The sequence below is a fragment of the Pedobacter sp. T50_32 genome, from assembly GCF_057652195.1.
The window spans coordinates 173015-634387 of sequence record NZ_JBYFBY010000002.1 but is presented as its reverse complement, the minus strand read 5'-3'; the positions used below and the strand labels follow the sequence as shown (position 1 = coordinate 634387).

410 protein-coding genes, 5 tRNA genes, 1 other RNA gene and 1 pseudogene (2 of these 417 only partly in view) are annotated in these 461373 nt (G+C 37.3%); 217 read left to right on the top strand and 200 right to left on the bottom strand.

Features of this window, described 5'->3' with window-relative positions:
- From AC23ME_RS08165 to AC23ME_RS08105, 13 genes are all read left to right on the top strand, one after another.
- A protein-coding gene (locus tag AC23ME_RS08165) for a DinB family protein (protein WP_487727262.1) crosses the window boundary here: on the top strand, positions 1–455 show its 3' portion. It extends 43 nt beyond the left edge of the window; 455 of the gene's 498 nt are visible here — the last part of the coding sequence; its start codon lies beyond the left edge, outside the window; the stop codon is at positions 453–455.
- A gap of 3 nt (positions 456–458) precedes the next feature.
- Complete coding sequence (locus tag AC23ME_RS08160) at positions 459–971, top strand: DinB family protein (protein ID WP_487727261.1); 513 nt, start codon at positions 459–461, stop codon at positions 969–971.
- Between the two features lie 6 nt (positions 972–977).
- Entirely contained in the window at positions 978–1427 is a 450-nt protein-coding gene (locus tag AC23ME_RS08155) for an SRPBCC family protein (RefSeq protein ID WP_487727260.1), read from the top strand.
- Positions 1428–1521: 94 nt separating this feature from the next.
- Positions 1522–1980, top strand: coding sequence for a VOC family protein (locus tag AC23ME_RS08150; RefSeq protein ID WP_487727259.1), 459 nt, complete (start codon positions 1522–1524; stop codon positions 1978–1980).
- Positions 1964–2365, top strand: coding sequence for a DoxX family protein (locus AC23ME_RS08145; RefSeq protein WP_487727258.1), 402 nt, complete (start codon positions 1964–1966; stop codon positions 2363–2365). Before AC23ME_RS08150 ends, AC23ME_RS08145 begins: the two co-directional genes overlap by 17 nt.
- A complete protein-coding gene (locus AC23ME_RS08140; RefSeq protein ID WP_487727257.1) occupies positions 2358–2768 on the top strand; it encodes a VOC family protein in 411 nt (136 codons plus the stop codon). Before AC23ME_RS08145 ends, AC23ME_RS08140 begins: the two co-directional genes overlap by 8 nt.
- 54 nt (positions 2769–2822) lie before the next feature.
- Positions 2823–3125 (top strand): hypothetical protein, encoded by a 303-nt coding sequence (locus tag AC23ME_RS08135; protein ID WP_487727256.1) that lies wholly within the window; start codon positions 2823–2825, stop codon positions 3123–3125.
- 71 nt (positions 3126–3196) lie between these two features.
- Positions 3197–3631, top strand: a complete 435-nt coding sequence (locus AC23ME_RS08130) for a DUF2147 domain-containing protein (RefSeq protein ID WP_487727255.1) — start codon at positions 3197–3199, stop codon at positions 3629–3631.
- Positions 3632–3643: 12 nt separating this feature from the next.
- Positions 3644–4663, top strand: coding sequence for a WD40/YVTN/BNR-like repeat-containing protein (locus AC23ME_RS08125; RefSeq protein WP_487727254.1), 1020 nt, complete (start codon positions 3644–3646; stop codon positions 4661–4663).
- 161 nt (positions 4664–4824) lie between these two features.
- Positions 4825–5199: a response regulator transcription factor gene (locus AC23ME_RS08120; protein ID WP_487727253.1), complete on the top strand. Its 375-nt coding sequence runs from the start codon at positions 4825–4827 to the stop codon at positions 5197–5199.
- Between the two features lie 18 nt (positions 5200–5217).
- Positions 5218–6363, top strand: coding sequence for a HEAT repeat domain-containing protein (locus tag AC23ME_RS08115; protein WP_487727252.1), 1146 nt, complete (start codon positions 5218–5220; stop codon positions 6361–6363).
- Positions 6363–7814 carry a glycosyltransferase family 2 protein gene (locus tag AC23ME_RS08110; protein ID WP_487727251.1) on the top strand — a complete coding sequence of 484 codons (1452 nt, stop codon included), beginning with the start codon at positions 6363–6365 and terminating at the stop codon, positions 7812–7814. Before AC23ME_RS08115 ends, AC23ME_RS08110 begins: the two co-directional genes overlap by 1 nt.
- A complete protein-coding gene (locus AC23ME_RS08105) occupies positions 7815–9860 on the top strand; it encodes an LTA synthase family protein (RefSeq protein ID WP_487727250.1) in 2046 nt (681 codons plus the stop codon). It abuts the gene before it with no gap.
- Positions 9861–9979: 119 nt separating this feature from the next.
- Here AC23ME_RS08105 and AC23ME_RS08100 read toward each other — a convergent pair whose 3' ends face one another.
- Together AC23ME_RS08100 and AC23ME_RS08095 are read right to left on the bottom strand one after the other, a co-directional pair.
- Positions 9980–11140, bottom strand: a complete 1161-nt coding sequence (locus tag AC23ME_RS08100; protein WP_487727249.1) for a hypothetical protein — start codon at positions 11138–11140, stop codon at positions 9980–9982.
- 1 nt (position 11141) lies between these two features.
- Positions 11142–12395: a YaiO family outer membrane beta-barrel protein gene (locus AC23ME_RS08095; protein WP_487727248.1), complete on the bottom strand. Its 1254-nt coding sequence runs from the start codon at positions 12393–12395 to the stop codon at positions 11142–11144.
- A gap of 222 nt (positions 12396–12617) precedes the next feature.
- Here AC23ME_RS08095 and AC23ME_RS08090 point away from each other — a divergent pair, with 222 nt between their 5' ends.
- The gene (locus AC23ME_RS08090; protein ID WP_487727247.1) at positions 12618–13271 is read left to right on the top strand and encodes a LuxR C-terminal-related transcriptional regulator; all 654 of its coding nucleotides are present in this window, start codon (positions 12618–12620) and stop codon (positions 13269–13271) included.
- On the opposite strand, the gene AC23ME_RS08085 is transcribed toward AC23ME_RS08090, so the two are convergent.
- Positions 13268–14395 carry a serine hydrolase domain-containing protein gene (locus AC23ME_RS08085; RefSeq protein WP_487727246.1) on the bottom strand — a complete coding sequence of 376 codons (1128 nt, stop codon included), beginning with the start codon at positions 14393–14395 and terminating at the stop codon, positions 13268–13270. The two genes, AC23ME_RS08090 and AC23ME_RS08085, sit on opposite strands and share 4 nt — an antisense overlap.
- A gap of 132 nt (positions 14396–14527) precedes the next feature.
- Positions 14528–15448 carry an NmrA family NAD(P)-binding protein gene (locus AC23ME_RS08080; RefSeq protein WP_487727245.1) on the bottom strand — a complete coding sequence of 307 codons (921 nt, stop codon included), beginning with the start codon at positions 15446–15448 and terminating at the stop codon, positions 14528–14530.
- A gap of 97 nt (positions 15449–15545) precedes the next feature.
- On the opposite strand from AC23ME_RS08080, the gene AC23ME_RS08075 reads away from it, so the two are divergent.
- Complete coding sequence (locus AC23ME_RS08075; RefSeq protein ID WP_487727244.1) at positions 15546–15908, top strand: winged helix-turn-helix transcriptional regulator; 363 nt, start codon at positions 15546–15548, stop codon at positions 15906–15908.
- On the opposite strand, the gene AC23ME_RS08070 is transcribed toward AC23ME_RS08075, so the two are convergent.
- Together AC23ME_RS08070 and AC23ME_RS08065 are read right to left on the bottom strand one after the other, a co-directional pair.
- Positions 15909–16481 carry a Crp/Fnr family transcriptional regulator gene (locus tag AC23ME_RS08070; protein ID WP_487727243.1) on the bottom strand — a complete coding sequence of 191 codons (573 nt, stop codon included), beginning with the start codon at positions 16479–16481 and terminating at the stop codon, positions 15909–15911. It lies immediately after the preceding gene.
- A 144-nt stretch (positions 16482–16625) separates the two neighbouring features.
- Positions 16626–17249 (bottom strand): NAD(P)H-dependent oxidoreductase, encoded by a 624-nt coding sequence (locus AC23ME_RS08065; protein WP_487727242.1) that lies wholly within the window; start codon positions 17247–17249, stop codon positions 16626–16628.
- A 259-nt stretch (positions 17250–17508) separates the two neighbouring features.
- Here AC23ME_RS08065 and AC23ME_RS08060 point away from each other — a divergent pair, with 259 nt between their 5' ends.
- Together AC23ME_RS08060 and AC23ME_RS08055 are read left to right on the top strand one after the other, a co-directional pair.
- Positions 17509–17955 (top strand): ferritin-like domain-containing protein, encoded by a 447-nt coding sequence (locus tag AC23ME_RS08060; RefSeq protein ID WP_487727241.1) that lies wholly within the window; start codon positions 17509–17511, stop codon positions 17953–17955.
- 49 nt (positions 17956–18004) lie between these two features.
- Positions 18005–18316 carry a hypothetical protein gene (locus AC23ME_RS08055; protein ID WP_487727240.1) on the top strand — a complete coding sequence of 104 codons (312 nt, stop codon included), beginning with the start codon at positions 18005–18007 and terminating at the stop codon, positions 18314–18316.
- 123 nt (positions 18317–18439) lie between these two features.
- Here AC23ME_RS08055 and AC23ME_RS08050 read toward each other — a convergent pair whose 3' ends face one another.
- From AC23ME_RS08050 to AC23ME_RS08030, 5 genes are read right to left on the bottom strand one after another with little or no spacing between them, the layout of a single operon-like run.
- On the bottom strand, positions 18440–19828 hold the full coding sequence (locus AC23ME_RS08050; protein WP_487727239.1) for a Gfo/Idh/MocA family protein: 1389 nt from the start codon (positions 19826–19828) through the stop codon (positions 18440–18442).
- Between the two features lie 40 nt (positions 19829–19868).
- Positions 19869–20939: a dihydrodipicolinate synthase family protein gene (locus tag AC23ME_RS08045; protein ID WP_487727238.1), complete on the bottom strand. Its 1071-nt coding sequence runs from the start codon at positions 20937–20939 to the stop codon at positions 19869–19871.
- Positions 20939–21958 (bottom strand): NAD-dependent epimerase/dehydratase family protein, encoded by a 1020-nt coding sequence (locus tag AC23ME_RS08040; RefSeq protein ID WP_487727237.1) that lies wholly within the window; start codon positions 21956–21958, stop codon positions 20939–20941. Before AC23ME_RS08040 ends, AC23ME_RS08045 begins: the two co-directional genes overlap by 1 nt.
- Positions 21959–21965: 7 nt before the next feature.
- Positions 21966–23195 carry an Nramp family divalent metal transporter gene (locus AC23ME_RS08035; RefSeq protein WP_487727236.1) on the bottom strand — a complete coding sequence of 410 codons (1230 nt, stop codon included), beginning with the start codon at positions 23193–23195 and terminating at the stop codon, positions 21966–21968.
- 3 nt (positions 23196–23198) lie between these two features.
- On the bottom strand, positions 23199–24698 hold the full coding sequence (locus AC23ME_RS08030; protein ID WP_487727235.1) for a PQQ-dependent sugar dehydrogenase: 1500 nt from the start codon (positions 24696–24698) through the stop codon (positions 23199–23201).
- Between the two features lie 234 nt (positions 24699–24932).
- On the opposite strand from AC23ME_RS08030, the gene AC23ME_RS08025 reads away from it, so the two are divergent.
- The 6 genes from AC23ME_RS08025 to AC23ME_RS08000 are packed head-to-tail and all read left to right on the top strand — an operon-like array spanning position 24933 to position 34827.
- The gene (locus tag AC23ME_RS08025; protein WP_487727234.1) at positions 24933–28109 is read left to right on the top strand and encodes a SusC/RagA family TonB-linked outer membrane protein; all 3177 of its coding nucleotides are present in this window, start codon (positions 24933–24935) and stop codon (positions 28107–28109) included.
- An 11-nt stretch (positions 28110–28120) separates the two neighbouring features.
- Positions 28121–29959 (top strand): RagB/SusD family nutrient uptake outer membrane protein, encoded by a 1839-nt coding sequence (locus tag AC23ME_RS08020; RefSeq protein ID WP_487727233.1) that lies wholly within the window; start codon positions 28121–28123, stop codon positions 29957–29959.
- 19 nt (positions 29960–29978) lie between these two features.
- Entirely contained in the window at positions 29979–30377 is a 399-nt protein-coding gene (locus tag AC23ME_RS08015) for a hypothetical protein (protein WP_487727232.1), read from the top strand.
- 10 nt (positions 30378–30387) lie between these two features.
- Positions 30388–31377, top strand: coding sequence for a DUF4466 family protein (locus AC23ME_RS08010; RefSeq protein ID WP_487727231.1), 990 nt, complete (start codon positions 30388–30390; stop codon positions 31375–31377).
- A gap of 2 nt (positions 31378–31379) precedes the next feature.
- Complete coding sequence (locus AC23ME_RS08005) at positions 31380–34121, top strand: hypothetical protein (RefSeq protein ID WP_487727230.1); 2742 nt, start codon at positions 31380–31382, stop codon at positions 34119–34121.
- Between the two features lie 58 nt (positions 34122–34179).
- On the top strand, positions 34180–34827 hold the full coding sequence (locus AC23ME_RS08000) for a GntR family transcriptional regulator (RefSeq protein ID WP_487727229.1): 648 nt from the start codon (positions 34180–34182) through the stop codon (positions 34825–34827).
- A 13-nt stretch (positions 34828–34840) separates the two neighbouring features.
- On the opposite strand, the gene AC23ME_RS07995 is transcribed toward AC23ME_RS08000, so the two are convergent.
- Positions 34841–35638 carry an SMP-30/gluconolactonase/LRE family protein gene (locus AC23ME_RS07995; protein WP_487727228.1) on the bottom strand — a complete coding sequence of 266 codons (798 nt, stop codon included), beginning with the start codon at positions 35636–35638 and terminating at the stop codon, positions 34841–34843.
- Between the two features lie 139 nt (positions 35639–35777).
- Here AC23ME_RS07995 and AC23ME_RS07990 point away from each other — a divergent pair, with 139 nt between their 5' ends.
- The 8 genes from AC23ME_RS07990 to AC23ME_RS07955 are packed head-to-tail and all read left to right on the top strand — an operon-like array spanning position 35778 to position 45128.
- Positions 35778–37100, top strand: coding sequence for an aspartate aminotransferase family protein (locus AC23ME_RS07990; protein ID WP_487727227.1), 1323 nt, complete (start codon positions 35778–35780; stop codon positions 37098–37100).
- Between the two features lie 7 nt (positions 37101–37107).
- Positions 37108–38286: a galactonate dehydratase gene (gene dgoD / locus AC23ME_RS07985; RefSeq protein WP_487727226.1), complete on the top strand. Its 1179-nt coding sequence runs from the start codon at positions 37108–37110 to the stop codon at positions 38284–38286.
- 9 nt (positions 38287–38295) lie between these two features.
- A complete protein-coding gene (locus tag AC23ME_RS07980; protein WP_487727225.1) occupies positions 38296–39063 on the top strand; it encodes an SDR family NAD(P)-dependent oxidoreductase in 768 nt (255 codons plus the stop codon).
- Positions 39064–39078: 15 nt separating this feature from the next.
- Positions 39079–40446, top strand: coding sequence for a hypothetical protein (locus AC23ME_RS07975; RefSeq protein WP_487727224.1), 1368 nt, complete (start codon positions 39079–39081; stop codon positions 40444–40446).
- Between the two features lie 32 nt (positions 40447–40478).
- Positions 40479–42047: a sodium:solute symporter family transporter gene (locus tag AC23ME_RS07970; RefSeq protein WP_487727223.1), complete on the top strand. Its 1569-nt coding sequence runs from the start codon at positions 40479–40481 to the stop codon at positions 42045–42047.
- Between the two features lie 5 nt (positions 42048–42052).
- Entirely contained in the window at positions 42053–43261 is a 1209-nt protein-coding gene (locus AC23ME_RS07965) for a M20 metallopeptidase family protein (protein WP_487727222.1), read from the top strand.
- Positions 43254–44222: a Gfo/Idh/MocA family protein gene (locus AC23ME_RS07960; RefSeq protein WP_487727221.1), complete on the top strand. Its 969-nt coding sequence runs from the start codon at positions 43254–43256 to the stop codon at positions 44220–44222. The genes AC23ME_RS07965 and AC23ME_RS07960 overlap by 8 nt, the downstream gene beginning before the upstream one ends.
- A 54-nt stretch (positions 44223–44276) precedes the next feature.
- On the top strand, positions 44277–45128 hold the full coding sequence (locus tag AC23ME_RS07955; protein WP_487727220.1) for a fumarylacetoacetate hydrolase family protein: 852 nt from the start codon (positions 44277–44279) through the stop codon (positions 45126–45128).
- A gap of 323 nt (positions 45129–45451) precedes the next feature.
- Here AC23ME_RS07955 and AC23ME_RS07950 read toward each other — a convergent pair whose 3' ends face one another.
- Both AC23ME_RS07950 and AC23ME_RS07945 read right to left on the bottom strand, forming a co-directional pair.
- Positions 45452–46153, bottom strand: coding sequence for an SDH family Clp fold serine proteinase (locus AC23ME_RS07950; protein WP_487727744.1), 702 nt, complete (start codon positions 46151–46153; stop codon positions 45452–45454).
- 421 nt (positions 46154–46574) lie between these two features.
- Positions 46575–46862: a nucleotidyltransferase domain-containing protein gene (locus AC23ME_RS07945; RefSeq protein WP_487727219.1), complete on the bottom strand. Its 288-nt coding sequence runs from the start codon at positions 46860–46862 to the stop codon at positions 46575–46577.
- A gap of 102 nt (positions 46863–46964) precedes the next feature.
- On the opposite strand from AC23ME_RS07945, the gene AC23ME_RS07940 reads away from it, so the two are divergent.
- The gene (locus AC23ME_RS07940) at positions 46965–47156 is read left to right on the top strand and encodes a hypothetical protein (RefSeq protein ID WP_487727218.1); all 192 of its coding nucleotides are present in this window, start codon (positions 46965–46967) and stop codon (positions 47154–47156) included.
- 283 nt (positions 47157–47439) lie between these two features.
- Here AC23ME_RS07940 and AC23ME_RS07935 read toward each other — a convergent pair.
- The 3 genes from AC23ME_RS07935 to AC23ME_RS07925 all read right to left on the bottom strand — a co-directional run bounded on the left by AC23ME_RS07935 (position 47440) and on the right by AC23ME_RS07925 (position 48262).
- Positions 47440–47524, bottom strand: a tRNA-Leu gene (locus AC23ME_RS07935).
- 51 nt (positions 47525–47575) lie between these two features.
- Positions 47576–47648: transfer RNA gene (locus AC23ME_RS07930), tRNA-Gly, on the bottom strand.
- Between the two features lie 125 nt (positions 47649–47773).
- A complete protein-coding gene (locus AC23ME_RS07925; RefSeq protein ID WP_487727217.1) occupies positions 47774–48262 on the bottom strand; it encodes a regulatory protein RecX in 489 nt (162 codons plus the stop codon).
- Positions 48263–48433: 171 nt separating this feature from the next.
- Here AC23ME_RS07925 and AC23ME_RS07920 point away from each other — a divergent pair, with 171 nt between their 5' ends.
- Together AC23ME_RS07920 and AC23ME_RS07915 are read left to right on the top strand one after the other, a co-directional pair.
- Positions 48434–50890, top strand: a complete 2457-nt coding sequence (locus tag AC23ME_RS07920; RefSeq protein ID WP_487727216.1) for a bifunctional UDP-N-acetylmuramoyl-tripeptide:D-alanyl-D-alanine ligase/alanine racemase — start codon at positions 48434–48436, stop codon at positions 50888–50890.
- Positions 50891–50966: 76 nt separating this feature from the next.
- Positions 50967–51557: a DUF502 domain-containing protein gene (locus AC23ME_RS07915; protein WP_487727215.1), complete on the top strand. Its 591-nt coding sequence runs from the start codon at positions 50967–50969 to the stop codon at positions 51555–51557.
- Here the strand turns inward: AC23ME_RS07915 and AC23ME_RS07910 are convergent.
- The 3 genes from AC23ME_RS07910 to AC23ME_RS07900 form a co-directional block, all read right to left on the bottom strand.
- A complete protein-coding gene (locus AC23ME_RS07910; RefSeq protein WP_487727214.1) occupies positions 51554–52048 on the bottom strand; it encodes a hypothetical protein in 495 nt (164 codons plus the stop codon). The two genes, AC23ME_RS07915 and AC23ME_RS07910, sit on opposite strands and share 4 nt — an antisense overlap.
- A 795-nt stretch (positions 52049–52843) precedes the next feature.
- Positions 52844–53551 carry an LOG family protein gene (locus tag AC23ME_RS07905; protein ID WP_308850619.1) on the bottom strand — a complete coding sequence of 236 codons (708 nt, stop codon included), beginning with the start codon at positions 53549–53551 and terminating at the stop codon, positions 52844–52846.
- Between the two features lie 15 nt (positions 53552–53566).
- Positions 53567–55075, bottom strand: a complete 1509-nt coding sequence (locus AC23ME_RS07900; RefSeq protein ID WP_487727213.1) for a sodium:solute symporter — start codon at positions 55073–55075, stop codon at positions 53567–53569.
- A gap of 208 nt (positions 55076–55283) precedes the next feature.
- Here AC23ME_RS07900 and recR point away from each other — a divergent pair, with 208 nt between their 5' ends.
- From recR to trpA, 7 genes are all read left to right on the top strand, one after another.
- Positions 55284–55901 carry a recombination mediator RecR gene (gene recR, locus AC23ME_RS07895; RefSeq protein WP_487727212.1) on the top strand — a complete coding sequence of 206 codons (618 nt, stop codon included), beginning with the start codon at positions 55284–55286 and terminating at the stop codon, positions 55899–55901.
- Positions 55902–55958: 57 nt separating this feature from the next.
- Entirely contained in the window at positions 55959–56774 is an 816-nt protein-coding gene (locus AC23ME_RS07890) for an SDR family oxidoreductase (RefSeq protein WP_487727211.1), read from the top strand.
- A complete protein-coding gene (locus tag AC23ME_RS07885; protein ID WP_487727210.1) occupies positions 56774–58753 on the top strand; it encodes a sensor histidine kinase in 1980 nt (659 codons plus the stop codon). Before AC23ME_RS07890 ends, AC23ME_RS07885 begins: the two co-directional genes overlap by 1 nt.
- A gap of 189 nt (positions 58754–58942) precedes the next feature.
- Positions 58943–59932 carry an anthranilate phosphoribosyltransferase gene (gene trpD / locus AC23ME_RS07880; RefSeq protein WP_487727743.1) on the top strand — a complete coding sequence of 330 codons (990 nt, stop codon included), beginning with the start codon at positions 58943–58945 and terminating at the stop codon, positions 59930–59932.
- Between the two features lie 86 nt (positions 59933–60018).
- Positions 60019–60636 carry a phosphoribosylanthranilate isomerase gene (locus tag AC23ME_RS07875; protein WP_487727209.1) on the top strand — a complete coding sequence of 206 codons (618 nt, stop codon included), beginning with the start codon at positions 60019–60021 and terminating at the stop codon, positions 60634–60636.
- Positions 60637–60740: 104 nt separating this feature from the next.
- On the top strand, positions 60741–61922 hold the full coding sequence (trpB, locus tag AC23ME_RS07870; RefSeq protein WP_487727208.1) for a tryptophan synthase subunit beta: 1182 nt from the start codon (positions 60741–60743) through the stop codon (positions 61920–61922).
- 76 nt (positions 61923–61998) lie between these two features.
- Positions 61999–62769, top strand: a complete 771-nt coding sequence (gene trpA / locus AC23ME_RS07865) for a tryptophan synthase subunit alpha (RefSeq protein ID WP_487727207.1) — start codon at positions 61999–62001, stop codon at positions 62767–62769.
- Positions 62770–62852: 83 nt separating this feature from the next.
- Here trpA and AC23ME_RS07860 read toward each other — a convergent pair whose 3' ends face one another.
- The 5 genes from AC23ME_RS07860 to AC23ME_RS07840 are packed head-to-tail and all read right to left on the bottom strand — an operon-like array spanning position 62853 to position 66479.
- Positions 62853–63608, bottom strand: a complete 756-nt coding sequence (locus tag AC23ME_RS07860; RefSeq protein WP_487727206.1) for a HEAT repeat domain-containing protein — start codon at positions 63606–63608, stop codon at positions 62853–62855.
- A gap of 39 nt (positions 63609–63647) precedes the next feature.
- Entirely contained in the window at positions 63648–64136 is a 489-nt protein-coding gene (locus AC23ME_RS07855) for a lipocalin family protein (protein ID WP_487727205.1), read from the bottom strand.
- Positions 64137–64145: 9 nt separating this feature from the next.
- On the bottom strand, positions 64146–64661 hold the full coding sequence (locus tag AC23ME_RS07850) for a GNAT family N-acetyltransferase (protein WP_487727204.1): 516 nt from the start codon (positions 64659–64661) through the stop codon (positions 64146–64148).
- Positions 64662–64664: 3 nt separating this feature from the next.
- On the bottom strand, positions 64665–65834 hold the full coding sequence (gene nhaA, locus AC23ME_RS07845; RefSeq protein WP_487727203.1) for a Na+/H+ antiporter NhaA: 1170 nt from the start codon (positions 65832–65834) through the stop codon (positions 64665–64667).
- A gap of 24 nt (positions 65835–65858) precedes the next feature.
- Positions 65859–66479 (bottom strand): L-threonylcarbamoyladenylate synthase, encoded by a 621-nt coding sequence (locus tag AC23ME_RS07840; RefSeq protein ID WP_487727202.1) that lies wholly within the window; start codon positions 66477–66479, stop codon positions 65859–65861.
- Positions 66480–66658: 179 nt separating this feature from the next.
- Here AC23ME_RS07840 and AC23ME_RS07835 point away from each other — a divergent pair, with 179 nt between their 5' ends.
- Positions 66659–68299, top strand: a complete 1641-nt coding sequence (locus AC23ME_RS07835; protein WP_487727201.1) for an FMN-binding glutamate synthase family protein — start codon at positions 66659–66661, stop codon at positions 68297–68299.
- A 214-nt stretch (positions 68300–68513) separates the two neighbouring features.
- Here AC23ME_RS07835 and asnS read toward each other — a convergent pair whose 3' ends face one another.
- A complete protein-coding gene (gene asnS / locus AC23ME_RS07830) occupies positions 68514–69950 on the bottom strand; it encodes an asparagine--tRNA ligase (protein ID WP_487727200.1) in 1437 nt (478 codons plus the stop codon).
- A gap of 140 nt (positions 69951–70090) precedes the next feature.
- On the opposite strand from asnS, the gene AC23ME_RS07825 reads away from it, so the two are divergent.
- Positions 70091–71446 carry an ATP-binding protein gene (locus AC23ME_RS07825; RefSeq protein ID WP_487727199.1) on the top strand — a complete coding sequence of 452 codons (1356 nt, stop codon included), beginning with the start codon at positions 70091–70093 and terminating at the stop codon, positions 71444–71446.
- Here the strand turns inward: AC23ME_RS07825 and AC23ME_RS07820 are convergent.
- From AC23ME_RS07820 to AC23ME_RS07780, 9 genes are all read right to left on the bottom strand, one after another.
- Complete coding sequence (locus tag AC23ME_RS07820; protein WP_487727198.1) at positions 71413–72420, bottom strand: GAF domain-containing sensor histidine kinase; 1008 nt, start codon at positions 72418–72420, stop codon at positions 71413–71415. The two genes, AC23ME_RS07825 and AC23ME_RS07820, sit on opposite strands and share 34 nt — an antisense overlap.
- A gap of 484 nt (positions 72421–72904) precedes the next feature.
- Positions 72905–73519 carry a class I SAM-dependent DNA methyltransferase gene (locus tag AC23ME_RS07815; RefSeq protein WP_487727197.1) on the bottom strand — a complete coding sequence of 205 codons (615 nt, stop codon included), beginning with the start codon at positions 73517–73519 and terminating at the stop codon, positions 72905–72907.
- A gap of 446 nt (positions 73520–73965) precedes the next feature.
- Entirely contained in the window at positions 73966–75159 is a 1194-nt protein-coding gene (sucC, locus tag AC23ME_RS07810; protein WP_487727196.1) for an ADP-forming succinate--CoA ligase subunit beta, read from the bottom strand.
- A gap of 405 nt (positions 75160–75564) precedes the next feature.
- Positions 75565–75858: a hypothetical protein gene (locus AC23ME_RS07805; protein ID WP_487727195.1), complete on the bottom strand. Its 294-nt coding sequence runs from the start codon at positions 75856–75858 to the stop codon at positions 75565–75567.
- Positions 75855–77546, bottom strand: coding sequence for a DUF4153 domain-containing protein (locus AC23ME_RS07800; protein WP_487727194.1), 1692 nt, complete (start codon positions 77544–77546; stop codon positions 75855–75857). The genes AC23ME_RS07805 and AC23ME_RS07800 overlap by 4 nt, the downstream gene beginning before the upstream one ends.
- A gap of 35 nt (positions 77547–77581) precedes the next feature.
- On the bottom strand, positions 77582–77905 hold the full coding sequence (locus tag AC23ME_RS07795) for a hypothetical protein (RefSeq protein ID WP_487727193.1): 324 nt from the start codon (positions 77903–77905) through the stop codon (positions 77582–77584).
- A gap of 52 nt (positions 77906–77957) precedes the next feature.
- Positions 77958–78269, bottom strand: coding sequence for a hypothetical protein (locus AC23ME_RS07790; RefSeq protein ID WP_487727192.1), 312 nt, complete (start codon positions 78267–78269; stop codon positions 77958–77960).
- Positions 78270–78331: 62 nt separating this feature from the next.
- On the bottom strand, positions 78332–78628 hold the full coding sequence (locus tag AC23ME_RS07785) for a winged helix-turn-helix domain-containing protein (RefSeq protein ID WP_487727191.1): 297 nt from the start codon (positions 78626–78628) through the stop codon (positions 78332–78334).
- Positions 78629–78689: 61 nt separating this feature from the next.
- Positions 78690–79331 (bottom strand): hypothetical protein, encoded by a 642-nt coding sequence (locus AC23ME_RS07780; protein ID WP_487727190.1) that lies wholly within the window; start codon positions 79329–79331, stop codon positions 78690–78692.
- A 148-nt stretch (positions 79332–79479) separates the two neighbouring features.
- Between AC23ME_RS07780 and AC23ME_RS07775 the strand changes: the two genes are divergently transcribed.
- The 5 genes from AC23ME_RS07775 (at position 79480) to AC23ME_RS07755 (ending at position 83393) form a co-directional block, all read left to right on the top strand.
- Positions 79480–80142: an ABC transporter ATP-binding protein gene (locus tag AC23ME_RS07775; RefSeq protein ID WP_487727189.1), complete on the top strand. Its 663-nt coding sequence runs from the start codon at positions 79480–79482 to the stop codon at positions 80140–80142.
- Between the two features lie 82 nt (positions 80143–80224).
- A complete protein-coding gene (locus AC23ME_RS07770) occupies positions 80225–80698 on the top strand; it encodes a hypothetical protein (protein WP_487727188.1) in 474 nt (157 codons plus the stop codon).
- A 34-nt stretch (positions 80699–80732) separates the two neighbouring features.
- Positions 80733–81338, top strand: a complete 606-nt coding sequence (locus tag AC23ME_RS07765) for a haloacid dehalogenase (protein ID WP_487727187.1) — start codon at positions 80733–80735, stop codon at positions 81336–81338.
- A gap of 39 nt (positions 81339–81377) precedes the next feature.
- Positions 81378–82979 carry a S41 family peptidase gene (locus AC23ME_RS07760; protein ID WP_487727186.1) on the top strand — a complete coding sequence of 534 codons (1602 nt, stop codon included), beginning with the start codon at positions 81378–81380 and terminating at the stop codon, positions 82977–82979.
- 147 nt (positions 82980–83126) lie between these two features.
- Positions 83127–83393 carry a hypothetical protein gene (locus AC23ME_RS07755; RefSeq protein ID WP_487727185.1) on the top strand — a complete coding sequence of 89 codons (267 nt, stop codon included), beginning with the start codon at positions 83127–83129 and terminating at the stop codon, positions 83391–83393.
- Between the two features lie 40 nt (positions 83394–83433).
- Here the strand turns inward: AC23ME_RS07755 and AC23ME_RS07750 are convergent, their stop codons facing one another.
- Complete coding sequence (locus AC23ME_RS07750; protein ID WP_487727184.1) at positions 83434–84369, bottom strand: M20/M25/M40 family metallo-hydrolase; 936 nt, start codon at positions 84367–84369, stop codon at positions 83434–83436.
- Between the two features lie 123 nt (positions 84370–84492).
- Between AC23ME_RS07750 and AC23ME_RS07745 the strand changes: the two genes are divergently transcribed.
- Positions 84493–85476 carry a potassium channel beta subunit family protein gene (locus AC23ME_RS07745; protein ID WP_487727183.1) on the top strand — a complete coding sequence of 328 codons (984 nt, stop codon included), beginning with the start codon at positions 84493–84495 and terminating at the stop codon, positions 85474–85476.
- Positions 85477–85541: 65 nt separating this feature from the next.
- On the opposite strand, the gene AC23ME_RS07740 is transcribed toward AC23ME_RS07745, so the two are convergent.
- A complete protein-coding gene (locus AC23ME_RS07740; RefSeq protein ID WP_487727182.1) occupies positions 85542–87314 on the bottom strand; it encodes a LamG-like jellyroll fold domain-containing protein in 1773 nt (590 codons plus the stop codon).
- Between the two features lie 226 nt (positions 87315–87540).
- Between AC23ME_RS07740 and AC23ME_RS07735 the strand changes: the two genes are divergently transcribed.
- Together AC23ME_RS07735 and AC23ME_RS07730 are read left to right on the top strand one after the other, a co-directional pair.
- Positions 87541–90405: a sensor histidine kinase gene (locus AC23ME_RS07735; protein WP_487727181.1), complete on the top strand. Its 2865-nt coding sequence runs from the start codon at positions 87541–87543 to the stop codon at positions 90403–90405.
- Between the two features lie 4 nt (positions 90406–90409).
- Positions 90410–91156 (top strand): LytR/AlgR family response regulator transcription factor, encoded by a 747-nt coding sequence (locus tag AC23ME_RS07730; protein WP_487727180.1) that lies wholly within the window; start codon positions 90410–90412, stop codon positions 91154–91156.
- A 114-nt stretch (positions 91157–91270) separates the two neighbouring features.
- On the opposite strand, the gene AC23ME_RS07725 is transcribed toward AC23ME_RS07730, so the two are convergent.
- The 4 genes from AC23ME_RS07725 to lpdA form a co-directional block, all read right to left on the bottom strand.
- Entirely contained in the window at positions 91271–92719 is a 1449-nt protein-coding gene (locus tag AC23ME_RS07725; RefSeq protein WP_487727179.1) for a glyceraldehyde-3-phosphate dehydrogenase, read from the bottom strand.
- Positions 92720–92856: 137 nt separating this feature from the next.
- Complete coding sequence (locus AC23ME_RS07720) at positions 92857–93717, bottom strand: sigma-70 family RNA polymerase sigma factor (RefSeq protein WP_055130013.1); 861 nt, start codon at positions 93715–93717, stop codon at positions 92857–92859.
- A gap of 385 nt (positions 93718–94102) precedes the next feature.
- Positions 94103–94945 (bottom strand): MBL fold metallo-hydrolase, encoded by an 843-nt coding sequence (locus AC23ME_RS07715; RefSeq protein ID WP_487727178.1) that lies wholly within the window; start codon positions 94943–94945, stop codon positions 94103–94105.
- Positions 94946–95095: 150 nt separating this feature from the next.
- Positions 95096–96484 carry a dihydrolipoyl dehydrogenase gene (lpdA, locus tag AC23ME_RS07710; RefSeq protein ID WP_487727177.1) on the bottom strand — a complete coding sequence of 463 codons (1389 nt, stop codon included), beginning with the start codon at positions 96482–96484 and terminating at the stop codon, positions 95096–95098.
- A 338-nt stretch (positions 96485–96822) separates the two neighbouring features.
- Here lpdA and AC23ME_RS07705 point away from each other — a divergent pair, with 338 nt between their 5' ends.
- Together AC23ME_RS07705 and AC23ME_RS07700 are read left to right on the top strand one after the other, a co-directional pair.
- Positions 96823–100089: a TonB-dependent receptor gene (locus tag AC23ME_RS07705; RefSeq protein ID WP_487727176.1), complete on the top strand. Its 3267-nt coding sequence runs from the start codon at positions 96823–96825 to the stop codon at positions 100087–100089.
- Between the two features lie 97 nt (positions 100090–100186).
- Positions 100187–101041 (top strand): dienelactone hydrolase family protein, encoded by an 855-nt coding sequence (locus AC23ME_RS07700; RefSeq protein WP_487727175.1) that lies wholly within the window; start codon positions 100187–100189, stop codon positions 101039–101041.
- Positions 101042–101119: 78 nt separating this feature from the next.
- Here the strand turns inward: AC23ME_RS07700 and AC23ME_RS07695 are convergent, their stop codons facing one another.
- A complete protein-coding gene (locus AC23ME_RS07695) occupies positions 101120–102301 on the bottom strand; it encodes an AIR synthase related protein (RefSeq protein ID WP_487727174.1) in 1182 nt (393 codons plus the stop codon).
- Between the two features lie 643 nt (positions 102302–102944).
- A complete protein-coding gene (locus AC23ME_RS07690; protein ID WP_487727173.1) occupies positions 102945–105128 on the bottom strand; it encodes a glutamine synthetase III family protein in 2184 nt (727 codons plus the stop codon).
- Positions 105129–105355: 227 nt separating this feature from the next.
- On the opposite strand from AC23ME_RS07690, the gene AC23ME_RS07685 reads away from it, so the two are divergent.
- The 3 genes from AC23ME_RS07685 to AC23ME_RS07675 all read left to right on the top strand — a co-directional run bounded on the left by AC23ME_RS07685 (position 105356) and on the right by AC23ME_RS07675 (position 108433).
- Positions 105356–106411 carry an acyltransferase family protein gene (locus AC23ME_RS07685; protein WP_487727172.1) on the top strand — a complete coding sequence of 352 codons (1056 nt, stop codon included), beginning with the start codon at positions 105356–105358 and terminating at the stop codon, positions 106409–106411.
- 78 nt (positions 106412–106489) lie between these two features.
- Positions 106490–107356, top strand: coding sequence for an energy transducer TonB (locus tag AC23ME_RS07680; protein WP_487727171.1), 867 nt, complete (start codon positions 106490–106492; stop codon positions 107354–107356).
- Between the two features lie 114 nt (positions 107357–107470).
- Positions 107471–108433 (top strand): hypothetical protein, encoded by a 963-nt coding sequence (locus AC23ME_RS07675; RefSeq protein ID WP_487727170.1) that lies wholly within the window; start codon positions 107471–107473, stop codon positions 108431–108433.
- Here the strand turns inward: AC23ME_RS07675 and asnB are convergent.
- On the bottom strand, positions 108430–110262 hold the full coding sequence (asnB, locus tag AC23ME_RS07670; RefSeq protein WP_487727169.1) for an asparagine synthase (glutamine-hydrolyzing): 1833 nt from the start codon (positions 110260–110262) through the stop codon (positions 108430–108432). The genes AC23ME_RS07675 and asnB overlap by 4 nt on opposite strands.
- A complete protein-coding gene (gene porU2, locus AC23ME_RS07665) occupies positions 110262–115190 on the bottom strand; it encodes a putative type IX secretion system sortase PorU2 (protein ID WP_487727168.1) in 4929 nt (1642 codons plus the stop codon). The genes asnB and porU2 overlap by 1 nt, the downstream gene beginning before the upstream one ends.
- Positions 115191–115276: 86 nt before the next feature.
- On the opposite strand from porU2, the gene AC23ME_RS07660 reads away from it, so the two are divergent.
- Positions 115277–116446, top strand: a complete 1170-nt coding sequence (locus tag AC23ME_RS07660; RefSeq protein ID WP_487727167.1) for a glycosyltransferase — start codon at positions 115277–115279, stop codon at positions 116444–116446.
- A 38-nt stretch (positions 116447–116484) separates the two neighbouring features.
- On the opposite strand, the gene purL is transcribed toward AC23ME_RS07660, so the two are convergent.
- Positions 116485–120150: a phosphoribosylformylglycinamidine synthase gene (gene purL, locus AC23ME_RS07655; RefSeq protein ID WP_487727166.1), complete on the bottom strand. Its 3666-nt coding sequence runs from the start codon at positions 120148–120150 to the stop codon at positions 116485–116487.
- A gap of 77 nt (positions 120151–120227) precedes the next feature.
- Positions 120228–120860 (bottom strand): tetratricopeptide repeat protein, encoded by a 633-nt coding sequence (locus tag AC23ME_RS07650; protein ID WP_487727165.1) that lies wholly within the window; start codon positions 120858–120860, stop codon positions 120228–120230.
- 234 nt (positions 120861–121094) lie between these two features.
- Between AC23ME_RS07650 and gloA2 the strand changes: the two genes are divergently transcribed.
- From gloA2 to AC23ME_RS07620, 6 genes are all read left to right on the top strand, one after another.
- Entirely contained in the window at positions 121095–121478 is a 384-nt protein-coding gene (gene gloA2, locus AC23ME_RS07645) for an SMU1112c/YaeR family gloxylase I-like metalloprotein (protein WP_487727164.1), read from the top strand.
- A 16-nt stretch (positions 121479–121494) separates the two neighbouring features.
- Positions 121495–122019, top strand: a complete 525-nt coding sequence (locus AC23ME_RS07640; RefSeq protein ID WP_487727163.1) for a hypothetical protein — start codon at positions 121495–121497, stop codon at positions 122017–122019.
- Positions 122020–122021: 2 nt separating this feature from the next.
- Positions 122022–122726: a tRNA1(Val) (adenine(37)-N6)-methyltransferase gene (locus tag AC23ME_RS07635; protein WP_487727162.1), complete on the top strand. Its 705-nt coding sequence runs from the start codon at positions 122022–122024 to the stop codon at positions 122724–122726.
- Between the two features lie 392 nt (positions 122727–123118).
- Positions 123119–123610, top strand: a complete 492-nt coding sequence (locus tag AC23ME_RS07630) for a metallophosphoesterase family protein (RefSeq protein ID WP_487727161.1) — start codon at positions 123119–123121, stop codon at positions 123608–123610.
- 25 nt (positions 123611–123635) lie between these two features.
- Positions 123636–124685, top strand: a complete 1050-nt coding sequence (fbp, locus tag AC23ME_RS07625) for a class 1 fructose-bisphosphatase (RefSeq protein ID WP_308848459.1) — start codon at positions 123636–123638, stop codon at positions 124683–124685.
- 137 nt (positions 124686–124822) lie between these two features.
- Positions 124823–125341 carry a DUF2911 domain-containing protein gene (locus tag AC23ME_RS07620; RefSeq protein WP_487727160.1) on the top strand — a complete coding sequence of 173 codons (519 nt, stop codon included), beginning with the start codon at positions 124823–124825 and terminating at the stop codon, positions 125339–125341.
- A 116-nt stretch (positions 125342–125457) separates the two neighbouring features.
- Here AC23ME_RS07620 and rnhA read toward each other — a convergent pair whose 3' ends face one another.
- On the bottom strand, positions 125458–125937 hold the full coding sequence (gene rnhA / locus AC23ME_RS07615; RefSeq protein ID WP_487727159.1) for a ribonuclease HI: 480 nt from the start codon (positions 125935–125937) through the stop codon (positions 125458–125460).
- A gap of 147 nt (positions 125938–126084) precedes the next feature.
- On the opposite strand from rnhA, the gene AC23ME_RS07610 reads away from it, so the two are divergent.
- The gene (locus AC23ME_RS07610) at positions 126085–126435 is read left to right on the top strand and encodes a hypothetical protein (RefSeq protein WP_487727158.1); all 351 of its coding nucleotides are present in this window, start codon (positions 126085–126087) and stop codon (positions 126433–126435) included.
- A 21-nt stretch (positions 126436–126456) separates the two neighbouring features.
- Here AC23ME_RS07610 and AC23ME_RS07605 read toward each other — a convergent pair whose 3' ends face one another.
- From AC23ME_RS07605 to AC23ME_RS07595, 3 genes are all read right to left on the bottom strand, one after another.
- Positions 126457–127350, bottom strand: a complete 894-nt coding sequence (locus AC23ME_RS07605) for a DMT family transporter (RefSeq protein ID WP_487727157.1) — start codon at positions 127348–127350, stop codon at positions 126457–126459.
- 133 nt (positions 127351–127483) lie between these two features.
- Positions 127484–127858 (bottom strand): hypothetical protein, encoded by a 375-nt coding sequence (locus AC23ME_RS07600; protein ID WP_487727156.1) that lies wholly within the window; start codon positions 127856–127858, stop codon positions 127484–127486.
- A 96-nt stretch (positions 127859–127954) separates the two neighbouring features.
- Complete coding sequence (locus AC23ME_RS07595) at positions 127955–129154, bottom strand: GAF domain-containing sensor histidine kinase (protein WP_487727155.1); 1200 nt, start codon at positions 129152–129154, stop codon at positions 127955–127957.
- A gap of 121 nt (positions 129155–129275) precedes the next feature.
- Here AC23ME_RS07595 and AC23ME_RS07590 point away from each other — a divergent pair, with 121 nt between their 5' ends.
- Together AC23ME_RS07590 and AC23ME_RS07585 are read left to right on the top strand one after the other, a co-directional pair.
- Complete coding sequence (locus AC23ME_RS07590) at positions 129276–129653, top strand: YchJ family protein (RefSeq protein WP_487727154.1); 378 nt, start codon at positions 129276–129278, stop codon at positions 129651–129653.
- 42 nt (positions 129654–129695) lie between these two features.
- Positions 129696–131726 carry a TonB-dependent receptor family protein gene (locus AC23ME_RS07585; protein WP_487727153.1) on the top strand — a complete coding sequence of 677 codons (2031 nt, stop codon included), beginning with the start codon at positions 129696–129698 and terminating at the stop codon, positions 131724–131726.
- A gap of 100 nt (positions 131727–131826) precedes the next feature.
- Here AC23ME_RS07585 and AC23ME_RS07580 read toward each other — a convergent pair whose 3' ends face one another.
- Positions 131827–132699, bottom strand: a complete 873-nt coding sequence (locus AC23ME_RS07580) for a ChaN family lipoprotein (RefSeq protein WP_487727152.1) — start codon at positions 132697–132699, stop codon at positions 131827–131829.
- A 155-nt stretch (positions 132700–132854) separates the two neighbouring features.
- Here AC23ME_RS07580 and AC23ME_RS07575 point away from each other — a divergent pair, with 155 nt between their 5' ends.
- The 8 genes from AC23ME_RS07575 (at position 132855) to tsaB (ending at position 137956) form a co-directional block, all read left to right on the top strand.
- Positions 132855–133649: a LiaF transmembrane domain-containing protein gene (locus AC23ME_RS07575; protein WP_487727151.1), complete on the top strand. Its 795-nt coding sequence runs from the start codon at positions 132855–132857 to the stop codon at positions 133647–133649.
- Between the two features lie 30 nt (positions 133650–133679).
- Positions 133680–134741 (top strand): sensor histidine kinase, encoded by a 1062-nt coding sequence (locus tag AC23ME_RS07570; RefSeq protein ID WP_487727150.1) that lies wholly within the window; start codon positions 133680–133682, stop codon positions 134739–134741.
- Entirely contained in the window at positions 134719–135453 is a 735-nt protein-coding gene (locus AC23ME_RS07565) for a LytR/AlgR family response regulator transcription factor (protein ID WP_487727149.1), read from the top strand. Before AC23ME_RS07570 ends, AC23ME_RS07565 begins: the two co-directional genes overlap by 23 nt.
- Positions 135454–135857: 404 nt before the next feature.
- Complete coding sequence (locus AC23ME_RS07560) at positions 135858–136010, top strand: lmo0937 family membrane protein (RefSeq protein WP_113635858.1); 153 nt, start codon at positions 135858–135860, stop codon at positions 136008–136010.
- A 370-nt stretch (positions 136011–136380) separates the two neighbouring features.
- On the top strand, positions 136381–136539 hold the full coding sequence (rpmH, locus tag AC23ME_RS07555) for a 50S ribosomal protein L34 (RefSeq protein ID WP_055133745.1): 159 nt from the start codon (positions 136381–136383) through the stop codon (positions 136537–136539).
- 64 nt (positions 136540–136603) lie between these two features.
- Positions 136604–136996 (top strand): ribonuclease P protein component, encoded by a 393-nt coding sequence (locus tag AC23ME_RS07550; RefSeq protein WP_487727148.1) that lies wholly within the window; start codon positions 136604–136606, stop codon positions 136994–136996.
- Positions 136983–137213: a membrane protein insertion efficiency factor YidD gene (yidD, locus tag AC23ME_RS07545; protein WP_487727147.1), complete on the top strand. Its 231-nt coding sequence runs from the start codon at positions 136983–136985 to the stop codon at positions 137211–137213. The genes AC23ME_RS07550 and yidD overlap by 14 nt, the downstream gene beginning before the upstream one ends.
- A 56-nt stretch (positions 137214–137269) precedes the next feature.
- On the top strand, positions 137270–137956 hold the full coding sequence (gene tsaB / locus AC23ME_RS07540; RefSeq protein ID WP_487727146.1) for a tRNA (adenosine(37)-N6)-threonylcarbamoyltransferase complex dimerization subunit type 1 TsaB: 687 nt from the start codon (positions 137270–137272) through the stop codon (positions 137954–137956).
- 111 nt (positions 137957–138067) lie between these two features.
- On the opposite strand, the gene AC23ME_RS07535 is transcribed toward tsaB, so the two are convergent.
- Together AC23ME_RS07535 and AC23ME_RS07530 are read right to left on the bottom strand one after the other, a co-directional pair.
- On the bottom strand, positions 138068–139489 hold the full coding sequence (locus tag AC23ME_RS07535; protein ID WP_487727145.1) for a DUF5723 family protein: 1422 nt from the start codon (positions 139487–139489) through the stop codon (positions 138068–138070).
- Between the two features lie 38 nt (positions 139490–139527).
- Positions 139528–141093, bottom strand: coding sequence for a hypothetical protein (locus tag AC23ME_RS07530; protein WP_487727144.1), 1566 nt, complete (start codon positions 141091–141093; stop codon positions 139528–139530).
- 90 nt (positions 141094–141183) lie between these two features.
- Here AC23ME_RS07530 and AC23ME_RS07525 point away from each other — a divergent pair, with 90 nt between their 5' ends.
- Together AC23ME_RS07525 and priA are read left to right on the top strand one after the other, a co-directional pair.
- Positions 141184–141570, top strand: coding sequence for a DUF423 domain-containing protein (locus AC23ME_RS07525; RefSeq protein ID WP_487727143.1), 387 nt, complete (start codon positions 141184–141186; stop codon positions 141568–141570).
- On the top strand, positions 141570–144044 hold the full coding sequence (gene priA, locus AC23ME_RS07520; RefSeq protein WP_487727142.1) for a replication restart helicase PriA: 2475 nt from the start codon (positions 141570–141572) through the stop codon (positions 144042–144044). The genes AC23ME_RS07525 and priA overlap by 1 nt, the downstream gene beginning before the upstream one ends.
- Before the next feature lie 51 nt (positions 144045–144095).
- Here the strand turns inward: priA and AC23ME_RS07515 are convergent, their stop codons facing one another.
- Positions 144096–144779 carry a hypothetical protein gene (locus tag AC23ME_RS07515; protein ID WP_487727141.1) on the bottom strand — a complete coding sequence of 228 codons (684 nt, stop codon included), beginning with the start codon at positions 144777–144779 and terminating at the stop codon, positions 144096–144098.
- 178 nt (positions 144780–144957) lie between these two features.
- Here AC23ME_RS07515 and AC23ME_RS07510 point away from each other — a divergent pair, with 178 nt between their 5' ends.
- The gene (locus AC23ME_RS07510) at positions 144958–145614 is read left to right on the top strand and encodes a protein-L-isoaspartate(D-aspartate) O-methyltransferase (RefSeq protein ID WP_487727140.1); all 657 of its coding nucleotides are present in this window, start codon (positions 144958–144960) and stop codon (positions 145612–145614) included.
- Positions 145615–146049: 435 nt separating this feature from the next.
- Here the strand turns inward: AC23ME_RS07510 and AC23ME_RS07505 are convergent, their stop codons facing one another.
- Entirely contained in the window at positions 146050–147219 is a 1170-nt protein-coding gene (locus tag AC23ME_RS07505) for an exo-beta-N-acetylmuramidase NamZ family protein (protein WP_487727139.1), read from the bottom strand.
- 156 nt (positions 147220–147375) lie between these two features.
- On the opposite strand from AC23ME_RS07505, the gene AC23ME_RS07500 reads away from it, so the two are divergent.
- Both AC23ME_RS07500 and AC23ME_RS07495 read left to right on the top strand, forming a co-directional pair.
- Positions 147376–148596 (top strand): ABC transporter permease, encoded by a 1221-nt coding sequence (locus tag AC23ME_RS07500; RefSeq protein WP_487727138.1) that lies wholly within the window; start codon positions 147376–147378, stop codon positions 148594–148596.
- Positions 148597–148608: 12 nt separating this feature from the next.
- Positions 148609–149073 carry a hypothetical protein gene (locus tag AC23ME_RS07495; RefSeq protein ID WP_487727137.1) on the top strand — a complete coding sequence of 155 codons (465 nt, stop codon included), beginning with the start codon at positions 148609–148611 and terminating at the stop codon, positions 149071–149073.
- Positions 149074–149108: 35 nt separating this feature from the next.
- Here the strand turns inward: AC23ME_RS07495 and AC23ME_RS07490 are convergent, their stop codons facing one another.
- Both AC23ME_RS07490 and AC23ME_RS07485 read right to left on the bottom strand, forming a co-directional pair.
- Positions 149109–150008, bottom strand: a complete 900-nt coding sequence (locus AC23ME_RS07490; RefSeq protein WP_487727136.1) for a Ppx/GppA phosphatase family protein — start codon at positions 150006–150008, stop codon at positions 149109–149111.
- Between the two features lie 18 nt (positions 150009–150026).
- Complete coding sequence (locus tag AC23ME_RS07485) at positions 150027–150779, bottom strand: hypothetical protein (RefSeq protein ID WP_487727135.1); 753 nt, start codon at positions 150777–150779, stop codon at positions 150027–150029.
- 380 nt (positions 150780–151159) lie between these two features.
- On the opposite strand from AC23ME_RS07485, the gene AC23ME_RS07480 reads away from it, so the two are divergent.
- Together AC23ME_RS07480 and AC23ME_RS07475 are read left to right on the top strand one after the other, a co-directional pair.
- The gene (locus tag AC23ME_RS07480; RefSeq protein WP_487727134.1) at positions 151160–153784 is read left to right on the top strand and encodes a valine--tRNA ligase; all 2625 of its coding nucleotides are present in this window, start codon (positions 151160–151162) and stop codon (positions 153782–153784) included.
- A gap of 359 nt (positions 153785–154143) precedes the next feature.
- Entirely contained in the window at positions 154144–154689 is a 546-nt protein-coding gene (locus tag AC23ME_RS07475) for a hypothetical protein (protein ID WP_487727133.1), read from the top strand.
- Here AC23ME_RS07475 and AC23ME_RS07470 read toward each other — a convergent pair whose 3' ends face one another.
- From AC23ME_RS07470 to AC23ME_RS07460, 3 genes are read right to left on the bottom strand one after another with little or no spacing between them, the layout of a single operon-like run.
- The gene (locus AC23ME_RS07470; protein WP_487727132.1) at positions 154690–155235 is read right to left on the bottom strand and encodes a DUF2867 domain-containing protein; all 546 of its coding nucleotides are present in this window, start codon (positions 155233–155235) and stop codon (positions 154690–154692) included.
- 6 nt (positions 155236–155241) lie between these two features.
- On the bottom strand, positions 155242–155631 hold the full coding sequence (locus AC23ME_RS07465; protein WP_487727131.1) for a DUF1801 domain-containing protein: 390 nt from the start codon (positions 155629–155631) through the stop codon (positions 155242–155244).
- A complete protein-coding gene (locus tag AC23ME_RS07460; protein WP_487727130.1) occupies positions 155628–156200 on the bottom strand; it encodes a DUF1572 domain-containing protein in 573 nt (190 codons plus the stop codon). Before AC23ME_RS07460 ends, AC23ME_RS07465 begins: the two co-directional genes overlap by 4 nt.
- Before the next feature lie 684 nt (positions 156201–156884).
- Here AC23ME_RS07460 and AC23ME_RS07455 point away from each other — a divergent pair.
- The gene (locus tag AC23ME_RS07455; RefSeq protein ID WP_487727129.1) at positions 156885–159299 is read left to right on the top strand and encodes a TonB-dependent receptor; all 2415 of its coding nucleotides are present in this window, start codon (positions 156885–156887) and stop codon (positions 159297–159299) included.
- Between the two features lie 76 nt (positions 159300–159375).
- Here the strand turns inward: AC23ME_RS07455 and AC23ME_RS07450 are convergent, their stop codons facing one another.
- Together AC23ME_RS07450 and AC23ME_RS07445 are read right to left on the bottom strand one after the other, a co-directional pair.
- Positions 159376–159588: a DUF3820 family protein gene (locus AC23ME_RS07450; protein ID WP_487727128.1), complete on the bottom strand. Its 213-nt coding sequence runs from the start codon at positions 159586–159588 to the stop codon at positions 159376–159378.
- Between the two features lie 196 nt (positions 159589–159784).
- The gene (locus AC23ME_RS07445) at positions 159785–160690 is read right to left on the bottom strand and encodes a WD40 repeat domain-containing protein (protein WP_487727127.1); all 906 of its coding nucleotides are present in this window, start codon (positions 160688–160690) and stop codon (positions 159785–159787) included.
- 145 nt (positions 160691–160835) lie between these two features.
- On the opposite strand from AC23ME_RS07445, the gene AC23ME_RS07440 reads away from it, so the two are divergent.
- From AC23ME_RS07440 to AC23ME_RS07405, 8 genes are all read left to right on the top strand, one after another.
- A complete protein-coding gene (locus AC23ME_RS07440) occupies positions 160836–161717 on the top strand; it encodes a MerR family transcriptional regulator (protein WP_487727126.1) in 882 nt (293 codons plus the stop codon).
- Positions 161718–161827: 110 nt separating this feature from the next.
- Positions 161828–163333: a phytoene desaturase family protein gene (locus tag AC23ME_RS07435; protein WP_487727125.1), complete on the top strand. Its 1506-nt coding sequence runs from the start codon at positions 161828–161830 to the stop codon at positions 163331–163333.
- A 2-nt stretch (positions 163334–163335) separates the two neighbouring features.
- Entirely contained in the window at positions 163336–164190 is an 855-nt protein-coding gene (locus tag AC23ME_RS07430) for a phytoene/squalene synthase family protein (RefSeq protein ID WP_487727124.1), read from the top strand.
- 70 nt (positions 164191–164260) lie between these two features.
- Complete coding sequence (locus AC23ME_RS07425; protein WP_487727123.1) at positions 164261–164683, top strand: hypothetical protein; 423 nt, start codon at positions 164261–164263, stop codon at positions 164681–164683.
- Complete coding sequence (gene idi, locus AC23ME_RS07420; protein ID WP_487727122.1) at positions 164680–165207, top strand: isopentenyl-diphosphate Delta-isomerase; 528 nt, start codon at positions 164680–164682, stop codon at positions 165205–165207. Before AC23ME_RS07425 ends, idi begins: the two co-directional genes overlap by 4 nt.
- Complete coding sequence (locus AC23ME_RS07415; RefSeq protein ID WP_487727121.1) at positions 165207–165677, top strand: SRPBCC family protein; 471 nt, start codon at positions 165207–165209, stop codon at positions 165675–165677. The genes idi and AC23ME_RS07415 overlap by 1 nt, the downstream gene beginning before the upstream one ends.
- A complete protein-coding gene (locus AC23ME_RS07410) occupies positions 165674–166156 on the top strand; it encodes a sterol desaturase family protein (protein WP_487727120.1) in 483 nt (160 codons plus the stop codon). Before AC23ME_RS07415 ends, AC23ME_RS07410 begins: the two co-directional genes overlap by 4 nt.
- Positions 166153–166857: a lycopene cyclase domain-containing protein gene (locus AC23ME_RS07405; protein WP_487727119.1), complete on the top strand. Its 705-nt coding sequence runs from the start codon at positions 166153–166155 to the stop codon at positions 166855–166857. The genes AC23ME_RS07410 and AC23ME_RS07405 overlap by 4 nt, the downstream gene beginning before the upstream one ends.
- 89 nt (positions 166858–166946) lie before the next feature.
- Here AC23ME_RS07405 and hisIE read toward each other — a convergent pair whose 3' ends face one another.
- The 8 genes from hisIE to hisG form a co-directional block, all read right to left on the bottom strand.
- Positions 166947–167552, bottom strand: a complete 606-nt coding sequence (hisIE, locus tag AC23ME_RS07400) for a bifunctional phosphoribosyl-AMP cyclohydrolase/phosphoribosyl-ATP diphosphatase HisIE (protein WP_487727118.1) — start codon at positions 167550–167552, stop codon at positions 166947–166949.
- A 36-nt stretch (positions 167553–167588) separates the two neighbouring features.
- Positions 167589–168344 carry an imidazole glycerol phosphate synthase subunit HisF gene (gene hisF / locus AC23ME_RS07395; protein ID WP_487727117.1) on the bottom strand — a complete coding sequence of 252 codons (756 nt, stop codon included), beginning with the start codon at positions 168342–168344 and terminating at the stop codon, positions 167589–167591.
- Positions 168345–168427: 83 nt separating this feature from the next.
- A complete protein-coding gene (gene hisA / locus AC23ME_RS07390) occupies positions 168428–169177 on the bottom strand; it encodes a 1-(5-phosphoribosyl)-5-[(5-phosphoribosylamino)methylideneamino]imidazole-4-carboxamide isomerase (protein WP_487727116.1) in 750 nt (249 codons plus the stop codon).
- 71 nt (positions 169178–169248) lie between these two features.
- Positions 169249–169860, bottom strand: coding sequence for an imidazole glycerol phosphate synthase subunit HisH (gene hisH, locus AC23ME_RS07385; RefSeq protein WP_487727115.1), 612 nt, complete (start codon positions 169858–169860; stop codon positions 169249–169251).
- 315 nt (positions 169861–170175) lie between these two features.
- The gene (gene hisB, locus AC23ME_RS07380) at positions 170176–171309 is read right to left on the bottom strand and encodes a bifunctional histidinol-phosphatase/imidazoleglycerol-phosphate dehydratase HisB (RefSeq protein ID WP_487727114.1); all 1134 of its coding nucleotides are present in this window, start codon (positions 171307–171309) and stop codon (positions 170176–170178) included.
- Complete coding sequence (gene hisC, locus AC23ME_RS07375; protein WP_487727113.1) at positions 171309–172349, bottom strand: histidinol-phosphate transaminase; 1041 nt, start codon at positions 172347–172349, stop codon at positions 171309–171311. The genes hisB and hisC overlap by 1 nt, the downstream gene beginning before the upstream one ends.
- A 57-nt stretch (positions 172350–172406) precedes the next feature.
- The gene (hisD, locus tag AC23ME_RS07370; RefSeq protein WP_487727112.1) at positions 172407–173702 is read right to left on the bottom strand and encodes a histidinol dehydrogenase; all 1296 of its coding nucleotides are present in this window, start codon (positions 173700–173702) and stop codon (positions 172407–172409) included.
- Between the two features lie 148 nt (positions 173703–173850).
- Positions 173851–174702 carry an ATP phosphoribosyltransferase gene (hisG, locus tag AC23ME_RS07365; RefSeq protein ID WP_487727111.1) on the bottom strand — a complete coding sequence of 284 codons (852 nt, stop codon included), beginning with the start codon at positions 174700–174702 and terminating at the stop codon, positions 173851–173853.
- A 243-nt stretch (positions 174703–174945) separates the two neighbouring features.
- Between hisG and AC23ME_RS07360 the strand changes: the two genes are divergently transcribed.
- Positions 174946–176544, top strand: a complete 1599-nt coding sequence (locus AC23ME_RS07360; RefSeq protein ID WP_487727110.1) for a L,D-transpeptidase family protein — start codon at positions 174946–174948, stop codon at positions 176542–176544.
- Positions 176545–176595: 51 nt separating this feature from the next.
- On the opposite strand, the gene AC23ME_RS07355 is transcribed toward AC23ME_RS07360, so the two are convergent.
- A complete protein-coding gene (locus AC23ME_RS07355; RefSeq protein WP_487727109.1) occupies positions 176596–177465 on the bottom strand; it encodes a DMT family transporter in 870 nt (289 codons plus the stop codon).
- 272 nt (positions 177466–177737) lie between these two features.
- Between AC23ME_RS07355 and AC23ME_RS07350 the strand changes: the two genes are divergently transcribed.
- The 5 genes from AC23ME_RS07350 to AC23ME_RS07330 all read left to right on the top strand — a co-directional run bounded on the left by AC23ME_RS07350 (position 177738) and on the right by AC23ME_RS07330 (position 184162).
- Positions 177738–179108 carry a glycoside hydrolase family 28 protein gene (locus tag AC23ME_RS07350; RefSeq protein ID WP_487727108.1) on the top strand — a complete coding sequence of 457 codons (1371 nt, stop codon included), beginning with the start codon at positions 177738–177740 and terminating at the stop codon, positions 179106–179108.
- 356 nt (positions 179109–179464) lie between these two features.
- A complete protein-coding gene (locus AC23ME_RS07345) occupies positions 179465–180553 on the top strand; it encodes a hypothetical protein (protein ID WP_487727107.1) in 1089 nt (362 codons plus the stop codon).
- Positions 180554–180964: 411 nt separating this feature from the next.
- Positions 180965–182200, top strand: a complete 1236-nt coding sequence (locus tag AC23ME_RS07340; RefSeq protein WP_487727106.1) for a site-specific integrase — start codon at positions 180965–180967, stop codon at positions 182198–182200.
- Between the two features lie 272 nt (positions 182201–182472).
- Positions 182473–182763 (top strand): helix-turn-helix domain-containing protein, encoded by a 291-nt coding sequence (locus tag AC23ME_RS07335; protein WP_487727105.1) that lies wholly within the window; start codon positions 182473–182475, stop codon positions 182761–182763.
- Positions 182756–184162 carry a DUF3987 domain-containing protein gene (locus tag AC23ME_RS07330; protein WP_487727104.1) on the top strand — a complete coding sequence of 469 codons (1407 nt, stop codon included), beginning with the start codon at positions 182756–182758 and terminating at the stop codon, positions 184160–184162. The genes AC23ME_RS07335 and AC23ME_RS07330 overlap by 8 nt, the downstream gene beginning before the upstream one ends.
- Positions 184163–184208: 46 nt before the next feature.
- Here AC23ME_RS07330 and AC23ME_RS07325 read toward each other — a convergent pair whose 3' ends face one another.
- Genes AC23ME_RS07325 through AC23ME_RS07315 form a run of 3 tightly spaced genes read right to left on the bottom strand, consistent with a single transcriptional unit; the run spans position 184209 to position 185586 of the window.
- Positions 184209–184619, bottom strand: a complete 411-nt coding sequence (locus AC23ME_RS07325; protein WP_487727103.1) for a hypothetical protein — start codon at positions 184617–184619, stop codon at positions 184209–184211.
- Positions 184619–185065, bottom strand: a complete 447-nt coding sequence (locus AC23ME_RS07320; protein ID WP_487727102.1) for a hypothetical protein — start codon at positions 185063–185065, stop codon at positions 184619–184621. Before AC23ME_RS07320 ends, AC23ME_RS07325 begins: the two co-directional genes overlap by 1 nt.
- A complete protein-coding gene (locus tag AC23ME_RS07315; protein ID WP_487727101.1) occupies positions 185050–185586 on the bottom strand; it encodes a hypothetical protein in 537 nt (178 codons plus the stop codon). The genes AC23ME_RS07320 and AC23ME_RS07315 overlap by 16 nt, the downstream gene beginning before the upstream one ends.
- Before the next feature lie 477 nt (positions 185587–186063).
- Here AC23ME_RS07315 and AC23ME_RS07310 point away from each other — a divergent pair, with 477 nt between their 5' ends.
- Complete coding sequence (locus AC23ME_RS07310; RefSeq protein ID WP_487727100.1) at positions 186064–187077, top strand: nucleoid-associated protein; 1014 nt, start codon at positions 186064–186066, stop codon at positions 187075–187077.
- Positions 187067–188308 (top strand): hypothetical protein, encoded by a 1242-nt coding sequence (locus AC23ME_RS07305; protein WP_487727099.1) that lies wholly within the window; start codon positions 187067–187069, stop codon positions 188306–188308. The genes AC23ME_RS07310 and AC23ME_RS07305 overlap by 11 nt, the downstream gene beginning before the upstream one ends.
- Here the strand turns inward: AC23ME_RS07305 and AC23ME_RS07300 are convergent.
- On the bottom strand, positions 188301–188522 hold the full coding sequence (locus tag AC23ME_RS07300; RefSeq protein WP_487727098.1) for a helix-turn-helix domain-containing protein: 222 nt from the start codon (positions 188520–188522) through the stop codon (positions 188301–188303). The genes AC23ME_RS07305 and AC23ME_RS07300 overlap by 8 nt on opposite strands.
- A gap of 79 nt (positions 188523–188601) precedes the next feature.
- Here AC23ME_RS07300 and AC23ME_RS07295 point away from each other — a divergent pair, with 79 nt between their 5' ends.
- Together AC23ME_RS07295 and AC23ME_RS07290 are read left to right on the top strand one after the other, a co-directional pair.
- A complete protein-coding gene (locus AC23ME_RS07295) occupies positions 188602–189333 on the top strand; it encodes an SH3 domain-containing protein (protein WP_487727097.1) in 732 nt (243 codons plus the stop codon).
- On the top strand, positions 189323–189706 hold the full coding sequence (locus AC23ME_RS07290) for a hypothetical protein (protein WP_487727096.1): 384 nt from the start codon (positions 189323–189325) through the stop codon (positions 189704–189706). Before AC23ME_RS07295 ends, AC23ME_RS07290 begins: the two co-directional genes overlap by 11 nt.
- Before the next feature lie 5 nt (positions 189707–189711).
- Here AC23ME_RS07290 and AC23ME_RS07285 read toward each other — a convergent pair whose 3' ends face one another.
- A complete protein-coding gene (locus tag AC23ME_RS07285) occupies positions 189712–190137 on the bottom strand; it encodes a hypothetical protein (protein ID WP_487727095.1) in 426 nt (141 codons plus the stop codon).
- A gap of 97 nt (positions 190138–190234) precedes the next feature.
- Here AC23ME_RS07285 and AC23ME_RS07280 point away from each other — a divergent pair, with 97 nt between their 5' ends.
- The gene (locus AC23ME_RS07280) at positions 190235–191227 is read left to right on the top strand and encodes an agmatine deiminase family protein (protein ID WP_487727094.1); all 993 of its coding nucleotides are present in this window, start codon (positions 190235–190237) and stop codon (positions 191225–191227) included.
- A 162-nt stretch (positions 191228–191389) separates the two neighbouring features.
- Here AC23ME_RS07280 and ssrA read toward each other — a convergent pair.
- The 4 genes from ssrA to AC23ME_RS07260 form a co-directional block, all read right to left on the bottom strand.
- Positions 191390–191759: a transfer-messenger RNA gene (gene ssrA / locus AC23ME_RS07275) on the bottom strand.
- Between the two features lie 122 nt (positions 191760–191881).
- Positions 191882–192598 (bottom strand): hypothetical protein, encoded by a 717-nt coding sequence (locus tag AC23ME_RS07270; RefSeq protein ID WP_487727093.1) that lies wholly within the window; start codon positions 192596–192598, stop codon positions 191882–191884.
- Positions 192599–192681: 83 nt separating this feature from the next.
- Positions 192682–193881 carry a pyridoxal phosphate-dependent aminotransferase gene (locus AC23ME_RS07265; protein ID WP_487727092.1) on the bottom strand — a complete coding sequence of 400 codons (1200 nt, stop codon included), beginning with the start codon at positions 193879–193881 and terminating at the stop codon, positions 192682–192684.
- A 71-nt stretch (positions 193882–193952) separates the two neighbouring features.
- On the bottom strand, positions 193953–194345 hold the full coding sequence (locus tag AC23ME_RS07260) for a DUF1573 domain-containing protein (RefSeq protein ID WP_487727091.1): 393 nt from the start codon (positions 194343–194345) through the stop codon (positions 193953–193955).
- Between the two features lie 129 nt (positions 194346–194474).
- Here AC23ME_RS07260 and AC23ME_RS07255 point away from each other — a divergent pair, with 129 nt between their 5' ends.
- Both AC23ME_RS07255 and AC23ME_RS07250 read left to right on the top strand, forming a co-directional pair.
- On the top strand, positions 194475–196898 hold the full coding sequence (locus tag AC23ME_RS07255; RefSeq protein ID WP_487727090.1) for an alpha-ketoacid dehydrogenase subunit alpha/beta: 2424 nt from the start codon (positions 194475–194477) through the stop codon (positions 196896–196898).
- A gap of 210 nt (positions 196899–197108) precedes the next feature.
- Positions 197109–199304, top strand: coding sequence for a tetratricopeptide repeat protein (locus AC23ME_RS07250; protein WP_487727089.1), 2196 nt, complete (start codon positions 197109–197111; stop codon positions 199302–199304).
- 225 nt (positions 199305–199529) lie between these two features.
- Here AC23ME_RS07250 and AC23ME_RS07245 read toward each other — a convergent pair whose 3' ends face one another.
- From AC23ME_RS07245 to AC23ME_RS07180, 14 genes are all read right to left on the bottom strand, one after another.
- Positions 199530–200279, bottom strand: coding sequence for a LytR/AlgR family response regulator transcription factor (locus tag AC23ME_RS07245; protein WP_487727088.1), 750 nt, complete (start codon positions 200277–200279; stop codon positions 199530–199532).
- Between the two features lie 53 nt (positions 200280–200332).
- The gene (locus AC23ME_RS07240; RefSeq protein ID WP_487727087.1) at positions 200333–201076 is read right to left on the bottom strand and encodes a DUF6498-containing protein; all 744 of its coding nucleotides are present in this window, start codon (positions 201074–201076) and stop codon (positions 200333–200335) included.
- 33 nt (positions 201077–201109) lie between these two features.
- Complete coding sequence (locus tag AC23ME_RS07235) at positions 201110–201574, bottom strand: hypothetical protein (RefSeq protein WP_487727086.1); 465 nt, start codon at positions 201572–201574, stop codon at positions 201110–201112.
- 18 nt (positions 201575–201592) lie between these two features.
- Positions 201593–202384 carry a hypothetical protein gene (locus AC23ME_RS07230; RefSeq protein WP_487727085.1) on the bottom strand — a complete coding sequence of 264 codons (792 nt, stop codon included), beginning with the start codon at positions 202382–202384 and terminating at the stop codon, positions 201593–201595.
- Between the two features lie 5 nt (positions 202385–202389).
- Positions 202390–202953 (bottom strand): hypothetical protein, encoded by a 564-nt coding sequence (locus tag AC23ME_RS07225; protein ID WP_487727084.1) that lies wholly within the window; start codon positions 202951–202953, stop codon positions 202390–202392.
- Positions 202954–202962: 9 nt separating this feature from the next.
- Positions 202963–205005 carry a tetratricopeptide repeat protein gene (locus AC23ME_RS07220; RefSeq protein ID WP_487727083.1) on the bottom strand — a complete coding sequence of 681 codons (2043 nt, stop codon included), beginning with the start codon at positions 205003–205005 and terminating at the stop codon, positions 202963–202965.
- Positions 205002–206045: a hypothetical protein gene (locus AC23ME_RS07215; protein ID WP_487727082.1), complete on the bottom strand. Its 1044-nt coding sequence runs from the start codon at positions 206043–206045 to the stop codon at positions 205002–205004. Before AC23ME_RS07215 ends, AC23ME_RS07220 begins: the two co-directional genes overlap by 4 nt.
- A gap of 97 nt (positions 206046–206142) precedes the next feature.
- On the bottom strand, positions 206143–206754 hold the full coding sequence (locus AC23ME_RS07210; RefSeq protein WP_487727081.1) for a DUF1684 domain-containing protein: 612 nt from the start codon (positions 206752–206754) through the stop codon (positions 206143–206145).
- A gap of 3 nt (positions 206755–206757) precedes the next feature.
- Positions 206758–207855, bottom strand: a complete 1098-nt coding sequence (gene aroC / locus AC23ME_RS07205; protein ID WP_487727080.1) for a chorismate synthase — start codon at positions 207853–207855, stop codon at positions 206758–206760.
- A gap of 58 nt (positions 207856–207913) precedes the next feature.
- Positions 207914–209182, bottom strand: a complete 1269-nt coding sequence (gene aroA, locus AC23ME_RS07200; protein ID WP_487727742.1) for a 3-phosphoshikimate 1-carboxyvinyltransferase — start codon at positions 209180–209182, stop codon at positions 207914–207916.
- A 168-nt stretch (positions 209183–209350) separates the two neighbouring features.
- Entirely contained in the window at positions 209351–210493 is a 1143-nt protein-coding gene (locus AC23ME_RS07195) for a chorismate mutase (protein ID WP_487727079.1), read from the bottom strand.
- Between the two features lie 97 nt (positions 210494–210590).
- Positions 210591–211424, bottom strand: a complete 834-nt coding sequence (locus AC23ME_RS07190) for a prephenate dehydratase (protein WP_487727078.1) — start codon at positions 211422–211424, stop codon at positions 210591–210593.
- 365 nt (positions 211425–211789) lie between these two features.
- Complete coding sequence (gene aroB / locus AC23ME_RS07185; protein WP_487727077.1) at positions 211790–212848, bottom strand: 3-dehydroquinate synthase; 1059 nt, start codon at positions 212846–212848, stop codon at positions 211790–211792.
- Positions 212848–213054: an RNA-binding S4 domain-containing protein gene (locus AC23ME_RS07180; protein WP_487727076.1), complete on the bottom strand. Its 207-nt coding sequence runs from the start codon at positions 213052–213054 to the stop codon at positions 212848–212850. The genes aroB and AC23ME_RS07180 overlap by 1 nt, the downstream gene beginning before the upstream one ends.
- 91 nt (positions 213055–213145) lie before the next feature.
- Here AC23ME_RS07180 and AC23ME_RS07175 point away from each other — a divergent pair, with 91 nt between their 5' ends.
- Complete coding sequence (locus AC23ME_RS07175) at positions 213146–214330, top strand: proline dehydrogenase family protein (RefSeq protein ID WP_487727075.1); 1185 nt, start codon at positions 213146–213148, stop codon at positions 214328–214330.
- Between the two features lie 24 nt (positions 214331–214354).
- Here the strand turns inward: AC23ME_RS07175 and AC23ME_RS07170 are convergent, their stop codons facing one another.
- The 3 genes from AC23ME_RS07170 to AC23ME_RS07160 form a co-directional block, all read right to left on the bottom strand.
- A complete protein-coding gene (locus AC23ME_RS07170; protein WP_487727074.1) occupies positions 214355–214999 on the bottom strand; it encodes a response regulator in 645 nt (214 codons plus the stop codon).
- Positions 215000–216865, bottom strand: a complete 1866-nt coding sequence (locus tag AC23ME_RS07165) for a sensor histidine kinase (protein WP_487727073.1) — start codon at positions 216863–216865, stop codon at positions 215000–215002. It lies immediately after the preceding gene.
- Positions 216866–217041: 176 nt separating this feature from the next.
- Positions 217042–218526 (bottom strand): calcineurin-like phosphoesterase C-terminal domain-containing protein, encoded by a 1485-nt coding sequence (locus AC23ME_RS07160; RefSeq protein WP_487727072.1) that lies wholly within the window; start codon positions 218524–218526, stop codon positions 217042–217044.
- A 199-nt stretch (positions 218527–218725) separates the two neighbouring features.
- Here AC23ME_RS07160 and AC23ME_RS07155 point away from each other — a divergent pair, with 199 nt between their 5' ends.
- From AC23ME_RS07155 to AC23ME_RS07125, 7 genes are read left to right on the top strand one after another with little or no spacing between them, the layout of a single operon-like run.
- The gene (locus AC23ME_RS07155) at positions 218726–219280 is read left to right on the top strand and encodes an RNA polymerase sigma factor (RefSeq protein ID WP_487727071.1); all 555 of its coding nucleotides are present in this window, start codon (positions 218726–218728) and stop codon (positions 219278–219280) included.
- Positions 219281–219337: 57 nt separating this feature from the next.
- Positions 219338–220342: a FecR family protein gene (locus AC23ME_RS07150; RefSeq protein ID WP_487727070.1), complete on the top strand. Its 1005-nt coding sequence runs from the start codon at positions 219338–219340 to the stop codon at positions 220340–220342.
- A gap of 19 nt (positions 220343–220361) precedes the next feature.
- Positions 220362–223634, top strand: a complete 3273-nt coding sequence (locus AC23ME_RS07145; RefSeq protein WP_487727069.1) for a SusC/RagA family TonB-linked outer membrane protein — start codon at positions 220362–220364, stop codon at positions 223632–223634.
- Positions 223635–223645: 11 nt separating this feature from the next.
- Entirely contained in the window at positions 223646–225100 is a 1455-nt protein-coding gene (locus AC23ME_RS07140; protein WP_487727068.1) for a RagB/SusD family nutrient uptake outer membrane protein, read from the top strand.
- Position 225101: 1 nt separating this feature from the next.
- Positions 225102–225560 carry a hypothetical protein gene (locus AC23ME_RS07135; protein ID WP_487727067.1) on the top strand — a complete coding sequence of 153 codons (459 nt, stop codon included), beginning with the start codon at positions 225102–225104 and terminating at the stop codon, positions 225558–225560.
- Between the two features lie 2 nt (positions 225561–225562).
- The gene (locus AC23ME_RS07130; RefSeq protein WP_487727066.1) at positions 225563–228355 is read left to right on the top strand and encodes a M16 family metallopeptidase; all 2793 of its coding nucleotides are present in this window, start codon (positions 225563–225565) and stop codon (positions 228353–228355) included.
- 20 nt (positions 228356–228375) lie between these two features.
- Positions 228376–230136, top strand: a complete 1761-nt coding sequence (locus AC23ME_RS07125) for a hypothetical protein (RefSeq protein ID WP_487727065.1) — start codon at positions 228376–228378, stop codon at positions 230134–230136.
- 128 nt (positions 230137–230264) lie between these two features.
- Here the strand turns inward: AC23ME_RS07125 and AC23ME_RS07120 are convergent, their stop codons facing one another.
- From AC23ME_RS07120 to AC23ME_RS07100, 5 genes are all read right to left on the bottom strand, one after another.
- Entirely contained in the window at positions 230265–230387 is a 123-nt protein-coding gene (locus AC23ME_RS07120) for an alanyl-tRNA synthetase (protein WP_487727064.1), read from the bottom strand.
- 17 nt (positions 230388–230404) lie between these two features.
- Entirely contained in the window at positions 230405–230797 is a 393-nt protein-coding gene (locus AC23ME_RS07115; RefSeq protein ID WP_487727063.1) for a GreA/GreB family elongation factor, read from the bottom strand.
- Positions 230798–231221: 424 nt separating this feature from the next.
- Complete coding sequence (gene katG, locus AC23ME_RS07110; RefSeq protein WP_487727062.1) at positions 231222–233498, bottom strand: catalase/peroxidase HPI; 2277 nt, start codon at positions 233496–233498, stop codon at positions 231222–231224.
- A 173-nt stretch (positions 233499–233671) separates the two neighbouring features.
- Positions 233672–233989, bottom strand: coding sequence for an Mpo1-like protein (locus tag AC23ME_RS07105; protein ID WP_308849041.1), 318 nt, complete (start codon positions 233987–233989; stop codon positions 233672–233674).
- Positions 233990–234016: 27 nt separating this feature from the next.
- Positions 234017–234652, bottom strand: a complete 636-nt coding sequence (locus AC23ME_RS07100; protein WP_487727061.1) for an HAD family hydrolase — start codon at positions 234650–234652, stop codon at positions 234017–234019.
- 67 nt (positions 234653–234719) lie between these two features.
- On the opposite strand from AC23ME_RS07100, the gene AC23ME_RS07095 reads away from it, so the two are divergent.
- A tRNA-Ile gene (locus AC23ME_RS07095) sits at positions 234720–234793 on the top strand.
- Positions 234794–234849: 56 nt separating this feature from the next.
- Here AC23ME_RS07095 and AC23ME_RS07090 read toward each other — a convergent pair.
- Together AC23ME_RS07090 and AC23ME_RS07085 are read right to left on the bottom strand one after the other, a co-directional pair.
- Positions 234850–235347, bottom strand: coding sequence for an SRPBCC family protein (locus AC23ME_RS07090; protein ID WP_487727060.1), 498 nt, complete (start codon positions 235345–235347; stop codon positions 234850–234852).
- Positions 235348–235410: 63 nt separating this feature from the next.
- Positions 235411–235737, bottom strand: a complete 327-nt coding sequence (locus AC23ME_RS07085) for an ArsR/SmtB family transcription factor (protein WP_487727059.1) — start codon at positions 235735–235737, stop codon at positions 235411–235413.
- 199 nt (positions 235738–235936) lie between these two features.
- Between AC23ME_RS07085 and AC23ME_RS07080 the strand changes: the two genes are divergently transcribed.
- From AC23ME_RS07080 to AC23ME_RS07035, 10 genes are all read left to right on the top strand, one after another.
- The gene (locus tag AC23ME_RS07080; RefSeq protein WP_487727058.1) at positions 235937–236374 is read left to right on the top strand and encodes a lactate dehydrogenase; all 438 of its coding nucleotides are present in this window, start codon (positions 235937–235939) and stop codon (positions 236372–236374) included.
- Positions 236374–237720 carry an oxygen-independent coproporphyrinogen III oxidase gene (hemN, locus tag AC23ME_RS07075; protein ID WP_487727057.1) on the top strand — a complete coding sequence of 449 codons (1347 nt, stop codon included), beginning with the start codon at positions 236374–236376 and terminating at the stop codon, positions 237718–237720. The genes AC23ME_RS07080 and hemN overlap by 1 nt, the downstream gene beginning before the upstream one ends.
- Positions 237721–237814: 94 nt before the next feature.
- Positions 237815–240214, top strand: a complete 2400-nt coding sequence (locus tag AC23ME_RS07070; protein WP_487727056.1) for a heavy metal translocating P-type ATPase — start codon at positions 237815–237817, stop codon at positions 240212–240214.
- Between the two features lie 76 nt (positions 240215–240290).
- Complete coding sequence (gene ccoS / locus AC23ME_RS07065) at positions 240291–240479, top strand: cbb3-type cytochrome oxidase assembly protein CcoS (RefSeq protein ID WP_487727055.1); 189 nt, start codon at positions 240291–240293, stop codon at positions 240477–240479.
- A 74-nt stretch (positions 240480–240553) separates the two neighbouring features.
- Positions 240554–242695: a cytochrome-c oxidase, cbb3-type subunit I gene (ccoN, locus tag AC23ME_RS07060; RefSeq protein ID WP_487727054.1), complete on the top strand. Its 2142-nt coding sequence runs from the start codon at positions 240554–240556 to the stop codon at positions 242693–242695.
- Between the two features lie 5 nt (positions 242696–242700).
- On the top strand, positions 242701–242886 hold the full coding sequence (locus AC23ME_RS07055; RefSeq protein WP_487727053.1) for a hypothetical protein: 186 nt from the start codon (positions 242701–242703) through the stop codon (positions 242884–242886).
- Positions 242873–243793, top strand: a complete 921-nt coding sequence (locus AC23ME_RS07050) for a cbb3-type cytochrome c oxidase N-terminal domain-containing protein (protein WP_487727052.1) — start codon at positions 242873–242875, stop codon at positions 243791–243793. The genes AC23ME_RS07055 and AC23ME_RS07050 overlap by 14 nt, the downstream gene beginning before the upstream one ends.
- A gap of 194 nt (positions 243794–243987) precedes the next feature.
- Positions 243988–245367, top strand: a complete 1380-nt coding sequence (gene ccoG / locus AC23ME_RS07045) for a cytochrome c oxidase accessory protein CcoG (protein ID WP_487727051.1) — start codon at positions 243988–243990, stop codon at positions 245365–245367.
- Between the two features lie 73 nt (positions 245368–245440).
- On the top strand, positions 245441–245869 hold the full coding sequence (locus tag AC23ME_RS07040) for a FixH family protein (RefSeq protein WP_487727050.1): 429 nt from the start codon (positions 245441–245443) through the stop codon (positions 245867–245869).
- On the top strand, positions 245866–246564 hold the full coding sequence (locus AC23ME_RS07035) for a sulfite exporter TauE/SafE family protein (protein ID WP_487727049.1): 699 nt from the start codon (positions 245866–245868) through the stop codon (positions 246562–246564). Before AC23ME_RS07040 ends, AC23ME_RS07035 begins: the two co-directional genes overlap by 4 nt.
- Before the next feature lie 85 nt (positions 246565–246649).
- Here the strand turns inward: AC23ME_RS07035 and AC23ME_RS07030 are convergent, their stop codons facing one another.
- Together AC23ME_RS07030 and AC23ME_RS07025 are read right to left on the bottom strand one after the other, a co-directional pair.
- A complete protein-coding gene (locus tag AC23ME_RS07030; protein WP_487727048.1) occupies positions 246650–247882 on the bottom strand; it encodes a DUF3999 family protein in 1233 nt (410 codons plus the stop codon).
- Entirely contained in the window at positions 247860–250214 is a 2355-nt protein-coding gene (locus tag AC23ME_RS07025; RefSeq protein ID WP_487727047.1) for a DUF2339 domain-containing protein, read from the bottom strand. The genes AC23ME_RS07030 and AC23ME_RS07025 overlap by 23 nt, the downstream gene beginning before the upstream one ends.
- A gap of 253 nt (positions 250215–250467) precedes the next feature.
- Here AC23ME_RS07025 and AC23ME_RS07020 point away from each other — a divergent pair, with 253 nt between their 5' ends.
- Positions 250468–250863, top strand: coding sequence for a hypothetical protein (locus AC23ME_RS07020; protein WP_487727046.1), 396 nt, complete (start codon positions 250468–250470; stop codon positions 250861–250863).
- Positions 250864–250886: 23 nt separating this feature from the next.
- On the opposite strand, the gene AC23ME_RS07015 is transcribed toward AC23ME_RS07020, so the two are convergent.
- From AC23ME_RS07015 to AC23ME_RS06995, 5 genes are read right to left on the bottom strand one after another with little or no spacing between them, the layout of a single operon-like run.
- Positions 250887–251306, bottom strand: coding sequence for a response regulator (locus tag AC23ME_RS07015; RefSeq protein ID WP_487727045.1), 420 nt, complete (start codon positions 251304–251306; stop codon positions 250887–250889).
- The gene (locus tag AC23ME_RS07010; protein WP_487727044.1) at positions 251296–252375 is read right to left on the bottom strand and encodes a hybrid sensor histidine kinase/response regulator; all 1080 of its coding nucleotides are present in this window, start codon (positions 252373–252375) and stop codon (positions 251296–251298) included. Before AC23ME_RS07010 ends, AC23ME_RS07015 begins: the two co-directional genes overlap by 11 nt.
- A 6-nt stretch (positions 252376–252381) precedes the next feature.
- A complete protein-coding gene (locus AC23ME_RS07005; RefSeq protein ID WP_487727043.1) occupies positions 252382–254505 on the bottom strand; it encodes a sensor histidine kinase in 2124 nt (707 codons plus the stop codon).
- A complete protein-coding gene (locus tag AC23ME_RS07000; RefSeq protein WP_487727042.1) occupies positions 254502–255218 on the bottom strand; it encodes a hypothetical protein in 717 nt (238 codons plus the stop codon). The genes AC23ME_RS07005 and AC23ME_RS07000 overlap by 4 nt, the downstream gene beginning before the upstream one ends.
- Complete coding sequence (locus AC23ME_RS06995) at positions 255205–257538, bottom strand: Rv1355c family protein (RefSeq protein ID WP_487727041.1); 2334 nt, start codon at positions 257536–257538, stop codon at positions 255205–255207. The genes AC23ME_RS07000 and AC23ME_RS06995 overlap by 14 nt, the downstream gene beginning before the upstream one ends.
- A 118-nt stretch (positions 257539–257656) precedes the next feature.
- Here AC23ME_RS06995 and AC23ME_RS06990 point away from each other — a divergent pair, with 118 nt between their 5' ends.
- From AC23ME_RS06990 to AC23ME_RS06980, 3 genes are all read left to right on the top strand, one after another.
- On the top strand, positions 257657–258112 hold the full coding sequence (locus AC23ME_RS06990; protein ID WP_487727040.1) for a response regulator: 456 nt from the start codon (positions 257657–257659) through the stop codon (positions 258110–258112).
- Positions 258113–258254: 142 nt separating this feature from the next.
- Positions 258255–261779: a PKD domain-containing protein gene (locus tag AC23ME_RS06985; protein WP_487727039.1), complete on the top strand. Its 3525-nt coding sequence runs from the start codon at positions 258255–258257 to the stop codon at positions 261777–261779.
- Entirely contained in the window at positions 261776–262744 is a 969-nt protein-coding gene (locus AC23ME_RS06980) for a PorP/SprF family type IX secretion system membrane protein (protein ID WP_487727038.1), read from the top strand. Before AC23ME_RS06985 ends, AC23ME_RS06980 begins: the two co-directional genes overlap by 4 nt.
- Before the next feature lie 11 nt (positions 262745–262755).
- On the opposite strand, the gene rpoN is transcribed toward AC23ME_RS06980, so the two are convergent.
- On the bottom strand, positions 262756–264231 hold the full coding sequence (rpoN, locus tag AC23ME_RS06975; RefSeq protein ID WP_487727037.1) for an RNA polymerase factor sigma-54: 1476 nt from the start codon (positions 264229–264231) through the stop codon (positions 262756–262758).
- Between the two features lie 129 nt (positions 264232–264360).
- Between rpoN and mscL the strand changes: the two genes are divergently transcribed.
- Both mscL and AC23ME_RS06965 read left to right on the top strand, forming a co-directional pair.
- Positions 264361–264747, top strand: a complete 387-nt coding sequence (mscL, locus tag AC23ME_RS06970; RefSeq protein ID WP_487727036.1) for a large-conductance mechanosensitive channel protein MscL — start codon at positions 264361–264363, stop codon at positions 264745–264747.
- Between the two features lie 62 nt (positions 264748–264809).
- On the top strand, positions 264810–265238 hold the full coding sequence (locus AC23ME_RS06965; RefSeq protein WP_487727035.1) for a nuclear transport factor 2 family protein: 429 nt from the start codon (positions 264810–264812) through the stop codon (positions 265236–265238).
- On the opposite strand, the gene AC23ME_RS06960 is transcribed toward AC23ME_RS06965, so the two are convergent.
- The gene (locus AC23ME_RS06960) at positions 265239–266249 is read right to left on the bottom strand and encodes a LacI family DNA-binding transcriptional regulator (RefSeq protein ID WP_487727034.1); all 1011 of its coding nucleotides are present in this window, start codon (positions 266247–266249) and stop codon (positions 265239–265241) included.
- A 232-nt stretch (positions 266250–266481) separates the two neighbouring features.
- On the opposite strand from AC23ME_RS06960, the gene AC23ME_RS06955 reads away from it, so the two are divergent.
- The 8 genes from AC23ME_RS06955 (at position 266482) to AC23ME_RS06920 (ending at position 278982) form a co-directional block, all read left to right on the top strand.
- On the top strand, positions 266482–269664 hold the full coding sequence (locus AC23ME_RS06955) for a SusC/RagA family TonB-linked outer membrane protein (protein WP_487727033.1): 3183 nt from the start codon (positions 266482–266484) through the stop codon (positions 269662–269664).
- A gap of 13 nt (positions 269665–269677) precedes the next feature.
- On the top strand, positions 269678–271480 hold the full coding sequence (locus tag AC23ME_RS06950; RefSeq protein WP_487727032.1) for a RagB/SusD family nutrient uptake outer membrane protein: 1803 nt from the start codon (positions 269678–269680) through the stop codon (positions 271478–271480).
- A gap of 11 nt (positions 271481–271491) precedes the next feature.
- A complete protein-coding gene (locus AC23ME_RS06945) occupies positions 271492–273063 on the top strand; it encodes a DUF4957 domain-containing protein (RefSeq protein WP_487727031.1) in 1572 nt (523 codons plus the stop codon).
- A gap of 125 nt (positions 273064–273188) precedes the next feature.
- On the top strand, positions 273189–273884 hold the full coding sequence (locus tag AC23ME_RS06940) for a rhamnogalacturonan acetylesterase (protein WP_487727030.1): 696 nt from the start codon (positions 273189–273191) through the stop codon (positions 273882–273884).
- Positions 273885–273888: 4 nt separating this feature from the next.
- Positions 273889–274881: a pectinesterase family protein gene (locus tag AC23ME_RS06935; RefSeq protein WP_487727029.1), complete on the top strand. Its 993-nt coding sequence runs from the start codon at positions 273889–273891 to the stop codon at positions 274879–274881.
- A gap of 50 nt (positions 274882–274931) precedes the next feature.
- Positions 274932–275885: a pectinesterase family protein gene (locus AC23ME_RS06930; RefSeq protein WP_487727028.1), complete on the top strand. Its 954-nt coding sequence runs from the start codon at positions 274932–274934 to the stop codon at positions 275883–275885.
- A gap of 5 nt (positions 275886–275890) precedes the next feature.
- The gene (locus AC23ME_RS06925; protein WP_487727027.1) at positions 275891–277360 is read left to right on the top strand and encodes a pectate lyase; all 1470 of its coding nucleotides are present in this window, start codon (positions 275891–275893) and stop codon (positions 277358–277360) included.
- Complete coding sequence (locus AC23ME_RS06920; RefSeq protein WP_487727026.1) at positions 277360–278982, top strand: glycoside hydrolase family 43 protein; 1623 nt, start codon at positions 277360–277362, stop codon at positions 278980–278982. The genes AC23ME_RS06925 and AC23ME_RS06920 overlap by 1 nt, the downstream gene beginning before the upstream one ends.
- A 75-nt stretch (positions 278983–279057) precedes the next feature.
- On the opposite strand, the gene pbpC is transcribed toward AC23ME_RS06920, so the two are convergent.
- From pbpC to AC23ME_RS06875, 9 genes are all read right to left on the bottom strand, one after another.
- Positions 279058–281427, bottom strand: a complete 2370-nt coding sequence (pbpC, locus tag AC23ME_RS06915; protein WP_487727025.1) for a penicillin-binding protein 1C — start codon at positions 281425–281427, stop codon at positions 279058–279060.
- Between the two features lie 328 nt (positions 281428–281755).
- Positions 281756–287350, bottom strand: a complete 5595-nt coding sequence (locus AC23ME_RS06910; protein ID WP_487727024.1) for an alpha-2-macroglobulin family protein — start codon at positions 287348–287350, stop codon at positions 281756–281758.
- A 176-nt stretch (positions 287351–287526) separates the two neighbouring features.
- The gene (locus tag AC23ME_RS06905; RefSeq protein ID WP_487727023.1) at positions 287527–287931 is read right to left on the bottom strand and encodes a hypothetical protein; all 405 of its coding nucleotides are present in this window, start codon (positions 287929–287931) and stop codon (positions 287527–287529) included.
- 84 nt (positions 287932–288015) lie between these two features.
- The gene (gene topA, locus AC23ME_RS06900; protein ID WP_487727022.1) at positions 288016–290559 is read right to left on the bottom strand and encodes a type I DNA topoisomerase; all 2544 of its coding nucleotides are present in this window, start codon (positions 290557–290559) and stop codon (positions 288016–288018) included.
- A gap of 212 nt (positions 290560–290771) precedes the next feature.
- Positions 290772–291443: a hypothetical protein gene (locus tag AC23ME_RS06895; RefSeq protein WP_487727021.1), complete on the bottom strand. Its 672-nt coding sequence runs from the start codon at positions 291441–291443 to the stop codon at positions 290772–290774.
- Between the two features lie 140 nt (positions 291444–291583).
- Positions 291584–292273, bottom strand: a complete 690-nt coding sequence (locus tag AC23ME_RS06890; protein ID WP_487727020.1) for a cell division ATP-binding protein FtsE — start codon at positions 292271–292273, stop codon at positions 291584–291586.
- A gap of 1 nt (position 292274) precedes the next feature.
- On the bottom strand, positions 292275–292478 hold the full coding sequence (locus tag AC23ME_RS06885) for a fructose-6-phosphate aldolase (protein ID WP_308848936.1): 204 nt from the start codon (positions 292476–292478) through the stop codon (positions 292275–292277).
- Between the two features lie 67 nt (positions 292479–292545).
- Positions 292546–293202, bottom strand: a complete 657-nt coding sequence (locus AC23ME_RS06880; protein ID WP_487727019.1) for a hypothetical protein — start codon at positions 293200–293202, stop codon at positions 292546–292548.
- The gene (locus AC23ME_RS06875) at positions 293199–294221 is read right to left on the bottom strand and encodes an acyl-CoA reductase (protein WP_487727018.1); all 1023 of its coding nucleotides are present in this window, start codon (positions 294219–294221) and stop codon (positions 293199–293201) included. Before AC23ME_RS06875 ends, AC23ME_RS06880 begins: the two co-directional genes overlap by 4 nt.
- Positions 294222–294300: 79 nt before the next feature.
- Here AC23ME_RS06875 and AC23ME_RS06870 point away from each other — a divergent pair, with 79 nt between their 5' ends.
- The gene (locus AC23ME_RS06870) at positions 294301–294651 is read left to right on the top strand and encodes a 4Fe-4S dicluster domain-containing protein (RefSeq protein ID WP_487727017.1); all 351 of its coding nucleotides are present in this window, start codon (positions 294301–294303) and stop codon (positions 294649–294651) included.
- Between the two features lie 265 nt (positions 294652–294916).
- On the opposite strand, the gene AC23ME_RS06865 is transcribed toward AC23ME_RS06870, so the two are convergent.
- The gene (locus AC23ME_RS06865) at positions 294917–295468 is read right to left on the bottom strand and encodes a hypothetical protein (RefSeq protein ID WP_487727016.1); all 552 of its coding nucleotides are present in this window, start codon (positions 295466–295468) and stop codon (positions 294917–294919) included.
- A gap of 102 nt (positions 295469–295570) precedes the next feature.
- Positions 295571–296428 carry an EamA family transporter gene (locus AC23ME_RS06860; protein ID WP_487727015.1) on the bottom strand — a complete coding sequence of 286 codons (858 nt, stop codon included), beginning with the start codon at positions 296426–296428 and terminating at the stop codon, positions 295571–295573.
- A 116-nt stretch (positions 296429–296544) separates the two neighbouring features.
- Between AC23ME_RS06860 and AC23ME_RS06855 the strand changes: the two genes are divergently transcribed.
- The 3 genes from AC23ME_RS06855 (at position 296545) to AC23ME_RS06845 (ending at position 298449) form a co-directional block, all read left to right on the top strand.
- Positions 296545–297351, top strand: a complete 807-nt coding sequence (locus AC23ME_RS06855) for an alpha/beta hydrolase (protein WP_487727014.1) — start codon at positions 296545–296547, stop codon at positions 297349–297351.
- Positions 297352–297409: 58 nt separating this feature from the next.
- Positions 297410–297823: an EVE domain-containing protein gene (locus tag AC23ME_RS06850; protein WP_487727013.1), complete on the top strand. Its 414-nt coding sequence runs from the start codon at positions 297410–297412 to the stop codon at positions 297821–297823.
- Between the two features lie 104 nt (positions 297824–297927).
- Complete coding sequence (locus AC23ME_RS06845; protein WP_487727012.1) at positions 297928–298449, top strand: hypothetical protein; 522 nt, start codon at positions 297928–297930, stop codon at positions 298447–298449.
- Here the strand turns inward: AC23ME_RS06845 and AC23ME_RS06840 are convergent.
- The 6 genes from AC23ME_RS06840 to AC23ME_RS06815 all read right to left on the bottom strand — a co-directional run bounded on the left by AC23ME_RS06840 (position 298446) and on the right by AC23ME_RS06815 (position 306426).
- Positions 298446–299645 (bottom strand): cation:proton antiporter, encoded by a 1200-nt coding sequence (locus tag AC23ME_RS06840; RefSeq protein ID WP_487727011.1) that lies wholly within the window; start codon positions 299643–299645, stop codon positions 298446–298448. The genes AC23ME_RS06845 and AC23ME_RS06840 overlap by 4 nt on opposite strands.
- A 15-nt stretch (positions 299646–299660) precedes the next feature.
- Positions 299661–300176 carry an acyl-CoA thioesterase gene (locus AC23ME_RS06835; protein WP_487727010.1) on the bottom strand — a complete coding sequence of 172 codons (516 nt, stop codon included), beginning with the start codon at positions 300174–300176 and terminating at the stop codon, positions 299661–299663.
- 467 nt (positions 300177–300643) lie between these two features.
- Positions 300644–303601 (bottom strand): protein translocase subunit SecDF, encoded by a 2958-nt coding sequence (gene secDF / locus AC23ME_RS06830; protein ID WP_487727009.1) that lies wholly within the window; start codon positions 303599–303601, stop codon positions 300644–300646.
- Between the two features lie 127 nt (positions 303602–303728).
- Complete coding sequence (locus AC23ME_RS06825; protein WP_487727008.1) at positions 303729–304217, bottom strand: dihydrofolate reductase; 489 nt, start codon at positions 304215–304217, stop codon at positions 303729–303731.
- A gap of 96 nt (positions 304218–304313) precedes the next feature.
- Positions 304314–305108: a thymidylate synthase gene (locus AC23ME_RS06820; RefSeq protein WP_487727007.1), complete on the bottom strand. Its 795-nt coding sequence runs from the start codon at positions 305106–305108 to the stop codon at positions 304314–304316.
- Positions 305109–305334: 226 nt separating this feature from the next.
- Entirely contained in the window at positions 305335–306426 is a 1092-nt protein-coding gene (locus AC23ME_RS06815) for a DUF695 domain-containing protein (protein WP_487727006.1), read from the bottom strand.
- A gap of 127 nt (positions 306427–306553) precedes the next feature.
- On the opposite strand from AC23ME_RS06815, the gene AC23ME_RS06810 reads away from it, so the two are divergent.
- The 4 genes from AC23ME_RS06810 to AC23ME_RS06795 all read left to right on the top strand — a co-directional run bounded on the left by AC23ME_RS06810 (position 306554) and on the right by AC23ME_RS06795 (position 309847).
- A complete protein-coding gene (locus AC23ME_RS06810) occupies positions 306554–307138 on the top strand; it encodes a DUF1287 domain-containing protein (RefSeq protein ID WP_487727005.1) in 585 nt (194 codons plus the stop codon).
- Between the two features lie 163 nt (positions 307139–307301).
- Positions 307302–308105: a 4-(cytidine 5'-diphospho)-2-C-methyl-D-erythritol kinase gene (gene ispE / locus AC23ME_RS06805; protein WP_487727004.1), complete on the top strand. Its 804-nt coding sequence runs from the start codon at positions 307302–307304 to the stop codon at positions 308103–308105.
- A gap of 77 nt (positions 308106–308182) precedes the next feature.
- The gene (locus tag AC23ME_RS06800; RefSeq protein ID WP_487727003.1) at positions 308183–308602 is read left to right on the top strand and encodes an OsmC family protein; all 420 of its coding nucleotides are present in this window, start codon (positions 308183–308185) and stop codon (positions 308600–308602) included.
- Between the two features lie 78 nt (positions 308603–308680).
- Complete coding sequence (locus tag AC23ME_RS06795; protein ID WP_487727002.1) at positions 308681–309847, top strand: trans-sulfuration enzyme family protein; 1167 nt, start codon at positions 308681–308683, stop codon at positions 309845–309847.
- A gap of 328 nt (positions 309848–310175) precedes the next feature.
- On the opposite strand, the gene AC23ME_RS06790 is transcribed toward AC23ME_RS06795, so the two are convergent.
- The 3 genes from AC23ME_RS06790 to AC23ME_RS06780 all read right to left on the bottom strand — a co-directional run bounded on the left by AC23ME_RS06790 (position 310176) and on the right by AC23ME_RS06780 (position 313768).
- Entirely contained in the window at positions 310176–311756 is a 1581-nt protein-coding gene (locus AC23ME_RS06790; protein WP_487727001.1) for a Na+/H+ antiporter, read from the bottom strand.
- Positions 311757–311871: 115 nt separating this feature from the next.
- On the bottom strand, positions 311872–312891 hold the full coding sequence (locus AC23ME_RS06785; protein ID WP_487727000.1) for a bestrophin family protein: 1020 nt from the start codon (positions 312889–312891) through the stop codon (positions 311872–311874).
- A 52-nt stretch (positions 312892–312943) separates the two neighbouring features.
- Positions 312944–313768, bottom strand: a complete 825-nt coding sequence (locus AC23ME_RS06780) for a CvfB family protein (protein WP_487726999.1) — start codon at positions 313766–313768, stop codon at positions 312944–312946.
- A gap of 141 nt (positions 313769–313909) precedes the next feature.
- On the opposite strand from AC23ME_RS06780, the gene AC23ME_RS06775 reads away from it, so the two are divergent.
- The 3 genes from AC23ME_RS06775 (at position 313910) to AC23ME_RS06765 (ending at position 320165) form a co-directional block, all read left to right on the top strand.
- Positions 313910–315628 carry a hypothetical protein gene (locus AC23ME_RS06775; RefSeq protein ID WP_487726998.1) on the top strand — a complete coding sequence of 573 codons (1719 nt, stop codon included), beginning with the start codon at positions 313910–313912 and terminating at the stop codon, positions 315626–315628.
- Positions 315629–315741: 113 nt separating this feature from the next.
- The gene (locus AC23ME_RS06770) at positions 315742–319110 is read left to right on the top strand and encodes a choice-of-anchor Q domain-containing protein (RefSeq protein WP_487726997.1); all 3369 of its coding nucleotides are present in this window, start codon (positions 315742–315744) and stop codon (positions 319108–319110) included.
- Between the two features lie 209 nt (positions 319111–319319).
- On the top strand, positions 319320–320165 hold the full coding sequence (locus AC23ME_RS06765; protein WP_487726996.1) for a ubiquitin-like protein: 846 nt from the start codon (positions 319320–319322) through the stop codon (positions 320163–320165).
- 170 nt (positions 320166–320335) lie between these two features.
- Here AC23ME_RS06765 and mgtE (AC23ME_RS06760) read toward each other — a convergent pair whose 3' ends face one another.
- Positions 320336–321709: a magnesium transporter gene (gene mgtE / locus AC23ME_RS06760; protein ID WP_487726995.1), complete on the bottom strand. Its 1374-nt coding sequence runs from the start codon at positions 321707–321709 to the stop codon at positions 320336–320338.
- A gap of 296 nt (positions 321710–322005) precedes the next feature.
- Between mgtE (AC23ME_RS06760) and AC23ME_RS06755 the strand changes: the two genes are divergently transcribed.
- Positions 322006–322077, top strand: a tRNA-Arg gene (locus tag AC23ME_RS06755).
- Between the two features lie 44 nt (positions 322078–322121).
- Here AC23ME_RS06755 and AC23ME_RS06750 read toward each other — a convergent pair.
- The 8 genes from AC23ME_RS06750 to AC23ME_RS06715 form a co-directional block, all read right to left on the bottom strand.
- Positions 322122–322316, bottom strand: a complete 195-nt coding sequence (locus AC23ME_RS06750) for a hypothetical protein (protein WP_487726994.1) — start codon at positions 322314–322316, stop codon at positions 322122–322124.
- A gap of 52 nt (positions 322317–322368) precedes the next feature.
- Entirely contained in the window at positions 322369–323166 is a 798-nt protein-coding gene (locus AC23ME_RS06745; protein ID WP_487726993.1) for a tRNA pseudouridine synthase A, read from the bottom strand.
- Between the two features lie 5 nt (positions 323167–323171).
- Positions 323172–323633: a DinB family protein gene (locus AC23ME_RS06740; RefSeq protein ID WP_487726992.1), complete on the bottom strand. Its 462-nt coding sequence runs from the start codon at positions 323631–323633 to the stop codon at positions 323172–323174.
- Positions 323634–323932: 299 nt separating this feature from the next.
- Positions 323933–326356: an alpha/beta hydrolase family protein gene (locus AC23ME_RS06735; protein ID WP_487726991.1), complete on the bottom strand. Its 2424-nt coding sequence runs from the start codon at positions 326354–326356 to the stop codon at positions 323933–323935.
- A gap of 90 nt (positions 326357–326446) precedes the next feature.
- Complete coding sequence (locus tag AC23ME_RS06730; protein WP_487726990.1) at positions 326447–326740, bottom strand: hypothetical protein; 294 nt, start codon at positions 326738–326740, stop codon at positions 326447–326449.
- 125 nt (positions 326741–326865) lie between these two features.
- Positions 326866–327171, bottom strand: a complete 306-nt coding sequence (locus AC23ME_RS06725; RefSeq protein ID WP_487726989.1) for a hypothetical protein — start codon at positions 327169–327171, stop codon at positions 326866–326868.
- 4 nt (positions 327172–327175) lie between these two features.
- Positions 327176–328576, bottom strand: a complete 1401-nt coding sequence (locus AC23ME_RS06720; RefSeq protein WP_487726988.1) for a hypothetical protein — start codon at positions 328574–328576, stop codon at positions 327176–327178.
- A 2-nt stretch (positions 328577–328578) separates the two neighbouring features.
- The gene (locus AC23ME_RS06715; RefSeq protein WP_487726987.1) at positions 328579–329127 is read right to left on the bottom strand and encodes an RNA polymerase sigma factor; all 549 of its coding nucleotides are present in this window, start codon (positions 329125–329127) and stop codon (positions 328579–328581) included.
- Positions 329128–329288: 161 nt separating this feature from the next.
- Between AC23ME_RS06715 and AC23ME_RS06710 the strand changes: the two genes are divergently transcribed.
- The gene (locus AC23ME_RS06710) at positions 329289–330599 is read left to right on the top strand and encodes a DEAD/DEAH box helicase (protein WP_487726986.1); all 1311 of its coding nucleotides are present in this window, start codon (positions 329289–329291) and stop codon (positions 330597–330599) included.
- 33 nt (positions 330600–330632) lie between these two features.
- On the opposite strand, the gene AC23ME_RS06705 is transcribed toward AC23ME_RS06710, so the two are convergent.
- Both AC23ME_RS06705 and AC23ME_RS06700 read right to left on the bottom strand, forming a co-directional pair.
- Entirely contained in the window at positions 330633–331241 is a 609-nt protein-coding gene (locus tag AC23ME_RS06705; protein ID WP_487726985.1) for an alpha-ketoglutarate-dependent dioxygenase AlkB family protein, read from the bottom strand.
- Positions 331242–331250: 9 nt separating this feature from the next.
- Entirely contained in the window at positions 331251–332099 is an 849-nt protein-coding gene (locus AC23ME_RS06700; RefSeq protein WP_487726984.1) for a bifunctional helix-turn-helix domain-containing protein/methylated-DNA--[protein]-cysteine S-methyltransferase, read from the bottom strand.
- Between the two features lie 158 nt (positions 332100–332257).
- On the opposite strand from AC23ME_RS06700, the gene AC23ME_RS06695 reads away from it, so the two are divergent.
- On the top strand, positions 332258–332818 hold the full coding sequence (locus tag AC23ME_RS06695; protein ID WP_487726983.1) for a hypothetical protein: 561 nt from the start codon (positions 332258–332260) through the stop codon (positions 332816–332818).
- Positions 332819–332902: 84 nt separating this feature from the next.
- Here the strand turns inward: AC23ME_RS06695 and AC23ME_RS06690 are convergent, their stop codons facing one another.
- Positions 332903–333109 carry a helix-turn-helix domain-containing protein gene (locus AC23ME_RS06690; RefSeq protein ID WP_487726982.1) on the bottom strand — a complete coding sequence of 69 codons (207 nt, stop codon included), beginning with the start codon at positions 333107–333109 and terminating at the stop codon, positions 332903–332905.
- 2 nt (positions 333110–333111) lie between these two features.
- Entirely contained in the window at positions 333112–333654 is a 543-nt protein-coding gene (locus tag AC23ME_RS06685) for a DUF2975 domain-containing protein (protein ID WP_487726981.1), read from the bottom strand.
- Between the two features lie 155 nt (positions 333655–333809).
- On the opposite strand from AC23ME_RS06685, the gene AC23ME_RS06680 reads away from it, so the two are divergent.
- A complete protein-coding gene (locus AC23ME_RS06680) occupies positions 333810–334388 on the top strand; it encodes a nitroreductase family protein (protein WP_487726980.1) in 579 nt (192 codons plus the stop codon).
- Positions 334389–334510: 122 nt separating this feature from the next.
- Positions 334511–334954 (top strand): 3-oxoacyl-ACP synthase, encoded by a 444-nt coding sequence (locus AC23ME_RS06675; RefSeq protein ID WP_487726979.1) that lies wholly within the window; start codon positions 334511–334513, stop codon positions 334952–334954.
- On the opposite strand, the gene AC23ME_RS06670 is transcribed toward AC23ME_RS06675, so the two are convergent.
- Complete coding sequence (locus tag AC23ME_RS06670) at positions 334947–335801, bottom strand: polysaccharide deacetylase family protein (RefSeq protein WP_487726978.1); 855 nt, start codon at positions 335799–335801, stop codon at positions 334947–334949. The genes AC23ME_RS06675 and AC23ME_RS06670 overlap by 8 nt on opposite strands.
- 13 nt (positions 335802–335814) lie before the next feature.
- Positions 335815–336702 (bottom strand): polysaccharide deacetylase family protein, encoded by an 888-nt coding sequence (locus AC23ME_RS06665; RefSeq protein ID WP_487726977.1) that lies wholly within the window; start codon positions 336700–336702, stop codon positions 335815–335817.
- 544 nt (positions 336703–337246) lie between these two features.
- Here AC23ME_RS06665 and AC23ME_RS06660 point away from each other — a divergent pair.
- Positions 337247–339751: a S9 family peptidase gene (locus tag AC23ME_RS06660; protein ID WP_487726976.1), complete on the top strand. Its 2505-nt coding sequence runs from the start codon at positions 337247–337249 to the stop codon at positions 339749–339751.
- Positions 339752–340080: 329 nt separating this feature from the next.
- On the opposite strand, the gene AC23ME_RS06655 is transcribed toward AC23ME_RS06660, so the two are convergent.
- The 5 genes from AC23ME_RS06655 to AC23ME_RS06635 form a co-directional block, all read right to left on the bottom strand.
- Positions 340081–340452 carry a hypothetical protein gene (locus tag AC23ME_RS06655; RefSeq protein WP_487726975.1) on the bottom strand — a complete coding sequence of 124 codons (372 nt, stop codon included), beginning with the start codon at positions 340450–340452 and terminating at the stop codon, positions 340081–340083.
- A 127-nt stretch (positions 340453–340579) separates the two neighbouring features.
- Entirely contained in the window at positions 340580–341074 is a 495-nt protein-coding gene (locus AC23ME_RS06650) for a hypothetical protein (protein ID WP_487726974.1), read from the bottom strand.
- Between the two features lie 398 nt (positions 341075–341472).
- Complete coding sequence (arr, locus tag AC23ME_RS06645; RefSeq protein WP_487726973.1) at positions 341473–341922, bottom strand: NAD(+)--rifampin ADP-ribosyltransferase; 450 nt, start codon at positions 341920–341922, stop codon at positions 341473–341475.
- A gap of 308 nt (positions 341923–342230) precedes the next feature.
- Positions 342231–343658 carry an amino acid permease gene (locus AC23ME_RS06640; RefSeq protein WP_487726972.1) on the bottom strand — a complete coding sequence of 476 codons (1428 nt, stop codon included), beginning with the start codon at positions 343656–343658 and terminating at the stop codon, positions 342231–342233.
- Between the two features lie 118 nt (positions 343659–343776).
- Positions 343777–346032, bottom strand: a complete 2256-nt coding sequence (locus AC23ME_RS06635; protein ID WP_487726971.1) for a sodium-translocating pyrophosphatase — start codon at positions 346030–346032, stop codon at positions 343777–343779.
- A gap of 491 nt (positions 346033–346523) precedes the next feature.
- On the opposite strand from AC23ME_RS06635, the gene AC23ME_RS06630 reads away from it, so the two are divergent.
- The 4 genes from AC23ME_RS06630 (at position 346524) to AC23ME_RS06615 (ending at position 351958) form a co-directional block, all read left to right on the top strand.
- The gene (locus AC23ME_RS06630) at positions 346524–347963 is read left to right on the top strand and encodes an APC family permease (protein WP_487726970.1); all 1440 of its coding nucleotides are present in this window, start codon (positions 346524–346526) and stop codon (positions 347961–347963) included.
- Between the two features lie 467 nt (positions 347964–348430).
- The gene (gene mnmL / locus AC23ME_RS06625; RefSeq protein WP_487726969.1) at positions 348431–349381 is read left to right on the top strand and encodes a tRNA modification radical SAM protein MnmL/YtqA; all 951 of its coding nucleotides are present in this window, start codon (positions 348431–348433) and stop codon (positions 349379–349381) included.
- A 305-nt stretch (positions 349382–349686) separates the two neighbouring features.
- A complete protein-coding gene (locus tag AC23ME_RS06620) occupies positions 349687–351069 on the top strand; it encodes an ammonium transporter (RefSeq protein ID WP_487726968.1) in 1383 nt (460 codons plus the stop codon).
- A 157-nt stretch (positions 351070–351226) separates the two neighbouring features.
- Positions 351227–351958 carry a DUF6733 family protein gene (locus AC23ME_RS06615; protein WP_487726967.1) on the top strand — a complete coding sequence of 244 codons (732 nt, stop codon included), beginning with the start codon at positions 351227–351229 and terminating at the stop codon, positions 351956–351958.
- A gap of 58 nt (positions 351959–352016) precedes the next feature.
- Here the strand turns inward: AC23ME_RS06615 and AC23ME_RS06610 are convergent, their stop codons facing one another.
- Positions 352017–352490, bottom strand: a complete 474-nt coding sequence (locus AC23ME_RS06610) for a ribonuclease H-like YkuK family protein (RefSeq protein WP_487726966.1) — start codon at positions 352488–352490, stop codon at positions 352017–352019.
- 245 nt (positions 352491–352735) lie between these two features.
- On the opposite strand from AC23ME_RS06610, the gene AC23ME_RS06605 reads away from it, so the two are divergent.
- Both AC23ME_RS06605 and AC23ME_RS06600 read left to right on the top strand, forming a co-directional pair.
- On the top strand, positions 352736–354043 hold the full coding sequence (locus AC23ME_RS06605; RefSeq protein ID WP_487726965.1) for a DEAD/DEAH box helicase: 1308 nt from the start codon (positions 352736–352738) through the stop codon (positions 354041–354043).
- Between the two features lie 101 nt (positions 354044–354144).
- On the top strand, positions 354145–354372 hold the full coding sequence (locus AC23ME_RS06600) for a DUF1456 family protein (RefSeq protein ID WP_487726964.1): 228 nt from the start codon (positions 354145–354147) through the stop codon (positions 354370–354372).
- A gap of 87 nt (positions 354373–354459) precedes the next feature.
- On the opposite strand, the gene AC23ME_RS06595 is transcribed toward AC23ME_RS06600, so the two are convergent.
- Positions 354460–354846 (bottom strand): response regulator transcription factor, encoded by a 387-nt coding sequence (locus AC23ME_RS06595; RefSeq protein ID WP_487726963.1) that lies wholly within the window; start codon positions 354844–354846, stop codon positions 354460–354462.
- Between the two features lie 235 nt (positions 354847–355081).
- Between AC23ME_RS06595 and AC23ME_RS06590 the strand changes: the two genes are divergently transcribed.
- The 4 genes from AC23ME_RS06590 (at position 355082) to AC23ME_RS06575 (ending at position 357317) form a co-directional block, all read left to right on the top strand.
- Positions 355082–355585: a GbsR/MarR family transcriptional regulator gene (locus AC23ME_RS06590; RefSeq protein WP_487727741.1), complete on the top strand. Its 504-nt coding sequence runs from the start codon at positions 355082–355084 to the stop codon at positions 355583–355585.
- Between the two features lie 101 nt (positions 355586–355686).
- Positions 355687–355998, top strand: coding sequence for a hypothetical protein (locus tag AC23ME_RS06585; RefSeq protein WP_487726962.1), 312 nt, complete (start codon positions 355687–355689; stop codon positions 355996–355998).
- 10 nt (positions 355999–356008) lie between these two features.
- Positions 356009–356407 carry a hypothetical protein gene (locus tag AC23ME_RS06580; RefSeq protein WP_487726961.1) on the top strand — a complete coding sequence of 133 codons (399 nt, stop codon included), beginning with the start codon at positions 356009–356011 and terminating at the stop codon, positions 356405–356407.
- A 10-nt stretch (positions 356408–356417) separates the two neighbouring features.
- A complete protein-coding gene (locus AC23ME_RS06575; protein WP_487726960.1) occupies positions 356418–357317 on the top strand; it encodes a TIGR01777 family oxidoreductase in 900 nt (299 codons plus the stop codon).
- Positions 357318–357353: 36 nt separating this feature from the next.
- Here AC23ME_RS06575 and AC23ME_RS06570 read toward each other — a convergent pair whose 3' ends face one another.
- The 4 genes from AC23ME_RS06570 to AC23ME_RS06555 form a co-directional block, all read right to left on the bottom strand.
- Positions 357354–357764, bottom strand: a complete 411-nt coding sequence (locus AC23ME_RS06570; protein ID WP_487726959.1) for a Dabb family protein — start codon at positions 357762–357764, stop codon at positions 357354–357356.
- A gap of 91 nt (positions 357765–357855) precedes the next feature.
- A complete protein-coding gene (locus AC23ME_RS06565; protein ID WP_487726958.1) occupies positions 357856–358458 on the bottom strand; it encodes an outer membrane beta-barrel protein in 603 nt (200 codons plus the stop codon).
- Between the two features lie 328 nt (positions 358459–358786).
- Entirely contained in the window at positions 358787–361384 is a 2598-nt protein-coding gene (clpB, locus tag AC23ME_RS06560) for an ATP-dependent chaperone ClpB (RefSeq protein ID WP_487726957.1), read from the bottom strand.
- A gap of 179 nt (positions 361385–361563) precedes the next feature.
- Complete coding sequence (locus tag AC23ME_RS06555; RefSeq protein ID WP_487726956.1) at positions 361564–362178, bottom strand: hypothetical protein; 615 nt, start codon at positions 362176–362178, stop codon at positions 361564–361566.
- Positions 362179–362409: 231 nt separating this feature from the next.
- Between AC23ME_RS06555 and AC23ME_RS06550 the strand changes: the two genes are divergently transcribed.
- Positions 362410–363630 carry an MFS transporter gene (locus AC23ME_RS06550; RefSeq protein ID WP_487726955.1) on the top strand — a complete coding sequence of 407 codons (1221 nt, stop codon included), beginning with the start codon at positions 362410–362412 and terminating at the stop codon, positions 363628–363630.
- A 369-nt stretch (positions 363631–363999) separates the two neighbouring features.
- On the opposite strand, the gene AC23ME_RS06545 is transcribed toward AC23ME_RS06550, so the two are convergent.
- Together AC23ME_RS06545 and pyrE are read right to left on the bottom strand one after the other, a co-directional pair.
- A complete protein-coding gene (locus AC23ME_RS06545) occupies positions 364000–364398 on the bottom strand; it encodes an SRPBCC family protein (RefSeq protein ID WP_487726954.1) in 399 nt (132 codons plus the stop codon).
- Positions 364399–364425: 27 nt separating this feature from the next.
- On the bottom strand, positions 364426–365079 hold the full coding sequence (gene pyrE, locus AC23ME_RS06540) for an orotate phosphoribosyltransferase (RefSeq protein WP_487726953.1): 654 nt from the start codon (positions 365077–365079) through the stop codon (positions 364426–364428).
- Between pyrE and AC23ME_RS06535 the strand changes: the two genes are divergently transcribed.
- A complete protein-coding gene (locus AC23ME_RS06535; protein WP_487726952.1) occupies positions 365078–365689 on the top strand; it encodes an NUDIX hydrolase in 612 nt (203 codons plus the stop codon). The genes pyrE and AC23ME_RS06535 overlap by 2 nt on opposite strands.
- Before the next feature lie 78 nt (positions 365690–365767).
- On the opposite strand, the gene AC23ME_RS06530 is transcribed toward AC23ME_RS06535, so the two are convergent.
- Both AC23ME_RS06530 and AC23ME_RS06525 read right to left on the bottom strand, forming a co-directional pair.
- Complete coding sequence (locus AC23ME_RS06530) at positions 365768–366373, bottom strand: hypothetical protein (RefSeq protein ID WP_487726951.1); 606 nt, start codon at positions 366371–366373, stop codon at positions 365768–365770.
- Complete coding sequence (locus AC23ME_RS06525) at positions 366363–366866, bottom strand: RNA polymerase sigma factor (RefSeq protein ID WP_487726950.1); 504 nt, start codon at positions 366864–366866, stop codon at positions 366363–366365. Before AC23ME_RS06525 ends, AC23ME_RS06530 begins: the two co-directional genes overlap by 11 nt.
- Before the next feature lie 175 nt (positions 366867–367041).
- Here AC23ME_RS06525 and AC23ME_RS06520 point away from each other — a divergent pair, with 175 nt between their 5' ends.
- Positions 367042–367479 carry a hypothetical protein gene (locus tag AC23ME_RS06520; RefSeq protein ID WP_487726949.1) on the top strand — a complete coding sequence of 146 codons (438 nt, stop codon included), beginning with the start codon at positions 367042–367044 and terminating at the stop codon, positions 367477–367479.
- Here AC23ME_RS06520 and coaD read toward each other — a convergent pair whose 3' ends face one another.
- The 3 genes from coaD to AC23ME_RS06505 all read right to left on the bottom strand — a co-directional run bounded on the left by coaD (position 367480) and on the right by AC23ME_RS06505 (position 369387).
- A complete protein-coding gene (gene coaD, locus AC23ME_RS06515) occupies positions 367480–367941 on the bottom strand; it encodes a pantetheine-phosphate adenylyltransferase (RefSeq protein WP_487726948.1) in 462 nt (153 codons plus the stop codon). It abuts the gene before it with no gap.
- A gap of 70 nt (positions 367942–368011) precedes the next feature.
- Positions 368012–368572, bottom strand: a complete 561-nt coding sequence (locus AC23ME_RS06510) for an RsmD family RNA methyltransferase (protein ID WP_487726947.1) — start codon at positions 368570–368572, stop codon at positions 368012–368014.
- A complete protein-coding gene (locus AC23ME_RS06505) occupies positions 368563–369387 on the bottom strand; it encodes a DUF3822 family protein (protein ID WP_487726946.1) in 825 nt (274 codons plus the stop codon). Before AC23ME_RS06505 ends, AC23ME_RS06510 begins: the two co-directional genes overlap by 10 nt.
- A 162-nt stretch (positions 369388–369549) precedes the next feature.
- On the opposite strand from AC23ME_RS06505, the gene AC23ME_RS06500 reads away from it, so the two are divergent.
- Positions 369550–370998, top strand: coding sequence for an ATP-dependent DNA helicase (locus AC23ME_RS06500; RefSeq protein WP_487726945.1), 1449 nt, complete (start codon positions 369550–369552; stop codon positions 370996–370998).
- On the opposite strand, the gene AC23ME_RS06495 is transcribed toward AC23ME_RS06500, so the two are convergent.
- The 3 genes from AC23ME_RS06495 to AC23ME_RS06485 form a co-directional block, all read right to left on the bottom strand.
- Positions 370995–372302 carry a sensor histidine kinase gene (locus tag AC23ME_RS06495; RefSeq protein WP_487726944.1) on the bottom strand — a complete coding sequence of 436 codons (1308 nt, stop codon included), beginning with the start codon at positions 372300–372302 and terminating at the stop codon, positions 370995–370997. The two genes, AC23ME_RS06500 and AC23ME_RS06495, sit on opposite strands and share 4 nt — an antisense overlap.
- Positions 372303–372400: 98 nt before the next feature.
- Positions 372401–373144, bottom strand: a complete 744-nt coding sequence (locus AC23ME_RS06490) for a LytR/AlgR family response regulator transcription factor (RefSeq protein WP_487726943.1) — start codon at positions 373142–373144, stop codon at positions 372401–372403.
- On the bottom strand, positions 373141–374208 hold the full coding sequence (locus AC23ME_RS06485) for a sensor histidine kinase (RefSeq protein ID WP_487726942.1): 1068 nt from the start codon (positions 374206–374208) through the stop codon (positions 373141–373143). The genes AC23ME_RS06490 and AC23ME_RS06485 overlap by 4 nt, the downstream gene beginning before the upstream one ends.
- Before the next feature lie 188 nt (positions 374209–374396).
- Here AC23ME_RS06485 and AC23ME_RS06480 point away from each other — a divergent pair, with 188 nt between their 5' ends.
- The 9 genes from AC23ME_RS06480 to AC23ME_RS06440 all read left to right on the top strand — a co-directional run bounded on the left by AC23ME_RS06480 (position 374397) and on the right by AC23ME_RS06440 (position 384278).
- Positions 374397–374903 carry a very short patch repair endonuclease gene (locus AC23ME_RS06480; protein WP_487726941.1) on the top strand — a complete coding sequence of 169 codons (507 nt, stop codon included), beginning with the start codon at positions 374397–374399 and terminating at the stop codon, positions 374901–374903.
- Positions 374904–375206: 303 nt separating this feature from the next.
- The gene (locus AC23ME_RS06475) at positions 375207–375644 is read left to right on the top strand and encodes an RrF2 family transcriptional regulator (RefSeq protein ID WP_487726940.1); all 438 of its coding nucleotides are present in this window, start codon (positions 375207–375209) and stop codon (positions 375642–375644) included.
- Between the two features lie 332 nt (positions 375645–375976).
- Entirely contained in the window at positions 375977–378070 is a 2094-nt protein-coding gene (locus AC23ME_RS06470) for a HEPN domain-containing protein (RefSeq protein ID WP_487726939.1), read from the top strand.
- A gap of 95 nt (positions 378071–378165) precedes the next feature.
- Complete coding sequence (gene cobA / locus AC23ME_RS06465; protein ID WP_487726938.1) at positions 378166–378933, top strand: uroporphyrinogen-III C-methyltransferase; 768 nt, start codon at positions 378166–378168, stop codon at positions 378931–378933.
- On the top strand, positions 378917–380461 hold the full coding sequence (locus AC23ME_RS06460; RefSeq protein WP_487726937.1) for a TSUP family transporter: 1545 nt from the start codon (positions 378917–378919) through the stop codon (positions 380459–380461). Before cobA ends, AC23ME_RS06460 begins: the two co-directional genes overlap by 17 nt.
- Positions 380446–381141 carry a phosphoadenylyl-sulfate reductase gene (locus AC23ME_RS06455; protein WP_487726936.1) on the top strand — a complete coding sequence of 232 codons (696 nt, stop codon included), beginning with the start codon at positions 380446–380448 and terminating at the stop codon, positions 381139–381141. The genes AC23ME_RS06460 and AC23ME_RS06455 overlap by 16 nt, the downstream gene beginning before the upstream one ends.
- A gap of 392 nt (positions 381142–381533) precedes the next feature.
- Positions 381534–382439 carry a sulfate adenylyltransferase subunit CysD gene (gene cysD, locus AC23ME_RS06450; protein WP_487726935.1) on the top strand — a complete coding sequence of 302 codons (906 nt, stop codon included), beginning with the start codon at positions 381534–381536 and terminating at the stop codon, positions 382437–382439.
- Between the two features lie 78 nt (positions 382440–382517).
- Positions 382518–383768 carry a sulfate adenylyltransferase subunit 1 gene (locus AC23ME_RS06445; protein WP_487726934.1) on the top strand — a complete coding sequence of 417 codons (1251 nt, stop codon included), beginning with the start codon at positions 382518–382520 and terminating at the stop codon, positions 383766–383768.
- 294 nt (positions 383769–384062) lie between these two features.
- Complete coding sequence (locus AC23ME_RS06440) at positions 384063–384278, top strand: hypothetical protein (RefSeq protein WP_487726933.1); 216 nt, start codon at positions 384063–384065, stop codon at positions 384276–384278.
- Positions 384279–384331: 53 nt separating this feature from the next.
- Here AC23ME_RS06440 and AC23ME_RS06435 read toward each other — a convergent pair whose 3' ends face one another.
- The 3 genes from AC23ME_RS06435 to AC23ME_RS06425 form a co-directional block, all read right to left on the bottom strand.
- Positions 384332–384754 carry a DUF983 domain-containing protein gene (locus tag AC23ME_RS06435; protein WP_487726932.1) on the bottom strand — a complete coding sequence of 141 codons (423 nt, stop codon included), beginning with the start codon at positions 384752–384754 and terminating at the stop codon, positions 384332–384334.
- A complete protein-coding gene (locus AC23ME_RS06430) occupies positions 384741–385631 on the bottom strand; it encodes a helix-turn-helix domain-containing protein (protein ID WP_487726931.1) in 891 nt (296 codons plus the stop codon). Before AC23ME_RS06430 ends, AC23ME_RS06435 begins: the two co-directional genes overlap by 14 nt.
- Positions 385632–385917: 286 nt before the next feature.
- Positions 385918–386535, bottom strand: a complete 618-nt coding sequence (locus tag AC23ME_RS06425; protein WP_487726930.1) for a phosphatase PAP2 family protein — start codon at positions 386533–386535, stop codon at positions 385918–385920.
- Positions 386536–386656: 121 nt separating this feature from the next.
- Here AC23ME_RS06425 and AC23ME_RS06420 point away from each other — a divergent pair, with 121 nt between their 5' ends.
- From AC23ME_RS06420 to AC23ME_RS06410, 3 genes are all read left to right on the top strand, one after another.
- Positions 386657–387460 (top strand): HipA family kinase, encoded by an 804-nt coding sequence (locus AC23ME_RS06420; RefSeq protein WP_487726929.1) that lies wholly within the window; start codon positions 386657–386659, stop codon positions 387458–387460.
- Positions 387438–387821 carry a DUF3037 domain-containing protein gene (locus AC23ME_RS06415; RefSeq protein WP_487726928.1) on the top strand — a complete coding sequence of 128 codons (384 nt, stop codon included), beginning with the start codon at positions 387438–387440 and terminating at the stop codon, positions 387819–387821. The genes AC23ME_RS06420 and AC23ME_RS06415 overlap by 23 nt, the downstream gene beginning before the upstream one ends.
- A 234-nt stretch (positions 387822–388055) precedes the next feature.
- Positions 388056–388409 (top strand): hypothetical protein, encoded by a 354-nt coding sequence (locus AC23ME_RS06410; protein WP_487726927.1) that lies wholly within the window; start codon positions 388056–388058, stop codon positions 388407–388409.
- Positions 388410–388499: 90 nt separating this feature from the next.
- Here the strand turns inward: AC23ME_RS06410 and AC23ME_RS06405 are convergent, their stop codons facing one another.
- The 5 genes from AC23ME_RS06405 to AC23ME_RS06385 all read right to left on the bottom strand — a co-directional run bounded on the left by AC23ME_RS06405 (position 388500) and on the right by AC23ME_RS06385 (position 391667).
- A complete protein-coding gene (locus AC23ME_RS06405) occupies positions 388500–389048 on the bottom strand; it encodes a NifU family protein (protein WP_487726926.1) in 549 nt (182 codons plus the stop codon).
- Positions 389049–389203: 155 nt separating this feature from the next.
- Positions 389204–390550, bottom strand: coding sequence for an adenylosuccinate lyase (gene purB / locus AC23ME_RS06400; RefSeq protein ID WP_487726925.1), 1347 nt, complete (start codon positions 390548–390550; stop codon positions 389204–389206).
- 129 nt (positions 390551–390679) lie between these two features.
- Entirely contained in the window at positions 390680–390874 is a 195-nt protein-coding gene (locus AC23ME_RS06395; RefSeq protein WP_487726924.1) for a hypothetical protein, read from the bottom strand.
- Between the two features lie 219 nt (positions 390875–391093).
- Complete coding sequence (locus AC23ME_RS06390; protein WP_487726923.1) at positions 391094–391273, bottom strand: hypothetical protein; 180 nt, start codon at positions 391271–391273, stop codon at positions 391094–391096.
- A 190-nt stretch (positions 391274–391463) separates the two neighbouring features.
- Positions 391464–391667 (bottom strand): hypothetical protein, encoded by a 204-nt coding sequence (locus AC23ME_RS06385; RefSeq protein WP_487726922.1) that lies wholly within the window; start codon positions 391665–391667, stop codon positions 391464–391466.
- Between the two features lie 362 nt (positions 391668–392029).
- Between AC23ME_RS06385 and AC23ME_RS06380 the strand changes: the two genes are divergently transcribed.
- From AC23ME_RS06380 to AC23ME_RS06360, 5 genes are all read left to right on the top strand, one after another.
- The gene (locus tag AC23ME_RS06380; protein ID WP_308848829.1) at positions 392030–392596 is read left to right on the top strand and encodes an RNA polymerase sigma factor; all 567 of its coding nucleotides are present in this window, start codon (positions 392030–392032) and stop codon (positions 392594–392596) included.
- A 2-nt stretch (positions 392597–392598) separates the two neighbouring features.
- A complete protein-coding gene (locus AC23ME_RS06375) occupies positions 392599–393702 on the top strand; it encodes a trypsin-like peptidase domain-containing protein (protein ID WP_487726921.1) in 1104 nt (367 codons plus the stop codon).
- 144 nt (positions 393703–393846) lie between these two features.
- The gene (locus tag AC23ME_RS06370) at positions 393847–394770 is read left to right on the top strand and encodes a DUF72 domain-containing protein (RefSeq protein WP_487726920.1); all 924 of its coding nucleotides are present in this window, start codon (positions 393847–393849) and stop codon (positions 394768–394770) included.
- Positions 394771–394856: 86 nt separating this feature from the next.
- A complete protein-coding gene (locus AC23ME_RS06365) occupies positions 394857–395492 on the top strand; it encodes a peroxiredoxin (RefSeq protein ID WP_308848826.1) in 636 nt (211 codons plus the stop codon).
- Positions 395493–395570: 78 nt separating this feature from the next.
- Positions 395571–395768 (top strand): cold-shock protein, encoded by a 198-nt coding sequence (locus AC23ME_RS06360; RefSeq protein WP_308848825.1) that lies wholly within the window; start codon positions 395571–395573, stop codon positions 395766–395768.
- A gap of 75 nt (positions 395769–395843) precedes the next feature.
- On the opposite strand, the gene AC23ME_RS06355 is transcribed toward AC23ME_RS06360, so the two are convergent.
- From AC23ME_RS06355 to AC23ME_RS06330, 6 genes are all read right to left on the bottom strand, one after another.
- Positions 395844–397598 (bottom strand): OmpA family protein, encoded by a 1755-nt coding sequence (locus AC23ME_RS06355; protein ID WP_487726919.1) that lies wholly within the window; start codon positions 397596–397598, stop codon positions 395844–395846.
- 831 nt (positions 397599–398429) lie between these two features.
- Positions 398430–399263, bottom strand: a complete 834-nt coding sequence (locus tag AC23ME_RS06350; protein WP_487726918.1) for an HAD-IIA family hydrolase — start codon at positions 399261–399263, stop codon at positions 398430–398432.
- Positions 399264–399271: 8 nt separating this feature from the next.
- Positions 399272–400765 carry an MFS transporter gene (locus tag AC23ME_RS06345; protein ID WP_487726917.1) on the bottom strand — a complete coding sequence of 498 codons (1494 nt, stop codon included), beginning with the start codon at positions 400763–400765 and terminating at the stop codon, positions 399272–399274.
- 44 nt (positions 400766–400809) lie between these two features.
- On the bottom strand, positions 400810–402153 hold the full coding sequence (locus tag AC23ME_RS06340) for a sn-glycerol-1-phosphate dehydrogenase (RefSeq protein WP_487726916.1): 1344 nt from the start codon (positions 402151–402153) through the stop codon (positions 400810–400812).
- A 192-nt stretch (positions 402154–402345) separates the two neighbouring features.
- Complete coding sequence (locus AC23ME_RS06335; protein WP_487726915.1) at positions 402346–402984, bottom strand: uridine kinase family protein; 639 nt, start codon at positions 402982–402984, stop codon at positions 402346–402348.
- Entirely contained in the window at positions 402974–404305 is a 1332-nt protein-coding gene (locus AC23ME_RS06330; RefSeq protein WP_487726914.1) for a LysM peptidoglycan-binding domain-containing protein, read from the bottom strand. The genes AC23ME_RS06335 and AC23ME_RS06330 overlap by 11 nt, the downstream gene beginning before the upstream one ends.
- Positions 404306–404470: 165 nt before the next feature.
- Here AC23ME_RS06330 and AC23ME_RS06325 point away from each other — a divergent pair, with 165 nt between their 5' ends.
- Together AC23ME_RS06325 and AC23ME_RS06320 are read left to right on the top strand one after the other, a co-directional pair.
- Positions 404471–404950: a Dps family protein gene (locus AC23ME_RS06325; RefSeq protein WP_487726913.1), complete on the top strand. Its 480-nt coding sequence runs from the start codon at positions 404471–404473 to the stop codon at positions 404948–404950.
- A gap of 130 nt (positions 404951–405080) precedes the next feature.
- Positions 405081–406907: a UbiD family decarboxylase gene (locus AC23ME_RS06320; RefSeq protein ID WP_487726912.1), complete on the top strand. Its 1827-nt coding sequence runs from the start codon at positions 405081–405083 to the stop codon at positions 406905–406907.
- 62 nt (positions 406908–406969) lie between these two features.
- Here the strand turns inward: AC23ME_RS06320 and AC23ME_RS06315 are convergent, their stop codons facing one another.
- Both AC23ME_RS06315 and AC23ME_RS06310 read right to left on the bottom strand, forming a co-directional pair.
- Positions 406970–408517 (bottom strand): OmpP1/FadL family transporter, encoded by a 1548-nt coding sequence (locus tag AC23ME_RS06315; protein ID WP_487726911.1) that lies wholly within the window; start codon positions 408515–408517, stop codon positions 406970–406972.
- A gap of 25 nt (positions 408518–408542) precedes the next feature.
- A complete protein-coding gene (locus AC23ME_RS06310) occupies positions 408543–409481 on the bottom strand; it encodes a hypothetical protein (protein WP_487726910.1) in 939 nt (312 codons plus the stop codon).
- Positions 409482–409587: 106 nt separating this feature from the next.
- On the opposite strand from AC23ME_RS06310, the gene proS reads away from it, so the two are divergent.
- From proS to AC23ME_RS06275, 7 genes are all read left to right on the top strand, one after another.
- Positions 409588–411060, top strand: coding sequence for a proline--tRNA ligase (gene proS / locus AC23ME_RS06305; RefSeq protein ID WP_487726909.1), 1473 nt, complete (start codon positions 409588–409590; stop codon positions 411058–411060).
- A 119-nt stretch (positions 411061–411179) separates the two neighbouring features.
- Positions 411180–411884, top strand: coding sequence for a hypothetical protein (locus tag AC23ME_RS06300; RefSeq protein ID WP_487726908.1), 705 nt, complete (start codon positions 411180–411182; stop codon positions 411882–411884).
- A gap of 90 nt (positions 411885–411974) precedes the next feature.
- A complete protein-coding gene (locus AC23ME_RS06295) occupies positions 411975–413114 on the top strand; it encodes a cystathionine gamma-synthase (protein WP_487726907.1) in 1140 nt (379 codons plus the stop codon).
- Between the two features lie 81 nt (positions 413115–413195).
- Entirely contained in the window at positions 413196–413489 is a 294-nt protein-coding gene (locus tag AC23ME_RS06290) for a type II toxin-antitoxin system HigB family toxin (RefSeq protein WP_487726906.1), read from the top strand.
- 4 nt (positions 413490–413493) lie between these two features.
- Positions 413494–413850 carry a helix-turn-helix domain-containing protein gene (locus tag AC23ME_RS06285; protein WP_487726905.1) on the top strand — a complete coding sequence of 119 codons (357 nt, stop codon included), beginning with the start codon at positions 413494–413496 and terminating at the stop codon, positions 413848–413850.
- A gap of 23 nt (positions 413851–413873) precedes the next feature.
- A complete protein-coding gene (locus tag AC23ME_RS06280; RefSeq protein ID WP_487726904.1) occupies positions 413874–414734 on the top strand; it encodes a TIGR02757 family protein in 861 nt (286 codons plus the stop codon).
- Between the two features lie 85 nt (positions 414735–414819).
- Positions 414820–415329, top strand: coding sequence for a YdeI/OmpD-associated family protein (locus AC23ME_RS06275; protein ID WP_487726903.1), 510 nt, complete (start codon positions 414820–414822; stop codon positions 415327–415329).
- Between the two features lie 90 nt (positions 415330–415419).
- Here the strand turns inward: AC23ME_RS06275 and AC23ME_RS06270 are convergent, their stop codons facing one another.
- The gene (locus tag AC23ME_RS06270; protein ID WP_487726902.1) at positions 415420–416145 is read right to left on the bottom strand and encodes a polyprenol monophosphomannose synthase; all 726 of its coding nucleotides are present in this window, start codon (positions 416143–416145) and stop codon (positions 415420–415422) included.
- 173 nt (positions 416146–416318) lie between these two features.
- On the bottom strand, positions 416319–416969 hold the full coding sequence (gene pdxH, locus AC23ME_RS06265) for a pyridoxamine 5'-phosphate oxidase (RefSeq protein WP_487726901.1): 651 nt from the start codon (positions 416967–416969) through the stop codon (positions 416319–416321).
- 113 nt (positions 416970–417082) lie between these two features.
- Between pdxH and AC23ME_RS06260 the strand changes: the two genes are divergently transcribed.
- A complete protein-coding gene (locus AC23ME_RS06260; protein WP_487726900.1) occupies positions 417083–417646 on the top strand; it encodes a YqgE/AlgH family protein in 564 nt (187 codons plus the stop codon).
- A gap of 126 nt (positions 417647–417772) precedes the next feature.
- Here AC23ME_RS06260 and purE read toward each other — a convergent pair whose 3' ends face one another.
- Positions 417773–418255, bottom strand: a complete 483-nt coding sequence (gene purE, locus AC23ME_RS06255) for a 5-(carboxyamino)imidazole ribonucleotide mutase (RefSeq protein WP_487726899.1) — start codon at positions 418253–418255, stop codon at positions 417773–417775.
- 83 nt (positions 418256–418338) lie between these two features.
- Positions 418339–419478 carry a 5-(carboxyamino)imidazole ribonucleotide synthase gene (locus AC23ME_RS06250; protein ID WP_487726898.1) on the bottom strand — a complete coding sequence of 380 codons (1140 nt, stop codon included), beginning with the start codon at positions 419476–419478 and terminating at the stop codon, positions 418339–418341.
- 350 nt (positions 419479–419828) lie between these two features.
- Here AC23ME_RS06250 and AC23ME_RS06245 point away from each other — a divergent pair, with 350 nt between their 5' ends.
- Positions 419829–421019, top strand: a complete 1191-nt coding sequence (locus AC23ME_RS06245) for a BaiN/RdsA family NAD(P)/FAD-dependent oxidoreductase (RefSeq protein WP_487726897.1) — start codon at positions 419829–419831, stop codon at positions 421017–421019.
- Between the two features lie 152 nt (positions 421020–421171).
- Here the strand turns inward: AC23ME_RS06245 and AC23ME_RS06240 are convergent, their stop codons facing one another.
- Positions 421172–421873 carry a BT1926 family outer membrane beta-barrel protein gene (locus AC23ME_RS06240; RefSeq protein ID WP_487726896.1) on the bottom strand — a complete coding sequence of 234 codons (702 nt, stop codon included), beginning with the start codon at positions 421871–421873 and terminating at the stop codon, positions 421172–421174.
- 266 nt (positions 421874–422139) lie between these two features.
- Here AC23ME_RS06240 and AC23ME_RS06235 point away from each other — a divergent pair, with 266 nt between their 5' ends.
- Positions 422140–424338: a B12-binding domain-containing radical SAM protein gene (locus AC23ME_RS06235; protein ID WP_487726895.1), complete on the top strand. Its 2199-nt coding sequence runs from the start codon at positions 422140–422142 to the stop codon at positions 424336–424338.
- A gap of 144 nt (positions 424339–424482) precedes the next feature.
- Here the strand turns inward: AC23ME_RS06235 and AC23ME_RS06230 are convergent, their stop codons facing one another.
- Positions 424483–425169, bottom strand: a complete 687-nt coding sequence (locus tag AC23ME_RS06230; RefSeq protein ID WP_487726894.1) for a hypothetical protein — start codon at positions 425167–425169, stop codon at positions 424483–424485.
- A 91-nt stretch (positions 425170–425260) separates the two neighbouring features.
- A complete protein-coding gene (locus AC23ME_RS06225) occupies positions 425261–428512 on the bottom strand; it encodes an amidohydrolase family protein (protein ID WP_487726893.1) in 3252 nt (1083 codons plus the stop codon).
- 214 nt (positions 428513–428726) lie between these two features.
- On the opposite strand from AC23ME_RS06225, the gene AC23ME_RS06220 reads away from it, so the two are divergent.
- The 12 genes from AC23ME_RS06220 (at position 428727) to mgtE (AC23ME_RS06165) (ending at position 440755) form a co-directional block, all read left to right on the top strand.
- Positions 428727–430619, top strand: a complete 1893-nt coding sequence (locus AC23ME_RS06220) for a RecQ family ATP-dependent DNA helicase (RefSeq protein WP_487726892.1) — start codon at positions 428727–428729, stop codon at positions 430617–430619.
- Between the two features lie 114 nt (positions 430620–430733).
- Complete coding sequence (locus tag AC23ME_RS06215; RefSeq protein ID WP_487726891.1) at positions 430734–432092, top strand: MFS transporter; 1359 nt, start codon at positions 430734–430736, stop codon at positions 432090–432092.
- A gap of 33 nt (positions 432093–432125) precedes the next feature.
- On the top strand, positions 432126–432863 hold the full coding sequence (locus tag AC23ME_RS06210; protein ID WP_487726890.1) for a (Fe-S)-binding protein: 738 nt from the start codon (positions 432126–432128) through the stop codon (positions 432861–432863).
- Between the two features lie 175 nt (positions 432864–433038).
- Complete coding sequence (locus AC23ME_RS06205) at positions 433039–433917, top strand: hypothetical protein (protein WP_487726889.1); 879 nt, start codon at positions 433039–433041, stop codon at positions 433915–433917.
- 332 nt (positions 433918–434249) lie between these two features.
- Entirely contained in the window at positions 434250–436175 is a 1926-nt protein-coding gene (gene thrS / locus AC23ME_RS06200) for a threonine--tRNA ligase (protein ID WP_487726888.1), read from the top strand.
- A 13-nt stretch (positions 436176–436188) separates the two neighbouring features.
- Positions 436189–436758: a translation initiation factor IF-3 gene (gene infC, locus AC23ME_RS06195; protein WP_308848789.1), complete on the top strand. Its 570-nt coding sequence runs from the start codon at positions 436189–436191 to the stop codon at positions 436756–436758.
- A 23-nt stretch (positions 436759–436781) separates the two neighbouring features.
- Positions 436782–436982, top strand: a complete 201-nt coding sequence (gene rpmI, locus AC23ME_RS06190) for a 50S ribosomal protein L35 (RefSeq protein WP_097129443.1) — start codon at positions 436782–436784, stop codon at positions 436980–436982.
- Between the two features lie 74 nt (positions 436983–437056).
- The gene (gene rplT, locus AC23ME_RS06185) at positions 437057–437401 is read left to right on the top strand and encodes a 50S ribosomal protein L20 (protein WP_138727511.1); all 345 of its coding nucleotides are present in this window, start codon (positions 437057–437059) and stop codon (positions 437399–437401) included.
- Between the two features lie 234 nt (positions 437402–437635).
- A complete protein-coding gene (gene trxA / locus AC23ME_RS06180) occupies positions 437636–437935 on the top strand; it encodes a thioredoxin (protein ID WP_487726887.1) in 300 nt (99 codons plus the stop codon).
- 132 nt (positions 437936–438067) lie between these two features.
- On the top strand, positions 438068–438673 hold the full coding sequence (locus tag AC23ME_RS06175) for a hypothetical protein (RefSeq protein ID WP_487726886.1): 606 nt from the start codon (positions 438068–438070) through the stop codon (positions 438671–438673).
- 1 nt (position 438674) lies between these two features.
- Positions 438675–439379 carry a DUF3307 domain-containing protein gene (locus AC23ME_RS06170; protein WP_487726885.1) on the top strand — a complete coding sequence of 235 codons (705 nt, stop codon included), beginning with the start codon at positions 438675–438677 and terminating at the stop codon, positions 439377–439379.
- Between the two features lie 26 nt (positions 439380–439405).
- Positions 439406–440755 carry a magnesium transporter gene (gene mgtE / locus AC23ME_RS06165; RefSeq protein ID WP_487726884.1) on the top strand — a complete coding sequence of 450 codons (1350 nt, stop codon included), beginning with the start codon at positions 439406–439408 and terminating at the stop codon, positions 440753–440755.
- A 97-nt stretch (positions 440756–440852) separates the two neighbouring features.
- Here mgtE (AC23ME_RS06165) and AC23ME_RS06160 read toward each other — a convergent pair whose 3' ends face one another.
- Both AC23ME_RS06160 and AC23ME_RS06155 read right to left on the bottom strand, forming a co-directional pair.
- On the bottom strand, positions 440853–441263 hold the full coding sequence (locus AC23ME_RS06160; protein WP_487726883.1) for an organic hydroperoxide resistance protein: 411 nt from the start codon (positions 441261–441263) through the stop codon (positions 440853–440855).
- Between the two features lie 80 nt (positions 441264–441343).
- A complete protein-coding gene (locus tag AC23ME_RS06155) occupies positions 441344–443515 on the bottom strand; it encodes an FUSC family protein (RefSeq protein WP_487726882.1) in 2172 nt (723 codons plus the stop codon).
- A 72-nt stretch (positions 443516–443587) separates the two neighbouring features.
- On the opposite strand from AC23ME_RS06155, the gene AC23ME_RS06150 reads away from it, so the two are divergent.
- The 4 genes from AC23ME_RS06150 to AC23ME_RS06135 all read left to right on the top strand — a co-directional run bounded on the left by AC23ME_RS06150 (position 443588) and on the right by AC23ME_RS06135 (position 448521).
- Complete coding sequence (locus tag AC23ME_RS06150; RefSeq protein WP_487726881.1) at positions 443588–444766, top strand: DmpA family aminopeptidase; 1179 nt, start codon at positions 443588–443590, stop codon at positions 444764–444766.
- 950 nt (positions 444767–445716) lie between these two features.
- Positions 445717–447063: a PhoH family protein gene (locus tag AC23ME_RS06145; RefSeq protein ID WP_487726880.1), complete on the top strand. Its 1347-nt coding sequence runs from the start codon at positions 445717–445719 to the stop codon at positions 447061–447063.
- A gap of 115 nt (positions 447064–447178) precedes the next feature.
- The gene (uxuA, locus tag AC23ME_RS06140; protein ID WP_487726879.1) at positions 447179–448348 is read left to right on the top strand and encodes a mannonate dehydratase; all 1170 of its coding nucleotides are present in this window, start codon (positions 447179–447181) and stop codon (positions 448346–448348) included.
- Between the two features lie 99 nt (positions 448349–448447).
- A tRNA-Arg gene (locus AC23ME_RS06135) sits at positions 448448–448521 on the top strand.
- Positions 448522–449138: 617 nt separating this feature from the next.
- On the opposite strand, the pseudogene AC23ME_RS06130 reads toward AC23ME_RS06135, so the two are convergent.
- From AC23ME_RS06130 to AC23ME_RS06110, 5 genes and pseudogenes are all read right to left on the bottom strand, one after another.
- Positions 449139–450011 (bottom strand): annotated as a pseudogene (locus tag AC23ME_RS06130) (recombinase family protein); the annotation flags it as partial.
- Positions 450012–450025: 14 nt separating this feature from the next.
- Positions 450026–450214, bottom strand: a complete 189-nt coding sequence (locus tag AC23ME_RS06125; protein ID WP_487726878.1) for a hypothetical protein — start codon at positions 450212–450214, stop codon at positions 450026–450028.
- A gap of 99 nt (positions 450215–450313) precedes the next feature.
- Positions 450314–451066, bottom strand: coding sequence for a phosphatase PAP2 family protein (locus tag AC23ME_RS06120; RefSeq protein WP_487726877.1), 753 nt, complete (start codon positions 451064–451066; stop codon positions 450314–450316).
- Between the two features lie 7 nt (positions 451067–451073).
- Complete coding sequence (locus tag AC23ME_RS06115; RefSeq protein WP_487726876.1) at positions 451074–453035, bottom strand: LTA synthase family protein; 1962 nt, start codon at positions 453033–453035, stop codon at positions 451074–451076.
- Between the two features lie 27 nt (positions 453036–453062).
- Positions 453063–453227 carry a DUF2188 domain-containing protein gene (locus AC23ME_RS06110; RefSeq protein ID WP_487726875.1) on the bottom strand — a complete coding sequence of 55 codons (165 nt, stop codon included), beginning with the start codon at positions 453225–453227 and terminating at the stop codon, positions 453063–453065.
- A gap of 656 nt (positions 453228–453883) precedes the next feature.
- Here AC23ME_RS06110 and AC23ME_RS06105 point away from each other — a divergent pair.
- The 5 genes from AC23ME_RS06105 to AC23ME_RS06085 form a co-directional block, all read left to right on the top strand.
- Positions 453884–454219, top strand: coding sequence for a DUF6660 family protein (locus AC23ME_RS06105; RefSeq protein ID WP_487726874.1), 336 nt, complete (start codon positions 453884–453886; stop codon positions 454217–454219).
- Positions 454220–454355: 136 nt separating this feature from the next.
- Positions 454356–458672: a CusA/CzcA family heavy metal efflux RND transporter gene (locus AC23ME_RS06100; protein WP_487726873.1), complete on the top strand. Its 4317-nt coding sequence runs from the start codon at positions 454356–454358 to the stop codon at positions 458670–458672.
- A 1-nt stretch (position 458673) separates the two neighbouring features.
- Complete coding sequence (locus tag AC23ME_RS06095) at positions 458674–459978, top strand: efflux RND transporter periplasmic adaptor subunit (RefSeq protein ID WP_487726872.1); 1305 nt, start codon at positions 458674–458676, stop codon at positions 459976–459978.
- A 159-nt stretch (positions 459979–460137) separates the two neighbouring features.
- The gene (locus AC23ME_RS06090; RefSeq protein ID WP_487726871.1) at positions 460138–461019 is read left to right on the top strand and encodes a bestrophin family protein; all 882 of its coding nucleotides are present in this window, start codon (positions 460138–460140) and stop codon (positions 461017–461019) included.
- 13 nt (positions 461020–461032) lie between these two features.
- Positions 461033–461373 carry the 5' portion of an MgtC/SapB family protein gene (locus AC23ME_RS06085; protein WP_487726870.1) on the top strand. Its footprint extends 121 nt past the window's final position, so 341 of the gene's 462 nt are visible here — the first part of the coding sequence; the start codon lies at positions 461033–461035; its stop codon lies off the right edge, out of view.

Sequence of the window (461373 nt, the reverse complement as noted above, 5' to 3'; positions counted from 1 at the left end):
TGCTATACGATATACAAACCACCTTTTATCACAGTGTATTAGATGGTATCAATGATGAAGATGCCCTGAAACGTTTAGATACGAAAGCAAATCACATCAATTGGTTGGCCGGAAGTTTATTGCAAGAACGTTTTGAGTTGGCTAATTTGATGGGTGTCGATTTAAAATCTAGCTCCGATGAATTATTTAAACACCATCAAGGGATTAAGGATGTAGCCTATCCATCCTTAAAAAATTACGAAGAAGAATGGGATAAAATATCGCCTATTTTAAGAGAAAAATTCTTGAACGTTACTGATGAAGAATTGGATAAAGTAATTGATTTTCCTGTAGAACAGATGAGTTTTCCTTTGTTCGAAATGGTGAGTTTTAACAGCTATCGCGAAGCAAATTGCATTGGGCAAATTGCACTTTGGCGCAGGTTGTTAGGTTATGAAGCAATGAAATATATGTAAACTATGGAAAATAATACAACATTATTAGAAACTTGGAAAAGTACTTTTTCCGAATTGGATAAAGCAGTTCAGCGTTTTAGCGAAAGCTCATTCAATCAAAAACCAGCAGGAAGTAATTGGTCGCCTGCTATGGTTGCACAACATATAATTTTGGCGGCTACGGATATTGATAAAGTGCTTTTGGGAAATACCAAACCTGCCGAAGGCGAAGATGATGGAAAGGTAGCGCAGATTAAAGGCATTTTTCTAGATTTTGGGTCTAAATATACTTCGCCACCATTTATTGAGCCAGTTGACCAAAATTATTCACTTACAGTACAGCGAGAAAAGTTGGGTGAAATAGAAAAATCCATCATCAACATTGTTCCCAGTTTAGATTTGACTTTAACCTGCTTAGACTTTGAGTTTCCAGGAATGGGACATTTGACACGCTTTGAACTTGTAAGCTTTGTAATTTTTCATACACAAAGGCATACGCATCAGCTAAATAATATGGCTAGCGAAAGTACTAACTAATAAATAATGGAAAATTATAAATCGACAATAATACTTAAAGCAAACTCAGCTAAAGTTTTCACTGCCTTAACTCAAGAAATCCCATTTTGGTGGACGGAAATGTTTGAAGGTACCGCAAATAAAGAAGGTGAAGAATTTACAGTTCGCTTTGGCGATAGCGTCTACAAAACCATGCAAGTGGCGGAATTAGTGCCAAATGCAAAAGTAGTTTGGTACGTCAAAGCATCCTTAATTGATATCCCTGAGCTGGAAAATAAAACGGAATGGGTGGGTACAACAATAGTTTGGGAGCTCAAAGCTGAAGGCGAAAAAACTTTATTGCATTTAGAACATGAAGGCTTAAACGAAACTATAGAGTGCTACGAAATTTGTGCTAACGGTTGGCAACAATTTACCAATAGCTTGAAACTTTATGTAGAAACAGGAACTGGAAATCCTTTTAAAAAGATGTCTTAAAACACCCTCAAAATTGACTTGTTCGGCTATACTAAAAATTAAAAGCAACAGCTAAATTTGTCTTAATCATTTATCAAATCAAAACAATATAACTATGGTAATTAATCCTTATTTAAACTTTAACGGTAATACCGAAGAGGTTTTTAATTTTTACAAATCTATTTTTGGTGGCGATTTTCCTTTCGTGATGCGCTTTAACGAAATGCCACAAGACTCTGCCGACGGCGAAGGTTGTGTAGGCGAAGGCATTCCAGAAAATGATGCGAACGGACTTGCTCACATTTCACTTCCTGTTGGACAAACTATGTTAATGGCGAGTGACGTGCCTTCTAACATGCCTCCTGTAACTTCGGGAACTAACGTTTCACTGTGTATCAGTGTTGATAGCCGTGGAGATGCAGATAGAATTTTCGGAGCGTTAAGCGAAGGCGGAACCGTACAAATGCCTATGCAAGACCAGTTTTGGGGCGATTACTACGGAATGCTGGAAGATAAATTCAAAATTCAATGGATGGTAAGTTTTAACGAAGCACAAGATGGAAAAAACACTTAATAATCAACCGAAAAAATCTATCAAAGTAGCTTACTGGGTTTCTACAGGTTTATTGGCGCTTTTTATATTGCCAGGGGTTTTCTTTATGGATAGCCCCGAAGCTAAACAAGGTACAGAGCATCTAGGCATTCCAACGTGGTTGGCCATGGAAATTGGTATCGGTCACTTTATTGGTGGTTTAATTTTGATACTGCCTTTCATTGGTAAACGCATTAAAGAATGGGCTTATGTAGGCTGCGGTATCAAGTACATTTCAGCAATGATTGGGCATTTGGCGGTAGATGGCGTAGTTGCCATGTCGTTTGCTCCGCTTGTAACTTTTAGCTTATTGCTCATTTCTTACCTTACTTATCATCACCTTTTAAAATATAAAACTAATGGCTAAGCAAATATTTGTAAATATCCCTGTTAAGGATTTAAGCGTTGCGATAAAATTTTATACGCACCTAGGCTTCACTTTTAACCAGCAGTTTACAGACGAAAATGCAACTTGTATGATTGTTTCTAAAAACATCATGATAATGTTGTTAAGAGAGGAATTTTTTAAGACTTTCACTCCAAAACCTATTTCAAACGCAAAAGAAAGTACAGAAGTTTTAATCTGCATTTCTGCCGAAAGTAGGGAAGAAGTAGACCAATACGTTCGTTTGGCGATAGAAGCAGGAGGTAAAGCATTAGTGCCTAAACAAGACCACGGTTGGATGTACGGTCACGGTTTCGAAGACCTTGATGGCCACATGTGGGAAATTGGATTTATGGACATGAGTGCTGTTCCTCAAAATCCTTAAAATAATAACTAAGCATCCGAGTTAATTGCTCGGATGTTTTCTTTAATTTAGATAATGGTCGAAGTATTTAAAACCAATGTAAAATGCCCAATAATTGCGCAGCAAATTATAGCTGATGTACTTGCTGCATTTATATTGGTAGAAGTTAGCTTCGATTTGGAAGATGAAGATTGTATTCTTCGTTTAGTACTCGAAAAGACTTTTGATAATCTAGAAGCAAAGGTTTATGAAATTGTTAAGCATAACGGATGTATGGCAGAAGTTTTAACCCATGATTTTCTTTATACTCCCATCGACTATTTCCCAAACACTATGGATAGTAACAAAAGCATAAATGCCCTTTTGAGCATTTTTTAGCACTATAATTTTATTTTCCTAAAACTTTTCTCTCTTAAATTCCTTAACTTTAAAAGACTAAAACTTGAATTATGTTAAGGAAATCATCATTATTTATATTGCTAGTTGCATTTTCTTTATCGGCTTTTGCCCAAAAGAAAGACGATATTGTAGGTAAATGGTTAAATCCATCTGGCGAAGGCCAAATAGAAATTTATAAACGCGGCGATAAGTTTTTCGGTAAACTAGCGTGGATAAAAGAACCTAACGACGAAAAGGGTAAACCTAAAACCGACGAGAAAAATCCAACAGAAAGTCTGCGTAATAAACCACTTCTTAATCTAGAAATCCTTAAAAATTTCATTTTCGATGACGGTAAATGGATTGACGGAACTATTTACGACCCAAAATCTGGCAAAACTTATAGCTGTAAATTGACTTTGAAAGATGCCAATCAATTAAGCGTTCGCGGATTTATAGGCGTTTCGCTAATTGGTAGAACTGAGGTTTTCAAACGAGTTAAGTAGTTAATCATTTCTATGTCTCGATTATTCACTTGGCTATTGTTACTTTGCGGAATAACGACCGTATCAGCTCAAAATTATGAGTTAATTCCTTTAGTTGCCGACGCAAAAACAAGCATGCGTGGCCTGTCGGTGGTAAACAAGGACGTGATTTGGGTGAGCGGAAGTAAGGGGCAAGTAGGGAAATCTTTAGATGGAGGTAAAACTTGGCAATGGACACAACCCAAAGGTTACGAAACTCTAGATTTTAGAGATATTCAAGCTTTTGATAATAAGAAGGCTATTGTTGTTAATGCAGGTTCTCCGGCGTATATCTTGTCTACCGTAGACGGTGGTAAAACTTGGCGAGAAAACTACAAAAATACAGATACTGCTATCTTTTTAGATGGTATGGATTTTTGGGATGCCGAGAACGGAATGGTGTTTGGCGACCCTATCAATCATAAAATGCAATTGCTACGTACAAATGATGGCGGTTTAACTTGGAAAAACATTTCCGATTTACTGAAAGTACCAATGCAAGTTGGCGAGGCGGGCTTTGCAGCTAGTGGTACAACCATTAAAACGGCTGGCAACGGACAAGTCTGGGTGGCAACGGGCGGAAAAGTATCCAATATTTATTATTCTGCCAATTATGGCAACACTTGGAAAGTTTTTAAATGTCCAATTATACAAGGCGAAAGCAGTACAGGCGCCTTTTCTTTAGATTTTTTTGATGAGAAAAACGGTGTTGTAGTGGGTGGTAATTACCTCAAAGATAAAGACAATAGCAATAACGTACTTTACACCAAAAACGGTGGCAAAACCTGGAAGAAATCTGAGCAACCCGTAGATGGCTATCGTTCTGGCGTAATCTACGTCACTAAAGATTTTTGCGTGGCTACCGGCACTTCTGGTACCGACGTTTCTACCGATGGTGGCAAAACTTGGCAAAATATCTCCCTACTAAGCTTTAATGCTGTTAAGGCAGCCGATCAAACTATAATTTTAGCGGGAGGTAAAGGTCAGGTCTATCAACTCAAATTAATGCCCTGAAAAATATTTCTACACTGTGGGGAAATAAATACTCTGAATAGGAGTGAATGCTGTTATATTTGTATGAATACGATGTTGTTTTAATGTTAAATGACGCCAATTAGTTGTATTCTTGTAAGTGGTAGGAAAATTGCGGTGATTAACATTCAAGGAGGATAAAAATGTCTAAAATACTAATAGCCGAAGATGAAGTATTGATGCTTAAAGCCCTAGAGTTTAAGCTCAAAAAAGATGGATATCAAGTGGATGTGGCTTCTGATGGAAGACAGGCCATGGAAAAGGTAAAAAGTAATACTTACGATTTGATCCTTACAGATATCATGATGCCATTTATTGGTGGAATGGAAATTCTGAGTTACATCAAAAATGATCCTATTAAGAAAAGTACACCTGTGCTATTAATATCTGCAGTTGGGTTAGAGAACATAGTTTTGGAAGGTTTTCATTTAGGTGCCGACGACTTTATCTACAAGCCCTTCAATTTAAATGAACTTTCCGTAAGAATAAAAAGATACATTAAACAGAACGTTTTTTAGTAAGCGCTTATCTGGCAAATGAATTTTTTCGAAACCATTATAAACTATATCAAAGAAACTTACACCGATCGCTTGGTGTATTTTCCGTCCAACATACGGATTTCATTACTCATTGTGCTGTTTTGTGCCATCGCAGTGTTAGAGCTTTATATTTATATTGCATTTCGCCGCTTACATCAAGCTAACCAAAATCGAGAATTAAAAAATTGGAAGGAACATATTGATAATATGCTCGCTAACCTTATTATTTTTGATGAAAGCGAAGAAACTGATGATATTGTAGCACATTTTTATCCAAAAATGAAAAAGTTGCCACTGCGAAAAACGGTGGTGAATAAAGTGCTTATCAGCGAAATACTTACCTATCATAGGAACTTTACCGGTCAAATACAAGATGTATTATCTATTCTGTATCGAAAATTAGGCTTGGATAAAAAGTCGAAAAAGAAAATCAACAATAAGAATTGGGAGGTTAAGATAGAGGGAATTAGGGAGGCTAACGAAATGAGAATTACGGAAATGGCTGATGAAATTATCAAATATACTGATGATGAGAATGCGTTGCTGCGTATGGAAGCTCAGGCAGCCTACATCAAACTATCCCAAAAAGATCCTTTCCATTTTTTAGATAGGGCACAAGAACGGATTTTAGACTGGCATCAGGTGGTTTTGTTCGAGATCATTACTAAAAACAAGCAATTAACTATACCTTCTTTCGCAAAATGGTTGAGGTCGCCAAATGATACCGTAGTGATGCTCTGTTTGAAATTGATTGACCATTTCATGCAGTTTGACGCCGCAGATGAAGTTGAACGGTTGTTGAAGCATCACAATCCACGAGTTGTTAAAAAATCAGTAGAAATTATTGGCAAATTGGAGCTGTCTGATGCTGAGAAGAATATGTTCGAAGTTTATTTTGATCAGCCAGAGGATATTAAGCTAGAGATATTAACTTCAATCGGTAAAATCTCATCAGGAAATTATAACGATTTTTTGGCTTCCAGAATTTATTCTCCAGATATTAAAGTTAAGCGTGAGGCTTTTTATGCCATTAAGCGAGATCCAAACGATGGCGAAGGAAAATTGAGAGAAATTTACAAACAGACTACCCTAGAAAATCAGGCAATTATTAAACACGTACTTGATAACCGCATCAAATCATAATGAGAGAGTTTGTAAGCACATTTGAAACCATTTTTAACAATGCCATATTTTATTATGCGTTGTTTGTGATGGGCTCTTATGTGGTGCTAACACTGCTTTCTGCCATTGAGATGAATGGCTATATGAAGAAGAACAGTTACGTGAACTATCGTGAAATATTGATATCACCCTTGGCGCCTTCGGTTTCCATTTTAGCCCCGGCTTATAACGAAGAAGCGACCATTATTGAAAATATTAGATCACTACTTTCGCTGCATTACGGCAATTACGAGGTAATTATTATTAACGATGGGAGTAAGGACAATACTTTTCAACGTATGTTCGATTATTACCAGCTAGAGAAAGTTGATTTTGCCGTAGACTATCAAATTAAGTGCAACGAAATACGAGGGGTTTATAAGTCTAAGTTGCCATCTTTCTCTAAACTAAGTGTAGTAGATAAGGTAAACGGTGGTAAATCTGATGCTTTAAATGCTGGGATAAATGTATCTGCAAAAGATCTCATCTTATGTATCGATGTAGATTGTATTGTGCAAGAAGATGCTATTTTGAAATTGGCGAAACCGTACTTGGAAGAAAAATATCAAGTAATTGCAACTGGTGGTGTGGTGCGTATAGCCAACTCTTGTGTGGTAGAAGATGGTAAGTTGGTTGAGGTGAATATGCCGAAAAATTTGTGGCCACGTTTTCAGGTATTAGAGTACATCAGGGCGTTTTTAATGGGACGTATGGCATGGAGCAGGCTGAATGGGCTGTTGATCATTTCTGGTGCCATGGGCTTGTTCGATAAAAATACCGTGATTAAAGTTGGAGGCTACGATCATACCACGGTAGGGGAAGATATGGAGTTGGTGGTGCGCATGCGTAGATATATGTACGAACAAGATCGACGTTTTAAGGTAGTTTACATTCCGGATCCGTTATGCTGGACCGAAGCACCTACCGATTTGCAAATTTTGGGCAGACAGCGCAACCGCTGGACCCGTGGAACGATAGAAACACTGTGGATGCACAAAGATTTGTTCTTTAACCCGCGTTATGGTGTCTTGGGAATGCTAAGCTATCCTTACTGGTTCTTTTTTGAATGGTTAGCGCCAATTATAGAATTTTTAGGTATCAGTGTTTTTATTATGCTGGCAATAATGGGCAATATCAATTGGGAGTTTTCGGCTATCCTCATTGCTATGGTATACTTCTTTTCTATTGCTTTGTCTACCGTTGCCATTCTTTTTGAAGAAATGTCTTACCAACAATATACCAAGGGTGGAGATTTGGTGAAGTTGCTTTTGGCAGCATTTTTAGAGCCATTTTTTTATCATCCGCTAACAGTTTATTGGGCAATTAGGGGCAACATAGATAAGTTTACTGGTAAAAATAATTGGGGAGCAATGACACGTACAGGTTTTAAAGGAAATAATGCTTCGGCCAACGCCGAAAAAACTACAGTGTAAATGGAGAATACTTTTTTTGAGGCACCAGAATATCCGGTATTAGATAGATTTAAGAATAGTGTAGTGCTATTTTTAAAATATGCCGTTGCATTGTTTGCAACAGTGTTTTTTATTAAAATATTAGAATATACCTACGTAGCTATAAAGGGACAAATGCCAAGCGGTTTTTTCTCACTTGTATTGAAAGCATTTATTTTCGATGTGATTTTTTTGCTCAAGTCATTGCCTGTATTGTACTTGCCTTTTCTGTTGTTTTTCTTCTCTATTAAGGTTAAAAAATACATTTACGTTGCTGCAGGCGTTATTTTTAGCATCTATATCTTAATTTATTTATTGCTGTTGAAATATTTTTTCACGGCATTGGTGCCTCTTGGTTCCGATTTTTACGGTTATTCGTACGCCGATATCAAACAGACAGTTTCTGCGGGTTTAAGTATTGATGTTTTTACGATCCTTATTTTTATACTTCCATTTGTTTTTTTGTGGTTTGCGTTAAAGTTAGCTGGGAAAATTAAGACGGTTGATTACAGATTGCCAGTTGGGATATTTGTAGTGTCTTTAGGCTTGCTATATTTCAATGTGTCTGCATTACCTCCTCAATCGGGCTTTAAAAGAGATTACGATTATAACGTGGCGGTAAATAAGGAAGCTTTTTTCTTTGAAAGTAGTTACGCTTATTTTTTCGATAATGAGCCGGATGTGGATATTTACGCTGCAAATTACTTTGAAGATGGAATGGATGGTGACAATGCCGTCCGTCCGCAAATGAAGTATGTAAACACCAATTATCCTTTTTTGCGTGAAGAGAACACAGTTGATGTTTTGGGTAATTTCTTCAATATAGATACTTTAACTCGACCGAATATTGTTTTTATACAGGTAGAGGGTTTAGGAAGAGCATTTAGTGGACCAAATTCTTATTTAGGAAGTTTTACGCCGTTTTTGGATCAACTGCGAACAAGAAGTTTATATTTTGAGAATTTTTTGGCGGCACAAGGTAGAACTTTTGCTTCTTTGCCTTCTATTTTGGGATCGCTTCCATTTTTTGCCAAAGGTTACAACGATCTTGGCTCGCAAATGCCGCCAGCTTTTACCACCTTAAGTTTGCTAAAACATAATGGATATCGTTCTTCATTTTTAATGAGTACCGATGTAGCATTTGATAATGAAGGCTTATTCATCAAAGCCCAAAATGTTGATCAGTTAATTTCAAAAGCCAATTTTAACGATTTCCCCGCTTCACATAATTCTTATTGGGGTTATCCAGATTTAGATTTGATGAAAAAGGCAGTAGGTTTTTATGCTAAGCTACCAACCGATAGGCCTTTCGTGAGTTACATTCAGACTATATCAATGCATACGCCTTACAAGGTGCCAGAGATGGATAAATACTATGCTTTGATGGAAAATCAAATGAACAAACTTGGTTTTGATAACGAGCAAAAGGAAGAACATAGAAATTACAAAGACCAATACGCAACAATTCTCTACACTGACGAGGCTATCAAATATCTGTTGCAAGAATTTGCTAAGTTGCCTTCTTATCGTAATACCATTTTTATCATTACTGGCGATCACAGACTTCCGGAAATTCCAATGTCAACAAAAATAGATCGATACCATGTGCCTTTACTTATTTATTCGCCAATGTTGAAACGCAGTGCAAATATTCGCTCGGTTTCAAGTCACCTAGATATTGCACCATCAGTGGTTAAATTTTTACAAGCAAACTACCAGTTGAAAGCACCGGAGTTGGTTACTTGGGTGGGAACTGGTTTAGATACCGTTAGACAGTACAGAAACATTCATCGTTATCCTTTAAAACAAACTGTAAGTGATTTAACAGATTATGTTTCTGGTGAATATTTCTTAAACGGACAAACATTATTTAGTATGGGCGATAATTTTACACTTCAAGCTATTCAAGACGATGCCAGACAAAGTCAGTTGGTAGGAGAGTTTAACCAATATAAATCGCAAAATAGCCAGGTGATACAAACGCGGAAATTGTTGCCAGATACGCTTTACAGAAAGTTTAAACCGTAAATTTCGCTTTGGATGATGTCTTTTTGAAATGAACTTCGGGTATTGTTATCAAATGGATGAATTTGATCAGCTAAAATGAAAAATAAACAGCTTAGTGTTCTTTGTGGTTGAACACCTAATTAATCCTGCAGTTCTTCGTTGTAATCAGCTAAGATTTTATTGATCATTGGTCTGTAGAACTCCCAAAAGAAACTTACACGTTCTGCCGCAATATCGTCGTTATAAAAAAGACTCCTAAATAAACCAATCCCTTTAAAGTAAGATCCACCTTGTGAAATGGGATTGTCGGCAAAATCGCCACAAAAATAATAGAACTTGTAATCGTCTCTATAGTGCTCTATAATTGCTGGAAATTGTGCAGGTATTCCATTGTCAGCTAATATTTTTGAGCCGGCATCATTTACTTTTAAATCGTAAAACGAAACGATTTTGTTAGATCTAGATGTCTGTAAAATATCGAACCAAAACGGATATTTAATGCTTTTCGGGATATTGTATCTCTCTCGCTCTTCTTTTCGTGTTAAAATGTAAGGCACCTCGCCGTTCAAATGGTTTACATATTCTAGCACTACAATTTTATCACTTTTATTTACAAAAGCAATTCCTGCACGTTTAAATGGCCATTTATTATTGTTTTGAGCTTTGTAGTTTTCTACTAGCCAACGTGGTAGTTCCTTATTTCTCAAGGTATCAAACGAATCGAAATATTTACCTACCCAACCAGTCCATTTCACTTTAAAAGTTTGCTCAAAATCTCTTGCAACCACATCAGAAGTAGGTGTGGCGAAGGTGTTAAACTCTGTAATGATGAGTTTTTTCTTTTGCTTCATCTTTTTAAGGAAAGTCATGTCTTGAGGAGACAGACCTCCGTACAAAAGCCGTTGCCGCTCGGTTATGTTTTTCGCCAAATACCATTCTTTCGAATAAATACCGTAAGTATCGGTAATGTAGGCCATATCCACATTTCTGCTTAGTTTTTCAAGATCTTCATCAGAAACTCTTTCTAAACCTTTAAGGTCGTATTTTTTATTTTTATTAGGGAAAAAACCGAAATAATCCTTTCCAACCGTGTATAAATCTTTTGAGGTTTTGGAGTATTTGTTGTTGCGTAAAACCCAAGTAAGCGAAGCATGTTCCTGACCGGTTTTAAATAGTACGGTTTTATCTACAATGGCAATTACCAATTTGGTTTTTGGCCAAAAAAACCAAGCCAAGAACATCCAAAGGGGAAGCCCGATGACCAGATAAAATAATATGGAGCTAATGAGGCCGCGTTTCATTTTAAAAACGTTTTATTAAAGAAACGCCTACACCAATTTGGTTGCCCCATAAGCCGGTTCTGTACTCCTCATAAAACCACAATCCACTGGTAGCAATGGTGAAGTTTTTAACGAGGTCTCTAGAATAGTTTACGCCGAATTTGTAGGTGCTCAAGTTACCTTCGCCCATGATATTTCTTGCTCTGTCATCTGGCGAAATACCCGCTCCAATTTGAGCGCCGATAAAGTTATATCTGTCCGAGAAATAGTATCTGGCACTAAAAGTATACGAATGCGAGAAAATATCTACATCTGGTGATAGGTACGATTTAAGGTTGAAGTAAAAGTTACCAGTATACTTGCCGAGCGCAAGTACATAAATGTAGGTTTTGCTAGGGTTGAAATCTAGATATCGAAAACCTGTTTCGGCATCAAAACTTTTAGGTAAAGTGTAGTATAAGGATACGCCAGCTCTAAACCGAGGGAAAATATCCGACTGGGAATAGCCAGCCCCTACATACGCATAAATACCTTTAGAAATTGAGGGGTAAGCTTCTATTTCGCCTTGTAAACCATCTTCCCTAAAACGGTTGCTATACATTAAACGTCCGGTAATAGAACCCAAGCTGGTATTTCTGGTATAATCTAATGAGGTGTAGTGCCACGGATCATCAAAGCGCTTGTCGAAATAAACGTACTCGTAACTTAGGTCTATTAAGTTTTTGGCGTTTTCACTCCTCAGCATTTGGTAATAGGTCTTAACGGTATCTTGCCCTGGGTTTTGCTTGTTGTAACTCCGTAAAACTGCCAATGCCTGTCTGCTATCTTTCAGGGCATTTAGTGCTTTCGCCTTTTTAATCAATAATTCCGAAGAATTGGGATCGTACAGCAAGCCCTGATTGGCGTGGTCTAATGCTCTTCTATAATTTTCGTTCCAGTATTCTACATCAAAAATGGCAGAGTAGGCTTCCAAATTTGTAGGTTCTTTAGATAAAACCTGATTAAATTGATACCTAGCACTATCTAAGTTGTCATTCCAGGTATAAACCCTACCAAGAAATAAACGGATGTCGGCATAATCTGGACTTTTCTCTAGCGCCAGTTTTAAGGTGCTGATAATTTTTGGGTAGTTAGCTTTCTCTTTTGGGATGTTTCTAGCCTGCGTAAAAAGCTCGTCGGATGTAAGATTTGTAGTGTCTTGGGCAAATAAATTGCCAACAACAAAAAGTTGTAATATAAAAGCGATTGATAAAAACCTAATCAGTTTTTTTTTCATCCGTATAATTTTATTTATTAAGTATATTCAATTAACATACCAATAGTTAGCTAAGCTGTTAAGTCTGTGAAAATAGCTCTTTATATTCTGTAAATCTCTAAAACTAAAAAGTGTATTAATTTTATACAAAGGTGCTTAATTAACTTTAGGAAAAAAAATCTACAATTTGTAGGAATATATCCTTTGTTTTATTTTAGTGCAGATTATAAAGATACCTTTGATATGAACCTATCTGAAAAATTGGAAGCATTAAAGCTTGTTGCTGATGATTTACCTGTGCCTATAATAGTACAATCTGTGCTAGATCATAGTGTAGTTTACATGAATAAAGTTGGTTTGGATATACTGGGTGTAGATTTGAAGGAAATGCAGGCCATTAATCCTAGAGAATACGTTACTAGATATTTTAATATAGATGACGATAAAGACTACGCCGCAAAAATTAACAAACGCTTACAAGAAGTTTCAGAAAACACAACTTCGTACTTTCAGCAGGTAAAATCTAAAGACGGAACTTGGCAACTTTACGCTAGTAATACCAAGGTTTTTGTAAAAAATAACGAAGACGTTGTCACTCATTTGATTACCACTGCAAGCCCTTTAGATCCAGAGCACCATATCACCATAAAAATTAATAGGTTGATGGACGATGTGAGGTTTTTACGTAATAACGCATTGGTGTTTGGTAAAATGTCGGTAAGAGAGATAGAGGTGCTCAAACTTATGGCTTTAGGATTAAGTTCTCCCGAAATTGCAGAACAGCTTTTTATTGCATTAGCAACGGTAGAAACCCACCGCAGAAATATCCGCAAGAAACTATCGCTTAAAAATAATTACGATGCGGTAAAGTTTGCCCACGCCTTTAACTTGCTTTAATTAGCTATTAGGTTTTGGTATAGGATATTGAAACTTTCTTTAATTACAGCCCTGTAGCCATCTTTTCCTTTGGGACTGGTACCATTGGTGATAACCACAATACCAAATTTCTCTTTTGGATCGAAAAACATAGCGCTATATAAACCGTAGGCAGACCCAGTGTGGCCAGTTAATTTTTTGCCATCAATCAATTTTTCGGTTACACGCAATGCCAAACCGTAACCTTCTTCTCCGCTTAATGGTGTTTGCATTTGTTTCGAACTCTTTTTAGAGATGATTTTTACTTTTCCAACCTTGCCATAGTTCATGTGCATTAGCATGTATTTTGCTAAATCTGCGGCCGAGATTTTCATTCCACCAGTTGGAGATAAAATAGGAGTGCTATAACCCAACTGGTATTTGCTCAGTTCTTCTCTGCGTGGCGCATAGGCCGCTGGAGCAAGTTTAAAAGCTTTATTTTCGTATTCGTACAAAGGCACAAAACGTTGGCTATCTAGAGAGTCGATACAATAGCCGCCGTACAAATTTAATGGAGTAAGAATATGTTGCTTAACGTAACTATCATAACGCTGCCCAGTAATTCGTTCTATCACTGCACCAACCATATTGAAATTTAAATTACAATACAAGTAGCCAACACCGGGTTGTTTATCGGTGTAGCATTTTGCCCAGTTTTCATTTTTTGCCGGATTAATTACATCCAAATTGAAATAACCTTGGCTGTCGTTGATGCTTGAAGTATGTGAAAGCACCATTCTTAACGTAATTTTCGTGTCCGGATACTTCGGATTTCTAATTTTAAAACCTACTAAATCACCAAAATCATCATCTAAAGAGAGTTTTTTTGCTTCGGCCAACTGCATGATAGAAGTAGATGCAAACGACTTTGAAATAGAAGCAATCCTAAAAATATCGGTGTTGCTTAACGAGGTGTTGTTCTCGATGCTCTTTTTTCCAAAAGAATGGTTGTAAATGATTTGATTATCCTTAACTACAGCAACTGCTAATCCGGCTACATCAATTCTTTTCATCATTTCTGTAATTTCTGCTTCAGTTTTTTCGTGCTGAGCGAAACCAGTTAATACAATAAGGAGACAGATGATAGTAGAGATTAGCTTTTTCATTAAAATAATTCTTTTGGTTAAGGGTGATTTATGGTTATTCTAAGATAGAACTATTTGATTTAAAATTTGCTTATTTATTTATGGGCTGATAAAAGAAAAAGGCCAGATTTAACGTCTGGCCTTTGTATCTAACTAAAGCTTTGATTTGAATTCCTGAGCGAAGTCTTCCAGTTTGGTATTGCCTTCTGTCTGATGATTATTATTCACAAAATCGGCTTGTATTTTGCCTTCGCGAAGCCCTTGTCCCATTTCGGTATAAAGATGAGCCATTTCTTCTGGTAAACCTGCGCCAATCATACCCTGTAAAGATTGCTCGTCGGTAAATTCTACCCAAGGCAATGCTGGGTTTCCAGTTGCATTACCTAATAAATTAGCAGTATCAGCAGCACTGCGGAAATCACTTACGATATAACGTACGTTTTTACCTGTAGTTTGTTTTTGCAATTCTTCGGCAGCTGCTATCGCGATATCTTGTGGGTGTACATAAGGAATTTTAGTTTCTGCTGGAAAATTAGCGCCAATAATTCCTGCATTTTTAATTAAAGGAACATCGTTGTAGTGATTAGTGTAGAAATAACCAGCTCTTAAAAAAGTAACTGAAGTATTTAACTCATTATAAATTTTCTCGATTTGGTGTAAGCCAGCGATAGGACCTGTTCCTTTTTCTACATCTGCACCGATGCTGCTTAACATTACTACACGAGGTACATTTGCATGTTCAATAGCTTGTGCGAAAGCTTTTCCGGCCTTTACCGTGTTTTCAATGATGTTTTGTCCGCCCATGTTTGGTGGTGTCATTGGAAATAATGCATCAGCACCTGCAAAAGTTTGATACAGGAAATCTACATCGTTAATACTTCCAATTGCTGCAGTTGCACCTAAAGCTTCAATGGCTTCTTTTCTATCAGCATTGCTGCTAATTACAACTAATTCGTGATTTTCTTTTGCCAATAACTTAGTTAAGTGCTGACCGATATTTCCTAGGGAACCTGAAATGATAATTTTCATCTGTTTATTATTTAATGATTGATGAAGCTGTTCTTTTGAAATCATAACAACTTCGTTTGAGTTATTTAATTTTTTTATTTGTGTCAACAAAGGTATATTTGTACTTACTTTTTTACAAGTACTTACCCTAAAGTATGTATAAATGACAGCGATTAAAGAAACATCTACCATCCAAGAAAATAAGCGTTATGCGGTGTCGCAATGCCCCGTAAGTTATGTGATGGGAAAGATTGGTGGTTATTGGAAACCCATTATTTTATATCATTTAAATAAAGGCGACCAGCGATATAGTGAGTTAAAAAGGGCAATTCCTGCTATCACTGAAAAGATGCTTATTCAGCATTTGAAACAGTTGGAAGCTGATAATTTGGTTATTAGAGAAGCGAAGCCTGTGGTGCCGCCTTACGTTTCTTACCGTTTAACCGAAGCAGGGAGGGAGTTGTTTCCGGTAATTGATGCTATGGCAATTTGGGGACTTAAGGACATGGAGCGCACTTCGGTGTAATTACTTTTTATGCAACCTGCTTAGTGTTTCTCTGGAGACACCTAAAAAATGTGCAATCATTGTCTTAGAAACTCTTTGGAATAATTGAGGATATTGATCTAACAATAATTCGTACTTTTCGATAGGTGAGTTTTTCATCATAGAAAGCACTCTTTTTTGTTGCGCAACAAAGCCACCAAAAGCTTTTTGTCCGTGAAAGCGGTACATTTTAGGTAGTTTTTCACAGAGTTGATTTTTGTTTTCTAAACTAAGTTCTAAAACGATGCAGTTCTCTAATGCTTTAACACACATTTCGCCAGTATCCTGTTTAGCATAGGCTGGATAATCGGAAATCCACCAATTCTCCATTGCAAATTGAATGATGTGTTCTTTTGCTTTTTCATCAAACAGAAATGCTTTTAACAAGCCATTTACAACCAGAAATTCAGCGGTAACTTTTTCTCCAGCTTTAATTAGATATTCTTTTTTTGCTACCTCTTTTGGCTTGAAATAGCTGATGACTAATTCAAATTCTTCATCGCTAAGCGTAACAATCTGTTCAATATGTTGGCGTAAAAAAGAAGCATATTCCATTTGGTAAAAGTACGAAATGAAATATGCTTTTTAATCTTTCTTGTTTTCGTCATTGCCAGCTCGACTGGCAATCGTGATGCGATAGAAGTTACATAAAGCTTTGTGATTTCAGTTTACTGCCTACGCCGATAAGTAGGCGTATTTTTATGCTTCTATTATCGCTAATGCTTCGCTAAAGACTTGCTCTAAATGTGCTTTGTAGGTGTTCTCATAGTTTTCGATGCGCTCAGGTGTCGCATTTTTTTCTAAATCGTGGAAGTGAAAACCATCTAGTTTTTTCATTCCTGTAAATGCATTCATTCTATGGAAACCGAACATTACACCATTATCTACGCTAGTTTCGTTGAAAAACTCGCCAGGTAAAGTAAAGGCAGTTTCGGGAGCATTCCAAGTGGTGGTTAGCATATATTGGCGACCATGCAAGGAGCCACCAGTGCCATAATTAATTTCAGGATTTTCAAGTTTACGCCCATCGCTGTAATAAATTCCTTTTCTGTGACCAGCGGTGAAAACCGTATCTAAATACTGTTTAAACTTGTAAGGCAAGCCGAACCACCAAACAGGTGTGTGATAAACTACTACATCGGCCCATACGAATTTCTCTACTTCCTCGATAAGGTTATAGTCTTCATTAATATCCGTATATTTTAATTCAAATCCATTTTCGATGGTGAAAAAATCTTTATCCCAGTCGCTAATCGTTTTATTAAACTTTCCGCCCGAGTGAGCAAAGTGTTGTCCGCCATTAATTACAAATATCTTTTTCATTGTTGTTGTCAAAATCTTTATGCAAAATTCCGAAACAATGAGAGGTTATACCTGTGACCTTAATCACAAAATTTAACAACTTAATTTTCTACTCTATTGAAAGTAATTACTTGCGTATTTTTCTTGCAAAATACCTGATTTGATAATGTTTTAAACAGCCGAAGCACTTTGCTGTTGTGGTTGTGGGAGAAGGGCGAAACCAAGGAAGATGGGAACCGAACGTTTTGCCTTTCTCCCATTTTTATAAATCGAAAATAACATGACAGCGAATAATTTATTGAACGAGCTAATAGAGCTTAATAATGATAGAATAGCAGGTTTTGAAAAAGTGCTTGCAGATATTGATGATGAAAACATTGATTTGAAGGAAATCTTTCAGGAATTTGCTACACAAAGTAGAAGGTTCAGTCAGGAGTTAACGGCGGTTGTAGCATCAAGAGCTGGTGAACCTGAAACAGGAAATAGTGCGGCTGGAAGTTTGCACCGTGCTTGGATTGATGTGAAGTCGTTATTTGGTGGTTCGGATAGAACCAGTATTTTATCAGAAGCTGAACGAGGAGAGGATACCATTAAAAAGGCTTATAGCAGTGTGTTAGAACAAGGTAGATTGGAGGGCGAAGCGTTACAGGTTGTATCTGCGCAGTCTACGGCTATTAACCGGGCGCACGACACGATCAAAGCATTGCGAGATATGGCGAAACAATAAGATTGCATTTGGGGTTATTTAATTGATAATTAAACTAAAATTAAAGATGATGATGACGAATTTTTTAATGCCAAATAGAAATACAAATAAAGTTGCAATCGCAACTGGAATTGCTGCCTTAGCAGGGGTAGCTATCATTTGTGCGATCCCAAAAACTAGAAAAGCTTGTGGCGAGTGGATTTCTAATACCTTCGACAATCTTAAAAACATGACTGCTAAGAAAAATGGTGGTAGTTGGCAAGAAGATTTAGAAAAATCTGAAAAATTGAAGGGCCCTGTTGGACGTCGTAAGAATACGGCTAAAATTCAAGTGCCTTCTGCCGGAACAAATGCTTGGAAAGACGAATGGACCAGCGAATAGTGTGTTTAAAATATAAATGTGTTTAGTGTGAGCCACTTCTGTAATAGGGAGTGGTTTTTTGTTGATTATAGGCCGATAAAATAAAACCCCTTAACGTCTTAGCTAAGGGGTTTTTATCAAAAGTTAAACCTTAATATCCATAATTTTACCTTTCTTTCGGCTCTCCTCTGCCATAAAGCCCATTAAATGACTTTCAATAGAATCTTCGATGGTTGAGGTTAAAAGTTTTGGGTTCTGTTGACTAACCGCATTCACAAAGTCTCTGGTCAATAGCCAATCGCCACCACCATGACCATGGTCTTCGTAACCTTTCACATCTTGTGCCTCTGGTATAAACTTAGTTTCTTTTCTTGTTCTGAAATCGTTGTGAACCAATTCTTTCATGTCACCCACTAAATCTCCCATAGATCCCATTATTCTGGTACGTCTGCCATGGTAAGAAGTAAAGGCCTCCATAGAAAAACTTGCCGTTACACTATCTGCAAACTGTATGCTGGTTACGTAGTGGTCTGGTTGGTCGTTATCCATTCGGTAAACGCAACGGCCGTAGTTGCTGGTTTTAAGTTTCTCCAAAATGTGTTCTCTTTTATTCGGGATATTATCAGGTACATCTAAAACAGATAGAAAGTGAGTTTGTCTATCAGCATATTCTCTAACTGCAGAATAGGCGCATTCTCTCTCTACGCTACAGGTAACACATCTATCGCTACTATTGGCAGGAGCATTTTCTTTACGGAACCATTTTAAATCGCCCATGGCAACTATTTTTTTACTAGGCTTATTAATTACCCATTTAATGATATCTAAATCGTGACAAGATTTTGCTAAAATGATAGGGGTGGTTTCCTTTGAATTGTGCCAGTTTCCACGAACGTAAGAGTGCGACATGTGGATGTGCTCAATAGGTTCGAAATGTTGCACACTTACCACTTCCCCAATAGCACCTTGTTCTATCAATTCCTTCATCTTGATAAAGTATGGTGCATATCTCAACACGTGACAAACCGCTACAATTCGATTTTTCTTTTTAGCCAAAGCCAAAATATCTCTACATTCTTTTTCAGTTGGCGCAATAGGCTTCTCTAAAAGGATGTCGTAACCTAATTCCAAAGCTTTCATGCAAGGTTCGTAGTGCATGTTATCTGGCGTAGAAATTACAATAGCGTCAGCAAATTTTGGGCGTTTAAATACATCTTCCCAAGTATTAAATCTGTTTTCCTGAGGGATAGAATGGATGGTTGCATATCTCTCGTTTCTAAAAGCGATAGGCTCAGCAACACCCACTATTTTCATGTCGTTAGGGAAGTTTTCGGCATAGGTGCCATATACCATTCCTCTATTTCCTGCACCCAAAGTAATGGCTGTAACTGCCTTTTTAATAGGCTTATGAAGCGGGTTTTCTTTGATTTTATAGCGATAAGTATTCTTGTCAACCTTAGCTAAAAGGTCGGAAGTTATCACAGTTGCTCCTAGGCTTAGCGTTAAAGTTTTTAAAAGATTTCTTCTGTTCATTTTGTTAGTGTTTAGGTTGTGTTTGCTAGCAAACTAGGTTTTAACTTGGGTTAGATTTTTCCTTTAAGAACGCTTTTACAAATTCATCATCATGTAGTTGTGGGTAGTCTCGGTAGATGCGGTCAATCTCTTCACTTTGCCCGGGAGAAAGTGTTTCCTTTGGACTGATACACCAAATTCCTTTTAGTAAACCTTGCCTGCGCAACACTTCGTGGATACCAGAAATGCAGCCATGGAAATCATGCGAAGGGTCGAATAAGGCGGCATTGCTATCTGTTACCGCAACATTGTGGCTCAATAATTCATCAGCAACTGCTGCATTAGGTTTAAGCTTATGCTGTTTAATTTTCTCTAGCAATTCTACTGCTTTCTTTGTCCAAACTGCCCAATGTCCTAAAAGCCCACCTCTAAAGATTATTTCGGTTTGTCCTTCTGTGGTAGGGAAGCGGTAAGTAGTTAGCAAGTCGTTCACAATATTATCGTCATTGCCTGTATACATGGCTACTTCGTTTCTTCTGTTCGAGTTTGCTAAAGCTCGCATCACATCTAAAGTTTGGTATCTGTTGAAAGAAGCACATTTGATAGCTTCTACATTTTCAATCTCTACAAATTTCGACCAAAAATCGTAAGAGAAAATTCTGCCACCAACAGATGGTTGTAAGTAAAAACCAAAAACTGGAATTACCTGCGCCACCTGACGAACCCGCTCAAGAATATCCTCTTCGGTCCAACCTTGTAAGCCGCCCATACTTAATAAGCCCATATGATAACCATGTTTTACGGCCAATTTAGCTTCGTTAACCGCTTGTTCTGTTGGGCCGCAAATGCCGCAAACTTTAAGGAAAGGTCTGTTTAGGTTTGCTTTTGTGATTTCTTCGCTAGCTAATTCAATTACTTTTTCAAATAGATTTACTTCTGGGTCTCTAATTTCAAACTGTGTAGAGTGTACAGCAATAGCGATACCTCCAGCTCCCGAACTCATGTAATATTGGGTCAGTAAGCGCTGGTGTTGTTCGTCTAAGGTTCGGTCTTCGTTTAATGCTAATGGATGCGCTGGTATTACCGTTCCCTGCATTAAATGTGCTTTCAGCTGTTGTGATAATTTGTTCATTAAAATTTTCCTCCTCTCTCTTGAAAGTGCGTGTCTTTATTCCAAAGTTCTCCGCCATTTAAAATCCAGTTAGCGGTATGTTCAATGGCTTCTCTGATGGTTGTTCTTGGGTAGCCAAAAAGTCTATGACATTCTGAAGCGTTATTTAACAATGCTGTATCAGCCCCTGAGCCAGTAAATTGAGGTGTTTTGTTCAGCAGCAAACCGAACTGTTCTGCTATCCATTTGGTAGATAAAATTTCTGGGCCAGTAACGTTTAGCATCTTAGCTGGCGAGCTACAGTGTAGCAACGACCTAATGGCAATTTCGTTAGCATCGCCTTGCCAAATTACGTTTACGTTCTGTGTGGTTAAATCTACTGGTCTTTCTGCGTTAACTGCTTTGGCAATTTCTATCAATACGCCATATCTAAAATCAACAGCGTAGTTAAGTCTATAAATCAACATTGGGGTGTTGTTCTTCTTAGAAAAATACTCGAAAATTCTTTCTCTGCCTAAGCAAGACTGTGCGTATTCGCCAATTGGTTCTGGAGATTGCTCTTCGGATACACCGCCTTCTTTTAGGTTCACAAAAGGCAATACATTTCCAGATGAAAAAGCAACAATTTTAGAGTTTTTGAAGTGCGATGAAACTAGTCCTGGCAGATAAGCATTCATTGCCCAAGTGAAATCTTCATTGCCTGTGGTTCCAAATTTATGTCCCGCTAGGTAAATAATGTTGGGTACTTGCGGAAGTTTTTTCAAATCTTCTTCGTTCAGTAAATCGCAGGCAATGGTTTGGATGCCTTCGTTTTCCAGTTCCTCTCTTAATCCGCCAGAAGAAAACCTAGATACGCCAATAACATTTTTCTCAATTCCAGCAGCTTTTAATGCTCTCATTGTGAGTACGGCCATGCTAGGTCCCATCTTTCCACCAATTCCCAAAAACATGATGTCGCCATCTATCTTTTTGATATCGTCAATTAAGGCTTGTGATGGCGCTAAAAGTTGTGTTTCAAATTCTTTTAAATTCAGGTTCATGTGTTGTTTATTTTAGTAAGGTAATGAGGTTGCTGATGGCTAAGCCTACCAGTAGGAGTAGACCTAGTGCACCCCAAACTTTGGTAATAGGTTTGTTAACGTGTTCTTTCATGATTTCCTTGTCATTAGCAATTGAAAACATGACTACAGCTATAAATGGGACAAGGAAAATGGTAATGCTTTGCGCTAATACAATCAATTCTAGCGGTGCTTTTCCGTAGCATAGGGCGATGATAGCTCCGAAAATCATCACTAAAGAAATAAAGATTTTCACCATGTAATGATTTAGGTCATTGCCGTATTTAAAGGTGTCTCCTAATAATGAGCCGCCTAGAACCGCATTTCCAATTAGTGAAGAAAAAGATGCGCCAAATAACCCGATGAAGAAGATTGCTTTAGCACTTGGGCCAAGTAATGGTTCTAAAGCTTTGCCCATTTCGGCAGCAGAGCTGACTTGGATATGTTGCGGATATAAGGTGTTGGCTGCACAAACTAATACCGCCATACTCATTACGCCTAAAAGTAAAGTTCCGGTTTGGCTACCTCTTAAAGTGTCTTTTGCGCTGTGTCCGCCAGATAATTTTTTGCTGTTCTGTACCAAATAAGCTTGGTAAAGTGCGCCTACAATAGAAAAGCAAGACGCGGTAAATGCTATTACTAAACCAATGGAACCGTCTGGAATGGTTGGAATAAAACCTTTTGCAAATGCTTCCAACGGTGGCGGAACCATGATTGCCGTAGTTAGGAACGAAAATAATTTTAGGATAATCAGGGCAATCATCAGTTTTTCGAAAATTTTATAGAATGACCTGAAAAATAAAAGTGAGATGCCTATCAAGTTGAACACTACAATCCAGATTTTTGGGTTGGTGCCAGTTGCTTCCGAAGCTGATAAAGATACGCCTGTAGAGTTTCCAGATTGAAAGGAAACGGCAACCAGAAAAATGCCCAATCCAATAATTACGGAAGTAATTTTGCCATATTTCTTTCTAATTAAGGTAAGGATGGTATCATCAGAAGCCAAGCCAATTCTAGCCGACATCTTCGAATAAATCATCATAAAGAAAATGGCTACAACAATTACCCAGAGTAAGCTAAAACCATAATCGGCTCCCATTTTGGAAGTTATGGTCATTTTGCTTGGTCCAAAAATTAGCGAAGCGGTGATGATGCCTGGCCCAAGAACGGAAAGGGTTTTTCTTAAAAAGCTGTTACTGCTTTTGGCTGTGGTTTCCATGGTTTATTTAGTTTGTTTGAATTGGTCTATGGCTATGGTAGAAGCTTGGTTCTTAAAATTAGTTCTGACGTAATTGATAATAGCTGTAGCTTCTTCGTCTTTCAAAAAGTTAAATGCTGGCATTGGAGCCTCATATTTCACACCGTTTATGGCTTTGTCTTTTAGGCCATTTAAAATAATTTGGGACAAGGTTTTGAAATCGCCGTTTACGGTAGCCGATTTTTCAAGAGAAGGGAAAGTTCCAGCTATCCCTTTTCCATCAGCTTTATGACATGAAGCGCAATAAGCTTCGTAAAGGTTCTTTCCAGATACTTCAGTAACAGGGGCAGCGGTTGTTTTGAGGGGGCGTATGATTTCGCCAACCTCTTTTTCGGTACGGCTAAGTTTATAAATTCTGTCGTCTTCAGCCTTTGGAAAGCCTTTTTGTGGGTTCCAGTCTCTATTGCTAGAGCAGAAATAAACATCCCCATTGGGTAAAACCAATACAGAACGCAGACGGCCTAGATAATCTTTAAACAGTGTATGTTCGCCAATAATAGTTTTGCCGTCTTCCGAAAGTTTTAAAATACGAAGCGATTGACTTTTTAACGTAGTTAGGATAAGGCTTTTATTCCACTCAGGTATTTTGGTATTTCCATAATAGGCCAAACCCGCTGGTGCAATTACTGGTGTCCATGAATGAAGGGGAGTGGTAAATGAAACTGCCTTCATACTGTCCGTCTCTTTTTTTGGAGGATTTTTCCCTTCTATTAAAGGCCAACCGTAATTGTGTAATGGTTGTACAAGATTTACTTCATCTTCTACAGCATCACCGTGCTCAGAAGTGTAAATCAAACTATTTTCGCCTTGCGTAAGCCCTTGCATGTTACGGAACCCCCAAGCATATACATAACTTTCAGGTATCGGGTTATCGTTAGGGATGCTTCCATCTAAATTAATCCTTAGAATTTTTCCGTTTAATTTTGTGATATCCTGAGCATTTGCATCTATCGCAGCATCGCCAGTAGCCCAGTAGATCTTCTTATCGTTACCAATAATTATCCTCGAGCCATTGTGTCCAGTGTTGCCTGGTATCTGCAAAAGTAGTTTTGGGTTTTCTATCGAGCCATCCTTATATATATAGCTATATAAATTAGAATAGATTTTATCGTTAGTTTTGGAAGTATATGATAAAAATAAATACTGTTCACCTTTTTGTGGCTGATATAAGGCCATGCCTAGTAGGCCAGTAGTTCTTTGTTGAAAAACGTTGGGGATGGTTTTTATTAATTGAACACTACCATTGTTTAAATCGAGTTTTTTGATGCTCCCTTTTATTTCTGAAAAAATAATCCAATTGTTGGTTTTGTCGTACTGAAGATCCCAAGGTACATCTAGGCTGTCTGCTGCTGATGAAAGCGCAAGCTTAGAGTTTTCAAGCACTACTGTACTTAAAATATGCTCTTCTTTTCGCTTACAAGAGAAGATAATAAGTATAATATATATAATAAGGAGTTGCCTCATTGGTTTATAGCTTGGTGGTTCAGTGGATTAAAGTTAATCACAAATAATAATATATACAAAAAAAGATTAAAATTGTATACATTTTTTAATGCATTTGGATTATTTTTTTGTTATAAAATTTTGTTTTATCAAAAATCATTTCTACTTTCATGTAAAAGTATTCAATTAGTGTATTATAATGTATACAATTTAGTGCTTTGATAACAACCTAACGAACTATAAACCTTAAGTGCTATGAAGTGTAAATTTCTGAAAGCGAAAGGAGTACTGAGATCTCGGTATCTTTTATTGCTTTGCGCTATCTATCCGGGTATAAGCCAGGCCGGAAATAATGATAGTGCCAATTCTTATGAAGTTGACAATCTCGCCTCTCTTGATGCGAATTTTGCTACTACAAACGTCTTGTTTCAAAGAACTGTCGTCGGATTTGTTAAAGATGAAGAAGGAATGCCTTTGCCAGGAGTAGAGGTGCGTAATCTTAAAACGTCGGCTGTTGCAGTAACCGATGGTGATGGTAAGTTTCAAATTACTGCATCCGAAACGGATAGGATACAATTTAGGCTAATCGGTTTTGCACCGGTGGAACTGGCTCCTAAAGACGCAGCATCTGTTGTAATGAAAGCCGAAACTAGTAAGTTGAATGAGGTAGTGGTAGTAGGATATGGTGAGCAGAAAAAGGCAAATATCGTAGGGGCGGTTGCTTCGGCCAAATTTGACGAAACCGTAAGCAGTAGAGGTCTCTCGAATGCTTCTTCGGCATTACAGGGCTTATTACCTGGTCTAGCGGTTACGCAAAGTTCGGGTATGGCTGGTAACAATGCAGCAGAACTTTTAATTAGAGGTTTGGGAACGGTAAACAATGCTGGGCCACTGGTAATTGTAGATGGTATGCCCGATGTAAATATGAATAGGGTAAACGTAAATGATATTGAAAGTGTTTCTGTGCTAAAAGATGCTTCAGCGGCTGCGGTTTATGGGTCTAGAGCAGCAAACGGAGTAATATTGATTACCACCAAATCTGGTAAACGTAATACTAAACCAAGTATTAGCTTCAATAATAGCTTGTCATTGGTTAGTCCAACAGCAAACGTAGATTTTGTAAATAATTACGCAAAAGCACTAACTGCTACACAGGTTGCGCAATCAGCTACCACTTTGCCTAACGCGTTTAACTTTAAAAACGGCACAATTGATCAATGGTTAGCTTTGAGCATGATCGATCCAAAAAGATATCCAAGTACCAACTGGTGGGATGTGGTTTTGAGAGATGGTTTAGCGCAGAATTATAATGTTTCTATTAATGGAGGTAGCGATAATAGCAATTACTATTTGTCTCTAGGCGCTTTAGATGAGCGTGGAATACAGATCGAAAATAACTTTAAGCGTTACAACTTGGCATTTAATATGGATACCAAGATTGCTGAAAAACTGACTTCGGGTATTAGGTTTGCTGGCAACTGGTCGCAATTTAAGTACAACTACACCGAGGGTATGACGGCAAACGGTGCTAGTGGTCTAGATTTATTCTCGGCGCCAGCAGGTATTTTGCCTTTTGATCCAGTTACTGGGTATTATGGCGGGGCGATGGCCTACAACGAAAGTTCTCAGGCTTCTAATATGTATGCAGATTACATGGTTAGAAACAGAAACAACATGGACCAAAAGCAGGCAAATTTAAATGGATATTTAGAGTGGAAACCAATTTCAGGGCTTACTGCAAACGTGAACTACTCACTTAGCTATAACGACAGGTTCGATTGGAGGGCTGATATGCCTACACAGGCGTATAATTTTCAAACAGATGCTTGGGGGCCTAGAATTTATGTAGGTAATAATGAGCCTATCTACAACACAGATCGTGAGAATTTTAAAACGCAGTTAAATGCTAGTTTAGGTTACGATAAAACCTTTGGTAAATCACATGTATTTTCGGCAAAAGCAATTTACAGTGAAGAGTTCTGGAAAGACAGATACCTTGCTGCTAGTAGAGGTACGCGTTTAAACCCAAATATTTTTGAGATAGATGGAGCGTTAAATGATGTTCAAACCACTGGGGGTAGTTCAGAGATGGAGGGATTAAGATCGTATATCGGACGTTTGGGCTATACTTTTAAAGATAGATATATCTTAGAAGGTACTTTCAGGGCAGACGGTTCTTCTAAATTTTTACCAGGCGATAGGTATGGTTATTTTCCAGCTGGAGCGTTTGGATGGCGTTTATCAGAAGAGGAGTTTATTAAACCATTTTTACAGAAGATCAAAATTAACTCTGCAAAATTTAGGGTTTCTTATGGTAGTTTGGGTAACAACGTTGGTGTTGGAAGATATGAACAACAAGAATTACTTACAGCCGGTCATTACTTTATAGATGGTGCTGCCGTGGTTGGTTTAACCAATAAAAAATTCATCAATTACGCCCTTACTTGGGAAAAAACGAATATTCTTAACGTAGGTTTCGATGTGTCTATGCTAAATAATAAGCTCTTAGTAGAGTTAGATTATTATGATAGAAAAACTATAGGTATGAACAGATCATCCGATTTATCAACCCATTTATTAGGTGTTTTCATTGCTCCGAGAAGAAATATTGGTGATATGCTAAACCAAGGTTTCGAAGCCAACTTAACTTGGAATGATAAAAAGGGCGATTTCAGGTACATGGTTAACTTAAACTATTCTACAAACAGAAATACTTTATTGTCATGGAGTGAGACTTTACAAAGAGGCTCATTGTTTGTAAACATGCCTTACAATTTCGTTTATGCCTTCGAATCGATTGGTATAGCACAAACTTGGGAAGATGTTTATAAAGCAACACCGCAGGGTGCGGCACCTGGAGATATCCTGATTAAAGATTTAAACGGCGATGGTAGAATTGACGCTAATGATAGAAAAGCTTATCCTAACCAACAGTTGGGGCGTCCAACATCTAATTACGCTTTAAGGGGTTCGGCATCATGGAAAGGCTTTGATATGGCTATTTTATTACAAGGGTCTTATGGCAGAAAAGAGTTTTGGATGAACAGGGTAAACAGTTCTTTCTTGGGTACATCTGCACAAGCAGTTACCAACGAACAGTTAAATCAAACTTGGAACTTAGACAACAGAGGAGCGGAATATCCTAGATTACTTCCTAGTGCATTAGGTTCAACAAGTACCAATAATTATGTAAGTACTTTTTGGTTACAAGATTTATCGTACCTAAGGTTGAAAAACATACAGTTGGGCTATACCTTTAAAAACAGCGTTATTCAAAAAATTGGCGTAAAGAAAATAAGAGGTTTTGTTTCGGCTGATAACTTGTTAACGTTTACAGGCTTCAAGGGTTTAGATCCAGAGAAGAGCACTTATGCTAACGATTCGTACCCGATTACAAAAACGTTTGTGTTTGGTTTAAACTTTGACTTTTAATGAATAATCGCATGAATAAGAAATTTACATATATAGTTCTTTCCATTTTATCGGTTGCTTTTATGAGCAGCTGTCGGAAAGATTTATTAAATCAGAATGCTACGGTTTCTCCCAATAGTAATACTTTTTGGCTTACTGAGGCTGATGCCGTAACTGGCTTAATGGGTAACTACAACGAATTTAGACCATGTTTTGATAGGGATTACCATTTCGATGGACATGGAGATTTCCTCAAAATGTACAATACTGGAGTGGCTCCAATTAGTATGACGGTAAACAATCCGAGTTCTTATGGTAATGGCGCCGCCACACTTTACAGAGAATTGTATGGTTCTATCAATACATCCAATTATGTAATTGATAATGTAAGAGCAAAATTGTTGCCTAATGCAAAAACAGCAGCATCAAAGCAAAATTTAGAGGCAATTATTGGCGAAGCTCGTTTACTGAGAGGTATAGCTTATTTCCGCTTAATTTCTTTGTGGGGCGATGTACCGTATATCTACAAGATCGTTAATGCACCAATAGAGGTGGATACTATTTCAAGGTCGTCAATTACGAAAGTGAAAGATTCTATCTACGCAGATTTTACTTATGCGGCAGAGAAGTTGCCAAACAGGGGATCTGCTATTGGAAGAGCTGGTAAACCTGCTGCTTTAGCTTTCAGAGGTAAGTTGCAACTGTTTTGGGGTTCTTGGAAAAAGAATGGCTGGCCAGAATTGGAAGGCTTTCAGCAATCTGCTACCGAAGCTAGAACTGCGTTTGAAGGTGCAGCAGCAGATTTTAACCGCGTAATTACCGAGTTTGGTTTAAACTTATTTAGAGGTGGTGCACCAGGCGAATGGGGCGAAATGGGCAAGGCCGATGTATTGCCAAATTATTACTACATGTTTATCCCTTCTACGGGTAATCCAAATGCCGATGGCGAGATGATCATGACCCTTACTCACGGTGGTAACGCAACTGGCCAAAGTGAAGAATACATGAGGGTTTGGACCGGCGTATCTGTAGGTCTGTCACAAAATCAGGCTATCCCTAGATATGAATTGGCAGATAGGTATCAATCTACCATTACTGGTGATTTTTTACCTAAAATGACACAAATGAACCCAACCGTTCCTGCAGTAGGAAATGTGGCTCGTACAACTCCAAACTCTTCAGTTAATCCTGATTCTTATAAAGACAGAGATTATAGAATGAAAGCTACTTTGTTGTGGGATAATGAAAAGATCATGGGTATTGGTACTACAGAAACTACCGGTTTCGTGGCATTTCGCTATAAAACTTGGAGTGGCAACATCACTATCGATGGGGTAAGTTATCCTGCGTTTAATGATAACACAACCAATCTTTCAGGTTTGCAATCTAGAAAGTTTGTACGTAACTATGGTGGTCAAAACAGAAGTTCTGGCGATTACAATTGGCCTTTAATGCGTTTGGCAGATGTTTTCTTGATGTATGCAGAAGCTACCAACGAGGTAAATGGACCTCAGCCAGCAGCTATCGCTCTGGTAAATAGGGTTAGGGCTAGAGGTAAGTTGCCTGCATTGGCGGCGTCAAAAACTTCTTCTCCTGCAGCTTTCTTCGATGCGATAGAACAAGAGAGAATAGTAGAATTGTTTGGCGAGGGTCAAAGAGCCTTTGATTTAAGAAGATGGAGAAAGATTGAAACGGTTTTTGGTGCTCCTTATGGTGCTGGAAAATGGTTTCAAGATAGCTGGGGAGCTAACTGGGAACGTTTCTTCTTCAATGCTGATGAGCTAGTTTATCAACGTTGCTACATTTATCAAATTCCAGAAGCAGAAAGAGTAAGAAACAATAATCTTACGCAAAACAAACCTTGGAGATAATCTTTAAATCATAAAAAACATGAAAAAAATATTCATATTTCAATTAATACTGGTGCTGTTTGTAATAGCTGCTTGTAAAAAAGATTATCCAATGGATGATGACGGGCTATTGATCACAAATAGATCAGATTGTTATGTAAGTGCCTTTGAAATCTTGGGTGCTGACTTCCAGACTGTAAGAACAAAAGCGGCAACTATCGACACCACAGCGCAAACCATCAATGTGGAGGTGTTTTACGGTACAGATTTGAAAAACCTGTATCCTCAGTTCAGTTTGGTGATTGATGCAGTGCTAGATCCAAAAATTGTTGGGAAGGTAGACTTCTCTGATCTATCTAAACCTAAAGAGTGGACGGTAGTTTCTGGTAACCGCAAAGTGAGAAAAACTTATAAAGTTTATTTAACTGTAAAACAATAAGCTAAGCAAAATGAAAAAGATAAATTTTAAAATATTGATGTCTTTAGTGCTGCTTGCTTTGTGCTTGGGCGCATGTAAAGACAAGGAATACGCTATTCCAACTGCATCAGATAAGTTGCAGAACGATTTAATCAAGAGGTCTTTGGGCCCAAATATTGTAGGTGGAACTATCGAATTTGCCTATGCAGCGGCTATCTTGCCAGAAAAAGGTAAGTTGACATCTATGACGGTTGAGGCTAGCATAGCAGGAGCTACAGGAACATATTTAGATCATCGGTTTTATAATACGAACAACTCAGGAACCGACGTAGGTGCCGCTGTTGGTGATCCATCTGTAACTACAGGGAAAACTACACAGGTAACTTACACTGCCGATTTTTCTGCAGCAACACTACGTTATTTCTATAAAATTCCAGAAGAAGCTCGTGGAAAAAACATCAGCTTTACATTCACTGCAAAATCTAGTAATGGCGAAACAATCACTTATCAGTCTGGGCCGCATGAAATAAGGAACATGGATATGGCTTTAGATTTAGTAGCTAAAGATGGTACAGATTTTTATCTGTCTATTGCAGATATGAAGATGTACAATGCAACTTTTGCAACTGCAAATCCAGATAAGATTGATTTGGTTTACCTGTATAGAGCGCCAACAAATGTGACTTATTTACATTCCTTAGTGGCGCCAACAGCAGATCCAATTTACTTGCCAACATTTACTATGCCTACGGCTTTAAAAAACAAAACAAAAATTGTAAAAGCTTTCACCGTACGTGATCAGCAATTAGCCAGATTACAATTTGGGGTTTTTGTGGATGATGTGGATTTAAGATCTAAAGATTTTACCGATGCTCCAGATTTTGCAATTAACATGAGAGCAGAAGGTGGTGTTTGGGTACAAACCGCAGATGGAAAGTACAATGCTTATATTTATGTAAATAGTGTAAACAATACCACCAAGGAAATGAGGTTGAGTATTAAAAGGTTGACAGTTAGATAACTATGTTCAAATTATATTTGGTTAGAACTGCAAATAAAGGAAAGCTTGTAATGGCTTTCCTTTGCAGTTTATTTGCGTTTCAGGTTGTTTCTGCCCAGCAGCATGGTGAAGTAAAAAGCCAATTGCTCGAAAATAAAAAGGCTAAGGTGAATAGTCAGATTGTTAAAACATCATTTAACGGGCAAAGCGCTTTTTATGTTGATGGAATTAATAGAGACTTGGAAACAGTTGCTACTCCAGATTTGGAGTGGACGGTTCAAGTTCCTAAATCTGGTTTATACATTTTAGAAGCCGAAACAGTGCCGGTTGATCTGGATAAACTTAAAAAAGAGGATCAAACTGGGAAATTAACGTTGAAAGCAAAGTTTAAAAATGGAGACGATAGGCCAACTTTTCGCATCGTTTACGATGTATACAAAGGTGGTTTGCAAGAGTTGGGCAAGTTCGATTTTAAATCTAAAAACCAAAAATTAAAAGTTTGGCTGCCAGCTAATTTGGTGCTTAAAAGATTGTCTATAAAACCTTTTGTGGCTCCGGGACCTCCTGCAGATGCAGAAAATTATGTGCCAAAAATTGTTCCGCCGAGCGGTCGACCAAGATTGTGGGTGAACCAAGAAACATTACCTATAGTTAGAAAAAGGCTTCAGGATACAGCTCATGCAGCGGCTTGGAATGCGGTAACGGCTACAGCAAAAGCACCATATCAATTTGCTTTTAATAAGGATAAAGAGATTTTTCACAATGAGGAGCTAGAAAAGATAATAGAAACAAAGGCATTCTATTATTTGATGACAGAAGATAAAAAAGTAGGACAGGAAGCTGTACAATTGGCGTTAAACTATCTTTCAGTATTAGAATTTGGTAATGTTTCTTATGGTGATATTACAAGGGAAGTAGGACGAGCAATGTACGCGGCGTCTCTGGTTTACGATTGGTGTTATCCACTCATGAATACCGAGAGTAGAACGCAATTGCGAAAAGATTTAATGCGATTAGCTACCGATATGGAAATGGGCTGGCCGCCTTTTCACGGTATCGAAAGTGTGGTTAACGGTCATGGAAATGAAGCGCAAATTTGTCGTGATTACCTGTCAATGAGTATTGCCATTTACGACGAAGATCCGCTTCCGTACAAATTTACTTCTTATTGGATATTGGATCAGTTGGTGCCTTTACGCAAATTCGAATATCAATCGCCGAGACACAACCAAGGTATCGATTATGGAGGTTACAGGTTTGGTTGGGAAATGCATGCGGCTTGGTTATACTACAGAATGTTAGGCTATCCAGTATTTGATGATAATATTAAAAACCTGCCCGAATATTGGGTTTACATGCGTACGCCAGATGGCAAAATGCTTCGTGATGGAGATATGTTTAACGTAAAATATGGCAAAAGCGAAAATTTCTATTGGAAAAATCCGCAAACCATGTTGCTTTGCTACGCTTATTCTAGTAATGCGATCATAAAGGGCGAGTTTGTAAAACAGGGAGGTTTGAAAGATAATCCTGTCTTGTTTTTACTGTTAGATGATCCAGCGCTTAAACCAGATTTTGATTTAAAACAACTGCCTTTAACCAAAGATTTTGGACCAGTGCTCAATAGCATGGTAGCAAGAACTGGCTGGGACGAAAAGAGGAGTAGTGGCGATGTAGTAGTGGAGTTAAAAGGTGGTGGTTTTCATTTCGGTAACCATCAACATGCAGATGCTGGTGCTTTGCAGATTTACCACCGAGGTATACAGGTTGGCGATTTAGGATTGTACCTTTCTTACGGTTCTCCTTACGATTTCAACTATAATAAAAGATCAGTTTCTCACAGTATGATGCTGGTTAGAGATCCAAAAGAACCGTTGCTGTTCAGAACCAAAACTAACGATGGCGGTACAAGATTTAGCCAGCGTTTTCCAAGAAATGTAAATGAAGTCCTTAATGATCCATGGTTTCAGACTGGTTTTGTGCGTTCTTCGGCTGTAGGTTCAGATCGTTTAAAGCCTTCATTTAGTTATTTTAATGTTGATATAACGAATGCTTACTCAGAAAAGGTAGAATCTTACACTAAAAGCATGTTATTTCTCAATTTGAAAAGAGATGATGTGCCAGCGGTGATGATACTTTTAGATCATGTGGTTTCTAAAGAAGCTGGAATGAAAAAATATTGGCAGATCAATTCATTAGAGACGCCTGCCTTAGCTGATGGTAAATTTGCACTAACAAATGAATTGGAAGGAAAAGAGGCGGTGACTTATGTAAATATGTTTAAACCAACGTTGGCCGAGCGTGTAGTAAACATATTGTCTGGCGATTCTAGTACAAAAGTATTTGAAGATATGTACACTGTTAAATCTGTTTGGCCAGAAGCTAAAGGCACCAGAATTATGGTAAGCCCTAAAAAGGAAGAAAAACTATCGGAGTTTGCTACTATATTTCAGATGACAGAAAAGGGAGCAAAGGAACTTCCAGTTGAAATTGCAGAGAAAGATCACTATTTTACATTTAAACTGGCGGATAAAATAATCGTTTTAGCAAAACCGAATGTTTATCTAAAAGAGGAAATTAAAATAGATGTACCTAAAGATCAATCTTATGAGTTGATTTGTGTAGGATTGAAAGCGGGTTTTTGGAGTGTTGAAAGCTTAACTAATAAAAAAACAGTTGATAAGAATGTATTAAAAGATCAAAATTCAATTTCTTGGAATGCTGAAGCTGGATCTTATGTTTTACTTCCTAAAAGAGTGAATTAACTACTAAGATTGTAGATATTGAATTGTATTCTTATTTTTGGTTATAAATGTATGCAGAATGAAGGAAGATTCGTTAGCCTATAAGGTATATTTGGAGGTGAGAAAGAAAATTCTTTCGAGCCAATTGGCTGGAGGATCTCGTTTAGTAGAGAATTTTTGGGCCGAAAAAATGTCGGTAAGCAGGGTTGCTGTAAGAGAGGCTTTTATGCGATTGGCGGGAGAGAGTTTGGTGGAGTTTGGAGGTAAGGGCGGTTGCTTCGTCAAAAGTATGACCATCGCTGATGTTAAAGAGATACGTGAGATCAGGGAAATACTAGAAGTTGGTGCATTAAAAATCCTTTTCGCTAAAAAAGATAAGGAAGTGGTAAGTGAGTTGGAGCTAATTTGCAACGACTTTTCGGAAATGGTGGAAAAGGGTTATTACGGTGGCGCTTGCGAAGCTGATGTGAAATTTCATGAAAAAATGATCGAAAGTTCTGGCAATGATCGATTGATTTCAATGTATAAAAACAGCAATATCCCTTTGTTTCACATGAGATTAGGTGCTGTGATGGATCAAATGGAAGACTATCAAGATACAGATAGAGAACACAGAGAAATAGTGAAAGGTTTAGCTACAGATAATTGGGAATTATCTCATTCTTCGTTGGTTAGACATCTTTACAGGGGAGAGCAAGAGGCGTTGGAACTTGTTGAACTTGTATAAAAAAGAGGGGTCTTTAAATGATCCCTCTTTTTTTTGTCTGATACTGAACTAATAATCCTTTTTCAGCTTCCGTAATAATTAGTCCTTTGTTTCCAGAAGGATCTAAAGCGCAATTGGTTGGATTGTTGCCTAACGAGCTAATTTCTTCCTTCAATACACCGTTTTTGTCCCAAACTTTCACTTTCCCAGATCCGTAAACCGCTACATATAAATTGCCATCTTCATCAAAAGCAATTCCATCGGGCCCAATTGAACCTCCAGTTTCTGCAAATAAGCTCTTGTTGCGAAGTTGCTTGTAGTTAGCATTCCATTCAAAACTCCATATTTTCTGTGTCCCAGTTTCGGCAACAAATAATTGAGTTTGTTCTTGGTTTAATGCCAATCCGTTAGGATAGTACATTCCTTCAAAAATCTTTGATAGTTTTTTATCAGTGCCTAAGCAGCAGATGTATCCGGTGTTGTCTTCTAAAGTATCGCCAGGACAAGTAAATAATAAATTCCCGCTTCGATCAAAAGCTAAATCATTCGGCATTTTAAGTGCTTGATTTCCAAAGTGGCTAACTATGGTTTCTGTAGTCCTCAAAATCGGGTCAAAAGTCCTAATGCTGTTCTGTTTCGAATCGCAAAACCAAACCAAATCATTCTCGTCAATAGCAATGCCGTTGGGTGCGCCATCTACAAAATGTCTTTGGGTTGTATTCTCGCTTATAAATACCAGATTTCCAGCATCTTTTTCAACCAACCAAATGTCGCCTTTACTGTCAAAACAAGGCCCTTCGGGAAAATTTAAATCGTTCAAAATTATTGACATAGAAAAAAATTATCTTTTTATTTAAATGTATACATAAAAATTGTAATTTAGTATACAATAATAATCATTTATGGGATACATGTTTTTAATTGTGTTCTTTTAAAAGTAGTCAAATATTAATAATAACGAATAGCGTTTTATGCAAGAGAATTTAAAATCTGCAGCCATTTTGCAGAACAATGAACAGTGGATACCTGGAGGGGTTGTTTCTTTAAATAGAAAAACGGAACCTAATATTTGTTTTGTAAAAGGGCAGGGTAGTCGGGTGGTGGATGCTGATGGGAAAGAATATATCGATTATCAAGCTGGCTTTGCAGCTTCTTTCTTCGGGCATAACGATCAAGATATTAACGACGCGGTAAAGCGTACACTTTCAGAAAGCCAAGTGTTAATGGGCGCTGGCCCAACATTGCTAGAAGGTGCTTTCGCAAAAATGTTTTGTGAAAGTGTACCAAGTGCAGAAAGTATACAAATTACTACTACTGGATCTGAGGCTACTTATCACGCCATTAGAATAGCAAGAGCGGTAACTAAACGTGATCATATTATTGTAATGCAGGGTGGTTATAACGGCTGGCATAATGATGTAGCTTGTAACGTAATCAGCAAGTTAGAAGATGTGGGTGCTTATGTAAGTCCGGGCGAATATCCTTTCGATTCGTTAAGTGCCGGGGTGCCAAAATCGCATAGCGACTTAGTGCATGTGGTAAACTACAACGATTTGGACAGCATCAACTATGTTTTAGAAAAATATGATGTAGCGTGTATTTTATTAGAACCGCTTTTGCAAAATATTGGTATCGTTAAGCCGCAAGCTGGTTATTTAGAAGGTTTACGAGAATTATCTGATAAAAACGGTTGCTTGCTAATATTTGACGAAGTAAAAACTGGCTTCAGGCATGCGCTAGGGGGTTATCAATCTATCTGTGGTGTAACGCCAGACTTGTCTACATTTGGTAAGGCGGTAGCAAATGGTTATCCGTTGGGCGTAATTGCTGGCAAGAAAAAATACATGGACTATTTCGTTCATCCTGATAAGGAAAACAGAGTTTTAATTGCCGGAACTTATAATGCTTTTCCTTTGACAACGGCTGCGGCTATTGCCACTTTAGAGAAATTAAAATCGCCTGTGCATAAGGTATATGAGCACGTAGAGGAATTAGGGGCTGCTTTAGAGAAAGGTTATCAGGAAATATTTTCTAAATTAGACAGACCAGTGTATGTTGCCAGACAGGGGTCAGCTTTTTGCGTGTATTTTATGGACCACGAGCCAGTAAATTTTCATGATGTTTTATTAAATCATGATTTTGATTTCGATGGTCGCTATCGCAAAGAATTGATAAAAGGTGGTGTATACAATTTTCCTGCGCCTATTAAGCAAGGAAGTATTTCTTTTGCGCATACCATGGAAGATATTGAGCAAACTTTAGAAGTAACAGCACAGGTTTTAAAACAAATATAATTGAGAAATGAAGATTACTGCAATTGAAACTTACGTGTGCAATGCACGTATGAGGAATTGGATTTTTGTTAAAGTAGTGACCGACCAACCGGGTTTATGGGGTTGGGGAGAAGCTACCTTAGAGTGGCATACCAAAAGTGTTGTTGGTGCTATCGAAGACATTTCTCAATTATTGATAGGCGAAGACCCTAGAAGAGTAGAATACTTGTGGCAAATGATGTACCGCCAGCATTTTTGGCACGGCAACGGCATTGTTCGTGGTACGGCTATCAGCGGTATCGATATCGCCCTTTGGGATATTGTAGGTAAAATACACAATGTGCCTTGTCACGAACTTTGGGGTGGTAGAGTAAGAGACCATATTCGCTTGTACTGTCATTTAGGTGGTGGTAAAATGGAAGATTTTTACGAAACTGCTCCTGGCGATGCAAAGCGTTTCGGCGAATTGGCTCAAGCTGCAGTAGAAGAGGGTTTTACTGCCTTCAAATCTATGGCGGTTCCAGAAACAATGCCTTTAGAAGGTTTGCGCCCGGTTAAATATGCAGAAGCTTGTGTGGCGGCAATGAGAGATGCAGTTGGGGATGATATCGATATTATGGTAGATTGCCACGCTCGTCCTAGCCCTAGAATGGGGATGTTGTTTGCGAAAGCTTTGGAACCTTATGGCTTGTACTTTTTCGAAGAGCCTTGTTGGCCAGAAACCATGGAAGATATTGCTTTAATTCAGAGAGCTGTACAAACACCAATTGCTTCTGGTGAACGTTTGGTAGGTGTGCATGCGTTTAGACAATTGTTAGAAAAACGTGCTGTAAGTGTAATTCAGCCAGATATTACCCACTGCGGAGGTTTAAGTGAAGCTCGTAAAATTGGCGCATTGGCCGAAGCTTACCGAGTTTCTATGGCACCACATAATCCACAAGGGCCAGTAAGTACAGCTGCTTCTATCGAGTTAGGTTTTGCTACGCCTTCGTATATCATTTGCGAAAGCGTACATAAAGATGTAGAGTGGCGAGAAGATGTCGTTTCTGAAGGATTTACGGTTCAGAAAGAAGGCAGACTTGTATTGCCTAATGGCCGACCAGGTTTAGGTATCGAGATTAACGAAGAAGAAGTTAAAAAGCATCCCTTTCAGCAAGAAGTTTTGCAAAGAACATTTTATAAAGATGGTAGCGTAGGCGACTGGTAATCACAAAATATGCAGGAATTGAAAGATAAGGTAGTTATTATTAGTGGCGGATTGGGCGATATTGGTTTGGCCATTGCCACCGCTTATTTAAAAGCACAGGCTATTGTGGTGTTAAGCGATATTGTGCCTTTGGATAAAGCGAAAGATAAACTGCTTTTGTTTAAAGACTACAAGGGTAATTTTGAGTACAAATGTCTAAACGTTTCTGATTATAAAGAGGTTGAAGTTTTTATCAACGAAGTTGAAACCAAGTATGGCCAAATAGACCATTGTATTTCTAACGCTGCTCGAGTAACCATCAAAGATTTTAAGACTTTAAGTCCCGAAGAATGGTCAACGGAAATGCGTGTAAACGTAGACGGGGCTTTCTATTTTGCCAATTTTGCTGCCAAAAGCATGGTGCAAAAGCAAGTTAAAGGCAGTATCTTATTCTTAGGAAGTTGGGCTGCACATGCGGTTCATCAAAATTTACCAGCTTACAGCGTTTCCAAATCCGCTGTGCGTATGATTAACCAAACCATGGCGCTAGAATATGCTGCAAATGGTATCAGAGTTAACGAAATAGCACCTGGTTATGTAAATGCAGGCTTAAGTAAAACCGTTTGGAGCGAATTGCCAGAGCAAAAATCTATTTCGCAAACTAAAGTCCCGTTAGGTAAAATTATGGAAGCCGATGAAGTTGCTGCGCAAGTATTGTGGCTAAATTCTAGTCAATGCCAACACGTAACGGGTTCTACTTTTTTAATGGATGGCGGACTGTCGCTGCTTAGACCTTAATCTATCGAATTTAATATGGCTACTGTATCTCCAAGCTCGGTTACTTCGTTAAAATTTCAAATTATTGAGGCAGATATTACATCTCCGAAAGGAATTTATTCGAGAAATTGGGGGGCGGCTAAGTTTGATGTGGCTTCGGGTGTACATAAGCCGTTATTCTTATCCTGTTTAGTTACACAAAGTGATGACGGGACTTTAGGTGCAATTATAGCTGCAGATTTAGGTTGGTGGAAAAACAACGATGATGAACGCAATTTAAGAACTGCCATTATTGAAGCCTGTGGTTTGAAGGAAGAGCAGTTGTTGTTTTGTCTGTCGCATACACATGCTGGACCAAGCATTTGTACTAACGATAAAGACCAAAATGGTGGCGAACATATCATTCCCTATTTGGAGTTTTTGAAGAAAACAGCCATCGAGAGCATCAACAATGCAATAGAAAGTCTAATGGATGGCTTTTTATCTTGGGAGTACGGCTGTTGCGATTTGGCAACCAAAAGAGATTTAAATCTCAATGGAGAATATCTGATAGGCTACGACCCATCTGCAAAACCTGACCAGACACTTTTGGTTGGAAAATTAAGCAATGCTGATGGAGAACTGAAAGCGATAATTTGTAACTACGCTTGTCATCCAACTACGTTTGCTCACGAAAATACGCTCATTTCTCCAGACTATGTGGGAGCAATGCGTGAACTGATTGCTGAGAAATTAAACATTCCGACTTTGTTTTTGCAAGGCGCATCCGGAGATTTGGCACCTAAAAAACAATACGTTAAAGACCCAGAAATAGTAGATGCCAATGGTAGAAAATTAGGCTTTGCTATTTTATCGACTTTAGAAAATACATCGCCAGTTGGCAAAAAATGGACTTTTGACCACGCTTTACAATCGGGTGCGCCTTTGGCTATTTATGCTGAAAAGGAAGTTGTTCCGAGCCAAGTTTTTAGGCAGATAAAATTTGAAGTAAACATTCCTTACAAACAGTTAGACAGCATAGAAAAAATTGAGCAAGAGTTTAATGTTTGCGAAGATAGGGTGATGAAAGACCGTTTGTGGCGAAAATTAAATACCCGTAAATCAATTGGAGACCAAACTCATGCCGTACTGCCAGTATGGATTTGGCAATTTGGTGATGCTTTTATAGTTGCACAAGCCAACGAAGTTTACGCTATAGGACAGGAGCTGATTAGAGCGCATTTTAAAGATAGGGCTATCACTTTTATTAATATCGCCAATGGCTATTTAGGCTACTTACCGCCGCAAGATTTGTACGGAAAAGACATTTACGCAGTATGGCAAACGCCTTTCGAAAAAGGTGGATTAGAGCTGTTAATTGCTGAAGTAATTGAGAAAATAGAGCAGCTAACAACAACCTCATAAAACAACCAAACGGACTAACCAAACAACCTGAAATGAAACTTGAAATAATTGATATCGCAATTTTTACCATTTATATTATCGGTATTGTTGCGCTGGGATTGTATGCTTCGAAGCAGAGTTCCAAATCGAAAAGAGATTATTTCCTAGCGGGAGATAAATTACCATGGTGGATGATTGGAGGCAGTATTATCGCTGCAAATATCAGTAGCCATCACTTAGTAGGCGCAATGGGTGCGGCTTACGATAGAGGCTTCGTAGCTATCACTTTAGAATGGGGCGCAATATTAATTGGCTTCAATGCACTGTTGTGGATTTTCCTCCCTTTTTATATCAGAAATGGATTTTACACCGTTCCCGAATATTTAGAAAAGCGTTTCGGAACTTCAACCCGTGTATTGTATGCTGTCTTAATTTTGTTCACGTATATCTTCGTGGAGATAGGGGCGGTACTTTATTTAGGTGGTTTAACACTTCATGCGCTATTCGATATTCCAATTTTCTATAGTATTATCGGTATGGCGCTGTTAACAGGTTTATACACCGTTTTAGGTGGTTTAAAAGCTGTTATATGGACAGAAATGGTACAATTGGTGATATTGGTGTTGGGAGGTTTGGTACTTACTTTCGCTACTATTGATAAAGCTGGTGGTTTTGGGGCTATTGTAGAATCTTCGAAAGATTGGAAGATGTTCTATCCAGCTAATGACCCAGATTTTCCTTGGACGATGTATTTAGGTGGTTTGTTGTGTATCAGTGTGTTCTACTGCGCCACAAATCAGTTTATTGTACAACGTGTGTTGGCTGCAAAAAATGAGTGGCACGGACGCATGGGAGTTATTTTCGGCGATTATCTGAAATTTTTTGTGCCGCTAATTATTACCATTCCTGCTTTAGTAGCACCGGCATTTTTGCCAGCTTTAGAACAACCAGATTTACTTTTCTCGACCTTGGTTAAAACCTTATTACCTAGCGGATTGATAGGTTTGGTAATGGCTGGATTGATTTCGGCAATTATGTCGCATATTTCTGGAGCGATTAACTCTTGCACTACAATTTTGACGGTAGATGTTTACAGCGAATATATCAATAAGAATGCTACAGATGACCAAGCCATTCGTTTCGGCAAAAGGTCTGGCGTAGCAATTATCTTTTTTGGAATTTGTAGTGCTGTGTTGCTATTAAGCTATTCAGAAAAGCCAATATTTCTTTATTTGATGAACTTATACGGTTTGTTTACGCCGGGTATTGCTACCATGTTTTTGATGGGGGTTTTCTGGAAAAAGACAAAATCTCAAGGTGCTTTGGCGGCTGGACTTTTAACCATTCCATTATCTTTAATTATGGAGTTTTCTTTCCCAGATATGCCATTCTTTAACCGTACTGGAATTGTATTTTGGACTTGTATGATAGTTTGTGGCGTAGTAAGTCTATTATTTAAACCAAAAGAAGGACAAGAATTAGATAATTTGGTTATCAATTACGGAAAAGGCGGTGGTGCCTTAGCTAATCAATCTCCATCTTATAAAGGATTAAAAAATCCAACCTTATGGTGGGCAATTATTACGGCTGCAGTATTGTATTTTTACGTTAGATATTTTTAGCAATTATGGTCGAGGTTTCTCAAGAAATTATTCAATTATCAAAAGCTGTACATGAGGATGTTATAGCTTATAGAAGGCATTTGCATCAAAATCCTGAATTGTCTTTTCAAGAATATGAGACCTCAAAATTCATTAAATCCCAACTTGAAAAATTGGCAATTCCATACGAGGAGGTTGCAAATACTGGAGTGGTTGGCGTAATTGAAGGAACAAAACAAGCTACAGGAAAAACCATCGTTTTAAGAGCAGATATTGATGCATTACCCATCTGGGAAGAGAACGAAACTGAATTCGTTTCTCAAAAAGAAGGTTTAATGCATGCTTGTGGTCACGATTTTCATACCGCAAATTTGTTGGGTGTAGCAAGAATACTTCAGCAGTTAACACATACATTTTCGGGAAAGGTATTGCTTTTGTTTCAACCTGCGGAAGAAAGAGTTCCTGGTGGTGCAAAGGCGGTAATTGCATCTGGAATTTTAGAAAAATTAGGAGGAACCATTGCTGCAGTATTCGGTATTCACGTTAGTCCGCGGTTAGATACTGGACAGATTGGACTTTGTGCTGGTCGTTTTATGGCTTCTGCGGATGAGTTCTATTTAAAAATAAACGGAAGTGGCGGGCACGCTGCCGAACCAAATAGAGCAGTTGATACCATCATGGTTGCTGCACAATTGTTGACTAGCTTACAGCAAGTGGTAAGTAGAAAAGCAAATCCGCTAATGCCTAGCGTACTCACTTTCGGAAAGATTATTGGAAATGGCGCTGCAAATGTAATTCCAGACCATGTTTGGCTAGAAGGTACTTTTAGAACCATGGATGAAGAATGGCGTAAACAGGCTTTGCAGCATTTTGAAGAAATTGTTTATGGTACTGTAAAAATGTTAGGCGCAACAGCAGAGCTGGAAATTAAACACGGTTATCCGATGCTAATCAATGATGACGCTTTAAGTCAACATTTCAAATCTTCTGTAATTAATCACTTCGGCGCTGCACATTTGGAAGACGTACCGCAATGGATGGCGGCTGAAGATTTTGCCTATTATTCGCATAAATATCCTTCCGTTTTCTTTTTGGTAGGGATAAAAAATGAGCAACAAAGGGTTCAATATGGACTTCATAATGCCAAATTCGATTTAGATGAACAAGCTTTTTTAACTGCTATGCAGGCAATGACAACTAGTTGCCTTGATTTTTTGGAGGAAGCGAATGGATAGAAGAAAGTTTGTAGCTGCGGCTGGTACTTTAAGTTTAGCCTCTATGGTTTACGGTTCAGAGAGTTTAGCGCAATCAAACTCAAAAAAACGTATTGGAATAGTTGGATTGGACTCTTCCCATGCCATTGCCTTTACTAGAGAACTGAATGCAAATGCAGCAAATGATAATTATAAAGGTTATCAAGTAGTTGCAGCTTATCCAATGGGAAGTCCGAGTATTCCCTTAAATGCACAACGTATTCCAAAGTTTACTGAAGATATTAAGAAGCTTGGTGTAGAAGTGGTATCGAGTATTGAAAAACTATTAAAAAAGGTAGATTTTGTACTGCTCGAAACCAATGACGGTAATAAGCATCTGGAACAGGCAGAAATCATACTTAAAGCCAAAAAGCCTTTATTTATCGATAAACCTATTGCTAATAGCTACCAGGCTGCTTTGAAGATATTTGAACTATCTGAAAAGTATAAAACTCCAGTATTTTCGACCAGTTCGCTGAGATACATTTCAGGTATTGGAGAAATAGATAAGAAAACAGTTTTAGGTGCTGATGTCTATTCGCCTGCCTATACCGAGCCGTCGCACAAAGATTTGTATTGGTATGGTATCCACGGTGTGGAAATGTTATTTACACTACTTGGCCCGAATTGCAAAAGCGTTCAAACTCAGCACACAGCTGATGCAGATATTTACACTGGCGAATGGGAAGATGGTAAAATAGGGACTTTGAGAGGAATTAGAAAAGGCGCCGACGGCTTTGGTGGTACAGTTTTCATACAAGATAAAATTGTACAGTTAGGGACCTTCCAAGGTTACAATCCACTCCTTAAGCAGATTGTTTCCTTTTTTGAAACAGGCGTAGTGCCAGTTAAACGAGAGGAAACTTTAGCAATCTGCAAATTTATAGACGCTGCTCATCAAAGTAGAGTAAATGGAGGCATCAGAGTACTTTTAAACAATTAGAGATATTTATCAATCAGCTAGTCGAAAAACTAGCTTTTAATAGAAACATAACACATGAAATTAATTCGTCACGGAAATTTAGGACAAGAGAAAATAGGTGTCCAAATTGATGCTAAACATTACGACCTTTCTGCTTTTGGAGAAGATTACAATGAGCAGTTTTTTGAAAGCAACGGAATTGAGCGTTTAAAAAGCTACATCAATGATAATAAAAATCAGTTAAAAGAAATATCTGCAGATAGTAGGATAGGTGCTCCAATTGACCGTCCATCTAAAATTGTGTGCATTGGCTTAAACTACTTGGATCATGCTAATGAAACAGGAGCTGCCATCCCGAAAGAACCTATCATTTTCTTTAAATCAACTACTTCTGTTGTTGGTCCGTTTGACAATATCATGCTGCCAAAAGATTCTGAGAAAACCGATTGGGAAGTGGAATTTGGTGTTGTCATTGGAAAAACAGCTAGATATGTTGAGGAGACTTCGGCTTTAGAATACGTAGCTGGTTATGTGCTCATCAACGATGTTTCTGAACGTGAATTCCAACTGGAAAGAGGAGGTACTTGGGATAAAGGGAAAGGGTGTGATACGTTTGCGCCAATGGGACCATACTTAGTTACCAGAGATGAAATGCCAGATATTTCGAACGTGGGTTTATGGCTGTCGGTAAATGGAGAGAAGCATCAGAATGGCACTACCAAAAACTTGATTTTTTCTGTGCCTGAGCTCATTGCTTATGTATCTAAATTCATGACTTTGTTGCCTGGAGATGTAATTTCTACCGGAACTCCAGCTGGTGTTGGTTTAGGCTACAAACCGCCAGTTTATTTAAAAGCTGGTGATGTAGTAGAGTTGGGTGCTGATGGTTTAGGTGTTTCTAGACAAACAGTAGTGCCGTTCAGCTAATTGGATAAAATTCAGTGATTCAAAATATCAATTCTTGTTGTTTTGAATCACTGAAAGTTCTTAGATTTTATAGCAAAAAAAATCCCTCAGTTTTGCAACTAAGGGATTTTAATTTTTGTACAGAAACGGGTTCTGTATTAGAACATTTATCGGGCTTTCTGACGATGGTTGAGAGCATTATCGAGAAAAATGAACTCAAAAAAAGTGGAAAAAATAAATAATAAGTTTTTTAGAATAGTGTTCGAAAGATTCAACAAAGAGAATTTTTCGAACACTTACAATCACGCATCTAGCTAATTAGATTATTAAATTTTAAACTTCCTCTACCGCATATCAGTGACACTCGGTTCATTGTCGAGTGAGCCAATTAAATAAAAGTTCTTTTTTAAATATCCAAACCAAGTTCTTATAGTATCTAAAGCCCTATATAAATCATTGCCAAGTTCATATTCTGCGGTATTAGTTTTTATTACATTAGTCCCAAAAATTTGTTCTGCTTCTGATTTGTCAATTACAAAACCATGATCTTTATATTTATAAACTAATTCTTCTGCAATAATTTTCGGGGTACGGGGCAACCCATCTGCATGAGTTTCAAGTAATTTTTCCGCATATTGCATCGCTGATTCAGCTACGCGTTCATAATATCCAAGATTTATAAGTGTTAAAGATGAGTTTAAATACTTTGCGAACATATCTGTTGACTCTGGATTAGTTTTTACAAGTTCCGCAATATGTTCAATTGAGTTTTTTAATCCTAAGGCAGGAAGGCCGTCTATTTGAGGGTCAATCGGTCCAAGTTCACTTAAGCTACCCATATGAATTTCGTTTGCTGCACAGCATATTAAAGTAGCTGCTGATTTGGCATGTCGAGGCACTGTAATTATTAAACTACCGTTAGAATATTCTCGACAAAGTTTTCCAATTAAATACGCAGATCCCGCAGAACCACCAGAAGAATATAAAACCAATAATAAAGGTTTTGAAGTGTCAAAATTTGTTACTGTGTATTTCGGAGATACTATCCATTCCTGTACGTTCCAAACTGTTCAGTAGGCACTATGGATTTATAGTTTGATGCTTACCGCACAGATCCTCTAAGAGAACACGAGATTCTTGTTGCCCTTCTGTTACCCCTTCATCTGTAATCCTGAAGGAAGCCTTCTTTTGCTTTGCAAAAGCCCTTACGAGCTACCAAAAGTACCCAATTGATAGCGGTCTTCAAATGGATGAGCTATCCAAGTTTGATTTCCTTTTAAAGTGGTATTTACTCAACCAAGAATCGATTTCGCTCATCAAACAACACCTTGTTCCAGAACACATCTGGATAGTCTTAAATCCTCTTAAAATCAGCCGATTGAACACTTTTCAGCGGAAATCAGTGCCACTTTGCGACGTTAGATGTGGCCAGTTTGCAAAAAAAGCAGTGGCCAGTTTTGGAATAATCTACAGATAGCCGCCATCCTTACTAAATTCAGGTAATTTCATGGCTCTACATGTTTTAATTACTTGGGCATTAATTAAGGTTTTATCAATGTTACTGGTTGGAGATTCCTCTTTAGCATCTAAGAAAAATAAATCTATGTCAGAATTCTCGGAAGCTTCATGTCTTCCGTAACTTCCGGTTGTATAAATACAAAGACTGTTTTTTGAAAGTTCATCAATATTCGCTATTTCTTTTCTAAATACATTTAAACGAACTTTACTAAATTCAATATGTTGTTTTATTTCCATTATTTTAAGAGCTAATTAATTTGCTGGTAGACAAATAGATGCAATATTTTCTATACAATCAAATTAATCCCGAAATAATTATAATGTTACTCTATTCTTATTATGAAAATATTAAAAAGAAAAGCTAAAAGGATATCAGATCGTGCAGTTAAAAAAGCAATCGTAAAAAGAGATAATTCAGAAATACATATAGTAAACAGTTATCCGAAGATTTATGCTGGAACTGAAAAAGAATTGTTAAGAAAGTTTGTGCAAGTTATTGTGAAGATAATCGAGAAAGAGGTTGATTTATAGGTTGTTATATAATTTTTAACATTTGTATGGTATTTTACAGCTATAGAAATAACTTGAAAGTTCAAGTTGCTGATAAATAGCATTTTAGGTGTTCAATCAACAAAAAACTAAACAGACTGGAAATGATTTTGAAACTAAATGATTATAATTATCTGATTACTAATGTATTAACTGCTTATTAAGTCTAATTCTTGCTAGAAAACCCAACAGATTTAGATGTAAAACAAAAAAACACAAACGCTTAACTAATTGATTGTTAAATGTTTGTGTTTTATTTCATTTGTACTGAAGGCGGGAATCGAACCCGCACGCCTGTTGAGGGCACAGGATTTTAAGTCCTGCGTGTCTACCAGTTCCACCACTTCAGCAAGCATAAAATGCTTTTAAAATTAAATGCCTCCTGGTAGGAAGGCATTTAGAGCGAAAGACGAGATTCGAACTCGCGACCCCGACCTTGGCAAGGTCGTGCTCTACCAACTGAGCTACTTTCGCATTGTTGATATCATCCGATATCTTTAAAACTGTTGGGCTTTTAAATAATTCCCTTTCGTTTTGGTGATGCAAATATACGCACATTTATATTTCTGTCAAGAAATATTTAATAAAAATTTAACATCTTAATCTAAGTCGATGTTTTTCAGTAAAATAAAAATTAAATCTTTTTCGAAGCCTTTGCTATGAAGATAATTTACAAGCTTAAATTGACGCTTAACAGCATTCTTTTCCTTTTCTACTCGCTGTTTTTTTTCCATTAAAATTTTCAATGTCTCAAAATACTCATCGCCATCAATGCTATTTAACGCTTTTTTAATGATTGGTTCAGGAACCCTTTTTAATTTCAAGCCCTGCTTTATTTTAATTTTGCCCCACTTCTTAATTTTAAACTTCCCAGAAACGTAAGCTAGTGCAAACCTTTCTTCATTGAGGAAATTTTCGGAAATAAGGGTAGAAATAATTTCTTCAACCTCTGTAGGCTTCATTTGCCATTCGTATAGCTTATCTCTAACTTCCTGCTGCGATCTTTCCTGATAAGCGCACCAATTCGCTGCTTTTTGTAAAGCCGTCTTTATATCATAGTTGTATTTCTTTTCTTTCTCGTTAGTCATCTGTTCCTTATACTATTTCATTGTGCTGTTGTCAATAATCTCGGCGCTTGCTCAGTTTATTGTGTTTATATTTGCCAGATGTTACCCGCACGATTAAATGATGAGTAATCATGTAGAGTTCATAAATATTTGCTGAAATTCGTAAAAAAATATCATTAAGTTATCATTGTAATGTCGAAGGCCACTATATATACTGTTGAACAAATTGCTGAAATTATTGACGGGAACGGCTTTTTTCATGATAAAACTTCGGTGGTAAAAAGTCTGGTCACTGATAGCCGTACCTTAAGCGATACGCTTCATGCCTTGTTTTTCGCAATTTCGGCACAACGAGATGGACATCAATTTATCGGTAGCGCTTACCAAAATGGGATTAGGAACTTTGTAGTTTCTCAAGAAATTCAGATCGAAAATTATCCTGAAGCAAATTGGATTAAAGTGGATGATGTGCTTTTGGCGCTACAGCAACTAACTTCTTATCATAGAAGAATACACCATTTGGATGTAATTGGCATTACCGGTAGTAACGGTAAAACTATTGTTAAGGAATGGCTTTATCAGTTGCTTTCTACAGATTACCATGTGGTGCGCAGCCCTAAAAGTTACAATTCTCAAATAGGTGTTCCTCTTTCTGTTTGGCAAATAAATGAACATCATAATTTGGGCATTTTCGAAGCTGGAATTTCTGCGCCGAATGAGATGGAGAAATTGGCGAAAATTATTCAACCTACTATTGGCGTGTTAACCAATATAAGAGAGGCGCACGACGAAGGTTTCGAAAGCAAACTAGAAAAGCTGACGGAAAAGCTTAAGCTATTTAACGATGTCGATACTTTTATTTACGCTCCCGAACACATCATTGCAGGGCTGCCTTTGCCCGACAAAAGGCATTTTACATGGAGTTTTATTGGCAAAGCCGATCTACAAATCGTTAACGTACAATTTAAAGATACTACTGCCGAAATCAAAGCAATATATAAACAGCAAGACATCAGTGTTATCGTACCTTTCAGCGATGCAGCTGCGGTTGAAAACGTAGTAATTTGTTGGGCAACTTTATTGTCGATGGGTTACAAGGTAGATGAAGTTGCTTTCCGACTGTCTCGCTTGATTAGGGTAGGGATGCGTTTGCAGTTGTTAAATGCCATTGACCATTGCTCGTTGATAGATGACAGCTATAGTGCTGATATCTCGTCTCTAGGTATTGCTTTAGATTTTCTTAATCAGCAAAACCAACATCCCAAAAGAACTTTAGTGTTGTCTGATTTGCATGAAACTGGAAAGTCTGCCGAAGAATTATATAAAGAGATTTCACTTTTACTGAAACAGAAGAAAATAGATCGATTAATTGGCGTTGGAGAGAACATTTCAGCTCATGTCCATCTTTTTAATTTAGAAAAAGCTTTCTTTCCAGATACGGAGACGTTTTTGTCTCAGATAGCTCAACTCAACTTTAATAATGAAACAATTTTAGTTAAAGGGGCACGTAGATTTGGCTTTGAACGAATTATCAAGCGTTTAGAGCAGAAAGTACACGATACCGTTTTAGAGATTAACCTCAATGCTTTGCTGTCTAACCTTCAATTCTACAAATCGAAATTGGCTTCTGGGGTGAAAACAATGGCGATGGTAAAGGCTTTTTCTTATGGTAGTGGGAGTTTCGAGATTGCCAATCTATTGCAATACCACAAAGTGGATTATCTGGCAGTAGCTTACGCCGATGAAGGTATCGCCCTGCGCAAAGCAGGTATTACATTGCCTATTATGGTTATGAGCCCCGAACCTTCAGCCTTTGATGCCATGTTGAGATACAAATTGGAACCAGAGATTTACAGCCTCGAGGTTTTGCAGAATTTGCTACATTTTCTTCCTGCTGATGTTTCTGACTTTTCCGTGCATTTGAAGTTTGATACTGGAATGCATCGATTAGGATTTGAAGTTGAGCAAATTAGTGAGCTAAAGGCCGTACTTTCAGCTCATCAGCAGTTAAAGGTAGTCTCTGTTTTTACACATCTTGTGGCTACAGATGATACACAGCATGATGATTTTACAGAAATGCAAGTAGCTATCTTTTCAGAAATGTATAGGAAGCTAACGGACGTATTGGGTTATGAGCCGTTAAAGCATGTTTTAAATACATCGGGCATCACACGTTGGCAAAAATACCATTTCGATATGGTTCGTATCGGCATAGGTCTATATGGTTTCGATGGTGCGCTACCTAACAGCGAAGGATTACAGACCGTAGCTGCTTTAAAAACTACAGTATCGCAAATCAAAACATTAGCTCCAAAAGAGACAGTGGGGTATGGGCGTAAGGGTAGCTTGCCGAATGGCGGTAAAATAGCTACCGTAAAAATTGGATATGCCGATGGCTACAGCCGTGCTTTTGGTAATGGCACGGGGAAAATGTTGGTAGATGGAAAATTAGCACCAACCGTAGGTTCAATCTGCATGGATATGTGCATGTTAGATGTAACTGATATAGAAGTTGAAGTAGGCGATGAGGTTGTCGTTTTCGGTCACCACCCTAGTATTGTTGATTTAGCACAAGAAATTAATACCATTCCTTACGAGATTTTAACCAACGTTTCACAACGTGTAAAGCGGGTTTATTATTACGAATAGAGGGAATTGCATGGCTTTCCAATAAACTAATGACCAATGAACTATTGAACCAACTAAAAAAGGTTAATTTTGCGGTATGAATAAGATTGGAAGAGCGCTGTTAAATTATCTCATCAAAGGGTTGTTAATTGTAATGCCGATTGCCCTGAGCATTTTCATCGTAGTTTGGGCGGTAAGTACGGTAGATAGTTGGCTAAACATCAATAATATCTTAGGAGTAGATCCAAATACAGGTGCTAGTCGTAACATTCCGGGTTTGGGTTTGGTGTTGGTATTGGCTATTATCTTGTTGGCGGGTATTTTTGTAACTTATTTCGTAACCGAGCCAATGTACAATTGGTTTAGGCGCTGGCTCAACAAATTGCCGCTTTTTAATTTTATTTATACTTCAATTAAAGATTTAACCGAGGCTTTCGTAGGTGACGAGAAAAAGTTTAACCACCCAGTGCTCGTAGAAACCGAGGGAGATATGAAACGCATAGGTTTTCTTACGCAAAATGATTTAAGCAAACTAGATTTGCCAGGCGAAGCGATCGTTTATTTTCCGTTCTCTTACTCGTTTGCAGGCCAAATCTATGTGGTAAAAAAAGAAAAGATAAAGCCTTTAAACATGAGCGCTGCCGATGCTATGAAATTGGTAGTAAGTGGTGGTGTAACGCAAATTTAAATACCTCTTGTTGCAACCATTACCGCCACAAATGCAATTAATAGTACTAATATACGTGAAAAGAATTCTTTAACGTAAAGACCTGTTATCAGCGCTAGTTCATTATCTAAATTTTGCCCTGTAACCGTACCCGAGCCAGAAGATGCTCTAAAGTGCATGTTGGTGTCTTGATGGTTACTCACATTCCAGCTACTTAACCAACTATTGCTGTAATTCCAAGTGAAGGGAACTTGGTTTTTTAAGGCAATAACTGCCCTAAATTGCCACATGTGAAAGGTAATAATTCCTAGTTCTTCGTTGTTATCGCCATAAATAGTGGTGGTAATATTAGAAAAACCTTTGCATCTAAAATGGTAGTTCTTTTGCGACATAATTCCGAGAGCATGGTTGTTCCATGTCTCAAAAATGAGATTACCACAAATTTGGCCATCACAAAAAATCTGATAAGAACTATCAAATACGCCTTTTGTCCATGTAACTGCCTTTTCCATGATAGGTTTTTCTTTTTAGATGTAGTTGGTAACGCTTAGTTACATTTTCTTTCTACCTGCAAGCTCAATTTACTTTGATATTACAGAACGTAGCAAAATGATGCTTGTTTGATTTGTAATTGAATTTTTAGAAAAGCATAGCCATTACTACTATGGATTGATAGTCCCGCTTTACGTTAAAATCTTTTTTGACATTGTCATCGTGAGTTTATCGAAGGATCTGTTTCATATTTTGCACATGCTTCGACTACTTGTCCCGACCATTCGGGAAGCTCAGCATGACATCCAGGGGGTAAAGACAGTAACAAAAAAAAGTATTTCCACTTCAATCGGGTTTAGGTGGCACTTGCTATGCAACAAACTTTGTCAATCTTCTTTGCAAGTGCACATTAAGATTGACAAAGTTAAATAGGTTAAACTCCCTGTCATCCCTAGTTTCGAGGAATAATCTATTAATCATAATGTTATTAAGTCTATCTATTAGACCTTTCGCTGCGCTCTTGGCGCTAAACTATATGTGTTATGCTGTTTGCGTATTGAGGGGAAAGAAATGAAGTGTTTAGTACCGAATTATGTTAAATAGCCCGGATTGAAACGGAAATACTTTTTGTTGAGATATGGAAAATAGTAGCGCTTCTTTTATTTAACCACATACATTAGAATGAAGGAAAAGCTGACAAAAAGATTATAGTGTAAAGCCGGACGACCGAAAATAGCTACACTAAACCAGCGCTTCTAAAAACAAAAAAGGAGCGTAAGAATTAACTTACACTCCACGTTAATTGAGTTGGGATATTAGAAGTTTGGTTTCAATACATACTTGTCATAGAACCTGAAGATATGCTCTGCAGCTTCTTCGGCGGTGTCTACCAACCTAAATAAGTTTAGATCTTCTGCATGAATGTTGTGTTCCTTTTCTAGCATGGTGTTTTTGATCCAATCTACCAAGCCGCCCCAATAATCGGTACCTACCAATACGATTGGGAAACGGGCAATTTTACCAGTTTGGATTAAAGTTAATGCTTCGAAAAGCTCGTCCATAGTACCCATACCGCCAGGCAATACGATAAAACCTTGCGAGTATTTCATGAACATTACTTTGCGTACAAAGAAATAATCGAAGGTTAACAAACGACTAGGTTCTATGTACTTATTGTGGAACTGCTCAAACGGTAAATCGATATTTAAACCTACAGATTTACCACCGTTTAAGTGCGCTCCTTTATTTCCCGCCTCCATAATACCGGGGCCACCGCCTGTAATTACACCGTAACCACGTTCGGTTAACAACTGGCCGCATTGTACAGCCAGTTGGTAATATGGGTTGGTTTCTGCCGTTCTGGCCGAACCGAAAATACTTACACAAGGACCAATTTTCGAAAGTTTCTCAAATCCATCCACAAACTCGGCCATGATTTTAAAAATCTGCCAGCTATCTGTTACTTTAATTTCTTGCCAATCTTTGTTGGCAAATGCACTTCTTATCTTCTCTTCACTGTTCATAGACTAATATTATGGTTAAAATCTAGTTTGCTGATCTGTTTTTTTGCTGATCAGCATTAAGCCCATAAAAGTAATGAATCCATTTATTAAAATTAGCTCTACGCTAAAAACATATCCGCCAAGCAATTTTTGCGCATTGGTAGCGAATAGGTAGCATAGAAATGGAGAAACGATACAAACAATTGGCACTAATTTGTCGTGCAAACCACGAGATTTTACAAATAAACCGAACGAGTAAAGCCCTAACAATGGTCCGTAAGTGTATGATGCAATTAAGAAAATTAAACTTACTACAGATGAGCTGTTTAGTGCATTAATAACTAATATTACTACAAAAAGTAACAGTGAAAAACCGATGTGCACCATGTGTCTTTTTCTAACGGCACCAGGTTTTTCGGCATTTTCTTTTTTGCTCATACCTAAGAAATCTACACAAAATGAGGTTGTTAACGCTGTTAAAGCGCTATCTGTGGTAGCAAAGGTAGCTGCAGTTAAACCTAACATAAACACAGCAGCAGGTATTGTTGCCAAGTGGTTTAGTGCAATGGTAGGGAATAATAAATCGGTTCTTGGCTTGCCTGTAATGTGGTCTAACGGAACCTCAATGCCATTTTTTGCTGCGAAAATATAAAGTAAAGCACCTACACTTAAAAAGAAGATGTTAAGTACAACGAAGATACCAGTGAAGGTAAACATGTTTTTTTGCGCCTCTCCAATGGTTTTCATACTCAAGTTCTTCTGCATCAAATCTTGGTCTAAACCTGTCATGGCAATGGTTACGAAAATACCACCAATGAATTGTTTAGAGAAGTGAAATTTGCTTGATATAAAATCTTCGTAGAAGAATACTTTTGAATAGCTGCTGCTTTTAATAGTTTCAAATGCTTGTCCGATAGTTAAGTTTAAGCTGTCGGTAACGAAATAAATCGTTAAGAAAACAGACAATACCAAGAAGAACGTTTGTAAGGTATCGGTAATGATGATGGTTTTTAACCCTCCTTTAAAAGTGTAAGACCAAATTAGACCTAATGAAATTAACACGGTTGCCCAAAAAGGAACGCCATAAGAATCGAATATAAATCTTTGTAGTACCAACACTACCAAGTACAATCTTGCCGCAGAACCCAATGTACGGCTAAGCAAAAAGATTGTAGCCGCCGTTTTATAGCTGTAATGGCCTAAACGTTGCTCTATATAACTGTAAATAGAGGTTAAATTCATTCTGTAATACAAAGGCAATAGTACCGTTGCAATAATGATAAAGCCTACTGCATTTCCTAAAACGAATTGGAAATACTGGAATTGGTTACCTCCAGGTGCACCAACTTCGCCAGGAACAGAGATGAAAGTTACGCCAGATAAGGCAGTACCTATCATACCAAAGGCTACCAAATACCACTTAGAATTCTTATTTGCTAAGAAAAATGTAGAATTATCTGATGAATTTTTTGATGTCGCAAAAGCGATTGTAATTAAGAGGCCGAAATAGCCTATTAAAAAACATAACAATAGTGTAGAACTCATATATAATTTGATTAGTTGCTAAAAGTAGCAAAAACTTGCTAAAACTTGCAACTTGGTTTTCTAAAAACAGCAAAAGTTAGTAAAAATAAATGAGTTGGATACCTACTTTTGGCAAAGCAGGCGTTTAAGCGAAAATTAATTTGTAAAATATATCTATCAGCGATAAATAATCTGTGCATCTGTGGTAAATAACTAATAAATTTGCATTATGAATTTTTCTTCAAAGTTGCTCGAAGATGCAGTAAGTGAGTTTGGTAAATTGCCGGGTATTGGACAAAAAACCGCTCTACGTTTAGTTTTACATCTTTTAAATAAAGAGCAGGCTGAAGTAACCAACTTTGGAAATACTTTAATCAAATTAAAGAATGAAATAAAAAACTGTAAGGTTTGCCATAATATTTCTGATTTTGAAACTTGCGGTATTTGTGCAGCTATTAAAAGAGAAAAGGATGTAATTTGTGTGGTAGAGGATACAAGAGATGTGATGGCGATAGAAAACACCAATCAATATTTTGGTGTTTATCATGTATTGGGCGGCTTAATATCTCCTATGGATGGCGTTGGTCCATCAGATTTGAATATCGAAACTTTGGTAGAACGGGTAAGAACTGCCGAAGTGCGTGAAGTTATTTTAGCTTTAAGTGCCAATATGGAAGGTGATACCACTTTGTTCTATTTACATAAAAAATTGAAGGAATTTAATATCCCAATTACTACTATTGCGAGAGGTATTGCCTTTGGAGGGGAGTTAGAATATGCTGACGAAATTACTTTGGGACGGTCTATCGTAACCAGAGTGCCTTACGAACCATCTATGTTGAAATAGCTGCCTTCATCTACCGAAGAAGCATCTGAATTGAAAAACAAAAAGGAAACGGAAATTATGAGTTTGAAGAATAAAATTGTTGTAATTACAGGAGCATCGTCTGGAATTGGTAGAGCTTTAGCAGAAGAAATGGCTAAAAGGGGAGCTAATTTGGTGTTAGGTGCCCGTCAGTATGTTACACTGTGTGAAATTACCGCAGAACTACAGCAGAAATATAATGTTAAAGCATTGGCTATCCAGGCTGATGTGACAAAGGAAGAAGACTGTAAATCATTGATTGATCAAGCTACTCTTACCTTCGGGAAAATAGATGTGCTAATTAACAATGCCGGTTTATCGATGCGGGCTTTGTTTAAAGATGTAGATCTTGCGGTGCTTAAAAACTTGATGGATGTTAATTTTTGGGGTACAGTGTACTGCACCAAGTATGCTTTGCCAGAAATTCTGAAAACCGAGGGGAGTGTAGTCGCAGTTTCGTCTATTGCAGGTTACAGAGGCTTGCCGGGAAGAACCGGCTATTCTTCGTCTAAATTTGCTATGAATGGTTTTATGGAGTGTTTGCGTACCGAAATGCTAAAAACTGGCGTTCATGTGATGGTGGCTTGCCCCGGTTTTACCACTTCAAATATCCGCGTTGCGGCGTTAGCTCAAGATGGGCAAGCGCATGGCGAAACCAGCATGGAAGAAGGAAAGATGATGAGCGCCGAGGAGGTTGCGGCAAGAATTTGCGATGGCATTGAGCAGCGCAAGCGAACCCTGATCATGACACGCCAGGGCAAGCTGGCTGTTTGGGTGAATAAACTATTTCCAAAATTTGCAGACAAAAAGGTTTTCGAACTCTTCACGAAGGAGAAAAACCCACTCATTAAGTAATGAAGCAAAATTTATACAAAACGCTCGCTTTTGTATTGCTTGGGGTAATCCTAAATCTTTTTTTGTGTGCGCCTGTTTTTGCTCAGCAATTACCTAAAACACCAAAAAATACCGACGATTATATCCGTATTATAAAGTATTATCGTTATCTCAATCCTGATTCTGCCTTGATTTACGTAAAGGAAGGTCTCAAATTAGCAGAACAACAAAGAGATGATCTGGGAAGAGCCGCATTGCTTAACCAACATGGAATGATTGACGATAATGCTACGAGATACCGAGATTCGCGGGAAAAATACTTAGAAGCGGAAGCTATTTATCGTGAAAAGGGAGATGATATAGGCTTAGCTGCAACCATCGTTAGACTAGGTGTTGTAGAAAAACGTAAGGGTAATTATGATAAAGCGCTAGCTTATTTTATGGAAGCGTTAAATATAAGCGAGAAAAATAATCATAAACTAGGGATGTTGGAAGGCAGGGTTGTATTTGCTGAGGCATATTACAGTTTAGGAGAATATCAAAATGCCTTGAGCAATCTCCGAATTGCTGAAGAAATTGATAAACAAATTCCGCTGTCCAATCTTTCGTTGAACATGTATATCAATTTTGGTTACGTGTATACGAAGTTGGGTGAGTATGAAAAGGCAATTTCTTACGTAAATACGGGACTTTCAAAAAGTAATAAGATAGAGTTTAATGGTCTTAAAATTAGTTTGCTTAGACAATTAGCTACAGCTTATTTTAAGCAGGGGAAAAGTAAAGAAGCCGTAAAAGTTTATAAAGAAGCACTAAGTTTCACTAGAGAAATAAAAAACGTGCTGCGAGAACAAACTACCTTGGTAGAACTTTCTGATGTGTACGCAATAAAGCAACCTGACAGTGCTTTGTTCTTCCTTTTGCAATCTTTAGAAATTGCAGAAAAGCATAAAATGTACCGCCAACAGATTACTGCGCTAGATAAAATTGGTGATTTGTACAAAGCCAAGGGGAATTTAGCGAAAGCACTTTTGTATTTGGAGAAGCGCAGCGAGCTTGCCGAAAAAGTATTCTACACCGATATGATGAAACAGGTATCGAGTTTGGAAAGTGCTTATGAGCTAGAAAAATCAAAAGCACAGCTTAACGAGCTAACGCTAAAAAATAGAGATCAGCAGATTTTTTACAACATTATTCTTTCTATTGCAGTAGCAATTTTTGTAGTGTTGGTAATAACCTTGGTGTACTATTTCAGATCGAAACATCTAAATAAGTTGCTTAAAAAAGCTAATCTAGAGCTCGAAGAGAGTAATGAAATTAAGGATAAATTCTTTTCTATTATTGCCCATGACATACGCTCGCCTTTGGTATCTACCATTAGTATCTTAAGGCTGATTAACGACAAAGAACTTGATGAGGAAATACAACATCGAATGGTGAATAAGCTTATGCTGCATTGTGATAGTAGCTTGGAAATACTGGATAAGTTGTTAAAGTGGGGACAAATGCAGATTAAAGGAGTGCGGTTAAATACTTCAGAATTTGATCCATTGCCTAATATTTTAAGGAATTTAGGTTTGCTTCAGGAAGCTGCTGCACAGAAAAATATTGCAATTAATGTAGATATTCCAGCTGATATTATGTTGGAGGCAGATGCTGATCACTTTGATTTTGTGATTAGAAATTTAACAGCAAATGCAATCAAATTCACTAATAATAATGGCGAGGTAAGTTTAAAAGCAGAAGCCGTAAGTAAAAGCAAGATCAAATTTGAAGTAAGAGATAATGGTGTAGGTATTAACCAAGCTAGAATTAAGAAGCTTTTTGAATTGTCAGCAACAGGAACCAGGGGTACTAAATCTGAAGAAGGGACTAGCCTTGGTCTAATTATCTGTAGAGAATTTGTAGTGGCAAACGAAGGGGAACTCGAAGTAAGTAGTGAAGTTGGCAAAGGCACTACGTTTTCGTTCACCATGAAAGGTTTTTTAAAAAAGATTGCATAAAACATAGATTGGTGTTGCATTTATAGAAAAACAATTACATATTTGCTTACAGAATGAGAACATTAAACGTAAATACAATTTGGTGGTGGCATAACGCAATAGCGTGATGTAACCTTTTGTACGTTTATTTTTTAATAAGAATATTTTAAAAGGTTGCTGATGAGGCAACCTTTTTTTGTTTATACAACCATGAAGCAGATACTTAACCATTTATTTGAAAATAAAACTTTTAGCAGAGCTGAAGCACAAAAAATATTGACTTCTATTGCTTTGGGAGAATTTAACCATTCGCAAATTGCAGCCTTTATTACGGCTTACGGTATGAGAAATATTACTGTAGAAGAGTTGCAGGGTTTCCGCGATGCGATGTTAGAATTAGCGCTAAAAGTAGATTTCTCTGATTTTGAACTAATAGATCTTTGTGGCACTGGCGGCGATGGAAAGGATACCTTCAACATTTCTACTTTGGCTTCATTTGTTGTAGCTGGAGCAGGATATCAGGTGGCAAAGCACGGTAATTATGGAGTTTCTTCGGGCTGTGGCTCTAGTAACGTAATGGAATACTTGGGCTATTCGTTTACCAACGATGAAGGTGAATTAAAACGCAGCTTAGATAAAGCTGGAATTTGTTTCATCCACGCACCGCTGTTTAATCCAGCGATGAAAACCGTAGCACCGATACGTAGGGAATTGGGAGTGAAAACCTTCTTCAATATGCTTGGACCAATGTGTAATCCGGCAAAGCCGAAAAACCAAATGGTAGGTGTGTTTAGCTTAGAATTGGCTCGTATTTACGCATATTTATACCAGCAAACAGATAAAAATTACAGTATTGTTCACGCAGTAGATGGTTTTGATGAAGTTTCCTTAACCTGTGATTTTAAAACTTTCACCAAAAAAGGAGAAGCTTTATTAAAGGTAGCTGATTTGGGTTTTGAAAAACTAGAGGAGAGTGCAATTCAAGGTGGAGATACGATTGAATCATCTGCTAAAATATTTACTGATGTTTTAAATGGAAATGCAACGGATGCTCAGAATAATGTTGTACTGTGCAATGCCGCTTTAGCAATACAGACGATTAATCAAGATAAAACTTTTGCAGATTGTTATTACGAAGCGGAAGAATCGTTGTTAAATAAAAAAGCGTTAGGAAGTTTTAAGAGTTTGGTTAACGCCTAAATTAATTACCACCTAAGGAACCTAAGCGCATTTTAGCCTTAAGAAACTGATGTGAACTAAGGTGTCTAAGGTGGTTCAAATTTGATATGAAATTAAAAATCAAAGTTTGCGGAATGAAACATGCAGCCAACATTGTCGCCGTAGCAGATTTGCATCCAAATTATTTGGGTTTCATCTTCTATGAAAAATCGCCGAGATACATTAGCGAAGTTTCTGCGGAGTTGATTAAATACGTGCCACAAGAAATTAAAACCGTAGGTGTTTTTGTAGATGAGGATCTAGAAAGTGTAAAAGCTTTAGTGCAAAAGCATTATTTAAAAGCAGTGCAGTTACACGGTAAGGAAGATGTAGCATACTGCACAGCGATAAAGCAAACAGGAGTTGAAGTAATCAAAGCTTTTGGCGTTCATCCAAATTTTGATTTTAGTGTTTTAGAAGCTTATGAAGCTGTGGTAGACTATTTCTTATTTGATACGCAAACCTCGGCGCATGGCGGTTCGGGTAAAGTTTTTGATTGGACTTTGCTCAATAACTATCAGTTAGATAAACCCTATTTTTTAAGTGGCGGAATAGATTTGAACCACGCTGAACACATAGAAGCGATTAAGGATGAACGATTATATGCAGTCGATATCAATAGTAAATTTGAGATAGAGCCTGGTTTGAAGAATGTAGATAAATTGAAAGAGTTTTTTAAAAAATAGAATTAAACAATTCGTCATATCGACGAGGAACGAGGAGATATCTGACAAGTAGCTAGATTTCTCGTCGCTACGCTCACTCGAAATGACGATAAGGACAACATAACATGAATTATTTTGTAGACGAAAGAGGTTATTATGGTGATTTCGGAGGTGCTTACATCCCCGAAATGCTGTATCCAAATGTAGAAGAATTACGCCAAAAATATCAATCGGTAATTGACGATGAACAATTTCAACAAGAGTTCAAAGCGTTGCTGAAAGATTATGTAGGAAGACCTTCGCCATTGTACCTAGCGAAAAGATTGTCGGAAAAGTATGGAGCAAACATCTTCCTTAAACGAGAAGATTTGAACCATACTGGAGCACACAAAATCAATAATACGATTGGTCAAATTTTATTAGCAGAGAAACTCGGTAAAAAGCGTATCATCGCCGAAACAGGTGCTGGTCAACATGGCGTGGCTACAGCTACAGTTTGTGCTTTGCGTGGCTTAGAATGTGTAGTTTACATGGGCGAAGTGGATATTAAACGTCAGGCACCAAACGTGGCTAGAATGAAAATGTTGGGAGCAAAGGTTGTTCCAGCAACTTCCGGAAGTAAAACCTTAAAAGATGCCACTAACGAAGCCATGAGAGATTGGATTGCTAATCCCGTAGATACGCATTATATCATTGGCTCGGTGGTTGGCCCGCATCCTTATCCAGATATGGTGGCGCAATTTCAGTCTATCATTTCCTTCGAAACTAAAAAACAACTGAAAGAACAAACCGGTAGCGAACTGGCAGATTATGTTTTAGCTTGTGTAGGTGGAGGTAGCAATGCGATGGGCATGTTCTATCATTTTATTGATGATGAAAGTGTGAAATTAGTTGCAATTGAAGCTGCAGGTAAAGGGGTGAACAGCGGGTTTTCTGCGGCAACAACCACCTTAGGTAAAGAAGGTGTGTTGCACGGCAGTAGAAGTATCTTAATGCAAACCGAAGATGGTCAGGTGGTAGAACCTCATTCGGTTTCGGCAGGTTTAGATTACCCAGGAATTGGCCCACAACATGCGCATTTGTTTAAAACTGGCAGAGGTTTATATGCTTCTATCACAGATGACGAAGCTTTGCAAGCAGGCTTACTTTTAACTCAATACGAGGGGATTATTCCAGCAATTGAAAGTGCTCACGCTTTGGCGTACCTAGAGAAAATGGAATTTAAAGGTGGCGAAAATGTGGTGGTTTGCCTTTCAGGTAGAGGCGATAAAGACATGGAAACGTATATGAAATATTTTAATTTATAGTGAAGAGATAAGCGTTGAGGGTTTGGCGATTTGAACAGTACGCCTAACGCAAGACGCCTAACGCAAGACGCATAAAATGAACAGACTTCAACAATTATTTGAAAAACAACAGAAAGGCTTACTTTCTATTTATTATACAGCGGGTTATCCTAGTTTAAATGAAACTTTAAAAATTGCAGAAACTTTAGAGCAATCTGGAGCTGATTTCTTGGAAATAGGTTTTCCTTATTCGGACCCTGTAGCTGATGGACCGGTAATTCAAGCAAGTAGCAAGCAATCTTTAGATAGTGGAATGACTTTGCCTGTTTTGTTTGAACAGCTAAAAGATTTACGCCAAAAAGTAACTATTCCCATTTTATTGATGGGTTATGTAAATGTGGTACTTCAATATGGTGTAGAAGCTTTCTGTCAGAAATGCAAAGAAGTAGGAGTGGATGGTTGCATTATTCCAGATTTACCAATGTACGAATATGAAGAGATGTACCAAACTACTTTTGAAAAGTACGGTCTAAGCAATATATTTTTGGTAACGCCACAAACATCTGAAGAACGTATCCGTAAAATTGATGGATTGAGCAACGCTTTTATTTATCTAGTTTCTTCTGCTGCAACAACTGGCGGTAATTTATCAGTTTCTGAAAATTCAACAACTGCCTATTTTAAACGCATTGCCAATATGCAATTGAAAAATCCATTTGTGATAGGTTTTGGTATTTCTAACAAAGAAACTTTTGATGCTGCGAATGAATACGCTAGTGGTGCAATTATTGGCAGTGCTTTTGTGAAAAATCTAGATGCAAATAATCTAGAAGGAAGCATTAAGACTTTTATGAAGCAGTTTAGATAGTTCTTTATCTATGTGCTCCCTGTCATTCTGAGCGTAGCGAAGAATCTAGTTAATAGATTACTAGTACCTCGGAATGACAAGGTTTAATAATTCTCCGCTATATAAGCAATTGCTTCCTCCTGACTTAGTGCCGAGAAATCCTTGTAACGGTCATGCAAATCAATAATTTCTGCAAGTGCTTTCTCTACTAAATCTTTGTTGTTCCAGTTCTTAAGATGGGCAATTACCGTGGCTAAGCAACCTTTCTTGTAAGCAATTTGTCCAATTACATGAACTAAAGTGCTACTCACTCGCTTAGTCGGGTCGTTTTCTAATCGTTGTAAAAGTGGTAAAATGTCTTGAGGATATTTCCGTCCACGAAGTTCAATGCCGTGACAAATTTCTCTTCTAATTTCTTTATCTGGATGTGTTAAATAAGTTTCTGCCCAAGCAAGTACGGGTTTCGGATTTACTTCGCCCATCTTTTTAACCGAACCAATTACTGCATTTCGCACAGAATGGTGTTCGTCAAATAATCCTTTATCGAAGAAATGCTGTACAGCTTCAAAGTTTTTTTTGCCTATTTCTCCTGCGGCATTAATTACTGTTTGTCGTACTTTAAAATCATCGTTGAGCAACAAATCTTCTAGTAATTTAGTGATAGCAGTTAAGTAGTTGTTGTCAGATTGGTACATTTTTCCAATAGCCAGATAAGCCGTTTTTCTGATATAAGTATCTTCATCAGCAAAATACAAAGCAGATTTTGCCAACTTACCTTCAGCTATTTCCTTTAAAATAACTTCATTAATTTGTTGTACAAGCTGGTCGCGTTCTTCTTTTGGTAGGTCGTAGAAAGCCATTTAAAAAATTGTTTAAAATATCTTTTGCAAGGATTTGCATTACTCCTGACATTCAGCGTCTCCGTTGCAAGGTTGTTTTGTTGCATGTAGTTCTAAATCGTCAAGCTTTCCGTCTTTGTCGTAGTCTATTTTTATGGAAACCTCAAAATTAGAAGCATCTAGCTTGATGATATTATAGCTGAAAACTTGTTGGCCAAAACTTAATAAAAGATTTTTACCTTTAATTTTCCAGATCATTCCGGTAGACGAGATCGCACAGTTACCAGTAGGAGTAATGTAGACAACCTCAACGTAATGATGGTCTTGTCCGGGTCTGTTCTGGAAATAAAATCTATCTTTTCCACATCTTTCTGTGTGCTGATAATCGTATAGCACACCATTAAGTTTTATTTTACTATAAACCCATTTACCAATAACCAAGCTTTCAGGATAAATTTCAGGTTCTTCTACAGGTTGGCTATCTTTTTTCTTGCAACAAAGTTGAATTGATACAAATAACAGAGTGAAGTAAAGGAAAATTCTTGTCATTTTAATTGGTTATATTGTGTTTTTTATTTCAAACCAATAATGTGGTGCGCCATCGTATATGAAGCTTTCTTTTAGTTCAAAACCACATTTTAGTAGTACATTTTTTGAGCCAGCATTTTCTACATCACAGATACCGTAAATTTCTTTCAAATTCATTTCTTCAAAACCATATTTCAAACAAGCTATTGCAGTTTCGCTAGCAATACCTTTGCCCCAAAAGCTTTCGATTAATCGATAACCTAAATCATAATAATTAACTTTCCCATTGATAGGTTCTACGATGTATTTGAAACCCGTCCAACCCACAAAATCTCCACTGCTTTTTTCAATAATTGCCCATCGGCCAATGCCTAAATCTTCGTATTGCTTTTGGATTAATCGAATTACATTTTCGGCTTCTGCCAAGGTTTTGATAGGATTGTTGCCAAGGTAGGTATGTACTTTCGGATTGCTATCCAATTCAAATATTCCTGCGGCATCTTTATCCACTAAAGGTCTAATGTAAAAGCGTTCGGTTTCTATCATAGGTTAGATATTTTTCGTTTTTAAGGATTTCAAGAAAACAAAACCTACTGCGCCAGAAAATATTGACGTACAAAGGATGGCGAATTTTGCAGTAATAATATGTTCAGGATTTGAAAATGATAACATCGAAATGAAAATTGACATGGTAAAACCGATACCTGCTAACATCCCGACACCAATTACATGTTTCCAATTGGCTGCGGTTGGTAATTTTGCCAATTTCAGTTTTACTGCAATGAAAGAAAATAAACTTACACCTATTGTTTTTCCGACAAAAAGACCAAGGATAATGCCTAAACCTAAGGGCGAAGTTAGGCCTTTAATCATGCCGCTTTCAAATGTGATATTGGTATTGGCCAAAGCGAAAATAGGCATAATCAAAAAGTTAACTGGCTTAGTTAACCAATGCTCTAGTTTTTCTAAGGGAGATGTACTTGAGTTTTCTTCAATAGGAATGGTAAAAGCCAATAGTACGCCAGCAATGGTTGCGTGTATGCCTGAATGGTGCATGAAATACCAAAGAAAAATTCCGGGTATTAAATAAAACCAAAGCGATTTAATTTTGAAATAATTGAATGCAAAAAGTGTAGCTATAATGGCTGCAGCGATAGAAAGTTCTAGCCAATGGATTTGTTCTGTATAAAAAATGGCAATAACTAAAATAGCCCCTAAATCATCAGCGATAGCTAAAGCAGCCAGAAATATTTTTAAGGATGATGGCACACTTTTACCCAGCATAGCGATAATTGCCAATGCAAAGGCAATATCTGTTGCCATTGGAATTCCCCATCCGCCTGCTGTTTCGGTACCGCTATTAATGGCGAAATAAATTCCAGCTGGAACCAACATTCCTCCAACCGCTGCTAACACAGGTAAACTTGCTTTTTGTACGCTAGAAAGTTCTCCTCCAATTAATTCCCTTTTAATTTCTAAGCCAACTAGAAGGAAGAAAATTGCCATTAAACCATCATTAACCCAAGCTGAAACTGTGTAGTTAATATGAGTACTGCCAATATCGAAACCTAATTTTGTGTTTAATAGGTTTTCAAATCCTTTTGCTGCGCCAGAATTAGCAATTATTAAAGAAATAGCAACGCAAAATAGCAGTAAAACACCACCAATTTTTTCAGAATTAAAGAAATTTTTAAAAGCAGAAGTATTGCCGTTATTCATCCAGCTAATTTACGGAATTAGCTCCTATAAATATTCTTCAATATCGCCTTTTCCTTCACGAATAACCTCGAAATCTCCACCCGTACAATCAATCACCGTAGAAGCCTCGTTATCACCATAACCTCCATCAATCACCAAATCAACCAAGTCTTCGTATTTTTCGTGGATTAATTCTGGGTCTGTAGAATATTCAATTACCTCATCATCGTCTTTTATCGATGTAGAAATAATCGGGTTGCCCAAAGCTTCTACAATTTGACGGGCTACGTTGTTATCAGGTACACGAATACCTACCGTTTTTTTATTAGAACTTAACAGCTTAGGCACGTTGTTGTTCGCGTTAAAAATAAAAGTAAACGGACCTGGCAAAGCCTTTTTCAATACTCTGAAAACAGTGGTGTCTATAGGTTTGATATAATCAGAAATATGCCTTAAATCAGCACAAATGAATGAAAAGTTAGCTTTTTCAGGCTTGATGCCTCTAATTTTGCAAATCCTTTCAATGGCTCTGTGGTTGGTGATATCGCAGCCCAAACCATATATCGTATCAGTGGGGTAAATGATAATTCCACCTTTTTTTAGTACTTCAACGGCTTGTTCAATAGCCTTCGGGTTGGGGTTTTCTGGATAAATTCTGATAAGCATATGTAAAAATAACAAAATGATGTGGTACTTGTTTCGGTATCGGGGTTTATATTGCTACTTTAGCAGCAAACGAACATAAAATTAACCATCTAAGATATCTAAGATCATTTTAGCCTTATTCAAAACAAAAGCTTAAATGTACTAAAATGTCTAAGGTGAAAAAACATTAATTAACTGAGATGAGAAAAGCATTTGTGGCATTTGCAGCTTTTTTGGTTGCATTTACGGTAATGTTAGGACTTTACCATCCATTCTTATGGTGGACATTTTTATTTACTGGCCCAGTAGTATTGTTAGGGATTTACGACATGGTTCAGCCTAAGCGAAGCATTGTACGTAACTATCCGGTGGTTGGTCGTTTGCGCTACTTTATGGAGCACATGAGACCAAAAGTTTATCAGTATTTCGTAGAAAGTGATACTAACGGAACTCCCTACAATAGGTTAAATCGTTCTTTAATCTATCAACGTGCTAAAAAAGAATTAGATACTATTCCATTTGGTACGCAATTAAATGTGTATGAAAATGGTTACGAGTGGTTAAGTCATAGTATTATGGCTATCAGTCACCACGATTTAAATTTGAAACCTAGAATTTTAGTGGGTGGACCGGATTGTAAGCAGCCTTACTCTTCAAGTGTGTACAATATTTCTGCAATGAGTTTTGGTTCTTTAAGTCAAAATGCGGTGTTGGCACTAAATGGTGGTGCAAAGTTGGGCGATTTTGCTCATAATACTGGCGAAGGCGGGATTAGCGATTATCACCGTCAACTTGGCGGCGATTTGATTTGGCAAATTGGTACAGGCTATTTCGGCTGTAGAAATATGGACGGAACTTTCAATGGCGAAGCTTTTGGTGAACGTGCCCAAACCGAGCAAGTGAAAATGATTGAGATAAAACTTTCGCAAGGAGCAAAGCCAGGGCATGGTGGTATGTTACCAGGAAAAAAAGTTACCCCAGAAGTGGCTCGTATTCGTTTGGTACCAGAAGGTAAAGATGTTCTATCGCCTCCAGGACACTCCGCTTTTTCTACGCCAATAGAATTGATGAACTTCGTAAAGCAATTAAGAGATTTATCTGGCGGAAAACCAGTTGGATTTAAATTGTGTATCGGTCGTAAAAGTGAGTTTTTTGCCATTTGCAAAGCGATGATAGAGACTAAAATTTATCCCGATTTTATTACCGTAGATGGAGGAGAAGGTGGTACAGGTGCTGCACCACAAGAGTTTTCTAATTCGGTGGGTATGCCGTTAAGAGATGGCGTGGCATTTGTTCACGATGTTTTAGTGGGCTTCGATTTGAAAAAGCACATCAAAATTATTGCTTCGGGTAAAGTATCTACAGGTTTCGACATTGTTAAAAATATAGCTTTGGGAGCAGATATGTGCAGTGCCGCAAGAGGTATGATGTTCGCTTTGGGCTGTATCCAAGCTTTGGAGTGCAACAGCAATACTTGCCCTACTGGTGTGGCTACGCAAGACCAAAGTTTAATGAAGGGTTTGGTGGTTGAGGATAAGAAAGTAAGGGTGAAAAACTTCCATAACCAAACTGTAGCTAGTGCGGTAGAGCTATTAGGCGCTGCCGGATTGAAAGAATTTAGCCAGTTAACCAGAGCTTATATTAATAGAAGGGTTAGTCCTAATGTGATACAGAATTACAGAGAAACTTATCCTTACCTGCCGGAAGGTTCGTTGTTGCAAACGCCATATCCTTCTCGATTTGAGTTAGGGATGGCCTTAAGTACCTCTGCAAGTTTCTTGCCTACTGATTATAAAGTTACTGAGGTGGATTACCAAACTGCTAATCCTTATCATGAGTAAAAGCCCCTCACTGCCTTTCAGGCATCTCTCCCCAAAGGGGATAGAGTAGCGCAGGTAGCTTAATGGTAATGGATAAATAATAAAGCATTAAACCGTCATGCTGAATTTATTTCAGCATCAGCTAAATGTTATCAAACAACAAAGCCATTTAAATCTTAAGTGGCTTTGTTATGCAAAAAGTTTTTTATTCCTTTTTCTTTAATCCTTGCTTCAATTAAAATTCAGCGCTCTTAGGGAAACGAGGAAAAGCAATTACATCGCGAATGTTGGTCATGCCAGTAACGAAAAGTACTAAACGCTCGAAACCTAGGCCAAAACCAGCATGTGGAGCAGAACCAAAACGACGGGTATCTAAATACCACCATAGTTCTTCTTGAGGCACGCCCATTTCATCCATACGTTGTTTTAAAACATCCATACGTTCTTCACGTTGCGAACCACCAATCATTTCTCCAATGCCTGGGAACAAAATATCCATTGCAGCAACGGTTTTGTTATCATCATTTAAACGCATGTAGAAAGATTTGATATCTTTCGGGTAATCCGTTAGAATTACCGGACGTTTAAAGTGTTTTTCTACCAAATAACGCTCATGTTCACTTTGTAAATCAGCTCCCCAGCTATCAATCAGGTATTTAAACTGTTTTTTCTGGTTTGGTTTTGATGATTTTAAAATATCAATTGCTTCTGTATAAGTTAAACGTTGGAAATCGTTTGCTAAACAGAAATCTAATTTCTCTAACAATGTAAACTCGCTGCGTTCGTTTTGCGGTTTTTGCTTTTCTTCTTCCGCTAAACGGTTGTTTAAAAACTCTAATTCCTCTTTACAGTTTTCTTTAGCATAGCTGATGACATATTTCATCATGTCCTCTGCCAATTCCATGTTGTTTTCCAAATCTGCAAAAGCAACTTCTGGTTCAATCATCCAAAACTCAGCCAAGTGACGAGTAGTGTTTGAATTTTCAGCTCTGAAAGTTGGTCCGAACGTGTAAATCTGTCCAAAAGCCATTGCTGCTAATTCACCTTCTAGTTGTCCAGAAACGGTTAAGTTCGTAGCACGACCGAAGAAATCTTCTGAAAAATCTACTTTTCCATCGTCGGTACGAGGCACGTTATCGAAATCTAAAGTAGTTACTTTAAACATTTCACCAGCGCCTTCTGCATCACTTGCGGTAACCACTGGAGTATGCATGTAAACAAAACCTCTTTCGTTATAAAACTGATGAATAGCAAAAGCTAATGCGTGGCGAACTTTAAAAACAGCATTAAAAGTATTAGTTCTGAAACGCAGATGCGCAATTTCTCTTAAAAACTCTAAACTGTGCTTTTTTGGTTGTAGAGGGAATTTTTCAGGGTCACTATCGCCTAAAATCTCAATAGCCGTAGCTTTAATTTCTACAGTTTGCCCTTTTCCTAACGATTCGATTAAAGCACCAGTAGCTTTAATTGCAGCGCCAGTAGTAATTCGTTTCAACAAATTCTCATCGGTATTATTAAAATCAACCACAACTTGGATATTGCCCATGCAAGACCCATCGTTTAACGCAATAAACTGATTATTACGGAAGGTTCTAACCCATCCCATAACCGTTACCTCAGTGTTAAAATCTGTAGATTTTAATAAATCCTTAATTTGTTGTCTCTTAATCATATTGTTTTATTGTAAAAGTCGCAAAAATAACGATTTACAGTTTAATTTTAGGTATTTAGCTTGGGTTAATTTTAAACTTAGTTTGCGTATCTTTCCTGTAATATGGTTATGTTTGTGTTTAAAATTATTCTAAATTAACTGTGGCAAAATTTCGCTCGTGGCTCAGTGCTAACCATATTATTGGTGATCCTAGAAAATTTTCTCTCGAAGAGCGGATATTTAATACGTTTTGTGTAATCGCTGTTGTAGCACTTTTTCTCGAAATTTTCTTTAATTACTATATCGGTTTAGAAGTAGTAGCGGTTATTTGTTTGTTCGGGAGTTTGTTCTCAGCTGTACTTTATTATTTGTCGCGGATTAGGCGAAGTACGAAGATTGCGATACGTAGCCTAGGTATTGTTGCCAATTTTACCTTTCTACTCAATTACTTTTTTAATTCGGGCATTTATGGGCCAAATATGGTGTTGTTTTGCCTTATTCTGCTGATTACCATTGTGGTGGTGCCTAAAAGAGAGTTGTTGATCTGGATTTCTCTAAATCTGGTAACTGTTTTTGGTGTTTTAACCTACGAATATTTAAATCCAGAAGCGATACCTAATGTTTATACTGATGATTTAGCTAAAACTGTAGATTTTGCTGTAACTTATGTTGTAGCAGCGCTATTGATTTGTTTAAGTATCTATTTCATCAGGAATAGTTACGACAAGGAACGTGATGTTGTTTATCAAAAGACAGAAGAGATAGAGGCGCAGAGCGATCAAATTATGTTGCAGAATAAAGAGTTGGAGAAACTCAATTCTGAAAAAGCAAAACTATTCTCTATCGTAGCGCATGATATTCGCTCGCCGCTGAGTTCGATTTTGGGTTATTTAGAGATCTTGGCCGTAATGGATATCACGCCAGAAGAAAACGATACCATTAAACGACGTTTGCTTCATGTTACCAGGGATACCGCAGAGATGTTAGCTAATGTGTTGGCTTGGTCTAAATCGCAGTTAGATGGGGCAAGGGTTGATATTGTTGCGGTAGATGTGGCTCATGAGTTGCGAAAGGGGCTGAGCTTGGAGGCTAATATTGCTGAGAAGAAGAACATCGAACTTGAGCTTGATTTGGAAGATGGGGTTTTGATTGCTGCGGATCTAAATATGTTTTTGATTGTAGTTCGCAATTTGGTGAATAATGCAATTAAATTTACACCAGAAGGTGGCAGGGTGCATGTTTCTTTCAGTTATGATGACGAACGTTGTTTTGTGAAAATAAAAGATAATGGTTTAGGGATAAGCGAAGAAGAGCAAGAGAATCTATTCAAGCTGAAAGCGCTTTCAACTTTTGGTACTAATAACGAAAAAGGGGTAGGATTAGGCTTGCTGCTTTGCAAGGAATTTACAGAGTTGCAAGATGGAGAGATTTGGTACGAGCCTGATAATGATAAGGGAAGTATTTTTGTAATTGCTTTTAAACTTTATAATACTGTTAAAGATAGTGATACCAAGTAGTTATCTGGCGTAATAGCCAATTTTCCTTTGTGCATTCCTATTAATGTTTTAGCAATTGTTATTGCTGTACTATTAAAGTTCGCAGTTTGTCCAGAGGTGATTTCAATAACTGCTTCATCATCTTTTTGGTAAGATTTTATGGTGATGTTATTGATTGGCCCGTTTTTGAGGATGTGGGTCACCAACTGCGTAATTGCTTCCTTTAGTCTATCGTATTCAGCGTGAATGGCTGTTGTAATTGTGTTTTCGATTTTAATATCTGCAGTGCTGATGCTTTTTTGAATGTCTGCTAAAAAATCGCCCAGATTAATCTCTGTTACATTGAGTTTAAAGCCGCTATTTTCTACTGGGTAAGCAGACTTTAAGTTTTCTAAACTGGCAAATAATTTCTGGCTAGCTTTTTCTAGGCGTTCTGAAAAGCTGATCACAGTTTTTGGATCCTCTGCTTTACGCTTTAATAATTCGGAAGTTAGAGAGATGGATGTTAAAGGATTTTTTAGATCGTGGACGGTTTTGTGTAAGAAATCGACGAAAACTCGCTGTGTTTTTTCGTTTTCGATATGTTTTTCGATGATATCGGATGTTAGTTGAGCAAAATCTTTTAGTAAAACGATATCTTGATCTGTGAAGCTGTACGGTTTGATGTCGAAAACAATGAGTGAGCCGATGTTACTGCCGTTAGTAGACATCAATGGGATAGTTGCGTAACAGTTAATTTCCTCTTCGGTATTGTTAGAAGGGAATTTTTCGGATATGAAAACTTCTTTTTTATTTAGGTTGCCTCTGACAATTTCTTCTTCTATATCAAAATGATATAGTGCAGCCTGCTCGTTGTCGACAAAAGTTAGTTCTGCATTATGGAAAAATGCAATTTTAACCATTGCTATATCAACGCCCTTAGTAACTAGATTGCTTATAGTGATTAACGATTTAATAAGCGATTTTCTGTTCATGTTATTTTCAGGATTTTCCATTTGAGTTTATAAATAATCATTCATATACAAATATACATTTTTGTTTATTTGTATATATTTTGTGTATTTTTTATGTTTTTGCATATTTTAAAGTTGAATTTTGTGTTTTTTTGGTATATTTTTCTATTTATTGATGATTTAATGTGTTTTGTGATTGAAAATTTTATGATATTTTATATTTAATTAGTTTTTTAACTATTTTATTGTTGTTTATTTTGTATTTTTTATTTGTTTTTTAATTTTTACAGGAAAAAATGATTTATTTTCTTATAAAATATTTTTAATTTCAAAAAATAGCTATATATTTGTTGTGTTCATACAAAAAAGTACATTTATATTTGGTTTGATTAAAGCTCTGGTTGGATGGCCAGAGCTTTTTCATAAAACAAATGAAATGACAAAGAGATTTTAAACTAAACCTAAACAACCTATAGAAAGCCAGTCAGTTTTGATTGGCTTTTGTTTTATCTACTAGTTTTAGCTATTAAAACTGTATGAATTTCGCTTTCACTCGCTGATCTTTGAAATCTACTTTAAAAACATTCGTATCAATAGACCCGATTTCTTTTAAAAAGCCTTTTAGAGTTTCCAATTCGTGGTAATTAAAATAAACGCTATCGCCATTTTTATTGGTCATTAGCTTAGATTGTGATGGAGCGCCTTCTACAAAGCTGATGTAGATTAATCCTTCTTTATTTAACAGATGTTTGGCGTCAACAATGAATTGCTCACATTCGGTAGGAGAGAAGTAAGGAATGCAGAAGCCTGCAATAATTGCATCGAATTTCGTGTCTAGTTCGCTAATTTTTCTGGCATCCATTACGGTGAAGCTAGCTGTTGGATTGTTCTTTTCTGCTAGCTCAATCATGTTCGGGGCAAGATCTATACCGTGGATATGTAAATCAGGTCTTTTGTTGAGCAGATATTTTGTGATATTTCCAGGACCGCAACCTATCTCTAATACTTTGGCATTTTCTTTATCAATGGCATTACAAACGAAATCATAAGTTTCATTGTACAAATCCATATACATGAACTTGTCTTCGTAAATTTTGGCAACTTTATTCCAAGTGTTTAAGTTTTGTTGGTCGTGGTTCATAATGTTAAATCTACAGAAAACCTAATGACTTTTGTGGCGAAGAATTTTCTGTCGGCAACTTTGCCAATTTTAGTTGATCGATTGACATATAAGATCGACAATTTTGTGCAGGATTTTTTGTTCTCTAAACCCGATTGAAGCGAAAATACTTTTTGTTGCGTCATTTCGACGAGGAACGAGGAGAAATCTGTAAGATAGCAGCATTATACTTGTAGATTTCTCTCTGCGTTCGAAATGACGGCGGAGGGAAAACAAAAAGATTGCAGCGGAAAGCGGGACTGACGTAGACGAAGAACTACTGAAACTGCTTTTCAAAAAAAAAGAAACGCTCAAAGATCTCTCCGCTACGGTCGAGATGACGGCACAAAACAAAAAAAAACCAGCTGATTGCTCAACTGGCCTTTTTATAAGATATATCTTTCCGGCTTGCGGAAAAAACTTTCTGACTATTTAGCTAAAACTTCTTCAACTAAATCTGCAGCTTCTTTCAACAAAATTGCTGAGTAAACTTTCAATCCAGACTCGTCGATTAATTTTTTAGCTTCTTCAGCGTTAGTTCCTTGCAAACGAACAATGATAGGCACTCTAATGTCGCCAATTTCTTGATAAGCATCAATTACACCTTGCGCAACTCTGTCGCAACGTACAATACCACCAAAAATGTTGATTAAGATTGCTTTTACGTTAGGGTCTTTCAAGATAATGTTGAAACCAGCTTTAACTGTAGTAGCGTTAGCGGTTCCGCCTACGTCTAAGAAGTTAGCAGGCTCGCCACCAGCAAGTTTAATAATGTCCATTGTAGCCATCGCTAAACCAGCGCCATTTACCATACAACCTACGTTACCATCTAATTTAACGTAGTTAAGGTTACTTTCGCTAGCTTCAACGTCTGTTGGATCTTCTTCTAATTTATCACGCATTGCTGCATAATCTGGATGACGGTATAATGCATTTTCGTCTAAATCAACTTTAGCATCAACAGCAATAATTTTGTCATCGCTAGTTTTTAATACTGGGTTAATTTCGAACATAGATGAATCTGTTTGATCGTAAGCTTTGTACAAAGCGGCAACAAATTTTACCATTTCTTTGTGTGCAGCACCGCTTAAACCTAAGTTGAAAGCAATTTTACGAGCTTGGAAACCTTGTAAACCTACTTTAGGATCAATAGTTTCTTTGAAAATCAAGTGAGGTGTGTGTTCAGCAACTTCCTCAATGTCCATACCACCTTCGGTACTATACATAATAATGTTTTTGCCAGCAGCACGGTCTAAAAGTACACTCATGTAGAACTCTTTAGTTTCCGTTGGACCTGGATAGTAAACATCTTGAGCAACCAAAATTTTGTTTACTTTCTTGCCTTCTGCACCAGTTTGAGGCGTAACCAACTGCATTCCCAAAATATCGGTAGCTCTTTGCTTCACCTCATCTAAGTTTTTGGCCAATTTAACGCCGCCGCCTTTACCTCTACCTCCAGCGTGGATTTGCGCTTTAATCACAACCCAGTCAGAGTTAAAGTCAGTTTTCATTTGTTTAGCGGCCTCAACAGCTTGGTCAACTGTGTCAGCAACAATGCCTTCTTGGATAGCAACGCCAAAACTCTTTAGAATTTGTTTACCTTGATATTCGTGGATGTTCATTTCTTTAAAATTTGCCCAAATCTACAATTTCAAATCCTTTATGCCAATAGTAAAATTGATTTAAATGTAAAGAAATAGCAACGTTACTACGATGTTATTGTTAAATTGTTGGATTGTTAAATTGTAGGCTTAAATATTTGTCTATTTTTTGAAAATGTAGGGGCGGTGTTTCTTGGCTAATGTAGCCCCGCTTTTGCTCATAGTCCTCGCTTCGCATCGCTAACGCTCTCGCTCGCTGCGGGCTAATCCGCTCAATCGGGTTTAATTAACAATGGAATGTTGCACAAACTTTGTCAATCTTAATATGCTGATGGAAAGTAAGATTGACAAAGTTCATGAAATGGGGTTTTTTTGGTTCTTCGAGAAGTACTGAACCCATTTTTCAGATTTTTTCATTTTATCTCCTTAGACGTAAAAATTTAATAAGATGAGGTAAAGCCAAGCTATTGGAATATTTAATAGCATCAGCCCCATAGTTTTAAGATGTTCAATCCATCTTTCCTTGTTGAGAAAAGCACTTAAGGTAATTATTAACAATACAAGCATGTTTACAGGTATGATAACAAGCAGGTAATAAAAGCCCAGATATGCAAGAGCGATATGATTTGTAATGATTAAGGTTAGAAAAAGTAATGTTCCGATTACAAAAGAACAAATGGCTGTCCAAGTACCAATCCTGATTTCTATGATAGTTTTCATTTGCTTAATGTTGCTTTTAGACTTTTTACCGCTTCCCAATTCCAATAACTAAACGATAACCAAGATCCAGTTTTCTGTCTTTCTAAAAACCACTCAATTTTATTATCTAGTCTTTGGTTAAAACTGTCTTTAGCATTTTTAATGGTTAACGCTTTTCGCTCTGCTTTACTTAACGGAGGCGCTGCATTTGTGTCTTCTACTGTAACTACAGCAACTCTGGTAGCTGTAGAATCTACTGCCGCCGTTATTTCATCGTGACTTGCTTGTTCGCTCTCAGCCTGTATGATAGCATGTTTTAAGAGCAACTCTCGGTTTTTCTGTAATAGGGGTAGGGTTTTGTCAGAAAAGCTCATCAAATGATCAACATCAACACCTATCTTGTGAGCCTTTTCAAAGTTGTAACTCACAATTAAAACATCCCAGTTTACGAAACTTAATAGTACCAAAAGCACGTACCAAACTTTCGAATTGATGCGGTACAAAAAGAAAATTGTTCGCTGCTTTGCAATTTTGAGATAAACTGTAAGCAAACCTATGAGACTAAGTGTAGCGAAAACAGCTACGCCAATTCGTTTGTGGGTCAATCCGTGGTAAAAAATATAATCGTAATCTCGGTGAAAAACAGAAAGTACCAAAAAAGCATTTTGTGCAATCCAAAAGTAGGCGAGTGCTTTGATAAACTTGTTTTTACGGTAAAAATTAAGGGTTCCGCTAAAGAAGTATACCACAATTAACATGGCAATTACAATGCTGAAAATTAAGGTGTTGGTTCCATCGTGCAATTCTGCCGAAAAATCTTTGCCAACATCAACTTTGTTGTTTAACCACAAGGTAGAAATATCGATAGCATTTAAAAATAATAGTAAAATGTTAAGTGCTACGAAAGATATGATACCGATAATATTTTCGGTCTTAAGCCCTAGTAGCTTCTTAGTCTGATTGCCAGAAAACAGGGTTTTGAAATCCTCAAAAAGCAGATTTCCATTGTTTTTTCTACGTTTTCTCGTAAGTTCATCAGTTTCCCTAATTTCTATATCTTCTAACAGATTACTCTTAACAGTAACAATTATTCCAGCGGTGATACAGCTACCCAGCGCAATAAAAATGCACTTAAAAAAGCTGATATCAATAAATAAAAACCTGAAAATACTGCTGAAAAACTGGCTAATATGAGCATTTAAGGTGTTTACATATTTCGCAAAAATGGGATTAGCTAAACTGTAGAGCGAACAAAAGATGACCACCATTAACAGAGGTAAAACAATGTATTTTACCGGTTTCAGTATTGGTTTCAGATTGATTTTACCAACCTTCGTCGCTCTCAATTTGCTAATTACGCCAGACGGACCACTAATGACCTGTAAAACTCCCCAAACCAAAGCCGTGGTTGCCGATTTTAGCATTACAAAATGAGCTGTTCCCAGAAATATAAGCAAGGTGATAAACCAAGTAATAATAGCGAGTAGAGAATTGTTGTAAGCAATATAAATAGCTACTGCTAAATGTGGTAGTGCGGTGTATAACTTCGTTTTGTGAAAAGGAATTTGCTTATCTGTAAAAGTAATGGCAAGGATAAATAGCGAGTACAGTAGTAAATTCAATCCTAAAAATTCATCCCAAAATAGGAACTGAAATAGAAAGCCGCCGATTAAAATGAGCGGAAGACGGTAATCAATTTTTTGTATCATTTGTTTTGATGGTTTGGATTTAGAGTGTGGTTGCATTATATATTGATGTGATGCAAGTCGGCAATTTGGATAGAGAGCCAAGCGAAAAAAATAGCGATGGGGATATTGACAAGCATGATTACAATAGCACGAAATATCTGCGGATGGTTAGTCCTGGGGCCTAACAAATGCAGCATCAGGATAAATAGGATTAACCCGTTAACCATAAAAGCTACCAATAGAAATATGCCCCCAACCACCATAATCTGATCTATTTTACTGATTGCAAATGCTAGAAAAATGCAAATACCCGTTAACAATGATATTCTTGCACATTTTTTAGCGATAGCTACTACAGACAATTCGTGTTGATTTTGCATTTGTTAAAGTGCTTTGTGTTTCAAAGTAATTATTCAAAAAAATATCGCCAGCTTAACTACCAGCGAAAGGGGTTCCAAATACACCTACAGCTAATTCAGCCCAGATCAAGAACAGAACGATCAAAATAGCTATGGTAAGTAAAATTCTTCCATTGGCTGTTTTAACTTTTCTAGTCACTAATTCAATAGCTAGTCCGGTGATGGTTAAGAGCGTACCCATAATGATAAAATCGAATAGTTTCCAGTCTACCTCGTTTGTAAACTGCATTGCCACAGCTGGAATTGCTAAAATAAAAGCAATAATGGCGAAAGTGGTAATTAATCTTTGTTTCGATGTTGTTTTAAGTGTTGTCATTGTTTCCATGATTTGATTATTTAAAGTTAGTATAAAGTACTTTGTTTTTCAAAGTTAAAGTTTAAAAAAAATTAAATTCCTTTGATCATCTTTTCTAAAGCATCTAAGTGCGACTGAAAAGATTGCTTACCCAAAGGGGTGATGGTATAGGTGGTATTTGTTTTTCTTCCAATAAAAGCTTTGTGCATTTTAATATATTCTGCCTGCTCCAAAGTGTTTAAGTGGGAGGCAAGGTTACCATCAGTTAATTCTAGCAGCTGTTTCAGGTCGTTAAAGCTCACACTATCGTTCACAATAAGCACCGACATCACACCTAGCCTTATCCTGCTATCAAAAATCTTATTTAGTGAGCCTATTGGGTTTTTCATTTGTATGCTACGATTTTAAAATTTACGATTTACGATTTTGGAAATTCCTAAACCTTAAACCTTATGCCTCTCGCCCTGTTCCTTTCTCATATTTAAAATACATGATGCTGCCGTATAAAATATGCAGTACGCCAAAACCAGCGGCCCAAAAATACAAACCATATCCAATATTAAACATGGCGATAATACCTAAAATAATTTCGCAAACACCTAAAAACTTGATATCCGAATGAGTAAACTTGCTAGCGTTAATTAGCGCCAATCCGTAAAAAATTAATGTACTTGGCGCAACTAAACCTACTGCATTACTATGGTTTAACAATAATGCAATTACAAAAAGCCCACCCGTAACTAAGGGAATTGCCAGGTTTACAATCAAATTTCTACTTGTACTGTCCCAAAGTGGAAGGTTTTTCTTTCTGCTTTGTCTATAAGTAAAGAATATGCCTCCTAACAATGCAAAAACTAGCACCAATATTCCAATTTTCAATAGCTCAATTTCGATATCAGACTGGGCATCATAACCAAATCCAATATTGCCCGCTAGATAATCTTTTAAAGCTTGGTGTGCAAAATAAGCGCCCACTAAAGCAGTAACTCCAGCGAAAATACCCGATAATCCACTTAATGAAATAAATTTCGACGAGCGGTTCATGATATTCCTGATATCATTAAGCGTATCTAATTGCTCTTGTTGGTTCATTTTTAAAGTGCTTTGTGTTTCAAAGTTAAGAATGGATTTTTGATTTCCAAATTAATTTTTAGAAAATATCGATTTCTTTCCTGCCGCTCAATTAACATTTCAACTTTGTAACCTTCCAATCTTTCAACAATTAATCTACATTTGCATTATGTTACAAGCCAAGGGGATAAAAAAAGCGTACGGTAGCCTAGAGATATTGAAGGGTGTAGATTTTGAGGTAAATGAAGGCGAAATTGTAAGTATAATTGGTGCATCTGGTGCCGGCAAAAGTACGTTGTTACATATTTTGGGAACATTAGATCAGCCTGATGCTGGTATAGTAACTTTAAAAGGCACGGAAGTTAGCAAGCTTTCTGGTGAGCGTTTAAGTGTTTTCAGAAATCAGAATATTGGCTTTGTATTTCAGTTTCACCATTTGTTGCCAGAGTTTAATGCTTTGGAAAATATCTGTATTCCGGCGTTTATTGCAAAAAGAAGCAAGAAGGAAGCAGAGAAAAGAGCTGCAGAGCTATTAGATCTGTTTGGCTTGAAAGATCGTGCTCATCATAAACCAAATGAATTATCAGGTGGCGAGCAACAACGAGTTTCGGTAGCAAGGGCTTTAGTAAATCATCCATCAATTGTATTGGCTGATGAACCTTCTGGAAATTTAGATTCAGCAAATGCAGATGCACTACATCAGTTATTCATCAGTTTAAGAGATAACTTTAAGCAAACTTTTGTTATCGTAACCCATAACAATGAGTTGGCTAAAATAAGCGATAGGGTAGTCACCATGAAAGACGGGTTAATAGTTGGCAGTTCTCAGTAAGCAGTTTACAGTAGGCAGTTTGTTAGCCTAAGCGTGTCGAAACCCAAACAATAAAGCAATATAACATAAAGCAATACAACAATTGAAAATTTTAATTACCGGAGGCAAAACAGCGACAGCTTTAAAATTGGTAAAAGCGTTCGAAGGTTGGGAAGTAGTTTTAGGCGATTATGGAGATATGCCTACTATCGCTACTAACACTTACAGCTTTGTAGAATTAGGCGGATGGAATGCCGACGTACTAGCCCACAATCTGCTCACTAAGTGTTTAGATTATGGAGTAGATGTACTAGTTCCACTTTACGAAGCTGAAATTGCTGCGCTGACAAAGTCGCTAGTATTGTTTGAGGAGTTTGGATTGAGTGTATTGTTGCCTGCAAATCCAAAGTATAAATCTTCAAAAATTACGGATTGGCTTGTTTTCGATAACGGAAAGTTGCTTTATAGCACTTCAGAAAATAATCTCGATCTAGCTCAGCAAGCAACATTAAATGGTGTATATGCAATTGAGGCCGAAACCGAAGAGCTAAGCTTAGTTTCCATTACAAATCCTTAATGAAGGATGATTTCTTAAAATTTAACAACCTTTTATGGCATTTGAAAAATTCTTAACCGATAAAAAGGCGGTTGCCATTGTACTTGATAATGCTTTATATCCTCAAAAAGATTATTTGTTGCAAGTTTATTATTTGTTCTCTGAGTTTATGGCATATTCTGAGCAGATTGATGCAAAGGCGATCATCGATTTTATGAGTAGTGAATATGAAAAGGAGGGCAGTAGTGATGTTTTTGCAAAGACAGCGGCCAAATTTTCAATTCAAGAAAAGTATCAGCACAATTTCGATTTGCTTCATGAAACTGCTCGTCTCCCGCTAAAGCTGTTGTTATTTCAGGGAGTGCTAAATTTGTTGCAGGAGGCAGTTGTAGATAGAAAACAGATTTTTATTCTGGCGGATGGAAGTCCTGCTGTAGCCATTAATAAAATAAAGCAACTAGAATGGAATGGTTTAGAGCAATACTTAAAATTGTACTTCACAAAAGAGTATGAAAACTCACTTCATTCAACCATTGATCAGTTATTGAAAGAACAAGATCTTGAAAAAGATGACGTTGTACTGATTGTGCCGGAAAACCAAAGCGAATTTGAAATCGTAAATTCGGATATAAAATGTTTTTCTGTAACAGAAATATTGTAAATAATATTTCGTTAATTAGTGGTGCTTATTAATTATAAAATGAATAGAAGATTCTTAGTGGTACTGTTCGCGGTATCTGCTCTTGCCTTTGGAGCTTGTAAAAAAAATAAGGTAGAACCTAACCCTACACCAGATCCTCCGGTAACTCCGCCTACAACTACTGCAACAAGGCAACAGTTAAGTCTAGATTCTATTTTTCTGTATGCGAAAGAAATTTATTATTGGAATGACAAACTTCCTACATACGCAGCTTTTAATCCAAGACAATACAGTTCTTTAAGTACAGACTTGCTGAATTACGAAAAAGAGCTGTTTGAAATATCGAAATATTCTAATCCAGGAGAATACAAAACCAATTATACAGCGCCTAAATTTTCGTATATTTTCGATAAATCAAATAAAAACCCAACCGCAAATATCAATCAAACAGCATCTGTAGATTTGGAAGGAAACGGTAACGATGTAGGAATTAGGTTTAATATTTTTACATATTCTAACGATCCAGGCTTCTTGTTCTTTGTGGGTGGTGTATATCCAGGTTCTCCTGCTGAGACTGCTGGAGTTACGAGGGGAGATTTAATCACGAAAATTAACGGTAAAAGTTTTGGAGCTAATTATAACGGGGAGTACAATGATTTGGATGCAGCTTTAAATGCTACAACAATGGCAATTGAAGTGAAAAAAGCAAATGGAACTACGGCAACATATAATTTAACTAAATCTGTTTTCAAAAGTAGCCCTATCTACAAGTCTAGAATAATCACAGCAGATTCTAAAAAGATTGGTTATTTGGCATATGCGAGATTTTCTAATGCTGAGAATTCTGAAACCGCGTTGACAAATGCAATTAATGGTTTTGCAAGTAGCGGTGTGAGAGATATCATTATAGATTTTAGATACAACGGCGGCGGCTACGTAAGTACTGCCGAGCATTTAATCAATTTGCTAGCGCCATCAACTGTATCCGGTGTAATGTTTACCGAATATTTTAATGCGACTATGCAGGCTGGAAACGCAAAAATATTAGTTAATCAACCACTGTTAGATGGAGCTGGAAAAATAAGGTATAACTCTAGTGGGAAAATGCTTACCTACGCGGATGTAAACTATGCACCTTCAGCGAATATAACTAACTTCTCAAAGAAAGGTAATTTAACTAATGTTGATAAAATCGTATTTTTGGTTAGTCGCAATACTGCATCTGCAAGTGAGTTAGTAATTAATAGTTTGAAACCTTTTGTAAATGTGAGTTTAGTTGGATCTACAACTTACGGAAAGCCTATAGGTTTCTTTCCGGTTACAATCCAAAATAAATACGACGTTTATTTTTCTTTATTTGAAACAAAGAACTCTGCTGGCCAAGGTGGCTACTATGACGGAATGACACCAACAGTAAATGCTTCTGAACTTGTAGCTGGAACCAGTAATTATATTATGTACGAATTTGGCGACGTTAGAGATGGATTAATTAAACAAGCTTTAACAATTATTGCTCCTAACGCAACGACTGTAAATAGCACTTTTACTAAATCTACATTAAGTAAATCTATACAGACTTCTAGCGTAAACTCTTCTAGCTTAGAGCTAGTAGATCGAGAATTTAAAGGGATGGTAGAAAATAGATTTAAAATTAAAAACTAATTAGAATAGCATTGGAAATGAATTAAGGTCGCTATTGCGACCTTTTTTTTATTAAAATTTTTACAAATTGCTGTCTAAAAATTAAGATACATTATTGTTATTCTTTTAAAAAATTGTTAAGCTTGTTTAAACAAAAATATAATACTTATGATTGGTGAATTAATTGAAAAAGAAGAAATAAATACTTACGATTTTTTGCCCGCAGATATACAATTATCTGAGGAGAAGTTAGCTAAACTTTCTCATGCGCAAAGATTGGGGAACGAGTTTAAATCAAAGGCCTATATTGCGTTTAATACCAAACATGGAATTAAAAAAGTAAGTACAACCGTTTGGTCGGTTACGGAGAAATATCTTCAATTAAAAAATAATGTACACGTCCCTATCAAGTCAGTAGTTGATATTGATTTCTAATAAAAAATCCCAACCTTTTCAGTTGGGATTTTTTATTATGCTATTGCTTATTCATTTTAAGGTTTTCCCTAAAAATTGATTGTATATCTCTTTTCTGATCTATGTTTTTAATTACTTCCAATATCACACTTACTGCATTAGTGTAAAACTCTTGATTAATGTTCTTAAACTCGTCAGTAGCTTTGTGATAGTCTTTGTGATCTTCCACACCAAAATATAAAAACGGAATATTCTTTGCATTAAAGGCGCCTTGGTCACTTTGGTTGGTCCAATCATCATGTCCTAGTTTAGGGTCATCGTGGCCAGCAAGTAGTTTTATATTGGGATTAGTTGTAATCAAATACTTCTTCAATTCTGGATATTTAAATGTTCCAGCCACATAAAGTTCGCCTTTGTCATTATGGCTAATCATATCCATATTAACGTTTAACTTAATTTTTTCTAAGCCAACTGGCGGATTAGCTACAAATGCTTTTGCACCTTGTAAACCCATTTCCTCTGCATCAAATAAGGCAAATACTAAAGTGTAATTTGGTTGGTTGGCTTTAAAGTATTTTGCAAAGCTCAGTAAGGCAGCCACGCCAGAAGCATTATCATCAGCACCATTGTAAATCTCATCTTTAATGATGCCGATATGGTCATAGTGTGCTGAAATGACAATCACATCATCAGATTTACCTTTGATGTAAGAAATAAGATTGATACCCTTAGTTACACTGTTTCTAGTTTTAATCTCGAAATTTTGCTCGTACTTGCCAAAATTAGGATGAGCTTCTACACCAATATCTTTTAACCGCTTTACCAAATAAGCTCTTGATAGTTCGCTGCCTTTGGTTCCAGATTTGCGACCTTCATATTCATCTGATGATAAAATCTCTACGTCTTTTAGCAACTGACTGTTGACTGTTTTCGCTTCCTTAACCGAACCACAACCCAGCTGCAACGCCAAAGGTATAATCAATAATAATCTTTTCATGCTTTTCAATTGAGTTTTAAAGTTATGAATATCCGTTAAAAAAGTTTTGTTTTTGTAAAAACTTGTTAGTTGATTTTTCGTTTGCTGGTAAGTAAGTAAATTGCTGCATAAAATTTTCATAAAATGGAATATAGAAGATTAGGAAAATCTGGTTTACAAGTGAGTGCGCTATCTTTTGGTAGCTGGTTAACTTTTGGTAATCAAATAAGTGATAAAACAGCCGACGAGCTAATGGGTGTAGCCTACGATGCAGGTGTTAATTTTTTTGACAATGCTGAAGGTTATGCAGAAGGTAAATCGGAAATTGTAATGGGGAACATCCTTAAAGCAAAGAAATGGGAACGAGACACATTCGTGGTTTCTAGCAAGGTGTTTTTCGGTGCCGAAAGAAAAGGTCCCAATCAAATGGGTTTATCTCGGAAGCATATTATTGAAGCTTGCAACGCTGCATTGAAGCGTTTACAGGTAGATTATTTGGATTTGTACTTCTGTCATCGCCCTGATAAAAATACACCAATTGAAGAGACCGTGTGGGCAATGAATACACTGTTGCAACAAGGTAAGATTTTATATTGGGGAACATCAGAATGGAGTGCTGCCGAAATTATGGAAGCCATTGCTGTAGCAAAGCAATACAATTTGATTGGCCCTACAATGGAGCAACCGCAGTACAATTTATTTGAGCGTGAGAAATTGGAGAATGAATTTTTGCACTTGTTCAATAACCACGGCTTAGGAACTACAATTTGGTCGCCTTTGGCATCTGGAATTTTATCAGGTAAATACACCAACAGTGGGGTAGAAGGAACTCGTTTGGCGATGCAAGGCTTAGAGTGGCTTAAAGATAGAACATTGGCTGCCGATAGAATGGAGAAAGCTAATGCCCTACAACAATTAGCTAATAGTTTGGATGTTTCTTTAGCAAAGCTATCTATTGCTTGGTGCTTGAAAAATCCGAATGTAAGTACCGTAATTTTAGGTGCTTCGAAAGTGCCTCAATTACTAGAAAACTTACAAGTGTTAGAGGTTTTACCTTTGTTAACTGATGACATTGTAGCTAAAATTGAAGCTATTGTGAAAACGAAACCTGTAGCCCCGCAGTTTTAGTTTTAATGCTATAAAACAGAAAATCCCCAGTAATTACTGGGGATTTTCGCATTTAAAAAGATTACTTATTGCTTTATGATTTTTTGGGTTAATAGCTCTTTATCTCCTTGCAATTGTAGTAAGTATAAACCTTTAGGATAGTTTGCCAGACTTAAACTAATGCTGTATTGCAATTTGCTAATATTAATTTTTTGTAAGATTTTGCCGTTAACATCGGTTAATTTCGCATTTGTAAAGTTCCCTGCATTAAACGTTACTTCAGCTTTGTCTACTGTTGGATTTGGAAATGCTTTTACTGTATTTTGCAATGCAAAACTTACCGTTTTAATACCCAAGTCTTTCGTCGTTCCATTTAAGTCAACTTGTAGTAACTGATAGTAATTAATTCCAGCTGCTGGGTTGTTATCTGTAAATTGATAGTTAGCTCCGTTTGTAGATTTTGCAGATACAGTATTTAACTCGCCAAAGTTTACTCCGTCTAAGCTTCTTTTGATTACGAAGTGGCTATTGTCAGCTTCGTTCGCAGTTTCCCAATGCAATACCGCTGAGTTATTTTGAGCTTTTGCAGTAAAGGAGATTAAGTTAACAGGTAATGTATTAAGATTGTAAAGGTTGTTAATCAGCTCATTATTTAAAGCGTAGTTATATATTTTCAAATCATCAATAGCGCCATTAAACCAGTATTCGTTACCAACACCAACACCCAACCTAAAGATGTCGTTATTATTGAAGGTAGTCCATACTTTAGTTTCCGAGCCAATTAAAGTTCCATTTCTATAAATTTTGGCAGTAGTACCATCATAGGTGTAAGTGAAAAAGTACCAAGTTGCCAATAAATTTGCCGCAGAGCTACTGTGTAGGTTATTATTGTAAGCTAGGTAGGTAACCGCACTGGCCACAAAGGAACCCCCATTAGCTCTATTTAGCACGCCTTGACCATACGAAAAAGTCATGTTGTAGTCTGTTCTCATTGTATTTACTTTTGCCCAAAATGTGATAGTACGAGCAGCGTTTCCGTAAGGCAGCTCAGTAATGGTAGCTTGCGATCCAGTGTTATTAATGTTTAGAGCGCTGTTTGCGTTTCCATGCCTGTCTGCTGTAAAGGATGTTCCGCTATTACTCGAAAAAGGATTAGTACCTAAGGTATTGTTATAAGTATTATTGAAATTGTATTCTGCAATTAATTTTGGTGCCATGCTAGTTGTAAAAGTACCTGTGCTGTTGTTTGTTCCTTTTACATTTGTAGCCTCAATTTCATAATGATAAGTTGTATTCTCTGCTAAGCCGGCAATTGCGGCACTACCTGTAGTTGCAGTACTGCCCGTGGCAGAAAAGCCACTAACTTGGTTATTTAGTGCATTTGCAGCTAAACCATATTTAACTATTGATGTTGAAGCATCATTATTTGCATTTAGCGTATAGTTAATGGTGGCAGCGCTAGATGTTACAGCCGCTGAAACATTAGAAATTGTCGGCCCTTCTTTTAATGTCGTGAAACTTATAATAGGAGAAAAAGATGTTCCAGAGGTATTTTGGCTTCTAAACCTAAAATAGTAAGTAGTGTTCGGTAATAAATTATTTAAGTTCGTGACCATAACCCAAGTACCTGTAGATTGGGTCTGCGATCCTAAATTTGGTGATAAATTAATATTGCTAGGACTTTCCGTAGCTAAATTGTAAGTTACAGTGGCATTGCTAGTTGTAGTAATGTTTCCAACTATCGTAGCTGTTGTGGTGGTAATACTACCTGACGAAGGAGTTGATAGTGTAGCTACCTGCGCTTTGGCAAAAGCAAATGGCATGATGTATAATAATAAAAAGCGTAATTGTTTTTTCATATTTCTGTGATTTAATTTTTATTCGATTTGTCAAAACTAAAGCAACACTTTCCTTTAAAAAATGAATGTTTATGAAAGGTTATTTTGAGTTAACGAAACTTAGAAATCTGAATTTTAAACATTAGCGATGCGTTTTATAGGCCTTTGGTTAATGCAATTAATTGTTTCGTTAACTGAGTAGTTAGATACTACTATCTATTTTATATTTTTGATAAAACGATTTTTATTGAAACAACTCTTCACTGTATTATTTTTCTTTATTACGCAATTAGCTGTCGGTCAAGATCCTTACTATTTTATTGTAGATAAAACAAAAGGCCTACCTTCTAATAGTGTTTATGATATCTACCAAGATAAAAATGGCTTTATGTGGTTTGCTACCGACGATGGCCTGTGTCGTTACGATGGTGCTAAGTTTGATGTCTTTTATTCCGATAAACAAACTTCTAGGGCTGGTTCTAAGATAGCGCAAGACAAATTCGGAAGGATATGGTATAGTAATTTTGATGGTTACCTATATTTTGTAGAAAATGGCAAGTTGTATAGGTTAGATCAAGAAAAACCAATTGGTTTTCACGGATATGCGATCATAGGTGATTTTCTTTTTGTGCTTAAAAAGGGAGGAGTTTGCAAATACAATTTAAAGACGTTAAATGTTGTTGCAGATATTTCAGTAACAGATAAACACGTTATTGCTGCTGCTCAAATGGATAATTCGTTTTATGTATTGGCAGAAGATCTTTTCATCATTAACGTAGATGGTGCGGTTAAAAGAATAAAACTGCCAAATGATTTCTATGCATCGCTTAAGCATGCCATAATGCTTAAAGCTACGCCACAGGGTTTGCTCATGGTTTCTAAAATTACAAATCAGTATTACATATATAGAAATGGCAACTTCTTAAAGAAACAAAAAATAGATCAACCAGATTATGTACATAATTTAACATTTGTAGATCATCGAATTTGGCTTTTTAGTCCTAAGGGAGCCCATATGTTTTCTGCCGACCATAAGCAATCTTCAAACTATTTTAAACAGTTTAATGTTTCTTCTGCCTATAAAGACGACAGAAACAATTATTGGTTTTCTACACTAAATCGTGGCGTCATTTTAGTTCCAAATTTTGATAATTCACTAATCGAGATGGGTTCTCGTCCAATTAGGTTAGCGCTAGATCACAATAAGCTTATAGTTTCTACAGAGAACGAATCGCTTTACGAAATGGATACTAAAAAATATGAAAAACGTATCGTTTACAAAGGAAACAGTAACCATTCCATCAATCACCTATTTGTAGATACAGCCAGCGGAAATTTAATGTTCTCGTCCAATACCTTTAATATTTTATCAAAACCTAAAGCGGTATTGGCAAAGGCACACGTGGCAGTTAAAGAAATTGAAAAAATTGATGATAAGTATTACAGTTTTGCGGCAAGCGGTTTCTTAGGATTGTTTAAAAATTCGTCTTCACGAAAAAGCGAATGGGATAGTTTGTACAATAGCTACAAAGTCAATAAATATAATTTCGAAGAAATAACTTTAAAAAGCGATGTTAACGGAAAATCTACCGCCTACAACCCAAAGAATAAAACCATTTATTATGCAGCCAATATAGGCTTGTTTTTTCTTAATAAACATGGATATGCAGAGTTGAAATCCGCAAACGAAACTCTATTTATCAAGAATTTGGTCGCATTTTATGATAAAGTTTATGCGCTTTCTACCAATGGCAAGCTTTATGAAATTGATTCAAGTAATACAATTTCAGTTTCAAACTTTAGTAAACAACATCCAGCGAAAGATTTATATAGAATTAGCAAATCTAATACACTTTTATTCATCTACACTGCTACTGGTATTTATAGTTACGATATTTCAACTGGAAAGTTCACACAATTGCCAAATTCTTACAAAGACTTCGAAGTTACCGACATTGTCGATTGTGGTGATAAATTTATTTTGGCTACATCAAAAGGTATATTGATAGAGCCCAAAAAGACAATAGAGAAAGTAATTACTCCCGTCTTCAGGATCACTAATTTAACAGTTAATGATGTGGCCGTAGCTCAGGAACAACTGCCCAACTTAGCCTACTATGAAAATAACATTGCAATTAATTATGCTTTGTTAGCGTATACCTTTAGGGAACGATTTCCAATTTATTATAAACTAAATGACGATAAGTGGCAGCTTTTACAAGAGCAAAGTGGTAGTTTAAAGTTAAGCTCTTTGTCTTCTGGGCATTATCTGATCGTGTTTAGAGTAGGTTCAACCGAGCACTACACCAAGCTGTCTTTCGAAATTAAAAAACCATTTTGGTTAACTTTCTGGTTCTTATCCTTTGTTTTTTTAATAGCAGTAATAATCATCTATCTATTTTATCGCTATAAGATTAAACAGCACCAAAAACAAAGTCAGCAGAAATTAGATCGAATAAGTATAGAGAATAATCTAAACCAATCTAAGCTAAAAGCAATTAAGTCGCAGATGAACCCGCATTTTTTCTATAATGCATTGAATACGATCCAATCGTACATTCTTTCTAATGAGAAAAAGCAAGCAGTGAACTACTTGTCTAAATTTGCCAATTTAACGCGTACAATTCTAGAAATGTCTGAAAAGGATGAGGTTTCTTTAACAGAGGAAACCAAGACAATTGGTTTTTATTTAGATATAGAAAAGGCAAGGTTTAATGGCGATTTTGAATACACCATAACAGAATTAGGTATAAATGCAGGCGATGATATCAGGATACCTTCATTATTATTGCAACCTTACCTAGAAAATGCCATTAAGCACGGGCTTTTACATAAAGAAGGAAATAAAATGCTAAAGGTGATTTTTAAAAAAGAGCCTGATAAATTGACAATAACTATAGATGACAACGGTATTGGCCGAAAGAAAAGTATGGCACTTAATGAGATTAAGCAACTTAAACATAAATCGTTCGCTACAGCTGCCATGCAAAGTAGAATTGATTTGTTAAATAAAAATAAGCATCGTAAGATATCAGTTAATTACGTAGATAGAATAGGGCTTAACCAACAGGGAGCTGGAACCGTGGTGATTATTGAGTTACCTTTAACATAGTTGTATGGATGCGATAATAATAGATGATGAAAACAGAGCAAGGATTAACCTTTCGCTGATATTAAGGGAGTATTCCCCGGAGGTGAATGTTGTTGCAGAATGCGAAAATTTATCGCAAGGAGTAAAGGCAATACGTAAATTAAAGCCTGCTATTGTTTTGCTGGACATAGAAATGCCTGGGCATAGCGGCTTAGAATTACTTGATTTTTTTGATGAAAGTGAAATTAACTTCAGCATTATTTTTACTACGGCGTACAACGAATATGCCATCAAAGCTTTCAAATTTTCTGCGGTAGATTATCTCTTGAAGCCCATTGTACCAGAGGAATTGGTAAATGCGATTGGGAGGGTAAGGAAGCTGCAAGATAAGATCCAGGATTATGGCATTTTAAAGGAAAATATCAATAATGTACATTTAGGAAAGATAGCAGTTCCTTCGGGAAGCTCTTTGATATTTTTAGATGTGGATAAAATCTTATTTATTAAGGGCGAAGGAGCATACTCGGAAATAAATATGCAGGATGAAACTAAATACCTGATTAGCCGTAACCTGAAGAACTTCGAAGATGTATTTCAAGATAATCCTGTGTTTTTTAGACCTCATAAATCTTACATCGTGAATTTAAGCCACGTTGTATCTTACAATAAGAGCGATGGAGGAAGTCTTCTTTTTAGGAACAATCAATCAGTGCCTATATCGCCTGACAAATCTCAGATTATTCTAGAGAAGATTCGGTTAGTTAAGAGATAGGTAGTAAAAACGTCATTGCGAGGCACGAAGCAATCTTACAACTAAAGCTAGGCTAAAACTATTGCTTTAAGATTGCTTCGTGCCTCGCAATGACGATTCTGTTGTTGGGGAGACCTAATAATAGGTTAGCCTTACCACACCAGCAATTTTCTTAGCTAAACGAATAACTTGACGGGTATAGCCATATTCGTTATCGTACCATGCATAAAGTACTACAGACTTTCCATCTCTCGAAAGAATGGTTGCAGGTCCATCTACAATTGACGCATGACTGTTGCCAATTAAATCGGTGCTTACCAGTTCATTAGATACAGAATATTCTAACTGTTCTGAAAGGTCGCCAAATAGAGAAGCTTGTTTTAAAACATCTTCTATAACTTCCTTACTAGTTTCCTGATTTAATGAAAGGTTCAATATCGCTAACGAAACATTTGGCGTTGGTACACGAACAGCATTTCCTGTCAGTTTTCCAGCTAATTGGGGCAATACTTTTGCAACGGCCTTATCCGCACCTGTTTCGGTAATTACTAAGTTTAAAGCTGCCGAACGACCTCTGCGGTATTTTTTATGGTAGTTATCTAATAAATTTTGATCATTAGTATACGAATGTACTGTTTCGATGTGCCCTTTCTCGATACCAAAATTATCTTCAATTACTTTCAACACAGGAATGATTGCATTGGTAGTACAAGAAGCATTTGAAAATATAGTTTCTTCCTTGAAATCGAAATCGCCATCATTAATGCCGGTAACAATATTTGGAATATCGCCTTTGGCTGGAGCGGTTAACAAAACCTTGCTTACGCCCTTAGCGCTTAGGTGACGGCTCAATCCCTCACGATCACGATAAACTCCAGTGTTGTCGATCACTAAAGCGTCATTAATGCCATATTCAGTGTAATCCGCATCTTCAGGGTTTTTAACAACAATTAGATAAACCGTCTGACCGTTAATGATCAACGCTTTATTCTCGCGATCTTCAACAATAGTACCATTAAACGGACCGTGGATAGAATCTGTGCGTAACAGCTCTGCACGTTTGGTTAATTCTTCATCGCTGTAGCTGCGGGTTACAATGGCACGCAGACGTAACTGTTCGCCTTTTCCGGCCTGTACAATTAATTCTCTTGCTGCAATACGACCAATACGTCCAAATCCGTACAAAATTACGTCTTTAGGTTTTAGAGTGATTTTATCCTTGCCGATGTGCTTTCCTAGTTTATTGATTACGAAATCGTGCATAGAAGATTGCGTATTACTGTCATCGAGCCACTCAGAAGCTAGTCTGCCAATATCAATACGGGATGGAGCCAAGCTCGATTTTGCAATAGTGTTGGCGAGCTCTAATGTTTCGTAGATAGAAATGTCTTTGCCGCTAATCTCTTTGGCATATTGGTGATAGGCCAGAATTTCACTGCTGCCAACGTCAAACAAAGGTTTACGGAATAGTACTAATTCGATAGATCTATCGTACCATAAATGGCCAACGCATTTAATAAGCTCTAGTGCTTTTTTTTCTTTTTCAATCCAGTTTTGAAACTCCGACTGATATTTATTAGACATACAAGAAAATTATTTTGGTTAGAAATGCTGCAAAAGTAAAAAAGATTGAGCGAGTGCCCAATCTTTTTCAATTTATTTTTCTTGTAAAATATTGTTTTTCAGTGTGTTGAAATTACACTAAGTTGTGTGTAAAGTGCTTAACCTAAGTACGATTTCAAGATTTTACTTCTAGAAGTATGACGTAAACGTTGTAGCGCTTTATCTTTAATTTGACGTACACGTTCACGAGTTAAATTGAATTTTTCACCAATTTCTTCTAATGAAAGCGGATGGTTAGTGCTTAAGCCAAAGAACAATACGATGATTTCTCTTTCTCTTTCGGTTAAAGTAGATAAAGAACGTTTGATCTCTTCAGAAAGCGACTCGTTAATTAAGTTGCTATCAGTATTAGGTTCGTGGTTTTCTAATACATCTAATAACGTGTTTTCCTCTCCTTGAACAAATGGCGCATCCATAGAAACGTGACGACCAGAGTTGCTCAAAGTATCAGAAATTTTGTCTACAGTCGTTTCTAAGATATCAGCTAATTCTTCTGGAGAAGGCTCACGCTCATATTCTTGCTCTAATTTAGAGAAAGCTTTACTGATTTTACTTAACGAACCTACTTGGTTTAACGGCAAACGTACAATACGGCTTTGTTCAGCAATAGCTTGTAAAATCGATTGACGGATCCACCATACCGCATAAGAAATGAATTTAAAACCTTTAGTTTCATCAAAACGTTTTGCTGCTTTAATTAAACCTAAGTTACCTTCATTAATTAAATCTCCTAAGGTTAAACCTTGATTTTGGTATTGCTTGGCAACAGAAACCACGAAACGTAAATTGGTTTTTGTTAACCTTTCAAGAGCGGCTTGATCTCCCTCACGAATCTTACGAGCTAAAATTACTTCTTCTTCGGCTGTAATTAAATCCACCTTTCCAATCTCGTGTAAGTACTTATCTAAAGATTGACTTTCGCGGTTGGTAATGGATTGGGTTATTTTGAGTTGTCTCATTTATATGTATTGGTCCTCGTTTTGTTTTTTCAGAACTGCAAAAATATGATTTTTTTGTGCATTACTGAAAGTTAAATTACTGAAAATGTTGTGTTTTGTCACCTTTTTTTGAACGATTTGTTTATAGCAAAAATCATTCCAAGTTATTAACATGTCAGCTTGAAAATAGTTTGTTGTTGGTGTTTTAACTTTTTGATTTTCAATTATTTATTTAACTTTTTGCTAGCGTTTGTATCAACGAAATTTAATTTGTTTTGCTGTAATTTAAGCTAACCTTGATGTTATACTGACACAACTGCCAGTTAGCGTAGCATAAACTGATATTAAATTAGGACAGCTATCTCCACAAGTTGTGAATTATATTGCCAATTATATGTAAAACAATTTATATGATATCGCTAAGCGAGAAAGTATTTTTTAATCGTACGCCTTTTTCCGTATGCTGTAGTGTGCAACACTCGTTAATAGGATCATGTTCTAAATATAAGATGTAGTCGTTAGTCGCTGCTTCTTCCAGGAAATCTTTCTTTTCCTTTAACGTTTGTAATGGAAACATATCGTACGACATTACGTAGGGTAGTGGGATGTGACCAGTAGAAGGCAGCAAATCTGCCATGTAGACAATGGTTTTGTCTTTGTATTGTAGCTGTGGCAACATCATAGCATCGGTGTGTCCATACGCAAAGCGGATATTAATTCCATCATGAAAATGAACGTTTTGTTGCGTAGGTATAAATTTAAGCTGTCTACTTTCTTGTATAGGAAGAATGTTCTCTTTCAGAAATGATGCTTTTTCTCTTGCATTTGGCGTTACTGCCCAATCCCAGTGCTGTTGGTTGCTCCAATAAATTGCATTTTTAAACGCAGGGCGAAGTTGATCGCCATATCTTTCAATAGAGCCACCGCAATGATCGAAATGCAGGTGAGTTAGGAAAACATCAGTAATGTCATCTCTGTGAAAACCATGGGCAGCAAGTGATTTGTCTAAGGTATCATCGCCATGCAAGTAATAGTGACCAAAGAATTTGTCGTCTTGTTTGTTGCCTAATCCGTTATCAACCAAAATCAGTCTACCGCCATCTTCAATCAAAAGACATCGCATTGCCCAAGAACATAAGTTGTTCTCATCTGCTGGATTAGTTTTCTGCCAAATAGATTTAGGTACAACGCCAAACATTGCGCCGCCGTCTAGCTTGAAATTTCCGGTATTAATGGTGTAAAGTTTCATTTGGTTTACGATTTTAGATTTACGAATTACGATTTTGCATTATATGTCGAAATGTCAATCTTGGTTAATTGTAGCGAAAGTGGCTTAAAACAAAAATTGGTTAATTGCAATATAACAATTAACCAATTCGAACAGTTTAAACAATTAAACTTATAAATGGATTACTTCTCCGTATGCATCAGCGGCAGCTTCCATAATGGCCTCGCTCATCGTAGGGTGAGGGTGAACTGCTTTAATCATTTCGTGACCTGTAGTTTCTAATTTACGAGCTACTACGATTTCAGCAATCATTTCGGTTACGTTAGCACCAATCATGTGTGCGCCTAATAATTCTCCGTATTTAGCATCAAAAATTAATTTCACAAAACCATCTTTTGCACCAGCGGCACTTGCTTTACCTGAGGCCGAGAATGGGAATTTTCCAATTTTCAACTCGTAACCGGCAGCTTTAGCAGCTTTTTCAGTATAACCTACAGAAGCAATCTCTGGTGAACAATAAGTGCAGCCTGGGATATTGTTGTAATCTAAAGGCTCAACATGTTGACCAGCAATTTTCTCAACGCAAATGATACCTTCCGCAGAAGCTACGTGTGCCAACGCTTGACCCGGAACCACATCGCCAATAGCGTAATATCCTTTTACTGAAGTATTATAATATTCGTCAACAACGATTTTGCCTTTATCAGTTTTGATGCCCACTTCTTCTAAACCAATGTTTTCAATGTTAGCAACAACACCAGCGGCAGAAAGTACAATATCGCACTCGATAGTTTGCATACCACTAGCAGTTTTTACTTGAACTTTGCAGCCAGCACCACTAGTATCTACCGACTCTACAGATGAAGAAGTCATAATCTCGATACCAGTTTTCTTTAAGCTACGTAGCAGTTGTTTTGAAACGTCTTCATCTTCTACAGGTACAACATGCTCCATAAACTCTACGATGGTAACTTTTGTACCCATTGTAGCGTAGAAGTAAGCAAACTCAACACCGATAGCGCCAGAACCCACAACTACCATTGATTTTGGTTGTTGAGGTAGTACCATCGCTTGGCGGTAACCTATTACTTTTTTGCCATCTTGCTTTAAGTTAGGCAACTCTCTAGAACGAGCACCTGTAGCAATGACGATATTTTTAGCAGAAAGTTCTTTTTGAGAACCGTCAGTGCCTTTAACTTCAACTTTGTTGCCGGCTTTAACTTTGCCGGTACCCATTACTACTTCAATTTTGTTCTTCTTCATTAAGAATTGAACACCTTTGCTCATGCCGTCTGCCACGCCACGACTACGTTTCACCACAGCATCGAAATCAGCCTTAGCCTCAGAAGTAGTGATACCATAATCTGCAGCATGATTGATATATTCGAAAACCTGTGCACTTTTTAATAAAGCTTTAGTAGGGATACAGCCCCAGTTTAGGCAAATTCCACCTAATGATTCGCGTTCTACAATAGCAACTTTCATTCCTAACTGAGACGCTCTAATGGCAGTAACATATCCGCCCGGACCGCTACCCAACACAATTAAATCGTAGTTCATATTATTTTATAAAGGGAAATTAACGTGATAATTTGTTGCCAAAATTAAAAAAAATGTTGATTAAACCATAGGGTGTGAAATAACGTAATTGCAATAAAATAGCTGAAGCACTGAAATTTTGGTAAAACTTTTTATTGGCAGTTGATAATTTGGTATGTAGTTGCAAGTTCAACAATATTATTCGCTTATTTTAAGTATGTTAAGTGTTGGTAAGTTTTGAAATAGTTAATAATAATTTAACATTGGGATAGAAGCTGTAATGAAATTAATACCTAGATTTGCAGCGGTATTTTTTAACATATCTTAACAAAACACAATTAAATTCATTTACAAAGAGCATGAAAAAATCTTTACTATTAAAAATTGTATCGGTTATTCTTGTGGTAGTTGGCTTTGTGGGTTCGGTGAACGCACAGGTAACTTCTTCATCAATAACAGGTTCGATTAAAGACTCAAAAGAATCTTTACCAGGTGCGGGCATCAAGGCTACACATACACCAACTGGTACTGTCTACACTACTACTACTAATAATGATGGTAGATACAACATTCCTAATGCTAGAGTTGGTGGTCCTTACAAACTAGAATTTAGCTTTGTTGGTTATCAAACAAAAGTCGTTGAAGATATTTATCTTAAATTAGGTGATGCTACAGTCTTAAACGTTCAATTAGATGATAATGTGAACACGTTGAAAGACGTTGTAATCACAGGCTCGGCGTCAGGTAGTAAATCTAAAATAGGAGCTGCCACCTCAATTTCTAGACAACAAATTGCAGAATTGCCAGCAATCTCTAGGAGTATAACAGATTTGACTAAGTTAACACCTCAATCTAGCTCTGCGGGTAATGGTTTTTCATTTGCAGGAAGAAATGCGTTGTTTAACTCTTTAACGTTAGACGGTGCTCAAATGAATAACGTATTCGGTTTATCTGCTCTTCCAGGTGGACAAACTGGTGCTCAGCCTTTTACCTTAGAAGCTTTAGATGAGCTTCAAATTAACCTAGCTCCGTATGACGTGAAGCAAAGTGGTTTCACAGGTGCAGGTGTTAACGCAGTAACTAAATCTGGAACCAACAAGTTTTCAGGTGCCATATATACTTATTACAAGAATCAAAATTTACAAGGTTATGAAGTAGGTGACTTTACTGTTCCAAGAAATGCTGGTTCAGCTTTTGCTAACAAGCAAGTTGGTTTCACTTTAGGTGGTCCTATTTTAAAAGACAAATTGTTCTTCTTCGTAAATGGAGAGGTTAGTCGTAGATCTGCACCATTTTCAACAATACAGGTTAATAGAGGCACTACCGGATCAGGTATCTCTAGAGTTACTTTGAGTGATATGTTGACTGTGAAAAATCTTGTTGCATCAAGATTTGGTTATGATGCTGGAGAGATTGATGGATATAGCAACCTTACTGAAGCAGATAATATTACAGCGAGATTAGATTGGAACATCAGTAATTCTCAGAAATTAACAATCAGATACAACTATCTTAATTCTTTCGAGGATAAAGCTCCAAGTGGTTCTGGCTCTAGAAATGGTAGAGGTCCTAGTGTGAACTCAATGATTTTTTCAAATCTTCGTTACAAGCAATTCAATAATATGAATTCGATAACTGCAGAGTTGAATTCTAGATTTGGAAACAAGTTTGCTAATAACCTTCAATTGATTTATACTGGTTTTAGAGATTATAGAGAGCAAAATGGTGGTGCTTTCCCTCTAGTTGATATTGAGGATGGTGCTAATAACAATTATATTTCGTTAGGTTCGGAACCATTTAGTGGTTTAAATAGATTAAATCAAGATATCTATACTTTAAACAATAACTTTAATATTTTTGCAGGTAACCATACAATTACTTTAGGTGGTACAGTAGGTTTCCAGAAATTTGCGAATGCGTTTGGTCAGTTTTTCAGTGGACAATTTAGATACAGAAGTCTTTCTGATTTTGTAGCTGCTGCAAATGGAAACACTTCAATTGTGCCTCTTCAATACCAATTAACATATTCTGCTGATCCTAATAATCCTACTCCATACGCTACTTTTAGCCAAATGCCAGTAGCTTTTTATGCGCAAGATGAATGGTATGTAAAGCCAAACTTCAAATTATCTTACGGTGTAAGAATGGATTTACCTATTTACACTGCTGATATTCCTTCTAACCCATTAGTAACTGCTATGAGTTTTAGAGATGGAGAGAAGTTAGACGTAGGACAGCTTCCTAAAACACAAATGCTTTTTTCTCCTAGATTAGGTTTCAACTGGGATGTGTTTAAAAATTCAAATTTAATTGTTCGTGGTGGTTCTGGTATCTTCACGGGTGCTTCTACAGGAGTTTGGTTAACTAACCAAGCTGGTAACACTGGATTAATGTTTGGTCAAGATTTTTTAACAAATCCTACAAATCGTCCATTTAACCCTAATCCTTCAGCGTATATCCCGGCAAACGTGAATATTCCATCTACATTTGCGATAAACCTTACAGCACCCAATTTCAAATTGCCTCAAATTTGGAGATCAAGTTTAGCAATTGATTATAAATTGCCAGGAGGTATATTAGCTACTTTAGAAGGTATGTACACTAACTCTATTAATGAGATTTATCACAGAAACGCAAACTTAGTTAATCCAGCAGGTAATTACACTGCTACAGGTGATACTAGACCTTACTTTCCTGGAGTTTCAGCTACTTCAGGTAATGCGAGTGCGGCTCCAAATAGAGTTAACTCAAACATCACTAATGCTATCGTGTTAGACAATACGTCATTAGGTTATGCTTACAATGTAACTGCGCAACTTCAAAAGAGATTTGGTGAGATAGCTAACGTTATGGTAGCATATACAAGAAGCGATGCAAGAGATATTACTTCGAACCCTGGTTCACAAGCTAACTCGGCATTCTCAGGAAACCCTGTTGTTGGAGATCCTAACAAACCTGTTTTAGCATATAGCAGTTTTGTTGTTAGAAACAGAATAATTGCTTCGGTTAACTTTAACGTTAAATTAATCCCTAATTCTCCAACTTCTATTGGATTAATCTACGAAGGTTCTCCTTACGGTGATGGTTTTGGAAATACTCGTTTCTCTTATCAAGTAGCCGGTGACGTAAACGCTGATGGAAATAGTAATGATTTGATGTATGTTCCTAGAGATATCAATGATATCATGATTGTTCCTACTACTGGAGCGAACGGAGAAACTGCGCAAGCTCAATGGAACAGATTAGATAGTTATATCAATCAAGACAAATATTTAAGCACTAGAAGAGGACAATACGCTGAAAGAAATGGCGCTGAATATCCTTGGGCGAATCGTGTTGATGTAAGAGTTATGCAGGAGATCAGAACTATGTTTGGTAAAGAATTTGGTAACAGATTCCAATTAAGCATGGATATTGTGAACTTTGGTAACTTGTTAAACAAAAACTGGGGTATTACTAAAATACCTTCATTGGCTACTCCTGTATCATATATTGGTAGAGATGCTGCGACAGGTAGACCGAGATATAATGTAAGAACTGATTTAGGTACTACTACTTTTAGAGATAATACAGGTATGGGTTCTAGATATCAAATCCAAATTGGAGCAAGATACGCTTTTAACTAAGTTGTAAAATACACAATACAATATCTAAATCCCCAAGCATTTGCTTGGGGATTTTTTTGTTTATAGCTACCTTAGATTAAACCCTAACTCAAAAATTATGGATCAAAAAATCATTAACCTTTATGACTCTTATACGCACAGCCAAATTAGTCGTAAAGACTTTATGAAGAAGTTGGCTATTTTAACTGGTAGTACTGCGTTAGCTTTGACTATTCTGCCAAGTTTAGAAAGCAACTATGCAGCCGCTGCAACAGTTAAAGATGATGAGGTACATAGTGAGGAGATCACTTTTCCAGGAGCCGAAGGACAGATGCAAGGTTTGTTTGCCATGCCGAAGGGAAATAAAAAGAAGTTAGGTACGGTGGTGGTAATTCACGAAAATAGAGGCCTAACCCCGCATATTAAAGATGTAACCAAACGAGTAGCTTTGGCCGGTTTTGTAGCGCTAGGCGTAGATGCTTTATCTCCAATAGGCGGAACGCCTGCGGATGAAAATAAAGGCAGGGAAATGATAGGTAAGCTAGATGCCGAGAAGAACTTGCAAAACTATTTGAAAGCATTGGACTTTTTGAGGGCACATCCAACAGGGAATGGTAAAACTGGTGTTGTCGGTTTTTGTTGGGGTGGCGCAATGGCAAATAAACTAGCCGTTGCAGATCCGTTATTAAATGCTGCGGTAGCTTATTATGGCTCGCAAGCTAAGGCAGAGGATGTGCCTAAAATTAAAGCGAGTTTATTATTGCAATATGGCGGTTTAGACGAACGTATCAATGCAGGTATCCCGGCCTACGAAGAAGCCTTAAAAGCAAATAAAACTGACTACAAATTATATGTATACGAAGGAGTGAACCATGCTTTTAATAACGATACAGCGCCTACAAGATACAATGAAGCCGCTGCTAAATTAGCTTGGCAACGCACTATAGATTTATTTAAGAAGAAGTTGGGATAAACTATTTGTCATTCCGAAGAACGAGAAAATTAAGTTAATAAATAGATTCCTCGTGCCTCGGAATGACAGTTTTAAAGGTTAGTTATAAACAAACTCTCCAAACTCACTCTTTATAGTGACTTGTTTTTGCTCGCTTTTTTCTACGCTACCAATAATTTGCGCATCAATGTTGAAGCTTTTTGAAATAGCAATAATATCTTCTGCAATTTCTGCAGGAACATAAAGCTCCATACGGTGCCCCATGTTAAAGACTTTGTACATTTCTTTCCAGTCAGTACCAGATTGTTCTTGTATCAGTTTAAATAGGGGAGGAATTGGGAATAAATTATCTTTAATTACGTGTACGTCTTCATTAACGAAATGCAAAACTTTAGTTTGTGCACCACCGCTGCAATGTACAATACCATCAATTTGGCTGCGGTATTTGTCTAAAACCTGTTTAATTACCGGCGCATAAGTACGCGTTGGCGATAATACCAATTTCCCTGCAGTTACGCTTTCATTATCACTAATCTGAACCAAATCAGTTAATTGTTTGCCGCCAGAAAATACCAAATCAAAAGGTACACCTGGATCAAAACTTTCAGGATATTTATTCGCAACAGTTTTCTCAAAAACATCGTGACGGGCAGAAGTTAAGCCGTTAGAGCCCATACCACCGTTATATTCAGTTTCGTAAGTAGCTTTTCCGTAAGACGCTAAACCAACTACTACGTTACCAGCTTTAATGTTATCGTTGCTGATTACTTCATCGCGTTTCATACGGCAAGTAACAGTAGAATCTACAATAATGGTACGCACTAAATCGCCAACATCAGCAGTTTCGCCACCAGTAGAGTAGATAGAAATGCCTAACTCTCTTAGTTCTGCTAAAATTTCTTCTGTTCCGTTAATAATAGCTGCGATTACTTCGCCAGGAATTAGGTTTTTATTACGGCCAATAGTAGAAGACAACAAGATTTGATCTGTAGCACCCACGCAAATTAAATCGTCGATGTTCATGATGATGGCGTCTTGCGCAATACCTTTCCAAACAGAAAGATCACCAGTTTCTTTCCAGTAAGTGTAAGCTAAAGACGATTTGGTACCAGCGCCATCGGCATGCATAATGTTGCAGAAATCAGGATCGTTGCCCAGAATATCCGGAATGATTTTGCAGAATGCTTTCGGGAAAATTCCTTTGTCGATGTTTTTGATGGCTGCATGTACATCTTCTTTAGATGCAGAAACGCCACGTTGGTTGTACCTATTGTCGCTCATAATTGCTGCAAAGATAGCTTTTTAAGCCGAAAGCATAAAGCTGAAAGCACAAAGAAATAGTAGTGTAATTTTAATTTGAAAAGCAGTTTTGATGGTGTTTTTTATCGGTCGTCGGGCTTTCCGTTTTAATCTTTTTGTTTGGGCTACTCTGTCATTCCGAAGAACGAGGAATCTACAAATGAAGTGCTTTAAGTTACAGATCCTTCACTAGCGTTCAGGATGACAGGTAAAACAAAAAGGATTACCACTTCAATCCTGTTTAGTTAACTAGGGCTTTTGCAGGTTAATTTAAAATAGTAGTATGAACGGTTGTGCAATAAACCCGATTGAAGCGAAAATACTTTTTTTGTTACTGTCGTTGCCCCCCCCCCCAGATGTCATGCTGAGCTTGTCGAAGCATGTGCAAACTATGAAACAGATCCTTCGATAAACTCAGGATGACAATGTCAAAAAAAGATTTTAGCGGAAAGCGGGGGCTGACTTTGATTGAAAGTAGAAAGTAGCTTTTCTAATTAACCTAAATTATTAATAATAGCTTTAAGATTGCTTCGTGCCTCGCAATGACGGAATAGGATAGACTTTCGCCTAAACAAAAAAGGTGCAACATAAATGCTGCACCTTATATTGAATGAAAATTTGCTTCTTATTTTAAGAATAACAACTCTCTGAATTTAGGCAATGGCCATACGCTATCGTCAACAATTTGCTCTAATTTGTCAACATGGTAACGGATAGTATCGAAGTGAGACTTCACTTTCTCATCGTAACCGATTGCTTTTTCACGAGAATCTTCTAATTTGTTTACTTGTTTACGTTCTTCTAACATCGTGTCGATACTGTTTTTAACGATAGACAAGTGGTTAGAAATTTTATCGATGATTGCCAATGGCGTAGCGATAGCTTCTTTGCTTAAACCTAGCTCTTTTAAACCTTTAGCATTCTCGATTAATGTATTTTGGTAAGCAATAACCGCAGGAATGATTTGGCTGTTAGTTACATCGCCAAATACACGAGCCTCGATTTGAAGTTTTTTGTAGAAGTTTTCTAGCAAAATTTCGTGACGAGCATGTAATTCGCGTTTACTGAATACGTTTGTTTTAGCGAACAACTCTTCGGTTTTCTCGCTAACGTAAGCATCAAGTGCCTTAGGCGTAGTTTTGATGTTTGATAAACCACGTTTTTCTGCTTCTTCTGCCCACTCATCGCTATAACCATTACCTTCAAAACGAATAGCTTTAGATTCTTTAATGTAACGTTTAATCACTGTCATTAAAGCAACGTCTTTTTTGTCGCCTTTTTTGATCAATTTATCTACATCTATTTTAAATTTAGTTAACTGATCTGCAACGATAGCATTTAAAACTGTCATTGGAGCAGAAGAGTTAGCTGTAGAACCTACTGCTCTTAACTCGAATTTATTACCAGTGAAAGCAAATGGAGAAGTACGGTTACGATCTGTATTATCCAACAAAATTTGAGGAATTTTAGGAATACCTAACCATAATGAGTTATCTTCTTTTAATTTTTTGCTTAAACGAGAGTGTTCGATTTCATCCAAAATCTCATCTAATTGTTGACCTAAGAAGATTGAAATGATTGCTGGTGGAGCTTCGTTAGCACCTAAACGGTGATCGTTACTTACCGAAGCAATACTTGCTCTTAATAAATCTGCATGTTCGTGTACCGCTTTAATCGTGTTAACGAAGAAAGTTAAGAACATTAAGTTGTTTTTAGGCGTTTTACCTGGCGCTAATAAGTTCTTACCAGTATCAGTAATTAACGACCAGTTGTTGTGTTTACCAGAACCGTTAATGCCTGCGTATGGTTTTTCGTGCAATAATACTTTAAAGTTGTGACGACGAGCAACTTTCTCCATTACGTCCATCAACAATTGATTGTGGTCAATAGCTAAGTTGATTTCTTCGTAAATAGGCGCACACTCGAATTGAGAAGGAGCTACCTCGTTGTGGCGAGTTTTCAAAGGAATACCTAATTTCAAGGCTTCGTTTTCGAAATCTACCATATAAGCAAATACACGCTCTGGAATAGAGCCAAAGTAGTGATCTTCTAATTGTTGTCCTTTTGCAGACATGTGGCCAAATAAAGCACGACCAGTTAATACTAAATCTGGACGAGCGTTAAATAAAGCTAAGTCTACTAAGAAATATTCTTGTTCGATACCTAAAGATGCATTTACTTTAGATACGCTTTTGTCGAAAAATTGGCAAACTTCAACAGCTGCTTTATCGATAGCAGAAAGTGCTTTTAATAAAGGTGCTTTATAATCTAAAGCCTCGCCAGTGTAAGCAACAAATACAGTTGGAATACAAAGTGTTTTACCAGCAGAGTTTTCCATAATGAAAGCTGGAGAAGACGGATCCCAAGCGGTATAGCCACGAGCTTCAAAAGTATTACGTATACCACCGTTAGGGAAACTTGAAGCATCTGGCTCTTGTTGTACGAGCGCACTACCTGCAAAACGCTCGATAGCACCATCGCCACTTGGCTCAAAGAAGGCATCGTGTTTTTCTGCTGTAGAACCAGTTAAAGGTTGGAACCAGTGTGTATAGTGAGTAACACCTTTTTCCATAGCCCAAGCTTTCATGGCTGCTGCAATTTGATTTGCATCATCATGATTGATTAATTCGCCTTGGTTAATCGAAGAAATTAGTTTTTCAAAAACATCTTTAGAAAGATATTCTTTCATCTTCTTTTTGTCGAAAACATTCTGGCCGTAGAATTCTGAAATTTTAGTAGATGACACTGTTATTTCAGGGATTTCTCTGTTTTGTGCTTCCTTTAGCGCTATGGTTCTTAAGCTTTTCATTTATTTGATTTAAATTTTATCCAAAAATATGATTTTCTGTTATTTTTTTTGAAAATTTTATTAAAAAAGTGATAAAAAATATTTTTTAACTATATATTTTTAGAATTTCATATTGTTTTTGGTGTTTTTGCTTGATTTGTATGCCGAAAAATAATTTTATAGATTTTTTGATGATATGGGTGAAATGATGATTTTCATAATATGTCTTGGATGATTATCTTCATCCCGTGAAAGATATAAGAGATCATAGAAATAACTTTGACTTAATAAGGTTAATTGCTGCATTACAAGTCCTTTTACTTCATCATTTAGCTTTTTTTCAATTTTTGGACAATGATAGTGGTAAGCTCTTAGAGCGTTTTATTTGGAATTTTCCAGGTGTAAATGTGTTTTTTATAATTTCTGGGTATTTGATTTTTCAATCCTTAGAAAGAAATTCTCTTAAGTTATTTATTGAAAAGAGATTTAAAAGGATATATCCAGCATTAATTATTTGTTTTTTTCTTACAATATTGTTACTGCTATACTTTAATAGTTTAAGTTTTAAGGAAGTTTTAAGTTTAGATTTTGGAAAATGGATTGCAGCACAACTTACCATCTTTCAGTTTTATAATCCTGAGATTGTAAGGGATTTTGGTTTTTCACCACCTAATGGTGCTTTATGGACCATATCTGTAGAACTTCAATTTTATTTATTTGTAGCTATTTTATGGTATTTCTTATTAAAAAAGAGAGATAAGTGGAAGCAAAATACAATTCTTATAATCTGTTTCATTATATCTGCATTATACAATTATCTTTTTAACAAATATTTACATCCTGATAGCTTAGCACATAAATTGTCTTTCGTGTTTGTGCTATCTTATTTATATTTTTTTATAGCGGGAGCTTTGGTCTATTTAAATAGAACTTTTTTTATAAAAATATTTAAAGGAAAAGCACTACCCTGGATACTAATTTTTATAAGCTTTGGATTTGTTTTAGACCACTTTCAAATAATATATTATCGATATGTATTTAATAGTTTGAGTTTTATAATGTTGGTTTTACTTGTTGGGGTGGTTTTTTCTATAGCAAACACTAGACCTAGCTTATCTGGCAAAATATTGAAAGGTAATGATATCTCCTATGGAATTTATATCTATCAGATGCCCATTATTAATTTATTTTTTCACTTACATTTAAATACAAAACCCTATCAATTTGCATTATCATTAGGCTTATGTGTAATTTTTGGTTTTTTTTCGTGGTTTGTGATTGAAAAAAAGGTTTTGAAGCGGTAGGCAATAACATTAAAATTTCTTGTTTATTATTTATGGATTCTTAAATAGTTTGCCATCATAGCTAAAAACCTTATAGCTATGTTTAATAATTCATCAAATTTATACGATCGCGAGTGGCTCGCTCTCGTATTTGCCAACAGAAACCAAAACTACGGTGCGTACCAGCTTAGAAGAAAATCGGCTGATACTTTATTAAAGGCTTTGTTTATCACTGCACCTTTATTTATAGGTGTGTTTGTTGGTCCGTCTGTTGTTGCTGCTTTAAAAGGCGATGAAGTTGTTGTGGAGCAGCCTGTAGAACGAATAGTGACCATTGATAATACGATCTACCAACTTAAACCAAAGGTAGAGGAACCTAAGCCAGCAGAAGCTAAACCACAAGAGCAGGTTGCGCCGAAAACCGTTGCTCCAAAGGTAAAGACCGTGGGGATGACGGATAATATTAAAGTGGTTAGCGATGATTTGGTGAAGACTCAACCGCCAACATCTGATGAATTGAAAGATGCAGTTATTGCAAGTACCACTGAAGCTGGTGTTTTAAGTAAAGGGGGGAATGCAGATTTAGGTTCTGAAACTGGCGGTGAATCTGGATTAGGTACTGGAACTGGAACAAGAGGCAATGGCGAGGAAATACTTAGCATTGCTGAACATAGCCCAGAGTTTCCGGGAGGAATGGACGCTTGGGCAAAGTACATTCAGAGAAATTTGAGATATCCAGCTATGGCACAAGATGCTGCTATACAAGGTAAGGTATTCTTAAGTTTTGTCGTAGAAAAAGATGGTATGATTACCGACGTAAAAGTGACCAGAGGCATTGGTTACGGTTGTGACGAGGAAGCGATGCGCGTAATTAAAAAATCGCCACGCTGGAAAGCTGGAATGCAAAATAATTTACCTGTGAGGGTAAGATATAATATGCCTATTAGTTATGTAATGCAGAATTAGTTTGTAAAGTAATATTGATTTGTAAGTTTATGATGAAAGCGGTAGAAGAAATTTTATCGCTTTTTTTATTCTTTACATTTTTAATAACGTAGTTTTATCGCAAAATGAATATCAATGCTAAAGTTACTTAGCCAACACGAATGGACTGATAGAATTAAGCAGCAAAGAAAACTTTTTTTCGATGAACGATTTGAAGTCGTTGAGGCATTGAAACGCAAGCATAATTGTGATGCAAAATATTTTGTATTCGAAAAGAAAGGTAAAATCGTAATTAGTCTTGTAGCATTAGCTAAGAATGCGATGATCTTAAGCCCAATACACTTTTTTTATTCAGCTTTTTGGGTAGAGCCGAACTTGGGAGATACTAAATATTGTGAATATGTGGCTGATTTTTTGAGGAAGCTACAATTGGAATTCAAAAAAATTAGTATCAGAATTCCACCATCAATAACAGATGTTAGACCATTTTTATGGGCAGGTTTTTCAATAAATAATAGGTTTACCTATATTAAGAACCTTGAACAGCTTGAGTATGCTAAAGATGTACATAAAAATTTAGAAAAGGCTAGTCGTTTGTCTTATGTGTACAAAGAAGAAAGTATTTCAACTTATATTTTAGATATAAATCTTCAAATATTCTCTGATTTAAAATGTTACACGAAGACATCTATTAACGAGATAAGAACCCTTTTGATGAATTTAGCTGAAACAGGGTGTTTAACTTGTTTTAGCTGTTATTTGGAAGGCAAGCTCCTCGTTTCACACATTTTATTTGTTGATGAAGAGAATAAGAGAGCTTTTACTGTGCTCAAAAATAAGTTGTATGATAAACAGCCAGGCTCTTTACATTCGGCGCTTTATCACCAAATGTTTATTCACTTAAAGTCTAAGGGGTTTGATTATGTTGATCTGTTGGGAGCTGACATGGAGTATATATCAGCGTTTAAATCAAGGTTTAAGGCCGATCTCCGAATGGCTAATGTAGCTACTTACAGTAATATTAATTCACGTATTTACGCATTAAAAAGAAAAGCAGTATTTTTCGTTAAAAGAATTATCACTATAATTCGTAGCTAATCGAAGTGTTCGTTGTACCACATTTGAAATTGAAGTAAAAGCCATAGTTTTCTGGCGTCATTGCCATTCGGATGTAGATAAAATCTGTTCTTAGTTTTAAAAACTTCGACGATATTGAAAAAACGATGCTTATCCAACTGATTTGGCGATAAATATTCTTCTAAAAAGGGTTTGTAAATTGTATTCATCCATTGCGTAATTGGAATGCTAAAACCCTTTTTTGGTCTGTCCATCAATTTTTCAGGAATATACTGATGTGTAATTTTTTTCAGTAAGAATTTCAATTCTCCATTTTTTATAAAGCGCTTTTCATCTACCTGTTTTAAGAAATCTACAAGGTCGGTTTTCAACAACGCATCTCTATTGTCTATTCCATAGTGCATTGTTATTCTATCTGATTTCAGGAGTAGATCGTTGGGTAAATAATTATTCAAGTCAAATTCTAACAAGCATTTAATTCCATTTCCCGTGCCACGGTGTGTAAACGTTTCAACTTCTTTGTTTAAAAGTAGACTGATTTCGCTAAAAGAATAGAATGATGTTAACGATTCGTAAACTTCAATGAGGTTACTAGCATCGAAGATTTCTTTTAGCTTTTTTTTTCTGCTTTTAGAAAAATTAATAGTTATTTTTTTTAGAAAATTAGGAATTATCGCAGATTTTTGATGTAACCATAATGCCTTTGCATAATTATTGTACCCCGCAAACAGTTCGTCGCCCCCTTCAGCTCCGAGTAGAACTTTTACATCTTCTTCGGCAATTTTTTTAACTAGAAAAGCCAATGGAATAGCGCCACTATCGCCCATGGGTTCGTCAAAGATTTTAGGTATATTTTCTAAAGCATCTAAAGCTCCAGTATTGTCAATATAGTATTCGCTATGATTAGTATTGAGGTATTTTGCTATTGCCCTTGCTTCTGGTGCCTCATCAATTTTTTTGTCGTTAAATCCGAGGGTAAATGTTCTAAGTTTTTTTGCTTGATTTTTTTGTAGCACAGCGGCAACAGTAGCACTATCGTACCCACCGCTCAGCATTACTCCAACATTAACATCAGCTACGTTTCTTCTCAAAATAGATTCGGTAAGCAATTCATGCATTCTTAATGTTATTTCTTCTTCATTATTTGGTATTTCTATTAATGAAGATGACGAATTATCAAATTTTCGTTCTAAAAAATTTCCGCTGTTTAAATCGATTACGGAATAATGCTGCTTCTTAAAGTTCCATATATTTTCGAAGATGGTTTCATCTCCAAAGAAATAACCATACCTAAAATATTTCTCTAACGCAGTAGTATTGGTTTTTTTCTGTATTGGAAATTGAAGCACTCCTTTTAGCTCTGACGAAAAAGCAAAAAAGTTTTTGTCTCTATAGAAGTATAGAGGCTTTACCCCCATAGTATCTCTAGCTAAAAAGAGCTGTCGTTGCTTTTTATCCAAAATTGCAAATGCAAAAGCGCCATCTATTTTTTCAAAAAGCTGGTGTCCCCATTTTTTATAAGATTCAATTAGTACTTCGGTATCAGAAAGCGTGTTGAATGTAATGCCATATTTGATCAGTGTAGCTCTTAATTCGAGATAATTATATATGGTGCCATTAAATGTGATGGTGTAGTTGCCACAAGAAGAGGTAAATGGCTGTAGGCCATTGTTTGAAAGGTCTATAGTTGCTAAACGCTCGTTGGCTAACCCGAGGTTGAATTTTTCATGCGTTTCGTAAATATGCCCAAACCCGTCACCCCCACGGTGGCGAATTGCCGCTGATGCACTTATTAGATCATCCTCACTAATTGACTTTCGATAATCAATAAACCCCGTAATTCCGCACATTATTTCATCAAGTAAATTTTCCCGGTATTTTGTTTGAAGTAGCTATCGGTAGTGGTTCGTCTATGTTTAATTTCCGATTTGTCATTATTTTCAACAATCACCCTGTAAAAGTAAACCCCATTTGCTAATCTGTCTCCATACATATCTGTTCCGTCCCAAGTAAAATCAGAAATGTTATTTCCTATTCGAATATTTCCCAGTTCTTCCTTAAATACTTCTCTCACTATTTTACCTGTAACTGTCATGATTTGTACTTTAATTTTATCAGGTATTTTATCACCTGTTAAGGTAAACACAAACTTCATTGCTGTTGTGAAAGGATTAGGGTAGGGGTAAAAATGAGTAATGGCGGATTCATTAATCACTTCGAAGTCTACAGTATAGTTGTTTGCACTATTAACGTTTCCGCTGGCATCTTTAGCTTCTACCATTAACGTGTAAATGCCGTCTGCTAATTTAGATGGTTTGTATACTACCGAAGCTTTATTGTTATTCGTAGAATTTGCCGGCGTAAATTCTAGCATTCCAGACGTGTAAGCAATCCTCTTATAACTACCAGTTTCCGATTTTAATAAAATATTCATCACGGTAGTATCTTTAAGTAGGATGAATGAGTTTTCATCACTCAGATTTACCATAATGTTGGGTTGTGGAGAGACTATTTCGCCATTCATAATGTGTTTGCCATCAAAAGCCACATCTACAATAGGCTCTTTATTATCTCTAATAACGTTAAAGCTCTGTTGAATAAAATTATTAAAAGCGTAACTATCATTGCCATTAATAGGTGCGAAATCTAATTTCAGTAGATTGTTTCCTGCTAAACCTAAAGTTGGGATTTTTAATTTGTATATCGTATTTGCCCCCGCAGCCATCTCTTCAATTTTTCCAGCTTTGGTTGTAACTGTACTTCTGTCTGGCTTAGTTAATGTGTAATAAACATTTACAGAATCTGACTTGGATTTAGACAGGTTTTGATAACTCACGTCCCATTTAACACTATCACCTTCTTGAATAGTACCTTTATAGAAATTGTAACCTATTTCTGGATTGATAGTAGCTTCCGGAATTTCGTCATAAATAAACCTCCATTTTAAAATCTGTGCAGGAGTTCTATTTGTGTTGTCGGTAAAGTTAGCTCTAAGTGCCATTTTTGGGTATGTTTTTGCGTCGTAACTACTTAAATCTACCATGCTTGAAGGTAAATTTGTACGTAAAACTTGCATAGTGCCAGAGGTATTGTAGCCTAACAGGTCGAACGATACCACATCCGTGCTCTCTACAGCTACGTCGTAATGTGCGCTCTTCCATTTTGTTGCCGGACCGGATTGCTCAGTGACATAATTGCCTTGTGCCAAAGGATAAGGATAGGTTTTGTCAAACCTAATCACTTGCTGTCTTGGAGCAAGATTGTTGCCTAAATCTGCAAACCTTTCTATCGCTTGCCCTGCTGGCATACCTTTTTCACCAAAAAACATATATGGCTCTCCAGGGCCAGTACTGCTTATATTTACAACACCCACTTTCAGAAATGCTTCTTTGGCTCTTTGAGGTAAGCTAGACAAATCTATGCCATACCCATTATATCCAAATACATGATATCCGGTAGGGATTTTGTCAATGTAATCAATTAAGCTGTCAATTTCAACGGTATTGTTAATATCGAAGTAGAACTGTCCAGAGTAATAAAAAGGCAAGTTTGCACCATCTTGATTCTGAAAATTGAATTGGGATGGATAGCTAAAAGCCCGTCTCACTTTATAATCAAAAGCCATGATGGTAAATCCTGTGAAGTCATCTGGTCTAAATCCCAGTGCTCCGCCTGGGTTAGATCTAAACCTGCGTTCTTCAGTTGTTGGAGCGTCATCTCCTCTGGTTTGTATTACTCTGTAAATGCCAGTCTTTGCGAACTCCAGTAATCTAGAATTTGTATTGAACTCCAAAGCGGTTAATATGCCGTTTTGATATTGTTGAAAGTGTGATTGGCTCCAGCCCTCAGGACTATCTTGTATGTAGGTAAAAGAACTTTCTTGCCAGCCACCACCTTTATCAAAATCTACATTTAAGCGTGCTCGCCAATAATACACCTGATTATTGTTGTTTAGTAACGTTGGTCGCCATTTAGGTAAATGTCCTGCGGTTAAATTTGTTGTTTTGTGCCAAGGGCTATTAAAAGTTTTTACGGTATCTATTTCAAAAATGTAGTTTGCATCTTTAATTAAGAGATCATTTGATTGCGCAATCAATTCAGTATCCAAATTTGGAACGATAGCATATTTTTTAGGAGAGATGATATTCATTCCATTAGAAGCGAAAAAGAAATCAAAGCTCGCCGTGTTATTAGTTTTGCTTAATTCGTCAAATTCGTTGTCAGGATCTAAGGTTACTGTAAATTTATTCATTCCAGCAGAGCTGATATCATTATTTTCGATTTTAAAATAAAGGGTGTCAGCATTAAAAACTGGCTTAGTAAAGATTTGAGTAGGATAGGTTAAAATTGTATTGTTAGCCAATGTTCTTGTCAGAGCTACTTTTATAGGCTGATTTACCGCTTTAGCAATATTTTTAGCAACTATTGCTACTGAGAAAGATGTGGTTAGAGAAGTTACATTTGATGGAGATATAAAAAGATCGTTATTTCCTATCGCAAAATCTGATTTAGCAGGCGTATAAAACTTTAGAGCTGGATCTCCTTGGAATGTATACTGCGTAGTATGCATTACATTTATGACATCATTTGGATTTTGATACTGATTCTTAGCTAATTTCAAGGCTTCGGCAATTGAAACACCATAGTTGGTAGCGAATGCCTTTTGATAGAAAATAGAGCTAAAGTTAGATAGGTAACTTGCTACGCCTTGACTTGATGTTCCAATCCAGCTTATAGCACCTCTTTCTGGATAAAAAATATGTTTTTCTCCTAAAGAAGGCGCAATAACATAGGTGTTTCCTGTGGTACAACCGTTAACTAAAAAAGTAAGAAGGCGGTCACTATTGTTTAGCTCTTGGGGAAGTCCAAAATCAACCTCTGTAGTTTGATGGGCCCCATGACCTAAAAAGGAAAGTAATGCAGCCCCCTTATTAATTTCCCCAATAATTTGTTGCTTTTGAGTAAGACTAACTGGTACAGTCACATTTTTATTGAAATTTACGGTATCAGCACCAAATGGTTCTGCTTTCGCCATGTTAAACATATTCGCTTGGTAGGCAGCCCACGACAAATTTTCGGTAAGATTACTACCCCCACTGATATGTATAAACTTCTTACGCCAAATTGCGTTATCGTATGATTCATATCGCTTCAATTTCTCTAGATAAATTTCTACTTCTTCGTTCGTTTTTGCTCCTATTCTACCTGTAGCGATAGCTGGGGCTAAACTCGTATTGTTTATTCTGGCTGTCAGTAAATCATCTGATGGGGGTGAGCCATAAGTAGGAACTAAATCTTCATTTATTCCGCCGGCATCTCTAATTAAATTATTTTCCATGCCCTTGCCCAACAATAGGAGATATTCAGGCTTGGTAGCGGCAAACTGTAATAAGTATTTTGCAAAATTTCTGATGGCAAGCGGATGATGGATACCATAATAAAATTGATCGTACAGCTGTTCTGTAGTAATCAAGAAAGATTTGTAATTGCCTTGATTTCTGTATGCAGCATAGTTTTGAGCACTAGCTAAAAGTTTTTTATTGGTAATGATAATGAAGTTTTTATCGAATGTGGTAGGCGAAAAGTTAAGCATCTCTACCTTTGTTATGGTGGGAGAAATGAACGAGGTACCATCATGAAGAAAGAAATTTCGACTGTTACTATTTGCTGATAACACAAATTCTGCATTGCTACCACTTACTTCACCTAGAACCCTCTGTTCAGATGTAACGTCCCATATTATAGGTTGGGTTTTGTTATTGTTGGCAAAGCTTAGCAATCTATTTTGAGTGCCACCATTTAATGAAAAGCTGAGATTTCCTGCTCCTTGTAGATCTAAGGTGCGAGGGTACGTGATTTTTGCATAGGCAACCGCCTGAAAGTCTGTACTGGCACCTAGATCATTAACAGCTTCGTAGATGATTTGTGTATTTTGCCCTAACTCATTTGGCGCAATTGAAAAAGTGGTTTTTGCTACAGCATATGCTCTGAATAATGTATCTTTTTTAATGAAAGTACTAATACCATTACCTATACTTATACGTAAATGATGGTTGTTTCCCTGTGGATTTGTAGATTGCGCATCAGACCTGCCGGCAACATAAGTTTCAAACTTAATGACAGGTGAGCCGCTACCACTGTACAAATTTGGTGTAGATAATGTTCTTATCTGTTGTCCCCCTAAAGCATACGTAGCACCCATAAATCCTTCTCCTTCCTGATAATCGGATAAGCTCATGTGGGCAATAATATATCTGCCTTGATAAAAAGCCTCAGGGTATACGCCTAAACTTTCTTGGATGACATAGTTCTCTGAGGTTAAACCCGCTTTTGATGCTTGGAAATTTTGTATACGTCTACCAGGTGTAGTACTACTGAAGGTTAGAAAATAAGCCGCGGTGTCGGTAAAAAGACTGTAATTATTATGTGGTTGCGTATTGGCTACAGGGTATAGCTCCTTGTCCAACGTTCCATCATTAGGTTCACCGTAAAATTCTATATAGTCTGTATTGTCAAATGAGTTGTCGTTTTCTCCCTGTACGTATACAGCTATTTCTTTTCCATTTTTAAAAAGTTGGAAGTTTTTAGGGTTTATTGTGCCTAAATTTGGTATTTGCTGATTTAGCGTAGCATGATTTAATCTATAAATACCCTTTTGGCTTACTTTAATTTTGTAGTAAGATTGGTTTGTTCTAATCCAGTCATTGCCATAAGGAGTTTGGGCAAAAACACCTAGGCTACAAAGAGTTATAAGTACAGAAAAATAAATGCGCAACATAGATCAAACATACAAATAATTCCTTTTAAATTGTTAGTTTAGCTAGATATCATGATACAGATTTTTTGTAGTTTTACCCTTGTCTTATGAGTAACGCGAGTAAAGTTCTGTTTCTACCGGAGTGGTATCCAAATAAAACCCATTTGTCAGTAGGTTCATTCATTAGGGTTCACGCCGAAGCAATTAATGCCAAAATACCTGTTGATGTTCTGCATGTTTGCGGTGATGAGAACGCTAAGGGGATATATAGCTTTGAAAAATCTGTAGTTAACGGGGTTGATACTTACATTTTATATTACAAAAAATCTAAATCAAAGGCACCCGTATCACAATTGATAAAGGCAATATTATATGTCTTTGGACAATTTTATGGTTATTATCGATATCGAAAACTAAACCCCAGGCCGTTACTACTGCATGTGCATGTTTTAACAAGGGCCGCTATTTTACCTTTTGTATTAAGTTTCTTTAGAAAACAGGATTATTTTATTTCTGAACAGTGGACAAGGTATCTTCCCCAAGATGGGAGCTATAGTGGTAAGGTTAGAAAGTTTTTTGCAAATTGGGTGGCTAAACGTTCAAAAGGCATAAGTGCCATATCTCAAGATTTGAAATTTCACATGAACAGACATGGAATTACGAATAGCAATTTCAGGGTGATTTCAAACGTTGTGAAGCCTATTTTTTTTGAAAGCAATAATGATGCAAAATCGATAGAAAATCATTTTTGTCATGTTTCTAACTTTAAAAAAGTACATAAAAATATACCGGGAACTCTGGAAGCATTTAAGAAGGTACAAAACTACGGTCTTCCTTTTTCTTTAACAATGGTGGGTAACGGCGATGATTTTGATAAAGCTGGCCAAATGGTTAAAGAGTTTGGATTGGATACTGTAAATTTTACTGGATTCTTGTATGGAAATGATGTTGTTGAAGAGATAGCCAAATCATCGGCACTGATTCTATTTAGTAATTACGAAACTCAAGGCGTTGTGATCATAGAAAGTCTGAGTTTGGGAGTCCCCGTTATTGTATCTGCTGCTGGCGGTATTCCAGAAATGATTGATGAAACAAATGGTATTTTGGTTGAACCTAATGATGTAGAAGCTCTATCTAAAGCTATAGCTAAATTTATTAATAAAGAAGTAAAATTTGATAGAAATAAAATAAAAGAAGACGCTGCTAAAAAATATAAAGGCGATGTGATAGCGCAACAATTTATTGAGCTTTACCGAGCTGGAGGAGTTGATATCTAAAAGAAAAAGCCTCGAATTAATTCGAGGCTTTTTCTTTATTATTTCTGGTGTTTCTCCACCCATTCTCTAGCATTTACAAAAGCTTCCATCCAAGGAGAAACCTCGTCTTTTCTACCTGCTGGATAGTTCGCCCAATGCCATTGGAATAACGAACGCTCAATGTGAGGCATCATTACCAAGTGTCTACCAGTTTCATCGCAAAGCATTGCCGTATTAAAACCAGAACCGTTCGGATTGGCAGGATACTGTTCGTAACCATATTTGGCAACCACATCGTAGCTCGTTTCTTCGTAAGGGAATTGAAATTTACCTTCACCGTGTGAAACCCAAACACCTAAAGTGCTACCAGCTAAAGTAGATAACATCACTGATTTATTCTCTTGGATAGTTAATGATGTGAATATACTTTCGTGCTTATGGCTATCGTTATGCAGCATTTTAGGTTTTGCTTCGTGGTTTTTGTTAATTAAACCAAGCTCAACAAATAACTGACAACCATTACAAATACCTACTGATAAAGTATCTTCTCTGTTAAAAAAGTTTTCTAGCGCTAAACGAGCTTTCTCGTTATACAAGAATGCTCCAGCCCAGCCTTTTGCCGAACCTAAAACATCAGAGTTAGAGAAACCACCAACAGCACCAATAAACTGAATATCTTCCAAAGTTTCTCTGCCCGAAATCAAATCTGTCATGTGAACATCTTTCACATCAAAACCTGCCAAATACATCGCATTAGCTACTTCACGCTCAGAGTTACTTCCTTTTTCACGTAAAATCGCTGCTTTTGGACGAGGTTTGCTTGCATCAATTACTGGTTTTTTACCATCAAATTGTGCAGGGAAATTGAATTTTAACGGTTGGTTTTTATAGTTGTCGAAACGTTCTTTCGCTTTTACTTCACCACTTTGTTTGCGGTCTAATAAGTAAGAAGTTTTGTACCAAACATCACGTAGGTGGTTAATATCGAAAGAGTAGTCAGTGCCGTTGTTAGCTACATTTAAAGTAGCTGTATTGCTTACCGAACCAATTTTGTGGAAAGTAACAGCTTTATCAGTCAAAATAGCTTCTACACTTTCGTCAGCTTGGAAAACCAAAGCGATGTTTTCGGCAAATAAAACTTTTAAAGCATCAGCTTCGCCTAAACCAGATAAATCGATATTTGCACCCAAGTTCTGATCTGCAAAACACAATTCTAAAAGCGTAGTAATTAAACCACCACTGCCAATATCATGTCCAGCTTTTATTTTACCAGCTTTAATTAATTCCTGTACAGTATTAAAAGCAGTGCTGAATTTTGCTGCATCTTTTACATCAGGAGTTTCGTTACCAATTTTATTTAAAACTTGAGCGAAAGAAGAACCACCTAATTTATAAGTATCATTACTTAAATTGATATAGTAAATGTTACCGCCATCTTTTTGTAAAACTGGCTCAATAACCTGAGTAATATCGTTACAATTACCAGCAGCAGAAATAATTACAGTTCCTGGCGCAATTACATCGCCATTTTTGTATTTCTGTTTCATCGAAAGCGAATCTTTACCCGTTGGGATATTGATGCCTAATTCGATAGCAAACTCGGAACAAGCTTTAACTGCTTCATATAAACGAGCATCTTCACCTTCGTTTTTACAAGCCCACATCCAGTTGGCAGAAAGTGAAACGCTTTTTAAATTATCTTTTAACGGAGCCCAAACTAAATTTGATAACGACTCTGCAATGGCAACTCTACTTCCAGCACCAGCATCAATCAGAGCAGAAAGAGGAGCGTGGCCAACCGAAGTTGCAATACCTTCTTTACCTTGAAAATCTAAGGCCATTACGCCAACGTTGTTCAATGGTAATTGTAACGGACCAGCACATTGTTGTTTCGCTACTCTACCACCAACACATCTATCAACTTTGTTTGTTAACCAATCTTTACAAGCTACCGCCTCTAATTGCAATACTTGCTCTAAATATTCGTTGATTTTACCTTGGTCATAAGTAACAGCTTCGTAATTACGGTCAACAGTTTTGTCGTCCATAATCATTTTTGGCGAGCTGCCGAACATATCACTCAATGCCAAATCCATTGGTTTTTCGCCAGTGGTTGCAGATTCAAAAGTAAAACGATGATCGCCAGTTACTTTACCAACTGTGTACATTGGCGAACGCTCACGATCAGCAATTTTTTGCAAGGTCTCTAAATGTTCATCGCCAATTACCAAGCCCATACGCTCTTGAGATTCGTTACCGATAATCTCTTTTGCAGAAAGGGTAGGATCACCAACTGGTAATTTATCTAAATCAATTTTACCACCAGTGGCTTCAACTAACTCCGAAAGACAGTTTAAGTGGCCACCAGCGCCGTGATCGTGGATTGAAACAATGGTATTGTTATCGCTCTCTACCATTGCACGAACCGCATTAGCAGCACGTTTTTGCATTTCTGGGTTCGAACGTTGGATTGCGTTTAACTCAATTCCCGAACCATGTTGACCAGTATCAGCCGAAGAAACAGCAGCACCACCCATACCAATACGGTAGTTTTCACCACCTAAAACCACGATGTTATCGCCAGTTTTTGGCTCTTGTTTTTTAGCTTGTTCTAATTTACCGTAACCGATACCACCAGCAAGCATAATCACTTTGTCGAAACCTAATTTACGGTCGTGTTCTTCGTGTTCGAAAGTTAACACAGAACCAGTAATTAGCGGCTGACCAAATTTATTTCCAAAATCAGAAGCTCCGTTAGAAGCTTTGATTAAAATATCCATTGGTGTTTGGTACAACCATTCACGTTCGTTCATGCCTTTTTCCCAAGCACGGTTTTCTTCTAAACGAGAAAGGGCAGTCATGTAAACTGCTGTTCCAGCCAATGGCAAAGAACCTTGTCCGCCAGCTAAACGGTCTCTAATTTCACCACCCGAACCTGTTGCAGCACCGTTAAAAGGCTCTACCGTAGTTGGGAAGTTATGTGTTTCGGCTTTAATAGAAATTACCGAGTCAAAATCTTTTGTTTCGTAAAACGATGGCACATCTGGTTTCGAAGGTGCAAATTGTTGCACTCTCGGCCCTTTAACAAAAGCCACGTTATCTTTATAAGCAGAAACGATATCGTTTGGATGTGTTGATGAAGTTTCCTTAATCAGTTTGAAAAGAGAAGTAGGTTTTTCTACACCATCAATCACAAAGGTGCCATTGAATATTTTATGACGGCAGTGTTCAGAATTCACTTGTGAGAAACCAAAAACTTCCGAATCTGTCAATGATCTTCCTAATTTATCAGCCAATCCTTTTAAGTAATCAACTTCCTCATCACTTAAAGATAAACCTTCTTGCTTGTTATAAGCGGCAATATCTTCTACTTCTAAAATCGCCTCTGGCTCAATATTGATGGTAAAAATATCTTGGTTAAGTGCGGTATATTTTTGAGAAAGCATCGGGTCAAAAGACGTAAAACCTTCCTCCACTTTTTTAAATTCCTCAATTCTAATGATGCCATCAAGCGTCATATTCTGAGTAATTTCTACAGCATTGGTACTCCAAGGAGTAATCATAGCTGCACGTGGACCAACAAAAAAACCTGTTAAAGAACTTTCGGTGCTCAATTTAGCTCCGCCGAAAAGCCATTCTAATTTTTCTGTATCAGTTGGGGATAAAGTTTTGCTTGTTTGTAAAACAAAAACCTCGTCAGATTGACCTAAAAAGAAATGAATCATGCTTATTTTTTGAAGACGCAAATTTAGGTTTTTTTAGCCGAAAAATGTAGAGCTTTTTGGTTTATTTCAGCCTTAAATCAATACCTGCCATTATAAGCATCGTAATCTTTTTGTCTGCCTTGTTCTTTGTACAAATTCAATAGTTTGTTGTACGAATTTATAGCGCCAGATTTATGGTCGTCTATTGCCGACTTCCAATATTTTTCCGCATTTGCATAATCTTTTTTACCGTAGTAAGCTTGACCAAGCGGGTCTTTAATGTACACATTTTCAGCATCCATGCTTAAATATTTAATGGCATCGTCATATTGCTTTAATTTTAGATAAGCCGAACCCAAAGCATAAGCCATTTCTTTGTTTCCCTTGTCTGCCAGTGGTTTAGTATACTTAATTACATCTTCATAATTATTGTCTTTCAGGCTCATGTTTGCCAAATATTGCGCTGCAGATGCATCTCCCTTTTCAAAAGATTTTATGTAAATGGCTTTTGCCTTATCTGGCTGATGTTCATTAGCATAAAGTAGTGCCAATTTGTTTGTTGCCGTTGTATCGCCTTCTGCAATAGCAAGTTCGTAATGTTTAATGGCTTCGGCAACGTTATCTTCTTTGTAAAATTTGTCTGCCTTATCAATATTGCTGGTATTGCAACTTTGCATTGAGAAAGTTAAAGCGGCGATGGCTAAAAATGTGGTTTGTTTTAAGTTTTTCATGGTGTTTTTTCAGATTTTAACATTGAAGTTAAGGTTTTGTTTAATTTGAAGCGCAATTTAGCTGCAGTTTTTAATGTCAGTCCCGCTGCAAAGCGGGGCTACAATTGCCGATTTGTACTAACATTGTTTTTCAAAATTTTTATTTTAATGTTGAAAATTGAAATATTAAAAAGTTGGTCGATATTTGAACAGCATTCGTTCCCTTACGTACGAGATAAAATCGTAAATTCATAGATGTTCAACCGCATTCATCATATCGCTATTATTTGTTCCAATTACGAACGCTCCAAAGATTTTTATGTCAATAAACTGGGTTTAACAATTATTGCTGAAGTTTATAGGGTAGAGCGAAAATCTTGGAAGTTAGACTTGGCAGTGAACGGAATTTATCAAATTGAGTTGTTTTCGTTTGAAAATCCGCCAGAAAGAGCATCTAGACCAGAAGCACTAGGTTTGCGTCATTTGGCTTTTGAAGTTGATGATGTTGAAAATGTATCTAAGGTTTTAAATGAAAGAGGAATTGTAACCGAACCTGTAAGAATTGATGAGTTTACTGGTAGGCAACTCACGTTTTTTACGGATCCAGATGGTTTGCCATTGGAAATATACAGTAAATAGATTGACCTTTAATATAATGAAAAAAACACTTCTAGTTATTTTATTGCTTTTTACAATTTCTTTTGCAGCAAAATCACAGATTAAGTATACTATAAAGTTTGAGGGAGGTTACCAAAACTTTCTAAGTAGGAATTTTGAGGTTGATGCTGGACCAGATTGGAAAGGTTACGACCTTGGTGAAAATTTAGGAGCGCTTGATTTAAGCTTGGTGAATGGTATAAGTTATCGAGAAAATTTGAGATTAGGGTTTGGCGTTGGCTATTTAAGTTATAATAAAAATATCAATGGATATACGTTTTTTGGAGATTTGGAATATATGTTCGGTCATAAGCAAATTAGGCCGTTGTTAAATCTTAAAATTGGTCGGAATTACATAACAAATGATTTTCAAAAGGAAAAAACTCCATTTGATATTGTGGAAGTAGCTGTAGGAGTAGAAACGAAATTGTCGCAAAAGCTATCGGGTCAATTAAAAGTAGGTTTAAGGTTTGTAGGTGCGTCATACCAGTTTTTGCCTATTCGCTTAGGTCTAAGGATTTAATAATGAAAAACATCTTCCGTTTTAAACAATTTGAGATAGACCAAAGCAATTGCGCCATGAAAATTAATACCGATGGTGTGTTGCTGGGAGCAATGGCTGAACATAAAAATCCTAAACGAGTATTGGATATTGGCACGGGGACGGGAGTAATAGCCTTAATGTTGGCGCAACGCTTTCCAGAAGCGCAGGTTTATGCAGTAGAAATTGATGAGCAGGCGTCAGCAACTGCTGCTAGGAATTTTGAGGCTTCAGTTTTCAGTAAGCAGTTGTCGGTTCACAATCAAGCAATAGAACAGTATAGCAATCTAGAAAAATTCGATTTGATCGTAACTAATCCGCCGTTTTTTGTGAACGATTATAAAAATGCAGAACCAAAAAAGGAAATAGCGAGGCATGCTAGTCATACTTTTTTTGCCGAGTTGATTAAGAAAGTAAATGAATTGCTAAGTGATGATGGTTGTTTTTGGTTTGTCTTGCCAATTAAGCAAGCTGAAGAAGTAGTAGATAGAGGTGAAACATTGGGCTTGTTTGTGCAAAAAATAATCAAGTTGCATTCTGACGTTTCAAAGCCTGAATTTAGACGGATTGTTTGTTTAGGTAGAGAAAAGTTTGATCCGATAGAAGAAAATTTTATGATTTACGAAAGCGAGAAAAAATATACCAAAGCTTACGAGTTGTTGTTGAAGGATTTCTTTTTGGCGTATTAGGAAGCCTGGTCGTCATTGCGAGAAGGAACGACGAAGCAATCTTACAACTTTAGCGGGTTGTTTAATAGTTCGAGATTGCTTTCCCGAACGGTCGGGATAAACTGTGCCTCGCAATGACGATGTATTATTGGTAGTGTTTGAAACGGTCCTTTGTTAAATAAACGGGATTGGAGCGGCATACTTTTCACTTAATTGCTGTTCAGATCGCTTTAGTACCAAAGAAATAGATCCCTCGAAACTCGGGATGACAGGATGGCTAGCGAAAAGATATAGCGAAAAGCCCGACGGAATTAAAATAGTAGCAGTTAGCTGCTTTTCTAAAAAGAAGAATTGATAGTTTTGAGTGATTAAAGTCTCCAATCTCACATCTCAATACCCATATCTAAAAAAGAATGAAAAAAATAGGTTTAATATCTGATACGCATGGCTATTTGGACGATGCGGTTTTTAAATATTTTGATGATAGGGATGAGATTTGGCATGCTGGAGATTTTGGGCCAGGTGTAATTGAGCCTTTGGCTGCCTTTAAACCACTAGTTGGTGTGTACGGAAACATTGATGGTGCAGATATTAGAGCTCAATTTCCGGAGCATAATCGATTTAGTTGTGAAGGAGTGGATGTTTGGATGACTCATATAGGCGGTTATCCGGATAGATATGCTCCTCAAGTTAAGAAAGAAATTTACACTAAGCCTCCGCAACTTTTTATTTCTGGACATTCGCATATTTTGAAAGTTGTTTTCGATAAAAAAATACAATGTTTGCATATTAATCCCGGTGCGGCTGGAAAACACGGTTGGCACAAGAAAAGAACTTTGATTCGCTTTTGTATTTCCGAAGAAAAAATACATACCTTAGAGGCCATAGAATTAGGAGATAGATAACGTAAAAAGTACACTAAGTAAAATCATGTCGGGTATAAAAACATTAGGCCAATTTATTATTGAAAAGCAAGCGGATTTCCCGTATGCTAAAGGAGAGCTTTCTCGCTTGTTGAGAGATATTGGTATTGCCGCAAAAATTGTAAACCGCGAAGTAAACAAAGCAGGTTTGGTAGATATTTTAGGTGATGCAGATACGATCAATATTCAAGGTGAGGGGCAAAAGAAGCTTGATGTGTATGCCAACGATCAATTTATTTCGGCGCTGACGAGTGGTGGCGAGTGCTGTATTGTAGCTTCGGAAGAAGAAGATGATTTTGTACGTATCGATTCGCCTGTATCTAAAAATGCCCGTTATATTGTTTGTATCGATCCTTTAGATGGGTCGTCGAATATTGATATTAACGTGACTGTGGGCACCATTTTTTCTATTTATAGAAGAAAATCTACAGAAGGACCAGCGACTTTGGATGATGTTTTACAGAAAGGAACAGAGCAAGTGGCTGCAGGATACGTAATTTACGGTTCATCTACCATGATGGTTTATACTACTGGAAAAGGCGTAAACGGCTTTACTTTGGATCCTTCGATAGGGGAGTTCTGCTTGTCGCACCCGAATATGAAAATACCTGAAGATGGAGTAATCTACTCTATTAACGAAGGTAACTATGTTCATTTTCCAGAGGGAGTGAAGAAATACATTAAATATGCACAGGTGGAAGATGCGGCGACCAACCGACCTTATACATCTAGGTACATTGGTGCTATGGCTGCGGATATCCATAGAAGCTTGATTAAAGGTGGTATTTATATTTACCCAACAACATCGGCCTCGCCAAAAGGAAAATTACGTTTGTTGTACGAGTGCAACCCAATGGCTTTGATTATTGAGCAAGCTGGTGGTATTGCCACTGATGGTTTGAATAGGATTTTAGATATAGAACCAACTGAATTACACCAACGTGTGGCTATTTTTGTGGGCTCGCCTAAAATGGTGAGAAAGGCAGAAGAGTTTATGGCAGAATTTTCTCCAGTGGAAAAACTGAAAGAGAAAGCGATTGAAATAAAATCAGCGTAAAAATTTCCGGTTAATTTAATTTTGAGAAGCGAGTGGAAACATTCGCTTTTTTGCTGTCCGTAATTTTATTGTTGATGTAGACTTTTTAATGTTTTAAACGGTAACTTAGTAAAAACTGATTATTAAAAATGAAAATTATGAAATCAAGATTTAAAGTGATGGCAGCTACAGTGCTTGCCCTTTTCGTTTCGGTAGGTGCAATGGCTCAAGATGCAAAACCTAAGGCTAGTCCTGCGGCAACAGCCACAGGAAAGATTGGTGCAGCAAATATTACCATTAATTATAGCAGTCCGGCGGTAAAAGGTCGTAAAATTTGGGGTGGCTTAGAGGCTTACGACAAAGTTTGGCGTGCAGGTGCTAATGAGGCAACCACTTTTGAAACCGACAAAGACATTAAAGTAGAAGGTAAAAACTTACCTGCCGGAAAATACAGTTTCTTTTTAATACCAAGAGAAAGCGGTACATGGACGGCTATTTTTAACAAAGAGCCTAAACAATGGGGTGCTGGTAAATATGATGAGACTAAGGATGCCTTACGTGTTGATGTTAAATCAAAAGCTTTGGCAGAAACACAAGAGAGATTAGTTTACAATGTTACTGGTAAAGGTTTTTCTCTGAACTGGGATAAGGTTTCTGTGCCGGTTAGCGTTAAATAATTATTAATCACGTCATTTCGACGAGAAACGAGGAGAAATCTGTTAAATAGGAGTACTTAGCTAACAGATTTCTCTCTGCGTTCGAAATGACGATAGGAGTGTTATAGAACCCTATGTTACAATAGCTTACTAGAACTCGAATTTCTTTCAGCTTCAAAAGGAGCATCAATTACCCAATTTGCTTTATCTTGTGATGCAGCTACAGCTAACCTATCGCAGCGCTCATTTTCGGGATGTTCATTGTGGCCTTTAATCCATTTGAATTTAACGTTGTGTAACTTGTGCTGTTGTAGGTATTGCAACCACAAATCTTTGTTTTTCTTATCTTTAAAGCCTTTTTGTACCCAACCGAATACCCATCCTTTTTCTACAGAATCTACTACATATTTGCTGTCTGAAAAAACAACTACATCTTGACCAGGTGTTTTTAAAGCTTTTAGTGCAACAATAACAGCTAGAAGCTCCATTCGGTTATTGGTAGTCATCCTAAAACCACCGCTTAATTCTTTATAGTGTTTGCCTGAACGTAAAATTACGCCATAACCTCCAGGTCCTGGGTTTCCGCTTGCTGCTCCGTCTGTGTAAATTTCTATCATAAACACTGTAAAACTATGCTTTATTAACGGAAATCAAACTTGATGTTGAAATTTTCTATTTAGAAGCGGCTTTCTAGGATGATCATAATTAGAAGTGTTAAACAAAATCTGTTTAACACTTCAGGTTGTAATCTGTATCTTCGTACCATGAAAAAAATCTTATTAATATTTGCATTTGCTGCTTTTTGTTCTGTTGCTAGAAGCCAAAACAATGTTTCTATAAAAGAGGTAGTTAATCACGTTGGTAAAGAAGTTACTTTATGTGATTCTGTTCATAGTGCTAGATCTATGGAAAGCCTTAGTTTACTAAACTTAGGTGGTAAATTTCCTAAAGAAGTGATTACAGTTGTGGTATTTAAATCTGATAGGGATAAATTTGAAAAAGAACCTGTAACGCTCTTCGAAAACAAACGAATTTGTGTAACTGGCAAAGTAACTTTGTACAAGGAAAAGCTACAAATTGTAGTGAACGACCCAAAGCAGATCAAGCTGAACTAAAAACTGATATTCACGTTTTCTTTATCTGGTTTTTGCTCTCTGAACGGCATATAGGCCAATGATTACCAAAATTACCCCTGTAAGTGTATATAGGGTTAATGGTTCTTTCATTAATACAGAGGCAATAGCAAATCCGGTAACTGGGCATAAAAATAGCCAGGCAGATGCTTTGGTGGGATTGTCTTTTAGTAGCGACATCCAAAGTAAAGAAGCGACGATGGAGGCTGGAATGGCCAACCAAATTACCGATCCAAAGAATGAAAAGTTGAATACATTTGCTTGGGGTTGGTAAAGATAGAACGCAAAGGGGAGCAGCAGAAGGCAGCCGAACATGGTTTGCCAGCCATTAATGGTTAAAATATGCAAGCCTTCCCAGTTTTGTCGAGAAAAATAGATGGCACCGGCAGAATACGAAATGTTACAGAACAATAATAAAAGCAATCCTGTTGGGCTAGCGTAACTGCCGCCAAGTAATGGATAAGCAGCAATTAACATTCCGCTCATGCACAGCACAAAACTTAAAACAGTAACAAGTCTTAAGGGTTGTCTAAAGTATAATGTACTAATGAGCATAATCAGAACGGGATTAATAGCAATAAACAATGAACCCAATCCGGCTGAAACATGTTGCATTGCCCATACATAAAGCCCCAAATATAGTCCTACATTTAGAAAGCCGTAAGTAGCAATTTTTATCCAAACTGCTTTTCCCTTAGGTAATGCTTGTTTCATGAATACATGCGATATACCTAACATGATAGCGGTAGCTAATATAAACCGCGGTATAGAAAGCACTAAAGGTTGAACTACCTTAAGCCCAATTTTGGTTGCCGATGAGGCTGATGACCAAAAAATCACGAAAATAATGCCGTAAATAAAGTTGAGCAGATTTTTAGGTATACTACTCATTTTCATGATATGCTTCCATTTTATTGCAAAGTTAAGGATATTAGAAATGAGTTAGGCTCAAAGATTTTTAAGAAAATGTTTTGCACAAAAAAAGTGCAGCTTGTTCACTGCACTTTCAATTGTTTATTCTTTGTGTTTCTTATCGGTCGCAATCGGCTGTCCAAACAGCATCACCGTTAGTAAAGGCGATATTTAAGGTGCCAGCGGTAATTCTTATATACTTAGCTTCATCATTACCTATAGAAACTGCCTCATTTTCATCTCTCTTAAATTCAACTCCATTCAAATCAGGAATTCCATCAGAGAACTTAAAATCGTAGTTGTTTCCAGTTTTTATCACGGTTACTTTTCCAGTCTCGGTACTTATAGATGTTGAGCCGCTTCTGTAGCTAATGGTACCGTTATAGGTTCCTACAAATAGATCATTATCTGCTGGATCATCATCTTTACTGCAAGCTAAGAAAAGGAGAGGCATCATTAATAAGACGGCTAAAAATTTAATTTGAATTTTCATAATGTTCTATTCTAAAATTGTTAGCTAGTAACATTTATGCAACAAATATGGTTTTTGAGCTTTTAAAAACAAGTATTTGCCATGCGTAAAATACGCTTAAACATTCGGCACCTTAACTTTAAAAATACTACCTTGACCTATAACAGAATCTATAGACATTTCTCCGCCTAATTCTTGTAATAGCTTTTTAACACTAGGCAAACCGAAACCATAACCTTTTTCGCCAATAGTGCCATCGCTACTTGCGGCAGAACCTTCTAATATTTCTTTGATCGCATTGTCACTTATGCCAGTGCCAGTATCTTGAACATCAAGCACCAGTGTCTTCTTATCGGTATCAAGTATTAGGTCTAATATAACGGTAATTCTCCCTTCATTAGGAGTGAACTTGATAGCATTAGAAATAATGTTTCCAGTGATTTGCAGTAACTTATCTTTTTTGATTTGAATGGTGTCAAATGCGATATTCGCCTGGACATCTAACTTTATTTGTTTGTTAAAAGCCTGCGGCTGATACAGTTTCTCTAGCTTTTCCTTGAAAATTAGCAAGGTAAATACTTCTGGCGCATAAACCGTGTCTTTTAGCGAGTTCTTTAAAATCTCATCAGCCAAATCTAGTACCGACTGACCGCTTTTGCCCATCATACCAACAATATTGTGCAGCTCCTCATTCGGGTACTCATCTTTATCGTTATTGATCATATCTGCTAAACCTATAATGCCAGCAATAGGGCCCCGAATATCGTGTGCAACTTTTTTATAGGTTTCATTTTGGTTTGCTAATTTTTTCTCAAGCGATTTAATCGCTTGCGTATCATTAATCCTAGTGATGACTTGCTTCGCTATAATTTTAAGCTGGTCAATTTTATCCTTCGAAAGCTTATGGTAATTAGTATCTAAAACGCAAAGCGAACCAATATTATAGCCACTACTGGTTTTTAGTGGGATACCCAAATAATACCGCAAGTTCATAGGTTCATCGGCAATTCCTTTGCCATCAAACCTTCTATCTTTCGAAAGGTCTTCAATTTCTAGATGATCCTCTTCCATTATCGTATACTGACAAACAGTGTCGTCGATTGGCGTTTGGTAAATTTCTAAGCCAAATCTCGAAACAATCCACTGTGTGTAGGAATCAATAAAAGAAATTAAGGACATTTCTGTTCCCGTAACTTTTGCGGCTAAATAGCTTAGATCTTCGAAGCTGTTGTTTAGGTTTACATAATCTAAATCGAGTTCAAAAAGAGTTGCTAATCTTTCTGTTTCATTTGCTGGGATGGGACGAGTACTTTGCACAGGCTTGATATTTAGTTTCTGCAATGATATCTACACAAAAATAAAGGTAGTAGACCCAAACTACAACTTTTAGGAGAGCTATTTTCTTTTTTTGACGTATTTTTAAAGCTTTATTTACATTATGGAAGTTATTACATGCGCTTGTTGCTCTGGTAAATCTTATATCGAATGTTGCCAACCTTTTCACTTAAAATCTACTGTGGCGCCAAGTCCCGAGCATTTAATGCGTTCTAGGTACGCTGCTTATGCGCTTCACCTTACCGATTATCTTTGGGAAACTACGCATCCTGCCAAAAGACATTTATACATCAAGGCTGATATTGAACAGTGGGCAAAAGCTAACCATTGGCTTAAATTGGAAATTATCTTGGCAAAAGGCGATATTGTAGAATTTAAAGCTTTTTATCAAAACAAATTAAAGGAGTATGTTCATCATGAGAAATCAATCTTTAAAAAAGATGGAGGCAAATGGTTCTATTTTTCCGGGGAACATTTTTAAAAATTTATATCACAATTACAGTTCTTTCTTGTTTAACCCGTAATGAAAAACTTCATCTTTTTATTTAGCGTATTACTCCTAATTTCTGCTCAAAATATAAATGCCCAAACGAAGGATAGTCTTTCCAAAGTTGCCTTAGATAGTGTGGTGATTAATGCTTACGGCGGTAAAAATTTACTTTCTACTCCAGCGGCAATCAATAAAATTGGTCAAAATGAGTTGATGCGATATGCTGATATCAATATTTTACAGGCCGTAAATGCTACACCTGGAGTGAGAATGGAAGAACGCTCGCCTGGTAGTTATCGCTTAAATATTAGAGGTAGTTCGGTCCGTAGTCCTTACGGTGTGCGCAACGTTAAAATTTACTACGATAACATACCTTTCACTGCGCCTGGAGGCAATAGTATGCTGAATATGCTTGGTTTTTTTAACGTGGGAGGGATGGAAATCATCAAAGGTCCGGGCAGTAGTTTGTATGGCGCAGGAACGGGAGGGGTGGTCCTTTTCGAAGCACCAACGGTTGCAGATGCTACTAGGATTGATGGACAGTTTAGCGTCGGCGGTTTTGGTGCATTAAACTACCATCTTAAGTTGCAGTTACCTAAACATACTCTCGGTTATGAAGAGACAAGTGCCGATGGTTATCGTGAGCATACAGCCATGAAACGTAGGTTGGCCAGTTATCAAACGCAGTTGAAAACCTTTGCTACTGGGCAGTTAAATGTGTATTTTATTTATAGCGATTTAAATTATCAAACCCCAGGAGCATTAACTTTGACTGAGTTTCAAGCAAATCCACGACAGGCACGACCAAGTGTAGGTGCTAACCAAGGGGCAGTTTTAGCAAATGCAAGCATTCATCAGCAAGCTGCCTTACTAGGTTTAACCCATCGTTATTCATTCTCTCCGAAATTAAATAATACTACAAGTTTATACGGTTTTTACAACGAAACGGAAAATCCTGCTATACAAAATTACGAGCTGAGAAAAGAACCTCACTGGGGCGGAAGAACAACCTTTGCCTATGGAATTAAAGATTTTACCTTGAATTTTGGTGGTGAGTTCCAATCTGGTGATTTTGCTTCTAGAACCTACAGGAATTTACAAGGTACGAGGGGGAGTCAAGTTACAGACGATGAGCAAAATTTGTGGCAATTAATGGGTTTTGTGCAGTTGAATTGGCAGTTGAAGAATTGGCTATTTACTGCGGGAGCTAGCATTAATCATTTCTCAATAGATTTTTTGAGAGCAAGCGAAACACCAAATATCAACGCCAGCAAATCTTTTTCTGGACAGATACAGCCTCGTTTTGCGGCTTTGTATAGACTTAGTGAAACTTTTTCTGCTTACGTTAATGCCGCTAGAGGTTTTTCACCACCTGCAAGTAGTGAAATTTTCGCCGATAACAATACTTATAACTTAGCATTGGAGGCCGAAAATGGATGGAATATAGAACTTGGATTTCGAGGTGGTTTTTTTAATGAAAGACTTTTTGTTGATGCAAGCTATTTTCACACCTTGCTAAGCAATAGCATAGTAACAAGGAGGGATGCTGCGGGTGCAAATTATTTCCTTAATGCAGGAAAATCAAAACAACAAGGTGTAGAAGCTAACTTATCGTACCAGCTCATTCCAAAAGGAAAGCTATTGTCGGTTCTGGTTCAGGGAGTGTATGCTTACCACAATTTTAAATATGATGATTTTGTCCAGTTAGATCAAGACTTTTCTGGTAACCAATTGCCAGGGGTTGCGCCACATAATTATACCTTAATGGCTGATGTTGCGGCTCGTAGTGGATTATTTGCATTTCTAAGTTACAACCACAGCTCAAAAATTGCACTAAATGATGCTAACACGCAATATGCAGATGGTTTTCAACTGGTTTCTTTAAAGTTGGGTTATCAAAAGCAAATAAAAAATATTCCGTTTCAAGTTTTCGCAGGGGCGGATAACCTACTTGATCAAACATACAGCTTAGGTAACGATATCAATGGATTTGGTGGAAGGTATTACAACTTGGCTCCAAGGCGCAGTTTTTACTTGGGGTTAAAGTTGCGGTGGATGAAATAGGAGCTCACACAAATTGCAATCCAGCTGACAACGCTAACATTACGCAGATTTGTCCAACTTCTGTGATCATCTTAAATCTGCGGGAAGCTTGCACGCCCTACTAAAAACTCTTCTTCACCTTCGGATCAGTCAAAATCACATAATCACCCAAGTTTTTGTGTTTCTCCCAATCAGGGTTAACGAAATCCTCAGCAGCGAAAGCGGCAATATTTAATGTCTTCAACTTTGGGGCAATTTTTTTTAGCTGTGCGTAGGTTCCCAGCTTTTCATCGCTATGGAAACGCCCATTTACCTGAAAAATCTTTTTGCCTTTGTTATCCTTCGCAAATTTGGCAATAGACCAAGCCATTGTAGCATCCCAGAAATTTTGGGTTTGATAAACTTTCATTCCTCCCATACCGTGTCCGCCTAACAAACCGATAAACTTATCATAATATCTGCCTGTTAAGGTATCAATGGTGCTTGGTGGCAAAAACTGCTTAGAGGTTTCAGGTAATTTTGCTAATACTTCCAGCCCGTTTTTAGTGACAGAGTTGCTGTATCTAGCGGCTGCATTTCCACCAACAACGGCAATGCCTTCTGTTTTCGCAAATTCAATCATTGGCTTATAATCCTTGTAGTTGTTCCAAGCTCTAGCTTCCTTTATGAAGTTTTTTTCAGTGATAATCCCTGCTAAATATTCATTAATCACAGGTTGTACATCCGTATGGAACATCTCTAAAGTTAAGCCAACTTTGTTATTATAGGCAGCGGCTAATTTTTTAAATAAACTCACCTCAAGGTAATGTCCAATCGAATCATTATGTTCTTCACCAAAGAAAAGTACATCAACATTTGCCATATCAGCAACAATATCATCTAAGCTAATTGTCTTTTGTTTCTTTACATCGTAAACTTTAAAATGCTGGCTAACATCTTGTGATTTGACAAGAAATGGTAGTAAGATAAAAGCTAGTAAGGTTAATATTTTCATAATTGGTTAAGGTTTTACCGATCGAATTCAAATTAACGAAAATTTTTACCGATAAATTAATGCATTTTACCGATAATTGGATAGCAAATAGCGGTCTTATGTTGTACCGCCTTAATAGTAGAGATACTTTTGGGCATATCAAAAAACATAAGACAATGGAAAATATAAATAATAAAGAAATGGTTAATCGCTCGGGAAAAGTTTGGGCCGGTCTAATTATAGTTGGTATTGGAGCTCTTTTATTACTTAGAAACTTTGGTTTGGGTTTACCTTACTGGGTTTTCAATTGGAGTAATTGGCTAATCGTAATTGGTCTTTTTGTAGGTGCCCGTAACAATTTTAGAAATAGTGGCTGGTTTGTATTGGTATTAATAGGTTCCTATTTCACTTTGGAGGATATTTTTAGAGGATATGATATGTCGAATGTCGTTTTCCCAATAATGTTGTTGGCACTAGGTCTGTTTCTTATCTTAAAACCTAAAAATACCAGCGGTTATAAAAAGAACAAGCATAAGTTTAAGGATGGTCGCTACAACAAATTTGAGGATGTAAATACTTTAGGTCAAGATCCTAATGCAGCAACAGCTGATGCAAATGCAAATTTTAACGCCAACGACTATGTTGATTCCGTAAACGTGTTTGGAGGTAGCAATCAGGTAATCTACTCGAAAAATCTTAAAGGAGGTGAAATAACCGCTGTTTTTGGAGGTGGAGATATCAATTTAACTCAAGCAGATTTCGATGGTCAAGTGATATTAGATGTTACTGCGATATTTGGTGGTGTAAAAATTGTAGTGCCAGCAACTTGGCAAATTAAATCGGAAGTTACTGCCATATTTGGCGGTGTAGACGATAAACGACCTATTTATCCGGCAGGTGAGCAGGCAAGCAAATTGGTAATTATAAGAGGTACGGTGCTGTTTGGAGGCGTAGAGTTTAAGAGTTATTAATCTTTTTTTCTAACCTTAAAACTAGACGCTTTGACAACCACACCACTTTCAAAACCGCAGATCAGGAATATAGCAAGCATTATTTTAATATGCTGGCAAATAGCTTGTGCTGCGGTTTTATATTTCTTCTTCAATTTTTCGTGGCAAATTGCCATTACAGACAGTATCATCAGTAATTCGTTTCTCGCCATAGGATGTATTATCGTCAGCAATATGTTGGGCTTTTATCAGCCTAAAAACGAAAAACTGCTCTACGTTTTGCTCGTAACTTTGGTAGTTTCGGCAGCTGTTGTAATAGCTGCTAAATACTGCTTAAGCTTCCTTTTTACCAATCAAACTAGTTATATCGCTTTTTTAGATTTATCAGATATTTTTAAAGCTGCAGTATCATTTATATGCTTAGGCTGGTGCGCTTTGGCAAACATTCTTTGGTATCGATTGGAAGAACAGTCAGAAATGCAGGCAAGGATGTTGGCTACCCAAAATTTGGCCAAAGAGGCCGAACTGAATAAGCTTCGCCACCAACTACAGCCACACTTTCTGTTCAACAGCTTAAATTCTGTTTACGCACTAACTATCGTAAATCCAACAGAAGCTGGAACCATGATTACTAAGCTAGCAGCCTTTTTACGCGGTACGCTCAAACGCGACGATGAAGTTTGGGTAAGCGTAGCTGATGAAATGGAGTACATTCAACTTTATTTAGATATCGAAAAAGTACGATTTAGCCACAGGTTAAGTGTAGCTGTAAACATTGCCGAAGAAACCATGAAGCTACATTTGCCTGGAACCTTATTACAGCCAATCGTCGAAAATGCGATCAAATTCGGTTTGTACAATACCTCAACTGCTATCACGATAACCCTCGATGTAAAGCTGGAAAACAACATTTTGGTGATTTGTGTAACCAATCCTTACGATCCTGAAATGAAAGCGTCCAAAGGTACTGGATTTGGGCTCTCGGCTATTAGACGAAGATTATATCTGCTTTTTGCTGATACCAGTTTACTACAAGCCGAGTCGCAAAATAACAATTTGTATATTACTACTCTTAAAATACCTCAAAAAGATGATCAAAACCATACTAATTGATGATGAAGCCCTAGCAAGAGATATCGTGAAGCATTATCTGAAGGCTTTTCCAAACATTCAAATAGTAGCAGAATGTAGCGATGGTTTTGAGGGGTTAAAGGCGATAGCCCAGCATCAGCCTGATTTAATTTTTTTGGATATACAAATGCCTAAAATCAGCGGATTTGAAATGTTGGAGTTGGTAGAGAAACGTCCGGCAGTGATATTTACTACCGCTTTTGATGAGTATGCGATTAAAGCCTTTGAGGTAAACGCAGTAGATTATCTGCTTAAACCCATAGAACAAACCCGTTTTGAGCAGGCTATGCAAAAAATGCCATCAAAATTGGCAAAAGGCGATGACAGTCAGGAGTTATTAGAAACAGCCTCTTTATCGCCAGCACAAAATAATAGGGTAGTGGTTAAAAATGCAGGTGTAATTAAGATTATTCCAGTAGATGCTATTCACTACCTCGAAGCAGATGATGATTACGTGAAACTGAGCACCACCGAAGGTAATTTCCAGAAAAACAAGACCATGAGTTTCTTTGAGCAAACGCTCGATAGCTCGCAGTTTATTCGTATCCATCGTTCTTATATCATCAATTTGGCGCAGGTAACCAAAATTGAGTTGAAAGAAAAAGAAAGTTATGTAGTCTTGCTGAAATCGGGGATTTGGTTGCCAGTAAGTAAAACAGGTTACGTTAAACTGAAAGCTGCTTTAGGGATTTAGAAAAGCAAATTTCTACCACTATTTTCGTTATTCCCGTTTTACGCTGCTATCGAGAAAATCGGTATACGCTGCAACCGGGTTTAGCTTACTCCTGTTTGTGCTGCGTATTAATGTTTTTGCCCCTCAATTAGCTTATTGCCGGTGTCAAACATGTGGCTAAAGCCTTAACTTGTTATTATACAAATCCGTCGGTTAAAACCGACGGCAATAAAGCTGAGGAACTCAGCGGATATATAAATTCAATAAGGATATTTTTATTGCCTTTGGCTTCAGCCAACGGAGCTTAAATAATTGATTATTTAATAATTTTTTTCAATCCCTAAAAAATTTCAGAACAATTTTAAACATGTCTTGTTAATGTAATAAATCAACTGAAAAATTAACAATTATTAAACATCAAAATCATGGGAAATCTATTATACGTAATTGCCGTAATCTTAGTAATTATTTGGGCAATTAGCTTTCTAGGAGGTTATTACACAGGCGGCATTATTCATGCGTTATTGGTAATAGCTATTGTTGCGATCTTATTGAGAGTAATAAGGGGAGCTGCATAAAACAGAAAAATTTGTAGTTAGTTAATAAATGGAGCTCGATAGGTTTAGGTCACCTATCGGGCTTTTTTGTGCAGAGGCTTTTGTGTGCTAAACCCGGTAGCAGCGGAAATATTTTTTGGTGCGTCATTTCGACGAAGAATGAGGAGAAATCTGTAGGTAAGTAGCACCTAAGTTACGGATTTCTCACATGCGTTCGAAATGACGGCGAAGTTGGTCAAAAAAGATTGTAGCGTATAACGGGACTGAATGAACCCAAGAATTATTATCTTTGCTTTTCTGAAAATAAAAACAATTAGCTGTTGCATTTTTGGAATAATCATTTTATATTTGCACCTCTATTTAAAAAATCTAGTTAAGATATTATATTGTTATGAAAAGAACTTTCCAACCTTCGCAAAGAAAGAGAAGAAACAAACATGGCTTCCGCGAAAGAATGGCTACAGCTAACGGTAGAAGAGTATTAGCTTCTCGCCGTGCAAAAGGAAGAAAAAGATTGTCAGTTTCTGACGAACGTCGTCACAAAGCATAATTTTTGATTGCCACCTGTTAAGGTGAGGGCAGCAATTAAATTCCTGCAATTAGCAATCAAAAAGATGAATAAATTTTTTAAAGAAGAGCGTTTATGTAGCAAAAAGTCATTAGACTTGCTATTTAAAAAAGGCTCTTCTTTTTTATTATATCCGTACCGGGCAACTTTTCTTTTCGATGCCCAAGCTCATAAATTTCCGGCTCAGGTAGTGATTAACGTAGCTAAAAAGCGCTACAAGCATGCCAACGACAGAAATTTAATTAAACGTCGCACTCGTGAAGCTTACCGCTTACAAAAGCAATCTGCTTTATACGATGCTTTAGCCAATAAAGAAGAGCTTTTACTTTTAGGTTTGCAATACGTGGGCAAAGAGATTTATCCTTATCCCTTTCTAGAAAAGCGCTTGGCTCAATTATTTAAAAAGCTATTAGCCCAAATTGGTAATGAAAGTAATTAAGGCTGTTCTTTCTTGGTTGTTTTTGGCTATCATTAAATTGTACCAATGGTTGTTATCTCCTCTGTTGGGTGCTAGTTGCAGGTATACACCAACTTGTTCGCAGTATGGGGTAGAGGCCATTAAAAAACATGGTCCTTTTAAAGGCGGCTGGTTAACCGTTAAGCGTATCGGTCGCTGTCATCCATGGGGTGGCCATGGGCATGATCCTGTTCCTTAGCTGGTTCGCAGAAATCAGTTGTCAGTTAACCAATATTCAACGTATATTTGCTACTCATGACAACAATACTTCAAATAGAAACAGCTACTCCAGTTTGTTCTGTAGCGATATCGGTAAACGGCGAAACTATAGCTTTAAAGGAAGAAAAAGCTCCAAATATTCACGCAGCTAGTTTAACGCTGTTTATAGATGAAGCGATGAAGATGGCCAATTTAACCTATGCTGATTTAGATGCAATTGCAGTAAGTAAAGGTCCAGGTTCTTACACAGGTTTACGTATTGGTGTTTCTACGGCTAAAGGTTTGTGTTTTGCATTGGATAAACCCTTAATTGCTATCAATACTTTGAAAATGATGGCTAATGGTTATTTGTTGCATCATCCTAATTTTGGTGGTTTGGTTTGTCCAATGATTGATGCCAGAAGGATGGAAGTGTTTACCGCGATTTTTGATCATCATTTGGCTGAAGTGGAAAATACCCACGCCAAAATTGTTGACGAAAAGAGTTTCTCGATAGAGTTGCAAAACCATTACGTGGCTTTTGTAGGTGATGGTGCTGAAAAATGTGCTGCTGTTATTGATGATCCTAATGCACACTTTAACTCGGAGAATTTCAATAGTGCAGGTAATATGAGCAATTTGGCTTTTGCGGCCTATCAAACACAGTCATTTGAAGATGTAGCTTATTTCGAGCCTTTTTATTTGAAAGATTTCGTTTTTACGATGCCTAAGAAAAAAGTCTAATCGAATTACATTTTTAGATTACGATTGTATAGGTTTGATTTTGAGTGAGATAATCTCTCCATTTGTAGGCTGCTAATTGCCGACTGTTAACTAAAAACTGCCAACTGAAACCTAAGTCTTTTTCTTTTTAAATATTCCAAAAATACGTCCGAAAAAACTCTGTCGATCTTTGCCGTCGCCTACGCCTGGCATCCAGCTCATATTCATTGGGTGCTCTACAATATAACCAATTTTGAAAGCCATTCCTAGGTAAACAGAGCCACGGTGATAGCCAGTTTCGCTAGCTTCACTACCACCAACAATATCTTTACCTGCATAATAGCTCTGTAGGATGTCATTTGTGCCCAAAAACATCTCAAAATTTGGTGTTTGGATCATGCCTTGCACACCAAGTCTAAAGTTTTTATCAGTATTATAGCTAGGTATGGCACTAAATGAAAATGTGCCAGATTTAACGGTATTCACAAAAGCGGCTTCTCCGTATTTATTGAATATGTTTTTAGTGATGACCAAGTTTGGTGTGTAAGGACCAAAAGTTTTGGAGATGAGAAAATCAGCTCTGCTGTTAATTGGAGTGATGAAGCGCTTTTGTTCTGTATTTCCTTTGGCAGCATCATCAAGTGCACGTTGCAGTTTGGTGTCTTCTTCTTCTCCAGGGTTTCCTACAAGCGGAACATTGGTTGCTGTGATGTCAAAAGAACCTGCATAGGAGTTTTTACCCCATCTAATGAAGCCCAGATCTTTTACATTAGCCATCATAAAAATCCCCGATTTGGTGGTGTAAGTAGTTCCCAAGGTTATTGATGCCCCTAAGTTCTTAAATGGAAGAGCACTCTTAAAATTAAACTCTCCGCCTTCTGGGTAATTTAACCTAAATTTTGCTGCCATATCAACGTCTATTGCAGCAGCCGTTACAGTTGCCGAAGATTTACTGGCGTTAAATTCCGCATAGCCAATACCACTTAGTAAACTAACTTTTGCTCCCAATGCCCATCTTTTGGTATAGTTTTCACGATAGGTGAAACTAAGTTGATGATAGGTTTGCAGCTTGCCGTTATTGTTGAATATGTTAGCTCTTGGAATGGTTGTGAATTGCTGAAAAGTGTCGTAAAATAAACCCCGACTAAGTTTTTCATCGTAGTCTATCTGGGTTTGAGATCTTATTTGCCAAGAAAAACCCATTTCGCTGTGATATTTATGATATTTGAATAGCCTGATTGCAAGTAGGTAAACGTTGATATCTTCACGCATAGTTTTAGGATCCGTAAATTCACCTAATCTTGTTTGGCTGTAACCACGTCTCACTAAGTTTTTGATCGCTTCGTTAGAATTCCCCTTGCTTAAACTGCTCAAATCCATGTAAGGAATAAGAAAGTTAGAAGCGAACTGCCTCGACGAATCTAAAACAAACGATTTTTGTGCAGGATTTTCGAAGGAGTCGAATAATGTTTTAGTGTTGAAAAGCGCATACTGCTGCGATTTGGCACTAAATGAAAATACAACAATAAGGAATACAAAGAGCAGCGTTCTCATGAAATTCTGTTGTTTAGCATACGGCCACTATAAAGAAACTAAGGTTTGTTTGTTAAGCTATCTATGTTAACTTTTGCCTGCTTTTTGAGCAGAAGTATGTTGCTCATAAACTTGCCATTATCTGCAGATAGCTGATAGCCAAATGCATTGTAGTCCTTAACGCCCTTTTCCGATTTATATTGTTTGTAGTAAGGTGCTTTCAAATTCCTGCCAAAAATATCATTGCTATTTTGGTGGTTGATATAAAAAGCTATAGTTGCCGAACTGCTTGTTTGATCTTTAAAACGAATGTAATTGTCGGTAGAAATTAATAAATGATCGTTTTTATAACTGTTCAGAAACACTTGGATGGTGCTAGCATAACTTGCAAAAACGAAATGGTTATCTATTACTGTATAAAAAGGACGTTCGAACTTTTTAAAAGGTTCTCCAAAGAAATTACCCATCAAATTAGGTTCCTTAAAAATGCGGATATCCGGTGCGTATTCACTGCTCAAATCCAAGAGTAGTTGGCTCAGTTTATCTCCGTTTTTCGTCGCTATGATACCTAATTTTTCGCCACTTTTAAGTTGCAACACGGCAAACTGTTTGTTAAAGTAGGCTGGGAATGTCTGATCAATATTAATACGATATTTATCGTTAATGGTTTTGTGCTGTTGCTCAATCTTTACGTCTTCCTTACGTTCTTTTTGCCAATTTTTAAGTGCTTTACTCCATTTCTGATAATCATCAATATTAAACAACGTATAATTGGCGGTTTGGTCTGGGAAAAGCTGATCTATTTCTATTTTCTGTTCCTTTTGATCTAGGAATAGGTTGAAGTAATTTTGGTCATCTTCAATTGCTGTATAACCATTTAGCAAAAACTTATCGCTACCAAAGTTATAGCTCAAAGATGCGTATGCATTTTGTTTATTGAATACGTTTAGCTCTCCAGTTAAATTGCTGTTTAATATGTTTTTTAATAAACTTGGAAGTTGATTGTAATTGATGAAAACGCTGGCTAATGTATTTTTGTTAAACCTATTATTCTGTTGAATGTATTCTTTGAAATCGTTTTTAAGTGTCTTTGTCTCCCCAATTTTTAGTAATGCTTCCTTACTGTTGGAAAGAAAGAAAGCTTGCTTAATAATGGTTAAGTAACATTGTGCACTGTCGCCAAAATTAATATGATAGAGATTGCCCTCTGGCTTTACAGTCGCATTAACTTGGTTAAGTATTTTGGCATCGAAATCTTTAGCCTTGGTTTGGGTAGCCAGAACAAAATCAACTTTGTTCGCATTTCCTGGTAAAAAGCCGATAATTACTCTTTCTTTTTCTATCAGTTGGTTTAAATTGGTATTACCCGCTAATGTTTCTTGTAGAATGCTTAACAAATTGCTTTTTTCCGAACCTAAAAGGTCTTTGGTTACTTCTTGTTTGCTGAGAATATCGTAAAAGCCTTTCTCATTATCGAAAGTAAATATGATTGGGGCATTGGCAGTTACCATATTAAGTGCACTATCTGAAGCACTACTTTCTTTATTTAGATTGGAAAAATAAAGATAGGCCATGCCAGTTACACCCAGCACCAATATGATTAATATGAAATAGATTTTTCTCATAACTTGATACAGCAAATTTAATTTAATTTTGCGATTAGTGAGATTATAGCGGCATTTTGTTAATTTAGCGTTATTTAATGCCGTTGCTAAATGAATAAAAGAATAATATTAACTGCTGCGTTTTTCGGAGCCCTAGCTGTGGTGCTTGGAGCATTCGGAGCACATGGTTTAAAAAGTATAGTTACCCCAAATCAATTGGAAATTTGGCAAAAAGGGGTAGAGTATCAGTTTTATCATACTTTTGCCATCCTCTATTTATCCACATTTGCTCGATATAAAAATAAGCTTATCGCTTTATCATTTTTGTTTTTCAGTTTAGGGATTGTTTTGTTTTCCGGGTCATTGTATTTATTAGCTATTAAAGATGCTTTTGAGCTTTCTTTTGCTCAATATTTAGGGCCAGTTACTCCAATTGGTGGCCTAGCTTTCATTTTAGGTTGGATTTGTTTGTTTTTGGCAGCATTTAGAGACAAGTAATGCATTTTGCGGAGTCGGATTTTCTGGAGCGGGAAACGCTATTTGTAGAGGTAATTTTACCGCTATCTCTTGCTATAAATTACACTTATCGAGTTCCTTTCGAACTTAGTAGTGCGGTTGCCGTAGGTAAAAGGGTGGTGGTGCAATTTGGCAAGCACAAAATTTACACGGCTTTGGTAAAAAGCATTGGTAAGACTCCGCCAGAGCATTACCAAGCAAAGTATATTATTGATGTCGTAGACGAACATCAGGTAGTTACAGAGAAGCAGTTTGAATTTTGGGATTGGATTACTTCTTACTACCTCTGCAATGAAGGCGATGTAATGTCGGCAGCGTTGCCAACTGGACTTAAATTAGCCAGCGAAACAGTACTATTGCTTAAAGATGAATTGCCAGATGATTTAAATTTAACAGAAAAAGAGCAGCTCATTTTTGAAGTTCTTCAAAAGCAGCACAGAATTAGTATTGATGAGGTAGCTAGTTTATTGGGACAGAAAACGGTTTATCCGTTGGTAAATTCACTTATTGCTAAAGAAATTATTGTAGCTGCCGAAGAAGTGGTAGACAAATATAAACCGCTGCTCAAATCTTTTGTAAAGCTCAATGTTTTTTACCACGAAGAGGAAAATTTAAGGCAGCTTTTTGGTCAATTAGAAAAAGCACCGAAGCAATTAGATGCTCTGCTCACTTATCTTAAATTAAGTAGGGACAAAGGTTTTGTTGCTAAAAATCAGATTTTAGAAGAAAGTGCAAGTGGACAAGCAGCTTTAAAGGCACTAACCGATAAAGATATTTTCCATATCGAAAAACGAGTTGTGAGTAGGTTAAGTAGCGATGGTGAGGTGTTCGATATCAACTTTGAACTTAGTGAACATCAAAAAGCTGCGTTTACTCAAGTTAAGCAACAGTTCGAAACTAAGGATGTAGTATTGTTACATGGTGTTACTGCAGCAGGCAAAACGCAGCTCTACATTAAGCTAATAGAAGAAGCTATTGCAGATGGTGGTCAAGTTTTGTTCTTACTGCCTGAAATTGCGCTGACAACGCAAATTGTAGAACGCATTAAACTCTACTTTGGTCATAAAATTGGTGTTTACCATTCAAAGTTTAACGACAATGAACGCGTAGAGATATGGAATAAAGTACTCAATGGTGCTTACCAGGTGGTTTTGGGAGCCAGATCTGCTGTGTTATTGCCATTCTCGGATCTAAAGTTAATTGTGGTGGATGAAGAGCATGAAAATTCTTACAAGCAATACGATCCAGCACCGCGTTATCAAGCTAGGGATGCAGCAATTTATTTAGCACATTTACACAAAGCGAAGGTAGTTTTAGGTTCGGCTACACCATCTCTAGAAAGTTATTATAATGCTAAAACCGATAAGTATGGTTTAGTAGAACTTAAAGAACGTTTTGGCGGTGTGCAATTGCCGTTACAAGAAGTGGTAAGCATTGCGGAAGAAACCAAACGCAAGAAAATGACTTCGTATTTTACTAGCGTGCTTGTAGACGATATTGCTGATGCTTTAGAGAAAAAGGAGCAGGTGATTCTGTTCCAAAACAGACGAGGTTACGCTACCATTTTAATTTGCGCAACTTGCGGATATGCGCCCAAGTGTGTTAACTGCGATGTAAGTTTAACTTTTCATAAATCTAGCGGCAAGTTGCATTGTCATTATTGTGGTTACCACCAAAGCAGTATCAATGTTTGTCCGGCTTGTGGCTCGGTGCATGTAGAGCAGAAAGGTTTTGGTACCGAACGTATTGAAGAAGAACTCAGTTTAATTTTTCCAGATGCTAAAATCGCCAGATTAGATTTAGATAGTACACGCACTAAAAACGGAATGCAGCAGATCATCAGCGATTTTCAAGAGAAGAAGAATGATATCTTGATAGGTACGCAAATGGTGGCCAAGGGCTTAGATTTTGAAAATGTGAGCTTGATAGGTGTAATCAACGCAGATACCCTACTTAATTTTCCAGATTTTAGAGCGTTTGAACGCAGCTATCAGTTGCTAGCTCAGGTTGCCGGTAGGGCCGGTAGACGAGATAAACAAGGCAAGGTTTGTATACAAGCTTATGCAGACGATCATCGTATCATTAAACAGGTTATAAATAATGATTACGAGCAAATGTACGCCGATGAGTTGGAAGAACGTAAACAATTCAATTATCCACCTTTTTCGCGTTTAATTTTCATCAATGTAAAACATAAGGATGCCAACGTGTTGAATGTAGCGGCACAAACTTTGGCTGCTAATTTAAAAGGACAGCTTGGTAAACGAGTTTTAGGTCCAGAACAACCGTTGGTAGCAAGGGTAAGGAACTACTACATCAAGCAAATCATTCTTAAAATAGAAAGAACGGCTGCTATGCAAAAGGTGAAGACAGTGCTGTTAGCTACCATTAGAGACTTTAATGCGCAAAAAGAATTTAGAAGCGTAATTACGCAGATTGATGTAGATCCGTATTAATTGGTTTACTTTTTGAATCGGTTAACTGTTTACTGAAAACTGCCAACCGAATTAGTTTTTACCCACTAAATGTATTTGAAGTCCAACCGAAACAGGATTTAATAAAGATTCGAACTTAGAATATTTAGCAAAAGTCCTGGTGCTATTCGCATCATTTTGAACTGTTTCCTGACGCTCGTAAGAATAATAAAAATCGATACTAGACTCTGCAAAGATACTCACTTGCCTAGCTACGTTTATTTTTAGTCCCAATATTGGAGATAAAGTACCACCGTTTTTACTTGCAACCGTAGTGTAAGGTGAGTTTAAGCTCGCTGCGTTAAGACGGGTAATATTTCCTCTAAAATTGTTAGATCTAAACCCAAAATCTGCTCCGAAATACGGTTGTACTATAGAATAATTAAAGTTTTTTTCAAAACCCAACTTGATGCTATAGTCATTTAAGTTACCTTTTGCACTTTCACAATTATCACATTGATTGTTAAAAGTGAAATCTTTTTTGCTGAAATAATGGCCACTAATTCTAAAAGCCATTTGGTTATCGTTGATCTTTATAATACCGCCATTTAACCACATCGTTGTATAGTCGTCGGTATTGGTTTGCTGCAAGATTTTCGGTAACTGCATCATGCTGTAACCTTTTACACCAAGGCTGTAATTATAGTTCCCGTCTACTTGTGCAAAAGCAGAGATGCTAATTAATAGAAAGGTAAAAACAAGTATGATCCTATTCATGTAAATGATTATTTGTTGGCAAAAATATAAAATATTTGCGATTACACGGCTTTTTACTGCTATATAGTCTTAATAGTTTTAGGAATGTGTTTGAGTGTTAGTTTGATAAGTAGACTGTTGACAAAAAAACGAAATCTTATTTGGTTAAATGTAGATTTAAAGCCTATTTTTGACGCAAATGGCGTACAAGTTCGTAGATAATTACAGGGAAAAAGGAGCGAGAAAAAAACTGGTAGAAATCTTAAAGGAAAGAGGTATATCAGATGCAAAAGTGCTGAGAGCAATTGGAAAAGTGCCTCGTCATTTCTTTTTTGATGAAACTTTCTGGAATCAAGCCTACAGAGATATCGCTTTCCCAATAGGTGATGGGCAAACTATTTCGCAGCCTTATACTGTAGCTTACCAAACGGAGTTGTTGCATATCCAAAAAGGAAATAAGGTGTTAGAAATTGGTACTGGATCGGGTTACCAAACTTGTATATTGATGGAGCTAGGTGCTGATGTTTATACCATTGAGCGACAAGAAAATTTGTACGCTAGAACCATTAAGGTTTTGCCTGGGATGGGCTATAATGCTAATTTCTTTTTAGGAGATGGTTCTAAAGGTATCGAAGAACGCGCTCCCTACGACAAGATAATTGTAACTGCTGGTGCTCCATTCGTTCCCGAAATTTTGCTTAAACAATTGAAAATTGGTGGTATTTTAGTGATACCGGTAGGCGATGAAAAGTCTCAAAAGATGATTACTGTTATTCGTGTGAGTGAGAATGAATACGATAGGATAGAGCTTGATACATTTAGGTTTGTGCCTTTGGTAGGCGATCAAGCTTGGTAAAGATCATTGCTGGATTGTTGTATTGTAGCTGTGTTTAAATATACGATAGCGAAAATTTTGCTTGTCAGTCTGAGCTTGTCGAAGACTATTGTTGATGTTTCGACGACTTGTTCCGATACTTCGGAAAGCTCAACATGACACGAGCGCTCGACCTTTTCGCTTGCTTTTTTTGTTTATTAAGATTGACAAAGTTTGTAGAGCCGTCATTATTACCGTAGTTTGTTGGCAACAATAAGTTATGCAGTCACTTGCATTTTAAACCCAATTGAGCGGATTAGCCCACAGCGAAGTGAAGCGTTAGCGAAACGTAGCGAGGACTATGAGCGAAAGTGGGACTAACATAAATAGTACCACTTCATAAGCTTTTCTATAAATCAACTGAAGGATCTAAAGGCATCGTTAAACAATGGAACAATACAACAAGCCAACAATATATTAAGGATACAACAAGTACTTTTTCCTCATTTCTTTGTACTTGCTTAAGCCTGGTTCCCAGCTTGCTCTAATTTCGGCTTCGCTTTTTCCGTCAATAATCTGCTGCCTAAAATCGGCCACGCCAATTAACCTTTCGATAGGTAAGAGTTGGTTGCTTAGTTTCGAATCGAAGAAACTCTCTTTTTTAGGAGATGCTTTGTAAAGCTCCATTACCCATTGGATATTGATTTGTCGCGTTTTTCTGAAAATTGAAGTATCGTAATTCCTTAAATCAATTCCGTAGCAAACCTGATCTTTAAACAAAGGCGTTTCTGCCATGCCTTTTATTCCGATAGGTTTGAAAGAAAACTCGTAAATGCCTTTAAAGTATGGCGCTCCCAGTACCGTAAACGGAAATTTGGTGCCTCGGCCTAAGTTCATGTAAATGCCTTCAAATAAACAGGTGCTTGGATACAGCAAAATAGATTGCGCTGTATTTAAGTTTGGAGAAGGGGCAATTGGGAGTTCATAAGGCATATCATGGTTGTACTTTGCATTTTTGATGACCGTGATTTTGCATTTTAGCTTGTCTTTTAACCAACCTTCGCCATTTAACATTTGTGCGTATTCGCCAACTGTTAAGCCATGTGATACTGGAATTGGCTGTATTCCGATACCCGATTTAAACTTAGGGTCTAAAATTGGCCCGTCGATTACGAAACCGTTTGGATTTGGTCGGTCGAATATCATTACCTCTTTGCCGTTGGCAGCACAAGCTTCCATTACACGTTGCAAGGTATTGATGTAGGTGTAAAAACGAACACCAACATCCTGAATGTCAAAAATCATCACATCAATATCGGCAAGGTTTTCTTTGCTTGGCGTGCTTTGCTTTCCGTACAGAGAAACCACTTTTATGCCTGTTTTTTTGTCGATATCGTCGTTCACATGAATACCTGCACTCGCATCTCCTCTAAAACCATGCTCAGGACCAAAAATCTTTACTATTTTTACACCACGTTTAAGCAAACTATCTACAGTAGTTGTTTTACCGATGATGGAGGTAGGGTTAACTACCATGCCCACACGCTTTCCTTTAAGTAATGGAAGGTAAATTTCGGTTTGTTCTGCACCGGTTTTAAACTGCTTGGTGGTTTGGTTTTGCTTAACGGTAGGTTGTGTTTTTTGCATTTTTTTGCTGTTTTGCCCACAAGCGGTGAATGCAAAAGCAACTAAAAAAAAATTCAAGAATAGGATTGATTTGTTCATATTCGGGTTTAGAGTGTTTTTGAGCTAAAAATTAACAATTGATTAGCTATTTGCTAAGGTACAATTTATTGCAAAAAATTGAATATAGAATATTTCATATCGAGTAGGATTTCGTTGAAAGCGGAAAGAACATTTTCTAAGCTAATTGTGCGTATTGCCATTATTGGGGTGATGCTCAGTTTAGCAGTAATGATCCTTTCTGTGGCTATCATCAAGGGATTTAAAACAGAAGTTCAAGATAAGGTTCGTGGTTTTATTGGCGATATCCAGATTTATAGGTATGATTTGAACGGTTCGTTTGAAAAATCACCGTTTATACCTAACGATACCACAATCAACAACCTTAGAAATAACAAAAATATAGCATCCTTTTATCCATTTGCAGCCAAGCCAGCTATTATTGTTGCCAATAGTGAGGTAGAAGGTGTGAATTACAAAGGTATCGACAAGAGTTACGACTGGAGTTATATTAGAAAGCACCTGATTAGTGGAACGGTCATCGATTTTTCTGATAGTACTAAAGCATCACAACAAATACTGATATCGAATTATACCGCTAAACGTTTAATGCTGAAAACTGGTGATAGCTTTGTGATGCATTTCGTACAAAATCCGCCGAGAAAAAGAAAGCTGACTATTGTAGGTATTTATGATATTGGTATTGAAAGTTTAGACAAAGGCTTTGTAATTGGTGACATCGGACTAATTAGACGTTTAAATAACTGGCTACCCCAACAAACTGGCGGGATAGAAGTGCGTATTAAAGATTTTTCGAAGTTAAAACCTGTGTCTGATGATGTTTATTCGAATTTAGAATTGAAACTGCGCTCTAGATCGGTAGAAGAAAGTACACCCGAAATTTTCACTTGGCTATCATTGTTAGATGTAAATACTCAGGTGCTTTTAATACTAATGCTCATTGTGGGTGTAATTAACATGATTACCGCCCTGCTGATTATGATTTTGGAAAGAACTAATATGATTGGAATGCTAAAAGCGATGGGTATGCGCAACAGCAGCATGATGAAGATTTTTCTTTACAATGCGGTGTATTTGGTTGGTATTGGGTTGTTTTTAGGAAATGTTTTAGGGTTGGGATTGTGTTTTCTTCAGCAATACACGCACCTATTTAAATTAGACCAAACAAATTATTATTTAGATTACGTACCTATCGAGGTGCATTTTATTGATGTTTTGTTGCTCAATTTATTAACTATTGTCATTTGTACCTTGGTATTGATTATTCCTTCTATGTTGGTGAGTAGGATCAGTCCGCTAAAGGCGATTAGGTTTAAGTAGTTTAATTACTGTATGACCATATCGTTCGACCTTGATGACTTAATAATACCTGGTGTTAAAACTTTTGACACGGAGAAAATGAACTTTTTTCAAAGAGTTTTTGCTGTTGAAGCGATACGATGTGGAACTCGAGAACTTTTTAAGGAACTGAAAAATAACGGTCACGGTGTTTACATTTATACTACGTCTTTTCGTTCTATAATTAGAATAAAATTGATGTTTTTATCTTATGGGATTTCGGTCGGTAAAGTAATAAATCAGCATATACATAATCAAGTTTTAAGAGAACAAAAGAATAGAACTTCAAAGTATCCTCCTGCTTTTGGTATTGATATTCATGTTGATGATTCGCCTGGGGTTGGGATTGAAGGAGATAGGTATAACTTTACGACCATCATTATTAATGAAAAAGATATTGATTGGCATCGAACAGTTGTTGAAGGTGTAAAAAATAATGCACGTAGCTGTGCGGTATGATTCAAAAGATCCTTCGCTGCGCTCTGGATGACAGGCTATAATACCTTCAAAACTCCCATCTTCAAATCATAAGTAGATAAGGTGATTTTTTTAAGATGAAGTGCTGCTAGAACGTAATCGGTAATTATTGATGCCATAACAATCATATCTACACGCAATGGAATAAGGTTTGGCATAGTTACCCTTTCTTTATGTGTAGCACTAATCAATCTTTTACTTAGCTCATGGTAGGAGCCAGTATCAACAGGCAAATTGGCAACATTGTTAAGATCTATAGATGGATTGATCATAGCACTATAAGTTTCAAACGCACCGGCGGAACCAATAAGCGTTTCTGCCTTGAAATTACTCCCGAAATCGATCAGTTCGGTTAAAGTTTCTTGTAAATGGATATTGATTTGCTGCTGGTCTATTGCGTTAATAGGATCAGATTTGAAGAATTTTTGCATCAGCCTTGCTGCACCAATGTCGAAGCTTTTTTTCCAGTAGAAACCTTCTTCGTCGCAAAATATGAACTCGGTACTACCACCGCCAATATCCATAATTAAAGATCTACCTTTTACGGCGCCACTGTACTTTACGCCTTCGTAGATTAAGTTCGCTTCTTCGTCGCCGTTAATTACCTCAATTGTAATTCCGGTTTCTTGTTTTGCGTTGTCTATAAACTCTTGCCCATTGCTGGCACTGCGTACGCCCGATGTTGCTACAGCTCTAATTTTTGCTACATCGTACTTGTCGAGCGTAGCTCTAAATTCCTTCAAACAGTTAATGCCCCGCTCAAATGCAGCTGGAATAATTCGATTTTCCAACGTGATATCCTCACCTAATTTAACAGGCTTATTGGTTTTATAAATGATATTCATCTCATTACCCACCGTTTCGGCAATAATGAGATGAAAGGTATTGGTGCCTAAATCTATCGCTGCAATTTTCATGTTGACCGCTTTGAGCGGTTAATCTACGAAATCATCTCGCAGCAGCAAAACTAAAGCCGCGCTACTCATTAGCAGCTTTTCCTTCTCGTTGCTCTTTTTCAAGAATATGGTGCCGTTATCAATTAAAGATACCGCACCTACAACCTCACCCTGTTTGTTTTCGAACTGAAAACCAACTGGAATTTTGCTGATAGATTTTGGTTTGGTTTTGATGACAGTTTTAACCGTATAATAATTGTCTTTATCTAACATGATTTTACCAACAATGCCATCTTTGAACATTTCTACTTCGGCGTTGTTTACCTGTAGTTGCCAAGGTTTTTCAGCATCATCTAAATAGATTTGGGCGTAGCAGTTGTTCAATAGGGAGTCTTTTTTTCTGTATCTTTCTGCATCCATTTGCACTTTATCGCTACTGTTAAAGAAAAGGTTGCGGCTTCTCAAGGCATTGGTCATAAAAACTTCGGATGTGCCTGCACTGGCAGAAGCTAAGGCAAAAGTCATTTCGTTCTTTTTCTTATTGCCGCCAACCATTACGGTTTCTTCTCCATTACTGAAACCAAAAGCCCGCTTGTGACTTTTATTCCAAGAACGTTTAATGTACTGGGTTTGGTAATCGGCAAAGCTAACGGTTTGGTTAATGCGCATGCCTTGTGAGCCCTTTACTTTATGTTGTACCAATTCGTTGTTTGGTACATCAATTTGCATTGTGCTGCAAGAGCTTAAAAATAATACGATAAGCCCTAAAAGATGGTAAATTCTAGATTTCATTTTGTGTGTGTTTAATGAACCAAAACTATCTAAAATCATACTACGACGAACGGCGTTTGTCGCTTTTTACATTTTTTAACACATGGTATATACTAAACTCCAAAATTTTCCAGATGATCTTTATGGGAGGTTTTTATGAAACTTGCTAATGATACCAATCCCAATTTAGGAAGATTTTTGTAAAATAAACCCGATAGGAGTGGACACGTAGTGGCAAACCTATGTGTTTGCCAACGAAGTAAAACGGATAGCGGGACTAACATGAATAGGGGTGATTGATTTGATTTTCACCTTTATAAAATACACTAGCTACGTGTGATTATCTGCTTTAGAATGTGCCTCTAAATCTGTATTTTTGCAGAAATATTGACCATATATTAATGAGCACAGCTACTAAATACAATCCGCAAGAAACAGAAAACAAATGGTACAGCTATTGGTTGGAGAAGCGTTTTTTCCATTCAGAGCCAGATGAGCGTGAACCTTATACAATTGTAATTCCTCCACCAAACGTTACGGGGGTGCTGCACATGGGGCACATGCTTAACAACACCATTCAGGATGTATTGATCCGCAAAGCTCGTATGCAGGGTAAAAATGCTTGTTGGGTACCTGGTACCGACCACGCTTCTATTGCTACGGAAGCAAAGGTTGTAGCTATGTTAAAAGAGCAGGGAATTAATAAGGCTGATTTAACACGCGAAGAATTTTTAAAATATGCTTGGGAATGGAAAGAGAAATACGGCGGCATTATTTTAGAGCAATTAAAGAAATTGGGCGCAAGCTGCGATTGGGACAGGACCCGTTTTACGATGGAGGAAGACCTTTCTGATGCTGTAATTGATAGTTTCATTCACCTGTATAAAAAGGGCTTGATTTACCGCGGTTACCGTATGGTTAACTGGGACCCACAGAGTAAAACCTCAATTTCTGATGAAGAGGTAATTCGTAAGGAAGTAAACTCTAAGCTGTACTACATCAAGTATTTTGTTGCTACGGATGTTAGTCAGTATGTAACGATAGCAACTACTCGTCCAGAGACGATCATGGCCGATGCGGCGATCTTCGTAAATCCTAACGATGAGCGTTTCAAACAGTTGGTAGGCCAAAAGGTGCTTATTCCGTTAATTAACCGCGAAATTGAGGTAATGACGGATGAGTATGTAGATATGGAATTTGGAACAGGCTGTTTAAAGGTAACGCCAGCACATGATACCAACGATTACGAACTTGGCTTGAAGTATAACCTAACGCCTTTCTTAGATATTTTAGATGACGATGCCAAACTGAATGAAAAAGCCGAAATTTTAATTGGCGAAGATCGTTTTGTGGCTCGTAAGAAAATTGCCAAGATGTTGGAAGAAGCAGGTAATTTAGAGAAAGTGGAGGATTATAAGTCGCAGGTTGGTTTCTCTGAACGTACTGATGCGGTAATTGAGCCTAAGGTATCGTTACAATGGTTTGTGAAAATGAAAGAGTTTGCACAGCCAGCTTTAGATGCAGTTTTGGATGGTGAAGTAAACCTAATTCCTAACAAATTCGAAAATATTTACCGCCACTGGATGGAGAATGTTCATGATTGGAATATCTCTCGTCAGTTATGGTGGGGACAACGTATTCCAGCTTGGTATTTACCTGATGGAACCTTTGTGATTGCTAAAACGCAAGAAGAAGCTTTCGAGGAAGCGAAATTGAAAGATCCAACTTTACAGGTTTCAGATTTAAAACAAGATGAGGATGTAATGGATACTTGGTTCTCATCTTGGTTATGGCCAATCTCGGTTTTCGACGGTTTTAAAGACCCAGAGAATAAAGATTTTAACTACTATTACCCAACCAATGATTTGGTAACTGGACCAGATATTTTATTCTTCTGGATTGCCCGTATGATCATGGCAGGTAAAGAATTTACAGGCAAAAAGCCTTTCTCTAACGTGTACTTGACAGGTATTGTTCGCGATAAGCTAGGACGTAAAATGTCAAAACAGTTGGGTAACTCTCCAGATCCTGTGGGTTTAATTGACCAATACGGTGCAGACGGTGTTAGGGTAGGGATGTTGATGTCATCGCAGGCGGGTAATGATTTAATGTTCGATGTAGCTTACTGTGAGCAAGGAAGAAACTTCGCTTCGAAGATTTGGAATGCTTTCCGTTTGGTAAAAGGATGGGAGACCGATGCAAGTTTGGCTAATCCTAATGAGCAGGCTATTGCTTGGTTCGAAAGCCGCTTTAGCGAGGCATTGGTAGAAATTGAGCATAATTTTAAACAGTACCGCTTATCGGAGGCTTTAATGGCTACTTATAAATTGGTTTGGGACGATTTCTGTGCTTGGTACCTAGAAATGGTGAAGCCTGCTTATCAGCAACCTGTTGATGCAGCTACCAAAGCAGCTACGGTTAAGTTTTTTGACCAGATATTAAGGTTGTTGCATCCGTTTATGCCTTTCATTACCGAAGAGCTTTATCACGATGAACTGTTTGGCGAGCGCAGCGAAATGGATTGCTGTATTGTAGCAGATTATCCTGTAGTTGGTGCCGTAAACGAGAGTTTGTTAAAAGAAGCTGAGTTGTTAAAAGGTTTAGTGTCGGAAATTAGAAATGTAAGAAACACCCGTCAAATTTCTCCAAAAGAAGCTTTAGAACTGAGCATCAAAGCAAATTCTGAGGTTAATTATAACAATTGGTTAAACATTGTTTATAAACTAGCTAACGTTAGCAAGGCTGATTTTGTAAGCGATAAAGTTGCCGGTGCAGCTAGTTTTATGGTAGGTAAGGATGAGTTCTTTATTCCTTTAAGTCAGAATGTAGACGCTGATGCAGAGAAAGAGCGTTTAACCAAGGAATTGGCTTACTTACAAGGTTTCTTAAAATCGGTAGATGCTAAGTTGAGCAACGAACGTTTTGTACAGAATGCAAAACCAGAAATCATAGAAAACGAGCGTAACAAAAAAGCCGATGCAGAATCGAAAATCGAAATTATCAAAGAGAGTTTAGCAGCGTTATAGGATTTGTTTTTCCTGTATTTGTAATCGGTATTATAAATTTTTAAAGCCTTTCAGTTAAACTGGAAGGCTTTTTTTCTTGCCCTCCCCTCATTTCCTTCTGCAATTTTCTGTGCTCCACGTCCTTCCTGCGTATACGGGAATCGTAAAGTGTTATAAAGTAATTTGAAAGCTTAACAATTGCGGATAAACTTAGCCACAGCATTACGGTCACAGACTAATCCGATAGCTATCGGATCTAGGATGACGGTATAACGAATGGAAGTGCTATAACAAAATCCCTGTATCAACCCTTTTACAAGTAAACCATACTTTTTAAAACAAAACTTAGTTTCTTTATAAATCATTTAAAATTATCAAGTATGAAGAGATTTTTCCTGTTTTTCGTAGCTGCGGCGGCAGTATCGTGTACTAGTAACCAAACCAAAGAAGGATCGGCGGTAACCTCTAATGTTTTCATAGAACAGAAGGTTTCTGAGTTTGTAAAGCAACATCCAGAGTGGACCAGCGGAGATAATACTAATGATGAAATTACTGACAAGTTTCAGCATGAAGTTAAACGTTGGAGTAATGAAGAAGGCTTTTTGAAAGATATGCCTTTGCAATTGAAAGAGTTTAGAGATACTACGCTGAGTGGCCAGAACTTTAAAGTTGGTACTTTTATTGGATATAACGATAACACCAGGCCTCAAGGTTCTTTGTTAAACTATATCCAAATTAAGGTTGATGGCATATTGCCTCCAGATATAGCACAACAGGTTAAAATTGATAGCAAATATACTTTAGATGCAATGTTGTACAGACAAGGTAGTCGTAAAGATGTAAAAATAATTAATGTAGCCGATTTTAAAGGTTACGATTTAGGTGCTTATGTGTTTTCTATAGTGAAAGCAAACCCAATTAAATAACTAATCTTTAGCTTGTTGTTCATCTAAGTGACCAATTATTCCTTTTAGCATAGTTGGTACAATTAGTTTGTGAAGAGGCTTAACGGGTAGAAAATACAATTGCCCTAACCAACTGTGAAACTTAACTACAGTGCTAATGGTTAGGGTTTTTTCGTGCGCATTGGTTTCTGTTGGCTGTAAATAAAGAGATACCCTGAAATCTAAATGTTTATCATTTTCTCCAATAATTACCTCATTTTCATTGCGATGATAAACTTGGAACAAACCTAATCTTTCGCCAACTTCACATTTGAAATTATCTAATTGCTTTTGTCTGTTAACAAAGTTTTCGGGAGTTTTTAATCCCAAACGTTTTACAACAATGTTTCTAACTGTAAATAGTTTATCTATCCATTTTGGGCCGCTACAAAAAAAAGCTTTGCCTACTTTAGTCGAATCAATGTTTGAATGTTGATCCATTAAATTTTCTGCAAAACTGTCGACGTAATCATATTGATGATCAGTTAGTATAGAATTAGGAGGTAAGCTAGCTTTTGTGTTTGCCATCTAATTTTATTTAAGTCTTTCTAGTGTTCCTTTGCGTTTTACAATGTTTTTGTAATCCCATTGAATATCTCTAGCCTTTGTTAACCAACGTTTTAAATCTTCAACGTTGACCTGTTCTACTGATGTGTAACGAGCTTCGGCAGCTTTAAACTTGCCTTCGTTTGTTAAACCTGCTTCATCAAAAGATTGCCCGCTCCAAAAAAGTAAACGAACATTACCTTTTAACTTACTGTAGCCTGCAACAGGATTGCCATCTAAAAACCAAACCGGATGAGCATGCCATATCTTATTTTCTGCTTCAGGCAAACTTTCGTCAATAGTTTTGGCGAGTAAGTCGCAAATGGCTTTGTCTTCAGTAGTTTGTTTGTCGTTATAAGCTTGTACCTCTACGTTCATCGTTTTTGGTTGTTTAAGTATTCATCGGTAAAATGGGTTTTCTGCTGCGGTTTCGCAAACTTATCATTATTATAAGCTTGTGATTTCCCTTTTGGGATAGACAACGATTGCCAACCTTGGCTAGCCAACATTTTACCTAACATTACAATTTGCCCGATATGATAGGGGTAGTGCGCCAATTGTCTGTTAATGGCTTCGGTAACGCTATGCCCTTGGTTGCGAATGTAGATGATCTTCTCTAAATCAGCATCACTCAAAGGATCGATGGCGTTGAACAGACATGCCCAACCCTGTTCCCATTTTTCAATTACTGCTGCTTTTGTACCGGTTTGTGGCTCAAACTCTGCATCTCTGTTTCGCCATTCTTTCTCGCCGTCTGTAGTAAGGAAATCGGTAAAGCGAGAAAGCATATTGCCTGAAAGGTGATTTACAATCATGGCAATACTGTTGCTGTCTTCATTGTATTGCCAAAACAAAGCTTCTTCGGTTAGTTGGTCGAAGGTTTTATCGCCTAGCATTTTGTAGTATTGGAATTGCTTTTTAACGCTATCGAGGTAATTGTTGTTCATTACTGGTGGTTTGTTCTTTTAAAGATAGAGATTATTTACAATTCTCTCTTTGCGTTACTTTGCGAAAACTTCAAAAACCTTTGCGTTTAATTTGTACCGCAAAGAAAAGAGAAGTAACGCTAAGATCGCGAAGTTTTAAGAGGTATCTTTTGTTTCCTAAACCTGATAGTAGCGGATCCCGATTTAAGCATCTGTTTTTATTGCGTTGTAGTACGCTTGCTTGTTGCACTGGTTTCATCGGGAAGAGCGAATTGCAGGGCTTTCGGTTAAAAAGAAAACAGGTTTTGCTTTTCAAATAGAATTAAACATTAATAAGTTAAGATAAATTAAGATAAATTAAGATAAATTAAGTTGTTGCCTTAATGTACCTTCATTTCTTAATGGTTTAAACCTTTTTACTAGATAAACTTTGCTTTTCGAAAAAGAATAATACCTTTGCAGCATCAATAAGGGGTGCCTTGTTTTGTAAGAAACACAAATAAAGGCTGAGATCATACCCATTTTGAGGTGGAAGGTAAAAGGTAAAAGGTGAAAGGTTTAAAACCCTAAGCCCTATGCCCTAAGCCCTTAAACCTTAAATGCACCTGATCCAGGTAATGCTGGCGTAGGGATGGTTTATGAAGTTTAACTAATGTCGGGCGTAACCCCTACAACCGATGGGTTTAACTAAAAAACAACAACAAGTTGAAAAAATTAAGATTTGCAGTTCTAGCTGCATTGCTGTGTCCTTTCGTGGCATTGGCACAGTTCAAAATTTCGGGAAAAGTCTCCGAAGTTAACGGAAAAGCACTTTCTGGTGCGAGTGTAAAGTTAAAATCTCAAGGATTTACCGCTGGAAGTAATTTAAACGGTGTTTACGAATTTACCAATTTACCCGCAGGTAATTACACTGTAGTGGTAAGTTATGTAGGTTTTGCTACCCAAGAAAAGCAAGTAACATTAAACGCTAATGCCGTAGCCGATTTCACTTTACAACAGCTTTCTTTCGTTGCCGATGAAGTGGTAGTAAGTGCCACAAGGGTAGCTAAAAACGCCGCTTTTACTTACAAAAACTTAAGCAAAGCCGATTTAGAAAAAACCAATCAAGGGCAAGATTTACCTTACTTGTTGAACCAAACACCATCTGTGGTTGTCACTTCTGATGCTGGCGCAGGTGTAGGTTACACTGGTATCCGTATTAGGGGTAGCGATGCAACTCGTATCAACGTTACCTTGAACGGTATTCCGCTGAACGATGCGGAAAGTCAAGGTAGCTTTTTTATTAATTTGCCAGATCTTGCATCTTCTGTAGACAACATTCAAATTCAGCGTGGTGTGGGTACATCAACTAATGGCGCAGGTGCTTTCGGTGCAAGTTTAAATATCCAAACTACTACTAGAAGAGACTCTGCCTATGCCGAACTGAACAATACCTATGGCTCATTTGAAACGTGGAGGAACACGGTAAGTGCAGGAACAGGTTTAATCAACAATAAGTTTAGTTTCGATGCCCGTTTGTCGCGTATCAAATCTGATGGTTATGTAGAAAGAGCATCTTCAGATTTGAAATCGTTTTTCGTAACCGGAGCTTACTACGGTAAGAATGATATTTTCCGTGTTAATGTATTTAGTGGCAATGAAAAAACCTACCAAGCTTGGAATGGTATAGACAGAGAAATGCTAAAAACCAATCGTAGGCACAACGATTTTACTTACGATAACCAAACAGATAACTATCAGCAAGACCATTATCAGGCATTTTATACCCGTACTATTACCAAAGATTTGGTAGCCAATGCTGCTTTGCATTATACTTATGGCAGAGGCTATTACGAAGAGTTTAGAAATAAGCAAGCTATGAGGAATTATGCGATAAATCCTATAGAGATATTAGATCCGCTGGGTACAACGGTTGTAAAGACTATAGATAGTACCGATTTGGTTCGTCGTTTATGGCTAGATAATCATTTTTACGGTACAACTTATTCTTTAGCTTACACGCCTGCAAGTAATTTAAACTTCACGTTGGGTGGTGCTTACAATCGTTACGATGGTAAACACTTTGATGAGGTGGTTTGGGCGCAATTTGCTAACTACAACGGTGCAGCGTCAATGCGCCACCGTTATAACGATAACGATGCTTTTAAAAGCGATTTCAATATTTTTGGAAGGATGAATTACCAATTAGATAAATTAAACATCTTTGCTGATCTACAGTACCGCAACATTTTTTATTCTTTTTTCGGAAGGTTAGATGCTAATACCTTTGCACAACAAAATGCTCGTTTAGAGTTTTTTAACCCGAAATTTGGTTTAACCTATAACCTCACAAACAGAAGCAATGTTTACGCCTCTGTTGCCGTGGGTAACAAAGAACCTAATCGTAGAGATTTTGTTGATTCGAACACAGGAACGCGTCCACAGCACGAGAGTTTAACAAACTTCGAGTTTGGTTACAGAAGCGAGCAATCTAATTTTAACGTTGGTGCCAATGGTTTTGCCATGTTGTACAAAAATCAGCTCATCAATACTGGTAAACTAAATGAAGTAGGCGGACAAACACGTCAGAATGTGCCAGATAGTTACCGCATTGGTTTAGAGTTAGACGCTCGCTGGCAAGTTGCAAAAAATTTCTCGTGGACAGCAACAGCAACCCTAAGTCAGAGCAAGATTAAAAACTTTACCGAGTACGTTTACGATGATACCAGAGTTGGCGAACTGCTAACTTTCGATTATCAAAATACCAACATTGCATATTCACCACGTTTTGTAGGGTCTAACGAGTTTGCTTACACCTATAAAAATGCTGGAATAGCGTTGGTAAGCAAGTACGTGGGCGAGCAGAATTTAGATAACACCGGAGGTAAAGATGAAAATGGTAAGGTTGTTCGCGTGTTAGACGCTTTCTTTATCAACGATATCCGCTTAACTTATAACGTAAAAGCCTTCGGTATCAAAAACATTGGCCTAAACTTCTTGGTGAACAATATTTTTAATGTAAAGTATGAAGCTAACGGTGGTGCTGGTGCTTACCTGTCAGATGGTTACTTCGGTCGCTACGAGTATTTTTATCCTCAAGCAACACGTAACTTCTTAGCGAGTTTAAACTTTAAGTTTTAAATTACCCTTGTCAAATTGAGCTTGTCGAAATGTCTAATAGGCTTCGACAAGCTCAGCCTGACAAGTAGATCCGATACTATCGCTGCTTCAATGGCTGTAACAAGTACTCCAAGCCATTCAGCTTAATTTCATAAAGCGTAGCCAGCAGCATTCCCAATTTTCCGGCAGGGAAACCCTTACTCTGGTACCAAACCAAGTAATGCTCTGGTATATCGCACAAAACCCAACCTTTATATTTGCCATAAGGCATTCTCATCACAACAAGCTCTTTCAGTAATTCTGGGTTCATGCGCTAAAGGTATATATTTTTCGAAAAGCAATAACAGTATTTCAGTTAAAGTCATTCCTGTTTTACGTTTCTCCCGATTTAACATCGGGATCCACTTCAACCGGGTTTAAAATGCAACTTTGTTCAACTATTTAAGTTTCTCAGCAATGCGCCAAGTAGAACTATGAACTGAAAACTGCCAACTGATACCTAAATCCTAATCCCTAACCACTAATTCCCAAACCATCACTTTCTTGTCATCGCCAGTAGAAATCAGTTTACTACCATCATGGCTCCAAGCTAATTTATTTACAGAGTGGCTGTGGCCAATATCCATTTTTTCGATACTGAGTATTTTGTAGAGCTTAAAGTTCTCGGCATCCCAAATTTTGATGCTTTTATCTTGGCTTGCAGTAGCAAAATAGGGAAGTGTCGGATGAAAAACGATATCATAAATACCAAACATATGCGCAGCTATGTTTTCTTGCAGTTCGTAGTTGGGCAAACTCCAAACTTTTAGTTGTGCATCTCTACTGCCAGAAATTAGATACTTTCCGTTAGGTTGATAAGCTAAAGAGGTTACAGCTAGCTTGTGTTCGTTAAGTGTTTGTTTCAAAGTGTAATCTTCCGAATTGTAGATGTATATGGAGCTATCCTTGCAGCCAAAAGCTATTTCCTTTTCATCAGGAGAAATTGCAATACACCTCACGGTGTCATGAGAAATTGGCAAACGGTAAATTTCCTTAAAATCGTTTAACGACCAAATGGCAACCGTGCCATCTTCGCTGCTCGTCAGTAATTCGTTCTTATACTTAATAGTTGCCATCCCAAAAATAGGTTTCGGATGTGCATTTACCCTAGCTACAACCTCTTGTTTAATGAAATCAAACACAGAGAATGCACCACTTCGCTCTGCAATAAATAATTGGTTGTTGTAATTGTGTAAATAATAAACAGAACTTTGTACAGGTAGTTTTACCATCACAAAAGCCATCTTCTTCAACGACCATTCTACCACACCTTTATCGTTTCCAGCAGTAAAGAAAATACCTTCTTTATCAGATTTTACTAAAGCATAAACTGGGTTTTGATGTCCGTTAAAAGTGTGTAGGTGTTGTAGCATAGCACAAAAATAATCTTCTAAAATTAATTGATGCAAACAGTTATTGTTTTTTACAAGCCTTTGTCATTCCTAATAAATTTCAATCCTAAAAACAATTTTTGTTTAAATTTGTATTCTAATAACTTAAACAAAATGTGGTGCATTCATGGGTGTCGTCGCTAAATATTCCATTAAAGAACTTGAAGTCTTAACTGGCATTCGGGCAGCAACGCTACGGATGTGGGAAAAACGATACCAAATTATCACGCCATTACGCACCGTAACAAATATCCGTTTTTACGGAAATTCACACCTAAAATTACTACTGAATGTAAATATTCTTAACCGAAACGGCATCAAAATATCACATATTGCCAAAATGAACTCGGCTGAAATTGCCGAAAAGGTGAAGGATTTGAGTTTCGTAAAAACCGGTGATGATGATCTTTTCGATGGCTTAATGCTCAGCATGATCGATCTAGATGAGACCTTATTTCATCAGGCATTTTATAAAGCAGTAGCCCGGTTAGGTTTCGAAGACACCATCAATCGCATCATTTTTCCGTTCTTCAGCAGAATTGGAATTATGTGGCAGGTAGATTCGATTAATCCAGCGCAAGAACATTTCATCAGTAATATGGTGCGCCAAAAGTTAATTGCTGCTATAGATAACGCCACTACAAAGCTCGGTGTTTCTGCTAAAAAGGTGCTCATGTTTTTGCCCGAAAGTGAGCTTCATGAGCTTGGTATGCTGTTCCTAAATTATTTGCTCAAGAACAAAGGTTATCGAACCATTTATTTAGGACAGGCAGTTCCGTTAACAGACTTGCCTAAAATTCTGGAGATTAGCGATCCGGATATTTTGGTAACAAATGTTTCAAATTCAATGTCGATAGGAGATATTACAACCTTTGTAAATAAATTCAAGCTCGTTCCCAGCACTAAAAAGGTCTTTATAGCCAGTGCGGGTATTTATGAGGAACGGCCAGAATTACCATCTAATTTCAAAATATTCGAAAGTCTAAAGGATTTAGCTGCTGAGTTATAAAACTATTCCCGTATCTTAATGTTGCCTAATTATCCCATCATCTGTGAAACTGAATTGTAACATTTTGTTTTGTTTAATTTTTTAATAGAAAACTTAAACAAAATAGATGTATGTTTGTTGTACACCCAAAGATGATGCGTAAAACTTCCACCCACACTGTAATTATTGGAGCAGGCTTTGCAGGTTTAAGTGCGGCTATCACTTTGGCAGATAAAGGTCATGGGGTAACCGTTGTAGAAAAAAACAACGAAGTTGGAGGTAGAGCCAGAGTTTTTAAGAAAGACGGTTTTACCTTCGACATGGGGCCTAGTTGGTATTGGATGCCAGAAGTGATGGAGAAGTTCTTTAATCAGTTCGGTAAATCGACATTAGATTATTTTGAGCTCAAACGTCTCGATCCATCTTATCAAGTCATTTATGGTAAAGACGATATACTTTCTGTACCTGCCGATTATCAGTCATTAAAAGCCGCTTTTGAAGAAATTGAAGAGGGAAGTTCTGTTCAATTAGATAAATTTCTAGCAGAGGCGGAATATAAATATGAAGTAGGTATTAACGAGTTTGTGCACAAGCCAGGCTTAAGCATCCTGGAATTTATGGATTTGAAAGTGATGAAAGCAGCTTCTAAATTAGATTTGTTGCAGTCATTTGCTAAACACGTCCGTCGTTATTTCAAATCACCCAAGTTATTGCAGTTGTTAGAGTTTCCGGTATTATTTCTTGGAGCTGTTCCCAAAAATATCCCTGCTTTGTACAGCATGATGAACTATGCCGATATCAAACTAGGAACATGGTATCCGATGGGAGGTTTTGGTAAGTTGGCAGAAGCTATGCACCTATTAGCGCTAGAGAAAGGCGTGGAATTTAAAACTGGCACTGCTGTCAATTCGATTGAAGTGTTGGGAAGCAAAGCCAAAAAAGTAATTACAAGCGAAGGAGAAATAGAAGCGGATTTTGTAATTGGTGCAGGAGATTATCATCACATCGACCAACATTTATTGCCAAAATCATTAAGAAACTACTCTGAAAATTATTGGGATAAACGCGTAATGGCACCTTCATGCCTATTATATTATATAGGTGTAAATAAGAAACTACCTCAACTGCAGCATCACAATCTGTTTTTCGAAACTGATTTTGATACACATGCAAAAGCCATCTACGAGACGCAAGAATGGCCAGAAAATCCGCTGTATTATGTGTGCTGCCCATCTAAAACAGATGCCTCTGTTGCTCCAGAAGGAATGGAAAACTTGTTTATGCTTATTCCTGTAGCACCAGGTTTGCAAGATACGGAAGAAATACGGGCCAAGTATTTCGATGAATTGGTAGAAAGGTTAGAGGGTTTCTGTGGAGAAAAGTTCAAGGATAACATCGTTAGCAAAACCACTTACGCCTATACCGATTTTGTGAAAGATTACAACGCTTTCAAAGGCAATGCCTACGGATTAGCAAATACCTTAGGGCAAACTGCGGTTTTAAAACCGTCTATCAAAAATAAGAAAGTAGAGAATTTGTACTATACCGGTCAACTCACTGTTCCAGGTCCAGGTGTGCCCCCAGCCATCATTTCCGGACAAGTGGTAGCCAATTATATCGTTAAGCACCAAAAATAATTATGAAGGCACTGTTCGACCAGGTTTCTGCTAAATGCAGCCAAATTACCACCCAAAAATATAGTACTTCCTTTTCGTTGGGGATTAAGTTCCTGTCACCAACTATTCGTCCAGCTATTTTTGCGATTTATGGCTTCGTAAGGTTGGCAGATGAAGTAGTAGACTCTTTTCATGATTATGACAGAAAAGGTTTGTTGGTTCAACTAAAAGCAGAAACTTATGCTGCATTGGAGAGTAAAATAAGCCTAAACCCAATTATCAATAGCTTTCAGCAGGCAGTTCATCAATACAAAATAGATGTAGAGCTAATTGAGGCTTTTTTAGATAGTATGGAGATGGATTTGGATAAGCAAGTTTATACAAAGCAATTGTACGACAAGTACATTTTTGGCTCGGCGGAAGTGGTTGGTTTAATGTGCTTAAAAGTGTTTTGCAATGGCGATGCCGATGAATATAATCACTTGCGTCACTCAGCAATGAAGTTAGGTTCTGCTTTCCAAAAAGTGAATTTCTTGAGAGATGTTAAAGCAGACCATTTTGAATTAGGTAGGATGTACTTCCCTAATATGGATTTCAATTGCTTTACTGAAGAAGACAAAGCGCTGATTGAAGAAGAGATAAAAACCGAGTTCGACGAAGCTTTGAAGGGGATTGTAAAATTGCCGCGATGCGCTAAAAAGGGCGTATATTTGGCCTATATTTATTACAAATCACTATTTAGAAAAATACAGGAAATACCTGCTAAGCACATCATGGAAAAAAGGGTGCGAGTACCCGATTTTCAAAAGGCGTTGCTCATGTTAAACACCTTTTTTGTGCCGCAGGCTCCAGAAAGATTATCAGCAAATGTGGGCTAAACCAGTTTTATTATTTATTTCAACGCTTTTTTTTCTCTCCGCCGACCATTCTAAGCAAAACATTAGAACAATGTATGCCAAATCGGTAGAAAGTAAACAAACTGCAATAAATCTACTTGCCGTATTGGAAAAACAGGAACAAAGTGCTTTTGTAATTGGTTATGCTGGGGCTACTAAAATGATTATGGCAAAACATGTTTTCAATCCAATCACAAAGCTAAATTACTTTAACGCTGGCAAAAAGATGTTGAACAAAGCCATCGCAAAGGATAACAATAATGTAGAATTGGTGTTCTTAAGATATGCAACGCAGGTTTCTGCTCCTTCGATATTGGGATATAACGGTCACATCGACACAGATAAAAAGCAAATCCTTAAAGGATTGAACAATGATAAAATAGACGAACAATTGGCGAAAACCATTATATCGTTTATGAAAAAACAAGAATTAACACCTGAGGAAAAACAACAATTAACTGGCGTTGCCAAATGATAGAAGAAGTAATTTTAGTAGATAGAGAAGATAGGGAGATTGGTTTGATGGAGAAGATGCAGGCACATCGCGAAGTAAAACTTCATCGTGCTTTTTCTGTTTTTTTATTGAATGATAAAGGCGAAGTGCTGTTGCAGCAGCGAGCTTTAGATAAATACCACTGTGGTGGCATGTGGACGAATGCTTGTTGCAGTCACCCGAGAGTGGGAGAGACCTTACAAGCTGCGGTTGATAGACGTTTGCAAGAAGAAATGGGCATTACTTGCGAAACCAATTGGGTGTACAGCTTCATTTATAAAGCCGATGTTGGCGAAGGTTTGTTTGAGCATGAGTTTGACCACGTGTTTTTCGGGAGATTTTCTGATGAACCAAAGCCAGATGCAAATGAAGTGTCTGACTGGGCGTATGTTAGCTTGGAAGAGTTGAAATCAGACGTAGAAGCTAATCCAACAAAATACACACCCTGGTTTAAAATCATTTTGGCAGAGGTGTTGGATAAAGACATTTTGAATAAAGTTGCTTAATGAAGAAATACCAGTTATATCGCGAAACTATATTGCCAATCACCATGTTAGCAGCTTGGGATTTCTTCAGCAATCCGGCAAATCTTTCTGAAATTACACCTGCAGAAATGGATTTTAAGGTGGTTACCAAAAATCTGCCTCAGCATATCCATAATGGTTTGATTATCGATTATGTAGTTAGGCCTTTAGCTGGTGTACCTTTAAAATGGAAGAGCCAAATTAGTTCGGTAAATGCGCCATATTCATTTGTAGATGAACAATTGAAGGGACCTTATGCTTATTGGCACCACGAGCATACCTTTGAAGAAAAAGATGGAAAGGTGTTGATGAAGGATAAAGTGACTTATGGAGTGCCTTTTGGTGTTTTAGGTAGGTTAGCGAATACGTTGATTGTACGCAAGAAGTTAGAACAGATTTTCGATTTTAGAACGAAGATAATACTGGATGTCTTTAAAAAGGATGAACAATGATTTGGATAATTATAGCTTGTGTTATAGGTACTTTCATTGTGATGGAATCGGTGGCTTGGCTAGCACATAAGTACTTGATGCACGGTTTTTTATGGTATTTGCATAAAGACCACCACAAGAAAGATGATGGACAAGTTTTGGAGAAGAATGATTTCTTTTTTGTGCTTTTCGCTACGCCGGCTATCATTTTGTTTCTTGTTGGTTCTATATACGGCAATGTAATTATGATGTCTGTAGCTGGCGGAATTACGTTGTATGGCTTTTGCTATTTTATGGTACATGATATTTTCATCCACCAAAGGTTTAAATGGTTCAGAAACACCAATAACATCTACTTAAAAGCTATTAGAAGAGCTCATAAAATGCATCATAAACATTTGGGTAAACACGATGGCGAATGCTTTGGTATGCTTTGGGTGCCTTTTAAATACTTTCGCGAAGCTTACCGTCAACAAAAAATGCAGCAACAAAAATCATGAAACAGTACACCTATCTACTCGTTAACTTTTTCTCGGTAATTGTTCCTTTTATTGCTTCTTTTCATCCCAAGTTGATGTTTTGGAAGAATGTTAAAGCCTTTTTGCCTGCAAATATCATTACCACAGTTTTGTTTTTAATATGGGATGTTTGGTTTACCGATAAAGGCGTGTGGGGCTTCAATCCTGATTATGTAGTCGGTGTTTTTATTTGGGGCTTGCCAATTGAGGAAATCCTGTTTTTCCTTTGTATTCCCTACGCTTGCTTATTCTCTTATCACTGTTTTGGTGTTTGGAAGGAATTGGGTTTACGAACTTATTCCACTAAAGCAATTTCGATAGTTTTAGTCCTTTTTGGGATAGTAATGCTGTCGCTGTTTTACAATAAGATGTATCCGATGATGAATTTCATTGTGTTTATTCTGTTAATTGCTTATTTGGCGTTCATCAAAAAGCCTAGTTGGTTAGGTCAGTTCTATTTCACGTACCTCATCATGATAATCCCTTTCTTGATTGTAAACGGTGTTTTAACGGGAACAGGCTTAGATGCACCAATTGTTTGGTATAACCCAGACGAAATTATCGGTATCCGTATTAGAACTATTCCTTTTGAAGATGTTTTTTACGGAATGAGCTTGATTGGACTGAATATTTTGCTGTATGAAGGTTTCTTGCTTAGGCTGAAATACAGTAGGGGAGTTTAGTTTTAGTGTTAGAAACCATATAAGAAATGTAAGTTCATCTAAGCTTATGTTTCTTAAATTTCTTATATGGTTAATTGGTTTTCGTTGATTTACTTATGCCTCTTCTCTAAGTTCTCTGCAATATCCTTCAAACTCAATCCTTTTTCCTTCAATAAAAATGTCAAGTGAAACAATAAGTCAGAAGCTTCGCCAATTAAATTCTCTCTAGTTTCTGCTAAAGCAGCAATTACTGTTTCAACACCTTCTTCACCAACTTTTTGCGCAATCTTGTTTAAACCCTTTTTACGCATCTTGTTAATATAAGAACCCTCTACAGGGTTTTCGTATCTATCGTTGATGATGTTCTCCAACTCGAAGATGAAGTTCTGGTTGTATTCAGTTTTAAAGCAGCTACGAGAACCTGTATGGCACGTTGGTCCTACTGGGTTAGCTTTTATCAAGATGGTGTCGTTGTCGCAATCAATAGCGATAGACTGCACAAATAAGAAGTTGCCACTTTCTTCGCCTTTGGTCCACAAACGGTTTTTAGAGCGAGAAAAGAAAGTGACTTTGCCTTCTTGTTGCGTTTTATCGAAAGCTTCAGCGTTCATGTAGCCCAACATCAAAACTTCTAAAGTTTGGTTGTCTTGAACTACCGCAGGTACTAAGCCATCGGTTTTGGTAAAATCTATTTGGGTAGTGTTTATATTGCTCATTTGTTTGTTTAATATATTGTCGCCATTGCGAAGTGATTATATCCTCACCGGAATATTATTCCTGCTCAATTCCTGTTTTAAATCTGGTATTAAAATCTCACCATAGTGAAATACAGAAGCCGCCAAAGCCGCATCCACATTCGCTTTTTGGAAAACTTCCGTAAAATGTTCCATGCTGCCAGCTCCACCAGAAGCAATAATTGGAATGTTGATGCTGTCGTTTATTTTCTTCAACAAACCGCAATCGAAACCAGCTTTTGTACCGTCGTGGTCCATCGAAGTCAGTAAGATTTCTCCTGCACCTAGTTCTTCCGCTTGTTTAATCCAGCTTTCGGTCTCCAATTCCGTAATTAACCGACCGCCATTTAAGTGAACCATATTTCTGCCATCCACATGTTTGGTATCTACAGCAACCACTACAAACTGCACCCCAAAGTTTTTTGCTAATTCTTCAATCAGTTTTGGGTTACGCACTGCAGCAGAGTTGATACTGATTTTATCAGCGCCAGCGTTTAACAAAGCCTCAGCATCTGCAATTTCAGTAATGCCACCACCAATGGTAAACGGAATGTTTAGCTGTCTCGCTACAGATTTTACCATCTCAATCATCGTTTTACGACGTTCGTGTGTAGCGGTAATATCTAAGAAAACCAGCTCGTCAGCACCTTGTTGTGCGTATTGAGCCGCTAGTTCTACAGGATCGCCTGCATCACGTAAATCAACGAAGTTTACACCTTTAACCGTGCGACCGTCTTTTACATCAAGGCAGGGAATAATTCTTTTAGAAAGCATAGGGAGTATTTAGTATTTAGATGTTAGTATTTAGACTTCGTATAAAGCTGTCTAAATAATAACTACTAATATCTTATCATCTATTAAATCGAACTCAACTGCTGTAAATTCCAATTTTTAACCTCTTCAATCGAGATACGGTTTTCGTAAATTGCTTTACCAACCACCACACTTCTAATTGGCAAAGTCGCTAACTCTTCAATGTCAGCCATAGAACTCACACCGCCCGATGCAATTAGTTTAATCATAGGAGAGTGGTCTAGCAGTTTTTTGTATAAGTCTACAGCAGCACCGCCAAGTTTACCGTCTTTATTAATATCTGTACATAAAAAGCGGAAGAAGCCCAAAGCCAAGCACTTATCAACGTAATCCATCAATTTAATTGGAGAGCTTTCCATCCAACCAGAGTATTTAATCACCTCGTCTAACACATCAATTGCGATAACGATACGGTTAGCGTAATCATCTTTTTTAGCAAAAGCTTCGCTCAGTTGAGGTAAGAAATCAGGGTTGCTGATAGCTTGAGTACCCACAATTACACGGTGGATGCCTGCATCCAATAGGTTAGTTACTTGCTCAATGGTACGGATGCCACCACCATATTGCACCTTCATTTCTGTTTTTTTGATGATGTCAAAAAGTGCTTTTTGGTTACTGAAATCGCCTTTGGCACCATTTAAATCTATGATATGGATAAAGTCTGTGCCGTTAGAACGATATTGCTCAATCATGTCTTCAATAGACACATTGTATTCGGTTTTTTGGTTGTAATCGCCTTCACGTAAACGAACTACTTTGCCGTCTAAAATATCTATTGCAGGGATAATGTACATCTTATATAAGTTTAAAAGGTTTTAAGTGTTAGGTTAAAAGTTATAGGTGTTTGTAGCTAATTTGCTGATTATTATATTGTTGAAAAGTTTTTTAGCAACTGCTCTCCGGCTTCTCCAGATTTCTCTGGGTGAAACTGCACACCGTAGAAATTATCTTTCTGTATAGCTGCTGAGAACTTGTTGCCATAATTTACCGAGGCGATGTCAAAAATAGGGTTATATTCAATAAAATAAGAATGCACAAAATAAAATTGTGCGTTATCTTTAACATTGATAAACAGCGGATTGTTTGCGAAATTTACGTTATTCCATCCCATGTGCGGAATTTTAATGCCCAGCTCTTTATCAAATAACTTGGTTTGCAAAGGTGCAATGTCCAGTAAATTTGCATCGCCTTCTTCGGAGTGAGCAGTTAACAGCTGCATACCCACGCAAATGCCCAAAACAGGTTTTTTCAGTGCTTTAATAGCTGCTACCAAACCCGTTTGCTGTAGTTTTTGCATAGCTGCACCTGCGTGTCCAACCCCAGGAATAATGATGTGGCTATACTTTTCCAAATCAGCTTCAGTGTTTACCATACCGTAGGTAATGCCCTGTCTATCCAACGCTGCCGTAAGCGAAAAGATGTTGCCCGCACCGTAGTTTACTATGCCAATGGTGTTATTTGTTGTGTTTTCGTTCATTTCTATTTAATAATTTGAAAACGAATGTTAGTGTTTTATAGGTGCTGCAGTCCCGCTATTCGCTTTACTTCGGGTAAACACATAGGTTTACCCCTACGTATCGCTGCTATCGGGTTTAATTAACTTCTGTCTGTTCGTATTGCCCCTCATAGTCCTTCATTTCCTAGCGTAATGCATTGGCTTAATTTCCGTCATTGCGAGGAACGAAGCAATCTTAAAGCGTTTAATAGCCATTGTTTTAAGATTGCTTCGTCGTTCCTCCTCGCAATGACGATGAGGTTAATCAATCGTAACTCTAAAATCGTAATTCGTAAATTACAAAACTCCCTTTGTGCTCGGCAAAACCATCTTCTCCGCATCACGCTTAACCGCCATTTTAATCGCTTTTGCAAAAGCTTTAAATATCGCTTCAATTTTATGATGCTCATTTTCGCCTTCTGCTTTGATGTTCAAATTGCACTTCGCTGCATCGCTAAACGACTTAAAGAAGTGAAAAAACATTTCCGTAGGTACATCGCCAACACGTTCGCGTTTAAACTCCGCTTCCCAAACAATCCAGTTTCTGCCACCAAAATCAATAGCTACTTGTGCTAAACAATCATCCATAGGTAAGCAAAAACCATAACGTTCAATACCTAACTTATTACCAATTGCCTTTGCAAAAGCTTCGCCTAAAGCTAAACCAGTATCTTCAACGGTATGGTGTTCATCAATATGCAAATCACCTTTGGTAACCACATCTAAATCCATACCACCGTGACGAGCAATTTGGTCTAGCATATGGTCGAAAAAGTTTAAGCCAGTTTCGATATGTGCTTTTCCTGTACCATCCAAATCCAGCTTGATGCTGATATCTGTTTCGTTCGTTTTACGGATGTGCTTTACCGTTCTAGCGCCACCACGTAAGAAAGTGTAAATGTCTTCCCAGTTTTTAGTCTCTAGGACAATGATGTCACTTAGAGTTTCGTATTTGTCTAAATTTTCTAATGAACCTAATCCGTCATTATTGCGGATGTAAATTCCCTTAGCACCTAAATTTTTAGCTAGAACAATGTCATTTAATCTGTCGCCAATCACGAAAGAGTTCTTCAAATCGTATTCTTCCCCGAAATATTTGGTGAGTAGGGCAGTGCCAGGCTTACGGGTTGGTGCATTGTCTTTAGCAAAGGTTTTGTCAATAATTATCTCATCAAATACTACACCTTCGCTAGCATAAGTATCTACAATAAAGTTTTGTATAGGCCAAAAATTTTCTTCAGGGTGCGAACTTGTTCCTAAACCATCCTGATTGGTAACCATAACCAATTTATAGTCTAGCTCCTTTGCAATCTTCGAAAGATAATACAAAGCACGAGGGTAAAATTTCAGTTTTGCGAAACTGTCTACCTGTTCGTCATCTGGTTCAATGTTTAACGTCCCGTCTCTATCGATGAATAAAATCTTGGTCATTATAGTTGTTCTAGTGCGGTTAAAAGTTGATTGTTTTCTTCTACGGTTCCAACGGTAATTCTCAGGCAATCGTCGCAAAGCACCACTTTAGAGCGGTCTCTCACAATAATTCCTTGGTCTACTAGTTGGTGGTAAATATCATGTGCTCCCTCAATTTTTACTAAGATAAAGTTGGCATCAGAAGGGTAAACCTTTTCAACTTTTGCCAATCTTGCTAAAGCATTACCTAATCTGTCCCTTTCGCTAACGGTCAATTTAATCCATTCGTTTACCTGTTGGATATTTTCTAAAGCCACTAAAGCCAAATCTTGTGTCGCTTGGTTTATGTTGTAGGGCGGCTTTACCTTGTTCAGAATATCAATCACGTGAGTTGATGAAAATGCCATACCCAAACGTAAAGCAGCCAATCCCCAAGCTTTAGAGAAAGTTTGTAGGATTACTAGATTTGCATATTCCGTTAATTCTTGAATAAAGGTCTTCTGCTTTGCGAAATTGATGTAAGCCTCATCAATCACCACCAAGCCTTTGAAATTCGCTAAAATCGTCTCTATGTCCGTTCTATTTAAAGAATTTCCTGTAGGGTTGTTTGGCGAGCAAATGAAAATCATTTTGGTGTTCGCATCAATCTTCTCTGCAATCTTCTCCAAATCCAATTGAAAATCTGGTGTTAAGTTTACTTTGCGTACTTCAACATCGTTGATATTTGCAGATACCTCGTACATGCCATACGTAGGCGGAAGGATAATTACGTTATCCTTGCCGGGATTACAGAAAGCACGGAAAAGTAAGTCAATTGCTTCATCGCTGCCATTGCCTAAAAAGGTGTTTTCGATAGGTACACCTTTGATTTTGCTAATTGCATCTTTAACATCCAGTTGCAAAGGGTCTGGATAACGGTTGTAATCTGCTGGGAGCGGAGAGCCGAAACTGTTCTCGTTGGCATCTAAATAAACACTCGCTTGTCCCTTAAATTCGTCCCTAGCAGTAGAGTAGGGGCTCAGGTTTTTTATATTTTCTCGTTGTAAGTCTCTTACGTCCATTTTTGGTTGTTTTGTTTTTTGGGTATTAGTTGTTTGGTTTTCGTTTTCGGCTATTACCTAGTCCCTAACTCCTAATCCCTGTAATCTAATACTCACTGCGTTCTTGTGCGCTTGCAAACCTTCGGCTTCCGCAAGTACTTCTACAGTTTTTCCGATGTTTTTTAAACCGTTGCTATCCAGGTGTTGGAACGTGATTTTCTTGATGAAAGTATCAACTGAAACCCCTGAATAAGCTTTTGCAAAGGCGCTTGTAGGCAAAGTGTGGTTAGTTCCAGAAGCATAATCGCCTGCGCTTTCTGGAGTTAAATTGCCTAAAAACACAGAGCCTGCATTGGTGATCAGCGGGATAAGCGGTTGGTAGTTTTCGGTAGCTAAAATCAAATGTTCTGGAGCATATAGATTGCTGAACTCCATACCTTCAGTTAAGTCATCCACTACCATTACATACGAATTCGCTATAGCTGCTGCCGCAACATCCTTTCTAGGTAGCTCGGCCAATTGCTTTTCAACTTCCTCAATTACTTTTGTTGCAGTTTTATTTGAGGTAACCGTTAAAATCGACTGACTATCAGTTCCATGTTCTGCTTGTGCAAGTAGGTCTGCGGCTACGTATGACGGAATGACAGTCTCATCTGCGAGTACTAAAACCTCCGATGGACCTGCAGGCATGTCAATCGCAACGCTATTTTGGACTTGTTTTTTGGCTTCGGTAACATACCGGTTTCCTGGGCCAAAAATCTTGTATACTTGCGGAACGGTTTCAGTACCGTAAGCCATTGCTGCTACAGCTTGTGCGCCGCCAACCAAGTACACCTTTTCAATATTCAGTAAAGTAGCAACGTAAGCGATATAACAATTCACTTTGCCATCACTTTGTGGAGGCGAGCAAACTACGATTTCCTTACAGCCTGCAATCTTAGCTGGAATGCCTAACATCAAAAAGGTGCTAGGTAGTACAGCGGTACCTCCAGGAATGTATAAGCCCACTCTTTCGATAGGTCTAGCCTCACGCCAGCAAGTAACACCGGGCATCGTCTCTACTTTGTCTTCCGCTTTCAATTGAGAAGCATGGAAAGTGTAGATGTTTTGGTAGGCTGTATCGATAGCAGTTTTTACTTTCGCAGGAATTTGTATGGCTAGTTCGGCCAGTTCTTCCTTGCCAATAAAAAGCGAAGAAAGTTCAATGTTGTCGAACTGTTGTGCGTAACTAAGTAGGGCATTGTCGCCATTGCTTTTTACATTGTTGATGATTTCTTCTGTTCTAGATTTAACTAAATTATCGTCAGAAATGCTGCGTGAACACAGTTCTTTCAGTTTTTCTTTACTTAAATCTTTAAAGTTATAGATTTTCAATGTTTTAAAATCTTAAATTAACTAATAGTTAATAGTAAAAATTAAAGTTTTTGATGTATTTCGTATAATTTAAACACAATAGTAATATAGATTTTTTAAAAAATAATCGATTAATTTCTATGTGTCTATGTGGTTCCAAACTATCCGTCTAAGTAATGATTTTTTCAATTGGCATTACCACAATTCCTTGTGCACCTGCCGCTTTTAGGCTATTGATTTTTACCCAAAAATCTTGCTCTTCAATTACCGAATGTACCGCAACCCAATCCTCCTCGAACAATGGAACTACCGTTGGACTTTTTACTCCAGGTAATAAATCTACTACGGCTTTCAGGTTTTCTTTTGCTACGTTAAGCACTACATATTTTGTGGTTCTAGCTCTTAGTACCGATTGAATTCTTTGAACAATTTCTACCACCTCATTATTGAATTCCAAACCTGGAGTAGAAACCAAAACAGCTTCCGAATTCATTACGCTAGTGAAAGGTTTTAGACCGTTGTTTTTTAAAGTTCCGCCAGTAGATACAATATCGAAAATGGCATCGCTCAATCCTAAGCCTGGACCAATTTCTACCGAACCAGAAATATTTCTGATTTGCGCATTCACTTGGTTTGCTTTTAGGTATTTTTCAAGAATAACAGGGTAGGAAGTGGCAATTACTTTCCCGTCTAGTTTTGCGACTGTGTCGATATCGCTATCATTCTTTACAGCAATCTTCAACGAGCATTTACCAAATCCCAATTTTTGCAGGTAAGATACATTTGCTCCAGTTTCTACAATCACATTTTCGCCAACAATACCTAAATCGGCGATGCCGTCTTGTACGTATTCAGGGATATCATCATCTCTAAGGAAAAGAATTTCTAAAGGGAAGTTGGTAACGGTAGAGATAAGGGAACTTTTGTAGTTTTCGAAAGAAAGACCACAATTTTTAAGAATTTCTACTGATTTTTCGTTTAATCTACCCGATTTCTGGATAGCTATTTTAAGTGTTTTCACTTTATTAAATTATAGGATAAGAAAAATAAATCTATTTAAAAACCGTTCTGAAGTACAGAACATCACATTACATATCGCCACAATGGCGATGGTGTAGATGAAGATGATGGTTTAAAAATAGGTTCATTATAAATTTCTTTTCCTTAATTTTGTCGGAAGGTATAGCAAATATATACTAGTTTAGTATACAATCCAAAAATTAATGGCATTTAATTTGATAATAGGTGTTTTTCCCTATGAATAATGATAAATTTTACCATCTTAAATTTGAGAAGACCGCTACTTTTCCTTTCTTTATGTTGTCTGTTTAGTGCGTGTAATTGGTTTAAAGAGAAGCCAGAGATTGCTGTAGTACTATCAGAGCACTTCAATAATAAGTTGTACGATAAATTCGACACTGCCGCTTATTTGCCCATTTTTAAAGCTAAGTTAGAAGAACAACGTAAAGATTTCCTTAATCCTAAACTAATTACGGCTTATTACGAGAAGAATGAGTACTTGCCTAAACTAGTTACCAAGTTTTACACGAAAGGGCAGTTAGATACGCTTAAAAGTTTCATCGCACAAAGCAAAGCTGATGGTTTCAATCCAGAGATTTTCAACTTTTCTGCTTACGAAAAGCAGTTGCAAACCTTAAATAGAAATCAGTTTAAATCTATTGATGAAGTTTACGAACTAATTGCTGACTTAGAATTAAATACAGCCCATATCCTTAATAAGTACACCAATTTTATGGCTTATGGAAGTATCAATCCTCGTAACTTCTTTAACCGTTTTTACATCCCAGTAAAACGTCCAGATAGTTTAACCATGGATTCTGTGCTACGTACGGACAATATGGTGGCGACTTTAAAGAGTGTTCAGCCAACTACCAAATCTTATCTACAACTGAAACAAGCACTAGCAAATTTCAGTGTGAGTAGAGGCGATGGTGCTGCAATTAATATCGTTAAAATGAACTTGGAGCGCATGCGTTGGCGTTTGCCTAAAGAAACCGAAGAGTTGGTGGTGGTAAACATTCCCGATTTTACGTTAACTTGGTTTAAACAGAACGATACTTTGGCGCACATGAACGTCTGTGTAGGAGGAAAGCGTGAAGCTACTTACGCCGAGAAAATGAAAGTTTTCCTTAAATCGGGTAGGTTAGATGATAAACCTAAAAACCACGAAACGCCACAGTTATTCAGCATTTTTAATGCGATACAGGTTAACCCTATTTGGAACATTCCGGTAAGTATTGCTAAAAGCGAAATTTATTGGATGGCTAGAAAAGACCCCTATTATCTTTCTAACAATAACATCAAAGTTTATTATAAAGGCAAAGTAGTAAATGACCCTGATACGATTGATTGGAATAAATATCCTAGAGAAAAACTGCCTTTTAGCTTTAAACAAGGTTCTGGAGAAGGAAATGCGTTAGGTAAATTTAAGTTCGTGTTCGATAACAGTTCGAGCATTTACTTACACGATACCAACAATAAATATGGTTTTAAATTAGCTAACAGAGCAATTAGCCATGGTTGTGTACGTATTGAACAGCCTTTAAAATTTGCAGAGCTGATGGTAAAAGACAAATATCAATACGATAATTTACGTATGGATGTAGATTTGCCACCAATTGATACCACCAAAAATGCAATCTTTCAAAAGAAATTAGCTAAAAAGTCTGATACATTAAATTTATTCAAGCTAAAGCCTACTTGGTATTCGCCACGCAAGAGCATTGGCGTGTTCTTAGCTTATTATACCGCATGGGCGGATGATAAGGGCGGTGTACAATTCAGACCAGATGTTTACAGTTACGACCCAATTTTGTGGGAAGCCATTAAGCGATATATGTAATTGAATTTATAAAGTTAAACGGCACCTCCCTTCACAGAGGTGCCGTTTGCATTATGAGGCTTTTCTAATAGAAATAACCGATTGTAAAATAACAGATAACATTACCAGACTTAGGCCTAAGTAGAATGAACTATTTACTTCTTTACCTTCATTAAAGAATAAAAAGGCAAGAACAATTGCGTAAATAGGTTCCAAATTGAAAGTAAGGTTTAGGGTAAACGCTGGTATCTTTTTCAAGATTTCGGCTACCATCACATATAGCCCAACTGTACAGAACAAAGCCAGTATAACCAAATAGCCTGTGTCGGTCAAATTAGGTAGCAACCTATCAACAGGAAAATAATAGAGGTAAAGCGGTAGGAGCAGGCCTAATCCTATGGTGCCGCCTAGCATCTGGTAATAATTAATTTGGATACTATTGTAGGTTTGCACTAATCGCTCGTTGTAAATAGTGTACAATGCAGCAAAGGCCGATGAAATTACTCCTAAGCCAATACCTAATTGATAAGAAGCATCAAAATGGAAAATTAAGCTGATGCCCGTTAATGTGAGTAAGCTTAATAATAGCTGAGATGGATTGAAGCGCTTTTTATTGATAATTGGCTCAAATATGGCAGTGAAAAAACTGGTAAGGCAATAACAAACTACTCCAATTGAAATATTTGCGTATTTGATGCTGCCATAAAAGAAAACCCAGTGAATGGTAATCAGCATTCCAATTTTAGCAATGTCGAATTTCGGTTTAAAGCTGTTAAGTGGTTTGATTTTAAAGAGTTTTAGCGCAAATAACAAAATGATTGCCGAGAACAATACACGGTACCAAGTTAAAAGTCCTTCGTTTAAGGAGATAAGTTTTCCAAAAACACCTGTAAAGCCAGCTAGTATTACTGCGATATGCAGCATGATATATGATTTTTTCATAAAAATTGTCGTTCCCTGAATAGGATTGTTAGATATTTAATAATTCTTAGATATGGGCATAGCTTGAAATGAGAATGTCTCAAATCAGTAAAACTAACCCGTCATTTTTGAGGATTATTAATGTGCTGGAGGAGGAAGACAACTTTTTCTATTCATGCTGTTTTTTGTATACAAGCAAATATAGTATAAAAGCTATCATCTACTACTAAAATGGTAGATAATTTAATAATTAACATGAATAAGCTATCTTTAAAGCCGTCCTTTAAAGAAATATGAAACGTAATAGCCCAAAATTATTAGCCCTCTTGTTTATCGCTACTGTCTTGATTGCTTGCCAATCTAAAAAAGCACAAGAACTATCAAGAGAAGAAAAACGTGATGCTATTTTAGAAAATATCAAGGCGCCTGCAATATCTACCACCGTTTTACAGCTTACAGATTTTGGTGCCAAGGGCGATTCTGCCGCTAACAACAAACCTGCTTTTGATAAAGCGATGCAAGCCAGTAAGGCTAAAGGCGGAGCGAAAATTGTGGTTACACCAGGTATTTATTTGGTTAACGGTCCCATCCACTTTGTGAGTAATACCACACTTGAGCTACAAAAAGGAGCAAAGCTGATATTTGGAACCAACGCAAAAGACTATTTGCCTGTAGTGCCAACAAGCTGGGAAGGTACTTTTATTCATAACTACAGTCCACTGATTTATGCTTACCAAGTGAAGAACGTGGCTATTATTGGCGAAGGAACTATTGATGGTAACGGTAAAGACGGTTTCAGTAAGTGGTACGATTTGCAAAAGCCCAGTCAGCAATTGAGTAGAAAGATGAACCACGAAGGTACGCCTATTGAAAAACGCATTTTCGGAGAAGGTCATTATTTACGTCCGCATTTAATTCAGTTTTACGATTGCAAAAATATCTTAATAGAAGGTGTTATTATTGAAAACTCGCCATTTTGGACAGTACATTTCTTAAAATCAGAAAATATCACCGCTAGGAAAGTAAAATTCAACGCTTTTAACAAAAACAATGATGGCTTTGACCCAGAGTACTCTAAAAACATTTTAATTGAGGACATCGATTTTAACAATGCAGATGATAACGTAGCCATTAAAGCTGGACGTGACCACGAAGGTAGAAAAACAGCTATTTCTTCGGAGAATATCATTATTCGCAACTGCCGTTTTAAAGGTCTGCATGGAGTAGTTATTGGTAGCGAAATGTCGGCGGGTGTACAGAATGTATTTGTCGAGAACTGTACCTATGCTGGCTACTGCAAAAGAGGTATTTATCTTAAATCAAATCCTGATAGAGGGGGTTTCATCAAAGATATTTATGTGAACAATGTTGAATTTGGCGCAGTAGAAGATGGTGTTTTCATCACCTCCTACTATCATGGCGAAGGCAAAGGCTTTGCAACCGATATACAAAACATCTTTATCGAAAACCTAAAATTTAAAAGCGCCAGTCATGCTGGTTTGGTTATTCAAGGCTATCCTGATAAGAAAGTGAAAAACGTATACCTTAAAAATATGCGTATTGACTCTTGTGCTACTGCTGTAAGTTTAACCAATACCGAAAATATTGTTTTCAACGATGTGGTGATAGGACAGGAAGTTAAAATACCGTCGGCGGTTAAGTAAATTCCATTTACGTTAGAGCCTTTACTTTTTTTAAAAAGACAGTATTTATACTGTCTTTTTTGGGTTTTGTTACCACGTAGAAGTTACAACTTACAGGAATAACTACCAGATTTTCTGTGTTTTATACTCGATTTTGACGTTTGTCATCACCAATTTGCATTAATGATTTGTTATCAGTTCAACCAAGAATTTAATAATAAGTCACTATGAACAAATTAAATCTTCTCACGAGCATCCAGCCCTTAGCACCTTAAGCTAGCTATCAGTTTTTACAGAAGTAAAAGCTTGATAGCAATAACCTCCATCATCTTCCTGTGAGATCAATTAATAAATTATCAACTTAAATTTGATCTCTTATGCAAACTCTTATTTTTAAAACCGAAAAAAAATCGTCAACGTACATTAACAGCGTTAAAATAGTGATGTTGGCGTTAACATTATTAGTGTCTTTTTCAATTGCGCAGGCGCAAACCTATTATTCGAATTTTGCGACGCCTGCAGGTAATATAGTTACAACAGCGCCTGGCGGAGCAACTTGTGTGGCCCCGACAATTAACGATGCTCAAAATATCGTTGATGCAAGTCTTACTAATTATGCGCAAATTTCGGGCTTGATAAATGTGCCTGCACTTTGTTCCCCAACTAGTTATTCCATCCGTGCTAAGCTAAATACAGGTGGAGGAACAGCTCCTGCTACGTATCAGGCTGGTTTTTTGATGTCGACAAGCCAGATACTTAGTGCTACTGTATTAGGTAACGCCTTAACAATTAGAACCTATGCTGGCGGCAATTTAGTACAATCTGCATCTGCATCGAGCTTACTAGGACTTTCGCTTTTGACTACTCCTAATGTTCCAGCAAATGTGTACTTCACTACTTCTCAACCTTTTGATGAAATAGAACTTATATTGAATCCATCTGGAATTAATGTAGCAGTTGGTATAAATTACCGTATCTACTATGCAGTTGCAGGTCCAACAGGAACTCTTCCTGTAACTTTTAACGGTTTGTCTGCCAAAATTCAAAGCGGGAATTTAATGGTAGATTGGAATACTGAAAGCGAAAAAGATAATGATAAGTTCGTTGTGCAAGGTTCTAGTGATGGTAAGTCGTGGACAGACCTAGGTACAGTAGCTACCAAAGCACCAAACGGCAACTCTTCCGTAAAAATTTCTTACAGTTTCTCAAGACAATGGGGAGATACGGTATTGGCAGGTTTCGGTTTGCTAGGCTTATTATTGTTGCCTGCTGTTCGCAACAGGTTAATGAGATTAGTAATGCTGATCGTAGTGATATCAATGGTTGTAGCTTGCGCCAAAGATAACGATGGCATGCAAAATTTGGAAGACGGTAATAGGGCGGGTAAGGCAACCTATATTAGAGTAGCCCAAATAGATAAAGATGGTACAACGACACATACCCAACCGGTTGTAGCTAAAAGATAATTGGAATTAATGATTATCAAAAGGCTCGTGGCATTTCGCTACGGGCCTTTTTGATATAATGTGGGGCGTAAATAAAAAAGTCCATCACTTTATGCGATGGACTTTTCTTAGTGGAGCTGAAGGTTCCTCTTCGCTTTGTAAAGTTAGAACAAGTATAGCAAAATGGCTATATGTCTTATCGGTAGTCTCTATACCGCCATAAATCAATTTGTAAAGTTTAGTAAAGTATGATGAAAATGAGAAAAGAACTTCTTGTATGTGATTTTGTATGCGAAAAATTCTAGTCAAACACATAATGTTAAAAACTTCTCTACTTATTTGTGTTAAAATATTTACTTTTGTAAGTAATTGATAGTTAATTATTTAATATAAAAATATAGTAAATTTTTAATAAAATATAATAAATATAATATGGCAAAAGCAACCCCAAAATTAGAGCAACGAAAAGAAACGAAAACAGGTGTTTTAAAGCAATCTAATGTCCCAATATTAATAGATTTTTCATTCGACGGAAATAGAATTTGGCTACAAAGTGGCGAGAACATTGACCGAAATAAATGGGACGAAAAAAATCATAGAGTTAAACCCAATGTAATAGGTAGCGTGGAGATAAATGCTATTATAGCTTCTAAATGCGAGCAGATAAATAAAATTTATCGTGATATGGTCTTAGCAAATAAAACACCTACAACAGCAGCATTGAGAAATGCGCTAAATTCAGATAGTCCTAAAGATAAAAAGAGTTTGTTCCAGCATTTTGATGATTTTATTGATAGTCATAAGGTTAAATCTACTTTGAGCACTGTTAAGAAATTACAAACCAATAAAAAGCACTTAGTTGAATTTAGTAAGATTTATTCCTTCCATCCAGACTTTGAACAAATCGACTCTGTCTTTTTTAATAAATACACAGAGTTTTTTCTAAAACATAAGAAACATACCAATTCTACTATCAATAAGAATATAAAAATATTCAAGTGGTTTATGAACTATTGTACCAACATGGGCTACAATAAAAACTATACTTATAAGGCGTTTAATTTTAAAGCTATTGAAAATGAAATAATTGCATTGACGGGAGAAGAGTTAATGTCAATTTTTAACTTGCAAACAGACAATTTATGTCTTGCTCAAGTTCGAGATTGCTTTTGCTTCATGTGCTTTACAGCACTTCGTTATTCAGATGCCAAAGAAGTAAGAAAATCTGATGTGTCTAACGGCTTTATTAATATTACATCATTGAAGACTAAATCACAGGTTATTATACCTTTAATTGATGAAACCAAAGCGTTACTTGATAGGTACAAAAATAATTTTGGAACTAAAGCAATGCCTTTTATTAGTAACCAAAAAATGAATGAGTACTTAAAGCAAGTTGGAAAGTTGGCGGGATTAAATAGGGTTATTAATAAAGTTAGGTTTAGGGGTAGTCAAAGAATAGAGAAGTCGTTTAAGCTTTATGAAGTATTGACCTGTCACGTAGGAAGAAAAACGTTTGTTAGTTACATGTTTAGTAGAAATGTAGATAGCGAATTAATACGCTCAATAAGTAATCATAAAAGTATTTCAAGCTTTGCTAGGTACAATAGTATAAGTGACGAGCATAAAGCTAGAGAAATGAAATTAGCCTTCAAAGAAGTAGGTTAGAAAAAAAATGAAATAAAACTTGTAAAATTTTTACATTCCATATTTCTTTGTCCGAATGGAAGTCCAGGTCCTCTGGATTTCTTTATCTCAAGTTTGTTTTAAATCCCAATTAAACAATAGAGATTGTCGCCAAGTTACCTTCATCCCAAGCTGGTAATTATTGAGCAAATTGTAAACTCAACATTGTAACTCTTAGCAAAGCGCTAAGTTTTAATTTTTAAAAAAGCTAATCCAAATTTGATAATGGAAAGGCTGAGTTATAATTTAATAAAATGCTCAATATTAATATACCTCTTGACGAGGTTATCGAGATTTTTAAAGTCGAAATTAAGAGTGCAATAGCCGAGGCTATTAATCAAGTTCATTCAGTTGAAGATGCTAATGTTTCAGAACAACTATTAACGAGAAAGGAAGCATGTGATTTGCTTGGTATTAGTTTACCAACTTTAGCTAAGCATATCGCATCTGGTAAGTTACCGTATTCAAGAATAGGTAAAAAGGTGTTGTTTGATAAATCAACGCTGCTAAGTAGCTTATCTAAAAAGGGAGGTAAAAATGGATGAGCAAATTTTTGATTACGGGAGCGATCCAATAGGTCTTTTGTGGGCTTCGCAAGCTAGAGAAAGATACAAGGAAGAACAAAAAAAGATAATTGAAGAACGGCTCAATGAGGGGCTGCCTAAAATTAACCAAAGTTTGCTTAAAGAGACTTTTCCACCATTGATAATAGATTATCTTAACAGATACGAAGACCACACGCAAAAAGATGTGTTTATTTTAAGTTTTATTACACTGATGAGTGGAGTTTTGCCAAATTACTATGTATCTCATGATGGAGATGAGTTTACAGCTAATTTGAATATTTTCATTACTGCACCGGCTGGTTCTGGAAAATCTGCAATGTCTCATGCTGCTAGATTTTTTAATCAAATAGATAATGAACTTAGTAGCCAGTTCGAAGACGGAGTGCCTGAAGATGAAAAGGAAAGTAAAAATGTAATGCAGAAAACGTTGTTCATACCAGGTAATACTAGTTCGGCAGCGATAACTAAATGTTTAAACAGTAATGGTGGACGAGGTATTATCTGCGAAACGGAAGCAGATACGTTAGGAAATATTTTAACAAAAGATTGGGCTAACTTTGATGATATTCTTAGGAAGTCTTTTCATAACGAGCCAATTACTATGTCAAGAGCTGGATTAACAAATATTGTAAAAATACAAAACCCAGCATTGTCTGTCGTTCTTACTGGAACTCCAAAACAAGTCGTTAAATTAATACCATCAACTGAAAATGGTCTATTTAGTAGGTTTTTATATTATTATTTTAAATCAGAAGACCATTGGCGTAATGTATTTAGCGTAAGTAATAAAGACAATAATATTAGCGCCCTCTCTGAAGATATATCTGACGTTATGAGCGCTATATATTTTGACAGGTTAGAAGGTACAAGGAAGGTTTTTAAATGGACCGATGAACAAGCAAAAGAACTCGATAGTTTTTTTGCTAAACTTTTAGATGTCTCTACGAATTGTTATGGTTCTGGAATAAATAGTGTTGTCTACCGTTTAGGGCTTATGGCATCAAGGCTAGGTGCTATAATTATGTATTTGAGGTTATTTTGGAATGAAATTATTAATTCCGTTGAAATAGGCAAGGTAATAACTGCTGACGATGAAACTTTTAGGTTGGTAAAACACATAATACAAGTTCAATTGGAACATAGTAAATATGTATTTACTCAATTGCCTAAAAGTATGGATAAAACCTTTTCTGAAAACGGTAATAGAGAGACGTTTTTCAACTTATTACCAAATAAATTTTCAAGGAAGCAAGCTGTAGAGGTTTTTGCACCTAAGGTGTTTGTTAAAACAAGAACTGCGGATGGTTATTTACAAGAATTTTTGAAGTCTGGTAAGTTGAAAAAAGACGTTGAAGGTAATTATGCTAAGCCTGATTAGTTTTGTTTTGCAACCTTGCAATTTTGCAGGGTTGCAAAATAATCTTTTATTTATTCTTGATCAATTTCTGATTTTTTTCTTCAAGAGCTTTAATAAGATTATGTAGAGGATATTTTATTTGGGCGAAGCAAAAGAGATTAAATGTGACATCAGAGCCCTTGTGAGTATGCGAATGCTTAGCTAAATTCCATTCAAGTCTTTTTATCCCAACTACGAAAGCAGATATGCTTTCAGCACGGATAATATCATTTAAATTCAATCTTGAAGTAGCATTTTTCTTGTGTTTTTTCGGATTTAATTCACCAAGGATTTGAGCTGATGCATTTCTACTTAAATTATATTTTATCCCCATTCCAAGATCTGGGTCCTTAATAGGAATGCTCGGTACATATTTTCTAGTAATTATTTCACACTTATCACATTCAATGCTTTCATGCGCGGCATAATACTCTGCCATTATTTTATAGCTTTACAAATTTCACCTTGAGTAATCCCAAATATATCGCTAAAGTCATCAACTGAAAGATTTTTCCTTGGAAATTTTCTGATTATATCTATTAAGGAAAAATATTCAAAAGAACTATCTATGGGACAAATCTCCACAAAATAATTTTCCGAATTATTCATTAATTCGCTTTCATATTCTTCATCAGAAATTTGTCCAGAGAGTACCTCTATATACAGCTTTAGGAACTCTGTCTTCTTGATTAGATTTCCTATTGCTCTTATATATAGCTCTTCTTTTTTTGAATAAAAGCTTAAACTAGGTTCATCAGAAATTTCTACTTTAAAAGTAAAAGTAGATTGATGTTCTAACTTATGATAAACAAAATTGTTTTTTTCTTTAGCTGCGAAGTCTGATGATTCTGACAGCCAAGGATGTGTGATTATAGTGCTTTCCATAAATTCTCTGAGTCTTTGAAATATTGTAAAATATATTCAGATTTAAATAGCTCTGGCTTCAGATGATGATAATTAAAGAGCGTATAATTATTATCTAATATTAAATTAAGTTCACACGCTTCATGTTTCTTTTTAAAAGTTATTTGACTTGTTTCAAAATCTTCTATATCTTTTTCCTTTGTAAATAAGTCAAACTTTTTAGCTTTTTCATATTTGAAGTTGACGCCTACAGCTATCCTGTTCGTATGTGGAAGTAGTTGTATTAATTGTATACAACTATTTGCAGCAAGTAACAAAGTCTCCTCTGAATAATCAGTTAACTTAAACTCTACAAAATTTGAACTAGGAACAAAAGAAATATTATTCCATTTAAATACTAGCTTGAACTCATTTGAATCAATTCCTACTTCTGGTATGTCAGATTCTTTGATTTTAAATACATTTTTGAATACCCAATTTGGAGTAAATATATTAGTGTTCCACTGACCGGAGGCAATAACGTTTACATCTTTTAATTCCATTCTGATAATAGAAATGTCCTTATTTTAAGTAATATTAATTAAAATAAATATAATGGCCACAAACATAATGTTTTTTTTGTTTCCATACGGACACTATATGCCATTTAATAGTTAAGTTTTGTTAGTAACATATATTTTAACCAAATTGTGTTTATATATGTTTTTATAAAATATATATATAAAATAATAATAATGTACGAATCATAATTATTAATTATAAGGTTTACCCTGAGAGTTTCGTTTATGCAAAATTGCAGCATTGCAAAATTGCAATCTTCTTTTGATTTAGGATGAATTAATATCTGTTGTATAACTCTTATTTTACAATAAGAATTTTTGTGTGCTGCGTACGGCAGAATTTTAAGAAAGTCGAAACTTATATCGAATATCTCATATAGTTGCTATAAAATTTATATTGAAATAATTAATAAAAAATCATTTACTTTAAAGAAAATAATTACCAAATAATAACCTCTCATGGAAGTAAAAAGACTAATAATACATGAACTAATAAAAGAAGCTCAATCAAGTGATATTGAATATAAGTCTTCTTCAAATCTAGTCAATATAAATACTGGAATAAGTAAGTTAATTGACCATGTTCATAAAGCATTTGACCAATCAATAACTAAGTACTCAAAGTTTGATGAAACAAATACGACAAACTCTGTTTATAGAAACATAGATAAGTATTTAAAAGAGAAAAGTGATGATGAACAATTTATATCATTTAGTAAGACGAGTCTTAGTGATTTAGCTATTTTAATAAGAAGAGAACCATTTGCTACTGGTGGTTTTTATCTTTTTGTTGATTATATTGAAAGTGGCTTCAATTTTATTTCAATTATAATTGTAAGAAATAAAGACGCTTTTAACATAAATTGGACTGGAGATAATTTCAATGTAGGGGAGACCGAAAATGTTAATATCGAAAAGCTTGCAATGGGTTTTAGAATCAATTGTGGTCTTTACCTAGACGATGATGATAAAAGAAATTATATTGCTCTCATTAGTAATCAAGGAGATGAGCTGTCAAAATATTTTACAACGTGGGTAAATGCGGGATACGTAATTAATAATAGTATCAACACCCGTCAACTAATAGAAGTTATTAAAGAAATAGGTGCTCCAGAAGGATTTGATAATCCAGATGAATTTGAACGAAGTATATATGACTGGATAACTGCATATAAACGTATTAACGAGAATACAATTAATGTTGATGCGTTAAGTGACGCTTTCTATGGTAGTAGAATGTACATTAGAGATTATGCACAGGAGACACTAAAGAAAGAAATTGACCCGATTTTTAAAGTAAGTGCAACTGAATTAAGAAAACTAATAAGATATAAGGCAACAGCGAAAGGTATTTCCGTGAGTATTGATATAGAAAGATTTGTTAATGAAGAGGTAGTCCTATCGGAGGGAATGCTAATAATTAAAGACCCTAAAATTTATAATGAATTAGTAAGGCAAAGAAATGAGCAGTGAAAGCCAATTATCTTATGAACAGCTTTTTAAATTGTACCAAAGTGTTAAATCATTAGAGACAAACGTTAAACTGGACTCAAATGAACTTCAATTTAACTTTTCTAAAGAGGTTGACAAAAGTACTATAGAAAAAGAATTTAAGGATGCTGGATTAACGACTTCTTCATTTTCTCAAAAGTCTTTTTCAGTTAATAGTGTATTTAGCTGTTTTTTATTATTTGATAATTTAAAGTCGCTATTTGATAAACTAAAGTTGAATCAATCAATTTTGGACACATCAGATATTTTTGTATTTGACGAAAATGGGAGTTATTTTTTCTATGGTTATTTAACTAAGGAAATAAAAAGTAATTTATCGATACCATATCCTAAGTCCCTATTGGATACTTTTGTTCAGTATAGAAAGCTTCTATCTTTATTTTTGAAAGAAAAAGGAAGACTAGTTGAAATTGAAAAAAATACTGCAAAAGGTAAAGAGCTAATTATTTTATCCAAAGGTGAAGATAAACTAATCACTTCAATAAGTTTTTTAGATATTGATAGAGAGGTCTTTAATTATAGTTTCTCTGATTTTCAACTCGATAAATTCGAAAGTAAATTATTAATAGATGAATGGTTAGCGTGTTTTAAAAACACACTTTGTCAATTCATGGAGTTGCAGTTAGATGTAAAAAGAACTTTTGGTAACCTTTACAGTAATTTCATCTATGTTTTTAATCAAACTGAAAAAAATTATCAACTTTATGTTTCTAAGTTTTCTTTCGATAAAATAAGGAAACAATTTAGAGTTGAAAAAAACAGTTATTTTGAAGGGCTAAGCGCAGCACAAGATAAGATTTCAAGCCAAATTATTTCAATACCGTTATCATTAGGAGCATCTATATATTCATTTTTTCAGCTTGAAGCTAGCCGCCAAACTTTAATATTCATTTTCATTGCTGTCTGTTTATATAGTCTTTTTATCATCTATGTTTTAATAATGAGCATATATGATGTTAAGAAAATTGGTAAAGATGCTGACGAAGAAAAAGAGAATCTAAAAAAGTACTATCCAGACTTACTTATCGATTATGAATCTGATTTCAAGTTTATGAAAAATAAGCGAATGAGAGTGTTAAGTTTAGCTTGGGCAATTATTGGGGCTTTGGTTCTTACGTTAATCTTAATATCTATATTTATATTTAATTTTGATTATACCGAAGAAAGTATATTTCACTTTGCTTCTAACTAAAAAAATTATCAATATTAATTTTTAAAGCAGTCGCTAGAGCAGAAATAGAACTAAGAGTTACATTAACTTCTCCTCGCTCAATTCTACCAATCTGAGACAATGGAACATCTGCTAAGTTGGCAAGTTCTTCCTGCGATAGTTTTTGAGAAGTTCTTAATTCTCTAACTCTTTGGCCGAAAGCCTTTATAACTTCGATATTTTTAATTTTTATCACATATCCAAATTGCAGGATACATTTATTTTGAATAGACGCATATATGCGTTATTTTTGATTAGGTCTAAATTAGTTATATATGAAAAAAGTAATTACCCTTATCTTCTTTACGTGTTTTTTTTTATCTATAAATGCAGAGAGCCTTTATAAGGTAAACACAGAGCGATTAAATGTAAGAGTAAAGCCAAATAGTAAAAGTCCAGTGATAGGATATATTCCTTATGGCGAAAATGTGTTAGTATTAGATAGCATTAACTATGGGTGGTATAAAATAGAAGTCAAGAATGCAATTGGATATGTAAAAAGTTCATTTTTAACAAGAAATTTTGAAAAGGAAAACATTCAAGAAAATACTACTTCTTATACTTTAAAAGTATTTATAATTGCAATTTTGTTCATTATTCTGATAACAATATTATATTATTTATTTAGGCCAAGTAGAAATGTAATTTTTAAGCAGTCATCAGATTTTCAAACTATTACTCCTGTACGCCAAATCTTTATTAGGCAGAAAAGTGTTGGTTTAGCAATCTTTCTTGGGTTATTTTTTGGTCCTTTCGGTATGTTGTATTCAACCAAAAAAGGGGGGCTTATTATGTTGTTGCTTCCGTTAATACTTATAGCCTTTATGATTTTCTCAGTAGGGATTGATAATCGGACCTCTTTTTTTACAGGATTTGGGACATTTTTACTTCTTCTTTGTTTTTATTTTCCAATATGTAGTATATGGGCGGCAATTTCAGCAGCTAATAAAAATAGAATAATTATTAACTCATTTAACTATGTCGAGAAGAATGCAAATGAATACTAGGAAGATTAGATTTGCCTATTTATTCATAGTGTTATTTATTTTCTCTTGTAAAGAGATAAATAGGGAAACAGACGCAATTAAGCTAGTTCAAGAAACAAAATTTGGTATAGATAATGTTTTAAAGATAAATCCTTTACTACTATTAGCAAATCCAAATCCTACTAATTTGGAGATAGCTAATTTGATGGCGAATGCAAGGGAAAAAGAAAAATTTACTTGGAAAGCAAAAAAAATAGAAGGAGATATATATTTGGTTGTCTTCTATGCTGATTTGAATGAAAGGGCTCTTGTTTGGGAATCTAATTTAGATAGCAAAATTGTCCGGAGTGTAACCTACAATCCTATATTGGCGAAAAAATATGAACTTGAATAAATTGTCTATAAATTTTTTATGTCGAGCGATATGTATATATCTTTTATTGAGTTTGATATGAAATAACCCGAATTTGACTTTTTATAAATAATGATATTTTGTTGTTTGGAGAAGTCGTTAAATATATTCGATAGCTTATCATAACCAATAAAGCATAAATCTTCATTAGGCAATACCAATACTAAGTACACTTTATGACCACAAATTTTATTTAGTTCTGATAGATTATTGAATTCATTGCTGGTAATATTATAGCTGTATTTTTCGTTATCTAATTGAGTATTGATGTACTTAATTACTAAGCCTATATTATCATTTATGATATAAGGGGGTTCGCTTGCATTTATATTATAGGCTAGACTTGTATTAATTTGTCCTTTGGAAGTTAAAATTTCAAACAGTACCTTGCCATGTGCGATAGCTTTATTCATTATTGCTAAATAATAGAAAAAGAAAAGAAAAAAAGAATTTTTTCTTCGAAAATTCCCTTTTTACGTTTGCAGGTTATTAAAAAACTGTAAATTAGATATGAATTGTGATTTTTCAGAAGTTAAAAATATCATTTTAGCTTATCCTCTAAACTTCAAAAATGAGTTTAACAAGTGCGCTTTTATTGTTGATGAATTAATCAATAATTTACCTGTTGATATTAATATCCAAATTGTAACAAGAAATGAAGCTTCCTTAAATCAGCTTTATTATTTGCATCCAGACAAAACATTTGAAACATTATTGTTGGAAAAGTGGGATGATATATGGATGCGAGATTGCTTAGGCTTTATAAACGGTAACAAGTTTGTAAAGCCTATTTATTTTCCAAAATACTGTGATTACAAAAACAGATGGAACTATTTTAGGAGAATAAATAAGCTGTCGAGAAAAATAATCAAGCATTTTATTGATAAGCCAATAAACGATTTACCACTAATCTGGGATGGAGGCAATCTAACAAATAATAGTAAAATAGGGTTTCTTACAAGCAAGATAGTTGAAGATAACCCATCATTTAGTAAAGACTATATTGAAAAAATAATTGAAGACAAGCTATCTATAAGGCCAGTAATATTAGATAAACAGCAAAATGATGTGATAGGTCATATTGACGGTTATATGGCGTTCATAAATGAAAACAACATCGCAATTAGTAGTTATCCAAATATGACATTCCTAAAAAAGGATAATGAATATTTAGAGTATTTAAGCAATTGCGCAATAGGCAATGGTTTAAATGTTGGTAGGATAAATGACAGGCCGGTAGATGAAGCGATTGCCTGTAATTGCAATAGCTTTAGGAGAAAAGGATGTTACTATACAGCAAAAGGTAATTATATCAATAATCTTCGTATCAATAATACTGTTATACTGCCAGAATACACCCTCTCTACCAAAAGAGAAACAGACTATTATAACAAATCTAATAAAGAAATATACCAGAGTATGGGCTTTGATGTTAAGGGCATTAATTGTGATGCCTTAGCCCAATTTGGCGGTTCTTTACATTGCCTTAGTTTCACTCACTAGTCTTTCGATCGAGAAGAGATTTCGAAAATTCTTAAAAAAATTAATTAAATAATAATCTATGATAATTCTAATTGCACCTATAGTTAAAGATTGTATGGGATCTTGTATGGGGGAAAAAGAAATCCGCGAGATTTTTAAAAATTCGCGGATTTTAAATGGATTTTGTGGAGCTGAAGGGAGTCGAACCCTTGTCCAGTTGTGTGATAAATTATGCTTTCTACGTGCTTATTTTCCAATTAGTTTTCGAGATGCGTCGGGCTGGAAACCGACCTTGACAACATCCTTATGTACTTTGTTTCGCAATTGCATCATACCTCTACAAAAGCTAGCACGGTTATTTCGATGCCTCTGATGCTAACCTAACTATGCGGCAGTTAGCGAGACAAAAGCTTTCTTAATTCTAAATTAAGCAGCTAAGGCGTAGTTATTTTCGCCAATTATTGTTTTGAACGTTCTCTTTAAAGTGCTCTCCGTACAACGCACTGCATGCTTACATACTTAGCGCCACCCTGTCAAATCCAGGAACAGCCCCATTTTACACTTTGGCAGTTAACAATTAACCAGTTTAAACAATTAAGCGGTTAACAAAAAACCAAAGCAATTACAAAAGTACAAATAAAATGCCAATAAGCTACATAAGTGCTATTTTTAGCATTATATCATGTTAAAAATATTTACGGAAATTTCTGCATCAGTTAAGCTTACTGCGCTGCCAGTTCCGTTAGATGGATATAATTTGCAAGAGAGGAATACTTTGACATCTAAAGAAACTGGTACTCCAAGTTGCGCTGGAACTTCCTTTACATAAGTTACAGCTGCGGTACTTCCGGTTTGCGTTCCTATAGCAGATAAATATACCTTGCCATTTTTGTCAGTGTATCTGATCCATAGCTTTTTACTGTCCACAACATAGGTGTTCGTTTGGTCAAATTCCCAATTAGAAACTTTTATAAACGATTTGAGATAGGTAAACTTGTCGTCCAAATAGCTAACCTTCATTGTTCTGAATTCTACCTCTATTGCAGGTTGTATAACTTGAGGAGTAACAATTTTTGAGATGGTGCCGCTAACACCACCAATTGCGATACCGTTTCCAAGAGAACTGCTGGCATTGGAACCGAATGAAAAAGAGCCGTCGCTTTCGGTAGCCTCCCAAAGAAAACTTACGCCATCTAATTTTCCTTTGGCATAATAAGTTGCGGTAGTTTGTTGCGATCCTCCACTATTGCCACCGCTACCACCTCCATTATTTCCACCACTTCCATTATTTGTAGTATCAGTTCCTCCAATATCTATATAAACGGTATTTTTTTTACAACAGGTAAATAAGGCTACAAAGAGCACTGAGAGCAGTAATTTAAAATTTCCCATGATTGGTTAAATATACTAAATCGGATAATACATTAAAATAAAAAATGGGCTCTTAGTAGCAGCCCATTTTTATTCGTTTTTTATCAGTCTTTTCTTCCCGGATATTGTTGTAATGCCAGCTCTAAACAATCCATAGCAGCATTTAAATCATCAACGTTAAGTACATAAGCCATACGCACTTCGTTTTTACCAGAACCAGCCGAAGAATAGAAACCTGTTGCAGGAGCCATCATCACAGTAGCGTTGTTGTGTTCGAAGCTTTCCAAAATCCACTGACAGAATTTATCTGCATCGTCAATTGGGAATTTAGCTACCACGTAAAACGCACCACCTGGATTAGGGCAGAAAACACCGTCGATGTTGTTTAATCTAGCTACTAAAGTATCTCGACGCAAGGTATATTCTTTATTTACAGCTTCAAAATAGCTATCTGGCGTATCCACAGCAGCGGCACCAGCAATTTGCTCTACCATACCCGGACTTAAACGAGCTTGTGCAAACTTCAATCCCGATGCGATTACTTCCTTGTTTTTAGTAATTAAACAACCTAAACGAGCACCGCAAGCACTGTAACGTTTAGAAACCGTATCCATAATTACTACGTTTTCATCTAAACCATCTAAGTGCATTGGCGAGATAAATTCACGGCCATCATAGCAGAATTCGCGATAAGCTTCGTCAGAGAATAAGAATAAATCGTATTTCACACAAAGTGCTTTTAACGCTTCTAGTTCTTCTCTAGAATATAAATAACCTGTTGGGTTGTTAGGATTACAGATGATAATTGCCTTGGTTTTATCCGTAATTAATTTCTCGAACTCGGCAATAGGAGGTAGTGCAAAACCATTTTCGATATATGATAGAATTGGTTTAACTACCACATTGCTCATGCAAGCAAAACCATTGTAGTTAGCATAAAAAGGTTCGGGAATAATGATTTCATCGCCTTCGTTTACGCAAGTTTGCATTGCAATGGTAATAGCTTCAGAACCTCCAACAGTTACCAAAATGTTTTCTGGTGTAATGTTGTAGCCTAATTTATTATAGTATTCGGTTAACTTCTTTCTATAAGCCAAAGTGCCTTCAGATGGTGTATAGGCCCAAACATCAAAATCAATGTTTTTAACAGCGTTTAACATTCCTTCTGGAGTTTCAATATCTGGCTGACCGATATTTAAGTGATATACTTTTTTTCCGTCGTTTTTAGCTTTATCTGCAAACGGAGTAAGTTTTCTAATTGGTGAGGCGGGCATTTGAAGCCCTTTTTCTGATATTTTTGGCATGGCACAAAAATAAGAAAACCCCGTTGTAATAACGAGGTTCTCAAAAAAATATTTAATAAGATAGGAGTTACCTATTTTGTTGCATTTGCTACGGTTTCTCCTTTTAAATAAAGCACTTTAGTAGTAGTTCTTGCGTTAGAAGTAACTGTTACTGCCATATTAAAAGGTAGTGGCGATCCAGATTTCTTTACTGTAACTTTTATGAAACCTTTCTCTCCTTTTTTAACGGGCGTTTGTGTGTATTCGCCTACAGTACAACCGCAAGTTGGCTCTACTTTAGATATGATTAATGGTGCTTCACCTTCGTTGGTAAAATTGAAAGTATAGCTAACCGCTTGGTCTAATTTTATTTTACCAAAGTCGTGAGTCTCAGTCTCAAACTTAAACTCGGCTGGCTTAGCCTGAGCGTTTGCGGTTAGGCCTAATCCAACAACTGCAACCAACATTAAAAGTAACTTTTTCATAATTTTTGTGTTTGAACAAATTTAGTGTTTATAGTTTAAAACAAAAAGTATTCCAAATATTATTTGCCGCTATACTGAAGTCAAAGTAAGAAAGAATTGTATCTTTGCGCCTTAACCAACTTGTAGCTTATGAGGTCAGCCGGGAAAGTTATTACCAATGAGATAGACGCTTCAGAACTAAGTTTTGATGCTTTCAAAGACATCGTAATAAACGATTACAGAATTGCTGTAGAAAGCCGTCAGGCGAGTTTGTTAGGACGAAAAGAAGTGCTTACGGGCAAAGCTAAGTTTGGCATTTTTGGCGATGGGAAAGAGGTTCCTCAGTTAGCCATGGCCAAGATGTTTAGAAAAGGCGATTGGCGTGCTGGATACTACAGAGACCAAACTTTTGCTTTCGCTACTGGTATTTCTACCATCAAAGAATTTTTCGCACAATTATATGCTAATCCAGATGTTAATGCAGATCCTGCATCGGCTGGGCGACAAATGAATGGGCACTTTGCTACACGATCTTTAAATGACGATGGTAGCTGGAAAAATTTAACAGAAGTAAAAAATAGCTCTGCAGATATTTCTACCACAGGCGGTCAAATGGCTCGTTTGTTGGGTTTGGCTTATGCATCGAAACTTTACAAGCAAAATAAAGAACTCGATTATTTAAAGAACTTTTCCATTAATGGAAATGAAGTTGCTTTTGGTACGATAGGTAATGCATCTACTTCTGAAGGTGTGTTTTTCGAGGCTTTTAACGCGGCAGGTGTACTGCAAGTTCCAATGGCAATTTCCGTTTGGGATGATGGCTATGGGATCTCCGTTCCTGCTAAATATCAAACTACTAAAGAAGATATTTCTGAAGTACTGAAAGGATTTCAGCGTGAAGAAGGTACCAATGGCTATGAGATTTTTAAGGTTAGAGGGTGGGATTATCCCGCTTTATGCGAAACTTATTTAAAAGCTATTGAAGTTTGTAGAAACGAGCACGTACCTGTTTTAATACACGTAACCGAAGTAACGCAGCCGCAAGGACATTCTACATCAGGTTCTCACGAACGCTACAAGAGCAAAGAACGTTTGGATTGGGAAAAAGAGCACGATTGTATTGTGAAGATGCGTGAGTGGATGATTGAATCTGCTATCGCTACCAAAGAAGAGCTCGACGAGTTAGAGGAAACTGCCAAAAAGCACGTTAAAGAAATACAGAAAGAAGCTTGGAACGAGTTTCTAGATTCGATTAAGCAAGAGCAGGCAGATGTGGTGCGAATGATCAACAATTTAGCGAATGGAAATCCTTCGTTGACTAAAATTGCTGCTCAGTTAGCCTCTACACATGATGCCTTGCGTAAAGAAGTGGTTTCTGCTGCTAGAAAAGCTATACGTTTAAGTGTGAATTTGCCATCGGCAGATAGAACTGCTTTGATAAAATGGTACGAAGATAAAACGTCCGTGTTCACTGAATTATATAATTCTAAACTTCATACCGAAGGGACAGAAAGTCCTTTCAACGTTAACCATATTGCTGCTCAATATAATGAAGCCAGCAAAATGTTGGATGGTAGAGAGATATTAAATGCTTGTTTTGATGCCAACTTTGCCAGAGACTCTAGATTGCTTGCTTTTGGAGAAGATTTAGGTGCTATAGGCGATGTAAACCAAGGTTTTGCTGGCCTACAGGCTAAATATGGTGACTTAAGGGTTACAGATGCGGGTATTAGAGAAGCGACTATCGTAGGTCAAGGCATTGGGTTAGCGATGAGAGGTTTACGTCCAATTGCCGAAATCCAGTACTTAGATTATTTGTTGTACGCTATTACCGTTTTAAGTGACGATTTAGCAACATTATCATACAGAACTAAAGCGGGACAAAAAGCACCATTAATTATTAGAAGTAGAGGTCACAGACTGGAAGGTATTTGGCACTCTGGCTCTCCAATGGGCATGATTTTAGGTTCATTAAGAGGAATGCACATTTGTGTGCCACGTAACATGACCCAAGCTGCGGGTATGTACAATACGTTGTTTAGGTCTGATGAGCCTGCTTTGGTGATTGAATGCTTGAACGGTTATCGTTTGAAAGAAAAATTGCCTGATAACGTAGGTGAATTTACTGTTCCGTTGGGCAAAGCCGAAATTATTAAAGCAGGAACGGATATCACGGTAGTGAGTTATGGTTCTACTTTAAGATTGGTGGAAGAGGCGGCAGAAGAACTGGAAAGCTTTGGGGTATCTGTTGAAGTGATTGATGTGCAAACGCTTTTACCTTTTGATATGGAACAGCTTTGTGCTAAATCGTTAGAGAAAACCAATAAATTGTTGGTGGTAGATGAGGATGTGCCTGGAGGGGCTAGTGCATTTATATTACAACAGATTTTAGAAGTTCAGAAAGGTTATTATCTGTTAGATAGCAAACCACAAACCTTGGCAGCAAAGGCACACCGTCCACCGTATGGTTCTGATGGTGATTATTTTGCTAAGCCTTCGGTAGATGATATTATTGAAGTGGCTTATGCAATGATGAATGAGACTAATCCAGAAAAATATCCTAAGTTGTATTAATTTATAATTTTGAAATTGATTTTACAGAAAAGGCGATAAATATCGCCTTTTCTGTTTTCTAAAGGCTATCTTTCTGTATATTAGAGGCTAAATCGAACTAGTCTTTTCCTTTTCTGAATGAAGTCTCTCTTTTCGCTCGCTTTCTTGCTATGTGTTTACTCTAATTTTGTTTGGTCTCAAGTCAATTATCAAAAAAAGCTTGATAGTTTGTTGATAACAAACAAATCAAACTATGCGGTAGATTCGGCGAAAGTGGTACTATTAAAAGACATTGGTTGGCATTACATGAGAGTAGGTAACGATGCAAAGTCCTTAGAATATATGGATTTAGCAGCTACAATGGCTACAAAAGTAAATGCAAAAGATATCTTGGCTTATATCTATTTTTTTAAGGCGAGGACATACCATGGAAAATCCAATTATCAAAAAGCCGAAGAGTACTATTTAAAATCGCTAGATATAAGGATTGCCCAAAATAACGTAGAAAAAATAGGGTTTCTGTATGGAGATTTAGGAGCATTGTATACTTCCATTCCAGATTATGCCAAAGCACTTGAAGTAATTCTAGAAGCCATTAAAATCTATCAAGTAAATAAGAATGAAGAAAGTTTAGGTAACTGTTTTGCTAATCTTGGTAATCTTTATCAAAAAATGAACCTTCATAGCCAAGCTATAATTTACTTAGATAAAGCATTAAAAATTTTCGTAAAAGAAGGTGAGGAAACCAGAGGTGTAGCATTTGTTTGCCACAGTATGGGCACGGCTTATTTGAATGCCCCCGCTGCCGAACTGAAATTGTTAAAACTTACCGTCATTCAAAAAAATGAATTGGCATCAAAATACCTTAATAGGGCTTTAAATGCATCTATAGCAATAAAAGATGATAATCTCTCTGGTGTGATTTACAAAGACTTAGGTAATATATATGAAAGTGAGGGAGATCGTGAAAAAGCCTTAGAAGCTTATCAGAAAGCAATGAAACTAAATGATAACGATTACGGAAGAAAGGACTATGTAGGCAGTTTATTAGCTATTGTGAAACTTAACGCAGCTGCTAACAATGATGAAGAAGCTATGAAATTAGCTAAGCAAGCGCTTGATATTAGTAAGAAGTACAAGTTTACAGATGTAATGCGTGATGTTCATTTGTTATTGAGTGATTTTTATGAAAAAGTTGGAGATTATACCTCCTCACTTTACCATTACAAAGAATATATTCTAGCTAGAGATGTTATTTTTAATGAAGAAAAAGAAAAGGAAATTACTCGTAAGCAGCTACAATTAGATTTTTCGATTAAGGAGAAAGACTATCAGACAAAGCAGCAGCTTACCAACCTAGAATTAGATAAGCAGTTATTACTGGTTAAACGACGTCAGCAGGAGCTACTTTTAAACCAGCAAAAGTTAGCACTTAGCGATCAAGAGAAGAATATACAGCGGTTAAATTTCTTGCAACAGCAGGCAAATTTAGAAAATGAGAAACTTCAAAAAGAGAGCCAGTTAGAGCAGCAGACATTGCTGGGTAATTTAGAAAGGGAACGATCTGGTAAACAATTGCTAAAGCAGCAAAATGAAATTAAACTCAATCGCAATTTCTCAGTATTTTTCGGAGTTTTGGCGATAATTTTATTGGCTGCCGCCATTTTCGTTTATCAAGCGCAGCGTAAAACAGCAAAGTTAAATAAGCTCGTTCTGTTACAAAAGGAAGAACTGGAGAATTTGGGTAAGGTAAAAGATAGGATTTTCAGCGTAGTAAGTCATGATATGCGCACACCAGTAAATTCGCTTATTTCATTTATTGCTCTGCTCGAAAATGGTGGCGTAACTGAAGAGAAGCTGAAAAGGTATGCTGCAAATCTTAAAAATTCGTTGGGTTATACGTCTGCGATGATGGAAAATTTACTGAACTGGGCCTATACACAGATGCAGGGCTTCAAGCCAAATCCAGTAGTTACGGACGTTACGAATGTGGTACAATTAGCAATAGATACGGCGCAAGCAGAGGCACAGCAGAAGGGAATTATCATCAGCTACCAACCAACAGCTAACTATAGTGTTATTGCAGATGAAAACATGGCTTCGCTTGTAGTAAGAAATATCCTTAACAACGCCATCAAGTTTACAGACAAAGGAGGACTTATAACGATTGATTTAGCAGAAAAGATCGATAAAGTTTATATAACTATCAGTGATACGGGAATAGGAATGAATGCTACACAAATTCATGCTTTTAATACTGATGAGAATCAATTAGGTCAAACTACATTAGGAACCAACAAAGAAAAAGGGACAGGTTTAGGATTAACTTTGTGTAAATCGTTTGCTAATTTGATGAATGCAAAATTGACGGTGCTGAACAACCAACCAAAAGGTGCCATCTTTACATTTTGCCTTCCCTCGGCGTAACACAATTAATTCTTCATATACTCATTTTGCACTTTCATATATTAAAACGACATGTTCATAGACTAGCTAAAAATGGTTAAGGTTTTTCAATTAACTTAGGTGCTAATTAAGTAACGCGACCTTCATGAAACATCTGAAAAGTAAAAGTTTTTGGAAATTCTTAATGAATTTTGGCATATATGTTTATCAAGATGTGATCAAGCTACGTCGCCTTTAAATGCGAAATTAGATAAGATCTTTCCTTTTGGATCTAATTAAAGTTCTTTCATTAATTACAGATAGAATTTGATCCCGATAGGAAAGGCTTAAAGGGGCTTTATAATCGTTTTCTAGTATAATTTCGTGAGTGTTTACGCTTACGATTTTATTAAAATTGACAATATATTGTTTGTGGATCCTAAAATAATAATTAGGGAGTTGGTGCTCCAGATTTTTTAGGTTTATTAAAGTGATATGCACGCCATGAGGGGTAAAGAGTTTGGAAAAATCTCCCAAACTTTCAATGTAAACTATTTCATCGTAGTTTAGGCGTGTGTATCCTTTAGTTTCTTTGATAAAAAAAATACCGTCTTTATCTACTGTTTTTTCAACAGGTTCTTCTTTTACCTTGTTTTTTAGCTCTAAGTAATTTACTGCCTTACCCACTGATTTTACCAACCTATCTAAACTTATTGGCTTGGCAATAAAATCCAACGCATCAAGTTCGAAACTCTCTACAGCATGTTCTAGATGTGAGGTTACGAAGATAAAGGCAGGTGCATTTTTGATGTTTTTCAGTAAATCAATACCAGAGAGATCTGGCATATCTATATCAGAAAAAACAAGATCTATCTTCTGGTCTCTTAAAACTTCAAGTGCTTGTATTCCATCTTCGCAAACGGCAGTAATTTCAAGTTCGCTAAATTTACGTAAGTAACTTTCTAATAAATCTCTTTCGATTTCGTTATCGTCTATGAGCAAGCATTTAATCTTCATATCTGCTAAATATAACGCATTCGCCTGTATTTTAGAAGGATGTTTTATCCAGACTATTCATTCAAAAAAGTTTCAACTTGCTTTTCTACTTCTTTTAGGTCTTTTTCGTTTTGCGATTGGGCTAGATATTTGATGAAAGCCTTTTTAAATTTTTCATTTTTTGCAGCTTCTTGTAACGCTAAATCTACAACCAATCGTGTTACAATAAGTAATACTGCCAATGCTATAGGCATATTGAAAATCAAAATGCCAAAGCCTGCAATTATGGTTACAAACTGTTGTATAAATATGCGTAGATAGGGCTGCATGAACAGTTTTTTAACGTTTGTATGTAAGTAACGTTTAGGCAAAAAGAAGTTTTTAAGTGCCATAGCAGTGCTAAATAACGACAGAATTAAAAAAGCCATTTGCATATCGTGCTGTTGAAGCAAAAAGTGGTAGTTTTTGAGCACATTAAAATCATCTTTGATACCTTTTATGAAAAAACTGAGGTACATAAAAACAACGGTAGATTGAATGAATACAAAGAAGAAATAGTGAAATATAAAGAATGGAATTTGAAAAATATCTGATGTGTTATGCTTGCCAGTTTCAGTTGGAGCTGCTTTACTGAATAGAAAAGTAGCTAGTAATTTAAAAATGTGAATGAAACCAATAATGATAGTTTCAAAAAAATAAGTGATAAGTATAGTTTCGGCCTGCCAATTAAAAATAAGTATACCTAACAGCATGATGATAGACATCATCCATATCAAAATGTTGTTTGGATTTGGGATAAGCCATTGGTATTTATTCATAAGCAAAGTTTCTGAAAAGGGTGGATGTTGTGGTTATTTTTTGCTCAACTCCATTCTAAGCTTGTAAACCAGTTGGTCCGTATTAGTTTGTGGTGAGTATTGTTCTATTACCATTTTTTTACTAGAAAACTCTTGAATGGTGTAAGCTTCATCACAATTAATGCCTTTACATTTAAAATTTGGTAAAATCATGCGCTTTCCTTCTTCAGAAATAAAGATAACACCACCAGTTATATTAGCCGCTGGAGAACCTGTGTAAGAGAAGTCGTAATCTACAATGCTTTTGGTACTAGAGTTACTATAAAAGCGCCAGTGACCAACATTCTTTTCGTCTTTGGTAATCTTTTCTGAACCATCAGACCTAATTTCAGAACGACGATAAACATCGATGTTCCATTCGCCAAGCATTTTATCGCCAATGCGATAGCTTTCTTTTTTACAGCCGTAGTTGCTTATAGTAAAGCTGATTATGAAAAGGTATAAGTATATTTTTTTCATCTCGTTAATTTTTAATCATTATTTCCCTAGCGGTATCATAAACTCCAAGCCAACACTTATTTTCATGCCAACAAACTCATTTTGACCAATGCTATTTGTTTCGTCGTAAGTGGTATTTGAATTTATCCATTGCTTAAAATCATGCGGAAATTCGTTGCTGCGGTAACGATTGGTGCTGTAATCCATCAGTACACTTTCGCCTTTGTTAAATAGGGCAGAGCCGTAGGTTACACGAATGGGTACGTAGAATTTCCAAAGCTTTAATCCTACAGAACCACCATAATCCATCGTGAAAGAATTGGTTTTGTAATGACCTGTAATATCGTTTTCGTAACCAAAACTTCTATCGCCATTTGCGTAAACTTTCCAAACTTCCATAGCGTTGCCACGTATGCCCATGCCAAAAACACCGTTGATGGTAAAAAGACCACCGATATTATAACCTAACTCGAAAATAAAATCGTGGTTTTTTGCCCTGTAATTGAAATCGTAGCCCGATTTTGTAGCTAGTGTGGTGCTATTGTCCTGTCCATTTTTACTGAACATGTAAATCATCCCTAAATTAAAACCTTCTTTTCCCATTAAGCGGTAACCGCCACTAAAACCTAAGCCACGCATTTTCGACGAAAAATCTGTGAGTGGTACAAATCCATTGGTTTGGTAATAGCTGTTAAAGGTGCTCACAAAGTTATTCAGCTTTACTGTTTTGATATCGTGTTGCGTGCCATTAACTCCTACAATAAGATGATGCTGGGCAAAAGTACTAATGCACAGTAGTTGTAAAATTGAAAGATAGTATAGTGTCTTCATCCGTATTAAAATGAGGGTAAAACATCGGTTGGAATTTCGTTACCAGTAAACTGTTTAGGCTTATTCTTTTTGAAAGATTTCATTACGTAATAAAAGTAGGAAGCAATTATTGCGAGCTTAATAAGGAGAGACATACTTCCTTCGACAGGAATAAAATAAAAGAGCCTCAACAGCACAAGTAAAATAAAAACGTAGAGCGCTAAATTGGCTAAAAATGCACTAGAAGTTTGCCCAAGTTGAATATGAGCGTTTGGATTATTTTCTCGTACCATTCTTATTAATTCTTTCACGAAGGATGTATATGTGTTTGCATGGTCGTTGAAACTGGCGAAGCTTTCGTAACTGGTAGAGTGAATTATAAAAACGGCAGTGCCACATTTGATGCGGCAATTGTAATTGTTGTTCCTATATCTGTAAGGGGCATAACAAAGCTGTACGCTAGTGATATCGCTATATCGGATATAAACATTAGCACGATTTTCCTGCTTTATAGTTAGCCCTTGTTCGGTAAGTTCCAAATGTTGTATCTTCTCAAAAGCAGATTTTTTGAAGGTGTAGCTGGTGTTCATTTCCTGATATTATTTTGAGAAGAGAAGTCCATTTCCATTGCAAACCAAACACTTCTCGTCAACAGATTTATAGGTGTTGTGAGTTGTAGTAGTGGTAATTTTCTTATCGCCGCTAATAGTGCTGCCTGTTTTATAGGTTACGTCTTTTGTGGTGTAAGAACCAGAAACTACTTGTTTTTGCTGTTTTCCTGTACCATTGCAACTCGTGCATTTTTTCGTTCCGATAGCACCTTTTACGATATTATATTTTTTATAGTCGGTATAATTAGATTGTGCCGAAGTGTAATATTTATTATCGTTCGTTCTAAAGCCGTAAGCGTCTCTAAACACGATGGCTTTTTTTTGGTTGTCGATATTTAAAACAGTACCTACATCCAAGGGCTCTTTTTTCGTGTTTTCCGATATTCCGAGCTTGGCATCGTTTTTTTCGTAAATGCTAGCTATAGAACTATTAAGAACCATGTTATAATATGTATTGGAGCTTGTTCTGTTTACTTTTGAAGGTTCATTGGTATAAATACTGTAATAGTTTGCCAAATGAAGCATACTTTTTACATCGCCTTTGGCTACGTTTGCATTTAGTAGTTTTAATCCTTGTGCCTCGTACTCTGGGTTTTTACTGCTTAAAAGCCTGTAACCATATTCGTAGCCCGCACTTAAATTTCCGGCATTAATTGCCTTTTTAAAATAACCGTCTGCTTTCTCCTTGCTGCTATTTTTACTATTGTAATGTTGTATGGCCAGTATTTTATCCAGTTCTCCGGGTAAATAGAGTTCTTTAAAACTCCAATCTTTTTCTCCTTTGTAGTTGTTTAATAATTTCTTCGCATTCTCTTCATCAAAAGCTCTTATGTAATAATAAACCAGTTCGTAAGCTGCCTTTTGGTAATTTTTTTCTGCTGCGGTATGCATCCATTTTAAACCCTTTTCTATGTTAACAGGAAATGGATTGATGCCGTATAGATGGGCTTTTCCGAGTTCGTACATACTATTTGTATTTCCAGCAAGCGCATTTTTTTCCAAGTTGGCATCAAATATCTCTTTTGCTTTCGGATTTAGTTTTACATAATTGGCATTGCTGTATAGGCTGTCTAATGTTTTTTGTGCTGGTGCATATTTTTTTTCTGTCGATATTTTTAGCAAATAGTTAGGGATGTTCCACTCGTATGTATTTTGAATTTTATCTTGCTTAGGCATAAATGCTAATGCGGTTTCGTATTCTAAAGAACCATTTCCAGGGTTGATTTTTCCATTTTCGTCTATTACATAAGCTTTATTGTTAATGGTATAACTAAATTGCTTACTGTCTAAAACTTTTAATAACGACGTAGAAAATATGGGCGGAGTTAAAGCTTTAAAATTGTGGTCTAAAATTCCAAATAACGCTGCATAAGTAGAATATAGATATTGAGTAGAGTTTTTGCGATTAAAATAGGTGGTATCTTTTTCCGCTTTCTTTACAATTTCATTGTTTCTGTTAATTAAATTTCCATTTGCATGGGTAATTCCATTTTTGTTGAAAAAGCCTAAACTTTTGTAGTTTGCGGGTATAATTTCTTTACCATCAGCATCTAAATAGCCAAAGGTTACTGCTGCATTGAAACCTTTATCGACGAAAAAATAATTATTCTCATCTGGCGCCCCTATCGCAGCATATAAGGTTTGAGATTTTTTATTTCCTTTGATATCATAAAGGGCATATTTTAAACTGGTGTCATCGCCTCTAACGGCTAAGTGGCTGTTAGAAAGTATGTACAAGTCATAGATATACTTCAATTTAAATGAATTTAGGATGGCTTTACTGTCAAGAATATCTACCGTGCCGCCACTTCGGTATGGATAGACTGCAACCAGCCCATTTTTAACAGGACTAATACGACGGTTTTTTACTTTTATTTCTACAAAACCTATCTGATTTCCTTTCTCATCGAAGAAAGTTATTCCTTTACTGTCTGCCGTAGTTTCAACGGAGTTAAGCTCGCTTTTCGATGTTTGTGAGTACGCAACTATGGATAAGAGAAAGAAGTGGAAGATGCTTACTATCTTTTTCATTTTTCGAATACTGTTTTAGGTAAGTCGGCCATTTTTTTAGTTGCTTTATATAGGCCATTGCTAGTGCCGACCCATAAATAGCCGTTATTGTCTATAGATGCGCATTGCAGCTCACCTTGTATGTTTTTGTAATTGATGAGATGCTTGCCATCGTAAAATAACCTGTTGGCTTGAGCTACGTAAACAGAATGTTTGCCAGGAAGGTCTTGCCCAATGTGGTAAACTAAATCTGCTTTCCAATAGTTAGCTAAAGGCAGCCAGCTGTTTCCAGAACCTTTAGTTTCTGATTGATAGGGTGCTAAGAAATTCATTAATGCGGTTACACTATATTCTGAAGCACATAAAATAGTTGTTTCACTATTGTTTTTGATGTAAAACCCTGCACAATGACTAGGCTGACGTTTGGGTTCTCTATCGTCAATACGTGAAAATGAAGGAGTGCGGCGAGTGAAAATCTTGCGGCCATCGGGAGTGATGTTTCCGAAAAAACCATCCATTTTATTACTGCGGCCAAAGCTGGCGTAAACTGAACCATCGCCGTTCCATTGTGTACGCTGGAAATCGTGGTTAATAGGTTCGTTTAGTTGCGCTGTAATGGCTTCTCCGTTGTAATCTAAACTTACAGTGCCGCTTTTAGGTGTATTGTACACCCAAAATTTTGCACCGAAAATATAAGGGCCTAAACTGATGCCGCCAATAAACAGCTTTTCTCCATCGGGTTTTAAAGCAATAGATTGTAAAGTATTGCCAGTAATTTTAATGCGTTCGGTCCAAGTTAGCCCGTTGTCGTAAGAAATGAAGATACGGTTATCATTATCTAGCAAGGCTGCATTACCATTGTTAAAGATAAGGTCTTTATAACTCCAAGTTCCAGGCGAAACAGTAATTTTATTGAAATTTACCTCTTTTGCCCAATCGGTCATTACTTCCTCAGCAGTAGGTTGCTTTTCCGGCTCAGGGTCTGTTTTTTTGCTTGGATAGCCCAATAGCAGTGGGTAAAGGAGAAATAAGCACTGCCAATATCTTAACAGATTTTTCATGTCGCTTTTCTTTTGTAGTTGACGGATTAAAAATCGACAACTTTAAAAAGAAAAGAATACCAATAATTACGGATTTTGGCGAAAGTGGTAATATGTATTAAGGTCGCTTCTTTTTCTCGCCTGTATATTTCTTCTCGCCAGCTTTAATTTCTAATTGTAAATCATTTTCTTCTGGCGGAATAGGGCAGCGGTAACCATCGCTGTAGGCACAATATGGATTGTAAGCTTTATTGAAATCGAGTTCTAACTTGCCATCTACAATAGCAGTAGTTTTTAAATCGATGTAACGACCACCTCCGTAAGTTTCTTTGTTGTTGGTTTGGTCTGTAAAGGGTAAGAAAAGGTAGTCTTTGTAGGCGGTATTCGCTGCTAAAGCAATGTTTCTGTATAAGGTTAATTGTATAGGTTTTCCGTTTAGCTCAAAATTTAACTTCGCATAGCGGATATAGTCTGCAGTTGTACCTGCGTAAGTTGGCATTTTAAAAGCTTTTTCGCCTTCTAACAAGACTACTTTTGCATGTACTTTGTAAGTACTATCGGCATCGTAAAACTGAAGGTATTTTAAATCTGGTTCTTTTAATGGTGCACGTTCACTGCTCACAAAATCTGCTTTGTATTTTTCACGGTGGGTGGCAATCTGTTCCTTAAAAGACTGTGCGAAGCAAGTGCTGCTTACCAAAAACATCAACAACGTTAAATACCGATACATTTTTTACAATTTAGAAGATTTATTCCTTAACAGATGATCTGCCAAAACCAAAGCAGCCATTGCTTCTACAATTACTACCGCTCTTGGTACCACACAAGGATCATGACGACCTTTGCCTTTAATCTCCGAAGCTTCGCCAGCAGCATTAATAGTTTGTTGATTGTGCATAATGGTAGCTACAGGCTTAAAACCAACTTTAAACGTAATATCCATTCCATTAGAAATGCCGCCCAAAATACCACCAGCGTGGTTGGTAATGGTTTTAAAATGATTTTCTTCCTGAGATTTTGGTAAAGGAACATCGTTGTGTTCAGAACCTCTCAATTCTGTTCCATCAAAGCCAGAACCATATTCGAAACCGTGTACAGCGTTGATACTTAACATCGCTTTACCTAAGTCTGCATGGAGTTTATCAAATACAGGTTCTCCCAAACCCGCCGGACAGCCTTTAATTACGCAAGAAACTTTTCCGCCAATCGTATCGCCATCTTTACGAATGCCATCGATAAATTCAATCATTTCGTTTGCCGTAGCAGGATCTGCGCAACGAACAATGTTTGCTTCTCTTATTTCTAGTAATTCAGCGATGTTATCGCTAGCTAAAATAGGTGCATTAATTTTACCCACAGCAGTAACATGTGCAAAAATATCAATGCCATGATGTTTTAACAACAATTTGGCAACTGCACCAGCGGCAACTCTAGCTGCGGTTTCTCTCGCCGAAGAACGACCTCCACCACGATGGTCGCGTATGCCATATTTAGCATCGTAAACATAATCTGCATGACTCGGACGGTAAACATTTACATTATGCCCGTAATCTTTACTGCGCTGATCTTCGTTAGGAATTAACATTGCAATTGGCGTTCCTGTGCTTTTTCCTTCAAAAGTTCCTGAAAGAATTTGTACGGTATCGCTTTCCTTACGTTGCGTGGTAATTTTAGATTGACCAGGTTTTCTTTTGTCTAGTTCCGACTGGATGAAATCTAAATCTATCGTTAAACCTGCCGGACATCCGTCAATAATTACACCGATGGCTACGCCATGAGATTCACCAAAAGTAGTGATGCGAAAGATTTGTCCGAATGAGTTGCCTGCCATTTTAAGTTCTAAGTTGTAGGTTTTAAGTTATATGTTTGGGTCTTTGCTCTTTGTTCTTTTATCCTTGCTCCACTACTTCAAACCCCACTTTCTTTAAGTCTTCCCAAAAATAAGGATAAGATTTTTCAACTACGTTATAGTCTTCAATTTCTAGTTCCTCAATTAATAATGCTAAAGGAGCGAAGGCCATTGCCATGCGATGGTCTTCGTAAGTAGCAATACTCACTTTTTTAGGAAAATGTAGTCCAGCGCAATCTAGAGTATAGATTAAGTTATCTTCATTTAGCTTTACGCCAATTTTTGCCAACTCGTTTTGCAACGCTGCAACACGGTCGGTTTCTTTTATTTTTAAGGTCTCTAAACCTGTAAAAGCCATATTTAATCCCAAAGCGGCAGCAACCACCACAATGGTTTGTGCCAAATCTGGGCAAGTTTTTAAGTCTAAAACTTTATCAGTGTCTTTAATAGCTTGGTCTTTCGTAAAAGCTATTCCGTTATCAGTTTTAGTAGTGCTCAAACCAAAAATCTCCATAATGGTCTTGATTTGGCTATCGCCCTGCAAGCTTTTATCCCTCAGGTGCGGAAGACTAATTTGTGCCTCGTTTGCCAGCGCAACAATGCTGTACCAATAAGAAGCAGCGCTCCAATCTGGTTCTACAATTAAGGTAGACGGTTTAAATTCTTGATGTTGGATTTTGATTAAATTTCCATCCCATTCGTGAGCAATGCCACATTCGGCCAACATTGCCAAAGTCATTTCTACGTACGGTTTAGAGGTTAACTCGCCAACAATTTCTAAGGTTAAACCTTGCGGTAGGGTTGGAGCTAACATCAGCAAAGCCGAAATATATTGGCTACTGATATCTCCTTTTATTTTAATGTGCGAACTCACTTGAGCTAAAGGTCCGTTAATAGCCAAAGGAGGGAAGCCTTCTTTTTCAGCATAGCTGATATCGGCACCAATTTCTTTTAACGCATCAGCTAAAATCCCGATAGGACGTTGCTTCATGCGTTCGGTTCCAGTTAGTAAGAAATTTCCGTTCTTAGCAGAAAGATAAGCAGATAGAAACCGCATTGCGGTACCAGCTGGACCAACATCTACAGTTTTTTCAGTATTGCTATCGTTTTCGTAAGTATCTAAATCAGATAGAATAGCATTTAATGTAACGGTGTCGGCAGCGTTTGATAAGTTTTCTACTTTTACCAAATTCTTGCTCAACGATTTAATAATCAGTGCTCTATTGCATTCGCTTTTTGAGCCTGTTAATTGTATTTCCGCTTGTATATTTTGTGTTCCTTTGAAAGAAACAATAGCATTTTTATGCATGGTTTGGTTGGTATTAGGTCGATATAGGTTTAAAGCTGTCATTCACTCTCCTGTCATTCCGAACATCGTGAAGAATCTATTAGATCCTTCGCTTTGCTCTGGATGACAGGAGGAAAGTAGAATGACAAAATATCCTAAAAAATAAGTAATGCTTAAAAATTAATGCTTTTAAGCTTTTACTTCTGTGTGTTGCTCAGCTGCAATTCCTGCTTGCGTAGCTTGGCCTGCATTTAAAATCTCAGTTTGTTTACGGATAGACTCACCGTGTACCAATTCTAAGAATTTCTCAGTAAAGTGTACATCTAATTTCAAAGCTTTAGCAAATGAAGTTCCTTTTTTAAGGATTTCATCCCAACGGTTAACTTGTAATACCGTTACTTGGTTATCACGTTTGTATTCGCCAATTTTCTCAACGATAGCCATACGTTCACCTAATTTTTGCAATAACAAATCATCAATTTTATCAATTGATTTACGTAAATCAGCTAATTTATCTACAAAGGCTTCGTTTGCCGACTCTGGTTCACGTACAGTTAGACGGTCCATTAATTCGCTTACTGCAGCTGGAGTTAATTGTTGTTTAGCATCTGTCCAAGCTACTGATGGGTCTAAGTGCGACTCAATCATTAAACCTTGCATGTCTAAGTCTAATGCTTTTTGAGAAATGTAAGGGATTAACTCACGGTTACCGCAAATGTGACTTGGATCGTTAATGATTGGCAACTCCGGGCAAAGTGTTTTCAATTGGATAGCAAGTTCCCACATTGGTTCGTTACGGAAAGATGATTTTTCGAACGATGAGAAACCACGGTGAATAGCACCAATTTTAGTGATACCAGCTTTGTTGATACGCTCGATAGCACCAATCCACAATTGTAGATCTGGGTTTACTGGATTTTTAATCAACACAGGGATGTCGTGTCCTTGTAAAGCATCAGCAATTTCTTGAACTGTGAAAGGATTTACCGTAGAACGGGCACCAATCCAAAGGATATCTACGCCAGCAGCCAAAGCTTCCTCAACGTGTTTTGCGTTAGCAACCTCAACAGCTGTAGGTAAACCAGTTTCTGCTTTAGCACGTTTTAACCACTCTAAGCCAATGCTTCCAATACCTTCAAATTCTCCCGGACGAGTACGTGGTTTCCAGATACCAGCTCTTAAAACACTTACTTTGCCAGTTGCAGCTAATAAATGTGCTGTAGTTAATAGTTGGTCTTCAGTTTCTGCACTACAAGGTCCAGAGATTAATAAAGGTTGGTTGTTTGCCGTTAGCCAGTTTTCTAAAGGCTCGATGTTTAAATTAAGTTTCATTTTTTAGGATATTATTTTATTTACGATTTCGATTGATTAATTGTTGTATTGTTTGATTGTTGAATTTTTGGACTGTTAACTGAAAACTGCCAACTATTTAAACCTTATCATTCTTTTGATATTCGCCAAGCATATTGAAATTAGTAGTGTATTTTAATGCTTGTCTAATAGCTTGGTCGTACTTTTCTGTTTCCGACCATTCTAAGTCTACATAGAAATAATATTGGTCTCTTTTGCCTAATACAGGCATAGATTGTATTTTGGTTAAAACAACCTCTTGTTCTGCAAATATGTTAAGCACTTTAGCTAAAGAACCTGCTTTGTGCCCAACTTGGAAGCAGATAGAAGCTTTGTTTATTTGTTTTTCTTCGTCTGTTCTGTCTTTTTTCAATATCAAGAAACGGGTGAAATTCTTTTTGTTAGACTCAACGCTACGTTCTAAAATGTTTAATCCGTACAATTCTGCAGCTAAGGTATTTGCTACTGCAGCGGTATCTTTCAACTGGCTTTCTTGTATTTTTTTAGCACAAGCGGCGGTATCGTTTCCTTCAACAATGTTGATGTTTGGGAAGTCGTAAAAGAAATCCACACACTGGCGAATAGCGATAGGGTGGGAAGTTACCGTCTTTAAATCTTCGAATTTAACTCCTGGCAATGCCATTAAGTGTAAACGGATAGCAATGTAAACCTCGCCAACAACAGAAAAGCCATAATCGCGAATTAAGGTGTAGTTAGGTAGCAAACTGCCAGCAATAGAATTCTCTATAGCCATTACTACAAAGTCAGCTTCATCAGTTTCAAGCCTGTCGCAAGTTTCTTTAAACGAGTTACATTCAATCGTTTCTATCTCTTTGCCAAAGTATTTAAAAGCAGCTTCTTCGTGAAACGATGCCTTTATACCTTGTATAGCTACCCTTGGTTTTGTCTTCATAATTTGTTAAACAAAAAAAGGTCCTGACTTTTTAGCCAGGACCTTTTTACACATTTTAATATTTTTATATATTTTTCTGCATACTAGCCCTGGCTCTCACTGTAGTAGTAAAAGTAACCAAACCAATATGTAGTGTTAAAATTCATTTTTTGTCTTCTGGTGTCAAATGTACATTAACAAATTTAATTTGTCAATAGTTAAGTGGAAATAATTTTCACAGAATTTAATTTTGATGTTTTTGAACCGAATAACGAAACGGTATTTGTTGCTTTGTTTCTATCCCATAGATGCACAGATAATATTCTATCAATAATAAGACTTAAGATTTAACTTTCTTAAAATCTGTGTATCTGTGGCTTTCTTTTCTACAAATTGTTATAATACGTCAAACTATCAAAAATATCCTCTTCAGTTACTTTACAGTTGAAAGTACATTTGCCAATTCTTTCTAGCAATGAGAACATGATAAAACCGTCTTCATTTTTCTTATCGCTCTGCATCAATACCATCAAATCTTTAAAACTCTTAGGTTTAATGTCGTATTTTGGATACAATGAAAGAATATAGCTGGCAATTTCAGTTAATTCATCTTGAGACAAGTTGCAATATTTCGCTGATAAATAAGCTTCACAAATCATTCCAATGGCAATTGCCTGACCATGTGTTAAAGGTTTTTTATCATTTACCAAGGCATAACCTTCTACGGCATGGCCGATGGTATGACCGTAGTTTAATATCTTGCGCAAGCCTTTTTCAAAAGGGTCTGTTAATACTACTTCATTTTTAATCTTTACAGAGTGATAAATAGCGGCTGCGCTGATATTGTTATAATCGCTATCTTTTAGTTCTTGATAATAGGTTGCATCAGCAATTAAGCCGTGTTTAATCATCTCGGCAAAGCCCGATAATAATTCTCGTTGTGGCAAAGTTTGCAAAAAGGCAGTTTCTATAAATACCGCTTGTGGTAAGCTAAAAGTACCCACCATATTCTTCACATTATCAATGTCGATACCCGTTTTTCCGCCCACAGAAGCATCAACTTGAGAAAGTAACGTAGTAGGAATATTGATAAAATCGATGCCGCGTTTGTACGTAGACGCAACAAAACCACCCATATCAGTAATTACGCCGCCACCAAGATTTATCATCAAACATTTACGGTCTGCTTCAAAATCCAACAAGGTTTTCCAAATGCCAATACAAAAATCGATGTTCTTATTTTCTTCCCCGGGGTCAGTTTCAATAATATCGAAATCTTCTAGCTCCGGCAAGAAATCCCTGAAAACAGGTAAGCAAATTTCTGCCGTTGTAGAGTCTGCAAATACAAACACTTTACTGTATTTCTTCGCCGCTAAAATATCGTTTAATGGTGCTAATCCACTTTCAAAATGGATGAAATGGTCATTGTTTTTTAAAGCTTCCATTAAATTACTTCTATGGTTTGGCTTAAAAATTCAACTTTGTCGCCCACACGTACTTTTAAGCGTTTCCGTTCTTCGATTACTCCGTTTACTTTCACAAGTCCTTCTTCAACAATAGATTGTGCTTCGCCGCCACTTTGAACAAGTGCAGTAGCTTTTAACAATGCAATTAATGGGATAAATTCCCCTTCTAGTTTAAATTGTATCATGACGGTGCAATTTACAATTATTTGAAAGTCTTTCGTGCTTGGTAGCCTAGTTATTTATATTTTTGCAGCGTTCTGACTAACTTATATAAAAATGGATGCTTTTCCCAAGCAAAAAATAGACTTCAATAATACTGAGGTAGCTTTTAGACATAAATCTAACGGCGAATTAAAACAGGCATATTGGCTTTTTAAAATGATTGGCAGTAATTTTCTGACCAAGGTTGGGCCGCCAGTCGCCAATTTCATGCTAAATATTGGTTTACCGATACAAGGAGCCATTAAAGCAACGATCTTTAAACAGTTTTGTGGTGGCGAAACCATTGTAGAATGTGAGCACACTATTGAGCAGTTACATCAAGGAAAAGTTGGAACTATCTTAGATTATTCGGTAGAAGGCGAGGATGAGGAACACATTTTTGATTTTACTTGCGAAGAAATTATCAGAACAATTGAGCGTGCAGATGGTGATGTTAGAATTCCGATTACGGTTTTTAAGGTAACAGGCATAGGCCGATTTGCATTGCTAGAGAAATTAGATGCTAGGCAAGAATTGACCGATACTGAGGCCGCAGAATTTGAAAGAGTAAAGCAACGCTGCGAGAAAATCTGTCGTACTGCATTTGATAGAAAAGTGCCTGTGATGATAGATGCCGAAGAAACTTGGATACAAGACACGATTGACTTGCTGGCTATAGAAATGATGATGAAGTTCAATAAGGAGCAACTTATTGTATTTAATACTTACCAAATCTACCGCCATGATAAGTTGGCAGGTTTAGAAGCTGACTACCTAATTGCAAAAGAAGCTGGTTTCATTCTTGGAGCGAAATTGGTTCGTGGTGCGTATATGGAAAAGGAGCGTAAACGTGCCGAAGAAAAAGGATATCCATCGCCAATACAGCCAGATAAAGCCGCTACTGATAGAGATTACAACCTTTCTCTACGTTTCTGCGTAGAAAATATTGATAGAATTGGATTTGTTTGCGGTACGCACAATGAAGAAAGCAGTCGCTTGTTAACAGAGTTGATTGACGAAAAAGCAATTGCACACAACCATCCTCATGTTTACTTTGCACAATTGTTAGGAATGAGCGATAATTTGAGTTTTAATCTTTCAAACTCAGGTTATAATGTTGCTAAATATGTTCCTTATGGGCCAATTAAAGCTGTAATGCCTTACTTATTTAGAAGAGCACAAGAAAACACTTCTGTAGCTGGTCAAACTGGTAGAGAGCTTTCTTTGATTAGCAGAGAAAAGGCTAGGAGGGGGATATAATTAACGGAGGGCGTGGTTACTAAGCTACTCCTTTAACCAGCCCTTAGCAAGTGCTAAGCTCATAATTTCCGAAGTTCTTTTTAATCCTAATTTTTTCAGGATGTTTCTTCTATGTGTGCTTACAGTGGCAGCGCTAATGAATAAATTTTCCCCAATTTCTATACTCGATTGACCTTTTGCCATTAAAAGCAAGATGTCATATTCACGTTTGGTAAGCAGATATTCTTTCATAAAATCATCCATAAAATAACCGCCTTCCTTAGGAGAATTAAGTTGATGATCAGCTTCAAAAAATTGTAGACCGTTATAAACTGCATTTATGCCCGTTACAAGTTCAGAAATAGAACCGTTTTTCAAGATATAACCATCTGCGCCTTTTTGCTGCACTTCTTTAATGATATGAGCTGCATTATAATTAGATAACACTAAAATTTTGATGTTTCTGTATTGTTGTTTCACATGCTCTATTACTTGAAGTCCGTCTATTTGTGGCATATTCAAGTCCAATATTAGCACATCAGGTTTATTTAAAAAGATATCATTAAGTACTTTTTTGCCATCATTGGCCGAACCAATAATGTTGATATAAGGATATTCGCTTAAAGCGGATATTAAACCGTCTATTAGCAATTGGTGGTCGTCTGCAATATAGATATTAATGCTGTTCATTTACGTTGTCATGTTTTGGTTTGGCAGTTCAATGCTAATCAAAGTGCCGTTGCCAGGTGTCTCAATTTCAATTTTGCCTTGTAGATAGTCGACTTTAGAAAAAATACTGCTCATTCCCGAGCCTACGGGGTTTTCCATTCTTTCTTTTGTTAGCCCCAATCCATTATCTTCTGCCATAATTACAATGATATCCTCATGCGCAATCAACTGGATAATGCCATTTGTAGCTTCCGAATGTTTAATCATATTCTGCAAAAGTTCCTGCACAATGCGATAAATGCTGTTCAGAAAGTTCGGATTGTACTGATTAGCTTGTTCAAAACCAATACATACGAACTCAATATACAGTTTTTCCGTTTTATTTATATTCTGAATTAAACTTTCTAAAGCATTAACGAAACCCAATTTTTCTATCGTTACGGGACTAATCTGATGACTCATGGTTCGTACTGTATCAGCTACTTGTGAGAGCATTTCATCTGCTTTTCCTAGCTTATCATCTTCGCCTTCAATTAAATGTTGTCTGGTTTTCTTAAGTGAATTTAAATGTAAACCAACTACAGAAAGCATAGCGCCAATTTCATCATGTAATCTATCTGCAAATATCCTGCGCTCTTTTTCTTGAACTTTTACAATCGTATCAGTTAATATCTTCTGTTGCTGATTTTTTTCAAATAGGAGTGTCAACCTCTCTTTGCGGTATCGATTAAATTTTTGTGCCAAGCCGTACAGAAGTATAGCAGCTTCTACTACCAAACCTCCCAAAAGCGCAAACTGTGCCACGTAATAGTCAAGCATTACAGTTCCATACATATACAACTGTTCAGCTAAACCAGATATATATAGTACCAATGTTGCGGCTAGGTGAAATTTGGCTTCGTTAACACCTTTTAATATTTTTTCGATGGCACTAACTAATATGAGTAGATGTTGTATGCTTGCAATGATAATTAGTAGGGTTTGCGTATGCTTAAAAGTAATTAGAGATGTTTGGTAATTGGTTGGAGCTAAAATCAATACTAAGAAAATGATACTGAGAACCTGTAGAACTTTGTTTGGATAAAAGAAGTAGCTGCTCTTTGTTTGCCCGATAAAAAGCTGCATGAATTGGATATTGAAAATAATGGTAAGCAGCAAACTAACAGGTCGTGCTCTACTTGGGAAAAAGCTACTGTTTGACCATAAATATTCGAAGCCTAAACCTTTATTACTCCAGATCCACAATAATAATGCGCCAATATATAGACCGTAAAACAGATATAACTTTTTATGCGTACTTGCCCATAACACAAGACTGAAAAAAATCATCAAGATAATGGTTCCAGATAACAAACCGTTGATGAGGTTACCTTTGATATAAATGCCAGAAAGTTCTTTGTAGCTCAATACTCGCATTGGTGCTTGTAAACTTTCTTTGCGTTTGTCTACTTTTAGCAGGAAATAGCCATCGCTTTTGAGTAATGGTATAGCGAAATTGGTAAATTCTGGAAAGGGACGTTGCTTAAATGGAAAAAAATCTCCAGTCTGGTAAAGCAGTCTTGCGTTGTTATCACTTATCTCATACCACTCTAAAATATTGATATGTGGATTATCTATAGCCAATAACCATTCGGTAGTGGCATTTAAATCTTTTGTTTCTACAGCGAGCCAGAAGATCGATTCTGTATAACCTGGGTTAAAACTTGGCCGACTAACCGATTTAAATTGTTGCCGTAGGTATAATTCTTGAACTTTTGCGATGCTTAAGTTAGCGGTGGCATCTTCAAATAAGCCAAACTTCACATTAGGTTGCACGTCCATTTTTCCGAATAGAAAAATTGGATGCACTAATAAAATCAGAAGTAGAAATTTAAAATGCGAAACCATGCAAATAGCTATAAATGTTTAAATATAGCCATTTATAGCTATTCTGATAAGTTACAAGAAACTGAATTGGCGTGTAAAGAGATTAAGTAGTAAGAGTGTTTTTTTTAAAGTGTGTTGATAGTCAGTTTGTTGAAGGGGAACTTGGTTTAAAAATATGGGGTTTCGTTAAATTAGGATTATTGGTACAATAAGAATTTTTCTTCAACATTTAAACCAAATCGATCTTGTGCTTTAATTAATACTACTGATGTTTTTGGCGATGAGGTTTTTTGCCTCGCAACCTCCCATAAATGCGAAGAATTTCGTTTACGCAGCGGGTTAAGTGTGTTCCCTTTGGTAGGATATACTTTTGCGTGATTAAGTTCTATAATGTTTAAAACCGTTGGATCAACGTCTTTTTTACGGTTCATTTTCACCCATTCCGCATCATCAATTTTAATAGAAACATCAGTGCTATCTCCTGCACCAAATACATTTACTATTATTCGATTGCTATCCGTGGTAAGAGCCATTTGTTTGTTGTCGTCTAAACCAACTCCTTTGAAACGAAAGCTGTATTTGTCGTCCTCAAAATTTACAACAAAATAACCTCTTGGAGTACCACATTGCATTAAAGCGCTGGGTATTCCGTCTGTATCTTTCTCTCCCCGCCACCAATTTCCACAAGTTGCACCAGCCCCCAGTTCTTGAATATTTGGATGTTTAAAAAAATGCCTACTAACGGTATGGGTATGTCCAGAGAGTATCAAAACGTTTGCATAATCTTTAACCAAGTCTAACACTTCTTTGTTGTTTTTAGTAGCAACCATAGGGATATGTTGACTAATAACAATTGTTTTTTCTTTTGAAACGTACGACAAATCATTTCGCAAAAACTGTAATTGTTTATCGTTAATTCTTCCTTCGTAACTCTTTTTATCTGTGGCAAAAACGTTATTTAAAACGATGAAATGTGTTTTTCCGTAATTAAAAGAATAATTATCAGCTCCGTTTACCCTATTGAAAGCATCATTCATAAACATTGGATGATCAACGTTTCTATCGTGATTGCCGACTAACGTCCAAGATGATGAAGGTAACTGATCCATCATTTCACGCATAACTGGCAGTAGGCTAACTTTATCGTTAACCAAATCGCCAAGCATCAAGTTAAAATGAATATCGTTCCTATTGTTTAATTCGGAAAAAATGCTTTTTGCGGCATAGCTTAGCTCTTCAGCATTATCTACTTGAATGTCTCCAATAGCGCCAACGTTAAATGATTTAGGTACTTCACTTTTAAGGATTGGTATTTGCCATGAAATCGTATCCTTTACATCTTTACGGTTTGGATCTAGATAAAGGAAGTTTGCATTTACAACCTTTGTTGTCGACTTACTCCATGTATACTCTGATGGTAAGATTGGAAAAATTGATTCGCCAATATTTGCTTTGATATAGTACAAGCCATTTTTATCTGTTTTAACGATATCTGTTCCGTTCGAAATTAAAATATCTTTAAGCCCTTTTTCTTTACGATCGCAAATGCCGTTACTGTTGGCATCATTAAAAACTTGACCTTTAACGATGATAACTTTATCAAACGCATACCCGCTCTGAGGTAATTGAATAAGTGTAAATAAAGAAATGATCAGGGAAATTATTACTATTCTATTTTTCATAAAATATACTGAGAATGGAGGCGAAGATAATAGTTTGGCTTTCTACTCAATAATAGTTTTTAGAAATAAATTTTTAATTGTGGTTATCAAAAGGTGTAATTGTCAAATAAAAGGGTGGGTATATTTATAATTAATTTAACAAATTAGTGGATTTTTTATGATTTGAAAAATAGGTATATTTGTTTAAAATGAAAAGCACTTGAACTTAAATGATTCAAATGACGATAAGAACTTCTTATCTGACCTAAGAAATGACAAAAATAAATTCTCCAAATTGTACGACAAGTATTGGAAGATTTTATTTGCCATAGCTTTTCATAAATGTCGAGATCAGGCTATGGCCGAAGATTGCGTTCAAGACGTATTTTTAAGTCTTTTAAACCATAAAAATCCGAGATCTATCGAAAATTTGGAGGCATATTTAGCTAAAGCCACCAAGTATGCAATTTTACGTGCCATCTATAAGCACAACCGTACGCAGTACCTAGAAGAATATCCTGATGATATTAAACTAATGGAGCGATCTATTGAAGATGCCATTGAAGAAAAAATGCTGAAACAACATCTTTTTGATAAAGTAGAAGAGTTGCCAAAACAATGTCGGTTGATATTCAAGTCTTCTCGTCAGGATCATTTATCAAATGATGAAATTGCAGAGCTGATGAATATTTCTAAAAGAACGGTTGAAAACCAACTTTCGAAGGCTTTAAAAGTGTTGCGAAGCTACCTTTCCAGTTTTTTTTATTTTTTTTAGTCTTCAAGCGTGCGTATTTCTCTAATTGCTGTACTGTAAGTAAGCAAGACTAGAAATATGAAGTTAACAGATCCAATCAAACAAGCTATCAGTAGAGTTTTTACTAATCAGTCGAAGCCAGATGATTTTGAAATAATTAACAAATGGTACGATTCAGACGAAGACGAAACGATCTTCGCTGGTAACTCAATGGAAGCTGTTAAAAACAACATCAGTAAAAAAATAGACAGCAAACTGAAAAGAAACAATCTGCGGTTGTATTCGAAACGTATTGTTTCTGCTGCTGCAGCGCTCGTTGTCATCACAGTTGGTGTTTATTATTTCAGTACAAAAAAGGATAATAATGTCATCTATAGTGGTCCTAAATTAAGTGTGCTTACATCAAGTGATCAAAGTATGCGTTCATCTTTAGAAAGTGAAGGAAAGATAAATTACGCTGACAACAAAATCACTGCTGTTCGTTCTGCAAACGCAGAAATACTGAACATCACGCTAGAAGATGGGAGTAAGGTTTGGGTAAATGCTGCTTCGTCTCTTGAGAAATTAAATTTCAGCGAAAGTGAAAGAAGGGTGAAACTTGTTGGCGAAGCATTTTTCGAGGTTGCCAAAGATAGCACCCGACCTTTTATCGTTGAAACAGCGCAGCAGACAGTGAGAGTGCTGGGTACAAAATTCAATTTAAAATCTTACCCTAACCAAAAGGAAACTTTGACATTGGTGGAGGGAAAAGTTTCGACCATAAGTCAAAAAGAAAATAAGGCCATACTTACTGCCGGTGAGGTGATTACCCTTAATGATGGTGAAATTCTGCCAGAAACTTTTAAGGAAAATAACCTCTTGTGGAGAGCACAAGTTTTTGCATTTGAAGATGAGACACTCGCTGAAATACTAGATAAAATATCAAAATGGTATAATGTAAAAACTTCAAATGTTCCTGCTTCGGATAAGCATATTTCTGGAAAAATAGGGGCTAATGCAAGCATTTACGAGGTGTTGAGTATGCTTAGCCTAGTGTCTAACCAACAAATCGTTTTAGAGAATAATGTAGTAGTAGTAAAATAATTATAATAATAAATAAACCATGAACAAACTATTAACCAGACTGTTAATGTCATTCCTAGTGTTGGTGTGCTTTTGTTTCCCTAGTTGGGCAAGTGCACATAACCTGCAACGGATAGACCTAAATGCTCAAAACAAATCGCTGAAGACGATTATAGAATCGTTGGAAAAACAATCTAACTATTATTTTATCTATGACAACGAGCTACTTAATAGTAACAAAAATTTAAGTGTCAATTTTGATAATTTAAGTTTTGAAGAAACAGTTAAGCTTTTAGCATCTAAAATCAACGTAAATTATAAGTTAGTTGATAAAACGGTAACGCTATACGCAAAAGGTAATAACACTGCACAGCAAGAAGTAACCATTAGTGGTATAGTGAAGCTAAAGAGCCCTGATAACGATGTTCCTTTCACTCTTAATGGTGTCTCGGTACAGATTAAAGGAACCAACAAGGGGACTACTACAGATTTTAAAGGACAATTTTCTCTGAAAATTAGTGGGACTGTTACGTTAGTGATGTCATATCTCGGCTACGAGAAAAAGGAAATGACTGTAAACGCGGCTACCAGAATAGATGTTGTATTACAGGAGCTACCAGGAACTTTGGGCGAAGTGGTGATATCAGCCTACGGGATTAAAGAGACCAAAGAGAACCAGATTGGAAGTGCCTACACAGTTACAGCGAAAGATCTTGAAAAACGCCCAGCGTTGCGTATAGATGCTTTGTTGGAAGGTTTGGTGCCGGGACTCGAGTTCAATACGCAAGATCAGAATAATGGTTCTCCTAGACCAAGATTTAGTACGCGTATACGTGGCGAGTCGTCTGCTCCTTATGGCGTAATGTCTAACGAACCGCTGTGGGTGTTGGATGGTATACCAGTAAACACTGGTGGAACTACAAATTCTATCGCAGGTCCAGAAACAAGTATCAGTCCGTTAACTTATATCAATCCAGAAGACATCGAGTCGATTACGGTTTTAAAAGACGCTAGTGCCACTGCAATTTATGGTGCAAGTGGTTCTGGTGGTGTAATTCTAGTCCGCACAAAAAAAGGAAATGGAACACCAATTGTAAAATACACATATCGTACCACTATTGATAAGATCGCCCCGCATAATACCTTCAATGTACTTAATGGAGATCAATACAGAAGGGTTGTAAATGAAATGGGACTGGATAATAGAATTGCAGATTATGGTAACGTATCTACAAATTGGCTAGATACTTATTACACAGAAGGCCGAATTAACACACATAACTTATCGCTATCTGGTTCTAACCAAAGCACAAATTATTATATCTCGGGAGGTTTTTATGATCAAAAATTAACAAGTATCACTAACAAAACCCAACGTTATAGCTTGCGTTCTCAAATCAATACAGACGTAAGTAAAAGATTATCTTTCAATTTTGTTTTTGGTGGATCTTACAACAGTAACAATATGTGGGGTGTTGGAAGTAATTATTACTCGGAGTTACCGATAAGATCACCTTATAACGCTGATGGTAGTTATGCCTTATATGATAATTTGGGTGTTCGTTTATTCCCTTCTTTGGCAGAGGCTTATCAAAACGACAATGACCAGTCTGCTTTGCAGGCATTTTCGCAGATACAAGCTACTTTTCGAATTATGCCTGGGTTAGATTTTACTACTCGTTCGGGGGTTGATTTTTCTTCCATTAACGAATTAAGATACTCGTCGATGCAAAATTTAACAGGAAAAGACGGTAATGGTTATTTGTACAAAAATCAAGCTAGGATGTATAATTGGACTTCAAATGGTACCTTAAATTATACCAAAAAATTGTTTGATGGCGAGCTAAGCACCTTATTGGGTTTTGAAGCAAATAAAAGTAATAGTTCTTTTATTCGTGCTAGCGCATTCAATTTTCCTAATGACTATGTTAGAGAATTATCAATGGCTATATCAGCTAATACCAGAAGTTCAGGAAATACCAATGAGAATGGCACCCTGTCTAGTTTTGGACGACTGTCTTACCTTTGGAAAGATAAATACAACGTAAGTTTTAGCTTTAGACGAGATGGTGACTCTGACTTTGGACAAGACGTAAAATGGGCGAATTTTTATGCTGTGGGCGGTGCTTGGACAGTTTCTAATGAAGAGTTTTGGAAGAACAATGTTCCGGAAGACATTAACTTTTTAAAATTTAAAGTGTCTTACGGTACCACAGGAAATGGAAGATTTAATGGCAATTACGCCAAAGGCATATATACTTTTAATGAAACAGATGCATATGGTAACGTTGTAGGTGCTACCATGTCTAGAGGTAGGAATAATGCTTTAAAATGGGAAACAACCTATAAATTCAATACAGGTTTAGATCTAACCTTATTTAATCGCATTAATGTAGGTTTAGAGTATTACAGAGATGTTACGAACGATTTGATTAGCGACGCAACTGTTTCGCTAACTACGGGGCAGCGCTCTGTATATCGAAACAATGGAAGATTAAGAAATACTGGTTTCGAGGCTATAGTAAGAACTACAAATATTGAAAATGGAAGTTTCAGTTGGACAACAAATTTCAACCTTTCTTTCAATAGAAATAAAGTATTGTCACTAGCAACAGATGTAGGTCAATCAAATCTAACGTCAATTATGCAAGTTGGTGGCGATACAAGAGCTATTTATTTGGTGCGTTGGGCAGGTGTTGATCCAAGTACTGGTGATCCAATGTGGTACGACGCTAATAACAATATTACCAAGCTGTTTGACCTTAATAATAGAGTTGTGATTGGTCGTCCAAATCCGGATTTTTTTGGAGGTGTTACAAACTTGGTTTCTTATAAAGGCTTTAATTTATCCTTCTTATTACTTTATACGCAAGGTGGATTAGCATTGTCGTCATTATTAAATGAGGCTGGTCATGATGGCTTAAATATCCTAAGTACTAATATGTCATCCGATTTATTAGACCATTGGAGATATGCTGGGGACTTATCTGTGAATCCAAGATTATCTGCAGTTTCAACAAGTTCTAACAGAACTTCAACAAGGTACTTATTAGATCGATCTAATATTCAGTTAAAAAACATCAGTTTAGAATATAAGTTGCCCGATAACTTTGTGAAGAAAGGCTTTTTAAAACGAGCAGTAGTTTATGTAATGGCTGATAATGTTGCTATGTGGACACCATATAGAACAAGTAAAAGAAATAATTTAGGTAACGGCGAGTACGAAACAATTAAATTAAATACCTACGCCAATTCATTCGGAGGAGTACCAGCGCAGGCATCATATTCTGCTGGAGTAAACCTTACATTTTAATACATATTACAATGAACAAAATATTACATAAATTGATACGTACGGTACTTGTTTGTGCTTTACTAATCATCAGTAGCTGTAAATCTTTTTTAGATATAGAGCCTGTTGGCTCACTTACTGGGGAAAAGCTGTTTACAAATGTAGAAGGCTACACTTCTGCTATGGTGGGAAGTTATAGCCTATTCGCTAAATACCATCTTTCTCAATATGGTTTGTATGGAGATTTGCGTGCAGACAACGTTTTGCTTAATCAAACTTTAGGTGGAGGCGTTTTAGCTGAATACAATTATGAAAGCGACCCGACTGCCGACCTCAGTGCGGTAAGGATAATTTGGGGGAATATTTATGAAACCTTAAACAACGTTAATAATGTAATCGAGTCTAGGGCTGGTCTCTTGGAGAGCTTTCCAGGTTCCAAAGTAGATATTGATCGTATTTATGGTGAGGCATTGGTTCTTAGAGCCATGTGTTTTTTTGATTTAGCTAATGTATATAGCCAAACCTATGCATATACGCCCGATGCGAGCCACCTTGGTGTGCCAATTTTCACAAAAACACCACTACCTGGAGTTACAACGGCTAGGTCTACTTTAAAGGAAACTTATGCAAGAATAATAGCTGATCTTAAAGAAGCACAAACTATACTTTCAGGAAGGACTTCGAAGAGTAAAATCTATGCTTCTGCAGATGCCGCTACAGCACTTTTATCTAGAGTTTACCTGTATATGCAAGATTGGGATGCTGTAATTGGCTTGTTAGAAAAGCCAGAGCTTAAAAATAGATATCCATTAACTTCTGCTTCAAACTACATGAATATGTTTATAGCTGAACAGCAAAGGGTTAATCCTGAGCTTATTAGTCCTGAGGTAGTATGGCAGCTTAATTTAAATTTAACTGCAACAACGTATTTAACAGATATCTTTTCAAACCCTGAGAGTTTTTATGTTTATCCGCATGCTAGTTACAGAGCTTTGTTTGAGGCTAGTGATATCAGATCTCAACAGTTTAAGGTAAATCCACGTAACGCAAATATGTTTTATACGTTAAAGTATGGAAAAGCAGATGAAGTGGCACGTGTAAATTGGCCTGTAAACTTTAAAATGTTCAGATCGGCAGAGATTTACCTTAACCTTGCTGAAGCTTATTACCATAAGCAACAATACGAATCTGCTGCCAACAATATCAAGTCGGTACGTGCGAGGGCTTACGATGTAGCTGCATCAATCATTAACTTGCCAACTAATGACCCAGCTGCGCTATTGCAACAAATTAAGTTGGAAAGACGTAAGGAGTTAGGTTTCGAGAACCAACGTATTTTCGATATTATGCGTTATAAAGATAACCTAACTAGGACAGAGTGTAATTCAACTACATGTACTTTGACCTATCCTAATAATAAGTTTGTGCTTCCAATCCCAGAGATGGAAATTCTAGCTAATCCTTTAATCAAACAAAATCCTCTATAGTATGAAATTTATTAAATTATATTGTTTGCTGTTGGCCGTATTTGCATTTTCAGCATGTAATAAAGATACCACTACTCCTTACGATAATCCATTCTTTTATATTAACGTAAATAATAATAGTACGGTTAGGGTGGCCAGCGATAGAAGTGAGGTAGTAGAATATAAAGTATATTTTAGCGGAAAACGTCAATTTGAAACAATGGCACTCGACTATGACTTTGTAGTTGGAACGGGTTTAAAGGAAGGCGTGGATTTCCAAATCGTTAGCAGCAAGCGTCAGTTAGAGTTTTTACCAGGAATTGTAGAGGCGCCTATTGCTATTCGTTGGTTGTCTAATCCTGTGGATGCTGCAAAAGACAATTCTTTGGTGATTAAACTCGTAAAAAATAACAAGAACTATACGATAGGTATGCCGGGCCCAGATGGTTTACAATCTAAACTTACGATTGTTAAATTTTAGTAATGAAGCAACTACAAACATATCTGTTTAGTATCCTACTCGTTATCCTGAGCATTCCTGTTGCGGGGCAACATCTTGTACAAGATGAAAAACTGATTAAGGGAGTGCTTAAAAATGGTTTGACCTATTACATCTATCCTGGTGGTTCTAATGACAATCAAAGTTCTATTCAACTTTTTGTAAAAGCTGGCGCACTGCAAGAAAAAGATTCGCAACGCGGATTGGCCCATTTTGTAGAACACATGGCGTTTAACGGCAGTAAGAATTATCCTAAAAATGAGGTCATTACTTACCTTGAATCTTTAGGTGTAAAATTCGGTGCAGACCTTAACGCCTATACCAGCTATGATCAGACAGCTTATAAAATCGCGGTTAATACCTCTAATTTGAAACAATTAGAAACCAGTATTGACATCATTGCAGATTGGGCATTTGAGCTTTCTTTCGATAGCCTTGAGATAGAAAAGGAGCGGGGAGTGGTAATAGAAGAGTGGAGGACAAAACAAGGGGCTTCGGCGAGACTCTCAGAACAGTATTTACCGTTGATTTTCCATCAGTCAAGATATGCCGAGCGTAAACCAATTGGAACTTTAGAGATACTTAGAAATTTCAAGCATGCTGAGTTAAAAGACTTTTATCATCAATGGTATCGACCAAATTTATTGGCAATTGCAATTGTATCTAATCAAAATGCAAAGGATATTGAAAAGTATATCAAAGCTCAGTTTGGTACAGCTAAAAATCCAAAAAAAGCAGAAGAGCGAATAGTTTATAATTTACCTAAGCACAAAGATACATTGTACAGTATTGCAACCGATAAGGAGGAAAATGATATTGACTATTCGTACATCACCAAGTTGCCTGCACTCTCTCAAATTAATTCGGTAGAGAAGTTTAAGGCACAACTTGTACGTAGCTTTTTCAACGGTTTGTCTAAAAAAAGATTTGAAAGGTTGTCTCAGCGCAATAGTGTTTTTAAATCAGGATCAATGTCTTGTATCGATTTAATGCCAAATATCGACGTCTCGCTAGGAGGTGCCTCTTTATTTGAAAATGATATCGAAGCTGGAATTAAAAATTACATCGCCGAGCAGCAAAGAATTTTGAAGTATGGTTTCACATCAGAAGAGATTTCGGATTACCGTAAAGACTATTTGGCGCAGTTAAATAGAGTTGCGCAAAACAGTAAGATTAATGCTTTAACAGTTATTGATGCACTAAAGGATGATTTTTTTAACGGGAATACAGTTGTAAACGCTGAACAAAGAAATGCTTTACGCAAGCAGTTACAAAGCAGCATCGATTCGCTTACAATCATGTCGTTTATTGGAGGGATAAATAAGCCAGGAAATACAGTGGTGATGTTAACGGGTCCAGAGCGCTTGAAAAACTCTCTTCCTGGTCAAAATCAGCTACAGTTATGGCAAGACAGTATTTCAAAGCTTAATCTAGAGCGTTGGTCTGACAATGAAATAGTACCTGATAAGCTATTAACTTCTGCCCCTATACCTTCCAAAGTAGTAAAGAAGGAGTACATTGCCGAAATTGATTTACATAAATGGGAGTTATCGAACCAAACAACTGTGTACTTGAAACAAAGTAAGGGACGTAAAGATCATATCCAGCTTACGGGATTTAGACAAGGAGGATACAGTGTTTTAGATTCTAGTGATTTTGTTAACGCTTCTTTTGCCCAAAGTATCATAGCGGCAAGCGGCGCAGGTAAGTTTTCACGAAGAGCATTGTCGAAATATTTGATAGGCAATAGTGCAACGGCAATGATGGTATTATCCAAATACAGAGAAGGTTTAGCTGCAAGTTCTAGTGTGAAAGACATGAAAACAATGTTTGAATTGCTATATCTAAAGTGGACGGAACCTCGTGTAGATAATGATGTTTTCGAGTTGCAGAAAAGAAAGGCACTGGAGAGCATTAAAAACAAGGAAAATTCAATTACTAGTCAGTATAATAGGTTAATAAGTCAAAAATTATCTGGCGAAGAAAACGAGGAGATTGATGAAAGTAAAATTTCTAACAATCTTGTTTTAAGTAAGATTTTACCGACCTACAATAAGCGGTTTAGTTCGGCTAAGGGTTTCGAGTTTGTAATTATTGGAGATGTTGAGCTGGATGCGGTTGAAAAATATATCACGACTTATTTAGGCGGTTTACCCTCAAATCAGCTCTTAGAAAGTAATAAGGCTAAGCCTTTACCTATTGGAGAGAATGCAGACATCATTATGAAAGCGGGCGAAACAGATAGGGCTACGGTAAATATCATCTTTCAGAATAATAATGTTGTTAACGATTATCCTGAAATAATAAAGTATGAAATTATTCAGGAAATCCTTAAAGTAAAGCTTAGGGAAAATCTTAGAGAAAAAAACTCTGGAGTTTATGGTGTGTCTGTTAATGTAAGTGCAACCTCAATTCCGTCTACACTATTACGTGCTCGTATTGGTTTTACTTGCGCACCAGAAAAAAGAGAATTTCTTGTTAAACAGGCAAACAGCGAAATAGATTTAGTAGCTAAAAATCCTGCTTACATAGAGAAAGAGCTCGAAAATATTAAGAAGCAATTGATTGTTACTTACGAAAAGCAGAAGGACAAAGAGACTTTTTGGAGTGCAGAACTTAGAAACCATATTTATTATCGTTTCAAAGATTGGTCGCTTTTTACCAATTATCCAGAAATGGTAAACAAAATTCAAAGTAAAGATATCAGCCAAGCAATTAAAAAATTACTTCTTCAGGGAACAAAGGTTACTGCGGTACTTGCTCCTGAGGATAAATAAAAATCAAAAAAACAGAAATTATGAAGCAAGCAATTTATTTATTTTTTCTTTCTACAATCTGCCTTAGTTTCTCAGCTTGTAAGAAGTATGAAATAGGCTATCAGGGAAAGGCTGTATTTAGCAGCTATACATTAGAGCCTTCATCAAATCCTGGTTTAGCGAAACAGGTTAAAGGCGTTGTAGATGGCTCTAATGTTTATATCCGTATTCCAAATTCGGTAAATATTAACAGCGCTATCGCATCGTTCACTGTAGATGATCAGGCTATTGTGTACATCGGGAAAAATGTACAGCAGAGTGGTGTTACGCCTGTTGATTTAATCGATACGGTTCAATATCGAATTGCAACTCCAAATGATATGGGGATGGTCAACGTTCATGCATTGCGTAACGCAGCTATTGTTAAATTTGGGTTTTATGCAGAAGATAATGATGGGTTGTTATTCAAGAACTATGAAGGTGAACTTAACGGTCTTAAAATTCAGGTTAATGTACCTGCCGACGCAGATGTATCTAAACTTGTAGCACGTTTTGTGACCACCACAGGTGCGGTAGTTAAGGTAGGGGCGCAAACCCAAACCAGCGGTCAAACTGTAAACAATTTTACTACAGACGTTACCTATCAAGTTACTGATACAGAAACAACTGTGCCAGAAGAATTTGTGGTTTCTGTTGGACGCTTAACGGCTCCAGAATGGAATGACATTGTTTCAGCAAATATCTCTGGATATGCGGTGTCAGAAGTTAACTTGACAATTAATCCTATAACAAACAATCCAGTAATTATATTTAGCAGAGGCTCTTCTGATGGCGATGGTACAAGAAAAGCAGTGGTTTCGTCTTATAATGGTACAACATGGAGTTTTGTAGGTGATCCTCAGGGTGTTTCTTTGGGAAGAGTTGAGACAGTTGGTATTGCAGCAGACGATAATGGTACTTTGTATGCTGCCTACAAAGATTACACAACATTAGGCGATTCGGTACAATACGCTTCAGTACAAAAGTATAGCGATGGAAAATGGTCGTTTGTAACAAGACCTCAGGCAACCGCACAGCGCACAAATTACCTGCATATCGCAACTACTCGAAATGGTATACCGGTACTTGGCTATGCAGCTGCAAGGGCCGAAGGAGGCGTAGCCAATAGGTCTACACAATCAGCATTGTTTACTAATAATAGTTGGTTGTTAAGACCTCTCGATGCTTCTCCGGCTACATTGTATACTAGAATTAGAAAGGGAAGAGACAACAGGGTTTACTATGCCGTAATGGACGGAATTTCTACGACTAGAAAGCCGACCATCTATAGGTTAAACGAAACATCATTAGGTTGGGAAGTAGTTGGAACTGCAATGGTATCTCCTGACGCATCGGTTGTGGGTGCTGCTGTGATGGATGTTGATGCTTCTGAAAATGGCGAAGTGTATATGGTATTTCAATCGCAAGCTACTACGAACAAAATGTCTTATGTGATGAGGTACAATGGTACTTCTTGGCGACAAATTGGTGATGCGATTAGCCATACCGCAACTTCGAACGCACAAAGAGATAACATTGCTTTAGCTATACATCCAAACGGCACGCTTTATTTTGCGCACGGCGATGCCAATGGTTTAAAGGTACAGACGTTTAATAGCAATACGCAAAACTGGAATGCAGCAAAAGTGCTACAGCCAGGAGTTCCGGATAAAATTACAATGCGTATATCTGAAGAGGGTATTCCGTACATCGCTACAGTAACCGATGGGAAACTAAAGCTTTATAAATATGATATTCCTTGATAAACTTCTGTTTTGAAGGAAATTAATGGAGTTTCTAGATTATACTTTTAAATAAAGATTTGGAGTGTGATTTGCTGAAGAGCGAGGAAAACAGATACATAATTGATCTTTTTCCTTGCTCTTTTTTATTACTTTACAATAAAATATCCTACAGCCAACCAAACCAAGCCTTTCACCAAGAAAAACATAAAACCCCAAAAGCCAAGCTTTTTAATCCATTTTTTTAGCTTTTCTGCTCGTTCTGCCTTCATAACTTAGTTTCTAGATCTCAATGCTCATCTTCAGTAAGTTTTCTTACAGAGATGATTTTAAACTCTTTAATTCCATCGGGCATTTCCCAATTAATTAAATCACCAGTTTGGTAACCCCACAATGCAATGCTGATAGGCGCAAAGATAGATACTTTTTGCTGTTTTATATTAGCGTCTTTAGGTAAAACCAGTTTAAATACAAAAGTCTGACGGTTATCAGTACTCTCTATTTTGGCTTCCGTATAAAGAGAAACCACATCCTCTGGTAGGGCATCATCGTCAAAGATTTTTGCATTTTTTACTTCTTCTCTCAATCGAGATTTGTTGTAGTCGCTCATCACAGCTTTTTCAAGATGTTCATTTAAAAATTTGTAGTCGCTTTTAGATAATAAGATTGATTTCGTTTCCATTTGAATGAAAATTAAATAAATAAAAAGCCTATACGTTTTCACGTGAAGGCATAGAATTAAAAATCGTAGGTGGTTATTCCCCGAGATCTTAAAAAGAAAAGTGCTGAAATCGGGGTTTAGTTAATAAAATCCTTGCTTTGATTTAAAGCAATTGGATTTATAGAGGTGCTAATGAATAGCGTTGAATTAAGAACACAAGGCAATACAATCTCCTTCTCCTTTTTTAAGAAGATAGGATTTTTTACTGATGTTGTGCATTTGTTCATTCTAACAAAGATGACTTTGTTATTCGAGAAAAGCAAATTTAAAAGGGATTGTTACAATTGCGGGACTAAAAAATGTCATTCCGAGGAGCGAGGATTCTATCGAGTAATTAGATTCTTCGTTGCGCTCAGAATGACATGTAGTATTGTTAAAAAGCTAATTAAACCAAATCAAATCGGTCTAAATTCATCACTTTGTTCCAAGCTGCCACAAAATCATTTGCAAATTTTTCTTTTGCATCTGCGCCGGCATAAACTTCAGCGATAGCTCTTAGCTCCGCATTAGATCCAAAAACCAAATCGGCACGGGTAGCTGTCCATTTGGCAACTCCAGTTTGACGATCTTGCCCTTCGTACAGCTCTTTATCCTGCCCAGTAGCTTTCCAAGCAGTGCGCATATCCAACAAATTAACAAAGAAATCGTTAGTTAGCTGCCCAGGAGTTTGCGTTAACACACCATGATTTGAACCGTCATAATTTGCATTTAGAGCTCGCAATCCACCAACCAGAACAGTTAATTCTGGTGCTGTCAATGTTAGTAATTGAGCTTTATCTACTAATAATTCTTCTGTAGAAGCTACGCTGCGCCCTTTTTTATAATTACGGAAACCATCAGCAACTGGTTCCATAAAAGCAAAAGATGCCACCTCTGTTTGGTCTTGAGAAGCATCTGTACGCCCTGGAGCGAAAGGAACTTCAATGTTATTCAGTCCCGCATCTTTAGCTGCTTTTTCAATGGCCGCTACACCCGCTAATACAATTAAATCAGCGATGGAAACTTTTTTGCCATTGCTTTGACTATCATTAAATTGTTTTTGCACTCTTTCTAAAGCACTTAAAACTTTATCTAGCTGCGCTGGATTATTAGCTTGCCAATATCTTTGAGGAGTTAAACGAATGCGGGCACCATTTGCGCCACCACGTTTATCGCCACCACGAAAAGTAGAAGCTGAAGCCCAAGCGGTTGAAACTAATTGCCCAACAGTCAATCCAGCGGCAAGTATATTCGACTTTAAGGTTTCAATATCATTTTTATCAACCAAAGGGTGATCTACCGCAGGAACAGGGTCTTGCCAAATTAGTTCTTCTTTCGGTACTTCTGGACCAAGATAGCGAGCTTTTGGTCCCATATCACGATGTGTTAATTTGAACCACGCACGAGCAAAAGCATCTGCAAAAGCATCAGGGTTTTCTAAAAAGCGTCTCGAAATCTTTTCATAAGCAGGGTCAAACCTTAAAGAAAGGTCGGTGGTAAGCATGGTTGGTTTGTGCTTTTTAGTAGGATCAAAAGCATCTGGAATAATTTCCTGATCTGTTTTAGCTACCCATTGGTGCGCACCACCTGGACTTTTGGTCAGTTCCCATTCAAAAGCGAACAAATTTTCAAAAAAATTGTTGCTCCATTTCGTTGGTGTTGTTGTCCAGGTAACCTCTAAACCGCTGGTGATGGTGTCAGATCCTTTTCCGCTACCAAAGTTATTGTTCCAACCAAAACCTTGGGCCTCTAAACCTTCAGCTTCCGGTTCTTTGCCTACATGGTCTGAAGAAGCTGCACCGTGAGTTTTACCAAAAGTATGCCCTCCAGCAATCAAAGCAACAGTTTCTTCATCATCCATAGCCATACGGGCAAAAGTTTCCCTTATATCTTTAGCTGCTGCGATAGGGTCTGGGTTTCCGTTAGGTCCTTCTGGATTTACGTAAATTAAACCCATGTGCGCTGCCGCAAGTGGCTTTTCCAAATCGTGTGAATGCTTTTGACCATCAGCATCGTCGTCAGAAACGAGTACGCCACGACCGCCAACCCCCTCAGCTCCGCTAGAATAGCGTTCTTCGTTACCGAGCCACGTAGTTTCCGAACCCCAATAAACATCCTCGCTTGCTTCCCATACATCTTCACGACCACCGGCAAAACCAAAAGTTTCAAATCCCATCGACTCTAAAGCTACGTTTCCTGTTAAGATCATTAAATCTGCCCAAGATATTTTGTTGCCGTATTTTTGTTTGATAGGCCAAAGCAACCTGCGAGCTTTATCTAAACTTACGTTATCTGGCCAGCTATTTAGCGGCGCAAAACGTTGTTGCCCTTGTCCGGCGCCACCGCGACCATCGCCTACACGATAAGTGCCTGCACTGTGCCACGCCATACGAATGAATAAACCACCATAGTGACCAAAATCTGCTGGCCACCAATCTTGCGAATCAGTCATCAAAGCATGTAAATCTTTCTTTAAACCTTCGTAATCTAAACTTTTGAAAGCCTCCGCATAGTCGAAATTATCTCCCATTGGGTTAGATAAAGAAGAGTGCTGACGCAAGATATTTAACTTAAGTTGTTTTGGCCACCAGTCGCGATTTCTAGTGCCGCTTCCACCAACGTTGCTTTTCATACTGCCATTGTGAAATGGGCACTTGCTGATGTCTTGAGAGTTGTTTTCCATGCTTTATTAATTTTTTAGTTAACGATGTATGGTATTTTCCAATCGCATATTGCTATTGAAAAGACATTTTTATGTTGGTTTTGTTTGTCATGCCCATACCATTTGACGATTAAAGGTACGAGAGATCAAGGAGGATGTCAAAGTGCTTTTATCTATAGGTAGATAGGTAGAAGCTATTTTACCTTAAAAGATTGTTTACCGTTAAGTAAATCCCAAAACAGCATAAAATCGCTAGCTAAGCTGTACGCAGGATATTGAAAAGTTGCAGGTTTATTTTTTTCAAAGAAGAAATGACCAACCCAAGCAAAACCGTAGCCTAAAAAGGGAATAGCAATAAGGAAACGCAGATCGTGAAATAAAATTCCACCAATTAAGGAGATCACAACCAAAGCTGTTCCAATAAAATGAAGCACTCTACTTGTTGTATTTTGGTGTTCGCTAAGATAAAAGGGGTAAAACTCTTGTAGAGATTTGTATTTTTTAGTGCTCATACGCTTCTGAATTACCCTTAAAATTAGTTATAATAATCGGTGATGTGTTAAAAAATCACGCAGTTTTTCTGGATGAACGTCCATAAGTAAAGTATTTAAACCGGCTTTTTTAGCACCTTCAATATGCTGTGGACTGTCATCAATAAATACTGTTTCTTCAGGATTTAGATTGTTTTCGTTCAATACCATCTCAAAGATCTCAACATTAGGTTTGCGCATCGTAGTATCTTGTGAGAAGTAGGCTCGTTCGAAAAAATCGTCGTAGTTATTAAAACCGAAATCTTTTTGCAAATAAGCAATAATCCAATCATAGTGGATTTTGTTGTTGTTGCTTAATAGAAAGGTGCGATATTTCTGTTTTACTTCCAATAATACATCGTGGTTATTACCAGAAACACCTAATAGCAGGCTATTCCAAGCATCGTCTATTTGTTGATCGGTAAGGTCTAATTTATCGGCAACCTTTCTAATGCCATCTCTAAACTGGGCAGGGGAGATGCTGCCAGTTTCAAAATCATCAAATAATTGATTGTGACCTTTATGTGCAAAGAATTCGTTTACATTAGGAATACCTAATTGTGAAAGAGCATTTTGCGTTCGTAAAAAGTCTATAGCGAAGATTACGTTACCATAATCGAAAATAATATTTTTAATTTTTTCCATTGAGTGTTTCCAAAATTCGTTGCAAATATGTAACATTGCACTCGCAAAAACAACATACGTTTTAGCAGGGCCTATAGCTCAGTTGGTTAGAGTAGAAGACTCATAATCTTTTGGTCGCTGGTTCGAGCCCAGCTGGGCCCACAAAAAAAAGCCATTTCAACTAGTTTGAAGTGGCTTTTTTTTTGTTGAAGAGCTATTTATTGTGCAGCTAATACTTCGTCTAAGTTGTTTAACCCGGCGGTAAATCCTTCCTTAAAGCCCATTTCTATAATCTTTTCTAAGTCCGCTAAAGTGTCGTGTTTAATTACAATGTCTACCAAAGTTTTGTCGCCTGTTTCACTAAAGGTATTTGTCCAATGTGAACCAGGGAACTCGGCAGTTAGGTTACCATTTTCATCAGTGAACGCATCTGTGTAAGAAAAATGTTGTTCTTCCGCAATAGTTTTGTAATCGGCTTTACACCAATGCTTCTCGTTTTCTGGACTAACCATCGCATAAAGCCAAAAGCCGCCTACCTTAAAATCTAAGGATTTCGTTTCTGCTCTGTACGGTTTTGGCGCCCACCATTGATCTAATATCTCGGCGGTAGTCCAAGCTTTCCAAATGGTAGCCAAATCTGCAGCAAATTCTCTTTGCACGTGCACGGTCTTGGTTTCCTTGTTTACGGAAAATTCAAATTTTAAGTTCGTGTTCATATTTGTGGTTTTAGGTTATGATAATTTGATTATTGATTATTATTTCATTCGTTATTTCTAAGATTAACCATTTTTGCTTTCGTTTTGAACTTTCGCTAGATATTGATCCAAGTTATCGAAACGATCTTCCCATAGTTTTCTAAACTGAATTAACCATTTGTCTACTTCCTTCATCTTATCGATATTAAGTTGATAATAGATTTCTCTACCATTTTGTTTGGCACTAATTAACTCACATTCCGTTAAAATTCTCAAATGCTTAGAAACGGCCTGTCGCGTGGTATCAAAATGAGTAGCCAACGCATTGGGTGTCATACTTTGTGCCATAATTAAAGCAATAATAGCTCTACGTGTTGGATCGGCAATGCCTTGAAATACATCTCTTCTCATAATAAAAGCAACTAATTGGTTGCAAATATAAATGAAACCATTTGGTTTCGCAATAAAAATTTTGAAATAGATTAATTATTAGTGTGCCATCTAGGAAATGAAAGATCTAAAAATGTGACGAATATCACTTTTTTGGATAACTACGCTCAACTCTGAGGGATAGCTAGCTAGCTAGTTTTGTGAAACATAAAAAGATTTCATGAAGGCTATTGCTTATAATATTAAACCTGAAGAAAAAGAATGCTTGGTGTTGGCTAATCATAAGAAACATGATATCACTATTATAGCCAATAGTTTAAGTATGGAAACCATGCCATTTGCGCAGGGTAAAGAGGCGTTAATTGTGTTTAATGAAGATCCTTTAAATGAGGAACTTATTATGGGTTTAAGGGCTTTGGGCATCAAATATATTGCTACCTCATCTTTCGAAACCGAACATATTAATTTAAATGCAGCTGGAGTTGCCGGTTTTAAAATTGCGAATGTGCCTTTTAAACAAGGTGAAGAAGGGGTAATGCCGCGGATGCAGCAGGTGGTTAAAAATCTTGATAACTGGGCTGCAGGAAAATGTGTAGGCAAAGCTTGTTGTTGCCCCAACGATTGCGCAAAGACCACTAAAGAAGAGGAGAAACACTAATGGAAGCCGCCGAACTGTTACGTAAATATAACATTGCAGCACCTAGATATACCAGTTATCCAACAGTGCCATATTGGGATAATGAAAATTTTAGTGCGACACAATGGAAAAATAAATTAGTCGCAGCCTATAACGAACATAAGGATGAGGGAATTAGCCTTTACATCCATTTGCCGTTTTGCGAAAGTTTGTGTACTTATTGCGGTTGTAATACTCGTATTACGAAAAACCACGGCGTAGAACTACCTTATATTGATGCGCTGTTAAAAGAATGGGAAATGTATTGCAAGTTATTGGGCGAAAGACCTAAAATTAAAGAGATACATTTAGGTGGAGGTACACCAACTTTCTTTAGTTCGGATAACCTGAAAACTTTATTAGAGACAATAGCCGGTGGTGAAACTTTTGATAAAGAGGCAGCTTGTTCTTTCGAAGGACATCCAGATAATACTACCCTAGATCATTTGCAGGTGCTGTACAACTTAGGTTTTATACGCGTGAGCTTCGGTATTCAAGATTTCGATCCGAAGGTGCAGTTTATGATTAACCGTTACCAAACACCTGCACAGGTTTTAACAATTACTGAACTTGCCAGAAGCTTAGGTTATCAATCTATTAACTACGATCTAATTTATGGTTTGCCTGGACAAAACATGGTTGGCCTAACTGAAACAATTAATGAGGTAATTAGGCTTAGACCAGATCGTATTGCCTTTTATAGTTATGCACATGTGCCTTGGATTAAAGCTGGTCAACGCCATTTTACCGAGAGTGATATACCGCAGGGTGATGAAAAATTTGCTTTATACCAAAGGGGGAGGGAAATGTTGGTGGCGGCTGGTTATGAAGAAATAGGCATGGATCATTTTGCTTTAAAGACTGATAGTTTGTATATTGCTAGCAACGCGAACAAATTACATAGAAACTTTATGGGGTATACCGATCAGCATACTCACATCTTGTTAGGCCTTGGAGTATCTTCCATTAGCGACTGTGGCACAGCCTTTGCCCAGAACGCAAAGACCGTAGAAGAATATAAAAAACTTATCCTGTCGGACGAATTGTCCGTGCAAAAAGGTCATTTATTAAGCAATGACGATTTACGCATTAGAAGACAAATTCTCGATTTAATGTGCCAGAACGAAACTTGCTTTATGGATGATATCCCAGCAACAGTAATTGAGCGTTTGCAACCTATGATTGAGGATAGGTTGGTTGCGATTAGAAATAAAGAAGTAAAAATACTGCCCTTAGGTAAATCTTTCTTACGCAATGTTTGCATGGCTTTAGACGAGAGATTATGGCAGCAGCAACCACAAACCCAATTATTTAGTGCAGCAATTTAGATAGTATAAATTAACCACATAGACACATAGGATGTATTTGGTTATAGATTCATACTAAAATCTATGTGCCTATGTGGTTGTATAAACTCAGAATATGAGCAGTTCAACCGTTACCCATCAAAGTTCAGTATGTTACCACTGTGGTGATAAATTGCCAGCTGTAAAACTAAGCTACGACGAGAAAGATTTTTGCTGCGTAGGATGCCAAAGTGTATATCAGATTTTATCTGAAAACAACATGTGTAACTATTACGCATATAACGATACACCAGGGCAAAGAATAAAAGACGATGGACATTTTGAATATTTAGATGAGCCAACCATTATTGCTCAATTAATAAATTATAAAGACAAAGAAAATTCAATAGTCACATTTTATATTCCTGCAATTCATTGTAGCTCTTGTATCTGGTTGTTAGAGCATCTTTATAAAATTAATCCAGCCATTTTTAGTTCTCGCATAGATTTCCTAAAAAGAGAAGTAACTATAAGCTATAAGCACGATAAAGTATCCTTAAGGCAAGTAGTAGAAGTACTTAACCAAATTGGTTACGAGCCATTAATTAGCCTACAAGATGTAGTGAAGGAGAAAGGCAATTCGGTCAACAAACAGCTGATTTGGAAAATTGCTATCGCTGGTTTCTGTATGGGCAACGTAATGTTGTTCAGTTTTCCTGAATATTTCGGATTATCAGCATTTGAGAAAGAATTTCAGTACTTGTTTGCATGGCTAAACCTGGCATTTTGTATTCCAGTTACATTTTATTGTGGTCGAGAATATTTTACATCGGCCATTGCCAGTTTAAAACAAAAGCATATAAATCTAGATACACCGCTCGCACTCATTATAGCAGTACTATTTGTACGTACTGCTATTTCAACCATATTTAATACAGGGCCAGGTTTTGGAGATACCCTAACGGGATTGGTTTTCCTGTTGCTGATGGGCAAATGGGTAAAACAACGTACCTATCATCACATTTCTTTTGATAGGGATTACCGTTCTTATTTTCCAATTGCCATAACTATCCTTAAAGATAACCGTGAAAAACCGGTAGCCATTAGCGAAATAGTCGTTGGGGATCGACTATTGATACGCAATGGCGAATTAGTGCCAGCCGATGCTATCTTAATGAAGGGAGATGCTTGGTTGGACATGAGTTTTGTAACTGGCGAAGCCGAGCCACAGCAAAAGGTTTTGGGTGAGATCGTATATGCTGGCGGAAGGCAAATGGGTGAAGCTATTGAGCTGGAAGTTGTAAAGCAGGCTTCGCAAAGTTACTTAACAGGTTTGTGGAATAAAGAATTCTACAAAACCGATTTCAAGAAGAGAAATTTTAATGATAGCATAGCCAAATACTTCAGTATCGGCGTGTTTGTAGTTGCGTTTGCTTCTACAGGTTATTGGTTGTGGATGGGTGATCATGCAAAAGCTTGGTCGGCATTTACCGCAGTAGTGATTGTGGCTTGCCCTTGCGTATTGGCTTTAAGTACGCCATTTACGTTGTCCGCTATTCTTTCGGTATTCGATAAAAAAGGTTTCTACGTAAAAAACACAGATGCTGTTGAGCAATTGGCAGATTTAGACACGGTGGTTTTCGATAAAACCGGAACACTGACCAGTACACATCATTCAGAAATTAGCTTTGAGGGAAATTTAACGCCTGGAGAGAAGTTATTGGTAGCCTCATTGCTTTACAATTCATCACATCCGCTGAGCAGACAAGTGCTAAAAGCGCTAAATCCGAGTAAGATTTACAGTATAGCCAAATACAACGAAGTGGTGGGCAAAGGTATTATGGGTGTGGTAAATGGAAGGATGATTTACGCTGGAAGTAAACGTGGTCTACCATTCGAAATCGCGGCAGCAAAGGACAAAGAAAATGGTGGCGTACACATTATGATAGACGAAGCTTACAAGGGCTGCTTTTCTGTAGATCAACAGTGGAGAGAAGGTATTGAGCCCTTAATTAATCATTTAAATGAAGATTATGACCTAAAAGTACTTTCTGGAGATACCAATAAAGACGAGCAGATGTTGAAGTCGGTATTTAAGCCTTCAACGTCAATTTTGTTTAACCAAAGTCCCGTTCAAAAGTTGGAGGCCATAAAAGCCTTACAAGCTAGGGACAAAAAGGTAATGATGTTGGGCGATGGTTTAAATGATGCTGGAGCTTTAAAGCAGGCTAATTTCGGTGTGGCTATTACAGATAACATCAACAATTTTACACCGGGCTGCGATGCCATTATGAGCGGTAGTTCTTTAGGATTGTTGCCAAATTTCATCCAATTAAGTAAGGATGGATTAACCACGATAAAAATCAGCTTTGCTATAGCTACTTCTTATAATTTGATAGGAGTGTATTACGCAGTGCAAGGAACTTTATATCCCTTAGTTGCCGCTATTTTAATGCCGATAAGCACCATTACCATCATCAGTTTTACGAGTTTGGCGACAAGGTATTTTGCAAGGAGGAACGGATTGCGCAGTTAACAGTTTTCAGTTAACCGATTAAGCAATTTAAACAGTTAACCAACAATAAAACAATTTAACAATCGGCCAATAAATCATGAACATACTCTATTTCTTAATCGGTTGCAGCGTGCTCGTAGCACTGGTTTTTTTGGGAGCCTTCTTTTGGGCACTCAAAAGCGGTCAGCACGATGATGTGTACACGCCAAGTGTTAGAATTCTCTTCGACGATGAGGTGAAAAATGACCCTAATGAAAAAAGTGATAAAGATCACATTTCCGACTAATGCTAATCATCAGCAGTGCTAGCGTACTGTAATAACTTTGTCATAAACATTACAAATTCTATTTCTATTCAATTATGCAGCTAGAAAAATTTACCTACGACAACAAGATTGTACGAGATTTCGGTATTGCAACCATCGTTTGGGGCATCATCGGAATGTTAGTCGGACTACTTGTCGCCACGCAACTGTTTTCGCCAAGCATGAACTTGGGCAACCAGTACACAACTTTTGGTCGTATTAGACCATTACACACCAATGCAGTAATTTTTGCCTTTGTGGGTAACGCCATTTTTATGGGTGTTTATTACTCGTTACAACGCTTGCTAAAGGCAAGAATGTTTAGTACGGCATTAAGTAAAATTCACTTTTGGGGTTGGCAATTAATTATCGTTTCGGCGGTTATAACTTTGCCTTTAGGTTTTACCTCATCACACGAATATGCGGAGTTAGAGTGGCCAATTGATATTGCAATTACCTTAATCTGGGTAGTTTTCGGTATCAATATGTTCGGTACCATTATCAAACGTAGAGAAAGACACCTTTACGTAGCCATTTGGTTCTATATTGCTACGTTTGTAACTATTGCTGTGTTGCACATCGTAAATTCATTTCAGCTGCCAATATCTTTCTTAAAAAGTTACTATGTTTTTGCCGGTGTGCAAGATGCCTTGGTACAATGGTGGTACGGACACAATGCGGTTGCGTTTTTCTTAACTACGCCGTATTTGGGTATGATGTACTATTTCTTGCCTAAAATGGCTAATCGTCCGGTATATTCTTATAAATTAAGTATTCTTCACTTCTGGTCGTTAATTTTCATTTATATCTGGGCTGGTCCTCACCACTTATTGTATACTTCCTTGCCGGGATGGGCGCAATCTTTAGGCGTAGCTTTCTCAATTATGCTAATTGCACCAAGTTGGGGCGGTATGATTAACGGTTTGTTAACCTTACGTGGCGCTTGGGACAAAGTTCGTGAAGATGTAACGCTAAAATTCATGGTGGTAGCACTTACTTCTTACGGTATGGCTACTTTCGAAGGACCGATGTTATCATTAAAGCAAATTAACGCCGTAGCTCACTTTACCGATTGGATTGTAGCTCACGTACACGTAGGTGCTTTAGGTTGGAATGGTTTCTTAACTTTCGGCGTACTGTACTGGTTAATCCCACGTATCTATAAAACAGAATTATTCTCTAAAAAATTAGCTTCTTTCCACTTCTGGATTGGCACATTGGGTATCTTATTTTACGCTATCCCAATGTACTGGGCTGGTTTTACGCAAGGTTTAATGTGGAAAGAGTTTACAGATGAAGGTTTGTTAAAATACGCCAACTTCTTAACCACTACGCTACAAATTATACCAATGCACGTTCTGCGTTCTATTGGTGGTGCATTGTACCTAATTGGCGCTATCGCGATGACTTACAACTTGGCTAAAACCATGTTGAAAGGCAAATTGGTTGCAGAAGAGGAAGCAGAAGCAATGCCATTAGAAAAGGAAATTACTCACGAAGATCCAGCCGATAAAAAATGGCACCGTGTGTTGGAACGTAAACCAATGAAATTCATGGTACTTTCTATGATTGTGATCTTAATTGGCGGTATGGTAGAAATGATGCCAACCTTTACTATCGAAAGTAACGTACCAACTATTGCTAGTGTTAAACCTTATTCTCCACTCGAGTTAGAAGGTAGAGATTTGTATATCAAAGAAGGTTGTGTAAACTGTCACTCTCAAACTATCCGTCCGTTTAGGTCAGAAACTGAGCGTTATGGTGAGTACAGTAAAGCAGGTGAGTTTGTTTACGACCATCCGTTTTTATGGGGAAGTAAGCGTACCGGACCAGATTTGCACCGTATTGGCGGTAAATATTCTAACGCTTGGCACTACAACCACATGTTAGACCCAACGTCAATGTCGCCAGGAAGTATCATGCCAGCTTATCCTTGGTTAATTACCCAAAAATTAGATATCAGCATGACTGAGGCTAAAATTAGGGCTATGCAAACATTGGGCGTACCATACAGAGAAAATTTCGACAAAGTGGCACAAGCTAAATTGAAAGAACAGGCTGAGGGTATTGCGAAAGACTTGAAGCAGAACAACATCGACGTGAAAAGTGACAGAGAGATTATTGCTTTAATTGCTTACCTACAACGTATGGGTACCGATATCAAAGCGAACAAAACTACTATTCCATCTAACCAGTAAAAATTATGTTTAAGCAAATAAAAGACCTAGCAGGCGGTGAGTTTTATCTCATCGCATCACTGCTCATATTTATGATTTTCTTCATTATGGTAGGCATTTACCTTATCAAAATGAGTAAAGCACAAGTTGCAGAAATGAGTAACCTACCTTTTAACGAACCTCAAACAACAGACGGATATGAAGAAGTTTAGTTTATTGATGATGTTATTGGCTACAACCTTCGGCTCGTTTGCGCAAGAAGCTGCAGCCGCCGAAGAAGAAGCTAAGGTAGTTATTCCAGAACCATCTTTGGGTATCAGCACTACAGAACTGCTAATTGTTACTTTGTTGGTATTTTCTATTATCCTGTTGTTTGTTGCCATCACTTTGTATAAAAGTTTTAAGGTGATATACCAAGAAAGCAAAAATCCAACGCCTTATAAAACAAAAGTGGAAAGGGCTTTAGAATATGAAGAGTGGATAAAACAAAATGGTGAGAAACCTAGTATTTGGAATAAGTTATTGAGTTTAAAACCACTTTCGGCAGAGAAGGATTTAGAAATCCCACATTCTTACGATGGTATCAAAGAGCTAAATAATCCTATCCCAGCTTGGTTTAACGTATTGTTTTACGGCACATTGGTTTTTGCTGCGGGTTACATGTATTATTACCACATTGGTAACCACGGCGAAAGACAGGACGACGAGTACAAAACAGAAATGGCGAAGGCCGATATCGCAAAGCAGAAATTTTTAGCAAAATCTACTTCGTCTGTTGATGAAAATTCCGTGAAAATAGATCCATCGCAAATTGCAGTAGGAAAGGGTGTTTTTGATGCTAATTGTGTTGCTTGTCACGGAGCTGCTGGCGAAGGCTTGGTAGGACCAAACTTAACCGACGAATTCTGGATACACGGTGGTAGCGTGAAGGATATCTTTAAATTGGTAAAATACGGTGCGCCAGAAAAAGGTATGGTAGCTTGGGAGAAAAATATGAGCTCGGCTAATATTAGTGCCGTTACTAATTACATTATCTCGTTACAAGGTACTAAACCTGCAAATGCAAAAGCACCACAAGGCGAAAAATATGACCCAGCTGCGGAAGTTGTAGCGAATTAACATAGTAGCACGTCATTTCGACTGGAGTGCAACGAAATGGAGAATTGAAAATCAACGGAGTTAAATCTTTGAATATGCTCATTTGGATAGTCCAAAGATTTCTCCGCTACGGTCGAAATGACGTAACCTTTGTTGTCATTGCTAGAAGAGATGACAGAGCAAGCTTTTAAGAATAAGTGCAGAAAGATATAGAGATGGCAAAATCCCAAAACAATAACAAAAAAGAAAGCGCTAAGAGCGGGGGCAGAGCGTTCCTTTATCCTAAAAAACCTTCTGGTAAATTATACAACCAAAGGAAATGGGTGAGCTACGTACTGCTTTTGCTTTTGTTTGCTTGTCCATTTGTTAAGCTTAATGGCGAACAACTGGTGTTGTTCAACTTTCTAGAACGCAAATTTGTATTTATTGGGCTCATTTTTACCCCACAAGATTTCTATCTTTTTGCTTTAGCAATGCTGATTTTGGTGTTGTTCATCGTTTGCTTTACTGTAGTTTTAGGTAGGTTATGGTGTGGTTGGGTCTGTCCGCAAACTATTTTTATGGAGATGGTTTTCCGTAGAATTGAGTATTGGATAGAAGGCGATGCCAACCAACAAAAGAAACTAGATGCACAGGAATGGAATGCAGAGAAGGTTTTCAAAAAAGGATTTAAGCATTTTCTATTTTTGACGATATCCTTCCTTATTTCTAATGTCTTTTTAGCTTACATCATTAGTGCCGATAAATTATACCAAATCATTACCGAACCTATTAGCGAACATACTGTAGGTTTTATTTCGATCTGTATTTTCACCTTCATATTCTACGGTGTTTTTTCTTATGTGAGGGAAGTGGTTTGTACGGTTATTTGCCCTTATGGTAGATTGCAGGGCGTTTTGTTAGATAACAAGAGTTTAATTGTAGCTTACGATGAAACCAGGGGCGAACCTCGTGGTCGTATTCAAAAAAGCTTAGACCAAAGTTTAAAAGGTGATTGTATTGATTGCAGTTTGTGTGTGCAGGTTTGTCCAACAGGAATTGATATTAGACAGGGAACACAGCTAGAGTGTGTGAACTGTACGGCTTGTATAGATGCTTGCGATGAAGTGATGATCAAAATAGGTAAACCCGAAAAGCTAATCGGTTTTTATACCCATGATTTTATACAGAACAGAAATAAGTTTAAATTAGGCGTAAGGGCTTGGGGATATGCTGCTGTTTTGGCGGTAGTAATGATCATCTTTTCTTCCTTGATTTATAAAAGAGAAGATGTGCAAACCACAGTTTTAAGAGCTAGCGGTACCTTATATCAAAAAAGACCAGATGGCAGTATTGCTAACTTGTACAATGCCGAGCTAATTAATAAAACCAACAAAGACATCAAATTTATATTTAGATCTACGGATGTAAATGACAAGATTGAGTTGATACAAACAGACACAATTTTACCTAGGGAAGGTTCGGCACATTTAACTTTCTTCTTAATCAAACAGCCAAAAAATATTAAAGAGTTTAAAAGTAAAGTTAAATTTGAACTGGAGGTTGAAGGAAAGGTGATTAGTGAAACTAGTACAACGTTCTTTTCACAACCATAGTCAGTTGCAGTTAACAGTCGGCAATAGGCAGTTTTCAGTTAACCAACAATTAAACAATTAAAGATTTCCATATATGAATTGGGGTGCGAAATTAATTTTAGGAATGGCATTGTTCATGTCGTTCATTATTGGAATGGTGGTTTACATGTTTAAAAACCACGATAAAGATGCCTTGGTGGAAGAAGATTACTACGAAAAAGGCATTAATTACGATAAAGAATATACTGCCAAGAGCAATGTTTTAAACGATGATGCAAGTCCCGAGATTACAATTGGACAAAACCAAATCACTTTAAAGCTGAAAGATGCAGCAGCTTATCAGCTTACATTGATGCGTCCATCAGCCAAAAAGAAAGACGTAAATAGTAGCGGTAAAACTGTGGGAAACGAAAATTTAATTGTTATCGAAACAGCTAACTTAGATAAAGGACTTTGGTCTTTGAAATTAGAATGGCACTCTAACGGTAAGGAATACCTATTTACCAAAGATATCACGATATGAGTTTGATGCCTCTTGCTTTTTTAATGGGTTTTTTGGGAAGTGTACATTGTGCCGTTATGTGCGGACCAATTGTACTTGGCTTGCCATTGGACAGAAAAAGCAGCTGGCAAAATGTATTGCAAGTAACATTATATCAGTTAGGAAGAATATCAATTTATGCTTTGCTAGGTTTGCTGGTTGGCTTGGTAGGCAATACTTTCGCTGTTTTTGCTAAACAAGAAACGCTGAGTTTAACCATTGGGATTGTATTGATACTTTTTACAATAGCGCAGTTGAGCGGTAAATATGTAAGCTCTTTTCAAAAGCTACAAAACAAAATGGTACTGCCCATTAGCAAGCTAATGGGTAAAGTGTTTAAACTTCCTTTCTGGGGCTTTTTTGCAGGCATGCTCAATGGGCTAATTCCCTGCGGAATGGTCTATTTAGCACTAGCAACAGCACTTAATTCGGGTACATCACAATCTGGTGCAAGTTTTATGCTGCTTTTCGGTTTAGGCACCACACCATTAATGCTTGTCATTTCGTTAGGTGGCGTTTACCTTAAAAAGTACTTCAGGTTTAATAGTCAAAAACTGATACCTTGGTTTGCACTATTCATTGGTGCGTTGTTTATTCTGCGCTCTGCACACTTGGATATTCCTTTTCTTTCACCGCATACACATTCTACCTACGGTGATGTAGAGAGGTGTGATTAGTCTTTTGCCACAGATGCACAGATAAGAAATAATATATATCAATTAATTTAATTTTATAGATTAAATCTGTGCATCTGTGGCTAACTTAATTCTTCAACATTTTAAAAGAGAAGAAACCCAGCAACGCAATAATCACTGCCATCAAACTCCAAAGCCAAAGTTTATTTTCAAATAAAGGTTTTTCGGTTTTAACTGCATAAGATGGGTTTTTCTGCTCTTCGCCAACATCAACGTTAGTTAAATTTAACGGGATTTTATTTTCAAATTTTTCGATTTCGTAATTAGGCGATACTGCATCTGTTTTTCCGTAAAACACCACATAATTTGCATTTAGGTCATCAAAACGGGCAATCAACTCATATATGTTGCCTTTCAGTTGCAGGCCGCTTAATTGCAAAGGCTTATTGTCATTATTGGATATCGTAATTTTAAGTCTATTGGTAACAACATTAGAAAAATTGAATTCTGGTTTTTCCAAAGAGCTAATGGTGCCATCATAAATGGTAGCAAAATTGTATTGAATGCCTTTTTCAGTCTTGAAACTATCTGTCGCATATTCAATTCTGATAGGGCGATAGAAATCAAAATCACTTTGTGCATTTAACTTTAGGAAGGCAATTGGAACAGCATTTTTTATCCCAACCTCAATAATGGTTTCCTTATTCTTCGCATCGTTTTTAAGTTCATAAGATTGATACCTTACATCAGTGTAAACACCCTTTACCGTATCCGTTTTGTTAATCAGCGCTTCTGACAAACTGGGTTTTTTGGGACTTTTAATCAATAACCTGTAGTATTGATATTTCGAATCGGGAAAACTGAGTTTGGTAAATTGATAATCTGTTTGGCTGTTTTTGATGGATAAAATGCGATAATCTTTCAAAACTGTAAACCATTCTCTATTATCGTTGCTGCCTTCCAGCTTCACTAACCAATTGAAATTCGTTTCTTTAAAAGACAGCGCAATTTGATTAATAACAGCAGAACTGTTTAACTGAAATGTATAGAAATACCCTTCAGCAGTTTCACTCTCATTAACAGGTTTAAAATCAACCTTCTTCGAAATTACCTGTTCGGCTCGCTGTTTCAAAATGTAGGGCACTTCTGTGGTGTCTTTTCCATTTGTGCCAAAAATCCGCAGGTCTTCAAAATCGGCATTCACCTTTTGATATAAATCATCAGGTATTGTGAGTTTATGCCAATTCGCATTTACACCCGTAATTTGCCTCTTCAATTGATAAGTATTGGTTTGCGCTTGTGTAGAAGTAAAGCAAACCAATAGTGCTAGCAATAACTTAATTTTTAACTTCAGCTTCATCAATAATTAAATGTTTGTATTTATTATAAAGGAATGAAATGATCAATAGCAATACGCCTAATGATACAAATACGATGGTTTTAGATATGGTGCTCAGATAAGCAATATCGTAAAAGAAAAGTTTAATAAGTGTGATGCCGAATAAAACCATAGCACCTATACGTAGGTGTTTTTTGTTCTTTGCTAATCCAACACCAATTAAAAACAGCGAATAAACACCCCATAAAATGCTTAGACCTAGTTTATAACTTCCATCTGCTCTCATCAATTCTATAATATTAATTAGTTCACTACTGATGATCCACAGCGTAGAAATATATACAACGTAATCCAATAACAATTTGATGTCTTTTTTTAGCAAACCAGAGCTTCTCAATTGATAAAGTTGTACGATTAGCAGTGCAAAAAATGCAATGGCTAAATATCTAATGCCAACATTAAATGAACCGATCACAAAGTACTGTTGTGGCGTTAAATAAGACTCTCTCAGCTCACTTAAAATATATAATCCACTTACTAAAAACGAAAAGATTACCAAAAGGTTGATAATCAAATTAGCTATTGCCAATTGGTTATTTTTAAGTTTTTTAATGTTGATGATGGTAAGCGCAGCTGCAAAAACCAAAGTATAGATATAAATCCAAGCGTTCTTAATATCAAGGTAATTGTAGTTAAAACGGTATTGGTCATCTAGATTACTTTTGTTAGCGTTTAGATTGATCTTAGTTGTTTGGTATAGGTTGTTAAAATATCTCGAAATTTCTATCTCGAAAGAAAAATACGTAACAACGAGCAGCATTCCAGGGATAGCATAGGTTAAAATATCTCTCATCCATGTCCATTCTACTGCCTTTTCTGTATTCTTCCGGTGCACGCTTAATATCCAAATGAAACTGGCTATAAAAATAGCAGCGGTTAAAAAGATGACATTAAAAAATGGTGTAATAATGATGTCGTTATACCAATTTCCAGTAGCCGACCAATCTTCCAATAGACTTGTAAACGCCAAGAATATTAGTGGAAATGATAATTTCTCGTAGATCATTATCTTTTTCACTCTGCCAAGGTAAAACAGTATTGCAGCTTCTACGGTCCAGAAAATAGTAACCCATCCACCGTTTAGCTGCACCGGAACAGCCAAGGTAATGAAAGTAATTACCATTGCTAAAATAAGGTAGAATAGGTTTTTATCCGCCAGTTGCTTTTTGTAAATAATTACACCTACCACAAAGTGGATGATTGCGTTGGCTAATGTAAACAAGCCCAATAACTCTACGCCAATTTTGTTTCCAGATAAAAGAAAGTAGCCAATTCCGTAATAAATAAAGCTATTTAAAAGCAGTAGGATAACATCGGTAACTCCAAATATCTCCTTTTTACTCACCTTGTAGGCGAGGTTAGTGATATAAAAAATAAGGAAAAATACTGCTGAGAAAACTAGGGCAAGTTGGAAATGGTCTCTCGCCACGTAAGAGCCAATCATCCAGCTTAAGAATATGAGCCAACTTAGTGCAAATGAAGCGTAAAGTAAAGATTTCCAATATTTTTTAAAGCTTATAATTAGAATGCCTACATTAATAATAGCCATGTATGTAAACAGCACAGCTACCTTGCCAGAACCATCGCTCAGTAAAAACGGAACCGCATAAGCGCCTACCAAACCAAAATGAGCAATAATTTGTCGGTTGTATTTGATAGCAGCAACTACTGTAAACGAAGTGAAAACTACCATCAGAGCAAATGCCATTGCTTGCGGTATGAGTGTATAAAAATCGTAAGCGGTATAGGTGATGAAATACAGAATAGCTACAGCACCACTTACCAAAACTGCAGAAAATTTCTCGTATTTAGTTTTAAGTTTAATAGCAAATGCCAACAAACCTGCGCCAACTAGGTAACCTAGCACAATACGTGTTAGTGGACTAATTAACTGATTATCGATAGCGTATTTTGCACCAATACCAACACCGATAATTAAAATAAGTATGCCTATTTTGCTGATTAGATTTTCGCCAATAAACTTCTCAAAATCAGATTTAACCATGTTTTGTCTGCTTAACCTATCAGCAAAACTTGATTGTTGAAATTTGGGTGGGGTAATTGGTCGGGGTGTTGCATTCTCAACAATAGGAGTGGGAGTAGAAGATGCGCTAACTTTTACAGGTGGAAATGGTGGTTTATTAATTCCTTCCTCTAATTCTGGTTTCTGAGGAAATTGTAAGGCATTTACTTCTTTTCTTAATGCTGCTATTTCAGCCTCGAAGCTTTGCTGTCTGATAGACAGATTTTCAATTCTTGCAAGCAACAGATTTATTTTTTCAGAATTATTCATTAGTTTTTCTATTCAATAAAATAGCACTCAATAATGCAAGGTTAGCGAATTTATTTCAAAATTTATTTTAGTTCTTATTCGTTAAAGATGTGGTATAGCTTAAAGTTGTGTTATCACTTTTTTGTTTGATCTATTTTGTCTGATAATTTTCTTGTAATATGTATTAATACCTAAAAAAGAGGTATTTTTCTTTTAAATATACTAAGATGTGAGTATTAATTTTATGTTAATTATTCCGCATATTTGTAGGTATATGAAGGAAAAAACCAACGCCTCTCTATTTTTAAGTTTGTTTTCTATTTTGCTTTTTGGTGGGTGTGATAAGGATAACATTAACAAGGAGTTTGGTCAGTATGCGGTAGCTATAAGCTACGTAGGCGACGACTTTTTGCAACTGCGTTTTGTTATTGATGGCAAAGAATGTGGCCAGTTTGTTCCTGTGCCAAATATAAATCCAAGCTATATCGAAGATTGTAGTGTTTTAAGCCAGCCTAACAATTTAGCTAATGTTTTTGTGCTTAAAAAAATACCTGTAGGTAAACATGAAATTGAAGTAAAAACGGAAAGTGGAGTGCTTGTTAAAAAATTAGAGTTTGAAATGATAAATAAGGAGTGTATTTTCCAGAATTTGGAAATTGAACTAGATTAAAAAAGTCCCGATTGGGACTTTTTTTATATACCTAATAATGTAGAATGTTTATTGAGCAATTCTTGAAGCTCGTGAGGATAAAGCGGCTTCTTTAGTAATTTAATCACCAAGGGATTTGCTTCGGCCTTCTTGATATCGCCAAAGTCTAAAGTAGATGATAAAATTGCCAATTTGCAATGATCTAAAAATGGACGTGGAAAGTTTTTGTAAATCTCTAGGAACTCGAAACCATCCATCTCTGGCATCTGAATATCGAGCAAAATGAAATCTGGCCACAATTCTGGGGTATCTAAGTTCTTGTTAATATATTCAAGCCCCTCTTCTCCCGATTGAACAGAAACAATTTCTTCAAAGAAACCCGATAACCTAATTATTTTATAATTGATTTTTAAATCGATATCATTGTCGTCAATCAATAACACTTTTCCTGTCTTATTTGGCATTTGGTATCGTTATTTTAAAAGTTGTACCATCTTCTATATTTGAATTAACGTTAATAGTACCGTTAATCTTATTCAAAGCTTCTTTAACTATAAATAAACCTAAGCCGCTGCCGTGGTGCATCTTGCTTTTAAAGAACTGTGTAAATATTTTTTCTAGATGCTCTTTCAAAATGCCCATACCATTGTCATTAATGTCAATATGTGCGTTGTGCGCATCAACGTCTATTTCTATATTTACTGTTTTATTTACTTCGCCAGCTTTTTGATACTTGATAGCATTTGATATGAGATTGCTCATGATCACTTCAATACGATACGCATCGCCAATAAATTTTTCGTTTTGATTAATTTTTACGTTAAACGAAGTGTCTTTATCAGAATAACTGTGTAATTCAACTAGTTCGGATACTAATGTATTAAAGTTTATTTCGGTTTGGTCAGTAACGTCTTTTGCGTTTTTGTAGTATTGAAGTGTTTTTTGGATGTAGTAATCTAGTTTATTTGAGCAGGTTTCGATCAACCCCCAATATTCGCCGCTAGAATCATACAAACCTTCCATTTTAACAAGGTTGATGATGCCAATTACCGAAACTAAAGGCGCTCTAAGTTCGTGAGAAATGCTGTAAATAAAGCGATTAAGCTCATCATTTGTCTTTTCAAGCTCCGAAATTTTATTGCGTAAATCTATTTTCGCTTTGTAAGCATCGTAAGCATTTTTGATAGAATTATGCAGTTCAAGATCGTTCCAAGGTTTAGTAATGTATCGATAAATATCGCCATGGTTTATGGCATCTGCCAAGGCCTCTATATCCGTATATCCAGTCAATAGAATTCGGATAGGATCGGGGTGAGTTTCTACAATGCTTTTGAAAAACTCTACACCAGTAGTGTTAGGCATTTTCTGATCGGCAAGCACAACATGAATATCTATACTCTGCAAGATCAGTAGACCTTCCGCTGCAGAAATAGCTGTGTAGATTTCATACTGCCGCCTAAAGCTCGCTTTAAAAGCTTGAAGATTATTTTCTTCGTCATCTATGTATAAAACGCGTACAGTAGGATTGCTCATTTGCCGTTACAGTATATTTACTTGCAATATAATAATAAATTCAGTTCCTTTTCCAACTTCAGAAATAACTTCAATATGTCCTTTATGTTTTTCGATAATACTAAAAACAATAGATAAACCTAGACCCGTGCCTTCACCAATGTCTTTCGTGGTAAAGAAAGGTTCGAAAATACGATGCTTCACTTCATCGCTCATCCCTGTTCCACTATCTTTAATACTGATGAATACTTGCTGGTTGCTGTACCAACTGCGGATGGTTAAAAACTCTTCTTCTTCCTGTACCTCTTTACTCTTAATTGCCTGTACCGCATTAGAAACCAAATTCATAAATACCTGATTGATTTTTCCTGGCATACATTCAACCTTTGGAAGATTACCAAGGTCTTTCACCACGGTAAGGTTATCTGGTAGGGTGTTTCTAATTAAAACCAACGTGGATAAAAGTCCTTCGTTAAGGTCAATTGCCTTCATGTCAGTTTCGTCAACCCTACTAAAGTTCCGTAAACTTCTTATGATTTCGGCTGTACGTTTAGCGCCTTCGCTAATGCCCGACAACAAAGAAGTGATTTCGTTATTGATGAAGCCTAAATCGATCTGTTTTTTATATGCTTCTATCGCTTCAATTTGAGGCTTCACATCTTTTTCTAGATCAATCTTCTCATATTTGTTAATGATCTCTTTCAGATCGTCGATATCTAGCTGTAAAGGTTTTACATTAGAAGTTACAAAGTTAATGGGATTGTTGATCTCATGTGCAATACCTGCGGTAAGCTGACCTAAGGCCGCCATTTTTTCGGCATCTACCAATTGAGATTGCGTAGATTTTAAATTGTGAAGCGTTTCGTTAAGCGTTCCGTTAGCACTTTCAAGTTCCTCGGTGCGTTCTTTAACTTTTCGCTCTAATACTACGTTTTGTTCTTTAATTAGTCTTTGGTTTTCTAGCGATGCATTTAGGGCTTGCGCTTGTGCGGTTTCGTTTTCCTTTTTAAAGTAGTTTATTTTATCAGCAAGTGCAAAAGAAAGTAACATTACCTCTATGGCCGAGCTTATTTGTAGCAAATAGGTTGTAAAGGTATTGTAAGGAATAACTCCGTAATCTTTTAAAACAAAAAACACTGCGCCAACCAATAAAATTGACCATGCAATTAAATAAAAACCAGCGGGTTTAAAATGTTTTTTGAAGTAAACGTGGTATGAAGCATACATTGCAATAGCAGCACCTGATAAGGTTAGCACCTGCATTACTACAAATGCAATATTGCCTCCTAATGTGAATAGTACCCCGAAGTTTATCAAAACCAATATCAAATAAATATTGAAAAGCTTATGTGATAAAGGCGAAAATAATTTCGTGTTAAGGAATGATATTGTAAACAAACAGGCAAAAATCAAACCTAAAAGGGAATAAAGTATGACGGAGTTTTGGTCAATAAACGAATTGAGCTCCCAGATATAGCGCAAGCCATAGCCCTGTATTGAAATCTGCGCTAGCCAAGTAAATAAAATGTAGAATACATAAAATATGTAACTTCTATCTCTAACTACAACAAACAGAAACAAGTTGTACACAAACATAATAAGCATTACCCCTGTGTAAATACCAAAGATGATATCTCTAGTGGCATGTTTTTCTAATAGTTGGTTTTCGGTAACTATAGAGATTTTTGTAATGAACACTTCATGTGGTTTTAATTTCAGGTAAATGGTATCATTAACGCTGAATTTATTTGGAAGTGTAAATGCATAACCTTGATTGTTTTTCTTGTCGCCATCTTTAAAAACACTGTAAATTGGCTTAGAAATGAGCTTTTGATCTTGTAATTTATAATACGAAGTAACAGATGAGAAACGAGATTGCTCTACAAAAATTAAATTGTTGTTAAATATTAGGTTATGGTCTGTTGTTAATCTGATCCAAAATGTGGCACTACTTGCTCCGAAATTTAAAATATCGGTTTCTACCTCATCAAAGCTCATTTTCGGTAGCTGGTTAAGCCCCAATTTGCCACTTTCGTCTTTTAAGTATTGAATTTTAAAAGGAAATTGGTTTTGGGTCGCTCCAAAGCAACATATACTCCAAACAAGGAGTACCGAAAGGGTGAGAGTTTTTCGGATGGATTTGTTGATCATGTTTTTGATAAATCGAATAGAAGAGTTATTTCTTCATTTTGTTTTGAAATGATGTTTTTCGTAGAGATAACATCACGTCGCATATCTAATATGTTTGTTTTTTCAGGTTCGGTTGTAAGGGGTAAATTTACGATATCGTGGTTAAACATTACTGTTGCAGTCATATCGTCTTTAGGATAGTAGAATTTTCCGTCGTTTCCTAGTTCTTTAACTACTTGAAAACCACCTCTAATTACATTTCTATAAGTTGCAGGTGCGGCAAGACCAAATAGGGTAGTAAGGTTAATGAATTTTGCATAGGCAACACAGGCAGTGCTTAAATGGTTGCTACCTATTCCTAATCCTGCAATTTCGAACGAATTCCAAACGCCAGCAACTTCTCCAGTTCCCGCATCTGTATGGTCATCAACCATTTTATATATTTTTTCGTCCATGTAGCCTACAGCTTCTTCAATAGGAAGTGCATTTATTCTGTTTGCTCTGTGTACACGACCACCACCAAGTGCTTTTCCTGTTTCTGCATCGGTTACTAACATAACATACACATCTGGATTTAGGATCCAATCTGCTCGAGCCGAAGTGATTTGAGTAATCCCGAAAATTTCCAAAACACGCCTGTGACCGTCAACAAACTGCATGCAGGCGTCTCTATCTTCTACCGCTCTAAATGCGGTAAACTTAATATGTTTGATATTTGAATTATGCTCTTCCAATGGAGAAAATTTTATTGTTCGACTTTCTGATAGTTCTTTCTGGAGATGGGCTTGCCTCGAAAATTCTAAACATAAAGATTGATGTTTGATTTTCTGGTTTGTCAAAAATAAGATTTAGCTCTTGCTCTGCGTTGGTTAAGTATTGTCTCCTTTCATCTGATATGGTATTGTCTTTTTCTATTGAGTTTTTGTAGAAAAATAATAGAGGTACATTTACTGGGTGTATCTGTAAGCCTTTTGAAGTAGCACCCAGCCATAGTTTTTCTGCTGCAATACCACCGTTTATCCAAGAATTTACTTCGTTGTTTGGCATGGTAATTAAACCAATTGCGGATGAGCTCATGAATTGTTGGGATAGCAATCTATTGAAAGCACCGCCGCCTTTAATCTCTTCAAGAAAATCAATCATTTTCCTGTTCTGTAGTAAGCGAATTCCGAGTAGATCATTGTTGGTTAGATCTAGTGTGTGTATGCCAATACCATCCTGAGTTTCATTTGTTTGCTCAACAGTCCAGCGCATTTCTCTTGTAATGAAATCCTCATGAGCTTCAGGAATAAATATCCTAAACAGATCTGTCGCGGTTGCAATTTCCGACAGCTTTCTGATTTTTGGTAAATCCTTGACGAATGTAAGTTTCGCTCCCTCAGTATCGCTTACCAAATCAGTGAAATAACTGATGTGCTCATCACTTAGTTCGTCTTTTTGTGCAGGGCTTTTTCGGTTGGTGTGTCTAAGTGGTATCTGTTTTTCTAGTAGAATTTCTTCTTCTGTAGCTTTAGTGGTACTATTGGTAAAAGCAAATACTGCCAAATGCTTAGGCGCAAATTCTGGAGTAAGTTTCCATGCTGCTTTTAGGTTAAGCGTTGCTGCCTTTAGCAACAAGTTTTCTATGGCAGCGCCGATAGAAGTGTAGGATGAAACAAATTGTGGATCTAGGTAGGCTAGGGCAGTACTTTCATCTAAAAACAAATGAAGTTGTTTGTTTTGGTAGTGCAGTCGCCAAGGTTGATTATTACCTCCAGACGGAGCTAGCTTTACTGCCTCTACTAATAGATCCAATTCAACTTCAGAAAGATCTTTGCTGTTTTCAGTAAATATGCCCAGATTGTTTTCTTTAATAAAAGTGCTGAGTTGTTCTGTACTTAGTGGAGCTGCTGTATTTTCTTCTTCAGTAGATATAGTCTCCGGAATTGGATCGCTAATCAACTCGTCGAGGTCTAGAAAAAATCTGCCCGAAACTTTTAGGTTATTAAGCAATATTTTGCGTGAAAGATCTGCGCTAACACCTCCGCCAAAAGTTACTGCACTGGCTAATTGGGGCCAGGTAGAGATTGAACTCATCAATTCCACAGCTGAGGCCTTCATTCTCGTAGAAAGTGTTTCGAAGCCTGTTACTGCGGTGATATAAGGTATTTTTTCATCGAATGACTTCAGATCCTTGAACTTCTTCATATCGAGATGGGCCACCATACCATGAAGAATTGGCCGTTCGGGCTCTAAATCGAACCTTTCTATGTCTATAGTGCCGCGGTCACTTCCTTCCATCAATACCGGAATTTGAAGCTGCTTTGCTATTTTTCTAGCATTTATTTTAATATCGAAGCTGTCACATTCGTCTATAAGTAAATCTAATTTTCCATTGCCAGTTAAAAAATCTTCAATGTTTTCGTCTGTAACCCCCTTGTCATAGCATACTACCGATAAAAATGGGTCTATTTCTGCTATTTCTCTAGCAACAATTACTGTTTTTTTATGGGCGATGTTTTGAACTCCAGTTCTAATCCGATTGATGTTACTTAGATCTAGTTCGTCGAAATCTGCAATTCGTAATTCGCCAAAGCCACGTTCCATTGCTAATGTTAAAGACACAGACTGTCCAACGGACAAACCAACTACGCCAATTTTTTTTGTGCTAAGTATTTGCTGCTCTTTTTCTGTGATTTTATGTTTATTTCGGTTCGTTCTAACCACTACAAATTCTGCTTCATCTAGCAGGTGTACTAATTTGTTAGACCAAGGATAATATACCCAAACACCATAGGCTTCGCTATTGCCTAATTTCTCGCTTACCGCATTTTGGAATTCATCTTTTGATAGGAAAGCTGCCGTTGGCTTAATACACTTTAGGAGTTCTGCAACTTGTTCCCTAATAGTGTCAAAAACCTGCAGCCCGTTCGCTTGAGCTATGATTTGTTCAAATTGTGATCTATCTTCTTGTTCGGAAAGCCTTAGGATTAGGGGCTTATATAAATCTTTACTTTTTTGTGTCTGCGCTATAAGTGCGTGCAACGGAGGGGATAAAGCTTCTGTATTATACATTATTGTATTCTAAAAATGAATTTCCGACATAAAAATGAGGTTTTTCGTAGCTAAAAGACTAAATTAGTTTTTTAGAATTACAATAAAAAAGTATTTTTAACTTTTTATTAGCAGAAAAATGACAGCGAATATCCTTTACGTTGATGATGAACCACATAATTTAAGTGCCTTTGCGGCAACTTTCCGTAGATTGTATAAAGTTTTTACGGCGGAGTCTGCAGAAGAGGGTAGGAAGATCTTAGATGCCGAAGATATACAGGTAATCATTACCGACCAGCGTATGCCTAAAACTACAGGGGTTGAGTTTTTGGCTTCTATATTAGAAAAGCATCCAGATCCTATTAGAATGATCTTAACCGGCTACACGGATATAGATGCTGTAATTGATGCCATTAACAAGGGGCAAGTATATAGGTATATACAAAAGCCTTGGATGGAAGAAGATTTAAGGATCAATATAGATAAGGCTATCGAAATTTATACACTTCGAAAAGAAAATAGAGAATTAACCGAAAAGCTTTTAGTTGCTAACCAGCAATTAGAGTTCATCGCTCGTCAAAATTTATTGTCTTAAACTTTTTTTGTAGTAAAGGTTTTTATCGATACATTTAGATGTTTTACCGATATAAAATCTTAGATTGAGCACAATATCCAATACTTTAAGTAGATAATGGGTAGAATACATCGCCTAAGTATTATTTTCTACTTTTAATGAAATGAAAAACAGATTATTGCTCCTTGTACTTGGATTGCTTTTGTTAAGCAGTGCAGGTGTATTTGCTCAATCTACTTCGAATAAAGGCACTGATTTTTGGGTGCCCTATGCAGGACATATTGATGGCTTGGGATCTAGAATGACACTGTTTTTGTCTTCTGATATCAACACTACTTATCAAGTTAAATCTGGTGGAACTACCATTGCAAGCGGCAACATCACCGCAAATGTGGTAACACCGGTTTTTATCGATCCAAACCGGTACCAAGTATATATTGGTTCTTCTGATGTTAGGGAAGTAAACAAGGGTATTAATGTAACTGCTGGAGAACCCATATCAGTATACTGTGTGATTTCTAATAATGCCAGAACTGGTTCTACATTAGTACTGCCAACTTCTGCTTTAGAACAGGAGTATTATGTGTTCTCACAACAGAACGCAGGAAACTCTAATCTTCCAGCATATTCAGAATTCACTATTGTTGGCGTAAAAGACGGTACCAACATAGAAATTACGCCTACTCAAACCAACAGCAACGGAACGAAATTAGCTAACAACAAATTTCAAATTACCTTAAATAAGGGCGATGTTTATCAGTATCAATCATTAAATGATTTAACCGGTACGGTTGTTAAAGCTATTACTGGATGTACACCAATTGCTGTTTTTTCAGGTAGTACTTGGTCGGCTTATTGTGAAGCGGGTAGTACAAGAACGCCAAATGGTGGCGATAATCTTTTTCAACAGCTATTTCCTGTAACTGCTTGGGGCAAAAACTTTGTTTCTGCACCTTTTTACAATACACTGAACGGCAATACAGATATCATTAAAATTATTGTTGCTGAAGATAATACCACTGTCACAGTAAATGGTAGTACAACATTAGCAGGTAGTATGCCCTTGGCAAATCCTTACCGAAAAGGAAGTGTGATCACATTTTACACTACGTCACCGAATGTAATTAAGGCAACTTCTCCCATTGCTGTAGCGCAATACCAAACTTCTCAAACATGTAATTTAGCAAACAGTCAACAAACAGCTCAAGGCGGTCCATATCAAGGAGATCCCGAGATGACTATCTTAAATCCAATAGAGCAAACGTTAAAAGATATTACTGTTTATTCTAGGTTAAATAGTGTTTCTGGCGTGAATACCTATATAGCGAAGTATTTTTTAAATATTATTATCAAGACAGCTGATATTGCTGGTTTTACATTAGATGGGGCTAGTATTGCAAGCCAATTTAAGCCTATTGCCGATGGCGAATATAGCTATGCCGTGGTTGATGTAACCAACTCGTCAGATCAGCATAGGTTAATGGCAAGTGGTGGTTTTGTTGCTATTGCTTATGGCTATGGTCAGGTAGAGTCTTACGCTTATTTAGCTGGTACCGATTTAAAAAACCTGAAAAGTAATATCCAAGTTTTTTCTGCTGGTGGAAGCATTGCGTCTACCAATTTTTGTATGGGTACAAATTTTGATTTTGTGCTGAAATTGCCCTACACAACAGATAAAATTACTTGGAACTTTAACAATGGCGTCAAAATAGATGTGGCGAATAGTCCTAGTTTTACAACAATGGTAGAAGATGGCAACACCTACTATTTATACCGTTATTCATTAGCATCTTCAAATTTTTCTAAATCTGGAAGCTACCAATTGAGGGCAATCATTCAAAAACCTGCGGCAGCAATTTGCGCTGCCGACGAAGAGATCTTTACAAATTTTGACGTGTTTTCTCCTGATTTTTCAATTCCAAATGAAGTTTGTGTGAATACAGAATTCCAGTTTACAGATTCTTCTCCCAAAAACGGTGGAAATATAAAATCTTGGAGTTGGAACTTTGGAGATGGGAACAGCTCAACGTTGCAAAATCCGAAGCATAGTTACACCACGCCTGGCGTTAAAACAATTGTATTGAACGTAGTTACAGATATTGGTTGTAATCTTTCCACGACTAAAACTATTAAGATATTAGCGCCACCAAAGTCGGCATTTACTGCTGTTGGCCCATTTTGTATCAATAGTAACATTCAATTTAATAACGAAAGTACTTTTGTTAATTCAAATATTGTTAGCCAAACTTGGGATTTCGGAAATGGAAAACCTGTTTCAACGGCTAAGTCTCCAACAACAACCTATGGTGCTGCAGGAACTTATAATGTTAAATTAACTTCTGTTTCATCTAGTGGATGTGAAGACATTATTACTAAAACAGTTACCATTTACGAAACGCCAGAGGTAAGCTTTAACGATCCCGCATCTTGCGTAAGCGATTTGGTGCAGTATGAGGCTACGGCGGTAAAAGGGAATATTGTTTCTTGGCTTTGGGATTTTGGTGATGGTACTAACGACTTGGTGCAAAAATCGAGACAAAAGCCTACACATAAATATACTGCTCCAGGTAATTATACCGTGAAATTAGTTGCTACATCAGAACAAGGTTGCAGTGTAACTTTCACCAAACAGGTCGTAATTAGTGGCAGTAATCCGAATAGTTTGTTCGAAGTTAAAAATCCAACTAAGCTCTGTGCAAATGTTGAAGTTTCTTTCGAAAACAAAAGTGCCGTTGCATTTGGAGCCATCACTAAAATAGAATGGATATTTGATTATAAAGTTGGAGGTACGAATACAGTGGTAACGGATAATGCGCCAACACCTGGTAAAATTTATACCTATAAATATCCAAATAGTAAAAATAAAGTAGATTATAAAGTGGTAATGCGTGCTTATTCTGGTCAAGTATGTTTTACTGAAACTGCGCCGGTAACAGTAAGTGTTTATCCAGCGCCAATTGTGAAATTTGATGCTATTGAACCTGTTTGCGAAAATGATAACCCTTTTCAGTTGCAAGCCAAAGAAGAAAATGCGGTACCAGGCACTTTCCTTTACTCCGGAACAGGGATTTCTGCAACTGGTCTTTTTAGGCCTAGTGTGAGCGGTCCGGGTAATTTCAATATTAAATATACTTACAACACCGCTAACGGTTGTACAGAAGAAAAAAATATCAATATAACCGTAAATAAACTTCCTTTGGTAACCATGCCTGCAGATATAGATATTTTGCAAGGTGGGCAAAAAGTAATAGACGCAGTAGCTACAGGGGAAGATATGAAGTTTAAATGGTTTCCAGCAGAGGGCTTAAGTGCCGATGATGTAATTAATCCAATAGCAAAGCCTAACAAAACTACCCGCTATACGCTAACAGTAACTTCTAATAGCTGCGAATTGGTTTACGAATTTAATGTCACGGTGCATGAACACCCGGTTATTCCAAATGTGTTTAGCCCTAACGGTGATGGTAAAAATGATACTTGGAATATCAAATATTTGGAGACGCTAACAGAAGGAAATATTGTTATATTTAACCGTTACGGGCAAAAAGTATTTAATGCAACGCCGTATAATACGCCATGGGATGGAAGATTGAATGGAACAGATTTACCTATTGGTGTTTACTATTACATCATTGAACCAAACAATGGCAAAAAGAAATACACAGGATCAGTTACGATATTAAGATGAAGAAGATATTTGTAGCGATAGGATTATTACTGATGTGTTGTGAGGTTTTTTCACAACAACGCCCTCATTATTCACAGTACTTGCAAAATATGTCTGTTTTAAACCCTGCTGTAACAGGGCTTAGTAACGGTATGGATTTACGAATGGGAATGCGTACCCAATGGCAAGGTTTTACCGATGCTCCAAAAACAGGTTACGTAACCTTTAGTTTGCCTGTTTCCTTTGGCGGCGATATGGCAAACTACAGGTCAAGTGATTTAGGAGTTACTGAACCAGAAACGAAGGATGATATGTTCGATTATACAGCAACGATGTCGCACCATAGTTTCGGTTTGCTTTTTTTGAACGATAAAACTGGTCCATTGAACAGGGTTACGGGAAATTTGACTTACGCCTACCATTTACCAATAGGGGATCGGGCAAATGTATCGGTAGGAGTAGGAATGGGGGTAAATAGAATGGGGATTAATGCACAGGCATTAGTTTTTGATGAAACTGATGATCCTGTATTGGGTACATCTAGCGAAATTAATAAATACACACCCGATTTAAATGCTGGTGTTTACTTATACACTTCAACACTTTATGTGGGGGTATCAATGCAGCAAATCATCAAAAATAAAATAGCTTTTGATGGTGATTTTAACATAGGTAAGGAAGTGGCACACTATTTCGCAACCGCTGGCTATAAATTTTGGATCAACAACGATTTTTCGGTTACACCATCTATAATGTTAAAAATGGTCGATCCTTTGCCGAAAGCCTTCGATCTTAACCTAAAATTTGCCTATCGTAACACTTTTTGGATTGGCGGTGGTTACAGAAAAAATGATGCTTTTTTTGGGAATATAGGCTTTAATGTGGCAAATATGGTAGGAATTGGTTATGCTTATGATTACACCACATCAGAACTTAAAGCTGTATCTTCTGGTTCCCATGAATTGAGCTTGAGAGTATTGTTTTAAACTAATAAGATTTAAAGCTCTTTTCTTAACCTAGCAACAGGAATATTCATTTGCTCACGATATTTAGCAACTGTTCTTCTGGCAATATTGTAACCGTGTTCTTTCAATATTTCGGTTAAACGCTCATCTGCTAAAGGTTTGCGCTTATCTTCTTTGCCAATGCAGTCTTCCAGAATTTTCTTTACCTCTTTGTTAGATACTTCCTCACCACTTTCAGTTTGGATCGCCTCAGAGAAGAAAGATTTTAACAAGAAAGTTCCAAATTCTGTTTGCACATACTTAGAATTTGCTACCCTTGAAACGGTCGAAATATCCATTCCAATTTTATCAGCAATGTCTTTCAAAATCATTGGACGTAACTTGCGTTCGTCTCCCGTTAAAAAATAATCGTACTGATAGTGCATAATGGCATTCATGGTTTTAAGCAAGGTTTGCTGTCTTTGCTTAATGGCATCAATAAACCATTTGGCCGAATCTAGTTTTTGTTTCACAAATTGAACCGCTTCCTTCATTTTCTTATCTTTTTGGGAAGCCTTATCGTAGTGATCAAACATATCCATGTAAGAGCGACTTACACGTAATTCAGGAGCATTTCTAGCATTTAAAGTTAATACCAGGGTGCCATCGTTATTGCTGATATGAAAATCAGGAATAATTTGCATTTGTTTGGTAGTTACTTGGTTAGAATCACCAGGTTTTGGATTAAGACGCAAAATTTCGGTAACAACTTCTTTTAATTGTTCGCTGTTAAGCCCAACTGCTCTCTCTAATTTATCGTAATGTTTGCGGGTAAATTCGTCTAAGTGAAATTCAACAATTTCTATCGCTTTTTTGATGATTGGATTAGAACTATCCTTTCTCCTTAATTGCAATGCTAAACACTCTTGCAGATCCCTAGCTGCGATACCTGGAGGATCAAAACTTTGAATGAGTTTAAGCATCTCAATCACATCTTCTTCCTCTACCATCACATTTTGTGAGAAAGCTAAATCATCAATCATCGATGTGATTGGTCTACGTAAATAGCCATCATCATCTAAACTGCCAATAATTTGTTTGCCCACCACAAAATCTTGGTCTGATAAGGGCAACAAATCCAACTGTTGTTGTAAACTCTCAAAAAAAGTGGTTTCTATGGCAATTGGTGTTTCTTTTTTCTCGTCATCATCATCACCATTGCTGTAAGAGGTACTGTAATCGTTAGAAGAATCATCTTGTAAATAATCATCTACATTAAATTCATCTAAACTATTTTCCTCGCCACCTTCATTGCTAAAATCATCTCGGTCATCTTGTAAATCGTCGTATTCGCCTTTTGGTTCATCCAATGTCATTAAACTAGAATCTTCTAGTGCCGGATTTTCTTCTAATTCCTCTTTAATACGCGTATCTAAAGCAACGGTAGGCACTTGCAACAATTTGATAAATTGAATTTGTTGAGGCGATAATTTTTGTAATAATTTTTGCTGTAGATTTTGTTTTAGCATATGTGGGAATAACGAGTTGTCAAAAATAAACAAATGCTTTAGATTTTTGTTGGTTAATTTGATTAATTAATGTTCTTTTCCTTAAGTTTACACAACTAAAAATATTTATCTAACTAAAAACGTATTAAAATGGGATTTGTAAAAGAATTCAAAGACTTTGCTGTAAAAGGTAATGTGATAGATTTGGCTGTCGGTGTAATTATTGGAGCAGCATTTGGTAAAATTGTATCTTCATTAGTTGAGGATGTGATAACGCCAGCAGTATTGGCACCAGCGCTAAAAGCAGCCAATTTAGACAACCTAAGCGCACTTACAATTCCCGGTACAGCGATTAAGTACGGTAATTTCCTATCGCAAGTTATTTCATTCGTAATTGTTGCGTTAGTGCTTTTCGTCATTATCAGAGTGGTAAACAGAATGAAGAAAAAGGAAGAAGCGGCACCTTCTGCTCCGCCAGCACCTACCAAAGAGGAAATCTTACTTACAGAAATCAGAGATTTACTTAAAAACAAATAATATTCGAATATTGAGATGATCAGCTAAATAGTTGATCATCTTTTTAATATATGCCCATTAATATGAGAAAGCTACTATTAATTCTATTGCTAATGTCGTCATCTTACTTATATGCCCAAGATAAACAGGAACTGAGTTTGCTGGCTGCCGTAGATAAATTGAAAAATGCTATGGTTAGCGGAGATAGGCAAGCTTTGGAAGAAATAGCAGCAAGCGATTTAAGCTACGGTCATTCTAGCGGAAAATTGGAAGATAAAGCCACTTTTGTGGAAACCATCGCTAGTGGGAAATCAGATTTTGTGAGTATCGATCTTAAAAATCAAACCGTTAAAATTACTGGGAAAACGGCTATTGTACGCCACGAACTTCATGCTAAAACCAACGATGGTGGCAAACCAGGGGAGGTACATATTGGTATTATGCTAGTTTGGCAAAAGCAAGGCAAAGACTGGAAAATGTTGGCAAGGCAAGCCTATAAATTACCGCAGTAATTATCTTATTGATAAACTGGTATCAAGCACTTTTTTCTCGAAATCTTCTACCGGATATTTTGCCTCGATTAACTGTAAAAGCATTTCTGTAGCCAATCTGCCTATTTCATAGGCGGGCTGTCTTACTGAAGTTAATGATGGATTGAAAAGATCAAGCACATCAGAATTACTGAAACCAGCAATGGCCATATCTGTTGGAACAGACACCTTCAAGTTTTTAAAAACACTCAAACATCCGGTACTTAATCTGTCGCCGGCCACGAAAATAGCATCTGGCTTCTCTTTTAAAGCCAACAGTTCTTTAATCGCGGTTTCGGTTTCTTCATAAAGCATTCCACCATGTGGACAATATTTAATGTAACTTTCGTTGAAAGCAATTCCGTTATCTGCCAAAGCTTTCTTGTAGCCAGATAAGCGTTCGATGCTAATAGACAGGTAGCTAGAACTGGTAAGATGTGCGATCTTCTTGTAGCCTTGTTTAATTAGATAAGTTGTAGCATCGTAGGCACCTTTTTCATTGTCGGCAATCACCTTGTGCGTAATTATTTCATCCGCAACGCGATCAAAAAAAACAATGGGTAAACCTTTGTCGTGTAGGGATTTTAAATGTGATATATCTTCCGTTTTAGATGACAAGGAGATAAGTAGTCCATCAACAGATCTGGATGCCAGGTGGTTAACGTTGATTACCTCGCGTTCGTAAGATTCGTGCGTTTGGGAAATGATAACGTGATAGCCTTTATCGTATGCAATGGATTCTATGCCATCAACAGCTTGAGAGAAATAGCTATTAGCTACTTCACTAACCACAACACCAATAGATTTACTCCTTCTTTCTTTTAAGCTTAATGCAATAGGGTTGGGTTTGTAACCTATTTCTTTAGCATAATCAGTTACCAATTTCTTTGTTGCAGGACTAATTTCGTAAGTATCTCTTAAGGCCCTGGAAACGGTAGAAGTAGAGAGGCCAAGTGCTTTGGCAATATCTTTTATGGTAACTGGCTCAAACATGTGTTATTATGTAAAATTACGTGGTTTACGGTAGCATCTAAATCTTCCAAAAATACTACAATTTCTCCATTGTCTTAAAGATATAATTTTAGATTGAAATTGGCAACGTTGTCGGGAACGATTGCATAAATTTATACCTATCCAACAACGCCATATCTTAAAAAAACATTGTAGAATTGTTAATGGATGGTTCCAAGACCATCTGCATATAACCAAATTTTAACCGTATTGTATGAAAAAAATCTTGCTGTTTTTTTGTGTATTGGCTATTGGTATCCAATTGGTGCAAGCACAAACTAGGTCAGTAACAGGAAAGGTAACCGAAAAGGCTACTTCATCTCCAATTCCTGGTGTTGCCGTAACAATCAAAGGAACAAAAAACGCAGTGTCAACTGATGCTAATGGTATTTACAAAATTTCTGTTCCTTCTACTGGAACCGTTGTTTTAGTTTTTAATTCTATTGGCTTCAACAACGTTGAGGAAACTGTTGGTTCTAAAAGTCAAATTAATGTGGCTTTAGAAGAAAGCTCAACCACTCTTAACGAAGTTAAAATTGTTAATATCGGTTACGGAACTGTAAAACGTGAGGCTATTACAGGTGCTGTTTCTTCTGTTGGTGCTGCCACTATTGCTGCTGCACCAGTATCCTCTGCTTTAGAAGCTATCCAAGGTAGGGTTGCAGGTGTTAACATAACTTCAACTGAAGGTTCACCGGATGCAACCATGAACGTTAGAGTTAGGGGTGGGGGATCAATCACCCAAAGTAATGAACCTTTATATATTGTAGATGGTTTTCCTGTAACTACCATTGCAGATATTGCACCGCAGGATATTGAAAGTATAGACATCTTGAAGGATGCATCTTCTGCTGCCATTTATGGTTCTAGAGGTGCTAATGGTGTTGTTTTGGTGACTACTAAAAGTGGGAAAGATGGTAAAACCAGTATTTCTTATAACCTTTTTGGTGGATATAGAGAGATAGCTAAAACTCTTGATGTTTTAACACCATATGATTATGTGACTTGGCAATATGAAAGAGCTTTGTTAGATAACCAATTAAACGATTACACCAAGTATTTCGGTAACTATCAGGACATCGATTTGTATCAAAATTTACCTGCGAACGATTGGCAAAATTTGGTTTTCGGACGTACTGGTAACACTATTAACCATAATTTAAGTATTATGGGGGGTAGCGATAAAACCAAATATAGTTTAAGCCATAACTTTGTAAAAGACAAGGCAATTATGCAGCTTTCTGGTTTCGAAAGACAAAACATCAACTTTAAATTGAACCATAAGCTCTATAATAAATTAACTTTAGATTTTGGTTTGAGGTATGCCGATACTAAAACTAAAGGCGGAGGAACTAATGAGGTTAGAGAAATTTCATCAGCAGATTCCCGTCTAAAATTTGCAATGTTGTACCCACCTTTTGCTGTACCTGGTTTAACTACTAGTGATACAGACCCAGATTTTGGATTGTACGATCCATTGTTAGCCGTTGCGGATAATGACCAGTACATTCACCGCAAGCAATATAATATCAATGCATCATTAACTTGGGATATCCTTTCTGATCTGAAATTTAGAACTGACGTAGGTTACGATGGTGTTAGAAATGACCAAGATCGTTTTTATGGAAGTACAACCTATTATTCAAGAGAAAGAAGTGCTGGTTTACCTGCATTACATTTAACTAATGATAATAGAGTATCTTTTAGAAATACGAATACATTAAATTATAATTTTAAGAAATTACTGGGTTCTAACCATAATTTAACATTATTGCTGGGACAAGAATTCTTGAAAAATGAACAGTCTACTTTAGCAAACGTAGTACACAATTTTCCTAGAACTTTTTCATTCCAAGATGCTAGGTACTTAATGTCGCAAGGTATTGCAAACTCCTTAGACAATAAGTTTTCTAACGATTACAAAATGCTGTCTTTCTTTGGTCGTGCTAACTATGACTACAAAGGAAAGTATTTGTTAAGCGTTGCTGCTAGGGGTGACGGTTCATCTAAGTTTGCGCCAGGCAACCAATGGGGATTTTTTCCTTCAGTTTCTGGAGCATGGAGAATTATACAAGAGGATTTCATGAATGGCACTAGGTCTTGGCTTTCTGATTTGAAAATTAGAGCAAGTTATGGTGAGGCAGGGAGCGATGGTATTCCAGTAGGACAAATCTATCAAACTTTTGCGAGTACAAGTACCAACGTATGGATAAATGGTGCTACTAATTATTGGGCAGCATCAACCTACATGGCTAATCCAGATTTGAAATGGGAAACTACTGTTTCACAGAACGTTGGTTTAGATTTTGCGTTGTTAAATTCTAAATTAACAGGTACTGTAGATGCTTATCTTAATAGGACTAAAGATTTATTAATAGAATTTGATGTTCAAGGTTCGGGATATGCCAAACAGTTTAGGAACATTGGTGAAACGAAAAATAAAGGTTTAGAGTTTGGGTTAAATTACAGAGCAATCCAAAAGAAAAACTTTGATCTTTCATTTAATGCAAATATCTCATTTAACAGAAATGAGGTGGTATCACTTGGTGGTCTTATAGGTATCAACCAATCAACAGAATGGGCTTCTACAGAAATTCCAGCAGATTATTTAGTAAGAGAAGGATATGCTGTTGGTCGTATTTTCGGATATAGAAGTGCAGGCCGCTATGAAGTTTCTGACTTTTCAGGATTTAACGCATCAACCAACACATGGACACTGAAGCCTGGTGTTGTTAGACCTAATTCTAGTATAATCACGAATGTTAGACCAGGTTCTATGAAATTGCAAGATCTTAATGGCGATGGTATTGTATCGTTAGACGATAGAACATACATTGGAAATACCAATCCGAAACACACGGGAGGTTTTGCAATTAGCAGTAGAGTGTTTGATTTCGATTTTGCTGCATACTTTAACTGGAGCGTAGGTAACGACGTGTATAACGCTAATAAAATTGAGTACACTTCAACAAGTAAGTACGATTCGAGAAATATGATCGATATCATGGCCACAGGAAATAGATGGACTAACTTGCGTGCAGATGGTACAATAAGTAATGATCCTGCAGAACTAACTGCAATGAACGCTAATACTACGATGTGGTCGCCATTTACGAGAGCTTATGCTTTGTCAGATTGGGCAATAGAAGACGGTTCATTCCTTAGACTATCTACCATTACATTAGGTTATACGTTACCTGCTAATATCTCAAGTAAATTGAAAATGAAAAAATTGAGAGTTTATGCTTCAGGTAATAATGTATTCTTGTTAACAAACTACAGCGGTTTTGATCCAGAAGTTTCCACTAGAAGAAAAACAGGTTTAACACCTGGCGTAGATTACTCTGCGTATCCACGTAGTAGATCAATCATTTTTGGTTTAAATGTTAACTTTTAATTGAGCACACGTTATGAAAAAAATAAACTATATACTATTATTTATTGGTGCTGCGACAATAGTAAGTGGCTGTAAGAAAGTATTAGACGCTCCTGCAAAGTCTGCGTTAGAAGAATCGGTAATTTACTCTACGCAAAATTTAACAGAGGGAGCGATTACGGGTATTCTTCAAACTTTTGGAGAACAAAACTCGCACAGAGGTAGATATTTGGTTTACTATGGTACCAATACAGATGCAGAGGTAATGAGCAGTCTAAAAAACCCTGCTGATGACAAATCTCGCTTGGCCAATTATAACACCAACGTTATTAATGGACAAATGAACACAACGAACAATGTTTGGGCAATGTTATACCAAGGTGTTGAGCGTGCTAACATTGCTATAAGAGGCTTAAAAACTTACGGTAACATTGGTTCAAATCCACAAATGGCGCAACTTTTAGGCGAAGCACTAACGCTTAGAGCAGTATTTTACTGTGACTTGATTAAAGGATGGGGCGATGTGCCAGCTAGATTCGAGCCGATTAATTCTGAAACTCTGTACATGCCTAGAACTGATAGGGATGTGATTTATAAACAACTTTTGGCAGATTTGGCAGAAGCTTCTAATTATTTGGCATGGCCTAATGGCTCTGCTAGAACTAATTCCGTAGAACGTGTTAACAAAGCCTTTGCTAAAGGGTTAAGAGCTCGTATTGCATTAATGGCGGGTGGTTATGCTTTGCGTCAAGATAAAATGGTTCGCTTAAGCAATGATCCAGATTTGACACCAGCAAAAATGTATGAAATAGCAAAAAAAGAATGTTTAGACGTTATTGCAAGTAATTCAGTAAGGCTACTACCAAGTTTCGAGCAAGTTTTCAGAAATTTAAATCAAGAGCTTACAGCGCCTAACCAAGAATCTATGTGGGAGGTTCCATTTAATGAAACCAGAGGTCGCGTACTTTTTGATTTAGGTGTAAACCATGCAAAAGCTGATAAATATACAGGTCAAAATAAAGGCGGAACTGTAATTGCAAACCCAACGATGTGGTATGAGTATGAGAAAGAAGATACAAGACGTGCGGTAAGTATTACACCTTACGGATGGGATAGTGATGGTACAGCAAATACTGCTTTTCAAGTTGCGTCTACATTAGGAAGGATGTATTTGGGTAAATATCGTTATGAGTGGATGACTCGTCGCGTAACTTCAGCTAATGATGATGGTGTTAACTGGATTTATATGCGTTATTCTGACGTAATTTTAATGGCGGCAGAAGCGATTAATGAGTTAGATGGACCAGCTGCTGCAGCTCCCTACTTAAAACAAATCAGAGATAGGGCATATCCTAATAATTCTGCGTTGGTTACTGCTTATATGGCTACAGCCACTGCATCTAAAACTGCTTTTTTTAACGCAATTGTTAAAGAGCGTAATTTAGAGTTTGTAGGGGAGATGCTAAGAAAGAATGACTTAATTCGTTGGAATTTATTGGATTCAAAATTAGCTGAAAACAAAACCAAGCTAGAACAATTGGAAAAAAGACAAGGTGTTTATGCTAATTTGCCTACTAGAATTTACTTTACATTAAATGGAGAGAACTTAAATATTTACGGTTTAAATTTTGGTGATACCGATGCTGCAGGCGCTGCAGGTGGTTATGCTTCGAACAAAACTTGGACCATGATTGGAAGTTCGGATGTAGCAACCTTTTGGGATGCAATAAGTCAAAACCCACAAAATAGCCCAAGCAAACAACCATATTGGCCTATTTGGCAAACGTTCTTAGATTCTTCTAATGGAACACTAAACAACAGTTTCTTAGGTTTATAATCCTTTAAGTCATGAAAAAGAATTTTAAAAATATAATCGCTTATTCCTTGATCTCTTTAGCATTTCTCAATGGATGTAAAGAAGACAACTTAGTACCAAATACTCATTTGGAAACTGATAGGGCATTTTCAGCGACAGATTTGCAGGCTACAGTACTCAATAAAGTAAATGTGAGGCTAAATTGGAAAAAGGTTTCAAATGCATCATCGTACGTAATCGAAGTTTTCGATAACACAGCATTTACAGGAACTCCAGTAAAGACAGTTAATGATGTTAAGTTTGATCAACTACCTTACACAGTGACTGGTTTAGCTGGTAATGTACAACATGCAGTCAGGGTAAAGTCAATTAGTTCGGAAGGTGCTGCGGATTCTAAATGGATTAGCGCAACATTTAAAACAGATCCTGAACAAATTTTGAACGCAGTTAATGCCGGCGACGTTACTGCAAACTCTGTTAAAGTTACGTGGCCAGCGGGAGAAATCGTAACCAGATTGGTTTTTACACCAGGTACGGTTTCACACACTTTAACGCCAGCTGAAATTGCAGCGGGTAGTGCTACTGTGGCTGGGTTAACTGCAGAGACGTTATATACAGTTGCAATTTTAAACAATACAATACAAAGAGGTTCAGCTAATTTCACGACATCTGTAGATGTAAGCGCTTTTACACAGGTTCATAATGATGCCGAATTTATAACTGCGTTAACAGCATCGGGAGCTGTGAGAATTGCTTTACATCCAGGTGCTTATACTTTAACTAGCGATATTACTGCCGATAGAAATATCACTATCGTAGGTACAAATGCAGGTAATAAACCAGTTATAAATAGGGCTGTATTTAAAATGGCTGCAAATGCAGGTCTAACATTAAACAACGTAAAACTGGATGGTAACCAAGCTGGCGGCAACACTAACCAATTAATTGTTTACAACGAAGCTTTGGCTACTACTTATGGAGCTGTATCTATTTTAAATAGTGAAATATACAACTACCAAAAAGGATTGGTATATATAAACGTTAAAGCCTTAGTAGAGTCAATAACTGTTGAAAATAACATAATAAGAGATTTTAATGTTACGGGTGCAGCTTTTGTTGATATGAGGACTGGTTTTGCTAAAACCTTCACAATGAAAAACAATACTCTTTATAATTTTACTACAGCCGATGGTCAGAGAGATCTTTTCCGTATCGATAATTATACGGCAGATTTTACAAGCCAAACAAACAACAAGCTTATTATTCAGAATAATACGTTTTACAATGTGATGAATTATACAGGAACAAGATACTTGTACAATAGATTGTCGACTTTGTCAAACACCTTCAATAAAAATATTATAGTTGGTAGTGTGGCTTACTATTCTAACCAAAGCTCAACAAATATTGGCGAAATGTTAAACAATAATTATTTCAATGCAGCTAATTTCTATGAGAGCACCACTACTTCTGCAAGAAATGACGCAGCAGCAAATGGCTATACTAGATTAGATCCTGGTTTTGCAAATGTAGCAGCAGGTAACTTTACTATTTCTAACGTAGATTTAAAAGCGAACGCAGTAGGTGATGCTAGGTGGAGATAAATAAAATTTAAATTACAAACATAGGTGGGGCTAATAGCCCCATCTTTTTTTAACCCTTTTTTAGCTATATGTTTCGTTCGTTAATTCTAACATCTTTCTTTTTAATAACGCTTTTTATGCCGCTAATGGAAGATAAAACCACGGTGTTCATTATTGGAGACTCTACTGCTGCTAACAAGCTAACTACAGCTTACCCAGAAACCGGTTGGGGAATGCCATTTACTTACTTTTTTGATAAAACAGTAGAAGTTAATAATCTGGCAAAAAACGGTCGTAGTACACGTACTTTTTTAAGTGAGGGATTGTGGGATACTGCTTTATCAACCATGAAAAAGGGCGATTATGTATTCATCCAGTTTGGACATAACGACGAAAGCAAAGAGAAAGTAGATCGGTATACATCGCCAGAGCAATACAAAGAAAATCTCGTGAAGTTTGTAAGCGAAGCTAGAGCAAAGCAAGCAACGCCAATCTTAATCACGCCAGTTTCTAGAAGAAAATTTAAAGATGGCAATGCACTTGAAACACATAAAGAATACACGCCATTGGTTAAAGAATTGGCAGCAAAGTTAAATGTTCCGTTGATAGATTTAGATGAAAAAAGCCGTCAATTGTATCAGCAGTTTGGAGAAGAAAACTCAAAGCTACTTTTTCTGCAATTGCAAGCTAATGAGCATCCAAATTATCCTGACGGGAAAGTAGATAACACTCATTTTAGCGAATTAGGTGCTAGAAAGATTGCTCAGATTGTGCTGCAAGAAATCAAAGACTTGAAATTGCCTTTGGCAGATAAAATTGTAAAACCCGTAGTTAAAAAATAGTAGGATGAGATTGTTGTATTGTTTGATTGCTTTATTGTTAAATTGTTCACTGACCCAAGTATTTGGAAGTAATAAACATTACGCCACACGCCATACACCAAACTCTCAATACGATTTCGTTGTAGCACAAGATGGTTCGGGGAATTTCAAAACAGTACAAGAAGCACTTAATGCAGTACCCGATTTCAGAAAAGTAACTACTACCATCTTCATTAAAAACGGAACTTACAAAGAGAAACTTAACCTTTCTGCATCAAAGCAAATGGTTACTTTGATAGGAGAAAGCGTAGAGAAAACCATCCTTACTTACGATGATTATTCGAAGAAGAAAAACATTTTTGGAGAAGAGAAAGGAACATCAGGCTCTTCTAGTTTCTATGTGTACGGTCCACAATTTACTGCAGAAAATATCACTTTTCAAAACACTTCTGGACCAGTTGGTCAAGCCGTAGCACTGTTTGTAGCGGGAGATAAAGCTCATTTCATCAACTGCAAGATGCTTGGTTTTCAGGATACGCTTTATACCTATGGCTATGGCAGCTGTCAGTATTACTATAAATGCTACATAGAAGGTACAGTAGATTTTATTTTTGGTTCGTCTACTGCGGTATTCGATCAATGTGAAATTTTCGGTAAAACTGCGGGTTATTATACTGCAGCATCAACTCCAGATAGCACCAAATATGGCTATGTGTTTATCGAGAGTAAAATTCATGGCAATGCGCCCGAGGCTTCTTTTTACTTAGGCAGACCATGGCGCCCATTTTCCAAAACCGTTTTTATCAATTGTGATTTAGGCAAACAAGTTAAGCCAGAGGGATGGCACAACTGGAATAAACCAGACGCAGAAAAAACATCGTTTTACGCCGAGTATAAAAGTAAAGGAGTTGGTGCAAATGATAAAAACAGGGTGAAATGGGCCCATCAACTTACAGAAAAAGAAGTAAAAGAAAACTTCACATTAGAGAAAATTTTTAACGGTTGGAAACCTAACTAGGTTAATCTATAAACCGACCTGTCATTCCGAGGAACGAGGAATCTATTAAAATGAAAAAGCTAATCTTATTTATATACTTCGTATCAATTGTGGGATTGTCTTACGCACAAGATTATCCCAAAGAACTTACCGTAGCACAAGATGGAAGTGGTCAGTATAAAACCATCCAAGAAGCGGTAATGGCCGTTCGCGATTATAGCGATGTACAGGTAAATATCTATATTAAAAAAGGTATTTATAAAGAAAAGTTGGTTATTCCAGCCCAAAAAATAAGAATTAGATTGGTAGGCGAAGACAAGCAAAGTACCATTATTACTTATGATGATTACTCGGGGAAAGGAAAAATCAACACCTACACTTCTTATTCGGTTTTAGTACAGGGGAATGATTTTGTAGCGGAAAACTTAACTTTCGAGAACAACGCTGGACCAGTAGGGCAGGCAGTGGCCTTACATGTAGAAGCTGATCGAGTTGTGATCAGAAACTGCCGTATCATTAGTAATCAAGACACACTATTTACATCTGCAGACACGAGTAGGCAGTATTATGTAAACTGCTACATCGAAGGAACTACTGACTTTATTTTTGGTGCGGCTACTGTGGTTTTCGAAGGTTGCCACATCCACAGCAAAAAAAACTCTTACATTACTGCGGCATCAACAACCCAAAATCAAAAATTTGGCTTTGTGTTTTTTAATTGCAAGTTAACGGTAGACCCAGCATTTAAAAAGGTTTACCTAGGCCGGCCGTGGAGACCCTTCGCAAAAACCGTATTCATCAATACTGAGATGGGCGATCATATTTTGCCCCAAGGGTGGAGTGTTTGGAACAAAAATGATAATCACAAGCAAACTTATTATGCAGAATACGGCTCTTTTGGCCCCGGTTTCGTAAAGGATCAGCGAATAGAATGGTCTCATCAACTCACCAAAAAAGAATTGAAGAAATATACCTTGAAGAATATTTTTTCGGGTGGAAGTAAATGGTTACCTCAAATTAATTAATTAAGATGAACAGAAAAACTTTATATTTTTTAGCAACAGCTTTTGCTTTGTTAAGCTGCTCAAAAAAATCAGAAGCACCTATAGATAACGGTGGAGATACCAATCCTGGAACAGATAAACCTACACAAGTTCAAGAAACAGCACAAGCATTTCCTGGCGTAGAAGGTTATGGAAGAAACGCAACTGGTGGCAGAGGCGGTCGGGTAATTAAAGTAACCAACTTGAACGATGCCGGTGCAGGTAGTTTACGTGAGGCAGTTGCTGCAAGTGGCGCTCGTATCATCGTTTTTGAAGTTTCTGGAAATATCGAACTAAAAAGTAGATTACAAATTAGCAATGGCGATGTAACTATTGCCGGGCAAACTGCGCCAGGCGATGGCATTTGCTTGCAGAATTACGAAATGAACGTAAATGCGAACAATGTCATCATTAGGTATATGCGTTTCCGTATGGGCGATTTAACGCAGAATGAACAAGATGCATTATGGGGAAGGAATAGGGAGAATATCGTAATCGATCACTGTTCTATGAGCTGGTCTATCGACGAATGTTCATCATTTTATGCCAATAAAAATTTCACGATGCAGTGGTGTATTTTGTCAGAAAGCTTGAATAAATCTTTCCACGGTAAGGACGATCACGGCTATGGTGCTATTTGGGGAGGTTCAAGCGCTACTTTTCATCATAATCTACTATCACATCATAACAGCCGTAATCCTAGGTTTGATGGTGGTAGCCGTGCAGGTACGGGTAAAAGCCCATTTGGAATAGATAAGGTCGATTTTCGTAACAACGTAATTTATAACTGGGGCTCGAACAGCAGCTACGGTGGCGAAAATGGTGAATACAACATCGTTAATAACTATTACAAAGCTGGTCCGGCTTCATCTAACAGAAATCGCATTATGCAAGTTTATATGGAAACTGATATAACCACTTATGCGCCGGGTTATGGTAAATTCTATGTAGCTGGTAATGTAGTGACGAATAGTACAACAGTTACTGCAGATAATTGGAATGGAGGAGTTGATAGACATTCGAGCATAAGCGTTGCAAATTTCAATACAGTAAAGCAAAATAATCCTTTAGCATTTGAAATTGTTACCCAACATACTGCAGAGCAAGCTTATAACATGGTATTGCTGTATGGGGGCGCTAGTTATAAACGAGATGCCATTGATATAAGAATAGCAAAGGAGGTTAAGGATGGAACAGCGACTTACAATGGTTCTAAAACTGGCTTCAAAGGCATTATTGATTCGCAAACTGATGTGGGCGGTTGGCCAAAGTTAAACCAAACTGCAGTACTAAAAGATACCGATGGCGATGGAATGCCAGATGAATGGGAAGTGGCAAACAAATTAGATCCGAATAAGTCAAATGCTAATGGAAAGGATTTGAGTTCTGCGTATGATAACATTGAAGTTTACATTAACAGCTTGGTGAAAACCATTACCGAGGCACAATATAAATAATGAAGAAAACGCTTGTTAGCTTAGTAATTGCCCTTTTATTAAATGCCGCATTTGCCCAAAAGGAATATGTCTCTAAAGTTTGGGTTTCCGATTTAGGTAACGGAACCTATAAAAATCCAGTTTTAGATGCAGATTATTCAGATCCTGATGCGATTAGAGTAGGCGATAAGTTTTATATGATTGCCTCTAGTTTTGACGCCATTCCAGGACTTCCAATATTAGAATCTACTGATTTAGTGAACTGGAAATTGATTGGTCACGCACTAAAAAGGCAACCTCCGTTTGAACATTTCTCTAGAACTCAGCACGGAAATGGAGTTTGGGCGCCTGCTATCCGTTATCATAACAACGAGTTTTATATTTACTATCCAGATCCAGATTTTGGGATATACTTAACTAAAGCGAAAAATATTTTAGGACCTTGGACTGATCCAGTTTTGGTAGAAGCTGGTAAAGGTTTGATAGATCCTTGTCCGCTTTGGGATGAAAATGGCAAAGTTTACTTAGCACATGCTTATGCTGGTAGCAGAGCGGGTATCAAAAGCATTATTGTAATTAAAGAAATGAATGCTAAAGGCGATAAGGTGATAAGTGAAGGTAAATTGGTTTATGATGGGCATGAACTCGATCCAACAATTGAGGGGCCAAAGCTTTACAAACGCAACGGCTACTATTATATTTTTGCACCCGGCGGTGGAGTTTCTACAGGATGGCAAACTATCTTGCGCTCAAAAAATATTTATGGTCCTTACGAGCGCAAGGTTGCTCTGGAGCAAGGCAAAACGCCAATTAATGGGCCACATCAAGGCGCTTGGGTAAATACACCAAATGGCGAAGACTGGTTTCTGCATTTTCAGGATAAAGATGCTTATGGAAGGGTAGTGCACCTACAACCTATGAAATGGGTAAACAACTGGCCTGTAATTGGTATAGATAAAGATGGCGATGGAACCGGTGAGCCTGTATTAGTACACAAGAAACCAAACGTGGCTAAACCTAGTGCAATTTTCACTCCAACAGAATCGGACGAATTTAATAGTACATCGTTAGGTTTGCAGTGGCAATGGCAGGCTAATCCCTTAGCTACGTGGTCATTTTTGAACCCAAGTAAAGGAAGTTTGAGGTTATATACTTCCAAAATTCCTGATAGTGCCAAAAACCTTTGGGATGTGCCAAATATCTTGATGCAGAAATTTCCAACAGAAGAATTTACGGCTACTACAAAATTAAGCTTCACTGCTAACCAAAAGTTGGAAGATGAAAAGGCTGGTCTAACAATCTACGGATTAAGCTATGCATATCTGGCAGTAAAATCTAAAAAAGATGGATTGTATTTAGTTTATTCAGTTTGCAAAAATGCGGACAAAGGCAAAGCCGAAAATGAAAAACAGCTTTTGAAATTAGATGGAAACGATGTTTTTCTTAGGGTTAAGGTTAGCAAAGGTGCAAAATGCCAGTTTAGCTATAGCAAAGATGGAAACACTTTTACACCAGTAGAAGATACGTTTGAGGCTACTCCAGGTAAATGGATTGGTGCTAAAGTTGGTCTATTTGCTATCCGCGAACAACAGACAAACGATAGCGGCTACGCAGATTTAGATTGGTTTAGGGTGGAGAAGTAACAAACTTCAAGAGTAGCTACCTCTATTGTATACTCAACGACTAATAATCACTGCTCTTGAATGACTATATAAAAACTACTTTTCCTCCTTATCCAACACGGTAAAAATCTGTACCAATCGTTCTCCATTTTGGTCTGTCAAGGTTAGTACGTGTTTGCCTGGTTTCGGACTTAAAGCGATTTGATGGAAGTTTTTGGTTGTTCCTACGTATTCTTCATCAATGTGCCAATGAATAGTAGCGTTGTTATTTCGATGTGCAACGTTAAAAACCGCTTTTCCACGGTTGCCATCAATTTCTAAGGGGATATAAATAGAAGCGTTTGCTTTTGGATAAATCATCTCCATTACAGCGGCACTTTCGTTCTCGCAACCATCTAAAAATGGCGGTAATACGCGATAATCCGCATTTTTTGTCTTGTAATAGTATTCCATAGTTGGAGGCAGCACAAACCAACTTTTATGTTTCATTTGGTTTACGCTGTAACATTGGTTGGTAACTTGGTAAGTGGCACTTGCATCTAAATGTATCAATTTATGATATGGGCATAAGGCTGTTTTTTCGCCAACTGGCGGAACCCATTGTACCAACTTAGTTTCGCAAATAGACGATGCTTTGTATCCGCTCTGTTTACAAACTGTAATGCGTTTAAGCTTTGTTTTAGGCATTTCGAACCATTTTGAGCTGGGTAGTAGCCTAAAAATATCAAACATCAAAGGCGCTGCGGCTTCGATACCAGTTAAACCAGGCCTTCCTTCGCCATCGGCATTGCCAACCCAAACGCAAACCACATAGTTAGGTGTTAAGCCTACCGACCAAGCATCTCTAAAACCAAAGCTGGTGCCTGTTTTCCATGCAATACGTTGCGACGAAGAGAATTGTTGCCACAAGCCTTCATCTCCGGGGCGCATTACCTCTTCCATGGCATTAAAGGTAGACCAAATGGTACCATGATCTAAAAGTGAAGTAGCTTCTATTTCGTCCTCGGGTTTCTCTTGATCTTTGACGTAGTAAGTGCTACTGTAATCTGCATTGTTGTACTTACCTTGATAATCATTGTAGTGGTTTAGGGTTCTAGCCATCCCCAAGTAAGCATTGCTCAAATCCCACATGGTTACCTCGCTGCCACCCAAAATTAATGATAGCCCATAATGATCTGCGGGTCTATTAAGGGTACTGAAATTGAATTTCTTCAGCTTATCGTAAAAACGCTCATATTTATATTGCTGTAGCATTTTAACAGCAGGAATGTTCAACGAGCGACTTAAAGCTCTGTCAGCTGGAATGGCACCATCGTAACCTAAATCGAAATTCTGTGGGGAGTAACCGCCAATTTGTGTAGGAACATCAGAAATTAATGTTTGAGGTAAAATGAAACCATCATTTAGCATACTTGCGTACAATAGTGGTTTCAATGTACTTCCCGGACTTCGCCTAGCGCTAATCATATCCACATGGCTTTCCATTTCTTTTTGTTGGGGAAGATAACAGTTGCCAACGTAAGCAATCACGCTGCCATTTTTAACGTTGATGACCAAAGCCGCTAAATTATTGATGCCGTTAGCAGCAAATTTTTGATGGTATTGTGCCGTTAAACGATTGAGCTCCTTTTGCAGATGCTCATCAATAGTAGAAGTAATTCGGGTTGTATTCACCTTCAAGGTTTTCATTTCATCCTTAAACCTGTTGAGTAAGTGTGGTGCATTTTGTGGCAGCGGGAGTGGAGCGCTAGGAATGGGTTCCGCTTTTGAAAGTTGTGCAGTCGCTCTATCTATAATTTTTTCCTCAACTAACTTATCGAGCAGGTTATTTCTCTTGATGATTAACCTTGTAGCATTTTTGCCAGGGCGAACAAGGGAAGGACTGTTTGGTAACACGGCAAGCGTCGCCATTTCGCCCCAAGATAGGTTTTCTGCAGGTCTACCATAATATCGCCAGCTGGCAGCTTCCAAACCAACTACGTTACTGCCAAAAGGCGCATTTGCTGCATACAAAGCTAAAATTTCCTCTTTAGAATAGCTTACTTCAAGCCTTACAGCCATCCACATTTCTGCGAGTTTCTGGAAGATAGTTCGCTCTTTTTTTCTCGATAACCTAATCACCTGCATGCTCAATGTACTTGCACCACTGGCTACAGATTTAGCCTGCATATTTTGACGAATAGCTCTGCCAACAGCAATGAAATCAACTCCTAAATGATTGTAGAAGCGCTTGTCCTCAAAAGTAATGATACATTTTGAAAACTTCTCAGGAATACTATCGGCAACTGGAAAACGCCACTGACCGTCTTTTGCAATAGATGCACTCAATAATTCGCCGTTGCTAGCTTCTATCACGTAGGAAGTTGGAGTGATAAACAGTGGCTTAGGTAACGAAAACCAGAAAAACAAAAGCAATACTGCAAATAGAATATCTACGTAAATAATTGCTTTGAGTTGTTTTTTCATTTTTAGTTAAGCTCTTTCTCGTCATTCCCGCGTAGGCGGGAATCTTAAAGCGATGATAGGTTTATTGCATTACGATCCCGAAATAAATTCGGGATGACGGTTTGGGAACGACAGTGCTGAAAAATAATAGGTAACAATTTCCCCCATTAATTGATATACTCCAAAGGAGATACGAACATGGAAAAAATAATTACTTTAATCAAATTTTCTGCAGGTTTTGTAAGGTTTATAATGACTAATGTTTGGCCAAGGATTTAATTCACCACATTTGGCGTAAAGCGATAAGCGTTTGGTTTTTATAACGCCAAACGCCTATCGCTAAACAAAATTACTTCACCACCTCAACCCAAAATCCAGCTTTTGCTGTCGCAATTTTATTGTCGTACATCGCTTCGCATTGCACATTAGACAAGTAAAACCTACCCAAATAAGAGGCGTTAAGCAAAACCCTGAACGTTTTGGTTTCGTTCTCTCTTAGATTGAAATAAGTCAATACCCTGTCATCTCTGATATCTTGGTAATCGTAAGCGGATGCCGCAAATGCACCTTCGTTATCATGTAATCTTGTATTGATGATTTCCCAGCCAGAAGGGAAGATTTGCGTTAAAGCCATCTGTTCGTACAGACCTTGTCTGCCTGTATTTTTAACAGTTACTTCCGCATAAAAATCTTGTCCTTGTTTCAGCTGCGCTGGATTTAATACCAGACCTTTCATGTTTTTGTAACTCACGTCCATCACCAATAAGTCTGGATTGTTTGGTAAGAAATCATTCTGTCCCGTTGCAGGGCGACCTTGAACAATGAGCCTTGCGAAGAGTACACCGTTACTTCTGTTGGTAATAGTAGCTTTATTTCCTTTAAAGTTAATTGGTGTAGAACTGTAATATTGATTGTTGTTTACCGAACCTTTAGCACCATCTAATACGTATTGGAAGTTCAATTTGCGACCTGATTTTTGTTCGCCGCAGAACTTCGCAATTGCCAGCAAACTATAAGCTGTGGTTTGTGTACTATACCATTGATCCTCACCCAATCTGGCTGCAACTTTGGTCATCACCTGTTGTGCTCGGTTTTTCTGTCCCATCAGGGTCAGTGTTTCCATAATCATTGCCTGGTCTCTTAAATCTGAGCCGTAAGTACCGCCTAATTGTTGGTAAGCTTCTACCTGTGTAGCCAAACCTTTAATTAAACTGCTGGCAGCGCCAGTTTGACCAGCTAGTTGATAAGCGGCTGCCAATCTCCATTTCGCAGCATCAGTTAAATATTCGAAAGCTCTTAGCCTGTTCATTGCAGCCATTTCTGGTTTTTTCGCCAGTGCTAAAACATACAAGCGGTAAGCCTGATTTAAATCGCCACCATAGAAATTATTGGCGTTAGGTGTCCAATTGTTGGCTTTGTTTTTCAAGAAACGAATTAGCCCATCAAATAAGCCAACAGGTAAAGTATAACCACTTTCTTGCGCTTCAATTAAGAAATGGGCCGCATAATTGGTTCCCCATTCATCGGCAGTTGGATTGCCTGGCCAGTAAGCTAATCCGCCATCCGTAGTTTGGAAGCCTTTCAGTTTGTTAATTCCGGCTTTAATGTTACGTTCTATTTGCGCTTTTTTCTGTTCGCTCAGCGCCGAAAGTCTATCTAAATACAACTGTGGGAAAATACCAGAGGTAGTTTGTTCTACGCAACCATGCGGATATTGGATTAAATAGCCCAGCCTTTTCTCTAAATTGATAGGAGGGATAGACGAAACTTCCAAACTACCGCTGTTTGTTCCGGCGGTGCCGATAGCTGCATAATCACTACTCCAAGATTGGTTAGGTTGTATTACCGCAGAAATCACGTTCGTAACCATCGGATTTGGATTTCTGATATCCAATTCTACATCGGTAATCGTTTTTTCAGCTCCGCTTTGTGCAATAATTTTGATTTTGGCAATGCCTGTGTTATTTGGCGCAGTCACATTAAAATAAGTCAATTGATCACCAGCTTTAGCAAAGTTTAAATTTTGCCTATTTGTTTGGTTGATACGCAAATTGCTAGTTTGCAAGCTTACTGAAACGTTTCTGATGTTATTATTAGTAGCAAAAACGTTTACTGGCAAGGTGAATGTTTCGCCCGGACCAATTACCCTCGGTACAGAGGCCAAAAGCATGATTGGTTTTTTTACTTCCACTGCTTTTTCGGCATTTCCGTAAGCACCATCATTAGCGGCAACTACCATTACCTTAACCGAACCAATGTACTGTGGAAGCTTAAATTTGTGGGTTTTCTTTTCGCCTTTGCCCAATTGGAAAGGTCCCATAAATTTCACTACCGGTTTAAATCGGTTCGCTTTAGCAGGGTTGATGTTTTTATTGAGCGCACCATCACCACCAATGCTTAAAATCCTTTCCAAATTGCCACCCCAAGCACCTAATACCTGATCAAACAAATCCCAAGTTTTAACGCCTAAGCCCTCTCTGGCATAAAATGATGCATGAGGATCAGGAGTTTTGAAACGGGTAAGATCTAACAAACCTTCGTCAACAATGGCGATGGTATAAGTCATTGCCTTACCATTGGCCTCACTAACCGCCAAACTACTTTCTGTTTCTGGTCGTAGTTCTTTAGCTATCGCGATTTGAGGTTTCAAGATAGTCTCAGGATTTTCGATACTTAATGGAATAGCACCATACATCCTAATTGGCATATCATTAACCGTTTGGCTATGCGGTTGCAACAGAGTCACATTGGCAAAAACATTAGGTGTCATGTTCTTCTCTGCCTTAAAGCTAATCTGCGTTTGACCTTTCTTCGTATCTGTCCAGAAAGTTTTAACTACTCTACTGCCGTTTTCAATAGAAACCAAAGCCCTTCCATTTTCTGGCGAAGGAACCGTTAAGGTAATTTCATCCCCAACGTTGTATTTTGCTTTGTTAGCTGTGAATGATAACATGGCGGCTTCGGTTGGGTTACTGCCTTGTTCGCGTTGTGCCCATCCTGGCCAATCAATATAAACTTCTCTCGCCGCAAAATGACCACCGCCATAAGCGTTACCTACTACAATTAAATAGCGGCCCCACTCGGGTTCATCAATTCGTAAATCCCATTTGGCTTTACCGTTACGCATCTCTACTTGTTCAGATCTGATGAGCTTATTATACTCATTTTGCGTAAAATTGGCATAATTCTCTTGGTTGTTTTGTTCCCACCACCAACGCCATTGCACTTTGTACAGGGCCACAGTAACGGTTTTATTGGCATTCAGTAAGGCTCCATCTCTATTTACATTTACAATATCTACTTGATGGTCTTTTCCAGTCACCAACATTCCAGTCATTTTATCACCTTGTGGCGATTTAATTCCAAAGTAATTATCATAAACATGGTAAGGAATGCTGAAGTTATCGATACTGAAATTACCTCCCGGTTCAAAAACTTTGGTAGTGATGTTTGCCCTTAAAATGCCAGGAGCAGCCATTTGATCGTTCAGGTTAGTGTTGACGGTAGCAACGCCAGCTTCATTCAAAGTGCCTTCAAATACTGTTTTTAACTGGTTATCAAATTGAACAATTGGATTATCGAAGGAATAGTCTTTAAAGTTAGAGAAGGAGGTTTCGCCTTTACTCAAATTGATATCAACTTTAGCTTTCAAGTTTTGTGCAGGTGTACCGAACAACCATTTTGCCGATAGCGTAGCCGCAGAAGCTCGTCCATTGCCCAAGTATTTTTTACCACCCAAATCGAAATTAATTTTGATACGATTAGGCGTAACGGTTTCAATTTTTAGGTTTTTGGTGAAAGTTGCGCCACCAGCTTTGAATTTCGCTTGCCATCCGCCAGTTGGCGAAGTATTTTCTGTTGCCGTTTTAAAGCTGTAAAAACCATTTAGAGGTTTGGTGTTGCTTTGCTTCTTAACCAATTGCCCTTTTGGATTGTAAAGCTCGAAAACAACAGGATAGTTTGCTGGCAGTTTTTTCAGTTTATCTTCTAAAATGAATGATAAATAGATGCTATCACCTGGTCGCCAAACGCCACGTTCACCATAAATAAAACCTTTAATTCCGTTCTGAACTACTTCTCCACCCACATCAAATCTCGATAGAGGGAGAGAGTTACCATCATCCAGTTTTAAATAACCGCGTTCATTTCCATTTTTAGCAACCAACAGAAAAGGTTTTCTTTTTAGGGCAAAGCTGGCCATACCATCACCATCAGTTTTTACTGAGGTAAGTACTTGTTTTTGGTAATCCAACAAATCGATACTTACACCACTTAAAGGTTTGGCGGTTAACAAATCTGTAGCAACCACGAGCATACTTTCATCGTTTCCACGCTTCGCAATTAAGCCGATGTTAGAGGACAGCAAGTTTCGGTGTGCCCATCTTTCGCTAGTATAATAGGATGGCGTACAAGGGTCTTCTCTATCATTCCAACGGTAACCGCGAGGGTAGTAATTTTGGTAATTGTTCCAGAAATCATCGTCCTCATCTATTTTTTCGCCATACTCATAACCGTCGTAACCATCATAGTCACCTTCTTCGGCGCTTGCCCTATCGCTAGATTGTGCACAGTTGTATAATGCATAAGAATGTTTAAACATGATACTCACACGATACATTGCTCCGGGTTCGGTCTTAATCAGTTTATCTAAGTCTAGCGTAAATCGGTTCTTTTTACGAAGATCTAAAGATTTATCCTCACTTAAATGAATGGTTTTTTGCAGAATAGGCTTAGCGACACGACGCAACTCATTTCCTTCTTTATAATTGTTTACCTGAAAGAATTGAGGAATATTATCTTGGAAAATTTTGATGATGGTGACATCTACCGCTTTTAGGTTTACAGCCTCAAAAGGCAATACCAATTTGCCAGAATTAGGTAAGATGGTACCTGCACCAGCGATGGTTACTGCTGGTTTTTTGTTTTCGAAGATGAGATTGGCACTTTTAGCAGCCTCTAGGTTTTTTCCGTTAATATTAGTGACAGCGTTGCTGATAACGACATTGTAATTTCCTTCTAAAGCATCTGGTGCATATACTTTAATCTGACTGCCGTCGATGGTAAATCTTAGATCGCTTAAGCTGCCCAGATTGATTAATCCGGCTAAATCTTGAGTAACGCTTACGGGCTCAGAGCATTGGATGAGTACATAATCTTCTTGTTGCTGTACCGCTTTTACTGCTAAAACTTTAAATACGTTTTTAGCAGGGATCTCTAATGTAGTTTCGCCCTTGTCATCATCAGCACCGATGGCATCACCATCCCAATTTAGTGATAAACTGGCATCCGTTTTTTGAATGCTATCTATCGTAAACGTAGAGGTTTGCTTTTGCGGATTGTGGCTCCATTTGATCTTTAATTTCTGTGGAGAGTTGAGAGAAAGTGTTTTTTCGACTTTCTCCGTGTCTTCTGCATCTGCGGTGCTTACTTCTCCCGTTAACTTCATTAAGTTTAACGAAGTATTGTTTTGTGAAACTAAACCGTTTTCCGTGAACGCAAGTCCTGGTTTGATGACTTTAAAATCGAACTCAAATTCTTCCAGATTTTCTTCCACTGGTAAGATCTTGGCCAAATTTAAGCTGGCTTCATACTTTTGGTTGGGTTTTAAGTTCTCTTCAGGACGGAACTCTATAGTTTGTGCATCTATCCAATAGGTTTTTCCCTTGATGCTAGGAGAGAAGTCGAACAATTTTTGATCGGTTTCGCCAAGATCTGTAGTGTTAGTTACAGAATTTGCTAGATGAACCCGGATATTGCTTTTTTTTGAAATGATACCCGAAGTATAAGCATCAATATATTTTGCAAATTGAGTGTGATCTTGTTTTTTATCCTTTTTGAGAAGAAAATAGCCTGCAATAATTGCAACTAAAACAAGAGCGCCGATAACGATTACCTTAATAGCTGGTCGTTTAGGAGCGTTATTAGTAGAAATTTGTTGGTTCATACGCTAAATAGACTTTAGATATGAAGATAACGAAAAAACTAGTGAATTGTTGGCAGTAGAGCAATATTGTTTAACGATAGAAACATCGAGTTTGGAATAGTTTTGCCAGTGCGGGTTATAGGTTTATAAATAATCATTTACACGGAAATAAACTAATGAACCAGTGAACCAATGAATTATTTTATCATCACCCCTGGTTTATTTAACACAGGAATTCTAATCAAATTGGTATCTATAATGCTTTCTGGTAGGAAAATGAATTTCTTATCGTAAATGGTACTGCCGATGTAATAACTCAACCAATATTCATTCGTTAATCCGAAAACAGCAGGATCAATAGCTTCTACGCCTGCAGAACCTTGTGAAGGAACATCGCCTATAAAATGCCTTAACAACGATGTTTTAACCTGTTTGCCGTCTTTTTCTCCGTAACCTTTAGAAGTGATTAAAACGTTCGTAATAGGTTGGTCTTTAAAGTTAACGAGATAAACCGTCCAATTTTTTACTTCTGGAGTTTCGCTCATTAATACCACGGCAATGGCAACATCTTCTACAATATTTTCAGGTAAGTCTTTTTTCAAAGTTGTTTAACTGTTTAAATTGGTTAATTGGTTAACTGTTTGTAGTTATGAATCCAAAACTAAGAATTCAAAACTGTAAACTGTCTACTTCTTCTTAGCTACAGCTTTTTTCTTCGCAGGTGCTTTCTTTTTAGCTTCAAAAGCATCAGGTTTTTGAGCTACAATTAAAGCTTTTACCTCATCTAAAGAAATGCCAGCAAGCTCTTCTGCAGTATATTTCTGTTTAGTAGCAGGGTTATTTCCAAGTTTCAGCATGTCTTTACCGAAACGAATAAACGGTCCCCATCTTCCATTTTCGATAGCAATTTTATGTTCAGTCCATTGTTGGATAAAACGATTGTTCTCTTTCTCTATTTTCTTGCTGATAAGCTCGTTAATATCGTTCTGCGAAAGGTTATCAAAATTATAAGCTTTTGGTACATTGATGAACAAATTGTTCCATTTAATAAACGGACCAAAACGGCCAGTACCTTTAGTCACAGGTAGGTTTTGATAGTGCGCCACAGGAGCATCTGCATCAATTTTCTCACCGATAATGGCTACAGCTTTGTCATTATCAATAGTTAGCGGATCTACATTTTTAGGGATCGAAATGAAAGTGTCGCCCCATTTAACATAAGGTCCAAAACGACCCAATCCTACGGAAACTTCTTTGCCCTGGTAATCTTCCAGTTGAAAAGGAAGTTTAAATAAATCTAAAGCTTCTTCTAAAGTTATTGTACCAACAGACTGCGTTTTGGTTAAGCTTGCGTAACGAGGTTTTTCTTCCTCGTTGTCACTCATTTCACCAATTTGAACTAGCGGACCGAAACGACCAACTTTGGTGTAAACATTTTTGCCGGTTGTAGGATCAGTGCCTAACAAACGTTCGCCAGTTGCTCTTTCTGCATTTTCTATCGTATTTTCAACTTCAGTATGGAAAGGTTTATAGAATGAGTGTAGCATGGCTGTCCATTCTTGCAAACCTTGTGCAATTTCATCAAATTGTTTTTCAACTTTTGCAGTAAAATTGAAATCGACTATTCCTTTGAAATGCTCTACCAAGAAATCGTTAACCACTTCACCAATATCAGTAGGGAATAACTTTGATTTTTCTGCACCAGTAATTTCAGATTTTTTTTGTTTAGTGATACTGCCATTCGACAATGAAAAAGCTAAGAAATCTCTCTTTTTACCGTCTCTATCTTCTTTAACAACGTAACCTCTGTTTTGTATGGTAGAAATGGTTGGCGCATAAGTAGAAGGTCGGCCAATGCCTAATTCCTCTAATTTTTTAACTAAACTAGCTTCTGTATAACGTGCCGGCGGACGAGAGAAGCGCTCTGTTGCCAACATCTCTTTTAATTCTAACGATTGGCCAATGGCTAAAGGAGGCAGTAAATTGCTCTCATTTTCATCATCCTCGTCATCGGTAGATTCTAAATATACCTTTAAAAAACCATCAAATTTCAATACTTCACCTTCTGCACCTAAGGTTTCTTTTCTTGTGCTTACACCGATATCAACCGTAGTTTTCTCGAAAACAGCTTCGCTCATTTGAGAGGCAATAGCACGTTTCCAAATTAGCTCATATAAACGTTTTTCGGCAGCATCGCCATTTGTTGTATGTTGGTCGAAATAAGTAGGGCGGATAGCCTCGTGAGCTTCTTGAGCACCTGCAGATTTCGTTTTGTAAACTCTTGGTTGATGGTATTGATTACCGTAAGCCGATTTAATTTCAGCAGCGGCAGCAGCAACAGCAGTTTCCGATAAGTTTACCGAATCGGTTCGCATATAGGTGATTTTACCGTTTTCGTACAACCTCTGTGCAATTTGCATGGTTCTAGCTACCGAATATCCCAGTTTTCTGGAAGCTTCTTGCTGTAGGGTAGAAGTAGTGAAAGGTGCGGCCGGGTTTCTTTTTGCTGGTTTAACCTCTAAGTTATTCACTTTAAAGTTGGCTCCAACGCAATCTTGAAGAAATTTCTCTGCTTCTTCTGCTTTTTCGAAACGTTGTGGTAATTCTGCTTTTACAATCTCTCTACCGTTTCCAGTAGTAAATTGTGCTGTAATTTTAAATGCTGCAGTAGCATTAAATTTATTTACTTCTCTTTCTCTATCTACAATTAAGCGTACGGCAACTGATTGTACACGACCTGCAGATAAAGAAGGTTTTACTTTTTTCCAAAGTACAGGAGAAAGCTCGAAACCTACCAAGCGATCTAAAACCCTACGAGCTTGTTGTGCGTAAACTAAATTGTAATCAATTCCTCTTGGTTTCTCTATAGCCTTTAATATAGCAGGCTTAGTAATCTCGTGGAATACAATACGTTTAGTGTTTTCCTTTTTAAGGCCTAAAGTCTCAAATAAGTGCCAAGAAATGGCTTCTCCCTCACGGTCCTCATCGGATGCTAGCCATACCGTTTCGGCTCCCTTCGCTAACTTTTTTAATTCAGATACTACCTGTTTTTTGTCGGCGGGCACCTCATAAGTCTGCAAAAAATCCTTCTCTACATCAATTCCCATATCGCCCTTAACCAAATCGCGAATGTGTCCATAGCTAGATTTTACTAAAAAATCCTTTCCTAAATATCCTTCTATGGTTTTCGCTTTTGCGGGAGACTCAACTATCAATAAATTTTTTGCCATTAACTACAGGTTTTTGTGCAAATAAAACTATAATATACTCTAATATCAAAAATGGGAGTATTTTTTTTGCAGAAAAGTAATTGTAGCGCTGGTTGGCTACTATTGTTCGATTGATAAATTGTTGTATTGTTGGCTTAGGGTAACTGTATAATTGTTACTGGTTAAAGTTTTATTGACTGGTAACTGCGATTTGAGAACTACCGACTGAAAACTTACTTCCAGCTATCCAATTGCATTTTGTACTTAAATCCTCTGGTGATTACGCCAGTACTGATATTTTTGTCTACTGCTTTGACTTCCTTAACTACCAATCCAATGTTTTTGGCATAAGTTTCATCGTAAATATCTTCTCTAATTAGATTTACTTCGTTGTATTGGTGGATAGAGATTGTAGAATCAAGTTGATGAGTTCCTATCGTTAATGGTACATCAAGTTCCTTCACTTCGTGGCGCCATTCGCCTAAATCATTGTAAACATTACCGTTCCAAGTAGATTGTAAGCTAGGAGGGAATACTAATCTCACATATCTTTTGTTATCAATAAACTCTTCTGCTCTATTGTTAACGATTTTTCTAGTAATCACTTTTTGGAAAAACCAATCTTGGGTAGCTGTTTTTTTATAACGTTCAAGTCTGTAAGTTTCATTTCCTTGAGCATCTGTAAACTTGTTGGTAACCGTATCCTTTAACTGGAAAAGATAATTTGTAATGGTATTATTGAAGTTGTTGTAAACCGTAGAATCTACGTTATATATCACTACATGATTTTCTTTTAGCGGGAAATAATTCAGCGCCATATCTGGTTTGGGTGCATTTTCCGACTTATTACATCCCAATACGCCTAGACAGCCTAGCAAAAGAAGCAGATAGAAACGAGATTTCATAGTCTCAAATATAGGAAAATGATCGATATGCCAAACCATCTGCTAATAGTAAGCGGTACTTAGCTTAATAATAATTTATACCAATTGAGGAAATATCGCTCCTTTGTTAAAGAAGAATTTTGCAACCCTCGATATATGTTCTATGCTATTTTAACATCCTCATGTATCAAACCGTTTTCGCATTTAATAATACGAGAAGGAAAAGTACGGATGATGTGGTAATCGTGGGTAGCCATTAAAACCGCAGTTCCATTTTGGCTAATCTGTTTCAATAAAAGTACAATTTCTTCAGAAGTTTCTGGGTCTAAGTTACCTGTAGGCTCATCGGCTAAAATAATTTCCGGATTGTTCAATAAAGCTCTAGCAATTACAATACGTTGTTGCTCACCACCAGACATTTCATGAGGCATTTTCTTGATTTTAGAACGTAAGCCAACTTTTTCCAATACATCTTTGATACGTTCGGTAATTAGGTTTTTGTCTTTCCAGCCAGTTGCCTTTAAAACAAATTCTAGATTTTGCTCTATAGTTCTATCACTCAACAACTGGAAATCTTGAAAAACAATTCCTAATTTTCTTCTCAAATAAGGAACTTCTTTCTCTTTAAGGTTTTTAAGGTCGAAATTAGCTACACTTCCTTCACCATTTCCGATGTGTAAATCGCCGTAAATAATTTTTAACAAACTACTTTTTCCAGAACCGGTAGCACCAATTAAAAATACAAATTCACCTTTAGCTATATCAAGTTTTACATTAGATAGCACTAAGTGTTTCTGCTGAAAAACATCAACATTATTTAAGGTAATTACATTTTCTTTGTACTCTGCCATGTTAAATATCTAGTTTAGTTACCTGTCCAAACGGCAACTCGTTAATAAAATTCATAATTTTTTCCTGCTTATCCCCAAAACCCAATTTTTCTAGAGATTTATCAGGTCTGTCTACCCTAAAGTAAGCTAGCAAGGTAAACTTTTCGTCTCTTAATTGTACGTAATCCGGTATTTTGGCTATGCCTTTAACTTTGATGATATACATTCCTTCAAAAGTAAGAAGTTAAAAGTTAAATCAGTTAATTATCCCTAATTAAATAAACAGCGTTAAATTATAAGATGTTCGTGATATCCTTTCTAACCTGCAATGCATTTGGCTGGTTATCTTTGCAGTCTTGTGTGCCAGAGGGATACTTATCTCTAATAAATTCATTGTAGTCTTTACAATTTTTGAAGATGTTGAACTCTTTGTTTTTTACATCCCAAACAATACCTTTTCCATAAACCATACCTTGGGCAGCCATACCCCCAATTGCTCCGCCCATTCCGTAGGCAAAGCCCTGTGCCCAAGCATTTGCCAAATTAGCTTCCGTATACATATAATTATTTCCTGCAAGCAATACGCCTACAAACGAGTTAGGATTATTGTGGCTTTGCGAACGATCTGTTTTATTTCTGTTTGATAAAATTGAGGCGATGTTAAAAAAAATGTGACCGTTATAAACTATCGCAAATACATTTTTTATTTTTTTATCATTAGAGGCAGTATGAAAGAACGTATTTTGATTTATTGTTAAACTATCCTTTTGCTTGCCTGGTAAATTTTTAGGTATTACAGCAACGGTATCACTAGGTTTTCTATTGATAAAATCTTCTTTTGTGGCATAGACTCCATTGGGATAGTTTGAAATAAATAAATCTTTATTTGTTTGGGCAAGTGCCACATGGGTTAACGTGATAGTTAACATTACTAAAAGCAATCTTCTCATTTATTTAAATTAATTAAAAAAATTATAGTATCTACATTGTCCGCATAATTCCAAAGCTTTGGGTGCTGACTTTGACCAAATTTAAGCGTTTGCAGATCTTTGTGAGATATTTTACTCACTACACATTGGATTTGTTCTTGCTGCTGTTTCAATTTTTCAATTACGTGGTCTATGTTTTCGTAGGTTTCGTAATAGAGCACAGCCAAAGGCGATGACAATCCCTCATCTTCCTTCAGCAATAAAAAACCGTTATCGTAGTGGTTTTGCTGGTTTACGAGATAAATAGACTTGTTGTAATCGTAGTTGTTATTGTATTTAAAGTGGTTGATGATGTCTTTAAATTGCTCCAAAGGCTCAAAAAAGTTTTTGATTTCGTAATTTTTAGGGATGAAGATTTTGGAAATGCTACGACAACCCATCCCGAAATAATCTAAAATATCGTGACCAAGTGCTGCAATTTCAGCTTCGCTTTCTTCGCCCGTTAAAATGGCTACGCTGTTTCTATTTTTTCTAATGATATTAGGTACTTTACCAAAGTAATATTCGAAATACCTGGAAGTATTGTTGCTGCCGGTGGCAATCACAGCATCAAAATCTTTCAATTGTTCTGCGTAAATAATATGATTTGCGAGTTCTGGTAAAAATTCAATCAATTTGTTAAGTAAAAAGGGCAGGAGTTTTTTATCTGATGAAGATAATTTGATCAAGGCAATATTTCCTGTCGCTAACACACACATTACATCGTGAAAACCAACCATAGGGATGTTTCCAGCTAAGATTAATCCAACTTTTTTAGGTGCTGTGGCAACACTAATATTTGCAAACCAATGCTCTAAATCCACTTCATTTAGCATTTCGGCCAATGCTTTAACAGATTTATTTACTTCTTCTTCTGTAAACCAAGCGTTTTCATTTCTTGCCGAATAAACAACCGATTGAAAAGTTTCATCGGGTTGCTGTAGGTATTTGCCTAACTGTTTAAAAGCGGAAATTAGCTGTTCTTTACGAAGTGAAGACATATTTAGAACTATTATAAATGGATTATGTTATATATTTGCGTTGCAAAGTTAAACTTAGCATTTAGAATTAGACGAAAACATGGCAATTAAAATAACAGACGAATGTATAAACTGTGGGGCATGTGAGCCAGAATGCCCTAATAATGCAATTTACGATGCAGGTACAGCTTGGAGATTTTCTGACGGTACCAGCTTAGATGGTATTATTGATTTTGGAGGTAAAGAAGTAGACGCAACGGTTGCTCAAGATGCAGTTTCTGATGAAGTGTATTATATCGTTTCAGATAAGTGTACAGAATGTAAAGGTTTCCACGATGAGCCTCAATGTGCCGCTGTTTGCCCAGTAGATTGCTGTGTAGACGACGAAGATATCCGTGAAACAGAAGACGAATTATTAGCTAAAAAAGCTTGGTTGCACCAAGAAGGTTAAGTCAATTTGATTTCATCTGTAGCTGAGGTTCTGACTTATTACTAGAAATTCAGTTGGAAAAAATATAAAAAAGGAGATGCATTATTGTATCTCCTTTTTTTGTTAGGCTTTTGATTTGTTTTGTAAAGAAAATCTTTGCTGCTATTTGACGGTGATGCTTTCACGTTGCACAATCTAAAAATGACAATATGTATTTTGCAATTACTGCTTAAAAAAATAGGCCAACCTTTTGAGTTAGCCTATTTAAATAGTACGGTTTAGTTTATTAAAGACCTACAACAGCGTCATAAGTTGTCTTAACTTTAATCGTTAAATTGTTTGTATTTTTCTTAAGTACGGTTGCTTTTAACGTGTATTTTAATGTTCCTGCCGAAACTAAATCTTTTAAATCTACAGCGTTATTAACTGCGAAACTAATACTAGTGCTACCTGCTTGTGGCGTACCAGCGAAACTTGCCGTAAAAGGTGTTTTACCAGTAGCTTCAAGTGTAGCAGATAAGTCTTTAAAGTTTGAGAAGTTGTTATTGGCGTCAGATCCAGTAGTAATTTCTGCAGTTAAAGTTTTTACTTTTAACGATTTTACGTTTTTCAAACCAAAACCAGATGCTTTTGCCTTAATCAATGCATCTAGATCTGTAGTTGCAGTTTCAGACTTTAATTCAACCGAACCAGTTGAAACATCTTTGGAAGATACAACTAACGTAACTTCCGCTCCAGTTATAGTAATGTCTTGATTAGTTGCTTCTTTAATCTTACTGCAAGAAGATCCTACAACTGCAGAGCCTATTACTAATAGAGCTAATAATTTCTTTTTCATTTTAATAGTATTATTGGTTTAATTTTTTTGCCAAAGGTAAAAAACTTGTTGCAATTACTTGTAATTTATTTTAACATATTTCATTGATAATTTTATAGTTAACTAGTTTTTGCTGCTCTTCTTAGAGCTTGTGAGTGTAGATCCTGCACTAGCGGCAACAACTAAGACGATTGCAGCCCATTCGTTAAAAGATAGTTGTTCGCTTAGAAATAATAAGCCACAGAAAGCAGCGACGGCAGGCTCTAAGCTCATTAAGATGCTAAAGGTTTTTGCAGGGATGTGTTTCAGCGCATTCATCTCTAAAGTGTAAGGAATGGCGCTAGAAAGTAAGGCAATTCCTAAGCCCCAAAATAATATCATAGGATTGATTTGATGGAGGTTACCTTCAATTATCCCTGCTGGTACGGCTACAAAACTAGCAACTACTAAACCAATACTCACCGCAATTCCTCCATCCATGGTTTTTGATAGTTTGCCGCCAAGCACAATGTATGCTGCCCAAAATGCGCCTGCTAATAAGGCTAGTGCCGCTCCAATTAAATCAATGTTGTTATTTGATGACCATGGCGCAATTAACGCAATGCCAATAGCTGCTAATAATACCCAGAAGAAATCTAAACCTTTTTTTGAGGTAGATACAGCCAACAGTAATGGTCCTATAAATTCGAGTGTTACAGCTAAGCCCAAAGGAATTCTAGCCAACGAAAGGTAAAAGCTTGTGTTCATTGCTCCGAGTACTAAACCGTACCAAACAATCAACTTCCATTGGCTGCCTGTGATTTTTTTGAAGTTTCGCCGATGGATTGCCAAGAGAATAATTGCAGAAATTGCAATGCGAAGTGTAACCGTGCCGGCTGCACCCATTACCGGAAATATACCTTTAGCAATTGCTGCCCCGCCTTGCACACTAATTATTGCCATTAAAACTGCGGGAATAGGGGGGATACTTTTCAGCTTCATCAAAAGAATTTTTGCAAAGCTATGCTTTTGCTGATATATAGCTCTAATTTCTTAATTATTTCAAAATAATCTCTATATTCAACAGCCTTCTCAGGTAATTAAATAATAAGATACACATGAATAAAATCTTCTTTTTGCTACTGATGTTTTTTGGCTTAAATTCTTTTGCCGCCAATGTAGATACTGTAAAAACCTACAGCCCATCGATGAAAAAGGAAATTAAGGCTGTAGTAATTACGCCGGCCAATTATAGCGATAAAAAGGAGTTTCCAGTGGTTTACTTATTGCATGGTTATTCTGGTAACTACGCTAATTGGATTACAAAAGTGCCAACCTTAAAGAATTTGGTAGATCAGCATCAATTAATAGTCGTTTGTCCAGACGGGAATTTCAATAGTTGGTATTTAGATAGCCCAGAGGAACCTAGTTCTAGATACGAAACCTACGTAGCCAAAGAACTGGTGAATTGGATTGACGGAAAGTATAAAACAATTGCAAATAAGAAGGGAAGAGCAATAACAGGTTTAAGTATGGGCGGACACGGTGCATTGTATTTGGCATTTAAGCATCAGGATGTATTTAGCATTGCCGGGAGTATGAGTGGTGGGGTTGATATTAGGCCTTTCCCAAATAATTGGGATATGGTGAAACTGTTAGGAACTTATGCTGCTAAGCCTTCGCAATGGGACAATGCCTCCGTGATTAATCTCACCAATTTAGTAGCGCCTAATTCATTAGCATTAATTATTCAATGTGGTACTGAAGATTTCTTTTATAAAGTTAACGTAGCCTTGCACGAGAAACTTGCCTACAATAACATACCACATACATTTATGACCAACCCTGGCGGACATACTTGGCAATATTGGGCAGATGCAATTCATTATCAACTGTTGTTTATTAAGGCAAATTTTAAAGAGTAGTAGATAAATGAAGACAAAGTTTTAAGTTTGTCGGTGAATTCAAAACATTCGTTTTAACATGAAAAAAACACAATATTGGCTGGTAAAGTCGGAGCCGTTTAAATACAGTTGGGATAAATTTAATGAAGATGGCCGTACCTTTTGGGATGGCGTACGTAACTACCAAGCTCGCAATAACCTGAAAGAGATGAAAGAAGGTGATTTAGTATTGTTTTATCATAGTAACGAAGGCAAGCACGTAGTGGGAGTGGCCAAGGTAGTTAAAGAATTTTATCAGGATCCAACTACACCAGATCCTAATTGGGTAGTGGTAGATTTGGCGCCTGTAGAAGCATTGAAAAATCCAGTAACCCTTGAACAGATCAAAGCGGAAGAAAGCTTAAAAGATATTTCTTTAGTGCGCCAAGGTCGTTTATCTGTAATGCCTTTAAAAGCTACCGAGTTTGATAAGATCTTAGAAATGGGAAGTTGATCTCCCTCTGAAACGTTAAATTTTTGTTAAATGCCGACCTTAAAACAATATGTTGTAATGTTGGCATTGGTATTGTATCTAACAGATACACCAAACAACATCAAATGAAAATTGTTTTAACGTTTTTCTGCGCTCTCTTACTTCACCTCACTTGTGGCGCACAAATAGAGAATATTGGCGATTACGAAGTAAAAGTATACTCTTATAAATTTAAAACCACTAAAGGCTTTTTAAAGAAAATTAATGCCGAAGGCATTGGGATTGAAGATAAAAAGGGTGACTATATCATTTTTAGGACAGCCGATATTAAAAAGATAAAAGTAAAAAAACGCGGACTTACACTGCTCAATGGTTTAACTGGCGGCACATTAATTGGTGCAGGACTCGGCGGTGCTATCTGGTCTTTAGATGAAAGCGGCGAAAACACAGCCGATATGGCCAAGCTTACGGCTCTTTTAGCGGCCAGCGGTGCAGTAATTGGCACTGCAGCTGGTGGTTTTTCAGAACTGGCTAATAAGAAACTTACCTTACGAGTTAAAGGAAACCAGCAATATTTTAAGGATAATTTTTATCGTTTAGAGAAGTACCTTAATCACTCAGAACCTATACAGCACGTGAACAACTAATGGCTCTGTTCTAATTCCGAAATTTGTTCTTTACGTTTTGTAGCCATTAATCCGATACTCATAACTAAACTAGAACCCAACACTACCATAAATAAAAATGGTGTGCCTATTTCCATTAATTTCATGTGTTGTGGTAAATTGTAATAGAGTAAAATACTAATTAAACCTCTAGGGGTAACAAAACCTTCTGGTAGTACGTGTTCTCTTTTAAAGAAGTACAGATAGGCAAATCTAATGACATAAATACTTCCTAAAATGATTAATCCATTGGCAATGATTACAAAATCGTTAAGCTGCTGAATATTCATCGTAAAGCCGAAAATTACGAAAAAGAAAGTTCTAATGATAAAAGCAGTTTCTGCAGATAATTGATGCAGTTGTGTAAGATCGTTGGCTAGGTTTTTATAGATAAAAACAGATCTGAACCAGGCATGTTTAATTGTATCTGCGTTGTTTAGGAATAAACCAAATGATAAGATCAGCACCAATGCTGATAAATGAAACGATTGCCCAATGGCGTAAACCAAAATTAAGATTGATATAATCAAAAAGAACTTGATATGATGCCTTAATCTGCCCATTAGATAGAGAAGGGTAACACAGGCCACTACAGATAGCAATAAAATTAAGATGGTATTAACTGCCAACTCTCCAAATGAGCCTACTGTTATATGTTGGTTTGATACTGCGAAATTAAACAGGATGATACCGAGAATGTCTGAAAACGAACTCTCGTAAATCACAAATTCCTTACTTTTTTTGTTAATGGTAGCCACCGATGGAATGGCAATAGCAGAGCTAATTACACTGAATGGAATGGCGTTGACAAAGCATAGGTAAAGCTCCTTTCCGGTAATTTGGTAAATGATAAAAGTGATGGCAGCTACCGTAGCCACCAGTATGAGTAAGGCAGCTAAAAATGCACTTTTGATGACACTGTTTTTGTCTTTCGCATACTTTAACTCGAGAGAGCCTTCAAATACAATCAGAATTAAACCCACCGTACCCAAGGTTGGTAGTATTTGGAGGAAATTATACGTGTGTATTTGTAGTTTATCTACCAATAATCTTAAACCTATACCCAGCACCAGTAGTAATAAAACAGAAGGTAGTTTGGTTTTGCTCGCCACCAAATCGAAAAGGTAAGAGAAAATAACCAGCGCACTTAAAATAATTAATACGGTATAGGTGGTCATATCACATTACCTATTTTATTTAGAAAACAATGCTTTTAGCTCAATAGCTTCCTCTGGTTGCATTTTGCCAGCCAAAACCAAACGTAATTGCCTACGGCGCAACGCTCCTTCAAAAAGTTCTATTTCTTCTGGGGTTTCTGGTTGTAGCTCTGGTACTGGTTTTGTACCCGTTTGGTCTACCGCTACAAAAGTATAGTAAGCTTCATTAGATTTTGTCCTCGTTCCCGATGGAATGTTTTCAGCCCAAATGTCTAAACGTACCTCTACTGAAGTGTTAAAAGACCTTGTCACCTTGGCTTCAATCGTTACTACATCGCCAAGCTTAATAGGTTGCTTAAAAGATACATTGTCTACCGATGCAGTAACCACAATGCTATTACAATGTTTTTGCGCCGAAATTGCAGCAGCAATGTCCATCCAATGCAATAACCTGCCACCCATTAAATTATTTAGGGTATTGGTGTCGTTGGGTAGCACCAATTCATTCATTATGGTAAACGAGTGGCTAGGGTTTTTAACAGTTGAACTCATGCTGGCTAAATTACTGAAATTAGCTCGTTGTTGCGAGATAAATTTTTGATGCACTTTTGTTATTTATATCTTGAAAATGTTCTGCTGTGCCTTGCTAGGTAGGAATGTCCCGTTTTTCGCTGCAATCTTTTTGCGAATGTTACTGCGTTGAAAGGATTAGCTGCTACAAAAAGTATTTCCGCTTCAACCGGGTTTAATTAACGTAAACCTCTGCACATCACTTGCATTTTAAACCCGATAGGAGCGAACACGTTTGGCAAACCTGTGTGTTTGCCAATAAGTAAAGCGGATAGCGGGAGTGACTTTGTTTGTTGCAGTATTTCGCTTTTCAAATAAAGTTCTCAAGCTTCTAAACATTAAGAAATGAAGATAATTAAGTCTTACTTGTACTTAACTTCTTAGTGTTTTATATGCAAAAAAAAGTCCCGATTTGCATCGGGACCTAAGATTTATGATTTGGTTTTCAATTACTTTTTAGCCTTATCGTCGTTAGATAAGTCGATTACAATTGGGGTAGAGATACATAGTGATGAATATGTACCGATGACACGACCAATTAATAAAGCGAAGATAAACCCACGGATGCTATCGCCACCGAAAATGAAGATTACGATTAACACGAAGAATACAGACAACGATGTTAAAATAGTACGACTTAAAGTACTGTTTAATGCAAAGTTGATTAGTTTGTTACGTTCTTCACCGTACATATCTTCTTTACCCGCTTCTGCTAAACGCTCACGGATACGGTCGAATACGATTACAGTTTCTGTCATGGTATAACCCATTACCGTTAGAATTGCCGCAATAAAATCTTGACCAATTTCTAGTGGGAAAGGCAATACACCGTCTAAAATAGTGTAGAACGAAAGTACCAATAACACGTCGTGGAATAATGCGATTACAGCACCTAAACCATATTGCCATTTCTTGAAACGTACCAAGATGTAGATAAACATCACGATACATGAGAACAATACGGCACCATAAGCACTGTAAATGATATCACTAGCAATGGTTGGTGTTACTTTTTGTGAACTTTCGATTGTATATTTTGCACCTAGGCCGTCTAAACCTTTACGTAAAGCATTTTCAACAACTTTATCTGCGTCTGGCGCTTGGTCTGTGATGTGGTAAGGTGTAGTAATTTTTAATGAATTGTCTGTTCCGATAGTTTTAACCAAAGCTTCTTCACCTTCGAAGTTAGCTGATAATGCTTTAGATACATCTTCGGTGTTCAGTTGCTTGTCGAACTTCACCATGTAAGTTCTACCACCTTTAAAGTCTACACCTAAGTGTAAGCCATCGTTTTTAACATAGAAAACAACACCTAAAGCAATAATTACTGCAGAAATGATGTAGTACCATTTTCTACGTCCAACGAAGTTGAATGCTAAGTTTTTAAATGCGTTGCGGGTAATGCTGTTATCGAAAGTGATGTTCGCTTTTTTGTCCATCATTGATTCGAAAATCAAACGAGAGATCAATACCGCTGCAAATAGTGAAGTGATGATACCCACACATAATGTAGTTGCAAAACCTTGTACCGGACCAGAACCGAAAACAAATAGGATAACACCTAAGATGAATACAGTAATGTTTGCATCTAAGATAGAAGACATTGCATGTTTGAAACCTTCTCTAATAGCTACGTTGGTTGATTTGCCTAAGGCTAATTCTTCACGAACACGCTCGAAGATAAGGATGTTGGCATCTACCGATAAACCGATGGTTAAAACGATACCCGCGATACCAGGGAGTGTTAATACTGCACCAAATGCAGCTAAAATACCCATAATAAAGAATACGTTGATCAGCAATGCGATGTTAGCTACCCAACCTGCTTTGTTGTAGTAAAATGCCATGAAAGCAAGAATTACCACGAAAGCCAGTACGAATGAGATTAAACCGCTATCAATAGCTTGTTGACCTAATGAAGGACCAACTACGAAATCTGAAACAATTTTAGCTGGAGCAGGTAACTTACCAGCTTTTAATACGTTAGCTAAATCTTTAGTATCTTCTTTAGTGAAACTTCCAGTGATTGAAGAAACGCCGTTAGGAATTTCGTTTTGTACAGTAGGAGCAGAGTAAACTGTGTTGTCTAATACAATAGCAATTGCTTTTTTGTTTTGAGGATCAGCAGCTGCTTCTGCAGTCATTTTTTTCCATTTCGCAGCACCTTCGCTGGTCATGAACATAGTTACATCAGGGTTGTTGTTTTGATCGAAACCATCACGAGCGTTAGCGACAGCATCACCACTTAAATCTGGGCGGCCATCTAACGAAGCAACTTTGATTGCGTAAAGTTCGAAAACTTTAGTGCCAGTTCTAGGTTTTAATCCCCACATGAATTTCATGGTAGTTGGGATCAAAGATTTGATTTCTGGTTTGCTTAAGTAGTTATTTACCTTTGCAGTATCTTTTTGTAATGCGTTACCTACTACCGGACCAGGGATAAATTGTTGTTGTCCGTTAGCATCTAAACCTACAGGAAGTTGTAACACTGCAAATAATGGGTTAGCTTTTTGCGCTTCTGCAGTTTTAGCTTCTGCCGATGTATCTGCAGGTTTGGTAGTAGCACCTTTTGTTAAGCCAGCTAATTTACCACCTTTTGCAGTAGTGTCTGCAGCAGCTGTTTTAGTTACTGTATCTTTTAAAGTTGTAGCAAGTGTTTTGTTGATGTTATCTAAAACAGGATAAACTTCTTGCGACTGATATACTTGCCAGAATTGTAATTCTGCAGAACCTTGTAATAATTTACGAACACGCTCTTTATCTTGGATACCTGGCATCTCAATGAAGATCCTGTTAGAACCTTCTTGTTTCTGCATGTTAGGACTAACTACACCGAAGCCATCGATACGGCTACGTAAGATAATAAATGAACGATCTATCGCACTGTTAGCTTCTTTACTTAAATAAGATTTTACTTCGTTGTTGCTAGCGTTAGCTTTTAACTGTGCCGTATTATCTTGGTTAGCGAAGAAATCTACCAATTTACCATTTGGAACTAGTTTCTCGTATTCGCTTACAAATAATGCAATGAAATCTTTACCACCAGCATTCATTTGTGTTTGCGCATTGGCTAATGCTTTGTTGAAATTATCATCAGAAGTGTTACCCGCTAATGATTTTGTCAACTCAGCTAAAGAAATTTCCATGGTAACGTTCATACCACCTTTTAGATCTAGACCTAAGTTAATTTCTTTGCCTTTTACTTGTTGGTAGGTAAGGCCCAATACTGGATATACCTTTTCGGTAGCCATTGAGTCTAAGTACGCTTTCTCTTTTGCTTCATCACCTTTTGCAAATTCCTTAGCCTTTTTCTCTACGTTGTAAGTAATGATGTTGAAAGAAAGTGAATACAGACAGACGATACCCAGAAGGATCGCCATAAATTTTATAAAACCTTTACCTTGCATTGTTTGTTTAATCTATTTTATAATAAGCTGTTTTTTAACAAGTCGGCAAATCTAATTATTTTTTTAAATAATAGAACCTCTAATTGTAATTTTGTTGGGACAAGTGGCTAAAAGACTTGATTTTGTATCAACGTCGCTCTAAAGTTGAAAAAGTGTAAGCAAATTTGTTCTTTTCGTCGGGCAAATGATCTTCCTTCCAAACTTCTATCCAAGTTTCGTTATCTAATTCAGGGAAAAAAGCATCAGCATCAAATTCTTGGTGTACACGGGTCAATTCAATTTTATCGCAAAGCGAGATGGCTTGTCTGTAAATCTCAGCCCCGCCAATGATAAAAATTTGTTTTTCTTCTTCGCAAAGCGATAAAGCTTCTTCTAGAGAATTTACTACTTCTACACCATCTAACTGTAAACCTTCTTTACGGGTAATTACAATATTTCTTCTGTTGGGAAGTGGCTTACCAATAGAGTCGTAAGTTTTGCGACCCATTATTATAGTATGCCCAGAGGTGATGTTCTTAAAGTGTTTTAAATCGGCAGGTAAATGCCAAAGTAATTGGTTGTCTTTGCCTATAGCGTTGTTTGATGATATGGCGACAACGATGGTTGTTTGGTTCATTCTTTCAAAACAGTTTAGCCGCCTTGTCATTCTGAACGTAGTGAAGAATCCAATTAGATTCCTCGTGCCTCGGAATGACAGGGAGGGCGAGAAAATTTACACAGCTACTGCTCCCTTAATATGCGGATGCGCTTCGTAGTTTACTAATTCAAAATCCTCAAATTTAAAATCGAAGATATCTTTAACCTCAGGGTTGATTTTCATAGTTGGCAAAGGTTTGGGATCTCTGCTCAATTGTAAGTTTACCTGCTCTAAGTGGTTGTTATAAATATGTGCATCGCCAAAAGTGTGAACAAAATCTCCAGCTTCTAAGCCGCAAACCTGTGCAACCATCATCGTTAACAAAGCGTACGATGCAATATTAAAAGGTACGCCTAAAAAGATATCCGCACTGCGTTGGTATAACTGACAGCTCAACTTTCCATCTGCTACGTAAAACTGGAAGAAAGCGTGACACGGAGGCAAAGCCATGTTCTCAATTTCGGCAACATTCCAAGCAGAAACAATGATACGTCTGCTGTCTGGATTGTTTTTAATGGTATTGATGATTTGGTTAATCTGGTCGATTTGACCGCCGTTTGGTGTTGGCCAGCTTCTCCACTGTGAACCATAAACAGGACCTAAATTTCCATCTTCATCTGCCCATTCATCCCAAATACGTACGCCGTTATCTTTTAGGTATTTGATATTGGTATCCCCTTGCAAAAACCAAATCAACTCGTGGATGATAGATTTTAAATGCAGTTTTTTGGTGGTTACCATTGGGAAACCTTCTTGTAAGTTGAAACGCATTTGGTAACCAAATACGCTAATGGTGCCTGTTCCCGTTCTATCGTGTTTTTGTGTGCCAGTATCTAGCACATGCTGCATCAAATCTAAATATTGTTTCATGTTTTAATCTTAACAGTTTTACGGTCGTCATTTCGACTGAAGCTCAGCGTAATGGAGAAATCTTTGGATATACTTAAAGATTTCTCGACTACACGATGTTTCGCTCGAAGGACGCGTCGATTAAAGTCCGTAACTATGAACACAAAACTAACGAAAATAAAGCGGGCACTTAATTACAGTTTTCCACATCAAACTTTTAGGCCACAATTTAGCTCGTTACAGTGTTTTAATGTTTGTAAAATCTTTTGAAAGATTTCCAATATTTATCTTTGTAAACATCATACTCAATTTCAAAATGGCCAGCGTATTCTTGTTGAGTTTTGAAGAACACCTTTGATAGTTTTCTGAAATCTTTTCCAGCGAAGAAAATATCTTTTTCATTTGCACCGGTTTGTCTGCCAATGTTAAGATAACCTTCTTTGTCCTTCAGTTCTTCCATCAATTCGTCTTCTATCGAATTTAGGAGTTCGTAATCTTTATCATTTGGAAGACCATTTCTATCGTTTTTGTACTTAAATGTTAAAATTCCCACCCATGGATGCGAAGCTTTTCTGTCCCATTTAAGTAAATCTGTGTTAATTGCAGCTAAAAGTTTATTGTCGTTTTCTAAACTTGCCTCAAACATAGCATAGTTGTCTTGTTCGGTATTGTATCTAATGCCTTCGTATTTTTCGATGAATTCTTTCTCTCGCCAAATTAAAAAATCTTTCAGTTTAGTTATCGGAACAAGTTCCTCTGTAGCTTCATGCTTTGCAATGAGTTTGTAATTGTCTATTTGGTTAACAAAATTAAGTTCGCCCAAAAAGTTGTCTAAAAAAATGCCAACACCAACATCTATTTGGTCAATGTTTTCTTTGCTTAGATCATTATGTATAACAGATATGTTTATCTCATCTGGATGGTTGCCATCATTATTGGCATAAAAGAATATGTTGTCTGCCGTAAATTCATAGCTGCCCATTCTGATGTTTACATTTTCTATGCTTAAGGCAGGTTTAAGTGCTGTAAATTTCCATCCATCCATTTGTGGTGCTGCATTTACAAGTTCTTCTATAAAAACGATGTTCTTTAAGTCGCCATCAGCTGTTAGCACTAGTTCCACAATATGGTCATCCAGCATTCCAGTTAAATAATAATAGCCGTCTTTTAATTCCCTCAACTTAGGCGAGAGCTTGTTAAAAAAGTTTTTTTCAATATCATTTCCTCGTTTAACTGTATCAAAGAAAGATTTCTGTTGAGTTTGAAACCAAGTCCAGAAATCTTCGTAATTATTAATCTTCTGTTCTTTTTTGTTGAAAATGTTTTTTAAAAAATTCATAGCGATAATGTCTAAATGCTTTACCAATATATGTTAAAGTTTTTGAATGAATAAAATAATTAAAGCATAGCTTAAAACATTAACATACTAGTTATATTAGCCTAATAATTAAAATCTATCTATTACAATGTTTAGGAAGCTAGTCTTATTAATAATATTTGGGCTGAATGCTCATTTGCTATTCGCTCAAAGTCCCCAAGCCTTAAAACTTTCTGATGCCGGAATTTCAATTATCAATAGCAGAATAGTTTACGACCCTGCTTATGTTAAAATTCCCTATCCCAATGGTGATGTGCCAGCGGGTACAGGAGTTTGTACCGACGTAGTGATTAGGGCTTACCGCAAGTTAGGTACAGATTTACAAAAGGAAGTACATGAAGATATGAAAGCTAATTTCAAATTGTATCCTAAAAACTGGGGGCGTAAATCTACCGACAGGAATATTGACCATAGACGTGTACCTAATTTGATGGTTTTCTTCGGTAGAAAAGGAACTAAAAAACCGATGACTAAAAATGCTGCAGATTATTTGCCAGGAGATATTGTGTGCTGGGATTTGAACGGACGACAGTTGCACATCGGATTGGTTATCAATAAAAAATCAGCAGATGGAAAACGCTATCTTCTGGTGCATAATATTGGAGGTGGGCAAGTGGCAGAAGATATCTTATTTGCTTGGAAAATTATTGGACATTATACTTACAAGTTATAGTGATTACGAATTACGATTTTAGATTTACGATTTGCAAGTCTTAAAGTTTAGCGCTCTTCGTATCTTTGTTGCTATGGGCATAAAAAATAAAAACTTAGTGTTCTTCGTGCCTTTGTGTTTAATTAATTCTAAAATCGTACTTCGTCAATCGTAAATCAAAAAGATGTTAACATTTGCCAACGCAAAAATAAATTTAGGCTTGTTTCTTACCGAAAAACGCACTGATGGTTACCACAACCTACAGACCGTTTTTTATCCCATTAAAATCAACGATGTAGTAGAATTGGTAGATGCGGAAGAAACATCGATGCTGATTAAAGGCATTGATATTCCTGGCGATACTACTGATAACATTTGCTTTAAGGCATTTCAAACACTGCAAAAGGATTTCAACCTGCCCAACCAACAAATTGTGTTGCTAAAGAATATCCCAGTCGGAGCAGGCTTGGGTGGCGGAAGTTCGGATGCTGCATTTTTAATCAAATTGGTTAATCAGAAGTTTGAGCTAGGCTTAACAGATGAGCAAATGGAGGCTTATGCGAGGCTACTAGGGGCAGACTGTGCATTCTTCATCAAAAATAAACCCACTTATGCTTTTGCCAAAGGCGATGAATTTGAGGAGCTCTCGGTAGACCTTTCTGCTTATTACTTGGTATTGGTTAAACCTCCGATACACGTTTCAACAGTAGAGGCTTACAGTAAAGTAAACGTAAAACAGCCTTCCAGTTCTTTAAAAGATTTGATACATTTGCCATTACAAGATTGGCAAGCTCACATTTTCAACGATTTTGAGCCTTCTGTTTTTGAAAAATATCCACAAATTGACGGAATAAAAACAAAGCTTTACCAAGCAGGGGCTAAATTTGCGCTCATGAGCGGTAGCGGTTCTTCTGTATTCGCGATATTCGAAAAAGAAGTAAAACTACCAGAATTGGAGAAAGAAAATTTAGTTTTTTACGATTTATAAGCTGAAAGCCTAAAGCAGAAAGCATGTAACAGGAAAGCTTTAAGCCCTGAGCTTTTAGCTTTAAGCCTTTTAAAAAGATGGAAATCAACCTAATCCGCAAAAGCGGGAAATTTAATTTTGAAGCAGAAAATGAAAGTGGTTTTACCGTTGAGTTGGATGCAAAACCGGCCATAGGAGGAGAAGGGAAAGGCTTTCGTCCGATGGAAATGTTGTTGATTGGCTTAGGCGGATGCAGTGGGATTGATATGGTGAATATCCTTAACAAACAAAAGGAAGAATTGAACGATATAAAAATCAATATCAAGGCTACTAGAAAAGAAGAAGAAGTTCCTGCAATTTTCGACGTAATTGATATTCAATTTAACCTGTTCGGAGATGTAAGTGTTCAAAAAGTAGAACGTGCGCTCCAAATGACTTTTGATAAATATTGCTCTGTTTCAAACATCTTGGGCAGGTCGGCAATTATAAATTTTACATATACTATTAATAAGGTTTGAGGTTGAAGGCATAGGGTGTAAGGCTGGACGTTTTGCAACTTATCTCATATCTCAATACTCATATCTCAATACTAAAAAATGTCTGATAATTTCGAAACCATCGCTATACGCACTCAAACTGAAAGAAGTTCGCACAAAGAACATTCTGCACCTATTTACTTAACATCGAGCTACAAGTTTGACGATGCAGAGGAAATGCGTGCTTTGTTCGCTAATGAAAAGGAAGGAAACGTTTACAGTCGTTATTCTAACCCAAATACTTCTGAGTTTATTCAAAAGATGGCTTTGTTGGAAGGTGCGGAAGATGGTTTTGCCACGGCTACAGGCATGGCGGCAATTTTTACCACCTTTGCTGCATTCTTAAAAAGCGGCGACCATATCGTTTCTAGTCGTTCGGTTTTTGGTTCTACACATCAATTGTTAACCAACGTTTTTGCTAAATGGGGTGTAACTTTTGATTATGCTGATTTAGATAAACCACAAGATTGGGAAGCTTTGATTAAGCCGAATACCAAAATCATTTTCGTAGAAACGCCATCTAATCCGGGAATTGATATTATTGATTTGGAGTTTTTAGCTGGTTTAGCGAAGAAATACAACACTTTATTAGTGGTTGATAACTGTTTTGCTACACCTTATTTACAGCAACCTATCAAATTAGGTGCACACATTTCAATCCATTCGGCAACTAAATATATTGATGGCCAAGGACGTGCTTTAGGTGGAATTATTTTAGGAACCAAAGCTTTAATTGCTGATGTGGTAGCATTTGCTCGTCACAGTGGTCCATCTCTTTCTCCGTTTAACGCATGGATTTTATCGAAAAGCTTGGAAACTTTAGCTGTTCGTATGGATAGACACTGCGAAAATGCTTTGAAAGTAGCCGAGTACTTAGAGAAACATCCGAAAATTAAGTTGGTAAAATATCCATTTTTGCCATCGCACCCGCAGTATGCAATTGCTAAAAAGCAGATGAAACAGGGTGGAGGAATTGTGACTATCGTAGTTGATGGAGGTGTAGAAGGTGCCCGTAATTTTATGGATGGCTTAAAGATGTTCTCGATTTCTGCAAATTTAGCGGATACAAGGTCTATCGCTACGCATCCAGCGACAAGTACACATAGCAAATTAAGCGAAGAAGAACGTAATATTGTTGGCATTGAGCAAGGTTCTATCCGTTTGTCTATCGGTTTAGAACATATTGACGATATTTTGAAAGATATAGAGCAAGCGCTTGGCAGTTAACAGTTAGCAATTTTCAGTTGGCAGTTTTCAGTTAGTATTAAGTAAAAAGGAGCAAAATAATTTGCTCCTTTTTTATGCGCTCCGTCATTGCGAGGTACGAAGCAATCTTAAAGCTATGTGATTAGAGGATATAAAGCGCTTTTTTAGCTCGCCGCCGCTGGGCTCTTACTTTTTGACCGCAAAAAGTAACAAAAACTCTCGGTTGCTTATTTTTCTTTCGAAGTAAGTGCTTTGGCTTATTGGTATAAACCGAAAAATAAGAGACCGAAAAATAGCGGAACGAAGGGAAGAAGCGCTATCGCTAGCGAAAGTAAACTAAGTATTTCCCTTAAATAATCTTCAATCTCTCTTCCTCCAAATCAATCTGATAAAGCTGCTGACGAATAATTTCTTCATCTATTTTTGGGTCTTTATTTAGCTCAGACAAATACTCCCGCTGACTTTCCAACAACTCAACAAAAATGGCTTTATTCGCTGCACTCATTGCACTGTAGTCGGTTGCTTTCGCTCTTTCTTCCCATTGCTTCAGAACTTTTTCTATCTCAACATTCCCCAAATGCTCATTTTCGTATTTTTCTTTTAAAGTGATATAAACGTGTTGCATCAACCCCTGCTTCATTTTTTGTCTAGCAGTGTGCTCATGTTCGGTGTTAGATGCTTCCTTAAAAAAGCTATTGCGTTGAATGATGTAAGGCAACGTAAGACCTTGAATTACCAAAGTAAGTAAGATAACCACAAATGTGATGAACAAGATGAGGTTTCGATGAGGAATGGGCACACCATCGTAAGTTACTGGAATTGCCAAAGCTGCAGCCAGCGAAACTACGCCACGCATTCCCGTCCAGCCCAAAATTAATGGCATAAGCCAGCGTCTTCGGTTCGATGAAGCCTGTGGCATCACGCTTCGTCTAAAAAGAAAAGTAGCCACCAATGCAGCGTAAGAACTAATCATTCGAGCACCAATCAATACAGCTGTTACCAATATTCCATAGCCAATTGCCGTGCTTAATGGTATGCCTTGTGCCCTAATTCCTTCTACAATTTCGGGTAGTTCTAAGCCGATAATCATAAAGACAATGCCATTTAAAATGAATACAAAACTTTCCCAAACGCTGTAGCCCTTAATTCTGCTGGCACTATTTAAATAGGTCAATCGCCTCATAGACATAAATAAACCGCCACTAACCACTGCCATTACCCCAGAGCTGTGTAACTGTTCAGCAATCCAATACATTAAATAAGGTTCTATCAATAACAATGCGATATCCGAAGGTGCATCTGTAGGCAAACGTTTATGTGCCTGTACAAATAGCCAAGCCAATACCAAGCCTATTGCGGCACCGCCAATTACCATCCATAAAAAACTAAGTGCGGCACTTTGCCAAATAAATTGGCCTGTACCTACGGCTACTAACGCAAAGCGAAAAATAATTAATGATGAGGCATCGTTTAACAAACTTTCTCCCTCTAAAATGGCGGATGTTGATTTAGGAATTTTAACAAATTTCATAATAGCACCAGTACTTACCGCATCTGGCGGAGAGACAATTCCGCCTAGTAAAAAGCCCAGAGCGATAGTAAAACCTGGGATGAAATGATTGGTGACCAAAGCCACAGATAAAGCTGTGAAAAACACGACTAAAAATGCAAAACTGCCAATAATTCGCCACCATTTTTTCATCTCTTTAAACGATACCGCCCAAGAAGCCTCAAACAAAAGCGGTGGAAGGAATATGAAAAATATCAAATCTGGATTAACTCGTATAACAGGTAAGCCAGGTATAAAGCTGACTAATAAACCAGCAATTACCAACAAAATAGGATAGGCAATTCTAAGTTTTGTAGCCCACATATTAAGCAGCACAATAGCGGCTATCATGGCTAAAAAAAGCGGTAAATAGGTATGCATTAGGAAAGGATGTTTTTAATAAATCGTTGTTTGGTTTTTGAGGCTAATATAAATTTAGCAAAAATATTTACACGTTGGCATGGTGAATACCAACGCAATAAACAAGATGTTTCGCTTACATCAAAATATCGTTGACAGGTTGTATTGGTTTTGGAATATCCGTTTCTTCCAACATTTGTAACAAGTCAATTTCAATGGTTCTGCAAATAGAAAGCATTGGGATATCAGTGCCTAAGCCTTCAAAAGGGTTTTCAGAATAATCGCCAATTAGTTCCATTACTACGTAAATCCACCCTACAATTGTGCCAAAAGGTATCATTAACCACACACCAGCTTCGCCAAGTTTTGCGAATTCTGCTACAATACCTAGCGGTAATAAGCCAATAAATATGCAGTTAAAAATGAAACTCATATTGGCATATTGTCTCGGTATTGGGAATTTTTTAATCCGTTCTGCTCTTCCTTGATGGTCGTAAAAATCATTAAGCACGTTTTGCATATCCAATTGTTTACGCATGTGCATTATCTCTTTTTCTTCTAAAATAGCTAGTTCTTTCCCCTGTTGATGAATGATTTGAGTAGCCGGATTGGCTGTATTTTCCCAAAGTGCTCCATCAGCAAAATAATTTTGAGTTTGACGTTCATTTAAGAAATCCTTAAACTGACCAATTCCAATTTGCTCTCTGCGTTTTGCAGCAATTTTTCCAAATAGGTGCTTTAAACTTACATGCTCCCATTGCGTTGGTACCAATAGTTGCTCCCTTAAAATGTACAACCACGCAATGTGGCGGTAAATCAATCTTTTTTTGATGGCATTAATTTCTTCCTCTGGATGTTGGCTGTTGCGAGTATAGTTGTTTACCATGGTGCCCCAACTTCGGCTACTGTTTACAATTGCGCCCCAAATTTTACGAGCTTCCCAAACTCTGTCGTAAGATTGGTTATTTTTGAAGCCAACATAAAATGCTACCGCCGTACCTACAAGAGATACCGGTAACCATGGGATAGAAATCCAGTGCCAACCTACAATTTTATACAAAACTGCGATGATGAGCATATAACAACTGAGCCAATAAAAATGATGGCCAGCAAATTCGAAGATGCCTTTTAGGGAAATAGTCTTTTTAACAATCATTGGTAGATGAAAATTTTGAGGCTATAAAAGTAATGAATTAGAAGTAACTGTTCTAGTTCAACTTAATGTGATGGTCGGAAAGTGTAATTAAACGCTCTTTGTACAAACCGCCAATTGCTTTTTTAAATGCACTTTTACTTACCTGAAATCTGTTGTAAATCTCCTCTGGCGTACTTTTATCGCCTAAATTAATTTCGCCAACAACTTTCAGTTCCTCTAAAATATAATCTTTGGTTTCCAGTACGTGTCCAAAACCCGATGGCTGTAAAGTTAAATCTATTTTGCCGTCTACTCTTATGGTTTTGATCCAGCCGGTAGTTCTTTGCCCGGGTTCTACGTTAGAAAATACCTCATTATGATATAGCAATCCGATATATTCATCGTTGATGATAGCGTTGTAACCTAAGTCTGATTTATCTACAATTAACAAATCAACACTGTCGCCCTCCTCAAAATCAAAACCATCGTGAGCAACAAATTCGTCTATTTTAGAAGAAGCTAATAATCGGTTAGACTGGTCATCTAGGAAAACAAAAACCACATAACTTTCGCCAAGTTCCATAGGTTTTTTCTGTTCTCTTCGAGGGATAAAAACATCCTTATCTACACCTATATCTACAAAAGCACCATCGTCATTTACACTAACAACGGTTAAAAGGGCAAATTCATCGGCTGTTGCCAAAACTTCTTTTAAGGTGGCAACGGTGCTACCATCTTTATTGAGGTAAACAAAAGCATCTACATCGTCGCCAAGCTCAACACCTTTCGGAACTTCCAAAAATGGTAAAAGCACTTCGTTTTCACCATCTGTTAAACTTAACCCCTGACTGTTTTTTGCCGCTACTCGCAGTTTATTGTATTTACCTATTGCTATCATCTATATATAAAACTAATGTGGCAAAGATAGTAACATTAAAGCGATTAGCTCAGAGTTAGTATTTAAAACACTTACGATTATTATCTTTGGTTAAGATATCCTTCAATTATGCTCCGATCACTAGTTTTTTTTCTCTGCCTATTGTTACTGAGTTTATCATGTGTTGCACAAGAAGAAGATGTCAAGGCTTTTTTAAAAGCTTGGTCTGTAAGTGATAGAACACAGACCCAGAGGGCAGAGGAAACATATCTCAGCTTAAAAACGCAATACAATCGAGAAAAGTTTATTGACATTTCGCAGCGACTGGATAAATATATAGCTAGCAGTAAAGATGATCGCCTGCAATCTCGTATCTACATGTTTAAGGTGTTAGGTAAAAGAGAATTTCACTATGTTTTAACTAAGCAAGATACGCTAATGGTGGCTAAGTCAATAAAGTTAGCCCGTAATTTGGCTGATGAACAATTGCTAGCTGAAATTTATGCTTTGGCGGCTGATTTAGATTATGAAGGCGGATATCTGCTCTATAATTTAAAGGCGTTAGAACTACAGAAAAAGATTGGCTTTGAATATTTTTCTTTTGTGCAGAACCGATTTTTTGGCGCAAGTATAGCGCTGTATAAAACCCAAGATTTTGAGGAAAGTATATTGCATGGGAAAAAATGTTTAGCGTTTAGAAATATGAAGTCGCAGCATTGGGATCCTATGGTTTACATCTTCCAGCTAGATGTAATTGGCGCTTCTTACATTGCGTTACATAAATACGATAAGGCTATAAATTACTACGAGCAAATTATAGATACACTTAAATCTTCTGTTTACGGATCTGGAGCTAGTGAGCTTTGGACCGCAATAGCCAACGGAAATATTGGTAGATGTATGTTTTATAAAGGAAACCTAGCTGAAGCTTGGCCTTTGATCAATGAACATTTAGCCGTGGCTTTGAAGCACGAACAATGGAATAACGTAGCACTGGCAGAAAATATGCGTGGCGAGTATTTCTTTCAGCAAAAATTGTTTTCTGCTGCTTGCCTTTCATTTAAAAAGGCGTTATCTGCTGCTGTAAAAAGTAGTCAATTGGAAGAGAAAATTAAGGCTGTAAACGGACTTGTTTCTGGCTATGCTAAATTGGGTGAAGCCGATAGCGTATTAAGTTATCAGGATAAATATGGCCGATATCTACTAGAACAGGCAGCAATGGTAAACGAAGGAAAGCTTACCGCCATGAACTCTAGGATGTTGTTTGATAAAGGACAACGGAGCTTAGAAATCGCTAACGAAAATATCACCAACCTAAAACAGACCAGAAATATCATCATCATTTGCATATTGGTGTTTATTGTTTTTGCGTGGCTATTGTACAATAGGCAAATGCTTAAAAGCAAGTTAGATAGGCAACGTATTATTTTCGAAAATTCGAAGGCAAAAGCCGAAGTAGATAAGGCAAAAAATAGCCTACAACAGTTTCGCACGCAAATGATAGAAAAAGATCAGTTGATAGTGAACTTAAGACAATCGTTGCAAAAAATCGCTCTAGAAAATGATTTAGACGATAAGCAACTTGGGAAAAAACTGCTGACCTATATATTGGTGACCGATGACGAGTGGATAAAATTTAGGGAAGATTTTAATAAAGTTTATCCGATGTTTTATCCTCGACTTAAAACCGTTTTGGCTAATTTGTCTTCGGCCGAAGAACGTTTGGCTAGTTTGATATTTCTACAATTAGACAATAAGGAAATTGCAGGTACCTTAGGGATTAGTACAGAAAGCGTAGGCAGAAGCAAACGACGGTTAAAGCAAAAGCTTCCGGTTTTACACGATCAAACCCTAGAAACTTATATCCTGTCGCTGGTTTAGCCAATTATTTTTACTTGTCCGCTTTTTGTCCGCCCCAAAACCTTGTTTAGGTTGTCAATTGTGCTCAGTTTTGTGTTTATCAATACAAAATTGAATTTCTATTTAGCGCAATTATGATACATAAAAAATTATTGATGGCAATGTTAGTGTTAGTGCTAATTGTTGCAAGTTCCTTTGCCAAAGTTAAAATCGATGCTTCTCTATTTTCTGATAATGTGGAAGTTAATTTAAGCGTAACAGTTAACGAATGTACGCTGAAAAGTATTTCGAATGTTGCGGCTCCAGATGCTGATGGTATTATTTATGTGAAGCAAAGTGCAACGGGCAATGGCAGTAGTTGGGCTAACGCTACTGGCAATTTGCAAGCCGCTATCAACCAAGCTGGTGTAAAGGAGGTTTGGGTAGCCAAGGGCGAATATCAACCAGCATTAAATGCTAGCTTTTCTATGAAGCAAGGCGTGAAAATATATGGTGGTTTTCCAAATACAGGCACGCCAAATATGAGCAATAGGAATTGGAATGCCCAAGAAACCATTTTAAAAGGGAATGGAAATAGGGTAATTCATAATAGAAATATGATATTGAATACCGCTTCGGTTTTAGACGGGTTCACCATCACTCAAGGCATACTAAGCCCAAATAATGCCAATATCTATGGCGCTGGGATGTTAAACGAAACTTCGGCTTCTCCATTAATTACTAATTGTACTTTTAAAGCAAATACAATTTTAATGGGCGTAGGAAATGCCAATAATATTTATGGGAAAGGCGGTGGTATGGCAAATTTGTCGAGCAGCCCTACTATAACTAATTGTGTGTTCTTAAATAATGTAGGTTTTGCTTCGGGCGGTGGTATTTACAATGAAAATGCCATGCCGGTAATAAAAGCATGTATTTTTTCTGGTAATACGGTTACTGCTACTGCAGGGCAAAATGGCGGTGGTGGCATTTTCAATACAGGCACTAATAGTTTACCTAGTATTTCAGATTGTCTCTTTATTTCAAATCAGGCCGAGTATGGTGCTGCTATCCGTAATAGCTTTAGCGGAAACACTAAATACCAAGATATTATCAATTGCACATTTTACAATAATCAATCTAGCGGCGGTTCAATTTATAACTCTGCCACGGTTACTACGTTTATTAACTCTATTTTATGGGGCAGCGGTCAAGCAGACGATGTTCAATTGTTAAATGCCGGCGCTCCAGTTTATAAGTATAGCTTACAAAAGGGTGTAAACCGAAATACAGATGGCAATATAGATGGCACAGCGGCAAATAACGACCCTCAGTTTGTAAATGCAGCTAACCCTGAGGGTGCAGACGGTTTTTTTGGCACAGCCGATGATGGTTTAGCGTTGAAAAAGACGAGTTTGCTCATAAGCAGGGGCAGCAATGCACTTTATGGCGTAAATTTAGCTACTAATAAAGATGCAGCAGGTAATTCACGCTTACAAAAAGGCGGCGTAGACTTAGGTGCTTACGAAAGTGCTTATGCACCTATTCCCGTACCTGATGCTAATGGTATAGTCTATGTAAGAGAAAACGGTAATGGCAATTTCTTAGCTAATGATTGGGATAATGCTGCTCCAGAACTGGCCGATGCGCTAGTGGCCGCAAAAAACAGTACTGCAATTAAAGAAATTTGGGTTGCAGGTGGTACTTATAAACCTTTATACAGTCCTGCTAACGCTAATTTTGGCGAAGCTGCAGGAAGAAATAGCGCATTTTTGCTAGTAAATAATGTAAAGCTTTTAGGCGGTTTTCCAACAATTGGAAGTCCATTGGTGGCAGAGCGAAATCCATCATTAAATCAGACTATTTTAACTGGCGATTTTAACAACAATGATGTGGTAACGGGTAGCGGTGCAACACTTGAAATTGTCGGTAATTCTGAAAATGCTTATAACGTAGTTATTGCTGCCGGGCAAATGGGCAGCGCCGAGTTGGACGGCTTTTATGTAAGAGGTGGCAATGCCAACAGTAATAATAATGTAGCTGTAAACGGACTGCAAGTTCATCAACGTAATGGTGCTGGTCTAAGCAATGTTGGTGCAAGCTACAGCATTAAAAACTGTAGCTTCGAACGTAATTATGTTAATTATGGTTTTGGAGCGGGTATGCTCAATACTGGTGGCGCTAATCCAACCATTAGCGATTGTAGGTTTGCGAGTAACTTGGCGTTTTATATTCATGGAAGCGGCTGGGGCGACGAAGGTGGTGGCGCTGGCATGATGAACAGTAATTCAAGTCCAACCGTTTATGGTAGTGAGTTTGTAGGTAATTTTACTAACGGGGGAAGATTGGGAGGTGCTGTGTGCAATTTTTCTTCTGCTGCCATATTTTATAACTGTATGTTTAATGGTAACGTAGCTGGGGCTGGTGGTGCTTTTTTCAATCTTTCGTCTAATGTAGTACTTACCAACTCGGTTTTTTACCATAATGTAGCCGAAAGAGATGGCGGTGCAATGTTTAATGCTTCATCATTTCCTACGTTAACTAATGTAACCGTTACTGGCAATCAAGCGCAAAATATTAATTCAGGCAAAGGTGGTGGTTTAATGTTTGATATCGGCTCTGGAGGAAGCATAAGAAACAGCATTATTTGGGATAATTCGACAGTGTCTGCTAACGGAATAGATGAAATAGCAAGTTTTAACACCGGACAGGATAAACTAAAGGTATCAAAATCAATAGTGAAAGATTATTCACCAGGTGCAAGCGGACTTAACTACGATGCTGAGAATGTCATCACCCAAGGTCCTAAATTTATGAGCGCCACAGATTTTCGATTACAGACTGGCAGTCCGGCAATAAATGCTGGAGATAAGACAGTCTTCGATAATGGTAAAACGCCAGATTTATCGTCAATTACTACAGATTTGGCAGGCAGTTCTCGTGTAGAAGGAACCAACATAGATTTAGGTGCCTACGAAATGCCAGCAGTATTGCCAGTAAATTTCGGTGAGTTTAATGCCAACAAACATCTCTCGGGTGTGTTGCTAAAGTGGAATACATTTGCCGAAATAAACAATGCAGCATTTATTGTAAGCCGAAGTGCAGATGGAAAAACTTTTACAACCTTAGCACGTGTTGCTTCAAAAGGCAACTCGAGTAGTTTAACAGACTATTCGTATGAAGATAGCTCACCGTTACCTGGACTAAATTATTACCAATTACAACAGGTTGATATAGATGGTGCCGATAGGGTATTAGGCCATAAGGTAATCAATTTTAACTTGTCGGCAATAGAAGTAAAAGTTTATCCAAACCCAACAACTGATCTGGTAAATGTAGATTTTGGGAATGCTACATACAGAGAAGTAAAATTAATGAATGTTTATGGGCAAAAATTAATCAGTAAGCGCATTTTAAACCAACAAGAGCTTATTACGTTTAACCTCTCTCATTTACCAAAAGGCATTTACTTTATAGAACTTTTGGGCGAGAGCAAAAAGAGTTTAAAACTGATAAGGAACTAGGTTGATTACACGATAAATGAAAGCTAAAAGGTTACTAGTGTTACTGATTATTTTGGCATTGCTGGCTATGATTTTGGTTTGGTTTTATTTTGAAACTAAGATATTCGAGATCAAATAGTTTTTCAAACAATTGTAACGATACTGTAACGCCAATAATTGTTTTTAATTGAATTATTTTTAGAATTTTGATGATATAAAATCCTTACCAAATGCTAAATTTTCCAAAACTCTCGCTAAAATACGCTCTTTTTGCAATCACCATGCTTATAGCGCTTGATATTCAGGCCATGCAGATTTTTATAAAAACGCTTACAGGCAAAACGATAACATTAGAAGTTGAAGCAGGTGATACTATAGAGCAAGTTAAACAGAAGATACAAGATAAAGAGGGCATACCTGTAAATCAGCAACGATTAATTTATGCAGGCAAGCAGCTTGAAGACGGGAGGACACTGTCTGATTACAATATTCAGAAGGAAAGTACTTTACATTTAGTGCTAAGACTTAGAGGTGATGATCCCTTGCCAGTGAGTTTTGGAGAGCTTGCAATAAAGGTGCATAATAATGGTGTTCAGCTTAATTGGTACACTATATCTGAAACAAACAATAAAGAATTTATAATTAGTCGTAGTGTAGACGGTAAAAGCTTTGAAGAGCTGAAGAGAATTAATGGTGCAGGTACTACTTTACAAGAAAATAGATATGTATACGAAGATCAAAAACCATTTAAGGGTATTAACTACTATCGTTTACAGCAACTTGACTACAATGGTACGCAGAGCCACTTAGCGGAGAAAGCAATTAGGTTTAGCGTAGCTGATGCTGGGTTAGTTGCTTATCCAAACCCTGCAAAGACTGAGGTAAGTATAGATTTGGCTGCCCACAACTTTACCGAAGCTAGACTAATAGATATGGTGGGAAGGGAATTGCTAGTGAAAAAGCTATCCAATAGCGACCATAAGGTTTCTTTTGATTTAAGTAGGCAATCGTCGGGGTTTTATGTGATAAAGTTAATTGGTAGTAAAATAGAAACGGTTAGAATAATGAAGAGATAGGGCAGTACTAATGGCGTTTTGCAGGCGTTACTTTGATAGTAAGGTAAAAGAAGTTTTATAAACCTGATTGAACGGCTTAGCCCGCATCCCGAGCTTGCCTCGGGAGAGGACTAAAAGTGAAAGCAGGAATTAGTACCCGAAGTGCTCCTCAAATTGCTTTTCTAAATCTTCTACAGCAACACTCCACCTAAAAACAGGAGGGCAAAAGAGAAGTAAATGATCAGCCCGGTTACGTCTACCAATGTAGCGACGAACGGGGTAGAAGAAGCGGCCGGATCGGCACCTAGTCTTTTAAGCAGTAAAGGTAGCATAGAGCCCATTAACGTGCCCCAAAGCACAACGCCAACTAAAGAACAGCCTACTACCAAGCCAATGAGCACGTAATGTTCGCTAAAGCCGGGCATTAAAATGTGCCAAGCGCCAATAACGCAAAAGCTTAATAAGCAAAGTGTTGTACCAAGGAAAATGCCTGAAAATATTTCACGACGCATCACATTCCACCAATCTCTAATGGTGACTTCGCCCAGCGCCATGGCTTGGATAATTAAAGTTGCCGCTTGCGAACCGCTGTTACCACCGCTAGATATAATTAGTGGGATGAAGGTGGCAAGTATAACAACTTTGGCAATTTGATCTTCGAAACCAGACATGGCGGCGATGGTGAGCAACTCTCCGAAAAAGAGCACGATTAACCAAACTACACGCTTTTTATAGAGTTGGAAAACTGGAACGTCTAAATAAGGCTCATCTAATGCCTGCGTACCACCCATTTTGTGCATGTCTTCGGTGTACTCTTCGTGGGCAATCCACAAAATATCATCTACGGTTACAATGCCCAGGAGCACATTTTGATCGTCTACAACAGGTAATGCCACACGGTTGTTCATTTTGAAAACGTTAATAGCTTCCTCTTGTGGATCGTTTACATTTAAGGAAATCAGTCGGTTGTCTGTCAGGTCGCCAATTTTTGCTTCAGGATCTGAAAGGAGTATTTCTCGGATACGAATATCGTCTAATAACACACCATCTTTGTCGATCACATACACTACATCAATGGTTTCGGAGTTTTTGCCGTAACGACGGATGTGCGAAAGTACACGTTGTACCGTCCAATCTGTTTTCACGGCGATAAAATCTGGCGTCATCATACGGCCCACACTGTCTTCCTCGTAACCGAGAAGGTTTAAAGCTTCTTTGCGGTCGTTATCTGGAAGTAGTACAAGCAGTTTTTTTACCGCCTCACCCTGTAGTTCGCCAAAAAGCGCCGTTCTATCATCTGGCGGCAACTGCCTGATGATTTCGGTAAGTTTATTGGCCTGTAGTTTTTTGATGATACGTTCTTGCGTAGGGAAATCGAGAATACGGAACACGTTTACTGCCCGTTTAATGGAAAGTGTCTCGATAAATTTAACTGCATGTTGAGGAAGTTCATCTATCAGCTCTTCTACATCTGATATGTTGAGTTCGTTGAGATAAACTTTTAACTGTCTATCGTTCTCGTTTTCCAACAAATTTAATACTTCATCTACTTGCAGTTCTTCCATACGCGTTGGATTTTGGTGGTGTAAATTTTATAAGGGCGTGTAAAGTTGCGTTTTTATTTGTGAAAAATGAGATTATTGCACAAATAAATGCGTATTAATTACATCGAACGCTCAATATTTTTTTGCTACGTTCTGCGCAGATTTATTTCGAGATAAAATTGCTGTCGAACAGTTTATTTTAAACACTGTATTTCTGTTACCATATTTTGTATGCTTCGATACATACCGATAAATTCTTAGCGTAACGTTCATTTGTATTGCTTATAAAGAGGAATTTATCTAAGTTTGCACACTTTGCTCCCGTAGTTCAATGGATAGAATTATGGTTTCCGGTACCATCGATATGAGTTCGAATCTCGTCGGGAGCACGAAAAATAAAGCCTCAGTAGTATTTGCTAGTGAGGCTTATTTTTTATTTCTCTTTCGGTTCTTTTTTTACCGGATGAACCGGTTGCTCGCTTTGTTCTCTTTGCTTTGCCGGCTCAGGATTTTTAACAGGCTTTATATTGCCTTCTTCAATATCTTCTTTAACCGAATTTACTGGTTTAGTTACATCGGGTTGATTTTTCTCTGGCTTGCCACCTTTTGTGTTTCCTGTAATGTTCATCTTTATTAGGTTTATTGTTTGATGAATAACAAACGGGAAATGGATAATGTTCTTAGATTTCTATCCAATCGCTTTTTGAGAAGTTGTTGAACTCTGTTCGTGGCTCGAGGTTGAGATACGGATAGGTCACCTTTGATAGATACAGCCCAGTTGGTTTTGCAATATCGAATTGTTTTGGAATTTCTAACGAAGCTAAGTGATGCTCAAATTGAGCTACACTGAGTTCGTTTTTGCCAATTTTCAGCAAATTACCAGTCAATATTCTAATCATTTTACTTAAAAAACGATTTGAGGCAATATGGAAACGGAAATGTTGCTCATCTGCAGAACAATACAACTTGGCTTCCATTACGTTGCAAATAGTATGCTCGTTCTTGTCTGGTGCAGTACAAAAAGCTCTGTAGTCTTTATATTTTGGCAGTAGCGCTACTGCTTTCTTCATCTCTTGCGTATTAAGATTTGTTACGTTGTAATAAGAGCTAAGCTGACCTAGAAACGGATTTTTATAAGTATGAAGGTAATAATCGTATTTGCGTTGTACGGCATCAAAGCGGGCATGTTGTTTTCCATCCATAGGGATGATATCGAAAACTGCAATATTGTGTGGCAAAATTCTGTTGATGATGAAGAATAGATCAAAATCAATTTCCTGCTCAATATCTACATGGAAAAAATACTGACTGGCGTGTACACTTGTATCTGTACGCCCACAACCGTTTATGGCAATGGGCATTTTGAAAATAGAACTGAGTTTGCTTTCAATTGCTTCTTGAACGCTGTGTGCTTTAGGATGTCGTTGCCAACCATTATAGGTGTGCCCATTGTACCCAATATGAAAAAAATAACGCATATAGATTAAACGAATTTCTTCATCATTAAGCTGCAACCGTAATGCAAACCATCGTGAGATACGATGAATTTAATGGCATCTTCAATTTTTTCAAGTGATAAACCTTTATAGGTGCTGATGGTATAAGGCGTATAGTTTTGAAACTTATCTGTCGCTAAATCCTTTTCCAATTGGTCTATGGTATCTAGTAAGTAGGCTTTGATTTGCGTAATTTCTTCTGTCGAAATAAATGCTTCGGGTTTGGATCCGTTTCTGTATTTGTCTACCAAGGTAGGATCTATTACCAATTCGTTGTTGGATAATTTATAACATAATACTTGTTGGCTAACCACTAAATGTCCCATTTGCCAAGCTAAATTATTGCTAAAACCAGTCGGGATTTTGTTAAGTTGTTCGGTGGTTAAACCCTCAACCAAACTTAACAATGCGTTGCGACTTGCTCTAATTACTTCGAATACTTTATCCATAGCACAAAGATAGTTTTCTTTAGTGAGTATGATGAACAAACTAGTTTTATTAATGTATGCTTAGCACTGTAGGGAAATTGCAACTCGGATAGGCGATTTGCAACCTAACAAAAGGATTACTGGAATTGCTTTCTAAACTTGATTGACAGCGATAGCTCCCGATTTCATCGGGACTAAAGCAGAAAGCAAGACTGGTATAGCCGATGAAGAAGTGTAGGTGATTTTCAAAAAAAAACATCCGTTGAATATGAGATCCAACGGATGTTATAATCGATATACTTAAAGCTCAGCGCTGCGTATTATTTAGCTGCTGTTGGCTTTGCATTTTTAACATAAGTATCTAACCACGTATTGGTTTCCCAAAGCATGTGCAAGATGTTCTCTTTTGCTCTATAGCCATGCGCTTCGTAAGGCAAGTAAACAAAACGAGTTGTACCACCGTGACCTTTAATGGCGTTGAACAAACGCTCACTATTAATTGGGAATGTACCTTGGTTATCGTCCATTTCTCCGTGAATTAATAGGATAGGGGTTTTGATTTTGTTTGCATAGCTGAACGGACTCATGTCATAATACAATTGAGGTGCTTGCCAATAAGTACGGTCTTCGTTTTGGAAACCGAACGGTGTTAAGGTTCTGTTGTAAGCACCACTACGAGCAATACCAGCTTTAAATAAATTGGTATGAGCCAGTAAATTGGCAGTCATGAAAGCCCCATAACTGTGACCACCAACTGCCATACGATTTCTGTCGCCAACACCCATTTCGCTTAATTTTCCAATTGCTGCTTCTGCGTTTAATTTCAATTGCTCTACAAAAGAATCGTTAGGACGTTTGCCTTCTTTAGCAACGATTGGCATTTCTGCATTATCTAAAACTGCATAACCTTGGGTTACGTAGAAGATTGGTCCGCCAGAACTGATGGTGATAAATTTATTCTCCGAACCTCTAATTTGTGCAGCATCACTTGCTGAGTTAAACTCACGAGGGTAAGCCCAAATCAATGTTGGAAGTGGTCCGTCTTTTTCTTTGTTGTAACCTTTTGGAAGATAAAGATCGCCTGTTAAATCAACGCCATCGGCACGTTTGTAAGTGATTTTTTGTTTAGTTACACCATCCATTCCTGTGTAAGGATTGGTAAAATTGGTGATTTGTTTATCAGCAACGCGAAGCACTAAATTCTTTACAAAGTAGTTAGGAACATCGGTTTTGCTTTCTCTACGCGTTAACAAAACCAACTTTTGAGGGTCTAAAACATCAGTAACTACTTCGAAAGTACCTTCTTGACAACGCCAGATGATTTCGTTCTTTTTAGTATTTAAGTCAAACTTAGCAATGAAAGGTAAATCGCCTTTTGGAGAAGCACCTGTAGTGTTGTTTAACAATAGTTTGGTACCATTATCGGTAGTTAAAACTACTTGGCGGCCAAATTTGTTCTTTTCTGTAACGGGCTGACCAGGATTGTTATAAGCATCGGTAGTGTTTAGCTCGTAAAGCGTTTCTAATGCACCAGTAGATGGATTAAATCTGCTTACTTTTGCACTCTGTTTAGCTCTAGACATTTCTCTAACCAAGGCTAAATTTGCATTACCCCAGCTAACGCCTGCATAACGAGTTTTAGTTTTGAATAGCTCTTTGCTCGCTCCCGTAAATGGTGCTTTTAATTCGTAAACACCATCGTGAAACTCTACGTTTTTCTTGATTAAACCGCTGTCTAATGGCTGAGCCCAAACCACGCTAGCTGCTTCATCGTCTCTCCAGTCGAAACCACGAGGAACGTTTTGTACGTTGTCGTAACCAGACGGACGAACTTCTGAAGAAGGTAGTTCTGCTAATACTTTCACGGTTTTACCAGTTCTGTCGATAATTTTTACCGTAGATGGGAAGCCATAAGCAGATACCAAATAAGAGAAAGGTTTTTTAATGGTACGTACCATCAAATAGTTTTTATCTGGAGATAAACTGATCGTGCTGTAAATAGCTGGTGCGCCAATTGGCGTTTCTACACCACCTTTGTTTTGTACCAATTGTGAGGTAGCAAAGAATTCAAATAATTGCTCATCGTATGGAGATTTGATTAAATCTTGGATGGTAGCACTTGGAGCAACTTTACCTAAATTTTCCTGAATAGTTGGACCTTTTGGAGCTAATGGACGTTTAGGTGCTGCTGTAGCTGGTTTTGTAGCTACTTGGTAGATTAAAGTATTGTCATCAACCCACATTAAACCTGCACCTAAAATGGCATTTAATGGCTGTTTGTTAATTTTTGTAGCTTTTGCAGTAGCCACATCAATTACGTATAAGTCAATTCTATCTTGAGCTGTTTGCGTAAAAGCAATTTTGGTTTCGCTAGGGTTCCAACGAACATTGCCAGCAAATAATGTAGCGGGCAAACCTGTAACTGTACTCGTTTTACCCGTCTTGATATTCTTTAGGCTAAAACTGTTTACATAAGTTTGTCTACTTGGGGAGTAATTGTTAGGGTTGATACGCATGCCTGCCAGTTTGTATTCTGGCATTGCTAATTCTTCGATTGAAGGATAAGGATTGCGGTCGCTGAACAAAATCCATTCGGCTTTGCCATCTATGCTAATACCTGGGGTAGGTTTAGCCAGTAGCAAATCTGCCATTACTTTTGGAGGAGTTTGGTAGGTAACAGCATCTTGTGCCAGAACGCTTCCACCTAAACCAACCAATAATAGGTTAAGTATAACTTTTTTCATTTTCAATATGTAAGTTTAATTGATGATATAAACTTACATATTGAAATTGACTTTAGCTTTTTGTATCAAAAATTTTGGAGAAGCTTAATACTAAAGGATCTCTTTGATTTCGATAATTCCTTCGTAATTGAAGTTAAGATCGCAGTTTGGCGTGCCCTTAGATTTGCATCCTTCTAAAGCTTCATAAGAAACACTGATGGTTTGTCCATTAGTGTACGATGCCACTTTATCTTGGTTACAAACGTAAAAGAAGTTATCGTTGATTTTTAGATAGGAGCCAGTGCAATTTTTCTCTACTATAGCATCAACTTGAAGAAAATCTTTAGAACATGAAGCAAATACGAAAAGCGAAGTAGACAGGAATAGGATAAAAAGTTTTTTCATCTGTTATTTATTGGTTAAAAAAAATGACTTACGCTATAGTAACAAGCAGCCAACAATTTAGTTTAAGAACGCCGACAGATTGTAATGTTAACGTTACTAACAGATGAAATAGTATTATAGAACGATTATAGTTTTTTAATATCAATAATGTTTATCCAGCTATCAGGAAGGCTGGTATTAGGGCAGGGGATATAAAAACTTGGTGTAAATCCACAATTTTCCTTAGCTAAATGAAAGTTTACTAGTACTTTATCATTTTGTATCAAATTAGCAGTTTTCTCGGAGTTACATACGGCGTAGTTCTTATCTAGAACACTTAAATAAGTGCCGTTGCAAACTTTAATTACAGTAGCGTTGGTATAGCTATCCTTTTTGCAGGAAAAAGAAACTATTAAGCATAATAAAAGTATCAGTAATGATAAGTTTTTCATCAAACTACTTTCTGGAGTTACCGTTAAAATTAAACTTCAAATTTAATCCTGCCGAACTGATCCTTAGGTTTTTATCACCCATGGTGCTTAGGGAAGGTCTATAGTAAGGTTCGAAAATCAATACGTTTTTTCCTAAGTTTTGATTAATCCCAATAGCGATGATCGCACTATTAGCAAAGTCGAAACCCGACAAGCTGCTTTGTTCAGTTTGTTGCTGAGTTTGAGCCTCACCATTCCTATAGCCAAAATTACTTAAGCTGTAGTTGTAGGTGTATTTTTGGGAAAGATAAGTGCTAGAATTAATACCAGTAGAGATATAAAAGTCCTGTTTCTTAGAAGGGAAGAACTTCACTACCATTGGTAAATCTATACTTAACAACCTACCATTAAAACTTACGTCGTTGGTAGCCGTAGCAGAATAAGCCATGCCAGTAATTGGTGCTGCATTTAAAGCATTGTCTTTAGATGCAAACATTGCTTGCGAAATTTCAGTTGGTACGCTGTTTTCGTAACTGATCTTATTTTGGCTAATTCCTGCCCCAAAGCTTAGTACCACATTTTTTGCAACTTTCACGTTGGCATTTAATCCTAAACCGGCACTTAACTTTGCTTCATTATCGTTATGGTAGTTGAAAAAAGTTCCCGTAAATACATCGAAAGTAGTTTTAGAAACGCTGTTTTTCTTAACGTCCTTCGTATGATCGTTAGCGGCTAAAATTTTGCTTTGTTCAGTCAAAAACTCTTCTGTTGTCAATTTGGTAGCTTTGTTTTCTGTGCTAGGTTTGGTATCCTTTTCTAGCGCTATAACATTATTTTCAATCGGTTTTCTTACACCTTGGTCAGCGTTTGTTTGTGCAGAAGCAATTATAGTGTTGTTATCAATTACGGTATTAGTGTTTAACTGACCTTGCATCACACCATTACCTAGGTTTTCAACTTTGTCTTTAACCCCAGTAACTGGCTTTTGCTGACCTGCATTTAATTGTTCTGTTGGTATTATTCCCCGGCTATTCTTAACATCCTGAAGGCTTTTTCTTAAATCCTTACTTTCAGTAGGAGAAATCTTCTCTGTGTTTTCTGTAGTTGTGGTTGGATTTATTGTATTGGCAATATTAGTTTCCACTTTAAAATCATCGGCTTTGCCATTATTAAAAGAAGTATCTTTCTGAGAAGTATTTGCTCTTAAAATCACTTTATCTCGATCAAATCCTTTATTGAAATACAAGCCTACTACCACCAATAAAGTTGCAGCAATACCTGTTAACCACCAAATTGGTATTTTTCTAGTTTCCTTTTCAGGGAATTTTTTGCGTAGCTCGTTCCAGCCCTGCTCGCTCAAACCATCATTATAGTCGTCGAAAACAGTATTTATTCGCTGTACTAGTTCTTCTTCACTCTGTTTCATATCTACTTTGTGTATATGGAGTGGGTGGTTAATAATTGTTGTAAAGCCTGTTTTGCCCTAGTTAAGTAAGTTCTAGATGAACTTTCTGGGATGTTTAACATACTTCCTATCTCTTTGTGCGAGTAGCCGTCAATTTCGTATAAGTTGAAAACCGTTCGCTGCATTTCATTTAACTGTTTCATTAATGATAAAATATCTTGAGCGTTAAGTTTATCTATAGCAGAAGTGTGCGTAGTTTGAGGAACTGTATCCGTTAGTTCAATAGCTTCGCTAAATCGCATCGATTTCCGTTTATAATCTAGCGAAGTGTTTACCAGTATCTTTCTGAACCAAGGTTTAAAGTCGTTATTTTCATTAAAGCTGTTAATTGATTTAAATACCTTTATGAAACTATCGTTGGCTGCTTCCAAAGCATCATCTCTGTTGCCCAAATAACGAATGCAAATACCCAAAGCGTAGCCATAGAACTGCTTGTAGAGCAATTCCTGTTGGCGTAAATCGCCTTTTTTACAAGAAGCAATGAGCTCAATAAGGCTCTGGTTGTCTGGCATTCGTTATCTTCTTAAATCAATAACGTTATAAAATATTGGTTTCAGTCGCTCTCTGCATATATGTCTATACGCTTATCATGTATCAAACGCTACAAAGATTTTAAAATTAACCTATTCTTTTTTATTTACTTAAATTTGCGCTTTCAATAAAAAATCAAAGCGTGTCGTTAGAGCAGTTAAAATTAAGTAAGCCATTGGTTTCGGCCATGAGTGCATTGGGATGTTTATCACCAAAAGAAGTACAGTTAAGAACCATGTCTAGAATTTTGGGTGGGCAAGATGTAATTGCCATTGGCCCAGAGGGATGTGGTAAAACGACGACTTATGTGGTAGCTACATTAATGCGCTTAAAAACTGGCGGTGGTGATGCGCCAAGAGCTTTGATTTTAGTACCAACCAAAGAGAAAGTATTAGAAGTTTTAGAGAGTTTTAGACTGCTAAACAGAAATGATACTTTTAGAATTGTAGGCATTCATGCCGATGATCCAATTGATACACAAGTTGAAGATTTAACTGATGGGGTAGATATTGTGGTTGCAATTCCATCGAGGGCAAGAGCTATTTATTTGAAATTGGGTTTAAACACCAATAAAATCCAAATGATGGTGGTTGACGATGCTGCCGATATGGTGAAGCAAGGCTTACAGCTACCTATTAATGAGTTAGCTCGAAGTATTCAAAAGTGTCAGCATTTGGTGTTTACAGAAGTGATGCATGATAAGCTGAACCACATGATTGAAGGTTTTATGTTTATGCCGGCTACAATTGAAGTAGATGAGCTGTCTGAAACTATTGTAGAAACGCAACATCAACTTAATTATCATCTACCTAATTTTCGTACAAAACTAAACTTACTAAACTTGCTTTTAAGTGATGTTGAAGTTTTTGACAAGGTTGTAGTTTTTGTAAATACCCGTTTAACAGCACAAACACTTTCTAGAGATTTATTTGATGGCAAAGCCGATGATATTTTTGTATATAAGCCTTTGTTTTTTGATGAAGCAGGTTTCGAAAGTCTAGAAGCTTTCAAAATTAATGATAAAGCTAGGGTATTGATTGTTGCCAATGAGAATTTTGAGGAAGAACATTTAAGTAATGTTCCATTTGTATTCCATTTTGAATTGCCAGAAGATAAAATGCTTTACATCAACCGGGTTATTAAAACGGAGGAGGTAGATTTTGTTGCGTTAAACTTTATCACAGATTTGGAACTTCCGCAACTAAAGAAAATTGAACAAGCTATTGGACAAAAAATTGAAGAAGCTGAGTTACCTGAAGATTTGTTAATTGAGGATTTAAACAAGGCCACCAAACAAAAAAACAAACGAGCAAAAGAGTTAGAGCGTGAGCAGGCCGAAGAGGAAGCGTTTAGAAATGCAGCTTTTCAGCCAAAAAAAGATAGCAATGCTAAAACTACTAATTATAGAAGCGGCGAAAAAGCAAAAATGAACAAGCAGAAGAAACACGGGTAGATATAGCTCGCAGCGACGTAGGTTCTTAATTACCTATCCAACAATTGTTCTAAAAGTTAGGTTTATTCTAGGCTTAGCAACCAGTTTAGTAGGAGGTAGACGATGCAGCCAATGCGTTTGCGTTTCGTCTTTCATAATGAGTAAACTGCCATGAGCTAATTGTAGTGAAATAGTAGTTTTATCCACTTTGTGTTTGAAGGCAAATTTCCGCTCTGCGCCAAAACTTAAGGAAGCGATTGCGCCATTTTTCTTCAAATCTTTTTCTCCATCACTGTGCCAAGCCATACCTTCATCGCCGTTATGGTACAAATTCAGCAAACAAGAGTTAAAAGTTTCTCCAGAAAGCTCTTCAACTTTTTGTTTAAGGGCTAGAAGTTCGACAGTCCAAGGCAGCGCAGTTTTAGTGATGTTAGAGTAAGTATATTGAAACTGCTTTTCTCCATACCAGGCGACTTTTCGTTTGGTAATAATCAGCTTTCCGAATATTACAGCTTGATCGTTTTCCCAAGCAATATCTCTTAACAGGTTTTCGTAGTAAAAATCTGCATCAGCTTTGCTGAAAACCTTGCCGTAGTAATTTACAGTTCCATCTTTTGGAAGTAAGTTCGTAGAAGCATTACACATATTCTCAAACAGATCCATCTTTATGTGCTATATATTTTCGTTGACAAAAGCCTGTTCCCAGCCAATAATTGCAGTTTTACGAGTGTTGCCCCACATGTAACCACCAAATGTTCCACTGCTTTGTATCACCCTGTGACAAGGAATTAGAAAAGCAATTGGGTTGCTGCCAATGGCCGTTCCTACAGCTCTAGATGCACTCGGATTGCCTATCTCATTCGCTAATTTTCCGTAGGTAGAAAGTTTTCCCATTGGGATTTTTAACAGCGCCTCCCAAACCTTCAATTGAAAATCTGTTCCTTTTAGATGCAGTTTAACATCTTTTAATTTCGACCAATCACTTTGAAAAATTGATACTGCATTCTGTTGTAAATCATCCGATTTTTCTAAATATTTTGCGCTAGGAAATTTTGCTTTTAATAGTTGCAAGGCAATTGTTTCATCCTCATAAAATGCCATGTAACAAACTCCTTTTTCTGTAGAGGCTGTTAATAAAGAGCCAAATTGATTGTCAGAAAATCGATAATTGATTGTTAATTCACTGCCGCCATTTTTGTATTCTGCAGGTGTCATCCCCTCAATATTGACAAACAAATCATGCAATCTGCTAGTGCCCGAAAGCCCGGTTTCAAAAGCAACATCAAACAGATTAGCTTGCTCGGCTTGCAGTAATTTTTTGGCATAATTTACACTCACATACTGCAAAAACTTCTTAGGACTTGTGCCTGCCCATTCAGTAAATAAGCGCTGGAAATGAAACGGACTTAAGTTTACCTTTTCTGCCACCTCATCTAAATTAGGTTGGTTTTTAAAGTTAGTTTTAATATAATCTATCGCCTTGGCAATTCTATCGTAATTCAACTCCTCTTGCGTGTTCATAAGCTTTTAAAATTAAACAAATATCCGTTAAGCCTAGCGATTAAAAAATCCGAAACTTGCTTTTATTTATAACCACATAGACATATAGTTATTTCTATATGTCTATGTGGTTTCATTTTAAAATTTTAGTTGAAATAAATCATTAATTTCGATGAAATATGAAAGAACAGCTTGTAGAAGACATCAAAACCACTTTATCTAAAAGCAAAGTAGAACTATTGGCTCAAATTGCGGCTAAACAAACCAATGCGGTAAAAGATATTATAGATTTAACTTTTCATACAGAGGAGAAGATTGCCTTTAGAGCAGCGTGGATTTTGGAGAATATGTATGTGAATAATCCTGCTGGTTTTGTGCCATTTACAACTTATTTCCTCGAAAGGTTTTCTGTACAGGATAATCTATCTGCTCGCAGGCACTATGGAAAAATTCTTGCACTCATCACTAAAAAGACGGCACCATCGGAAATTAAAACGATTTTAGAAACTTACGATACAGATCCACTGGTTGAAACTACTTTTGCTTGGCTAATTGACGATAAAGTACCAGTTGCAATCAAATCACATTGTTTAAATATTCTTGCTAACTTTTGCCAAAAACATCCTTGGATTAAGGACGAACTAACACAAACCATGGATTACTTGGTAGATAAGGAAAGTGTGGCATTCTTTGGCAAGGTAAAACAGATTAGGAAACAGTTAAAAAAGGTTAATTGTTGAAATTGTTTAACTGATGAACTGGCAGAAACCAATAGCGTATAACTTGGATTTACAGTTAATCGTTTATGTACGCTGTATCATCTACTAATCTTCCACGTACTCCAAAATATCGCCAGGTTGGCAATCTAAAGCTTTGCAAATAGCCTCTAACGTGCAAAAACGGATAGCTTTTGCCTTTCCTGTTTTCAAAATGGAGAGGTTAGATAGGGTTAAATCTACCCTCTGTGAAAGTTCATTTAACGACATCTTGCGCTTGGCCATCATCACATCTAAATTTACTACTATCGGCATAATTATATCGTTAACTCGTTCTCTGACTGAAGTTCCAATCCTCGCTTAAAAATCTGTGCAATAATAAAGATTATTCCAGCTAAAAACAGAAACTGGTCACCATCGCTAAAATATCCTGATAATTTGGTTAGTTTAAATCCTTCCTCAATTAAATGTTCGTAATACGATTTTGCACAAACTTGGAGTATGCCTATAACCAATGCAAGGTGACTAATTCTCTCAATCCATTTACAAATTTGCACATTAAACGGCTGTTTTAGGTTAATTGACATTGAAATGAGGACAGTTAAATAAGCAATGTATGCTTTCAATCCAGAACTTATCACTAATACCAAACCAATATTTAAATAGGTAAACAAACCCAAATCAGTTAGTTCACTTAAATTGAGCTGTTGTGGCATTTTCTGTGCCACAACCGTGCTTACAAATAATGACATTAGAAACGAAATCAAGATAATTCCTGTTTTGATGCAAAGGCCAATAAATACAATCCAAAACAAAACATTCATAATTGATAGGATTGGAGCTGATATTCTATTTTCCATAATTTAAATTCATTTATCAATATTAATAAATATTTATTGATAAACAATAAATTTATTTTGTTTTAAATTAAATATTTGTGATGCATCAATTAAATTAAGTTCCAATTTTACAAGTACACAACATTAAAACAATACTTAAAGCTTACATTTGGGGTATGAGTACGAAAGCAGAAATCCTATCAGAAATTATTAGAAGCAGAAGAAGTATTTTCCCTGAAAGTTATACGCAAGAAGAAATTCCGACGACTATTATTGAAGAAATTTTAGAAAGTGCAAACTATGCACCTACGCACAAACTCACACAGCCTTGGCGTTTTACAGTCATCAGAAAGGAAGCAAAAGCAAAGTTAGGTGCTGAATTAGGTGATATTTACAAAAGGGTTATTTCTGCGGAGAAGTTTTTGCAGAAAAAGTACGATAGTTTTGCTCAGAAAACCTCACAAGCTGATGTGATTATTGCAATCTGTATCCAGTTCCACGAAGATAAAGTGCCAAATTGGGAAGAGATTGCTGCGGTTGGATGTGCGGTACAAAATATGGCTTTAACTGCTGAGGTCTTAAACATTGGTGCTTATTGGAGCTCACCTCCTTTGATTGATCATTTGGGAGATTTCTTAGGTTTGACCGAAAACGAGAAATGCTATGGTTTGTTCTACATGGGCTACCATAATGCGGAACCAAGAGAGGCTAAACGTACGCCGATGAGTGAGAAGGTAAAGTGGATGGACAGTTAACAGTTGGCAGTTTGCAGTTAACTTTCGAACTTCTGCTCAAATCAAAAAACATTGCAACCTTCCAACATTACAACCTTCCAACATTACAACTTTCCAACAACAATTAACCAATCAACCAAAATTTGAAAGATCAACTATATCAGCTTTGCTTAGATTTTATCGAAAAGCGAATTGCTACAGCTACAGAAGCGTTGCTACAAGCGCAAGAAGCTAGTAATGACGATACCAAAAGTAGTGCTGGCGATAAGTTTGAAACTGGCCGCGAAATGGCTCAGCAAGATATTAACCGAAACAAACAATTACTGGCCGATGCGCAGCAGCAAAAGGCAGTGCTGTTATCACTTGCCCATGTAAACGAAACTACAAAAGTGCGCAGTGGCAGCTTGGTGAGTACCAACAATGGCAGTTTCTACATTAGTATCAGTGCTGGTCAATTGCAATTAGAAGGAAAGACTTACTTTGCTATTTCTGCGGCTTCTCCAATTGGTAAATTACTAATAGGAAAAGAAGCAGGCGAAAAATTCGATTTTAATGGTAAGAATTATCAAATAGAAAACATTACTTAAAACTCTTTTTTATACTGTGCAGTAAATTTCTAGCGGTATAATTTCCTGGGTCGATAATTCTTCTGATCGTATAAAGCGGATAGTTTTTGTCTCTTTTAGTAGATAAAATAAATGCTGCTTTAAAACCATGTTCTTTCAGTTTGGGTAGTAAACTTGCTTTGTAAATACCGTATGGGTAAGTGAAATACGCTACCTTTTTTCCTGTAATTCTTTCTAGTTTTTCGGTAGGTTCGTCAATCTGAGTTTTCCAATCTTCCTCAGTAAATTTTGCGAAGTTTTTATGGTCGTAAGTATGGCTTGCAATCACATTTCCCTCATCGGCTAGCTCTTTAATTTGCGCAGCATTCATGTAGTGAATTCTACCTTTTTTGCCAATAGCAACCGTCATAATAAAATAAACACCTTTGAAACCATATTGCTTTAAAGTTGGATAGGCAACTGTAAATTGGTCTAAGTCGGTATCATCAAAGGTGAACATAATTGGTTTTTCTGGTAGTGCTTTGCCGTAAACTAAATAATCGTACAACTGATCTGGCAGGATAGAGTTGTAACCACTATCTGCCAACATTTTCACATGTTCCTTAAATTTTGAAGGAGAAATAATATCGTCTTTTGCTCTTTTTCCATCATTAGCCGTCCATTCTCTAATTTGATGGTAACACAAAACAGGTACTTCTTTTCTAGCAAGAATTGTTGCTGCATCAGCAGGCTTTATTTCATCGCTAGTGTTAGCTTGTACTTTTGAAGTTGTATCTGCGATAGAGGTATGCTTATTATCTCCAGAGGTAGACTGGCAAGCAAAAAATAAAAAGGGGCATAAAAATGCCCCAATTAAAAATCTTTTCATGTGTTAGAGCGCTTTAGAAGCTTTTTACAATATTGTTGTGCAATGTTTTTGGGCTCCAAAATCCACTAGCAATAATTCTTCTTACACACATTAATGGATCGTTTTCGTCACGTTTATCTGCTAAAGCAAAAGCCATTTTAAAGCCTCTTTTTTTCAATTCAGGAAAACCTTCTTTGTTCCACAAACCGAACGGGTAAGCAAAGTATTCCATTTTTTTGCCAGTAATTTCTTCTAATTTCTTAGTTGGCTTATCTAACTGCTCTTCCCAATCTTTTCCTGTGTATTTTTTAAAATTTTTGTGATCATAAGTGTGGCTGCCAATCGTATTGCCTTCGTCAGAAAGTTGCTTAATTTGATCTGCGCTCATATAGTTTACAAACTTGCCTTGCTTACCAATAGAAACCGTCATGATAAAATAAGCAGCTTTATAGCCATATTTCTTTAAGGTTGGATTTACCACCGTAAACTGATCTAAAACCGTATCATCAAAAGTTAACATGATCGGTTTTTTAGGCAGTGGTTTGCCCTCGTTTAAGTAAGCATAAAGCTGATCTGGTAAAATGGTATTGTAACCACTATCAGATAGCATCTTTATTTGGTCTTTAAAGTTCTGGATTTCTACAGTGTAATCTTTACCCATCTGTCCGTCGGTTGATCTCCAATTACGTACCTGATGGTAACATAAGATAGGAACCTGCGGCCTTGCTAAAATGGTTTTGGCATCAGCTACCTTAATATTTTTGGTATCAATTGGCGCAGCCTGATTTTCAGCTTGCTCAGTATTAACAGCTGCGGTTGTGCTATCTGCAGCATCAGCAGTTTGACTAGTTTGCGATTTGGATTGGCAACCAGCAGTAAAAATAACTGCAGAAGCGATAATAGGTAAGAAAAATTTCTTCATAATTACTTTATAGAAAAGCAAAACTAAGCAATAAGATGATATGTGATACGGGTGTTGAAAATTAATTGCTACATACACATTTATCCTGTAAATATTATGCTTAGAACTAGTAGAGCAATTTAATGCTAATCACTTCCGATAGTCCCGCTTTCTCTGCAGCCAATTAAAAATTGGCTTCCTTTCAATCGGGTCTATTTAACAAAAAACATTGCTGTACATTATCTCACACGTTACAAAAAGGTGCCTGTTTGCTATTTTTTGGCGGATGCTTTTAGAAGGCGCAATATTGCAAAACAGTTTGTATTTTAAACCCGACATACGTGAATGCCCAATTTTACAATCGTAAAATTGGCAGCAACATTGGCGGGACTAGCCCAGTATAGTAGTACCGAGTTGCTTTTCTAAAAAATAAATATCAGAACTAAATAATTTAAAAAAGGATAATCAAACTCACTTAATTATTACATATAAAACGTTAAGCCTAATCCTTTTTTCATTTAAATTAGCTCATTCAAAAATCAACTAACTGTTTTATATAATTTAAATGAAAAAACTTTACTTTTTTTCGCTGTTAGGCTTGTTTTCGGCTTTGCTTGCAAATGCACAAACTAAAACAATTACCACTACAGAAACGGTTCAATTGCCGCAAAAAGCCAATTACCAACAAGCTGCAAGGTTTTCGCCAAGTAAACTGCGTAAAATGATTTACTCAACTTCGGTAGATCCGCATTGGTTAAAACAAAGCAACCGTTTTTGGTACGAATATGAAACACCTAACGGAAAGAACTGGTATATTGTAGATCCGTCTGCAAGAAGTAAGAAAGTAATCTTTGATCCGGCGAAGTTAGCTGCCGAGATTACCCTGATTATTCGTGATCCTTTTGATGGACAGCATTTGCCCATCGAAAACCTAAAGTTTAGCGAAGACGAAAAAAACATCACCTTCGAAATTAAAAGTACCATTGAAGAGGTAAAACCTGATAGAAAAGACAAAAAAGCTGCAGATTCGATGCAGAAGAAAATCTTTAAATTTCAGTATGAGCTAGCTGGCGGAAAGCTAACGGAAATGAAGGACTTCAAAAGAGCAAAACCAAAACCAAACTGGGGAGCTGTAGCGCCAGATTCATCTGCCATTATCTTTACCCGTAATTACAATTTGTTTTGGATGGACAAAGCTAATTACCAAAAGGCTTTAAAAAACGAAGAAGATAGCACTATTGTAGAGCATCAGTTAACAAAAGAAGGTGTAAAATACTACTCTTTCGGTAGCGATGGTGATAGAGAAAACAACGAAGAAGTAATCAAAAACGACAAAAAGCGTAGAAGAGCTTTTGTGCTATGGTCGCCAGACTCTAAACATTTTACCATTCAACGTTCTGATAGCAGAAAGGTGAAAGATCTTTGGGTAATTAACAGTGTTGCGCAAGGCAGACCAACTTTAGAAACCTATAAATATCAAATGCCAGGCGAAACAGAAGCCCCAAAAGATGAAATTTGGTTGTTCAATTTTGCTGCTAAAACTAGCAAGAAGCTAAACACGGCTGCATTTAAAGATCAAAGCTTAAATGTATACAGTAAACCTGCACTTGCTGCCGATAGAGATAACGAGTTTCGCCCTGCGGTTTGGTTAGGCGATAATGGCAAATTCTATATGGGCCGCACCAGCCGCGATTTAAAACGTATTGATGTTTGCGTAGTTGATGTAGCTAACGGCACCATCAAACCTGTAGTTGAAGAACGTTTCAATACTTATGTTGAAGTACAGCGCCCAGGCTTGGTAAACGGAGGTAAAGAATTAATTCACTGGAGCGAACGCGATGGTTGGGGACATTTCTACTTATTTGACGAAAACGGAAAGTTGAAAAACCAGATTACTAAAGGTTCTTTCCACTGCGAAGACATCGTAAATATCGATGAAAAAGCAAGGGTACTTTACTTCACCGCCAACGGTAGAGAAGCTAAAGAAGATCCATATTATTATCACTTATACCGTGTAAACTTCGATGGTTCTGGCTTGAAATTGTTAAACGCAGGTGATTTTGATCACTCGGCAAGCATGAACGACGCTGGTCGTTTCTTCGTAAACAACTACTCTAGGGTAAATACGGTGCCAAAATCTACACTTTACGATAACAATGGTAACAAAGTGATGGAGCTAGAAACTGCAGATTTATCATTGCTAATGGCTTCGGGCTATAAATTCCCAGAACCTTTCAAAGTTAAGGCCGATGATGGTGTAACCGATTTGTATGGCGTAATGTACAAGCCATTCAATTTTGATGCAACCAAAAAATATCCAGTAATCGAGTATGTATATCCAGGGCCGCAAACAGAAGCTGTAAATAAATCTTTTGGCCGCAGTATGGATAGAACAGATCGTTTGGCGCAATTGGGCTATGTGGTAGTAACTGTTGGAAACAGAGGTGGTCACCCAGCTCGTTCTAAATGGTACCACACTTATGGTTATGGTAACTTACGTGATTACGGTTTGGCCGATAAAAAAGCGACGATCGAGCAATTGGCAGACAAATACAGCTACATCGATATCGACAAAGTGGGTATCACCGGCCACTCTGGTGGTGGTTTCATGTCAACGGCGGCAATGTTGGTGTATCCAGATTTCTTCAAAGTTGCCGTTTCTAATGCTGGTAACCACGATAACGCCATTTATAACCGTTGGTGGAGCGAAAAACACCACGGCGTAAAAGAAACCGTTTCGTTAAAAGGCGATACTTCTTTCAAATACTCGATTGACAAAAACCCTGATTTGGCGAAAAACCTAAAAGGTCATTTGTTGTTGATGCATGGCGATATCGATAACAACGTACACCCTGCGGGAAGTATTCGCGTAGCAAACGCTTTAATCAAAGCTGGTAAACGTTTCGATTTTATTCTGGTTCCTGGGCAGCGCCACGGTTTTGGCGACATGACCGAGTATATGTTCTGGCGTTTAGCCGACTATTTCAACAATCATTTACTGGGAGATTTTTCACAATCAACCAATGTGAATATGACCGAAATGGATAGGGAAGTAGAGCGAAAGAATTAACGATAAATAAATAATTACAAATCCCCAATGGTGTAAAACTGTTGGGGATTTTTGTTTTAAAGGTTTTAGAAGCACAAAGCTTCTACTACTATTTTCCGAAAGTCCCGCTTTGCGCTTCAATCTTTTTGTGCTCTATTGCCGTCATTTCGAACGTAGAGAGAAATCTCAAAGTTAAATGCGTAGTAACAATAAGTAATAACAAAAAGTATTTACGCTGTAATCGGGGCTATTTAACAAAAGCCTTTGCTGGGCACTAAACTTTTCCTTCCTAAGTTGTTCTTCTGAATTACTTCGTGAGCTCGCAAAACTCGGTTTGTAATTCCGAAGCTTTATCTACGGATTTGTAATACACCTTGTTGCTCTAAATACTCATCTAGAAACCCAAAAGGCAGATACTTTTCAAGTGTTGCACCAAATTCTTTTTTTGCCATCTCGAGAGCGTCATTCAAATCTTCGAATTCTGCAATTCTTTTTCCATACATGTCATCAGGCTCAAAATAAGAACATTCATAAATCGACTGCACCTCATTGCGCTCATCAAAAACTTCATGAATAACTAATACATAAATATCTTTTGTCCGTTCGATTGCAACCCACTTTAATGTAGAATAGTCTGTCTGCTCAGTTCTGCCAATATATTGTTCAATCGATTTTTCAGGTCTAAGGTATGAACTAATTTGACTCTCCAATAAATATTTCATAGCATGTTTGTTTTATTATGTTGCGCCTAACGGTTTGCAGCTGCCCAAAGGACGGTTTATTAGCACAAATGTTTATGCGGAGCACGAAACCCCGCCTATTGCAAATGTGCTGTTAGCAGCTGAGCATCTATACGCCATCATTTATTTCCTGTTGAATTTTTCTATGTCTTTCTTTTTCTTCTTCAAGTTCTTTTTGTTCTCCTTCTGTCAGAAGATAGTGAGGATTACCAATTATTTCAGCAATGATTTTTGTTGTAACATGATTTATTTGTTCCTCTGTCACATTCCATTTCTTGAAAATTAATGGAATAGATTTTATGTAATTTTGAACGTATTCGTCTAAGGGATTCTGCGATGACATTATTGATTGGTATGGAAACCAGAGTCCACAGTTTACAGAAGTCGCCTTTGTTTTAAAAGGTCCCATTTTAACTTCCAATTTGTCTTGAATTGATGTTGTCGTTACCGTTAAATGCAAAAACTTTTCAGGATAAGCGTCAATCAGTCCAAGTGGTGTCATAACGCATTCTTTGACTGCAAGTCGTATGAATTTTGAAATTCTGAATGAAAATTCAAAATTTATTCCTGGTTCGTTATACCATGCTCCAATTGTTAGTTCCATTCGTCTAATGTATGTTGTTGCTGTGTTGTGTTTTGCTGCTAACTTATTTATGTACGCCACTTAGCGCAAATACATCCAAAAACGGAAGGCTTTGCGCCATAACATAGCCTTATTGTTCTAATCGAATTTTCGGAATTCTTTAAGGAGACCGAACGTTAATTTATTCTAAGCTAATGTTTTAGTCTAAAGTTTGCAAAACAAATTTTCAACATGTTCATTTCCTTTTTTGAAGTGGAAATTGCTAGTCAGACAAGCATTATTGCTTCTCCAACTAACATTAGTGTTTGTTAGAGTATCGACCGAGCATCTTGGAGAAGTATCGTTGCTTCTCGGAGGTACAAACTTTGCTTGTCGGAAGACAAATTGCTACTCTAAGCTTGACGAGAGGTAAATGGAAATCAATCATTCAACGAATTGATCCCTTGCTCTTTGAGTTTGGCTAAATTTTCTTTCATCACCTTAACTTGTTCTGCTGGGTGACTTTGCCAATGACTTACTTCCCCAACTACCCTAAATGGTGCTGTAGATCGGTAAGATTTAGTAGGGTTGCCAGGAAATTTTTTATCGGTCAAGTCAGGGTCGTCTTCAATTTCACCCATTGGTTCTACGAGGTAAATTCTTTCTTTTCCTTCGCCGAAAGCAAGTTCTGCACCCCAAATAGCAGCGTCTAGAGTTGCCGATAAGAAAATGTATTTGGCATTATTTCTTTGCCCAAAATTAGAATTGAAACCAACTGTGATTAGATCGCCTACTTTTAAATCTGCCTTTGTGCCGTGAAAATAAGTTTGTGCAAATGGAGTTGCGTTTAGTTTGGGTGTTTTATCTCTTTCGCTTATTTCAATTGCCATCTGTTGCCGTTTTAAGATTTGATGAAGCCTATCCAAATATAAGTTTTAATGGTTGTAATCTGATAGCTCAGCATTGGTTAGGTTTAACTTGCAGGTAGAAAAGTGCCTAAGAACCACTGCCTTTGTAAAATAAACCTGATTGAGCTAAATAGCCCACAGTCCCGATTTATCGGGGCGAGGACTATAAGCGAAAAGCAGGGCTGAAATTCCCGAAGTGTGATGATGTACCTTTTCTAGATTAAAAATTGATCACAAAAAAATCCCCGAGGTTTGAAGTCGGGGATTGGTGTTTCTATAATTTTAAACGCTTATTCTTGATTATGTTTCTTACCAAGAACTGAGTTTTTCTTTCCATACAAGAAGTATATCGCTACACCTAAGCCCATCCATAGTGCTAACCTGATCCAAGCTTCGTAAGGTAGAGAATACATTAAGTAAGAACAAACTACGATGCCTAAAATAGGTACTAAAGGTACCAAAGGAGTTCTGAACGGACGCTCTCTGTTTGGATCTGTTTTACGCAAGATCATTACGCCGATACAAACTAATGAGAAGGCTAATAAAGTACCGATTGATACCATGTGGCCTAAATCTGTAACAGGTACGAAACCTGCAAATAAACTTACAAATACCATGAAAAATAAGTTTGTTTTCCAAGGTGTTCTGTATTTAGAGTGGATACTGCCAAAGAATTTAGGTAATAAACCATCTTTAGACATGGTATAAAATACTCTTGATTGTCCCATCAACATTACTAAAATTACAGAGGTGTAACCTGCTAAAATAGCGATGATTAAACCCATTTGTAACCAACTGTATCCAGTTACCTTAAATGCTGTTGCAGCAGGAGAAGCATCACCTTTGAAAATTTCGAAAGGTACTAAACCTGTCATAACGTGAGAAAATAATACGTATAATATGGTACATACAACTAACGAACCTAGAATACCGATTGGCATGCCTTTTTGTGGGTTTTTAGCTTCCTGAGCTGCAGTAGACACTGCATCGAAACCGATAAAGGCAAAGAATACTAAGGCTGCACCAGATGCAATACCTGAAATACCGAACTCACCATAAACGCCAGTGTTTTCTGGGATATAAGGCGTGTGGTTTGCAGGGTTGATGAATTTCCATCCTAAGCCAATGAACAATAGAACTACAGCTACCTTTACAACTACTAAGAAGTTATTTAAGTTTGCAGATTCTTTGGTTCCACGCATTAATAAAAGCGAAAGTAAAGATACAATGATGATTGCAGGTAAGTTAATACCACCACCATCTACTTCTGCGAAAGATCTACTTAAGTAAAGCGGCATTTCGAGCCCAAACTCGTGCAAAAGCTTATTGAAATAGCCCGACCAGGATACACCTACAGTGGCTGCACCAAGTGCATATTCTAGTACTAAATCCCAACCAATAATCCATGCCATAAACTCGCCCATAGTAGCATAAGAGTAAGTATACGCACTACCAGCAACAGGGATCATAGAGGCAAACTCTGCATAACATAATCCAGCAAATGCACAACCTATAGCGGCTAATACAAAAGATAAAGTTACTGCGGGTCCGGCGTGATCGGCAGCTGCGATACCAGTTAAAGAGAATAAACCAGCGCCGATAATTGCTCCAATACCTAATGCAACTAAACTGGTGCTGCTAAGGGTACGTTTGAGAGTGCCTTCGCCACTTTCTGCCGCCTCGGCAACAAGTGTATCAATAGGCTTTTTAAAATTCATAAATTAATAATTAGTTGATTTTAGTTTGTCGATTTTTATTAACGCACCAAACCTAAAAAAAAATATCTGTAAATGAAAAAGGGAATTTTTGCAAAATCCCTTTTCTCTAGTAACATTTTTATTGGTTAGTGATGGTATCTTTTTCGTTTATAAGGGTGTCTACAACCTCATTTCCTTGTGCATCAACACTTTTTTGAATGCTGATTTCTTTTTTAACCTCTATGCCGCCAGCAGTATTTACGTCGCTTGCACTTATTGCAATATAAGGGGCAATTACCAGCGAAACTATAGACATCAATTTAATAAGGATGTTCATTGATGGTCCAGAGGTATCTTTAAACGGATCTCCAACGGTATCTCCAGTTACAGAAGATTTGTGTGGTTCCGATTTTTTGTAGTACATCTCACCGTTAATTTCTACACCTTTTTCGAATGACTTCTTAGCATTATCCCAAGCACCACCAGCGTTAGATTGGAAAATTCCCATCAATACACCTGATACAGTAACACCAGCTAACAAACCTCCCAAAACTTCAGGGCCGAACATGAAACCTACAATTACTGGTGTAATTAAGGCAATAGCACCTGGCATCAACATCTCTCTGATAGAAGCTTGTGTAGAGATAGCCACGCATTTTTCGTACTCAGGCTTTGCTTTGTACTCCATAATTCCTGGAATTTCACGGAACTGTCTACGAACTTCCTGCACCATATCCATTGCTGCTTTACCCACTGCTTGGATACATAACGCTGAGAATACAAATGGGATCATTCCGCCCACAAACAAACCTGCTAAAACTGGTGCTTTGTAAATATCGATAGCAGAAATGCCTGCAATACCTACAAAGGCTGCAAATAAAGCTAAAGATGTTAATGCTGCCGAAGCAATGGCGAAACCTTTACCAGTTGCTGCAGTGGTGTTACCTACGGCATCTAAGTTGTCGGTACGTTCACGAACTTCTGGAGGTAATTGGCTCATTTCAGCAATACCGCCTGCGTTATCGGCAATTGGTCCGAAAGCATCAATCGCTAATTGCATGGCTGTAGTTGCCATCATACCCGCTGCGGCAATTGCTACGCCATATAATCCTGCAAAGTAATAAGAAGCCATAATACCGCCAGCTAACACTAAGATTGGAATTACCGTAGATTTCATGCCTACAGAAAGACCTGCGATAATATTGGTAGCGTGACCAGTTGAAGATTGCTGAATGATTGAATTAACCGGACCTTTGCCCATTGCAGTGTAGTATTCGGTTACGATACTCATAATGGTACCTACCACTAAACCAACTACAATTGCATAAAACACATTGATGCTCGAAAATTCGTAACCACGTAAGCTCAAGGTTTCTGGCAACATCCACTTCACTAAGAAGAAGGAAGCAACACCTGTAATTACAATTGAAGACCAGTTACCTAAGTTTAGCGCATTTTGTACGTTAGATTTTTCATCTTTAATGGTTACAAACCAAGTTCCAATAATAGAGAAAATGATACCCAGACCGCAAATTACCATTGGCAATAGAATAGGAGACATGCCTCCGAAATTATCAGCAACTGAAATTTCTTGCCCTAAAACCATGGTTGCTAAAATGGTAGCTACATAAGAACCGAATAAATCGGCACCCATCCCAGCTACGTCACCCACATTGTCACCTACGTTATCGGCAATAGTTGCAGGGTTACGTACATCATCCTCAGGGATACCTGCTTCCACTTTGCCAACTAAATCTGCACCTACATCGGCTGCTTTGGTGTAAATACCACCACCAACACGAGCAAATAAAGCAATTGATTCAGCACCTAAAGAAAAACCTGTTAAAACCTCAATGGCGGTTTTCATTTCGGCACTATTGGCACCAATTACGTTGAAATACTTTAAGAAGATAATGAATAAACCTCCTAAGCCTAATACTGCTAAACCTGCAACGCCAAGTCCCATTACGGTGCCGCCAGTGAAACTAACTTTAAGCGCTTGTTTTAAACTTGTTCTGGCCGCCTGTGTGGTTCTTACGTTGGCCTTAGTTGCCGATTTCATGCCGATATATCCAGCTAATGCCGAAAATACAGCGCCAATAATGAAGGCAATAGAGATGATCCAGCTAGAGTGAATGGCTTTTCCGTTTACTTCTGTTACTGTGCCTGAGTAAGCTAATAAAGCACCAGCTAATACCGCGAAAATGCTTAGAATTTTCCATTCAGCTTTCAAGAAGGCCATAGCGCCATCTGCAATGTAACCGGCTAGTTCTTGCATGTTTGCATCTCCAGCATCTTGTTTGTTAACCCAGGCGCTCTTTACCGCCATCACCAAAATGCCTACCAAGCCAAGTAGGGGAATAGCATAAATAAGATTGTTTTGTAAAAAATCCATAGTTTAAATTTATATTTAGTTGTTTAGTTGATAATCAAAATACAAGGTAGTAAAAAAGATATTTGATTGTCAAGATATTTTTACAGCTGTTGAAAAGTTTGCCACAGCTGCGCAGATAGTAATATGAATTGAAACCTGCTCAAGCTGATAAATTAAAATGTCACGTTGGCGGGGACGCCAACATATGCGTCTGGCAGGTACACCAACGTATGCGATGCTCTTGTTGGCGTCCCCGCCAACAATTTCAAAATATTAGCTAATCTAGCCCATAGACAAAAATATAAAGACATCCTTTCAAATTTTTAGATAAAGCTATGTGCCTATGTGTTTTTTATATCTATCATTGAAAACAAAAATCTGTATCTGTGGCGGTATTTAACAGAGTTAAAATCTTTGCCTCCGAAATTGGGACAAGTCTGCGGCAACAAAGTCAAATTATTAATCTCTTTTTCTATCTTAGCTCTTACAACCAAAAAGACTAAACTAAATAAATGAAAGATCAACAAGAAGAAGTTTCTCCTAAAAGGAAGCTAGGCCTATTCGATGGCGTAATGCTAGTAATGGGTTCAATGATTGGCAGCGGTATTTTTATTGTAAGTGCCGATATCATGCGAAATCTCGGTTCTGGCTACTGGCTAATCGTAGTTTGGGTAATTACAGGAGTAATGACTGTAGCCGCTGCAATTTCTTATGGCGAGCTTTCTTCCATGTTTCCTAAAGCAGGCGGACAGTACACCTATTTGAAAGAAACCTTCGGTAAAATGATGGGTTTTTTATACGGATGGGGATTGTTTACCGTAATACAAACAGGTACAATTGCCGCCGTAGCTGTAGCTTTTGGTAAATTTACGGCTTACTTAATACCAGCTTTAAACGATGCTGCGCCAATTTTTCAGAGCGGAGAGTATAAAATTACCTGGATCCAGATTTTAGCGATTTTTGTCATTCTGTTACTTACCTATATTAATACTAAAGGTGTAGAAGGCGGTAAGATTTTACAGAATATTTTTACAGGATCTAAAATTGTGGCTTTAATAGCTTTAATTATTTTAGGTTTTCTACTGATCAAAAGTAGTTTCTGGTCAGATAATATGAGTTTTGGTTGGAGCGCTTTTAACAATCTAAAAACAGATGGTGGCGGTAACTTCCTGCAATCTGGTTGGGAATCTATCTCGGGAATGGCCATTATGGGCGGAATTGCCGCTGCAATGGTAGGCTCTGTGTTTTCTAGTGTAGCTTGGGAAAATGTAACTTTTGTTTCTGGCGAAATAGAAAATCCGAAGAAAAACGTGGTGCGTTCTATGGTGTTGGGCACCACTGCCGTGATGATCCTTTATCTATTGGTAAATTTCGTCTACCTAAATGCACTTAATAGAGATGGAATTGCATTTGCACCGAATGATAGGGTAGCTGTGGTGGTTTCCGAGCAAATTTTCGGAAGCGGTGTTGGTACCTATGTCATCGCTATTTTGGTAATGATTTCTACGTTTGGCTGCGTAAACGGGATTGTGTTGGCAGGAGCAAGGGTTTTTCAAACTATGGCTAAAGATGGTATGTTCTTTAAAGCAGCAATTGAAAATAACAAAAATGGAGTTCCAGAAAAGTCACTTTGGATGCAAGGACTTTGGGCTGCTGCCTTATGTTTAAGCGGTCAGTATGGTAACTTGCTAGATATGATTTCTTTCGTGATTGTGTTGTTTTACATGATCACCGTTTTCGGTGTGATTTATTTAAGGTTTAAACGACCAGATTTAGAAAGACCTTATAAAACTTGGTTGTATCCGGTTACGCCAATTGTTTATTTGCTAATCGGTGCCGCATTTTGTAGCCTTTTATTAATGTATAAGCAGCAATATACTTGGCCTGGCTTAATTATCGTGTTAATTGGTTTGCCTATTTACCTCTTAATTAATAGAAAAAAGCCTGCGTAAGTAAATGCATGCGAAAAAGATTTAAAGACGATTGGGTTAGCCTGCTCGTCTTTTTTTGTGAAAAGCAGTTTCGGTGCTTATCGTTTACGAAAGCCCCGCCTTCGCTACAATCTTTTTGTTTTTTAAACCCGTCATTTCGAACGTAGTGAGAAATCTGTGGGATGGCTGCTCTATACAAACAGATACCTCAATCGTTCCTCATTTCGGTATGACGGCACGGGGCAAAACAAAAAGTATTTTCGCACAGTCGGGTTTAATTAACTTGAACCTGTGCACAGCACTTGCATTTTAAACCCGATAGGAGCGAGCACGTAGCGGCAAACCTGTGTGTTTGCCCGAAGTAAAGCGAATAGCGGGACTGACGTTGAAAAGCGCTTCTTTATTGCTTTTCAAATCATTTTGGCTGTTTTAAGTTTTACAATTTGACGAAACTAAGTACTGCAAATTTTTTTCTATTTTTGCAGCCAATGGGAACAGCGTTAGATTGGGGCATAAAGGGCTATAATAATTACGGAACTTACTTGAAAGATCATTACAATGGTCAGCGGGTATTTAAGGTAATTGTTGATGGCGGTTTTACTTGCCCTAACCGCGATGGTAGCAAAGGCTACGGCGGCTGTACCTATTGCAACGTAGATTCGTTTACGCCCGAGCTTTCTAGGAAATTGCCTACTATTAAAGAGCAATTGGTAGAAGGCATGGCGAGAGCTCGAAATTCGTATCGGGCCGAAAAGTTTATCGTTTATTTTCAGCCAAATACCAACACCTATGCGCCAACACATTATTTAAAAATGATGTACGATGACGCATTGTCTGTAAATAATGAAGATGTAGTTGGTTTTGCGGTGGGTACTCGCCCAGATTGTATTGATGCCGAAAAGGTAGCTTTGTTAGAAAGTTATACGGACAGGTATGATGTAGATTTGGAAATGGGCATGGAATCTATCTACGATGAAACGCTTGAGCAGATTAACCGCGGTTGTAGCCATGGAGAATTTGTGGAGGCGGTGAAATTGCTAGAAAATACCAAGCTTAATCTTTGTGTGCATACCATTTTTGGCTTTCCGTGGGAAACTAGAGAAATGATGCACGGTTATATCCATGAAATTAATCGCTTTTCGCAGATTAAATTTGTGAAATTTCATCATTTACATATTGTAGAAGGCTCTATTATGGGTGTAAAATATAAGAGGGAGCCTTTTAAGCTTTTCAGTTTGGAAGAATATACCGATTTGCTTTGCGAATTGATCCCTTTGTTGCGACCCGACATCGTTATTCAACGCCTTTTTGGAATTTCAGATTGGGATTTGCTAATTGCACCCAATTGGGGAATGAAAAAATCTGCTATCCAAAGCTATATTGATAAGGAAATTGAACGCCGCGGGGTGGTTCAAGGTTCTGCTTATCAAAAATTGTAAATTTATTTATAGGGTTGCTTTGTTTTTGAGTTAATCCTGTTGTTTTTCTCTTGTTTTTCTTGCTGTTTTCTTGATTTTTGAAAAATTTTTATTTGTTTTTTATAGTTTTTGATTTAAATTTTTAATTATAAGTCATTTTATGTGTTGTTTTTTGTTGTTATTTTAAGTTTTAAAAGTTTTTTATTTCTTTTTTGTTATTATTTTTGGTGAATTTTGAAAAATAATCAATAAATTATTAAAAGATTGATTAAAATTTGAATGTTATTCTTATTTTAGTATTAAAATCAAACATTAAAACATAAATTATGAGTAAAATTCTATTTAAGCAGTGGGCTCCGTTCGCAATTTTGATAGTTGTTGCAGTTGCCGCATTATTTATTACGCCGTTAGCTAATTTTGATGAAGGAAAATACAGTGCGCCTGATGTAGCTTTCGTTATGGTAGCAGCTGCTTTAGTATTTTTAATGACCCCGGGTTTGGCATTTTTCTACGGAGGTATGGTTCATCGTAAAAATGTATTGTCTACTATGATTAAGAGTGTAGTTGCCGCAGGAGTGGTTTCGGTACTTTGGGTAGTAGTAACATTTAGTTTGGCGTTCGGCGATAGTATTGGTGGCTTTATCGGTAATCCAACGACCTATTTCTTTTTCCAAGGTGTAAATTCTGGACCAGCTTGGGGAACTATCCCATTGTCGTTATTTGCTATTTTCCAATGTATGTTCGCTATTATAACCCCAGGTTTGGTGGTAGGAGCGGTAGCAGAACGTATTCGCTTTACTTCGTACATCTTATTTATAGTATTGTTCGCAGTTTTTGTTTATTCGCCTTTGGCACATTGGACATGGCACCCAGAGGGTATCTTGTTTAATATGGGCGTTCTAGATTTTGCTGGTGGCACTGTAGTGCACATTTCTGCTGGTATGGCTGCTTTAGCGGGTGCTTTAGTACTGAAACGCAGAAGATCGCACTTAGAGCATAAAGAAGTTCCGCCAGCTAATATACCTTATGTGTTAATTGGTACTGGCTTACTTTGGTTCGGCTGGTTTGGATTTAATGCTGGATCTGCATTAGGAGCTAATGCTTTAGCAGTTTCGGCTTTTGTAACTACCAATGTTGCTGCTGGTTCTGCCGGTTTGTCTTGGATGTTCTTTGATGCTGCTAGAGGTAAAAAACCATCGGTTTTAGGTTTCTGTATTGGAGCTGTAGTAGGTTTGGTAGCTATTACCCCGGGAGCCGGATTTGTGAGCATTCCTTCAAGTATCTTCATCGGTGTGTTTTCTGCCATTGTTTCTAATTTGGTAGTGGCTTGGAAACACAAAACTAACTTAGACGATACTTTGGATGTTTTTCCTTGCCACGGTGTTGGTGGTATAGTTGGTATGCTTTTAACAGGTGTATTCGCTACAAAAACTGTAAATCCCGGTGGTGTTGATGGTCTGCTTTACGGAAATCCGGAGTTCTTTCTAATCCAGTTAAAAGGAATGGTATTGTCCGCTGGTTTCAGTTTCATTGTTTCTTTCTTCATTTTTAAACTAATCAACTTGGTTTTACCTATCAGAGTTTCTGCCGATGAGGAAGAAGAAGGTTTAGATAGTACACAACATAACGAGAAATATTTTCAAGGTCACTTAATTGTTGAAGCTACGCGTGAAGAGCGTAAAGAAGAGAAGGTTAAAGTGATCCTATAAAACCCCAAGTATAGTATGTAGCTACAATAGCTTTTCGGATTTTAAGAAAGCTATTGTAGTTGAAATTTGATGACATATCGGCACCATTATTTTGCCGATGGGCTATGCTTTTGACTTAAAAATCAACTAAAAACTATAACCTAAAAACCTAAAAATTATGAGAAAACAATTACGACTTGTATTATTGGCTATTGCTGTGGCTAGTTTAACGTTAACAACAGTTAAGGCTCAAGAAAAAAAGGAAGAAGAAAAATTATCATTTACATTATCGCTTAATCACGATGTCTTTTTTGGTTTCAACCCAATGTTGAGCGGATCTTATAAACTTAGTGACAAAGCAGCTTTAACTTTCTACGGTATACAATGGGGCGCTGGTACAGGTGCCGCTTGGGGAAATTGGACCGAGTTTGGTTTGGGCGCAAGTTTTAACGCAGGCGAAAGCATTACCATCAACCCGCAACTAGGCTTTACGATGGGTAATTTGTTGTCTAGCTTTACCAGCGGACCTAGCGTTGTTGGCGACGGTATTGTGCCAAACGTAACTGTGAACTTAAACTCTAGTAAAATGGAAGGCCAGTTATATGCCGGTTACTATGCCCAATTAAGAAACGAAGGTGCTTTAGGTGCAAATTATGTTCACTATTGGACAAATTTAGGTTATAAGGTTTCACCGATGTTCTCTCTAGGAGGTCATTTCGAGCACTTATTTAGAGATGGTGGTAGTAATAACACCAAGTTTGACCAATATTATACTTGGCTTGGCCCTTACGTACAATTCTCAAAAGGAATTGCTGGCTTAAGACTTTCGGCAGGCGCAAACCTTAGAGACAATGCAGCAAATACTGGCGGTATTGATTTCTACAAATTAGCGTTCTTTGTTAATTTGTAATAGCTGATATCTAAATTAAAGAGCCTGTTATTCTTTATGGATAACAGGCTTTTTTTATTTAATGTACCATTTTATCTGCACAAGTTGAGCTGGCAAAAGCTTCAGGCTTTGCTTTAAAAATAAAACCCATACTTAAAATGTATCCCATTGCTTCGTTCAAAGCTTTGTTCGATTTAAAGGATGGATTGGTATTGATATCCGCATGAACTTCCAGATCTACATCATAAATATCCAATAAATCGCAAATGGAGTAGGCTGTTTCGATAGATTTTTGTACTTCTAGCAGCATTCTTTCCTTAATTCCCATTTGCTGGGTAGATTTTTCCTGCGCAATGTACATGAAACCACCATGATGCTCTCTAAGCAGCACAATTACGGTTGCAAAATCAGTATGACTGCTTTTAACTTGCGAATCGGTACCGATGCAGACCTTTAGCTTGTATCCGTTTTCGGTTTCGCGGAGAATTGCTTTTTCTACTTCTTCTAAAATTGACGAATGAATAACTTCGCCACTAAATTTCTTCCAGGTCATAAGTTATTGGTGTGTAAAGCAAACCCTAAATCAGGTTTCCTAAAATTAATGGCTTTATGTTAAAGTTTCTTTAAGTCAATATTGTTTATTTGCTAACATTTTGCTGTTTATCAACAGGTTATGTTGGTTTGTTGGTCCACTGGTTCATTTGTTAACTGGTTAATCGTTTAAATCGGCTAACTGAAAACTGCCAACTGTAAACTGAATGCTATCAACTGCCAACTGAAAACTATTAACTTTGTAGCATGGAACTGCAAAAACTGCTTTCAAATTTAAATATCAAACAGCTTAATCCTTTGCAAGAGGAGGTAAGTGTAAAGGCTAAAACTGGTGCTGATTTAGTGGTGCTGGCGCCAACTGGCTCTGGTAAAACTCTAGCATTTCTTCTTCCTGTGCTTCGCAACTTAAATAAACAAAGCAAGGGTGTGCAATGTTTAGTTCTGGTTCCATCAAGAGAATTGGGATTGCAGATTGAGCAGGTTTTTAAACAAATGTCTACTGGCTTTAAAGTTACTTGCTGTTATGGAGGTCACTCTGTAAGGGCTGAGCGTAACACTTTAATCGAAGCTCCAGCGGTTTTAATTGGCACACCTGGTCGTATTGCATTTCACCTGCGTGAGCAAAATTTTGACGAAAGTACCATTACCACTTTAGTACTAGATGAATTTGATAAATCTTTAGAGTTTGGTTTTACGGAAGATATGTCTTTCATTATTGGGAGCTTATATTCATTAAAACAACGTATTTTAACCTCGGCTACTGCCATGCAGGACATTCCAGATTTTACAGGAATTAAAAACCACATGGAAATTAATTTTCTAGGTCAGCAGGAGGTTGTGCCAGACTTGAAACTAAAAAGGATAAATACATTAGCCGAAGAAAAACTAGAAACACTTTTTAAGTTAATCTGTAAAATTGGTAATCACTCTATGCTGATTTTCTGCAACCATCGAGAAACGGTAGATAGAATTAGTGATTTGTTGATAGATCAGGATTTAGTGCATGATATTTTTCACGGCGGAATGGAACAGGACGATAGAGAGCGAGCGCTGTTGAAATTTAGGAATGGCAGCGTAAAGATTTTAATTACCACGGATCTAGCTGCAAGAGGTTTGGATATCCCTGAGGTGGAGTATATCATCCATTATCAATTGCCTTACACTAAAGACGCTTTTGTACATCGCAACGGGCGTACCGCAAGAATGAATGCGAAAGGAACTGCTTATTTGATTTTTGCCGAGGATGAAAAATTTCCATATCTAGATGATGATATTGAAGTAGAACATTTGGATGGCGATTATCAAATACCACCAGATAGTGAGTGGCAAACCATTTATTTAGCCGCGGGTAAAAAAGATAAAATCAATAAAATAGACATTGTAGGCTTTCTTTTAAAAGTAGGAGGTCTAGTAAAGGAAGATTTGGGGCTGATAGAAGTAAAAGATTTGAGCGCTTATGCCGCTGTAAAACGTAAATTAGCGCCACAATTAATTAACAAACTGTCTGGACAGAAAATAAAAGGCAGGAAAATAAAGGTAGAAATAGCAAATTAGTTTTCAGTTGGCAGTTTTCAGTTCTGTTAACCAATAAACTGCTGTTAAGTCAAAGCGAAATCCCGATATTTCGGGAAACTATTTAACGAATAAACTAAAATATGAGCAATAACGATATCATTAAAAAGCTGAGAGTAGCTTTATCTCTAAATACAGATCAAATAATAGAAATTTGCAAATTGGTGAATTTTACAGTCACAAGAAGCGAATTAGGAGATATTTTTAGGAAAGACGATCACCCAAACTTTAAAAAATGTGGCGACCAAATTTTAAGAAACTTTCTTAACGGATTGGTGATCTATAAACGTGGCCCTAGAGAAGAAAAGTAATTAGAATGGTACGCTTCTTTCGAAGTCTACGATAGTATTGTAATTGTTGGCGTTTACCGCCAACAATATTGTATTTCTAAATAGTTTTTAATTGATGTTATGTCTTGCGACTTTAACATTAATTAATTTTTCTATTTTCTCTAAAAGCACATCCATCTTAAACGGCTTAGGCATAAAGTCGTCTGGAGGTGTTTCCAAAGAACTAATTTCATCTGCTTTATACAAACCAGACATCATTAAAATTGGAATATGCTTGGTTTTAGGATTGTTTTTAATTTCAGCACAAATTGTGCGACCATCAATTTTACCTAATACAATATCTAAAATGATAAGGTCTGGGTTAAAACTACTCACGGTTTCGTGTATTCCTTCTGCATCACTAAGAGGTTCTACTTCGTAGCCTCCAATCTCTAAAACCAATTCAATAGTATCTAATACCTCTTCATCATCATCTACTACTATAATTCTTTTCATAACCGCAAATATAACATTGTTGAACTATTTACATAACAACGATTTAACAATTGGGTTTACATAAAATGAAGATTTAACTAAAAAAGAAGTTGATGAACTGTGCAGCAAATTAGCGTAGCGTGTTGACACCCATCTACATGGATCGATTCTCATACTTTAGATTTCATTAAAATAAAATTAGAAAAAAAACTTTCAATTATTTTTGAAAGTTTAAAAACTATTTGTAGGTTTGACTATGCAATTCGACGAAGCGAAAAATAAATTTGTACAAACATGGGGAGCTTTAGGTTCTCAATGGGGTATCAATAAGACGATGGCACAGATACATGCTTTGTTAATGGTATCCAAAGAACCGGTCTCTATGGAAGATATTATGCAAGAGCTTCAAATATCTAGAGGCAATGCTAGTATGAACTTACGTGGTTTAATGGATTGGGGCATAATTTACAAAGCGAATAAGCCTGGAGAACGTAGAGAGTTTTTTATTGCTGAAAAGGATTTGGATGAATTGGCTACTAAAATTGCGAAGGAGAGGAGCAAGCGGGAGATTAAACCAGCGCTTAAGGTTTTGAAGGAAGTGAGCGCAATAACAGACGATAAATCTGAAGAAGCGAAACATTTTGTGGAGCAAACTAAAAAACTACACGAGTTTGTGGCAAGTGCTGATGAAATGATTGATAAAGTGACAGAATATAAAGACAATTGGTTGGGTAAATTAATGATGAAGATTTTTAGATAACTTTTTTTATAAAATAAAGTTTCAATATTTTCTGAAATTTTAAAATAAATAAAATTATGATGAGCTTAAATTTGATAGGTTACAGCATATTTATCGTCCTAATGGTTTTCATAATCGTAGTTGTAGGCAAAATTTGCTACAGAAATGGAAACGTATTTGTGGCAGAACTTATTCCTGGGCATTTAGAGCTCTGCCAACAAATCAATAAGGTGTTACTCATTGGTTATTATTTAGTCAATATTGGCTATTGCGCTGTTAATCTATCCTTTTGGCAAGTCATCAGTTCTACGCCTATGCTGGTAGAAGTAATATCCTTAAAAATGGCTGGAATAATTATCATCCTTTCAGGTTTACACTACCTCAATATCTTTTTATTAACTACTCAAGTGCAGAAATTAATTAAACAACAATAAATTAAATATCATGGAAACTACAAAAATTCTAATCGGTTATGCAGTTTATTTGCCAATAGCGCTTTTGCTTACCCTTTACGTTTCTAGAACGCTTTTTAGAAACAGCAAGATTTACATGTTGGATATTTTTAAAGGAAGGGAAGAAATTGCATTTGCGACCAATAAACTATTCGAAACAGGTTTTTATTTGTTGAATATCGGATTTGCCTTAATGATTTTGAAAATAAGGCTTTATGGCAACAATTATCAAGAATTAGTAGAAGCGCTGAGTTACAAAGTGGGCAGCTTTTCTATTTATTTAGGTTTGATGTTGTTCATTAATCTCTACTTCTTTTTTAGAGGGAAAAGAAAAGCGAAAGAAGGTTTGAATGTAGTAGCTCCTCAGCCCCCTAGAATCACAGGACAATAAGTTTACGGATATGAAAAATTATCGAAGCAAAATAGTATTGGCAGGCGGAACTGGTTTTATCGGAAAGTATTTTACCGAAAAGTTTAAGGCTATGGGTTATGAAGTCATCATCATCTCTCGGAATAATGCGCACATCCAATGGGATAATCAAAAAGAGATTGAAAATGCACTAAATGGTGCAGAGATGGTAATTAATTTGGCAGGAAAATCGGTTAATTGTAGATATCATCAAAAGAATAAAGACGAGATTTTAAGATCTAGAACGGAAACTACAAAAATTTTGGGTGATGCTATTTTAAATTGTGAAAATCCGCCACAAATTTGGATAAACTCTAGCACTGCCACAATTTACAGACATGCAATAGATAGATCAATGACGGAAGATGAGGGAGATATTGGAAGTGGATTTTCTGTAGATGTGGCTACTGCATGGGAAAAGACTTTCTTCGATTTTAATTTGCCACAAACCAGACAAATTGCATTAAGAATGGCCATTGTTTTAGGCGTCGGTGGCGGTGTAATGGGGCCGTTTGTAAATTTGGTTCGGTTTGGTCTTGGTGGCAAGCAAGGGGATGGAACGCAAATGTTTAGTTGGATACATTTAGAGGATCTGTTTAATATTATTTTGTTTCTGCGAGACAATGAAAATTTAAAGGGCGTGTACAACTGTTCTTCTCCAAACCCAGTTGATAATGCAACTTTGATGAAATCATTAAGGGAAAAAATGAATGTAGGTATTGGTTTGCCGTCTCCAGCGTGGATGTTAAAAATGGGAGCTTTGTTAATAGGAACAGAAACCGAATTGATATTAAAGAGTAGATGGGTTGTTCCGGATAAGTTGTTAAAAGCAGGATATCAATTCAAATTTCCTATAATTGGTAGTGCTTTGCAGAATATTTTGAATGATTAATTTTTAGTCGATAACGTTTATGATGCTGTTTCAATTTTAAACCGAAACAGCATCGTAAACCAAAACTTTCTCCCAAAGATGGCTGCAGTTTTTAATAAATTCTTGATGTATAGGGTGGTCTTGATAAATTTTTTGCCCTGCTAAATCATCAAAAAACATCAATTCAGAAACCGACCAGCTGTTATCAATAACTTCTCTTTTTTCGGTACTTGCAACCACACCAATATGGATGGCTTTAATACTTTCAATTTTTTTAAGTGTTTTCAATCCTGCTACTAATTTATCTCGGTCTGCTTTTGAAGAAGGATTTTTAAGCCAGAAAAATACATGATGTACAATCGGATGTTTGATGTCTTCTTTCGCTTGAGGAACTGCGTTTGCAACTAAAGTAGCTACCGATAAACTTGCTGTAGCAGCTATAAATTTTCTACGGTTTGTTTTATTCATGTTATTGGTGTTATCTTTCAAATTTAGCGATTATCAAAATAAAAAAAGGCTTCCCAATTTTAGGAAGCCTTTTTACTAGTTAATTTCTTTGTTAAAAGTGGAATTGTACACCTAATTTAGGAGCAAAAGTATTAGCTTCTAGACCAAAGCTGTTTGCTTTAACTTTTGCGCCAGATCCTTCAGCTTTTAATGTTGCATTTTCGTAACCTAAACCATTAACCGAGAATTCGATACCGATTTTTTTGTTAGGGAAGAATGCAAAACCTGGAGCAACGTTTACACCAATTGTAGTAGCTGTACCTAATTTTGCACCTGTATCACCATTTGCTTCTACATCTTTAACACTGCCAAAAGCCATAGGTACTGATAGTTGACCAAAGAATTTGAATTGATCTGTTAAATTCACGTAGTAACGACCAAAAGGAGCTACTCTGAAAGCTTCAGTTTGTGCACCATCGCTAACAGATTTGTCATAAGTATATCCTACACCAGTACCTATTGCAAAATTGTTTCCTACAAAATATCCAACGCTTGGTACTACGCTAAAGTTAACATCTGCTTTTGCAGCTCCGTCTACCTTAGTAGTGTTGAAACCAACGTTACCACCTAAAATAATTTTTCCTTTTTCTGTTTGTGCATTTGCACCAAATGTAATAGCTGCTACAGCTACTAGCGATAATAAAAGTTTTTTCATTTTTTAAAATATTTATGTGTTACAATAATGATCTTCTGACCATTTGACTAGTCTATTTTCAACTACTGTGCCTCGATGAAAGTTTGTCATGCGTGCCAAAATCCACGATTTTTGGATAATCAATTGATTAATAAATCGTTAATTTCAGGTTAATAAAATCGAAATTATACTGTCTTGACAAAACTAGTTTTTGGTGACAATAAGGTGATTTTTGGCCTTGCTTTGCTATTGCCGATTTGGCATTTCTTGGCAGTTATTGACATAAAAAAAGAGGCAGATTTTTGGTCTGCCTCTTTTGATATATGATAGAGTTGTGAATAGTCAACGCTTATTTGTCTTCATTCAAAAACACAAATTGATGGTCGAACATATCAAGTTTGATTTTACTGTCTTTATCCACTTTACCAGCTAGTATTTCCTTTGATAGTTCATTCAAAATACGTTTCTGAATTACTCTTTTTAATGGTCTTGCACCAAACTGAGGGTCGTAACCTAGTTCTGCTAACCAATCTAAAGCTTCAGTACTTGCCTTCATGGTAACTCCCATTTCTGCTAAAGTATCTTGAACATGTTTGAACTGCAAATCAACTATGTTTCTAATTTCGCTTCTTTGTAACGGCGTGAACATAATCAGCTCATCAATTCTGTTTAAAAACTCTGGACGAATGGTTTGTTTCAATAACTCGAATAACTCGTTTTTAGTTTTTGCTACAATGCTGTCTCTTTTATCTTCATCAAAATCTTTGAAGTTATCTTGAATTAAGTGCGAACCGATGTTCGAAGTCATAATGATGATGGTGTTCTTGAAATTTACCACACGACCTTTGTTATCAGTTAACCTTCCATCATCTAACACTTGCAATAAGATATTAAACACATCTGGATGTGCTTTTTCAATCTCATCTAGCAACACCACCGAATATGGTTTTCTACGCACTGCTTCAGTCAATTGCCCACCTTCATCGTAACCTACATATCCCGGAGGCGCTCCAATTAATCTAGAAACCGCATGACGTTCTTGATACTCGCTCATGTCAATTCTGGTCATGGCATTTTCATCGTTGAACAAAAACTCGGCTAAAGCTTTTGCCAATTCGGTTTTACCTACGCCAGTTGTACCTAAAAAAATGAAAGAACCGATGGGTTTACGTTTATCCTGCAAACCTGCACGAGAACGACGGATAGCATCTGAAATTGCTTCAATCGCTTCATCTTGACCTGCAACACGTTTGTGTAACTCTTGCTCTAGATTTAGCAGTTTTTCACGTTCGCTAGAAACCAATTTTGTTACTGGAATACCAGTCCAACGACCAACTACACCAGCAATATCATCTGCAGTTACTTCCTCTTTAAGCATGCGACTTTCGTTTTGTCTGCTTGCCAAATCAGCTTTTAACTTTTCAGCTTTATCCTGTGCTTCTTTGATTTTGCCATAACGTAATTCCGCTACCTTTCCGTAATCGCCTGCACGTTCTGCCTGTTCTGCTTCTAATTTATAAGCTTCAATCTGTTCAAGTTCTGTATTAACAGCGTCCACCAAATCCTTTTCACCTTGCCATTTTGCTTTAAATTCATCACGCTCTGCGGATAAATTGGCAATTTGAACACTCAGTTCTTTTACCTTGCTTTCATCTTTTTCACGTTTGATAGCCTCACGCTCAATTTCTAAACGCATAATCTCACGGTCTAAAGCATCTACGTTTTCAGGCACACTGTCCATCTCCATACGTAGTTTTGATGCAGCTTCATCCATTAAATCGATGGCTTTGTCTGGCAAGAAACGGTCTGCAATATAGCGTTGGCTCATTTCTACTGCAGCGATAATTGCTTCGTCTTTAATACGAACCTTATGGTGCGTTTCGTAACGTTCTTTTAACCCACGTAAAATCGAAATCGCATCTTGCGTATCAGGTTCTTCAACCATTACTTTCTGGAAACGACGCTCTAAAGCTTTGTCCTTTTCCAAGTATTTCTGATATTCATCTAAAGTGGTTGCACCAATTGCTCTCAATTCGCCACGGGCTAAGGCAGGTTTTAAGATGTTTGCGGCATCCATTGCACCTTCGCCGCCACCAGCACCAACTAAAGTGTGTATTTCATCAATGAAAAGTACAATTTCGCCATCGCTTTGCGTTACCTCTTTTACTACAGCTTTTAAACGCTCTTCAAACTCACCTTTATATTTTGCTCCCGCGATAAGCGCACCCATATCTAAAGAGTAAACCACTTTCGATTTTAGGTTTTCAGGAACATCACCTTTGATAATTCTAAAAGCAATACCTTCGGCAATAGCCGTTTTACCCACACCAGGCTCACCAATTAAAATAGGGTTGTTCTTCGTTCTACGAGATAAAATCTGAATAACTCGTCTAATTTCCTCATCACGACCAATTACTGGGTCTAACTTTCCGCTTTCGGCATATTCGTTCAGGTTGCGAGCATATTTCCCCAAAGCTTGGTAAGTAGCCTCAGCATTTTGGTCTGTAACTCGGTTATCTCCATGCAATTCGGTAATTGCTTTTTTGAGGTCTTTTTCGTTTACGCCTTGGTCTTTTAAAAGCTTAGATGTAGCATCATTTGCAGCTAAAATTCCTAAAAGGATATGCTCTACAGACACAAATTCATCCTTAAATTCTTTTAAGAAAGATTGCGCCTTTTGCAAAGCTGAATTAGCACTAGAAGATAAATAAATATTGCTGCCGCTTACTTTCGGGAACTTGGTTATATCGTCATCTAGCTTTTGGGTAAGTGTATTGAGGTGTACGTTTAATTTCTTTAAAACGTAGGAAATCACATTTTCATCAACCGTTAACAAGCCTTTAAGCAAATGAGCTGTTTCTATGGCCTGCTGCTGGTTGCCTTGTGCAATTTCAGAGGCTTTTTGTACAGCCTCTTGGGCTTTGATTGTAAAATTATTGAAGTTCATAATATCGTTTTTCCTTTTTGTTTAACCACAAAAACACGAAGAGTATAAAGACAATTGTGTCAAAATTATGGTTATTACGCTAAGGTCAAAACAGATGCCACGCAACAAAAGATTTCAAAATCGGAAATTTTGTCGTATGAAAACTTTTTAAACTGAATAATTGACTGATTTTAAGTTGGTTATACTGAAATTTTGTCGTGTTTATTTCTGAAAATGTACAATCCCAAAGTACAACCCGCCACAATTTGAGTTAACGAAACTGTTAAGATGATAAGATAGGTGTGTCCATCGTACATAAAAAAGTTTTTGAATTTTGTGTAGATTACCAATAGGTTCAACAACTCATCGATAATTGTAATCGCAGCTAAAATGATCAGTGTTTTGGTGAAAAGTTCTTTGAACACACTTAGATAAGGGTAGAATAATTTTGCAAAAACATAACTGATACCAGCAAAAAGGAGTGGGAAAAGCACGTACGAGTTTACTTTCCAAATTACTTGTGAAATTTCATCGAGCGAGTTTTTATAAAGCATATCTGTAGCTGCAACCACAGCAATGCCTAAGAGACGTACTACAACTAAGGATGCCAAACCGAAAAATATTTTCTTTGCAACTATTGTCGAAGCACTTTTCATGGCGAAGTAGCACTGCAGATATAGCGGAATGGCAATTGGCAAAAACAATAACTTATCTAAGGAAATGCCAAAAATTTCATCAGAGCCGCCAATAGTAAATATTGAAATGAGGTATACAATAAATGCCAAAAGGGTTAAAATGAATGAAATTATCCGCATTGCGGTATTTCTAAACCAAATAGTTAGGATAGAAAATACAAGGGCAAAAACTATTGAAAAGATGCCAAGCCCTACGAGTAGATACAATAAACCCATAATTCTATTTTATTAAATACGATGATAATGAATTTTAATCATTAGCTAGGTGCGAATTTAAAATTCGATAAATTTTTCCTTTAAAATGCCTGAAATGGGATGCGGTAATTCTACCTTTGCATTTCATCAATTTCAATGACGACTTACATTAAAAATTACTTTAAAGTTTACCAAGGCTTGTCTACACCTGCCTGGATGTTGGCTTTGGTAATGCTGGTTAATAGGAGTGGCGCCATGGTGGTGCCTTTTCTTGGAGTTTACATGGTGAAGCATTTAGGCTTCTCGTTGGAAAATGCTGGAATTTTGCTGAGTTGCTTTGGTATTGGTTCTGTTGTAGGTTCTTCTTTAGGTGGTTGGTTAACTGATAAGTTTGGACATTTTAAAGTGCAAATGTTCAGTCTATCGGGAATAGTACCGCTGTTTTTGCTGTTACCAAAGTTAACTACTATGCCATCATTAGCTGCGGGTATATTGGCACTGAGTATGGTGAGCGATATTCTTCGTCCGGCTAATTCGGTTTCTTTGGCTTATTATTCGAAACCCGAAAATGTAGTGAGGAGTTTTACCTTAAACAGGATGGCTTTAAACCTAGGTTTTTCCATTGGTCCGGCGTTAGGTGGCTTTTTAGCGGCTATTTCTTACGATTTTTTGTTCTACGGAAATGCTTTTGCGGCTACATTAGCGGCTATCATCTTCTTCGTTTATTTTAGGAACAAAAAGGGTAATGTGAAAGAGAAAGCAGATACAGAAGAAGCCATAATTCCTTATCAATCGCCTTATAAGGATGTGCCGTTTTTAGTTTTTACTTTACTGAGCATTTTATACGCTATATGTTTTTTCCAGTTGTTGAGTTCTTTACCGCTTTATTACCGCCAAGTTTATCACTTATCTGAAAAAAGTATTGGTGTAATTTTAGCTTACAGCGGCGTGGTAGTTTTTAGTTTGGAGATGCTGATAGTTCATATTGCAGAGCGAAGAACGACAGCGGCAAATGCGATTATAGTTGGTGTGGTTTGTTGCGGATTGGCCTTTGCATCACTGTTAATTGCTAATGGAATTTGGTTGTTGTACGTTTCGATGTTTATTCTCTGCGTTTCGGAAATGTTGGCTATGCCTTTTATGGCTACAGTAACTTTACAGCGTTCGAATATCAAAAATAGGGGAGCTTACATGGGGTTAAACTCGCTTTCATTATCTGCCGGATTGATTTTTGCGCCATATTTAGGAACTCAAATCGCTGCAAAGCATGGGTTTAATGTATTGTGGACTGGTACTGGGATTTTAATGTTGCTTACTGCAGCTGGTTTTTATTTTTTGATGAAGAGAATGAGGTTGAAGCTGGAGAGTGTTGATTAACCACAAAGGCACAAAGAACACAAAGAATTTATTAGCATGAGGAGTTTCTCTTTTAGTATTCATTGCCGTCGGTTTTAACCGACGGATAAGCATTTTGAAGGTTAGAATGTAAGCGATAAGCACAGAATTTTGTTAATTAAACCTGATAGGAGCGAAATACTTTTTGCTGTTGTCATCCTGAGCTTGTCGAAGGATTGTTTGTTAAGAAGTAAATGTTTCGACAAGCTCAACATGACCAGTTATGAATGGCAGTGCAAGCAAAAAGATTGGAGCGGATAGCGGGACAAAAAATCCGATGAAATGCTATTGTTGATTTTCAAAATATCTGAAGCAAAAAAAAGGAAGTCTTTTGAACTTCCTTGGTGGTTTTTAACCTAAAATTTCTTTTAATTTTTTGGTCTGATAATCTGCTAGTTTCTGGAGGGGACCAGCAGCTAACATTTTCATCATCATGTTTAAATCTGCCGAGATTATGTGTGTTGCGGTGGTAGTACCGTTTCCGTTGCCTTTTACAGACCACTGTAACGATAAATCGAACGGTGGTTTTTCTGTAGGTAAGGCTATTAGTTTCTCGTTTTCAACTCGTTCTGAGATGTGAATTGCTAATTTAGCCATATTTTGGATGGTAAAACTAGCAGTATCTGCAGTTGACGACCAGTTGTAAATATTCTCTGGCATCAATTGCTGATGGTTGTTTAAATCGGCTAGAAATTGGTAAACCTGTGCTACAGGCAAGTTAATTTCAGCGTTACTTTCAATGACTGTCATTTATATAGGTTGTTGTGTGGTTGCAGTTTAAACAGTTTCGCTTTTTCCCCATTCGGCAGGGTTTTCACGCCATTTGCTCAAGAACTCGATATCTGATTTAGCGATAATGGCATGCTCAGCAGCATACTCTATCAGCGCTTCGTAGTTAGAAAGTGTTGAGTATCTGCACTTAGCGGCTGCGAAATTATCATCAGCCTGTTGGAAACCGTAAGTGAAAATAGCTACTAAGCCTGCCACAGATAAACCTGCATTACGCAAGGCATCTACGGCTTGTAGGCTGCTTTTTCCAGTAGAAATTAAGTCTTCTATAACAACTACTCTCTGTCCTTCTACAATTTCGCCTTCAATTAAGCTGCCAGTGCCATGCTCTTTAGCTTTTGATCTTACATAAATGAAAGGTAAGCCTAATTCTTGAGCTACCAAAACACCTTGTGGAATACCAGCAGTTGCTACGCCAGCAATAACATCAACAGATCCGTATTCTTCTTGGATTAATTGTGCCAGTTTTTGGCGGATAAATGTTCTTACCGATGGATGAGATAAAGTTATGCGGTTATCACAGTAGATCGGCGATTTCCAACCAGATGCCCATGTAAATGGATTAGCAGGTTGTAATTTAATTGCTTTAATTTGTAATAAAAATTCAGCTACCTTTAATTCAATATCACTTTTATTATACATGGCGCAAAAATACAGAATTTATATTAACGATAACACTTTGTTTATAACTCATGAAATCCCCACACAAGTGGACAAAATTCAACAACTTGAGGCGGAAAATTTCGATTTTGAGACGTTTTATAAAAATCTGAGGAATAGTAAGAAGAAAAACTATTTGCTGCTAACTAAAAATCCTGATACTGCCTTTAAAAAAATTAAAAAGCAACTCGTTGTAATTAAGGCTGCTGGAGGTTTGGTTGTTAATGCTAAAGGCGATTTTCTGTTTATTTTTAGAAATAAAAAGTGGGATTTGCCCAAAGGGAAGGTTGATAAAGGTGAGAAAGTAAAAGATGCCGCGGTGAGGGAAGTTGAGGAAGAATGTGGCGTTAAAATAGAGAAACGTAAAGAACGTGTTTGCAAAACCTACCACGTTTATGAAATGAATGGTGAACTTATTTTGAAAAGAACAAGTTGGTACCACATGAGTGTGAAGGGAAATCCGAGATTAGTACCACAGGTAGAAGAGGGTATTACCGAAGCTGTTTGGGTAGCTCCACAAGAGGTAAAATCTAAAGTGAAAAACACCTATGCGTTAATCACAGATGTTTTGAAAGCGGAAGGGTTGATTTGAAATTAGTTCACTAGTTCATTAGGTTAATTGTTTAAACTGTTTAATTGGTTAACTGTGAACTGCTAACTACCTACTGAACTATTCTTCATCAATACTGTCTAAAATTAATTTAATTCGTTTTAGATATTTTCCGTAGCTCAATTTTGCCCATAATTCGGTAACAATGCCTATAACTAATATGGTTGCGGCAGCATTAATTGCGAGATACATAAAAGGTACTTTCTCCAACAACTTTGCTATTACATTTCCATTGATTAAAAAGAGCGCCACGCTAATAAATGAAAGGTAAATAAATGCCACAATGTAAGTATGTGCTTTATATAACTCGATATTTAGTTTCATCTCATGGTAAAACCACAATAGATTTTTTCTGCTGTCTAAACTTAGGTTATACGAATGTTTATAAAAGGTATAGAATTTGAAAAAGTAATAGGCGGTAAACCCACAAACAATTGAAAAAAATATAAGGTAAACCTGACCAAGCTCCTGTGAAAATCTTAAAATTTTGTGTGCAAAAGCCATTATTACCAAAGAGAATATTTGCCAGAAAAACTCATGCTTCATCTTTTTTCTGATACTATCAATTGGTGTACTCGCTTCCCTAACCTTTAGCATATTTTCAGAGACTTCATTTACATTAGCCTCATTTTCGTTCCATTGGTCTTTTAATTTATCAAAATTCATAGCCGTTCTTTTTAATAATTTGCTGTAATTTTTCTTTTGTTCGGTTTAATTTCACTCTAGCATTTACCTCGGTAATACCTAAGTTTTGCGCAATTTCTCGGTGCGATTGATTTTCTAGAAATAGAAATATCAGCGCTTTTTCTATCTGGTTTAGCTCTTGTACTGCTTTATATAGGTATGCGATTTTCTCTTCCTTGTCATCGCTGTCATTGTGGTCAGCAATTTCTATTTGCTCATTTAAACTAGCTTTACCAACCTTTCTATTTTCTTTTTTGAAGAAGAGAATAGCAGTGTTTAACGCCACCCGATACATCCATGTAGAAAACTTGCTAGTACCTTTAAAAGATGGGTAAGCTTTCCATAGTTGCATCACAATTTCCTGAAACAAATCTTCCTGATCTAGCGTATTATCCATATACATTTTAGCCACTTTATGGATAATACCTTTGTTATCGTTAATCTGTTGTAGAAATATTTTTTGCGTGTCGAGCATTTAATAGCTTTTCGTTGGGTATTGGGTTAAATTCAATCCATTAGTATCAAATATCGCTAAACGTTACAAGCTCAATTAAAAAATATTAAATTCTTGTTCCATTTTGCTTACAAGCAGTAAGCTATTTTTGAATTATTCGCCAAATAAAATTGTAATTTAGAGCGTTATTAATTTTATGAAAAAAATAGGTCAAATCTCTGCATTTGCTTTAATTACGTTTCTCACAATTTTTCTCGCTTGCAAAAAAGATGAGAATGAAGAAATTATCGATGTCCTTACATCAAAAACTTGGAAATTTGGCTTAAAGGATCTTAACGTTTCAACTAACCCCTCGGGAAATAATGCTTTATATGCCGTTCTTGAGTGTGAGCAAGATGACACTTTTACGTTTAGGGCAGATGGAAAGATGGTGAGGGCCTACGGTTCTAAAAAGTGTGATGGAAATACTGCTACAAATAAAACGATAGATTACACTTTTAATAAACAAACCAAAGAGTTAACAATTGATGGTGTAAAATATACTGTGGTAGAAGAAAATAAAACGCAGTTTAAATATTATGTAGTGGTACCAAATACTACTGGCTCAAATAATAGGATTTACTTGCTGCACTAACTAAAGAAAGGCCAACGCTTCTTTCGGTACAAACTGACTTACATCGCCGTTATTTCTCAAAATATCTCTCACAATGGTAGAACTGATGGCAGAATATTCTGGTCTGCTCAATAAAATGATGGTTTCTACTTCAGGCATCATCGTTTTATTGATTTGTGCAATGGCACGTTCGTACTCAAAATCTGATGCAGAGCGAATACCTCTAACCATATAAGTAGCACCAATTCTCTTTGCAAAATCTATGGTTAAACCTTGGTAGGTTTGTATTTCAACATTGGTATCGTTCACAAAAATGCTTTTCACTATTTCCTCCCTTTTTTCCGCTGATAGAAAATTTTGCTTAGAACTGTTCAGTCCAATACCAACTACAATTTTATCGAACAAAGGCAAGGACCTTTTCACAATGTCTACGTGGGCAATGGTAATTGGGTCAAATGAGCCAGGGAATAAAGCGATTTTCATGATTGGTAACGTTTATTGTTTGATTGCTGGATTGTTTTATTGTTTTTGGAAAGTTGAAATGTGCTCCCCTTTAGAGCTTGTCCCGACCATTCGGGAGGCTGGGGGTAAAAAAACTAAAAGAAGAATACCCGTATTTCCTTGTTTCTCTAAAGTTTGGCTGCTGGTCTAGTTTTAACATAGATGGATGCTCCACCACTAAAACGCCATTTTCTTTAAGTAATTGATGTTCTGCAACCAATTGTGGCAGCATTGGGATATTCGGTAAATCGTACGGTGGGTCTGCAAATATGATATCGTACTTTTCTGTATTTTGAGCTAGAAACTTAAAAGCATCAGCTTTGCGAATATCAATACTATTTAATTGATGTTTCTCTTTAACAGATTTTAGCCAAGCTACGCAGCCTGGATGTTTATCTACCGAGGTAATATTTCTTACATAGCGAGAAGCAAATTCAATGCTAATGCTTCCAGTTCCTGAGAAAATGTCTAAAACATCGCATTCGTCAAAATCGTAACTATTCAACAGAATGTTAAACAAAGCTTCTTTTGCCATATCTGTAGTTGGCCTAACGGGAAGTTTTGCTGGCGCCTGAAATTGCAAGCCTTTTAATTTACCACCAACTATCCGCATTGTTGTAGTGCAAGTAAACTGGTGTAATAATGAGCGGGCATATCATCCAAAATATTGGTGTCTAAATCTGTAGCTAGCACCAATAAATCTTTTTGGTCGAAATACTGTGAAAGGCAGTTCCATTTTTCATCACCCTCATGAATAATACCACAAACCTTAACTGCAGTTTGCGCTGTATTTACATTTAACTGGTTAACGATTAGCAAAAGGTAGTAAGTCAATTCTTCGATGTCTTCAAACTCGTAGCTCTGCATAAAAGCTACTTGCTGCTGTTTTACGTAAATCAACTGAAAAGAACCAACCGTAAAATCTATGATAAAAGCATCGTCTTTGATATTTGCCGCAAGCTCAATTAAACCAGCATTTTGTTGTAGTTTGACATTCTCTCCCCAATTTTCGTCAATTACTTTCTCAGCCGATGCTGGCACAGAAAAAATGGTATTGAAAGCTTGTTGTAGGGTAGGCTGTACATAAACATTGTTAGAATTTGCATCTACAAAATATTTGCTGTAAACCTTAACATCATCTTCGTTATAAAGCTCTTGAGGAACAAAAATTACGTTTGGTGTATGTGCGGCAACTTTTACATTTTTGTAATCAAGTTTTAAATAAGCATCCGTTTTTAAACGCTCATTTAATTTCTGATAACCGCTTTCGCATTCCTGTTCATCGTAAACAGCATGAACAAATTTTTTCTCGTTGTCGATAATGGCATAAGAGAAGGTGTCTGCACCTATTTTGACCAACAAGCTTAAGTTTGGGCTGTTCGCAGGTTCAAAGTCGGGGTCAATCAGTAAAATGCTGTTGTTATTCATGTATCAACAAAAATAGTTTTTTTATTTTAAAATGAATTTTTATTGCCACAGATGCACAGATGTTTTATCGAAAATTTAATTTAATTATAATACTTAAGCTCGATAATTTAGTCCAGATTAATAAAATCTGTGCATCTGTGGCATATTTTGCATCTTTGCAAGATGGATAAAGCCACCCTAATTGCACAATCGTATCCTTTTGCGCCTACCCAAGAACAATTGCAGTTTTGCCAACAAGCTGCTGCGTTTTTAAGTAGACCAAATGAAGATGCATGTTTTGTACTTAGAGGCTACGCGGGGACGGGAAAAACAACTTCGGTGGCGGCATTGGTATCGGCTTTGCCAAAGTTCGGATTGAAATCAGCTTTGCTGGCGCCAACGGGTAGGGCCGCCAAAGTAATGAGCAATTACACCGGTAAAAAAGCACTGACTATTCATAAGAAAATCTACCGTAAAAAGAGTGCGGTAAGTATGGATATGGTTTTTCAACTCGCTCCAAATTTGGCCACCAATACGGTTTTTATTGTAGATGAAGCTTCTATGATTGCTGATGATTGGAATTCGCAAAATGGCTCGTCTTTCTTGGGAGATTTGCTCGAGTTTGTTTTCCAACCATCGCCAGAAGGTTTGTCAAAAAATTGCTTCTTGCTTTTTGTGGGCGATACAGCGCAGCTTCCGCCAGTTGGAAGTACGGACAGCCCAGCTTTAAACCCCGAATATTTGAGCAGTAATTTTCAATTGGAGGTAACTGCGGTAGAATTAACAGAAGTTGTTCGTCAGGAGAAAAAATCAGGCATTTTAGCTAATGCGACCATGTTGCGCCAACTTATAGGTACTTACGAAGAAGAACCGGATATGCCTAAATTCATCACTAAAGGTTTTAAAGATATCTTTAGAATGACAGGCGTTAAATTTGTGGAAGGCTTGGAATACGCCTATGGAAAATACAGCCTCGAAAATTCTTTGGTGGTTTGTCGTTCAAATAAATCGGCCAATCTCTACAATAACCAAATTCGCTCACGTTTACTTTATAGAGATGAAGAATTAACTGGCGGAGATTACATAATGGTGGTGCGCAACAATTATTTTTGGTTGCCAGACGATAACGAAACTGCCTTTATTGCCAATGGCGATATGGCCAAAATCGTAAGAGTTCGTAGAGAGGAAGAACGTTATGGTTTTCGCTTTGCAGAAGTGACTTTAGAGTTGGTAGATTTTCCAGATGTTGGCGCAATTACCTGTAAAGTTTTGCTAGACACGCTACAAATTGAAAGTCCGAACTTGCCTTACGAAGCCAGTAAAAAACTTTATGAAGGTTTACTGTTAGATTACGAGCACATCACTAATAAAAAAGAACGATTGCAGGCTATCAAACAAGACCCTTATTACAATGCACTGCAAATTAAATTTGCCTACGCCGTAACTTGCCATAAAGCGCAGGGTGGGCAATGGGATGCTGTTTTTGTAGACCAAGGTTTCCTTACCGAAGATATGGTTGACCTTGACTTTATGCGTTGGCTTTACACGGCTGTAACCCGTGCCAAAAAAGAACTTTTCTTAGTGAATTTCAGTAAAGATTTATTTGCTGAAAAGATAGAAGAAGAGTATTAAGCTATCTTTAAAGGTAGTTGAATAGTGAATGTAGTGCCTTCGTTTTCTGCGCTACTTACAGATAATTCGCCACGATGTTGCTCAATAATTTTGTGGGAAATATGTAGCCCCAATCCAATAGATTTTTCGCCCATTAAACCTTTTCTACTCGCTTTAGAAAACTGATCGAAAACGTGTGCTTGTAAATCTAAAGGTATGCCGATGCCAAAATCCTTGACTTTAATGAAAACATTGTTTTTTAAGATACTTACATCAATAGAAATTGGCTTTTCAGAACCCGAAAACTTAAATGCGTTACTAATCAAATTATCTATCACACGCTCTAATTTAGACGCATTTACATGCATGTTTAAATCATCGTGTTCTTGGCTAAACTCGATTTTTCTAGTAGTATTAGCTTCCCATTTACTAATAATTCTGCTGATGTAGGGCTTCAGTAATATACTTTCTTTTAAAATTTCTGTTTGCTCCGTTTTTACTGCCTCAATTAAATCATTAATGATATTCTTTGCCTGTAAAGCGGCATTAGAAATCATTTTTATCTCTTTATTTTCATCATTTTCTAATAACAAAAGCTGACTTAAAGCATCGATATTATTTAGAGGGGCTCTTAAATCGTGTGCTACAAAAGAAAGTATTTCGCTCTTTTGGTTGTTTAACAGCAAAATTTCCTGATTTTTTTCTTCCAATTCTTTAATCTGCACAAAGTGCGATGATTTGAAATAATAACTGTATCTCGAAAAGCTAAGCAAAACTATTCCAAGTATTAATCCGGCAATAAAATTGATGATTTTTTGTTGGGTTGATATATCGGAGAACAATGTTGTGGCGAAGTAAACACCAACAATATAAGCCACAATAAATTTCATCTGTTTTATCTCCATTGTGAAGAATAAGCTTGTGGCAACAATGCCCACCAAAAATATGAATAGCGTATTTTTAGTGTTATACTGAGAAACAATATAACTGATATTGAAAGCCATAGTAAGAAAATAGGCTACAAAGACGAAAATGACAATTTTTTTTACCCAAGATTTGTGCCTCTGTTTGATAGCGTAAGTGCTTAAAATCAAAAAAATAGCACTTCCGAAAATTTGAAACCAATTGTTTAGAGAAAACTGTTGATAGCCTTGAATTAGCAGCACATCTTCTTTGAAGAACATAGAAATTATTCTTCCAATGCTACTAATGGCAAATAAAAAGCCACTTATTACTTTAACAGACCTTAGGTTGGTGGTGTCGGCGTGTTCGCTAAATTCTTTAAAAAATTTAGCAGGCGTTTGATATCTTAAAAATTTTAACAAGGCGTTGGTTTGAAAACAAAAATAGCAAAGCTTTATCTATTCACACCAAATAAGAATAAAATTAATACTTGTAACCGAAGATTTTAGCATCAAACGTATTAAATCCCAAATTTTGTACGCAAGCTTTCGCTGTTAGACCTACTCGAAGTTATCTTTTCGCCATTACTCATCACAAATATCAGGGCGCCATTAAATCCTCTTCTTATTTCTGTAATATGATTAGTGTTGATGATGTCGCTGCGATGTATGCGCAAAAAATCTTCTGGGAGTTTTGTTTCTAAAATCGATAGTGTGTAGTCTGTAAGATGTTTTTTGCCATCGTTGGCATGCAGAAATACATATTTTTCTTCCGCTTGGATATGAATAATATCGTCTATCTTAATTAATAAAATTCTATCTCCCAGCTTAACGGTCAGGATTTTTATGGTTGCTTTACCTTTAATTTGAAGTAATAAATCTTCAATGGCAATCGCTGGTTTCGCTAAATTAGTTTGCTTTAATTTATGGATGGTTTTATCCAATCTTTCCAGTTCAATGGGTTTAAGTAAGTAATCGATAGAACCTTCCTCAAAAGCTTTAATGGCATATTGGTCGTAAGCGGTAGTAAAAACCACTTTAGGCTGATTTTCGGTTAATTTAGCCAACATCTCAAAACCATTTAGTAAGGGCATTTCTATATCTAAAAACACTAAATCGGGTTGGTGCTGATTAATCATTTCCAAACCTTGTGCTCCGTTTTCAGCTTCAGCAATAATTTCTATCTCAGCATAGTTTGCCAAAAGTCGTTTTAAGCGTTGTCTTGCTAGTTGTTCGTCTTCAATAATAATGGTTTTCCAGGTCATACGCTTAAAGGAATAGTAATTTTGATATGCTTATTTGGTTGGTTAATTAATTCAATTTCGTGTTGCTCTGGATACAATAACGAAAGCTTGTCGAAAGTGCTCTGCAAACCATAACCGGCAACGAGCTCATCCGGAAATGGAACGCCATTATCTAGCACTACAATTTCTAACTTGTCGTTTTTCTGCATCACTTTCACTTCCAACAACCCATTTTCAAAAGTGTCTTTTAAACCGTGCTTCAAGGCATTTTCTACCAAAGGTTGCAGCAAAAACCTTGGGAAGTCAACGTGTGCGATGTTCTCATCCACCTCAATATTAAAGCTAATTCTATTCCCAAACCTTACTTTTTCAATCGCTAAGTAAGTATTTAAAATCTCGACTTCTTCCTTTAAACTGCAGAAGTTTTCCTGCTGAGAATTGATGCTGTACCTAAATAATTTCGACAGTTTAATGGTCATATCTTCTGCCTTATCGGGGTCTTCGTGAATTAAACTTGTAATGGCATTTAAAGCATTGTACAAAAAGTGCGGATTAATTTTCGATTGTAATGCCTGTAATTCTGCTTGTGTTTTCAGTTGGTTGATACGAATTAAATCAGCCTCTTTTGCTTTTAGCACACTCTCTGCATTACGCTTTTGAAGTAGGTAAAGAAGCATTAACGTGCCAGCAATCGTTACAATTACTGCATTAAATTTATACTCTCGCAAGTGGTTAAGAAATTCGTATGGAAAATCGTAGATGAATGAAATAATTACGTAACAAATTTCTACACCAACCACCATTCCTAATAAATTGCATAGGTAATAGAGTAAGATATATTGCCAAAAACGGCGGGTAAATCTTTCGCTGTATTTTTGAAAAACAGAGAAGATGTTTGAAATGCTCAAAGTGATAAACAAGCTAAACAGGATATTCAAAAATAAACGCTTAAAAGTAATTGGATTATTGCTAACCACCATTATCACTAAGGTTAAACAAATACCAACTAAAATACCAATGCCAGTATATTTAATATTCTGTTTAATGAATTTATTTTGTCGTAATTTTCTGAGGGTTATTGCCATTTGATACACGTAAAATTACAATATCAAATCAATTTAGCTAAAACAATTGATGGTGATAATGATGTTTTAAAGATGCAGAAATATACAGAGCTATTTGTTTCGAAAGCGACGAGCTGCATTTAGTAATGGTTTAAAAGTATAGAACGTGAGATGGTTGGTATTTGCATTTATTTTAATTTCGCAGAGCGATGAAAAAGCAGCCTAAATTTTATTTGCCGGTAGAAGAAGATGCCATCAAAGTGCCTCGTTTTGAAGAAAGTGCGGGTTTTTATACCACTAAGCAGCGAAGTAAAACGATGTCTAAAATCAAGGGCAGTAACAGTAAGCCCGAGCTTTTGTTGCGTAAAGCGCTTTGGAAAGAGCACATCAGATTTAGAATTCATCGTAAAGATTTACTGGGCAAACCAGATTTAGTTATAGAAAAGTACCAGCTAGCCATATTTATAGATGGCGATTTTTGGCATGGCTACGATTGGAAAAAGCGCAAACCTAAAACCAATCAGCAATTTTGGATACCAAAAATAGAACGTAACATGCAACGTGACCAATTTGTAAACAACGGCTTATTAGAAATGGGTTACGTAGTGATGCGTTTTTGGGAACATGAAATCAAGCAGAATTTAACAGCCTGCGTAAATCAGATTAAGTTGTATATGGAGGCAGCTAAAAAGGGGAGGATACCGGATAGGGAATAACAGGATGCATTAGAATGACCAATTATTAAGTAAATAACCAATCATCAATATCCAATAACCAAATAGTTAAAGCCATATCAAATCATCAAATATCGGCGTAATAAATCTGCGTACATCTGCGGGGAAAATCAATCGACAGTAAAAACCAATCATCAATATTTAATAACCAAATAGTTAAAGCCATATCAATCATCAAATATCTGCGGAATAAATCTGCGCACATTTGCGGGAAATATTTAATCTGCAATTTACTCAGTTAACCACTTAACCAAACGAAACAAAAAATTACTACATTTGTAACGTATGCTTTCTAAAAAGACCAAATACGCCATTAAAGCGCTAGTTGCGCTAGGTAAAAATCTAGACATGCCACCTATGCAAATCTCAAAAATTGCAGAGGAAGAGCGCATCCCAAAGAAATTTTTAGAGCAAATTCTTTTAGACCTAAGAAATGCAGGTTTCTTGTACAGTAAAAAAGGTGCTGGAGGTGGTTACAGCCTCAATAAAAAACCAGAAGACATCTATTTAGTACAGATTTTACGCTTAACAGATGGTCCTGTAGCAATGCTTCCATGTGCTAGTTTAAATTTTTATCACAAGTGTGATGAGTGTAAAGACGAAGTAACTTGCGGTATCAGAAGTGCATTTATTGATGTACGAGATGCAACACTTCAAATTTTAGGAGAAACTAGCATTGCAGACGTAATTGCTAGAGAGACTAACCTAAAAATAGAAATTTAAAATCGTTCTAAATAGTCTAGCTATTTTTAATACTTCCTTTTGTTTTTCAATGCTTTGAGATGATTTTCAATCATTTTAAGCCCCTTTAAAAATTTGAGTAAGCTTGCTCAAAAGAAACAAATCTTAAAATTAATTACTACTATTCCTATATACTTTATATATTTGACAGATGAAATTGGTAATTACATACTGTCTGATGCCACAATCAACCATGAACCACTGTTGCAAAACGAGGTAAAAGAAGTACGTATATCATTTTTTAAAGAAATTGAATAGGAATGCTTCTCCCACAAGAGAGGCATTTTTTGAATAAAGCACAACCAACACAACCAATGCAAAGTTTTAGAACAGAACTCGAAAACCCAATTGTAGAGCAAGATATCATCGACTTAGAGCGTAAGATAAAGGCTTTTCGAGATGGCACGATACACGAAGAAAAATTCCGTAGCCTGCGTTTAGCTCGTGGTGTTTATGGGCAACGCCAACCAGGTGTACAAATGGTACGTATTAAACTGCCGTTTGGAAAGGTGACGTTTAAGCAATTATTGCGAATTGCTGATGTAGCTGATGAATATGGAAGTGGAAATCTGCACTTAACCACTCGTCAGGATATCCAAATCCACTATGTGAGTTTAGATAGAACGCCAGAACTTTGGGCAGAATTGGAACGTGATGATATTACTTTGCGTGAGGCTTGTGGAAACACTGTGCGTAACGTAACTGCATCGCCAAATTCAGGGATAGATAAAGACGAACCATTCGATGTTTCTCCTTATGCACAGGCGGTTTTTGCGTATTTTCTGCGTAATCCAATCTGTCAAGAAATGGGTAGGAAGATTAAAATTTCTTTCTCTTCGAGCGATAAAGATACAGCTTACAGTTACATCCACGATTTAGGTTTTATCCCTAAAATCAACGAAAAAGGGGAGCGTGGTTTTAAGGTAATGTTTGCTGGTGGATTGGGAGCACAGCCATTTTTAGCAAGTGCAGTACACGATTTTTTACCAGAAGACCAGTTAATTCCTTTCACGGAAGCGGTTTTACGTGTTTTTGATAGACATGGCGAACGTAATAATAGAAACAAGGCACGCTTAAAGTATTTGGTTCAAAAACTTGGTTTAGAGGAAGTGCTTAATTTGGTAGCGGAAGAACGCACTGCAATTAAAGTAAAGACTTTCAAAATCGATTTAAATACAGTTCCGCAACCAGAGCCGCAATCTGTAAAAGAATATGCTGCTGTTGAAATTGCGAACGAAACGCATTACCAACATTGGTTGGCGACGAACGTTGTTGAACAAAAGCAGGAAGGTTTTTTCGGGGTTTACGTAAAAGTAACCATCGGTGATATCAAAACCGATAAAGCTAGAGCATTTGTGGAGGCGGTTAGACCACACATTGCTGACGAAATCAGAATTACACAGAACCAAGGTTTGTTATTGAAATTCGTGAGAAAAGAAGCCCTTCCATCATTATATGTAGCTTTAAACGAGTTAGGTTTTACAGCTTTAGGGTTTGATAGCTTGGCAGATATTACCACTTGTCCAGGTACAGATACTTGTAATTTGGGCATTTCTAACAGCATGACTTTAGCCGAAGTTTTGGAAGATGTCGTTTACCACGATTTCCCTGAATTTATCTATGAGAAAAACCTGAATATCAAGATTAGCGGTTGTATGAACTCTTGCGGTCAGCATGGTTTGGCAGAAATTGGTTTTCACGGCAGTTCGGTAAAAGCCGAAGGAAAAGTGGTGCCAGCGGTACAAGTAATGTTAGGTGGCGGAACTGTTGGTAATGGTTTTGGTCGTGTGGCAGAACGTGTGATTAAAGTGCCTTCAAAGCGTGCTACAAGCGTATTGCATTATTTGCTAAACGATTTTAAGGAGAACAATTTAGGGGAGGAAATCTTTCATCAATATTATGATAGAAAAGGCAAAGACCACTTTTATCAGTTATTGAAACCTTTGGCAGATTTAACCAATTTAAAATCGGAAGAGTTTGTAGACTGGGGACACGAAGAAACTTTTGTAACTGCCATTGGTGTAGGCGAATGTGCGGGCGTAGTGATTGATTTGGTAGCTACTTTATTGCTAGAAGCTGATGAGAAATTTGCTTGGGCTACGGCATCGTTAAACAACGGTTCTTATGCAGACGCCATTTATCATACTTATGCTACAATGGTTAATGCAGCTAAATCTTTATTGTTGGATAAAGGCGTAAATGCAAGCACACAAGCTGGCGTAATCAGAGAATTTGACGCTCATTATGTAGAAAGCGGCGAGTTCAATTTAGGTCAAAGCTTCGCTGATTTAGTACTTCAAATTAATAAGAATGAGCCATCAGAGGAATTTGCGAAAGCTTATTACGCACAAGCAGAAGAATTTTTAAACGGGATTAAAGCGAAACGAGCTACCGTATTAGCGAACTAGTAATGAATAAATGATAAAATGAGTAGAGGAGTAAATAGTTCTGAGAAGCTAGATTTAATCATTTTCTCATTCAATCATTCAAAATTTTAACAAAAATGAACAGACATATAGAACCAAGAGTAACCTTATTAGGCGCAGGTCCTGGAGACCCAGATTTGTTGACTTTAAAAGGTGTAAAAGCTTTGCAAACTGCAGATGTGGTATTGTATGATGCCTTAACTAACGAAGCTTTGTTAGAACACGCACCAGCGCAAGCCATCAAGGTTTATGTAGGTAAACGTTCGGGAGAGCACTCTCATTCTCAAGATGCCATTAATCAGCTAATGATTGATTACGCATTGAATTATGGTCATGTGGTGAGATTAAAAGGTGGCGACCCATTCGTGTTTGGTCGTGGTTACGAAGAGTTGGATTTTGCAGCGTCTTACAGCGTTCCTGTATCGGTTATTCCCGGTATTTCTAGTTCTATCGGCGTACCTGCTTTGCAACAAATTCCGGTAACGCACCGTGGTTTAAGCGAAAGTTTCTGGGTAATTACAGGTACAACCACTAACGGCGAAATCTCTAATGATATTTACCAAGCAGCCAATTCAAGTGCTACTGTGGTAATTTTGATGGGCTTAAAACAGTTATCAAAAATTGTGGAAGTGTTTAAAGCTGCAGGTAAACAACAATTGCCTGCTGCGGTGGTACAAAATGGTTCTACAGATACCGAAAAATTAGTAATTTCAACCGTGGAAAATATTGTAGCGAAGGTTGAAGAAGAGCAAATCAAAGCACCGGCTTTATTGATATTTGGCGAAGTGGTGTCCTTACATCCATCGTTTAAAAACGTAATTGCACAATATGCAGCCATCTCCTAATCGAAATATTGCAGAGGTTTTGCCAACAGGCGATGAGAACGTTGAGAACATCGGGGGCAACCAACTTTTTCCGGCTTTTATTAAGCTAAACGAGTTGCGTACTTTATTAATTGGTGCAGGAGAGGTTGGTTTGGAAAAATTGAGTGCAATCGTTAAAAATAGCACATCAGCGCAAGTTACTGTAGTTGCTAACGACGTAAATGATGCTGTTGCTGAAATTGCGGCATCAAACGCAAACGTTACCATCAAGCAAAAGGCTTTTTCGTCGGATGATTTAGAAGATGTAGATATTGTATTTGCTGCAACTAACGATAACGATTTTAACACCGAATTAAGAACTTTGGCGCATCAAAAAGGTTTGCTAATTAACGTTGCCGATAAACCAGAACTTTGCGATTTTTATTTAGGTTCAATAGTGCAAAAAGGCGATTTGAAGATTGCTATTTCTACCAATGGCAAATCGCCAACCATGGCAAAAAGGCTGAAAGAAATTTTAGACCAAGCTATTCCGCAAGAAATTGATAATTCTATTGGTCAGTTAAATCAGATTAGAAATAACCTAAACGGCGATATTAAGCATAAAGTGAAAGTGCTTAATGGCATTACAGCAACTTTTTTAGAGAAAGAGAAGAAGTTTAACGTTAAGAAAACCGTTATTTGGGTGCTATCAGTGCTAGCTACAATGGTGGTTGGACATATTTTCTTGTCGTTCATTCCGTTTGCTCAATTAGGCGATGTAGCCGTTGGTTTAGCTAACGAAGTAGATAGCACCATTCTTTATTTCATTTTAGGTGGACTTTTAGCACAGCTCGTAGATGGTGCTTTGGGAATGGCTTATGGCGTAAGTGCCACAACATTCTTGCTTTCGTTTGGTGTTACGCCTGCTGCGGCAAGTGCCAGTGTACACGCTTCAGAGATTTTTACCAGCGGTGTTTCTGGCTTGATGCACTTGCGTTTTGGCAATGTTCGTACAAAGTTGTTTAAAAAGCTATTACTACCGGGAATTATTGGAGCCATTGCAGGCGCTTACATTTTATCATCTTTAGAAAACTATGGAGATATTATTAAACCGATAGTGTCTGCTTATACTCTTTTTTTAGGGGTGAAGATTTTACTAAAAGCATTGTCTAAACCTAAAAAAACAAAACCTTTAAAGAGAATTGGTCCGTTGGCATTTATTGGCGCTTTCCTAGACTCTATCGGTGGCGGTGGTTGGGGCCCAATTGTAACTTCAACTTTAATTTCACGAGGTGGAAATCCTCGTTATACCATTGGTTCGGTAAACTTAACAGAGTTTTTCGTGACCTTGTCGAGTTCGCTAACCTTTATTATGATGATAGGTTTAACACATTGGCAAATTATTGTGGGTTTAATTTTAGGAGGATGTATTGCCGCACCATTTGGGGCATTGCTAACTAAACGATTGAATGCCAAAACCATTATGATTATGGTAGGTATCATCGTAATTATCGTGAGTTTGAGGACTATTTATATATTATTGAGTAGAGCAGAATGGTTGCAACTATAAAACAAGAATTAGAAGGGCTGGATGTTGTTGCAAAGCTTAAATATCTAGCCGAAAAACATGAGGGCAAAATTGTTTTCTCTACCAGTTTTGGTTGGGAAGACCAAGTGGTAACACATTTGATTTTCTCTAATAACATTCCAATTAAGGTTTTTACTTTGGAAACAGGAAGACTTTTTCCGGAGACTTATTACGTTTGGAACAGAACTTTGGAGATTTACCAAAAGCCTATTCATGCTTATTTTCCGCAGGGCGATTTGTTGCAAGACATGGTTGCCGCAAAAGGGCCAAGCAGCTTTTACGAAAGTGTAGAGAATAGAAAGGAATGTTGCTACATTAGAAAAATTGAGCCATTAAAAAGAGCTTTAGCTGGTAACGAAATTTGGATTACAGGTATTAGGGCCGACCAAAGCGCAAACCGAGAAGGAATGGAAGATGTAGAATGGGATGAAGGAAATCAGTTGTTTAAGTTCCACCCAATTTTTGATTGGACTTTGGAAGATGTTAAACAATACGTGAAGGATAACAACATTGTGTACAATACTTTGCACGATAAAGGTTTTCCCAGTATTGGCTGCGCACCTTGTACCAGAGCGGTAAGAGAAGGTGAAGATTTTAGAGCAGGCCGCTGGTGGTGGGAAGACCAAAGTAAGAAGGAGTGTGGGTTGCACGCTACTTCGTAGGGAACAGGTATCAGGAATAAGGTATCAGTCTTAGTGGCTAGGGATTAGGTTTTAGGAATTAGTTATGTCCATTCCCAAGCGCATTTCTCTCCATTTTAGGGGAGAACTGAAGTGAAACGGAGCTCATTGATACCTTTAGATAAAAATGTAAAAGTTATCAATAGATGCCGAAGGCAGAGAGGGGTCTATGTTTAACCTTTGAAACTTTGAGGGATGTCCCCTTTGGAGGGGGTAGGGGGAGGATTTCCGTTGTTAACTAAACCCGATAGCAGTGAAAAGTTTGTCAGTCTGAGCTTGTCGAAGACAAAAACTTGAAACGAATAGCGGGACTGATGAAACCGAAGAGCAATGAACCTTGCTTTTCAAATTTTTAAAAAAGACACAACCAAAAAATGAGTAAATATAATTTTGATTATTTAGACGAGCTTGAGGCGGAGGCAATCCATATTTTGAGGGAAGTTGCGGGGCAGTTTGAAAAACCTGCTTTGTTGTTCTCCGGAGGTAAGGACTCCATTACTTTAGTGCGTTTGGCAGAGAAAGCTTTTAGACCGGGAAAATTTCCGTTTCCGTTGGTGCATATTGATACCGGGCATAATTTTGAAGAAACGATAGATTACCGCGATAAAATGGTGGCTCGCTTGAGCGAACGTTTAATTGTTGGTTCGGTACAACAATCTATTGATGAAGGAAAAGTGGTAGAGCAAAAAGGTAAAAATGCTAGCAGAAATGCATTGCAGACGGTTACCTTGTTGGAAACGATAGAGAAACATCAGTTTGATGCTTGTATTGGCGGCGCTCGTAGAGACGAGGAAAAAGCCAGAGCTAAAGAGCGTATCTTTTCGGTGAGAGATGAGTTTGGACAATGGGACCCAAAACGTCAGCGACCAGAATTATGGAACGTTTACAATGGCAAAATTCACAAAGGGGAGAATGTGCGTGTGTTCCCGATTAGTAACTGGACGGAGCTAGATGTTTGGAATTATATCCGCAGAGAAAATATTGAGTTGCCGAGTATTTATTTTGCGCACGACCGTGATGTGATTACTCGTAATGGGCAGTTAATGGCCGCTTCGCCATTTGTAAATATGGACGAGGAAGATGTGGTAGAACGTAAAAAGGTGCGTTTCCGTACGGTAGGTGATATTTCTTGTACGGCTGCTATAGAATCTGATGCTTTCTTGATTGACGATATTATTTATGAAATCAGTCAGTCGAAAATTTCGGAGCGTGGCGCCCGTATGGACGATAAAGTTTCGGAAGCAGCAATGGAAGACAGGAAAAAAGGGGGATATTTCTAACGTACTGCGTAAAAAGTATTGCGTATAGCGATAAGGCCTATACTCAATACTCAATACTCAATACTCAATACTACAAGAATGAACATACTTAAATTTTTTACGGCAGGAAGTGTAGACGATGGCAAGAGCACATTGATTGGCCGTTTATTATACGATACAAACTCTATTTTGGCAGACCAGCTGGAGGCTATCCAAAATGCGAATAGAAAAAACGATGACGGTACGGTAGATTTAGCCATTTTAACGGATGGTTTAAGGGCCGAACGTGAACAGGGAATAACCATTGATGTGGCTTACAAGTATTTCCAAACGGATAAGCGTAAGTTTATCATCGCAGATACTCCAGGACATATTCAGTACACTAGAAACATGGTCACGGGTGCTTCTACGGCAAATTTAGCCATCATTTTGGTTGATGCTAGAAATGGTGTGGTAGAGCAAACCATTCGCCACTCTTATTTGGTTTCTTTGTTGGGAATTAAGCACGTTGTAGTTGCTATTAATAAAATGGATATGGTTGATTACAGCGAAACTGTGTTCGAAGCCATCACTCAAAAATATAAAACATTGGCTGAGGAATTGAAGTTGCAAGATGTGACTTACATCCCAGTAAGTGCGTTAAAAGGCGATAACATTGTACACGCATCTGAACGTATGACTTGGTACAATGGCGAAAGCTTGCTGCATTTTTTGGAGCAGGTTGATGCTGATGTGCAAGAACAATCTGACAAAGCGAGAATGCCGGTGCAATGGGTAATTAGGCCACAAACAGATGAGCTGCACGATTATAGAGGTTATGCTGGTCGTGTGGTAAGCGGAACTTTTAAAGTGAACGATAAAATCACTGTTTTACCTTCTGGAGCTAGTTCTACCATTAGTAAAATCGAGTTTTTTGATAGGGAACTGGAAGAAGCTTCTTCTGGTCAATCGGTAACTATTCACTTAGCAGATAATGTGGATATTAGTCGTGGAGATACCATTGTAAATTCATCGGCTTTGCCACAAGAAAGCAAATTGGTAGAGGCAGATTTATGTTGGATGGATACTAAAGCTTTGGATACTTCGATTACCTATTTGCTGCAACATAACAGCAAGGTAACTAAATGTAAAATAGCTGAAGTGGTTTACAAAGTTGATATCAATACTTTAGAAAAGCATTCGGCAGAAGAGTTTAAACTGAATGATATTGGTAGGGTAGTGCTTAAAACTGCAGATAATTTACCATTCGATTTTTATGGCGAAAGCAAAGCAAATGGTTCAGCAATTTTAATAGATAGCAGAACGAATTTAACTGTTGGTGCTACTATGTTTAGAGCTTTGGCAGATTAAGATTAATACTTGAAATAGGTCAAAAGGTTGTTGGTTTTTACTGGCAACCTTTTTTGTTTAAAAACTTAAAGCATCATTTTTCTTAATTCCTTAATGGTTAATAAACATTAAGAAGTTAAGGAAATTAAGTTTTGAATGATGTAAATGTTTTATGCTTAATTATGAGCAAATTATCAGAGTATAATTTAATCTTTTCATAACTTTTACTTCAACTCTCTATTTTATTTTAGTAAAAAGAAAACAATTTCAATAATGAGGTGTTTACTCGATATAATCCTCTTAAATTTTACTGAAATGGGCGAAAATTTTATTTTACACGAAGCTGCAAACGATAGTAGTCGTTCAAATGAAACAAAGAATTACTCAACAGATGTAACTCAAAGTTATGTTAAACAGCGTAAAGAAAAGGCGGATAAGCAAAGACAGGATGAAATAAATGGAATTTCTAATGCAAAGCTTTCGGAGCAAAAGTGGGACGAAATGAAAAGTTACCGATACGCTATTTTTTAATAGCTACGAAATAGTGAAAGGTGTTTGAATTATTCAAACACCTTTTTTATTGCTTATTGTTTCGGAGCACTTCGTGAAGGCTCGTAATTTAAGTTTGGAGACAACCAATACAGCAACACCATTCTAGAGTATCTGTAATTGAATGGTGCAAATATCAGCGTAGTTAAAAACAATACGCCAATAAAAGCATAAAGATTTTCGTAATCTAAGGTTAAGCCAAAAACGTAAGCAGCTACTCCAGCGGCAATCATTTCGGCAACGTTCATTGCATAACTCACAAACATGGCTACATAGAAATATCCTGGTTCACGCTCAAATTTTAATCCGCAATGCGGACAAAATTCGTTCATTTTCTGCATTTTAAAACTGTAGGTATTTCCTATAAAAGCATTTCCAACCCTACATCTTGGGCATTTCGCATTCGAAAAACCTTTCCATGTTGATACATAGTATTGTGTTTCTTTATTCGGTTCCATATGGTGTTGTTATGTATTGTTTTCTAAATCTGTCGGGAGTTGTTCCCTCGTATTTTTTAAAGAATTTAACGAAGTAAGATTGGTCTTCGAAATTCAGTTTTTCGGCAATTTCCACTACTCTTAAATCTAGATTGATGAGCAATCGTTTGGCTTCTAAAATAATCCTATCTCTAATTAATTTTCCAGCAGATGTTCCTAAAAAATCATTGCAAAGCGCATTTAAATGATTTGGTGTAATGTAAAGCAATTCTGCATATTGTTTAGGTAAACGCAGTTTAGTAAAGTTCTCTTCTATCAAATGCTGAAAGTTCGTTAAAATGGTATGGTTGTACTGATTGACTTCTTTATTGCTTGCATGGTTGGTAGTTCTGTTCACTGCTATAAATAGTTGTAGCAATAAAACTTTCACTAAATCGTCATTAAATTTGTTGGTCTGTTCTCCCTCATTAAGAATAGCTTCAAAAATTGAAGTAATATTTTCAATGGTATGCTCATCTAAAACAAGCACCTGCTGTTCTGGTTTGCCACTAAAAAAACTAAAATTCGATAAATACTCCTGCTTTAAAAGTAGCGAACTAAAGTAAGAAGTAGAAAAGTTAATCAGATAACCATCTGGTTCGCTATTGAAATTCCAGCTATGCACTTGTCCCGGTATCATAAAGTAAATGAGGTTGGGTTTTACATCAAATGTTTTAAAATCTATTTGCTGTTTGCCGGTTCCCTTGGTGAAAAAAACAAAGTGAAAAAAACTGTGGCGATGTGCGCTGTGTAGGTGATGATGTTGCTTTGAATAATGTCCAAATCTGCTCACCAAAATTCCGTCGTTTTTATACTCCGAAAAATTCTGAATATCATAAACAGGTATGCGCCTTTTCATGTCACAAAATTATCAAAAAGTTAAGAGATAATAATGGTATTTTATGATTTTAAAAAGGTATTTTTTACTTATTAAAAGTAGTTATTTTGGTTTTTTTAAATGATTTTATGGTTTTTTATACTTTATGTATGATTTTGAAAATTACCATAACTCCAAACTGCTATAAGTTTTTGTGAAAAAAAGTTGAGAAATGTTTTGCATTATCAAAAACTGCCGTATATTTGTCCTCGAGAGCGTTAATTTAGATGATGGGGGTAGGACTTCGGTTCTATCTCCATTTCTTTTTTCATCCCCTTTTGTAGTAGTGATTTAGCACTAAAAGGTAGAGCAATCCGATCAAAATTCCGCCCACAATATCTGTAAACCAATGTGCCCCTAGATATACTCTAGAGACAGGTCCAAACACAAACATAAAATACGAGATTGATGTAATGGTGTTCCTTAAATAGGTAGGGATGGCTTTTAATTGCTGCATCAAGAAAATTAGAAATCCGAAGAAAACTACATAAGATAAAGTATGACCGCTTGGGAAGCTATTGTTTTGGTAACTTTCTATTAACGTAACGTGTTCATTGGTCGGTCTTGATCTGTTAAATAGGCGTTTTAACAAAAATGTGATTACCCCTGTAAAGGAAATGGCCATCACAAATATGGCTTCTCGCTTATATCTCGCGATCCAAAATGCAGCAGCAGTAGCAAGCATACAAATAAAAGCTACAGAAACATTACCAAAAGCACTAATCAATATCATTGTTTTATCTAACCATGGGCTATGGAACTGTTGCACAAAATGAGATATACTGATATCGAAATTGTTGATAGGGTTGTTGCCAACAAAGAATGCCAACAATATAAAGGCAATTAGAAGTAGGATGCAATAAGTAAGTTTCGGCTGTTTAAGCATAATTGATGTTTTTATAAACACATAGATACATAGATTTTTATGAAAATAGGTGTTCATTAAATCAGTTCATCTATGCAAATAGAAATTAAGTCTCTGTTAAATTAAGTTATCTTTGCTTGGTATGGCGAATACAAAAGAAAATAAATTAGAACTAAGAACCGTAAACGTTACTAGATACGTAACGCCTTTGCGAGAAGGTGGCTCAATGCCTGCCATTGCTGAGGCTGATGATGGTTTTTTATATGTATTGAAGTTTCGTGGGGCGGGTCAGGGGCACAAAGCATTAATCTCTGAAATTATTGGAGGAGAAATTGCCCGTGCTTTAGGGTTAAAAATGCCTGAGTTAGTTTTTGCAAACTTGGATGAAGCTTTTGGAAGAACAGAACCCGATGAAGAAATTCAGGATTTGCTGAAGGCCAGTGTGGGCTTAAACTTAGCATTGCACTACCTTTCTGGAGCAATTACTTACGACCCAACCATCACTAAAATAGAGCCTACGTTAGCGTCTAAAATTGTTTGGATGGATTGCTTGCTAACCAATATGGACCGCACGCCTCGAAATACGAATATGCTCTACTGGCATAAAGAACTGTGGTTAATAGACCATGGTGCATCATTGTATTTCCACCACTCGTGGCAAAATTGGGAAGAACAAGCCAAACGCCCATTTGTATTGGTGAAAGACCATGTGTTGTTGCCACAAGCAAGTGAAATTGCTACGGTTGATGCTGAGTTAAAAGCTATATTAACGCCTGCGCTCATTGATGATATTTTAGCGTTAATACCCGATGAATGGTTAGACGAACGTAGTTTTGAAACTGCCGAAGACCAACGAAAAGCTTATGCTTATTTTTTAAATACCCGAATTGAAAACTCTTCAATTTTTGTAACGGAGGCCGAAAATGCAAGACAGACACTTATTTGAGTATGCCGTAATTCGGGTAATGCCTAGGGTAGAACGCGAAGAATTCATTAATGTGGGTATCATTATGTACTGCAATAGATTGAAGTATTTAAACGCAGCATTTAATGTTGTGCCAGCCAAGTTAGAGGCGTTATGTTGCGAATTGGAAGTTTCTGTAATAGAAGACAATCTAAACGCTATCATAAATATCTGTAAAGGAGGGAAGACTGCCGGACCAATAGGTCAATTAGATTTAGCAAGTAGATTTAGATGGTTAACAGCAACCAGAAGTACGGTGGTGCAATGTTCTAAAGTGCATCCAGGTTTTTGTATAGATGCTGATGAAACTTTTGAAAAACTGATGAAGGAATTGGTTTTATAGTTCTCAAATCTTCAAATTATTATAGGCTATCCAATTCGGATGGCCTTTTTATTTTAACGAAAAACAGCAGCTCATCCAAGCTGCTGTTTTTTCAACCAAATATAAATTGTATGAACATTGATGCAAATATAATAAAGTATACTAATTTAGTAGTATTTATTTTGAAAATAGTTTTAAGCCTATAGAAAATGTTGATAGAAATGTTTAAATTTATTATTCTAAATATAAACAGAAATGAAAAAGTTATTATTTACGCTATTTATAGCGTGTTCTACAATGTTGTTTGCGAATGCGCAAGATGTACCAAAAAAAGCGACTTCTTTTGCTTGGAACAAGGCAGCACTTACAGAAATAGGATGTGATGCAGATCAGATTAAGAAAATCGCAGCTATTAAAAAAGAAGCTGGAGAGAAGAGAGCCAAAATTGAGGCTGATGCAACTTTAGATGAAAAAGCTAAGAAGACCGCCGTTAAAGCTGTTGTTAAGGAGAGAAACGATGCAATGAATGCACTCTTAACAGAAGAGCAACGTAAAAAAGTGGAAGAAATTAATGTGAAATTAAAGGAAGAAGCTAAAGCAGGAAGTTAACACCGACTTAGCTTTGCATTATTCGGAAATAATACAATAAAAAAATCCGTAGTGTTTGCTACGGATTTTTTTATGCTTTAGAAATCGCTTTTAAAGAGCTTCAGAAACTACGTCTTTTACTTCTGGTACCATGCGTTGCAATAAGTTTTGTATGCCAGATTTTAACGTAATTGTACTTGATGGGCAACCACTGCAAGAACCTCTAAGCTCTACAGTAACTACGCCTTCTTCGAAAGATTTGTAAGTAATGGCACCACCGTCTTGTTCAACAGCAGGGCGTACATAATCGTGTAAAATTTGCTGTATTTTGATTTCAGTTTCCGTGCCTTCAAAATTTGGTGCTTCTTCTGCAGCATCTTTAATTTTAAGTTCGGCTTCAACTGCACCTTTCACAAACTCTTTCAATATTGCCTCGATATCACTCCATTCTGCATCCTCAGTTTTGGTGATAGTAACAAAGTTGCTAGCGAAAAATACACCATTTACAAAGTTGAATTTAAATAGTTCTTTTGCAAATGGAGAGCTTTCTGCACTTTCTTTGGTAGCAAAATCTTCACTTCCATTAATCAACAGCTTGTTTACCATAAATTTCATGGTAGCTGGATTGGGAGTTTGCTCTGTATATACGTTAATAGTCATGTCTAATAGAATTTGATACAAAAATATGCAATTGCAAAATCAATTGTTGTCTATTTTAGGTCATTAAACTTATATTATTAAATGATAAAACGAGTGAATGAGAGAATCGCTAAAATGCTATTATTCGATCATTCAAAACTTAAGCATTCAAAATTTTAATAAATTCCTGTATAATTGAAAGGAGTAATTTTCTTCAACTCAAGCTTTATATCGTCATTAACATCCAATTCATCAATAAATACAGCAATGGTTTCTGAGGTGATTTTTTGGTTGGTTCTTGTTAACGCTTTTAGTGCCTCGTATGGATTTGGATAAGCTTCTCTGCGTAAAACCGTTTGAATAGCTTCGGCTACTACTGCCCAATTCTCATCTAAATCTGCATCAATTGCTTGTTGGTTAAGGATAATTTTGCCTAAGCCTCTTAACGTAGAATTGATGGCGATTAGAGTATGTGCCATCGGTACACCAATGTTTCTAAGTACTGTAGAATCAGTCAAATCTCTTTGCAAGCGAGAAATAGGAAGTTTAGCCGCTAAAAACTCGAATAAAGCATTGGCAATTCCAGCGTTACCTTCTGCATTCTCAAAATCAATTGGGTTTACCTTGTGCGGCATAGCCGATGATCCCACTTCGCCTTCCTTAATTTTCTGTTTGAAATAGTTTTTAGAAATGTAAGTCCATATATCACGATCTAAATCAATGATGATATTGTTGATACGTTTTAGTGCATCACATTGAGCAGCAAATTGGTCATAATGCTCAATTTGTGTAGTATGTTGTGCTCTATTTAAGCCCAAGGTATCGTTTACAAAGTCATTCGAAAAATTAACCCAATTAATTTGTGGATAGGCAATATGGTGTGCATTGAAATTCCCCGTAGCACCGCCAAACTTTGCACCATTTGGAATTTGCATCAGGTTGGCCAGTTGCACTTTTAAGCGCTCTACAAAAACCATAAATTCCTTTCCTAATTTGGTAGGAGAGGCTGGCTGACCGTGTGTGAAAGCTAAAAGTGGTACATTGCTCCATTCGTTTGCTAGGTCGTTTAACTTTTGGATTAGCTGCTCTAAGGCTGGATAATAGCTTTCTGTTAGCGCTAGTTTAAACGTATATGGAATTGCAGTGTTATTGATATCTTGAGAAGTTAATCCGAAGTGGATAAATTCTTTATAGGCTTGCAAACCTAAACCATCAAATTTTGCTTTGATGAAATACTCTACAGCCTTAACATCGTGGTTGGTTACGCTTTCGGTATCTTTAACGCTTTGCGCATCTGTTTCGTCAAATGATTGATAAATATTCCTTAACTGAGGAAATAAGTTTTTATCGAAACTTTCGGTTCCAGGAACATTTGCATCTACTAATGCAATAAAATATTCTACCTCTACTAATACTCTATATTTGATTAATGCGTATTCAGAAAAATAGTCTGCAAGTTTTGCGGTGGTTTTTCTGTAACGACCATCAATTGGAGAAATAGCTTGTAGAGAAGATAAAGTCATGTTTATTGATTTTTATAAAGATGTGCAAAGTTAACATTTGTTGGCTATTAACATAGCTAAAAAGGAAAATGCCGTAAACGAAAAAAGCCCCGATATAATCGGGGCTTTTTTATGCTTTTTACTATTTGACTAGTGAGCAGCTTTAGTTGTATCAACAACAGTAGTATCAGTAGTAACAACTGTATCAGTTACAGTAGTATCAGCAACGATAGTAGTATCAGAACCGATAGTGTCAGTACCTTCAGCAGCTTTCTCAGAAGAACAAGCAACTACAGTTAAAGATAAAGCCAAAGCTAAGAAGCCAAATTTGAATAAGTTTTTCATTTTAATTTTCGTTTAAACTTTTTTAATTAATTAATTACAACTTAATGCCAGTATCTTAAAAAGGTAACCCATAAAATTTAAAAATATTTTAAAAATAAATTAAGTGGTTGATTTTTAGGTAGATATTTTCTATTTAAGTGTGTTTTATCAGGTTGCATACAAATAAAAAGTCTCCAGATATTAATCTGGAGACTTTTTATAAGTTATTTAAACTATTGACTAGTTAGCTACAACAGTAGTGTCAGTAGTAACAACTGTATCAGTTACAGTAGTATCAGCAACGATAGTAGTGTCAGTAGCTACAGTGTCAGTACCTTCAGCAGCTTTTTCTGATGAACAAGCAACTACAGTTAAAGATAAAGCTAAAGCTAAGAAGCCAAATTTGAATAAGTTTTTCATTTTAATTTTCGTTTAAACTTTTTTAATTAATTAATTACTACTTAATGCCGATATCTTAAAAAGGTAACCCGAAAAATTACAAATATTTTTAATTATAAGGTAAGTTCTTGTTTTTTAGATTGTTTTTATTGATGCTGAACAAAAAAAGTCCCGACAATGCCGGGACTTTTATAAGTTATTTAACTATTGACTAGTTAGCAGGAGTTGCAGCAACTGGAGCAGCAGCACCAGTAGTATCAACAACTACAGTAGTGTCAACAACAGTAGTATCTACTACAGTAGTAGTATCAACAACAGTTGTATCAGCGCCATCAGCAGCTTTCTCAGAAGAACAAGCAACTACAGTTAAAGATAAAGCTAAAGCTAAGAAGCCGAATTTGAATAAGTTTTTCATTTTTTAATTAATTTAATTTACTGTTAATGCCGCAAAGGTAAAAAGGTAACCCAAAGTTTCAGAAGAAAATTAAAATATTTTTCTGCCAGTGTTTTAGGTTACTTATTTACGCTTTGGGTATTAAATTAAGTGTGTTGTATAGGCTCGTGTAATATAAACCCGATTGACGTGTAATACTTTTTGCTGCAGTGCCAATTGTTAACTGCCAAACGCCAACAAAAAGATTAAGCGGAAAGCGGGGCTATACATTAATAAGTAGTAGTACATTTGCTTTTCAAAACATAGATTTCGGACTGAAAATTTAAGTCGGTTATTTTTTTGATTATTATTGGGTTACCATTTGAATTTAATTGTATTAATAAGTGAGTATAAAGTTAAGCAGTTCGTTACCAACAGATAGAGAGGTTGTTTTAGGCATACTCAATAACTCGGTAGAGGCATTAAATAAATTGTATGTATCGTATTTTCCGATGGTGCTGCAGTTTATTTTAAATAACAATGGCGATGAAGATGATGCAAAAGATGTTTATCAGGAAGCCATTATTGTTCTTTATAATAAGATAAAAAGTGGTGATTTTGAGCTGAGCAGTAAATTGAAGACTTATATCTATTCTGTAAGTAGAAGGATTTGGTTGAAGAAACTGGCACAGCATAGCAAGAAAACCAGCAATATATCTGATTTTGAAGATGTGTTGATTGTAGAAGAGGATATGGAACAGCATGAACAAAAGGACATGCAGTTTGATAAAATGAAAGTGGCATTGGAGAGCTTGGGTGAACCTTGCAAAACAATTATCGAAGATTTTTACATTAACAACCAATCGATGCAGGAGATTTGTGAAAAGTTTGGCTATACCAATGCGGATAATGCGAAAACCCAGAAGTATAAGTGCTTACAACGGTTAAAGAAATTATTTTTTCAATCATAGAGATGAGACAAGATTTAGAATTAGAGGCTATTATTGAAGATTACCTAAATGGTAAGTTAACACCTGAGGAGCGTGTTGCTTTTGAGCAATTGAGAAACAACGATCCAATGGTTGACCATAAGGTGGTGGCTCATAAGGTTTTTTTAGAATCGATGGCGCGATACGCACACATTGTTAAGTTAAAAGAACAAATGGATGCTGCACATGCTCATATTGACATCGTGTCGCTTACTGAAGAGTTGAAACCTCATCCATCTAAATTGGTAAGGTTATGGCGTGGTAGTAGATCTGCCGTGGCTATTGCTGCTTCGTTTATTTTGTTGGCGATGGTTTCTTTGTATTCGATACAGAATAACAACAAACAAGCTGGTACTTTTCAAGCTATGAGTCAAGATATGGCCCAAATTAAGCGTTCTCAAAGTGGTTTAATTAGAGATATTAAATCTATTAAAACTGATAATAGAAATAGCAATGCGGGAAGTAGACCTCGTTTTGGTGGTAGTGGTTTTGCTATCTCTGGTAATGGGTATATTGTAACCAACTATCATGTTGTTCGCGGAGCGGATTCGGTTCATGTACAAAATAGCAAAGGCTCGTATAAAGTGCAGTCTATTTATACTGATCCGGTTAATGATATTGCGATCTTAAAAATTAACGATAAATCTTTCGATAATTTACCTTCTCTGCCTTATACGATTAAAAAAGGTACTTCTGGTTTAGGAGAAGCTGTATTTACCTTAGGTTTTCCTAAAGATGATATTGTTTTAGGTGATGGTTATGTGAGTTCTAAAAATGGTATCAATGGCGATACTTTGGCATATCAAGTAGCAATTCCAGTAAATCCAGGTAACAGTGGTGGCCCGTTGTTGGATAATAGCGGTAATATTGTTGGTATCATTAATGGTAAAGAGAACAAAACTGATGGCGCTACTTTTGCTGTTAAATCTAAATATATTATGGAAGCTTTGAATGCCATTCCGCAAGACTCGCTGAGCAGAAGAGTTTCTTATGGAAAGAAAAGTTTGCTTAAAGGTATGAAACGTAATAAGCAGGTAGAAAAAATGCAGGATTATGTGTTCATGATTAAAGTTTACAACAACAACTAAGTTCTTTTATAATTAAGGATGAACCCCGAAAACATTTAATTGTATTCGGGGTTTTTCTTTCTATTACGCCACAGATATTACTATAGTATATATAATGATGAAATAATATCTATGCATCTGTGGCTAACTAACTATATTTAAAGCATGGAATTTGGAAGAGTTGAACCCAACGAAATAGATCAGATCGATTTTAGCCTACCACCAGATGGCGAACAAACAAAACGTATGTTGAAGGGTGAGGCTGCGAAAGACCCAAAGTTTTTTGTAGGCTGTGCCAAATGGGGACGCAAGGAATGGATTAACCTAATTTATCCGCCTAAAACTAAGGAAAAAGATTTTTTAGGTGAATACGTTAATCATTTCAATTCTATAGAGTTAAATGCAGTTTTTTATGGCATTCCGAAAGAAGAACAGATATTGAAATGGAAAGAAATGGCAGACAAGCGAGCAGATTTTTTGTTTTGCCCGAAGTTTTCTAGAGCGATTACACATATTAAACGTCTAAATAATGCACAGGCAGAAACTGACTTGTATTTAAAAGCGATTAGCGCATTTGGCGATAAACTTGGACCATGCTTTTTGCAGTTGGGCGATAATTTCGGTCCGAAAAACCTGCCTGTTTTAAAAAGTTACTTGGAAGCCTTACCTAGAGACCTTAATTTGTTTTTAGAAGTGCGCCATGAAGAATGGTTTGCCAACGCTGATGATCGAAGAGCTTTGTTTTCGATGCTTGCAGATTTAAAGGTGGGAGCCGCAATAACTGATGCAAGTGGTAGGCGAGATTGTTTACACATGGAATTGCCGACGCCAAAAGCTTTTATACGCTTTGTAGGAAACGGAGGTAAGTTTTTAGAAAGCTCTGATATGAAAAGGATAGATGATTGGGTAGAAAGATTAGCAGATTGGATAGGCAAAGGACTTGAAGAGGTTTATTTCTTTTTGCACCAACACGACGAAAGCGATACACCTCTAATTGCAGATTATACGATTGAACAGTTCAACCAAAAGTTAGGGAGTAAGCTGCCAAGAATTAAATTTTTGGAAAAGCAAGGTGGTTTGTTCGACTAATCGCGTAGTTTACCCATTGCAAAAATCACCTTGGTTTTGTAACTTGAATTTATAATTAAACGATTTTTCATTTTAAAAATAACACTATGAGTTTACGAATAGGGGATATAGCTCCGAATTTTAAGGCTACAACGTCTATAGGTGAGATAGACTTTTATGAATATTTAGGTGATAGTTGGGGAGTTTTATTTTCTCATCCGGCAGATTATACACCAGTTTGTACTACAGAATTAGGTAGAACTGCTGCCTTAAAGGGCGAATTTGATCAAAGAAATGTAAAAGTTCTGGCGCTAAGTGTAGATCCAGTTGATTCGCATTTAGGGTGGATTAAAGACATTAACGAAACACAAAATACTAACGTTGACTTTCCGATTATTGCAGACTCGGATAAAACTGTTGCTAATTTGTATGACATGATTCATCCGAATGCTTCAGAAACTTTAACAGTTCGTTCGTTGTTTGTAATTGGGCCAGATAAAAAAGTGAAACTGATTATCACTTATCCAGCCTCTACGGGGAGAAACTTTAACGAAGTAATACGAGTAATAGATTCGTTGCAATTAACCGCTAATTACAGTGTAGCTACACCTGCAGATTGGAAAGATGGTGAAGATGTAATTGTAGTTAACAGCATCAAGACAGAGGATATTCCTGCTAAATTTCCGAAAGGCCATAAAGTAATTAAACCATATTTAAGAACTACGCCACAACCTAATAAATAATTATTAAGCCCTTGATTGTTAATTATAATTCGTTAGATTTACGTTAACAAGATTATCAATTTAAAAATATAGAACTAAATGAGTACCGGAAAAGTAAAATGGTTTAATACCGAAAAAGGCTATGGGTTTATCTCTCAAGACTCAGGCAAAGAAATTTTTGTACATTTTAAGGATGTAGAAGGCGGCATTAATGGAATTAAGGAAAACGATGATGTTGAATTTGAAGTAGCTGAAGGTAAGAAAGGACCTCAAGCTGTAAACGTAAGAAAAGCTTAATTATATTCAATTATACGTCTAAAACAAAGCCCCGATAGTATTTACTGTCGGGGCTTTGTTTGTGTTGATGAATTTTTAGAAGTTCAATACTTTTATTTCTGTTCTCCTATTAGCTTGATGTTCTGTATCTGAGCAATTCATGCCATTACCACAGTTATTTGTCAGTTTGGTTTCACCGTAACCTTTAGCAATTAATCTGCTTTTTTCAATGCCGTTGGCTACCAAATAATTTACTGCCGCATCTGCACGTTGTTGAGATAATTTCATATTGTAAGCATCGTTACCTCTGCTATCTGTGTGAGAAGAAAGCTCAATCTTTAATGATGGGTTTTGTTTCATAATGGCAACTACATTATCTAAAATAATTGCCGCATCTGTACGGATATTTGATTTATCGAAGTCGTATAAGATGTTCTTCAATACCCACTGACTGCCGGCTGCCAATTCGCAAACGCCTAATTTCAATGTTACGTAAAGCGTTTTGCTTCTATCTAAACCCTTGGTAGTTACCAATTCTGTTTGCGAGTATCTGCCTTGATGATTTGCCACCACCGTAAAATCTGACTGCGCTTCTAATTGATAGATGAATTTTCCTTGTACATCTGAGATTTGCCCAACATTGGTTTTGGAGTTAGTATTGGTTAAAACAGTGTTGATGCTTGGTAAATTACCACCTTTATTGCAATCGAAAGTTTCTCCAATTAAGGTAAATCTAGGGTCGTCGTGGTAAATTTCTTTGAATATTACCGCAGAACTAGATTTGAAATCCTCTTCCGTTAAAGTTAGCAACGGAGTTTTAATACCATTTTTCTCTCCAATCACTTGGTATGTGCCTGAAGATACTTTCGTTATTTTTTGGGCTTGTCCGCTCACGTCTGTAATAGATTTTTCATCGATGGTACCTCCATTAACGCTTACGGTAACACCACTTAAAGCTAAGCCAGTTTGTTTATCTTTCACTACAATTTGCAAATCTTTTGAGGCTATTAAAGGCTTAACTACGTCGTCGTATTTAGCAACAGGTTCTTGTGCAGGAGCTGGTTTTTTACTACTACCGAAAATGAATTTAATACCTGCACCAGCGTTAATGGTTTTGTGCAAGGTGTTTTCTTTAACTCGTCCTTCTTCGTAATGCTCTAAGAAACTGTTTTTGATACCTGCTACAGGGTCAATAGGCGTGTGCTCTACATTCTGTTCGATGGTAAACCTGCTTGGCTTTCCGCTGAAATCTACACCGAAAGTTTGTACATAATCTACATGTGCAAACAAAGCAATTTTAGGCGCAATCTTGTAGTTTAAGCGCAGGCCACCCACACCAGCCCAACTGTTTGCTTTATTGCTGGCATCGTTGGCGGTGTATTTGATATCGTGATTAAAAGTGCCAAAAGCATTTCTATAAGTTAGGGTAGTGGTGTACTCTGGAAAGTTTTGCATCATTACACCACCACGTAAATACAGCTCTGCATGGAAGTTGTTTTTGGTGAATTTGTAACTTGGACCAAAAGTGAAAAGGTAATCTTGGAAGCGAGGTCTGTTTTTGTAATCTGTAGCGATAAAGCCGTTGGCGAATTTGAAGCTATCGGCTTGGTTAATTCCATTTTGGATAAAACGGGCATCAATTCCTAAACCAAATTTGTTGCCCTTAAAATACTTGTCGAGGAATAAACCTGAGTGGAAACCTAATTTGGTATCGCCAATGGTTTTGTATTTACCAACCGGCTGACTAATTCCGCCTTGTAATCCTATTTGAAAATCTCCGCTTGGCTTTTCTTGTGCGGCTGCTAAAAATGTAAATCCTAGTAACATTAATGCAAGTGAAAATCTTTTCATAATTCTTATTTTTCGTTTAACATTCTGTTCTTAATTGTCCGCCTTTAATGGCGTTTAATAGTTAATCAAGAAGAAATGAAAAATGTTACCCCCTAAGAGAATGATTGGTTGGGAATTTTGGAAAATAAAGGATTTTCTTTCTAATAATTGACGGATTATAAATCCGTAGATAGGGCTTCGCGATTGCAAATCACGAAGAGCGAGTGTTTTAGTGCAAGCCTTAGCTAAGTAATTAACGTCATTAAGTTTAGCGCATATCTCTAAGCTATTTGTCTTGTCGAGTTTCGGGACATCTATTTGTAAGCGTTCAATAGTTCCTTCGCTGCGCTCTGGATGACACAGCTTCTTACCTTAATGGCGAACAAGGGAGGGGGGCAAATAAGTACGAGTTGGCGAGGACGCGAACAAATGAACTGCTAGCGTTGGCGTCCTCGCCAACGGGTAATTAAGAATGGTCTTATTAGTTACTTTGCAAGGGAAAAGTTCCTTCGCTGCGCTCTGGATGACATAGTTTCTTACCTTAATGGCAAGTAAGGGAGGGTTTAGAGTAGGTGAAGGTTGGCAGGGATATCAACGCCGTTTGTTGTGTCCACTAGCCTTTTTATTTTGCTGTTCGCAGATGCTAAGATTAAGTAAAAATACAAGGTTGCTGCATTGATTTTGGTTATTTAAACCCGATTGAATTGGAAAGCTTTTTTGTAGCAGTATTTAGACTTCGTAAGTTGTAAAAACTTACGAAGTCTTGTAGTAGCACTTACATTCACAAAAAACTTGGAGAGAAAAGCGGGACTAGCGAGAATAGTAAGTCTGAATTAGCTTTTCGAATATAAACTAACTCCTAACTTGTTCTAGCATTTCTTGAATTTCCGCTAAATCTCTAGCGACAATATCTGGTTTGGTGGTGGCTTGCTGTACATCGTTAGCTGTAGCTTCGCCCGATAAAACCAAAATTCCTAAAGCACCAGCATTTTTTGCCATTTGCACATCGGTGTAAATTCTATCGCCAACCATGGCGATTTCGTTGGGTTTTAAATTGAATTTTTGGATAATCCCGTCTAACATCCCAGGGTCTGGCTTGCCAATAACGATGTCAGGATTTCTTTTGGTTGCACCTTCAATACATGCACAGATGGAACCACAATCTACCAAGATATTCGGTTGGTCTGTAGGGCAAACCCAATCTGGGTTGGTTGCAAAATAAGGTAACTGCTGACTAGCCCAATAAGCTGCTCTGCACAGTCGTGAATAAACCAACGATGTATCAAAACCTACTACTAATGCATCTGGTTTGTCATCGGCACTATCTGCTGTAGATATAAAACCAGCATCTTCAAACTCTTTAATCATGCTGGGGGTACCCAAAATAAATAGCTTTTTAACAGTTGGATTATGGTTTTTAATATAGTTGATAGTTGCTACGGCAGAAGTATACATCTCTTCTTTTGTAGCCGGAATACCCATTTTTTCTAAATGTTTCAAATAATCTACAGTGCTTTTAGAGGGGTTGTTGGTTAAAAATGAATAACCAATTCCGTTGGTTTTTAGGTAATTTAAAAAAGTGTTCGTAAAAGGAAATAGGGTGCTGCCGTTATAGATCGTGCCATCCATATCGAGTGCAAAATGTTTGATATTTTTTAACTGTGTAATATCTGAAGTAGTTGTCATCGTTTTAATTAATGTGCTCTTGTTTCTAATTCGTCGTATCCGTGTGCTTTGGCTTTCCACATTAAAGCGAAGATAAATAGGCAAAGTACTGCCATCCCAATCATCATCATGAAGACATAATCCCAAGCGCTGTCGGGGTTTGTTTTGCTAAGTGAATCTACCATAGCTCCAATACCAACACCAGAAACTAGGCCGCTGGCGTATCCAAATAAGCCTGTTAAACCATTTGCTGTTGCGGCGGCTCTGTTGGTGGCTTGGTTTGCTGCCGCGATGCCAATTAGCGCCTGCGGTCCGTAAATGAAAAATCCACACATTGCCAATACAACAATCATTACCCATTGTGGACTGCTATCTGGAAGGTATAAGAAGATGGTCATGAATACTGCTACGCCAATCATGCAGTAAAGGGACGTGCGGTGCGCTTTTCCGGCCAAGTATTTATCGGTTACCCAGCCAGCTGCTAGCATCCCCAAAATACCAAAAATTTCGAATATGGCTACCGTCCAGCCAGCGTTACTCAAGGTCATTCCGTGAGCTTCTTTTAAGAAAGTAGGTCCCCAATCTAGTACTGCAAAACGAACTACGTACACGAAAAAGTTGGCGATGCCTAATATCCAAATCCACTTATTGCGATATACGTGTTTACTTACGAATGCTTTAAATTCGGCAGATGAATCTTTTCCTTTTTTGTGTGTTTTGTGCAGTTCGGACAAGCCAACAGAAGATGGTGTATCTCTTAAGCCAACAAATAATCCGATAGAGCCTACTAATGCGATGGCAGCTGGGATCCAGAAACACCATTTCCAAGCGCCATAATGAGAAGCAGATTCTATTACGCTTTTCATCTTTTCTGCATCTGTTGGGTCTACTTTTAAGTTTGCGGCAATAGAAGCTACAATTTCTGGATTGTTGCTCATATTTGTACCCATAGAACCCATGATGTAGCCCGCTAGGATAGCCACTAATGCTGCGCCAATGGAATGTGATGTATTCCAAATTGACATTTTTGTAGCTAGTTCGTTTTGTGGGATCCAGTGCGTTAACAAGCGTGCAACAGGAGGGAAACCACTACCTTGAATTAAGTTGTTGATGATTAAAATAACGCCAAATATAAGTACCATGGTGTTAGTGAACATCGGTCCGCCAGTTTCTCCGGTAAATATCGTACTCAAATCAGATCCCCAGCCAAATGCAAAATTTGCCACGGCACAAAGAAATAAACCGATAGACATATGGTAGCGGGCATTAACTCTATCTGCCAATACGCCATTGAGAAATCTTGATACGCCGTATACAATGGTTACCAAAGTCATGATGATACCGAAACTCGTTTTGGTGATGCCATACTCTGCTGTTAGTCCCGGTATAGCAAAAGAGAAGTTTTTGCGCACGAAATAAAATAACGCATAGCCTATCATGGTGGCAACAATAGTTCTGGTTTGCCAATATTTAAACAGTTTGGCTGTTTTTGTTTCGTTTGGTGTAGTCTGTTCTTGGTTCATTGTATTGGTTCACTTGTTCATTAGATATTTTGTAATTGGTTGACTTATTTTGCACTTATATTCCAAATACCGTCTTTTCCAAAAAGTTGATCGAGCCATTGGTCAAGGTATCCAGTTCTTACTGCCAAATCAAGTATCGTAAATCTTCTTCTAATATACTGCGCTCTCACAAATGTTTCTTTCAGTTTTGTTTTACTTATACCAATATGTTCAGGTTCGGTTGGTGCGCCAACGGTTGCTAAACGTGCTTTTGCTTCTTCGAAAGGTACAATTTGTTGCGCTAATTTCTGCTTTATGGTAGGCCAGTTGGCTTTTAAAGTTTGTAATTGCTTTTCTAATTCTTGATGATCGATGTATTTTGCCTTAGTTTCTTGCCATCCAATCTCGGGGAAATCTGATCCTTTGAAGATGGCTAGCGATTGCTCCTTTAATTCATCAAGGGTTGGCCATTGTTTCAATGCTGCTGGTATATCAAGCTTGTCAAAATCTGTTTTCAAAACCACATCGTACAAAGCGGTAATAGCTAAAGTACCAATACTCACCTGGAAACCATGCGAAATATGCTCGCCGTTGTTAAGGTGGTGTTCCATGTTCCACAAATGGCTAAATTGATGTTCTGCTCCAGAAGCTGGCCTGCTAGATTTAGACCATTGCATTGCAAATCCTCCTAACATTAAACCTTCGGTAAGTTGTGTCACAGCAGCCGTTACTCCGTTTTTTGTACCTTCCGGATCCGAGAGTGCATCATGTAAGCCATCTTGTACAATAGACCAAGCTGTCTCGTCAATTACTTCTACGTTTAATGCGTCTGCTAAAATCCAGTCGGCACCAGCGGTTACTTTGGCAAATAAATCTGCGTAACCTGATGCAGTCATTTCAGCTGGAGCAGCACTTAAAATGTCAATATCTGCTAAGCAAGCTTGTGGTGCAGGACAGTTAAAAGTTTGTTTAGCACCATTTGCGGTAATAGAAGCACCAAAAGCCGTGTAGCCATCCATTGAAGCTGCGGTTGCAACACAAAGGTAGGGGCGGTTTGTTAAATGTGCAGCTAATTTGGTTAAATCGTTGATGGTTCCAGAGCCAACTGCAACGGGAATAGCATCGTGCTGTTTTAAGGCAGCAACCAGTTCATCAACATATTTATATTCTGCGTAGATTTCTGGATCATTATAGATGTAAGCTGCTTCTTGTTCAATTCCTTCGCTTTCAAATTGTTTCACTATTGTTTTTCCAGCAATTTCAAATGTTGTGGTATCAGCAACTACAATCGCTTTTTTATTAGGAAACTGTTCTTTAAATAGTTTTGAGGTTGATTTTAATACATCTTGCCCAACAATTAGGGCTTTGGTTTCGCTGGCAGATTTTAAGGCACTGGCTACTTTAGACATTGATTTAGTTTCGTTTATTGATTTGGTCTGGTAATTTTTGGTTGATTTTATTATCAAATAAACGATTTTTAAAAAAATAAAACAAATCAAAAGTTAAAAAATAACATTTTGAAACTTTTTTGAGTTGTGATAGAAACGCTACAAAAAAGAAAAGCGCCAAATTTGGCGCTTCAACTAAATATTTTTCTGTGATTAACTGCAATAGTTTTTCTTAAACTCTGCCGACATCTCTTCGGTAATACGAATAATGTCATCTGCTTCATTAGAGTTATTGTAAACTAGATGATGGCAGGTTTCTTTATATGGTAATAAATACTCTTTGTAAGCAGGGACTACGTGGTTATGCCATTTATAAAGCACATCATCCTCCGGATAGCCACGTTCAATTCCGTCTCTTTGTATTCTTCTTTCTAGGGCGATGTTCTCATCAGCTTCGATAAAGATTTTATAGTCGATAAGTTTATGTATCTCCTTAAAATGTAGGATGAAAAGCCCTTCAACTATGATGATAGGAGCGGGATGTATTTCTAAAATTTTGGTTACTGCCAAAGGATTGTTAAAGTTGTATTCCTTTTTGTAGACAGTTTCGCCGTTGATCAATTTTTTGATATCCAATAAAAACTGCTGGTCATCAATAGTGCTTGGTAAATCGAAGTTATAAAGTTTATTTTCTTCCTGCGTCATTTCTCCGGCAGGAATGTAGTAATCATCTTGCGAAACCAAAGTAACTTCATCTGTTTTGAAATGATGAAGAAAGCTGTGCAAGAAGAATGTTTTGCCGGAACCACTACCGCCAGCGATACCGATGATTACAGGTTTGTTATTTGTCATTTTCTTTTGGACCATAGATTAGATTGCAGAAAAAACGTTTGTCTAAGGCGCCAACAGCATCAGCTACTGCTTTAGTCATTACTATGATTACGTCTTTTGTAGTTTCGTTTTCAGTGAATTTACCTACAACCTTAGCAAAAGTAGATCTGTTAGTCATAGGATTTGTGATTTGGATAACGGTACCCACGGGTGCAGTGCGATGTAAGATTAGCATCTTATTTGCGTCAAGATCTGGATCGCTGATCCAAACTGCAGTACCTTTTTCCTCAATTTTATTTAAACCATACACTGCCGCAGGTCGTTTCAGGTTCGGATTTTTTAAAGTTTCACTACCTTCAGTTGGTTCTTCGTCATCGTTAGCTGCAACAACTGCCGCAGGCTTCTCACCTTTGATAATCAATTTCTGTCCAACGGTAAGTTCATTAGAACTTAAATTGTTGAAAGTTTTTATTTGGTAAGTAGTTAACTGGTATTTCTGCGCAATGGAATAAATTGTTTCTCCTGTTGCCACAATATGTTCAAAGCTTGGGTCTGTTTTTGTAGTAGTCGGTGGAGCCGATACAACAGGCTGAGACGTCTTCGCTTCTACTGGTTTAACTGGAGTAGGAGTAGGTATGCTTTGGGTAGGAGTTGTTTGCACTTGCTCGCCACCTGTTTTAATCGGTATCTTTAAAATTTGACCAATGCTTAGATTGTTTGAACTTAAGTTATTCGCTTCTTTAAGCTCCTCAACCGTAATGCCATACTGTTTTGCAATTACACCTAAATATTCTTTTGGTTTAACAGTGTGTTCAGTAGCTAAATTGGCTGCTACAGTTGGTGAAGGTGTTTCAGCTTGTTTAGTAATAGTTGGAGAAGGTTGTGCCGTATTCCCACTTTTAGTAAATGGTACTTTCAAAATCTGACCAACTTGTAGGTTGTTGCCAGATAAATTGTTTAGTTTTCTGATGTCTGCAGCGGTAGTAGCAAATTTTTCTGCTATTAAATTCAAATTATCTTTCGCTGCAACCGTGTATTCAAAAAAACTGGTGGTATTAATTGATGGCGATTTAGCGTTAGGGGCTTGGCTAAACGGAATATCAGTAGGTACTTTTATAATTGTGCCAATCTGCAGGCCTACATTGTTATTATAGTTCTGTATATCCTTTACATTAACGTTGTATCTTCTTGATATTGAATAGTAACTTTCCTTAGGATCTACTTTATGAAGGATTAATTTCTTGCCATTATTGTTTTCTACACCTATTGAGTCTACTGGTTTACTGGCATAAGCGGTGCTAGAGCCCAATAGAGCGGTGATTAAAATATATCTTTTTAACATCTATATTTCTATTTTTTTGGAGGTACAATTATACGAATAATATATAGGAACGCTAACATTGTAACTAAACGGTAACATTTTGTATTCTATTATCTCTATAAGTGATTAACGTCAAACTAATTCATTTATGTTTTGTTAACTTTCTACTATTAAATCAATGTAATTATGTCAGCAAAAGAAATAAACTTAACAGAAAAACAAGTTAAACCAGTGGTTGATATGTTGAATGAATATTTAGCTAATTACCACATTCACTATCAAAAATTGAGAGGTTGCCATTGGAATGTGAAAGGACAGAGTTTTTTTACGCTTCACTTAAAGTTTGAGGAACTGTATACAAACGCTCAACTAACTATTGATGAAATTGCAGAGCGTGTACTTACTTTAGGAAAACCACCACATAGCCGTTTCGCAGATTACATAAAAGAGTCTACTATTAAAGAAATTGATACTATTGGAATGGTGGATACCGCTATGGTTGAAGCGATTTTAGATGATATGACCAAATTAATTGAATTAGAGCGAGACTTATTAGATGCGACTGATAAAGCTAGTGACGACGGTTCTAACGACATGGTAAATCGTTTCATGCAGTTTAAGGAAAAAACCATTTGGATGTTGCGTTCTTTCTTAGGGAAGAAATAGTTAAATCGCCCTTAATAAAAACTTTTTATACAAAGATCATAGTATTAGCTTGTACTATGATCTTTGTCATTTTAAGGGTTTTCCGACTTAAAACTGGAAACAGAAAACTGTTTTTAGCTATCTTTGACGCATGGGATATCGAAGTTTAGCCGAGTGCGTTGCCGATTTAGAAAAACACGGTCATTTAATACGAATTAAAGAAGAGGTTGATCCTTATTTGGAGATGGCTGCTATTCATCTTCGAGTGTACGAGAAACAAGGTCCAGCTCTGCTATTCGAAAAAGTAAAAGGAAGTCCGTTTCAAGCCGTTTCAAATTTATTTGGTACCATAGAGCGCTCAAAATTTATGTTTAGGGACGCTTTGCCAAAAGTTCAAGAATTAGTAGAGTTGCGCTCTGATCCTATAAAGGCGCTTAAAAATCCGTTCAAGTATGCGGGTTTTGCGCTAACGGCGCTTTCGGCTTTGCCCATGAAACAATCTTTATTTAAAAGTACCTTTCAAAAAACTACCATTTCTGCTATTCCTCAAATTGTAAATTGGCCAATGGATGGCGGTCCATTTATTACAATGCCGCAGGTTTTTACAGAAGATATTGATAAACCAGGGGTGATGAGTGGTAATTTGGGCATGTATCGTATTCAGCTTGCTGGCAATGATTATATTCAGAATAAAGAGATTGGATTACACTATCAAATTCACAGGGGAATTGGTGTTCATCAAACCAAAGCGAATAGAAAAGGGCAGCCATTAAAAGTTAGCATATTTGTTGGTGGTCCACCATCGCATCCTTTAGCGGCAGTTATGCCTTTACCAGAGGGATTAAGTGAGCTTACTTTTGCAGGTGCTTTAGGAAATAGAAGGTTCCGATATTTTAGGGATGAAGAAGGATTTGTGATTTCTGCCGATGCCGATTTCGTGATTACAGGAACTGTCTATCCGCACGAAAATAAGCCAGAAGGTCCTTTCGGAGATCATTTGGGCTACTACAGTCTGGTACATCCGTTTCCACTGATGAAAGTACACAACGTTTATCATAAAAAAGATGCACTTTGGTCGTTTACCGTGGTAGGCCGACCGCCACAAGAAGACACCAGTTTTGGTGCTTTGATCCACGAAATTTCTGGTTCAGCAATTCCGCAGGAAATTCATGGTTTAAAAGAAGTAAACGCAGTGGATGCCGCAGGTGTGCATCCTTTACTATTTGCTATTGGTAGCGAACGCTACACGCCATATTTAAAAGAAAGAAAACCACAAGAAATACTTACCATCAGCAACCATATTCTTGGTAAAAATCAACTGAGTTTGGCAAAATATCTCTTTATCGCTGCTAAAGAAGATGATGAAAATTTGGATACACATGACATTGCTCACTTCCTTGGCCATGTATTAGAACGTATAGATTGGAAAAGAGATGTTCATTTCCATACCAATACCACAATCGATACTTTAGACTATTCTGGTGACGGCTTGAATTCTGGTTCTAAGGTGGTGTTTGCAGCAGCGGGAGAGAAAAAGAGAAGTTTATTAACTGCATTACCGGATGATTTCAAATTAGCAGGAATCTACAAATTGGCTAGTCCAGGTATTTTGGCAGTGCAATTAGATGATTATTTAAATCCACAACAAGGTAAACAGGCAATAGAGGTTTTAAAATTGCAGTTGGCTGAAGCCGATTTAAAGCAACTACCACTAATTGTGGTTTGTGATGATGCCGCTTTTACTGCAGAAAATATCAACAATTTGGTTTGGGTAGCTTTCACTAGAAGTAATCCAGCTGCGGATATTGATGGGGTAGGTGACTTTACTGACAACAAGCATTGGGGCTGCAAAGGCTCGTTGATTATCGACGCTCGGAAAAAGCCACACCATGCTCCAGAATTAATCAAAGATTTGGAAGTGGAAAAGAAAATAGATAGGATGGGAGAGAAGGATGGTCCACTTTATGGAATAATTTAAAACGCTCCAAAAAAAAATCCAACGGCTAATTGTCGTGGGATTTTTTTTGGAGCAAATTGCTATTAAAATCTTAACCCGAAGGTTAAAAAGAAATTATTATTAACAAATTTAGAACTTGCTGTTGGCTCAGAACCGTTATTTAACGTGTATGGTAAATTAGTACCATTAGTCTCAACTCTTTGATAGGCTAAGTCTAAATAATAGTTATTTACCCTGTAGCCTAAACCTCCACTGTACATCTTTGTGTCAAATAGATTGTCATCATCATTTTTGTAAGGACTTCCATTTAAACCGTAACCAGCTCTTAAGCTAATTGCATCAATTTTGTATTCACCACCAACTCTATAATTTACCGCACTAGTAAAGTTATTTCTAACTGTGGCATTACTGCCAGTAATCGAATTCATTACATTGTTACTACCGCTGTTAGAAAATCTAATGCTAGAGTAATCTATAAAATCAACATCAGCAGAAATGATACCTTGTCCTCCAAACACATAGCTGGCCCCTAAGGAACCCTTTAATGGTGTTCTTAAATTGTAGGTGAATTCATACACTACCGATGGGTTTGTGATAACATCATTAGAAAGTTTGTTGTTGACTACTTCAGAGTAAGTGTCATCTATTGTAAACCATGTAGGAGTTTGAAAAGTTGCTCCAATTCGGAAAGCACTCACAGGTCTAAAAATTATACCAAGTCTTCCATTAACACCAGAACCTCTAGTTTCTTGATTTTGAAGATAAGATAATGCGTAGTTTTCCACTGGGCCGTATTGACCGAATGTCGGAGAAGTTTGATCATCATCGTAAGCTCTAAGTGTGCCCTGTTCTGTAAATTCTGAGTCGCTAGTATACCTTAAGCTTACTAATCCAATGTTGGCACCAATATAAACCTGATTTGAAATGTTTATAGCTCCGGCAAAGTTAAATTCGGACACTGACCCAGAGCGTATCTCGTTTTTAGACTGGTTGTTTGATGCGAATGGGTTGGTTAGGGCTTCATTAGCACTGTAGCTATTTGCGTTGCCAGGAGCATTAAAATTAATCAAAAAACTATCATAAGCCATTCCCTCCAAAGAGCTTTTGGCAAGTGAATTGTTATTAGGGTCTTTATATCTGTTAGCTAGTTCCGCAAAGAAATTTCTAACAGAATTGTTATTGTTAATGCCGCCGAAATTACTTTCCATAGCGTAATCATTATTGCGTGTGTAGCCTAATCCGAATACTGTACTTACAACACCTTTTTGTGCATCCTGTCCTTTCATTCTAATACTAGGCGTATAGAACACAGCTCCAATTTGGTTAATGTTTAAACGGCTTTTATCAGTTTTTGTATTCGTTCCTAAAAAGTTTGCATCTACACCAGACTGATTAAATTCTGGCGTGAAAGCGAATTCAGATCTCGTAAATAAACCAAGTCCGGCAGGGTTTCCGCCTAAAGAACTCATATCGCCACCTACACCAATTTGTGCATTTCCCATGCCTTTAAAACGGGCGGTACTTCCATAATTTGATTGAGAGAAACGAAGCCCATCTGTGCCGTATTGGGCATATGTAGTGCCTACAGTTGCTACCATAGCAACTGCAAGCATTGAAGTTATCTTTTTCATTTTGTGTTTGATGTTAATTTAGGAATTATCTGCCTCCGCCTCTAGTCGGCCTACCGCCGCCACCGCCAGAAGAACTACTTCCTCCAGAACTACCGCCTGTTCTACCGCTGCTACTACCAGATGAAGATTGTGGAGGTGGAGAATAAGAAGGTCTTGAACTTTCTGTAGTACGCGTTGGTCTATAGTCGCCACTGTTACCTACTCTACTAGGTCTGCCACCAGAATTACTAGTTCCTCTAGATGACGTGCCGTTTGTAGTAGTGGTAGGGTTGTACGATTCTGGTCTTGAGCCTGTACGTCCAACAATACTTGTATTACCACCAGTTCTAGCACCTCTATCAATTACAGATCCGTTAGGTCTAACACCGATACCATTTTCAGCACCGCGGTTTGGTCTAGCTCTATAATTGTCATTTCTAACAATTGCGCCGCCTCCCCAGCCGCCACCTCCCCAGTAACCGCCGCCCCAACCGAGACCACCGCCCCAGCCAAAGCCTCCTCCCCAACCGAAGCCGCCGCCCCAGTAAGAATAAGGTCCCCAGGTATTCCAGTGGTACGGACTACCGTAATATGCCCAAGAATTAAATGGGTTCATCCAACGGTTAAAGCCCCAGCCATAGTTAAAGCCTAAAGACCAATCGTATGGATTATACCAAGAATTATAACCGTAAAAATTATAATAATCATCAAAATAAACTCTATTCGGGCTGCCGTAATAGAACCTGTCGATCCTCGAAGCATAATCCATATCGTATTCAGGATTACTATTTTTATAATTTGGATCGTAACGGGAAGTATCTATCTGAGCAGTTTGCGCAGGCGGGGCATATTTATAAACCCGTGCTTGCGCCGTTGTGTTGTACACATCATCGGCACTATTGGTAGCCATTTTCTGTGTAGAGCAAGAAGCAACCAAAAGAGAAGCTGCTGCAAGCGTGCTGGTGAAAAATTGATTAACTCTCATCGTATTTAGGTTTTAATTTGTGTGCTAATTAAATTGTGACTATAAATTTATAGATTTGTAGCCTTTAATACAAGATTTTTAACACAAAAAACGTTCCAAATAAGTTATGAGCAAAGGTATTACGAGTAGAAGTGAAGATTATTCGCAATGGTATAACGAAATTGTTATAAAAGCCGACCTGGCAGAACATTCGTCAGTAAAGGGTTGTATGGTTATTAAGCCGTACGGATACTCGATCTGGGAGAAGATGCAGGCAGTTTTAGACCATAAATTTAAAGAAACAGGTCATAGCAATGCGTACTTTCCCTTGTTCATTCCAAAATCTTATTTTTCGAAGGAAGCCTCTCATGTAGACGGTTTTGCGACTGAGTGCGCTGTTGTAACTCACTATCGTTTAAAAAATGATGGAACTGGTAACATCATTGTAGATGAAGAAGCTAAATTGGAAGAAGAACTAATTGTTCGTCCAACTTCAGAAACTATTATCTGGAACACTTATAAAGGCTGGATCCAATCTTATCGTGATTTGCCTATTTTGGTAAATCAATGGGCCAATGTGGTGCGTTGGGAAATGAGAACTCGTTTGTTTTTGCGTACTACCGAGTTTTTGTGGCAAGAAGGTCACACCGCTCACGCTACAGCAGAAGAAGCAATTGAGGAAACTGAGAAAATGCTAGACGTGTATGCCGATTTTGCGGAAAACTGGATGGGCGTACCTGTAGTGAAAGGTAAAAAGACAGAAACAGAACGTTTTGCGGGTGCATTAGACACCTACTGTATCGAAGCTTTGATGCAAGACGGTAAAGCTTTACAGGCAGGTACTTCTCACTTTCTAGGTCAGAATTTTGCTAAAGCATTTGATGTGAAATTTACTAGCAAAGAAGGTAAACAGGAGTACGTTTGGGCAAGTTCTTGGGGAGTTTCTACTCGTTTAATGGGGGCGCTAATTATGGCCCATAGTGATGATAGTGGTTTAGTGCTTCCTCCTAAATTGGCTCCTATTCAGGTGGTTATTGTTCCAATTCATAAAGGTGATGAAGAACTGCAAAAAATCTCTGCCTTTGTAGATGAATTAATTCCTCGTTTAAAAGGTTTTGGCGTCTCTGTAAAATATGATGATAGAGACAGCCAACGTCCAGGATTTAAATTCGCAGAATACGAGTTAAAGGGTGTGCCTATTCGTTTGGCTATTGGTGCTAGAGATATGGAAAATGGTACGGTTGAGCTAGCTCGTAGAGATACTAAAGAAAAGCTAACAGTTCCTCAGGAAGGTTTAGCGGAGTATATCTTCCAAATGTTAGCACAAATTCAGCAAAACATTTATGACAGAGCTTTGAAATTCAGAGATGAGCATATCACCGAAGCTAACTCTTATGAGGAGTTTAAAGACTTGCTAGAAACTAAAACAGGATTTATCTCTGCACATTGGGATGGTACAGCGGAAACAGAAAAACGCATCAAAGAGGAAACTAAAGCAACCATTCGTTGTATTCCTTTAGATAATAAATTGGAAGATGGCGTATGTATTTTAACGGGTAAACCATCTAAACAAAGAGTATTATTTGCGAAAGCTTACTAGACAGTTTGGTCATTGCGAGGAACGAAGCAATCTTAAAGTGATAGCATGGTTGTTAATCGTTATAAGATTGCTTTCGCTATAAACTGTTACTCGAAATTACGTGATGCATAATTTATATTATGGAAGAAAAAGAAACAACTAGCTATCAGCTTATTCTCGGTAAGCTTGAAAGCAAAGCATCTTTAAAACAGGAAATTTATAGAAGCACGGTTGATGTTTTTGCGATTGCTAAAAAAGCGTTGTCTAAACTTGCTTCGCGACTACATCAAGATTATGCCGTTAAAGATCCATCTGTAGAAATAGCTTATAAAGATGCGCATCAATTTGAAGCAGAACTTAAGTTCTCTGGAGATATGTTGCTGTTATCTATGCATAGTAATGTTTTTAATTTTGAAGAAGGACATCGTATCTATTCCTCAAGTTATATCAGGTCTAACCCGAGTTTAAGCTATTGTGGAGTAATCTACATTCACAATTTTTTAGCTGATTCTATTAAATATAATCGCTTAGCTGATGAGGGTACTTTGGTAGCTCGTATCTTAGTGAATAGAGAAAAACGTTTCATCGTAGAAGGTGAAGGGCAATTAGGTTTCTTATACGAAGCTTTTAGCGAAAGCGAAATCAACGAAGAAGTTTTAACACATATATTTGAGCTGGCAATTTTAAATTGTATGGAAATGGATTTGCAATTGCCGCCTTACGCATCCGTGAAGGATATTACTTTACATCAAAAGCAAACAACCTTGGCTGCGAGTGGTTATCCTACGGGAAAGCGATTAGGTTACCAGTTTAAAGCAGAATTACAACAGAATAATAATTTATAGTTTAAAATTTACCACATAGGCACATAGGATATTTTAGAATATCTTAAACATAACAAACCTATGTTTCTATATGGTTAAAATAATTAAAAGATGAAATTTGCAACTAAAGCTATACACGCAGGTCAAGAACCAGATCCTACTACAGGAGCAATCATGACCCCAATTTATCAAACTTCGACTTATTGGCAAGCTTCTCCAGGCGACCATAAGGGTTACGAGTATTCTAGAGGTACCAACCCAACTCGTAAAGCTTTGGAAGACTGCTTAGCTGCATTAGAAAACTGCAAGTTTGGTTTGGCTTTTAGCAGCGGAATGGGTGCTACAGATTGTTTGCTAAGATTGTTAAAGCCTGGCGATGAAGTAATTACTGGAAATGATTTATATGGCGGTTCTTATCGTATTTTCACCAAGATTTACCAGAATTACGGCATCAAATTCCATTTTTTAGATTTATCGAAACCTGAGAATATCACACCATTTATCAATGAAAAAACTAAATTGGTTTGGATAGAAACTCCAACTAATCCAACCATGCGTATTATTGATATTGAGGGAGTTGCAAAAATTACGAAAGCCAATAATATCCTTTTGACGGTTGACAATACTTTTGCATCGCCATATTTGCAAAACCCAATTGATCTAGGTGCTGATGTGGTAATGCACTCGGTTACTAAATACATTGGCGGTCACTCTGATGTAGTGATGGGGGCTTTGTTGACTAACGATGAAAAATTATATAAAGATTTGTTCTTCGTTTATAACGCTTGTGGTGCTACTCCTGGTCCTCAAGATGCTTTCTTGGTTTTAAGAGGGATTAAGACTTTGCATTTGCGTATGAAAGCGCATTGCGAAAACGGAGAAAAAGTAGCTCATTTCTTGAGAAATCATTCAAAAATTGACAAAATTTACTGGCCAGGTTTCGAAGACCATCCTAATCACGATATTGCTAAAAAGCAAATGCGTGGTTTTGGTGGAATGGTATCTATAACATTGAAAGATGCAGATTTAAAGGAAACTTTCCGTATTGCTTCTCGCTTTAAAGTTTTCTCATTGGCAGAATCTTTAGGTGGCGTAGAAAGTTTGGTAAATCACCCTGTGAGTATGACACATGGTTCTATCCCTAAAGAAGAGCGTGAAAAAGTTGGGGTAACCGATAACTTATTGCGTTTTAGCGTAGGAGTAGAGGATATAGACGATTTATTAGCTGATTTGGAACAAGCGTTAGCTTAAAAGGTTAATCGTTTAACTGTATATTACTTTATTGTTCCCTTTTTGGGAACTTTTCTTATATTTGCTTAATTTAGATTTTTATTGAGAATTATAGCTAAAAAAATATTGCGTGAATTTTGGGAAAACCATAAGGATTGTGAGCAGCAATTAAAATCGTGGTATAAAGAGGTGGATAAGAATGAGTGGAAGAATTTTAACGAGATAAAAAACGATTATCCTAGTGCTAGTATTCTCAATGATAATAGGATGTGTTTTAATATAAAAGGTAATAACTATCGTTTAATAGTGAAAGTGAATTTCGATTATCAAATGGTATGGATTAGATTTATAGGAACACACGCTGAATACGATAAGATAGATGCTAATAAAGTTTGAAGATATGAACTTGAAACCCATTAAAACAGAAAACGATTACAATTTAGCTCTAGAAAGACTGGAATTGATATTCGATGCAAATAAAGGGACTGAAGAAGGTGATGAGCTAGAAATTTTAGGTATTTTAATTGAAAACTATGAAAATGAAAATTTTCCAATTGAATTACCAGACCCAATTGAAGCCATTAAATTTAGAATGGAACAATTGGATTTTACACAGAATGATTTAGCTGAAGTAATAGGTTTAAAAAGTAGAGCAAGCGAGATATTAAGTAAAAAGAGAAAACTTTCTTTAGAAATGATTAGAAAGTTAAGTGCTGCTCTACATATTCCTTCAGAAGTGTTGATACAAGCTTATTAACTTGGTTAATCGTTTAACTTAATATGCAAATTACAGATGTAAAGGAATTTCTAGATGCAAAAGTGGCTCAGTACAATCAGCCTAATTTCATCACGAATGACCCGATTAGTATTCCGCATCAGTATAGTTTGAAACAAGATATCGAAATTGCCGCTTTTTTTGCGGCAATTTTAGCTTGGGGACAGCGCAAAACCATCATTAATAAATGTAACGAACTGTTGGCAAGGATGGACAATCAACCTTATCAGTTTATGTTGCATCATTCTGATAACGATTTGAAAGGTCTGTTGGGTTTCAAACACCGTACGTTTAACGATACTGACTTACTATATTTTGTAGCTTTCTTTCAGCAGCATTATCAACAATCAAATTCATTAGAAACGGCTTTCATTCCTCAGGCCTTAACTTATAGAACAGATTATTTAAGTGTTGAAGAAATAGCATCTGGCTATGAGCTGACGTCCTCCACTTGTTATACTTCAGATTTAATTATTGCCGATTTTACGATAGAGAAAGCTTTAAATCATTTCCGTTCGTATTTCTTTAGCTTACCAGATTTTCCTCGTAGAACGATTAAGCATGTTTCCTCACCAAAGCAAAAATCTACGTGTAAACGTTTGAATATGTTTTTAAGGTGGATGGTTCGTAAAGATAATTGTGGTGTTGATTTCGGGATTTGGAATACCATTCGTCCGGCAGATTTAATTTGCCCTTGCGATGTACACGTTGACCGCGTAGCTCGACATTTCGGTTTAATCGAACGTAAGCAAACCGATTGGCTAACTGCTGTTGAATTAACAGCACGTTTAAAAGAATTCGATGCTGAAGATCCAGTAAAATACGATTTTGCACTGTTTGGTTTGGGAGTAGAAGGGGAGTTTTAGTCGGTTGGTTGGATATTTCGTTTTTTAGTTGTTTGGATAGTCATACAGCTTATAACTTATCACGTAAAACCTATAAACTTTAAGAATGGTAAACTTCAACGCTGAAATAGAAAAATTTGATAGCAACGGCGAGAAAACTGGCTGGAGCTATATTTTTGTTCCAGAAGCTATTGCGCAGCAGATAAAGGCTGACGACAAGAGAGGTTTTCGTGTGAGAGGACAAATTGATAACTTCCAAATTAGCGGTAAAAGTCTAATACCAATGGGTGGTGGAGATTTTATCTTACCGCTAGATGGTAAAATCCGTAAACAATTGAGAAAAGAAGCAGGTAATCCAGTTTCACTTTCTTTGGAGCACGATGTAGATTTTAAAATTGAAATGCCCGAAGATTTGGAGGTTTGTTTGGCACAAGAGGATGGATTGCTAGAGCATTTTTTATCCTACACTAAATCGCATCAAAACTATTTTATTGTTTGGCTTAATACTGCAAAAACAGAATTCACTAGAACCAAACGTTTAATTATGATTGTAGATGCAATGGCAAAAAAGCAAGATTTTGGCTTAATGTTAAGGAGTAATAAGAAGGAGAAGTAGGCAGGTATCAGTTCAATTGAAGATGTGATAATTCGCTGATATGATGATTGGTGTCTAGCTAAACAAATGAACTAATGACTAGTGAACCAATTATCTCTTGTAATTCCTAAACCAGCTACTCACTTTCATTTGTATTACACCTAAGAAAGCTTCCCTGAAAATACGGGTGCTCATTTTAGAGGTACCTTCAGTTCTGTCTGTAAAGATAATAGGAACTTCAACTACGTTAAAACCGTATTTAATAGCTGTAAACTTCATTTCAATCTGGAAAGCATAACCCACAAATTTAATTTTCTCCATCGGGATAGTTTCCAGTACTTTTTTAGTATAGCATTTAAAACCAGCAGTGGCATCTTGAATTGTAATCCCTGTGATGATACGAACATACATCGAGGCAAAATAAGACATCAATACACGTCCCATCGGCCAGTTTACCACGTTCACGCCTTTTACATAACGAGAACCAATAGATAAGTCTGCTCCGTTTACACAAGCATCACGAAGTTTAATCAAATCATCCGGATTGTGTGAAAAATCCGCATCCATTTCGAAAATGTACTCATATTTTTTTGCCAAAGCCCATTTAAAGCCATGAATATAAGCTGTGCCTAAACCCAATTTGCCTTTACGCTCTTCGATATGTAGCGCTGGAAATTCATCTTGTAAACCTTTCACAATCTGCGCAGTGCCATCGGGAGAGCCGTCGTCAATAATCAATACCTCAAATAAATACGGTAACGAAAAAACCTTGCGAATAATCTTTTCGATATTCTCTTTCTCGTTATAAGTAGGGATAATGACTAAGCTGTCGGACAAGTTGCTCGGTTTTAATATTTAATATGAAACATTAAGAAGTTGAGAAGGATTAAGTTTTATTAGACCCCTTAATTTATCTTCATTCCTTAATGTTTAACAAGATTGTGCGAAAGTAATGAATTTAAATCGATGTTTATAGCTAGCGGTTTCGTTAAATTGTGTTAAAGTATACGCTAAGGTGCTAAACGTTCAATTTTCCAACTTCCATTTACAAAAGTATATTTAATTCTATCGTGTAAACGGCTAGATCTACCTTGCCAAAATTCGATAACTGTTGGTTTAACAATATATCCGCCCCAATGTGCAGGTTTCGGAATTGCTTTACCTTCATATTGTTGTGTCAATTCTTCAACTTTGTTTTCTAAAATGCTCCTATCTGCAATCACTTGGCTTTGAGGCGAAGCAATTGCGCCAATTTGGCTACCGACAGGACGAGAATTAAAATATGCTTCTGAAGTTTCTTTGTCTAATTTCTCTATTTTACCTTCAATACGAACCTGACGTTCTAATTCTCCCCAAAAGAAAACTAAACACGCTAAAGGATTTTTCTTTATTTCTTTACCTTTTTGGCTTAAATAATTGGTGTAAAAACTGAAACCATCTTTGTCAAAACCTTTTAATAATACAATTCTAGCATTCGGTTTACCCGACTTGTCTGCCGTAGCCAATGTCATTATGTTGGGTTCGAAAATCTCTGCACTTACAGCATCAGAAAACCATTTTTCAAATTGCTCTATCGGATTTTTAACGATATCGTTTTCACTTAATTCAGCAGCTTTATAATCTTGTCTTAAGTTTTGTATTGCTTCTTTGGTCAGTTTCATAGAACAAAAGTAAGGTTTGTAAGCGGATACTTTTTAATATTTATAAGAATAAATGTCAGCTGTGCTTACAATCATTTTTTGGCGATTTTACTATATTTTGCTAACTTAACATTATGTTAAGCCTATTAAATCCTTCGGCGGGTAAGTTATTAATTTCGGAACCGTTTTTGGCAGACCCGAACTTCAAGCGGTCAGTGATTTTGCTTACAGAGCACGGCGGGCAGGGAACTATCGGTTTTATATTAAATCAGCCAAGTAATTTGGTAGTTAAAGATTTAATTCCTGATTTGTGGGAAGCAGATTTTCCAGTTTTTATTGGCGGTCCGGTGGAAATAGATACCATTCATTTTATTCATCGTTGCTATGATAAACTAAATAGTGGCGAAGAAATAGCTGAAGGCATTTATTGGGGCGGAAATTTTGAAACACTGAAGGTGCTTATCAACAATAATAGTATAGAGGAAGAAGAGGTGAAGTTCTTTTTAGGTTATTCTGGCTGGAGTTTAAACCAATTGGAAAGTGAATTGGCCACAAATACTTGGATTGTTTCAGACCAATATCATGAAGAAACTTTATTCTCACAAAATGAAGAAGAGCTTTGGAAGGAAGTGATTATCAACCTTGGACCTAAATACGCTCATGTGAGTAATTTCCCAACAGACCCGAATTTGAATTAGATTAGACCGAAAGTTGTCAGTCAGAAAAGTCCGAAAGTGTAATTCTCTATATCGTTGCAAAATAAAAAAGTCCGAAAGACTAGCTGTTTATAGCTTCCGGACTAAAATACTTTCTCGTCTGGGGGACTATCCTTCCATTTCGGCAGCAGTTTGTTCAACTTTTGCTCTTAAATCGTCTTTATAAGCTTGCATTTTTTCAGCCAACTCAGGTTTTGCAGTCGATAATATTTGCACAGCCAATAAACCAGCATTTTTAGCTGCATTTAAAGCAACCGTAGCTACAGGGATACCGTTTGGCATTTGTAAAATAGAAAGGATACTGTCCCAACCATCAATAGAATTTGAAGATTTTACAGGAACACCAATTACAGGAACAGTAGTAATTGAAGCTACCATGCCAGGCAAATGCGCAGCACCACCAGCACCAGCAATAATTACTTTAATACCACGACTAGCAGCATCTTTAGCGTAGTGAAACATTCTATCTGGCGTACGGTGCGCCGAAACCACTGTAATTTCGAAATCAACGCCGAATTCCTTGCAAACATCTGCCGCATCTTGCATTACAGGCAAGTCCGACTTGCTGCCCATGATAATACCAACTTTCATTTTATGGTTGTTTTGTTTTTTAGATGGTTGGTTGTTTTGTCTTCCAACCCAATCATTAATCTTTGTTCTTTTATCCTTGTTCCTTAAGAAATCACTCTCAAAGTTTGCTGTACAAACCTCGCTTTTTCAATTGCCTTCTCACGGTTTTGGTCAACAATAGTTAAGTGGCCCATTTTGCGGAAAGGCTTAGTATATTTTTTGCCGTAAAGATGCACGTAAACACCTTCAATAGACATGATTTTTTCCAATCCATCGTATTTAGCTACGCCCTCATGACCCTTTTCACCTAATACGTTTACCATAATAGCATTCGAAATAGAACGGGTATCGCCTAATGGTAAATTAAAAATAGCCCTTAAATGCTGCCCAAATTGAGATACGTAGTTACCCTCAATAGTTTGGTGCCCGCTATTGTGCGGACGAGGAGCCAACTCATTCACTAAAATATCGCCATGTTTAGTGATGAACATTTCTACCGCTAAAATACCTGTTACGTTTAATGCAGCAGCAATATCTTTAGCAATTTTCTCTGCTCTTTCTTGGATACTTTCTGGGTAAGTAGATGGCGAAATCAAGAACTCAACCAAATTAGCTTCGGCATTAAATTCCATTTCTACCATCGGGAAAGTTTTCACATCGCCATTGGCATTTCTAGCAACAATAACCGCAATTTCCTTTTCAAAATGAACCAGTTCTTCAATTAAGGTAGGTGCTTCAAAAGCATTTTTAACATCGTTAGCGTTGCTAATTTTCATTACACCTTTACCATCATAGCCATCTTTGCGAAGCTTCAAAATATATGGGAAAGGGAATTTGCCACTGCTCAAATCTTCCTTCGAATTTACGAGCATAAAAGGAGCTGTAGGAATATCATTTTCCTTAAAAAATTGCTTTTGCACACCTTTGTCCTGAATTAATCTAATCACACGAGATTGCGGATAAACCAATTTTCCTTCTTTTTCCAACTGTTCAAGCGCATCAACATTTACCTTCTCAATTTCGATGGTAATAATATCCGCTTTCTTCCCGAAGTTGTACACCGTATCGAAATCGGTGATAGAGCCATTTTCGAAATAATTGGCAATGTTTTTACACGGAGCATCAGCGTCTGGGTCTAGCACTAAAGTTGTCAAATTGTAGTTAATTGCTTCCTGAATTAACATTCTACCCAATTGTCCGCCGCCTAAAATACCTAGTTTTAACTCGCTAATCTGTTTTGCCATTATCGCTTAAATTTGGCGTAAAAATAGCAAAAATTAGTACACCATTCGAGTAAAATATTCATTAGATTATAATTAGAAGCGGATTTGTTGTGCTACTATTTTCCGATAGTCCTGCCATCCGCTTTATCCCGATAAAATCGGGATGCTCGCTACTGTCAGGGCTATTTAAGAAAAGTCTAGCTATAACTTAGCGTCACTTTGCGCAAACTCCCAAATCCTTTGCGGTTAATTTTTAACGCAAAGAAAAATAAGAGCTTCGCAAAGAACGCAAAGCAAACTACAAAACAAGTGCGTATCATTTTTTACTTTTGCACTACTTTTAACTTTCAACCTTTTACTTTCAACTAAAAATGGATTACGATGCAATAATTATTGGTGCTGGTGCTTGCGGATTAATGTGTGCTGTACAGGCTGGTTATTTAGGCAAAAAAGTTATTGTACTCGAAAAAAGCGACAAACTAGGCGCTAAAATCCTAATTTCTGGAGGTGGCCGCTGCAACTATACAAACATCGGTGCTACCAGCGAGCAATTTATTTCTGCTAATGAACATTTCGTGAAATCTGCCTTCAAACAATGGACAGTGGAAGATACCATTAGCTTTTTTGAAACTTACGGCATTTATGGAGCTGAGAAAACATTAGGTCAGCTGTTTCCTGATGGAAAAAATGCAAAAGATGTAGTTGAAGTTTTTACATTGCTCTGCGAAGAAATGGAACAACAAATTATATGCAATTCAGAAGTTATTTCCATAGACAATGAAAAAGGCGAATACCAAGTCAACTATCAATTCAACGGCAAAGCAAAGACTTTAACTGCTCCGAAATTAGTTATTGCAACAGGTGGTTTACCTATCCCTAAAATGGGAGCTACAGATTTTGCCTTGAAATTTGCTAAAAAACATCAACTCAATATCATCGAAACCGCACCTGCTTTGGTTCCGTTAACCATCACAGGTAAAGACGAAGCTTGGTTTTCGCAATTATCTGGTAATTCAGTTTTTTGTAGGGTAAGTAACGACGAAATGAGCTTCGAGGAAAATATTTTATTTACGCATTGGGGTTTAAGTGGTCCAGCGATTTTACAGATTTCTAGTTATTGGCGCAGAGGGCAGGAGATTGAAATCGATTTACTGCCAAATGAAAACATAACTGAAGTGCTAACTGCTGAACGCCAACAGAATGGGCGTATCCAATTATCAACTTTGTTGAATAAATTTTATACCAAAAAAATTGCTGATGCTTTAGGTAAATTTCTACCATTAACAAAAACCATCGCCGATTTAACCAAAGCAGAAATGGAAACTTTGGAACAAACCATCCATCATTTTAAAGTGAAACCAGCAGGGGATAAAGGTTACGACAAAGCAGAGGTAATGCGTGGTGGAATTGACACGAACGAACTATCTTCAAAAACATTAGAAAGTAAAAAGCTACCAGGCTGCTATTTCGGCGGCGAATGTGTTGACGTTACAGGTTGGTTAGGCGGTTATAATTTCCAGTGGGCTTGGGCAAGTGGTTTTGTGATAGCGCAGAATTTGTAATTCAACTGAAACGCCATTGCGAGGTACGAAGCAATCTTACTACTATGGCTTATTCATATCGCTTTAAGATTGCTTCGTACCTCGCAATGACGAGAATTTTATTTAACAAAAAAGGGGCAAAAGCCCCTTTCTCCTAATAAGTTTATCTAATCTTAGAAAACAAAACCGATACGAACGCCAGTAATTACTGATGGTTCAATCGAGAATGAGTTTCCTGCAGACTCAGACGTATTTGTCGTTGTGTTACCAGCTACAGTAGTACTTGTAGTAGTTTTTCCTTCTTTTTGATAAAGGAAACCGAAACCACCTTCAACACCTAAAAATACTTTCTTAGTGAAATAATAATCAGCACCAGCAACAGCTCTTAAACCAATTCCTAAAGTGCTTGGCCCTTTAAATTCGCCAGAAACATTAGCTACGTAAGTTGGGTTACCAAAGTTGTTGTTAGAGTTAGTGTAGCTATCTTTTTGATTTCCATAACCAAATAAAACATCACCACCTACATAAGTAGAAAGACGTTCTGTTCCTGTGAAATGTTTCTCTAAACCTACGTTTAACAAGAAATTGGTTTCGCTTCTTTTAGCATTACCTGTTTCGCCATTAGCACCGTAAGCATTTGCAGTTTCTTTATTGCTGCTTAAGTTAAAACCTAAACGTACTGCAGTTTTCTCTTGCGTGAAATAGCGAAATCTTAATAAGCTTCCAGCTTCATTTAAGTTAAATCCTGAATTTAAAACACCACCAGTAAGTCCAAATTCGGTAGTTACATCACCTTTTGTAGGTTTAAATTCACTCTGGGCATTTGCCGAAAGGCCAGCGATAGCTAAGCCGAATACTAATAAAATTTTTTTCATGTTATATATGTCTTTAAAACCGCATAAATATCAACAGTTATGCCAAAAGAAGGTTGAAAACGTAATTTTTGCTGATAACTATTGATAACTAGGATGTTGTGCTGAGCAAATTTGTACAACCTTAAAATCTAAATCAAAAAGTTGTATAGTAATTCAAGCATTTTACAATAGCATAACCATAATTTAACATCCAAGTATAGTTGCGTTAAGTGGTTACGCTATTTCTAAATAAAGATTTACGTACTTTTGCATAAAATAAAATCCCTTTGCAGAGCGAACTTCTAGTAATTACTCCACCATTTACGCAACTGAATACACCGTATCCAGCAACTGCATATATCAAAGGTTTTTTAAATACAAAAGGCATTTCATCAACCCAAGCGGATTTAGGTATTGAAGTTATTTTAGCACTTTTCTCGAAAAAGGGATTAACAGATTTATTCCATCAAGCGGAGCTGAAAAAGGGTGTCGAATTCTCCTTTAATGTACAGCGAATTCTAGCTTTAAAGGAAGAGTACCTAAAGACAATTGATGCGGTAATTGCTTTCTTGCAGGGCAAAAATCCAACTTTGGCTTTACAAATTTGTCAGGAGGATTTCTTGCCAGAAGCTTCTCGATTTGCGCAATTAGAAGAACTAGATTGGGCTTTCGGAGCAATGGGAACGCAGGATAAAGCCAAACATTTAGCTACACTTTATTTAGAAGATATTTCCGATTTTATTGTAGAATGCATTGACCCAAATTTTGGTTTTAGTCGTTACGCAGAGCGATTAGGAAGAAGTGCCAATTCTTTTGATGAATTGTACGAAGTGCTAAATCAGCCGTTAACTTATATCGATGGAATTTTAATCGATATTCTCAAAGATAGAATAGAAGAAGTTCAGCCGAAACTATTTCTGATTTCAGTTCCTTTTCCAGGGAATTTATATGCGGCATTTCGTTGTGCGCAGTTTGTAAAGCAAAACTATCCTGAAATTAAAATCTCGATGGGTGGCGGTTTTCCAAATACAGAATTACGTTCGCTTTCGGATAAAAGAGTTTTCGAGTTTTTCGACTACATTACCTTAGATGATGGGGAATTGCCGATTGAACTGTTGTATAATGCAATTGTTAAAGCCGGAGAATTTAATCTCTATAAAAGAACTTTTCTATTAGAAAATGATGAAGTTGCTTACCGCAATGATGCCTTAAGAAGTGATTATAAGCAAGCTGATGTAGGTACACCAGATTATTCAGATTTGTTATTGGACAGTTACATTTCGGTCATCGAGATTGTAAACCCAATGCATAGAATGTGGAGCGATGGCCGTTGGAACAAGCTAACAATGGCTCACGGCTGTTATTGGGGCAAATGTACTTTCTGCGATATTTCGTTAGATTATATCAAGGTTTATGAACCCGTTGCTGCAAAACAGATTGTAGATAGGATAGAGGACTTGGTGACAAAAACCGGTCAGAATGGTTTTCACTTTGTGGATGAAGCTGCACCACCTGCATTAATGCGGGAAGTGGCATTAGAAATTCTCAGAAGGAAAATTACGGTTACTTGGTGGACGAACATCCGTTTCGAGAAAAGCTTTACTGGAGATTTGTGTTTGTTACTAAAAGCATCGGGTTGTATTGCCGTTTCTGGCGGTTTGGAAGTAGCATCCGATAGGTTGTTGAAACTGATTGATAAAGGTGTAACGGTAGAACAAGTGGCCAAGGTAACCAGAAATTTTACGGAAGCTGGAATTATGGTACATGCTTATTTGATGTACGGTTATCCAACGCAAACCGTGCAAGAAACGGTAGATAGTTTGGAAATGGTGCGTCAGTTATTTGAGGCAGGGGTTTTACAATCAGGCTTTTGGCACCAATTTGCGATGACTGCACATAGTCCAGTAGGATTGTACCCCGAGAAGTTTGGTGTTGTAAAAGAAACGGAAGAAATTGGAACTTTTGCCAATAACGATATCAATTACACCGATAAAACTGGAATTGATCACAACAAATTTAGCTACGGGTTGAAGAAGTCACTCTTCAATTTTATGCATGGCATTTGCTTCGATTATAAGCTGCAAGATTGGTTTGATTTTAAAATTCCACGAACTACCATTGCGCCAAATTTTATAGATACCGCTTTAAATAGCAACGAGAATTTCAATGTTAAACCAACTGCCAAAATTGTTTGGTTAGGCAGTAAGCCATCTATAGAAAGGTTTACCAAATCTAAAAAAGGTAATACTTGGGAGATGATGAATTTGCATTTCCACAACAAACGGGAAACGTTTAGCATTCAAACTAATAAAGCAGAAGGAGAGTGGTTGTCTACAATATTACCTCAACTATCAGTACTTAACGAGAAGCCTTTAACCTTTCAAGAGCTCAAAGCTGATTATGAAAATACCATGGAACATTTTGAGTTGTTCTGGTATTCTAAACCAATTCATACTTTAAGGGAGTATGGTTTGTTGGTGTTGTAAAACCAAACAACCGTTAATAAAAGCGTCATTTCGACGAGGAACGAGGAGAAATCTGTTAGCTAAGTGATATTTCGTCTTGCTGGTTTAAGATGAGCCTAAAACTACTTGTACAAACTATCCACAGCACTAATCTAATAAATAGTTTCAACTGGCGGTGTTTACACTTTTTTCCAACTCTATTTTTGCGAGATAATATTCAAATTCAAGATAGTTGCCTTTTAAGTCAACGCAACGACTTAAATGTTCTATATAATTCTCGAAATTTTCATTTACTAGTTCTAAAGTAGCTCTATAAAATTCCGCTTTACATTCTTTTCTATTTCTAAGTATATCATCGTTCTCTTCTTCATAAAAACTATTCAATTCCTCATCTGTGGTTAATCCCAATAAGTAAGTTGAAGCGGATGTTTCATGTTTCGATAGCCTTTTTAATTCCTTGATAGCTATTTTGAGGATGTTTGGTCGACCTAATTTTGTCCCTAGAAACAGAAGAGTGCTCGGTAGAACAGATATATCATTTGTATATTTAATTTCTTTTTTATTCGTTAATGGGTAGCTAAAAAAATCTATTGCCTTTTCATTGTCACCTAACGCATAATAACAAAGCGCAATATTCATATAGGTTTCGTCGCTAGTCGTTTTCGTTTGTTTTTCACGTTCATTTAAAACCAAAAAATCATTGAGCGAATTGTTGTAATTACGTAGCAATAACGAGCAAACTGCTCTTGCCCTTAAATCCAAGTCTTGATAATTTTGTAAATAGTTTTGGTCAGCAATTTTGTATGCAGTTTCAAAGTCGTTAATGAAAATTTTTTCCCAAGGATTTGCCATAAATGGTTAGTTTTTAATTGCCACCAAATGAATAGAATTTAACTTCGTTGATTTACAATTCTCTTTATGTTCCAAAATGACGACATCAATACTAATCACAATTCGGTACGGTAAACGTCCAAGTTTCAGAAGTTTTATAAGGCAATGAAAACGCCACGCCTTTATCCATTTCGAACCATAGTTTTGGTCTCATCTTCTCTCTGCTGTAGGTTTCGTTCATGGTCATGCTGTCATAAATTCTACCATTAATCATCACATATTTAATCTTTTCAGAGTTTCTGATATCCTCTAATGGATTGTCTTCCATGATAATTAAATCAGCAAGTTTGCCAGTTTCTAACGAACCTAATTCTTTACCCATTCCTAAATATTCGGCACCGTTTAAAGTAGCTGCTTTAATGGCTTGTAATGGTGACATGCCACCTTGTACAAACATCCATAACTCCCAATGCGCACCCAAACCTTGAATTTGACCGTGAGCACCTAGGTTCACTTTAGTGCCACCATCAGCAATTGTTTTTGTCGCTTTTGCTACCTCGATATGTCCATAATCTCCATATTCAGAAGTCGTTCTACGCCTAGCTCTTGCATCGATAATCGCCCTTGGTGTAAAATTCAATAAACGTTCATTTTCCCAAACGTTGGTTCTATCGTACCAATAATTTTCGCCCCACTGACCACCATAAGCCACTATTAGGGTTGGAGTATAAGCCACTTTTGTATTGTTCCAAAAACTCACTACATCTTTGTACGCAGGTGCAACCGGGATACTGTGCTCAATACCCGTGTGTCCATCGGCAACCATAGTCATATTGTGGAAGAAAGTAGAACCGCCCTCAGGAACCACTTCCATTTTTAATTGACGGGCAGCTTCTAAAACCTGCTGACGTTGGTCTCTACGAGGTTGATTGTAAGATTTTACCGAAAATGCACCAACAGCTTTTAATCTGCGCAAGTGCGAAAGGGCATCATCCAAACTATTGATAGTTACCTTAAAATCGCCATCTGCACCGTATAAGATTGAACCTGTAGAATATAAACGCGGACCAACCATTCTTCCAGCTTTCAACATCTCGCTTTGGCTAAACACCATTTCTGTATTGCTAGATGGGTCGTGAGCTGTAGTTACACCGAAGCTCAAATTTGCCATGTAAGACCAATCTTGTTGTGGGCTAATGCCATCAGGGCTGGTTCTCAAGTGTGCATGCACATCCACCATACCTGGCATAATGGTTTTTCCAGTAACATCAACCACTTTTATATCTGCCGGAATTGGAACTTCATCCACCTTTCCAATCGCTTTAATTTTATTGTTCTCCACTAGGATTGTACCTTCCTCAATCACTTGCTCACCTTTCATCGTAATAATTCTAGCACCTTTCAAAGCAATTAATCCACTTGGAGCATCAGCTTTCAATTTTAAACCGATAGAAACACCAGCGGTATCAGGTTCTGGCAATACTTGCGGCGCACCTTCCACAAAAGAGAAGGTATTTTTAATTTCTCTGTTGTAGTATTTCTCGCCCAAAGTCCATAGCAATTTCTTGCTGTCGGCGCTCCAATGCAAGTAAGTTCCCGCATCTTTAGTTACTTTGGTTAATGGGATAGCTTTGTTGCCAGCAGATAAATCCAAGGCAGTTCCTGCTGTAACCATTGGTGTAATATAAGCATTGAAAAGCTCAGTAAAAGCCATCCATTTACCATCAGGACTTGGGCAAAACTGCGTTGCATATTGTGATGTGTAATGTGTGCGCTCGTTACCGCCGTTTAAATCAACACTTTTAAAAGCTTTTTTACCGCTATCATAACCTTGATAGAAAATACGAGTATCATCATTGTTAAATTGCGGTCTGATACCATTGTCTAACAATAAAGTTTTAGCGCCTCCATTAGCAGGCATCACAAAAATTCCAGTATTTTTTCCGTAAGTTAAGCCTAATGTTTCGTTACCGCTACCTTTTCTGAAAACAATTTTATCACCTTTGGTAGAATAGCTAGGAGAGTAGTAATAGCCTTTTTCGTCGGTTAAGCTAATCGTTTTTCCAGTTTTTAAATCGGTGCGTTTAATGGCTCCTTTAAATTCATCACTCCAAGTGGTGTAAATAACAAACTTGCCATCTGGACTAAATTTTGGTTCAAACTCGAAATCTAAACCGTTGGTTAACCTTTCCGGCGCACCACTTGGCATTTCTTTCTTGTATAAATATCCGGCAGCATTAAAAACTACCATTTTGCCATCGGGCGATGTTACCAATTGCCTAAGCATTTTTGCCGTAAACTCTGAAGCATAAACTTGTTGGTCGAAATGTAAAGCTTCTTGTACCGTTTGGTTACTTGTTACTTCAAAAGGAATATCACTTACATATAAATTACTCAACTCAATTTGTTTGATTTTTCCTTTGGCGTAAAAAACGATTTTCTTGCTGTCTGGTGTCCAAGCAAAGTTGGGGTAAACGCCAAAAATTGCCCAAGTTTCTTGCTGGTCTTTTGTTAAATCATCATATAATGGATATTCTTCGCCAGTTTTTAAATTCTGTATGTAAAGAGCGGATTTCAACCTCACTCTTTTTACGTAAGCAATAAAATTTCCATCAGGAGATACTTGCGGACGAACAGAACCACCAGATTGAGCAATGAAATTTGTTAGTTTTCCGCTGGTTAAATCTAACTGACGGATAGCGTAAATCAAGCCATTTGGGTCTTTGCTATATTGAAAAAACGGACCGGGAGAAACATCCTCACTAAAATAAAGGAATTTACCATCTGGCGATACATTTGGTTCGCCTACATCTTGTTGGTCGTTTTTGCGTTTGGTCAATTGCACACCATCGCCACCATAAATACTGTACATCCACATTTCGCCAGCACCTAAAGAACGAGAACCTGTAAAGTGTTTTCTAGCAATTAAATAATCACTATTCGGCATCCAAGTAGCATTGTTCAGCAATCTGAAAGTTTCCTTCGTGATTTGCTTTTTATTGCCGCCTTGTCTGTCCATTATCCAGACATTGTCGGCGCCGCTTCTGTCACTTGTAAACGAAATGTATTTCCCGTTAGGGCTAAAACGAGGTTGAACTTCGTAAGAAATGCCACCACTTAACAATTTCGCCGTTCCGCCAGTAATAGGCATTACATAAATATCTCCCAACATGTCGAAGACAATTTCTTTTCCATCTGGACTAACGTCTAGGTTCATCCAAGTGCCTTCGTTAGTGGTCACGCTGAAATTTTTAGTAGTTCCTTTGAACTTTTCTACATCCCATTTTGGAGCTTCTTTTTTCTCTTGTGCGTTAGCAGAACTTAAGGTAAATAACAGTGCTGAGGCAAATACGTACTTCTTCATTCTAATTTTATCTTAACAACTAAAGGTTGCAATTTAGCGATTTCTTGCCACAGATACATAGATGTCTTTTTCAAAATGTTGATACGGTTGGCATCAAAGCCTTTACAAACATTCCAATTCTTTTTGAGTTAGTTTAAAACAAAATCTGCACATCTATGGCTAAACTCTTTTTGAAAAACCGCCACCGTTTCATAGTTTTGAACTTAGCTTTTATATGACTGCAACAGAAGTTTTAAAGAAATATTGGGGATTTGATGTCTTTCGACCGTTGCAGGAAGAGATTATCCAATCGGTAATTAAAGGGCAAGATACCTTAGCTTTATTGCCAACTGGCGGAGGAAAATCTATCTGTTTCCAAGTGCCCGCAATAATGAACGATGGTATCTGCATTGTGGTTTCTCCTTTGGTGGCTCTAATGAAAGACCAAGTAGAAAACTTGAAAGCTAAAGGTATTGAAGCTATCGCGATTTATGCTGGAATGGGCAAGCGAGAAATCGATATTTTGCTCGATAACTGCATCTACGGAAAAATCAAGTTCCTTTATTTATCTCCCGAAAGGTTGCTTTCAGAACTGGTTCGTGTGCGCATTTCATACATGAATGTGAATTTAATTGCCATTGATGAAGCGCATTGTATTTCCCAATGGGGATATGATTTCCGTCCGCCTTATTTGAAAGTGAAGGAATTGAGGGAAATACTACCTGATGTTCCAATTTTAGCTTTAACTGCAACGGCTACGCCTGAAGTTAGAAACGATATTATAGAAAAACTGGAACTGAAAGATGCGCAGGTTTTTGTGAAAAGTTTCTCGAGAAAAAACCTCAGTTACGTAGTTTTCAATCTCGATGACAAGCACAAAAAACTAATTGATATCTGCAAGAATGTAAAAGGCTGTGGTTTGGTTTATGTTAGAAACCGACGTGAAACTGCAGAAATAGCTATGTTTTTACAACGTAATCAAATCTCTGCAGATTTTTACCACGCAGGTTTAGAAAAGGATGTCCGTTTCCAAAAACAAGAAGATTGGAAGCGAGATAAAATCCGAGTAATGGTATCCACCAACGCTTTCGGAATGGGAATTGATAAACCTGATGTTCGTTTTGTGGTGCATTTAGATTTGCCCGAAAGTTTGGAGGCGTACTACCAAGAAGCGGGCAGGGCAGGACGAGATGAAAAACGAGCGTTTGGTGTTTTATTAACCAATAGAGGCGATAGGGCTGTCCTCGAAGCTAAATACACAGACAGCTTTCCGTCTGTTGAAGAAATTAAAAAAGTCTACCACTATTTAGGTAACTATTACCAATTGGCTTACGGCGCCGGACAAGGTTTAAGCTTCGAATTTGATTTGGCCGATTTCTGTAAACGCTTTAATATTGGTGTGATTAAAACCATGGCTGCACTTAAGTTTTTAGAACGAGACGGATATCTCACACTTTCAGAAAACATTTTTATTTCTTCAAGATTGATGTTCGCAGTTGGTCACGAAGATATTTATCGTTTTCAAATTGAAAATGCAGCTTTTGACCCAATCATCAAGACTATCCAGCGTTCTTATGGCGGTGCTTTTGATGGTTACGTAAAAATCAAAGAAAGTGATTTGTCTAACAGATTGAAGATTTCTTATAACGATGTAATTGCTTATTTGAAGAAGTTGCAAGAGTATAACGTAATCTCTTATTTGCCGCAAACAGATAAGCCGCAATTGCAATTTATTACTGCCCGATTGGATATGTTGCATTTGGATGTAGATGCTAAATTTATTCAATTGAGGAAGGAAATACAGAGTACTCAAATTGAAGCTGTATTGGCTTACGCTGCTAACGAGATTTGTAGAAGTATCCAGTTATTAACCTATTTTGGAGAAAGCAAAGCTGATAAATGTGGCGTTTGCGATGTTTGTTTAGCAGAAAAGAAACACGAAGAGCTGGCAGAATATACAGATAAAATCGATTTTGAAATTAGCATGGTGTTACAAAGTGGGCACTTTGATTTAGATGATTTAGTGAAAAGTATCCAAACCGGTACCGATAATGACAAGATTGACCGAATTCGTGAATTGCTTGATGCTGGTAAAATCAAAACCGATGGGAAGAAATATTATTTGTAGACTTTATAGATTAAAGAACAAGGAGCAAAGAATAAAGATACGGTCAGTACTTAAAACTTACGACTTATAACTTACAACTTTTCTTATCTTAGCCGCAACAAACAACATAGATTTATGAAAGATGAGCTTTCAAAATCCCCTTCTGGAGATTTAGGAGTTAAAAACGATAAGAAGACAATCCGCTCTTGGGCCTTTTTCGATTGGGCCAATTCAGCATATAATTTAGTCATCACTTCCACCATATTTCCGGCTTATTTTACAAATAGGACAGGCGATAAAGATGATAATACCATAGACTATGTTTATTTCTTTGGTTATAAAATCATCAATTCTGCTTTATATAGTTATGCAATGGCATTTGCTTTCCTAGTGATTGCAATATTATCTCCAATTTTATCTTCTATTGCTGATACGAGAGGGAATAAGAAAATCTTTATGAAGATGTTTACGTACATGGGAGCAATCGCTTGTAGCGCATTATTCTTTTTTGAAATTGATGCTGAAAAAGGAATAAATACCTTAAATTTTAGTGTCATTATGTTTGTAATTGCTGCTATCGGATTTTGGGGAAGTTTGGTGTTTTACAATTCTTACTTACCTGAAATAGCAACCGTAGAAAAACAAGATAGTGTTAGCGCTAAAGGTTTTACTTATGGCTATGTTGGTAGTATTATCTTACAAATTATCTGCTTCGCTTTTGTATTTATGCCTGCTGTAGGTGAAATTTTAGGAGCCCAAATTTCTTTTCTTTTGGTAGGCATTTGGTGGGTTGGTTTTGCGCAAATTCCATTTAGAAACCTGCCAAAGGGAAGTCCTAACTTCAAAACAGAAAAGAAAAACATTATGAGCAGTGGTTTCCAGGAGCTTAACAAAGTTTGGAAGCAGGTAAAGCAAATGAAATACTTGAAACGCTTCTTATTTGCGTTCTTCTTTTATTCGATGGGTGTGCAAACGGTGATGTTAGTTGCCACTATCTTTGGCGAGAAAATATTACATCTTCCAACCACTAAATTAATAGCAACTATCCTTATTCTACAGTTGGTGGCTATTCCTGGCGCAATGCTGATGTCTTACTTATCTTCAAAGAAGTTTGGCAACGTAAACGTATTAATCGGGGTAGTAGTGATTTGGATTGGCAGTTGCATCGCCGCTTACTTTATCCATACCGAAATGCAATTTTATGCCTTGGCGGCAGTTATTGGCTTAATTATGGGCGGAATTCAATCTTTATCACGTTCTACGTACTCTAAATTCTTACCTCAATCAAGTCCAGACCATACTTCATTTTTTAGCTTTTACGATGTAACTGAGAAGGTTGCATTGGTTTTCGGGATGTTCAGTTTCGGTTATATCGAAGTGTTGAGCGGTAGTATGCGTAATTCGGTAATTGCATTAGCACTGTTTTTTGTTTTTGGTTTAGTATTTTTGCTGCTCTTAAAAAAGGTAGAGCCCAAAGCCGTGGTGGTCGATTAAGTGATTTTAAGAGCAGATACCTAAAAAAATATAATGAAGATAGAGCTATTTATCCCTTGTTTCATAGACCAACTATATCCGGAAACGGCCTTTAACACCATTAAAGTTTTAGAAAAAGCGGGCTGCGAAATTGTCTATAATTCAAAACAAACCTGTTGCGGTCAGCCGGCTTATAACGCAGGTTACTGGGAGCAAGCTAAGGAGATAGGTACTAAATTTTTATCAGATTTTTCGGAAACTGAATATATCGTTGCACCATCAGCCTCTTGTGTAGGCATGGTTAAAGGTGGTTTCAACGATTTGTTTACCAATACCATCGTTCATAATAAATGCAGAAACGTACAATCAAATATTTTTGAACTGTCGGATTTTTTAATCAACGTATTAAAGAAAGATTATTTTGGTGCGGAGTTAGAAGGTAAAGCAGTTTACCACGACTCGTGCAGTGGTTTACGAGAATGCAAAATCAAAGAAGAACCACGTCAGTTGCTTTCTAGGGTAATAGGTTTGGAAATGCTCGAAATGAAAGATACCGATATGTGCTGCGGTTTTGGTGGTACTTTTGCAGTTAAGTTCGATGCAATTTCATCGGCAATGGCAGAGCAAAAAATCAATAACGCACTAGAAATGGATGCCGATTATATCATTTCAACGGACCTTTCTTGCTTGCTACATTTAGATGGTTACATCAAGAAAAACAATATTCCTATTAAAACAATGCACTTGGCAGATGTATTGGCGAACGGTTGGTTAGAAAGTACAGAATATTAATTTTCCTCCCGATTAAACCAACAACAATTCTTTTACTCTAAAGAAGCTGCAAATTAGCTACTTGTTACATTGTAAAACTACGGTTATAAACCAAAAATATAACTTTAGTTAACACCAAATCTGTAGCAATAAATTAGTTTTGCATTATAATCACTAACAAAACAACTTTATATAAATGAAAAAAATATTCATCGCTTTTTTAAGTGTATTGGCTTTTACGGTTAACGCACAAGCGCAAAAAAAATCTGGAGCTATTCAGTTTGAAACAATAATTGACCCAATTGCCGTTGCAGAAGCTTCGGGCAGACAAATTTCTGAGCAAATGAGAGCTCGTATGCCTAAGTCTATCAAATCAAATTACGAATTGCTTTATAATGCAACTAATGCAAGTTATATGCCCGTTACTGAAACAGAAGATAGTAATAGCGGTGGTGGTCCAGGTGGCGGTATGAGATTTGGTTTTGGCGGCATGGGCGGCGGTAATAGAGAATATTACTATACTTTCGCTGACCAAAAAGTAGTAGAAGTTTTTGATATGATGGATACTACTTATGTAATGCCAACTAAATTAACTGTCGCTTCTATCAATCAATTTGGTGGCGGTGGAAGAAACAATAACCAAAACAACAATGCAGTACAATTTTTAGATGTTCCACCGGTTGTAGATATCATTAAGTCTGATGAAACTAAGAAAATTGTAGGTATTGACTGTAAAAAAGTAACCATTAAAACAACCCGCAAAGCAAAAGTATTAGATATGGATAAAGATGTTGTTGACGAGACGGTGCTTTGGTACACTAATGATTTAGGCTTTAATTTTTCTCCAATGCCAAATTTTTGGACTGAAGGAGCGGTGTTAGCTATCGAAATTAAAGGTGGTGGTACAACTGCAAAAAGCATTGAATACCGAAACGTGGGTAATAAAGATGTAACTGCACCTAAAAAAGCTGTTGCAATTACTCCAGAGCAATATCAAGCTAAACAAGCTGCAATGATGGCTAGATTTAGAAATAATAACAACAACCGTCAAGGTGCTACTGGGAGAGTAAACTAAGAAATTCCATTTTATATTTTCAGAATGTCTCGGCTGTGGTCGGGACATTTTTTTTTGTTTAAACACCACGTCATTGCGAGGCACGAAGCAATCTCTGTATACTGATTTGGCCGACCCTGGGGTGACGTATAATTGGCGCTCCGTCATGCTGAATTTATTTTACTTCGTAGCTTTTCGCTTCGCTACAGGTCAGCATCAGTTTTAAAGTACCGCGAAATGCATAAACTAGAGCTTGAAATCCCATCTAAAAACCCTATCTTCGCACCAAAATAAAATCACACACGTAAGTGATTTTGCATAACAATTTTATAAACTCTAAATCATAGTTGTAGATGATTAACATTACATTACCTGACGGCTCGGTACGTCAGTATGAACAGGGCGTAAATGCCCATCAAATCGCCTTATCAATATCAGAAGGCTTAGCAAGAAACGTTTTAGCGGCAGAAGTAAATGGAGAAGTTTGGGACAGTTCACGTCCAATCGAAACAGACTCTGCGGTTAAGTTATTGACTTGGAATGATACAGAAGGTAAATCAACTTTTTGGCATTCATCGGCACACATTATGGCCGAAGCTTTGGAAGCCCTTTATCCAGGTACTAAATTTGGTATCGGTCCAGCTATCGAAACTGGTTTTTATTACGATGTAGACTTTGGCGATAGAGAATTTTCATCAGACGACTTCAAGAAAATTGAAGACAAAATGTTGGAATTAGCTAAGCAGAAAGAAGTTTTCGAACGTAAAAGCGTAAGCAAAGCTGATGCTGTAAAGTATTTCACAGAAAAAGGCGATGAGTATAAATTAGATTTGATTGATGGCTTAGAAGACGGCAAAATTACTTTCTACACACAAGGTGATTTTACCGATTTATGCCGTGGCCCACATATTCCAAATACAGGTTTCATCAAGGCAATAAAATTGATGAATGTTGCCGGAGCTTACTGGAGGGGCGATGAAACTAAAAAGCAGTTAACTCGTATTTATGGTGTTACTTTCCCTAAAGCAAGCGAGTTAACAGAGTATCTTCACATGATTGAAGAGGCTAAAAAACGCGACCACCGTAAATTAGGTAAAGAATTAGAGCTATTTACTTTCTCTGAGAAAGTAGGGATGGGCTTGCCAATGTGGTTGCCAAAAGGTACTGCATTGCGTGAGCGCTTAGTTCAATTCTTAACTAAAGCACAACAAAAAGCAGGTTATGAGCAAGTAATTACACCACATATTGGTCACAAGAATTTGTACATCACCTCTGGTCACTATGAGAAATACGGCAAGGATGCTTTTCAGCCGATAAAAACTCCACAAGAAGGAGAGGAGTTCTTCTTAAAACCGATGAACTGCCCTCACCACTGCGAGTTGTATAAATTCAAACCTCGTTCTTATAAAGATTTGCCAGTTCGTTTTGCAGAATTTGGTACAGTATATCGTTACGAACAAAGTGGCGAGTTACATGGTTTAACTCGTGTACGTGGATTTACTCAAGATGATGCCCACTTGTTCTGTCGTCCAGACCAGGTGAAAGAAGAGTTCAAAAAAGTAATTGATTTGGTACTTCACGTATTTAAATCTTTAGGTTTTGATAACTATGTTGCTCAGGTTTCTTTACGCGACCCAGAGAATAAAACCAAGTACATCGGTTCTGATGAAAATTGGAAATTAGCAGAAACTTCGATTATTGAAGCTGCAGAAGAAAAAGGTTTGCCTACTGTAGTTGAATACGGAGAAGCAGCTTTCTATGGTCCTAAGTTAGATTTTATGGTGCGTGATGCGCTAGGTAGAAAATGGCAATTGGGAACTATTCAGGTAGATTACAACTTGCCAGAGCGTTTCGAGTTGGAATACACTGGTAGCGATAATCAAAAACACCGCCCAGTAATGATACACCGTGCACCATTCGGTTCTATGGAGCGTTTTGTTGCGGTATTGATTGAACACTGCGGTGGTAACTTCCCGTTATGGCTTTCTCCGGAGCAATATATCATTCTTCCTATTTCAGAAAAATATGAAGAATATGCGAAAAAAGTTTCAGAAGAGCTAAATAATTCCGATATTCGCGGTCTAATTGACTTTCGTGATGAGAAAATCGGAAGGAAAATTAGAGATGCTGAAGTTAAAAAGTTGCCTTATATGCTGATAATCGGCGAAAAGGAAATGGAAGAAGGAAAAGTTTCTGTTCGTAAACATGGCGAAGGAGATTTGGGAAGTATGACTTTAGCAGAGTTTAGTGAATTAATTAATAAAGAAATAACAGTTTAAACAAGGAAAGCATTTGGCATTAGGAAGACCAGGATTTAACAGGGGACCACGTCCACCTTTTAAGAAAAAAGAAGCAGAACATAATATTAACGAACATATTCGTGCACAAGAAGTTAGGCTAGCTGGGGATAATGTAGAGCAAGGTATTTATCCTTTGTCGAAAGCATTGGCGCTTGCCGATGAGCTTGAACTTGATTTAGTAGAGATTTCTCCAAACGCTAATCCACCTGTTTGTCGTATTATGGACTATAGTAAGTTCTTATACGAGCAAAAGAAGAAGCAAAAGGAAATTAAAGCTAATGCTAAGCAAACGGTTATTAAAGAAATCCGTTTCGGACCTAACACTAACGACCACGATTTTCAATTCAAATTGAAACACGCAATTGGTTTCTTGGAGGCAGGCGAGAAGGTAAGAGCTTACGTACACTTTAAAGGTAGAGCAATTGTTTACAAAGAACAGGGCGAAATCTTATTGTTAAAGTTTGCTCAAGCTTTGGAAGAAATAGGTAAAGTAGAACTTCTACCTAAATTAGAAGGTAAGCGTATGTTTTTAACATTAGCGCCTAAAGCAGCAAAAAAATAATAAATTATATAAATTAACAGGTTATGCCAAAAATGAAAACCAATTCCAGTGCTAAAAAGCGTTTTTCGCTTACTGGAACAGGTAAAATTGCAAGAAAGAACGCCTACAAAAGTCACATCTTAACAAAGAAAAGTACTAAACGTAAGCGTAACTTAACCACCACTAGCATGGTAAACGATGCTGATATGGGCAACGTTAAACGTATGCTTTGCATTGGTAAGTAATTAATTTTTAAACCCGATACTCGGTTTCAAGATTGCGATAAAAAGCAACACCGCTTATCAAAACACAACACATTATGCCTCGTTCGGTAAACGTAGTAGCTGCTAGACGCAGAAGGAAAAAAGTCCTAAATATGGCCAAAGGCTATTGGGGATCAAGAAGCAAGGTTTTTACCATTGCTAAAAACACAGTTGAAAAAGGTTTGCAATATGCATACCGTGACCGTAAAGCTAAGAAAAGAGAATTCCGTGCTTTATGGATCCAACGTATCAACGCTGGTGCTCGTGAGTACGGCGTATCTTACTCTCAACTAATTGGTAAATTAGCTGCAAAAAACATCGGTTTAAACCGTAAAGTTTTAGCTGATTTAGCAATGAACAATAAAGAAGCTTTTAAAGCTGTTATTGATGCAGTAAAATAAGATACTGAAATATTAAGAAAAAGGGAGCGATGAAAATTGCTCCCTTTTTTGTTTTATATGTATTTTCAGCAATTATACTTTGTCATTCCGACTATAGGAGGAATCTGTTAAACTAATCTAGATCTTATTAGATTTTTCATCGCTGCGCTTCCCTCGAAATGACAGCTATGTTTAATAGAAAAGTAATTTAAACTATTCACTATCTATCTTGTTGGTTTTTAAAAGGAATAAGTTATGTCAAAATTCACAGAATTAATTAATGGCGATAAGCCAGTTTTAGTAGATTTTTTCGCTGAATGGTGTGCACCATGTAAAGCAATGGGGCCAATTTTAACAGAGTTGAAAAGCCAGATAGGAGATAAGGCTTCAATTATTAAAGTCGATGTAGATAAAAATCAAGCTGCGGCAAGTGCATTTAATGTGCAAGGAGTACCAACCTTGATTCTATTTAAAAAAGGTAAAGCGGTTTGGCGTCAAAGTGGTGCAGTTCCCGCTCCGCAACTAAAACAACTGATTGAAATGCATGCTGGTTAGCAACTCTATTCGAAGTAGTGAATGTTTCAATATTAAGTAAAAAATTGATATCGGCTAATTGTCCGATATTTTAGATTATCGGCTAATTAGCCGATATTTTTATTTATCGGCTTTTTTGCCGATATTAGATTTATGATTGCAGTAATAACAGGAGATATCATTAATTCTAGAGAGCTACCAGCTCAATGGATAGATAAGTTAAAGGATGCTTTATCGGCCCTGCCTAAAAATAGCAAATGGGAAATTTTTAGAGGTGACAGTTTTCAAATCGAATTACCACCAGCAATAGCATTGCTAACCGCAATATACATTAAAGCCTGTATAAAAACTGTGAAAGGAGCTGATGTAAGAATGGGCATCGGTTTAGGAAAGAAGCAAAAAGGAGCAACAGAGAAAGTGACGGAAGCCAACGGCGAAGCTTATGTTAATTCTGGTGAAGGTTTTGATACCTTAAAAAGCAATAAAGTCAATCTAGTAATTAAAAGTCCATCCGCAGCTTTTGATGATGATATGAATTTATATTTAAAGTTAGCCTTAATAGCGATGGACAGCTGGAGCCCAATTGCCTCCGAAGTCGTAAAGCAAACCATCGAGAACCAAAACGAAAATCAGGATAAAATTGCAAAAATATCTGGAAGAAGCCAATCGTCTATTAGTGAAGCACTCAAACGAGCTCATTTTTCTGAGATAATGGAGCTGGAAAGTAAATTTAGAAAGCTAATTGTAAGCACTTTTTAAAATGGATATTGTATTGATTAAATTGCTTTTAGCACACATCCTAGGTGATTTCTTTCTGCAGCCAGATCAATGGGTAGGAGAAAAGGAACGTTTAAAGTTAAATTCTAATAAGCTCTATCTGCATGTAGCTATTCACGTAGCTTTAGTGTTCGTATTGTTTTGGTCATTCAGCGTTTGGTTGCCTGCACTCATTATCGGAGTTAGTCATTTTGCTATTGATGCCTGTAAGCTATTGTTTCAAAAGACTTCGAATAAGCGGCTCTGGTTTTTTGCAGATCAGGTATTACATATCACTGTAATTGTAGCTTGTTGGCTATCTTTTTACGACGGTGCAAGTATCAACGCCAACTTTTTCTACGATCCACAAGTTTGGCTCTACATTTTTGGCGCTTTGTTACTCACATCGCCAACAGCTATCATCATTAAAGTGCTTATCGCTAGGTTTATTCCTAGCAAGGGATCAATTTCATTACACAATGCCGGAAAATTCATTGGTGTTTTAGAGAGATTGCTCATCTACATATTTATTCTGACTGGCCATTTAGAAGCGGTAGGTTTTTTGTTGGCTGCAAAATCAATTTTTAGATTTGGCGATCTGAAGGAAGGGAATGACCTGAAATTAACAGAATATGTGCTGATAGGTACTTTGCTCAGTTTCGGAATAGCAGTAGCCATATCATTGGGGATTGCACATATCAATTTATAAGGTCAAATTTTTAATTTTGCAGAGAAATGCAATCATTCGAACTAGATAAAACAGACCTTTCTAAGCTGAAAACGGCAATAGATGGTGACGACCAACTGTTAACGCAAACTTTGGCCGAATATCATGCGTCTGAAATTGCGATCTTGTTCGATAATATCAATTCGGAAGATAAACAGCGTATTATCAATTTACTGGAAGTAGAAAAAGCTTCTGAAGTAATTGCTGAGATGAGCGAACAGGCACATCCAGAAGAGTTGTTGATACAACTACATCCTGAAAAGCGTACGGAAATTGTAGAAGAGTTAGATTACGACGACGCTACCGATATTATTTCGCAACTGGATGAAGAAGATCAGCAGGAAATTCTCGAAGACCTGAGCGCTGATGACGCCGAAAGTATCAGGAATTTATTAAGCTACGACGAGGAAACTGCCGGTGGTTTGATGAATACGCAGATGATTAGGGTGAATATCAACTTCACCAAAAAAGATGCGATTGATGAAATTATTAGACAGAGTGAAGAAATTGAAGAGTTTTATACGGTTTTTGTAATAGATGATGATGACACTTTTAAAGGCATAATCTCCTTAAAGGATATCATTAAGGCAAAAGGAAATCCCAAAATTACCGCAATGGTAAAGCCCGATGCGGTGTATGTAAAAGCCGAAACGGATCAGGAAGAAGTAGCCAAATTATTATCTCAGTACAATTTAACCAGTATTCCAGTAGTAAATGATGAACTTAAATTACTAGGACGAGTAACCTTTGATGACGTTATAGACGTTATGGAAGATGAAAATACCGAGGATATATTGAAAATATCCGGTGTATCGGAGGATGAAGAGCTAGCTGGTAATTGGGTTGATGCCGTAAAATCTCGTTTGCCATGGCTAATTATCAACTTAGGAACGGCTTTTTTAGCATCGGCAGTGGTGAGATACTACGAAGACACTTTGGCTCACTTAGCTATTCTTTCTGCTTACATGACTATTATTGCGGGTATGGGCGGTAATGCCGCTACGCAGGCCTTAGCCGTTACTGTTCGACGTATTTCATTGTTCGATTTAACAGATCAGCAAGCGTATAGGACGGTATTAAAAGAATTTACCGTTGGAATGATAAATGGAGCAGCAACTGGTTTAATCGTATTGGTGTTTGCTTACTTCTTTGATGCCAATTTGATGCTTGGCTTGGTGATATTTATGGCGATGACTGGCAACTTGATTATTGCGGGTTTTACAGGTGCAGGCATTCCTTTGATTTTGAAAAGGGTAGGGATAGATCCAGCAATTGCTTCTTCTATTATCATCACCACCTTTACGGATGTTTTTGGTTTCTTGCTATTGTTGGGATTGGCAAGTAAGTTATTGTTATAAAATAAAACAGACTTACGAAGTTTTTAAACTTCGTAAGTCTGTAAAAATCTTTGGATATTTAACGATATCTCTGTTGCACTGCACTTAAGTCAATAGATTAAACTGCGGTTACCCTCGTTTCTATATTTCCTTTTGTAGCTTTAGAATAAGGGCAAACTGCGTGAGCTTTATCTGCAATTGACTGCGCTTCTTCGATACTGATATCGGGAATGTGCACATCTAGATCGGCTGTTAAAGCAAAACCTTCACCATTTTTATTGAAGGATACATGGACATTCACATTTGCATTTGTAGCATCTACTCCTTCAGGTTCGGCTACAGAATGTAAAGCGCCTAAGTAGCATGAACCCCAAGCAGTAGCAAATAATTGCTCCGGATTTGGAGCACCACCCTGTCCGCCCATTTCCTTCGGTTTTCTCAAATCTGTTTCAAAAATTCCGTCGCTAGATTTTGCGTGCCCATCTCTACCGCCAATAACGGTAACAGAGGCTGTATATAACTTTTCCATAATATTTTCAGTTTTCTATGGAACAACTAAATAGGGTTTTAGTTTGTACAAAACTATCAAGATAAATTAAGCCAAGGAGATTATATCTTAATTTTCTCTGTCAATTTGAAAATATCGTAAGATACTTTTTGAATCAGGTCAAACTGTTCTGCAATCACTACGTCTGCATCAGATAGCTCCAGTCCAGAGCTGTTTTTTAATCTGATGAGCGGAACATTGCTTAACTCATCGTTTTGCTTGTTCAGATTTTCACCTGCATTTTCCAAAAGATAATTAGTGTTCTCGGCAATAGGTTTAATATCCTGATAAGATACACAAACGAAATTGTGCTCCTTGATGTATAGCGATAAACTTGCTATATAAGATGATAGCAAGTGATTTAATACCGTAAATTGATGCAGTTCTTTCATGTAAACCTGCTTGCTCTTAGGCTCAGAAAACATGCGCTGAAACATCGAAGCCAGATTGGAAGTGCTTACATAAACTTCCTTACGAGCCAATTTGTAGTTGGTAAGATCAAATCCTTTCTCAAAATATAGCTTGGTAACTTCTTTAAAGTACCATTGGTTAGATTTAATCATATCTGCCATTGCTTCTTTCAATTTTTCATGTTCCCAATTTGGGAATAAAGAATAGCTGCCGATAAATGCAATACCAGAACCGATTAATGTATCATAAATTCTTTCTGTAGCGATATTCATGGTACCCATCCCTAAAAAATCAAAAATGATAAGGATATAAGGTGTCATGAAAATTACACTCACCACATAATTTTTGCGCTGGAAACTATAGCCAGCAATCATAAACAGTATTAGGATAATGAACAATGTGTTTTTATCGTGGATGTAATGCAGGATGCCCATCCCAATAAATGCACCCAAGATAGTGCCGATGATACGGTGATAATTTCTTTCCTTGGTCAAACTAAACCCGGGTTTAGAAATTACCAAAATCGTTAACAAAATCCAATAACTGTGGGCAAAATCTAAACTACGAGCAGCCACAAAACCTACCAACATTACAATGGCTACACGTACCGAATGCCTAAACGTAGAAGAGCTAAAAGTAAGGTTGTTTAACAATAATTTGGTGTTGATTTCTTGAGAGTTCACAAACTTCCCTACATCAACTTCGCCCTTTTTAATTTTGCGTTGCTCTTTCTTGTTAAAGTACTTGTTGATGGTTTTGATACGACCAACAATGTTCTCGATATTAACTTCTATGTTTCTTAAGGCGATGATACCTAAAGTATTGTATTCTTTGTTTTTATGTTGTTCTAAGTCGCTTATTTCCTGACGAAGTTTTTCTAAATCCTTTTCTAAGTTTCCGGCAAGATGTGGTGTGCCGCCACTTTTTAGTGCAAAGGCTATATCATCCAACGAATCTGCAATTTTGTTGATGGCCTCTTCGTAATGTGCTAAAATACCGACCGAGTCGAATTGCTCATGAAGTTGTTTGTAATTGTAATAGGTAGACATTACCTGCTCAAACAGGTCTACCATATCGGTAAATACAATTAATAGAAATCTTCCCTGCGGTGTAGATTCTCGAACAATTTCTCGGGTCTTAAACAGTACTTCACGTACCTCATCTTGTTTCTGGTGCACGTCTACCTGAAGTTGAAGTAAATCGGCGTAGTTCTTTTCGTAATTAGTATTCTGTGAGTAGAATTTAGCCTTAGCTCTTAGAAAATCGGCAACTTCATGTATCGAATCACTTAATGTTTGTTGTGCCAAACGATAGGGGCGTAGCCTGTAAATAAGGTAACTTAAAGAGGTATACCAAATACTTCCAATAAATACCAGCATGCTGTAGAAAATTACGTCCTGCCACGGTCTAACGTCATCAATACTCAAAATCATTATGAGTAGAACCGAAGTACCTATCGAAGCAGCCCGGTTTCCATACAAGAAAAGCATAGAGAAAGCAAAGCTGAAAATCACTAATAAAATTCCTGTGAAGAGATCGCTTCGGTTGGTTAATCCTACAATAATCGTTACCAAGAAAAGAAGGGCTGTGGTTACAAACATCGCATTTCTACGATGGTGTATAGGTCCGGGCGAATCTACAATGCTTACACACAAAGCTCCCAATGAAAGTGTCATTCCATACTGTAGCATCCCAAAATGTGCCATAACTAAAGACGGACATAGCACCCCAAAAGTGATGCGAAGCCCCTCGGCAAAATAGTTGCTCAATAAAAAATCTTGGGTATCTCTAATTGGGCGGTGAAGCATATACAAATCTAACATTATTTGTGCTGAATTAGTTTGAAAATTGGCAGCAAATGCTTCTTTTTATGTATTAAATTCTAATCAGATAAAATGAACATAAAAATACTTTTAGGAATTGGTTTGTGGCTTACAATTTGTAGTTCAGTTGCAATTGCACAAGAAAAACGCGGACGGGCAAGAGATTTTGGCGTATTCACCGGTATCCTTAAAACAGGAAAATACAATGCCATTACCGATGTTGCAGGTGTAAAAGTTGGGCATACTACTCTGGTTAAAGGAGATTCGGTTAGAACTGGCGTTACGGCAATTATCCCACATAGTGGAAACCTATTTCAAGAAAAAGTGCCAACAGCAGCTTATGTAGGTAATGGCTTTGGAAAATCGATGGGCTTGTCGCAAATTAAGGAGTTGGGTAATTTGGAAACACCAATTTTACTGACTAACACCTTGAATACACCGTTGGTAGCCAATGCACTATTGGATTATATGTTGGCACTGCAAGGAAATGAAAATGTGCGTTCGGTTAATGCTATGGTAGGCGAGACTAATGATGGCGGACTTAACGATATTAGAGGTAGGCACGTTAAAACTGAAGATGTACTGTCTGCATTAAAGAATGCAAGTGCTGGTGTGGTTATCGAAGGCTGTGTTGGTGCAGGAACTGGTACCGAAGCTCTAGGTTTTAAGGGAGGAATTGGGACGGCTTCACGGGTGTTGCCAGTTTCAAAGGGTGGCTATACAGTTGGTGTGTTGGTGCAATCTAACTTCGGGGGTGTATTGCAAATTAACGGAGCGCCTGTAGGCCGTGAGCTAAATAATTTCTACCTCATGGATAAGAGTAAACCTTACAAAGCTGACGGATCGTGTATGATTATTATCGCAACAGATGCGCCGCTGTCTGATCGAAATTTAGAAAGGTTGGCCAAACGTTCTTATATCGCTTTCGGTAATGTTGGTGCCTTTTCTTCTAATGGCAGTGGCGACTATTCCATTGCTTTTTCAACTTACGAGAAAAACAGAATTTCGCACCATACAAAAGATAAAATCCGAAACATCGACGATTTGAATAATGAAGAATTGTCGCCATTATTTTTGGCAGTGTGGGAAGCAACAGAAGAAGCTTTGCTAAATTCGCTGTTTAGCGCACACGATACAAAAGGGATAAACGGGAGAGAAGTGAAGGCTTTGCCGATTAAAAAAACAGTGGAGATTTTGAAAAAATATAATGCAATCAATCAAAATAAGCTGCCAATGGCGATAGAAAAATAGCAAAGTTTGCTAATTATGTTAATAATTTGAATGTGAATAACTTAAGTGATTATGTGCGGAATATTTAGTTTTTGGCAAAATTTCAATATTTTTTATCCGAATATCGCTGTTTGTAAGTGTTAATTATATGGTTTATAACTTGTTAATAAAATAATTGAATTTTTCTTGACAAATATTGCTTTTGCTACTAATTTAGATCATATCAAAAACGAAGTACTTTGACCGTCTGAAAAAAATCCAAAACGAAAATCAAGCTGAAAAGCTACAAATTTTCGGGATCAAAATTGTATCAGCTACTCGCGTCTTTAACGGCCTTGTAGGTTCAAATGAGGTTGAAAAACTGAAAATGGATAATTAGCCAAAGATACTCAGGTCATTCGAAAGAACGGATGGAGTTAGGCAAAAGGGTTTAAGACCTAAAACTGAACAATAAACAGACATTGGTGGGAAAAACTGGAACTCTATGGAGAGAAAGTTTGAGAGCATCATTTTAAAGCAGAACAATCGAAAGATAGGGAAGCAAAAGAGTTCAAGTAAAATCGATTGATAGCTTATCATTGTTTACGAATAAAGATAAGTTTAAAACGGAGAACCAAATCGAAAGAGGCAGTTCTCCGTTTTTGTTTGGAATGGATTTCATTTAGCCTGCTTGCTTTAATTTTTAGAAAATTTACTGCAATAGCTTGTCGCAACATTAGCCCCGCTTTCCGCTATATTCCCGAAAAAATCGGGATATACCGCATCAATCGGGTTTAATAAACTTAAGCCTATGCACCGCACTTGCATTTTAAACTCGACATTGGCAGATACCGGCCTTGTGGCTAAGTCCAGTGCAGTATGAGCCTATGGCGGGACTACTAGACAATAGCACTACTGATATTGCTTTTCAAATTATCCAATTCTAGCCAAAAGGTTTTCCTTTTCTAGCTATTTAATCTTAATTTTATTACATGGCAAAAAAGGATCATCCACAGCTTTCTAAAAAGATTTTTGTATTAGATACTTCAGTTATACTATACGATCATGACGCGGTAAACAACTTTCAGGAGCATGACGTAGCTGTGCCAGCCCTAGTTTTAGAAGAACTTGATAACTTTAAAAGTGGAAACGATACCCGGAATTTTGAAGCTCGAAATTTCATTCGTATCATAGATAACGCCTCTAAAAATAATCTGCTCAACAAATGGTTTAACCTCAATAAAAAGAGTTCAGGTAGATTTAAGATACAAATTGAGGAAAACCCAGTAGAGCAAAATGCAGAAACTTTGTTTAGTCAAGGAAAGTTTGATAACCGTATTCTAAATTCTGCTTTAGTGTTGAAGGAAGAAAATCCGACTCACAAGGTAATTTTGGTGTCGAAAGATATCTGTTTAAGATTAAAAGCAAAAGCACTCGGTTTACATGCAGAAGATTACGAAACTGGCAAGATTAAAAATGTTGAAGAGCTATATAGTGGTAAAACAACATTGAACAATTTTGATCTCGTTCTTTTCGATCAATTAAAACAAGAAAAATTTATCGATGCCGTTACCTTAGATTTGCCATACAAGCAAGCTAACCATTTTTATATCCTTAAAAATAAAAGGAAGCTTACACCAGCATTTTATAATGTAAACGACAAAACACTGAAATTGGTTAAAGATGATGTGATTTTTGGTGTTAAACCTCGCAATGCCGAACAGAGTTTTGCCATAGAAGCTTTATTAAATCCAACTATAAAATTAGTAACCATACAAGGTAACGCTGGAACCGGCAAGACATTGTTGGCCCTAGCGAGTGCCTTAGAACAGCGCAGAGAGTATAGACAGATTTACATTACTCGTCCAATAGTTCCACTAAGCAACAAGGATATAGGTTTTTTGCCTGGCGATATTAAATCGAAGGTAGATCCGTATATGGCACCAATTTGGGACAATCTTAAGTTTATACGAGATCAGTTTGCGAAGGACGAAAAAACACAACTAAAGATTGACGAGCTGGTGAGGACCGAGAAGATCGAAATAGCGCCATTAGCCTTTATTAGAGGCAGAACCTTGAATAAGATTTTCTTTATCATAGATGAAGCCCAGAATTTAACTCCCCATGAAATCAAAACGATTATAAGTAGGGCAGGAGAAGATACCAAGATAGTTTTTACGGGAGATATTTATCAGATTGATACCCCATATTTGGATTCGGAGAGTAATGGATTGTCTTACCTCATAGAAAATGCGAAAAACCATCCCCTTTATGCGCATATTACCCTGCAAAAGGGAGAACGTAGCGAGCTTGCTAATTTGGCAACAGAATTACTGTAAGCAGATCTTGTTGCGATAACAGAGTTTACGCTAACGTTTCCGTAACTATTTTAGGCTATCCGTTGCTACCTAATAAGCTAAAATATGTATTATTGGATATCCTTATATAAAGAAAATGAGTAACCATAAACTATTACAAACTTGGCGTTGGTACGGTCCAATTGATCCAGTATCGTTACAAGATGTTAAACAAGCGGGTGCAACAGGCATCGTAACTGCGCTGCATCACGTTCCACATGGTGATGTATGGCCAATTGAAGATATTAAAGAACGTAAAGCAATTATAGAAGCGGCAGGTTTAACTTGGAGCGTAGTAGAAAGTGTGCCAGTTCACGAAGCGATTAAAACACGCAGGGCTGATGCGGATAAATATATTGAAAACTATAAGCAGTCTTTAAGAAATCTAGCTGAGTGTGGCTTAAAAACAGTTTGCTATAATTTTATGCCCGTATTAGATTGGACCCGAACGCAGCTGGATCTAGAAATGCCAAATGGTGCGAAAGCGCTATATTTCAATTGGACAGATTTGGCCATTTTCGATTTATATATCTTTAAAAGAGACGATGCAGAAGCTGACTACGATGCTAATATTCTAGCAAAGGCAAAGGCTAAGTTTGCAACAATGAGTAAAGAAGAAATTGATCTTTTGCGTACTAACGTGCTAATGGGTATCCCAAATGAAAAAGAGATAGAATTGGAAACGCTTAGAGCGAGTATCAATGAGTATAAAGCTATCGGACATGACGGTTTGCGAGAGAATTTAGCATGGTTTTTATCGAGCATAGCTGAAACTTGTACAGAGCTGGGCATTAAGATGACCATCCATCCAGACGATCCTCCTTACTCAATTTTAGGTTTGCCTCGTATTGCTAGTACCAAAGAAGATTTTATTGATATCTTGAAAAGGGTAGATCAACCGTTTAATGGTGTTTGCTATTGTACAGGTTCGCTTGGCGCTGGTGTCAAAAATAATTTGGTAGAAATTTTCGAAGCTGTTAAAGACCGTGTGTATTTCTTGCATCTACGTAATGTGAAAAGGGATGAAGAGGGTAACTTTTTTGAAGCAGACCATTTAGGTGGAGACGTGAATATGTACGAGGTGATGAAAGCCGTAGTAGCTGAAAATGCTAAGCGTATAGATCCTATTCCTTTTAGGCCAGATCATGGGCATCAGATGTTGGATGATTTAAATAAAGTAACTAATCCTGGATATTCAGCTATAGGAAGGTTACGCGGTTTAGCGGAACTACGTGGTTTAGAGTTAGGTATCTCTGGGAACTATTAAACTGATAAAATTTTCAATTTTTTTTCAGTTTAATACGGTAAGAATTATATCTTTGCACCACCATAACGAAAACGACCATTGGTTGTTATCATTATAAGGGCCTCCATAGCTCAGCTGGATAGAGCACCGGTTTTCTAAACCGTAGGTCACAGGTTCGAATCCTGTTGGGGGTACTAACGAGATTTAAGTTCGATTTTGGAAAGGGTTGCTCATTAAAAAGCAACCCTTTTTCGTTGATTTTCAATAAGTTGTGATGGAATGTTTCGTCTAGGAATTTAGTTCTAAATGACCCATTACCCCAAAAGAGATTATCTTTGAACACCCCTCTAATCAACGTATGCTTTTGAGCTATATTACCTTTGTCGTAAAGTTCTCTGAGGTTTGCCAATCGTGGCAAAAGCCGCTCTATGTAGTTGTCGTCATTAGTGAGCTTTGATTTCTCTCTACCATTTATTGCGTGTTCCAAAAGCGCTTTATCCGCCTTCAATTTTTTAAACCAGGTTTGGTAAGTAGATTGTTCTATTTCGTCGTTGATCAAACGCTCTTCTAGCTTATAAATCTTTTCATTTACCTTTTGTAGCTCTTTGAAATTTTCTTGATCATGTCTTTTCTTTTGTTTTAAGGGTTCAGCTAGCATAGCCTTAGATGTTTCTAACAAGAAATCTATATGGTGCTTCTGAAAACTCAAACCAGATAGGAGCTGTTCGAATTTTTCGTGTAGTACGTTACCCGGAATATTTACATTGGTATGTTCTATACATCTGTAGTATAGATAGTAGTTTTTTGAACCTTTGGACCATCCAGCGGTCATTTTGGTGCCGCACCAACATCTAAGTAAGCCACGTAACGGAAAGTCCTCGGCTGGCTGAATTCTGGTTTTACGTCGGCTTTCAGCCAACATTCTTTGAGCCAGCCAAAATTGATTTTCTGAGATAATTGGATCATGTATCCCCTTGACATACTTTTCAGGTAATTCCCTATAAGCGGGTACCCTGATAAGACCAGCATAAAGACTGTTTTTTAGTATACTGAAAATAGCATTATGTCCTGTCTGTTTGAAGCCGATGGATTTTGCATTTTTGTAGATGAGATATGGAGGAACACCCGATATATATTCGTTGAAAATCCTTTCTACTATAAATGCCTGAGCTGTCTCGACTTCGATTAAATTCCGTTTCGTGCCGTCAATGACGTTGCGGTATCCAAATGGTGCCCTTCCCAAATAGCGTCCATTTTCCTTGGCATTCCTAATTCCCTGCTTGGTACGTTTTCTGATATTGAAAAGCTCTTTATTGGCCATCATATAATCCAATGCCCTTTTCATAAAGACGTCTGGATCAGAAGTGTCGATGTCAATGCGCTCTGTGGTTGCAATAACCTTTACACCATATTTTTTTTCCAGTTCAGCGATTTTGATCAAAGCCTCTGGCAGATTTCTGCTGAACCGGTCATGATCAAGTACAATCAGGTATTGGCATTCGCCCTTGTATTTCTTGACGTAGGCTTCCAAGGCCAAATAGTCGGGCCGGTCAAACGTATAGCTGCTCTCCCCGTTATCTTTGAAAATGTCGATTACTCTCAGGTTGTTGCGTCTGCAATATTCCCTAATGGTACTCTCCTGGTACTCGAGTGACTTGGACTGATCCTTTGCGCTCAAACGCATATAGCCAATAGCATTCATAGTTCTTCGTTTAAAATAATTTCAATCATTATTCCTGCTAATAAAGTTAGTAAAATACGCTCGTTTTCGGTAATGTTCGACTTTTTATTGGTATCATTTTTCTTTATACTTCCAAAGGATTTAGGAAGGTTATCTACTATTAACACAGGGTGTGATCTTTTTGACTTGTTTTTTTTAACGCCCATAATCGCATGTGTTTTCTACAATTATGGGCGTAAAAATTGTTTATTCTTGACAAGCTGTTAGTGACTTGCTAAGAAAATATTCGATTTCAGATAATGCTTCTAGAATCTATGGCTGAGCGTCGCTGAAATACCTCCATTACTGTAGTAGGGCATCACGACCGGACCATTTCCTTTCTTGGAGAATACCCGTTTGATTTTTGGATAAAGCCAGTAAGCCGCCTGTGTGGAAAGTACGCCGACACCAGCACCAGCAACAACATCGCTGAACCAGTGCTTGTTATTGTACATTCTGAACAGGCCGACCGATGTTGCCATAGTGTAGCTACCTAAAGTGTACCATACCGACCTATCCCCGTATTCGCGTCTCATGAACTCAGCAGAGGCAAAGGCTTCGGCTGCATGCCCCGATGGAAAGGCGTTGGAGGTGCCGTCAGGCCTAGTAACGGCGGTTGCATTCTTTACGCCTTGGGTAAATGAGTTCAAGATCACGTTCGAAACCAGGTATATTCCTGCCTGATCTAGGGTTTTGTTCCTGCCCTTTACCCCAGAAAGGCTAAGGGCGAGCGTGGCTGCTCCTGGGGCGAACTGCATGTAATCGTCGATCCTGATCCTCTTGTGGGGATGTTCGAGATAAAATTCGTGCCGTCCGGCCTCATCGAGGTTCTTCAATGGCGTGGCACCGAGTGTGGCAAATCCATAGGCCAGTCCAGCAGCTGGGATGATGGCTGCTTTCCATTTGAAGCGCTCTTCTTTTGGTAGCTCTGTGATAGCGGCTGTATCGACATTGGTAGCTAGCTGCGCCTGAGCGCTAAAGTAAAAAAGGCAAATAATGATGCTAAATATATTTTTCATGGGTGTTTTATTTTTTGAGTCTTAATCCGTTGTTTTTGTATAGATAAAATGCGGACTGATAGTAAGCAATTGCTCGTTCTACTACCGATTTCGGTAAACTTTTGGACGACTGTTCGTTTGTAATGGAATTATAGATGAATGTTTCTGGTTTCTTTTTGGGGCTGAGGACGACCAGTGAATCCCCCTGTAATAATGCCAACTTCTGATAGGTTCCCAATAATGCCCTTGGACTGTAGGTATTGTCGAGTACATTTTGACCATAGGTATTGTTCAGGTAGCTCCAGCCCATCTTGGCAAACAAGGTAGGATAGAGGTCTATTTGGGAGCATAACGGAGTGATGACTTCTGGATTGGTGTCCTTAAGGTTATATACCATCGCTGGTATCCTGTACTTGGCAATATCGATCTCATTTTTCCCCGCACTGGAAGCACAGTGGTCTGCGATAAAAATAAATACCGTATTGGCAAACCACGGCTTGCTCCTAGCTTCAGTCAAAAATTTTCCTATCGCATGATCAGTGTATTTGACCGCGCCCTCCCGGCCTGTTCCCGAAGGGATATCTATGCTTCCAGCGGGATAGGTAAAGGGACGATGATTGGAAGTCGTCATCACGAAGTGGTAGAAAGGCTTTCCATTTGCCGATGAACTATCCGAACTACGGATCACCGAACGGTAAAGGTCGCCATCGCTGATCCCCCACGCGTTTTCAAACATCACCTGATCGTCTGCTATCCTAATCCTTTTACCCTGGTAGGAATCTCCCACTGTAAATTTTTTTCCACGATCTACGATGTCAAAACCATTACTTCCAAAATATTGGTTCATGTTATCGAAGTAACCATCCCCGCCGTAGAAAAAGGTGGTCTGATATCCCTTGTTCCGGAAAATACTGCCGATGGTCGTTAGTCCAGCGTTATCTTTTCTTCTCACTATACTGTTACCAGGGGTCGGAGGAATAGCCAGTGAAAGGGCTTCCATTCCCCTTACCGTTCGGGTTCCCGTAGCGTACATGTTTCTGAAGAAGAGGCTGCGGGAAGCGATCGAATCAAGGTTGGGGGTAAGGCCTTGGGTATTTCCGAACCTGCCCATGAAGTCCGCACTGAAGCTTTCCAGTACCACCATGATCACATTTGGGCTTTTCTCGGTCAGTCCTCCCGTGATCCTTCTTTCGATGGATGTCGCGTTTTTGGTAAATTGCGCATTGGGCCGTTCCAGCTGTTTTCTGATGATCCCTATCGCTTTGGCATCATTGATGATAGGATAGAACTGGTTATAGTTTAGTTCGTTGCTCCTAAAAGCAGCTACAAATGAATAGATGCCCGCCTTAGAGAGTTCATTCTGGTAACGGTTTAAACTGCCTTCCGACCAAGAGTTATTCGTTGTCCACAACAATACGGAGCAAACGAAGATGATCGATAACGTCATCGTTAGCCTGAAACCGAGTTTGGCTTTACTTCTGCTACTTTTGGAGATTGCCCTGGAATGAAGTAGGGTAATCAGCAAAGCTGCGAGTATTACACAGCTGATCAGTATGGGAAGCGGATAGGACTGGTTGATATTGGCTATTACTTCGTAGGTGTAGATCAGATAATCTACAGCGATAAAATTGAAGCGGCTTTCAAATTCAGACCAAAAGGTATATTCGGCAAAGAAGGAGAATACGGCAATAAATGACATCAGGAAAATAATAAGATAGCTCATGACCTTGCCAAACGGCGAGCCCAGCACTTTATTCCCGGATAGCAGCCATAACGCATAGGGGATGGTAAAGCAGATGGCTACGGTAAAATCGTATACCGTTCCTTTTGTCAACGTGACTAGGACTCCAGTAAGGCTAAGCCCCGAATCTGGCGAGGAAATGACCATCAATAGTATCCGCAGACCTAGGGAAGCGGTAAGGAAAAATAATATGAATAACCTGAGCGCACCGTAGCGTAGCAGGCTATTTGATCTGTTGTGATTAATCATGATTAAACGATTGAAAATAGAAATGTGTTAGCCTTCAAGGTCCAAGAACCATTCTTCCGCTTGGGCAATGGCCTGTCGTACCAGCTGGGGATTAGACTGATTTCCCTCGCTTATCAATTTGTTGGCTATCTCAATAGCCTTTTGACGTACCCTGGGTTCCAGGTCGTCCATTTCCAGTGGGAAATATTCCATGGTCCATTCCATTTGAAATGTATGGGGTTTGTGTCCCTTTTGGGACAGATACAACGGTTCCCGCTACCTTCTTCAGCGATGTTCCCAAGCTTGGGCGAGCATCGCTAGTTGTGATATTGGACAATAACTAAAAGGATGCTACCAATTAAAAAAACTAGTAACCATAAAGTTCAGCTGTATAGTTTTGGGGGTTGCCAGATGCCGATACTGATTTCTAATGTAGGAGCACAGGTGTGTAGGTTATGGGTTGTGTTTGGATGAATAGCTATTGGAGGTACGAGCTGTGAAGTAAAGAAGGTCAGCGATGGTGTGGCGCAACAGGCACACTGACAGAATGGACTGCACTCATCAGCTTTGACAGCTCCGTGGTCGGAAGACCGGGGGCCTGCAAGCGATGGGCTGTCCGCTTGGTATTCCGTGTCCACCATGAGCACATCCTGACATGGCCACGATAACTGTAGCAACATGATGGAAAGAAATAGCAGTACGGTGGCCTTCATCGGTGCAAAAATATAAAAATATTCATAGTATATTCCACATTTACAAATCGTTCATAGTAACGCCTGGAGGCATGATTTATTTTTTATGACATTTTAAAGATCGAGCTTTTTATAAAAATATTTGCTTTTTTAAAATAATGTTTAGCTTTGTGTCCAATGAAACACGTCGCATTCATAATGGTTATCTATCTCATGGGCATGATGATGCTCCCATGCAGTGATGCCTACAATGAATGTAAGTCGAGCCAACAACAGCGGCAGTCGAGGGTGGAGATGGCAGACGACCATAGCCACAGGTCGGACGCCAATGACAATTGTAGTCCGTTCTGCAACTGTAGCTGTTGCCATACGACCATCGACAGTAAATTCCTAGCCAAAAAAGAGGAAGACCCGAAACCTGTGTATGAGGAACTAAAATTCCTTTTCACGGATCAACGTTTTGTTTCCAACTACTACGGAAGCATCTGGCAGCCGCCCAAGCTGAATAGCTAATCATTACTTTTTTCGGAACAGAAGTCCGTACATGCCGCTAGATGTGGCCGTGTCCGCCTGTACTTTAATTTCCGACCGCGTCCATACACATATTCTGGATTGCGGTAAGTCCTATTAGTTATTAATCAGAACAATAATGTTAGATAAGATCATTTATTTTAGTATAAAGAACAAGATCATTATCGGTCTAATGACCTTGGTTCTTATAATTTGGGGTGGTTGGAGTGCAACCAAGCTACCCATAGATGCCGTACCGGACATCACCAATAATCAGGTACAGATATTTACAAGCTGTCCGACCCTTGCCGGTCAAGAGGTGGAACAGCTGGTTACATTCCCTATAGAACAGAGTATTGCCAATGTGCCGAAAATCGAAGAGATTCGTAGTATTTCCCGTTTCGGACTTTCGGTGATTACCGTAGTTTTTGACGACAAGACAGACATTTATTTTGCCCGTCAGCTGATCAACGAACGTCTGAAAGAGGCTGTCGATAAAATCCCGCAGGGCGTGGGTACGCCAGAAATGGCACCAGTGAGCACCGGATTGGGGGAGGTATATCAATATATCATACACCCAAAAAAGGGAAGTGAGAAGAAATATAATGCCAAAGACCTGCGTACGATGCAGGATTGGATCGTTGCCAGACAACTATATGGTACACCAGGAATTGCTGAAGTGAACAGTTTCGGTGGCCAGTTGAAGCAGTATGAGGTTGCCGTTGATCCAGATAGGCTGAGAGCTATGGGCGTGAGCATTCCTGAGATATTTACTGCCCTAGAGAAAAATAACCAGAATACAGGTGGTGCCTATATCGATAAAAAACCGAACGCCTACTTTATCAGGGGTATTGGACTGGTGAATTCGTTGGACGATGTGAAAAAGATTGTCGTAAAGAATTCCGGAGCTGTACCGATCTATATCAATGATGTAGCCGATGTGAGGTTCGGAAGTGCGGTACGCTATGGCGCACTTACCTATAATGGGGAAGTGGATGCCGTTGGGGGAGTAGTGATGATGCTCAAGGGGGAGAACAGTAACGAGGTAGTGAAACGTATCAAGGAAAAACTGCCTACCATTCAAGCCTCTTTACCGGACGATGTGGTTATCGAGCCCTATCTTGATCGTACGGATCTCGTAGGAAGAGCGATTGCTACTGTAGAAAAAAACCTGATCGAAGGGGCGCTGATCGTGATTTTCGTATTGGTGATCTTTTTGGGTAACCTTCGCGCTGGTCTGATTGTTGCCTCGGCTATCCCGCTGGCGCTTCTTTTCGCCCTCGGTATGATGAATGTATTCGGTGTAAGTGCCAATCTGATGAGCCTTGGTGCGATCGATTTCGGTCTGATCGTGGATGGGGCGGTAATCGTCGTAGAGGCGACAATGCACCATCTGGGACTCAGAAAGTCGATGAACAAACTTTCACAGGGCGAGATGGACGAAGAGGTGTTTACCTCTGCTTCAAAAATCCGTACCAGTGCAGCTTTTGGCGAGATCATCATCCTGATCGTTTATATCCCGATCTTAACTTTAGTTGGTGTAGAAGGTAAAATGTTCGGCCCGATGGCACAAACAGTTGGATTTGCCATCTTTGGTGCCCTAATTCTATCGTTGACCTACATCCCGATGATGTGCGCACTTTTCCTTTCGAAAAAGCCTTCGCACAAAATGAATTTCAGCGACAAGATGATGGAGAAGCTTCAGGGCATCTATCAGCCGTTACTGGAAAAGGTAATCAAGATCAAATATTATGTCGTTGCCGCTACAGTGGTGCTTTTCTCCGTTTCTATCTTTTTCTTCAGCAGGATGGGAGGCGAGTTTATTCCGCAGTTACAGGAGGGTGATTTTGCTTTCCACTGTATTCTTCCGCAGGGGAGTTCACTCAACCAGAGTATCGAAACTTCCATGCAGGCCTCCCGTATCATCAAGCAGTTTGACGAAGTGAAGATGGTGGTTGGAAAAACAGGTGCGGCCGAAGTTCCGACCGATCCGATGCCTCCCGAAGCTACCGATCTGATGGTGGTACTGAAGCCGATGAAAGAGTGGAAGACCGAGCGAAGCTACGAAGAGTTGGCGGACGCGATCATGGAAAAACTGGAGGTGATCCCAGGTGTTTTCTTTGAGAAGAACCAGCCAATCCAGATGCGTTTCAATGAGCTGATGACGGGTATCAGACAGGACGTGGCCGTTAAGATCTTCGGAGAGAATATCGATACCCTAGCAAATTATGCCAAAGAGGTTAGCGAAGTGATCCAGAGCGTGCCGGGAGCAACATCTCCACAGGTGGAGCGTGTAAGTGGACTTCCACAGATCAATATCGAATATGACCGCTCACGTATAGCCAATTACGGTCTGACCATCCAGGACGTCAATGATGTGGTAAGTACCGCCTTTGCAGGCAAAAGTACCGGTCAGGTATACGAGAACGAACGCAGGTTCGATTTGGTTGTCCGTTTGGACAGTGCCAAAAGAAGCAGTATCGATGACGTGAGCAATCTGATGATCCCAACAAGCAAGGGACTACAGGTTCCATTGTCACAGGTGGCCAACATCGCCTACAAATTGGGACCTGCACAGATCAGCCGCGAAGCGGGCAAACGCCGTATCGTAATCGGTTTCAATGTTGCAGGGCGCGACGTACAGAGTGTAGTGACTGACATCCAGCAACAGTTGGCCCAGAAGATCAAACTACCATCGGGCTACTATTTCACTTATGGTGGACAGTTCGAGAACCTACAGAAGGCAAGTGCACGTTTGATGATCGCCGTTCCGGTTTCACTGCTGTTGATCTTTATGTTGCTGTTTTTTACGTTCAGATCGTTCAAGCAGGCCATATTGATCTTTACCGCTATCCCGATGAGTGCCATTGGCGGGGTATTCGCATTGATGTTGCGCGGCATGCCGTTCAGTATCAGTGCCGGAATTGGTTTCATCGCACTCTTCGGTGTGGCGGTACTCAATGGTATCGTACTGATCGGAACCTTTAACCAGTTGAAAAAAGAAGGTATGGAAGATATATTGAAACGGGTGAAGGAAGGGGCGATTACCCGCTTGCGCCCAGTATTGATGACAGCAACGGTTGCCTCGTTAGGCTTCCTGCCGATGGCAATCAGTTCTAGTGCGGGTGCCGAGGTACAACGACCTTTGGCTACGGTAGTGATCGGTGGTCTGATCACCGCAACCTTCCTGACTTTATTTGTGCTGCCGTTGTTATACATCATCTTTGACAAGAGCATAAACATTAAAGGTAAGCTAGGTAAAAAGACCGTGGTTGCTACCATCGTTCTGCTGATGATCGGCCTATCTTCGGCCAATGCACAGCAAAGGATATCCGTGGAGAGTGCCGTGGGTACTGCGCTGACTAGTAACCAGCAATTGGGCGTGAACACAGCGGAGGTGAAAAGTGCCAGGCTGAATACCAAGACTGCTTTTGAAATACCCAAGACTGGGATTTTTGCAGAGAATGAGGATTACCGTCCTTCGGATAAAGTCGGTATCCTCAAGATCGGGGTCTCCCAAGCTATTGCGTGGCCCGGTCTATACGCGGCAAGGAAAAATTACCTGAATGCGCAGCTGAAATATGCGGAACTAAATGGTGATGTATTGAATGCTGCAATCAAGAGGGATGTGCGTACAGCGTATTACCAGTTGTGGTTTTTACAGGACAGACAAGCACTCTATACCAGATTGGACAGTGTATATACGATGTTGTTCAAGACTACTGAAATCCGAGTGAGAACGGGGGATGTCGCGAGACTGGACAGGGTGGCCGCCGAAGCCAAAATGAGGGAGCTGCAGGCCCAACTGGTTCAGAATGCCAAAGAGATGACCATCCAGCAGCAGCAACTGATGATGTTGTTAAACCAGAACGAGTGGCTATTGCCTGTTGCTTTACCTTTAGGAAAGGTTGATGTAGAGACTTCGACGGCTGTCGGTACACATCCACTGTTGGCCCTACAGGAGCAGAACGTGAACATTGCCAATTCCAATATCTCGGTTCAGAAGAATACCAACAGACCGGAATTTTCGGGCAGGTTCTTTAGTCAACGTCTTTGGGGAGCAAACGACCCTTTTACGGGTTTTTCGGTAACGGCGTCTATCCCTCTTTTTGGTGGTGGTGCGTATCGCAATAAGGTCAGGGTAGCGAACGCCGAACGTGAGGTTCAGGAAAAAACCTTGGCTTTCCAGTCCCAGCAGCTACAGACCCAAAGGTCTAATGCGATTGCAGATATCGAAAAGAACAGGTCTTTATTGGATTTCTACGAGACTTCGGGACTGAAGCAATCAGAGGAAATCATCGCTGCCGCTACCTTGAGCTATAGGTCTGGAGAGATCAGTTTTGCTGAACTGGGCCAGTTTCTTGGTCAGGCCATCGGCATCCGTCAGGGCTACCTAGATGTCCTGAACCAATACAATCAATCAGCTATCCAATTCAATTACTACAACAACAGATAAGATGAAACTTGTTTTTAGAATATTATTCTTCGCTATGACCGCTATTATAATGAATAGCTGCGGAGGTAAACATACAGAAGGTGACGGCGACAACCATGGCACAGAAGCCAAAATGGCCGAAGGCGCGAAGGAAGAGGAGGGACATGGAGAGGAGGGATCGTCAACCATTGCTTCCCTTACGCCTGAACAGATCAAATCGGTAGGGATTACCATAGGAACGATCGAACAGAAAAATCTTACTGCTGCGATCAAGGCCAACGGCGCCCTTAGGGTACCCAACAATAATAAGGCAAATGCGACCTCACTTTATGGAGGAGTGGTAAAGACCCTAAAAGTGCAATTGGGTGACTACGTACGGAAGGGACAGGTGATCGCTACGATCGAAAATCCGCAGTTTGTACAGTTACAGGAAGAGTACCTGACCATTGGCAGCAGGATCACTTTGGCAGAACAGGAACTGCAACGCCAACGTGAACTGAACGCAGGAAATGCAGGTGCGCTGAAAAATCTACAGAATGCTACTTCCGAGCTGAATGCGATCAAGGCAAGGAAAGCTTCGTTGTATAAGCAGGTGCAGTTGATGGGCATTAATCCTGCCTCTATTTCAGCTTCAACGCTGACGGCTGCCCTATCGGTTACCAGTCCGGTAAGCGGAACAGTGAGTGCGGAATTTGCAAAGATCGGTAGTTACGTGGATGTTTCCTCTCCGGTAGTGGAGATCGTTGACAACGGACTGATCCATTTGGACCTTCAGGTATTTGAGAAGGATCTTCCCTTTGTGAAGGTAGGCCAATTGGTCAATTTTACCGTGACCAATAATCCTCAGGTTACCTACACGGCAAAGGTATTCAATATTGGTTCGTCTTTCGAAAATGAGAGCAAAACCATTGCTGTTCACTGTACGGTAACAGGAAATAAAGCGGGGTTGATCGACGGCATGAATATCACCGGTATGGTCAGTGTCGATAAGGTGATGACTTCAACTGTTCCCAATGATGCGATCGTGGAGGCTGATGGCAAGTTCTACATTTTTGTCCATACTGACAAGCAGGAAGGGGGAGCTGGCCAGGCGCCAGAAAAGGACCATGCGGAGAAAGAAGGGGAAAAGCATGACCATGCCGCCGAAAACAAAGGCCATAGCGCTAATATGAACTTCGAAAAAATTGAGGTTGCCAAGGGCGTTTCGGAGCTGGGCTACACGGCGATCACGCCAGTGGGACAGCTTCCAAAAAATGTAAAGATAGTAACCAAGGGAGCATTTTTTATCAATGCGAAATTAAGCAATGCTGGAGGCCATGAACATTAGGTTAGGTGCGAAGGGGGAAGATGCCTTGTGCATCGACCTCCTTTCGTCAATAATTTGATGGACTATCGAGATGGAAGAAAATGCAGTGTAAAAAGTTATGATGTCGCAGTGGTTATTTGTTAGGTAATAGGTAAATTGAAGATATAAAAAACATCGAATATGCTATTGAACAAAAAAATATCGATCTGGTACTTTATCAAGGGAATCGGATCTCAATTGGTGATCATCACGGTTTTTGCTGTGGTTGTTGGTCTGTTGGATGAACTGCCCATTTTCCAGAAGATTTCACTGCCTTTGGCCGTTCCGGCATTGCTTGGAACTGCGGTGTCATTGTTATTGGCTTTTAGGACAGCCCAATCGTATGAACGTTGGTGGGAGGCCAGAACGGTATGGGGTGCGGTAGTCAACGATTCTAGAACCTTGATCAGACAGGTACAACAGTTTGTTCCCGATAAACAGAAGGTGATCGTAAAGGAGTTTGTCATTACGCAGATTACCTGGGTATATGCTTTGGGGGAGGCGCTGCGCAGGCAGGAATTTTCGCCTAAGGTAAAGAGCTACCTGAATGCCCACCAGATCCAGGCAGTGAATATTCCCAACGCGATATTGGATCAGCATTCCGATAAGGTAAGGGAGCTTGCCAACGATTCGCTGATATCGGATTTCAAGCAGGTTCAGCTCAATGAGACCATAGCTAGGCTATGCGATAGTATGGGCAGGTGTGAAAGGATCAAAAACACGGTATTTCCAAGGTCTTATAGCCTTTTGGTACATACCCTGATCTATGTGTTCGCTATTCTGCTTCCCTTAGGCATGCAGGATGTACAGGTTGGCATAGAGATTTTCCTGACCATATTGATCCCGATCCTTTTTGTTGCCATTGAAAAGACAGCAATCATCATGCAGGATCCGTTCGAAAATACGCCAGTGGATACACCGATGACCTCATTGGCACAGACCATAGAGATCAATCTGTTGGAAAGGATCGGGGAGAAGGATGTACCGGCCAAGCCCAAGAATTATCAATATTTTGAAATGTAATCAATATTAGCGGATGGATATCGAATTTGAGCTATTGCTTTCGGCCAAAATGCTATTGGCCCTGATCCTCGGTGGTATCGTAGGTATCGAACGGGAACGGGAACATCAGTATACAGGGATCAGGACTTTTGCCTGCATCTGTGTAGCTGCGTGTCTCTTTGTTTCCATTGCTGCCCATCTGACCGAAGATAAGTCTGCCATTTCAAGGATGTTGGCAGCTATCGCTACGGGTCTGGGCTTTATCGGTGCGGGTATTATTTTCCGAGATGAGAAAAATACGCCCAAGGGGCTGACAACGGCAGCAGGTCTCTGGTCTACCTCGGCTATCGGCGTTGCCATTGCGCTGAACATGTT

Coding starts and splice junctions, on each gene's coding strand:
- AC23ME_RS06585 (WP_487726962.1), top strand. CDS start 355,687: ATGGTTTTCATAATCGTAGTTGTAGGCAAAATTTGCTACAGAAATGGA.
- AC23ME_RS07995 (WP_487727228.1), bottom strand. CDS start 35,638: ATGTCAATAATTTTGAACGATTTAAATTTTCCCGAAGGGCCTTGTTTT.
- AC23ME_RS07760 (WP_487727186.1), top strand. CDS start 81,378: ATGAATAGAAGATTCTTAGTGGTACTGTTCGCGGTATCTGCTCTTGCC.
- AC23ME_RS07215 (WP_487727082.1), bottom strand. CDS start 206,045: ATGAAAAATCTGTTAAGATATTGGCAGTGCTTATTTCTCCTTTACCCA.
- AC23ME_RS06620 (WP_487726968.1), top strand. CDS start 349,687: ATGAGTAAAATTCTATTTAAGCAGTGGGCTCCGTTCGCAATTTTGATA.
- AC23ME_RS06105 (WP_487726874.1), top strand. CDS start 453,884: ATGAAACACGTCGCATTCATAATGGTTATCTATCTCATGGGCATGATG.
- AC23ME_RS08110 (WP_487727251.1), top strand. CDS start 6,363: ATGAGAGAGTTTGTAAGCACATTTGAAACCATTTTTAACAATGCCATA.
- mgtE (WP_487726884.1), top strand. CDS start 439,406: ATGCAATCATTCGAACTAGATAAAACAGACCTTTCTAAGCTGAAAACG.
- AC23ME_RS07745 (WP_487727183.1), top strand. CDS start 84,493: ATGGAATATAGAAGATTAGGAAAATCTGGTTTACAAGTGAGTGCGCTA.
- AC23ME_RS07680 (WP_487727171.1), top strand. CDS start 106,490: ATGTTTAATAATTCATCAAATTTATACGATCGCGAGTGGCTCGCTCTC.
- AC23ME_RS06435 (WP_487726932.1), bottom strand. CDS start 384,754: ATGGAACCGAATAAAGAAACACAATACTATGTATCAACATGGAAAGGT.
- AC23ME_RS07280 (WP_487727094.1), top strand. CDS start 190,235: ATGAATTGTGATTTTTCAGAAGTTAAAAATATCATTTTAGCTTATCCT.
- AC23ME_RS08155 (WP_487727260.1), top strand. CDS start 978: ATGGAAAATTATAAATCGACAATAATACTTAAAGCAAACTCAGCTAAA.
- AC23ME_RS08130 (WP_487727255.1), top strand. CDS start 3,197: ATGTTAAGGAAATCATCATTATTTATATTGCTAGTTGCATTTTCTTTA.
- AC23ME_RS06260 (WP_487726900.1), top strand. CDS start 417,083: ATGTTAAGCCTATTAAATCCTTCGGCGGGTAAGTTATTAATTTCGGAA.
- AC23ME_RS06660 (WP_487726976.1), top strand. CDS start 337,247: ATGAAAAAACTTTACTTTTTTTCGCTGTTAGGCTTGTTTTCGGCTTTG.
- AC23ME_RS06630 (WP_487726970.1), top strand. CDS start 346,524: ATGAAAGATCAACAAGAAGAAGTTTCTCCTAAAAGGAAGCTAGGCCTA.
- AC23ME_RS06820 (WP_487727007.1), bottom strand. CDS start 305,108: ATGAAACAATATTTAGATTTGATGCAGCATGTGCTAGATACTGGCACA.
- AC23ME_RS08055 (WP_487727240.1), top strand. CDS start 18,005: ATGATGACGAATTTTTTAATGCCAAATAGAAATACAAATAAAGTTGCA.
- AC23ME_RS06750 (WP_487726994.1), bottom strand. CDS start 322,316: ATGAACATTACAGGAAACACAAAAGGTGGCAAGCCAGAGAAAAATCAA.
- AC23ME_RS06375 (WP_487726921.1), top strand. CDS start 392,599: ATGAGACAAGATTTAGAATTAGAGGCTATTATTGAAGATTACCTAAAT.
- aroC (WP_487727080.1), bottom strand. CDS start 207,855: ATGGCAGGCAACTCATTCGGACAAATCTTTCGCATCACTACTTTTGGT.
- AC23ME_RS06995 (WP_487727041.1), bottom strand. CDS start 257,538: ATGTATAATACAGAAGCTTTATCCCCTCCGTTGCACGCACTTATAGCG.
- AC23ME_RS07430 (WP_487727124.1), top strand. CDS start 163,336: ATGAAGGCACTGTTCGACCAGGTTTCTGCTAAATGCAGCCAAATTACC.
- AC23ME_RS07460 (WP_487727130.1), bottom strand. CDS start 156,200: ATGAACAACAATTACCTCGATAGCGTTAAAAAGCAATTCCAATACTAC.
- AC23ME_RS07620 (WP_487727160.1), top strand. CDS start 124,823: ATGAAATCAAGATTTAAAGTGATGGCAGCTACAGTGCTTGCCCTTTTC.
- AC23ME_RS07405 (WP_487727119.1), top strand. CDS start 166,153: ATGAAACAGTACACCTATCTACTCGTTAACTTTTTCTCGGTAATTGTT.
- AC23ME_RS06615 (WP_487726967.1), top strand. CDS start 351,227: ATGAGAAAACAATTACGACTTGTATTATTGGCTATTGCTGTGGCTAGT.
- AC23ME_RS07105 (WP_308849041.1), bottom strand. CDS start 233,989: ATGAGCACTAAAAAATACAAATCTCTACAAGAGTTTTACCCCTTTTAT.
- AC23ME_RS07660 (WP_487727167.1), top strand. CDS start 115,277: ATGAGTAACGCGAGTAAAGTTCTGTTTCTACCGGAGTGGTATCCAAAT.
- AC23ME_RS07360 (WP_487727110.1), top strand. CDS start 174,946: ATGATAAATTTTACCATCTTAAATTTGAGAAGACCGCTACTTTTCCTT.
- AC23ME_RS07640 (WP_487727163.1), top strand. CDS start 121,495: ATGAAAAAAACACTTCTAGTTATTTTATTGCTTTTTACAATTTCTTTT.
- pyrE (WP_487726953.1), bottom strand. CDS start 365,079: ATGTATAATAAAAGTGATATTGAATTAAAGGTAGCTGAATTTTTATTA.
- AC23ME_RS08060 (WP_487727241.1), top strand. CDS start 17,509: ATGACAGCGAATAATTTATTGAACGAGCTAATAGAGCTTAATAATGAT.
- AC23ME_RS07705 (WP_487727176.1), top strand. CDS start 96,823: ATGAAAAAATCTTTACTATTAAAAATTGTATCGGTTATTCTTGTGGTA.
- AC23ME_RS06655 (WP_487726975.1), bottom strand. CDS start 340,452: ATGAAATATTTATTGGAGAGTCAAATTAGTTCATACCTTAGACCTGAA.
- hisF (WP_487727117.1), bottom strand. CDS start 168,344: ATGCTTTCTAAAAGAATTATTCCCTGCCTTGATGTAAAAGACGGTCGC.
- AC23ME_RS07020 (WP_487727046.1), top strand. CDS start 250,468: ATGAAGGAAAAAACCAACGCCTCTCTATTTTTAAGTTTGTTTTCTATT.
- uxuA (WP_487726879.1), top strand. CDS start 447,179: ATGAGTAACCATAAACTATTACAAACTTGGCGTTGGTACGGTCCAATT.
- cysD (WP_487726935.1), top strand. CDS start 381,534: ATGAGTAAATATAATTTTGATTATTTAGACGAGCTTGAGGCGGAGGCA.
- AC23ME_RS07675 (WP_487727170.1), top strand. CDS start 107,471: ATGCTAAAGTTACTTAGCCAACACGAATGGACTGATAGAATTAAGCAG.
- AC23ME_RS06770 (WP_487726997.1), top strand. CDS start 315,742: ATGATACATAAAAAATTATTGATGGCAATGTTAGTGTTAGTGCTAATT.
- AC23ME_RS06210 (WP_487726890.1), top strand. CDS start 432,126: ATGAAGATAGAGCTATTTATCCCTTGTTTCATAGACCAACTATATCCG.
- AC23ME_RS07070 (WP_487727056.1), top strand. CDS start 237,815: ATGAGCAGTTCAACCGTTACCCATCAAAGTTCAGTATGTTACCACTGT.
- aroA (WP_487727742.1), bottom strand. CDS start 209,182: ATGCATAAAAATGCTATTGTTTCTTTCAAAGGAACACAAAATATACAA.
- AC23ME_RS07915 (WP_487727215.1), top strand. CDS start 50,967: ATGAATAAGATTGGAAGAGCGCTGTTAAATTATCTCATCAAAGGGTTG.
- AC23ME_RS06475 (WP_487726940.1), top strand. CDS start 375,207: ATGCTTTCTAAAAAGACCAAATACGCCATTAAAGCGCTAGTTGCGCTA.
- AC23ME_RS07690 (WP_487727173.1), bottom strand. CDS start 105,128: ATGAAAAGCTTAAGAACCATAGCGCTAAAGGAAGCACAAAACAGAGAA.
- AC23ME_RS07245 (WP_487727088.1), bottom strand. CDS start 200,279: ATGAAGATTAAATGCTTGCTCATAGACGATAACGAAATCGAAAGAGAT.
- AC23ME_RS07975 (WP_487727224.1), top strand. CDS start 39,079: ATGGCTACTGTATCTCCAAGCTCGGTTACTTCGTTAAAATTTCAAATT.
- AC23ME_RS07135 (WP_487727067.1), top strand. CDS start 225,102: ATGAAATTTATTAAATTATATTGTTTGCTGTTGGCCGTATTTGCATTT.
- aroB (WP_487727077.1), bottom strand. CDS start 212,848: ATGGAAGCTTTAAAAAACAATGACCATTTCATCCATTTTGAAAGTGGA.
- AC23ME_RS07120 (WP_487727064.1), bottom strand. CDS start 230,387: ATGAAGGCAGAACGAGCAGAAAAGCTAAAAAAATGGATTAAAAAGCTT.
- AC23ME_RS06460 (WP_487726937.1), top strand. CDS start 378,917: ATGCAGCCATCTCCTAATCGAAATATTGCAGAGGTTTTGCCAACAGGC.
- AC23ME_RS08035 (WP_487727236.1), bottom strand. CDS start 23,195: ATGGAAACCACAGCCAAAAGCAGTAACAGCTTTTTAAGAAAAACCCTT.
- rpmI (WP_097129443.1), top strand. CDS start 436,782: ATGCCAAAAATGAAAACCAATTCCAGTGCTAAAAAGCGTTTTTCGCTT.
- idi (WP_487727122.1), top strand. CDS start 164,680: ATGATAGAAGAAGTAATTTTAGTAGATAGAGAAGATAGGGAGATTGGT.
- AC23ME_RS07320 (WP_487727102.1), bottom strand. CDS start 185,065: ATGGAAAGCACTATAATCACACATCCTTGGCTGTCAGAATCATCAGAC.
- AC23ME_RS07505 (WP_487727139.1), bottom strand. CDS start 147,219: ATGCAAAAAACACAACCTACCGTTAAGCAAAACCAAACCACCAAGCAG.
- AC23ME_RS06245 (WP_487726897.1), top strand. CDS start 419,829: ATGGATTACGATGCAATAATTATTGGTGCTGGTGCTTGCGGATTAATG.
- AC23ME_RS06485 (WP_487726942.1), bottom strand. CDS start 374,208: ATGGCAATAACCCTCAGAAAATTACGACAAAATAAATTCATTAAACAG.
- AC23ME_RS06170 (WP_487726885.1), top strand. CDS start 438,675: ATGGATATTGTATTGATTAAATTGCTTTTAGCACACATCCTAGGTGAT.
- AC23ME_RS06990 (WP_487727040.1), top strand. CDS start 257,657: ATGACAGCGAATATCCTTTACGTTGATGATGAACCACATAATTTAAGT.
- AC23ME_RS07305 (WP_487727099.1), top strand. CDS start 187,067: ATGAGCAGTGAAAGCCAATTATCTTATGAACAGCTTTTTAAATTGTAC.
- AC23ME_RS06205 (WP_487726889.1), top strand. CDS start 433,039: ATGAAAAAAATATTCATCGCTTTTTTAAGTGTATTGGCTTTTACGGTT.
- AC23ME_RS07170 (WP_487727074.1), bottom strand. CDS start 214,999: ATGAACAGCATTAATATCTATATTGCAGACGACCACCAATTGCTAATA.
- AC23ME_RS06965 (WP_487727035.1), top strand. CDS start 264,810: ATGAGAAAGCTACTATTAATTCTATTGCTAATGTCGTCATCTTACTTA.
- AC23ME_RS08015 (WP_487727232.1), top strand. CDS start 29,979: ATGAAAAAAATATTCATATTTCAATTAATACTGGTGCTGTTTGTAATA.
- AC23ME_RS07530 (WP_487727144.1), bottom strand. CDS start 141,093: ATGAGAAAAATCTATTTCATATTAATCATATTGGTGCTGGGTGTAACT.
- AC23ME_RS06790 (WP_487727001.1), bottom strand. CDS start 311,756: ATGCATACCTATTTACCGCTTTTTTTAGCCATGATAGCCGCTATTGTG.
- AC23ME_RS06880 (WP_487727019.1), bottom strand. CDS start 293,202: ATGAGAAGATTGCTTTTAGTAATGTTAACTATCACGTTAACCCATGTG.
- AC23ME_RS07330 (WP_487727104.1), top strand. CDS start 182,756: ATGGATGAGCAAATTTTTGATTACGGGAGCGATCCAATAGGTCTTTTG.
- AC23ME_RS07495 (WP_487727137.1), top strand. CDS start 148,609: ATGACCATATCGTTCGACCTTGATGACTTAATAATACCTGGTGTTAAA.
- rnhA (WP_487727159.1), bottom strand. CDS start 125,937: ATGATAGAAATTTACACAGACGGAGCAGCAAGCGGAAACCCAGGACCT.
- AC23ME_RS07080 (WP_487727058.1), top strand. CDS start 235,937: ATGAAGGCTATTGCTTATAATATTAAACCTGAAGAAAAAGAATGCTTG.
- AC23ME_RS06870 (WP_487727017.1), top strand. CDS start 294,301: ATGGCAATTAAAATAACAGACGAATGTATAAACTGTGGGGCATGTGAG.
- AC23ME_RS06350 (WP_487726918.1), bottom strand. CDS start 399,263: ATGACAACTACTTCAGATATTACACAGTTAAAAAATATCAAACATTTT.
- AC23ME_RS07955 (WP_487727220.1), top strand. CDS start 44,277: ATGAAATTAATTCGTCACGGAAATTTAGGACAAGAGAAAATAGGTGTC.
- AC23ME_RS06160 (WP_487726883.1), bottom strand. CDS start 441,263: ATGGAAAAGTTATATACAGCCTCTGTTACCGTTATTGGCGGTAGAGAT.
- AC23ME_RS06800 (WP_487727003.1), top strand. CDS start 308,183: ATGGAAATCAACCTAATCCGCAAAAGCGGGAAATTTAATTTTGAAGCA.
- AC23ME_RS06345 (WP_487726917.1), bottom strand. CDS start 400,765: ATGAACCAAGAACAGACTACACCAAACGAAACAAAAACAGCCAAACTG.
- clpB (WP_487726957.1), bottom strand. CDS start 361,384: ATGAACTTCAATAATTTTACAATCAAAGCCCAAGAGGCTGTACAAAAA.
- AC23ME_RS08100 (WP_487727249.1), bottom strand. CDS start 11,140: ATGAAACGCGGCCTCATTAGCTCCATATTATTTTATCTGGTCATCGGG.
- AC23ME_RS06695 (WP_487726983.1), top strand. CDS start 332,258: ATGAAAGAACAGCTTGTAGAAGACATCAAAACCACTTTATCTAAAAGC.
- AC23ME_RS06855 (WP_487727014.1), top strand. CDS start 296,545: ATGAATAAAATCTTCTTTTTGCTACTGATGTTTTTTGGCTTAAATTCT.
- AC23ME_RS07325 (WP_487727103.1), bottom strand. CDS start 184,619: ATGGCAGAGTATTATGCCGCGCATGAAAGCATTGAATGTGATAAGTGT.
- AC23ME_RS06825 (WP_487727008.1), bottom strand. CDS start 304,217: ATGAACCAAACAACCATCGTTGTCGCCATATCATCAAACAACGCTATA.
- AC23ME_RS06310 (WP_487726910.1), bottom strand. CDS start 409,481: ATGAGAGTTAATCAATTTTTCACCAGCACGCTTGCAGCAGCTTCTCTT.
- AC23ME_RS07585 (WP_487727153.1), top strand. CDS start 129,696: ATGAAAAACTTCATCTTTTTATTTAGCGTATTACTCCTAATTTCTGCT.
- AC23ME_RS06705 (WP_487726985.1), bottom strand. CDS start 331,241: ATGGATCTGTTTGAGAATATGTGTAATGCTTCTACGAACTTACTTCCA.
- topA (WP_487727022.1), bottom strand. CDS start 290,559: ATGGCAAAAAATTTATTGATAGTTGAGTCTCCCGCAAAAGCGAAAACC.
- AC23ME_RS07055 (WP_487727053.1), top strand. CDS start 242,701: ATGTTTAAGCAAATAAAAGACCTAGCAGGCGGTGAGTTTTATCTCATC.
- AC23ME_RS07040 (WP_487727050.1), top strand. CDS start 245,441: ATGAATTGGGGTGCGAAATTAATTTTAGGAATGGCATTGTTCATGTCG.
- AC23ME_RS06425 (WP_487726930.1), bottom strand. CDS start 386,535: ATGCTTAAACAGCCGAAACTTACTTATTGCATCCTACTTCTAATTGCC.
- AC23ME_RS06430 (WP_487726931.1), bottom strand. CDS start 385,631: ATGAAAAGGCGCATACCTGTTTATGATATTCAGAATTTTTCGGAGTAT.
- AC23ME_RS07150 (WP_487727070.1), top strand. CDS start 219,338: ATGAAGTTAACAGATCCAATCAAACAAGCTATCAGTAGAGTTTTTACT.
- AC23ME_RS06325 (WP_487726913.1), top strand. CDS start 404,471: ATGTCAGCAAAAGAAATAAACTTAACAGAAAAACAAGTTAAACCAGTG.
- AC23ME_RS06590 (WP_487727741.1), top strand. CDS start 355,082: ATGCAATTCGACGAAGCGAAAAATAAATTTGTACAAACATGGGGAGCT.
- AC23ME_RS07700 (WP_487727175.1), top strand. CDS start 100,187: ATGGATCAAAAAATCATTAACCTTTATGACTCTTATACGCACAGCCAA.
- AC23ME_RS07565 (WP_487727149.1), top strand. CDS start 134,719: ATGATCAAAACCATACTAATTGATGATGAAGCCCTAGCAAGAGATATC.
- pdxH (WP_487726901.1), bottom strand. CDS start 416,969: ATGAAACTGACCAAAGAAGCAATACAAAACTTAAGACAAGATTATAAA.
- AC23ME_RS07100 (WP_487727061.1), bottom strand. CDS start 234,652: ATGGAAAAAATTAAAAATATTATTTTCGATTATGGTAACGTAATCTTC.
- AC23ME_RS06730 (WP_487726990.1), bottom strand. CDS start 326,740: ATGAAAAAACTTTTTATCCTATTCCTGTCTACTTCGCTTTTCGTATTT.
- AC23ME_RS07525 (WP_487727143.1), top strand. CDS start 141,184: ATGAATAAAAGAATAATATTAACTGCTGCGTTTTTCGGAGCCCTAGCT.
- AC23ME_RS08010 (WP_487727231.1), top strand. CDS start 30,388: ATGAAAAAGATAAATTTTAAAATATTGATGTCTTTAGTGCTGCTTGCT.
- AC23ME_RS07590 (WP_487727154.1), top strand. CDS start 129,276: ATGGAAGTTATTACATGCGCTTGTTGCTCTGGTAAATCTTATATCGAA.
- AC23ME_RS07175 (WP_487727075.1), top strand. CDS start 213,146: ATGGATGCTTTTCCCAAGCAAAAAATAGACTTCAATAATACTGAGGTA.
- AC23ME_RS07925 (WP_487727217.1), bottom strand. CDS start 48,262: ATGACTAACGAGAAAGAAAAGAAATACAACTATGATATAAAGACGGCT.
- AC23ME_RS07345 (WP_487727107.1), top strand. CDS start 179,465: ATGCAAACTCTTATTTTTAAAACCGAAAAAAAATCGTCAACGTACATT.
- AC23ME_RS07220 (WP_487727083.1), bottom strand. CDS start 205,005: ATGAAAAAGATAGTAAGCATCTTCCACTTCTTTCTCTTATCCATAGTT.
- AC23ME_RS06445 (WP_487726934.1), top strand. CDS start 382,518: ATGAACATACTTAAATTTTTTACGGCAGGAAGTGTAGACGATGGCAAG.
- AC23ME_RS06250 (WP_487726898.1), bottom strand. CDS start 419,478: ATGGCAAAACAGATTAGCGAGTTAAAACTAGGTATTTTAGGCGGCGGA.
- AC23ME_RS07945 (WP_487727219.1), bottom strand. CDS start 46,862: ATGGAAATAAAACAACATATTGAATTTAGTAAAGTTCGTTTAAATGTA.
- AC23ME_RS07015 (WP_487727045.1), bottom strand. CDS start 251,306: ATGCCAAATAAGACAGGAAAAGTGTTATTGATTGACGACAATGATATC.
- secDF (WP_487727009.1), bottom strand. CDS start 303,601: ATGCAAGGTAAAGGTTTTATAAAATTTATGGCGATCCTTCTGGGTATC.
- AC23ME_RS06340 (WP_487726916.1), bottom strand. CDS start 402,153: ATGTCTAAAGTAGCCAGTGCCTTAAAATCTGCCAGCGAAACCAAAGCC.
- AC23ME_RS06670 (WP_487726978.1), bottom strand. CDS start 335,801: ATGAAAAGATTTTTAATTGGGGCATTTTTATGCCCCTTTTTATTTTTT.
- AC23ME_RS06510 (WP_487726947.1), bottom strand. CDS start 368,572: ATGCGGATAGTTGGTGGTAAATTAAAAGGCTTGCAATTTCAGGCGCCA.
- AC23ME_RS06145 (WP_487726880.1), top strand. CDS start 445,717: ATGGCAAAAAAGGATCATCCACAGCTTTCTAAAAAGATTTTTGTATTA.
- AC23ME_RS06835 (WP_487727010.1), bottom strand. CDS start 300,176: ATGAGTTCAACTGTTAAAAACCCTAGCCACTCGTTTACCATAATGAAT.
- AC23ME_RS07260 (WP_487727091.1), bottom strand. CDS start 194,345: ATGAAAAAGTTACTTTTAATGTTGGTTGCAGTTGTTGGATTAGGCCTA.
- AC23ME_RS06505 (WP_487726946.1), bottom strand. CDS start 369,387: ATGAATAACAACAGCATTTTACTGATTGACCCCGACTTTGAACCTGCG.
- AC23ME_RS06795 (WP_487727002.1), top strand. CDS start 308,681: ATGTCTGATAATTTCGAAACCATCGCTATACGCACTCAAACTGAAAGA.
- AC23ME_RS07165 (WP_487727073.1), bottom strand. CDS start 216,865: ATGGTTTCGCATTTTAAATTTCTACTTCTGATTTTATTAGTGCATCCA.
- AC23ME_RS06120 (WP_487726877.1), bottom strand. CDS start 451,066: ATGAAAAATATATTTAGCATCATTATTTGCCTTTTTTACTTTAGCGCT.
- AC23ME_RS07650 (WP_487727165.1), bottom strand. CDS start 120,860: ATGAAAAACTTAAAACAAACCACATTTTTAGCCATCGCCGCTTTAACT.
- AC23ME_RS07480 (WP_487727134.1), top strand. CDS start 151,160: ATGAGCACAGCTACTAAATACAATCCGCAAGAAACAGAAAACAAATGG.
- AC23ME_RS07255 (WP_487727090.1), top strand. CDS start 194,475: ATGAGGTCAGCCGGGAAAGTTATTACCAATGAGATAGACGCTTCAGAA.
- AC23ME_RS08115 (WP_487727252.1), top strand. CDS start 5,218: ATGAATTTTTTCGAAACCATTATAAACTATATCAAAGAAACTTACACC.
- AC23ME_RS08145 (WP_487727258.1), top strand. CDS start 1,964: ATGGAAAAAACACTTAATAATCAACCGAAAAAATCTATCAAAGTAGCT.
- ccoS (WP_487727055.1), top strand. CDS start 240,291: ATGAACATACTCTATTTCTTAATCGGTTGCAGCGTGCTCGTAGCACTG.
- AC23ME_RS07535 (WP_487727145.1), bottom strand. CDS start 139,489: ATGAGAACGCTGCTCTTTGTATTCCTTATTGTTGTATTTTCATTTAGT.
- AC23ME_RS07030 (WP_487727048.1), bottom strand. CDS start 247,882: ATGAAGCTGAAGTTAAAAATTAAGTTATTGCTAGCACTATTGGTTTGC.
- AC23ME_RS08040 (WP_487727237.1), bottom strand. CDS start 21,958: ATGAACCTGAATTTAAAAGAATTTGAAACACAACTTTTAGCGCCATCA.
- tsaB (WP_487727146.1), top strand. CDS start 137,270: ATGACAACAATACTTCAAATAGAAACAGCTACTCCAGTTTGTTCTGTA.
- lpdA (WP_487727177.1), bottom strand. CDS start 96,484: ATGAACTACGATTTAATTGTGTTGGGTAGCGGTCCGGGCGGATATGTT.
- AC23ME_RS06725 (WP_487726989.1), bottom strand. CDS start 327,171: ATGAAAAACTTATCATTACTGATACTTTTATTATGCTTAATAGTTTCT.
- AC23ME_RS07920 (WP_487727216.1), top strand. CDS start 48,434: ATGTCGAAGGCCACTATATATACTGTTGAACAAATTGCTGAAATTATT.
- AC23ME_RS06955 (WP_487727033.1), top strand. CDS start 266,482: ATGAAAAAAATCTTGCTGTTTTTTTGTGTATTGGCTATTGGTATCCAA.
- AC23ME_RS06945 (WP_487727031.1), top strand. CDS start 271,492: ATGAAAAAGAATTTTAAAAATATAATCGCTTATTCCTTGATCTCTTTA.
- AC23ME_RS07025 (WP_487727047.1), bottom strand. CDS start 250,214: ATGAATAATTCTGAAAAAATAAATCTGTTGCTTGCAAGAATTGAAAAT.
- AC23ME_RS07005 (WP_487727043.1), bottom strand. CDS start 254,505: ATGATCAACAAATCCATCCGAAAAACTCTCACCCTTTCGGTACTCCTT.
- dgoD (WP_487727226.1), top strand. CDS start 37,108: ATGAAGATTACTGCAATTGAAACTTACGTGTGCAATGCACGTATGAGG.
- AC23ME_RS06745 (WP_487726993.1), bottom strand. CDS start 323,166: ATGCGTTATTTTTTTCATATTGGGTACAATGGGCACACCTATAATGGT.
- AC23ME_RS07890 (WP_487727211.1), top strand. CDS start 55,959: ATGAGTTTGAAGAATAAAATTGTTGTAATTACAGGAGCATCGTCTGGA.
- AC23ME_RS07010 (WP_487727044.1), bottom strand. CDS start 252,375: ATGAGCAATCCTACTGTACGCGTTTTATACATAGATGACGAAGAAAAT.
- AC23ME_RS07130 (WP_487727066.1), top strand. CDS start 225,563: ATGAAGCAACTACAAACATATCTGTTTAGTATCCTACTCGTTATCCTG.
- AC23ME_RS07145 (WP_487727069.1), top strand. CDS start 220,362: ATGAACAAACTATTAACCAGACTGTTAATGTCATTCCTAGTGTTGGTG.
- trpB (WP_487727208.1), top strand. CDS start 60,741: ATGAATTATTTTGTAGACGAAAGAGGTTATTATGGTGATTTCGGAGGT.
- AC23ME_RS06125 (WP_487726878.1), bottom strand. CDS start 450,214: ATGGGCGTTAAAAAAAACAAGTCAAAAAGATCACACCCTGTGTTAATA.
- proS (WP_487726909.1), top strand. CDS start 409,588: ATGAGCAAAGGTATTACGAGTAGAAGTGAAGATTATTCGCAATGGTAT.
- AC23ME_RS07575 (WP_487727151.1), top strand. CDS start 132,855: ATGGAAAATATAAATAATAAAGAAATGGTTAATCGCTCGGGAAAAGTT.
- AC23ME_RS08085 (WP_487727246.1), bottom strand. CDS start 14,395: ATGAAAAAGCTAATCTCTACTATCATCTGTCTCCTTATTGTATTAACT.
- AC23ME_RS07225 (WP_487727084.1), bottom strand. CDS start 202,953: ATGAACACCAGCTACACCTTCAAAAAATCTGCTTTTGAGAAGATACAA.
- AC23ME_RS07965 (WP_487727222.1), top strand. CDS start 42,053: ATGGTCGAGGTTTCTCAAGAAATTATTCAATTATCAAAAGCTGTACAT.
- AC23ME_RS07340 (WP_487727106.1), top strand. CDS start 180,965: ATGGCAAAAGCAACCCCAAAATTAGAGCAACGAAAAGAAACGAAAACA.
- AC23ME_RS08135 (WP_487727256.1), top strand. CDS start 2,823: ATGGTCGAAGTATTTAAAACCAATGTAAAATGCCCAATAATTGCGCAG.
- AC23ME_RS07850 (WP_487727204.1), bottom strand. CDS start 64,661: ATGATAGAAACCGAACGCTTTTACATTAGACCTTTAGTGGATAAAGAT.
- AC23ME_RS07230 (WP_487727085.1), bottom strand. CDS start 202,384: ATGAAGACACTATACTATCTTTCAATTTTACAACTACTGTGCATTAGT.
- AC23ME_RS07800 (WP_487727194.1), bottom strand. CDS start 77,546: ATGATACAAAAAATTGATTACCGTCTTCCGCTCATTTTAATCGGCGGC.
- AC23ME_RS06420 (WP_487726929.1), top strand. CDS start 386,657: ATGGCGAATACAAAAGAAAATAAATTAGAACTAAGAACCGTAAACGTT.
- AC23ME_RS06570 (WP_487726959.1), bottom strand. CDS start 357,764: ATGAATAAAACAAACCGTAGAAAATTTATAGCTGCTACAGCAAGTTTA.
- AC23ME_RS08070 (WP_487727243.1), bottom strand. CDS start 16,481: ATGGAATATGCTTCTTTTTTACGCCAACATATTGAACAGATTGTTACG.
- AC23ME_RS06090 (WP_487726871.1), top strand. CDS start 460,138: ATGCTATTGAACAAAAAAATATCGATCTGGTACTTTATCAAGGGAATC.
- AC23ME_RS06285 (WP_487726905.1), top strand. CDS start 413,494: ATGAACTTGAAACCCATTAAAACAGAAAACGATTACAATTTAGCTCTA.
- AC23ME_RS07980 (WP_487727225.1), top strand. CDS start 38,296: ATGCAGGAATTGAAAGATAAGGTAGTTATTATTAGTGGCGGATTGGGC.
- AC23ME_RS06390 (WP_487726923.1), bottom strand. CDS start 391,273: ATGAAAAACTTATTCAAATTTGGCTTCTTAGCTTTAGCTTTATCTTTA.
- AC23ME_RS07605 (WP_487727157.1), bottom strand. CDS start 127,350: ATGAAAATGAGTAGTATACCTAAAAATCTGCTCAACTTTATTTACGGC.
- ccoG (WP_487727051.1), top strand. CDS start 243,988: ATGGCAAAATCCCAAAACAATAACAAAAAAGAAAGCGCTAAGAGCGGG.
- AC23ME_RS06690 (WP_487726982.1), bottom strand. CDS start 333,109: ATGCCGATAGTAGTAAATTTAGATGTGATGATGGCCAAGCGCAAGATG.
- AC23ME_RS06300 (WP_487726908.1), top strand. CDS start 411,180: ATGGAAGAAAAAGAAACAACTAGCTATCAGCTTATTCTCGGTAAGCTT.
- AC23ME_RS06840 (WP_487727011.1), bottom strand. CDS start 299,645: ATGACCACCTATACCGTATTAATTATTTTAAGTGCGCTGGTTATTTTC.
- AC23ME_RS06110 (WP_487726875.1), bottom strand. CDS start 453,227: ATGGAATATTTCCCACTGGAAATGGACGACCTGGAACCCAGGGTACGT.
- AC23ME_RS06230 (WP_487726894.1), bottom strand. CDS start 425,169: ATGGCAAATCCTTGGGAAAAAATTTTCATTAACGACTTTGAAACTGCA.
- AC23ME_RS07600 (WP_487727156.1), bottom strand. CDS start 127,858: ATGAAAATTCAAATTAAATTTTTAGCCGTCTTATTAATGATGCCTCTC.
- AC23ME_RS08120 (WP_487727253.1), top strand. CDS start 4,825: ATGTCTAAAATACTAATAGCCGAAGATGAAGTATTGATGCTTAAAGCC.
- AC23ME_RS07090 (WP_487727060.1), bottom strand. CDS start 235,347: ATGAACACGAACTTAAAATTTGAATTTTCCGTAAACAAGGAAACCAAG.
- AC23ME_RS06555 (WP_487726956.1), bottom strand. CDS start 362,178: ATGCGGATAATTTCATTCATTTTAACCCTTTTGGCATTTATTGTATAC.
- AC23ME_RS07970 (WP_487727223.1), top strand. CDS start 40,479: ATGAAACTTGAAATAATTGATATCGCAATTTTTACCATTTATATTATC.
- AC23ME_RS07160 (WP_487727072.1), bottom strand. CDS start 218,526: ATGAAAAATAGAATAGTAATAATTTCCCTGATCATTTCTTTATTTACA.
- AC23ME_RS06355 (WP_487726919.1), bottom strand. CDS start 397,598: ATGAAAAGATTTTCACTTGCATTAATGTTACTAGGATTTACATTTTTA.
- asnS (WP_487727200.1), bottom strand. CDS start 69,950: ATGATTAAGAGACAACAAATTAAGGATTTATTAAAATCTACAGATTTT.
- AC23ME_RS07270 (WP_487727093.1), bottom strand. CDS start 192,598: ATGGGAAATTTTAAATTACTGCTCTCAGTGCTCTTTGTAGCCTTATTT.
- AC23ME_RS08025 (WP_487727234.1), top strand. CDS start 24,933: ATGAAGTGTAAATTTCTGAAAGCGAAAGGAGTACTGAGATCTCGGTAT.
- AC23ME_RS06175 (WP_487726886.1), top strand. CDS start 438,068: ATGATTGCAGTAATAACAGGAGATATCATTAATTCTAGAGAGCTACCA.
- AC23ME_RS07725 (WP_487727179.1), bottom strand. CDS start 92,719: ATGTCTAATAAATATCAGTCGGAGTTTCAAAACTGGATTGAAAAAGAA.
- AC23ME_RS06895 (WP_487727021.1), bottom strand. CDS start 291,443: ATGAAATCTCGTTTCTATCTGCTTCTTTTGCTAGGCTGTCTAGGCGTA.
- yidD (WP_487727147.1), top strand. CDS start 136,983: ATGAAAGTAATTAAGGCTGTTCTTTCTTGGTTGTTTTTGGCTATCATT.
- AC23ME_RS06220 (WP_487726892.1), top strand. CDS start 428,727: ATGACTGCAACAGAAGTTTTAAAGAAATATTGGGGATTTGATGTCTTT.
- AC23ME_RS07290 (WP_487727096.1), top strand. CDS start 189,323: ATGAATACTAGGAAGATTAGATTTGCCTATTTATTCATAGTGTTATTT.
- gloA2 (WP_487727164.1), top strand. CDS start 121,095: ATGTTCAACCGCATTCATCATATCGCTATTATTTGTTCCAATTACGAA.
- AC23ME_RS07475 (WP_487727133.1), top strand. CDS start 154,144: ATGAAGAGATTTTTCCTGTTTTTCGTAGCTGCGGCGGCAGTATCGTGT.
- fbp (WP_308848459.1), top strand. CDS start 123,636: ATGTCGGGTATAAAAACATTAGGCCAATTTATTATTGAAAAGCAAGCG.
- AC23ME_RS07425 (WP_487727123.1), top strand. CDS start 164,261: ATGTATGCCAAATCGGTAGAAAGTAAACAAACTGCAATAAATCTACTT.
- AC23ME_RS06930 (WP_487727028.1), top strand. CDS start 274,932: ATGAAAAAGCTAATCTTATTTATATACTTCGTATCAATTGTGGGATTG.
- AC23ME_RS06860 (WP_487727015.1), bottom strand. CDS start 296,428: ATGAAGCTGAAAAGTATCCCCCCTATTCCCGCAGTTTTAATGGCAATA.
- AC23ME_RS07050 (WP_487727052.1), top strand. CDS start 242,873: ATGAAGAAGTTTAGTTTATTGATGATGTTATTGGCTACAACCTTCGGC.
- AC23ME_RS07470 (WP_487727132.1), bottom strand. CDS start 155,235: ATGGCAAACACAAAAGCTAGCTTACCTCCTAATTCTATACTAACTGAT.
- AC23ME_RS06275 (WP_487726903.1), top strand. CDS start 414,820: ATGGTAAACTTCAACGCTGAAATAGAAAAATTTGATAGCAACGGCGAG.
- AC23ME_RS07940 (WP_487727218.1), top strand. CDS start 46,965: ATGAAAATATTAAAAAGAAAAGCTAAAAGGATATCAGATCGTGCAGTT.
- AC23ME_RS06715 (WP_487726987.1), bottom strand. CDS start 329,127: ATGCCAGACAACCAGAGCCTTATTGAGCTCATTGCTTCTTGTAAAAAA.
- AC23ME_RS06740 (WP_487726992.1), bottom strand. CDS start 323,633: ATGGATAAAGTATTCGAAGTAATTAGAGCAAGTCGCAACGCATTGTTA.
- AC23ME_RS06845 (WP_487727012.1), top strand. CDS start 297,928: ATGAAAATTGTTTTAACGTTTTTCTGCGCTCTCTTACTTCACCTCACT.
- hemN (WP_487727057.1), top strand. CDS start 236,374: ATGGAAGCCGCCGAACTGTTACGTAAATATAACATTGCAGCACCTAGA.
- AC23ME_RS06415 (WP_487726928.1), top strand. CDS start 387,438: ATGCAAGACAGACACTTATTTGAGTATGCCGTAATTCGGGTAATGCCT.
- AC23ME_RS07350 (WP_487727108.1), top strand. CDS start 177,738: ATGAAACGTAATAGCCCAAAATTATTAGCCCTCTTGTTTATCGCTACT.
- AC23ME_RS07315 (WP_487727101.1), bottom strand. CDS start 185,586: ATGGAATTAAAAGATGTAAACGTTATTGCCTCCGGTCAGTGGAACACT.
- AC23ME_RS07630 (WP_487727161.1), top strand. CDS start 123,119: ATGAAAAAAATAGGTTTAATATCTGATACGCATGGCTATTTGGACGAT.
- AC23ME_RS06410 (WP_487726927.1), top strand. CDS start 388,056: ATGAAAAAGTTATTATTTACGCTATTTATAGCGTGTTCTACAATGTTG.
- AC23ME_RS06575 (WP_487726960.1), top strand. CDS start 356,418: ATGAAAAATTATCGAAGCAAAATAGTATTGGCAGGCGGAACTGGTTTT.
- AC23ME_RS06525 (WP_487726950.1), bottom strand. CDS start 366,866: ATGCTCGACACGCAAAAAATATTTCTACAACAGATTAACGATAACAAA.
- mscL (WP_487727036.1), top strand. CDS start 264,361: ATGGGATTTGTAAAAGAATTCAAAGACTTTGCTGTAAAAGGTAATGTG.
- AC23ME_RS07580 (WP_487727152.1), bottom strand. CDS start 132,699: ATGAAAATATTAACCTTACTAGCTTTTATCTTACTACCATTTCTTGTC.
- AC23ME_RS07210 (WP_487727081.1), bottom strand. CDS start 206,754: ATGTATCGGTATTTAACGTTGTTGATGTTTTTGGTAAGCAGCACTTGC.
- AC23ME_RS07510 (WP_487727140.1), top strand. CDS start 144,958: ATGGCGTACAAGTTCGTAGATAATTACAGGGAAAAAGGAGCGAGAAAA.
- AC23ME_RS07125 (WP_487727065.1), top strand. CDS start 228,376: ATGAAGCAAGCAATTTATTTATTTTTTCTTTCTACAATCTGCCTTAGT.
- AC23ME_RS06095 (WP_487726872.1), top strand. CDS start 458,674: ATGAAACTTGTTTTTAGAATATTATTCTTCGCTATGACCGCTATTATA.
- AC23ME_RS06240 (WP_487726896.1), bottom strand. CDS start 421,873: ATGAAAAAAATTTTATTAGTATTCGGCTTAGCTATCGCTGGCCTTTCG.
- AC23ME_RS06635 (WP_487726971.1), bottom strand. CDS start 346,032: ATGGATTTTTTACAAAACAATCTTATTTATGCTATTCCCCTACTTGGC.
- AC23ME_RS07235 (WP_487727086.1), bottom strand. CDS start 201,574: ATGAAAAAAATATACTTATACCTTTTCATAATCAGCTTTACTATAAGC.
- AC23ME_RS06480 (WP_487726941.1), top strand. CDS start 374,397: ATGAAAAAGCAGCCTAAATTTTATTTGCCGGTAGAAGAAGATGCCATC.
- AC23ME_RS07785 (WP_487727191.1), bottom strand. CDS start 78,628: ATGAAAAACCCAATAGGCTCACTAAATAAGATTTTTGATAGCAGGATA.
- AC23ME_RS07195 (WP_487727079.1), bottom strand. CDS start 210,493: ATGAAACTTAATTTAAACATCGAGCCTTTAGAAAACTGGCTAACGGCA.
- recR (WP_487727212.1), top strand. CDS start 55,284: ATGAATTTTTCTTCAAAGTTGCTCGAAGATGCAGTAAGTGAGTTTGGT.
- AC23ME_RS07515 (WP_487727141.1), bottom strand. CDS start 144,779: ATGAATAGGATCATACTTGTTTTTACCTTTCTATTAATTAGCATCTCT.
- AC23ME_RS08140 (WP_487727257.1), top strand. CDS start 2,358: ATGGCTAAGCAAATATTTGTAAATATCCCTGTTAAGGATTTAAGCGTT.
- AC23ME_RS08095 (WP_487727248.1), bottom strand. CDS start 12,395: ATGAAAAAAAAACTGATTAGGTTTTTATCAATCGCTTTTATATTACAA.
- AC23ME_RS06925 (WP_487727027.1), top strand. CDS start 275,891: ATGAACAGAAAAACTTTATATTTTTTAGCAACAGCTTTTGCTTTGTTA.
- AC23ME_RS06315 (WP_487726911.1), bottom strand. CDS start 408,517: ATGAAAAAGATAACTTCAATGCTTGCAGTTGCTATGGTAGCAACTGTA.
- cobA (WP_487726938.1), top strand. CDS start 378,166: ATGAACAGACATATAGAACCAAGAGTAACCTTATTAGGCGCAGGTCCT.
- AC23ME_RS06595 (WP_487726963.1), bottom strand. CDS start 354,846: ATGAAAAGAATTATAGTAGTAGATGATGATGAAGAGGTATTAGATACT.
- AC23ME_RS06295 (WP_487726907.1), top strand. CDS start 411,975: ATGAAATTTGCAACTAAAGCTATACACGCAGGTCAAGAACCAGATCCT.
- AC23ME_RS07990 (WP_487727227.1), top strand. CDS start 35,778: ATGCAAGAGAATTTAAAATCTGCAGCCATTTTGCAGAACAATGAACAG.
- ispE (WP_487727004.1), top strand. CDS start 307,302: ATGTTAACATTTGCCAACGCAAAAATAAATTTAGGCTTGTTTCTTACC.
- AC23ME_RS07910 (WP_487727214.1), bottom strand. CDS start 52,048: ATGGAAAAGGCAGTTACATGGACAAAAGGCGTATTTGATAGTTCTTAT.
- AC23ME_RS07435 (WP_487727125.1), top strand. CDS start 161,828: ATGTTTGTTGTACACCCAAAGATGATGCGTAAAACTTCCACCCACACT.
- AC23ME_RS07790 (WP_487727192.1), bottom strand. CDS start 78,269: ATGGAAACAATGACAACACTTAAAACAACATCGAAACAAAGATTAATT.
- AC23ME_RS07465 (WP_487727131.1), bottom strand. CDS start 155,631: ATGAACGTAGAGGTACAAGCTTATAACGACAAACAAACTACTGAAGAC.
- AC23ME_RS06455 (WP_487726936.1), top strand. CDS start 380,446: ATGGTTGCAACTATAAAACAAGAATTAGAAGGGCTGGATGTTGTTGCA.
- purL (WP_487727166.1), bottom strand. CDS start 120,150: ATGATTCATTTCTTTTTAGGTCAATCTGACGAGGTTTTTGTTTTACAA.
- AC23ME_RS07560 (WP_113635858.1), top strand. CDS start 135,858: ATGGGAAATCTATTATACGTAATTGCCGTAATCTTAGTAATTATTTGG.
- AC23ME_RS07085 (WP_487727059.1), bottom strand. CDS start 235,737: ATGAGAAGAGATGTATTTCAAGGCATTGCCGATCCAACACGTAGAGCT.
- AC23ME_RS07115 (WP_487727063.1), bottom strand. CDS start 230,797: ATGGAAACGAAATCAATCTTATTATCTAAAAGCGACTACAAATTTTTA.
- AC23ME_RS07750 (WP_487727184.1), bottom strand. CDS start 84,369: ATGAAAAGATTATTATTGATTATACCTTTGGCGTTGCAGCTGGGTTGT.
- AC23ME_RS06850 (WP_487727013.1), top strand. CDS start 297,410: ATGAAAAAAACACAATATTGGCTGGTAAAGTCGGAGCCGTTTAAATAC.
- coaD (WP_487726948.1), bottom strand. CDS start 367,941: ATGAAAATCGCTTTATTCCCTGGCTCATTTGACCCAATTACCATTGCC.
- AC23ME_RS06700 (WP_487726984.1), bottom strand. CDS start 332,099: ATGAACACGCAAGAGGAGTTGAATTACGATAGAATTGCCAAGGCGATA.
- AC23ME_RS07635 (WP_487727162.1), top strand. CDS start 122,022: ATGAAAAACATCTTCCGTTTTAAACAATTTGAGATAGACCAAAGCAAT.
- AC23ME_RS06405 (WP_487726926.1), bottom strand. CDS start 389,048: ATGACTATTAACGTATATACAGAGCAAACTCCCAATCCAGCTACCATG.
- AC23ME_RS06545 (WP_487726954.1), bottom strand. CDS start 364,398: ATGACAGTCATTGAAAGTAACGCTGAAATTAACTTGCCTGTAGCACAG.
- pbpC (WP_487727025.1), bottom strand. CDS start 281,427: ATGAAAAAACAACTCAAAGCAATTATTTACGTAGATATTCTATTTGCA.
- AC23ME_RS07715 (WP_487727178.1), bottom strand. CDS start 94,945: ATGAAACTTTACACCATTAATACCGGAAATTTCAAGCTAGACGGCGGC.
- AC23ME_RS06640 (WP_487726972.1), bottom strand. CDS start 343,658: ATGAATTTTAAAAAGCCTATTGATACACTTGTTGCCGAGGCGGCAGAA.
- AC23ME_RS07900 (WP_487727213.1), bottom strand. CDS start 55,075: ATGAGTTCTACACTATTGTTATGTTTTTTAATAGGCTATTTCGGCCTC.
- AC23ME_RS07285 (WP_487727095.1), bottom strand. CDS start 190,137: ATGAATAAAGCTATCGCACATGGCAAGGTACTGTTTGAAATTTTAACT.
- AC23ME_RS08045 (WP_487727238.1), bottom strand. CDS start 20,939: ATGAACAAATTATCACAACAGCTGAAAGCACATTTAATGCAGGGAACG.
- AC23ME_RS07035 (WP_487727049.1), top strand. CDS start 245,866: ATGAGTTTGATGCCTCTTGCTTTTTTAATGGGTTTTTTGGGAAGTGTA.
- trxA (WP_487726887.1), top strand. CDS start 437,636: ATGTCAAAATTCACAGAATTAATTAATGGCGATAAGCCAGTTTTAGTA.
- AC23ME_RS07820 (WP_487727198.1), bottom strand. CDS start 72,420: ATGGAAAATCCTGAAAATAACATGAACAGAAAATCGCTTATTAAATCG.
- AC23ME_RS06685 (WP_487726981.1), bottom strand. CDS start 333,654: ATGGAAAATAGAATATCAGCTCCAATCCTATCAATTATGAATGTTTTG.
- AC23ME_RS07795 (WP_487727193.1), bottom strand. CDS start 77,905: ATGCAAAATCAACACGAATTGTCTGTAGTAGCTATCGCTAAAAAATGT.
- AC23ME_RS07295 (WP_487727097.1), top strand. CDS start 188,602: ATGAAAAAAGTAATTACCCTTATCTTCTTTACGTGTTTTTTTTTATCT.
- AC23ME_RS06735 (WP_487726991.1), bottom strand. CDS start 326,356: ATGAAAAAAGTTATACTTAACCTATTATTGGTTGGTTTAGGTGGAAGC.
- AC23ME_RS06665 (WP_487726977.1), bottom strand. CDS start 336,702: ATGAAGAAATTTTTCTTACCTATTATCGCTTCTGCAGTTATTTTTACT.
- AC23ME_RS08150 (WP_487727259.1), top strand. CDS start 1,522: ATGGTAATTAATCCTTATTTAAACTTTAACGGTAATACCGAAGAGGTT.
- nhaA (WP_487727203.1), bottom strand. CDS start 65,834: ATGAATAACGGCAATACTTCTGCTTTTAAAAATTTCTTTAATTCTGAA.
- AC23ME_RS06490 (WP_487726943.1), bottom strand. CDS start 373,144: ATGACCTGGAAAACCATTATTATTGAAGACGAACAACTAGCAAGACAA.
- AC23ME_RS06810 (WP_487727005.1), top strand. CDS start 306,554: ATGTTTAGGAAGCTAGTCTTATTAATAATATTTGGGCTGAATGCTCAT.
- AC23ME_RS06370 (WP_487726920.1), top strand. CDS start 393,847: ATGGAATTTGGAAGAGTTGAACCCAACGAAATAGATCAGATCGATTTT.
- AC23ME_RS06155 (WP_487726882.1), bottom strand. CDS start 443,515: ATGTTAGATTTGTATATGCTTCACCGCCCAATTAGAGATACCCAAGAT.
- rplT (WP_138727511.1), top strand. CDS start 437,057: ATGCCTCGTTCGGTAAACGTAGTAGCTGCTAGACGCAGAAGGAAAAAA.
- ccoN (WP_487727054.1), top strand. CDS start 240,554: ATGCAGCTAGAAAAATTTACCTACGACAACAAGATTGTACGAGATTTC.
- AC23ME_RS07410 (WP_487727120.1), top strand. CDS start 165,674: ATGATTTGGATAATTATAGCTTGTGTTATAGGTACTTTCATTGTGATG.
- AC23ME_RS07730 (WP_487727180.1), top strand. CDS start 90,410: ATGGATGCGATAATAATAGATGATGAAAACAGAGCAAGGATTAACCTT.
- AC23ME_RS06100 (WP_487726873.1), top strand. CDS start 454,356: ATGTTAGATAAGATCATTTATTTTAGTATAAAGAACAAGATCATTATC.
- AC23ME_RS07815 (WP_487727197.1), bottom strand. CDS start 73,519: ATGAACCACGACCAACAAAACTTAAACACTTGGAATAAAGTTGCCAAA.
- AC23ME_RS06650 (WP_487726974.1), bottom strand. CDS start 341,074: ATGGAACTAACAATTGGAGCATGGTATAACGAACCAGGAATAAATTTT.
- AC23ME_RS07840 (WP_487727202.1), bottom strand. CDS start 66,479: ATGCTTATCAGAATTTATCCAGAAAACCCCAACCCGAAGGCTATTGAA.
- AC23ME_RS06150 (WP_487726881.1), top strand. CDS start 443,588: ATGAACATAAAAATACTTTTAGGAATTGGTTTGTGGCTTACAATTTGT.
- AC23ME_RS06365 (WP_308848826.1), top strand. CDS start 394,857: ATGAGTTTACGAATAGGGGATATAGCTCCGAATTTTAAGGCTACAACG.
- hisH (WP_487727115.1), bottom strand. CDS start 169,860: ATGAACGAAAACACAACAAATAACACCATTGGCATAGTAAACTACGGT.
- hisC (WP_487727113.1), bottom strand. CDS start 172,349: ATGGACGTAAGAGACTTACAACGAGAAAATATAAAAAACCTGAGCCCC.
- AC23ME_RS06385 (WP_487726922.1), bottom strand. CDS start 391,667: ATGAAAAACTTATTCAAATTCGGCTTCTTAGCTTTAGCTTTATCTTTA.
- AC23ME_RS07805 (WP_487727195.1), bottom strand. CDS start 75,858: ATGAAAACTATCATAGAAATCAGGATTGGTACTTGGACAGCCATTTGT.
- AC23ME_RS08105 (WP_487727250.1), top strand. CDS start 7,815: ATGGAGAATACTTTTTTTGAGGCACCAGAATATCCGGTATTAGATAGA.
- AC23ME_RS07450 (WP_487727128.1), bottom strand. CDS start 159,588: ATGAACCCAGAATTACTGAAAGAGCTTGTTGTGATGAGAATGCCTTAT.
- AC23ME_RS06330 (WP_487726914.1), bottom strand. CDS start 404,305: ATGTTAAAAAGATATATTTTAATCACCGCTCTATTGGGCTCTAGCACC.
- AC23ME_RS07190 (WP_487727078.1), bottom strand. CDS start 211,424: ATGAAGACAAAACCAAGGGTAGCTATACAAGGTATAAAGGCATCGTTT.
- AC23ME_RS06335 (WP_487726915.1), bottom strand. CDS start 402,984: ATGACAAATAACAAACCTGTAATCATCGGTATCGCTGGCGGTAGTGGT.
- AC23ME_RS08125 (WP_487727254.1), top strand. CDS start 3,644: ATGTCTCGATTATTCACTTGGCTATTGTTACTTTGCGGAATAACGACC.
- AC23ME_RS07765 (WP_487727187.1), top strand. CDS start 80,733: ATGGCATTTGAAAAATTCTTAACCGATAAAAAGGCGGTTGCCATTGTA.
- AC23ME_RS06320 (WP_487726912.1), top strand. CDS start 405,081: ATGGGATATCGAAGTTTAGCCGAGTGCGTTGCCGATTTAGAAAAACAC.
- AC23ME_RS07355 (WP_487727109.1), bottom strand. CDS start 177,465: ATGAAAAAATCATATATCATGCTGCATATCGCAGTAATACTAGCTGGC.
- AC23ME_RS06950 (WP_487727032.1), top strand. CDS start 269,678: ATGAAAAAAATAAACTATATACTATTATTTATTGGTGCTGCGACAATA.
- AC23ME_RS06565 (WP_487726958.1), bottom strand. CDS start 358,458: ATGAAAAAACTTTTATTATCGCTAGTAGCTGTAGCAGCTATTACATTT.
- katG (WP_487727062.1), bottom strand. CDS start 233,498: ATGGAAAACAACTCTCAAGACATCAGCAAGTGCCCATTTCACAATGGC.
- AC23ME_RS07415 (WP_487727121.1), top strand. CDS start 165,207: ATGAAGAAATACCAGTTATATCGCGAAACTATATTGCCAATCACCATG.
- sucC (WP_487727196.1), bottom strand. CDS start 75,159: ATGAACATCCACGAATATCAAGGTAAACAAATTCTAAAGAGTTTTGGC.
- AC23ME_RS06910 (WP_487727024.1), bottom strand. CDS start 287,350: ATGAACCAACAAATTTCTACTAATAACGCTCCTAAACGACCAGCTATT.
- AC23ME_RS07180 (WP_487727076.1), bottom strand. CDS start 213,054: ATGATACAATTTAAACTAGAAGGGGAATTTATCCCATTAATTGCATTG.
- asnB (WP_487727169.1), bottom strand. CDS start 110,262: ATGTGCGGAATTACGGGGTTTATTGATTATCGAAAGTCAATTAGTGAG.
- hisIE (WP_487727118.1), bottom strand. CDS start 167,552: ATGAGCAATATAAACACTACCCAAATAGATTTTACCAAAACCGATGGC.
- rpmH (WP_055133745.1), top strand. CDS start 136,381: ATGAAAAGAACTTTCCAACCTTCGCAAAGAAAGAGAAGAAACAAACAT.
- mnmL (WP_487726969.1), top strand. CDS start 348,431: ATGGGAACAGCGTTAGATTGGGGCATAAAGGGCTATAATAATTACGGA.
- purB (WP_487726925.1), bottom strand. CDS start 390,550: ATGACTTTATCTTCTCTACAAGCTATTTCTCCAATTGATGGTCGTTAC.
- AC23ME_RS07310 (WP_487727100.1), top strand. CDS start 186,064: ATGGAAGTAAAAAGACTAATAATACATGAACTAATAAAAGAAGCTCAA.
- AC23ME_RS06885 (WP_308848936.1), bottom strand. CDS start 292,478: ATGTATATCATCAAAGTTAAAGGCATAGCCAAAATACCGGATTACGTA.
- AC23ME_RS08075 (WP_487727244.1), top strand. CDS start 15,546: ATGACAGCGATTAAAGAAACATCTACCATCCAAGAAAATAAGCGTTAT.
- AC23ME_RS06610 (WP_487726966.1), bottom strand. CDS start 352,490: ATGACCTGGAAGAAATTTAGTGGCGAAGTTATTCATTCGTCAATTTTA.
- AC23ME_RS06815 (WP_487727006.1), bottom strand. CDS start 306,426: ATGAATTTTTTAAAAAACATTTTCAACAAAAAAGAACAGAAGATTAAT.
- AC23ME_RS06875 (WP_487727018.1), bottom strand. CDS start 294,221: ATGTCTTCACTTCGTAAAGAACAGCTAATTTCCGCTTTTAAACAGTTA.
- AC23ME_RS06580 (WP_487726961.1), top strand. CDS start 356,009: ATGGAAACTACAAAAATTCTAATCGGTTATGCAGTTTATTTGCCAATA.
- AC23ME_RS07960 (WP_487727221.1), top strand. CDS start 43,254: ATGGATAGAAGAAAGTTTGTAGCTGCGGCTGGTACTTTAAGTTTAGCC.
- AC23ME_RS06865 (WP_487727016.1), bottom strand. CDS start 295,468: ATGAAAAAGAAATTATTAGCTCTATTAGTAATAGGCTCTGCAGTTGTA.
- AC23ME_RS06225 (WP_487726893.1), bottom strand. CDS start 428,512: ATGAAGAAGTACGTATTTGCCTCAGCACTGTTATTTACCTTAAGTTCT.
- purE (WP_487726899.1), bottom strand. CDS start 418,255: ATGAAAGTTGGTATTATCATGGGCAGCAAGTCGGACTTGCCTGTAATG.
- AC23ME_RS07860 (WP_487727206.1), bottom strand. CDS start 63,608: ATGGCTTTCTACGACCTACCAAAAGAAGAACGCGACCAGCTTGTACAA.
- AC23ME_RS06440 (WP_487726933.1), top strand. CDS start 384,063: ATGGGCGAAAATTTTATTTTACACGAAGCTGCAAACGATAGTAGTCGT.
- arr (WP_487726973.1), bottom strand. CDS start 341,922: ATGGCAATTGAAATAAGCGAAAGAGATAAAACACCCAAACTAAACGCA.
- AC23ME_RS06980 (WP_487727038.1), top strand. CDS start 261,776: ATGAAGAAGATATTTGTAGCGATAGGATTATTACTGATGTGTTGTGAG.
- AC23ME_RS07440 (WP_487727126.1), top strand. CDS start 160,836: ATGGGTGTCGTCGCTAAATATTCCATTAAAGAACTTGAAGTCTTAACT.
- AC23ME_RS06395 (WP_487726924.1), bottom strand. CDS start 390,874: ATGAAAAACTTATTCAAATTTGGCTTCTTAGCTTTGGCTTTATCTTTA.
- AC23ME_RS06960 (WP_487727034.1), bottom strand. CDS start 266,249: ATGTTTGAGCCAGTTACCATAAAAGATATTGCCAAAGCACTTGGCCTC.
- priA (WP_487727142.1), top strand. CDS start 141,570: ATGCATTTTGCGGAGTCGGATTTTCTGGAGCGGGAAACGCTATTTGTA.
- AC23ME_RS08005 (WP_487727230.1), top strand. CDS start 31,380: ATGTTCAAATTATATTTGGTTAGAACTGCAAATAAAGGAAAGCTTGTA.
- AC23ME_RS06600 (WP_487726964.1), top strand. CDS start 354,145: ATGAGCAATAACGATATCATTAAAAAGCTGAGAGTAGCTTTATCTCTA.
- AC23ME_RS08090 (WP_487727247.1), top strand. CDS start 12,618: ATGAACCTATCTGAAAAATTGGAAGCATTAAAGCTTGTTGCTGATGAT.
- AC23ME_RS06720 (WP_487726988.1), bottom strand. CDS start 328,576: ATGAAACAGAGTGAAGAAGAACTAGTACAGCGAATAAATACTGTTTTC.
- AC23ME_RS06500 (WP_487726945.1), top strand. CDS start 369,550: ATGGATAAAGCCACCCTAATTGCACAATCGTATCCTTTTGCGCCTACC.
- AC23ME_RS07445 (WP_487727127.1), bottom strand. CDS start 160,690: ATGCTACAACACCTACACACTTTTAACGGACATCAAAACCCAGTTTAT.
- AC23ME_RS06530 (WP_487726951.1), bottom strand. CDS start 366,373: ATGAATTTTGATAAATTAAAAGACCAATGGAACGAAAATGAGGCTAAT.
- AC23ME_RS06520 (WP_487726949.1), top strand. CDS start 367,042: ATGAAAAAAATAGGTCAAATCTCTGCATTTGCTTTAATTACGTTTCTC.
- AC23ME_RS08065 (WP_487727242.1), bottom strand. CDS start 17,249: ATGAAAAAGATATTTGTAATTAATGGCGGACAACACTTTGCTCACTCG.
- AC23ME_RS06780 (WP_487726999.1), bottom strand. CDS start 313,768: ATGATAGCAATAGGTAAATACAATAAACTGCGAGTAGCGGCAAAAAAC.
- AC23ME_RS07610 (WP_487727158.1), top strand. CDS start 126,085: ATGAAAAAAATCTTATTAATATTTGCATTTGCTGCTTTTTGTTCTGTT.
- AC23ME_RS06680 (WP_487726980.1), top strand. CDS start 333,810: ATGAGTACGAAAGCAGAAATCCTATCAGAAATTATTAGAAGCAGAAGA.
- AC23ME_RS07240 (WP_487727087.1), bottom strand. CDS start 201,076: ATGAATAAATACCAATGGCTTATCCCAAATCCAAACAACATTTTGATA.
- AC23ME_RS07140 (WP_487727068.1), top strand. CDS start 223,646: ATGAACAAAATATTACATAAATTGATACGTACGGTACTTGTTTGTGCT.
- AC23ME_RS07755 (WP_487727185.1), top strand. CDS start 83,127: ATGATTGGTGAATTAATTGAAAAAGAAGAAATAAATACTTACGATTTT.
- AC23ME_RS08080 (WP_487727245.1), bottom strand. CDS start 15,448: ATGATTTCAAAAGAACAGCTTCATCAATCATTAAATAATAAACAGATG.
- AC23ME_RS08160 (WP_487727261.1), top strand. CDS start 459: ATGGAAAATAATACAACATTATTAGAAACTTGGAAAAGTACTTTTTCC.
- AC23ME_RS06985 (WP_487727039.1), top strand. CDS start 258,255: ATGAAAAACAGATTATTGCTCCTTGTACTTGGATTGCTTTTGTTAAGC.
- hisA (WP_487727116.1), bottom strand. CDS start 169,177: ATGTACATTATCCCTGCAATAGATATTTTAGACGGCAAAGTAGTTCGT.
- AC23ME_RS07855 (WP_487727205.1), bottom strand. CDS start 64,136: ATGACAAGAATTTTCCTTTACTTCACTCTGTTATTTGTATCAATTCAA.
- AC23ME_RS06280 (WP_487726904.1), top strand. CDS start 413,874: ATGCAAATTACAGATGTAAAGGAATTTCTAGATGCAAAAGTGGCTCAG.
- AC23ME_RS07780 (WP_487727190.1), bottom strand. CDS start 79,331: ATGAACCAACAAGAGCAATTAGATACGCTTAATGATATCAGGAATATC.
- AC23ME_RS07695 (WP_487727174.1), bottom strand. CDS start 102,301: ATGAGCGACAATAGGTACAACCAACGTGGCGTTTCTGCATCTAAAGAA.
- trpA (WP_487727207.1), top strand. CDS start 61,999: ATGAACAGACTTCAACAATTATTTGAAAAACAACAGAAAGGCTTACTT.
- AC23ME_RS07485 (WP_487727135.1), bottom strand. CDS start 150,779: ATGAAATCTAGAATTTACCATCTTTTAGGGCTTATCGTATTATTTTTA.
- porU2 (WP_487727168.1), bottom strand. CDS start 115,190: ATGTTGCGCATTTATTTTTCTGTACTTATAACTCTTTGTAGCCTAGGT.
- AC23ME_RS07550 (WP_487727148.1), top strand. CDS start 136,604: ATGAATAAATTTTTTAAAGAAGAGCGTTTATGTAGCAAAAAGTCATTA.
- AC23ME_RS08050 (WP_487727239.1), bottom strand. CDS start 19,828: ATGAACAGAAGAAATCTTTTAAAAACTTTAACGCTAAGCCTAGGAGCA.
- rpoN (WP_487727037.1), bottom strand. CDS start 264,231: ATGCTAAAACAAAATCTACAGCAAAAATTATTACAAAAATTATCGCCT.
- AC23ME_RS06890 (WP_487727020.1), bottom strand. CDS start 292,273: ATGGCAGAGTACAAAGAAAATGTAATTACCTTAAATAATGTTGATGTT.
- AC23ME_RS06785 (WP_487727000.1), bottom strand. CDS start 312,891: ATGATTGTTAAAAAGACTATTTCCCTAAAAGGCATCTTCGAATTTGCT.
- AC23ME_RS06940 (WP_487727030.1), top strand. CDS start 273,189: ATGGAAGATAAAACCACGGTGTTCATTATTGGAGACTCTACTGCTGCT.
- AC23ME_RS07335 (WP_487727105.1), top strand. CDS start 182,473: ATGCTCAATATTAATATACCTCTTGACGAGGTTATCGAGATTTTTAAA.
- AC23ME_RS08020 (WP_487727233.1), top strand. CDS start 28,121: ATGAATAAGAAATTTACATATATAGTTCTTTCCATTTTATCGGTTGCT.
- AC23ME_RS07905 (WP_308850619.1), bottom strand. CDS start 53,551: ATGAACAGTGAAGAGAAGATAAGAAGTGCATTTGCCAACAAAGATTGG.
- AC23ME_RS07740 (WP_487727182.1), bottom strand. CDS start 87,314: ATGAAAAAACAATTACGCTTTTTATTATTATACATCATGCCATTTGCT.
- AC23ME_RS06360 (WP_308848825.1), top strand. CDS start 395,571: ATGAGTACCGGAAAAGTAAAATGGTTTAATACCGAAAAAGGCTATGGG.
- AC23ME_RS07720 (WP_055130013.1), bottom strand. CDS start 93,717: ATGAGACAACTCAAAATAACCCAATCCATTACCAACCGCGAAAGTCAA.
- AC23ME_RS07885 (WP_487727210.1), top strand. CDS start 56,774: ATGAAGCAAAATTTATACAAAACGCTCGCTTTTGTATTGCTTGGGGTA.
- AC23ME_RS07265 (WP_487727092.1), bottom strand. CDS start 193,881: ATGCCAAAAATATCAGAAAAAGGGCTTCAAATGCCCGCCTCACCAATT.
- AC23ME_RS07490 (WP_487727136.1), bottom strand. CDS start 150,008: ATGAAAATTGCAGCGATAGATTTAGGCACCAATACCTTTCATCTCATT.
- AC23ME_RS06550 (WP_487726955.1), top strand. CDS start 362,410: ATGACGACTTACATTAAAAATTACTTTAAAGTTTACCAAGGCTTGTCT.
- AC23ME_RS06535 (WP_487726952.1), top strand. CDS start 365,078: ATGGCGCAAAAATACAGAATTTATATTAACGATAACACTTTGTTTATA.
- hisB (WP_487727114.1), bottom strand. CDS start 171,309: ATGACCAAGATTTTATTCATCGATAGAGACGGGACGTTAAACATTGAA.
- AC23ME_RS07775 (WP_487727189.1), top strand. CDS start 79,480: ATGTTACAAGCCAAGGGGATAAAAAAAGCGTACGGTAGCCTAGAGATA.
- AC23ME_RS06605 (WP_487726965.1), top strand. CDS start 352,736: ATGGAACTGCAAAAACTGCTTTCAAATTTAAATATCAAACAGCTTAAT.
- AC23ME_RS07835 (WP_487727201.1), top strand. CDS start 66,659: ATGAGAAAAGCATTTGTGGCATTTGCAGCTTTTTTGGTTGCATTTACG.
- AC23ME_RS08000 (WP_487727229.1), top strand. CDS start 34,180: ATGAAGGAAGATTCGTTAGCCTATAAGGTATATTTGGAGGTGAGAAAG.
- AC23ME_RS08030 (WP_487727235.1), bottom strand. CDS start 24,698: ATGAGGCAACTCCTTATTATATATATTATACTTATTATCTTCTCTTGT.
- AC23ME_RS06470 (WP_487726939.1), top strand. CDS start 375,977: ATGCAAAGTTTTAGAACAGAACTCGAAAACCCAATTGTAGAGCAAGAT.
- trpD (WP_487727743.1), top strand. CDS start 58,943: ATGAAGCAGATACTTAACCATTTATTTGAAAATAAAACTTTTAGCAGA.
- mgtE (WP_487726995.1), bottom strand. CDS start 321,709: ATGGAAGAACTGCAAGTAGATGAAGTATTAAATTTGTTGGAAAACGAG.
- AC23ME_RS06765 (WP_487726996.1), top strand. CDS start 319,320: ATGCTAAATTTTCCAAAACTCTCGCTAAAATACGCTCTTTTTGCAATC.
- AC23ME_RS06115 (WP_487726876.1), bottom strand. CDS start 453,035: ATGATTAATCACAACAGATCAAATAGCCTGCTACGCTACGGTGCGCTC.
- AC23ME_RS06935 (WP_487727029.1), top strand. CDS start 273,889: ATGAGATTGTTGTATTGTTTGATTGCTTTATTGTTAAATTGTTCACTG.
- thrS (WP_487726888.1), top strand. CDS start 434,250: ATGATTAACATTACATTACCTGACGGCTCGGTACGTCAGTATGAACAG.
- AC23ME_RS06215 (WP_487726891.1), top strand. CDS start 430,734: ATGAAAGATGAGCTTTCAAAATCCCCTTCTGGAGATTTAGGAGTTAAA.
- AC23ME_RS06920 (WP_487727026.1), top strand. CDS start 277,360: ATGAAGAAAACGCTTGTTAGCTTAGTAATTGCCCTTTTATTAAATGCC.
- AC23ME_RS07875 (WP_487727209.1), top strand. CDS start 60,019: ATGAAATTAAAAATCAAAGTTTGCGGAATGAAACATGCAGCCAACATT.